This is a genomic window from Pseudoalteromonas sp. NZS100, assembly GCF_015864815.1.
GTDB lineage: Bacteria > Pseudomonadota > Gammaproteobacteria > Enterobacterales > Alteromonadaceae > Pseudoalteromonas > Pseudoalteromonas distincta.
This window is the reverse complement of record NZ_JADYWM010000001.1, coordinates 1-370,529: the sequence shown is the minus strand read 5'-3', so window position 1 is coordinate 370,529 and position 370,529 is coordinate 1. Positions and strand designations below refer to the sequence as shown.

The following is a 370,529-nucleotide window of genomic DNA, read 5'->3' as shown; positions in this document are numbered from 1 at the left end:
TTTTTCACCCAAATTTGTATGCTTATTAGCATAACATTTCTTTCTTAATGGGTGGCCAAATTAACTATGCCACTACAGTCTCCTATTCAGCGTCAACTATTCAGAATTGCCGATCGGGATGCAATTAACTTCTTAACACAGAATCCTTATCGTTTGTTTTCATTAGGTATGCGATTTTTGAAAGTTGATGAAATTGCTCAAAAGCACTTCGGTATCAAACAATATGATGTAATTAGGCTAGTAGCAATCGTTGAACAAGCTTTGAGGCTATGGAGTGACAAAGGAAATACCGTCGCTGATTGGCAAGACATAGAACCTAGCATTAAAAAACTTTTGAACAATGACCCTCGCTTAGTTTCAAAAGCATCTGAGTTAGATGGTGATATTTTAGGGTTTGTTAAGCAAGAAGGTAAATATTATGTTTCTGGCAATTACATATTCGAGAAAACCATAGCAAAACGATTCAACAAACTTCGTCAATCTAATGAAGCTTGGCGAATTGATTTGGAAGAGGCTTATTCTGCTGCAATACCAGATGGCTGGAAATTAGAAATGGAGCAAGAGCGAGCTGTAAGAACAGCATTACTCAGTAAAATATTTACACTTACTGGTGGTGCAGGTACAGGTAAGACATTTACCACGAAGCTTATTGTTGATTCCTACCAGAGGCTCGGCTTTACAATATATCCGGTTGCTTTATCAGGAAAAGCTGCGCGTAGACTTCAACAATCAATAGGCATTGAAACAATGACTATTGCGCGGTTGTTGCGGGAAACAAACATTAATGAAAAGAATAACGTTTTGCTTGTGGACGAAGCTTCAATGCTGGATGCATATACCATGTGGCGGCTAGTTACTCTGTTTTCTGATGAAACACGGATCTTGCTGGTTGGTGACCCTTATCAACTCCCGCCAATTAGTGCGGGTTTCATTTTAAATGATTCCATTAATAGTGGAGTGATTAACCATGTGGAACTTGATGTCGTGAGACGACAGGGAAAAGAAAGTAGTGTACCAGCTTACTCAAAGGCTATACGGCACGGCATGATGCCTGAATCATTAAATACCGCTGAGATAGTATTCCAAGAATCAACTGATGAGCTTTTACAAGATGCTGTAACGGCTTACTCAGGGTATGGCAATGCTATGATAATAGCTCCGACTAATTCTACGGTAAGAAAGGCAAACATAAAGTTGCAAGCTGCTGTGAACCCTAATGGAAAGGTCCTTGATCTAACAGATATGCCTATTACAAAAGGCAGTTATGGCTTTAAAGAAGGCGATCCCATTGTTATTACCAAAGCCAGTTATAAATATGATGTTCAAAATGGTACGTTGGGGGTTATTAAAAGTGCGGTAGCAACTGACAAATACGCTTGTATTGTTGAACTGGAAGATTTTGATGGAAATGGTAGCAAACGGCTATTAGAGATAGACTGGCAATTGTTTGAGTATATCGACCTTGCCTACTGCTTAACATTACATAAATTACAGGGTTCACAAGCACCGAACGTTATTGTGCTTCTTGAACGAGGTATATTACTTGATCGCAGTTGGCTTTATACAGCAGTGACACGAGCGGAAAATAAAGTACATATCATTGGGAAAGAAGCAGATTTTCGATATGCAGTTAACAAACAAGGCGCAGTTGATACTCGTAAAACAGCTTTAGCTGAAATGTTGAAAATTTAAACTTTCATAAAAATGAGAAAACATAGCTTTAGCTGATAAAAGAATTAGTACAGCACATGGGAACTTGAAAAGTTTTCTGATAATGATTTGGCAGTAATGATATGGGATATAAAACTGCTTTTGATTAGTGATTAAACCGAATAGCCTGTAAAATTAAGAATATCGTTTATTTTAACCAACTATATTTTTGATGAACTCAATAGGAGAATAGCTTGCTTATTACGCTTCCGGATTACCAAAGAATATATAGTATTGCACATGCTGTTTTAAAAAGTGAAAACTCTGATACGAATAAGTCATGCTTATTTTATAACTATTGTGGTGCTTACATTCTTAATAAACATTATAAAATAAATGCAAAAGTTCATTCCGGTTTTGCTGCTTATCATCTTGGAGTGGAAGATATTTTAGGCTTCGGTTCAATTGTAGATGGAAAGTTGAAATCATCTGAAGATGAGTTTCATTCATGGATTGAGGCTGATGGTTGGTTAATTGATTTTATGGCTCCAGAGTTTCCAAATATAATGCTTTCTCAAGGGGGGATTTCTTCAATCCCAAGAAAAATGGTACAAAGTAAACTCGCTAATATGGCCGATGGGCCAGAAAATCTAAAAAAATCTGGTGATTTCCTAATTATCTCTGATGTAGAAGTAACTCAATCATTAGCTAACCATCTTGAATCAAGACCAGCATTCATCGACTTAATTGATATATGCAATCAATGGTTTAATAGAAAGCCTAGTAAAATGCAAAAATCTATTTCTATCAGTAATGGTAAAGGGCAATTAAACCAAGTTAGTTTAAGTGGTATTAAGCCAATTGTTGGTCGTTGGTGATTATCACATTAAGTACTTTAAACAGAATGTCAACATTTGGTCTAGGTAATAGTTCTCACTGTCTGCACATAATACAGACTTCGTAAACACTGGTTTTTAGTAAGCTATCATGCTTTAGATTAGAAATTATCGAAGATGGTTATTCTCGATTTTTTCTCAGTATATGAATTCTCTTTAGATGAGCGAAGTTCAATTCATTGTAGTGGTCAACTAAAGTTATACTAAATAAACTATGCGACTACAGTACTATCTATCAGTCATTAGCTAAGCACCATTCGTAGTTGCTCAAGTTTCGATTTGCATCAGAAATTGTTCACGCGCTACGTTTTACCTGTAGTGAACAACGAAAAAGTTTTCAATGTGTTTAAAAGGTTGGGACTTAGCTTTCTCTTCCCTTCCTATAGTTATTTATTTTCGCTTACAGGACTTTCCATACTCTAAGGTTCCGAAAGTACAGAAGTATTTTTATGTTTATCTCAAGTTTTAGAAAAAAGCTGCTATCATCCTTTTAAGCTTATTGTAGCCTTACTTTGAAATTAACAGACATCATACAAGGAGATGTACAAATGGATATCATGACACAGCTTACCTCTGAAAATGGAGTGTTCACTATAATCGGAGCTCTAATTGGTTATGTGCTAAATAATTTACATACCATGTCAAAAATTCGCAAAGTCAATGCAGAGTGTAAAAAGCTACTTGCTCAAACTAGATCGCTGGAGGAAAAAAGCGCCCTAGAACGTGAGAACTGGGATGAGGCAAATGCTGCTATGTTTACCGCTCATTCAAAGATAACTCCAGCGAGAAAGACAGGTAAGTCAATAAGCAATCAGTTTGAAAGACTTGATGATGACTCGTTTTTTAATGCAAGGGTACTTATCACTAATTTAGGTCATAAACGAATCATATTAGAAGGAGTTAAATTCGTTGGTCAGGAGAAGTTTGTTGATGGTGGTTATGGCGCATCAAAACAAAATTTAGAAATGATCGAGAAAGAAATGCTCACTGGGGGTGAAGTGCATATAGAGCCGGGGGACACTAAAAAGTTTGACTTTGACTACTGTATCGGTAAGCGATTCAATGACAGGATGGGAGTGGATTGTTTCGTAAAAGCTCGAGTCGGCAATAGACTACCCATTGAGAAAAAGTTTTCCGAAGACCTAGTATACATTTACTGATGGTTTCGTGGCTTTTTAAATGAATTGTTCATCTGTTGAACTAAATTATAACTCATAAACTACTATGGGCAAGTCTATCTTGAGCTAACCTAGTCTTTAAGAGTGCTATAAGAGAACGCAATTCGTAATTGATATATTAAGCAGGAAATGTTTATTTTTAGCCTTTTTCAGTAAAAACACCTGTATTAATAAACATTTTTTTGTTTTTATGTATAAATAACATTGGGGTCAATTTCGTTATTTGTTGTAATATATGTGTTTTTATCTGTACTGCCCCTGTTTTTATTTTTTTTGTCTTGGATAACCCTTCTAGTTTTCCAACTTTTACAGTGTAAAGATAATTAGATTCTTTACACTTTTTACTCTAAACCCAGTATTCGTACTGGGTTTTTTTATGCGTATTGCGCTGTGATGATAATCAAAAAACTATCAATATAAGACCTCATTAGGCTGTAAAGTGAAATAGTATTGTTGGTAATGTTAAATTACAGTAAATTTTATCTTGTATTTAATTGATATATATATCGTTAACACTTACCATTAAACTACTTTCCCCTGATTACACAATGAGAAACATGAAAACTAATATCTTATTTTTATTTCTTGTTTTTCAATTCTTGAGCCCTAGTTCACACGCTCAAACTCCTTCAAATGTTACTCATATTTTATTTATAAATTCAACAAATCAAGATATGCCTTGGTATAAAAGTGTTGAGCTTGGACTGCGTACAGAGCTTACAAAACGTTCTTTTAGTTATGAACTATTTGTCGAAAATATGGATGTAAATCGCTTTGATGAAGTTAATCAAAAACAGTTAATGAAAGACTACCTCAAACAAAAATATAAAAATAAGCACATCGATATCATCGTTACTCAGTCGCCATCTGCAGCGACGTTACTATCTCAATTAGATGATTTTTTTATAAATGCTCCACGAATATACTTAGAGCCAGGCGCCCAGTTTAATCTACCAAAAAAGACCAGCGGAGCTGTGATCCAAGCTAAATTAGATTATGCGCAAGCAACAGCAAATGCTGTTAATTTAATGAAGCCTAAAAAATTGATCGTGATTTTAGATACAAAAAACGATATTGGTATGAGCTTTCATCGAGGACTATTTTCGGTTATTAACCGTGATTTTTCGTATTTAAATGTAGAAAAGTGGTTTGATCTTCCATTACCAGAATTACTCACCAGAGTAAGAAATGCCCCAGCAGATTCAATTATTTTATTTACCCCCATTTTTAGGCGTTACGATAATAAATCACTTAGCCCTTATCAGCTAGTAGAGCGATTAACTGAAGAAAGTCCGGCGCCAGTGTTTAGCTATTGGGAAGTACTATTAGGCTCGGGTGTTGTTGGTGGGTATGTTCTGTCGGGTGAAAAAATAGGTAAACGTATTGCCGATTCAATAGTTTTTTATAATGAAAATAAAGCTTTAAATGAAATTAGTGGTGAAGGGCTTAGTACATACTCATATGATTGGCGACAATTAAGTAAGTTTAATATTGCTCCGCAGAGCTTGCCAGAAGAGTCAATTATCTCTTATTACGAGCCAACTTACTTTGAGAAAAATAAAATATTAATTTACAGCGCTACTGCAATTATTTTTATTCTTAGCAGTTTTTTAGTTTTTGTTTTGTTTTTAAACCAACGCCGTATTCAACTTTTAAAAGAGCTTGATGAAGAAAAGCAAAGATTAGAGTCGCGCGTTAAAGAGCGCACTGAAGAGCTTTTGCACGCCAAGGAGGAAGCAGAGCATCTGACATCCGCTAAGTCTGAGTTTTTAGCAAATATGAGTCATGAAATTAGAACCCCTATGAGTGGGATTATTGGTTTGACTAATATTTTGCTCGAAAAAGGTTTACCTGGTGAGTATGAGCATTATTTAGATAAAATTAAATATTCCTCAGATCAACTTCTTGTGGTTATTAACGATATTTTAGACTTTTCAAAAATTGAGTCTGGAAACATTAATCTTGAAGAATTTCCTTTTTCTGTAAATTCGATTGTTGATTACATCAAAGCAACCTTCAATGAATTGGCCCAAAGTAAAGGGGTCACATTTGATATTGTCATTGATGAGGCAGTTAAACTGGACTTAATCGGCGATGTAGTGCGAATAAATCAGGTGCTGTTAAATTTATGCTCTAACGCAATTAAATTCACCCCTCACGGCACTGTATCGGTTTTAATTGAGTCAAGAAAGTTATTAGACGATCCGCAAAGTGTTTGCTTATATTTTACAGTTAAAGACTCAGGTATTGGCATCGCTGAGGATAATCTTAGTAATTTATTTGAATCATTTACTCAGGCAGATAGTTCTACAACTAGGAAGTTTGGTGGTACAGGGTTAGGTTTAACAATTAGTAAGCGTTTATGCCAATTGATGGGTGGTGATATAACAGTACACAGCACTCAAGGTGTGGGTAGTGAGTTTGTAGCTTCGGTGGAAGTTAAATTGAACAACCAAGCGTTGATTGATGATACGCCTAACCTAATCTTTACTGATCCGTTTGATGTATTAATTATAGATGATAATGAAGAGGACCTTAAAGTAATTGAAAATCAGCTTACAGCTATGGGTCTAGCATGTACTGCGTGCTCGTCTGCTAAGCAAGCTATTGATATTATTGAACAGAATAAAGAAAAATTTAAAGTCATTATTGTCGATTGGATAATGCCAGCGATGAGTAGTGAAACATTTTTAACGCGTATTTATAATATTAATCCCCAGCTTTGCAATAATATAATTGTACTTACAAGGGATCATGAGGTTTTACTTAATGATGTGGCTAACAAAATAAATATAAACACAATTTTGCAAAAACCTGTTTATTCGAGTGTCTTGTATGAGGAGGTTAAAAGTAGAGTAGTCGGTTCTTTTAATGAAGTGCCTAAAGTAAATACTGTGAGTGAACAGTCGCTGGCGGGTATTAAAGTATTAGTTGTGGAAGATAACTCAATCAATCGACTCATAGTTACCAACATACTAGAAAATAGCGGCGCTCAGGTTTACTTAGTTGATAATGGATTAGAGTGCATCCAAACAGTAAAATTAGAGCCGTTTGATATAATTTTAATGGATATTCATATGCCTATCATGGACGGTGTTGAGGCGACTCAAATTATTCGTAATGATAGTGATGAAACTATCGCAAATATTCCAATAATTGCCTTAACAGCCAATGTTATGAAAGATGATATTACACGATACTTATCCATTGGCATGAATGCTCATGTTGCAAAACCCATTAAAACACAAAAACTACGTGAAACTATAATTCGCTGTTTAAATAAATAGTTGCGCTATACATATAATTTAATATTTTTATCAAATACCTACCGCAATCCCTTCCATTGGCTTGAGCCGATTTGTTAATAACTCAAAAAAATTTATAAAATAGAATTTGACTCACGTGTGTATGTATGTGAAATTCCATATATTCGATTTTTCGTATGTTAACTTAGTAAAGGTTGAGTTATAAATGTCAGAAGTTAATGGGTTACCAAATACAAATAAAACACATAGCGTTGTTCCACACACTAAAAATTTTAACGTTAGTTTTTCTGAGCACAAACCTAAAATTTTATTGTTATATGGATCATTAAGAGCGCGTTCTTATAGCAAGTTGGTAATAGAGGAGAGTGCACGTTTATTAACGTATTTTGGTGCTGAGGTTAAAATTTTTAATCCTGAAGGTTTACCTCAAACCGATAGTGAAGATGAATCACACCCTAAAGTACAAGAGTTACGAGGTTTAATGCTTTGGTCAGAAGGGCAAGTATGGTGCTCTCCAGAACGTCATGGCTCAATGACGAGTATATTCAAAAACCAAATTGATTGGATACCACTTAATTTAGGTGGTGTAAGGCCAACGCAAGGTAAAACACTCGCAGTGCTGCAAGTTTGTGGTGGTTCGCAATCATTTAATGTAGTGAATCAGCTGCGTGTATTGGGGCGTTGGATGCGTATGGTAACAATACCAAATCAGTCCTCAGTGCCACAAGCTCATTTAGAATTTGAAGAAAATGGGCGCATGAAACCCTCTCCACTTTATAATCGGATTGTTGATGTTATGGAGGAGTTGATAAAATTTACTTTGTTATTACGAGATCAAAAAGATTACTTTGTAGATCGTTATTCTGAACGTGTGGAATCTGCAGAAGAACTTAGCCAACGCGTTAATCAAAGCTCTATTTAGGACAGAACAATGGGATTATTTGAACGTTATCTTTCTGTGTGGGTAGCCTTAGCTATTACTGTTGGTATTGTAGCTGGTTCTATAATGCCAGGTGCATTTAGCTTAATTGCTGGTTTTGAATATGCACATGTAAATATTGTAATCGCAGTACTTATTTGGTTGATGATTTACCCAATGATGGTGCAAATTGATTTTTCATCAATTAAAAATGTAGGTAAAAAACCAAAAGGGTTAGTGCTCACTATCGTTATTAATTGGCTTATAAAACCCTTTACTATGGCGCTACTAGGCTGGTTATTTTTTAAGGGTATTTTTGCCGATTTTGTTGACCCACAAACAGCTACAGAATATATAGCTGGTATGATTTTGTTGGGTGTTGCGCCTTGTACCGCTATGGTGTTTGTGTGGAGTCAATTGACAAAAGGCGATGCTAATTACACCTTAGTGCAGGTATCAATAAATGACATAATTATGATTTTTGCCTTCGCACCCATTGCAGGGCTATTACTTGGCGTGACTGATATTACTGTACCTTGGGATACACTGTTATTATCGGTGGTATTGTATGTACTTATCCCACTAGTAGCCGGTGCTGTTACCCGTAAAAAGCTTGATAAAGAAGATGACCATACGTGTTTAAATAACTTTTTAAAGGTAATGAAACCTTATTCTATTATTGGCTTACTCGCGACAGTAGCGCTATTGTTTGGTTTCCAATCGCAGACATTAATAGAAAAACCAGAGGCAATAGTTCTTATTGCAATCCCGCTTTTAATTCAAACTTACGGTATTTTTGCGATTGCTTATATTGCAGCTAAAAAAATGGGGCTTGCACATAACATAGCGGCGCCTGCATGCATGATTGCCACTTCAAACTTTTTTGAGCTAGCTGTTGCGGTTGCTATTTCATTATTTGGTTTACATTCTGGGGCTGCACTTGCCACTGTGGTGGGGGTGTTGGTAGAGGTCCCTGTAATGCTAAGCTTGGTATACTTTGCAAATAAAACACGCCATTGGTTTAATTAAGGCGGTATGCAGCATAATCTCTGCTGGCATACTTTTTAAAATGATCTGTCGATGGCTTTCATCTATTTACAGAATAAAGGGCATAGCTGTTTATTTTTGTAAGCTCTCGTTTATCTGAGTGTTTTTTGTTTAGTGCTATTAATAAACGTTTAAACTTAGTTTGCAGCCTTGTGCTTCTATAGATATTGAACAACACTTTAGTTATTAATATAACGAGTGGCAGGCTATGCAAAAGAGTAAACTCTGGCTTTTAAAGTACTTCAAAGGTATCTCTTTTGTTTTGTTTTTGGTGATACTTATTAGTTTTAATTTCATTTTAAATGATGCATTACATCAAAAAGCACATGTTTCTGGGCAGCAGTTTGTTAAACGCGTTTATGAATTAAATTTATCTCCCTCTATAAATAATGAAGTGTTGGTCGCATTAGCTAAAAATGAAGGCTTTAAGTTGGAGGTGCAAAATTCTTCAGATCACTTTAGGAACTTAGTAAATTTAGAACGCGAAGTTTTTACTTTTAAAACGTTAAGTTTGAGCCTTTATCACTATCCAGTGTGGGTAACACAAAGCTACTTATTTATATTTTTAAATCTGATTATATTAGGCGCTGCTAATTGGTCTTATCGCTGGTGGAGCCTGTTAAAAGTAAACCGTAAAGTAATGCTTAAAAATACAGTTATAAAGCCGACTAAAATTATTCAACAAAGGCATAAAAATACTCAACTAATCGAACAGGCAAAAAAATGTGATTTAAGTTCTTTGTATGGAGTTAATACTGCATCACATAACTTATTTTTACTTATTGAGTGTGATTGTAGCTTTGATAAAAAAACGGATATAGAAGCCAATTTTAAAGTCTTAATTACTAAAAAATTAGCCGAACTTAAAGGTGTGTCGGTAAAAATACTAAACTCTAATTACTTAGCGGTTACCTTACCAAACATTTCTATTAGCGAGTTGAATAGCTACGTTGAAAAGCTTCATAAAAATGTGTTTTTAATATGTCAAAATCATCAAAAAAATATTACTCATAAAAATATTAAAATAGGTGCGTGTGATTATCAATTAGGCGCTGATCAAGTGGCGGTTTATAAGCTAGCAAAATCAGCACTCGCGCTATCACAAAGCAGCCTATTACAGCATTGCCATCGTTTAACGTTAAATCACAGCCAAGAAAAACACCTCTCTAGCAAGCAGGTTATAGAAAACATTAAAAAGAATAAGTTTATATTATTCTTTCAGCCTGTATTTGAACTCTCTAGTGGAGATATCCTGCAGCATGAAGCTCTTATTCGGGTGAGGCATAGCCAACTTGGTTTACTGGCCGCTCGTTATTTTATTAAACAGGTTTATAGTGATCAAGACGCTTTAATATTAGATAAAGCTGTAATAACACAAGTCAAAAAGCTAATGCTCAGTGAGTCTTCGGCTTTAACAGTTAGTGTAAATTTACACCCTAAAAATTGGTTTAATACTGTATTTTGGGAGTGGTTAGCCAGTCAAATGGCAGAGCTTAAGTTAAATACTAAATTACAATTTGAAATAAGTGAGGCAGAATTTTTTACTCATAGAGAGTCGATAACTAATGCACTTAATGTTATTAAAAAAGGGCATTCACACATTGTGATTGATAATGTAAAAAGCAGTGAGAAAGTAGCCATGCTAGTTGATTATAACCAAGTATGTGGGCTTAAGTTATCTTACGAACTGGTTCATTTATTAAATGAAAAAATTCAAAATCAAAAGAAAATAAAAAAGATAGTCGAAGCCGCTAGTCTTTTAAATCTACCCGTATACGCGGTGGGCGTAGAGACTCAAAAAGAGCTACTTACGCTTACCAAATTGGGAGTGGTAGGAGCTCAAGGTTTTTACTTTTCAGAGCCGCTTCAAGAGTTTACGCAAGCGGTATTTAATTAAGATCTAGATTAACCCTCTATATTTAAGCCCATTTAATCCTTGAAGCCCGCCGGTATGAACAGCAATAATTTTACTCCCAGATGGGAAATAATCTTGCTCAATAAGCTGCCACAATGCATACATCATTTTTCCGCTATAAATAGGCTCAAGTGGCAGATTATAAGTGTGACTCATATCTTGGCAAAACTGCCATAACTCAGGTGAAAACTTACCATAACCCCCATCATGAAACTCTGTGAGTAATTGCCAGTTAGTTTGGTTATTAGCTTTAGCGCTCAGCTTTTTTATTTCTTCATTTAAATATTCAGCTTGTTTTAATACCGCTATACCAATAACTTGTGTTGTTGAAGCACTGCCTTCTATTAGTCCAGCAAGCGTGCCACCACTACCTGTAGGACAAACTAAGTAGCTATGTTCGGGTAAGCTTTGTACTAACTCTTGACACCCTAATAAAGCATGTTCATTTGTACCACCTTCAGGGATGATATAAGCGTTTGGAAAACGCTCTTGCAGAGCATTAAGGTATTCGGTGTCGTGACGTTTTCGATATTCTATACGATTAACAACATGTAGGTTCATACCACAATGTTTTGCAAACTGAATTGTTGGATTGTTGTTATCAAGTTCTGGTCCGCGGATAATCGCGTGAGTTTTTATATTAAATTCTTTTCCCGCAGCTGCGCAGGCGTGAATATGGTTTGAAAATGCACCACCAAAAGTCAGAAGTTCTGTCTTATTTATCTTTTGCATGTACGCTAAATTATATTTTAATTTACGCCATTTATTGCCACTTATTAACGGATGAAGCAAATCATCACGTTTTATACCTAAATAAATATTTCTCTTTTTTAGAAACGAGCTATCTATTTGTTGTATTTGGTTATTTTCATCTATTTTGAATGTTTCATGCATTTTGTTGGTTTTCAATTTGGCAAAGTGGTTAAAATGTACGACACTTATTTCATACATAATTAACATTAGTAGCTATATGAAAGAAAAGCTGTTTTCGTGGTTAAATCGTAGTTTAGATCCAAATACAGCTATTGGTGTTGCAACTTACGCAGATACTGTTAACGCAGTATGTTTAAAAAAACAAAGCGACCAATGGATGGTTCACAGTTCTCACAGTGTTAATGTGTCTGAGCAAACCGATTATACCGCTGCAATTGTTGCTTGTACAAATGAGGTTTCTACTGATATTTGTGCCGTTAATTTAGTTATACCGCACTATTTTTATCAAATAGTGCAAATGGATAAACCAAATCTCAGCGATGAAGAAATAATTCAGTCACTCCCTTGGACTACAAAAGATTTAGTTGATATAGCCCCTGAAAATATTGTGGCTGATTTTATTGATTACCCAATAACACTCACAATGCAAAGCAGCAAAATGAATGTATTTATTACTAATAAGCTGCAGCTGCTTCCGTTTATAGACAGCTTTGGACAGACCAAGCCCGTTTTACGTGCAATGACCTCTGAGGAGATGGTGTTAGTCACCTTGTTTGGTACGCATAAAGAGGCACACATGCTGATTGTGCAGCATGCTAGTCATGAGCCTCGAATCTTAATTATTCGTGATGGGCAATTAGTATTAGCTAGGCGATTAAACGGTTTTTTAGGTATTGCTGATAAAGATCAAAACCAAGAGTTAGTAGATGCGTTAGGGTTAGAAATTCAGCGTTCGATGGACTTTTTTGAAAGCCAGCTCAAGCAACCACCAATTCGCAGCATTCAGTTACAGTGCGACGATTTATCGTCATTAACTCTTAGAGCTGGCCTTGCAGAGTTTTTACAAGTAAAGGTTGTAGATTTTGAGCCTAACTTAGAACTAGCGCAGCAATTAGAGCCAAATTTTTATTATGCACTCGGTGCAGCCTATCAATTAACAGATCCTGAGTCTGTGCTATGAAAACCCGGATTAACTTTTATCATAAAACCCTTCGAGTGCGGCGAGACCCAGTCCCTTTATCGGGAATGATTACGTTGTGGTTAGGTGCGCTATTAATCATTGCAATCACGTGGGCTTTTTATAGTTATAAAACATATTCTAATAAGCTTGATTTAGAACAAAATAAGGAATACCTCAAGCAAGGAAAAGCTCAGTTAGAAGTTGTAAAACAGCAGTTAGCAGAGAAGCAAAATAAAGCACTATTTATTAATGAGCTAAAAACACTTCAGCAAGAGGTTTTGCATAAGCAGCAAATATTTACCTATTTAGAGCTAAGCACAGATCAATCTACAACCGATTACGCTCAGGTAATGCAAGATTTGGCAAAGTATCACGAACCTAACATTTGGCTGACCCACATTAAGTTTGCAGGGAAAAGTGTGACGCTTCAAGGACAAGTATCGCAGTCAAAATTTTTACCTATTTGGTTTAGTAATTTAAAACAATCGTCATTTTTTATTGATAAAGAGTTTTCAGTTTTAGAGCTTTCGACGCAAGACGGTGTGAGTAAATTTAATGTAGCGACAGACCTTAGTGATGAGGGCGATAGACCATGAGCCAAGAAGCAATTAGCCCGAGCAATAAAAGCAAAGGTTCGCCATTGTGGGTCAAATATAAAACGCAGTTTGCATCGCTACAAAAACGAGAAAAGTATTCCACCTTATTTGTTGGTCTGTTTATAGTGATTTACCTCGGTCTCTGGTTTGTTATTTTTCCACAGCAAGATGAAGTTGCCAATATACGTTCAAAGCACAATATAACGCTGCAAGAGTTGCAGCAGATAAACACGCAACTTTCTATGTTAAATCAAGCGCTAAACTACGACTACACTAAGGTTTTACGCGGGCAAATTGCACAAACTAGAGACGAATTAGCCGAAATAAATAATCAACTTAGTAGTTTTAGCCAAGGCTTTGTTGCTGCTAAAAATGTACCTGCCGTTTTAAAAGATTTGCTCGTAGATAGTAGCGATGTGAAAGTAAGTAGCTTTAATGTCAAACCAGCACGAGCTATCGATGTAGAAAAGCTCGGTGAGCATGATACTCAAACATTATTTTTTGAGCATCAAATGGTGGTTACTTTACAAGGCAGTTATTTCAACTTACAAAAATATTTAGCTGCATTAAAAAACAATCAAAATAAGTTATTAATACAAGAGTTTAGTTATCAGGTACTAGAGTACCCTCAAGCTGAACTCGTCCTACATATAGCTACAGTGAGCGCTAATGAAAAATTTATCGCGTTATAGTATTTGTACTTTGGCTCTTTACATTATTGCGCCGAGTGCGCTTGCGCAACTTCGCGATCCGACTCAGCCAAATATGTTCGTGAGTAACAATAGTCCCACTAAGCAAAGTACAGAACTTAAATTGCAATCTATTATTAAAAACAGTACAGCATTTAAGGCTATTATTTCTGGCCATATTTATCGAGTGGGTGATGTTGTAGACGATTTTCGGGTGCTAAGCATTAACTCAAAACACGTTGTGTTAGCAAATGATGATAAACAAATAAAATTAGAATTATATGACTATGAAATTAAAAAATAACTTATCTCACCCGTGGCTTGTTCTCTTTTTGTTGCCTACGTTTTTAACGGCTTGCCATAGCTTTAAACCAGGTAAAGAGATTAAAACGCATATAGAGCAAGAGTTAGCAGAAAAACCAACAAAGCCTAAAGTCATTGCGCCTCTACAAATGCCAAGCGAACTTACACAAAGCTTATTGTCATCTATAAATAATGAGCAAACGATAAGTGATGATTTATCTATCAAGCGTTTTGATGTTGCTGCAAATGATGTTGAAATAGGCGCTTTTTTTGCAGGCTTAACAGACGATACTCCTTTTAGTGTTGCTGTACACCCAGAAGTAAATGGCACAATTAGTTTAAACCTAAAAAGCGTTACGTTTAACGAAGTCATTGCTGTTATTAAGCGTATGTACCCTTTAGATATTGTAAATGAAGGGCGAATTGTACAAGTATTACCAGCCAAAATGCGCACAGAAACGATACCTGTAAACTACTTGATGATGCAACGTCATGGTCAATCTACAGTGAGTGTTGTTGCTGGTGGGGTTAGTCAGTTTGCACAAAGTGGCAATGGATCGAGTAGTTCAAATTCAGGCAGTGGTAACCAACAAAATAGTAGCTCTGGTGGTGACAACCAAAGCTTAGATTTAAATGGCTCTCGTATCCAAACAATTAATAAAAATGATTTTTGGCAAGAATTAGAAGTTGCTCTTAAGTCCTTAATTGGCGCAAGCGATGGGCGCTATGTTGTTGCAAGCCCACAAGCTAGTTTGGTTACAGTAAATGCATTGCCCAGTGAAATTAGTCAGCTCAAAGAGTTTTTACGTCAAAGCCAAGAAAACCTGCAACGCCAAGTTATTCTAGAAGCAAAAATAATAGAAGTAACTTTAAAAGATGAGTATCAACAAGGAGTTAACTGGGAGCGTATAGCCAGTGGTTTAGAAGGTGGGATTTCGTTTGCTACAACAGCGGGTTCTACAATTAGTAATAGTATTTCGGCTGCAATTGGCGGAGCGTCATCGCTAACCATTCAAAAAGGTGACTTTAACGGGGTTATTAATTTGCTAGAAACCCAAGGCGATGTGCAAATGTTATCTAACCCTCGGGTTACGGCTACAAACAATCAAAAAGCAGTTATAAAAGTAGGGCAGGACGAATATTTTGTTACTAACGTATCAAGTACGACGGTAACAGGTACTGCTACAACTACCTCGCCTGAGATAGATTTAACACCGTTCTTTTCTGGTATTGCCCTTGATGTAACGCCGCAGATTGATAAGTATGGCTCAGTCATTTTGCATGTTCACCCTTCAGTAACTGAGACAGAGGAGCAACTAAAGGTAATTACTTTAGACGATCAACGTTTTGAGTTACCTCTAGCGCAAAGCAACATTCGAGAGTCAGATACCGTTATTCGCGCTCAAAGTGGCGAAATAGTGGTTATTGGTGGCTTGATGCAAACGTCAACTCAGGATGAAGAATCTAAAACACCGGTGCTGGGTGATATCCCGCTATTTGGCAATTTATTCAAAAGTATTCGTAAACGCCAAGAGAAAAAAGAACTGATTATCTTAATCAAACCAACCGTTGTTATGCCCGACACTTGGAAAAAACAACAAGGTGAAAGCCGTCAGCTTTTAAAAACATGGTATGAAAACTAACTATGTATTTAAGCTTTTTTAATTTAAGTGAAATGCCTTTCACGTTAACCCCTAATACACAATTTTTTTGTGCACTTGAGCCGCACCACGAAGCGATGCAAGTGCTAACAACAGCCATTGAAATGGGGGAGGGGTTTATTAAGGTTACCGGTGAAGTTGGGACTGGTAAAACGTTGCTTTGTAGAAAGTTATTAAACCAACTTGAGCCAGATTACATTGTGGCTTATTTACCTAACTCTTATTTAAGCCCAGAAGAGCTTAGATGGGCGATTGCAGTTGAGCTGGGCATGGATGTAGATAAAGCATTGGATCAACAAGCACTAGGGCAGCTAATAAATCATCATTTACTCGACTTACAAGAAGACAATGAGCGCGTAGTACTTTTGATAGATGAAGCGCAATGCTTGAGCTGGGAGACTCTAGAAGCGCTTAGATTATTTACAAACTTAGAAACAGAAAGCGAAAAGCTGATTCAAGTAGTGTTATTTGGACAACCAGAACTTGATGAAAAACTGGCAAATAATAAAGTAAGGCAGTTACGCCAACGTATCAGTTTTTCGTATAAATTAAGGGCGATGACTGGTGCTGAGGTTGTTTATTATATTAATCATCGCTTACAAGTTGCAGGGTTTAATCGGCCTCCTTTATTTAATAATAGTATGGGGCTTAAGATTGCCAGAGCAAGCCGTGGAATTCCTAGATTAGTTAATATTTTATGCCACAAAGCACTATTACAAGCTTACGGTGAAGGGTTAAATACAATAACAAATCGCCATATTCAGCTTGCCATAAAAGATACCGAAGACTGCGCAAAATACCGAACAGGCCAATATTGGAGTTACAGCGCGTTAATGTTTAGTGTTTTAGCTATTACTGCCATATGGGTATGGAGGCAGTGGTTATGAGCGTTATAAATAATATGCTTAAAAATATTGAGCAACGTGAAGCTAAGCAAGTAAGTATTCAAGAAGGTGTTAGCGTAAAGCCAATATATGATGTAAGAAACATTGTATTTAAAGCCGTAATTTTACTTATTATGCTAAGTGTTATTTTTTTAGCATACCTGTATTTACCTACCGCCGACAAAAAAGAGACCCAACGTGAGCCTGTGTTACCACCGCAAAAAATGGTTGCGGTTATAACCTCTAATTTATCTGACTCCCAATATGAAAAAAGCCCTGCAGAACCTTTGGTTGAGCAAGAAGCTGTGAAGGCAGTTATGCCAATTGAGCAAATAAAGCCAAAAGTGAATGATTTAGCTGTACCCAAGTTGAGTGAAGCTACATTATTGGTTTCTCAGCCAGTAGTTGAGCCGGTTGTAATTGCCGAGGTTAAACAAAGCTCTGCACTAGCTAATAATAAAGAGTTAGCCGCTAGCGAAGTTACTGTGAGTAAGCCAAAAATTACGCTAATGACTAAAGCTAAGCCTCAAAATACTATGATTAAAAGCGTGGCAGAAGCTAAGTCGCCACAGGCTTTATTGGTTGAGCAATTAGCGGCAGCTAAGCAGGCAATACAGTTTGGCTTATACAACGAAGCTATAAGTGATTTAAACGTGATTTTAGCGCAATCGCCTTTACATGTTGAGGCTCGAAACTTACTGGCTGCAACTTACTTTAAACAACAAGATATAAATTCTGCACAGCAGGTTTTGCAAGCGGGTATTCGCCAAAATCCTAACGTACTTGAATGGCGTGTAATGCTAAGCAAAATTCTTATTATGCAACAACAGTATGAAGGGGTATTGCTGCTTTTAAGTGATGAATTTGAGCCTCAAGCGAATCTTGATTTTTGGGTGCTGCAAGGGACTGCCGCGCAAAGTGCAAGTAAGCACCATAAAGCACTTGAAAGCTTTAAACATCTTACAAAGCTTCAGCCTAGTCAAGCCAAGTGGTGGCTTGCACTTGCAACCTCAAAAGATGCACTGGGAGAATATCTGGATGCTAAACAACTTTACAAAGTAGCTCTAGATTTAGGTGGATTAAATACTGCTATGACTCAGCATGCATTACAGCGTTTAGTTGCGCTAAAGGAGGCCGTATGAGACCTAGTTTAAAAATGCGCTTAGGCGATTTACTTGTTCATGAACACATGATCACCGAAGCGCAACTAAGTGAAGCATTAAATGTTCAAGCAGCGACAGGTCGTAAATTAGGTTCGACACTTATTAGCCTTGAGTTTATTAGTGAGCCACAACTATTACGCTTTTTAGCGCAGCAATTACAGGTACCTTTTTTAGATATATCACAGCGAAAAATATCACATGATGTATCTAAGCTTTTATCTGAAGTATATGCGCGTCGTTACAGAGCATTAGTAATTGAAGATAATGGTGACTCTGTTTTGCTCGGGATGAGCGATCCTGCTGATTTAAGGAGCCTTGATCAACTTGCGACTATGCTTGCTCCTAAACGAATAGATTTAGCTGTTGTTCAAGAAAGCCAAATTATGGCTGCGTTTGACAACGTATATCGCCGTACAGATGAAATTACCAACTTTGCAGCACAACTCCATGAAGAATATCAAGACGTAGAAGAGTTTGATTTAAATTCTTTAGGTGATGAGACATCAGATGCAACCGTTGTAAAGTTACTGCAATCAATATTTGAGGATGCAGTGCAAGTTCGTGCATCCGATATTCATATTGAGCCAGATGAAGGTTTGCTTCGCATTCGTCAACGTGTAGACGGCATATTACAAGAGCACACTCTTAACCAAGTAAAAATAGCATCGGCATTAGTGCTACGCTTAAAGCTTATGTCGGGATTGGATATATCTGAAAAACGCCTCCCTCAAGATGGCCGGTTTAATATAAAAGTGCGCAGCCATAGTATTGATGTGCGTTTATCTACCATGCCGGTTCAGCATGGTGAATCAGTTGTAATGCGCCTGCTTGACCAATCCGCAGGATTACTATCATTAGATGAAACGGGTATGCCTGTACACATATTAAAACGTGTGCGCAGCATTATAAAACGTCCCCATGGGATGGTTTTAGTTACCGGGCCAACAGGTTCGGGTAAAACAACCACACTATACGGTGCACTAAGTGAGCTGAATCAACAAGAAAGTAAAATTATTACAGTAGAGGATCCTGTTGAGTATCGTATCGGTCGTATTAACCAGGTACAAATAAATAATAAAATAGGGCTGAGCTTTGCCAGTATTTTACGGACCGCTTTAAGGCAAGATCCTGACATTATAATGGTTGGCGAAATGCGGGACCAAGAAACCGTAGATATTGGGTTAAGAGCCGCTTTAACAGGTCATCTTGTGTTATCAACGCTACATACTAATGATGCAATCACTAGTGCTATGCGGCTAATTGATATGGGGGCACCGGCTTACTTAGTGGCAAGTTCACTGCGCGCTATTATTGCCCAACGATTAGTAAGGCGAGTATGTAATGACTGTAGAGTACCGTACTTGCCAGATCATCAAGAAATAAGCTGGCTAAAATACTTAGGCGAAGATGTTACTGAAGCTCAATTCTCCAAAGGGCAAGGTTGCACTGCATGTAACCATAGTGGTTATAAAGGGCGTGTAGGTATTTTTGAGTTGCTCGAAATGGATGATGCAATGATGGATGCATTACGAGTTAACGACACGCAAGGTTTTGCAAAAGCCGCTAAAAATAGCGCGAATTTTTCGCCACTCTCAACAATGGCATTAAACTATGCTAAGCAAGGTATTACCTCTTTAGATGAAGTATTTAAAGTGGCTGAATATATCCCAGAAATAGTAGGGGATATTGATGCAACTATATAGCTACAAAGCGAAAGACAGCAAAGGTATGTTGGTTAAAGGCCAATTAGAAGCGAGTAACCAAGCTGGTGTAGCTGATAGTTTAATGAAGCGTCAATTTATACCAATATCAATCTCTTTAGTTGAAACAAAAAATAACATCAAAATTTTTGATAATTTATTTGTCGAAAAAATAACGCTAGACGACATGATTATGTTTTCTAGGCAAATGTATTCGCTATTAAAAGCAGGTATACCAATTATACGAGCAATGGTTGGGTTGGCAGATACAACACAAAATAAAAAATTTAAAAATGTACTAATAGAAGTTACCAAGCAGCTCGAACAAGGCCGCGACTTATCCAGTGCAATGGCGATACATAACGAGGTATTTAGCCGTTTAACAGTATCAATGGTAATGGTTGGTGAAGGCTCTGGACGATTAGAAGATGCGTTTTACCAACTCGCTATTTATTTTGAGAAAGAACAAGAAACCCGAAAGCGTATAAAAGCAGCTATGCGCTACCCTACTTTTGTTATTTTGGCTCTAGTAGCGGCTATGATTATTTTGAATATTTTTGTTATTCCTACCTTTGCCAGTATGTTCGAAAAATTTGATGCTGAATTGCCATTAATGACTCAAATATTAATTGGCACTAGCAGCTTTTTTGTTAACTACTGGTGGTTATTATTGGTGATGGGGATTGGTTCTGTTTTTGCTTGGAGGCGTTATTTAAATACAGAGCCTGGACGCTTTAAGTGGGATCAATATAAATTAAAAATTCCATTTATTGGGGATATTTTAAAACGGACATTGCTTGCGCGCTACAGTCAAAGTTTAGCTATGGTATTGCGCTCCGGTGTGCCTATGACCACTGGTTTATCACTAACAGCGCATGCCGTAGATAACAGCTATATGGAAAAAGCGATTATTACTATGCGCCAAGATATAGAAAAAGGCGATAGTTTACTCAGAGCCTCAAAAAGTTCTCAGCTGTTTTCTCAGCTTGTATTACAGATGGTAGCGGTAGGTGAAGAAACGGGCCGGGTTGATGAGCTACTTCAAGAAGCTGCTGATTATTATGAGCGTGAAGTTGATTATGACTTACGAAGTTTAACCGCAAAAATAGAACCTATTTTAACTGTGTTTGTTGCCATTATGGTGTTGATTTTAGCATTGGGTATTTTTATGCCTATGTGGAACATGATGTCGGCAATTAAAGGGAATTAAAGTGAACACTACAATAACTTTCTCAAAAGGTTTCTCATTATTTGAGTTAGTTATTGTTGTTATTTTACTGGCAGTCATTTTGAGCTTTGCTATACCTCAATATATAGGTATTAAAAATCAAGCGCATAATGCAAGCGTTGACGCTATAGCAGGTAGTTTTTCATCAGCTGTTGGCATGGTTAGAGGTAAATGGGAGTTAGAAGGTAGGCCAAACAGCAGGTCAAACAAAACATTTGTTAACTATGCAGGGGTAATAGTTGGTGTTGATGGGACGTTAGGTACACCAACAAGCGATGAAACAGAAAAAAAAGATACTCGTGCAGAAGTTATAAATGCGAATAAATGCCGCCAAGTTTTAAATATAATTTTACAAGATGCACCCAGTAGTACGTTAAGTAATGAATTATCGATAATAAAAAGCGTAAGTTTTTTAGTTAGGTACAATGCAGAAAACTCGCAATGCGTCTACTATTTAACTCATACCATTGATGTTAAAAGTATACCTACCAATACGGGGGAAATATCAGGTCTAACAGGTTTTTCATACTTTGCTAAAACAGGCAAAGTAAAAATATTTAAAAACTAAGTAATTAAAAAGAGGCTTATTTATGAAAACGCAATCGTTAAAAAGTTTACCAATAAATAAACAAGCAGGTTTTACACTTGTTGAATTGATCATCGTAATTGTTATTTTAGGCATTTTAGCTGTTACCGCAGCACCTCGCTTTTTAAACTTGCAAGGTGATGCGAATGCTTCAACACTTGAAGGCTTACAGGGCTCTATTCGCAGTGGTATGAATATTGTGAATGGCAAATCTATTATTGCTAGCACGCAAAAGGAAGACACAGAAATTGTTGCAGTTGATACAGGAAATGTTGCTATTGTGTATGGCTATCCAGCTGCAACAGAGGCTGCATTTGAAGCATTTTTGGATGTGGATTTCGATGGTACTGGAGCTGATTTGGCAGACTTTAACCTTGTAGTAACGGCTAATGGTACTAACGGCCCGACTAATGCTGGTAGTGTACCAAAAGTTACTATTTACCCTAATAGTTACACTGCAACAGGGACACCAACTACAGATGATGAATGTCGTATTGAGTACACTGAAGCAACGGCATCTACTGGACCAGTGAAAATAACACCACCTAAGGTTGAACTTTTCACGGACGATTGTTAATTTATATAAATGAAAAGCAGTAGTAAGCAACGATTGCGTGGCTTCACACTCATTGAGTTAATTATTACTCTAGTGATATTGGGAATACTGTCGGTAACGGCAGTTCCCAAATTTCTGGGCAGCTCAACAGAAGATGCATACTCATATCGAGACCGTACTTTAAATGCACTGAGAACAGTGCAGTTACGTGCAATGCAAAATACAGCGACAACAAGTTGCCATACCCTTTATATAACCTCCACACTTATTGCTCCCCCCGCAACTGATACATGTAACGGTGGCGCTGATGTAAACAACACCGATCATTTAGTGGTGCAAATAGATACACAAAGAAGTGATATAACATTTAGTGCTTTAGATAGTAACGCGAACATTTTTACCCAAATTAGTTTTGATGCTTTAGGCAAATCAAATCAAACCTGTACTTCGCAGTGTCGAATAGATGTTGGGTTAGCTGGCGTATGTATAAGTGGAGAAGGGCTAATATATGCGTGCCCTTAAAGTAAAAGGCTTTACTTTAATTGAGCTTATTATTGGCATCGTCATGTTTGCGATTGCATTGAGTATTATTACAGCTTTAATTGCCCCACAAGCCAAAAAAAGTGCAGAGCCGATTGTGGCTTTAAGAGCCTCTGAATTTGGTCAATCACTAATGAACGAAATTCAAAGTAAATCATTTGATGAACACAGCGACAGAAGCGCACCTTTTAAGCGGTGTGGCGAAATATCTATAGGTGCTGAGGCTTGTACCGCACCTGCTGACTTAGGAATAGATAACTCAGAAACCAGAACCAGTTATAACGATGTAGATGACTATATTGCACTGTCTAACCAGCCTATTACTAATAGCCTAGGTGAGGTGTTAAGCCAATACAGTGACTTTAACTTAGTTATTACAGTCCAGTACGATAGCGACTTTAACGAATTGACCATTAACGATGGCACAACCTTTAAGCGTATTACTATAGAAGTAACATCACCCTTAGGCGAAGTTTACGGATTTAGTGCCTATAAGGGGAATTACTAATGCAAAGAGCCAAATATCAAAATGCATTTACCCTTATAGAGCTATTACTTGTCATGGTTATTATTGGTATTTTAGCCGTAAGTGCATTTTCGTTTATTGGTGCTGGAGTCAGTATTTATTCGCAAGGGGTTGAACGTCAAGAAGCTGTAGCCCAAGCCCGCTTCTTAATAACGCGATTTAGTAAAGAGTTACGCCACGCTACAGCAAATTCATTAAGACTTTCTTGCGATAACAGTACTAACGGAGCATGTGGTGCTCAGCAGTGCTTAGAGTTTACGCCGTTTTTATCGGCCACTCACTATACAAATTACTTACCAACTGTAGCGCCTTTTAATGTTAGCGCTGTTGATTTTGAACTTAATAATTTAACGCAGCCGCAAGCTGGAGATTGGGCAACTATTTACCCGTTAAGCAGCGCTGATATATACGACGAGGATAATAATAAGCGTTTAAAAATATCAGTATTTAATAGCTCCACCACTAGTGCAATTGATGAGTGGCAATTTAGCAAAGCGTTTGCCCAAGAGTCGCCAAGTAAGCGCCTTTATTTACTCTCTCAACCTGTAAGTTTTTGCGTTGAAGGGCAGTATTTATATAGATATACCAATTACGGTTTTACTGTTAATCAATTAGATGCCGTGAGCTTACAAATAAGCAGTGGTGTTAAACGTGATTTATTAGGTATTTATATTGCTAACAATTTAGCGAGCGATTCATTTTTTACTCTTGATGCGCTCTCCCTACAAAGAAACGCTGTGCTTAATGTGAATGCGCAAATGCAATTTAACGATACTGAAGTAATGAACTTTAACCATGAGGTACATATTCCTAATGTACCTTAAAAAAAATCCTCACGGAAAAGCCTTACCCAGTAAGCAAAAAGGAAACTTAATAATAGTTTCTTTAGTCATTATTGTTGCTTTATTAGCACTAGGATTAGCATTAGTTAAAGTGCTTTCTGGTGCATCTCAACAAAATACCATTGAGTATTACGGCGCTCGCGCTTTTATGGCGGCGCAAAGTGGATTAGAAAGTGGCTTAACGCAACTATTTCCAATAAATAGCCCAGTTAAAAGCTGTACATCAGTTACTACTGATTTAACCTTCCAAACTGCATATTTAGCTAATTGTAAAGTAGTGGTAAGTTGCAATGAATATATAGACCTACCAGATAGCAGTACAACAAACGGGCTTGTGAATATATATTACTTACAAAGCAGTGCAACGTGCGCCGCAATTGATTGCCCTGCAGGGAGTAGCTGCAGAAAAGATTATTGGCAAACACAAAGAACGCTCAGTGTGGAGGCTAAAACCTTACCATGATGAAAAATGTATTGGTCACTATATTTTTTAGCTGCGTGTTACTTTGTAATTACGCAAATGCAGTGCCTCCAAAAATCGAAGGCCGTTATATAGAACTGCAAGATACATATACATCGCCTGTTTGGACAAAAGTTAATTTTCAACAGCAATATATAACGCCTCCTGCTGTTTTTATGCTCTCGACAAACCAGGGCGGAAACCCTGCAATAATAAGAATACGTAATATAACCACAACTAGCTTTGAGGCCCTGCCGCTTGAACCCTCTGGGGAGGACGGCGGGCATATTAGTATGGGGGCGCACTATTTAGCTGTTGAGTATGGTGTGCATCAATTTCCTGATGGGACAATTATGGAAGTGGGTAGTACAGACTTATTACTCGAATTACAGTATGGCTCTAAATCTGGTTTTGCTCCACTAACACCTAAAGGCTATAAGTCTTTAACATTTGCTGAACCGTTTACTCAAAGGCCAAACTTTTTCCATTCATTACAAACACTCAATAGCATAGACAGCAATCCACCAACGCAAGCATTAATACCATTTTTAACAGTTGCAGTAGAAAGTAATTCTCTATCTGCCAGCGGCGTTAATATTGCTTTAGAAGCATCTGAAACAGCACTTGGGCTTATAAAAACCGAAACTGTTGCCTATATGGCCGTAGAGCCTGGAAGTAATCGCACATTTTCTGACGATAATGGCGTTGAGGTATCGTGGGAAACCTTTTTTACCGGCTTTGAAATTGACGGCTGGAGCAATGGCTGTAATTACTTTAGTTTTACTAATAATTTTAGTGTGGCTCCGTTAGTTGTAGCAAGTAAAAACTCACGCCAAGAAGATGATGGCGGGTGGCTACGCAGCTGTAACCTAAGGACCGACAGGTTAGGGCTTGTTGTTGACGAAGATCGTGATGGCGATAACGAGCGCCGTCACGTAAACGAGGAAGCATCAATACTCGCCATGACCAGTACCTTTGTATTTAATGGTGATATTTTAGATTGTGATACGTTATTCCCGGGCGCTATTTCTACTTATAACAATGGTGAAGTGCAGCTAGTGCAGGGAGTAGAAATAACCGATGGTAATGCGCAGTTTGTCACCACCACAAGTTTAATTTCTACAGCGCTGACAAGCCCTCCTTTGTGTAATGGTCAGGCGTGTGTTGCTGGTGGTTATAATTCTTTAGAACCGAATCAAGCGGCGCAGGTGCCAACGGTTACAAATGATGGTAGCTCAACAGGACCCGTACCTACTTCTTTAGCTGGCGACTATTATTACGATGAGTTGCAGTTAAGTATGCTGGAAACACAGTACAGAGTAACAGCGCCTACACGTATTTTTTTAAAAGACACAACCTCACTTCTATCAACTTCATTTTTGAATATAGGTAAAACAAATATAGTGGTCGAAACTGGCGCGTACTTGGCTATTTATGTGGATGGTGCGGTTGCTATTGCAGCCGATGCAAATATTGCGGGCTATATTGTTGCCACTGGTGAGGTAAGAATCGCTCAAAATGTAACGTATCAGGGGTCAATTACATCGGCTACTCAAATTATTACCGAAGGGAGCTCAACGTTTGACGCTCTACCAGTACCAGAGAGTATCCCTGGTTTTTGTGGTATTTATACACCAGAAACCCTAGATCATTATCGTTTAACAATAAGCGATAACAATGCTCTAACGTGTGAAGCTAAAGAGATGACACTCACAGCCTGCGCTAATGATGCCTGCGATTTATTATTTGCTGAGCCGTCAAGTTTAAACCTTTCTCCAGATAATAGTGGTCAGCAAAGTTGGGTTACGGGGGAGAATATTAATTTTACAGGATCCGCGGTTGTCGAATTTGCTAAACGCACCACAGGCAGTGTTACATTTGGATATAACACTGCAGAGCCTTCTGCCCCTCTGCGTTGTTATATTGCAGGTAATAATGTTGGATTAAGTGGCTGTAAAGTTACGTTTTCTGATGCTGGATTTATTTTTAATAATGATACAGATGGAAATACTACCATTCTAACTCAGTTATCAGCAAAGCCTTCAAATACTGGATTTAATGCAAAAGCGCTATCTATTCAAGCGGTAAAAACTAATACCACTACGGGCGTATGCGAAGCTGCATTTCCTGCTGGTGGCGATGTAAGCTTAGATTTATCGTATACATGCAGCGCGGGTGCAAGTTGCTCTGATACGGTTTCACTTAGTAATAACAATAATACCTTTGCGGTAGAGCAAGCCTCTAAATCATTCATACTTAACTTTGATAGTGAGTCTAAAGCCCCGATTGTTATAAATTATCCCGATGCAGGAAGGTTGAGCTTAAATGTAAAAACCAACTTAATTTTAGACCCACTAACTAATTTATCAGTAAATCTAACAGGGAGTTCAAATGAGTATGTTGTAAAGCCATTTGGATTAGCGATGGAAGTTGCAAGTGATGGCTATGCAGCAGATGCCAATGGGAGTTTATTTAGATTAACTGGCGAAGCATTTGATTTAAAGATGAATGCGGTGCAATGGCAAACAGGGCAAGACACTAACAACGATGGTTACCCAGATAACTACAGCAATATAACAAATAACACCATTGCCAAGCACTTTATTACAGAGCAACCACTTGTAGAGGCATTACTTAAAGCGCCTACGCCAGGCGTTCAAGGTACGCTTGAAGCGATGAGCACTGTTGCCTTTAGTGACACAGGCAGTTTGAGTGAATCTATATCGCAGTATAATTACGACCAAGTTGGCATCATTGATTTAACAGCAGGTCTGCAAGATGCAGATTACTTTGGCGAGGGAGATGTAAAAGGTGAATTATATAATATTGGTCGTTTTGCACCTTCGCAGTTTCAGGTAGTGGGGGTTCAAGCTGCCGCACAATGCACGCAATACGGCAGTAATTTAACTTACCTTGATCAACCTTTTGAACTTGGCTTTACAGTACAAGCGCTAAATCAAAATGGTGAGCTAATGGCTAATTATAAAGAGGGCTTTGATAAGTCCAGTGTAGCCATTAATGCCGAAAATAATGAAGTAGCTAACTATGTACCCGCAACTAATTTTGCTAGCAGATTAGTAAACCTAGGAAATAATAACTGGGGAGATATAAGCGACGGCCAGTGGCAAATGAGCCAACTTAACACGACACTCGAAAGATTAGGTGTAGGGCAAGCAGATGGACCGTTTGCTATGGTGAGTTTAATGGCAACGCTTTCTAACATAGAAGGAGCAACGCTCATTGATGCAAATGATAAACCTAATACACAAGCAGCATGCTCGGGTGGCTGTAATAGCGTAAGACTAAATACATTACCAATAGAGTTTAAATTTGGACGCTTAGTCCTTGGTAATAACGCAGGCTCCGATCTCGACCCTTTACTTATTCCTATGCAGGCTCAGTATTACAACGGCAGTGGATTTGTAAATAACGCAGAAGATAACTGTAGTGTATTTGATCATACCCAAATCACTCAAATATCACCTAACAGCCCGCAGTTAGCCTATGAATATGGAACGGGTGTATCTGGCCAGTTAGAGGCGGGAGTGTATCCGGCAAACAATGGTATTTATGCACAGCCAAATGGTTTGGGTGAATTTACCTTAGAATATAATACTTATGATTGGTTAAAGTGGGATTGGCAGGGGGATGAAACACAGCTTGATCCTCGTACTATTTTACAATTTGGACGCTTTCGAGGAAATGATCGGGTTATTTACTGGCGTGAAACACGCGAATAGTTGTAAACTAAGATAATAATTGAACAAAGCTTGTGTTTTGTGCTGCAAGTACATAGCATAAGGCTTTAATTATAAAAAATAATAACGACCAAATAATTGCCGCTTTTTGGGACTGGAATATATGCGAATTACTCCTTTATCTCTGTTAATTTCAGCTAGTTTGTTAGCTAGTAGTGCATTTGCACAAGACACAGCTACAGTAACTGGAATTGAGTCAGAGATTAGTGTTAAACAGACAGAATACGATAACTCGACAAGAATACTTGAAAAACATCTTAAAGAAGAAAGTCAGTTACAAAATCAACTAGAGCTACTTCGTTCTCGTTCTACAGAGCTAGATAAAGAAAAAAACCAAGCGCTCGATGCGATGAACGAAATGTACCGTCGTTTAATTGACGATCCCACTATTAATATTAGTGCGGCTCAATCACGCTATCAAAAAGCGGTGATTGATCATAAGCAAAACAAAGATGATATTTCTATGCAGTTGGCGGCAATTGCATCCCACCGTAAAGATATAGAGCAAATTCGTGTTGCTAAGCATACGCTTTTAAATACTTTAGAAAGTTTAAAAGAGCAGTTAACTACAGCCAGAGTAGAGCGTTTACGTAACGAGTTTACACGTGAAGGCACGCTTGAAGTTAACCATACGATTAACTGTAAGCGAACAGAAACGCTAGCGGCGTGTGAGCAACGCGGTCAGCAAATGGGGCTACAAAAAGCAACTAAACGCTTTGTAGATCAAATATTTGCAAACTTAACAGAAGAGCGCATTGTTGAGCCAAAACGTAATTTGGCGGGCGCTCAAGTACAAATATTAAGTAGCCATGTAGTTAACAGTGCATTTAGCGGCCAAGGTAACTACAACGTTAACTTAAGCGTAACCATGCGCGGCGAAGTAAACAGTAGCCGTTTATGTAGCTTATTAAGCATTGATAACCGCTATTGTTCTGAGTACGGCACGCCACTTACTGCTGCTTATCAACCAGCGTATAACAATACATTTACTGATAGTCAGTTAACATTCAGTAATAGCGCGGATAATAGTAACACGGTGTCGGTTTCTCGTTTAGAAAAGCAGCCAGTACGTGATTATTCAGTTAAACCTGCATCGGCGAAAAAAGATTACCCTTCTATCCTTAATAAGAAGAAGGATCAATCAATAGAGCTGACATTACGATCAAACGTATACGACGATGAAGTGTTTATCGATGGTGTAAGCTTTGGCTCAACACGCTTGATCACACGTTTACCGCCGGGTATTCACAACATTGAAATACGTAAACTTGGCTATAAGCCTTATCAAGTTCGTGTTGATTTGAATAAAGCACAAACAATTAATGCAAATTTGGTAAAAAAGCCTAAGTCGATTGCTGCACCGACCTATACTCGAGAGCAACCAGAAGTAACAACACGCCAGGTTAGTGAAAACGTTAATGTATTAAATGCAAACGTTGAAACGCCGGTTGTCGTTATTCCTGCAGGCAAATTTAAAATGGGCGATATCAATGGCAATGGTTTAGCTAATGAACGTCCAGTAATTGAAAAAGTAATAGCAAATTCTTTCGCTATGCAAAGTAAAGAAGTAACCGTAGGTGCCTACGAAAAATTTGTAGCAAATACAGGTTATAAAACTCAAGCGGAAAAAAATAAAGGGTGTGCGTATTATTTAAATGGCGAACCAGTATGGGAAGCAAATTTAAATTGGCGTAATCCTGGTTTTGAGCAAGGCAGTGACTTTCCTGCTGTATGTTTAACTTATAACGATGCAAAAGCTTACGCTGAGTGGTTATCGGGTCAAACAGGACAGCAATTTCGTTTACCTAACGAAGTTGAGTGGGAATACGCAGCACGTGCAGGAACCGAAACAGAATACCCTTGGGGTAACGAAATTGGTAAAAACCTAGCTAACTGTGGTTGGTGTGGTAGTGAATGGTCAAATAGACGTGCATCACCAGTAGGTTCTTTTTCTCCAAATGCATTTGGATTATACGATACCGTAGGCAATGTATGGGAATGGACCGATAAAGAATCAGGTGAGTCTGATGTAGCAGTAAGAGGCGGAGCGTGGAATTTTGCACCAAGCCTTGCTCGTGCATCTACGCGTTTAATTTTAGCGCCTGATTTTAGATCTAACTACATTGGTTTTCGCTTAGTTCGCGAACGATAAACTCAATTAAGGAAGCTTTGCTTCCTTTTTTCACAAATTCACAAAGGCGCTGCGCTTTATATTGCTCATATAGTTGAGCATGTTAAAGTGAGGCAGCTAATATAAGAACGTATTTCAAAGGTCATCCAGCCTCATGTTTAAAAAACTCCGTGGTATTTTTTCTAACGATCTATCGATCGACTTGGGTACAGCCAATACCCTAATTTATGTAAAAGAAGAAGGTATTGTATTAAACGAACCTTCTGTTGTTGCTATTCGCCAAGAACGCGCTGGTGGACCTAAAAGTGTTGCATCTGTAGGTACAGAAGCAAAACAAATGCTAGGTCGTACACCGGGAAATATTAAAGCAATCCGTCCAATGAAAGACGGTGTAATTGCTGATTTTTATGTAACTGAAAAAATGTTACAACACTTCATTAAGCAAGTGCATAACAATAACTTTATGCGCCCAAGTCCGCGTGTACTAATTTGTGTGCCGTGTGGTGCTACTCAAGTAGAAAAACGTGCAATACGTGAATCTGCAATGGGTGCTGGTGCTCGTGAAGTTTACTTAATCGAAGAACCAATGGCAGCAGCTATTGGCGCAGGTTTACCAGTATCAGAAGCAACAGGTTCTATGGTTGTTGATATTGGTGGTGGTACAACTGAAGTGGCTATTATTTCACTTAACGGTGTTGTTTACTCATCATCTGTTCGTATTGGTGGCGATAAGTTTGACGAAGCTATTATTAATTATGTACGTCGTAACTTTGGTAGCTTAATTGGTGAAGCGACAGCTGAAAATATTAAGCATCAAATTGGCTCTGCGTTCAAAACTGATGAGCCAATCGAAATTGAAGTGCGCGGTCGTAACCTTGCCGAAGGTGTTCCGCGTTCATTCACGCTTAACTCACACGAAATCCTAGAAGCTCTACAAGAGCCGTTAATGGGTATTGTGAGTGCAGTAATGGTTGCACTTGAGCAATCACCACCTGAGCTGGCATCAGATATCTCTGCGCACGGCATGGTACTTACTGGCGGTGGTGCATTGTTAAAAGATTTAGACCGTTTATTAATGGAAGAAACGGGTATTCCGGTTGTTGTCGCTGATGATCCACTTACGTGTGTTGCGCGTGGTGGTGGTAAAGCATTAGAAATGATCGATGTTCATGGTGGTGACGTTTTTAGTTACGACTAATGAAATTAATGTTTGGACGCACAGTCTCTTTGCAACTGCGACTTTTTGTCGCAGTGCTTTTGAGTATCGTACTCATAGTTGGAGACAGATATACGCAAGGTGGTACCGTTGTTCGTACCAGCCTTAATACTCTAGTTAGCCCACTAATCTATGTTGCTAATTTACCCTACGAATTATTTAGCTTAAGTGCTAAAAGCCTGCATACGCGGGATCAGCTTCTTACTGAAAACGAAGCGCTGAAAAAAAAGCAAATGCTACAAAGCGAGCAACTTCAGCAGTATCAATTTCTAGCCAGAGAAAATCAAAAACTGCGCGCCTTATTGGGCTCATCTGCGAAGCAATCAAATCGTAAAATTATTGCTCAAGTACTTTCTGTACATTCAAACCCGTATAGTCATCAGGTTGTTATTAACCGTGGTACTACTGACGGGCTTAGTGAAGGCCAAGCTGTAATTGATGAAATGGGTGTAGTAGGGCAGCTCACAAAGGTTGGTTCAACAACTTCACGCGTGCTACTAATGACCGACACCACACATGCTACACCTGTGCGTATACTTCGTAACGATGTACGAACGGTTGTTGAAGGCATAGGTAAAATTAACGTCGTTAAGCTCTCGCACGTTCCACACAGTTTAGATGTGCGAATTGGCGATGTACTTGTTACATCAGGTTTAGGTGGCACATTTCCTGAAGGATACCCTGTGGCAGTAGTAACTGAAATAAATCGTGATGAAGGCCGCCCATTTGCACAAGTTTTTGCAGAACCTATTGCACAGTTAGATCGCATTCGTTTGCTGGTTATTTTATGGCGTAATCAACAGGAGCAAATCAGCGATGATTAACCGTTATTCATTGTTAATTGCGCTAAGCATCTTTTTTGCGTTAATAATGGCACTAATGCCACTGCCATTTTCATTTGAACCATTTAGGCCTGATTGGGTTTTACTTGTACTTATGTATTGGTCATTGGCAGTACCGCATCGTTTAAATATTGGTACTGCATGGGTTGTTGGTTTATTAATAGATTTAGCATCTGGCTCACCACTAGGTGTGAACTCGCTTACATTCTCAGTATGTATATTTATAACCGCAAGTAACTTTCAAAAAATTCGTAACTTTTCGCTTTGGCAACAAAGCTTATTAGTTGGTTTATTTTTAACGCTGTACCATTTAATGCAATTTTGGCTAAATCATTTTTTGTTAGATGTTTACTTTAATCCACAGTATTTATGGCCAGTAGCAACCGGAATGGTTAGCTGGTTTTGGGTTTTTTTACTGCTTCGTAAATATCGCAGACATTTTAGGATCAGGTAATGACTACCTCAATATATTTGGCATCAGCCTCTCCCCGCCGTAAAGAGTTATTAAGCCAATTAGGTGTCGAATTTACACAGTTTAGTGTTGATGCAGATGAAAGCCCACTTCCAAACGAGCAACCTAGAGCTCTTGTTGAGCGTTTAGCGCGCTTAAAAGCACAAAGCGGTGTTGAGCTTGGATATACTGATCGTCCTGTGCTTGGTAGTGATACCGTGGTTGTTATCGACAACGAATCACTGGGTAAACCTCGTGATAAAAACGATTTTACAAACACATTAAAACGCCTGTCAGGTAACACGCATCAAGTTCTTACCGCAGTTGCATTTGCGACGCAAAATGATGTGCTTAGCTGTGTTGTAAGCACAGATGTTACTTTTAAAACCTTAACAGATGAAGAAATTAATGCTTATTGGGAGTCAGGTGAGCCACAAGATAAAGCCGGTGGCTACGGTATCCAAGGTTTAGGCGGCCGCTTTGTAACTCACATTGCGGGTAGCTATTTTTCTGTTGTAGGCTTACCTTTATATGAAACCGAACAATTATTAAAAACATTCTTAAGAAGGTAACATGAGTACAGAATTACTGATCAATGTCACACCGAGCGAAAGCCGTGTTGCCCTAATAGAAAACGGTGTACTGCAAGAAATACAGCTAGAGCGAATCGGTAATCTAGGTATTGTAGGCAATATTTACTTAGGAAAAATAAGCCGTGTACTTCCGGGTATGCAGGCTGCTTTTGTTGATATCGGCCTTGAAAAAGCTGCATTTTTGCATGCATCCGATATTGTAAATAGTGCCTCTATTGTTGAAGGCGTAGACGACGTACCAATAAAAAAAGTACAAGATATTAGAGAGTTAGTTCGTCAAGGCCAGTACATTATGGTGCAAGTGGTAAAAGATCCGCTAGGCACTAAAGGCGCAAGACTTACCACTGATATTACTATTCCTTCTCGTTATTTAGTGTTTATGCCAGATGCGACCCACGTAGGGGTTAGTCAGCGTATTGAAACTGAAGAAGAGCGCTCGCGCCTTAAAAAAATAGTCGCAGAATATGGCGATGAAAATGGCAGTTTTATTGTTCGCACAGCAGCCGAAGGCGCTAGCGAAGCAGAATTACGACACGATGCCGGTTTTTTAAGAAAACTATGGGAAAAAATTACAGCTCGTCGCAAAAAAACCAGTAAAGCCAGTATTCTACATGAAGACTTAACGCTTGCCTTTAGAACCCTACGTGACTACGTAGGCGAAGATATGGAGCGCATTCGCGTTGACTCTAAACTTACTCATGAAGAGCTAAAGTTATTTACTGAAGAGTTTGTTCCACAGCTTTCTCAAGTGCTTGAATACTACCCAGGCGAGCGGCCTATATTTGACTTGTTTGACGTTGAAAACGAAATTCAAAAAGCACTACACCGTAAAGTTACGCTAAAATCGGGTGGTTATATAATTATTGACCAAACAGAAGCAATGACGACTGTTGATGTTAATACTGGCGCATTTGTAGGGCATCGTAATTTAGAAGAAACCATTTTTAATACCAACGTAGAAGCAACCTCTGCAATTGCCCGCCAGCTCAGGCTGCGTAACTTAGGCGGTATTATCATTATCGACTTTATCGATATGGTAAGTGAAGATCATAAGCGACGGGTGCTTCATTCACTTGAAGCAGCCCTTGCAAAAGATCGCACTAAAACGAATATTAATGGGCTTTCAGCGCTTGGCCTTGTTGAAATGACGCGTAAACGTACACGCGAAAGCTTAGAGCATATTTTATGTGATGTATGCCCTGCATGCTCCGGTCGTGGTTCACAAAAAACAGTTGAAACGGTTTGCTACGAAATACTACGTGAAATAGTGCGTGTTAACCGAGCATACGCAGCAGACAAGTTTATGGTGTATGCAGCGCCGGCTGTAAGTGAGGCCCTACTAAACGATGAGTATCATAACCTTGCTGAGCTTGAACTATTTATTGGTAAGCAAGTCAATATTCAAACCGAGAGCTTATACAGCCAAGAACAGTTTGATGTGGTAATGATGTAATGAAAGCAAAAGCGGTCTGTTTTTTTTGTTTTAGAAAGTTATGGCAGACCTGCGCCATAATTTTGGTATTACTGGCCGTTATTGTTTCAATTTTAAAATATACCCTCCCGTATGCAAACGAGTACAAAGGTGACATAGAAAGCTATTTACACGAAAAGTTTGAAATAAGCTTATCTATTGGCGAAATATCAGCTAGTTGGCAGGGCAGTGGTCCTGCATTAGTGCTAGAAAATTTATCGTTTAAAGATAACGAAACCGCGCCAATATCACTCACCATTGCTAAAACCAGCTTAGAGCTAAACCTATGGGAAAGCTTAAAAGCACTGCAACTTAGATCTAATTATTTTGTTATTAATGGTTTTCATACCAGTGTAAATATCACCAACTTATTTAAAACCGGTGATAACGACGAAGTTTCTTTTGAGCAAAAAGAGCTAATTGAAGAACTGTTTTTGGGTAAAACGGGTCATTTTGCAATAGAAAATTCCAGTATTAACTTTATTTTAGAAGACGGTAAAGAACGTAAATTACTTCTTCAAAACATTGTTTGGCAAAATGAAGATGAGCAGCATCTTGGTAGTGGAAGCTTAGCACTGCCGGGTATTTCGGTCGGAGACTTTGACGCGCGCATAGCACTTACCGGAGATACTCTAGAGCAGGTTGCGGGCGACATCTATGTGCAGGCTAATAAGGTCGATGTATCTAACTGGTTAGCGCAATATATAAATACGCAAAAACAACAACTACATAGCGATATTAATTTACAAGCATGGCTAAAACTAGATAAAGGTTTTGTAAGCGATGTGAAAATGCAGTGGTTACCAAGCTTTGTACGCTGGCATCGAGAAGAGCAAAGCCACCAAGTTAGTTTGAGTGAAGGTGGATTCCATCTATATCCAGAACAAAATAGCTGGCACTTAAAAAGCACCGGTTTAACATTTAATAGTAACGATAAAGCATGGCCAAGTTTAGAGTTTGAAGCTCAACTAGGGTCGCAAAATAAAGTGTGGCTCCATCAAGTTGATTTTGAATTACTGAGTAACCTAGCAGGGCTAAGTAATTTTAATGCACTTGAACCATTTTTAGAGCGCCAACCTAGTGGGCAAATAGATCAAGCTTATTTAAATTTTTCTAATGCACAGCAATGGCAATTATGGTTTGAGGCTGACAATATTGGTTGGCAAGAATTAAGGTCTGTACCTGCAGCACAAGAACTTAGAGTAAGTGGTTTACTTAATCAAAGTAGTGGTCGAATAAATTTATTTGGTGAAAATGGTACATTGATCACAGGCGAAAGCTTTAGTAACGACATAAATTATAATCAGCTAAATGTAGAGCTAGATTTAGCTAAGCGAGATGATGGCTGGCATATAAGTAGTGACAATATATGGTTTGATAATAATGAAGTTACTCTTGCTGCAGAATTACAAATTAGTCTAACAGATGATCCTCGATTAGATCTTTACGCTGAAGCGTTCGCCCCAGATGCCAAAATTGCAGGTCATTACTTCCCATTAAAAGCTATGAGCCCTGAGCTCGTTAGCTATTTAAATGGCGCAATTAAAGGCGGAGAAGTGTCTAAAGCACAAGTCTTATTTGCAGGACCTTTATCTGGTTTTCCATTCACCGATGGCAGCGGTCAGTTTAATGTATTAGCGCAAATAGACAACGCAACCTATGAGTTTGATCCTGATTGGCCTTTGGTCACTAATGCCAATGTACAGCTACATTTTGCTAATGAGCGTATGGATATATATAGCCAGCAAGGTAAGTTGGTTAATTTAGATATTGGTAATAGTGTACAGGTAAGCATTGCAGATTTAATGAATGCAGATGAACTTATTGTGCAAATTGATAAAAAAGCACAAATGAAAAAGTTACATGACTTTTTCGCAGCGACACCTATTGCCAAACCTCTCGCTGAAATTTTTAAAGTTGTGCAGGGCAAAGGGGAAGCCGATGCCAGTATTGAGCTTTTAGTAGGCTCAAAATTTAAAGGCGGAGCCAGTGTTAGCGGCAAGGTTAATTTAAATGACTTGCCAGTATTTATAGCAACGCCAGGAATTGAGCTTAAAAACTTAACTGGCGAGCTTAATTTTAAAAACGACAATATCACACTTGAAAATGCGACTGCGCAGTGGCTGGGTATGCCGCTAACTATTAATTACAGCAGTAAAAGTGATGCAAAAAATTACCAAGCAAATATAGATATAAACGCCAAAATTGACGCCGATACACTAATAGATAGTGGACAAGGTATATTAAAAAATTATTTAAGCGGGCAAAGTGATGTTGATATTGGCTTAGTACTTAATTTTACCGAGCAAGGCTTTAATTACCGTGCACAGGTAAACTCAGAACTACTTGGCTTAACGAGCAACTTACCCGCACCTTATAGTAAAAATAGCGAACAAGTGTGGGCGCTTGATGCAGTTGTACAAGGTGATGACATTTCTAATCTCATTACAGCAAACGCTAATCAACAGTTTTACTTTAATGCTATTTTAGAAAATGGCAAATCACAGTTTAGCAATGTCCATTTTGTGCTCGGAAAACAAGATTTAGGATTAAACCAAAAAGATTTAAGCGTAAATATAAATCTTGAAAAGAGTGAATTAGTGCCTTGGTTTGATCTGATTGATCAAATAATTAAAGTGGGTAAAGCAAACCCAGGTAAAGAATCAAAAGGTATTATGCCACCGCTTAATGAGGTGGTCGCAAATATAGGTATGCTTGATGCGAGTAACATCATATTTAATGATTTTGAAATGCGTTTAGCGCCATCAAACAATAATCTATACCTAAAGCTAAATGCTAAAGAGCTCAGAGCTGGGGTGTTTATTCCTACGTCACAGCCTAGCCAGCCCATACGAATTAATGCTGATTACTTAAGGCTTAATTTTGCACCGGACAATGAGCAAGCACTTGAAATAACAGATGTACTTCCCGAGGAAGACTTGAGCTGGCTTACTAAAATACCTGCCATTGAGTTTGAATGCAGTGACTGCAAAATTGACCGCTACCAACTTGATAAAGTGAGTGCGTCATTATTGGGTGATGGCGAGCGCTTATCAATATCAGAGCTTGTGGTCGATAAAGGCGATCATGTGCTACGCACTAAAGGGCAGTGGCAAAATGGCTTAACAACGCTAAGTGGCGAGCTTAAAAGTGATGACATAGGCGCATTGTTTGGTGAGTTTGATATTACCTCTGCAATTAAGGACTCAAAAGCCGATTTAAATTATGATCTTACTTGGCAAGCTGCTCCTTATGATTTTGATGTGAAAACGTTAAGTGGTGAGGTTATTTGGGATTTAGGCGAAGGTCATTTAACTGAAATAAGCGATGGTGGTGCACGCGTATTTTCGTTACTGAGTCTTGATTCATTAGTACGTAAGCTAAAACTTGATTTTAGAGATGTCTTTTCAAAGGGCTTTTTTTATAACAGCATGCAAGGCTCTATGCAGCTAGAAGAAGGTATCGCTTACACTAAAGATACCAAAATGGACGGTGTGCCCGCCGATTTAACTATTAAAGGCTACGCAAATTTAAATACGCTAGATATAGACTATGACCTTGCTGTAGCGCCACAAGTAACCTCGAGCATTCCGGTTATAGTTGCATGGATGGTAAATCCAGTAACAGGGCTTGCTGCCTTAGCAATTGATAAAGTTATTCACTCTGCACGCGTTATCTCAGAGATAAATTTTAAAGTAACGGGTAAAATGAACGATCCTATAGTTCAAGAACTCGACAGAAAAAGTCGTGAAGTTACACTACCGCAAGCTGCGCAAAATCAGCCACAAGCATCAGTCGATTTAAAACTTAAAGATGCTCAAGTAACAGTAATGCAATGAACAAAACAGCAAACATAAGCACACCCACAATAGTTGCCCTACAAATGTGTTCAGGGCTAAGCCCTGATGACAACTTAGCAAGCTTAAAGCGCGTACTTAAAACCCTCCCAACAACAAGGCCATTACTTGTTTGTTTGCCTGAGGCTTTTTTAGTGTTTAGTAAAAGTGGTAACGATACGTTACGTGTTGCTAAGCAAGTTGAGCGATACAAACTACAACTTAGTGAATTGTGCCAACACCATAATATTTGGTTAAATGCAGGAACAATGCCTGAGCCATTTAACGAACATAAATATTATGCAGCATCGCACTTATATAATAATTAGGGCGAGCTGGTTGCAACGTATAACAAAATACATTTATTTGATGCAAACGTGGATGATCAAACAGGTAGCTATCGAGAGTCAGATTTTACCCAAGCAGGTAGCGATGTGGTTGTTGTTGATTCTCCCTTTGGTAAAATAGGCTTAACAGTATGTTATGATCTGCGCTTTAGTGGCTTATTTAACGAACTAGTACGCCAAGGCGCCGATATTATTTTAGTACCCAGTGCATTTACAGTCCCTACAGGGCAAGCACACTGGCAGCCGTTATTAACAGCGCGCGCAATAGAAACACAATGTTATGTGGTTGCAGCGGCTCAACACGGTACACATGAAAATGGCCGACAAACATATGGCCACAGTATTATTATTTCACCTTGGGGAAATATCCTGAGTGAACTGCCAACAGGCACCGGTTTTATAAGCTGCAGCGCAGACTTAGACCAGTTACAAAAAATTAGACGAGATATGCCCGTGCAGTCTCATCAACGATTTAGAGAGCATTTATTATGAATTCGGTTGAACAGCATTTACTACACGACAGCCAGCTAAATAGAGAAGAGCTCGAAAAAACGCTCGCTTATATACATCAGCATAAAGTGGATTACGCCGATTTATATTTTCAATCTAGCCACCACGAATCATGGGTGCTTGAAGACGGCTTAGTTAAAGAAGGCTCTTATAACGTCGAGCGCGGCGTTGGTGTACGTGCTGTAAGCGGCGAAAAAACAGGTTTTTCTTACTCTGATGCAATAAATCTTGAAGCGCTTAATAAAGCGGCTACAGCGGCTCGTAGCATTGCAGATGCTGGTGAAGATAGAGCGATTAAAGTATTTAGTGATGTTAAAGCTAAAGAGCAGTTTGCAGCGCATCAGCCAATCTCGAGTATGAGCGATACCGACAAGGTGAGTTTATTACGCGAACTTGAAAACTATATTCGTGAACTAGCACCAGATGCAGAGCAAGTAATTAGTTCAATGTCAGCGGTATACGAAGAAGTATTAATCGCAGCAAGTGATGGTACGTTTGCCACCGATATTCGCCCGCTTATTCGTTTAAACTGCTCAGTACTGCTTGAAAAAAATGGTCGCCGTGAACGCGGTGGCGCAGGCGGTGGTGCACGTTTAGATTATGGTTACTTTAAAGAGCTTGTTGATGGTAAACCGCGTTGGATGGAATTTGCAGAAGAAGCGGTACGCCAAGCTAAAGTAAATCTTGAGGCTATTGATGCACCTGCAGGCACGATGGAAGTTGTACTTGGTAATGGTTGGCCTGGCGTGCTTTTACACGAAGCGGTAGGGCATGGCCTTGAAGGCGACTTTAATCGTAAAGGCGCGTCTGCGTTTAGTGGTAAAGTGGGCCAAAAAGTAGCATCTGAGCTGTGTACTGTGGTTGATGATGGCACCATGGCCGATCGCCGTGGATCACTCAATGTAGATGATGAAGGCACACCAGCCGCTTACAACGTACTCATCGAAAACGGTATTTTAAAAGGCTATATGCAAGATAAGCTAAACGCGCGTTTAATGGGTGTAAATCCTACCGGTAACGCACGACGTGAGTCGTATGCACATTTACCAATGCCTCGCATGACTAATACTTACATGTTAGGTGGTGAGCACAGCCAAGCCGATATTATAAGCTCAGTTAAAAAAGGGGTATTTGCGCCTAATTTTGGCGGCGGACAAGTTGATATCACGTCAGGTAAGTTCGTATTTAGCGCATCAGAAGCGTATTTAATCGAAAATGGTAAAATTACCCAACCAATTAAAGGCGCAACGCTTATTGGTAATGGCCCAGAAGTAATGCAGCAAATATCTATGGTTGGTAACGACTTAGCACTTGATAAAGGTGTTGGTGTTTGTGGTAAAGATGGTCAAAGCGTACCGGTAGGCGTAGGCCAACCAAGCCTTAAAATTGATCAGTTAACGGTCGGTGGTACAGCTTAAATATTACTCAAGCGCGAAGTAAATTCGCGCTTTTTGTTTTAATGAAGGCGGGGTTTATACTTCTCCTTCATCCTCTTTATTTTTTTCAGCTTCTTTATACCATAACGCAAAAAAGCACTCTGTTAATTTATGCTCTATCTCAAGCGCTTTTTCTGTCGGACAAAACAAGGTGAAGCTTGCTTTAAATTCACCTAAATCGGTTGTACCAAAGTGAATTACCGGCTCTGGACCAGATATTTTTGCATCGAGTTTACGCTCAATCATTGAATTATAACGACTTGCTACTTCTTGAAACTCTTCGCAGTAGAGTTTAGCTTGTTCAGTGAGTGTGTCGTGAATAGGATACGGGTTAAAGCTCTCTCGACGAACAATAATAAAATGATGTGTAACAAAGCGTTTTACAAAGTTTAAGTTTTTAATAGAGCTGGTAATCAGCTTATTATTAGGTATGTATATGGTTTTTCTAGAAAATTGATAAGTATGTATATCAATTTCATGCATGGTTGTTTTTATCCAATCCGTTTCAGCTACTTCACCAAAGTAATCACCTACTTGTATCCAATCACCCACTCTAAACGGGCGAGTTGTTACGAGGTAAAAAAAGCCTATCACACACTGAATAAACTCACGCGTTGCAAGCACAATCGCCACAGCAAAAGCAGCAATAGAAAGTGCAAAGTTTTGAATTTCAGTAGACCACACAAATAGCAGCGATATCATCATTACAAAATTAATAAAGTGCTTAATATTGTGTGCGATGTAGCGAATATCTTTTTCTTTTTTTTCTGAGCGATTTTTAGCGAGCTTATCAACAAGTACTTTTAGTACAAATGCAATTGTGATCATCACTAATGAAATAAGAAATGGGTGGGATAATATATCTGTTAGCATGATTTCCAGTTCGATACGAGTTGATTCAGTTGTAGTGGTACAGTGGTTTTTGGTACCGATTAATAAAGAAATGTTATGCTATTTAATAATTTAACCAGACCGATACTTATTCTACATAAAGACCTTTGCTTCGGCAATATTGCGATAACTCAGCTTGGTTTAAAGAGGCCGTTTCCAACACGACTGAAAGTTTATTTACTGATGCCTACTGCTCAGCATTCTTTTCATTACCTGACACCTAATATCCCTTATCAATTTCTTACTTTCGCCAGTTATACAAGATTGATTCAGCAATACCCATATCGATAGATAGTTTGGCTATTGCTATTTTATTTGGTGGCATCATCTTCTGAAAAGTCGATGACTCTCTGCTTTGCGCTGAATAATGTTTTATTGTTACTCCACGGCCTCTATTTAATGGTCAAATATCAAGCGCGACAACTAGTTTGACAGAAAGGGCTTTTATACTGGGATAGAGATACCATATAATTCTTCTAAAAACTCGTTTACTTTCTTTTGATCATTCTCATTAACGATATACTCTTTTTGCTCTTCGTTAAAATCATAGATACCAAAAGATTTTATATAATTACGGCTTAACGAAAAATAATTTGAACCGTATGGTTTACTTGTATTTATAATATAAAACCAAAATAGATTTGATTGCATTATTTTTTGAGCCAATAACATAGAATTTCTATCTTCACTTATCAATGACATGCCATTATGGAATAAAAGTAATTCTTCATTTGTTAAAACAAAATTTGGTATTATCGGTGTTATATGTGGGAAAAATAATTTATATTTTCTTTTTTCTAAACCTTGAGTTCTACCGTAGGCGTACCATTCAGGGTAATTTCCTTTTCCTTTATCTCTTGACAATAAATCCTTTTTATGACGTTTAAGGTATGTGTATGCAGCACTATATTGTTTTTTGAATTCAATTTCAGGAATTATAGAAATACCTTTTTCAGTATAAACATATGGAAAAATAATTTTATTTTTTATCCTATCTATATTGTTTGATCTTATAAATTTATTTGGGTTTATAATATCAACACATACTGATTTCTCTACCCTCTCACCATCAGATAAATAGTAATATTCCTCATCTTCATCGATATAATCAATTATAAATACATTATTTTTTAATGTTGCTATGCCGCAGCTTGAATTGAAAACTTTATAGAAGGGAGTTCCTATCGATTCAATTTTATTGATAATTTTATATGACTGAAAATACCATCCGTTATGATCATTTAGCTTCTGATACGTCATATTTTTCAGACTTTTCAGACTAAGTTTATCTATGGAGGTCACTTTTTTATAAGAGATATTATCTGTTGGGTTATTTTGAATTAAACATATACAAGTGTAAGTGGAGCGAGAATCAAAAACTTGAAGGCCTCCAAAATCTAGAATATTCATATGAAATTTATTGCGGCTGAAATAAGCTCTCAATGCTCTTCCGTTTAAACTTTTAAAGAAAGAGTTCATAGTTATATAACCTAGGTACCCACATTCCTTTAAAAGGCTTAGACCTATTTCAAAAAACGGAATATATAAGTCAGGGTGTCCCGTTGAAGATACTTCCCATTTATTTAACAGGGTCTTGGATACTACATCTAAGTTTCTTGAACAAACGTAAGGTGGATTACCAACTATTGCTGAAAAACCGCTAAAGTTATTTACTACAGAATTAAAATCAAAATTTAATGAGTTTCCTACATATAAATTAAAATTAAACTCCTCTTCATCTTCTCCTCCAATAATGGCTTGTAAGGATAATAATATTTGAGAGCGTAAAATAGAATAGTCCATCAAGTCAATCCCAAAGATAAGCGTTTCAAAAATTTCTTTATATGAAATGTTTAAGTTTTCTTTAAGAGTTTTTGCTGATGTGTATAAGAATCCGCCACAACCGCAAGCTATATCACATACACTTGGTTTATCATCTAACGTTTGAGATAGCACACTGGTAACTATAAACTCTCTAATTTTTATAGGTGTGTATATCGCGCCCGTAACGACTTTTTCTTCAGGAGAAATGACAAATTCAAATGCTGTAATTAAATCTTCTATTGTTAATATTTGATGTTTATGATTAAATTCTATAAGTTGTTGAAAGTCAGAATCATTTGTATTAATACACAAAGAACTAATTAATTTGTTTCGCGTAACCTCAACGTTATTAGCCATCAAGAATGACGAAACAATTAGTCTATTGGTTTCTAGGGTGCCGCAGGAGTACGACTTTAAAAAATTAAATATATCTTTCTTCATTTAAACAGCCATTGGAAATACATTTTTCATCGTATAATCTTCATTAGTACAGCCTTCACTGAAAGCCTTAAAATAAGGAATAAACATTCGCTCTTTTGCTCTTTTAACAATATCTTGATAATCAGGCTTAGCAAATAGCTTATCAAAAAATGGATAATCTCTAGTACTACAGAAATTCCTTAAAATAAAATGTATACCTAAAATAACGTCCATTGGAGGGTGCGGTAATCTAGGTGCACCAATGAATACAGCCCCTATTATATCTTTTCCCTCTAAATTATTTCCCCCCGGTTGAAAATGATATAGAGGATGATCGTATCTTGGATATCCTGAATTAGGCTTACGTATGTCTCTATCAAGATGCCAAGCGTTATGATGTTCTCCTTTACCATTAATACCTTTAACTCCTATTTGAAAGTTATATGTATCAAGAATCCTATCTTTCACTTCTACATCTATAGATAAATCAAACTCACTTTTAGATTCAAAAAGAATTGTAATTGATTGAAGATCGCATGGAATTGTTCCTGCTATCCTTTTCTTTAGAATAAGTTCTATTCCATTTGCTTCAATTGATAAAATATTTCCTTTAGCGCCATTTAATTTTCCTTGAGCAACACTTAAGATACTATCCAAGTTTTTAAAAATTTTATCTGGATCATGTTTCTTAACCAATTTTGCAAATTGTGCGAGATCATTTCCATATCGAATTCTATTCCATTCCATTTGACTAACTCCCTCTAGCGATTTCTTTATAACGAGATTTTTCAATATCTGTTAATTCATCATTTAAGTCATAATCTCTAACTCTTTCATAAGAATAATATTGTGTATCTAGCCAGGGCATTAATGTTAAGTCTGCTTTAATTTCAAAAGCTTCGCTAGGATCTACAGGTAGGAAGCTGCATTGACAGATAGTCCAAAAGTTATCTGTTTTAGTTGTTGGATCACCTTCTACTTTTTGAAGTTTAAGATCAGGGAATTTATCACAAATAATTTTTAATTTTTCTTCAGAGTTAAATCTCCTAAGGTGATTTGACTCTCCAATAGTTTCATTCCACCAGACTTCAACTCCATCAGCCCACCACCTTTGATATGAACCTGAATAAATACCTTTATATTTACACTCTTTAAGTAGAGCGCACAGTTCATACCAGCTTTCTGAGGCCTTACTAATCCCAAGCCGTGCAGAAAGAACGTCTTCCCCGATTAAGACACCTATAGACTTAACAACATTATTAAAAATAAATGTTGAAGCCATATAAACGTTAGATTGATACTTCTTGCTTCTTAAAGTTTCTTTGATACGAGGATCTATGTCTAGCTCTAGCTTCTCTGGGACACTCAATAATTCGGCTAAATCATTATCTTTAGCCTGCAACGTTGAAATTAATTTATAAGACTCAATATGTTCCTTCATTAGAAGTGAATACTTTTCTTTATTTTCCGATAAATTCTCTTTAATTATAAAAAAATCAAAGAGATCATGACTAGTAAAGTCATCATAAAATCCATGGATCTTAGTATCATTTGACAATAAAACTATAGGCAAACATAAAGTAGGATCATCAATAGACAAACTTCTATAATATTGAGCAATTGCAGGTGCATTAACTTCACCACCTCCTTGCATAAGCCTAAAGTCCATTAATATTAAATCAGGCTCAGTATTGTTTACTTCCGTAATAGTGTCTTTAAATGATTCTGGATGGCAGTGAACTGCTTCTAAATCACACTGTGATAAATCATGGATAACTGATTTCGCATCTTGATCTTCTATGTAAACAATTTTATATGCCATGCTCATCTAACTCCTTATCTGTTGCTTTACCAATTTCGATTCGTATACAGGTTGAAAATTCATTTTTCGGTGAAACAACACGTATATTCCCACGATATCCTTTAATAATGTCCTTGGTAATTTTTAATCCTAATCCAGTCCCTAAAATTTCTGTATTTTGGTCTAACTCTGCCAATGAACTTACGCTTGTAGTTGTGTAAAATTCATCAAATATTTTTTCTTCAGCACCAATCTCTATTCCATCGCCATTATCTGAAAACTCTATAAAAATTAAATCCTCTTCTTCACCGCACTCAATGAATATCTTCCCATTTGATTTTGCTCTTTGAATTGCTTTTTTAGAGTTTGTATAAAAATTAAATAATACAGAAGACCATTCAGAAGGATGCATTGATTTTGTATATAGCCAATCTTTACTAAACTTAGGAGGTAATAACTCAATTCCAGATTTCAAGGCATCAGGTCCCATTGAGTCAACAAAACTTTTTAATATTTTCAACATATTTTGAGGGCGAATGTCTCGGATAATATTTTGTGAGACAACGTCATTAAAATAAGAGGTATAATTAGTAAATGATTCGAAGTTAGAGTCTAGTATTGTGAGTCGTCCTAGTGCTACTTTATTTCCTTCTAATTCACTTATAAGGAAAGAAATGTCACTTTTAATATGATCCATATGGTGTTTAATTTCATGGATAAACTGTGAAACGGTTAGACCAACACTACTTAAAACCCGCAACATTGAACGTTCTTTAATAGTCTTTTTTAACTCTGACTTATGTAAAGCATCCAATTCTTCCACGGCCTCTTTAATTGATTGAGTTTTACGTTTTCGTCTTTTCTTATTTCCACCATTTTCGTCTTCAAATTCACTTTCTAATTCTTCGATTGTCTTTGCTATATTCTTAATTCGGACACTTATTTCTTCATAATTTCCTTTTTCATCTTTAAGTTGAGAAGGTGTTTGCTTTATGTTCCTAATAGCTGCTACTTTCAGCACACCAGCAAGTATAGTTCTATGAACAAAGTTTCTTAATTGAATAAATGCTTCATTTTCAATTATTCCTTCTCGACTTGATGTCTCATTAAAAAAGTTATCAGGGTCTTTAACTTCTACGAAACCAAAGAAATTTATATTTGAATGTTGAGGCAGTATAGTTCTTCTTCTGACTGATCTGTCTAGATCTAACCAATCATTTCCGGGTTCCGCGTATGGAAGCACTCTAAATCCATTTCTGTATAACTTTATTCCTCCCTCCCGCCCAGCAAGCTTTCGTATACTTGAAGCATGAATTTTAGAAATTAAGTCTGAATCATAGATGTAATAAAATGCTTTAAATCTTACATTTCTCAGCTCACTGAATGGAATAGTGGAGTCATCAGGATCATTTCCTATCTCACCTATTTCATTAATATTCAACTTTTTACTATCCACCGTATAAATACCAATTCCACTACTATCAATCTGTCCATGAATTTCTGCAACAGCATGGTCATAAATCATTACTGCTTGATCAGCTACAATTTTAGGTTTTTCTTTCCCTTCCTTCTTATAAAATACAGCCCTGAAACCAGGATCAATGTTTTCATTACTATTTTCTTCTATTGTCACAACATCAGCTAGAGAAAAAGGTTGCATGATGTTAGCTACATAGCGATACACTCTTTGAATAGAAGCCTGACTCCATTTATCTCGTAAGCCACTGATAATTAATCTTGTACCGCTTTCTTTAACCTTTTCTGTTATTTCAAGTTCATTTGAAATAGTTAAAAGGTTTGAATCTTTTTTATAATCATCCCAATTTATCTTAAGTTCCAAGGCAAAATCGGAATCAGCGACCTGTGTAATAATTGTTAAATTTAAGCCAAGTCTTTGAACTGAAAAACGGCCAATACCTTTTTGACCAGCTCGTTGCCTTTTGAATTTTCTCGATAAAGGGTTATGAATTTTTGATGTAGAAGATATTCTCATAAACCCGTCAACTAATTCGTCACGAGTCATACCATCGCCATCATCATCAATAATAAGAGTACCGCCTATTGAATCAGAATCTTTAAAAGTCAACGTCACTAATTCTGCATCAGCATCAAAAGAATTTTTAACTAGCTCAGATACTGCTGTTTCCTGCCTCGCAACAAGTTCTTGCCCTAATCTATCAATTACACCTGCATCTATAGAAAATCTTACTTTACCTTCTTCTAATGCAGCAATTTCATGACTAAGCTTTAAAACTAAACCGTGATCCAGCCCATCATTTGCTAAATGAGCTGTCAGTTGAGATTTCAACTCATTAAGTTTAACTAATTTATCTTCCATTTTTATATTTCCAAGCTATATGTAAGTCAAAGCAACATGATTATTATTGTTTATTTAGCCATTCATTTAATGTTGTCCTACTTATACCGAAATGTTCAGCAACTTCAGCTTTTGTTATTTGAGGATCATTTAACATTGCTTTTTTATCTCGATTAGCATCTAATCCAGCTTTAGTTTGTTCCGAAATAAGTCTGCGTTCAAACTGAGCAATTGAACATGAGAGAGGCCAGTTCACCAACAGTCGTTTTTTTATCAATACTTTTATTTTATTTAATTTTATTCTGTAGTGAATATATCTCTCTATAGTAGTAATTTAAAGCTACCATATATTGAGCAAATCAATATTTTTATCTCAATAAGAGCATTTGATGAAATAAGCATCTAGGCGCTTGAAATTTTTTAATAGATATGAATTTAAAAAGGCCAGATGTTAACCTGACCTATGTACATTTCCAGAATAAGAAAAGTGTATAGGTGAAAACTCTACACTAGCCCCTCATCGTTACAAATTCTTCCGAGCCAGTCGGGTGAATTGCAACAACTGCATCAAAATCAGCTTTAGTTGCGCCCATTTTCATGGCAACTGCAAAACCTTGAATCATTTCATCAACCGCAAAACCAATCCCATGTAGACCAACTACTTTTTCGTCTGGGCCGGCACATACAAGTTTCATCTTGCAAGGCTGGCGATGTTTAGTTACCGCTGTGTACATAGCCGTAAAACCAGATTGATAAATTTTAACGTTTTCTTCGCCATACTGAGAAATAGCTTCTTGCTCAGTTAAACCAATAGTACCAATCGGTGGATGACTAAATACAACCGTAGGAACTAAGCTGTAATCCATTTTTAAATCATCTGGGAGTTCTTTATTAAATAAACGCTCAGATAAAGTACGCCCTGCTTTAACTGCTACCGGTGTAAGTTCAATACCGTTTTCGATTATATCGCCTACCGCGTATACATTTTTAGCTGTGGTATTTTGATACTCATCAACTTTTACAAAACCACTGCTGTTTACTTCTACGCCAGCTGCAGCAACGTTAATAGCATTGGTTGTTGGCTCGCGGCCAATAGCCCAAATAACTTGATCAACGTTGTGAGTTTTGCCGTTATCTAAATGAAGCGTTACTGAGCCATCGTCTTCTTTAACTAATTTATGGGGTACAGACTCTGTATGAAGAGTAGGGCCTTCAGCAGCCATAACATCAACAAGCGTATCTACAATGTACGGGTCAAAGTTACGAAGCGGAGAATGCTTACGAACAAATAAATGCGTCTCAGTACCTAAACCATGTAATACACCAGCAAGTTCTACAGCTATATAACCTGCGCCTATTACTGCAACGCGTTTAGGTTGCTCTTTTAATTCAAAAAAGCCATTAGAATCGATACCGTGCTCAGCACCTTCAATATGCGGAATGCTTGGGCGCCCACCTACTGCAATTAATATGTGATCGGCTGTGTAATGCTCGCCGTTTACTTCAACTGTTTTATTATCTACAAATTTAGCAAAGCCTTTAATTACAGTAACGCCATTGCTAGCAAGGCCACTGTCATAACCTTTATGAATTCGGCCTATGTAGGCTTCGCGGCTTTCTACTAACTTGCTCCAATCAAAGCCTTTAACTTCAACATTAAAGCCGTAATCTGGGGCGTATAAATTAATAGCTTCGGCAACCTGAGCACCGTGCCACATTACTTTTTTAGGTACGCAGCCTACGTTTACACACGTGCCGCCCATGTGTTTTGCTTCTATAAGTGCTACTTTAGCGCCACGCATTGCCGCTCTATTTGCAGAGGCAATACCACCACTGCCACCACCGATTGCAATATAATCAAAGTGTTGTGTCATTTTATGTCCTTAGGCGTTGAGTTTTATGCGCATTAGCATAACATTAAGTTTTAAAAATAAAGAGTGTTTAGGTGACCTATGTTTAGTAAAAAAACATTCGAATTTCTTGCTCAGCTTGATCAAAACAATAATAGAGACTGGTTTAACGACCATAAATCACAGTATGAGGAATACGTAAGAGAGCCCGCTTTAGATTTCATTAGGCAAATGCAAGCACCACTTGCTGAGGTTTCTAGCCATTTTGTCGCATCAGATAAAAAAGTGGGCGGTAGTTTAATGAGAATCCATAAGGATGCGCGTTTTAGTAAAGATAAAACCCCATATAAAATTAATGTAGGGATTCAATTTCGCCATTTTATGGGAAAAAACGTACACGCCCCGGGTTTTTATTTTCACTTAGCAAATGACGAATGTTTTATAGGTGCTGGTATTTGGCGACCAGAATCAAAGGCGCTTAACGCAATTAGAACCTGCATAGATGAAAACCCAAATAGCTATAAAAAAGCAATTTATAATGAGCAATTTAAATCTATTTTTGAAATGTCAGGAGAGTCGCTAAAACGCCCACCAAGAGGTTTTGAAAAAGAGCACCCATTAATAAATGAGCTCAAGCGAAAAGACTTTATAGCCATTAGCCCGCTGACTCAAAAGCAAGTATGTAGCAATAATTTAGTTGATACGGTACTAGAGCATTATAAAGTGGCTGACTCATTAATGGGTTATTTGTGTTTTGCTCTGGAGCAACCCTATTAAAATTACACAACTTAAAAGCAGTTGAGTTGTTTTTTTACTTTTAGACCCAATTTAAAACCTAATGCATTAACGCAAAGAGAGTATTTATGAGCAACCCACTAATTGGCCTTGAAGGCTTACCACCATTTTCAAAAATAAAGCCTGAGTATGTAGTACCCGCACTAAAAGACGGTATTGAGCTTTGTCGTAAAGCCATTGATGACGTGTTAGCTAAAGGTTCGTACACGTGGGATGACTTAGTATTACCCCTTGAAGAAGCTGACGATAAATTATCGCGCATGTTTTCCCCTGTATCGCATTTAAATTCAGTAATGAATAACGACGAATTACGCGAAGCTTACGAGCAGTGCTTACCGTTAATATCTGAATATTCAACATTTGTAGGTCAGCATCAAGGTTTATACAACGCGTATAATACGCTTTATAACAGCGACGAATTTAAAACGCTGACTACAGCACAGCAAAAAACAATTACTAATGCGCTGCGTGATTTTAAATTATCGGGTATTGCTTTAGCGCCAGAACAACAAAAACGCTATGGTGAAATAAGCGCACGTTTATCTGAGCTTGCCTCAAAATTTGGCAACAATGTAATGGATGCGACTTTAGCGTGGCACAAGCATATTACTGATGAGAGCGACTTAGCTGGCTTGCCAGAATCAGCTCTTGCACTTGCAGCCGATACCGCAAAAAGTAAAGAATTAGATGGCTGGTTATTTACACTCGATTTTCCATCATATTTACCAATAATGGCTTATGCAGATAACCGCGAACTACGCAGGGAAACCTACACTGCGTTTTCTACGCGCGCATCAGATCAAGGCCCTAACGCCGGTGAGTTTGATAACTCAGATATTATGAGAGAGGAGCTTGCGCTTCGTCATGAACTTGCACAGTTACTAGGATTCAACAGCTACGCTGAAAAGTCACTCGCGACTAAAATGGCAGAGTCACCAGAACAAGTATTCTCATTTTTAGAAGACCTAGCAGCTAAATCAAAACCACAAGCAGAGCAAGAAGTGGCCGAGCTAAAGGCGTATGCTGAGCAAAAACACGGTATTTCTGAATTAGAAGCATGGGATTTTGGTTACTACAGCGAAAAGCTTAAGCAAGAAAAGTATGCAATTTCAGACGAAGTACTACGTCCTTACTTCCCTGCAAATAAAGTATTAAGTGGATTATTCGAAACCGTTAATCGCTTATTTGGTATTAGCGTAAAAGAAGTTACTGATTTTGATACTTATCATAAAGATGTACGCTTTTTTGAAATTGTAGATAGTAGCAATACGCTTCGTGGACGCTTTTATCTAGATTTATATGCACGCGACCACAAACGTGGTGGTGCGTGGATGGATGACTGTATGGGTCGTAAAGTACGTGCTAACGGCGAACTACAAACTCCAGTGGCTTATTTAGTGTGTAACTTTAATAAGGCGGTTGGCGATAAACCGGCGCTGTTTACTCATGACGAAGTAACTACTTTATTTCATGAGTTTGGTCATGGTATTCACCACATGCTGACACAAGTTGATGCTGCTCCTGTTGCGGGTATTAATGGTGTTGCATGGGATGCGGTAGAGCTTCCTAGTCAGTTTTTAGAAAATTGGTGTTATGACGAAGAAGCCCTGAGCTTTATTTCAGGTCATTATGAAACGGGTGAGCCGTTACCTAAAGAGTTACTTGATAAGTTACTTGCTGCTAAAAACTATAACTCAGGCGTACAAATGCTACGTCAAATTGAGTTTTCGTTATTCGACTTTAAAATCCATAACGATTACAAAGTGGGTGAGCAATGCCAAATTCAAGCAGTACTAAACGATGTACGTAGCCGCACATCAATCGTTAAACCGCCTGAGTTTAACCGTTTTCAAAATGGTTTTAGTCATATTTTTGCCGGCGGTTATAGTGCAGGTTATTACTCATATAAATGGGCTGAAGTACTCTCTGCCGATGCTTATTCTAAATTTGAAGAAGAAGGTATTTTTAACGCCGCAACAGGCCAAGCATTCTTAAAAAACATTTTAGAAAAAGGCGGCAGTGAAGAGCCTATGGAATTATTTAAAAAGTTCCGTGGTCGTGAGCCAAATGTCGACGCGTTACTACGTCATAGCGGTATTGCTGTTTAAAAATTGAATGTTCAGCACAAACCAAATTAAAGCGCCTTAATGGCGCTTTTTTATTATTTTAAAATTATTATCCAATAATTTTTAGTAATTTCATCCTGTCGTACTATGCTTTTAGCACACCTAATAAAATGGACTAAGGCATGGCAAAGTTGGTATTGGCAATTGATGACGACAAGTATGTTCATCATATAATTGAAGAGTCTTTAGCAGGGTTTTGTAAAATAATTCATGCAAAAGATGGCGATGAAGGATTAAGGCTAACCAATAAATACAACCCAGATATTATTTTACTCGATATTGAAATGCCAGGTATGTCAGGTTATGACGTATGTAAAACAATAAAGCAAAGTCAAAATACTCAAGATATTCCCGTTATGTTTCTCTCATCTAAAATAGAGCTGAGCGATCGGGTAAAAGGTTACAGCGTCGGCGCATCCGATTACATTACAAAACCTTTTAACGCAGAAGAGTTAATAGCGCGAATAAAGGTACTTTACGAATATAGGCAAAAATGCGCAAAACTTAAATTGGATATAGCAAAAGCGAATAAAACAGCTGAAATAGCAATGACAGAGTCCGGCGATATGGGGCGTATAATGCGCTACGTTGGGCAAAGTTATCACGTTAATAATTTTCAATCGTTGAGTGAGTATTTTTTAGCATTTTTTGCTCCTTTAAATTTAGATGTCGTGGTTGTGTTTTGGTATCAAAGCAAAGGTATATTTTACAGCCAGCAAAGTGGTGTTTGCCCGTTAGAGCAAGAGCTGCTAGAGCAGCATCGAAATGCCAAACGATTTGTTGATATTGGTAGCAGTACTATTATTAATTATCCCAAAGTATCCCTTTTGATAAAAAATATGCCTGTTGATAACTATGCCTTGTACGGGCGCTACAAAGATCTGTTCCCGCATATATTAGAAGTGACCAACGAGAAGGTTGTTAACATGGAAAGAAGCGAAAGCAGTTATGAACAAGCAGCTCAAATAAGTACAGCCCTTCAAGATATTGTTAAGCAGTTAAATAGTCAAAATGTAGAGCAAAACAAAAGTACTAAAGTATTTATAGAGCAGCTACATGAACTTGACTGCGCTATTAAGCTACAACAAGCACAGGCTAACCCTGCAGATCTCACTTTATATATATCTCAATTGGATCAAACAATGCAGTTATTTGTCTCGGCTAATAGCGATTTAGCCTTTATTAAATATCAGCTTAAACAAGTTGCCGAAAGCCGCAATGAGCTTATATCTAATTTACGTAGTAAAGCGCAAGCAGCAAAGGTTAATACGAATCACCATAGTGATATAGAGCTATTTTAGTGCTTTAAAGTAAAGCGGTTGATATACTGCAGGCGTATTTTATCGTCGGAGTTTATTGTGGTTATTCAGTGTGCTTTTAAAGAGTGTCGCCCTTATTTAAATGAATTAGAAACACGCTTTGGTTTAGTCCAATGGGCGCAAAATTGTAGTGGTTTTAGTTTGCATTACGATGATAAAGGGTTAAGCCTATTTAAAACCGACGAGCCCAAATTGGGTGCAATTAACGTTGATTTTGTAACCGGTGCTGCAGCCCATAGACGCAAGTTTGGCGGTGGTAAAGGCCAAGCCATTGCCAAAGCAGTGGGCTTAAATAAAGGTGCAACGCCTGTTGTACTTGATGCTACCGCAGGTTTAGGGCGAGACGGCTTTGTACTTGCATCTCTTGGATGCAAAGTTATATTACATGAACGTCACCCGGTTGTAGCTGCACTTTTGTACGATGGGTTAAAGCGAGCCTATAGCGATATTGAAATTGGTTTGTGGATGCAAGAAAACATGAGCCTCATATTTGGCTCAAGCCATACTCTACTATCGCAGTGTGAAAGCATGCCCGATGTGGTTTATTTAGATCCTATGTTCCCGCATCGCGAAAAATCAGCATTAGTTAAAAAAGAAATGCGCGTATTTCAAGAGCTAGTTGGTGCAGACAACGACGCTGACGACCTACTTGATTTTGCCTACCCACTCGCCAGTAAGCGTGTAGTAGTAAAGCGCCCCGATTACGCCCCATTTTTAAATGACAAAACCCCAAGTATGCAGATCAAAACCAAAAAGAACCGTTTTGATGTCTATGTAAAGGCGGCAATGGTTTAAACATCAAAAAAAATTGGTGTTATACCCCTAGATCTTATGTCGCTGAAACCATACTTTGCTTGCAGCGACACTTATCGATGAAAGAATTGTTATATTGGGCTAGATCTTAGGATCTAGCCTTTTGAATCTAGGATCTTATTGCACTTTCATGTTAGAATTTGCGCAATTTTTTGGCATAGCAAAGTAGCACAGTAATGATCTTAGATGATATTCGCATTGTTTTAGTTAACACGTCACATTCGGGCAATATTGGTTCGGCGGCTCGCGCCATGAAAACCATGGGTTTATCAAAACTTTATTTAGTTGATCCTGCTTGCGAAATAGACAGCCAGGCAAGTGCATTAGCTGCAGGCGCAACTGATGTTTTAGGCAATGCAGTTATTGTAGGTACCGTTGAAGAAGCTATCGCTGACTGCACATTAACGATTGGCACAAGTGCGCGTTCTCGTACGCTTTCGTGGCCAATGGTTGAACCACGTGAATGTGGTGAAAAACTCGTTGCTGAAGCGGTAAATGGCCCTGTAGCGCTAGTATTTGGTCGTGAAAACAGCGGCTTAACTAACGAAGAATTACAGCTTTGTAATTACCATGTATGTATTCCTGCTAATCCAGAATACAGCTCGCTTAATTTAGCAATGGCCGTACAAACACTTAGCTACGAAACGCGTATGGCATTTTTAAATCAACAACCTAAAAAGGTTGAAGAAGACGATGCTGTTTACCCAAGCTCAAAGCAAACAGAGCTGTTTTATGATCACCTTGAAGATACACTTTTCAAAACAGGTTTTATCATCAAACAACACCCTGGTTTAGTTATGACTAAATTACGCCGTTTGTTTAACCGAGCTCACCCTGAAGATGCCGAAATGAATATTTTACGCGGTATTCTCACCTCAATTAATAAGGCTATCCCTAAGTAACTTAGGTATAGCTATTAGTTATAAAAACCAATAGGTAAATAACTAGCTAATACTTGACTAAAATACTCAGGTAATTACAATAGCTGTAATACTTGACCAAAGAGGTCAAGTATTGAAAATTTGTTTACTCTACAATTTAAAAGTATGAGTTTCTAAATCAAATTTTTATCAAGTGATAATACTTGACTAATTTACTCTGGTAATTAAAATTTGCACTCTTTTGTGCAGGGGGCGTTATGAAGTTAACATCAAAAGGCAGATATGCCGTTACAGCTATGCTGGATGTTGCACTACACACAGGTGTAGGTCCTGTAGCCCTTGCTGATATTTCACAAAGACAAGAAATTTCTTTGTCTTACCTTGAACAATTATTTGCTCGTTTACGTAAAAATGGCCTAGTAAGTTCTGTTCGTGGACCTGGTGGTGGTTATTTACTAGGACGTGAAGCGAGCGTTATCTCTGTTGGCGATATTATTAGCGCCGTAGACGAATCGGTCGATGCAACACGTTGCCAAGGTGCCGATACCGGCTGTCAGAGTGGTATGCGCTGTTTAACACATAATTTGTGGTCAGACTTAAGCGCACGCATAGAAGAATTTTTGAATAATATTACCCTTGCTGAATTGGTGGAAAAATCAGATGTGAAAGAAATAGCATCGCGCCAAGATAACAGTATCAATAATGCAATTAAGCAGTTGGAAAACATTCAAGTAAGCTGTCAACTTTAAGGTTGACCTGCAGCGGAGAGAGAAATGAAGTTACCGATTTATTTAGATTACGCAGCGACCACGCCTGTTGATGAACGTGTTGCTAAAGAAATGATGCAGTGCCTGACAATGGACGGTAAGTTTGGTAATCCTGCGTCACGCTCACATCGTTTTGGTTGGCAAGCAGAGGAAGCTGTTGACCAAGCGCGTACAGATATTGCTGATTTAATTAATGCAGACCCACGTGAAATTGTTTTCACATCGGGTGCAACAGAATCAAATAACCTTGCTATTAAAGGTGCAGCACAGTTTTACAAGAAAAAAGGTAAGCACGTTATTACCGCTAAAACTGAGCATAAAGCTGTAATCGACACATGTCGTGAGCTTGAGCGCCAAGGTTTTGAAGTAACTTACATGGACGTTGAAGAAAACGGCCTACTTGATTTACAAAAACTTGCCGACACAATGCGTGACGACACAGTACTTGTAAGCATCATGCACGTTAATAACGAGCTAGGTGTGATTCAAGATATCGCGACTATTGGCGAAATGTGTCGCGAACGTAAAATTATGTTCCACGTAGATGCAGCGCAAAGCGCGGGCAAAGTATTAATCGACGTGCAACAGCTTAAAGTTGATTTTATGTCGTTCTCTGCACATAAAGTGTATGGCCCTAAAGGTGTTGGTGCACTTTACGTTCGTCGTAAACCACGTGCTCGCCTTGAAGCGCAAATGCACGGTGGCGGACATGAACGCGGTATGCGCTCTGGTACACTAGCAACTCACCAATTAGTGGGTATGGGTACTGCGTTTAAAATTGCTAAGCAAGATTTCGAAAAAGATCACGCACACATCAGCGCCTTACGTAATCGTTTAATCGACGGCATTATGGCTGATATGGACGAAGTATACTTTAACGGCACACAAGACCAATCAGTACCGGGTATTGTAAACATCAGCTTTAACTTTGTTGAAGGTGAGTCGTTACTTATGGCAGTAAAAGACATTGCAGTATCGTCAGGTTCAGCCTGTACATCTGCAAGCTTAGAGCCTTCTTATGTATTACGTGCACTTGGCCGTAACGACGAATTAGCACATAGCTCAATTCGTTTTAGTATTGGTCGCTTTACTACCGAAGAAGAGATTGATTACACCGTCGAATTAATGAAAAACTCTATCGGTCGCCTACGTGAGATGTCTCCACTTTGGGAGATGCATCAAGAAGGTATTGATTTAGATTCAGTTGAATGGGCTCACCACTAATAGTGTGAGCACATACCCTAGCAGGTAATGAGGATAGAATAATGGCTTATAGTGATAAAGTAATCGACCACGTAGAAAACCCACGTAACGTAGGTACTCTAGATAAGAACGATCCGTCAGTGGCAACGGGTATGGTAGGCGCACCAGCATGTGGTGACGTAATGAAACTGCAAATTAAAGTATCTGCCACTGGCGTTATTGAAGATGCAAAATTCAAAACCTACGGTTGTGGTAGCGCAATTGCTTCATCTTCACTTGTAACAGAGTGGGTTAAAGGCAAAACGCTAGACGAAGCAGCGACAATTAAAAACACTGATATCAGTGCAGAGCTTGAGTTGCCACCAGTGAAAATTCACTGTTCAATTTTAGCCGAAGACGCAATTCAAGCAGCAATTGCAGACTACAAAAGCAAACAAGCGAAGTAAGAAGAGAAACTCATGGCAGTGACATTGACAGATGCGGCAGCAAACCGCGTACAATCATTTTTAGCAAACCGCGGTAAAGGTTTAGGCCTGCGCGTTGGCATTAAAACGACGGGCTGTTCAGGTCTTGCTTATGTACTTGAGTTTGTTGACGATTTAAACGAAGACGATGAAACTTTTGCGGCTAAAGGTGTCACATTAATTGTTGACGCTAAAAGCTTAGTTTACATCGATGGCACAGAGCTCGACTACACTAAAGAAGGCTTAAATGAAGGGTTTAAATTTAATAACCCGAATCAAGCAGATGAGTGTGGTTGTGGCGAAAGCTTTACCGTTTAAGCTTTAAATATCTTTGTAGTATAAATAAGCCCTGCCAGGTAATGTAGGGCTTTGTTATTTCTGAATATTATTGGTTGAAGTTATGCGTTACTTTGAATTATTTGCAGTCCCCGTTGATTACAATATTGATTTAGCAACGGTTAACAAGCACTACTTGGAATTACAGCGTACTGTACATCCCGATCGCCACGCGAATGCGAGCAGCCGCGATAAGTTAATGGCTGTGCAAAGCACTGCCGAAATTAACGATGCGCTACAAACGTTAAAGCACCCAGTAAAACGTGCCGAATATATGTTGAGCGAGCTAGGCGTTGATATTCGTGCAGAGCAGCAAACCTTGCAAGATCCAATGTTTTTAATGCAGCAAATGGAACTTCGCGAAGAACTTGAAGAGCTAACATCAGCTAGCGATCCTGATACCGCCATTGCAAATTTTGAAAAACAAATTAAGCAATTAAACGCGCAATACAGTGCACAACTTGCTGAGCAATTAGCGAGTAACGATGAGCAGCAATATCAACTTGCCGCAGATAATATTCGTAAACTGAAGTTTGTTTATAAGTTGCGTGACGAACTAGAGCGCATTGAAGACAGTTTATTTGACGATTAATTACTTGCTGCAAAGCGAGCAACACGAGTTTAAAGAGCATTATGGCATTATTGCAAATTGCTGAGCCGGGGCAGAGCGCGGCACCACACGAACATAAACTAGCTATTGGTATTGACCTTGGTACAACCAATTCATTAGTTGCAACAGTACAAAGTGGCGAAGCCCGCACGTTAACTGATGATCTTGGCGCGGCTATGTTACCGTCGGTTGTTCGTTATCAAGCAGGCGGTATTACTGTTGGCGCAGAAGCTGCACAAGCCGCAACGCAAGACCCTGCTAACACACTTATTTCGGTTAAGCGTTTTTTAGGTAAAACTCAGGCTGAAATAGAGCAAAGTTATGGGCAACTACCGTATGAATTTTGTGAGCACAATGGTGCGCTAGCAATAGAAACTGCGGCAGGTAAAATTAGTCCAATTAAAGCATCAAGCCATATTTTAGCTGCATTAAAAGCACGAGCTGAGCAAAGTTTTGGCAACCAAGAAATTTTAGGGGCTGTAATCACAGTACCAGCGTACTTTGATGACGCACAGCGCCAAAGTACTAAGGATGCCGCAGAGCTTGCTGGTATTAACGTACTACGTTTATTAAATGAGCCAACAGCAGCAGCGGTTGCTTATGGTTTAGATTCAGGTCAAGAAGGTATTATTGCTGTTTACGATTTAGGTGGTGGTACGTTTGATATATCAGTACTTAGATTACACCAAGGTGTGTTTGAAGTAATGGCAACCGGTGGCGACTCTAGCCTCGGCGGCGATGACTTTGATTCGCTCCTTGTTGATTACTTTAAGCAGCAAACAGGTGTGTCAGCATTATCACCTTCAGTTTTACGTTTATTCATCAATAAAGCAAAAGCGTGTAAAGAAGCATTAAGCCAATACGCTAAAGTAAACGTGGGCCTTGAGTTTTACGATCAAAAATACACCGTTGAAGTAACGCGCGAAACGTTTGATGAAATGGCTATGCCACTAATTAAAAAAACGCTGCGCTCGTGTCGTCGTGCTGTAAAAGATGCTGGCATTGAAAATGAAGAAGTGCTGCAAGTTATTATGGTAGGCGGTTCAACCCGTATGCCATTGGTACGTAGCCAAGTACAAAGCTTTTTTGATAAAGAGCCGCTAACTTCAATCGATCCTGATCGTGTTGTAGCCTTAGGTGCGGCGCTTCAAGCCGACGTGTTAATTGGCAATAAGCCCGATTCTGACATGTTATTGCTTGATGTATTACCGTTATCGCTAGGCCTTGAAACTATGGGTGGTTTGGTTGAAAAAATCATTCCGCGTAATACAACGATTCCGGTAGCACGCGCACAAGAATTTACAACGTTTAAAGACGGTCAAACAGCCATGTCATTACATGTGCTGCAAGGTGAGCGTGAGCTTGTTGATGATTGTCGATCGCTTGCTAAGTTTAGCTTAAAAGGTATTCCACCAATGGCGGCAGGCGCTGCGCATATTCGTGTAACCTTTAAAGTTGATGCTGATGGCCTATTAAGTGTTTCGGCTATGGAAAAATCAACAGGTGTACAAGCTGAGATTCAAGTTAAGCCTTCGTTTGGTTTATCTGATGACCAAGTAGCTAACATGCTAAAAGAATCAATGAGCAACGCTAAAGGCGACATGCAAGCGCGTATGCTTAAAGAGCAACAAGTAGAAGCGTTGCGCGTAATAGAAGCGCTTAACGCATCACTTGAAGCCGATGGTGCATTACTTGACGATATGCAACTAGCTAACTTACGCGCTGAAATTGCAGAACTGGTAAAAGTGCGCGAAAATGCACAAGAGCCTGGCGAAATTAAAGCAGCTATCGAAAAAGTCGATAATGCGAGTAGCGACTTTGCATCGCGTAGAATGGATGCATCAATTAAAAAGGCCCTTACAGGGCAGTCAGTAGACAACATTTAAGAGAGATTAGAATGCCACAAATTGTTTTTCTTCCACATCCTGAATTATGTCCTGACGGCGCTGCAATTGAAGCTCCTACAGGTCAAACGGTACTCGACGCTGCGCTTAAAAATGGTATTAGCATTGCGCATGCTTGTGAAAAATCGTGTGCATGTACTACGTGTCACTTAGTGATTCGTGAAGGATTTGATTCACTTGAAGAAAGTGATGAGCTAGAAGACGACATGCTAGATAAAGCATGGGGCTTAGAGCCTGAATCACGCCTTGGTTGCCAAGCAATTATAAGAGATGAAGACCTAGTGGTTGAAATACCTAAGTACAATCTCAATATCGTTAATGAAGAGCACTAGTTTTTAACGATGTATATATTAAAAGCCGCTGTTTGATACAGCGGCTTTTTTGTTTCAAGAAAGCATTTATAAATACGTAGCAGCGACTTTATGTCGCGTTTTTAAATATCAAACGTTTTAAGTTAAATTTTTCTAATCTCAAACTTGAACATCAAAATGATCACGTATTTTTTAGATTATATAAACGCGGGTTAAACCCGCTGCTACGAGTTCAACCCAATCCCTAAAATCTATTTCGGAGGTTTATTTTGAGTAATCTTATTTTCTCAGACTCATTTATTAACGGCGAATTTTATAAAACTGATACGCGCTTTAGCGTTAACGATCCCGCTACCGAAAAAAGTATTGTTGAAGTAAGTGATATTGACGAGCAGGGTGTAAATAGCGCAGTAACCGCAGCTCAAGGGGCTTTTGTTAAGTTAAAAACGACAAATGCCACTGAGCGAAGCGAAACCTTGATGCGCTGGTATGAGCTAGTAATAAAGCACAAGCAAACACTTGCAGAGCTGATGACTAAAGAGCAAGGCAAACCACTCAAAGAATCCCTTGGTGAGATTGATTACGGTGCAGGTTTTGTCAAATGGTTTGCAGAAGAAGCCAAACGTAGTTACGGAGATGTAATTCCGCCAACAGATGACTCGCATCGTTTAACTAGCTTTAAGCAGCCTGTAGGTGTTGTAGCTGGTATAACGCCGTGGAACTTCCCTATTGCTATGGTTACTCGTAAAGTAGCGCCAGCTTACGCTGCGGGCTGTAGCTTTATATTAAAACCTTCTGAGCACACACCACTTTGTGCTATCGCACTTGCTTACTTAGCTGATCAAGCTGGTTTTGTTAAAGGTGCATTTAATGTACTGGTTTCTCAAGATGCCAAAACAGTAGGCAAAATGCTGACTGATTCAGAAGTTGTGCGTAAGTTTACATTTACCGGTTCTACCGGTGTAGGTAAGCAGTTGCTATCGCAATGTGCAGACACAATTAAACGCACCTCGATGGAGCTTGGCGGTAATGCACCTTTTATTATTTTTGATAATGCTGACTTAGATGAAGCTGTTGAAGGGCTAATGGCGGCTAAATTTAGAAACAGTGGGCAGGCATGTGTTGCTGCAAACCGTATTTTTATACAGCGTAATATTCTCGACAAAGTACTGTCAAAAATCACGCCTAAGGTTGTAGCGTTAAAAGTGGCAAATGGTTTTGAAGACGATGTTGATATTGGTCCACTCATTTACCCTAAAGCCAAAGAGAAAGTACAGAAGTTAGTACAAGACGCACTCGATAAAGGCGCGACGTTGATTGGCGATAATAGTGACTTAGGTGGCAGCTTTCAAAATCCATTAATAGTAAACAATGTCACCACAGAAATGGATATTTACCACGAAGAGGTATTTGGTCCAGTATTGACGGTTATTCCTTTTGATGAAGAAAGTGAAGTGCTTGCACTTGCTAACGATGTACCATTTGGCCTAGCAGCCTATTTTTACAGCCAAAATATTAAGCAAATTTACCGAGTTAGTGAAGGGCTTGAATTTGGTATGGTCGGCGTAAATGAAGGTGTTATATCAAACCCAGTAGCGCCATTTGGTGGTGTTAAGCAATCTGGTTTAGGCCGAGAAGGCGGTCATCAAGGGCTTGATGAGTACTTAGAAGAAAAGTACGTATGTATTAAAATATAACGCCCGTTAAGTTTATGAGCGCGAATTTACTTCGCGCTTTTTTATGACGTTAATATGGCAGATATATGAACTTTATCTTTTACTGTTGCTACACAGAGCACTAAATGCTACCTTTGGAGCCATATTTTTTGTTAATAAAACAACATAAAAAAACAAATAAAAAGTAAAAGTATTTCTATAAGTAGAAATAACCCCGTGTGTAAATGCCACCGTATGGTGGCATTTTTTTGTTTGAATAGTCATAGACTGTAATAAGCACATTTTGAATAAAGATATTACTTTATAGGTGCTAACTTATAGGTGTGTAACCAGGTAAGTTATCAAAATCTACCTCATCTAGCTGCTCTGGGTTAGCATATTCGTTGATATAATTTTTATAGACTTCTGACTCAATAAAAATAGCAAAAATATCAGGATCAAGGTGATTATTACTAACCATGTTCCCTAGAATATTCAAACATTCACTTACCGGTTTTGCTTTTTTATAGGGCCTGTCTACGGCAGAGAGTGCTTCAAAAATATCCGTAATAGCCATTAACCTTGCAGGCACCGACATTTGTTCTTTGGTTAAACCTCTTGGGTAACCAGTACCGTCAAGTTTTTCATGATGACCTAATGCATATTCAGCTACATTACTAAGATGTTTAGGGAACGGCAAAATATCTAATATATTTTTAGTTATATCCATATGGCGTTTCATGATTTCGCGCTCACCTTGGGTAAGTGTGCCGCGTCGTATCATGAGGTTTTCTACTTCATCATCAGTCAGTAGAGGTGTTTCTTCGCCGTTTATTTTAAGCGAATACTGTTTTGATATTCTCAGTATATGGGCTTGTTCTTCTTCGCCCAAAAACTCACCGCCAATATTCACCCGCTGTAATAATGCACGGTCGAGGGCTAGTTGTTTAAGCTCAGTTTCAAGCAATCGTTCAAATTGTAAAACCTCAACCGACTTGTTCTGTTTTATTGCTGAAATAATTTGCTGCTGATAAGAGAGTTCTAAATCTCGACTAATTATTTCAAACTTAGCATCAATAAACTCTATGCGATCGAAAATAGTCTCTAACTTGGTCGACTTTTCCATAATATGATCAGGAGTAGCAATTTTCCCACAGTCATGTAGCCATCCCGCAAGACTTAGTTCATGGCGATCCTCTGGGCTCATTATAAAATCTGCTAGTGGACCTTTATCTATTTTATGCACTGCATCAGCAAGCATTAACGTCAGTGCTGGTACCCGCTTACAGTGGCCGCCCGTGTGAGGAGACTTTTCATCTATTGCCATTGCGATAGCTTCGGCAAACGTTGAAAAAAGCACTTCCATATCTTTAACTAAAGTAGAGTTAGTTAGTGAAATAGCGCCTAAAGAGGCAAAAGATCGAATCAGAGTGACGAGCTCTTCACTAAAAGGAATGTTTTTATTTTGCGCATCTTTTACATTTATAAGCTGGATTACACCAATAATGTCATCTTCATGATCTTTTAAAGGAATTGTTAGCATGGACTCAGAACGATAACCCGTGCGAGCATCCATTTTGCGTGCAGCGCTCATATCAAAAGGCAAGGCATCATACACGTCAGGAATATTTATTACTTCCCCTGTATTAACAGAATGCGCAACAATAGCGGTGTCATTTGGTTTGCCATCAATAAAAAGATCTATATTAGGAAAATCAACAGGACCACCTAATGTGCCGCCTAAATAAAGATTCAATGATTTGTTTATTACTGTTTCAAACTTTAGTTGTTTGTTTGAGGTAATAGAGTAAATGCTGCCAGCATCAGAATTTGCTATCGACATTACAACTTGCAGTATTTCATCAAGTAACTTAGACGAGTTTTTTTCGGTTGTTAGTCTAATGCTAATATCGATAAAGTGTTGAAGATTTGTTTTGTCTTTAATGTGCTGTCGCATATGTTTACTACTTTTGAGTATGTTTAAAGGCACCATTCCAATCCTTAGCTAGTGTTTGCAAATCAGTGCCCTTAATACGTTCAATAAAAATGGCATAAATGTTGGGGCTAAATACGGTTGTACTGTGTAGTTCTTTAAATAAGCTAAGTGCTTGTGGCCAGTTTTTATTATAAAAAAGCGTTATGGCCTGCTGCGACTTTTTAACTTCATTTAACTGCTCTTCATCGAGCTTATCTGTAAAGTTTATAGGTTCAAACAACTGTACAGCAGCTGTTTTACCAACAACTTGCACTTTATCTATTAGACGAAATGAAATATGAGGGCATTCCTTCATCGTTTCTTCTGTAACAAGAATAGCTACGCCATAAAATTTGGTCAAGCTTTCTACTCTAGCACCTAAATTAACAGTATCACCAAGAACTGTATAGGCTTTACGGTAAACCGAACCCATATCACCTACATTCATGTCGCCAGTACTTAAACCGATACCTATTTTTATTGCAGGCTGGTTGTTTTCTGCAAATAACTGATTTATTTTCGTTAACCCGTGGATCATAGACATTGCGGCTTCAACACCATGGCGAGCGTGATTTTCATCTTTTAGTGGGGCATTCCAAAATGCCATCACCATATCGCCTACGTACTTATCAATAGTTCCGTGATGATCAAATATGATTTTGGTAATAGCCGTAAGATATTCGTTTAAATATTCACTTAACTGATGAGGGGTCATACTTTCTGATAGTGAAGTGAAACTACGAATGTCGGCAAACAACACAGTCATATTTTTTCGCTCACTTTTTTGAGATAAACTTTTACCTTGCAGTATCATTTGGTTTATACGCTCAGGAGGAACATATTGGTCAAACATAGATTTTATTTTTCGGCTGTGTTTCATTTCAGCGATAGAGCCTACAATGATGTAATAACCGGCTAATATAATGATGAGTAAAAGAGGCATTAATAAAGGTAAACTAATTTTTTGTACTGACCATAAATAAACGTTTGAAAATATAACGACACTTGTGACTATAAGAGACAAAATAATAATAAAACGTGCGCTCTTACCGTGGCTAAAAAACGATAATACGCCACCAGTTAATGCAATGATGAGTAAGCTTGCCCCCAGTGACCAATTAGGTTTAGATGGAAGTAGTTCTGGGTGCATTAATCCTTCAAATATGTTGGCATGTACCTCAACACCAGGGTACTGCAAACCAACCGGTGTTGATCTTAAATCAGCGAGCCCAATTGCCGATGTGCCAATAAACGCTACAGTGCCTTCTAATTCCTCTGAGCCAATTCGCTGAGTCAAAATATCGGTAGCCGAATAATAAGGAAAGCTATGCGCACGGCCTTTGTAAGGAATTAATACTTGCCCATACTCATCAGTTTGAATCCACTTATCTTGAAACTTTATACCTTCGAATAAGGTTATACCATCTAACATATTGGAACGGGTTTCTATGTTTTCAGCAAGGGTATACAGCCGAGCAACTTCAAGTGCTAAAGAAGGGTAGAGTGTATCGCCAACTCGATTTACAAGAGCTGCTTTACGTATAAAACCATCTTCATCGCTATGTGCATTGATAAAACCGGTACCCGTTGTCGCATTTTGTAACTGAGGAATATTTACAATAGCACCAGGAAACTGGTTTATTTGTGAATTAGTATGATCTGCATTTGCCCATACAACACTGCTTTTAGCTGGCAAGTTTTGATTTGTGAGTTGTTCATCAATTAATAAAAAACCAAGAACAGTATCATTTTTAGATAATGCGCTTGCTAGCTTTGAGTCTGCATCGACTTGTTTAGTAATTTCAGCAAAGGGGATGGTGTACTTTTTTGATAAATCAGGAATCTCAGACATAATTTTTGTAACAGGGTTTTCTTCCTGTTCAGAAAAAAATATATCGAATGCAATAACAATAACACCTGCATCGCTAAGCTTTGTAACAAGGTCGGCTAATTTTGAGCGACTCCAAGGAAAGCGTCCTTGTTCTTGCATGCTCTTTTCATCGATATCAATTATTACAACGGTTTCATCGATGCGCCTAGGCGTCTCTGAAAGCGTCAGTAATAACCGAGAGTCGTATATTATGCCTTCTACACGGTTAACTAACTTTGCAAGCGACCCAGTTGAAAATAACTCTATTGATGCAATTAATAATGTAATAACAGCGCCAATAAAAAAGTGCTTTGAGGTAATGGGTTTTAAGAAGCTAATGAGTAACGCTCCTTGATAGACTAAAAATCAAAAACTCGTCCTTCTCGGCCGCATTCTATTTTTACCTGTTGAGCGTACTGCGTGTGTAAATACTTTTCTATAGCGACTAACTGTTCATCGGTTCTTGATGGATCGTGGCTAATAATAATCACATTTTTAATACTCGCTTTTATAGCAAGCTCAGCAACCTGATCTATGGTGCTATGACCCCAACCATGCTTAAGAGGCAAGTCTGCATCTATAAATTGAGCATCGTGAATTAGTAAATCAGCGCCTTCAATAAAATTACTCCATTCGCAAATACTTGTGTTTAGCTTATCTGGTGGGTTTAGCTCATTGTCGGTAACGTAAGCTATCTTTTTTTCATCTGCTTTAATGCAATAAGCAGTACCGCCACCAGGGTGATTCAGTGGAGCAGTAGAAACCAAAAAACCGTTAAGTGTAAATTGCTTTTGAGACGATAAATCAGTATTAAGCGTAATATTGGCAGGTAAATCCTGATAACACACAGGAAAGTACGAACCACTCATTTGCTTTAATATGGCATCTTGGCTTTTTTTTTCATCAACGTTGCCAGCTACAATGGTTATATTGCGGTTGGGCTGGTAGATAGGTTTAAAAAAAGGAAACCCTTGAATATGATCCCAATGATTGTGCGTTAGCAAAATATTGATAGGACTTTGTGTTTCTAGTAAACGTGTACCGAGTTCTACAATACCGGTACCAGAGTCTAAAATAAGATCTTTACCGTTGTTTTGTTCAATGTACACACATGAGGTATTTCCCCCAAAAATGTGTGTATTACTTCCAGCTGAAGGCATCGAGCCTCTAACACCAAAAAATTCAACTTTCATAATTTAAGGCTAAGCTCCATCTGCTTCAAAATTGAATTTAGAAATACTAACATTGTTAGAGTTAGTGTCATTACAGGTGCTACTTACAACAACTTGGGTATCATTTTGCAGGATGATTGAAGTAAACACATGTGTACTGACACATTGGCTTGCTTCATAAAAGCCGGCACCACTGGCTCCAAACGTATTATCCAAAGTACCGTCAGTTAAAATGCGCGCTAACATGCCTTTATTGTTAGCCTTGCCTGCTAAAATAAGTTGATTGCTGCTATCTAGCGCTGCACCACTTAGCTCAGTGTTACCGGTTGAGGCCAAAGTATATTCACCGACACCATTTGCGGCAAAGCTAGTATCAAGCGTACCCGTAACAAGCAACCTAATAACATTGGCTTTATTTGGCGAATCAATAAGGTTTGCTATTAAATATAACTTACCCGTTGTGTCAGTTAAAATCTGCACTATTTTATTGTCGGTATCTGTAGTTTCTTGACCTACATATTTAAAGATTTCAGTACCGTTTGAGCTCAACTTCAATGCGATTAGCTTTGAAGTGCCACTTAATACAGACTTACCACCAATGAAAATATCTGCATTGTCGGTATGTACGCGGTTATAGTACTCAAAAGCTGAGCCTATGATACTTCCGCCAGTGCCAAAGTTAGGCTCAAGGGTGCCTTCTGGAGTCAACATTATAACGATTGGGCTAGGAGTACCACTTGTTACTATTGACCCGACAGTAATAATGTTACCGCTGTTATCAAGTGCAATATCTGTCAGGTTTACCAATTCTGCGCCACTGACAGAGGTTGTGTATACACCGTCTGTTGCAAATGAAGTGTCTAAATTACCAGACTGTTCAACTTTAGCTATAAAGCCCTCTTCACCGTCAGTTTTGCTTTTAGATCCCACAATAAATAAGCTTCCGCTATTGTGTTCAACCAACGCTATATTAGATGCGCTTAAATCTATGGCAATTTCTTTATGGCCACTTTCGCTAAAGCTAGTATCGATATCACCTGCACTCGTAAAGCGTGTTAATACTAACTTAGTAATTGAGTCCGATTTAGCCGTTGATGCAAGAATGTACTTACCGGCATGAGGGTCATTGCTAAGTTGTAAAACGTGCATTGATTGATCGTCAGATTCTGCGCTTATAGTATCAAAAGCAAGATAACCAACGTCTGCAAAGTTGGTAAATAATGTGGCTTGCTCGTCAACTGCAGCAACAAATGGTTTGGTGGTTGAGTCGTCAACAACACCCGATATCCATACAGTATCATTAGCATCTATAGTTGCTGATTTGGCAAATTGTTTTCCATTGATATCTGAAATGATATTAATACCTGATGCACCATAAGTACTATCAAGTGAGCCGTCTGAAGTTAAAATACGGGCAGAAAATAACTTTTCGTTAGCTGAAACACCGGTAGTGCCAGATAACGTAATTCCATTTTTAATTGGCTCGTATTTTACGCCTGTTACGTTCGCGCCACCATTACCTGCACCACCGTTACCATCAATATCGTAAATAGCAGTACCTGCATCACCAAAACTCGTTATAAGAGTACCCGTTTTATCAATAGCCAAAACCACGGCTTCTTTTTCACCACTGTTACGAGTTATGTAACCACCTGCAAAAGCTGTAAATTCGGTGTTTTTAGCGCCGCCAATTGCAAATAATTCGTCATCTTTATTATTCTCAGACAAGTCGAACGATAATGCTGCGCTACCATTAAAGCTTCCATTGTTTTCACCATCAGAAATTAAATAACGAATAAGTACGTCTTTATCACCAGTTGCACTTGTGACACTGCCAACAACCATAAGATCAGAGCTATTAAAGTTTTTAATAGCAAACGCTTCGTCATCTCTACTAGCGCCGCTCACATCGACAATTTTAGGGCTTCCGGCTTCATAAGCGAGCGTAGATATGTCGTATTTTATCCATAAGCTATCGTTGTCGTTACCATTAAATGACTTACCAACAGCCTGAATTTTATTGTCGCTAAATTCAAGGTCATTAATCACGAGGGTGCTTGCTAATGCGGTACAGTGAATACCTGAATTATTATCTCCAGAGTTATTACTTAATACGCCAGCGGTATTCATTTTCAACAAACATGCTTCGGTATTTGTGCCATCAAAACTAGTGTAAGCAACAAAGAGGCTTGTACCATCAGAGATAATAGCAGTTGCTTCTTCATCATTTTCTAAATCTAATACCTTAACGCCATCACTGTTAAATGCTGTATTTATCACACCACTCGTTGTATAGGATGCAATAACAATATCTTTGTCGCTGTTATTACTAAAACCTACAAAGTAAAGGTTATTATTTAGCTCAATACTGTCATTAAATTCACCACTTGAAAAAACACCCGAAAGCTCAAGTTCACCTGTTATAGGGCGACCAAATGTTTCATCTTCAACAGGAACTAGAGGCTCCGCATCATCAGTGACATCAATTATTATATCAATAGTAGTTGTTTCGTTAGGCGTACCATCGTCAGTAATAGCTAGGCTCAATATGTACTGAGGAGTTGTTTCAAAATCAAACGGGCTTTCACCTTTTACAGTTAATAAGCCAGAATCATTATTTATTTCGAATATGGGGGCACCACTGAGCAGGGTGTAACTTAAATTTTGGTTCTCAATGTCTGAGGCACTAACAGTCCCAATAGTGTCACCATCGGTTGCGTTTTCGCTAATATTAAAACCTTGGTTTGACGCAACTGGAGCATCGTTAATAGGAGTAATCGTAATTGATAAACTACCAGTATCTGTAGCGTTATTCCCATCATTTACAGTATAACTGACAACAACAATACCGTTGGTATTTGCAGCCGGTGTGTACTGTAGTTTGTTATCGACAACGGATACTGAACCGCTATCGACTGACGCTGCTGTTATGCTTAGGCTATCACTATCCGCGTCTGTATCATTAACCAGCACATCAATGAGTAGCGGTGCTGCATCTTCATCCATCGTTGCCGTGTCAGCATTTGCAATGGGTTCATCGTTTACAGGTGTAATAGTGATAGTTAACGTTGCTGTACTGGCGCCGCCATTGCTATCGCTTACAGTATAAGTAACTGTTGCTAAGCCGTTGTCGTCGGCTGCCGGTGTATATTGAATTTGATTGCCAACCACTGATACAGAGCCAATATCAGCTGATGCTGTGCTTATGGCAAGGCTGTCGCCATCTTCATCAGAGTCATTGGCTAATACGTTTATCAGTATTGGCGCTGCATCTTCAGCCATAGTTGCTGTGTCAGTATTTGCTATTGGAGCATCGTTTACAGGTGTAATAGTGATAGTTAACGTTGTTGTACTGGCACCACCGCTGCTATCGCTTACAGTATAAGTAACTGTTGCTACGCCGTTGTCGTCGGCTGCCGGTGTATATTGAATTTGATTGCCAACCACTGATACAGAGCCAGTATCTGCCGAGGCAGTACTGATAGTGAGGCTATCACCATCCACGTCAGAGTCATTTGCCAATACGTTTATTAGTATTGGCGCTGCATCTTCATCTATTGTAGCTGAGTCAGCGTTTGCAATTGGAGTATCATTTATTGGTAGTATAGTAATTGTTAAGTTAGTAGTTGCAGTACCGCCGCTTCCATCACTTATTGTGTAGTTAATAATTGCTGTTCCATTTGTATTAGCAACAGGAGTGTATTGAATTTTATTATCAACAACAGATGCAGAACCAATATCTGCGGTAGCAGCTGTTATTTCAAGAATATCGCCATCAATATCGGAGTCGTTAGCTAATACGTTAACTAATACCGCAGGGGCATCTTCGTTCATCGTTGCTGAATCAGCATTTGCAGTAGGGTCATCATTAACGGATGTAACGGTAATAGTCACACTTGCTGTTCTATCGTTTATACCTTCATTACCAACACTATAGCCATCAGTAATAGTGTAAGTTAGTACTATCTCACCTGAAAAGTTTGCTGGTGGGGTAAACTGTATTTTTCCGGCGACAATAGTCGCTTCACCAGCAGTATTTTCTATGTTCGAAATACTAATCGTATCGCCATCTGCATCAATGTCGTTAACTAGCACGTCTAATAAAGATGCAGAGCTGTCTTCGTCTAACGTAAATTGATCGTTATTGGCTTCTGGAAAAGTATTAACGCCGCTTTCACTTAATGTTACTTGAGCTGTAGCAGTTAAGCCTTGCTCATTTGAAATTGAATAAGTAAAGCTATCTACACCAATAAAACCTAAGTCTGGCTGATAGGTAAACGAGCCATCAGCATTTAATGTAAGTTCGCCATTTTGAGTTGTATTAATTGCCGTGGTATTAACCGATAAATCACCAGCCTCAATATTAAAGTCGTTAATTAACAAGCCATTTTGTACTGTTACTTCAAATAGTTTATTTTTGCTAAATTGATAGGCATCATTTTGTGCAACAGGGTTATCGGGTTCGCTGTTTATTACTAAAGTTACTGTGGCTGTAGAGGTTGCACCTAATGAGTCTATAGCTTGGTATTGAAATTGATCAACACCATTAAAATTAGCATCCGGCACATAACTAAAGCTGCCATCAGTTGCTAATAATAGTTGGCCATGTGTGGGTGCCACCATAAACGTTTCATCAACTGAAAAATTGTCATTATTTGGGTCAGTATCGTTACTAAGCACACCATTGGCAGCTGTAACCACAAGTGTTTCATCTTCGCTTAAACTATAGCTATCATTGTTTGTTACAGGGGCTATGTTAGTGTTTGAACTTACAATGGTTACATTTGCAATAGCCTGAGCACCTTGTGCATCAACAACCCTGTACTGAAAGCTGTCTTGGCCTTGCATATTTTGCTCGCCTTGGTATTCAAAGCCACCATTATCAAAAAGGGTTAATTGCCCTCTTGTTGGTTCGCTAACCGGCGTTGTATCAACAGTTAAGTCATCTAAGTCTATATCGCTATCGTTTATAAGTAAGCCTGGCGATAGGACAACTAAGGTTCCATTGTTTGTAACGCTGTAAGTATTATCAAGCGCAATAGGAGCGTCGTTAACAGCTAAAATGGTTATCTCTACAACTGCGGTATCTGTCATACCTAGCTCGTTAGCAACTTGATAGCTAAAGGCATCTTCACCATTAAAGTTTGCAATAGGGATATAAGTAAAATCCCCATTTTCATTTATATTAAGAGTGCCATGCTGCGGTAGAATTAATGCATCTGCATTTACACGTAAATCGCCACTGTATTGATTCGTATCATTTGTTAGTACGTTACCTTGCAGAGTTTGATCTTCACTTATCTGAAACTGATCGGCATTTGCCTCTGGTGCAAATGCAAGCTCTCCACCCACTGGCGCTATGTTTATTATATTAGCAAAACCACTTTCACCACTGCCATCAACACCGGTAATAAGTACTTGATAACTTTTATCTGTAAGTGACTCGGTAATGCTTAATGCAGTATCTTGAATACTTAAAAATTGTTGCCCATTCTCTAATTCATTAATATTAGTAGATGAGACTCCAGCTTGAGTTGCAATATAAACGTTGTAACGATTAAGCTCGGGGTTAGCTTGCCACGAAAGATTAATATTATCTTCGTCTCGTTGTGCTGTAACACCTTCAATTTGATATGGTTGCCAGTTAAAAGTGATTGCATCAGCAAGTACTTGATTATTTAAAGTGTCAGTTATCCATATTTCAAGGCGTATTTCCCCTGGAGTTACGCCATAAAGCGCAGGGCTGAGGCCTATAATTGACTTTTCGTAGCCAACACCACAATCAGAAGAACAAAGTGATATGCTTTTATTAACGCTAGGGAGTACTAAATTAACTTCAGCAATGCCATCAGTATCCGAAGCTTCAAGTAAAAAAGAAACATTACCTTGTACTGTGTCGTTTGTTTGTGAAAAAACAATATCAGCGCGAGTATTTGCTAAACTTGCTCCAACAACACCTCTACTTGAAGTGACAGCACCTAAAACTTTTGTACTCTTGGTTTGATTACTCGCTATAACACCAGCCAAATTTATATAGCTAGTCACCGTTGGCGGTATTACTTCAGCCGTAGGTGATTGTATTGCTTCTTGAGTGGGGCTTTCTTCTGAGCCTCCACAGGCACTTAACAAAAACACCATAGAACCAAGCAAAAATATATTTTTTGCTGTCATTTTAAATACTCCATAATAAAAGCTTTGTATCCAATGTGTTTATGGTTCTAATTTAAAAGAGCCGCTAGCATTTACATCAGGATTATTTATTTCGTTAAGATTAAAGTTGCCAGTAATATTGTCTAAGTCATTCAAAAATATTGCATCAACATCGCCCTCGGCTTTATTGTTACCATGGGATGCAAATGTAACGGCCAGTTCAAGTTCGCTTAAATTTATTAAGCCGCTGTAAGCTGCATACCATTTTCCACCGGCGTCATTAAAACTAATTTCGCCATCAGGCACGGTGCCATTATCAAAATCAACTGCCATAGTCATAGCAAAGTCAGTAACAGCACCCACACTCGAATTTACATTAAAGTTTGATGCCTCATAGTTAAATACACCTTGGCGCTGAGCTATTTGATCGACTAAAGATGCGCTGCTAACAGTTTGAAATTGTTGTTCAGAATATATATCCATAACACCTGTATCTGCTTCAAAAGCATTTACTTCAACTTCAGTTACCGATGCTTGCTCAGTTTCTTCTTCGTTGTCGTCTTTAGGATCAATTGCTACTATATTTTGATCAAATACACGTGCCGCACGTGTCGTTTTAAATACTTCACCAGTGGCTGTAATTTGTGCAAACGAAAATGCCTCGTTATCACCCAAAGAAACCACGTTATTATTTTCTAACGTTAAATCTATTGCGCCATCCCATACCGCTAAAAATACATCGCCTTTAACCAGCTGAACTTCAAAATGCGTTCCGCGTATACCAATAGAGCCTACGGGAGTTTTTACACTATAAGAGCCGCCATTTTTTTTAATTACGCCGGAAATAGATCGCAAACCGCCTTTAAGTAACTCAATAGAAGCAGAGCCTTGTTGGGTATTGTCATTAAATTCGTAGTTAGCAATATTTAATTCTGAGTTTTCTTTTAAGGCAATTAAACCACCATCCAACATCGAAAATTGCGCTTTGCTTTTCTCTCCAGTCGTAATGCGATCTACGCCAAAAACAGTATCTCTGCGCTGCAATTGTCGTTGTTGTTCATTGCTTCCATCAAGCGCGAGTACAGAGCCTCGTGCTAAAATAGTTTTACCTGCAGGGTCGTTTGCTTGTGTATAAAAACTTACACAAAGTAAAGTGGTAATTACAGGGAGTAAATGTTTCATAAATACCTTAAATTAAAATGAGTAAGAAGCGCTTAAATTGATATCTAAACGGTCATATTCGAATAAAGAAATATTACTGGATTTATCTTGATAGTTGGCAGCCAACTGTATGGCTAAATCGCGATTAACTAAGTAGCGAACAGAAGTTGAGAACATAAAGAGGTTATCGGCACGTTCTTGTAAAAATAAAGGGTGATCATCTTTATAATTAATCCATTGGTATCCAGCAAGAGATAACAACTGCCAATGTTGAGCCAACTGAGTATTCACTTGGTAGTACAAGCTCGTAATATTACGGCTATTAAATTCACCTTCAGTAATGTCCGCTTCCTCGCTTTTAGCGTTAATGCTTAAGCTTTGAAACCAATTTTTAGCTGCATAGCTAGCACCTGCATTCATCGCATAAAATGAGTTATCGAGCTTTTCATCAAATCTATTGTTTAAAACACCCGCAGTCAAAGAGCTAAATAAATTAACTTGCATATTTAGCGTAAAATTAGCTCCGACCGTTAAAGCTGATTCAGTACGATAAAGTTCACCGTCAAGCATCAGCGGAGTGGTAGCAACTCGTGCAAACCAACTTATGTCATTTTGTTTATATTGATAGGCGGCATTAATATGCGCATTTATACGATCGTATTGACTGAGTTCTTCAAACTTGTACCACCCAGTATCAATACTTAAAGTGATTAAGCTTTTTTGATCAATAGGGTGAGAGTACTTTCCTCTGTAATTAAGTCGTGCATAGTTGTCCTGCGTACTTTTACTTTCTGGCGATAACAAAAACTCACCAATATTAGGAATTATAATCGTATTTTCTGCAGTCCCTGCGTTTACGTTGCCATCTACGCCAAGGGCAAGCTCAATATTTTGTTTATAAGAGCGTCCAGCCTCTTGTTGCTTAAGTGCAGCAGTTTCTAGCAATGACTGTGCTGAAGACTTTATATTATTAGGTGTGTCAGGTGAGTTAATTAGTATTAAAGCTTGAGTATCGGCAGCAGGTAAATTATTAACTGTTAAATAAGCGCGAACTAAGTATAAGCGAGCTTCATACCATCTAGGATTATTTTCAACCACGCGTTCAAAGGCAAATACAGCTGGCGCCGCATGCCCTGTTTTAAGTGCACTGACCCCTAATAAAAAGTCGTATACGGGTTCGCCTAGGTACTGATATTCGCTATTACTTTTTTGATAAGCCTGAGTGTATTTTTTTTCAGAAACTAATTTTTGAAGCTCAATCAATAGCTTATTGAATTCATCATTGCTTTGAGCCAATGAGTTAAAGCTCATTACAGCTAAACAACTACACAGTAAATTTCCTAAAACCTGTTTAATCATGCTTAATTTTATATCCCAGTAGAAGTTTGATGTTTTGTAAAAAGTGATGCCGACATTAGAAACCTACCACTTTTTGTAGCTAAGTATAGTTAATACAGTCACATTGGTTAATTAATTGTAGATAAGTAACGAGTTATACCAATCCGCGATAATACTTAATCATTTTGCGAGGCTAAACGTGTCGCTACCTGTGTTAAAAAATTCTCATTTACGACTGCATGAATGCAGAAGGTAGAGCAATGCAGGAGCAATTGCCGAGAACAACTAAATAGCAAATTTTTTGCCAAGCTATCAACATGTTTTTCTATCCTCAAAATAGATCACTTAATTAAGCGAATTGATATAAATACTTGTTTATTAAATATTATTACTAATTAGGGCGTGTTGATCTTTGTGGATTGAAATTTTTTATCTAGGGATGATTTAATCGCTGCGTGAGATTTGTAAATTAGTGGGTTTAACTAGAGTATTAATAATTGTGTTGCAAGGTTAATATAGTAAGAGGTTTTAGAATTTATATAATAGGATAATTAATAAGGTATAAATATGAGGCTTTCTAGGAAAAAAGTGGGGCGATTGACGGGGCTTGAACCCGCGACAACCGGAATCACAATCCGGGGCTCTACCAACTGAGCTACAACCGCCACTACACACACCTTGTTTGGTGTGGCGCGCATAATACATAAAATAATAATTGTTGTGAAGCCCAAAAGTGAAATAAATTAAAATAATTTAAATCAGGCAAATATAATTAGTATTTAGTCGTTAATATTTTTTCAAGGTAGGCTATGTTTTATCGCATAAATACCTCTAAAAAATCGAATATACTTGCATTTAATAGTATTAATTCATTATTTCATGAGAATAAATTGTAAATTAATGTATAATAATGCCCGAAAACGCTTAATAAAAAACATTTGGAGTAAATATGGATTCAGTACTTAATTGGCTTAACGATAACTCAGGCCTAATTTTACACTACGGTATACAAGCAGTTGTTGCGCTTGTTATCTTTTTACTTGGTAGTCGTGTTGCTAAGTTTTGTTCTAACTTAACTGAAAAAGGTTTTGCTAAAAAGAAAGTAGATAAAGCTGTCGGTTCATTTGTTTCAAGTATTGTGTACACACTTGTATTTGCTGTAACTATTTTAATGGCACTTTCGCAAATTGGCATTGAAACAACTTCGTTCATTGCTATTTTAGGTGCTGCCGGTTTAGCTGTTGGTTTAGCATTGCAAGGTTCATTATCTAACTTCGCATCAGGCGTACTAATTATTTTACTTCGTCCATTTAAGTCTGGTGACTTTGTTGAAGCAGGTAATAAAATGGGTACGGTTAAAAAAATCGAAATATTCTCAACTGAACTACGTACTCCAGATAATAAAGTAATTATCGTGCCAAACTCTCAAATAATGTCTGGTGCTATTACTAACTTCTCACGAGAGTCTACTCGTCGTATCGATTTAGTTATTGGTGTTGGCTACGATGCTGATTTACGTCACGCAAAAGAAGTATTAAAATCTGTATTAGATGCAGAAACACGCATACTTAAAGATCCAGCTTACAATGTATCTGTAAATGAGTTAGGCGATTCAAGTGTTAACTTTATTGTTCGTCCTTGGGTTAACGCTGCTGATTATTGGCCTACTTACTGGTCATTAATGGAAAATATTAAAATCGCATTAGATGATGCAGATATTACTATCCCATTTCCACAAATGGATGTTCACTTTCACAAGCAAGACTAATTTTAAATAGTTATTTAATTAAAGTTATCTTTAATTGTTATAGTGCTAAAGAGCTATTAAACATAAAATTTTCATGCGGTATTTGCTGCATGAAAATTTTTTACATTATTACTTAGCTGTTTAGCTTGCTCTAACAAGTAATGCTTTAATAAAATAGATGTACATTTATACAAAGGTTATTTTTTAATGAAATTAAAGCTTTTATCAGTTTTAGTTGCGGCTTCTGCTGCAACAAACGCATTTGCTGCAGACGCAGAACAAAGAACATGGGAAGTTACCAGTGAATTAGGTGCTATTGTCACAAGTGGTAATACAGAAACGACCACACTTAAAGGTGGCATTAAAGTTCAGCACAACCTTGAACACTGGAACAACGAATACAAGCTAGACGGCATCTACAAAGAAGATGAAGTTGAAGATGCTAATGGTGACAAAAACAAGCAGCGCACTAACGAGAAGTATTCAATTTCTGCACAAGGTAATTACAAATTAAATGAAGATCATTCTCATTTATTCATTTATGGTTCACACGTTTCAGATTATTTTGGAGCGTATAGAAGTGAGTCAGTAATTTCTGCAGGTTACGGTTTACGTTTATTAAACGAAAAAACTATGTGGCTAAGTGCTGAAATTGGTCCTGGTTATAAATACTTTGAATACCCAGATGACAGCACTGAAGTTGATGACAACGGTAACTCTCTTGCTGGTGAATTTGAAGGCGAAGTAATTGCCTTAGGTAAGCTAGATTACAACTGGCAAATTTCTGAGAATGCACGTTTTACTCAATTAGTTGCTGTTGAGTACGGTGATACAAACACTAAAACCCGTTCTGAAACTGCATTACTTGCAAAAATAAACGGCTCGTTACAAATGAAAGTCGCTTTTAATGTCACTAACAACTCAGATGTTGCTGATGACAAAGAAAGCACTGACACAGAAACGTCATTTACGTTGGTTTACAGTTTTTAACCAATGTAGTTAAGTTAATGACACTAAATTGATAAAAGGGACGAAAGTCCCTTTTTTATTTGCTTAAAATTAAGGTATTATAGCGGCCAATTTTGGTTGTAGACCTAGGGATATACCTACTCGTGAAAGTTTTTACACAATTAATTAGTGCTTTTATTCTACTTTGTAGTTTTAGTGCTTTGGCTTTTACGCCAACAGCGTCTCAAATTGAGCAATTTAAAAAGTTACCGAAAGCTCAGCAAGAAGCTCTCGCAAAACAGTATGGTGTTGATATATCAACGATCACTGGTACAAACCAATCTAATAATCAAAATAATACACAGCAGCAAAGTAGTATTGGTGAGCGTACCGAGCCTGAAAAAGAAGAGCTTACAGATGAAGAGCGCTTTAAACCAAAAATAGACGAACTTAAGCCATATGGCTATGAGTTGTTTGCAGGTGAACCTACTACGTTTATGCCAAGCGAAAATGCCGCAGTACCAGATACATATATTGTGGGCCCTGGCGATCAATTAAAAATAAACTTTTATGGTAAAGAAAGTGACAGTTTTGAAGTTATAGTTGACCGTGAAGGACGTATTAGTATTCCAGATTTAAGCCCTGTAGAAGTGGCCGGTTTAACCTTTTCTGAAATTAAAGAGCTAGTAAAAGTAAAAGTAGAGCAAGAGATTATAGGTGTAAAAGCGTTTGTATCGCTTGATCAGCTTCGTAGCATGCGTATTTTAGTGTTAGGTGAGGCATACAAGCCAGGTAGCTACAGTGTTTCATCATTAACAACTGTTTCGCACGCTTTATTTGTAAGCGGTGGCGTGTCTGAAATTGCTTCACTGCGTAATATAAAAGTGAAGCGCTCGGGTAAAACGGTGGCTAATTTTGACCTTTACGACTTACTTATTAAAGGCGATAGCAGCAACGATATCGTATTAAAACCGGGTGATGTTGTATTTATACCATCAGTTGGCGCTCAAGTAACAGTTGAAGGTGCAGTTAAACGTCCCGCTATTTTTGAACTTAAAAAAGGTGAATCTGCTAAGCAGTTATTAGCAATGGCCGGAGGCCTCAAACCCAATGCATACGCCAAAAGCGCTATTGTAGAGCGCTTTAACTTCGATCGTAAAGAAGTACTCTCAGTCGATTTTTCAAAACCACAAATTGACTATATCCCACAAGATGGCGACCGTATTCGCTTTAATTCAGTTAGCTCGCAATATCAAAATTCAATTAGCTTAATTGGTGCAGTAGCACGTCCGGGTAATTATCAATGGTATCAAGGTAAGCGTATTTCTGATGTTTTAAAATCAGTACGTGGCGACTTGCTTCCACAAGCAGATCTAAGCTACGGCCTAGTTATTCGCGAAATTAATATAAATGGTGACATAGAAGCGCACCAATTTGATGTAGCACAAGCCATTATTAAAAACTCTGAAAACAACCTAGAATTAAAAGCTAATGATAAAATCGTAGTATTTAGCCGTTTCGAAGAAAAAGAGGCTGAAAATTCAGCACTTACTAATATGGCCTTAAGCCAAGAGCAGCAAGAGCAACAGCTTAAGGCTGAGCAATGGCATAAATATCAGCAAAAAGAGTTTGAAAAATACATTGATTTAAAACAAAAGAATGCTGAACTTGAAACTAAATTTGATGGTTATGCTTTATTTAGTCGGCATAATCTTTTAGCACCCATTTTAGCTAAGCTTAAACAACAAGCATCAGTTGATCATGCTGTACAACTTGTTGAAATTGGCGGCAACGTTACGTCCCCTGGGGTTTATCCGTTGATGGTTGGTGGAGATGTACGTGATTTAGTGACTGCTGCAGGTGGGCTGTTAGAGTCAGCCTATCTAAAACAAGCCGAAATCACTCGCATCGTTTCAAGTGACGCCTCTAAGATTGAGCATTTACGCTTAGACCTCGAAAGCGCAATGATAGGTGATTCAAAAAACAATATTACTTTACAAAGCAAAGACAGTATTAACGTATTCGCCATTCCAAATTGGCAAGAAAATGTAAAAGTGGAACTTAAAGGCGAACTAAGGTTTCCGGGCACATACACAATACGCCGCGGCGAAACGCTTACGGAGTTACTCGAACGTGCTGGAGGGTTCTCTGAATTTGCAGAGCAGAAGGCTGCTATTTTTACCCGTGCTTCCATAAAAGAACAAGAACAAAAGCAGCTTGCTCGTTTATCTACAGAATTACGCCGTGATATTGCATCAAAAAGCTTTCAGAACTCTGTAAGCAGTAATTCACTTTCATACGATGAAATGAACAAACTATTAAACGATTTAGCAAGCGTTGAAGCAGTGGGGCGTTTAGTTATCGATTTACCGTTAATTGTCGAAAACAGGCAAAATTTAGTGCTGCAAGATGGCGATACACTTTATGTACCAAGCAAGCGTGATTCAGTCAGCGTAATAGGAGAAGTTAATTACTCTAGCTCTCATTTATATAAAGCAGGCGTAAGTGTTGACGATTATATTGCCCTAAGTGGTGGTCTTAAAGAACGTGCCAATGAAGATAGCATTTATATTATTAAAGCAAATGGCTCGGTTAAAATTCCAAATAAAGGCGGTTGGTTTGCGGTTAATAACTCAGAGCAGTTAGAACCTGGTGATACAATAGTAATACCGATGGATGCAAGCCATATGGATAAGCTAACGCTTTGGAGTACAGCTACGCAGATCCTTTATCAACTTGGTGTGGCAGTTGCTGCTATAGGCAGTCTGTAGTTTTAATAGATAGGCACGAGGAATGAATAGGTACTTGGTTTTAGGTGCGAGGTGCTAGGAAAACATGAAGGCAGAGGCTCTAGTTCCGAGGTACGAGGAAGACCTGGAACCTAAAACTTAAGAGCTCGAAGCGTTTGTTAGTACTTTTATTTACCACAGAGGTAAAGTGAACATAAAAAAGAGCAGTTATTAGCTGTCAGTTTTCAGCAATCTTTTTATTGGTGTAGTGCGCAACACCTCGGTACACTCTGTGGCTCAAAATAATTTAGTAGGCCGGGCTTTATGCCACGCAAAGGTAGCAACGACTTTATGTCGCGTTAAAGTGATTAGGAATACATAGGCACCAGAAAACGCTAAACGAATACCTAGGATCTATTACCTAGAACCCAAACTCCATTGAGAAAAATATGAACAACCCAAGCACACAACAAAGTACAATACCAAGCAACACATATAACCATCACATCGCCGACGACGAAGTTGATATACGCGAACTCTTTGCAGTTATTTGGCAAGGTAAGTGGATAATAGCCGCAGTAACTATTTTGTTTGCAATTGCATCTGTTTTTTATGCCATTAATCAACCTAATATTTACAAATCAGAAATATTGCTGGCACCGGCTGAACAAGAAGGTTCAAGTGGATTAGCTGGGTTAGCGGGTCAATTCGGTGGCTTAGCAAGCTTAGCAGGGGTTAATTTAGGCAGTGGTTCAAGTAATAAAGCTCAACTAGCTATTGAGGTATTGAAGTCACGAAAGTTTATTAGTGGTTTTGTTGAAAAACACGAAATACTACCAGACTTAATGGCAGCTAAGTCATGGGATATGCAAGAGAACAAAGTAATCTATGATAATGAGCTATACGATGCTGAAAATAATAAATGGTTGCGAGAAGTACAAGCTCCTTATAAACCTAAGCCATCAATGCAAGAAGCTTATAAAGAGTTTATTGAGGTTATAAGTACCAATACAGATAAAGAAACAGGCATGGTGGAAATCTCAGCAGAGCATGTCTCACCTTATGTCGCTCAGCAATGGGTCGAATGGTTAGTGGCTGATATTAATAAAACAATGAAGTCACGAGACGTAATCGAAGCCAAAAAAAGCACCGACTTCTTAACCAAACAAATTCAGCAAACAAAGGTTGCTGATATTCGCAGTGTTCTTTACAAACTAGTAGAAGAGCAAGCTAAAACAATTATGTTTGCGAATGTACGTGATGAATACGTATTTAAAACGATTGATCCGGCATTAGTACCAGAAGAAAAATTTAAACCGAGCAGAGCACTGATTGTTATTCTGGGAACTTTACTAGGCGGTATCCTAAGTGTCTTATGTTTGCTTATAAAAGAGTTTACCAATAAAAAGAACAAGTGTTGATATGCACTATGTATAAGAATACTTGGATTAAAATACAATGAAACTCGAACTTAGCAACGTAAGCATGATGCTAAATGATTCGGCAAAATTAAAATTAGCACAAATAGTCACACCGTTTTTTAGGGTGTTCTTTGCCTTTATTTTAATACCCATTCATCCTGAAGGGACTCAGGTATTAAATGTATTTATTTTTTCAGAAATGTTATCAGCAATTGCTGTAATGGGAAGAAATACTTTAATAGCGTCAGGTTATAACCATGACTACTTAAGTCGCTACCTAGATGTTTTGCTAATTTTGTTCAGTGTAGTCATTTTATTTTTCGTATTGTCTACAGCAGATCAGCTTTTGCTCATCCCTTCTATAGTGGTAACCACAGTGGGGTTATGGGCACTGAATATATTTTCTTCTTACTGTTTAAGACATCGAAAATATGCTTTTTTGTTCATAACTATTTTCAGTAGTTATGTCATTGCATCACTAAGTATTTATGCAAACGAACTAGTAGCAATCATTTTTTTTGCTGTATATATATTTTCGGAACTGCTACTACCTAGATTCGACACCGTCATAAAAAGCCGCTTTTCTTGTGGAGCATCTTCCATGTTGAGCTTAATAACTCAAAAGATTGATATGCAATTAGCGGTGCTTTTATTTGGTAGTTTGATTTCCGATGAAATATTTAAGCTAAACGCACTATTTATGCCTTTAGCTATATTAGTGAGGATATTTTCGAATACGGCATTAATTACCGGTAAAGAGCACTTTGTAATTGGGCCCAAATATATCTTTGTTTGTAGTTTTATCGGTGTGTTATACACGGCAGCAATCACTACGGTTTTGTCGTTATTTGATGTGAAAGTTTTAAACGATGTCACTTCATTTTTAATCATTTTAGCCAGTGTTGCACTTGCTTTGTTTAATATACCGTTTCGTGAAAAAATAAGTTCGTTTGCTAACGCGGGTAACTTCACGCCACTATTATGGTTATCTATTTTAGGATTTATACCATTTGTTGGTTTAGCAATAATGTACTTTTTTGACGTTCAAATAGGAATGGTTGCCTTCCTATTTACAGCATACTTGATGCCTAGGGTTTTAATGTTTGGCTATGGTTTTTTTTTACACACAGAAAATAAAAGGAAAGTAAGTGATAAGATTTATTGATTTTCTATCTTACAATGCTTCACATGTAAACTTTAACTCTTGTATTTTAAATAATTGCAAAATTGATGATATTCACTTAAGTGCAGAGTCAAAACATATAGAATATGTTAAAGATAAACTCAATAAGCAAATTAAATCAACTTCCTTTGTAAAAGGGCGTGCATGGAAGCTGCTTCGAGATTTTTACTTCTTATGTGAGTTGTTTAAAGTTAAAGGCACCATTAAAAGCAAAGAGCCCCAGTTGGTTATTTTAGGGGCAACAGGCACTCAGTTGTTCATACTTGCGTTCTTTTTGTGCTTGTTTCCAAGTAAAAGGCAAGCAATTAGATTGTTTTTTCATAGTGAATTAGAGTTTTTTGATTCTAAAAAAGGGATCAATAAGTACTTTGCAAAGCTCGCCGTTAAAAGTATGAAGCTTTGTAATATGATTAATACTGCGGTTCTTAGCTCACATATAAAAAAGAATATGGTTGCTGAATCGAATGACTACGAGTCTGTTCATTTAGTTAGACACCCTATGCCGCAATTTACAGAGGCGCTTTTTAAAAAGCTGAGCTCAAATGTAATGGATAAAGCCAATCTACAGCTGGCCGTTATCGGGCTGCTAAGAGGGGATACCAAAAACTTAGATCAAGCTGCTGCTCTACGACAATTAACTAATGTAAATGTTAACTTTTTTGGCCGATTAGGCCCCGATTCTAGCCATATTAAGTTAACTGAGAGCTGTCAAGTTCTTAACGAGCACTATTCAGATGAATGGCTTCGGAACTGTATAAAAGACGTTGATTTTTTATTATTAAGCCCAGCTAAAAACGCATATAGATTTACAGCTTTAGGCACAGTTTCAGATTCAGTGCTGTTTTCGAAGCCGTTAATATGGGAAAAACACGAAGCGATACAAGATTACGAATCGTACCCGTTAGCGTGTGTTTATCATAACGTAGCTGACTTTAATGAAAGTTTAGATAAATTTGAGTTCCCTAACTTTAATGTAGTTAGTAAATGGCTCGAAGAGTGGAATGAACTGTCAAAAGTAGAACTCCAGCAATTTCTAATCAACGGAAGTCGTGTATGAAGTTTGTGAGAAAAATGCTTGGGATGATCAAGGTATTCATATTTAACCTAAAATATCAGAACAGGTTTAAAAATCAGGAGTTTCACTACTCATTTGTATGTGACAACCACAAAGGGCTTACTTTTGGTAAACGCGTTTATATAGGCCCTTATTGTCATTTCGACGCTAAGGGTGAAATTGAACTGCAAGATTTTTGCATTATTGCTCCTCACGTCAAAATATGGAGCTATAACCATGATTTTAAAGATGAAATGGTTCCTTATGGGAAGAAAGATATTTTTAAAAAAGTGGTGGTCGGTAAGGGTAGTTGGATAGGACTAGGTGCCACGATATTACCTGGAACCGTTATTGGTAAAGGGTGTGTGATTGGTGCAGGCTCGATTGTTTCTGGGGTCATTCCAGATTTCTCAATGGTTAGGCCTAACTACAGCCAACATGAACCATTAACAGTAAGTAAAAATGAAAACCTATATAGACGAGAAATATAAATGTTGTATGTTAAATCACTAAAAAACAAAGTAAACTTTTTTTCAAGTTTTCAAAAAGCTAAAAATAACAATGTTTATGTCGGTTATTTAGGTCGTAATAACTATGGTGACGATTTATTATTTGATATTCATGAAAAAATCAATGCAGACCGTTACCTAGCGTGTTTAGACACCTTTAAATTTCAACAGTCGAGCCCACTTAACAACTTAGTTTTAGGCGGCGGCACTATTATTAATGGTGAAATTTATTTAAATGCGCTGAAGAAATTTGGAAAAAGCCCAAGTTATACATTTTGTTCAGGAGTGATCGGCGACAAACTCTCTACTGAGTGGGTTAAAACACTAGAAAATACAAACGTATACACACGCTCTGAAGAAAGCGCAAAGAAGTGCATTAAATCAGGTGTTGACGCTCAGGCACTAGTCGATCCAGGTGCCTTTACCTCGCTGTTGTACCCGGTAAAAAACCAAAAAGCACAAGACCAAGTAACTGTTACTGTGTGTCCGCATGGTAAGCATTCCTCTTTTCAGTACTACCAAAACTTAATTCAGTCTATTCAAAAAATTAGCAACAGCAGCGTTATATTATTTGCTGCTAGTTTTGAAGATCTTCCCTTGTGTAACAAGTTAAGCCAAACAGCTAATTGCAAAGTAGTGGCAGGTTGGAAAGATATTGGTTTATCTAACCAAATCATCGGTACTTCTAATTTAGTTATTTCTACGCGATTACACCCATCGGTGGTGGCTGCTAGTTATGGCGTACCATTCTTTATGATTAGCTATGAGAAAAAACAGCAAGAGTTTTTAAACAGTATTGGTGCAGATAATAAGCTCTATAACGAAAAAGATGATATTACAGGCCTGCTAGAGAAAAGTATTGGTGATAATACATTAATCGCTGGCATGAGCGAGTGGCAAAAAAAATATCCTGATTTTTTAACAAAGTTTAGTAAGTAATAGCCACTTCATCATGAAACTATTTTTCTGTATTAGTAGTGTATTGGTTTTTTCGCTTATAACTTTGTTTGGTTTTAGCGCCCTTTATATTCCAACACTACTAGTATTAATATTGGTATCAATTAACTATAAGTATTTTTGGTTAGTTGTTGCGCCAACTTTAATTATTCAGTCCGGTTTTGAAAAAACGGTATATTATGATCGCGATTTAAGCTTTTATAGCTTATTTGATATTTCGTTGATCCCTGACTTATGGTTAGTCGTATTTACCGTGCGCTCGGCGGCGTATATATTTTCGATGAGCTCTACTGAACTCCCTAAAATTAGTAAAAAAACCGTTTTATTAGTCTGTTACATGTGTTTATCGCTAGTAATAGGCACACTCTGCTTTGTTGACTTTAATCAACAACTTCATACTTTTAATAAAGCTCCGATTAAGTTTACGTTGTTTATACTGATCGGCGGAATTGTTTTTTCTGAAGTTAAAAACAAAAACGCTAGCTGTATTATTGATGGCTTGTTGATTGCTGTTATTTTAGGAGCGCTACTCAGATTAATTATAATTATCGGCAGTGACGTAAAAGATCCTGGAATATATACGTTTACGGGTGTGTTCATCTCTGTTTTTATGTTTTTAAACGCAAGCAAGTTAGATAACAGCTTTCCGAAAAGTAAGATTTTTTGGTTTTGTATTTTAATACTGCATTTAAGCGTATCGAGAACCGAGATTATTCTTTTTGCTTTCGCCTTTGTTTTATTGCTAATAAACCTAAAAGGGCAAGGCAAAAATTATATTTTACAATATTTATTGTTACTTATTTTGGTGCCCGTTAGCTTGGTACTTATTGCTGATTTTATCCCGGGGAACATTGCTAATTATTTCATGCATAAGCTAAGCTTTTTTAGCTCGTATGAAGATGGGGTTGACCTAGGTAACTCAGCTCTAGTTAGGTTGTATACGTTTTTTAACCTGCTGGCAGGAGAGACCAGTAATATATTTAATAACATTACTGGGTATGGTTTTTTAGGTTATATAAATTTTGATGAGTTTTATACCTCGTCAGTATTAAGCGAAGGTGCTTTTTCTGTACAAGAAATAAAAAGCAACCAGTATTATAAGCTCCACTTTTTCCTTAATAATATTATTTTTTATTTTGGAGCTTTGGGGTTTTTTCTTTATAACTATATTTTTTATCAGTTTTATAAATATGAAAACTCAAATATTACCTTAATTATAATTAGTTACGCATACCTTAATGTGTTTTTCAGACCAGAATTAGCTGTTCTATTTCCAATTGTTTTGTATGTATTTTCAATGAAATATAAGAGCTATCAAAAATAAATAATTTATATGGAATAAATATGATCTTACCAGTAATAATGGCAGGTGGCTCTGGCACACGCTTGTGGCCCCTTTCACGTGGCAACTATCCAAAGCAGTTTTTAACACTAGCCGGTGAGCACACCATGCTACAAAGCACGTTACACCGTTTAAATGGTCTAGCGCATAGCCCTGCAATGCTTATTTGTAATGAAGAGCACCGTTTTATTGCTGCAGAGCAAGTACGTCAACTGGGTGTTGAGCACAGTGGTATTTTTTTAGAGCCAGTAGGGCGTAACACGGCTCCGGCTATTGCACTGGCTGCCTTTAAAGCTATTGAGCACGGCGACGACCCTTTACTACTGGTACTGGCTGCTGATCATATAATAAATGACACGGCTGCATTTCAGCACTGCGTGAACCAAGCGGCCGAGCTGGCTAAGCAAGATAAACTCGTTACTTTTGGTATTGTGGGCAATAAACCAGAAACTGGCTATGGCTATATAAAGCGTGGCGAGCAATATCAAACGGGCTACGTAGTCGACAGCTTTGTAGAAAAGCCAGATGCAGACACCGCAGAAAAATACATTGCCAGTGGTGAATATTATTGGAATAGCGGCATGTTTTTATTTAAAGCGAGTCGCTATTTAGATGAGCTAAAAGCATTTCGTCCCGATATTTATGCGGCATGTGAAAAAGCAATGCAAGTACAAAATGATGACATGGATTTTGTGCGCGTAGATACGGCCGCTTTTGAAGCGTGTCCCGATGAGTCAGTTGATTACGCCGTGATGGAGCAAACCAAAGATGCGGTTGTGGTACCAATGGATGCTGGCTGGAGTGATGTAGGGGGATTTGCAGCCCTTTGGGAAGTGTCTAAGCAAGACGAAAACGGTAACGCATTTACAGGCGATGTAAAATCCGTTAATACCAAAAATACGTTAGTGTTTGGCGAAGATAAACTAGTGGCGACGGTCGGCGTTGAAGACCTTGTTATTGTTAACACAAAAGACGCCGTACTGGTTGCACATAAAAATGAATCGCAAAAAGTAAAAGCCATTGTACAGCAGTTAAAAGATGAGCAGCGCACAGAGGCAACGTTACACAGAGAAGTTTACCGCCCATGGGGTAAATACGACTCAGTAGACAGTGGTGAGCGCTTTCAAGTGAAGCGTATTACCGTAAAACCAGGCGCTAAGCTTTCGGTGCAAATGCATCACCACCGTGCAGAGCACTGGATTGTGGTATCAGGTACAGCCAAAGTGCAAATAGACGACACAGAGCAATTTGTGACTGAAAATGAGTCGGTTTACATTCCAATTACTGCCGTTCATGCATTGGAAAACCCAGGTAAAGTTGATTTAGAGCTGATAGAAGTGCAGTCAGGATCTTATTTAGGTGAAGACGACATAGTGCGCTTTGAAGACCGCTATGGTCGAGTGAAATAAGCTAACTAACCAGATAGTCAATATTAGAAGTTAGATGTGAGTAGTCATGCAGTTAGTATTATTTGTGTTTATAAAATGAGACTAACTGCAAACTTATAACGTAACAAGTTAAATAGGTTTTTTATGAATAGCCAGTTAGTTTGCTCTGACGTTATTGCCAACAGTGGCATTGCGTTTGGTACCAGTGGTGCACGTGGGTTGGTCAGTGAGTTTACCTCTGACGTATGTGCCGCTTTTGCCGTAGCATTTATAAAATCAATTGATACAGAGTTTAGTTTTAACACGGTTGCACTGGCAATTGATAACCGCCCAAGCAGTTATGCAATGGCTCAGGCGTGTGCTGCAGGTTTAAAGTTACTTGATTTAAATGTGGTCTATTATGGGGTAATTCCTACCCCAGCACTGGCTTATAAAGCGATGCAAGATAATGTACCCAGCATTATGATCACAGGCAGCCATATTCCCTTTGATAGAAATGGCCTAAAGTTTTATCGTCCCGATGGCGAAATTACAAAAGCCGATGAGCAGGCCATTTTAGCGAATGGCGCGGTACTACCTAGCATCAGTGAACTCTCTAGCAATTGGGACTTTGCTGAATTAACAGTAAATAAAGAGGCTGAAGCCGCGTATATAAGCCGCTATGCCAACTTATTTAGTCAAGATGCACTCGCAGGCAAAAAAGTAGGTATATACGAGCATTCAAGTGCGGGTCGCGATATTTACAAAAAACTATTTGAGCAGCTAGGGGCTGAAGTAACCAGCTTAGAGCGCAGCGACACATTTGTACCTATAGATACCGAAGCTGTTTCGGTTGAAGATCAACAAAAAGCGTTAGCATGGTCAAAACAGCATGGCTTTGATGCTATTTTTTCAACAGATGGCGATGGTGACAGACCTCTCATTGCAGATGAAAATGGTAACTGGCTCAATGGCGATACGCTAGGTTTATTAACCAGCCAAATTTTGGATATAGACGCACTAGCAGTGCCAGTTAGCTGTAATACTGCCATAGAAAAATCGCACAGCTTTAAGCTAGTGGTGCGTACAAAAATAGGCTCACCGTATGTCATTGCTGAATTTTCAGCCTTAAAGGAACAGTTTACCCGTGTGGCCGGTTTTGAAGCGAATGGCGGGTACTTACTAGGGGCTGATATTGATGTAAATGGCAAGGTGTTATCGGCACTGCCAACTCGTGATGCATTACTACCTGCGCTATTAGTATTAGCACACGTAACCAGCATTGCTGAATTAGTGAGTGCCTTACCACAGCGTTTTATGGCGAGCGATCGACTAAAAGAATTTCCAACCGCTAAAAGTAAAGAGCTGCTAAGTAAATTTACGCAAAATATAGAGTTGCTAACACACGCACTTAATTTGCCTGCATATCAAATTGTAGACACAACAGATGGCTTAAGGGTCACACTTGATAATAACGACATAGTGCACATACGCCCGTCGGGGAATGCGCCAGAGCTACGTTGCTACACCGAGGCTGGTTCAGCCGATGAGGTTGCCGCTTTACTTGAAAATACGATTGCCTTTTTGAGCACGTTTAAGTAGCTGGTAAGAGCCTGCAGCATTATAAGGTAAGTAACGACAGATGATTATTCAAATTAAGCGGAGTGTGAGTGAGTAGTTATATTGCAGAAGTAAGTATTATTATGCCAGCGCATAATGTTGCTGGCTTTATTGCGGAGTCAATAACCAGCGTTATAAAACAAACGTTTGAAAGTTGGGAACTGATAATAGTTGATGATTGTTCAACAGATAATACAGTTGATGTAATTAAACCGTTTTTGCAAGATAAGCGGGTAAAGTTACTGCAAAATGAGCATAACTTAGGTGGTGCAGGCTCTCGAAATGAAGCAATAAAAGCCGCACAAGGCAGGTATATTGCGTTTTTAGACTCTGACGATTTATGGACAGCCGGTAAATTAGAGAAGCAGCTTAGTTATATGCAAATGCATAATGTTGGGTTTGCATTTTCGGGTTATTCAATCATTAGCGAGCAAGGTGAGTTAGTAGAAACCTTGCTAGTGCCCGACAAAGTAACATTTAAACAGTTGTTGAAGCATAACTATATTGGCTGTTTAACCGCCATTTATGACACTAAGCCATTTGGTAAAGTATATATGCCTTTGGTTAAAAAAAGACAAGATTTTGCATTATGGCTAGAGTTGCTTAAAAAGTTTGAATATGCAAAAGGCTACCAAGAAAGTTTAGGCTTTTATAGGATCCGCGAAGGTTCGCTTTCTAGAAGTAAATTGGATGCGTTTAAGTATTATTGGCTGGTGTTGCGCAAGGTCGGAAAGCTAAACATTTTGTCGGCAACTTTTAATTTATTATGCTATTTAGTTATTGTTTTTCTAAAGAAAAAACATATAAATATTTATCATAAACTTTTTATTCGGTAGGTAGTTTTGTGATAAAAATTTTATTAACAGGCAGCACTGGTTTTATTGGCTCTAAGTTAAGTTGTGAGCTAAACAACAGAGGCTACGATGTTGTATCTGCTGTTCGTAAAAAAACACAGCAAATGAATGAATCGCACGTTGCTGTGGGTGAGCTGCATGGCAACACTAATTTTTTAGCTGTGTTGTCTGGGGTGCATACCGTGATACACCTTGCGGCTAAGGCGCATATTAAAGAAGACCAGTTAGCTAACTCGGCGGCAGAGTTTGCTAAATGTAATACCGATGCAACGATTACGCTTGCAAAACAAGCAATAAGTAGTGGCGCTAAGCGGTTTATTTTTATTAGCTCAATAGGGGTAAACGGAAGTGATAACACGCAGCCTTTTACCTGCGATGATGCGTCAAATCCGACAGAAGCGTACGCGGTTTCGAAACACCACGCTGAAATAAAGTTACAACAACTTGCCAAAGAAACCGGTTTAGAAGTGGTAATTATTAGACCCCCACTGGTTTATGGTAAAGGCGCACCGGGTAATTTTGGTAAGTTAGTAAAGCTTGCAGAAAAAAACTTACCCTTGCCTTTAGGCGCTATTAATAATCAGCGCAGCTTTGTGGCAGTCGATAATTTGATTGATTTGATCATTACCTGCATAGAGCACCCAAATGCGGCCAATAAAACCTTTTTAGTGAGTGATGATGAGAATATTTCTACCTCTGACCTTTTAAAACAACTTACGTTAGCAGCAGGTAAAAAGCCGTTGCTATTACCTGTGCCAGTCGCTTTTTTGAGGTTTATAGCAGGCTGCGCTGGGAAAAAAGATCATATTGATAAGTTGGCTAATTCATTAACTGTTGATATTGAATTCACTAAAAAAACGCTTAATTGGACGCCCCCTGTAGCTTTAAAAGACGGCCTAAGCCGTTGCTTTAAATAATTTATTGGATTTACTAAATGTTACGTTTTCTTGATTTTTTACTTGCACTGTTTGGCTTGCTATTTACAGCCCCTTTTTTACTGATGTTATATATTATTGGCTTGTTTGATACAGGCTCACCACTTTTTATGCAAGAGCGCGTTGGTCGTAATAAAAAACCGTTTACTTTAGTTAAATTTAGAACAATGAGTGTTGACACTGCGTCGGTTGCTAGCCATTTGGCAAGTACGGCATCGATCACGCCATTTGGGGGCTTTTTACGTAAAACTAAATTAGACGAACTACCGCAGCTTTGGAATGTACTAAAAGGTGAAATGAGCTTAGTTGGCCCTCGTCCAGGGCTGTTCAATCAAGAAGAGCTAACCCAGGCTCGAGATGTTAAGAATGTATTTGCAGTTCGACCAGGCATAACGGGATTAGCGCAAGTTAACGAAATTGACATGTCTACTCCTGAGCTGCTAGCAGAAACAGATGCCAAAATGATCGCCACATTGAATCTCAAGCTCTACTTTACTTATATATTACAAACGGTTACTGGAAGTGGCAGTGGTGATAGAGTTAAGTAGCATTCTGAAAATTACACAAAGTAACTAAATACATAAAGACTATTTAATATTTTGCATATAGTCTTTAATTATAAAGTGCAACAGTCGTTCATTGTGTAGTAAAATTGCAACTAATAGAATGGCAGTATTGCTGCTCGCTTCAGGGAAATATATTGTGTTTTTAAAATTTTTAGTTAACTTGCCTCGCCCTCAGAAAAGAGTCGTATCGCTTTTTGTAGATAGCATTTTTATTATTGTTGCCTTTTGGCTTGCCTTTTTATTAAGGCTCGACAGCACGGCTGTTTTAAAAAATAACCACACATGGATACTACTCGCAGCAGTCCTCCCCCTAAGTTTATTAAGCTTTGTGAAACTAGGGCTGTACAGAGCTGTACTTCGCTATATGAACATGCAGGCTATGTGGGCTATTATCGCAGGTGTTATGCTTTCCACCGTTTACTTAACTGTTCTATCTTTCTTTTTGAGTGCACCAGTCCCACGAACAGTGCCATTTATATACGCTAGTTTTTGTATTCTATTTGTAGGAGGAGCTCGACTGGCTGTCAGGGCTGTTGTAGGGCAAATAACAATGCGTCGTAAAGAAGGAGTTATTATATACGGTGCGGGTTCTGCTGGCCGGCAACTTGCTACTGCGCTAGCTAATGGGCCAGAATACTCACCTGTTGCCTTTATTGATGACGATCCTAAAAAGCATTTATCGTTAATTCAGGGGGTTTGCGTTCATCCGCCTTCTCAAATTTCTGAAATCGCAAAGCAAAAATGCGTTAATAAAATTCTACTTGCACTACCTAGCGTTTCAAGAAGTCGTCGAAAAGAAGTGCTTAATGCAATAGAGAAATTTAAATTACAAGTAATGACCATTCCAGGTATGGCTGACATCGTTTCGGGTACAACCAACCTTAATGAAGTGAAAAATGTAGAAATAGATGACTTATTAGGCAGAGATTCGGTTCAGCCACGTCAAGATTTAATGTCAGCAAATATAGAAAATAAAATAGTAATGGTAACAGGTGCGGGCGGTTCAATCGGCTCTGAGCTTTGTAGGCAAATAATTAAAAACAACCCAACTAAAATAGTGCTTTTTGAGTTGTCTGAGTTTGCTCTATACGCAATAGAAAAAGAGTTATCGGAATACCGCACTACAAACGGTTTAAATATAGAAGTAATACCTATTTTGGGTTCAATACAAAATAAAAAATTAGTTGAATCTACGTTTTCTACTTTTAAAGTCAAAACCGTTTACCATGCAGCGGCGTATAAGCATGTCCCATTAGTAGAGCATAACGTAGTTGAAGGTGTACGAAATAATATCTATGGGACTTACAACGTTGCTACGGCAGCTATAAATGCAAAAGTCGATACTTTTGTTCTCATTTCAACAGACAAAGCGGTGCGCCCAACAAATATTATGGGAACTACAAAACGCATGGCAGAGCTTGTATTGCAAGGGTTGTCTGATATTCAAAGTTCGACACGTTTCACAATGGTACGTTTTGGTAACGTACTGGGTTCTTCTGGTTCTGTTGTACCATTATTTAGAAAGCAAATAAAAGCCGGTGGTCCAATAACATTAACCCATCAAGATATCACACGCTACTTTATGACGATCCCAGAAGCTGCTCAATTGGTTATTCAAGCTGGTGCTATGGGAGTCGGCAGCGATGTGTTTGTACTTGATATGGGTGAACCAGTAAAAATCAAAGATTTAGCAACTAAAATGGTCCACTTATCGGGGCTTGAAGTTAAGCACGAAAAACGGCCAAATGGTGATATAGAAATAAAATGTACAGGTTTGCGCCCTGGCGAAAAGCTTTTTGAAGAGCTACTTATTGGCGACAATGTTATTGGTACCGATCATCCAAGAATTTTAAGTGCGCAAGAAATAAAAATGCCATGGCATGAGCTAGAGCCATTTTTAGGTAAACTCAAAGCAGCATGTGATGACTCAGATCATATTCTAATACGTAAGCTGCTTCTGCAAGCGCCTACTGCATTTGCCCCAACAGATGGCATATGCGACCTTAACTGGCAAGAAAAACAAAGTAGCCAAACTAATGTAACTGCTTTACCCAACGCAAGCGGCTCTTAGAATAGGTTGCGTGAGCAAGCTTCACGCCTACGTGGGTTTTTCATCCTCGGTGTATGTGAGCATGTGGCGCCTTGCTTGCTGGCGCATTAAAAGCGCGGCTTTTACGTATTTATTAAATTGCGTGAGCAAGCTTCACGCCTACGTGAGTTTTTCATCCTCGGTGTAGTGACTATGTAGGCGCCTTGCTTGCTGGGGCATTAAAAACGCAGCTTTTACGTACTTATTAAATTGCGTGAGCAAGCTTCACGCCTACGCAGGTTTTTATATTTTTGGTGCGTCACGTTGTAGGCGCCTTGCTTGCTGGCGCATTAAAAGCGCAGCTTTTACGTATTTATTAAATTGCGTGAGCAAGCTTCACGCCTACGCAGGTTTTTATATTTTTGGTGCGTCACGTTGTAGGCGCCTTGCTTGCTGGCGCATTAAAAGCGCGGCTTTTACGTATTTACTAAATTGCGTGAGCAAGCTTCACGCCTACGTGGGTTTTTCATCCTCGGTGTATGTGACAATGTAAGCGCCTTGCTTGCTGGCGCATTAAAAGCGCAGCTTTTACAAGTAAACGCAATCCCAGTATGGGTATTTGCGTATGTTGTCTACTAACCCTGCGCGTAAAGGGTTTGCAACTATATATCTAGCTTGATTTATTATATCTTCACCATCTCTTACTTTGTGGTCATAGTAATTAGATTGCCATACCTTTCCCTCTGTACCGTTTTGTTTATTAAGCCTATAAGTTGTAATATTTTTAAACTTCCTAATTAGGTTTGATAGGTCAGGATTACTATTTAACTGTAAAAGCCAATGTATATGATCAGGCATAATTACGTAGCAAATAGTACTAAGTGAATTATTTTTAGAAAACAGGGCAAGTTCTTTTGATATCAATCGTGCATTTAAGTAATTAGCTAATAACGGCTTACGACAATAGCAACATAAAGTTATGGAGTAAAAAGCATTAATGGTAGGGCATCTGCCTTTTAAACGTTTATGTGTGTTAGCCATATATTTTTATTCCTTTTTGAGCCCTCATGCGTGAGCAAGCTTCACGCCTACGTGGGTTTTTCATCCTCAGTGTATGTGACGATGTGGCGCCTGCTTGCTGGCGCATTAAAAGCGCGGCTTTTACGTATTTACTAAATTGCGTGAGTAAGCTCCACGCCTACAATTTACCAATCTCTATTTTAACTTCACTACTTAATATCTCTTTGTACTTTGCTGCCAAAGCGTTTTTTGCATCATCATCGCCATGCACAATTTTTATATGGCTTGGCTTTTTATGCATACCTGTTACAAACTTAATTAACCCATTTTGATCGGCATGGGCGCTATAGCCACTAATTGTATGAACTTTGGCGTTTATAGTAATGCGAGCATCGTTTATAAAAACATAGCCATTACGAGGGCCATATTTTTGTATATCGCGCCCTAGAGTACCGCGCCCTTGGTAACCTACAAACAATACATCAGTGGTTTTGTCATTTAAAAATCGCTCAAGATAATTAACTATTCGCCCACCAGTACACATACCGCTTGCCGCTAATATTATGGCTGGCGTTTGCCGCGTACTTAAATAGTTAATAACAGCCAAGTGCTCCTTGTGTGTATCAACCGTAGTTAGGTTTTTAAAATCGAGCGGGTGCCTACCGTTTGCGACCTTACTTTTAGCTTCGCTATCCCACAAGTGTTTAAAGTTTTTGTATTGCTTAGTGAAATTGGCTGCCATGGGGGAGTCGAGTATTACGTGAATGTCTCGCCACTTAGACTTTTTAGATGAGCTATGTATGAGTTGCTCAAGCTCGTATAGCAGCTCTTGTGTGCGGCCAATGCTAAAAGCAGGAACTAAAACAACGCCGTTGTCGGCTACGGCGCGTTCAATAATGTTTTTTAGCGTTTTTGTACGCTCTTTACGGCCTTGATGATTTTTATCACCGTAGGTTGATTCAATAACTAGAGTGTCGGCTTTATAAGGCGCTTTAGGCGAAGGGAGTAGCGGGGTATAGGGCGCGCCTAAATCTCCTGAAAACACAACGCGATGTTTGTTGTTATCATTATTTGTAACGTCAATTTCAACGTAGGCAGAACCTAATATATGCCCAGCACGCTGAAATCTCGCCTTAGCTTTATTGAGCCCTTTGCAAGGTGGTTCAAACCACGTTTTATAATCAACAGCAACTATGCGTTTATTTAATAAGCTTAAGCAGGCAGCTCTAATTTTAGGGTCGCGGGTTACACCTACTTTTAAAGCATCTTCAATTACCAAAGGTAATAAACTGGCCGATGCAATACTTGTAAAAATAGGGCCTTTAAAACCGGCTGCTAACAAGTAAGGAATTCGACCAACATGGTCAATATGGCAATGGGTAACAATAAGCGCAGTAATATGGGTAATATCAAATTCAATTGAAAGATCTGCTTTAGAATCCTCACCCTGAAATAACCCGCAATCAACAAGCACACTTGTTTGCTCGTTAATTACCAGTTCGTGGCACGAACCGGTAACTCCATTAACCGCTCCGTGATGAAGTATTTGCATAGGATATCTAAATTTATTTTTTAAAGTAAAGTTAAAACTAGAGCTAAACAGTGATTTTAGCAAAGTTTGACTACGTTGTTATTGTAGGCGCCTGCTTGCTGGCGCAATAAAGCGCAGCTTTTACATTTAATCTTGCGCGTGAGCAAGCTTCACGCATACGTGGATTTTTACTCATGGGTTTATCTGGTGTTGTAGGCGCCTTGCTTGCTGGCGCATTAAAGCGCAGTTTTTACATTTAATCTTTCGCGTGAGCAAGCTTCACGCCTACGTGAATTTTTACTCATGGTGTGTCACGTCGTAGGCGCCTGCTTGCTGGCGCAATAAAGCGCAGCTTTTACATTTAGTCTTTCGCGTGAGCAAGCTTCACGCCTACGTGGATTTTACTTTGGGTCTATGTGGTGTTGTAGGCGCCTTGCTTGCTGGCGCAATAAAGCGCAGCTTTTGCATTTAATCTTTCGCGTGAGCAAGCTTCACGCCTACGTGGATTTTACTTTGGGTCTATGTGGTGTTGTAGGCGCCTGCTTGCTGGCGCAATAAAGCGCAGCTTTTACATTTAGTCTTTCTCGTGAGCAAGCTTCACGCCTACGTGAATTTTTACTCATGGGTATATCTGGTGTTGTAGGCGCCTTGCTTGCTGGCGCATTAAAAGCACAGCTTTTATATTTAATCTTGCGCGTGAGCAAGCTTCACGCCTACGTGGATTTTACTTTGGGTCTATGTGGTGTTGTAGGCGCCTTGCTTGCTGGCGCAATAAAGCGCAGCTTTTGCATTTAATCTTTCGCGTGAGCAAGCTTCACGCCTACGTGGATTTTACTTTGGGTCTATGTGGTGTTGTAGGCGCCTGCTTGCTGGCGCAATAAAGCGCAGCTTTTACATTTAGTCTTTCTCGTGAGCAAGCTTCACGCCTACGTGAATTTTTACTCATGGGTATATCTGGTGTTGTAGGCGCCTTGCTTGCTGGCGCATTAAAAGCACAGCTTTTATATTTAATCTTGCGCGTGAGCAAGCTTCACGCCTACGTGGATTTTACTTTGGGTCTATGTGGTGTTGTAGGCGCCTTGCTTGCTGGCGCAATAAAGCGCAGTTTTTACATTTAATCTTTCGCGTGAGCAAGCTTCACGCCTACGTGAATTTTCATCCTTGGTGTATGTGACAATGTAGGCGCCTTGCTTGCTGGCGCTTAGGCTAAATCGTTGCCACCTAAATGCATTTAGTTAAGCTTGGTTTAGACTGCATAGGAATCTAAACCAAGCCCACTTTCCGCTGTTAACAAAGTTAGTAAACATTTACGATAAACGCCTATTTACTTAACAGGCTTAAATTGTTTATAATTACGCGTTATTAAATTTAATGTTGTATTTTTTGCAATTATATTGTAGTAAGGATTGCTATGGAAAGTTGGTATTTAGTTACGTGTAAGTCTCGCCAAGAAGAGCGAGCAGCCACCAACTTATTAAACCAAGGGATTGAAGTATTCTACCCCAAGTTAACCATCGAGAAACTGGTTAAAGGTCGACGTACCATTAAACAGTCAGCTCTGTTCCCTAACTACCTATTTGTTTGTCTTGAGTCACAAAACGGTAACTTTTCTGCGGTAAAAAATACGCGCGGGATTAGTGGCTTTGTATCTTATGGGCCAAATTATCAAATTGTACCTACAGAATTAATCGAACAGCTTAAAAGTGAGCGTTTACAAACTACCAGTTCTACAATACCTAAAACGGGTGATGTAGTTAGCGTAAATAACTATTCATTTAATAATATTAAAGCTATTTACAAAGAGCCTGACGGCGATATGCGCAGTATTTTGCTAATTAATCTACTTAATAAACAAGTAGAAATGAGTGTAGATAACAAAGACATAAACCAATACTAGTTATAAAGCGCAACTTAGGCTTTATGCCATATAAAATTAAGTAAGTATCAGTGCGTAGGAACTGCAACCTAGGGGCGGAAGCGTGCCCGAAGGGCTAGACAAGCAAAAAGTTTTGCTTTCAAGCTGGAGCGAGAGGAGCTCTGCGACGAACTGGAACGTGGGGCGTGCCCGAAGGGCTAGACAAGCAAAAAGTTTTGCTTTCAAGCTGGAGCGAGAGGAGCTCTGCGACGAACTGGAACGTGGGGTGTGCCCGAAGGGCTAGACAAGCAAAAAGTTTTGCTTTCAAGCTGGAGCGAGAGGAGCTCTGCGACGAACTGGAACGTGGGGCGTGCCCGAAGGGCTAGACAAGCAAAAAGTTTTGCTTTCAAGCTGGAGCGAGAGGAGCTCTGCGACGAACTGGAACGTGGGGTGTGCCCGAAGGGCTAGACAAGCAAAAAGTTTTGCTTTCAAGCTAGAGCGAGAGGAGCTCTGCGACGAACTGGAACGTGGGGCGTGCCCGAAGGGCTAAACAAGCTCGTAGACGCGCAGCTTGCAGGCAATGGGCGTAGCCCATAATAGTTGTAGCAGCGGCTATATGCCGCGTAAAAGTAAACAATAAAACAAAGCGCGGGGTAAACTCATTACTAGTAGGTTAGGGTATATTTTATTTTTGCTAGCTCATGGCTTTTAACCAATACGTATAAAATGATTCGCGCTTGCGCGTAGTTAGCCCTCATGCTTTAATTACAGTGCTAAAAAAAATAAGTACTCACCAAGGTTGGTGAGTAAGAACAATTTTAAAATAATTTTGGGATTCTACAATGGCGTTAAGCTGTAAATCACTCGTTACCTCACTCGCATTATTATCACTTACAGGTTGTACAATAATTCCGGGTAGCCATTTTGAAGGTGTTTCTCCAGGTGAGCAAACTCAAAACCTTGAGCAAGATCTAGAAAAAGTAAACATTCAAATTATTGACTCATCATTAATAAATGAACAAAAAAAAGCACGTAAGGCTGCAAGGCCTATATCTAGTTTGGCTGGAATAGATACCAAAAATTATCAATACAAACTAGGTGTGGGTGATGTACTAACTATTGGCGTATGGGACCACCCAGAGCTCACAATACCAGCTGCCGTGCAGCGTACAGCTGAGTTTGACGGTTTTAGGGTGCAAGAAGATGGCACTATTACCTACGCATACGCACCTAATATACCTGCAGCAGGGCGCACTGTTAGCCAAGTACGCAATGAGTTAGTAAGCCGTTTAAGCAGAGTAATAGAAGACCCTCAAGTAGATATAAAAATTGTTGGTTTTAGAAGCCAAAAAGCGTACGTGACCGGTGAAGTAAATAAGCCAGGTGTATACCCAGTTACCGAAGTCCCGCTTACATTAATTGACGCATTAAACCAAGCGGGTGGTTTAACAGACGCCGCCGATTGGCGCACAGTAACATTTACTAGAGGCGATAAAACAGAAGTAATAGAGCTTGATGACTTTTATGCCCATGGTGACATTTCACAAAATCGTTTATTACAAAATGGCGACATAGTGCATGTAAACCGCAACGATGCACAAAAAGTATTTGTACTAGGTGATGTAAAACGCGCAGGATCGGTTACGCTTAACCGCTACGGGTTAAACTTAGCACAAGCCTTAAGTGATACTGGAGGCTTAAACGAAAACACAGCCGATGCAAACGGTGTATTTGTATTACGCAAAAGTAACCTTGAGCAAACAGGTATTTTAGCTAATGTTTATCAGTTACACGCTAAAAATATTGCAGCCCTTGTATTAGCAGAGCAATTTGAATTACAACCACACGACATAGTATACGTAACATCAGCACCGCTTGCTCGTTGGAACCGTGTAATAAGCCTATTGTTACCTTCAGTAGCAACAGTTGACAACTTAGACGACATTGGCACTAACTAATAAACGAGGATTAATTTAAATGTTTGATTCTGTATTAGTTGTTTGTGCTGGTAATATATGCCGAAGCCCAACCGCAGAGTATGTTTTAAAGAAAAAGCTAGAGGGTAAAAATATAAAAGTGTCGTCTGCTGGGTTAACTGCTCTTGAAGGTAAAGCCGCTGACGCAACCGCAAAACAAATTGCACAAGCATACGATATAAATATGGATGCTCATCAAGGTCGTCAGCTAACGTCGGCACTGGTTGCGCAAAATAGTGTGATTTTAGTCATGGAAGAGCGGCACTTAAATGATTTACATTCCCGCTACCCTCAAGCGCGAGGTAAAACATTTTTATTAGGTAAATGGATTAATAACGCCGAAATACCAGACCCTTACCGCCAAAGCCAAGAGGCTTTTGAACACGTTTATGCATTAATCGATAGCGCTTGCAGCGCTTGGCAAAAGTATTTATAAGGAATGGCAAAGTAAATGAATTCTAAGCCGATAGCCCCAACTAGTAACCAAAATAAATCAACAGAACAAGAAATAGATCTTTTAGCCTTATTTGGCACGCTACTTGACCGTAAATACTTTATTATTTTATTTACTGGTATATTTGCAATTATAGGTGTAGCCGTGGCCATATTAAGCACGCCTATTTATAAGGCAACAGCATTAATACAAGTTGAAGAAAGTAGCCCATCGGTACCAGGCCTTGACGACATGGCAGGAATGTTTGAAAGCTCAAGTGAAGCGGTAACCGAAATAGAACTTTTAAAATCGCGTAGCGTAATTGGTGAAGCGGTTGATTCACTTAAACTTGATATAATAGCTGAGCCTAAATTATTCCCCATTATAGGCGGTAAATTTTACAGAGGTTTTGCAGCTCAAAAGCCAAACGATATTGCTGAGCCAATGTTTGGCGCAAATAGTTATGCGTGGGGCGGTGAATCTATAAACGTATTTAGGTTTGTAGTACCAGCCGCATTCGAGGGCAAAGAGTTTGAATTAGTTGTAAAACAAAGTAAGCAATATGAGTTAATAAACCCCGATGGCGACGTTGTATTTAATGGTACCGTAGGTAAAGATGAAGTAAATGGGTTTTACCAGTTAACAGTACGAAATTTAAATGCTAGACCAGGTACTATATTTACATTAGTTAAAAATAATCGTTACCGTACGGTGGTTGAATTACAGCAAGAAATTTCAGCTAGCGAAAAAGGCAAAGATTCAGGGATTATAACCCTTGCTTACGAGCATAAAAATGCTGCGCACGTTGAAAAAGTGCTAGATAAAGTGGCTGATATTTACGTACGCCGTAACGTAGAGCGCAACAGCGCAGAGGCTAAAAAGTCGCTCGACTTTTTAGAAGTACAACTACCTGAAGTTAAAAAACAATTAGAAGCCTCAGAGCAGCGCTTTAACGATTATCAAAAACAGCGTAAGTCGGTAAATATAACGCTTGAAACACAAGCTATACTTGAGCAAATTGTCGAACTAGACACAACACTACAAGAACTTGATTTAAAACGCTTAGAATTGAGTCGTAAATTTAAGCGCGAACACCCTGCATACCAAGGCGTAATAAAGCAAATAGAATCAATAGAGGCAGAAAAAGCACAGCTAACTTCTAAAGTTAGTAACTTGCCTGAAACCCAGCAAGAGCTATTACGCTTAACTCGCGACGTAGAAGTTGGTAACGAAATTTACATGCTGCTACTAAGCAAAACCCAAGAGCTTGATATAGTACGAGCGGGCACAGTGGGTAATGTACGTGTGGTGGATGCCGCTGCAGTAGACACAACAGAGCCAGTAAAACCCAAAAAAGCACTAATAGCGGTAGTGGCCACATTACTTGGCGGTATGTTAGCCGTAGCAATTGTGCTAATACAAAAAGCGATGCACCGCGGGGTAGAAGATCCAAGTGAAATAGAAGCCTTAGGTTTAGCTGTATATGCAAGTGTACCGCATTCTGATTTTCAAGATAAACTAAGCGGCTTTGCTGAGCGAGCTCGTAAAAATAAAATAAATAAACCTAAGTCTATACTCGCGTTAGACAACCCAGCCGACCTAGCAATAGAAGCATTGCGAAGCTTACGCACAAGCTTACATTTTGCGATGATAGAATCAAAAAACAACATTATTGCTATATCGGGCCCAAGCCCAAATGTAGGTAAATCGTTTATATCGGTTAACTTAGCAAGTGTGCTCGCCCAAAGTGGTAAAAAAGTACTTATTATTGACGCCGATATGCGCAAAGGCTACTTACAAACACAGTTTGGTTTAAAGTGGGATGACGGCTTAAGTGATTACCTATCAGGCCGATTAAACCTAGAACAAGTGACTAAACCAACCAAGGTTGAAGGCTTAAGTGTTATAACACGAGGTCAAATTCCGCCAAACCCATCCGAGCTGCTAATGCACGAAAACTTTAGCAAGCTAGTTGAAGAAGTAAGTTCAGCTTACGACTTAGTTATTATAGATACACCACCCATACTAGCTGTAACCGACCCAGCTATAGTAAGTGCGCATTGTGGAACAACATTATTAGTAGCACGTTTTGGCCAAAACCATGTGCGTGAAATAGAGCTAACCCGTAACCGCTTTGAGCAAAATGGAACAGATGTTAAAGGCGTTGTATTCAATGGCATAGTTAAAAAAGCCAGTAATGCATACGGCTATTATGGTTATTACAACTACGAATATAAATCAGATAAATAGATAATTATTGGCTGCGGGCTGCGGGCTGCAGGCTGCGGGTTACAGGCTACGGGCCACGAGGCTCGCAGCCCGAGGCCTATATCTCGATGCTCGTATCCCGTAGCTTACAGCTTAAAACTTAATACCCTGGAGAAAAAAATGGAAATCTCACAAGCTAGGATGACCCATCTTAAGCAGTTAGAGGCGGAGTCTATTCACATAATTCGTGAAGTAGCGGCTGAGTTCGACAACCCGGTAATGCTTTATTCAGTAGGTAAAGACTCAGCAGTAATGCTGCACCTAACTATGAAAGCTTTTTTTCCGGCAAAACCACCATTTCCGCTAATGCATGTAGATACCACATGGAAATTTAAAGAAATGATTGAATTTAGAGACCAGATGGCTAAAAAGCTGGGCTTTGATTTAATTATACATAAAAACCAAGAAGGTATTGATGCCGGTATTGGGCCATTTACTCACGGTAGTGCAAAGCATACCGACGTAATGAAAACCCAAGGCCTAAAGCAAGCGCTTAACAAATACAAATTTGACGCAGCCTTTGGTGGTGCACGCCGCGACGAAGAAAAATCACGCGCTAAAGAGCGTGTTTATTCATTCCGCGATAAAAACCACCGTTGGGACCCTAAAAACCAACGCCCAGAGTTATGGAATACTTTTAATGGCAAGGTAAACAAAGGCGAAAGTATTCGTGTATTCCCACTGAGTAACTGGACCGAGCTTGATATTTGGCAATACATTTACTTAGAAAACATCGACATTGTACCACTTTACCTAGCTGCAGAGCGCCCGGTAGTAGAGCGTGACGGTACATTAATTATGGTTGATGACGAACGTATGCCACTTAACGATGGCGAAGTACCCATGCAAAAAATGGTACGTTTTAGAACACTAGGCTGCTACCCACTAACAGGTGCTGTTGAGTCACACGCCACAACATTACCCGAAATAATTCAAGAAATGTTACTAACTAAAACGTCAGAACGCCAAGGGCGTGTAATCGACCACGACTCATCAGGCTCAATGGAAAAAAAGAAAATGGAAGGGTACTTCTAAAGCGCACAGCGCTTCGGGCCTCTAGCTATTTGCTGCGAGCTTAGATATGCAATTATTATCGCAAAGTAAGCAGCCAAAAGTTATAAATAAGGATGCTTATGAGATACGAAAATTTAGAGGTTTGGCAGCGCAGTTTTCGCCTGAGTATAAAAATATATAAAACATTTGAGCAGCTAAAATATTTTGGCCTAAAAGATCAAATGTGTAGAGCCGGCGTTTCTGTTCCTAGCAATATTGCAGAAGGCTTTGAAAGAGAGTCTGATAAAGAAAAGGCTCGCTTTTTAGTTATAGCAAAGGGCTCTTTAGGCGAATTAAAAACACAGTTAATGATTGCAACTGAAATAGCTTATATTTCAAAAGAAGATAGCTTATCAATTATTAATGAATGTGAGTTAATAGGAAAAATGCTAGGTAGCTTAATTAGAACAATTAAAAGCTGCCCGTAGTCCATAACTGTCAATATAAAAAATTTAAGCTCGTAGCACGCAGCCAGTAACTCGTAGCACCAAGCTCGTGGCCAACCGCTCGTCGCTCCCAGCAAAGCAAGGACCTAAAATGACCGAACAAACACAAACTAACCTACTCGAAACCGATATCGAAGGTTACTTAAAACAACACGAAAACAAAGATCTACTGCGCTTTTTAACTTGTGGTAATGTTGATGACGGTAAATCAACATTAATTGGTCGTTTATTACATGACTCAAAACTAATTTTTGAAGATCACATGGCGGCAATCAAAAACGATTCAAAAAAATTCAATACCACAGACGAAGAGTTCGATTTAGCATTATTGGTTGATGGCCTTCAGTCAGAGCGTGAGCAAGGTATTACCATTGACGTAGCTTACCGTTATTTTGCAACAGAAAAGCGTAAGTTTATTATCGCTGACTGCCCAGGGCACGAGCAATACACGCGTAACATGGCAACCGGTGCATCTAACTGTGACCTTGCTATTGTAATGATAGATGCACGTAAGGGCGTACAAACACAAACTAAACGCCACAGCTATATTGCATCACTACTTGGCCTTAAGCACGTGATTGTAGCGATTAATAAAATGGACTTAGTTGATTACAGCCAAGACGTTTACCGCCAAATTAAAGCGGATTACAAAGCGTTTGCTGAGCAGTTAGATATACCCGATATTCGCTTTGTACCAATATCAGCGCTTAAAGGCGATAACGTTGTAGATAAAGGCGAAAACCTAGACTGGTACCCAGGTGCAACACTAATGCAGCTACTTGATACAGTAACGATTAGTGACGATAAAAACCTAGACACCTTTCGCCTACCCGTCCAGTATGTAAACCGCCCTAACTTAGATTTTCGTGGTTTTTGCGGCACCATTGCCAGTGGTATTATTAATGTAGGCGACCAAATAGTGGCTTATCCGTCTGGTAAAACATCGTCAGTAGCGCGTATTGTGACCGCCGATGGTGACCTACCCAGTGCGTTTGCAGGCCAAGCTATTACCTTAACCTTAAAAGATGAGATAGACATCTCCCGTGGCGATGTAATTGTTAAAAGTAGTAGTGATAAAAAGCAGCTACCCACAACAAGCTCAAGCTCAAGCTTTGCAGCTACCCTTGTATGGATGGCCGATGCCGCCATGCAGCCAGGTAAAGAGTACGAGCTAAAAATAGGCACCAAAAACACTTTTGGTAAAATTAGTAACATTAACCACCGTATTGATGTAAATACCCTAGAGCAAATTGAAGCAAGCGAGCTGCAACTTAACGAAATAGCTAACTGTGTAATTGAAACCGCAGCCCCAGTAGTGATAGACCCTTACAAACAAGTAGTAGGTACCGGCTCGTTCATCATCATCGACCGCTTAACCAATGTAACTGTAGGGGCGGGGATGATTACAGCTACAACTGCTGAAACTCAAAACCCAAGCCTTGAAACACGTACTTACACAGAGGCAGAAATTGCATTGAATAAGTATATCAGAGAGCATTATCCTGAGTGGGGATGTACTCGTTTGGAGAGGAGTAAATGTTGTTGACTCAAAATGGAGCTAGTAGTATGAAAACTGTTTTTATTTTTGGCTGTGACAGAAGCGGCACAACAATGCTAGCTGATGCTTTAGGGTGCTCAAAATCTACACTTGTAGCACCTGAAGCTCAGTTTGTTTATAACTTAATGGATTTAGATTTATTAGATATAAAGCTAAATAATGAAGTAATTAATAAGTATATATTGAATGACTTCAGGTATAAGACTTGGGAAATTCACTTAAGAAAATATGATATTGAGCAAGCTTATAATTCATCTGGTTATAAAGGTATTGTTGAATTAATAATACATACATATGCAAATAAAATAGACAGGAGTGCTTTTAATTGCTGGATAGACCACACACCGACAAGTTATCAATATATAGCTAAAATTCTTGATTGGTGGCCTGACTCTAAGTTTATACATATTGTACGAGATGGTAGGGCTGTGTTTAACTCAATTAAAGGCTTAGATTGGGGGCCAAACAATGCATTTTGCGGAGCCAAGTTCTGGTCAGAGATTATGTTTGCGACTTTGAGGGTTGAAAAGCTCTTAAATGAAGTAGTCTTAAGGGTGTATTATGAGGGGTATTTGGAGGATAATGAAGCACAGCTATATAACATATGTGAATTTTTGGAAATCAAATTCGAGAGTTCACTTATTAAAGGGGGGGGGTTAGAAAAGCCAAACTTTACTAAAGGGTATCATAAACTAGTTGGAGAAGGTGTTGATAAATCTCGAGCCCAAGAATGGAGAAATAAATTAACAGAAAAAGAGATTGTGACTTTTAATTCAAACTTTAAAGTCTATTACCTTTTAGAGAAGTTAGGGTATGTAATGGGTGCTAAGGGTGAGGAATGTAATTTTATTAACTCTAATCTTAATATGTTGCATGATAAATTTATTAATTTTCTGAATCGGTTTAAGAAATATCAAAGCGGTCGTTACTAGTGAAAAATATTTTTATATATGGTTATTTATTTATCACTATACTATACCCATTATTAACTTTTCTTGCCGTTAAAATCCTGGATCATTTTCCAATTATACACAATATTAATATACCATCTGGGTATTGGAAGTACGTAACTTATATATATACGTTAGCATTTTTAGCTTCTGTGTTAGGGGGATGGGTTAGCTCAAAGGTTAATTTTAGGAGTGGTTCTCGGTTAAATTTCACTCACCCGAGTAGTGTTTTCTTTAAGTGTTTTTTATTAGTTGTACTATTTATATATGCTTTTTTTATATATAAGAACTATTCTGTTTTATCTACAAGTTATATACAGCACCTGATCAGAAATGGCCATGTAGGATTAGGTTTATTAAAGACGTTTGATTTCTATTTTTTGATTTTGTTCATTATACGTTTTTCATGTGTTCCGGTTAAAGAAAGAAGCCCAGATAAATTTGATTGGCTTTTGTTTGTTTTATATGCGCTTATAATAGTTTTAATAAAACAGAGGTTTCAAATTGTTAGCTTATCGATAGTTTTCTTCATAGCATATTATAAATACTCAGTTACATACAAAGTTAGTCTATATAAAGTTTTTATATCTTTTGTTTTTATTTTCATATCATTTATTGTAGTGATATTCTTGAGAGAAACTGATTCAGGTATAGATGGGGCTATTCTTACGCAATTGGTTGAATTCTATTATTCTTCAATGTCTTTAATCAATACTTACAAATTGAATCTAGAGACAGTGCAAAGTATCAATATATTTACTGATGCCTTATTATATTCAGTACCTCGTTTTATCATAGAAAATAAAGAAGAACTTCTATCTATTAATGTTTTTTATATACAAGTACTAGGTAAGTCAAACTTTAACCCATATGGTGGCTTTCTAGTACCTGCTCAGCTCATTATTGCTTATGGAGAGGTTGGTGTTTTTTTATATTATTTATTTTTTTCTATAATCATAGGTATTTTATTTAGAGCGATGAAAGATTCTGAGGGACTGTTTTATGCAATAGCTATGTTTTTCTTTTCGTTCGTTTTAATATCTAGTGTTCGAACTGAGCTTTACATAACTTGGAGTATATTTTTGAAGTTTATAATTATCGCATTTATTGTGTTTAGCTACTTGCACATTAATTACAAAGTAAGGAGGACCTCATGACTAATCATTTGGTTACTATTATAATGCCTTGTTATAATTCTGAGAACACTTTATTTGATTCTATTAACTCAGTTTTAAACAATACATATTCAGAGTTTGAGTTAATTATTGTTAATGATGGTTCTACGGATGGTAGTTTGAAGGTTGCAGAGTCTTTTACTGATAGAAGAATACATTTAATCAATAGAAGTGAAAATAGGGGGCTTATTTATACTCTTAATGAGGGATTAGAGTGTGCTAACGGTAAGTATATACTTAGATTGGATTCAGACGATTGCTATCTTAGAAACTCTATAGAGGTAATGATTAATTTTATAGAGAAAGTGAATGCAGATTTTATTTTTGGGAATGCCCAAATTATAGATGAAAAGGGAAGTTATATGGGAGAAACTAAAAAATTAAATGATCATGTGATAAGAAAAGTAAATGTAATAAACTCTATAATTCATAGTTCAGTTTGTTTTAGAAAAGAATTAATTGAAGAGTTAGGAAACTACAATAAAGATTGTTTGGGTTATGAAGATCAGGAACTATGGTATAGGTTTTTCAGGGCGAATAAAAAAATGTATCATTTAGACAAGAGTATTGTTAAATACCGAATAGTTAAAAACAGTTGCCAAATACGAGACTCTTCTGATTATTACTTTCTAGTTGCACAATACTTGTTCAGATTTGGTGACAAGAGCTCTGCATTATTATTATTAAATAAGGTAAATAAAGCAAAGAATAAATTAATAATCTTAATTCGATATTTCATGCCTTTACGCCTTGCCCAATACATTAGCTTTAAAAAAGTGAAAAACAATTATAAAAGAGGTAGCAATGGTATTTATAGACCGAAGTAAAATTGTTTTTTTAGCCGATATGCCACCTCCTATTCATGGAATGTCAAATGTAAATGGTAATTTTTATAAACTTCTCACTTGTAAGGAAAAAAATGAAAGTTGTTATTTAATCAACACGGCCCCTTCTAAGTTAAATAAGTTTTTCCCCTCTCGATTGTGGACCTTATTTAAAGTTTTATTTATGATTTTTAGATTTTTTCATTTATTTTTTTATCTTTCCTTAAATAGAAAAGTTGAAAAAGCATATAGACCAATTAATGGTGGTAAAGGGCAAATATATGATGTATTATTTATATTGCTATTTAAGCTTTTCCGAGTGAAAGTCTTAATTCATCATCATTCTTTCCAGTATTTAAATAATAATAATACACTTTCAAGACTTCTTTTTCGTTTGACTAGAGGGGGGGCTGAACATGTCGTTCTCGGTAGTATTATGAAAGAAAAACTACTTAAAGTATATGGAATCAAGGATAAAGTTCACATCATTTCTAATGCTTTTATGTTTAATGCCTCTCAAAAAGAAGATTCTAAATCATCCTCAAAATCATTGGTTATAGGTCATTTAGCTAATTTATGTAAAGAAAAAGGAATAAATGAGTTTTTAGAAACTTTTGTTACTTTAAATCAGAAACTGCCAAATTTAGTGGCTAATCTTGCTGGACCAATAAATGACAAAGAAATACAGCAAAAGGTACTAGAAATGCAGGTGGAGTATTCTAACTTTCATTATTTAGGGCCTTTATATGGTAAACGCAAAGAAACATTCTTTAAAAACCTGGATATTTTTATATTTCCCTCAAAATATATAAATGAGGCAGAACCTTTAGTTTTATATGAAGCAGCTGCTTTCGGTGTTTTTTGTATAGGAAGTGATGTTGGATGTATGGCAGATATACTCAACTCGTTAGGTGGAATTTCAATTTCTACAAATCAGTTGAGTGAAAAATCAATTTCAGAACATGTATGTAAAGCAGTTAAAATAGGTGAGGTTTCTCCTGAAAGGAAACTTTCTAGGCAATTTATATTCAAAAATTTTATAAAACACTATAAGTATAATGTGAAAGTCTTAATAGAGGATTTCTTTTATGAGCCAAGATCTAAGTAAATTTATAGTGCCAACAGGATTTAGAGGGAAAAAAAGTATAGTAGTACAATTGTGGTGGTTCGTCCAAGCATCTTTTTTTAAATGGTCTCCACAATTTTTATACGGTTGGAGGCGGTTTCTTCTGCGCCTTTTTGGTGCCGAGATCGGAAAGAATGTAGTTATTAGGCCTACCGTAAAAGTCACCTATCCATGGAAGGTTAAAATTGGAGATAATTCATGGGTAGGTGATTATGTTGAGCTTTACTCTTTAGGTGAAATTACAATAGGTAAAGATTCCGTTATTTCACAAAAATCCTATCTTTGTACTGGTAGTCATGACTACCTTAGTTCATCGTTCGATATATTTTCATTACCGATAACTATTGGCAATGGTGTGTGGATTGCAACAGATGTATACATAGCTCCAGGAGTAACAATCGAAGATGATGTATTAGTAGGCGCAAGAAGCTCTGTTTTTAAGAATTTGACAGGTAATTATATTTATTTAGGCTCACCTACTGAAGCTGTGAAGAAAAGGTATGAGGATAAATACTAATGAAGTTATGGCTATTGAGCTTAAACTATTCACCTGAGCTAACAGGTATTGGTAAATATAATGGTGAAATGGTGGAAAAGCTTCAAAAATGTGGAGTCGAAGTAGAAGCTATTGTTGCCCCTCCATATTACCCTGAATGGAGTGTAAATCAGCAATATAAAAGCTACTTATATAAAAAAGAGTTTGTAAATGGGATTGGTATAACTCGTTGCCCGCTGTATGTTCCTTCAAAAGTTACTACAATCAAACGGCTCATCCACCTAAGTACGTTTGCAGTGTCATCTAGCATTGCTTTACTAATTAAGCTAATTAAAAATAAGCCTGATATAATTTTTTTAGTTCAGCCGACTTTGTTTTGTGCCCCAGCTACACTGTTATTCTCAAAATTATTTGGTGTAAAAACAGTAATGCATATTCAAGATTTTGAAGTAGATGCTATGTTTGGTCTCGGTATGGTAAGCGAGGGAAAGGTTGCTCGTTTCGTAAGGCGGGCTGAATCTTGGCTAATGAAAAAGTTTGATGTAGTCTCTAGTATTTCTTACAGTATGCTTGAGAATACTGAGCGAAAAGGAGTCGATAAGTCTAAGTTGCTGTTTTTTCCTAATTGGGCTGATACCCGCTTTGTAACACCAGAGACTGATGGCTCTGCTTTACGTAAAAAGTGGGGCTTTACAGAAAAAGATAAAATTGTACTTTATGCGGGTAATATTGGGCAAAAGCAAGGCCTGGAAATTGTGATTGAAGCAGCTAGGAGCTTTGAAGATGAAAAATCTGTTAAGTTTGTCTTTGTTGGCGCAGGTGCTTATGTAGATACTCTTCAAGAACTCGCAAATGCAGCTAATTTAGAGAATGTATATTTTAAACCTCTTCAAGACTGGGAAAATGTACCTGCTATGTTGTCTATGGCAGATGCTCATTTGGTTGTACAAAAAAAGGGAGCTGCGGATGCAGTACTACCTTCAAAATTAACCAATATATTATCAGCTGGAGGGCATGCACTAGTAACAGCTGAAGCATCTACTGAGCTTGGAAAAATAGAACAAGCTAATCCTGATATTTATACTAGGGTCGAGCCTGAAAATACAAAAGACTTTATTGCTGGTTTAAAAAAAGTACTAGTAAAAGATACAAGCAAATCAAATGTGATTGCGCGTAATTATGCACTCAAAAATTTAGATATTAATAATATAATTGAACGCTTTGTAAGCGATATAGATAAGTTAGTAAAAGGAAAATATAATGACTAAGGTAGCCTTAATCACGGGTGTAACAGGACAAGATGGATCATATTTAGCGGAATTCTTGCTAGAAAAAGGCTACGAAGTCCATGGTATTAAACGTCGCGCATCGAGTTTTAATACTGAGCGTGTAGATCACATCTATCAAGATATCCACGAAGAGAACCCTAAGTTCTTTTTACACTATGGTGATTTAACTGATACATCAAACCTGACGCGTATTTTAAAGGAAGTTCAGCCAGATGAAGTATATAACTTAGGTGCGCAAAGCCATGTGGCAGTATCGTTTGAAGCCCCTGAATATACCGCTGATGTTGATGCTATTGGCACATTACGTTTGTTAGAGGCGATTCGCTTTTTAGGTTTAGAAAAGAAAACTAAGTTTTATCAAGCATCGACTTCTGAGCTTTATGGTGAAGTACAAGAGATCCCGCAAAAAGAAACAACACCATTTCACCCGCGCTCACCTTATGCTGTAGCCAAAATGTATGCTTACTGGATAGCAGTTAACTACCGCGAATCTTACGGTATGTATGCTTGTAATGGTATTTTATTTAACCATGAGTCACCTCGTCGTGGCGAAACATTCGTTACGCGTAAAATTACCCGTGGTTTAGCTAATATTTCGCAAGGTCTAGAAAAATGCTTATACCTAGGAAATATGGATGCATTACGTGACTGGGGTCATGCTAAAGACTATGTGCGTATGCAGTGGATGATGCTTCAACAAGATACGCCTGAAGATTTTGTTATTGCAACCGGTAAGCAAATTTCTGTACGCGAGTTTGTAACACTTTCGGCCAAAGAGCTCGGTATTACTTTAGAGTTTAGTGGTGAAGGGGTTGACGAAATTGCTACTGTTGCTGCAATTGAAGGTGATAATGCTGAAGCACTAAGTGTAGGTGATGTAATTGTTCGCGTAGATCTTCGTTACTTCCGCCCAGCTGAGGTAGAAACATTACTTGGTGACCCAACAAAAGCAAAACAAAAGTTAGGTTGGGAACCAGAAATTACTGTAGAAGAAATGTGTGCTGAAATGGTGCAAAGTGATTTAGCTAAAGCTAAACAGCATGCAATTTTAAAGTCGCACGGTTATAATATTAGTGTTTCTGTAGAGTAACTATAGGCCCTAGTTATAGATTTATTAACCCAGCGTAAAGCTGGGTTTTATTATGGAAAGAACGATGCAAGCTAAAACTATTTTTGTCGCTGGTCATAACGGAATGGTCGGCAGCGCAATTGTTAGGCAATTACAAAAGCAACCAGAAGTGAATGTTATCACTCGCTCTCGCTCTGAGTTAAACCTCTTGGACCAAAGTGCTGTTGCTAATTTTTTTGAATCAAATGATATTGATCAAGTGTATTTAGCTGCGGCTAAAGTTGGGGGGATTATTGCTAATAATACTTACCCTGCAGAGTTTATTTATGAGAACTTGATGATTCAAAATAATATTATCCATAGTGCTCATTTAGCTGGGGTAAATGACTTACTGTTTTTAGGTTCTTCATGTATTTACCCTAAATTAGCTGAGCAACCAATGCAAGAAAGTGCGTTATTAACAGGTATGTTAGAACCAACTAATGAACCATACGCAATAGCTAAAATTGCCGGCATTAAAATGTGTGAATCATATAACCGTCAATATGGGCGAAATTATCGCTCAGTGATGCCAACAAATTTATATGGTGAAAATGATAACTTTCATCCTGAAAACTCTCATGTAATACCTGCCTTATTAAGGCGCTTCCACGAGGCTAAATTAGCTGGTGATGACAAAGTTGTTGCTTGGGGGTCAGGTAAGCCTATGCGTGAATTTTTACACGTTGATGATATGGCTGCAGCTTCGATACATGTTATGAACCTTAGTGATGATGTTTATAACTCAAATACTCAAGAGATGCTTAGCCATATTAATGTGGGTACAGGTGTCGATTGTACTATTCGTGAGTTAGTCGAAACTGTAGCTAAGGTAGTTGGTTTTAAAGGCAAAATTGAGTTTGATACTTCAAAACCAGATGGTGCCCCTCGTAAGCTTATGGATGTTTCTAGATTAAAGTCTTTAGGTTGGCAATATGAAATCAGCCTTGAAGGTGGTTTAGCGCAGACGTATGAGTGGTTTTTAGCCAACCAAGACAACTTTAGAAAATAGTATGTTTTTAGAGCAAAGAACGTTTGAAACCGTCATCGACAGTACCCCTTTGGTATCTATAGACCTTGTTGTACTTAACGAAAATAATGAAGCGTTACTTGGGCAAAGGTTAAACCGCCCCGCAGAAGGTTTTTGGTTTGTTCCAGGTGGTCGTATTTTAAAAAATGAGTCACTGTCTAATGCTTTTGAAAGGCTAACTCTTAATGAGCTGGGTATCGAACTTGAGTTATCAACGGCTGAGCTGCTTGGGCCTTATGACCACTTTTATGATGATTGTGTATTTAACGATAAAATAAAAACACACTATGTCGCAATTGCTTATGTATTAAAACTTACAAAGCAACAGCTTGATGCATTACCATTAAACGAGCAGCATGCAGCATATAAATGGTTTGGTTTTGATGAATTACTCAAATCGCCTGCGGTCCACAAGCATACAAAATGGTATTTTGAAGCATTAACAAAATAAACACAGGGAATTTTTATGATTTTACCAGTAATCATGGCGGGTGGTTCAGGCACACGCTTATGGCCGTTATCACGTGGCAACTATCCAAAACAATTTTTAACGCTTAACGGCGAGCAGACCATGCTTCAAGATACGCTAAGCCGCTTAGCGGGCTTAACACACTCGCCTGCCATGTTAATTTGTAATGAAGAGCATCGTTTTATTGCTGCAGAGCAAGTGCGCCAATTAGGTGCAGAGCATAGCGGTATTTTTTTAGAGCCAGTAGGGCGTAACACGGCACCAGCTATTGCTTTGGCTGCTTTTAAAGCAATTGAAAATGAGCAAGACCCGTTATTATTAGTACTTGCAGCAGACCATGTAATTGAAAACTCAGCAGCATTCCAGACTAGTATCAATAAAGCTGCAGAGTTAGCAAACCAAGATAAACTAGTTACATTTGGTATTGTAGGTAACAGCCCTGAAACAGGTTATGGCTATATTAAAAGAGGTGAAGCACTAGAACATGGCTATGTTGTAGACAGCTTTGTTGAAAAGCCGAACTTAGATACAGCCAAGCAGTATATTGAAAGCGGCGATTACTACTGGAATAGCGGTATGTTTTTATTTAAAGCAAGCCGCTATTTAGAAGAGTTAAAAGCATTCCGCCCAGATATCTATACCGCTTGCGAAAAAGCCATTGCAGTACAAAACAGCGATATGGATTTTATTCGTGTAGATAAAGCCGCTTTTGAAGCCTGCCCTGATGAGTCGATTGACTATGCAGTAATGGAACACACAAAAGATGCCGTTGTTGTACCAATGGATGCTGGTTGGAGCGATGTAGGTGGTTTTGCTGCCCTTTGGGAGGTGTCATCAAAAGATGAAAATGGCAATGCCTTTAAAGGTGATGTAAAAGCGGTAGATACAAAAAATACACTTGTATTTGGTGAGGACAAGCTTGTTGCAACAGTCGGTATTGAAGACCTAGTGATTGTAAACACTAAAGACGCTATTTTAGTTGCTCACAAAGATAAATCACAACAAGTTAAAGCGATTGTAAACCAGCTAAAAGCAGAAGAGCGCTCTGAAGTTATTTTCCATCGTGAAGTGTATCGCCCATGGGGTAAATATGATTCAGTCGATAATGGTGAGCGTTTCCAAGTAAAACGTATAACTGTAAAACCAGGTGCAAAGTTGTCGGTACAAATGCACCATCACCGCGCAGAGCATTGGATTGTGGTATCGGGTACAGCAAAAGTTCAAATTGATGATACAGAGCAATATGTAACAGAGAATGAGTCGGTTTATATTCCAATTACAGCGGTTCATGCGTTAGAAAACCCAGGCAAGGTTGACTTAGAGTTAATCGAAGTGCAATCAGGCTCTTACCTTGGTGAAGATGACATAGTGCGTTTTGAAGACCGCTATGGTCGAGTGAAATAAACGAAGAGACAGATATCAGATATTAGATATCAGATGTTAGAAAAGCAGCTAGTGCAGTTTGTTTTGTGCTAGCTGTATGCTTATAGAATAGTTAATTAAATAGGTTTTTTATGGATAGCCAGTTAGTTTGCTCTGAAATCATAGCAAAGAGCGGTATTGCATTTGGTACCAGTGGTGCACGAGGTCTTGTAAAAGATTTTACCCCTGAAGTAAACGCGGCATTTGCTTTAGCCTTTATATCTGCGATTGAAAATGAATTTTCCTTCGATACTGTAGCAATTGCAATTGATAACCGCCCAAGTAGTTATGCGATTGCGCAGGCATGTGCAGGGGTATTAAAGCAACATAAATTGAATGTTGTGTATTATGGCGTAATACCCACTCCAGCACTAGCATACAAAGCAATGCAAGATAATATGCCTTGCATTATGGTTACAGGTAGCCATATTCCATTCGATCGCAACGGCTTAAAATTCTACCGCCCTGATGGTGAGATCACAAAAGCCGATGAACAGGCTATCCTAGCCAGCAAAGCCATATTCGCAGCGTTACCAGAACATCTAAATGAATTGCCATTAGATGTTTCTGCCTGTGAATCTTACACACTGCGTTACACCTCGCTTTTTAATGCTGATACCCTTAAAGGTAAAAAGATCGGTATTTATGAGCATTCAAGTGCTGGTCGTGATATCTATAAGGTGCTGTTTGAGAAATTAGGTGCCGAAGTCATCAGCCTTGGCAGAAGTGATGAATTTGTACCAATCGATACCGAAGCTGTATCAGATGAAGATAAACAACGTGCACTTGATTGGTCCAATGAATACAGTTTTGATGCTATTTTTTCAACAGACGGTGATGGTGACCGACCATTAATTGCTGATGAAAATGGCAATTGGCTACGTGGTGATATACTTGGATTGCTTTGTAGTCAGCTATTAAAAATCGAAGCCCTTGCAACCCCAGTAAGTTGTAATACAGCAATTGAAAAGTCAGCGAATTTTAAGCAAGTTAAACGTACTAAAATTGGTTCGCCATATGTTATCGCTGAATTTGCAGAGTTAGCTGATCAATACACATCAGTCGCAGGCTTTGAGGCTAATGGCGGTTACTTACTAGGCTCAGATGTAACATTTAACGGTAAGGTACTTAAAGCTTTGCCAACGAGAGATGCGCTGTTACCTGCATTAGTTTTGTTAGCGCAACCTAAACAAGTATCTGAGTTACTAATTGAGCTACCACAACGATTTACTGCTAGTGATCGCATTAAAGATTTTGCAAAAGAAAAAAGTTTAAAATTGATACATAGCTTTAAAAATGATACTAGTCATTTTTTAGGCTCTTTAGGATATGAAGAGGGCTACTCTGTAAATTCAACAGATGGCTTACGTATTACGCTTGATTGCGGTGATGTTGTGCACCTCAGGCCGTCTGGTAATGCGCCAGAGCTGCGTTGTTATACTGAAAGTAGCAGTGAACAATCAGCCACAAAGCTTGTAATAAATGCATTAAACTTTATAAGTAACTACTAGTTGATTATAGCTATAGCAAGATTAAAAATGAGTGGCAATTTAAGTGTATTCAGTTATTCTTAAATTGCGTTTATAACAACAATAATTGAGACTATATGCAAATGCATAAAGGAATTTTGCAAAGTAATGCAACCATTGTTGCATTTATTCAACGATTGCTCGACATAGTAATAATAGTGGGTACCTTGTGGATTAGTACATGCCTTCACAACACACCCTGGTTATTGCAACATACAACAGCTGCTTTATTGGCTGTTTTTTTGTTTCACTTTACTAGTGAGCTAGATAAGCTTTACATATCGTGGCGCGGGCTATCACTATATAAAGAACTTAAAAAAACCATTTCGCACTGGTTTATAAGTGCAGCAGTACTTTTTTTAAGTGTTAACTTTTTAGCGCCAGAGTATTTAAACCCTACTGGACTGCAGTTTGTTTGGTTTGTTTTAGCGTCAGTGTTGTTGGTGGCTTATCGCATTTTATTACGTTTTATTTTAAGAATGCTACGTGCACAGGGTTACAATACCCGCAATGTGGTAATTGTAGGTGCGGGTGTGCTAGGACAAAAGCTGGCTAATAATATTATTGAACATGCTAGCTTTGGTTTGGTGTTTAGCGGTTATTACGATGACAAAACACCCAGCCAAAAAGTAGTGGCTGCGCAAACACTGGGTGATTTAGAACAACTAGTTGCTGATTGCAAAAACGGTGGTATAGACCGTGTTTATATTGTATTACCGCCACAAGCGTATGAACGCCGCAAGTGGTTAGTAAAACAATTAGCTGATAGCACAGCCAGTGTTTATATAGTGCCCGATGTATTTACTTACCAATTACTGCATTCACGTAGTGATACCATTATGGGTATACCTACTATTAGTATTTATGACTCCCCTATAGATGGTAGTAATGCCATAATTAAGCGCATTGAAGATGTAATACTGTCTACCTTAATACTTGGTTTAATTTCGCCTGTATTAATAGGGCTTGCTATTGCTGTTAAAGTTACATCTAAAGGGCCGGTATTTTTTAAGCAAAACCGTTATGGTATTGATGGCAAACCAATTAAAGTGTGGAAATTCCGCTCAATGAACGTGATGGAAGATGGCGCTAAAGTAACCCAAGCTACAAAAAACGATAGCCGCTTTACTCCCATAGGGCAGTTTATACGTAAAACTAGCCTCGATGAGTTACCACAGTTTTTAAATGTATTACAAGGGCAAATGTCGATTGTTGGCCCTCGGCCCCATGCGGTTGCGCATAATGAGCAATACCGTAGTTTGGTTGACGGCTACATGCTACGCCATAAAGTAAAACCCGGCATTACGGGTTGGGCACAAATAAATGGTTGGCGCGGTGAAACCGACACCCTAGATAAAATGGAAAAACGCATAGAGTTTGACCTTGAATATATTCAAAATTGGTCACTCGTTTTAGATTTAAAAATAGTGTTTTTAACTATTTTTAAAGGCTTTATAAATAAAAATGCGTATTAATGTTTTGGCTACGGGCTACGGGCTACGGGCTACGGGCTACGGGCTACGGAAAGTGAGAAGTAAATGCTTAACAGAGTAAAAGCTATTTTAAGTGATGCCGACCACCGTCACACGGCAATAAACGCTGCTGTTGCACTTGTTATACGCGTTTTGGGTGCAGGTATGGCCTTTGTATTTAATTTAATAATTGCAAGGCAGTTAGGGGCTGAGCAAGCGGGTTACTTTTTTTTAAGTTTAGCTGTGGCTATGCTGCTTGCTGCAGTTGCAAGGCTGGGATTTGATAATACTGTGCTGCGCTTTACTGGGGCTAATGCAAACAATGGAATAACGGTAAAAAGTATCCTGAGTTTTGCTTTAAAATATAGCCTACCAGTAGCGAGCGCGATTGCTGTAACTCTTTATTTTTTATCACCCGTGATTGCAAGTAGTGTATTTAATAAGCCGCAAATGGCTAATAGCCTTGCGTTTATTGCGCCTGCTATTATTGGGTTAAGTGCTGTGACAATTATTGCAATGAGTTTACAGGGTAGGCACAACTTAATAGCGAGTATTCCGTGTCAAAACATTGCACACTTTTTACTGTGTGGTGCTGCTGTTTTATCATTTAGTACCTCTACAGCCGACACCACCGCGTTGTATTTAAGTTTTAGCCTAGGTGTTACAGCAAGCTTTTTTTATTGGCTTGCTTTAAAAAATTTAAATAACAGTGGTGATGCTGTTAATGCAGATGCGCTTTGGCAGAGCGCTCGCCCTAATTGGGTTATTATTTTAATGAGCCAAGCAGTACAGTGGAGCGCACCTATTATTATTGGTGTGTACTTAGTGGCTGAGCAAGTGGCTTTTTTTAGTGTTGCCCAGCGCATAGCGCTGCTTACTAGTTTTATTTTAATGGCTGTAAACTTAGTGGTTGCGCCTAAATTTGCTAATTTTAAAGCTAAAAACGACATGGAAGGTATACGTAAAACAGCCTTGTTTAGCGTGCGCTTATTAGTAGTAAGCGCGCTGCCAATTGTATTGTTTATGTTGCTGTTACCTGAGTTTTTAATGGGACTATTTGGCGAGCAATTTAAGCAAGGCGCAGTTATTTTGCAAATACTTGTGTTAGGGCAAGCTGTAAACGTAGTGACAGGTTCTGTAGGCTTTTTACTAATGATGAGCGGGAACGAACGAGATATGCGGTTAGTAACTATAATAAGTGGCTGCGGAGTATTAGTGAGCGTACCACTATTTACAAGTTTATATGGCGTAATCGGGGCGGCGACGGCTACCGCCTTTTTTATCAGCTTACAAAACTTACTTGCTGTGTACTTTGTAAAAAAACGCTTAGGTTTTAATACACTCAAGTTTTGGCAGAAGATTTAAGTAAAGCTTGGGGCTGCGGGTGACTAGCTGCGAGCTAAGGGCAAAGGGCTGCGAGTTACGAGATAAAAGCTTCGAGCTAAGGGTTATAAGTTACGGGTTGTGAATTGAATTTAAGGAAGAATAAGTGATTTTAGAGCAATGGTTGATAGTGGTTATATTTATTACAACCATTGTAGGTTTGATTAAGTTTCAAAAAGTGCCTGAGCGTGTATTTGCTGCAGCCAGCCTTGCTTGTTTTGCGCTTTCACTTATCTCTACAGAGCAGTTATTAAATAATGCTGTTAACCCCGGATTAATAACATTGTTACTTTTAGTTGTGTGTGCATTCGCATTTGAACGAACAAGCCTTTTACGCAAAATTGCTACTATTTTATTTAATGGCTCGGTATTTAAATCGTATTTAAAAACATTGTTTGCCACTGTTATTGCATCTGGCTTTTTAAATAATACCGCCGTTGTTGCCACCCTTATCAGTCCTGTAAAAAATAATAAATTAATTCCAGCTACTAAATTATTACTCCCACTTTCGTACGCTGCTATTTTGGGCGGTACGCTCACCCTTATTGGTACTTCTACTAATTTAATTGTTAACTCTATGCTTATTGAGCGTGGAGAGACAGGTTTTGCATTTTTTGACTTTTTACCCATTGGTTTGGCAGCTGTTATTGTGTGCTTTTGCGTTATGGCTTTTACAATTAATAGGTTAAAAGGCACATTAAATGAGAGCATAGCTATTAGTGATTATTTTGTAGATGCAAAGGTGGCTGTAAACTCACCACTAATTGGTAAAACGGTAGAGCAAAATGGTTTACGTAATTTAGAGTCACTTTTTTTAGTTGAAATAGTGCGCGATAATCGGCTTATATCGCCTGTGGCACCAAGCCAAATGATTCGTGAGAGCGATAAACTCATTTTTTCGGGCAATGTGACTAAGGTATTAATATTACAACAATTTGAAGGCCTAACTTTATTTGCCGAGCAAGATGGTTTATTACGCGACAACCTAACCGAGGTGGTTATAAAACCAGGTGCAGCTGTTGTGGGAAAAACATTAAAAACTGCAGGTTTCAGGGCTCGTTTTGATGCCGCAGTTGTTGCGCTAAGACGTGAAGGCGAGAAGCTTTCTGGTAAGTTAGGTGATATAACAATCCAAAGCGGTGACTTTTTAGTACTTGCTGTAGGGCCTGATTTTGCTAAGCGTACAAATTTAACTAAAAACTTTTTTATACTAAGCGGTGTAAAAGCTGAAAATATGCTAAGTGGCTTCAAGGAGCGAATAGTACTTTGGGGCTTTTTAGCTACTATTAGCAGTTCACTTATTTTTGATACTAGTTTGTTTAAGTGTTTTGTATTTTATTTGGCATTACTTGTTGGTAGTAAATGTTTGTCGCTTAACGAAATAAAGCGTCGTTTTCCGCTTGAGCTATGGTTAATTGTAATGAGCGCATTAACGCTAGCTACAGCGCTTGATAACACTGGGGTGTCGGTGCTTATTGCTAATAAAGTTGAGTATTTATTGTCAGGGCAAAGTGTTTATATAGCCTTTATTGGTGTATTTTTTCTGACTTTAGTGCTTACAGAAGTGATCACAAACAATGCAGCTGCTGCATTAACATTTCCTATTGCATTTAGTATTGCACAAGGGTTAGGTGTGAGTTATCTACCTTTTGTACTTGCTGTAGCTTTTGCTGCCAGTGGGAGCTTTATTAGCCCTTATGGCTATCAAACAAACTTGATGGTATACAATGCAGGGAACTATAAACTTATTGACTTTATTAAGTTTGGTTTACCAATTTCAATTACTTACAGTGTGGTGGTTATAACACTTATACCTGTTTTTTTTCCATTTTAGTGTTTAGCTAAATCGCTCTGAGTTAAGAGTTTGTTAAGGTTTAGTAGACGCGCAGCTTGCTGGCGTTTAAAAGCGGCGCCTTTACATTGGTTATTACATTTTAAAACCATGAGAAGCTTTGCTTCTAACGTGAGCAAGTTCTACGTCTACGCCGAAAATGGGCGTGGTGGATAAGTTTACCTGTAGACGCACAGCTTGCTGGCGTTTAAAAGCAGCGCTTTTATATTGGTTATTACATTTTAAAACCATGAGAAGCTTTGCTTCTAACGTGAGCAAGTTCTACGTCTACGCCGAAAATGGCCGTGGTGGTTAAGTTTACCAGTAGACGCGCAGCTTGCTGGCGTTTAAAAGCAGCGCTTTTATATTGGCTATTATATTTGAAATATATGAGGAGCTTCGCTTCTAACGTGAGCAAGCTCTAAAAAATATAAAATGTTATAAATTCAGGCTTTAAATAATTTAAAATAAAGGTGCTTAAATGAGCCAAGATGAAAATATAGTATGGCACACTCAAACCGTGTCGCGAGATGAAAAACAGAAACACAAAGGCCATAAACCTGTATTACTTTGGTATACCGGTTTAAGTGGTTCAGGCAAATCAACTATTGCAAATGCCGTGGAAGCTAAATTATTTGAATTAGGCTGCCATACTTATTTGTTAGATGGCGATAACGTGCGAATGGGGCTAAACAAAGGTTTAACCTTTAGTGATGAAGACCGCATTGAAAATATTCGCCGCATAAGTGAAGTTGCCAAACTATTTGTTGATGCAGGGCTTGTTGTATCTACTGCGTTTATATCACCATTTAAAGGTGACCGTGCGCAAGCTCGCGCTATAATGGCACAAGGTGAATTTGTTGAGGTATTTATAGATACACCAATAGAGGTTTGCGAAAGCCGCGATCCAAAAGGTTTATATAAAAAAGCACGTGCGGGTGAAATTCCAAACTTTACAGGCATTAGTTCTGCTTTTGATATACCTGAATCACCAGAGTTACATATAAAAACGGCCGAGCAAAGTATTGAGCAAAGCGTAAAGCAAATTATTCAGTATTTAAAAGAAAAGAAAGTTATTAGCTGATTTCTTGCATTATTTTTAATTTTGAGACCCCATGAAATACGATATTTTTAATGGTGATGCTGATGGTATTATCGCACTCCTACAGTTACAGCTAGCTAACCCTACAGATACTATAAAAGTCACGGGTGTAAAACGTGATATTCAGTTATTAAAAAAAATAACCCCACAATCGGGTGATTGTATTAGAGTGTTCGATATTTCGATGGAAAAAAATATGGATGCTCTGCACGATGCTTTAACTGCTGGTGCAAAGGTTATGTACGTAGACCATCATAAAGCGGGTGATATCCCGAACCATGCAAATTTATTTTCTCATATAGATCTGGATGCAAATATGTGCACCAGTTTAATTGTGAGTGATTTAATGGATAAGCAGTTTCATTTATGGGCCATTACAGCTGCCTATGGCGATAATTTATTCGCCAAAGCAGATGCTGAAGCCGATAAATTAAAATTAAGTGAACTACAAAAAGCGCAACTCAAAGCTTTTGGTACATACATTAACTATAACGGTTATGGAAGTGAAGTTGCTGATTTACACTTTGCACCCGAGGCGTTATATGAGCAGCTTTTACAATATAAATCGCCGTTTGATGCAATAAATGACAAAAGCTCTGTTTACTATACTTTAGAGCGTGCTTATAACGATGACATGCAAAAAGCTGCAAACGCTGAAATATTACACGACTGTGAAACCGCTAAAGTTATTTTATTAGCTGACGAGCCTTGGGCGCGCCGTGTAAGTGGTGTATTGGGTAACGATTTAGCTAATCAAGCTCCTACAAAAGCACATGGTGTTGTTACAAGCAATAATAAGGGAAGTTACACTGTTAGTGTACGCGCTCCGCTTAGTAACAAGCAGGGAGCTGTTGATATATGTAGTAAGTTTGCAACTGGTGGTGGGCGAGCGGCTGCTGCTGGAATTAATGAGCTGCCAGAGTCTCAACTCTCAAACTTTATTTCAGATCTTGTAGGTTACTATAAGTAATGTTTTTAGATGAGTTCTAAATCTTATTTATTAAGTGAACACTCACAAAGTGTATAAGTGATGGTTATAACCACAGAGGGTACAGAGAGCACAAGAATAGGTGATTACTATTAGGGCGAAGCGCCTCGGTGTTCTCGGTGGTAGAATTGTTTTGTAGGTGCGGTTTTATACCTCGCTCATAAAGTGATTAAAGATTATAAGTACAGAGAAGTGAAGGAGAAAATCTAATATCTTCTCGTTGCAGGGCCTCGGTGGTAAAAACATTTTAAAGGGTATAAACGTAAACTTTTGATGTACAATATTCACTTCTTAAGTAAATATAAAAAGATACGTGCTTTCTCTATATTAACTTTATACCCAGCTGATATTTTGATTCAATTTACATATAAGTTCAAATTACTAAGTTAAAAATACTAAATTTAAATAAAGGACTACTCATGAAGGCTGTAATTCCTGTAGCCGGTTTAGGCACTCGCATGTTACCAATGACCAAAGCAATCCCTAAAGAAATGCTGCCAATAGTTGATAAACCACTTATTCAGTACATTGTGAATGAATGTGTTGCGGCGGGTATTAAAGAAATTGTTTTAGTAACGCATAGCTCTAAAAATGCGATAGAAAACCACTTTGATACTAGCTTTGAGCTTGAAGCAACTCTTGAGAAACGTGTTAAGCGAACGTTACTTGAGGAAGTTCGCTCAATATGCCCACCTGATGTCACTGTTATGAGTGTACGCCAAGGTGAAGCTAAAGGTTTAGGCCATGCAATTTTATGTGCTAAACCTATCGTTGGTAATAATGATTTTGTTGTGCTACTTCCTGATGTAATACTTGATGCATATACGGCTGATCAAAAAACAGAAAATTTAGCCGCGATGATCAAGCGCTTTAATACTGCTCAAGCAAGCCAAATTATGCTAGAGCCTGTTGCATTAGAGGATGTGAGCAAATATGGTATTGCCGATATTAACGGTGTTCAATTAATGCCAGGGAAAAGTGCTGCAATTAAAACTATGGTCGAAAAGCCTGCTGCCGATGACGCGCCTTCAAACCTTGCTGTTGTTGGACGCTATGTGCTGAGTAAAAATATTTGGCCTTTACTGGCTAAAACTCATGTAGGCGCAGGTGGTGAAATACAGCTTACAGATGCTATTGATGCATTAATGATGCAAGAAGCTGTAGAGGCGTTCCACATGAGTGGGCGTGCTCATGACTGTGGAGATAAGCTAGGTTATTTAAAAGCCGTTGTTGAATATACGATACGTGATGAAAGGCTAGGTAAGGAGTTTACTCAACATTTAAAAGCATTAGTTAATGGCGAAAGTGCGCCAACACTTAACAATGTGGTTAATTTGTAAGATATAACCTGTGTTGATTATAAAATTATAAACCGTGTTTAATTTAAATACGGTTTTTTTGTTTTTAGATTAGGTTTGTATATTACCAAGCTCAGTATTTAAAGCGACATCAACATTCTATGAAATTAAACTCTTTGTAGGCGTGAAGCTTGCTCACGCAAAAGGTTGTTAATGTGATTATGTATAAATTAAACGCGCCAGCAAGCAAGGCGCCTACAAAAAACATACTCTGGTGCGCTTGGCGAAAGTTAATTTTTAAATTATCTCTTCGTAGGCGTGAAGCTTGCTCACGCAAAGAGTTATTTAGTATGTTGTAATCAATTAAGTACTATATATAACCGAGATAGTAAATTAATACAGATCGTTGTTGTTAACTCATCAGCGATTTTTTATTATGTAAATATTACCTAGAACATAACAATAAATGGAAGAACAATGCTAAAAAAATTACCTGTATTAATTGGATTAATGTTTAGTTCTCAGGTTTTTGCAAGTGGGGTCTCACCTTACTTACCTTTAAAACAAAACCCACAGTTAGAGCAACTAGTTGAAAAGCTCCTTGTTGTTGGCGACAACGCTCATATGATGAGCAAGCCTTATAAAACAACAGAAGTGCTAAAGGTATTAAAATCTATTGAGCACAGTTACCCCAGTTTGTATCAAAAACTGTTTAACGAACTCGCTCTATATAAGCAAACTGATGCAATGACTTATGCTAAAGCTACAATAGCTTATGGTAATGAATCTAAGTCCATACCTAATCAGCGCGGACAAAGCGTTGATACTTATTTAAAATTAGAAGCCGCTGGCTTTGCTAATTTTGGTAATCATTTTGGTGTAAGTGTGGGCGGTATTGCCAACGAAGATAATTTGCTCCCAACTCAAAGCTTTGTTTATTTTGGTAACGAGTATGCACAAGTCGATTTAGGCTATAGGGAACGTTGGTATTCACCATTTAACGATAGCGCAATGATTTTAAGTACAAATGCTAAAACCCTCCCTTCTATTGGTATTAGCAATGTGGAACCTATTACCGACTTTGATATACGTTACGATTTGTTTTACATGAAAATGAAAACAGACCCTGCGATCAATTCAGGCAAAGAGCTTGGCTTAAAAGTAGAAGGTAAACCTCACTTAGCAGGGGTGCATTTAAGTTTTTCTCCTTTTGATGGTTTAACATTAGGTGCTAACCGTTTATTGCAATTTGGTGGTGGAGATCGCTCTGTTGGCATTAGTGATTTTGCCGAAGCATTCTTCTTACCCGGTAATAACGATAATGTGAATGGTGAAGAGCTTTCTGAGTTTGGCCCAAATTATGAAGTAGGTGACCAACTTGCCTCTGTTAGTTTTGACTATAAAGCGACCTGGTTTGATGTGCCTTTTAGTTTTTATGGTGACGTTGGTTTTGAAGATACCTTTGGCGGTGGCAAAAAGAATAATGCTTATAGCTTTGGACTATTTTTACCATATTTACACGAAGATCATAGTTTAAGGCTTGAAAACAGCCGTTGGCAAGAGGGTTGGTACCAAGCTAAGTTATACTCTTTGGGTAATACAATTAGTGGCCAAGTTTTAGGGCATTGGGCAGGTAATGAGCGTGGCGAAAATCATCAGCCGGCGGCTGAAAGTCAATCTATTAACTGGGTATGGCAATATAGTTCAACACAAAATATTGATACTACTATTCGACGTATAGAAAATGGTTTAGAAAATCAAGATGGAAATGGAGCTGGTCGTTTACCAGATAAGCCTTACACAATAGGCTTTGAACTAGAAACCCGATATACACAACAATTACAAAGTGGTTATTGGGGAGTTGAAATTTATACTGGTAAAACTGTTTTTGACGATAACTTTTTTAGAGTCGGTGCCTTTTATGGATGGTAAATTGTGTTAGGATTTTAGCTATAACTAGCCGGGCATTAGACGTTTGCTGTAATCTTTAGCCTAATCTCTTTTTAAGTCACCTGTTTAACAATAAGTGACTTATAGCTGATAGTAATTAACTCTGATAAAATCATTTTTATTAATTATTGAATAACCTTAAAGGATTAGTATGAAAATTGCCGTAGTTGGTACAGGCTATGTAGGCCTTTCTAACGCTATGTTGCTAGCACAGCACAATGAAGTGGTCGCATTAGATATAGACGAACACAAAATAGCACTGTTGAATGATAAAAAATCACCTATTGTGGATACCGAAATTAGTGATTTTTTAACACGTAGTGACTTGAACTTTACAGCAACTACCGACAAAGTAGCAGCCTATAAAAATGCTGACTTTGTAATAATTGCTACACCCACTGATTACGATGTTGAAAATAACTACTTTAATACCAGCTCAGTAGAGGCTGTAATTAAAGATGCGATAGCGCACAACGCAGATGCAGTTATGGTAATTAAATCAACTATACCCGTTGGCTTTACACAAAGTATTAAAGAAAAACTTGGTATTAATAACATAATATTTTCGCCTGAGTTTTTACGTGAAGGTAAAGCGCTACACGATAACCTATACCCATCACGTATTGTAGTTGGTGAGCAAAGTGAGCGCGCGAGTGTATTTGCAAGCTTACTTAAGCAAGGTGCTATCAAAGAAGATATTGAAGTACTGTTTACTGACTCAACTGAAGCTGAGGCTATTAAACTTTTCTCAAATACTTACTTAGCAATGCGTGTAGCTTACTTTAATGAGCTTGATAGCTACGCTGAAGCACATGGCTTAAACTCTAAGCAAATTATACAGGGTGTTAGTTTAGACCCACGTATTGGTGATCATTACAATAATCCATCGTTTGGATATGGCGGCTACTGCTTACCAAAAGATACTAAGCAATTACGTGCAAATTATGCAAATGTACCAAACAACATTATTGGTGCCATTGTTGATGCTAATACGACACGTAAAGACTTTATTGCGGACTCAATACTTAAACGTAACCCTAAAGTGGTTGGTGTATATAGGTTAGTAATGAAAAGCGGATCTGATAATTTTAGAGCTTCGTCTATTCAAGGTATTATGAAGCGTATTAAAGCCAAAGGTATTGAGGTTGTAGTTTACGAACCAGTACTTGAAGAGGATGAATTCTATCACTCGCGTGTAATTAAAGATTTAAGTGAGTTTAAACAAATATCTGACGTTGTTGTATCTAACCGCATGGTTGAAGAGCTTAGCGATATTGCTGATAAGGTTTATACACGTGATTTATTTGGTAGTGACTAGTATATAATTTTATATAGCGTCCATTTATTATGGGCGCTTACATTTATTTTCTGTATTTCAAACATAGATAGTTATTAAATAAGCGAGCAGTCATTTCTCTTTTTTATATTAATACTGAAATGAAACATATTTCTAAACATTACCTTATTAATTTAATAACAAGTATAAACCATTCATTTAAATTGCTTACATAACCTTACCAATACCTTTCTCTCTTATTTTTCCTTACCTTGAATCAGCATATTACTGGCTAGATTTCTTTAGTTGTCAGGTAAAACCTTAATATGTTAATTCCTCTGTATTATTAATTCTATAAAAAAAGGTTAATAAAACTATGGATATAGAAATTAAAATTTACTAATATTTAACATGTGTATCTTTGAGTTTTATAATATATAAAACTCAAAGAGAGCAATGCTAAATATATTGAGTAGCAACTGTTGTTGCTCAATATTGAATTAAGAATAGTAAAAATAAGGAATAATATGAAACGGAATGCTAATTATGTATGGGTACTCATTTTAACTTTACTTCTAACTGCGTGTGGCGGAGGTGGGGGCTCAGATCCATCTGAGAGTACTAATACATCAACAGGAGGTGGAGGCTCGACCGGTAGTGTAACCACTGAAGCCCCAAAAGTTGTTAGTTTTACAGTAGATAATGAACTGAGCTGCACAGCAACAGTAAAATGTGAAAATATTATCACTGTAGAAGTGGATGCTGATATCACAGGGGCTAAATTTCAGTTAAATGGCGCCCAAGGAGACATAGTTTTCTCAGATAGTTTTTTGACTTTACCTGATAGCGGTGAAATAACGTTTGATAGCACTAAGACTTTTAAGCTGAATGTAACCTCACAAACAGCGGGTGAAGTTAGTATTGAGTTAGTGGCTATTACTGATGCTAATGGCACTTATGATATTGACAATGCTTCAGCTGTGATTATGTTTGCAGAACAGCCTGTCCAATCGCAACTAGGTACAAGTATAATATATTTCAACCCACTTAATGATGCAGAACTTTCATCAACGGGTGAGCAAGATGAAAATACGGTGATTGCCACAAGTATTACAGTGACACGTTATAAACGTAATGAGGATGGGGAGTATGTTCAAGAGTCACAAGATGTGGTTATACTTGATAGTGAAAATAAGTTTGAACAATCGCTTGCAGTAGGTGATTACTATGAACACATAGCAGTCAGTACGAGCTTTGCTGAACTTGAAACAAGTCGACAGTTTTCGATAAGTCGCGGTGGCCTAGCAAATAATTTCATGATGCTCTACCCTGTAGGAGTAACTGCAGAAGAGGTCGCAGCTCAAAAAGAAGCGCATGAGCTAGGTGAACATAATTTATTCACTTATTATATTAATGACTTCACTTATAATTGGGTCGATAGAAAGCCACTGAGTGTTAAGTATGATGCAGAGCTTGAATTTATCGTAAACTCATTCTCTCTTGTAGATAGCAGTACTTCGAGTGTGGAAATTTTGTCTAATTTAAACTTCAACCTAAAAGTAAAAGACACTAACTTTAATGTAGATATAACCCCAGATACCCAACTTTATGATTTTGTTCCATTGTCGGCTGGAACAGTATCAATAGAGTTTGCCCTGTCTAATTTTACTGCAGGTAATCAAACGCTTGAACTTGATATGCGAATCGCAGGGTCACAAACCATTGGTGGTTTTAGCGAGACCGCAGTGGAAATTGAAATTCTTGAGTAACGAAGTAAATTCTAAACACTGAATATTTATATCTATTTTTAAGAAAAGCAGTTTTACTTTTAAAGCCCTATGACAATAGCCCTAATTATTTCCATAGGGCTATTTCAAAAAACTTGAATCACATTACTTGGTTATGTTTTTATTTCCTACTTTATTAAAATGGCAGTTACAGACTCACCGCTAAATACATAAGATTGTACTTAATAAATGTAAGTTAGACTGCGCTGTCTTATTGCCTCGTATAAACTCTGTGTATGTTTACTTCAATTTTGGTCTGTTATTGATCAGCATTCTGATCACACACTCTCTTTGGAAGTCGCGTTATTTTTTAATGACTTTAGCTCTAATACGCCTTCATTAATGTAAGAAAATATAACTATCCAACCAACGACTGAAATAAAAGAGGCTTTAATGATCCAAGGCAAAAGCCAGTCTCCACTATTCCATAGCATATGTGAAAGCGTTGCTATTAGAAAAACCCGTACAAAAGTATACTCAAATAGCATACTTATCATAAAGGGTCTGCCTTGCTTAACTTTCCATAATGCAGCACCTATCATACCGGTCCAAATTATATGCCCAAAGGGAGACAAGACACCTCGTAAATTAATGTTATCTATCATTGAGGTATAGTTCTGACTCAAAAGAATTTCAAACGCATACCCAGCACTTTCAAATGAACCAAAACCACAGCCAACAGCAGCTCCAAACAATAAACCGTTTAAAATATATGGGTATCTGACTGCATTTGCTATTAATAGAAGTGCGATTAATTTACCTGGCTCTTCAGCTAAACCTGCAACAGGTGGGCCTAGCCAGTTTAAGTCAGAAGTTAATTGAAACATGAGCAATGAAAAAATGAGCGACAGTATCCCGCCTTGTAGAACGAGTTTAAATACTTTTATTAATGATACATTTCTTGGCACGTTTGTCTCGAAAAAGAAAACGAGTACACTCAAAGGCATTGCAAACGTGCCCACAAAAATTAAGCCGGGCAATAGTTTGATATTTTCCCAATATTCAAATGAGTAAATAAAGCCAAAATAGGTTAGTAGCATCAATCCAAAAAGCCGAATAAATAACCAAGGTCTTGGGAATTCGGATGTTATTTCATTGATATCAGGTGTTGTTGTCATCGTTCCAACCGAATAATACTCTTCAAGCTCTTCATCATTTCTTTTCTTAAACACATCTGAAAAAAGTAGCTTGATGTTGAAGTCCGCCAGATCTGTAGTGCCCGCAAAGGAGGTGACATGCTGACTTAATGTCGCTCGGTTTTGAAACAACGTTTTTTTAGCTATTACATCTCCTTTTGATGAAAAACGATTACTTGCATTCTCATTACCCATTACATAGCAGATAATGCCAGCTTCTAGCATCACCTCAGACATGTACTGGGCTTTTCCGTGACTTAGACCCTTCTTTAATACATAGCTTCTGCCATTAAAATATTGCTCAGCTTTAGCGATTGAAATATTAAAGAGCGAAGCAAACTCATTTACTGCTTTCCCTCGGTTTTTATCCGGGGCAATATCCCCTTTAAAAACGAGCTTATAAGTACACGCCATCATACTACCTCGTAAATAATAGTTTTACAGATGGTGTTACGGCGAGGCTGATTTCCATACCTACACTTTTCATACTTCTGATGTTAACTTTTCTTTGTAAATCAGCACTCATTTTGATTGCGCGAACTAACATTGCCACGATCGGTTTATCTTTAACTTTCTCTTCAAGCTCTTCCATTGATAGCGTCGTTTCACTGTTCATTTTAATAATGACATTAACCTTTGGTGATACACCGACTTCCATCTCAAGATCTTCAATAATGTAGCCCGCATTCTCTAGATAAGGTATTGATGAATTTATTTGTACTACAGATTCTTGTAGTTTTACCATACCAATTGTTTGCGCTCTTTTGAGTTGCTCAAATGCCATTTTTTGTGCTTTTACAGTAAAAGCATTAGAGCTAATAAAGCTACTTGTTTCCTCTTCAACAACATAAGCCCCCGACATTAAATCATGGAATCCTCGACGCTTAGGGTTGAAGAAAATACTTATCGCTGATATCAAGAAAAAGGCGAAGCCTACTAAGAATACAATGGATCTTATGAAGGCGTTAAGTAAGTTTAATGGGGCCGAGTTTTCATCTATTACTTTTATTTTTAATAGCCTTGCGCCAATTGTTTTTCCGCCTGATAAATTGCCAGTCATCAGCGTGAAATAAACAAGACTTAACACAAATCCAAGGTACTTTAAGCTTTCAAGTGTGGCTGGAAAAAAGGTCAGTATCAAATACGTAATGATAAACGTAAAAACCATCGTTATTAGTTGGTCAATGCACACGGCCGCGACACGTTTCCACGGTTTTGCTATTAGAAAGGTGTCTACTTTTATTGTGTCATTTTCATTGGCAGGTTCTTGGGCTGCATCCGCTTCTATTGTCGAAATGTCTTCAACTACGGCAACAGTTTCAATTTCTTCTTCTGCGGCCAAGTCATCGACTTCTTCAATGTCTTCAAGATTAAAAAGATCTTCATTATTATGTTTAAATTGAAGCTCAACTTTTCCACCAAACTTAATGATAGCCTGTTCGATTTTATTGGCTTTTTCTTCGTCCAAATCGGTAAAAAGCACGAGATTATCTTGCTTTAAATAGCCGATGACATCTGCTTTAGATGCGCTTGGGAAACAACGCTTAATTACGCCAGCAAGGTTAGCGATATTATTTTTATTACTGATCCCTCTGTAGATAACATCACACTTCATCATAATATATTTCAGTCCCTTTAATATTTAAGTTCGCAATAGAATTTTATTAGCTTTATTTTGGTTATGAACAGGCGCTCACAAACGGGTGTCTTCAATCAACGGTTGCGCTAAGGTGAACTCACTTGGACTTTTAAGTGGTTTGCTATGCTCTTACCTATCGCCATCATCTTAAAACGATATTTTTCGCATTTAGTTTTAGATGAAACTCAAATAGCACAGAGCCAAACTTACTTGATCCTATCTGTATTGGCGTGCACGGCGAAGCATGACAATCTGCCTGTTAACAAATGTGAGAGTGCGCTAGTTGTGTCTTTAAATTTGATAACGCTCTAGCGTTTAATACTTTTCAAAACAGTGGGCACATATTGGATAGGGATAATGGGAAATGAATACGTTTTACTTTCATGTCAACTCATCGTCCAATTTGATAAGTGCTACAACTGACTAGCCGGGAATAGTATACATTCCTGCCATGCATATCAAATAAAAATTTATAGTGCATACAATGAACTAAAAACATTTTTTCTTTGCATGACGGTTAATAATATTACTAATACCCACGATATCTCGGTTTGTAAGGAAGTATTTTAATATTTACCTATGCCATAGCTTCATCGGTAATCCCCACAAAAAATAATAGAAGCCAAATGTAGAATTTTCTCCGATTGCCATCCCGATTTACAGTGATATTTTTTTAGTATAATTATTCCATCAGCAGTACATACTTAAGTAAGGAAGAAAAAAGCGATATATTAGTAGTTAGTAATTGGTGTATATAAGTTGTAGGTGAGGTTTTATTATCTCGCTTTTTATTTTATATAAATACAATCCTAGTAAGGGTATGAAGCAATTTTATCGACGATTTTAGCGCGCAAAGGGTTAGCAATAATATATCTAGCATTGTTCAGTAAATCATTTTCATTTCTAATCATGTGATCATAGTAGTTACGTTGCCATAATTTATACATACCCAAATCGTTACGAGTTACTTTAGAGCAACGGCCTTTAAATAACTTAATTACATCGGACAGCGCTTTTTTAGTTCCTAATTGAATTAGCCAATGTATATGATTTGGCATAATTACAAATGCTATTGTTTTAGCTGCTTCTTGCGTTTCTATCTTTTTCATTTCTGTGATTATCAAACGATTAATATCCATAGAAATAAATATGTTTTCTCTTTTGTGTGCCACTAGTGTGATTGAGTAAAATCGATTTGTTAATGATACTCTGCCTTTTCGCAATAAATCAGAACGATACATTTTTACAGTCTTTCAATACTTTTTATTAAAGGTAGCAGAGGTTTCAAATTAAGAGATCGCGAAGTAAATTCGCACCTACAGGTGGCATATATTGTAGGTGAGGTTTTATACCTCGCTTTGGTAAAGTTAAGGTCGATGAGCGCGAAGTAAATTCGCACCTACAGGGGGAGGCATGTTGTAGGTGAGGTTTTATACCTCGCTTTGGTAACGTTAGGTTAGATGATCGCGAAGTAAATTTGCACCTACAGGGGGGATGTTGTAGGTGAGGTTTTATACCTCGCTTTTGGTAACGTTAGGTTAGATGACCGCGAAGTAAATTTGCACCTACAGGGGGATATTGTAGGTGAGGTTTTATACCTCGCTTTGGTAAAGTTAAATTGGAAAAGCGCGAAGTAAATTCGCACCTACAGGTGGCATATCTTGTAGGTGAGGTTTTATACCTCGCTTTGGTAAAGTTAGGTTAGATGAGAGCGAAGTAAATTCGCACCTACAGGGTGTGTATGTTGTAGGTGAGGTTTTATACCTCGCTCTGGTAAAGTTAAATTAGATGAGCGCGAACTAAATGCGCACTTACAGGGTGTGTGTATGTTGTAGGTAAAGTTTTACATCTCGCTTTAAAGCTCTAATAAACAAAAACCCCGATGGTGCATAGTACCATCGGGGTTTTTTAATCGTTTTAGTAAACTTAAACTTTAAATTCGTCTACCGACAGGCGAAGCTCTTCAGCAAGTTTTGCTACTTCTGAACTTGAAATATTAGTTTGGTTTGCGCCTTCGGCTGTTTGCTCTGCGATGGCTACAATCGACTCAAGGCGTTCGCTAATTTCTTGTGCTACTTGTTGTTGCTCAAGTGCTGCAGTCGAAATTTCTTCACTTACGTCGTGGGCTTGCGAAACCGCAAATGTAATCGAATCAAGTGCGCTACTTGCTAGGTCGGTTTGCTCAACACACGATACAGCGCGTTGTTTACCTTTGCTCATTGCCGTTACTGCAGCTTCTGCACCTGTTTGTAGCGATTCAATCATTGATTGTATCTCTTGGGTCGACTCTTGAGTTTTACTCGCTAGAGAGCGTACTTCGTCAGCTACAACAGCAAAGCCTCTGCCATATTCACCAGCTCGCGCAGCTTCAATTGCGGCATTTAGAGCAAGTAGGTTCGTTTGATCCGCTATTCCGCGTATTACATCTAAAATGCTGCCTATTGATGCGCTATCTTGATGCAGTTTATTTATAACTTGTGAGGCGTCGTCTACTTCACGTGCTAGCTGTTCAATCGTGGCTTTATTGTTATTCGAAATACCTTTAACGCGTTCAGCTTCTTTATCAGCATTTTTAATTTCGCTAAGTGCTTGTTGAGCGCTGTTACTAACCGTTTGCGATGTACTGCTCATTTCGGTTGTTGCAGTAGCTGCTTGTTCAACTTGTGCTTGTTGGTTACGAATTGCTTGGCTTGATTCTGAGGTAATGGCCGATGTTTGCTCTGATGCTGCTGCAAGCTGAGTAGAGCGCGAAATAATGCCCTTAATTAGGCTGCGTAGGCTGTCAATTAGTGTATTACAACTTTTAGATAGTTCGCCAAACTCGTCTTTAGCGCTGTCATCTAAACGTTGTGTCATGTCGCCACTGGCAACAATATCTAAAATGCGATTCACTTCGGCAAGTGGTTTAGTAATGCGGCTAACAGTAATAATGGCAATCACAATTGCTAAAAGAGTGGCTATAACCATGCCAACCCAGGTCCATAAATTAGCTGAGTCTACATCGCTGCGCACACCTTGTTGTAATTTAAACGCAACGTCACTTGCTTGATTAACTAGCTCGTCAATTTGGTTAAGTGCCATTTTGGTGGCTTGCTCTGACTGTGCAAGCTCTGATTGCGTAAGCGTAATCGAATCAATTAAACGTTTTTTGTTTGCTGCTAAGCTGTTACTGCCCTTTATGTTATTTTCTAAAATATCAACATATTCTTTTAGGCTTGAATATAAGTCGCTATGCGTTTGCTCTATTGCTGGCTTAATTAAATCAACGGTGCGTACTACTTCTTCAAGGTAATACGTTTGCTCGTTCTTAACAATATCGAGAGTGTTAAGCGTTTTAACAGTTAGCATGTCGGTGCTGTTACTAACTACCGACATAAAGTTGTTTTCTAAATTATTTGCAGCTTGATAAGCGCGAGGGTGGTTTTGTTCAAACCCGTCAATGTCGATAATATCGAGTACAACAGAGTTAGCATCTTCTGCACTTAGTTCTATGTTTTCTAATTGTGCTTTTAATGTTTTATTTAATGCTAGTTGCTTGCCTTTATCTGCTAATAAATTTTCAACGGTGCTTAAAAAGCTTAAATAGGTTTTTTCTACATTTTGGCTGCTTTGATTAAGTGCAGCATCGTTTTTTACTACGTCTTGAAGCTCACGGTGCAGCGTGTTGAATTGCTGTTTTTGCTCAAGGACTTGTGCTTTTATTGGTGCAAGCTCATTGGCTGATGTCGTGTAAAAGCTCGCTTGAGCGGCTTTACTCATTAAAATAAATTCGGCTTGTAGCTCAGAGCTTTTATTTAATGCTGGGAGTGATAGTTGGTTCACTTTTTGAGTGGAACGGTCAATATTTGCAATTTTTATTAAGGAATTACCACCAATTATTAATAATAATAGTGTGATAAATATAAAACCACCCCAAATACGCTGGCTTACTGTCAGGTTCATAAGATTTCCACTCAAAAAGTACTTCAATTAAGACTTATCGGCGTTTGTACCAATAAGTTAAGTAATTAAAATCAATTACTTTAATTAATTTTAACTATTAATTGATAAATCTAACAGATGTATTGTTTTTTTTCAGTTTATTTAGACGAAAGGTGGGAATTTTCTACAATTATTTTTTTAGTACTCAGCTCCATTAGGCTCATGGTGTTACCCCATACGCAGCCTGTGTCTAGGGCGTGAACCCGTGAATTACCTGTTCTACCTTCAAGTGCGGCCCAGTGGCCAAAAATAATATCGTGTTTAGATTTAGCTATATTGGGGTGGTTAAACCAAGGAGTAAGAGTTTCGCTGTCGGTTATTGCACCCTTTGCATTAAGCTCGAGTTTGTTATCACTTGTTAAAAAACGCATGCGGGTAAAGTAATTAACTATGTATCTAAACTTTGCAAAGTCATCAAGGGTGTTAGACCACCTAGCGGGGTGAGCCTGGTACATGTGTTCAAAAAACGCTTTTGCGTTACTTGATTGATAACAGCTTTGTGCAAATTGAGCTTGTTTTAGCGCATCTTCAACAGACCAATCGGGGTTTAACCCCGCGTGAGATATAAAGCAGTTATGTTTTATAAGCTCTAATGCCAATGGCTGGGTTTGTAAAAAAGCGATGTAGTTAGCCAATTTAGGGCTTTCAAATATTGGGTTTAATTTATCTTTTGGATTGATAGGTTTGTTAAGAAAGTAGCAGGAAACCATGTGAAGGTCGTGATTGCCTAAAGTGATGGTCATGCTATTTTGATGTTGGTAAATATAGTCTAAGCAGGCTAGGGAGTCTGGCCCGCGAGCAACTATGTCGCCAACTAAATATAGGTGATCTTTACTTGGGTTAAAATCAACCCGTTGTAAAAGGGTGTTAAATTCACTAAAGCACCCTTGTAAATCACCTATCGCATAATCTGCCATCTAAGTGCTTAATGCAAAATGTTAGGGCAAGCCAAACGAAACACATTAATAGGCGCCTGAAACTCAGAGCCAAACTCGTTGCGTAACGTGTAATGGCCTTGCATAGTGCCTACAGGTGTATCTAAAATTGCACCGCTGGTGTATTTATAGCTTTCGCCTGGGCCAATATCTGGCATTTCGCCAACAACGCCTTCGCCTTCAACTTCTACTTGTTTGCCATTTGCGTCGGTAATTAACCAATAGCGGCTCAGTAATTTTGCACTGCATAAACTATGGTTTTTAATTGTTACCGAGTAAGCAAATACATATTTTTCAAGCTCAGGTTGAGATTGACCTTCTACGTAAAATGTTTCTACAGATACCTTTACAGGCGATCCAATGTTACTGCTTGTTGTCATAAATCCAGTTAGCTATATCAATAAATTGTTGTAAAGATAAGCGCTCAGCACGCAGCGTTATATCAATGCCAATGCTAGTTAGTTCTTCTGCGGTAAGTAAGTTACCTAAACTATTACGTAGCGTTTTGCGGCGCTGGTTAAATGCTTCTAAACACACTGTGTTTAAAATTTTAACGCTTTTTGCTGTACGTTGCTCTGGCTTTTTAGGTATTAAACGAATAACAGCAGAGTCAACTTTTGGCGCTGGTTTAAAGCACTCAGGTGGTACTTCAACAACCGGCATTGCATTACAGTAATATTGAGTCATTACGCTTAAGCGACCAAATGTTTTACTACCAGGGCCTGCTACCATGCGTTTTACTACTTCTTTTTGAAGCATAAAGTGCATGTGCTCAATATGATCTGAAAATTCAAAAAGGTGAAACAATAACGGTGTCGAAATATTGTAAGGTAAGTTACCAAACACTTTTAATTTTTTGTCATCGCGAACCAAGCTTGCAAAGTCAAACGTCATTGCATCGCCTTGGTTAACGGTTAATTTAGGACCCAAAAATGGGTGTTCAATTAATCGTTGTGCTAAGTCTTTATCTAATTCAACAACCGTTAAATGGCCGCTTAAGTCGGCTACTGGCTCAGTAATTGCGCCAAGGCCGGGGCCAATTTCTACTAAGTTGTCTTCTGGTTTAGGATCAATCGCAGAGACTATTTTATCGATGATAGATTCATCAAATAAAAAGTTTTGCCCAAAACGCTTACGAGCGCGGTGTCCTAAATGTACTTTATCGGTCATTGATTTTGTGCTTTTTCTTGGGCGAGCTTAATTGCTTCGCGGATCGCTAATTCAAAACTGCCAACGTCAGCTGTACCAGTCCCTGCTAAATCGAGTGCAGTACCGTGGTCAACTGAGGTGCGGATAAATGGTAAGCCAAGGGTGATATTCACCGATTTACCAAATCCTTTGTATTTTAGCACAGGTAATCCCTGATCGTGATACATAGCAAGTACTGCATCTGCTTCAGATAGGTATTTATGTTGAAATAAGGTATCGGCCGGTAGTGGGCCAATTAAATTCATCCCTTCGCTTCTAAGTATTTCAAGCGTTGGGGTGATTGTTTCTATTTCTTCACGGCCTAAATGGCCATCTTCACCTGCATGTGGGTTTAAGCCACACACTAAAATACGTGGTTTTTCTATCCCAAACTTAGTTTGTAAGTCGTGATTTAAAATACCCGCTACTTTAGTTAAGCGCTCAGGAGTAATGGCACGCGATACATACGCAAGTGGAATATGCGTGGTTACAAGTGCAACGCGTAAACCTTCAGTTGCAAGCATCATAACTACATCTGCAGTATTTGATTGCTGCGCAAAATACTCAGTATGTCCGCTAAATGAAATGCCCGCTTTGTTAATAATGCCTTTGTGAACAGGGCCCGTAACAACCGCATCGAACGTGCCATCCATGTTTTTTTCACTTGCTATACGCAAGGTATCTAACACATATTGGCCATTACCGTCGTTTAGTACGCCAAGCTCTACATCCGCACCTAAATCAACCTGATGAATATACAAACTGCCTGCAGGTGCTGCTATGGCGGGGGCATTATCATCAAAGTTAATTAAGTTTATTGTTAAGCCTAAATGCTTTGCACGCTCTTTTAATAGTTTGCCATCAGCAATCGCTATTAGTTGAGCGTCCCACGCTTGCTGAGCAAGCGTGAGTAGTAAATCTGGGCCAATACCGGCTGGTTCACCCGGTGTAATAGCAATTCTTAGAGTCATATTTATTGGTCTATAGGGAAAATTTCAACGTGAGCTTGCTCGCGCATTTCTTGCTGCCAGTTAAAACTTTCTTCCTTAAATTTACGGTTAAACAACATACCGTGAGCACGGTTACGTTTAGCTAGTTCAGTTTTATCAGCTACACGTTTGCCAAGTAACTGCACAATATGCCAACCAAACTGTGTTCTAAACGGTTCGCTTATTTCATTTTCTTTAAGAGAAAGTAATGTATCTTTAAACGCAGGTACGTAGGTAGTTGGATCTGTCCAATCGTACTCGCCACCTTTAAGTGCAGAGCCAGGATCTTCTGAGTACTCTTTAGCAAGTTCACCAAAGTCGGCTGTTCCTGCACGTAAGTCTTTTGCAAAGCCTGCAAGCATTGAGCGTGCTTTCTCTTCACTTAAAATAATTGAAGGTTTAATAAGTATATGGCGTGAACGTACCTCAGTTGTTTCTACAACTTGTAGACCACGAACGTCTTGTACTTTAATGATATGAAAACCTGCACCAGAGCGAAGTGGGCCAACAATAGCGCCTTTCTTTTGGCCTTTTACTGCTTCAGCAAAAAGCGATGGCATTTCGTTAATGCCCATGTAACCAAGTTGTCCACCTTCAAGTGCTTTAGAGCCGCTTGATGATGAAATAGCAATACGCTTAAATTCTTGGCCATCGTTTAATAGCTCAATAACTTTATCTGCACGTGTTTTTGCATCAGCAATTTCGTCAGCTGTCGCATCGTTAGGGATATCTATTAAAATATGACCAATGTCGTACTCTTCAGCACTTTGACCTTGGGTTTCCATAATTTTTAAAAGGTTATCAACTTCTTGTTCGCTAATATAAATACGACGATCAACGCTTGCACGTGTTACTTGCTGCGTTGTGATTTCTTTACGAATTTCTTCACGGTAAGCTTGAAAGCTTTCGCCCGAACCTTCAATAGTGCGGCGTAAGTCGGCAATTGTTCCGCCTTGCTCTTTTGCCATGTTAGCGAGAGTTTGATCGAGTTGGCTGTCTGAGATTTGTAACCCCATACGCTCAGCCATTTGCATCATAAGCGCTTGATTAACTAAACGCTCTACAGCTTGTACACGAAGTGTTTCATCTTTTGGTAATTGCTGGCCTTGTTCTTGTGCTTGCTTTTTAACACGATCAATTATGGTGTCTACTTCGCTTTTTAAAATTACGCCTTGGTTTACAACGCCAATAACTTTATCTATTTCTACTGGTGCAGCCATTACACTTTGACAAAGGCTGGCACTTAAAACTGCTGATGTTAATAATTTTTTTAAATTCATATTCTTTTTACTACTCTTGCTGATAGTACTCTAGTTACTAAGAAAATACGGTCTACGATAGCCAAAAATACCTTGTTGTAATAATTTTTGTGCATCATAACGGCTTTTACTGCCAAGTCCTTTTAATACAAAATTCAAACTAATACCTGAATCAAAAGTTGCTTGTTCTTGTCCTATTGACTGATTTAAATCAGTTTCAATTTGGCGATGGCCAGTAATTTGGATAGCCCAACAGCATGATTCATACTGTAATCCGCTCAATACTTCGATACTTCTGTTGTTTTCAAGATCTCGATGATAGCTCGCAATAAATTGCCATTCGTCGCTAATAGGAATACTTGTAAATACACCTGCTTGCTCGATTGTATTTCCTGAGACATCATTTGCATAGCGATGGTTCAATTGTACTAGCTGATTATTATCACCTTTATAATCAAGCGTTACATTTGACTGTACCATTTGCTTGCCATCTGTATCGTATTGAATACCTCCAGCGAGGTACCAACGGCGGTGCCAATGTAACATGGTTTGAGCTGCAAATAGTGCATTATAATTAGTGTCTGAGTTTAAGCCTTGCTCTGTTGGCTTAGCATCGTCACTTAAATAAAATATTTGGCCCGCACTAAAGTTAAACACTTCTTCTTGTTTTTTATCAAATAAGCGCGTTGTAGCACCTAAAGTAAACTGATTAGCAGCTGCTATACGGTCAACACCCGAAAAGCGCACGTCTCTAAATAAACCATAATAATCATCTTGCAGTTTGGTTGTATCAAACAAGCCAATGTCCGACTGATCTTTATTAGGTGTATATAAATACTGAATTTGTGGCTCTAGTGTTTGTATACCATCTTCAAAAAAGTAAGATGCGTCACGCTCAAAATTAAGCTGAGAGTACAAACGTACTTTTGGGATAGTACGCGATACTGTATCGCTGTATTGCGTGCCGGTTAAATTTCCGCTTTGCTTATAATTAGTTTGTAATAAGCTCACTTCAGACAAAAATGACCACGCATGCGTAGCGTAGTTGTAGCGTGCTTTTGGCTCTACGTGTACACGAGTTGCGCTGTCTATGGCCACTTCTGATGAATCATTAGTAAAATGACTAATCTCGCCCGACACACTAAAGTCAAAATTATCAAAACGCCAAGGCGCTGTTTGCGTAAAATTAACTTGTGGTATTGCAGTGTATGACTCTAAGTGATCGCCGAGTACTTCAAAGTTTTGCACTTTAATATCGGTGCGCCATGTATCACCTAAATGGGTAAGTGAACCAGTACGATACAATTGAGTATCGGTTTTACTTGCGTAGTTTGAAGTTAAGTCGGTGATGTAGTTATCATCGCTCACATTGGTTATATCAACGTTTGCGCGCCAGTTCTCACCTAGGTAGCTTTGCTGTTGCCAATGAAACATGTAGCGTTCATTCAAATCAGGCTCAGAATCATCACTATCTAAGTATTCAATCCCTACTAAGCCTTCGTGTTGCTCTGTTAGGTATCTAAACTCTGTTTGTAATTGCAGCCCTTTGTTAGACATATAACGAGGCGTAATAGTGGCATCAAAATTAGGTGCAATATTTAAATAGTACGGCGTAATTGTTTCAAGGCCGTATTTGTCAGAGCTTGAAATAGTCGGGGTAAGTAAGCCCGATTTACGGCGTTCATCTAGCGGGAATGTAAAATAAGGTAAATATAAAACTGGTGTATCTAAAATACGCAATACGGCGTTATATGTTTCGCCCCAGCCTTCTTCGCGTGAAAGGTTTATTTCGTCAGCTTCAATTTCCCATGCTGGGGTGTCACTTGGGCAAGTAGTAAAGCTTGCATTCATGAGTAATAGGCCAGACTGATTAACAGTGAGCTTTTCAGCGCCGCCTTTACCTTGTTGTTCGGTTAGGCTGTAGTCGGCGCCTAACAAACTGACTTCTGAATTATTTAAATCGGCATTTAATCCGGTGCTGTTTACTTTACTTACGTAGTCTTGATAAGTAATTGGCCCCGTTGCATTTAATAAACCACGCTGTTTGTCTATCAACGCAGTTTGTGCGGACAAACTCATCTTAAGGGTGTTAATATCAACATTGCCGGTAAATTCAGCGCTTTGAGTGCCAAGTAGCTCAACATCATCAGCTTGGATATCAACTTCACCAAGGTTAAGGCCTTCAAGTGGTTGCCAAGCTCTGGTTTGCATTGAAATGCCACAAAGGTTGTGTGCCAGTTCAGTTTCGGCAAGCGATGGTGCGCTAACTACGCTTAGCATCAATATGCCCCAGGTTTTGCTCATTTATCGACCTTAATACTTTGTGTTTAATATAATATACACATAATAAAGGAAAATAATGGCAATTACAGTAATTGACCTATAAAAATAGATATCTAATAAAATGACACGCTTTGAGAATTTACAACAATTTATAAACACACACCTTAATGCCAAGTCGCATACTTTAAACGCGATCACGGGGGATGCTAGCTTTCGCCGTTATTATCGTTTAAATCACGATAATAAACATTTAATAGTGATGGACTCAGATCCAAAAAAAGTGAATAACGAGCCTTATATTTCGCTAAACCAGGTGTTTGTAGAGCAAGGTTTTTTACTTCCCACTATTATTGCAAGTGATGAGAAACAGGGCTTTTTTATTCTCAGTGACTTAGGCAGTACGCACCTAGCTGACATGCTTGATGATGCAAATCGCACCGAGCATTACCAAGCATTAATTAGTTTAAGTGCTCAGTGGGCAAAAACGCCCACAGCTTCTGCTATGCAAGCGTATAACGAAGATTTTATAAAGCTAGAGCTTGATATATTTAGCCAGTGGTTAGTAAGCGACTTTATTAATGAGTCACTCAGTGCAGAACAAAAAATAATGTGGCAAGCAAGTTCAGAGCTATTAATAAAGGCGATGCTTGAGCAACCTACGGTTACCGTTCATCGTGATTACCATAGCCGTAATATTATGAATAGTGACGGCCAGTGGGCCATTATAGATTATCAAGATGCTGTACGCGGGCCGCTTTGCTACGACTTAGTATCGCTACTGCGCGATTGCTACTTTAAATTGCCAGAGCAAGAGTTAACAAGTTTACTTGATTTTGCTTATCAAGAATTTACAGCTCAAAATTTACTGGCTAACACTTCATTCGATGAGTTTAAATATTGGTTTGATTTAACCGGATTACAGCGCCACTTAAAGGCTGCGGGTATATTTTGTCGATTGTATTTACGCGATGGTAAAACAGGTTATTTAGATAATATTTTACCGACGCTTGATTACATTATTGAAGTAGCAGCAATTTACCCAGAGCTTAAAGCATTGAGTGAGTGGACAAAAAATACCATAGTGCCAAAAGTGACTGAAAAGTTGGCAAAGGAGCGCTCATGAAAGCGATGATTTTAGCTGCAGGGCGCGGGCAAAGAATGATGCCGCTAACGCAAAATATGCCAAAGCCAATGTTAAAAGTGGCAGAAAAACCACTTATTGAGCACCATATAAATAACCTTAAAGCAGCCGGCATCACCGATATTGTAATAAACCTTGCGTGGCAGGGTGATAAAATAAAAGACTACTTTAAAGATGGCAGTCAATTTGGCGTAAATATACTTTATAGCCAAGAAGTTGAAGGTGGCCTTGAAACGGCCGGCGGTATTATTGAAGCGTTACCGCTGTTGGGCGACTCGTTCATTGTAATAAATGGCGATGTATACACCGACTACGATGTAAGTGCGCTAATGCAACTTCATTTACAACCTGGTGAGGCGCACATAGTGCTTATAGAAAATCCGCCACACAATCCAGATGGCGACTTTGCATTGAGCCATTTGTCGGCCGAGAGTCAAAAATATACCTTTTCGGGGATTGGCCGGTATCAGGCTGATTTTTTTAAAGGATTAACGCAAGGTATTCGCCCTTTAGGGCCTATTTTACGTGAAAAGCTAAATGAACATTTAGTCTCTACTGAGCTCTATATAGGGCAGTGGGATGACATTGGTACACCAGAGCGTTTAAACCAATTAAACACGCGCCTTGAGGCGTAACAACTCAATTTTTTAAGAAGGCAGTATTATAGATGTGGGGAAAAATTCTCGGTTTTTGTTTTGGCTTTATGTTTGGCAAAATATTTGGTGCTATTTTAGGTTTATACCTAGGTCATTTATTTGATAAAAGCTTAAAAAATAACTTTGATAAAGCAGGCGGTTTTTCTAGCTTATTTAGTGGTGACGATGTTCACGAGCGCCAAGCTTTATTCTTTTCAAGCTGCTTTGCTGTTATGGGGCACATTGCAAAATCGAATGGCCGAGTGAGCGAAATACACATAAAAGCGGCTAACTTGTTCATGGACGAAATGGGCTTAAAGGGCGAAGAACGCCGCGAAGCACAACATGCATTTCAGTCAGGTAAAGAGAGCGACTTTTCACTTAAAGAAACAGTACACGATTTTAAAGAACGCTTTGCTAAACGAAACGATCTAATACAGTTGTTTTTAGAAATACAAATTCAAATGGCGTTTTCTGACGGGGTATTAGCCGAACAAGAAAAGCAATTATTAGCAGAAGTAAGTAAACAGCTAGGCATTTCTAAAACACACTTTGCATTTGTATTAAAACGTTATCAAGCTGAGTTTAACTTTAGAAAGCAACAACAGCGCTTTAATCAACAGCAACAAAGCCAAGGTCAAAGCAGTAGCTACCGTGAGGGTTCTGGCCATCATGTACCGCCAAATAATAATATGAATCGTGCGCAAGCATTGGCGTTATTAGGCTTAAATAGCGATGCAACGCAGCGTGATATAAAAGTAGCTTACCGTAAACTTATGTCGCAACATCATCCAGATAAATTAGTATCGCAAGGTTTACCAAAGCACATGATGGAATTGGCTGTTAAAAAGAGCCAAGATATTCAAGCCGCTTATGAGTATTTAAAAAAGTCGGCGTAAGAACCCGTCTATTTCTTTTGTTAGGCGTGCGTGTTGACCTGGTTGATCGCGCAGGCCAAACAATTGGCGTTGGCGGTAATCAAATTTTGCATTTCGGTTAACCCAGCGCTGACGACTTTTAAGGCTCATTAAAATGTCTGTGCTGTCATTTGCATAGTAAATATCAAGCAAGGCGGGTGTAACAAGTGACGCTGTTTGGCTCAAACTTTCGTTACGTTTAGTATTAGGTAAGTAACTGCTCAAACTTATAAACGCATCTAGTCTCTCATCTGGGAAATCTGCATAGTACTCCAACAACACACCCGCACTTGTACCTTGTGCAATAACCACTATATTACTCGAACCTCCCATAGCGGTTTGATACAGCGCATTAAACCGAGAAATGAGATTTATTTTATAGTTATCAAGTATGTCGTCAGTTACTTTTTCAATTGCATTAACGTAATGAGGCTCATCTTTGATTTTTGCAGGCTGTGATTGTGCGTTTGTTGCTGTGTCGGGTGATGCAGGTTCCTCGGCTTTACTAGGCGCAGCTTCGGTTTCGCTGGGCATTGCTTCGGCCATTTTACTTGCTTGCCAATCAATGTCGGGTACTGTCATTGCGTAGGTGCTGTAGCCTAAATTATTAAGCTCTTTACGCAAGTAGCCCATACCGGAGTTATTGGTAGGTGAAGAATGCCAGTCGGGTATAAGTATTACGATACCTCTAAAATTACTACTCATATATTCGCTGTAAAGGCTTAAAAATTCTGTTTCACCCGCTAATATTGGCTTTATTTCATCACTTGGAAGTAGTCGCTCAATGTCGCTATTTTCAATGCTTGATAAACTAGGTGGGGCAATATGTTCAGCCGCGCAGGCAGGGTTAGCTAAAAGTAGCGCACAGCTGAGCTGTATATAAAAAGCCCTTTTTAAAAACCGTGAAAATAGCATAACGCACCTAACTAATGACAATTAGTTAGGTATCGGCAAGGTTATCTAAAAGTTTAATAATTTACGAAGTGTTTGCGCCGGTTAAAATTCTGGCTCAGCTTCAAAAGTAAGTACTTGCTCAGTTTTAGGGTGCTTTAATTTCAGCATTTGTGCATGTAATTGTAAGCGAGGAGCAGCAGCAAGCGCCTCTTTATGGGCGTAAAGCCTGTCACCTAAGATAGGATGACCCAGGCTTAGCATATGCACACGTAGTTGATGCGAGCGACCAGTGATGGGGGTTAGCTCTACACGGGTTGCATTTTCTTCACGCTCAAGTATTTTAAAATGCGTAAGTGAAGGTTTACCTCTGTCGTGATCAACCATTTGTTTAGGGCGATTAGGCCAATCACAAATAAGGGGTAAATCTACTGATCCTGTTTCAGCTTCAAGTTGTCCGTATACACGTGCTATGTAACGTTTAGCTGTTTCGCGCTCTTGAAACTGCATACTTAAATGTCTGTGCGCTGCTTTATTCATGGCAAGGCACAGTATGCCAGAAGTCGCCATATCTAAGCGGTGCACTATTCTTGCTGTTGGAAAAACACGATTAACACGATTAATTAAGCTGTCGGCATGTTTAGGATCTTTACCTGGGACAGTTAATAACTCACTTGGTTTATTAACTATCAGTAAATCGTCATCCTGAAAAAGTATCGTTAAATACGGACTCATGGGGGGATTGTAGTTAACTAACACGGCCGACCTTAGTAATTTTGAAGGGCGCTATTTTAGTAGAGCAAGCCAACAGGCTCAAGTAAAAGTTTGGCTATATTGTTTTAACTAATAGTCCAAGCCTTAGGCTCCTTTAAAGCGCTTTTATAACTTAATTTCTTCGGGTGTTAATAATCGATATTCACCACTGGCCAAGTTTTCATCTAGGGTAATCCCCGCAATCTGCTCGCGATGTAACTCAACCACTTTGTTATCTACCGCGTAAAGCATACGCTTAACTTGATGATACTTTCCTTCACTTATTGATAAACGTAGTCCGTAATTAGCAAGTCGTTCGGCAATAGCTGGGCGGGTTAAATCTTTTTCGTTATGCAGCATGACACCTGTGCGTAATTGCTCAAGTGCTTCATCGGTAATCGGTTCTTGAGTTTCTACTAGGTAGGTTTTAAATTTATTGCTTTTAGGCGACGTAATTTTATGTGACCAATCGCCATCATTAGTAATAATAACTAACCCGGTGGTATCTATATCAAGGCGACCTGCTACGTGAAAGTCGCTCATATTTGGCTCATCAAGTAAGTCAAAAACAGTTTTATGTAGCTCGTCGCTGTTAGCGCATACATAGCCAACAGGTTTATTTAACATGTAATAGCGCTTACCTAAAAATACCAAAGGCGTACCTTGGTGCAGTACTTCATCTTGCTGGGCTAGCTGAAAATTATGTGATGTGATTACTTCGCCATTAACGCTTACTTCTTTTCGCTTAATACTAGCGCGAGCTTGGGTGCGCGGTATTTCAGCTAAGTGGCTAATAAATTTATCTAAGCGGCAAGGGAATTTCATTTTGGTTCACATTTTTAGTCGGCTACAATGGGCGCGATTATAGCCGATAGTGAAATACCATGACAGTGCACAGCACACAAATTTTAAGCCTTTACCAAGCAAAAATAGACACAGATGAACTGTGTTTTGATGCAGCGCAGCAAAATGCGGTGGAAGCTTTAAATACGCTAAGCGAGCAACTTCAAGCTCACACATCATGGTGGCAAAAAGCGCCCTTAATAAAAGGCATTTATTTATATGGACCCGTAGGGCGTGGTAAATCCATGTTAATGGATTTATTTTATAAAAACCTACCTATTGAGCAAAAGCAGCGGCTGCATTTTCATCATTTTATAGCACAAGTGCATGCCCAACTTTCGCAGCTACAAGGTCAAAAAAATCCACTTATTCTAATTGCAAAACAGTGGGCTAAAAATATTCGAGTACTGTGTTTTGACGAGTTTTTTGTGAGCGACATTGGCGATGCCATGATTATGTCCAGATTGTTTAATGCGTTGTTTGAACAAGGTGTTGTGCTGGTGGCCACATCGAACGCAAAGCCAGAGCAGCTTTATTACAACGGCCTACAACGAGCGCGGTTTTTACCTACTATTGATTTAATTAATAACCATTGCTATATAATTAACGTGGCAGGGGAGGACGATCACCGCTTTAGATATGGTAAAAACAGTCGTCACTATTTTATAAATTTATCAAATCTCGATTTTAAAAATGAGTTTTTAGCTTCGTATCCGGTTGTAACATGTAGCAATACAATTACTGTGCATGGGCGTGACTTACCCTATTTATTAAGAGCCAATAATGCCTTGATGATTGATTTTATGGCGTTATGCTCTGGCCCTCGTAGTGCTAACGATTATATGTTGTTAGCAACACAATTTGATGTGTTATATGTATCGAACGTGCCGCAAATGGGTGTTAAAGCAACGGGTAAAGTTATTGTTCACGGTATAGAAGATAGCTACCAACGCGAAAAACAAACGCTTGATGAGCACACTTTTGACGACGAAGCACGGCGCTTTATTGCCTTAGTAGATGAGTTTTACGATTGCCATAAATTGCTGGTAATAAATGCGCAAACCGACATTGAACATTTGTATAAAGGTAAAAAGTTGAGCTTTGAATATGCGCGCACGCAATCACGCATAGTCGAAATGCAAAATTGGTAACGCTTTAATATATATTGTAAACGAGCTTGCTCACGCGAAAAGCGCAGCTTTTAATATTTATAACTGATTACTTTGCTACTAATTGGTTTCTCTAAAGCTCTTTGTGAACAAGTTATCTAAAAACCTATTGCACAAAGAGAAGTAAAAGAGGAGTAAATGAGAAAACATAAAACAATAGTAATTATGTATTTTTACTTCTCTAAAGCGCAGCGCCCTCTAAACCTCTTTGTGAATAAATCACTTAAGATCTTATTGCACAAAGAGGAGTAAATGAGAAAACATAAAACATTGAGATTACGAGCTTTGCTCGTCACGCCAGCAAGCTGTGCGTCTACAAGTCAGTTTAACCACGGCGTCAAATTTTACCAGTAGGCGAAGAGCTTGCTCGCGCGAAAAGCGCAGCGCTTTCTTAACCTCTTTGTGAATAAATCACTTAAGACCTTATTGCACAAAGAGAAGTAAATGAGAAAACATTAAAACATAGAAATTACGAGCTTTGCTCGTCACAGCCAGCAAGCTGTGCGTCTACAAGTCAGTTTAACCACGGTGTTAAACTTACCCTTCTTGGCGTACTATATTCTCAAGGGCGCGAATATTAGTAATTAAATCCTGGCGTTGTGGGTTGGCTTGTAATGCTTTTCTAAGATGCTTTAGCGCACTCGGGTAGTCTTTAGAATCAATCGCTATTTGCGATAATCCAAGCCACGCCGATAGTTGGTAATCAGGCAGAGCTTGTGCACGAACATACATAAGTTTAGCTTGGGTGAGTTGGCCTTTACTACGATATATACTTGCTAAACTAAGTAGGGCATCACCTAAATTCGGGTTTATTTTAAGTGCATTATTTAAGCTTTTAAGAGCACGTTTAGTATTACCTTGTTGCATAGCAATTTGTGCGCTGTATACAGAAAACTGGGCTTGTTCATCGCGGGGTAGCTGCTTAGTTAATCTTTTTGCGCTACCTATTAGCTCTTTAGCTAAATCCCATTTTTGTTGAGATACAAGCCAGCCTAAAGTTTGCATCGTGGTATTAATAACCTCAACTTGCTGCTGTTTAGTGGCGTGTTTTAAACCTTGCTTTAATAAACTCACAGCGCGTTCAGTGCTGCCTTCACTTAAATGCAGCTGGGCTGCTAAAAGCTGGTTACTGGTATCTTTAGGGTTGAGTTTTAAGGCCACTTCAATAGCAGCAAGCGCCTGCTTTTTTTGATCAAGCTGTAATGCTATTTGTGCACGTTGCAGCCAAAGTTCAGCTTTATCAGGGCTTTTATTAAGTAATTCTTTTAGTAATGCACTTGCCTGGCTTAAATCACCCGATTCAATTAACGCAAACAATAGCCCTTGTTGGTATTGGCTTGTTTCTGGCGCTAGCATTAGCGCTTGGCGGTAGGCCGCTACTGCGCTCCAAGGTTGGCTATGCTGCACGTGTATATAAGCAAGTTGCGCATAACTTTGTGCGTCAGCTTGGCCAAGTTCAATACTGTGAACTAGGTGTGTTTGTGCTTTGTCATACTTTGCTTGTTGCATGTATAAAAGGCTCAAACCTTGGTGTGCTTTTACTAAATCAGGTGAGGCTTTTAAACACGCTAGGTAAGCTAGTTCAGCGTTATTAAAGTCTTTTGTTGAAAGCAAAACTTGTGCACGTAATAAGTTTAAAGCAGTGCTATCTTGGCTTATATCACGGCCTTTAAATAGCGCCGCAACATCACTGTAATTACCGGCTTGTAATAGTGGTTGTACTTGGCGAGCAAAACCGCGCTCGGTCGGCTCAATAAGGACCTCTGTAGGGCCTAGTAATTTATTATTTATAGCCAACTGCCATGTTGGATCGCTAGGCGATAAAGTTACTTTTAGTGGCGTACTAGCAGCGCTTGCATGCACGCTACTTACACCTAATAAAGGGAGTGAGCACATTAAAGTAGTGATAACTGCGCGAGTTAATGGTTTTAGCGTTTTAAATATATTCATATTTTTCATTTTAATAGGCTTAAGGTTTAAATTCGATTGGCCAAATAAAGCGAGCGCGTACGGTTTCACCTTCTTTTTTAGGTGCACTGAAGCGGCTTTGTTTAATAATTTTGTCGATAGCTGGTTTAAGTTCAGGGTATGGGTTTTGTACTACCTCAATTAAACTTAACTTGCCATTTTCATCAATAAATACATCGAGTTTTACAGTAAATACATCAACACCTCGGCGGGTTAAGCTTTTTGGTAAAACGGCTTTGACGGGAGTAAGTAAAGTGGGGAGACCATCGAGTTGATTTAAGCTAAATGCATCCCAATTTACACTCATTGATTGCCATTGTGGCGCGCTTACTTCTACGTTGGGTGTATCGGGTTTTACAATACTTAAATTGCTGTTGATCTTAATTTTTACGGCTTGGATTGATGCGCCGGCACCTTCTACCGCTAAGCTTTGCATTGGCTCATTTGTTTGCTGTTGTGATATTGATGGAGGTGGCGGAGGTGGCAGTGCCACCATGGCAATCTCGCGTACAACCACTTTGTCTTTTATATGGTGTTCAGCAAGTTGCCCAAGCCATAAAAGCAGCAATGCAGCACTAAGTACAATGAGGCTAAGGCCAAATGCAAAAAGTGGATGGCGATTGTTTTTTGTTTTTTGAAGCGGGTTAATCGTGTGCATATTATTGTTTCGTAGCTAAGTTAACTTGCGCTGCGCCTGCCAGCTTTGCTTCGTCAATTACTTGAACAAGTAACTCAGTAGGTACTGTTTTATCAGCTTGAATAACCACAGGGCGTTGTTGCTGTTTTAACATTTGCTCGACACTACTACGCACACCAGCAACACCAATTTGGCCGCCATCAAAAAATACTTGTTGGTTGTCGGTTATTGCTAAAAATATAACTTGCTGCTCAAGACGACTGGCCGATACGGCTTGTGGTTTATCAACTTCAACGCCGCTTTCGCGTACAAATACGGTTGTAACAATAAAAAATATTAGCAATATAAATACCACATCAAGTAGCGGCGACATATCAATATGTTGCCCCGCTTCTTGCTCTAGCTTGTGCTTTAATCGTGATTGCATAGTGTTACCCTAACTGCTTACTTAACGTATGTAATTTAGGATTACGCTGCGAATACGCTAAGTAAGCTTGCATTAACCACGCAGGGATAGCGCACACAAGGCCAAGTTGAGTTGTTAGCAATGCATCACCAATGGCGTCACTCATTAACTCGTTATGGCCCAGCGCCATTACTTTAAATGTATCAAGCAAACCAACAATGGTGCCTAATAAACCTAGTAGCGGAAGCGCTGCAGTTAAAATAGAGCTAACTTCTTGCCAATAACCTTTGCGCTGCGCTTGGTATTGTTTAAGGTGCAGTAAGTCATGAAAAATCAGCTGGTATACAAATAAAGCGAGTAAAAGAATACACCAGCAAATAGGGTTACTAACTATTTTTTCAAACATTGTTATCTCCTTTTTCTAGTTGGCTTAGCTGTAATGCAAAGCCTTCTAGTTGGCTGTAATACGCTTTTGCTTTACGCGATAACAGTGCATTTAAAACGAGTGCAGGTATGGCAACGACTAAACCTAGTTCGGTTGTTATAAGTGCTTGTGCAATACCGCCCGATACAACTTCTGGGTCGCCTGAGCCAAACAAGGTCATCATTTTAAATGTTTCGATCATGCCGCTAACAGTGCCTAATAACCCAAGTAGTGGGGCTACTGCTGCAGTAACGGCAATAGCGCCAATAAAGTTATCGAGTTTATGCTTATCGTGAATTAACTGATTAAATAACTGATCGTCTCGTACTTGGCCTTTTTCGCTTTGCAGCGTTAAGTTAAATAGCTGCTGCTGCATGCCTGCAAATTCACTGCTATTTTCAGCTTTAAAAAGTTGCTGTAATTGCATTTGAGAGTGCATTTTAATTTTACTTAAACGTAGTAGCTGTGCGGCTTTTAATAGCGCAATGGTAAGTGCAAAGCAGGCAAATAAAATAATAGGGATAGCCCATAAACCGCCTTTTTCTAGGTGTTCAAGCGGACTTTCTTGTTGGGCTTGGCTAGTTACTAAGTGCGTTAAACTAGGATCAAAAGTAAGTAATGTAGAGCCTACACCGTTTTGCTTTAAAGTATTATCGAGTGGGTTGTCGTCACTTGTTGATTGTACTAACGCTACTTTTAATGCATTAGATTCATCATCCAAATTTAATAAACCCATAAGTTTAGGTGTTTGCGTACTAAACCATGCAACAGGCCCGACTTGAAGGGTATTAGCTTGGCTTAATTCGCCATTACTTAGCACAACCGATTGTTTTTTTAACTGTGGATAAAGTGCCTGCTCTTGATTATTAATTAGCGATACAACACGGCTTAATAACTCGTTTTGGCTATTAGCCGACTCGTTACTGCTAGCACTATTGCTGGTGTTTTGGCGTACAAAACGGCTAAGTAAGTTTAATTGATATTGCTGCTGCTGTTGCCAAGTGTCTAATCGGGTTTGTAACTGATCAAGGCTTAATGTGTTTTCGTCAGCTAGGCGGCGATTAACGGCTGCTTGTTCGCGTAATTTACTGAGCGATTGCTGCTTGGTAAAAATTTGCTTTGCAAGGGTCGCTTGCTCTTTTGAAATGCTCTTTTGAGTTTTACTTAGAGTACGCTGCGCTGTTTTAATATCACTTAAAATACTTTGCTTAGCATCATCACTGCTAGCTGCAAAAGAAATGTTTGCACTAAAAAGTAAAACTGTGGCGCTAAATACTTTAATTATGCTGTTAGTAGCCATTATTTAGCCCCTTGCTGGTTTTTATTTACATAACTTAATATTGGGAGTGTTACCCAATCAGCAGCGCGCTTTTTTTGCTGTACAGCAATACCCAGTGCAACTTGTTCTGCATTAATGCTTGAATCAAACTCCCACTGCCAACCTAAGTCACTTGGAAAACCAATACCTACGTAACTTAAGTCTTCGCTTACAAACCATGCTTGAGCTGCACCTAAATAAAGCTGCTTAACCCATACTTCTTGCCCGTCAGGATGCTTAATAGCCATTTCGTGAATAGAAATACGTTGTTGAAAATCATTAAGTAGAGTCAGCATTTTTAGTGCTGTTTGTAATTTGTCAGTTGTACTGAGTTTTGAATCGCTTAAATCACCAGCGTTTTTCCAACTACTCAAAAGTGGCGGGGGGAGTTGCACTTGTAATGAAAGTAATTGCCCAGAAATACGTGCTAGTTGATCATTTAATTGCTGTTGATCATTTTCAAGTTCTGATTGCTGAGTTACAAGCTGTTCGCGTTTTTGGGCAAGCTCACTGGTGCTTTTTTTTCTACGCTGATTAAGCTCGCTAAGTTGCTGCTGCTCGGCATTAAGAAGCGTTAAGGTTTGCTCCATACTGCTTTTTTGTTCAAGCCAATGAGTATTTAATTCTGTGTTTTGATTTTCTATTTGTAGCCATTTATTAACGAGTTGTTCTAGCTCACTAACAGTGTCGGCTTTTACTGCCATAGTGCTACAAAGCGCGATAACTACGCTAATTGGTTTAATTAAGCTTCGCATTACTTAACAACAATCCTGAAAGTTACGACGAGCAATTACAAGGACGTAATTACTGTTAATTTTTGAGTGTGTATACAATATAGTAATTCACATAACAATGCAATTGATAACAGTTATCGTTTACATTGCGTTGTTAGAGTGGTAGGATTTCGCCGAAATTAAATATGTACCTTAAATTAACAATAGTTAAGTGCTTAATAAAAACTACGGAGTAACCATGAGTAAGCCATCGAATAAAGGAAATGCGTACGTGAAGCCAATTGCAGCGGTTGTTACAGCTACGCTTTCAACTTGGGCAAGTGCACAGGATGTTCAAGAACTATCGGTAACCAAAGCAGAAACTAAAACTGAGTCTAGTTATGTTGTAGAAAAATCAACGTCGCATAAATACACTCAACCGCTACTCGATACAGCTAAAACGGTAACAGTAATCAACCAAGCGGTAATGAAAGACAGAAACGTAGATAGCCTACGTGATGCTTTGCGTAATGTTTCAGGTATTTCTTTAGCAGCAGGTGAGGGTGGCTCACCTACTGGCGATAGCATGTCGATTCGTGGTTTTAGTGCAACAAATGATATTTTTGTTGATGGTATTCGCGATGTTGCAGGTTACACACGTGATATTTACAACATTGAAGCCGTTGAAGTTGCAAAAGGCCCAGGCTCTGCAGTTTCTGGTCGTGGCGCAACAGGTGGTAGTGTTAATTTAGAAAGTAAAAAGGCGAAGTTAGACAACTTTAACGACGTTTCTCTACGTTTAGGTACAGAAAACGATTACCGTGGTCGTTTTGATACTAACATTCAAGTAAACGACACAAGCGCACTACGTATCAACCTTCTTACTGATAAAGGTGATGTTGCAGGTCGTGATCATGTTGAAAACGAAACAAATGCTGTTGCGTTTGCATTTGCAACAGGGCTTGGTACAAACAGCCGTTTTGATTTAAACCTAGAGTATCAACGCCAAGACAATTTACCAGATTATGGTATTCCTTGGGTTTACAGTGATACGCCAGTAGCTGAACTTGCAGATAGCGCGCGCTCACCTTCTCCTGTCGATTTTGATAACTTTTACGGTAATATTTACCGTGATTACGAAGATATTGAAGCTTACTCAACAACAGCTCGTTATGAGTATGATTTTTCTCAAAATACTACGTTACGTGTGCAAGGTCGTTTAGGTAAAGTTAAGCGTGAGTCAGTAACAACTGCACCGCGTTATTTCTCGGTTACAACAGACACTGATATTACCTTTGCAGATGAAAAAACACGTGATACTGAAAATTCACTTGCTGCACTTCAAGTTGATTTAATTGGTAACTATGAATTTGCTGGCTTTACTCACGACGTAGTAGTGGGTGTTGAACTTGCAAATGAAACGTTTACACGCCATAACTTTGTTGCAACTACGCCTGATAACCTAATTGAAGATGGAATACGTAACGACTTATACAACCCTGATGCAACAATTGCATTTACGGGTGTGTACGGCCGTGACGGTACAAGCATTGAAGCTAAAGCTAAAAACCAAGCTATTTATGCATTTGATACAGTAACGCTTAACAAGCAATGGGAAGTTACAGGTGGAATTCGCTTTGATAGCTTCACTACGGATTATCACAACGATTACAATGACCCAAGCGCTTTAATTTCTACAAGTGACGATTTATTTAGCTGGAATGCAGCTGTAGTTTATAAACCTACAGAAAATGGCAGTGTGTATTTAGGCGCAGGTAATTCATTTAACCCATCGGCGGAAAGCCTAACGGTATCTACGCGTTCAAATGCAGCTGATTTAGACGCAGAAGAAAGCCGCAGTTATGAATTAGGAACTAAATGGAGCCTAATGGATGGTCGCCTGCAAACTAATGCTGCACTTTTCCGTACTGAAAAAACCAATGCCCGTACTGATGACCCATTTGCAGATAGCTCAAGTGACGAAATACTCGGTGGTGAGCAGCGCGTTCAAGGTTTAGAGCTTTCAGCAACGGGCCTAATTACTAAAGAGTGGACTGTAATTGCTTCATACACTTACCAAGATAGCGAAGTAACTGAAGCATTAGGCGACGACGCAACTCAAGTTGGTAACGAGCTTGCGCGTACGCCTAAAAATAGCGCAAGTGTTTGGACTACGTACGATATGTCGGATAAGTTATCGTTTGGTTTAGGTGCGCAGTATGTAGGTGAGCGTTACAACGGCACTACGTCAACACGCTCTCGTGCGCCAGGTTATACTATTTTTGACCTGATGGTTGCGTATGACATATCAAAAGATTTGAGCCTGCAGCTTAATGGTGAAAACCTAGGTGATAAAGATTACGTTGATCAGTTAGGTGGTGGACACTTTGTACCAGGTGATGGTCGTAAGTTTAGTTTAACAGCGAGCTATTCTTTTTAATTTTAAAACAAATTAAAAAATAAAAGTAAGCATAAGGGCAGGCCTATTACCTGCCCTTAATTATTTGATGAAAATGTGAGAGGGCGCACATGATAGTTAAAATTCCAGAGCTATTAACGAAAGAAGAAGTGGCGTATTGCCATGAGGTTTTGCTTAAAGCGCAGTGGGCCGATGGCAGTATTACCGCTGGTCATCAATCAACCAAAGCAAAAAATAACTTACAGCTACCTGAAAATAGTCCTGAATGCCAAGAGCTTGGCGATATTATTATGGCAGCACTTGCGCGTAGTAATTTGTTTATGTCGGCAGCGCTTCCTGCAAAAATTTTTCCTCCGTTATTTAATTGCTATCAAGGCGGGCAATCGTTTGGTGTGCATGTAGATAATGCAATTAGACAAGTGCCGGGTACGCCAGTAAAAATTCGTACAGATGTATCAATGACGTTATTTATTAATGACCCTGAAGACTATGAGGGCGGTGAACTTGTTATTGAAGACACTTATGGCTCACACAGTGTAAAGCTGCCCGCAGGCAGTATGGTGTTATACCCTTCAACGAGTTTACATCGTGTAATGCCTGTAACGAGTGGGCGCAGATTAGCCTCATTTTTTTGGCTGCAAAGCATGGTAAACAGCGACGAAAAACGTGGTTTGTTATTTGATTTAGATATGTCGATTCAAAGTTTGCGCAGCAAAGTAGAAGATAGCCCAGAGATTATTCAATTAACAGGTGTGTACCATAACTTACTAAGACAGTGGGCACAGACATAACGAATATACTCGTTATTAAATACTGGATATAAGTAATTAAATATAAGTAATTAAAAGCTGCGCTTTTCGCGTGAGCAAGCTCAACGCCTACAGCCAAAACTTAACGCTATGGTTTAATTACCTGTAGACGCGCAGCTTGCTGGCGTGACGCGCGAAGCTCGTAATTTCTAGGTTTTGGTTTCTTCTCATTTATTCCTCTTTTTCTTCTCTTTGTGCAATAAGATTTTAAGTGATTTATTCACAAAGAGGCTAAGAGGTCGCTGCGCTTTAGAGAAGCAAAGAGTAAGTAACAATCAATTTTAAAAGCTGCGCTTTTCGCTTGAGCAAGCGCTACGCCTACAGCCAAAACTTAACGCTATGGTTAAATTACCTGTAGACGCACAGCTTGCTGGCGTGACGAGCGAAGCTCGTAATTTCTAGGTTTTGGTCTCTTCTCATTTATTCCTCTTTTACTTCTCTTTGTGCAATAAGATTTTAAGTGATTTATTCACAAAGAGGCTAAGAGGACGCTGCGCTTTAGAGAAGCAAAACTACATAATTACTATGTTTTCTGACTTGCCGTTTTTACTTAACCCTTATAACCGTTAGGGTTATTTGACTGCCAGCGCCAGGTATCTTGCATCATTTCATCAATACCTCGCACTGCTTCCCAGCCAAGTTCATTAAGTGCTTTTTCTGGCGCTGCATAACACGCTGCAATATCACCAGGGCGGCGAGGTGAAACCTGATAGGGTACAGCCTGATCGCTTGCTTTAATAAATGCATTAACCATTTGTAGTACAGAGTAACCATTACCAGTACCTAGGTTATAAACTAATGCCCCCGTGCTGCTGGCAATTTTATCAAGCGCTTTTAAATGACCAATCGCTAAATCTACAACATGTATATAGTCGCGCACACCGGTGCCATCAACTGTGTCGTAGTCATCACCAAATACAGCGAGTTGCTTTAATTTACCTACCGCAACTTGTGCGATAAAAGGTAAAAGGTTGTTTGGAATACCATTAGGATCTTCACCAATTAAGCCCGACTCATGTGCACCCACTGGATTAAAGTAACGCAAAATAGCAAACGCAAAGCGCTCATCTGATTTAGCGATATCTTGTAGCATCATTTCAACCATTAGCTTTGACGTACCGTATGGGTTTGTGGTGCCGCCTACAGGGAAATCTTCTTTGATTGGTAAGCTTGCTGGGTCGCCGTAAACCGTGGCTGATGAGCTAAATACCAATTTAAATACACCTGCGTCGCGCATCGCATCAACAAGCGTAAGCGTACCTTGAACGTTGTTTTGATAGTACTCAACTGGCTTTGCAACCGACTCGCCTACTGATTTTAAACCCGCAAAATGTATAACACTATCAACCGTATGTTTTGCAAATACAGAATCTAAAAAGGGTTTATCGAGAATATCGCCTTGGTAAAAAGTGGCTTCTTTACCTGTTATATTTTTTACGCGCGCAAGTGATTCTTGTGATGAGTTACTTAAGTTATCAATAACAACAACATCGTTACCTTGCTGTAAAAGTTCTAAAACAGTGTGCGAGCCAATATAGCCAGCGCCACCGGTTACTAAAATAGTCATGAAAGCTCCGTGGGTACCTTTTATCAATTAAGTTAATTTCACCATAAATAGAGGTGATTTACATGTTTTATCTGTAATTTATATGATTTTAATCGTATTTTTTTGATATCAGCACATTAAATACTTTTGATTACATTTTGTGCAAAACAAGTAACACTTGATTCGTAAGATTAAGTTATAGTTAATAAACAAGTGCTAAAATAGCTTTAGTAATAGCTAATGCTAGGTTTACTCCAATCCACACTTTTGTGATTGGTTACCTCTTTGGAGAAAGATATGAATTTAGTTAAAAAAATAGCAACAACAATGTGTATCGCATTACCTGCGCTTGCCCATGCTGGTGAGTCTGTTGTTAAATGGAATGACTTTAATGATTATCGTGATGTGCGAGCGTCTAACCAAGCTAAGGGCTCGTATCACAAAAGTATTGCGGCAAGTTTTGAAAAACATATGTCTAAATTAGCTGAGCAACTACCAAAAGATTATAAGTTAAACGTAGAGTTTACTGATTTAGATTTAGCGGGAGATGTGCGTTATGGTGGTATGGAGGAAATTCGTGTAGTAAAACCAATATACTTTCCACGCATTAAGCTTAATTATTCGTTAACCGATAACGACGGTACAGTGCTTAGTAAAGATACTGATGTGGAGCTCAAAGATATGGGCTTTATGGATAAAATTAAAATGGGCCGCGACGAATCACTATATTACGAAAAACGCTTATTAACAGAGTGGTTTGGTGAGCAAATATTACCAAGTTTAGATTAACTTAAAATAAAAATGCCGCTAAATAGCGGCATTTTTGCTTTTTAATCTTTACTTAAAAGTAGCTAACAGCGTGAGTATTTGTTGTAACTTAATAACGGTTGTTTTAAGTTTTTCTTCATCAAAACCATCGTTAGATAAGCTTTCAACGTCAGCGGCTACGTCAAGAACATACGGCTTAAAGCGTTTAGCTTCAAAGCTAAAACCAGCATCTTGTGCAAATAAGGCCTTAAATTTGCCATGGCCTTGCTGTTGTAGTTCATCGAGTTTTTTGTCGGCATCAAGCGCCTGACGATAAACAATTTTTAAATTAGTATTGAGTTGTTCAATAATTGAATCCATGGTTTTCCTAAAGCTTTGTACTGCATGGCCGACATAATACTTGGATTACATTTAAAAGTCAGGTTTGTTATATGAATATATCAGGCACAAGTTTACCCGCTGTTTCTGGCTCAGGCCAAGGCAGTGAGCTTTATAGCGCTGCTTTATCTAAAAAGCAGCAACTAGCAGATGGCGCAGCAGCACTTGCACTTATTGAAGGTGCTGCACAATCGTCAAGTGCGCAAACACCGGCTAAATCGGTAACAGCATCATTGGGTAACAACGTAAATATATATGTTTAAATTAGTTTAAGATCGATAGGTGTTTTGCTTTTTTGACCACCTATTTCTCTCACTAACTTAGGCACTAAAAATCCAGGCAGGGCTTTTAATAGCTCTGCCATTATTTTTATTGCGTCTTCTTCGTTAATATCAAAGTGGCTGGCCCCTTCAACTTTATCGAGCAAATACAAATAATACGGTAATACGTCTGCGTCAAATAACGCTTCGCTTAAATTTATTTGCGCATCGAGCGTATCGTTCACATCTTTTAAAATTACAGCTTGGTTTAAAAGCGTTACGTTTGCTTGTTTAAGCTTTTGCATGGCTGCTTTAAAGTCAGCGTCTATTTCGTTGGCGTGGTTTATATGATTAATAAAAATAATTTTTAATGGCGATTTTGCTAATCTCTCACATAACTCATCGGTAACCCGCGTGGGTATAACTACTGGCAAGCGGCTATGAATTCGCATTCGTTTTATTTGTGGTAATTGCTCAAGCTCATCTAAAAACCAACTTATTGCATCGTCTTTGGCCATCAGCGGATCGCCACCACTTAAAATCACTTCGTTTATATTGGCATCAGATTTTATGTAGCTTAGTGTTTCAAGCAGGCTTTTTTTATTAAGTTGGTTTTCTTGATACGGAAAATGCCTTCTAAAGCAGTAACGACAATTGACCGCACAGCCGGTTTTAAACATCACTAAAACACGCGATTTATACTTATGCAAAAGGCCGGGTTGTTCGTTGTCTTGCTCAAGTAGGGGATCTTTATTAAAACCCGACTTAGTTAAAAATTCTTGATGGCGTGGCATGACTTGTAGCAAAAGAGGATCGTTTGGATCGCCTTTGCGTATTTTTTTTATAAAAGGGATAGGCACGCGTACCGGAAATAAACTACGGGCTTTTAGGTCGTTTTCATGGACTTGGCTCGATAAACCGACCATTTCAAGCAAGGTTTTTGGGCAGGTAACTACATTTGCTAATTCTTTTTGCCAGTTTTTATGCAAATTTGCTTCATTTCTTTGTATCATTGGCATGTAGATTACTCGAAAAAATATAAATAGAGGAAACGATGGCGAATTATAGCACCAACGAGTTCAAGGGCGGCCTAAAAATTATGATGGACGGCGAGCCTTGCAGTATCTTAGAAAATGAAATGGTAAAACCTGGTAAAGGCCAGGCGTTCAACCGTGTTCGTATCCGTAAACTTATCTCTGGTAAGGTGCTTGAAAAAACCTTTAAATCGGGTGAATCAGTTGAAGGTGCTGATGTAATGGATACAGATTTAGCGTATCTATACACAGACGGCGAATTTTGGCATTTCATGAACAACGAAACATTTGAGCAAATTGCTGCTGACGAAAAAGCACTAGGCGATGCAGTTAAATGGTTAGTTGAAAATGATTTATGTACAATCACATTATGGAACGGCAGCCCTATTGCTGTTACACCACCTAACTTTGTTGAGCTTGAGATCACAGAAACAGATCCTGGCCTTAAGGGTGATACAGCGGGTACTGGTGGTAAACCAGCAACGCTTAGCACAGGCGCTGTGGTACGAGTTCCATTATTCGTACAAATTGGCGAAGTAATTAAAGTAGACACTCGTAACGGTGAATACGTAAGCCGTGTTAAGTAAGCTTTAACATTGTTTATAAAATCCCAGCTTAAGCTGGGATTTTTTTTGGAGAAAATATGTCAGCAGATCTTTGGGCCCCAAGCGCAAGCATTGAAACACTAAAACAACGTGCAGCGATATTACGTAGCATTCGTGAGTTTTTTTATACGCGTGATGTAATGGAAGTAGAAACGCCGAGCTTAAGCAGTGCCAGTGTAACCGATGTGCATTTGGCCAGTTTTAACACCACATTTGTAGGTCCAGGGCACGCAGGTGGGCTCCCTCTTTTTTTACAAACATCTCCAGAGTTTGCTATGAAACGCTTGTTAGCAGCAGGCTCAGGCGCTATTTTTCAGCTTTGTAAAGCATTTAGAAATGAAGAAGCGGGTAGCCATCATAATCCTGAATTTACAATGCTGGAATGGTATCGCCCAGGCTTTGATGAATTTGCACTTATGGATGAAATGGATGAGCTAATGCAGCTTGTTTTAGGTGTCGCGCCTGCAACTAGACTTACCTATCAGCAAGCGTTTGAAAAAGCACTCGGCCTCGATCCGTTAACAGCAAGCATAGAGCAATTAAAGCAACTAGCGTGTGAGCAAGGATTTGCTGATATAGCCAAAAATGAAACGCATAAAGATACCTTACTGCAATTATTATTTTGTATGAAAGTAGAGCCAACGATAGGACAAGATAAGCCATGCTTTGTGTATCATTTTCCAGCTTCTCAAGCAGCACTTGCACAAATTTGTGAACATGATGCACGCGTAGCAGGGCGCTTTGAGCTTTATTACAAAAATATGGAATTGGCTAACGGCTTTAACGAACTCACAAATGCTAGTGAGCAAGCTAAACGTTTTAATGAAGATAACACATACCGCGCTAACAACGGTTTAAAGCAAGTACCAATGGATACACGTTTAATTAAAGCGCTAGAACATGGATTACCACAATGCGCAGGGGTTGCTTTGGGTATAGATAGGCTTGTAATGCTCGCAACAAATAAAGATAAAATTAAAGACGTAATAGCGTTTGATGTGCAAAGAGCGTGATGCTTAGCCTGTAGGTGCGAATTTATTTCGCGCTCATGTAATTTAACTTTATAAAAAAGCGAGGTATAAAACCTCACCTACAATAAACATCAAACCCAACAACCTACGGCAAACTTGTAGGTGCGAATTTATTTCGCGCTCGTGTAATTTAACTTTATAAAAAGCGAGGTATAAAACCTCACTTACAAATAAAAACACCGTGTTTAAATTAAACGCGGTGTTTTTTTATTGCTTGCTGTAGCTTTCATTTGAAAGCCAACGGCTATGCTTTACAGATTAAGTGTAAACGTAACACCTGCCACGCGAGGCTCACCTAATTGTGTATAGGTATGCGTTGCGTAACCATCTTGTGGATCGTTACCAAATTCAAAACCACGTGTAGGGACTGTTTCGTCAAACACGTTACGAGCCCATGCGCGAACTGCCCACATGTCAGCTTCGTAGCCAAAGCTTAAGTTAACTAAGTTGCTGCTTGGTGCCTGTGAGTTATGACTATCTGAGAAGTAGTAATCGTCCTTACCTTCAACACCAATCATACCGTAAAGCTCACTTGTAAAGTTATAACGAGCAGTAAACGCATACTGGTATTTAGGTGACTGTGCTTGCTCACGACCGTCTTGGTTTAAGCCAGACTGCGTTACAAAGTCGTCTATTTCAGTGTTTAAGTAACCAGCACTACCTGTTAAAAATAGATTATCAGTTAGTTGGTAACTACCTTCAACTTCAAGTCCGTAGTTGCTACCAGAACTTGCGTTATCAACATAACCGGTAAACTGCTGACCTTCTACTTGCCATGCTTTTAACTGAATATCGTCGCGGTGCATGTAAAATGCAGCTAAGCGAAGTGTAAATTTGTCATCAAGTGATGAACCTTTAACACCAAATTCGCCGCTCCATAAATATTCAGGGTCAAAACTGGTGTGCTGTTGGAAAAAATCAGCGCTTAGGTTTAAGCCTTCATCTTTTGCTTTAGCGAGGGCTTCTGAATTAATACCGCCGGCTTTGTAGCCACGGGTTATGCTGGTGTAGATCATAGTGCGATCAATTACTTGATATTCAAGCGCTATTTTACCGCCAACCATTACATCGTCAGTATCTTGTATAAAGCCATTGCTATCGGTGTAGTCGCCTTGGTATTGCTCTACACGTAAACCTGTAATTAATGTTGTTTTAGGACCAATTGGTGTCGCTACTTGACCATATACTGCAACATTACTCGTTTCGTAAGTTGAAGAAAATGGGCTTGCTAACCATGTGTATTGGCGCTCTAAATCAACGTCACGGTTTTGGTAATAAATACCCGCAACCCAGTTACCTGTTTTAGAGTTAAATTGTAAATCTACAGACTGATCGTCGCGATCGCGGCTGTAAAGATCGGTTGAGCTGTATCCATCAGGATGTAAACCTGCAGCACATAACTTTGGCTCACTTGTATCGTTACATACCCAGTCTTCGTCAAAGCTGTAAAGTAATTCGGTATCAATAGCCGACAGGTTTAAATTTACATCAAAAGCGTCAAAACCCGTGTAAGTATTATTAACGCCTATTGCGTAGCTTTGTTGATTATCTTGTCCTGGTTCATCGGCAACACTATTGCGGCTGTTATCAAGCGTAAACGCATCATAGCCGTTGTTTATATCAATATAGTGAAGGTTTAACTCAGTATTTAAATGCTTTGTAAGCTGGCTGTTTAATTTAAAGCGGGCTACTTGTTCGTCTTGATTTTGTGTTTCGTCATTTAAGTACAAGTTATCTACGTAACCGTCTGACTTTCTGCGAAAGTAGCTAACGCGTGCGCTAGTGTCATCTGTTAAGCCAGTGCTTGCTGCAATGCCTGCTTCGCGGGTGTTGTATGTGCCAGCACCTACTTGTAATTTTAAGCTTGGATCGCTTGTGGCTTTAGCTGAACCCATTTGGATCATACCGGCCATACCGTCTGCGCCAAAGCGTGTACCTTGTGGGCCACGATAAATTTCTACTTGGTCTATATCAAATAATAATGAACTGCCACCAAGGCCAGAATAGTTAATACCATCAATAACTAAGCCTACAGATGGATTAATAGGGTCTACAAATTGTGAACGAAGTCCCACGCCACGAATTTGAATATAACGACCACGTGATGCACCAGATGCAAAATTTACATTGGCGGTACTGCCTAACATTTCGTCTAAGTAACTTGCACCACGTTGATTAATTTCATCTTCGCTGAATAAGCTCGCACTCGCGCTTAAAGTTTGAATGCTTTCGCGCTGAAAATCGCCAGTTACAACAATTCTTTCTAGGTCGCTATCATCAGCGTTAGCTGCAATTGGTGCACCAAGCAGCGGTAAAAGTGCGGCAGTAATTAAAGACAAACGTAAGTTCATTGGGTTACTTAACTCCATTTTAGGGACTCGTATGGTAGCAATTATTTAAACACATGTGCTATAAACGCGGCAATTATACGTTAAATAATCAGGATTACTAATATGACCTTTAAAGTTGACTTCAAAGTACGTGATTACGAATGTGACTTACAAGGTATTGTAAACAACAGTGTTTATTTTAATTATTTAGAGCATGCTCGCCATGAATTCTTGTACGCACACGGTATTGATTTTGCTCAATTAGCGAAAGATAAAATTAACCTAGTCGTGATGCGCAGCGAAATGGACTATAAACATTCACTATTACCAGGTGATGAATTTTATGTGGCTGTGGAGCCGCAGCGTATTAGTCGTTTAAAATTTGCGTTTAAGCAAACGGTTATACGTAAAAGCGATGAAAAAGTAATGCTCAATGCACTGGTTATAGGAACGTCTGTTAATGAAAAAGGTAGACCGTTTTTACCAGAGCAAATAGATAACCTATTCAAAACTACAACTTAGTACTTAATCGCATAACTTTTGAACTATCATAGAACAAAAATTTACATTTAAAACATGCATTTTTAACGGATAAAGGGCATAAATATTGTTACTATTACATTAATTAGACAATTAGTTAGTAGTAGCATGAAATTAGCAGCAATACCGATGCTTATAGTCGGTTTATGTGTTGGTTGCGCATCAACAGGGACGGTTACCAGTGAGCAGCTTAAATACACCCAATGGCAATTATCACGTGTTGATGGTTTAGCAATTCCACCTTCGTTTAATGCATCAATGAGCTTTATTGAAGCACTGCAAGTAAACGGTTTTGCTGGCTGTAACAAATTTTTTGGTGAAGGCTCGCTTGAAGAAAGTAACCTTACCGTAAGTAAATTAGGAATGACGCGCAAGTCGTGCGGCGAAGAGCTTGATGAGTTTGAGCAGCAGTTATTACAAGCCTTAAAGCAAGGTGCCGAGCTTAAAATGCAAGACCAGCAATTAGTCATGCAAGGCGAGCAAACATTTGTGTTTATCCCTAAATAATTTTAAGTTTTTGAAAAACAGCCCCTTGCGGGCAGTTTTTAACTGACGTACACTCAGCGCAGATTTGTTGAATAATATCTTCGAATCGACGAACAAAATTTATATATCAATACTTGTCGGAGTGCCAAAGCTAAGGAATTAGTTTTTGGCTGAGATCGCGAAAGCGGGATCCGTGAACCTGATCAGGTTAATACCTGCGTAGGGAACAAGCTGCCTAAAATGGGACGCTTGTGCGTCTTTTTTTATGCGCACAATAAAGTGATTTATTTTTTAGGCTGCAAAGTAGCATGTACGCTACTTTACGATCTTTCTCTATTCCTCGGAATATCTGACAAGACAACCCTTAAGCAATGAGGCAAGTCATGTCAAATACTACAAATAAAGCGTCACGCCGAGAAACTCGTGCTGCCGCGTCTGAATATATTTATAACTTAACGGGTCAACCGTTCCCAAATTCTCATAAAGTATACGTTGAAGGTACTCAACCAGGCGTGCGCGTTGGTATGCGTGAAATCACGTTAAGTGATACGTTTATTGGTGGCACAGATGAAAACCCTGTTTATGAGTCAAACGATCCGCTACGTGTTTACGATACGTCGGGCCCGTATACCGATCCTAATTTTGAACTAGACGTACGCAAAGGCTTACCAAAATTTCGTGAACAATGGATTGAAAGCCGTGGTGACACTGAAATTTTAGAATCAGTGACGTCGCAGTTTTCGCAGCAGCGCATGGCAGATGAAGGGCTGGATCATATTCGCTTTGATCACCTTCCAAAAATTCGCCGTGGTGTCGCTGGTAAAAACGTAACGCAAATGCACTACGCACGCCAAGGGATTATTACTCCTGAAATGGAATACGTAGCCGTTCGCGAAAATATGGGACGTGCAGAAATTCGTAAAGAATTATTAGCAGCGCAGCATAAAGGCGAGTCGTTTGGCGCGAGTATTCCTGAATTTATTACCCCAGAATTTGTACGCGATGAAATAGCCCGTGGTCGCGCTATTTTACCAAATAATATAAACCATCCAGAAACAGAACCTATGATTGTAGGCCGTAACTTTTTAGTAAAAGTTAACGCCAACATTGGTAACTCATCAGTAAGCTCATCTATTGAAGAAGAAGTAGAAAAAATGGTGTGGTCTACCCGCTGGGGCGCAGACACCGTGATGGACTTATCAACGGGACGTTACATTCACGAAACGCGTGAATGGGTTGTACGTAACTCGCCTGTACCTATTGGCACAGTACCGATTTATCAAGCGCTTGAAAAAGTAAACGGTGTGGCTGAGGATTTAACGTGGGAGATTTTCCGCGATACGCTTATAGAGCAAGCCGAGCAGGGTGTTGATTACTTTACTATTCATGCCGGTGTACTGCTTCGCTACGTACCAATGACGGCTAAACGTGTAACCGGTATTGTGTCGCGCGGTGGCTCAATTATGGCTAAGTGGTGCTTAGCGCATCACAAAGAAAACTTTTTATACACGCACTTTGAAGACATTTGCGAAATTTTAAAACAATACGATGTGTGTTTTTCACTCGGTGATGGACTTCGACCTGGTTCGATTGCTGATGCCAACGATGAAGCGCAGTTTAGTGAGCTGCGCACATTAGGTGAACTGACTAAAATTGCGTGGAAGCACGACGTGCAGGTATTTATTGAAGGTCCAGGACATGTGCCAATGCATATGATTAAAGCCAATATGGACGAGCAATTAAAGCATTGCGACGAAGCGCCATTTTACACTTTAGGCCCGTTAACGACTGATATTGCACCAGGGTACGATCATATCACCTCAGGTATTGGGGCGGCCCAAATAGCCTGGTACGGCTGTGCAATGCTTTGTTATGTAACACCTAAAGAGCATTTAGGTCTGCCAAATAAAGAAGATGTTAAAGAAGGCTTAATTACCTACAAAATAGCTGCACATGCCGCCGATTTAGCAAAAGGCCACCCAGGCGCGCAAGAGCGCGATAATGCGCTATCAAAAGCACGTTTTGAGTTTAGATGGCATGATCAATTTAATATTGGTTTAGATCCAGAGCGTGCTCGTGAGTATCACGACGAAACCCTGCCGCAAGAGTCAGGCAAAGTGGCTCACTTTTGTTCTATGTGTGGCCCTAAATTTTGCTCTATGAAAATTAGCCAAGAAGTACGCGATTACGCTAAAGATTTAGAAACACGCGGTATTGATCCAAATGACGCTGGCGACGCTATTGAAATAAAAATGATTGATGTAGAAGCCGAAATGAAAGCTAAATCTGCCCAGTTTAAGCAAACAGGCTCAGAAATTTACCACAAAGCGGTATAGCAAGAAGTTAGATACAGATGTAGGTGAGGTTTTATACCTCGCTTCTTTAAATATTGAAGAAGTGCAAGTGAATTCGCACCTACTAATAACTGCTTTTGGAGGTTTTATGTTTTATAACATTGCTGTGGTGGGTTTTGGTTTAGCAGGGCGCTTAGCTGCCCTTGAGCTAAGTAAGTTACATCATGTAACGGTGTTTGAAGCAGACGATGAGCATACACAAAATAGTGCGGGTAAAGTGGCAGCAGCAATGCTTGCCCCGCTTGCTGAGTCGGTGTTATGCGAGGCTGATTTAGCTTTAATGGGTCTTGATTCAATGAAGCGCTGGCCCGGCATTATTGCTGAGCTTGAAAGTGAGGTTTTTTTTCAGCAGCAAGGCACTTTGGTCATTGCGCACCAGCAGGACAAAGGCGATCTACAAAGCTTTGCACAGCGTATAAAACCGCTAGCTGATCACACTGCCGAGCATATAAATGCTCAACAAATTACAATGCTTGAACCTGAACTTGCAGGGCGCTTTAATCAAGGCTTGTTTTTACCCTGCGAGGGGCAAATAGATAACCAAGCATTTTATAAAGCCAGCTTTGCACAGCTCAATAAACGCAAAGTAAAGTTTGTATTTAATCAGCGCGTAACCATTAGCGACAACAAAATAAACAATCGACCATTTGACTACATTATAGATTGTCGTGGGCTTGGTGCTAAAAGCGATAAACCGCTTAGAGGTGTGCGCGGTGAAGTCGCAAGGCTATATGCACCTGAAGTAAATTTAACGCGACCTGTGCGTTTAATGCATCCGCGTTATCCAATTTATATAGCGCCTAAACCTAATCATGAATATGTAATTGGTGCGACCGAAATAGAATCGCAAGACAATGGCGCCGCAACCGTACGATCAACTCTTGAGTTACTTTCAGCGGCTTATACCGTACACAGCGGATTTGCCGAAGCACGGCTACTTAATATTCAAACCGGATTACGCCCTGCATTTAGCGATAACCGTCCAGAAGTATCACAAGTTGGTAATGTAATTAGCATTAACGGCTTATATCGTCATGGTTATATGCTTGCACCGGCATTAGTGGCGCAAGCAGTTTCACGAATAGAGTGAGAATAAAATGAACATTACAATTAATGGCGAGCTACTTAATGTTAATAGCAAAGCGCTCGTTGAGGTACTTCAAAGTTTTGGTGCAGTTGCACCTTTTGCTGTGGCTGTTAATGGCGAATTTATTCCACAAAGTCGGCACAGTAACTATGTACTTAATGAGGGCGACAGTGTTGAGTTGCTGTCACCCATTCAAGGCGGATAAAGCTCATGCAAACTAAAGACTGTTTAACTATTTATGGTGAGCAAGTTAATAGCCGTTTATTAATAGGCTCTGCGCTTTATCCGTCGCCTGATGTTATGACCCAATCGATAGTCGCCTCTGGGGCTGAAATTGTTACCGTGTCGCTTAGGCGCCAGCAAAGTGCAACAGCAGGTGATGACTTTTGGCAGTTAATAAAAAATACAGGCTTAAAAATACTACCTAATACTGCAGGGTGCCACAGTGTAAAAGAGGCGATTACACTTGCAAAAATGTGCCGAGAGGTATTTGCCACCGACTGGATTAAGCTGGAGCTGATTGGCGATGATTACAATTTACAACCAGACCCTTTTGCGTTACTTGAAGCTACAAAAATATTAATTGATGATGGCTTTAAAGTATTGCCTTATTGCACCGACGACTTAGTACTTTGCCAGCGCTTAAATGAGCTAGGGTGTGAGGTGCTTATGCCGTGGGGGGCGCCAATAGGCACAGGTAAAGGCTTGTTAAATAGCTATAATTTAAAAACTATCCGAGAGCGTTTACCCGATACCACATTAATAGTAGATGCAGGTTTAGGTTTGCCATCGCATGCCTGCCAAGCACTCGAAATGGGGTATGATGCGGTATTATTAAATTCAGCCATTGCAGGGGCGGGCTGCCCAATTACTATGAGCCGCGCATTTAAAGCCGCAGTTGAAGCAGGGCGCTTTGCATATCAAGCAAAAGCAATGCCTGAAAAAGACGTTGCAGCCCCATCAACCCCTACAATGGGTATGCCATTTTGGCATCAGCAGTGAAGGAAAGAATATGAATAACGTAGTGTGGACAATTGCCGGTTCTGATTCGGGCGGCGGTGCCGGTATTCAAGCTGATATAAAAGCAATGCAAAGTTTTGGTGTACATGGCTGCACGGCAATTACGGCGCTTACTGCACAAAATAGTTTAGGCGTAGAAGCTATTAATGCGGTGTCTACCGATATTATTGAATCGCAGTTACTAGCGCTTGAAAAAGACATGAAAGCCAAAGTAATAAAAATTGGCATGTTAGCCAATGTGCAGCAAATTCAGTTGATCAGCGAACATATAAGTCATTATAAAGCTAAGTGGACTGTGCCTCCCGTTATTGTATATGACCCTGTTGCGATTGCTTCAAGCGGTGACTTACTAACAGAAGAGGACACGGTAAGTGCAATAAAAGAATGTTTACTGCCGCTGGTGGATGTAATAACCCCAAACACCCATGAAACACAGTTATTAACCGGTGTGTATTTAATTGGCCCGGCTGCAATAAAAGAAGCGGCTAATAAGCTATTAAGCTGGGGCGCAAAAGCCGTTGTTATTAAAGGCGGACATTGGGATTACCCAAGTGGCTACTGCATTGATTATTGTATTGATAGTAATACACAAAATGGCGAAGAATATTGGTTAGGTAATCAAAAAATACAAACACCGCATAACCACGGCACCGGGTGTAGCATGGCTTCAGTAATTGCTGCGTGTTTAGCTAAAGACTACCCATTAAAAGATGCCTTTATTTTAGCTAAAGCGTATATAAACCAAGGGCTAAAACAGTCGGTACGCTACGGCGAAGGGATTGGACCGGTTGCTCATACATCGTTCCCCACTAATTTAGCTGACTACCCACAAGTAATTGAGCCCGGTAGCTGGCTGGGTGATGAGCTTGATTTTGATGTGCCGCTTGATTTTAATATGGCTGCTGATTTTGCACCTTGTGAAAGTAAGTCGCTTGGCTTATATGCAGTTGTAGATAGCACAGATTGGCTAGAAAAGTGCTTACAACAAGGCATTAAAACAGCGCAGTTACGCGTTAAAAATAAAACGCAAGACGAGCTGGATGAGCTCATTAAGCAAGCTGTTGAGCTGGGCAAGAAATACAACGCACAGGTATTTATAAACGACTACTGGCAGTTAGCTATTAAACATGGTGCGTATGGTGTGCATTTAGGGCAAGAGGATTTAGACATTGCTAATTTAGCGGCGATTAAAGACGCTGGATTAAGGCTTGGGCTTTCTACTCATGGTTTTTATGAAATGCTACGTGCGCATAATTATCGCCCTAGTTATATGGCATTTGGCGCTATTTACCCAACCACAACAAAAGATATGACAGGGCAAATACAAGGCCTTGAAAAACTGATTAAGTTTGTACCACTTATGCAAAGTTACCCAACAGTAGCAATAGGCGGTATTGATTTAAGCCGTGCTGAGCAGGTAGCGAAAACTGGCGTAGACAGTGTTGCCGTAGTACGTGCGATTACCGAGGCTGATAATTACGTAGAGGCTATAAGCGCTCTGCAAGTGGCCATAAGCAGTGCCAATTAAAACTAACAAGGGTAATACTAACAAGGCTGATAAACGTGAGTGAGCTAAGCGATAAAGAAACCCTGCGTTACAGCCGCCATTTGTTGCTTAAAGAAGTTGGGCTTGAAGGGCAATTAGCACTTAAATCCTCAACGGTTGCAGTAGTGGGGGCTGGTGGTTTAGGTAGCCCCGCGCTTTTATATTTGGCCGCTGCGGGTGTTGGAACGCTTATTTTAATTGACGATGACGAGGTTGAGCTTTCAAACTTACAGCGCCAAGTGCTTTATAAAATAAATCACTTAGGACAAAGCAAGGTCGCTGCAGCGGGTAAAGTATTAGCGAGCCTTAATAATCAAATAAACATAGTAACGCATTGTCAAAAGTTAGATGAGAGTAACGCAACTAACATGTTAAAAGGGGCTGACATAGTACTTGATTGCTCTGATAACTTTAGTACTCGCTATAGTGTTAATCGTTATTGTATTGCTAATAAAACACCGTTAATTTCTGGTGCTGCACTCGCAACTAAAGGGCAGTTAATGGGCTTTGATTTTAGGCAAAGTGATAGCCCATGTTATGGCTGTGTTTTTCCACAAAGCGAAGCTACACCGGTTATAAATTGCAGTAACGCAGGAGTAATTAGCCCGCTACTTGGTGTAATAGGCTCTATGCAGGCGCAACTTACGCTTAACTTATTGCTGGGGCATGCAGAGGGAGGTGTGTTTATAACCTTTGATGCGCTCACTTTAAAACAACAGCACTTTAAAGTGATTAAAGATTCAGAGTGTGAAGAGTGTGGGGAAATAGGTTTTTGAGGGGCTTGTGCCTGTTATTACATGTGGCTTTAAGAAACTTAAATCTGCGCTTTTCGCGTGAGCAAGCTTCACGCCTACAATACATCAAACTTCTGCACCAAACTTGTAGACGCACAGCTTGCTGGCGTGATGGGCGAAGCCCATAAAAATATAAACGCTACAGCCTATAATTACTTATAAACCAAAAGCTGACGCTTTTAACGTGAGCAAGCTCTACGTCTACAACATATCGAACTTCTGCACCAAACTTGTAGACGCACAGCTTGCTGGCGTGATGGGCGAAGCTCGTAATTTCTATGCTTTGGTGTCTTCTCATTTGCTTCTCTTTGTGCAATAAGATCTTAAGTGATTTATTCACAAAGAGGTTGAGAGGGCGCTGCGCTTTAGAGAAGTAAAAATAAATAATTACTATGTTTTATGTTTTCTCATTTACTCCTCTTTTGCTTCTCTTTGTGCAATAAGATCTTAAGTGATTTATTCACAAAGAGGTTGAGAGGGTGCTTCGCTTTAGAGAAGCCAATAAGTAAGTAAAGTATCAGTTATAAATATTAAAAGCTGCGCTTTTCGCGTAAGTAGGCTTTGCGCCTACAAAAATAAAAAACCGCGTTTAAATAACGTGGTTTTTTGATTTCTAATTAACGATTGATTTTAATCGTTAATTTTTGCAAACGCAGTACCTAAGCGAGTAACCACTTCTGGTAGTTGGTCATCCAGTATTTCGGCTTTATCAGCACCCCATGCTAGTACCACAGTAGAGCCTAATTTAAAGCGACCCATTTCTTCACCCTTTTTAAGCGTGATAGCGTTATCGCCAGTGGTTGGGTATTTCCAACTAAATACATCGCTACCAGCTGGTGGCGTGACAGTGCCTGCCCAAATAGTTTCAATGCTGGCTACAATTGTTGCGCCAACGAGTACCATTGCAAGCGGACCAATCTCAGTTTCAAAAATTGCGACTACCCGTTCATTACGCGCAAACAAGTTAGGCACGTTTTGCGCGGTAAGTGGGTTTACTGAAAATAAATCACCTGGCACGTAAATCATTTTACTTAGTGTGCCATCAATTGGCATATGAATACGGTGGTAATCTTTAGGCGCTAAATAAATAGTGGCAAACTTACCGCCTAAAAATGGTGTTGTATCATCTTGTGAGCCGCCTAGTAGCGCTTGTAAGCTGTAATCGTGACCTTTAGCTTGTATTAGCTGTCCGTCAACAATATCGCCTAGCTGGCTGATTGCGCCATCCACTGGATGAATGATGATATTGCTATCTTCTACCATTGGGCGCATGCCGTCTTTTAAAGGGCGAGTAAAAAATTCATTAAAGCTTTTATAATGAGTCGGATCTGGGTATTGGGCTTCGCTCATATCTACTTTATATTGCTTAATAAATAGTTTAATTAAAGTCGTTGTTAAAGCGCCTGCTTTAGCTGCGGCTAATTTACCGACTACGCGTGAAATAAAATGTTTTGGCATTGCGTACTGCATTGCGATTTTAAATTTGTCTAAACTCACAGTATTTATCCTAAATTATACGCGAGGCGCACGGGCGCCTGCACGGCCATCGGCCATTGTTTCTAAAATTCGGTGGTAGCTGTCAAAGCGCAATTGAGAAATTTTGCCATCTGCTACAGCTTCTTTAACTATACAGCCCGGATCGTTTAAATGTTTACAGTCTCTAAAGCGGCATCCGCCTATAAATTCTCTAAACTCTTTAAAGCACCAGGTTACACGCTCAACATCTAAATGCCATAAACCAAACTCACGAATTCCTGGTGAGTCGATTAGGTTACCGCCACTTGGTAAATGGTGAAGGCGTGAAACAGTTGTTGTGTGCTGTCCTAAGCCGCTGTTTTCAGATACTTCTTTAGTTAATATTTCAGCGTTAGGTAATACAGTATTAACGAGGGTTGATTTACCCACACCACTTTGGCCAACAAAAATGTTATTTTTACCAACAAGCACTTCTTTTAATTCATCAATACCATTACCCGATATATTACTAACAAGGAGTACTTGGTAATCAAGTTTACGATAGATATCGAGAACTTTTTGTATTTCGCTAAGACCTGCGTCATCAATTAAATCTATTTTATTGAGTACTAAAATTGGCTCAATACCCATATCTTCACAGGCTATTAAATAGCGGTCGATAATACTTGGGGTAAACTCAGGTAATACCGCCGATACCATGAGTATTTGATCAATGTTAGCTGCAATAACTTTTACGCCGTCGTAAAAGTCAGGGCGGGTAAGTTGCGAGCGACGCTCTTGCGTGGCTTCAATTACTCCGGCTAAATCACCTTCACTTACTTTGGCACGGCGAAACAATACCTCATCACCACACACTAAATTTGACACGGTACGTCGTATATTACAACGAAGTACATCGCCATTTTCAGTTTCGACATCGGCGTGTTGGCCAAAACGACTGATCACAATTGCGCTCTCGACCTGACCTAAATTATCGGTTTGCCACTCTTGCGCGCCTTTTTTTGCTGGTCTTGAGTCTGCGCTATTAATGCGCTTTTGGTGGTTGGCCTTGATCTGACGCGATTGGCCTTTACTTAATTTTTTCTGTTTTGCCACTGGAGGCCTATAACCTTAGTTAAATGTCGCTTTTCCTAAAAAAAGCTTTAGCTCGACGGTTGATGCTAATATGATATATCGAAATGCGTTGGATCTAAAGGAAAGCACCGCTTAGGTAATTATGACTATTAATAAATCAAATTTAATTTGGCTCGATCTTGAAATGACAGGACTCGAACCAGAGACCGATAAAATACTCGAAATTGCGACGGTTGTCACTGACGCAGACCTGAATATATTAGCTGAAGGGCCAACCATAGCTATTCATCAAAGTGATGAATTACTAAATGGTATGGACGAGTGGTGTACTACGCAGCATGGTAAGTCGGGTTTAACAGCGCGCTGTAAAGCAAGTACATTCGATGAAGAGTATGCCGTGGCACAAACGTTAGATTTTTTAAAACAGTGGGTGCCTGCAGGTGTATCACCAATGTGTGGTAATTCAATTGGGCAAGACCGCCGCTTTATGAATAAATACATGCGTGAACTTGAAGATTTTTTTCATTACCGCAATCTTGACGTGAGTACTATTAAAGAATTAGCACGTCGTTGGAAACCTGAAGTGCTTGCAAAAGTGAACAAAAAAGGTTCGCACCTTGCTTTGGATGACATTAAAGATTCGATTATGGAATTAAAAGTCTATAGAGAAAATTTCTTTAATTTGTAAAAAACACTTGCAAACACATCGGATTATTGTAGAATCCTGCCCCGCTCAAGACGATAACCCACGCGGGGTTAGTGTATTTGAGTGATTGAATTACCATCAATAAATGCGGTACTAGCTCAGTTGCTAGAATGTTGAACGCGACCTGTCGCACCAACGTAAAATAACTGAAGAAGTGAAAATGCGGTACTAGCTCAGTTGCTAGAATGTTGAACGCGACCTGTCGCGCACCAACGTAAAATAACTGAAGAAATAAAAAATGCGGTACTAGCTCAGTTGGTAGAGCGCGACCTTGCCAAGGTCGAGGTCACGAGTTCGAGCCTCGTGTACCGCTCCAATTTCTAACCAAAAGAAATTGTAGTGTTGAAGAAATAAAAAATGCGGTACTAGCTCAGTTGGTAGAGCGCGACCTTGCCAAGGTCGAGGTCACGAGTTCGAGCCTCGTGTACCGCTCCAATTTCTAACCAAAAGAAATTGTAGTGTTGAATGAAAAATGCGGTACTAGCTCAGTTGGTAGAGCGCGACCTTGCCAAGGTCGAGGTCACGAGTTCGAGCCTCGTGTACCGCTCCAATCTTTTTATATCCTTTCAAAATTCTCTGTATTAAAAATCATAAATAAAATTATAATTTAAAATCTCTCTTATCTACTTTATTCTTTGTGCAATATTCAGCATTAAAGTTTTGGTTGTTAGAAGCTATGGTTTCTCGCGCGAGCTATACGCGTACAATAAAGGTGTTGTACTTTGAAGTTATGAGGTATGAGTGAGGTAAAGAGTCAATACTTTGAAACCGAGAGCTTTTATTAAAATAGCTCCCCTTGAATAGTTGCTATAACTCGTCTAGAGCCACCAGAATCGCGATGTTCACCTAAATAAATACCTTGCCATGTACCTAACGCTAAATAACCATTTGAAATAGGAATATTTAACTCGCAGCCTAACGTGCTGGTTTTTATGTGTGCAGGCATGTCGTCGTCACCTTCATAATCGTGGCGATAATAAGGTTGACGCTCAGGAACGAATTTATTGAAATGGCTCTCCATGTCCATACGAACAGTGGGGTCTGCATTTTCGTTTATTGTAAGGCTCGCTGAGGTATGCTGAATAAATAAGTGCAACAAGCCTATTTTGTAACTCGCCAGTTCTGGAAGCTGAGACAATATTTCGTCATCTATTATATGAAAACCTCGCGGGCGAGGCTTTAATGTAATTTGCTTTTGCTGCCAACTCATAATTTATCGAAACTAACTTCAATGTTTGCATTACCAGCATCACAGCTAAATGGCATGATGATTTTTTTACCTTGGCTTTTGTGAGTAATTGTATGACCCTTACCAGATACCACAATAGGCGTTGCCATATCAAAGTCGAAGCCTTTCTCGCCAAGTAAATTTTTAGCACCACCGGTCACCATGTTGGTTATTTCGCCAACCATATCGGTAACTTCTTCATCTATAGCATCAGGGCGTTCGCCAAGCATACGCTCCATGATGGTGAGTGCTAATTCTTCGTCGAATGTAATTGAAAATGATCCTCGCGTTTGCGGGCCAACCATCCCAATCAAACCTGATACATCACCACAGGCTATCTCATCAGTTTTAATGCGAGGTTTACCTGGCTTCAATTGAGTTTGAGCCATAGTGCTCAAAACATTAATTAAAGAAGATAAAAAGGGATTGATGAATTCTACATTCATAGTGGCTACTCTTAAATTTGTTCTGTGAAATGACTATATAGTTTGAGTATAGTCACTAAGGATAACTTTGAAGGATTATGATGCTCTGCAAGATTCACATTTACCATGTGCTTCTATTGTCTGCCCTGATACAACAAACCCACCTTCGGCAGCTAAATTATTTAGCTCATGCGAAATTACACTCGAGTGTAATTCTTTGACAAAACCACAGGTATCGCAAATTAACAATTGTACTGGGTGTATATGATCAAAATGATGACACAGCATAAATGCATTTGTGCTTTCAATTTTATGAATAAAACCTAGCTCAGCTAAAAAGTCTAATGCACGATAAATAGTTGCAGGTTTAGCACCCGTTTCAGTTATTTTTAATTGCTCAAGCAAATCGTATGCACCAACACCACCTTGTGCGCTGGCTAATAGGCGAAATACTTTCTCGCGGATAGGCGTAAAACGCGCACCACGGTTGTCACAAACTTGTTTTGCTTTACTTACGAGTGATTCTATATTCATCATTACTCTTATCCTTATGCTACCGTGATATACTAACATACTGTGTTGTAGTTGCAGCGTTTTTATTAAGCGCTTTTTACCTAGGAAACCCAGTAATGCACGAACTATTAGCTATATTTATTTTCTTTTTTGCGGTTATTGACCCCATTGGTACTGTACCTGTATTTATTGCAGTCACACGTGGTGATGATGAGAAATTTAAACGTAAAGTTATATATAAAGCGGTAGGCGTATCTGCATTAGTGCTCTTATTTTTTGTACTTGCAGGTGAGCAATTACTTAACGCAATTGAAATTCCGCTTTCGGCTTTTCAAATAGCCGGCGGTATCATATTACTTATTTTTGCGCTCTCAATGATATTTGGTGAAAGTAAACCAGAAGCCGAAATTAAAAGTGTACGCGACAGCACTGAAACCGCTATTTTTCCGCTTGCGATTCCCTCTATCGCGAGCCCTGGCGCTATGTTAGGCGCCGTATTAATGACTCGTAATGAAGAATATACTTGGGTTGAGCAGTTACTAACGTCTTCGATGATGCTTGCTGTATTGGCTGTTGTACTGGTTTTGTTACTGCTTGCAACGCATGTACATAAATTAATTGGTGACAGTGGTGCAAGTATAGTAAGTAGAATTATGGGGCTTATTTTAAGCTCGGTTGCAGTTACCAATATTTTAAATGGTATAGCCCATTATTTTGGCTTGCAGGTTTTCTCTTAACATTGATGCTCGCTAGGCTTTTGTGTAAAATGCAGCGCCTTTTAAGCTGTGCTTAATAACTTTAATACCCTGAGGTTTGCTTTGAATAAATGTACTTTGGATAGACGCTTTTCTGTGGCCCCAATGCTTGATTGGACTGATCGCCATTGTCGTACTTTTCATCGCAAAATGACTAAACATACTGTGCTTTATACTGAAATGATAACCACAGGGGCTATTTTATTTGGTCGAGGCGACTACTTACATTTTAATAAACACGAAGGCCCAGTTGCGCTGCAACTTGGTGGCTCTGATCCTAAAGCGCTTGCGCAATGTGCAAAGCTCGCAGGTGAGCGTGGCTATGACGAAATAAATTTAAATGTAGGTTGCCCGTCAGACAGAGTTCAAAATGGCCGATTTGGCGCATGTTTAATGGCTGAACCTCAATTAGTTGCTGAGTGTGTTGCAGCAATGAAAAACGAAGTAAGCATTCCTGTTACCGTTAAAACGCGTATTGGTATTGATGAGCAAGATTCGTATGAGTTTTTATGTGCGCTTATTGAAGCGTCTCATAAAGTAGGGTGTGATGATTTTATTATTCATGCTCGTAAAGCATGGCTTAATGGTTTAAGTCCAAAAGAAAATCGTGAAGTTCCACCGCTTGATTACCCACGTGTTTATCAACTTAAAAAAGATTATCCGCAGCTAGACTTAAGCCTAAATGGCGGTGTTAAAACAATCGAGCAGAGCCTAGAACATTTGCAACATATTGATGGCGTAATGATTGGGCGTGAGGCTTACAGCAACCCATTTATGCTCAATGACGTTGATGAGAAAATTTATGGAGATTCTGCAAACACGCAATCACGCCACGACGTAGTGCGTTCAATGTATGACTACATTGAAGAAGAAATGCGTTTGGGTGCTAATTTTTGGCATATTGCGCGTCACATGCTCGGTATTTTTCAGGGGCAGCCTGGTGCGCGAGGTTTTAGACGCCACCTTTCTGAAAGTGGTCACGGTAAGCAAGCTGACTTATCGGTAATGGATAAAGCATTAAGCTTTGTACCAGAATAAAACTAAGCTTTAAAAATTCTAAATTTAAGCCACTTTCGAGTGGCTTTTTTGATCCTAAAAATTAGTCAAAATCATAATTTATTGGCCAATTCCACTCTATGTTGTTCAGCTTAAAGTCACTAAAATTTAGAGTGTTTGTTACTTACCATTATGATTTTAAATGCTTTATTTTCTTTTTGATGGACTTGGCACAACTCTTGGAATCTTCTTGTTGAAATTAATTAAAAATTAACAGGAGAATACCATGGGAATATTTAACCGCGTAAATGATGTAATTCAATCAAACATTGTCGCCATGCTTGATAAAGCAGAAGATCCAGAAAAACTTTTAAACCTGATGCTTACCGAGATGCAAGATGCATTGAATGAGTGTCGTAGTACAGCAGCCGCTTTATTGTGTGAAGAGAAAGTAATTAATCGCCAAATTGATACTAAAAAAACAGAATTAGCAGCTTGGCAAATGAAAGCAGAACGTGCGGTTGAGAAGGGCAGTGATGACCTTGCTAAATCAGCTTTACTTGAGAAGCAACGCGTTAACGAAAGCATTGAAAATAAGCAAACTCAACTAGAAACATTGCAAGAGTCTATTGCAAAAATTAAGTCTGATTGTGAGCGCTTGCAGCAAAAAATGGCTATGGCTAAAACTAAGCAAGCTCAGTTAATGCAACGCCATAATGTTGCTATTGCTAGAGGGCGGATCAGTACGCAACTACAAAGCGATAAAGTAGCTCATGCGTTGTCTCGTTTTGAACAAATAGAGCAGCGTGTTGAAGGTATTGAAGCTCAAGTAGAGGCTTATGAGCTGACTGATACAGCAAGCTCTACCAGTGCCCAAATTGAGTCGTTAGTTAAAAATGAAAAAATTGATGCTGAGTTGGCTCGCTTAAAGGCGAACTTAAATACTAATTTAAAACACACTGCTTAGGAGATTGCTATGAACAGCTTTAATCGTCAACAAGGTTGGTATAAAGATACTCTGAATAAAAAAATATCGGGTGTTTGTAGTGGTTTAGCCCATAGATTGGACTTTCCGGTTTGGGCAACCCGCCTAGTTACTATTTTATTATTTTTGAGTTTTCCGTTTGCAATTGCACTTGGTTATTTTATAGCGCATTGCTGCCTTGAAAATAAAGAGTATTAATACCAACAGGCATAAATATTTGAACAATTTAACGAATTAAATCACTCTATAACGCTGTTAAAAATTTTTATTTAGAACAACTAAGTATAAAAATTTTTGCCTAGTTATAGCGCAATTTTCTTATCGTTAAATAGGCCTCATATATAAGCCAGTTGGTATAAGGAGAATTACTATGAAAGCTTTGGCAGTATGTGTAATTATCTATTTATTACTGTTTACTGATTTAATAACGTTTGTGCAGATTGATTCTTGGCAGTTGCCGTTATGGATTGCTGACATTAGTTGGGCTGGGCTCGAGCTTGTAGGTGCTTTGGCCGCAATTATTGCTGTAGTTGCGGTAGTGGCTTTAATTACTATGGGATTAGTTGGTGCGGGTGTAGTGGCATTAGCAGGGACTGTTTTAGCGCTTTTATTCGGATCTATAATGATTGCATGGCCGTTACTATTTGTTGCAGTGTTGTGTTGGCTTGTTGCCGATAACAAAAAAGTAGCCTCTTAATCCTTAATTTGACTGACTATTATAGGTTAACTATGTTAAATTTAGCCTGTAATTTAAAGTTTTCATAAGGATAAGAATGATGACGAAACTATGTTTTTCGATGGCTTCTGCATTAATATTTAGTTTTTTTTCGTCATCGTTGGCGGCGCACTCAGGGCACGATCATGGTTCTGATGTGGCTGTGCTCGAAGTAACTAACGCGCAAGTTAGAGAGTTTTTACCTGGCAGTACTTCAACTGTAGGTTATTTAACCCTTATTAATCACAGTGGAGCCGCAGCAACTTTAACTAAGGCAACTATTGATGGCTTAGGGCGTGTTGAAATACACGAGCATTCACATGTAGACGGCATGATGAAAATGCAACAAGTTGAATCGGTTGAAATTAAGGCGCACGAAAGTGTCAGCTTTCAGCCTGGCGGTTATCATTTAATGGCATTTGAACCACAAGAGCCATTAAAAGTAGGACAAGAACGTAAACTCACACTATATTTTAGTGACGGTAATCGCTTATTTACTAATGCTCAAGTCGTGTCGCTTGAAGCGCAAGCTAAGCAGTCAAAACCATCTACTCAACACGCTCATCATTAGGAGTACACATGTCGCAACATAAAGGAAAAATAGCAGGAATAATTGTTTTACTGCTTATCATTTTTTACGCAATTGCTGTTTATTGGAGCACAGAACCTTCACGTTTTGACGTTGTTGCCAACGCGAAAGAGCAAGCGCAGCTTCGTAATGAAAAAATAGTAACGGGTTATGTAACTACTTCTACATTAATTACGGTAGCCAATACCTTACTAGATAAACCGGGTGGCTACTTATCAAATGATGTAATACCACCAAGTATTATTATGGATGATATGCCAGCGTGGGAATATGGCGCACTAGAAATGGTACGTGATTTATCGCTTTCTATGCGAAAAGATTTTAGCCGTTCTCAATCACAATCAACGGAACATGAAGCCCTTAAAAAGGCGCAGCCGCAGTTTAATATAAGCTCTGAGGCATGGGCATGGCCAAGTGCCGAAGGTGAGTACCAAAAAGGTATTGACTACTTAATGGTATATCGTGGACAAATTGCTAATGAGCATGAGCGCGATAGCCAATTTTACGCACGAGCAGATAACTTACGTAGTTGGCTCAAAGAAGCTGAGAAACGTTTAGGTAGCTTAAGCCAACGTTTAAGTGCCAGTGTAGGCCAAGAAAAAGTGAACACCGATTTAGCGGGTAATTCATCTAATAAACAAGCAACTCTTGCGCCACTGCAGCAGCAAGTAAGAACACCGTGGTTAGAAATTGACGATGTGTTTTACGAGTCGCGCGGTGCAACTTGGGCATTACTGCATTTTTTACAAGCGATAGAGTATGACTTTAATGACGTGCTTGAAAAGAAAAATGCACGTGTAAGCTTACAACAAATCATACGTGAACTTGAGGCGACTCAAGAAACAGTATGGAGCCCACTTATTTTAAACGGCAATGGTTTTGGCTATGTGGCAAACCATTCTTTAGTTATGGCAAATTATATTTCTAGAGCCAATGCGGCTTTAATCGAACTCAGCGAACTACTAGCTCAAGGATAAAAAATGAAAAAGTATTGTTTAGCAGCAGCCCTTTCAATGGCATGTTTAGCACCAGCAGCGCAAGCTGACACTCTACTAGGTTTATACGTAGGTGTTGATGGGTGGAAGTCAGATAACGATGGTCAATTTTCTTATAAAAATAATGCATCTCAAGATTTTAATTTTGAAGATGAGACTTTTGTAAGTTACTACGCGGCACTTGAGCACCCTGTACCATTAGTTCCAAATATTAAATTAAAGTATACCGAGCTTGAGTTAAATGGTTCTGCGCTACTTACAGATACATTTAGCTTTAATGGCTCTGATTATGTTGTAGGCTCTACAGTAAATACTGTAAGTGATTTAACACACATCGATTACATTTTTTATTATGAGATTTTTGATAACGATTTAATCTCAATTGACTTAGGTTTAAATGCTAAGCAGTTTGATGGTGATATTGTTGTAAATGGTACTACTCAAAATGGTGGTACTAACTTTACCGAAACAAAAGACTTCTCTGGTTTTGTTCCTCTTGCATACGGTCGTGCCGAAGCAGGCTTACCATTTACTGGTTTAAGTGTATTTTTTGAAGGTAGCTTTTTGGCTATTGACGATAGCAAAGTACAAGATTACCAAGTAGGCGTAGCGTGGGAACTTATTGATAACCTAGCAGTAGATGTTGCTGTTAAAGCAGGTTACCGCTCTATGGTATTAGAACTTGATGATGTAGATGATATTACTACTGATATTGATGCATCTGGCCCATTTGCGGGTATTCAGGTTCACTTTTAATTAGTATTTTCTAATTAAACAAAGCGTGGCATATTATTTTATTGCGTGCCACGCTAAATCAAACTCTCCCTCCAGCGCATTATTAATTAACTGCTTATAAATTTTATTTACAGGAAAATTAATGAGTTTAGATAACTCATCACCTGTTTGCGTGAATTTATAATAGCTTAATACCAAGTCACTGCTTTTTGCTTTTAACGTTACTTTTTGCGATAAAAATGAAAGGGTAAGTTCTTGTCCCGCTTTAAGCACTGCAGATTCAATTTCTTTTCTATACAGTAAATTAAGATCCATAAGTGTTAAAATATCAGGAAAACTAATACCTGTTTTTCCTAAATTTAGAGACACTTTATTGCCTTTTCGTAGCAAATCAAACAATGACGGTTTTTTGTAAAAGCCGAGTAAAATAAAGTGGCTGTCGTCTTTTTCGTTATAGCCTGAGAGCGACACACATTTTTGCAAAGAGTCAGCTTCTCGCTGTGTCATATGCTTTAACGTTTGCAGGCTTTTAATTGAAAACGTACCAGGGTTGAGTGTTTCTCCCGTTAAAATTTTGGCCCATAAAGTTTGCATTGACGCATTTGAAGTATCTTCGCACAGTGCGATAAAATGCTCTACCCAGTCAGCATCGGGTTGTTTAGTACTTGCTACATCGGGGCAAAACCCCATAGCCATTGCTAAAATTGACTCTATATTTTGTTGTTGTTTTATTAGTAGTAAATCTTGGCGCTTTTGGGCACGAGCTAAAACAGAGTTTTCACTGTTGATATGATAAAGCGGCTTAACTTGGCCTTTAATATCGTAATTTTGTTCGGGGGTAGGCAATATTCCGTTACTGCCTATTTTTGTTATAGGGTAACCAAGTAAGGATTCGATAATGTTAGCAAGGTTAATTCTCGCTTGTGCTGTCTTGACTGGCATGGCTGTGCATTGTCCTTTGTGAATGACTAAGCTGAGCAACAGTTTTAAGGTTATTTAACCCCATTGAAACTGTATTACGGAGCACATATTCGCTCAAAATTGCGGTGTAACCCGATATTAAAGGGACGGTTGTTTGTCCGTTAACCTTACATATTAAAGTGACGATACCGTTTTGCTCACTAAAATTAAAAGTCCCCCTAATAATATGCTCAGCATTTAAAAGTATATTAAAGCTGACCTTATTTTGACTCACCGAAGTTATGATCATTTCACCATATCCCCATCTTCCCTTCCAAGACTGATGAGCACCCAGGCCAGAGCTCGGTTCGCCTAAGGTAAAACGTATACTGGGGTCTACTTTTTCCCATGGAGACCATTTTTGCCATTGATTAAAGTCAGTAATAAGCGGTTTTACTGCGTCAATATTTGCATTGATTTCTATTGTTTTATTTACATTATAACTTTGGGGAAGTATCAGCCCTACCAGTGCTAATACTAATAACAATAACAGTACGCCTTTGATTAATAGTTTTAATGGTTTAATAAGCACACCTTTTATTAATTTTGTGAGTTGAAATACAACAACTTTTTATTAATCGACTATAGTATGAATTAGATTATAAACCAAAAATAATTTATAAATTGCTACCTAGGAGAGCGAATGTCGTCAGATCAAAACGATTTTTTATTTTTTGAACAAGACTATGGAGATGATGCAGTAATTGAGCCGACTAAGTTTTGGGATATTTTAATTGTTGATGACGAACCTGAGATCCACTCTGTAACAAAGTTGGCTTTGTCTGGGGTTGAGTTTTTAGGGGCAGGCTTGCGATTTCATGATGCCTATTCGGGAGCTGAAGCAATAGAGATTTTAGCTAAAAATAACAATATTTCAGTTATTTTTTTAGATGTTGTTATGGAAACTGACGATGCTGGCTTGCAGGTTGTAAAAAGGGTGCGTGACGAATTAAATAATCAACATGTAAGAATTATTTTAAGAACAGGGCAAGCTGGTAATACACCAGAGGAAAAAGTAATACGTGAGTACGACATAAATGATTATAAAACTAAAACAGAACTCACTCGCTCTAAATTAGTAACATCGCTCATAACCGCTATTCGCTCTTACGAGCAGGTATGCCAGCTTGAATATCAAAGTAATGCAATGAACACGATTGTTTCTGCATCAAAGTCTATTTTAGGGCTTACTGATATTAAGCAACTATGCAAAGAAATCATCAAGCACATGAGTATTATTTTAAAGTGTTCACCTCGAGGGCTTGTGTGCAGCAAATTAGATGGCGATGACTTTATTCAAGTCTTAGGTGGTTGTGGGCATTACGAAAACTACTTTGGTGAAAAATTAATTAATGTTGATAGCAAAGTATTTAAACAAGTCGAGTCGTGTTTTGATTTATCAAAGCATCAACATACAGACTCAAGTGCAACATTTGTATTAAAAAGTAAGCATAGAAAAGCGGCTTTATATATAGAATGTGACCATGTTCCTTTGCAAGCACAATTGCAGTTTGCTGAAATCTTCTTAACAAATGTGACTGTGGCTCTCGATAATATAAGGCTGTTTGTAAAGTTAAGAGATGCAGCTTATAAAGATGTGCTTACAGGTATTTCAAATCGTACCAATTTTATTGAACGGGTAGAGCGTTATCAAAAGCCGCACGTGAATGATTATGTATTTGTACTACTTGATATAGTTAATTTTGCAGATATTAATAACGGCTTAGGGCAAGAGGTCGGCAATAAAGTATTAATTGGCATTGTGCAAAGGTTAAAAGAAAACTACCCAACAGCTAAATTACTATCTCGTATTGGTGCTGATGTTTTTGGTTTTATTATTCGTCAAGATGAACTCGACTTAAAAAAATTGAATGAGCAATTAGGTGTACCATTTTGCGCAGAAGAGCATACATTGCCTATCGATTTTAGATTGGGTTTATGCCAACAGCAAGACTTTCAAAGTAGCGGGATTGATACACTTAAAGTTGCTTATATTGCACTTAATCAAGCTAAAAAAACAAAACACAAAGAGGGAATTTATTACAGTGTAGACATGCAAGATAAAATGGCTTGGCGCATAGGAATTATTAGACAATTACGTCATGATTTTGCTCGAAACAAGTTAGAGGTATGGTATCAACCTCAACTTTCATTAGGAGACTTGTCTTTAATTGGGTGTGAGGCATTACTTAGGTGGCCTACCGGTAATGGATCATATATATCGCCAGCGGTATTTGTTCCACTTGCAGAAGATGCGGGCTTGATTGTTGATATAGGGCAGTGGGTTTTAGAGCAAGCTTGCCAACAACAAAAGCGGCTAGAAAATATGGGCACCGAAATTTGTATTGCGGTTAATGTGTCTGTTCCGCAGTTTAAAGTAAAAGGTTATGCTCAAAACGTTAAAAATACATTATTAAAATATGGTGTTAAGCCAAAAAACATAGAATTAGAAGTTACTGAAAGCGTAGTAATGGATGAACTCGAAACCGTTATTAATACACTTAGAGAGCTTCAAGAGCTAGGGATGGAGGTTGCTATTGATGACTTTGGGACTGGCTTTTCATCGCTTAGTTATATACAAAGTTTACCCTTGGATAGGTTGAAAATAGATCGTGCATTTATTAAAGATCTGCCAAATGATGACACTGGCGCTATTGCTGCTTTAGTTATTTCTCTTGGTGCTAAGTTGGGTTTAAAAACGATTGCTGAAGGCGTTGAAACACAAGAACAAGCCCAGTTCTTAAAAAACTTAGGCTGTGATGAGGTACAAGGTTTTATGTATGCTAAACCCATGCCTGAGCATGAATTGATAGAATTTATAAATAAACGCTAAAAAAGATTAACTTATTATTTAAGCTAATGAACGATTTAGAATTTAAAGCGCGATATGCTTTGACTACTTTGTATATATAAAGAATTTAGTAGGGTATAATTCGCGCCTTTTGTTATTCTACGGCCACAATTATGAGCACACTCAAAGCTAAGCGCGCCTTATTTTCATACCCTAAATACTGGGCTGAATGTTATGGCACCGCGCCATTTTTACCAACTACACGTGAAGAAATGGATGCACTTGGCTGGGATAGTTGCGACATAATAATAATTAGTGGCGACGCGTACGTTGATCATCCTAGTTTTGGGATGGCGGTAATTGGCCGTGTACTTGAAGCGCAAGGCTTTAGAGTGGGGATTATTGCCCAACCGGCATGGGACTCTAAAGATGCATTTATGGAACTCGGCAGACCGAATTTATTTTTTGGTGTAACAGCCGGCAACATGGATTCGATGATCAACCGCTATACAGCGGAAAAACGCATGCGCCACGATGATGCTTACACGCCTAATAACGTTGGCGGTAAGCGCCCAGATCGCGCCGTGATGATTTACTCGCAAAAATGCCGTGAAGCATACAAAGGTATCCCAATTGTTATTGGCGGTATTGAAGCCAGCCTTCGCCGTATTGCTCATTACGACTATTGGCAGGAAAAAGTACGTCGTAGTATTTTGTTTGATGCAAAAGCCGATATTTTAATTTACGGTAACGCAGAGCGCCCGCTAGTTGAAGTTGCACACCGTATTGCGGCGGGTGAAACGATGGATACGATTCAGGATATTCGCGGCACGGCTGTTATTCGAAAAGAGCCTCTACCTGGTTGGCGTGGCAGTGATTCTACCGCTATTGATAAAATTGGTAAAATCGACCCTATCCCAAACCCATATGGCGCGGATGATGTTGGCTGTAGTAAATCTGAATTTAAACAAGCAGGTATTGATTTAAAAGCAGAAGCGGCAAAACCAATCATGGTTCAGCCTGCACGTCCTAAGCCGTGGGAAAAAACCTATGTTAAGTTACCTGCTTATGAGCAAGTAAGTGTTAACAAACCTTTATACGCCCATGCCTCGCGAATTTTACATCAAGAAACAAATCCTGGTTGTGCAAGGGCGCTTTACCAACGACATGGCGATCGCTCTATTTGGGTAAACCCGCCAGCTTATCCATTAGAAACACATGAAATGGATGCTGTATTTGGTTTGCCATATCAGCGTATTCCTCACCCAAGTTATGGTGATGCTAAAATCCCTGCTTACGATATGATTAAAACGTCAGTTAATATTATGCGTGGCTGTTTTGGTGGTTGTTCGTTTTGCTCAATTACAGAGCATGAGGGGCGCATTATTCAAAGTCGTTCGCAAGAATCTATTATTGAAGAAATTGAACAAATTAGAGATAAAGTCCCCGGCTTTACTGGTGTTATTTCTGATTTAGGTGGCCCAACGGCGAATATGTATAAGCTGCGCTGTACTAGTAAAAAGGCCGAGAGTACCTGTAGACGCTTATCATGTGTGTATCCAGATATTTGTAAACACATGGATACAGATCATACGCCAACAATAGATTTATATAAAAAAGCACGTGAAGTTAAGGGTATTAAAAAGGTATTGATTGCTTCAGGTGTACGTTACGATTTAGCTGTACGCGACCCGCGTTACGTTAAAGAATTAGTAACGCATCATGTAGGCGGTTACTTAAAAATAGCGCCAGAGCATACAGAGGATGGTCCATTATCAAAAATGATGAAACCAGGTATGGGAGCGTACGATCAATTTAAAGAACTATTTGATAAGTACTCTAAAGAAGCCGGTAAAAAGCAGTATTTAATACCTTACTTTATATCTGCTCACCCAGGTACAAAAGATGAAGATATGGTAAACATGGCTTTATGGCTTAAATCAAACGACTTTAAGCTTGATCAAGTACAAAATTTTTACCCATCACCTATGGCTAATGCGACAACTATTTACCATACAGAGATGAACTCTTTACGTAATATAAAAAACAACTCAGAAGTTGTTCCAGTACCTAAAGGCGCACGCCAACGTAGATTACATAAAGCTATTTTACGCTACCACGATGCAGCTGGTTGGCCAATGATACGTGAAGCTCTACGTAAAATGGGTAAAGCTAATTTAATTGGTAAAGGGCCTAACTGTTTAGTGCCAGAAGAAGGGCGCGATGAAAAATCAGGTAAAGGTGGTAAAAAAGGTGGGCGTCCGGCACTAACGCGACATACTGGTTTTAGCCAATTTAAAAAGGCAAACACTAAGCCAAAAGTGGGCGGTAATCGTCAAAGCACACGTTAGTAATTTTATTTGCTAATAGATAAGGCTAATTGCGGTACGCGTTTTTTAGCTTTTTTATACGTAAATTAAGTAAGCTTTGCTCTTTATTATCTATATTATTGTAGGTGATAAAGAGTGAGATTTTAGAGCCCCTCTCTTTAGATATCCTGTGCTAAGTTTAGCTTTTTTTTAAAGCATTGATGATAACCACAAACGCAATTTAAGTGACCATAACGGCTGAATGCCGGTGAGTCCTTGCGTCATTTTATTATCTTTTAAGATTATATAAGATGGCGTGACTTGTCCCTGCCAATCGGAAAATATCTCCCCGTGTTGATCGTTAACAGTACTGAAGCTGTAGCCTTGCTCATTTAAATAATCATGCAGCTCTTGATCATAGCCTGATTTTATCGCGATGCTCACAACAGGGTATTTATTCTCGTTTGCGAGTTCGTTTATGGCAGGGAAGGTAATAGTACAAATAGGACACCAAGTTCCCCAAAAATACACAAGCGTGGGTTTATCTTGGCTCATTGCTGCTAAATTAATGTTTTGCCCTTTATAGTCGATTAATTGTAATTGAGGATTTGCTGGCATGACAGGTTGCCGCCACCAATTGACGGCGGTATAAATGACAAAAAATATAGAGCCATATACCAATAGACTTTTTAATATGGATACGCTTTTTTGTTTTAGCGTTTTTTTAGGTATGTCATTTTTATGTTTGGTATGCGTTGCCATAGCTACTGATTTACCCTAAGTATTTTTGCTGTAGTTTTTTACATTTAAAGCGTTTAATTTATATCAGCAACCATGTAGCAGTACCTAAAAAGGCGAATATACCAACAATATCAGTCACCGTGGTTAGCACCACACTCCCTGCAAGAGCAGGGTCTATATTCATTCTTTTAAGAATTATTGGAATACTTGCACCAGCAACACCTGCCACCACTAAGTTCATAAACATAGCGAAAGCGAGTACGCCACCAAGCATAAAGTCCCATTGCCATAGCGCAATAACACCCGCAATTAATAGTGACCACAAAATACCGTTTAGCGCGCCAATGGCCAGTTCTTTCATCATCAAGAAACGTTGGTTTGTTTGGTTTATATGACCTACTGCAATACCACGGATAACAAGCGTTAATGATTGGCTACCAGCAACACCACCCATAGAAGGGACAATACCGTTAAGCACAGCCAAAATAGGGAGCACATCTAAAGTGCCTTCAAAAAAGCTAGCTACAAAAGCAGCTGCAAGTGCGGTTAGTAAATTAACTCCTAGCCAAACTGAGCGTTTTTTAGAGCTTTTTAGTACAGGCGCGAATGTATCCTCTTCATCATCAAGACCGGCTAGGCTTAATAAGCTATGCTCGGCATCTTCTCGTATTACATCAACGATGTCATCGATAGTAACACGACCGAGGAGTTGGTCGTTATCGTCCACCACAGGGGCCGATATCCAATTATGACGCTCAAATAATTGCGCTACTTCACTTTCATCCATAGAGATTGGGATAGACTCACAATCTTCATCCATTAAATCGCGGACAATTTTTTCTGGTGGATTAGTTAATAATGTACTTAGCGATAAAGCGCCTATAAAGCAGTTATGTTTATCAACAACGTATAAATCATCTGTACCCTCTGGTAGTTCACCACGCAGTCTAATATAACGAAGTACAACATCGAGTGTTACATCAGGACGAATGGTCACCGTATCGGTGTTCATTAGCGCACCAGCTGAACGCTCTTGATATGACAGTGCTTGCGTGGCACGTTCACGGTCTTGAATGTCCATCGCGCTAACAACGTCTTTATAGACGGTATCTGGCAGGCTACGTAATACTTCACCTAAGTCATCGTGGCCCATATCTTCAGTTGCGGCGGCAATGTGCTTAGGTTCCATTTGGGCAATAATGCCTAAACGAACATCTTCAGATAATTCTTCAAGAACATCACCCTGCACATCAGGATCGACCAATTGCCAAAGCAGTCGGCGAATTTTATGCGGTGATGATTCTAATAATAATGCGGTATCACAAGGAGCCGTTTTTGCGAGCATGCGCCTAACTTGAACAAATTGACCACTATTGAGTGACTTCGTCACCTGTTTTAGTTGCTGTAGTGGGTAATCTTGTTCAAAAGCTTCAGGCATTGGCGTCCTTTATAAATTGTTATATTACTTTATGGGGGGAGGTGAGTTAACTGGCGTTACTAACCTATTTATTTTATATATCTGTCTTAATTGAAGCATTAGTAATGCGAATATTGTTTTTATAAAACAGGTTATTCTTGTTCATTAAAGCGTTGTGCTATTAATTCTCCAACAGCGTGTAAAGCTTGCTCAGAATCAGGGCCTTTACAAACAACTTTAACTTCTTTTCCTTGGCTACTTTCAAGTAACATTAGTGCAAGTACGCTATCGCCTGCTGCTTCTTTGTCATCTTGGAATAATGTGATTGTAGCATCAAATTGTACTGCTAATTGCGCAAGCACGGTGGCTGCTCTGGCGTGTAAGCCTAATTTGTTTTTTATTAAAAAGGTATCTTCACAATGCATAACTTACTCTACCTAAGCTGAACAGGTGATTATTCAGCTATATTATTTTTCTTGCTCGCGATGGCGAATTTTTACATTGGGATGTGTCATTGCGAAACTTTCACCGATAGTTTGCGCTAAATATACAGAGCGATGTTGCCCGCCTGTACACCCAATAGCAATGGTTAAATAACTGCGGTTATTTCTTTCTAAATGCGGTAACCACGTTTGTACAAATGTTTGAATTTGCCATGTGAATTTTTGCACTATGCTGTGATTAGCTAAATAGTCTTTAACCGGTTGATCTAACCCATTTAAAGGCTTCAACTCTGGTTCCCAGTGTGGATTTGGTAAAAAGCGTGCATCAAATACGTAGTCTGCTTCTTTTGGTATACCGTGTTTAAAACCAAATGATTCAAATGTGACAATCAGTTGCTTATCTTTTTTACCTAAAATCTTTTCACGAATAGATTCAGCGAGTTGATGAACACTTAAATCAGTCGTATCTATCATAAAGTCGGCGCGAGTGGTTAATACATCAAGTAATTCTTTTTCTTTTTTGATGGCTAAATCAAGCGGCAACGAGTCTATTGATAGTGGGTGTAATCTGCGTGTTTCTGAAAAGCGTTTGATCAATGTCTGATCGTCGCTATCTAAATAAAACAACGTAGGGTTTGCAAAGCCAGGCAAGTATTCAAGAATATCGTTAAATTCATCTTGTTCTTTAGGGATGTTGCGCACATCAATGCTAACAGCAATTTTATCGTAGCTATCAGACACACTGCGAACTAATGAAGGTAGTAGGTTTACTGGAATATTATCAACGCAATAATAACCTAAATCTTCTACAACGCGCAAAGCAACCGACTTTCCAGAACCAGAACGGCCGCTTATGATAATTAACTCCATTTAACACCCTTTATAAAACTATGATTGATCGACAATAACTTGGTAAAGCTCAGTATCAGATTTTGCACTGCGTAACTGTTTACAAAAATCTTTGTTGTTTAGTTTATCAGCAATGGTTGCTAGAGTCTTTAAGTGCTGCTGGTTATCGCCATCTGGTACGATGAGTGCGACAAAAATATCAACAGGGCGATTATCGATTGCATCAAAGTTTATTGGAGTTTCGCTAACGAGCACTAAAGCCAAAGGCTCTTCTGCACCGCTCATTCTTCCATGAGGAATAGCAATGCCACGTCCTATACCTGTACTACCTAATTTCTCTCTGCTCATTAAAGCATTAAGAATATCTTGTTGCGGTAAATACGGAAGTTTGTCGTGAGCAAGTTCGCTAATGAACTCTAAAATTCTTTTTTTGCTATTAAAAAGGACCGCAGCTTTGCTGCAGTCCTGGCATATAAGTGAACTTAATTTCATCATATTAGTGTCGAGCAAGCTTCTCTTTGTGTTTGATTACTTGGCGATCGAGCTTGTCGATCAACGAGTCAATAGCGGCATACATATCTTGATGTTCTGTAGAGGCAAATAGCTCAGCACCGCTTACGTGTATTGTGGCTTCTGCTTTTTGATTTAATTTTTCTACATCGAGAATGACATGAACATTATTTATATGATCAGAGTGTCTTTCAAGCTTCGCAAATTTAGTATTAATATAGTCTCTTAGTGAATCGGTTAATTCTACGTGACGACCAGTTAAGTTTAGTTGCATAAGCATTACCCTCTTAGTTTAGCGTCTTAAATCAGACTTTTACGCTGATTTGACGGTGGAATAGCAAGAGATTCGCGGTATTTTGCGATTGTACGTCTTGCTACTTTAATTCCTTGCTCAGCCAATATATCCGCTATTTTGCTATCACTCAATGGTTTTGCTGAGTTTTCTGCTGCGATTAATTTTCGGATAAGCGCACGTATTGCTGTAGATGAACATTCACCACCGTTTTCAGTACTTACATGGCTTGAGAAAAAGTATTTAAGCTCAAATATACCACGGGGTGTATGCATGTACTTTTGAGTAGTTACGCGTGAAATTGTCGATTCGTGCATTTCTACCATTTCAGCGACATCATTTAAAACCATTGGTTTCATGGCTTCAGGGCCATGTTCAAAAAAGCCTTGTTGTTGCTTAACAATACAATTAGTAACTTTTAATAGCGTGTCGTTTCTACTTTCTAAGCTTTTAATAAACCATTTAGCTTCTTGTAAATGTGAGCGAATAAACTGGCTGTCACCACTTGATTTTACAGTGCGAGACATTGCCGCGTATTGGCTATTAACACGAATTTTAGGCATGCTATCTGGGTTTAATTCAACAACCCAGCGGCCTTTAATTTTTTTAACTGACACATCAGGAATAACATACTCAGATTCTTCCCTTACAATAGTATCTGCAGGTTTTGGGTTGAGAGTATGTATTAGTGTCATTACTTCTTTAAGCTCTTCTTCTTTGAGCTTAGTTTTTTTCATTAATGTACGATAGTCGCGAGCTGCTAATAGATCAATATGCTCGGTTAAAATCATTTTCGTTTCATTAATGTAAGGTGTTTCTTTATCAAATTGATTAAGCTGAATACACAAACACTCTTGTAAACTACGTGCAGCAATACCAACAGGATCAAACAGTTGGATGCGTTTTAATACCGCTTCAATTTCATCAAGTTCAACTTCGTTATCATCTTCGTTTTCTTGATTAAAGCTTTCTAAAATTTCTTCGCAACTGAGAGTTAAAATACCTGAATCATCGACGGCCTCTACAATCGCAATAGCGATGGCTTCATCGGTAGGGCTAAATGGTGTTAGTTGTAATTGCCACATTAAATACTCATGGAGCGTTTCAGTAGAGGCGCCTTGGTATATTGATTCGTCTTCAGGCATTGGACCTGATGAGGCTGCAGGAGCGGCACTCATGTACTCATCCCAACTAACATCCATAGCCATGTCGTCACTTAGCGTGTCTTTTGCAAGTGCTTCACCAGTATCTTGTTCGTATTCGCTCGGAGCATCGTCAGCAGATGCGCTAACAGTTATGTCATCGGTATCAGCTTTTTGCTCGTTTTTACCAGCAGCGTCTTCAGAATAGTCTGCCTCTTCAACCTCTAATAGTGGATTACTGTCGAGAGCTTCTTGTATTTCTTGCTGGAGATCCAATGTACTGAGTTGCAACAAACGAATAGCTTGTTGCAACTGTGGAGTCATTGTAAGTTGCTGGCCCATGCGCAGCTGTAGTGATTGCCTCATGTATCTCTAACAATCCTTTTATGTTGTTATAATTAATACTAGCAGATGCTTAAAGACATGGCGTAAATGTTACAGCCTAAATTGCTCGCCTAAGTAAACATCGCGTACTGTTTTATCATTTAATACGTGTTCTGGAGTACCTGATGCAATCAGCTCCCCATGAGAAACAATGTAGGCTTTTTCACAAACATCAAGGGTCTCTCTTACGTTATGGTCGGTAATTAATACACCAATCCCACGATTTTTAAGATGTTCTATTATTTTCTTTATATCTAATACCGAAATAGGGTCAACACCGGCAAACGGTTCATCCAGTAGTATAAATTTAGGATCTGCTGCCAGCGCTCGTGCTATTTCTACACGACGACGTTCTCCACCCGACAATGCCATACCTTGGCTATCACGAATGTGTTGTATGCTAAATTCATCTAATAAGTTATTGAGCGTGTCTTCTCTGGCTTGTTTATTTAGTTCTTTGCGCGTTTCTAAAATGGCCATTAAGTTTTGATAAACAGTCAGCTTTCTAAAAATCGATGACTCTTGTGGTAAGTAGCCTATGCCTAATCTAGCACGACTATGCATAGGTAAAAGAGTAATATCGTTATCATCAATAGATATTTTACCTTTGTCGCTAGGAACAAGCCCTACAATCATATAAAAAGTCGTTGTTTTACCAGCACCGTTAGGGCCAAGTAAGCCAACTATACTGCCAGCTTGTACTTCAAGGCCGACGTTTTTTACAACTTCACGACCTTTATAGCTTTTTGCCAATAGTTCTGCTTTTAATGTGCTCATGGTTGACCTTTATCGCCTTTTTTACTTTTTTTAGTTTCGATCGGTACTAAAATTGTGTGAACGCGGTCAGTTGAGTTTTCATCTTTTTCGGCACTGATTAGCTGCTGCTCTATATCGTAGGTAATGCTTTTAGCATTTATTTTTTGTCCCGCTTGCGATACTTGTGCATTACCAACAAGCGTTAAAAAACGCTTAGATACATCATAACGCACTTCGTCAGCACTGGCGCTCATAGTCGTGCCATCTGATTGCTTTTCTTCAAAGTGCGCAGGGCTACCTGTAGCAATTAATAATTGTTTATTATCACCAAGTTCATCGCGTTTGTGCACTTCGAGGCGATCGGCTGTAATGCGGCGATTACCGTGAATAATCTCAACGTTTTTCTCAAAAATACCCACATTAGCTTTTAATTGACCTTCTTGCTTGTCGGCACTTATTGAAATTTGATTGGCAGCAGGTTGCGTGTTTTGTTCTGCAGCACTACTATTAAACGCTAGTATAAGTGTAGGAATTATAAGTGATTTTAATATTTTATTGGTCATAATATATGGTTCGCGTATGGTTAATTAGTTTTATCACTTCGGTTTTTAAGTCAGCTTCTAGGCCTTTACCGGTGATTTTTAAATTCGGTCCAGTGATAATGACGGGTTGCTCCGAACGCATTGTTAATAGCTTTATATCTACCTGAATATTATCAGCATTGATTTTGTCTATCATGGCGTTATCGGTTAAATTTTTGGCAACCACATTACCTTCTAAAATTAATTGTTTATCTTCGTATAATGTTGCTTCGTCTGCATTTATTTGCCACGTTTGTTGTTCGTTATATAAAGTAAAAATGGGTTTTTCGAAAAACGTGAAACCTAATTGCTGGTATAGCTCCATTTTAGCCGCAGTGACTTTGTGGCTAATTTTACCTTGCTCATCATAGGCTGTCTGTTTGAGCTCAATAGCTATGTAATCAGGCTTAGCAATAACTTCAGGCTCAGCCTGAGGCACAATATTTGTTTGTGTAAAATAAGGGTACCAAAGCCAAACCATACAGCTAATGAATAAAACGCTTAATATTATGCGCGCTGCATTCATGAACTAGTGCCTTGTGTAGTCAATGCTTTACCATTTTCAAGCATGAGCAAATCGGTGAGTTCTCTCACAGCACCAAAACCACCAGGCATTTGCGTTACATAGTGTGACAAACGCTTAATAAGTGGGTGGGCATCATTTACTGCAACGGCAAAGCCTACTGACTCCATAACAGGCATGTCAGGACCGTCATCACCAATATAAGCAATTTGTTCATCGCTAAGGTTGAGTTTATCTTTTAATTCTTGATAGGCAATGAGCTTATTTTCTTGGCCTTGATAAATATGCTGTACGGTTAAGCTGCTCATACGTTGTTGTACTATCTGTGAATGACGACCAGTAATAACAGCTACTTCAAAGCCACTGTTTATAAGTGCTTTAATGCCAAAACCATCTTTTGTATTAAATGCTTTTAGCTCTTCACCTTGATTGCCAAGGTAAATACGGCCATCAGAAAATACACCATCAATATCGCATATAAGTAGTTTTACTTTTTTAGCGCGTGCTTTTGCATCATCGCTCAGCGGTTGATAGAGTTCTTCAAATTGCATTTATAACACTCCTGCTTTTAATAGGTCTTGCATATTTAATGCGCCAATAGGTTGGTTTTTCTCATTGACGACGATTAGGCCATTTATACGTTTACGTTCCATAATATTGAGCGCTTCAGCGGCTAAAATATCTTGCGTAGCTGTAGTGCATGACTTAGTCATAACAACATCTATTTGTGTTGTATGAATATCAATTCTTTGTTCTAAAATGCGACGTAAATCACCATCGGTAAATAAACCTACGAGTTGCTGATTTTCATCAACAATGGCTGTCATACCTAACCCTTTAGCTGACATTTCTATTAGGGCATCTTTAACTGTTTGTGAAACATCAATAATAGGTGTATTTGCGCCGCTGTGCATAACATCTTTCAAAGTAAGTAATAAGCGCTTGCCTAAACTACCACCTGGGTGAGATAGCGCGAAGTCATCAGCTGTAAAGCCGCGAGCTTCTAATAATGCAACTGCCATGGCATCGCCCATCGCAAGCGTTGCAGTGGTACTTGATGTAGGAGCTAGACCCAATGAACAGGCTTCTTTTTCTACTTTAATACACACATGTACATTAGCCAGGGTCGCCATGGTTGATTGCGTATTGCCAGTCATCGATATCATTTTGGCACCAAGTCGTTTTAAAACCGGAATGATATTTAAAACTTCGCTGGTCTCCCCTGAATTAGAAATAAGCATAACCACGTCATTTTTAGTGATCATACCTAAATCACCATGACTTGCTTCACCAGGGTGAACAAAAAACGCAGGGCTGCCAGTGCTTGCAAGGGTTGCCGCTATTTTATTGCCAATATGGCCTGATTTTCCCATGCCAATAACAATAATACGGCCTTCACAGTCGTACATTAATTGGCACGCGTTATGAAAATTTTCATCTACATATTGTGCAATATCACTAAGTGCTTGGCGCTCAACATCTAAAACGCGAAGGCCTTGTTCAATAAAGTTTAGCGTTGCCATCATTTACCCTACTTGACTAAAAATATACCCTTGGTAACCCAAAAACGCTATTAGCAATAAGCCGCCTTCTACTCTATTGATACGCTGGGTGCCTCTAAAGTTCAATGACATAATAATAAGAGCAAGTGTTGCACCAATCATAATTAATATATCTCGGCTTACTAACGATGGATCAATTGCTGAAGGATTAATAATACCTGCTAGAGGTAATACAGCTAAAATATTAAATATGTTTGAGCCAACAATATTACCTAGTGCTAAATCATCTTCATTTTTAAGTACACCTGCAACCGAGGCGGCAAGTTCAGGCAAGCTAGTACCAATGGCAATAATTGTTAAACCAATGACTAAGTCGCTTAAGCCGAAGTATTTAGCAATATCAACAGCTGAGCCGATTAAAAAATGAGAACTAACCGGCAGGAGTATCATGCCGACAATTAACCAAAATACCGCTTTTTTAGTAGGTACATCGTTTGGTACATCGTCGCAGGCTTCTGAGACAAATGGGTCATCTTGGTTTTTTGCACGCATAGATACAATGATTAACCCACCGATGAATACGATAAAGCCAACTAAAAGCGCAACACCTTCACTAAATGAAAAGTAGTTATCTGAGAACACATACCAAGTAGCTAAAGATACGAGCATCACTAATGGCATTTCACGTTTTAACGTACTAGATGAAACTGAAAGAGGGCGAAATAGAGCAGTGATACCTAACACAAGTAAAATGTTTGTAATGTTAGAGCCAACAGCATTGCCAACCGCTGTGTCGGTTTTGTTAGCTAGAGCGGCAGAGGCTGAAACCATCATTTCAGGGGCTGAAGAGCCCATGGCTACAACGGTCAAACCAACAATAAGTGTAGGTACACCAAAGTTTTTAGCAAGAGCCGCAGCCCCATAAACAAACCTATCGGCACTCCAAACAAGAGCTGCAAAACCAAGAATTAAAATAACAAACGAGGTAACCATTGTGTTAAGCCAGTTATACAAAATACGGATGGCGCGAATAGTAACAAAAGCCAAGATGAAAGTATAAATAAAAGAGTAAGGTCAACTAGGTAACAATGTTGCTTTTAAACAGCTAATTTAAAAATTTAAGCCGGGGTTAAGCTGTTTTAAGCGAGTCTTATAATCCTTTTCATGGGTGTATTACAAAATCTTACGAATTGTTTTTTCCATCTTTGACAAAAAAGCTTTAAAATAGGGGCACTAGTGAACATTTTTATGGAGAGCGACTTGTCGCAATCAATAGTAGAAGTCAAGGATGTTAGCTTTTCGAGAGGCAATAGAACCATATATAAAAATATGAGTTTTAGCGTTCCTAAAGGTAAAATTACTGCGATTATGGGGCCAAGCGGAATTGGCAAAACCACTATGTTGCGTTTAATTGGTGGTCAGCTTAAACCAGATTCAGGTGATATTTTATTTGAAGGTGGCAGCATTCCTAAAATGTCTCGTAAAGAGTTATACGAAGCACGTACTAAAATGAGTATGCTTTTTCAAAGTGGTGCGTTGTTTACTGATATGTCGGTATTTGACAATATCGCATTTCCTATAAGAGAGCACACAAAGCTAAGTGAAGACCTGATTCGATTAGTTGTGTTAATGAAATTGCAAGCGGTTGGACTACGTGGCGCTAAAGATTTAATGCCCTCTGAGTTATCCGGCGGTATGGCAAGGCGTGCTGCGCTTGCACGCGCTATAGCACTTGATCCAGAGCTAATCATGTACGATGAACCATTTGCAGGGCAAGATCCTATTTCGATGGGCGTATTGGTTAAGCTAATTAAATCGCTTAACGAAGTATTAGGTTTATCGTCTTTAATCGTGACGCACGATGTAACAGAGGTAATGAGTATTGCCGAACACGTTATAATTATCGCCGATCAAGGGGTAATTGGTTCTGGTACTCCAGATGAAATGCGTAATCATGAATCTCCTTTAGTTCAACAGTTTTTAAAAGGCTTGTCGGATGGTCCTGTACCATTTCATTTTCCGGCTCAGGCTTATGCAGACGAACTACTTGGAGAAAAAGCATAATGTTGGATTTATTTCAAAAGCTAGGGCATAAAACGCTAGGACGTTTTGCGGCTCTTGGCCGTTCGGCTTATATGCTGTTTAGTGCGCTTGCGCATGTTCCTAATTTTAAAAAAGGCACACCGTTACTTGTTCGCCAGCTTTATATGGTGGGTTCGCAATCGTTACTGATTATTATGGTGTCGGGTTTGTTTATCGGCATGGTGTTGGCTCTACAAGGTTACACCGTATTGGTTGGTTATGGCGCTGAGGATAGTTTAGGGCCGTTAGTGGCACTGAGTTTATTACGAGAGCTGGGCCCGGTTGTTACTGCATTACTATTTGCAGGACGCGCAGGTAGCGCTTTGACAGCTGAAATTGGCTTAATGAAAGCAACAGAGCAACTTTCATCACTTGAGATGATGGCAATCGATCCGCTAAAACGTATTATTGCACCGCGTTTTTGGGCGGGTTTTATAAGCATGCCATTGCTTGCATTGATATTTTCAGCTGTAGCAATTATAGGCGCTCATTTAGTAGGTGTAGATTGGCTGGGGGTTGATACAGGTAGTTTTTGGTCAATCATGCAATCGCAAGTGTCGTTTCAGCAAGACATACTAAACGGTATTATTAAAAGTTTTGTATTTGCCATAGTGGTGACCTGGATTGCGCTTTATAAAGGATATGACTGTGTGCCGACCTCAGAAGGGATCAGCAAAGCAACCACCGAAACGGTTGTTCATTCGTCATTAGCAGTTTTAGGTTTTGACTTTATTTTGACAGCGGTAATGTTTACCAGCTAATAGGGTATAGATAATGAATTCACGGAAATTAGAAATTTTAGTTGGTTTTTTTGTAGCACTTGGCATTTTAGCTTTTGCGATGCTTGCACTTAAAGTTGCCAATTCAGGTATTAGTGGCTCTGGCGAAACATATACGCTTAATGCCAAGTTTGAAAACATCGGCTCGTTAAAAGCGCGTGCGCCGGTAAAAGTAGGTGGTGTTGTAATTGGTCGTGTTGAATCAATTTATGTTCACCCACAAGAGTTTTTACCAGTCGTTAATATGACCATTGACGCACAGTACTTATGTCGTTTTTCAGACACAAGCTCAATCTCTATTTTAACGTCGGGTATTTTAGGTGAGCAGTACTTGGGTATTCACCCTGTAATTTCTCCAGATTCTGCTAAGCAACGTTGTTTAGGCGAAACAGTGACAGAAAACAAGCAAGATGAAGCAATTGACGATTTATTTGGTGTGGAAAGTAAAGCACTAGGTGATGGCGATTCAATCACTGATACTAAGTCTGCCATTGTACTTGAAGAATTAATCGGGCAGTTTTTATTCAACCAAGGTAGTGAGTAATTATTATGTTGAAAAAGTTTTTAGCTATTGTAGCAATTGGCACAATGACGCTAACTCAAAGCGTAAGTGCAGCAGATGTGAAATTAGTCGATCCTAATAAAATGGTACGCCAAGTTGCCGATAATACATTTGCGCGCATTAAAAAAGATCAGCCATTAATTGTTAAAGATCAAGAATACCTTCGCGTAATAGTCGAAGAGGAATTAATGCCTTATATCGACTATAAATATGCAGCACTTCGTGTACTTGGCAGTGAAGTATCTAAAGTACGTGCAATTACCGACGAGGCTGAAAAGGCCAAAGCAATTAAAGAAATTCAACGCTTTATTGGTGTATTTAGAGAGTACTTAGTTGCTACTTATGCAGGTGTATTTACTCAATACACAAACCAGAAAGTTGAGTTTGGTGCAGAGCAAGCGTTTAAAGGCAAAGACGTTGTTGTTGTTAAGACTAAAATTATTGAAGACGGTAAACCTGATATCAGAATCGATTTTAAAGTACGCGAAGACCGCGACGGTGAGTGGCGCGCGTACGATATGATTGCCGAAGGTATTAGTTTACTGGACGCAAAGCAAAGCGAGCTGCAAGGTATTTTGCGCCAGCAAGGTATTGATAATGTAAGTAACCTTTTAGAGCAAAAGAGTCAGCTACCAGTTCAGTTTAGAGGCAGTAACTCGAATGACTAAATTGGCAATAAGCCAAGTTGATGGACAACATTTTGGAGTAAGCGGTGAGCTTACTCGAAATTCAATTGGCGATGAACAGCTTCTGAACAATAAGTTATTAACTAAGCATAAAATCATCTATTTCGACCTAAGTGGAGTATCAAGGGTTGACACAGCAGGCTTAGCTTGGTTAATTCACTCTTTTGCAGAATTAAAGCAGCAAGGCATTCGCCTTGAATTGCAAAACCTACCTGAGCAATTGCAAAATTTAATGCAATTGGGTCAGGTTACAACCCTATTTGAGTGAGAGTTATGGAAACTAGCCAAGTCGAAACATTATTACGCGAAGAACTTCAATTAGCTGAAGTACATGTAAAAGCCAATGGTAGTCATTATGAAGTTGTTGCGGTAGGCGAATGCTTTGACGGTTTAAGCCGAGTTAAAAAGCAGCAGCTAGTTTATGGTCCATTAATGAATACAATTTCAGATGGGACAATTCACGCAGTATCTATTCGTGCATTTACTCCTGTAGAGTGGAAGCGTGAACAAAAATTCATTTTACCGCAATAACTAGGGCCTCCTAATGGATCAATTTGTAATTCAAGGTGGCACTTCACTTGCTGGTGAAGTGACTATTTCGGGCGCTAAAAATGCCGCACTTCCTATTTTATTTGCTTCACTATTAGCTGATGGTAAAAGTATATTTACTAATGTACCGCGTCTTCGCGATATAGTGACCACTGAAGCACTATTAAAAACTTTAGGTGCAGATGTTAATTGGCAGGGCGATACGCTAGTAATTGACGGTGCAACGGTTAATAAAACATTAGCGCCTTACGACTTAGTAAAGCAAATGCGCGCCTCTGTGCTTGCATTAGGCCCTCTAGTTGCACGTTTTGGTGAGGCTCAAGTGTCTTTACCTGGTGGGTGCGCTATTGGCGCTCGCCCAGTTGATATTCATATTCAAGGTTTGGAGCGTATGGGCGCACAAATAAACGTTGAAAATGGTTATATTAATGCCAAGGTAAATGGTCGCTTAAAAGGCGCTGAAATTTTTATGGAAATGGTAAGCGTAGGCGCTACCGAAAACCTATTAATGGCAGCGGCCCTCGCTGATGGTAAAACCATACTTGATAATGCGGCACGCGAGCCTGAAATAATTGATTTAGCTAACTGCCTAATTGCTATGGGCGCTAAAATCACAGGTGCAGGTACTAGCCGCATTGAAGTTGAAGGCGTTGAGCGTTTAGCTGGCTGTGAACACAGTATTTTACCTGACCGAATTGAAACTGGGACGTTTTTAGTCGCAGCAGCAATGGCTGGCGGTGAAGTACTTTGTAAAAATACAGACTTTCATTCTCTTGAGCCTGTGATTGAAAAGTTACGTGCTACGAATGCACACCTAGAAGTACATAACGATAGTATTTATCTTGATATGCGTGGCCGAGAACTTAAAGCCGTGAATATTAAAACAGCTCCACACCCAGGTTTTCCTACGGATATGCAAGCTCAGTTTACAGCATTGAATGTAGTAGCAAATGGTAGTGCAACGATCACAGAAACGATTTTTGAAAACCGTTTTATGCATGTACCAGAGTTGCAGCGTATGGGCGCTAATATTCGTTTAGAAGGGCATACCGCAATTTGTGGTGAAACTGAAAGCTTAACGGGTGCGCAAGTGATGGCAACCGATTTACGCGCTTCAGCTAGTTTAATTTTAACGGGTATAGTGGCACAAGGTGAAACGGTTGTTGACCGTATTTATCACGTTGATAGAGGTTATCAGCGCATTGAAGATAAACTAAGTGCATTAGGCGCAAACATTAAACGTAGAAGTAGCTAAGTAGATAACTAGTTAAGCTATTTTAAAAAGGTCGGATACGCAAATTGCTATCCGACCTTTTTATTGGCGATTGGTATTATTTATTAAAGCTTTGTTTCAAGCTCAGCTACCACGACCATGATTTTTTCTATTTTCCCATCTCTGTATAGCTCAAATTCTATTTCTTTACCGGGCTCCGTATTACCTATTTTTTCAAGCACTTTTTGTGGGTTTGCTACCGAAAGCCCTGCAATTTTAATGACGATATCTTGCTCTTCAATGCCTGCTTGCCATGCTGGCCCCAAAGGGTCTAAATTAGTAATGCGCATGCCGGTAACCGGCGTTAGGCTGTCGTTTACTTCTTTACCTGTACTATCTACTGCTGTGCCTTCAAAGCCTAAATAGCCGCGTACAACCCGACCGTGACGAATGAGTTTACCCATCACTTTTTTAGCAAGTGAGTAAGGAACCGCAAAAAATATTCCTTGAATATTCAAGTTCTCACGCGTTTTAAATTGTGCAGAAGTAATGCCGACTAAATCACCATTGGAGTTAACTAATGCGCCGCCGGAGTTGCCCACGTTAATAGCTGCATCCATTTGCAATAAGTTATTGTAAGGGCTATCTGTAATTTTTTGCTTACCCGTTGCACTAATAATGCCTTGAGTGATTGTTTGTCCTAAGTTAAGCGGGTTGCCTATAGCAAGTACAACATCGCCTACATTTGATACATAGCTATCGTTTACGGGAATCACTGGGAGGTGATCTGCATTGATTTTAAGTAAGGCTAAGTCAGTAATGGTATCAAAACCAATTAGTTGCACATCAAAAAAGCGTCGGCCATCGGTTAAGATAACCATAATTTGGTCTGCATTATTCACAACATGGTAGTTAGTAAGAATATAACCGTCCTGCGACATAATGACGCCAGAGCCTAGCTCTTGTACCGTGTTTTTTCTTTTATAACGAGGTTCTTTGGAAATGCTTTCTGAAAAAATAGTAACTACAGAAGGAGCTGCTCGTTTAACTGCATCAGAAAAACTCAGATGACTCGCACTCATCGCGCTTGGAAGGGGAACATTAGGAAGTAAGGCGGCTCGCATATTAGGGCTGAAAAAAACCACTAAAAAAGCAATACTTAGACCTGCAAATAAAGGGGGAAGAATAAATTTTATTAATTTCAGCACAGTTTTCTTATTATGTAAGTGAGCAATCTCTTTATGATGACATAAAAAAAATAACAGCGGCAAGTGCCACTGTTATTTTTATTACATTAATAGTGCTATTTATTACTGAATTAAAATAAATATAGACTCACGACCACGTTGCACACCAAGTACGATATTACCTTTGGTGTTTTCGATAATCTTATTCATATCACGAATAGTCTCTACTCGTTGGCGATTCACTTGCATAATAATATCACCTTCTTCAAGGCCAACACGGGCAGAAGGTGAGCGAGGGTCTACAGACGTAACCTCAACACCTTTATTACTGTTTTTTTGCACGTTTTCAAGTGTCGCGCCTTGGAACGCAGGATGCAGCTCTTCGCCTGTCGCTGTAACACCTGATGCACCATCAAGAGTTACTTTTACCGTTTTAATTTTACCATCGCGGTAAATACCTAGTTTTATTTCGCGGCCTTCACCTAGCGTAGCAATTTTGCTGCGTAGTTCATGGAAACCACTAATATCACCGCCATTAATGCTAACAATTACGTCACCTGCTTTTATACCTGCTTTACTTGCGGCAGTGTCGTCCATTACTTGCATTACATAAGCACCTTGTTTAACGTCAAGTTGCTGCGCTTTAGCAAGGCCTGCATCAAGTGGGCGGCCAGAAATACCCAGCGAACCTCGGCGTACTTCACCGTGTTCAACAATTTGATCAACTAAGTTTTTCATCATGTTTGATGGAATGGCAAAACCAATACCCACGTTACCGCCAGAAGCACCTAAAATAGCAGTGTTAATACCAATCAATTCACCGTTTAAGTTAACTAATGCGCCACCAGAGTTGCCTTGGTTAATAGCAGCATCGGTTTGAATGAAATCTTCGTAGCCCTCAATATTTAAACCACTACGACCAAGAGCACTAACAATACCAGATGTAACTGTGTGGCTAAGTCCAAATGGGTTACCAATAGCGACAGCAAAGTCGCCCACTCGTAAACTGTCTGAATTTGCGAGTTTTATTTCAGTTAAGTCATCAGCGTCTATTTGTAAAAGAGCGATGTCTGATTCTGTATCAGTACCAATTTTAGTTGCTTCAAATTCACGGCCATCTTCGAGGGTTACTACCATTTTTTCGGCATCTTGGATTACGTGATTATTAGTGACTACATAACCCTCATCAGCATCAATAATTACCCCAGAGCCTAATCCACTAAATTGACGCTTTTGACTGCGAGGCTGTTGCTGTCCAAAAAAGTATTCAAGCGGATCTGCACGGCGGCGTACTTCTTTTGAGCCTGAAACTTGGATACTTACAACACCTGGAGATATTTTCTCTAGCATGGGGGCAAGAGTTGGTAGTTGTTGACCATTTACTGCAATTGGCATTTTTGCATAAGACGCTACAGGGCTCATTAACAAGCTTGTAGATAGAATAGCTGCGCTGATAAGTGATAATTTCATTTTCATAGTCTGGGGTAACTCCACTTAAGATAAAGCAAAACAAAAAGGGCTACTTTACAGCAGCCCTTTTCGGTTTATTAAGATAAAACAACAAAGCTGTTATATCTAAAGACTATGGGGTCAAAAAAAAGTTCATCAAGATGCTTTAGAATGTTCTGAAACTTTATTTTGACCAGCAAATAAACCTGATTCACCTGATACATAATCAGCTGGTTGTGCTGCGGCTGTAGAACGATCGCATTGACGCTCTTTTAATGAAGCCTGCAGTTGTTCTGTTGTTTCTTTTGAAAAGAATGGTTCAGCTGGTGCTTTATTTCTATCTTCTAGAAGAAGCTGGTTTGTTTCTTCAACGTGACTAAGCAGTTGATCATAGTTTTCTTTCATTTTATTTACGAGCTTACCAGTATTCGCTAAATGATCAGCTACATCTTGACGATACTGCTCTAACGCATTTTCAGCTTGCTCTGCTTGCTCTTTTAATTCATCTTGTTTGAACTGTTTTTTAGTAACAAATGCGCCAATAAAAAATGCTACAACAGCAACAATAACAATCAAACCTACCCACATAACTGTGCCCATAAAAACTACCCCTTTGGGAAAATAACTAACGAATGCCGATTCAATTATAAATCATACTAAGTGTAATATACCCCGAGTTATGATGCGTGTTAATATGCTTTGCAAATTAAACTGTGTTTTAACTGTAAATAGATATGACTCCTTGGCAAACATACCAACAAGACTTAAAGCGAGATGACTTTGTACACGACGCAGCACAAGAAAATGCTGTGCGCCATTTACAACGTCTATACGATGACCTAACTCAGACAAAGCCAAAACAAAAAGGCTTTTTTGCTAAGCTATTTAGTAAAGAAGAACCTGCGCCTGTAAAAGGTTTGTACTTTTGGGGGGGAGTAGGGCGTGGTAAAACTTATTTAGTTGACACTTTTTATGAATCATTACCGGGCACACGTAAAATGCGTGTGCACTTTCATCGATTTATGCACCGAGTGCATAATGAGCTTAAAAAGCTAAATAATACGGCTAATCCATTAGAAAAAATTGCTGACACTTTTAAAGCAGAAACAGACATTATTTGCTTTGATGAGTTTTTTGTACAAGACATTACTGATGCCATGCTATTAGGTGGCTTAATGGAAGCGCTATTTGCACGGGGCATAGTACTTGTAGCAACCTCTAATATAGTGCCAGATGAACTTTACAGAAATGGCTTACAGCGAGCGCGTTTTATGCCAGCAATCGAGCTTGTTAAAAAAAATACCGAGATAGTTAATGTAGATTCAGGTATTGATTACCGATTACGTACCTTAGAGCAAGCTGAAATTTTTCACAGCCCGTTAGATGAAGATGCGGATAAGAACCTATTTGAGTACTTCGATAAGTTATCGCCAGAGCCAGGGCAATTAGATGAGCCGATAGAGATAGAAGGGCGAAAAATCAAAACGCGTAAAGTAGCTAAATGCGTTGTGATGTTTGAGTTTAGTGAATTGTGCGAAACAGCACGTAGCCAGGTCGATTACATGGAGATTAGCCGCTTATACAATACGGTGATTATTTCTAACGTAAAACAGCTAGGGCAAACTAATGATGATGCTGCTAGACGCTTTATTGCTTTAGTGGATGAATTTTATGAGCGCCATGTAACTTTAATTATATCGGCTGAAAAACCTATTACCGAACTTTATACCCAAGGTAATTTAAACTTTGAATTTAAGCGTTGTATTAGTCGTTTACAAGAAATGCAATCCTTAGAATATTTAGCTAGAGAGCATTTAGTTTAAATAAGTAAGTAAATGTGTAATAGGGCAACTATAAAAAAGAGGTACATATATAGTACTTCTTATTTCTGAAATTTCTTGTGGAAAAAACAACCGGCGAGTAGCAATGTGTTTTAAGTGCTGGTATACTCCCGCGTCTGCCACGTTGCGTTCTATGTCCTCATATAGTCTAGCCACTTGTGAGCGGCGCAAAAGTCTAAAACTCGAAGGGGTTATAGCAAACTTAGAGCAGTAGTTAATATTAACTACTTGTGGTTTTAATTGAAAAACATTGGATTTTTATAAATGAAAACGTTTGTTGCTAAACCAGAAACAGTAAAACGTGACTGGTACGTAGTTGACGCTGAAGGTAAAACTTTAGGTCGCATCGCTACTGAAATCGCTCACCGCCTACGCGGTAAGCATAAAGCTGAATACACTCCTCACGTAGATACTGGTGATTACATCATCGTTATCAACGCTGAAAAAGTTACTGTAACTGGTAACAAATTCAAAGATAAAGTGTACTACGCTCACTCTGGTTTTCCAGGTGGCCTTAAGTCTACTACTTTTGATAAACTTCAAGCTGCAAAGCCTGAAATGATCATCGAGAAAGCTGTAAAAGGCATGTTGCCACGTGGTCCTTTAGGCCGCGCTATGTACCGTAAACTTAAAGTTTACGCAGGTACTGAGCATAACCATGCTGCACAACAGCCTCAGGTTCTAGACATTTAAGGAGCACCATCATGGCAAATCAATACTACGGTACAGGTCGTCGTAAAAGTTCAAGTGCTCGCGTATTCTTACGCCCAGGCACTGGTAACATCGTAATCAACAAACGCTCTCTAGAAGAGTATTTTGGTCGCGAAACAGCACGCATGGTTGTTCATCAAGCTCTTGAGCTAGTTGATATGACTGAAAAATTTGACCTTTACATCACCGTTTCTGGTGGTGGTACAACTGGTCAAGCTGGTGCTATCCGTCACGGTATCACTCGTGCACTTATGGAGTTTGACGAGTCACTACGTCCACAACTTCGTAAAGCAGGTTTTGTTACACGTGATGCACGTAAAGTTGAACGTAAGAAAGTGGGTCTTAAGAAAGCGCGTAAGCGTCCACAGTTCTCAAAACGTTAATCTATACGTTATCAAGAATTCAAAAACCCAGCTTATGCTGGGTTTTTTGTTTTCAAATCAAAAAGTTTACATTTGCTACTTAATTTAAATTTGTTTATAGCGGTCGCCATACTTGGTATTGCTGTAATTAATGATGATCAAATTTATTAATAACTGCGTATTAATCGAACGAAAGTTAAAAAACACTCAGATAGCTGCAAAAAAGTTAAATAATTATCGTAATTAGTTTAAATCCATCAGTTAATTGGTGGAATTTTTTGCTACAATTGGCGTGGAAGTAAAATGAGTGAGTTTAACGACACTATGTACAGTTTTTACTGTTTCCTCTTAGTGGTGTTGATCTCGGTCAGTATATTGTTTTTACAGAAGCGTTATTATAGTCGTTCGGCTTTATTCTCGAGCTAGCTTAATCAAATTTTTGATCAAGTCAGGTTTATTCGAGCATGGGGCTTTGAATAACCTTGTTTTAATCAAGGGTTTTAATTATGATCGCTTCTATTTTAAAAATTTCGAATAATTAACCTGCTGTAACTGATGTTCTCAATATAGCAAGTGTTGAGAATCATAGTGGAGATAAGTGGATGAGCAATGCGCCTGTAGACAATGGCCGACGTCGCTTTTTAACCATAGCTACCTCTGTTGTAGGTGGTGTTGGTGCGGCTGGGGCTGCTGTTCCTTTTATTGCGTCTTGGAATCCAAGTGAGCGAGCTAAATCTGCGGGTGCGCCTGTAGAAGTAGATATCAGCAAACTTGAGCCTGGACAATTAATACGTGTCGAGTGGCGTGGTAAACCTGTATGGGTTGTATCACGTACCCCAAAAATGCTTGAGCAGATGAAAGAACATGAAGGTCAACTTCGTGATCCGCAATCGCAAGAGCCACAACAATTAGAATCATCAACAAATGATTACCGTTCATTACGTCCAGAAATATTTTTGGCTGTAGGTATTTGTACGCATTTAGGATGTTCACCAGGCTTTTTACAAGGTAATTTTGGTGAGAAAGTAGAAGGGACTGATGACGGTTTCTACTGCCCGTGCCACGGTTCTAAATTTGATATGGCTGGTCGAGTATTTCAATCGGTACCTGCACCATTAAACTTAGAAATACCACCTTATACTTTTCTAGATGACACCACTATTTTAGTGGGCGAAGAAAGAGGGGTAGCCTAATGTTTGGTAAGATTATTGGTTGGATAGACGACCGAATCCCAATGACACGTGTTTGGAACATGCACATTGCACAGTATCCAGCACCTAAAAACTTTAACTTCTGGTACTTTTTTGGCTCATTAGCCATGTTAGTACTAGTAAACCAAATCCTAACAGGTATTTGGTTAACGATGAACTTTGTTCCGTCTGCTGAAGGTGCTTTTGCTTCGGTAGAGTACATCATGCGTGATGTAGAATATGGCTGGTTACTACGTTACTTGCACTCAACAGGTGCATCAGCGTTTTTCATCGTTGTATATATGCATATGTTCCGTGGCATGATCTACGGTTCTTACCAAAAACCGCGTGAATTACTGTGGTTATTTGGTATGTTCATTTTCTTAGCGCTAATGGCTGAAGCATTCATGGGATACTTATTACCATGGGGCCAAATGTCGTTCTGGGGCGCACAAGTAATCATTTCATTATTCGGTGCTATTCCGGTTATTGGTGATGACTTAACACTTTGGATCCGTGGTGACTACGTAATATCAGGTGCAACGCTTAATCGCTTCTTTGCATTACATGTAATTGCACTACCACTGGTTATTGTAATCTTAGTTTTCTTACACATTGTTGCTCTACACGAAGTGGGTTCAAATAACCCTGAAGGTATTGAGATTAAACGTAAGAAAGGCTCAGTAGCTGAAGAAGATAAGCCTAAATTTAAATTCCATGAGTATTACACTAACAAAAAAGACATTGTTGATGCGATACCGTTCCACCCTTACTACACAGTTAAAGATATTGTGGGTGTGGTTGGTTTCTTAATACTGTTTTGTTGGGTTGTGTTCTTTATGCCGGCGATGAATGGCTTCTTTTTAGAAGGTCCAAACTTCGAGGCAGCTAACCCACTTAAAACACCTGAGCATATTTTCCCAGTTTGGTACTTTACGCCATTCTATGCAATCTTACGTGCAATCCCTGATAAGTTAATCGGTGTTGCGGCGATGGGTGCATCGATTGTAGTACTTGCATTACTACCTTGGATAGACCGTGGTAGAGTTAAATCGGTTCGTTACCGTTGTGGTTTCCATAAATGGAACATTGCAGGCTTTGTTGTAACTTTCGTTCTTCTTGGTTGGGTGGGTGCAACTCCACAAACTGATATGAAAACGATTATTTCTCAAATCTGTACTGTGACTTACTTTATGTTCTTCGTGCTGTTGTTTGTATACAGTAAGAACGAAAAAACTAAGCCATTGCCAGAGAGGTTAACGAAATGATGAAGAAGCTTATTATTGGTTTATTTGCTTTATCAGTAAACTTGTTGCCTAACATGGTTATGGCAGCAGGTCCGTCGGTTCCTTTAATGGAAGCGAATAACGACCTTACTGATCAACCATCTTTACAACGCGGTGCAAAGTTGTTCATGAACTACTGTCTTGGTTGTCACCAAATGCAGTATCAACGTTATGAGCGTACTTTTCGTGATATCGGTATCCCAACAGAAGTTGGTTTAGAGCAGTTAATTTTTGACGGCTCTAAAGTAGGTAGCCATATCACCAACGCAATTACAAAAGACGATGCAGCAAAATGGTTTGGTGCGGCTCCGCCGGATTTAACTCTTATTGCACGTGTAAAATCACCAGATTATATTTACACGTACCTAAAATCGTTTTATAAAGATGAATCTCGCCCGTTTGGAGTTAACAATATTGTTTTTCCATCGGTAGGTATGCCTCATGTTCTTCAAGAACTACAAGGTTTACCAACGCCTATCACTAAAGAAGTAGAAGAACATGGCCACACTGTGACCAAAGTTATTGCTACTGAAACTGATGGTACGGGTGAATTAAGCGTAGATGAATACGACCAAGCGGCTCGTGATTTAACAAACTTCCTTGAGTACGTGGGTGAACCTTCACGTCTTGAATCGGAAGCGCTAGGTATTAAGGTAATAGGATTCTTAATAATTCTATTTATCTTGGCATTTATGCTTAAGAAAGAATACTGGAGAGATGTTCATTAAGTTGAACATTTTTAAAGGTAATTTTGCAATAGGGGCTTAAGCCCCTTTTGCTGTTTTAGTTATTTAATGGAGGTATAGGCATGGCCGTAGCTGCCAATAAGCGCCCTGTAATGACCCTTTTTTCTGGTGCTAACTGTATGTATAGCCACCAAGTACGTATTGTACTTGCGGAAAAAGGTGTAAGTGTAGATATTCATTTGGCTGAAAAAGATAACTTGCCAGAAGCACTTCACGAAATTAACCCTTACGGCACAGTGCCAACACTGATTGACCGTGAGCTTGGTTTATACCAGGCAAACATCATCATGGAATACCTTGATGAGCGTTTTCCTCATCCTCCACTAATGCCTGTTTACCCGGTAATGCGTGGTCGTAGCCGCTTAATGATGCATCGTATTGATACTGACTGGTACAGCCTAGCTGACAAAATCAGTAACAACACGTCAGATGCTGCTCAAGCTCGTAAAGAGCTAACAGAAGCATTACTTGCTGTAGCACCTATTTTTAGCGAAGCACCTTACTTTATGAGTGAAGAGTTTAGCTTAGTAGACTGTTATTTAGCTCCACTATTATGGCGTTTACCAGAGTTTGGTATTGAGCTTAATGGTGCAGGTTCTAAAGAGCTTAAAGAGTACATGATCCGTTTATTTGAACGTGAGTCATTCCAAGCCTCTTTAACTGAAGCTGAGCGTGAGATCCGTTTATAATGACGCCTAATCGTCCTTATTTATTACGTGCTTTTTTTGATTGGATAGTCGATAACGAGTGTACACCGCATTTAGTGGTAGACGCTGGGTTTGCAAATGTACAAGTGCCAACACAGTTTGTTCAAGACGGACAAATTGTTTTAAACATAAGTCCATCAGCGGTCACACAGTTTTCGTTAGACTTAACCCAACTTAGCTTCAATGCGCGCTTTGGTGGTCAGCCAATGCAAGTGTATGTGCCTCTAGGTGCTGTGCTTGCAATATACGCGCGTGAAAATGGCGAAGGAACAGTCTTTACTGCAGATGAGTTTTTAGAGGACGAAGACGATTTTGTGCCTGAGCTTGAAAGTGTTGATTCATCAGCTGAATTTATTGATGAAACACCACCAGAAAAGCCACAGAAGAAAAAAGGCTCTCATTTACGCGTTATTAAATAATAAGTAAATGCAAAAAAAACCGCTTAATAAGCGGTTTTTTTATGTCTGTATTTTACTTTACATATATTCAAATACTTTAATTACACGCTCTACGCCAGATACATTTCGGGCAATGTTTACAGCTTGAGTAGACTCAGAGTCAGATACTAAACCCATTAAAAATACTTCAGCGTTTTCAGTAACTACTTTAATGTTATTACTGCTAATGTCTTTTGCTGTTAGTAGCTGAGCTTTTACTTTAGAAGTTAACCAAGAGTCATGCGTTTGTGTAGTAATACCAATATTTGAGCCAATACGAATTTGGTTATGTATCTTACGAATACCTGAAACGCCCTCAATGGTACGCTGTGCTTCGTTTCTCATTTCTTCATTAGATACTTGGCCTACAAGTAAAACAATACCGTTAACGCTTACAGCGCTTATATTGGCAAACTTTTCAAGGCGTTCTACTTCGCTAAGTGCAATACTGGCTTTTATTTCAATATTGTTATCGTCAATTTGAGAGCCAATGGTACGGCGATCGTTCGCTGCAGTTACTGCACTGGCTGTACCTGCTACAACAGCAGCTGCGCAGCCTTGTAGTAATACAACAGTACCTAAAACAATAAGAGAGCGTTTAAACATAATTTTCATCCTGAGGGAAAAGCGTTAAATCAACAAGTTCGCTTAAACAATGTAAGTTAACTAAATGGGATTCGATAATGCGGCTAGGGCGTTTAGATGGGGATCTAATTTCAACATCGTTAGGGCCAAGTAGGCCAACCAACTCACCACCATCATCACCAACCATAACTATGACCTTCATGTCTTTAGTTAGTGCAGCTTCAACAGCAGAAATAACATGCTTTTCGTTACCGTTAATAGCCAGTACGAGCAATAAGTCGCCTTGCTGGGCAAAAGCGCGGACTTGACGAGCAAATGTATCGTGATCGTCTACCTGAGTACTTTGCCCAAGATTAACGTTTTCTTGCGATAGAGCGATTGCAGGTAAGCAGGGACGTTCGGTTTCATAGTGATTAACCAATACACCCGCCATATGCTGAGCGAGCATGTGGCAATTTGCAGTACCGCAGCAAATGAGTTTATTTCCGTTGATCAGACTTTGTGCAATAGTAAATGCAGCTGACTCAAGCGCACTAGGTAGCACTTCACCAGCAGCGATTTGAACTTGAATGCTTTCTGTAAAAATTTCTTTAATTGTGTCTTGCATAGCCTACCAATAATTTATCTTTGTATTTGCGTTTAAAATACATTTTTAAGCCAATTAATATTAGGAGATGCTTCTCCTGTAATGGCTACATAATCAATTCTTAGTGCTTGGTTAGTTAAATTTTTAGCTGCTAAGTAATGATAAATACTACGTTTTAATCGAGCTTGTTTTTGTGGGCTAAGTGCATAGTTGGCACCGCCACGGGCATTATTTTTGCGAAACTTGACCTCAATGAATACAAGGGTGTCGCCTTCTTTCATAATGACATCAAGCTCGCCAAAGGGGCAGTAATAATTACGTTCAATGGGTGTTAAGCCCTGAGTAACTAAGTATTTTTGCGCTTCAAGCTCATAATACTGGCCTTTTTCGCGACTATTGTGCCACAGCTCTTTAAACCACGACATGCCGCCCCCTTAACTTAATAAAGTTTAATTTATAGTTTGTATATCACCCGCTGATTGCATAAACAATGGTACCGGGCGTTGTGTTTCTAATTGCACAGGCTTAATGCGACGGTTTGTATATTGAGCCCAGTCGAGCATACGTTCTATATGGCCGCTGGTATTAACAGATAGCTTACCACTTAAACCACTATATTGATTGCCTGGCATTACGCTTAACTGTCTAATGTCATGTAATATTGATACAGCATCGTATGCCATTGCAAATAAGCGTTGGCTAATATCAATTTGCTCTGGCCATAGAGAGTTGTACTGCTGGCGTAAATTATGTTGTTTAATTTGTGAATCAAGCATCCACGGTAATTCTGTGAAGTATAGGCCGTCTAAATCGCCTTTGTCTGTACTGTCAATTTGTTTGCTATGACTTTTAGAGCTTGCATAAAGTGGGATACGATCAGCAAATGTACTGACGTTTACATCAAGGTAAGGTTTAATTAAGCGAGTTTCTATTGCATCACCCAAAATATAAATAACGTCTATATCACTGCGTGAACGCGTTTCGTTTTCTACTTCTTGCTTAAATAATGCTTTAACTGTTTGTATGCGATCTTTTGACTTATCAACTTCTAATAAGCTGGTAATTGTGTTTGGCATATCTTTTTTATCGTTATAAAAACCGATTTGTGGTTTGGTTTCGCTGTAGCGTTGCCACTGTAGGTTAAAATAATCAACTAAACGTTGGCCATTTGCATTATTTGGCGCAAGCAGCATAGGCTTTTGATAGCCCTTAGTTAAAAAGTGTTCCAGAGCTTGCTGTACTTCGTGCTCAGGGTTTAATGCAAAGTAATAATGCTGAAGCGAAATGCGCTCACCATCAAAGGTGTTTAAATGCAGTACCGGAGTATCAATAAGAGTTTGTGCATTGGCTAGTTTATCAATATTTGCTTTAAGTAGAGGACCAATTACAAAATCAGGCTTTATTTCTTCAAGTTGCGCTGCGATTTCCTCAGTGCTTAGGTTTTCATCAATAAAAATAGTGTCGTTGATAGTTTGCGTATCAAGTGCAGCTAACACACCGGCTTTAAGCGCATCACCTAAGCGTTCGTTAGGGCCTGATTGTGGAAACAACACAACTAAACGCTCTATATTAATAGGGGCGAGCTCAGTAAGCATTTCGTCTTGTTCAGGTAATACAGAAAAAGCCGGATGCCCAATATAGCGTCTGCGCCAATTATTAATTGCTTGGTCTAGCTCCACGCCGCTACTTGCATATACTTGATAGTATAGACCAAGGTTTACCCAGCCTTGCTGGATAACCGAACCACGGTTAAAACGTTCAAGCGCATATGAAGAGAGCTGTTTTAAGTTATCCCACAAATTTTGATTGAGCTGAGGGATTTCTATATTGTTTTTTGTTGCTGTTTCAGAGGCTCTAAAGAAGTAGGGGGCAGCTTTTTTAGGAAAATTTTGCGATGCATAAATACTGGCTGTTAAAAACTGATGCCATGCAAAATGCTCAGGTTGAGTAAGTTGTCCGTCTAGCGATTGTAAAATCACCAAAGCTTGATCATTCTTATTCTGTTGTTTTTGTGCAAATGCAATATAAAGACGGTTTTGGATTTGATCAACACTTGCGGTTAATTCAAGCTCATTACCGATTTTCTCTAACAAAGGCCAATTTTGCTCACTAATTGCAGCATCACGGGCACTATACAATAACTGTATTTTATCGGCACCTTGGCGGTTTTGCGCCAATTGGTAGATAGATTGCGCACTGGTTGCCTGATTTTGCAGTGCATTAGTGCGGTTACTTACGTTATCGCTGTTTTTAGTTGGTTTTTCGGTTGTGCTACACGCCGATAACCCTGACAATATAATTAATAGACTAACTAGTTTAAGTCGCACAATGATTTCCCAATACGTTAACGCGATTTGCTTATATTACTGACTGACGCAGGAGACCTCAATGTTAAATGAGGAGAATTCACAGAAAATTGGCACTCTTTACATTGTTGCCACCCCAATTGGCAATTATGACGACTTAAGTCACCGTGCCATTGCGACATTATCGCAAGTTGACTTAATAGCTGCTGAAGACACTCGCCATACCGGCAAGCTACTTAGCCACTTTGGAATTAAGGCAAAAACGTTTGCATTACACGACCACAACGAAAAGCAAAAAGCACAACAAATTATTGATCAACTTAATCAAGGTTTAAATATTGCTTTAGTATCTGACGCTGGTACACCGCTAATTAGTGATCCAGGCTACGCTGTGGTAAATCTATGTCGCGAACAAGGCGCTCATGTTACACCTGTTCCAGGTGCATGTGCTGCAATTACAGCCGTATGTTGTTCAGGCTTACCAACTGACCGCTTTCAGTTTATTGGTTTTACGCCAGCTAAAAGCAAAGCTCGCCAAGACTTTTTTATCGAAGCTGTCAACTCAGGTATCACCAGCATAATGTACGAAAGTACGCACCGTATTATGGCAAGCCTTGATGATTTAGCACTAGCCCTAGGTGATGAGCAACAAGTTGTATTTGCGAAAGAGCTAACCAAAACCTTTGAAACATTTTTTAATGGTAGTGTAAGTGAGCTTAAACAATTTTTAACTGATGATCCTACCAAGCAGCGCGGCGAAATAGTGCTTATGCTTGCGGGTAAACCAAAGCAAATAGACGATGTTCCGCCAGAAGCGCGCAAAATGCTGGCACTTCTTGAAAGTGAAATGCCAATGAAAAAAGCCTGTGGCGTTGTAGCTGAATACTTTGGTATGAAGAAAAACGCTTTATACAAAACAATTATTGAAGAAAAAGAGTAAATTTTACTGCGCTTGGTATTAGCCTCATGTATACTGCGCGCCGAGTCAGCCAAGATGATCGCTGCCTGTGACGAAAATGATCAGGGGGAGGAAAGTCCGGGCTCCATAGGGCAGAGTGCCAGCTAACGGCTGGGGGGCGTGAGCCCACGACAAGTGCAGCAGAGAGTAGACCGCCAATCTCGATTGGTAAGGGTGAAAGGGTGCGGTAAGAGCGCACCGGGCCGCTAGTAATAGTCGGTTGCAAGGTAAACTCCACTCGGAGCAAGACCAAATAGGGTTCTATCATTTTAAATAATGAACGCGTGGCCCACGTGAGAACCGGGTAGGTTGCTTGAGCCATAGAGCGATTTATGGCCTAGACGAATGATTATCACTTTCTTCGGAAAGGACAAAACCCGGCTTACCGGCTGACTCACTCATTCAACAGAAAAGCCCGCAGTTAACGCTGCGGGCTTTTCTGTTTCTAAATTTTAGTTAATACAATTTAAGCATCTTTAAATAATATTTTTACCTTGTTCTGGGTCTCTTGATTGCTCTGCTTGTTCACGTATTTCGTCGGTATCACTGCTTACATCATCAAGTGTTTTAGTTTGATCAACTGTTTCACTTTTTTCGCTTTGCACTTGCGATGGTTGTTTTTCCTCTAAGCTAGAAACATTTTCATTAGGGTCGGTGAGTATAATTCTTTCTCGTGCGTCATCAGGCATGCTGATGTTTTGTTTTGTGAACTCATTGACTAATTCGCGCATAAGCTGGGAAGCTACTTTTAATGGACTGTGCTGCTCGCTATTAACCCAAAAATACAAAACGAAGTTAATAGTAGATGAACCTAGGTTTTTTATTAAAACCTGCGCAGGTGGATCGCTAAGCACCGCATTTTGTTGATTGGCAATATCTAGGGCGAGGGTCTGTGCGCTGCGTATATCGTTATCATAGCCAATACCAATTTCTACTTTTCCGCGCATTTTTGGATTGGCAGTCAGGTTTTTAATGGTATTTTTATATACCGTCGCATTGGGTATTTGAATATGATTGCCATCGTAATCAACAAGTGTGGTTGCTCTTGCGGTTACTTTTTTAACAACACCTAAACGATTGTCTACTTCAATTACATCGTCGATTTTAAAAGGTCTTTGTATGCTCAGTAATAAACTAGCGATAAAGTTCTCAGCTATGTCTCTAAAGGCAAAACCTAATATAAGTCCTATTAGTCCCGTGCCACTCATAATGGCGACAGCAAACTCGGTAAGCCCTGCTAAACGCAGGAATAAGTACACGCCAAATAAAATAATTAAAGTGCTTATACTGCGCCTTACAACTAGATGAACTAGTTTACTGTCAGTCATGTAGTCAATAGGCTTTATAAGCAATCGAGAAAGTGGCCCTGCAATTAAATAGCTTAATGCTAAAAGTATTATACCGAGTAATAGTGTGGGTAATATTTGCGCTGTTGCATGAAGTAATTGCACAGCTTGTTCATGAAAAAACTGCCACGTAAACACATCGCCTTGAAAACTTTGCGTGCTGGGAGGCGTATTGTTTAAAGCTATAATGTTTGATTGGCTATTAGGCATGGCTTATCGTCCGTGTTTGGTTTTTATAATCGTTAATATTAGGTAACAGCAAGTTTAGTACCAAATACTTTATTTAACTTGGCAAACATTTTGCTGTAGTAATGTAATACAAATATTGAGGTTTAGAATGAAAGAAGCTAAACGAGGACAGCAAGCTGAGCAGCCTGGTCATATCCCTTTTATAGGTTGGTGGGATATTGTTAAGCGCATTTTTAAGCAAATGAGTGAAGATAACTTATCTATAGTGGCAGCGGGTGTGGCATTTTATGCGTTACTTGCTATTTTTCCGGCCATTGCGGCGATGGTATCTGTGTATGCGTACTTTTCATCCCCTGCAGATATCAGTGATCATTTAAGTAAAATAGTTACTTTGCTCCCACCAAGTACCAGTGAACTAATTTTATCTCAGGTTTCTAGCCTTGCAAAAACATCAAGTGCAAGCTTGAGCTTAAGTGCAATCGGTACGCTTATACTTACTATTTGGAGTAGTTCTAAGGGCAGCCAAGCACTTATTACTGCGTGCAATATTAGTTATCGTGAATATGAAAAACGTTCATTTTTTAAAGCTCAATTAGTACGCTTTTTATTTTCGGTAGGGGCGATTGTTGTCGCAATTTTTGCGTTATTAATTATTGGTATTTTGCCTATTGTGCTTAATTTAGTGGGGCTAAAAGAAAGTATCGATTTATTAATTAAACTCATCTCTTGGCCATTATTAGCTTTTACCTTTAATTTTGCATTGGTACTTTTATATCGTTATGCCCCACATCGTAAACCGGCCAAATGGCGTTGGATCACGATGGGTTCGTCTATTGCTACTGTGCTTTGGATTTTGGCATCTATAGGTTTTTCTTTTTATGTGTCGCGTTTTTCTAGTTACAACGAAACGTATGGCTCACTAGGTGGTGTAGTGATCATGTTGATGTGGTTGTACATCAGCGCTTATATAATCACATTAGGTGCTGTTATTAATGCTGCAACTGAACAGCAAACAGGTAAAGACAGTACTATAGGCCCAGCTAAAGAGCGTGGGCAGCGAGGCGCCTATGTGGCAGATCACCTCGATGTAAAAAATGAATAGCCATTAGCTGCTCTTTAAACTCTTGTGCTGCAGGACCAAGCCTGTCGTTGTCGTTGCACATTAAATATAAATTAAGGGTACGGGTTGTACCTTGGTCTAAATTAAGTGGGATGAGCGTTTTATTTTCAATTAAATGTGCTATTTGTGTTTTTGGCAGCCAAGCGTAACCCAAATTTTGACTAACCATATCAATAGAGTTGCGTAAATGGCTGACTGTCCAGCGCATATCAGCACCTAACCAGCCATCATTGTGACTGGTGTGGGTTGCTGAGTCGCGAACTACTATTTGCCGGTGTAGCTTTAAATCACGAAAGTTAAGTTGTTCAGTTTGTTGGTGTAATACATGGTCTTTATGCGCAACGGCTATAAACTCTATATCGCATAACGTACTGCAACTAATTCCATAGATAGGAATTGATGAAATGGCTAAATCAACCACTGAGTTATGTAGTAATTCGTTTGCACCGGTTAGCACGCTTTCTACTAAATCAATTTTTAAAAGCGGGTAAAGTTCACTCGTTTTAGCAAGTGCTTGGTATAAAATGGTGTGTGGAAAAACCTCATCAACAGCTATTTTTAACGTGCTTTCTACGCCTTCGCTTAGTGTACTTGCTACCGATTCTATTTTAGTTGCTTCTTCAATTAAAAATTCAGCTCTGCGTAAAATTAGTTTACCGCTATCGGTTAAAAATGCTTTACGACCTTTTACTTCAAGCAACTTAATTTGCAAGGCGGCTTCAAGTTTTTGAACAGCATGGTGTACGGTTGACTGACTTTTATGTACAGCCGCACTTGCGCCTGCAAATCCGCCGTGATCCACAACCGCTTTAAACATTCGCCATTGCTCTAATGTTGCTTTTGCCATTTTTTAATCCTGTTACTACTTATATCTGATTGTTTAACTTGACCGCGCAGACGCATTATTTATTGCGTAACAGTGATTTTTTGTTTATTTATTTTAATAAAGCGACTTTTTTATCAGCTAGAAGTGCCATAAAGCTGCTTTTATTTAAAGGTCTTGAAAATAAATAACCTTGTCCGTAATCACATCCGGCTTCAAGTAATAGCTGCATTTGTAATTCAGTTTCAATTCCTTCGGCGATTACTTTTAAGCCCAGTTGATGCGCCATAACAATTATTGCTTCACACAGTGCAAGTTCTTGACTGCCTACTTGGATATCATCAACAAAACGTTTATCTATTTTTAAATAGTCGGTATCCATTTCTTGTAAGTAAGCGAGCGACGAATACCCTGTACCAAAATCATCAAGGGCAAGCTGCATACCTGATTTTACTATTTCTTTTAAGCGACGTTGCGTTAATGCTTCGGGGTTAATCATTAGGCCTTCAGTTATTTCTGCCACAATTGAGGATGCAGGTAACTTTGCAGCTTTTAGCATATCGTACCATTCATCTATACCACTCTCTGGCGTGGATAACTGCACTGGCGACACGTTTACACTTATTTGAAAAGTGTCATCGGTTAGGGTTTTTATATCGTTAAGCGTTTGCAAGGTTTGAGCAAATACAAATTGGCCAATTGCATTTATTTGCCTAGTTTCTTCAGCAAGAGGAATAAATGCGACAGGGCTAATTAGGCCTTTTTCGGGATGTTGCCAACGAATAAGTGCTTCAGCTTTATGAATATGTAAATCATTCAAAGCAACAATGGGCTGATAAAACAACTCAAACTGTTCAAGTTCAATGGCACTTCGCAAGTCTTTTAATAACACCATGCGCGCGTGTGCATATTCGCGCATGTCAGCAGAGAAAAACTCAAAACAGTTACGCCCATTACTTTTTGCTTTATACATAGCCTGATCGGCTGCTTTTAAAAGCTGTTCAGTATTTTCACCATCATTAGGGGCGCATGCTATGCCCATGCTGGCGCTAATAAATAACTCTTCGTTTTCAAGATGCAAAGCCGACGATAGGCTAAGCAAAATATTACTGGCAATTTGATTAATATGACGCGTACTTTTTATACGATTAAACACAATAACAAACTCATCACCACCAATACGTGCCACAAACTCAGCATTTTTTGCCGACTGAACTATGCGTTGCGATACGAGTTTTAATAAGTTATCGCCATAGTGATGGCCTAATGTGTCATTAATATCTTTAAAGTGATCTATATCTAAAAGCATGACAACCAATTGATTGTCGGGAGTAACAACGTTTGAAAATCGTTGATTTAATCGCTCCTTTAACTCTAAACGATTTGGTAAGTCAGTTAGGTGATCATAGTGAGCTTGTCGCCAAATTGTTTCATCGGCTTGTTTTTTCTCAGTGAGGTCTGTGAATATCGCGATTCGACGAATAGGTGCGTTGTTTGTATCATAAACCGTATCGATTGTGAGCCACTCAGAGTAAAGCTGCCCGTTCTTTTTGCGGTTAATAACCTCGCCTTGCCAGCGGCCTGTTTGCTGTAATTCAGACCACATTTTATTGTAAAAATTCTTATCATGTTTTCCTGACGAAAGAATTGAAGAGGAGCGCCCAATAACTTCTTCTTTATTATATAAAGTCGTTTTGCAAAACGCAGGGTTTACATCAAATATTATACCCGCTGGATCGGTGATTGCCATGCCTTCACTACTGTTGTTATACACCAGCGAGGCAAGGTGGAGTGCTTCTTCATTTATTTTTCGTTGTGTTATATCCCTTAGCACAACAACGTATTCATTTTTACTTTGCATTGCACTAATACGTGCTTCAAAGCTGCGTTTCGGATTGGATTTTTCGAGTGTAAATTCTAAATTACTCGAAACATCAAGCTTAGATAACTGCGATAACAAAAGCTGCACATTGTTGTGAGAAAGTATTGATGATAAATGAGGTGCTGCAGTGCTGTTTGGGTTTACTTGAGGCTTAAATTGCCCCGTTATGTTGAGAATATCGCCATGGATGTTAATTCTAACGTAACTGTCGGGTAGAGTATTAAGCAAGCTGGTAAGCTCATCGTGCTTGTTTTTTAAATTAGCCTCGGCTGTTAACCTGGTTTGCGCCATTGATTTAAAGCGCTGATAGAGAGTATTTAGCTCTGGATTATTTGGCTGTATTTTTTGTGACGGCATTTCGCCCTTAGCCAACACGTTTGTTGCATTTGTTAGATTATTAATTGGGTCGATAATGCTGGTTTTAAGCAGCTTACGGGCAATTAAACATAGCACTAGCAGTGATAAAATAAACACACCAATCGCTATAAAAAAATTATTATTTATTTGCTTTAAAGCATGCGTAATAGGAAGTGCAATATGTATATTTAAGCTGTTATTACTCGGATCTCTATAAATAATAGAGTGATGAAGCATTCGATCTTCACCCTCAATAGATTTTATTTTTGTTGATGCCTCATTATCAATCGAAGAATCAGTTGCTAATAAAGTCTTTGCAATATTATCGCCAAGGGCTGCAGTTGTTGGTGGGTAACGCGCTAAAATTTTTCCATTAGAATCAGCGATTGCAGCAATAGAGCCAGTCGGCAGTTCAATATTATTAAAAGCATTGTTCCACCAGTCAAGCGCAACAACGATAACTACAACGCCCTGAATTACATTTTTTTTATTAATGATAGGCAACGCAAAGTTAAGGGTGTTTTTTTGCAGGCTTCGGTCGTGCTGAAAATAACCTACCGACAATTGGTTACTTTTTAAGGCATTTTGAAAATACGCACGATCTGCAATACTTATAGTTTTGGCTAACCCGCTTGTTGTACACATAACAATGCCATTTGGATCTATAATCCCGATATTGGCAACATGGGCATAAATAGCTCTAAATTGATTAAAATAATTAGGGCAGGACGTTGCTAAATTTTCTTTTTTACTTTCCTCTTTAGCCAAATAACGCGCTAAACGGTCAATATCATCGACTAAGTGCTTTTGCTGTAAAATTAATTGCTTAGCAATGTTTTCTACTTTTTTTTCACTTTGCTCAATAGAGTGGTGGCGTTCAAGCAGCAGGGTAAAAATAATTACAGCTGTGCCCGGAATGCTTAGCAATATAAGCAAACGATAAAGCTGATGTTTGAGAGAATAAGTAAAAATAACCATTCCTTAGTTTCGTATTTTGCAATAACAATTGTATCCAAATTCACTCCAAATAACCATAGTAATTATAAGGTTGAAAATGTAACCAATGAATCAATGTCGTTCTATTTTTTAGAACCTTAAGCTCGATTTAAAGACATAGTTGTTTTGTTTAATGAATGATTTAATAGCCTCATAAACTTATTCTTTAGAGTGAATTAAAAAATGAAAATATCAAAAATACTTACAGCTTATGCAACTCAAGATGGCGATGGCGTGAACATTAGCCGTATACCTGGGTTTGATGGTAAATATTTAGATCCATTTTTGATGATTGATGAACTTAAGTCAGACGACAAAAAAGATTATATGGGAGGCTTTCCTGAGCATCCGCACCGAGGAATTGAAACGTTTACTTATATTCTAAAAGGTGGCTTTGAACATCGTGACCAAATGGGTAACAAAGAAGCAATTAAAGCAGGCGATGTGCAATGGATGAGCACAGGGCGCGGAGTCATGCACAGTGAAATGCCACTCGCTGATGCTGTTGACGGTTTGCATGGCTTTCAAATTTGGATAAACATGCCAAGCGCAGAAAAAATGCGTGATTCACGTTATCAAGATACGACTAAAAACCCAGCCCCTAGTTTTACAAATACGCAAGGCGTGACGTTAAAAGCACTTGCGGGATCGTGGCAGTTCGAAAGTGAAACGCTTGCAAGCGAGCTGCAAAGTTTAGCTGCTAACGCGGCGCTCGCTGATATTACGTTACCTGCTGGTAAAAGCACTTATTTAGAGCCTCTTAGCCAACAAAAAGTAATGCTTTATATTCATAGCGGCTCACTAATAATGAGTGACAATCAAATAATACCAGCGGGTAAGTTACTTATTTTAGAACCAGGCAGTGATATTAATATTAGCTCTGAGCACGGCGCTGGTGTTTTGGTTTTAGCAGGCGATCCACTTAATCAGCCAATTGCTCATATGGGGCCGTTTGTAATGACGACGCAAGCTGAAGTACAGCAAGCGGTACGTGATTATCAAAACGGCGAGTTTGGCAAAATATAACGGTATTTTTAGGAGAGTTTTATGGGATTATTAGTTAACGGCCAATGGCAAGATAAATGGTACGACACAGATTCAAGTAACGGTAAGTTTGAGCGCGAAACGGCGCAGTTACGTCACTGGGTAACTGCTGATGGTAGCGCTGGAATAACGGGCGAGGCCGGTTTTAAAGCACAAGCCAACAGGTATCATTTATATGTATCCCTTGCGTGTCCTTGGGCGCATCGAACGCTTATATTTAGAGCGTTAAAAGGGTTGCAAGATTTAATTACGGTGTCGGTTGTTAGCCCTGATATGCTTGATAGTGGTTGGGCTTTTGATACGCAAAATCACAGTACTGGTGATGCTTTATTTAATAGTAACTACTTACATCAAGTGTATACAAAAAATAATCCTGAGTATTCCGGGCGAGTCACCGTACCTGTATTGTGGGATAAAAAGCTAAATAAAATTGTCAGTAATGAGTCTGCCGATATTATACGTATGTTCAATAGTGCGTTTAATGAGTTAACAGGTAATAACGATGACTACTACCCAGAGGCACTACGGCCAAAAATTGATGAATTAAATGCGTTGATTTATCCAAATATAAATAATGGTGTTTATCGTACGGGATTCGCAACAACTCAAGATGCATACGAAGAGGCGTTTAACGATTTATTCAAAGCACTCGATAAAGTAGAGGGGATACTGAGCAAGCAGCGTTATTTAACAGGTAATAGGCTCACCGAGGCAGATTGGCGATTATTCACTACTCTCATCCGGTTTGATAGTGTGTACGTTGGCCATTTTAAATGTAATTTACGCACAATCGAAAGCTATCCTGCATTGAGCGGATACCTCAGAGAGTTATATCAAGTTAAAGGAGTGGCTGAAACAGTTGATTTTTATCATATTAAGCGTCATTACTATTTTAGTCACACAATGATCAACCCAACACAAGTTGTGCCAAGTGGTCCAAGTATTGATTACTTATCTGATCACGGTAGAAATGTTTAGCGCTTAAGCTATTAGATTTACTAGCCAGCCGTATTTTCTTACCAAACTGGTTTCGCTTTTACCCGCTTGAACTGCTGCACCTGCGATAAAGGCACTTGAAAGCCCAACCTTGGTTGCGGCAAAACGCTTTAGTCTATATTGAAACGCTGCATGATGTTGGCGTTTCAATTCACTGCGCGTATCCATTTGCTTACTTAGAGCATCAACGTTTTCATTAGGTGCTTTAATTAAGTAGTTAACTAACATACTAATTTCCTTGTAGGTTAAATAGCTGCTTTAAACTTTTAAGCGTTTTGCTAAAGCCAATTTTATTGCTTAAGTAAACTGTATTTTTCCAAAGCCATATTAAACAAGCAACTTGTAGCAAAGTAGCTGTTGCAATACTTAGCCATACCGACCCAAAAACATCGTATACACCGTATCCAACAGCACCTAGAAATCCTGCCCACAACAAAACCAAACCACTGGCAAAACATCCTAAAAATATAGTGATCAATGCAAGCGATCTAAGCGATAACCGCCATTCAGCTTTAGCAAGCTGGTGGGTGATCTTTCCTTGAGTTTGGTAATCATCCTTGAGCTGCTTAGAATACTCTAAAAGCATTGCAACATGATCTTGCCAATCGTCCTTTTGGCTATGTTGCTCAGTAGTTTGGTCTTGCACATTACCATCCTTGGTTGTGGTTGTGGTTGTTTGTGGGTTATTCATCACTAATTACTTACGACGAAGTAGTGATGTAATTAACATACCCGCAGCAAAAGCAATACCCGCAGTTGCTAATGGGTTTTCAGAAGCAAAAGCACGAGTTTTTGCAGTACATTCACTTAGTTTTTCACGTGCAATAAGTTGTTTTTCGCTTAATGCATCTGCTGAGCTAGAAGCTCCTTTACGCACGCTGCTTTCAGCTGTTGCAGCTTTGCTAGAAAGTGCATCTACAGCATCGTGCGCCGCTGATGTTGCTTTCTCTGTAAGAGGAGACTCAGTATTTGTTAGTTTAACGTCAGGCTTAACATCTGAAGTTGTATTTGGTTTCGTATTCGTTGCAGTAGCCATAATCAATCCTTAATAAGTTAAAAATTTAAATAGTGATTTAGATGATGCAATGATTAAACCAAACTTGTTATTTATTTTAACTGCCTGAATTAAATAGGTTTTGTTTGTGTTTTTTAATTTTTTATAATTAGTATTTTAAAATAAACAGTAACTATTACTACACGGCTAGGTAAATTTTACAAAGAGGATAAAAACGCCTTAAAAATTGTAAATATTCATTGGTTATTCAGTAAGCAATGCATGTAAACAGAAAGTTATAAAAGCAAAGCTGATATTTTTCTTTACCTCAATCCCACTTTTTCCCACGTAATTCAAACGCTTCGCTTGAGCCCTTATTTTTTCTAGCTTTGAGACTCACTAAAGCTGGTCAGCTTACTTGACAAAATGGCTTGTCAAGCCCTAAACTGGAGCACTGTGGTAAAAAGTGGTTTTTAGTGGATCTCATTGGATAAAATAAACAAAAAATTGAATAAAACAATTTCAAAGTAGGTTTTTTATGTTTCGTGGCGCGAGTTCACTGAGTTTGGATGATAAGGGGCGTTTTGCGGTACCGACAAAGTACCGAGAATCTCTGTTGTCTGAAGATCAGGGGACAGTTATTTGTACCGTCGCATTAAATGAACCGTGTTTATGGTTATATCCATTGGCTGAGTGGCTCGAAATAGAAAGCCGTTTAGCGAAAATATCTAATATGAATCCACGAGCTCGACGAATGCAACGTATGTTGCTAGGTAACGCTACAGAGTATCAACTTGATAAAAATGGTCGAATTTTGCTTGCGCCGTCATTACGTGCCCATGCATCTCTTGGCAAAAAAATCATGCTGGTTGGTTTGATGAATAAGTTTGAAATTTGGGACGAGGCGCGTTGGCACGAGCAAATGCAGCAAGATACTGAGCTTGAAAGGCTTGGTGATTTTGAACCTAACCAAGATTTAGATAATTTTACACTCTAACGGCACAAAAAAAGGCACACAATAGCTAATGACAGCGCAATTTGAACACGTATCCGTATTAATGGATGAGACCATCGATGCCCTTGCAATTAAGCCAGACGGTATATACATGGATGGTACATTTGGACGTGGTGGCCACTCTGGGCAAATTTTAGCACGCCTTGGTGATGAAGGTCGCCTGCAAGCAATTGACCAAGATCCACAAGCAATACAATCAGCTGAAAAATTTGCTGATGACCCACGTTTTGCAATTGCACATACTCGCTTTTCAAACTTATACGAAGTAGCACAGCAAAACGATCTAATTGGTAAAGTCGATGGCATTTTATTAGACATTGGTGTTTCGTCACCACAACTAGATGACGCTGAGCGTGGCTTTAGTTTTATGAAAGACGGCCCACTCGATATGCGTATGGACCCTACAACAGGTCGCAGTGCAGCACAGTGGTTAGCAGAGGCTGAGTTGGATGATATTACCCACGTAATTAAAAAATTGGGTGAAGAAAAGTTTGGTAAACGCATTGCACACAAAGTACTTGAAGTTCGTGAGCACACGCCAATCACAACTACCAAGCAGCTTGCTGACCTTGTTGATGAAGCTGTACCGGTAAAAGATAAGTTTAAACACCCAGCTACCCGTACTTTTCAGGCTATTCGTATTTACATTAATAGTGAGCTTGAAGAAATTCAAACTGCGCTTCAGTCTGCAGTTAAAGTGCTAAAGCCAGGCGGACGTTTAGTGGTGATTTCGTTTCATTCTTTAGAAGACCGTATTGTAAAACAGTTTATTAGAAAACAGAGTAAGGGAGAAGCATTACCCAGAGGTCTGCCTTTAACTGATGCACAAATAAATAAAAATCTGACGTTAAAAGCAGTGGGTAAAGCTATTAAGCCAAGTGCTGCAGAAGTAGAGCGTAATCCACGTTCTCGTAGTTCTGTACTTAGGATTGCACAGAGGTTGGGATGAGTAAAAAAGCGAGCTATCGGCAACCTAATTTATTCTTTGAAATATTAAAAGGCCTAGGAGCTAATAAGCTAACCTCGGCCTTGTTGGTTGTGATATTCGCTTCTAGTTTAGCTGTTGTGCAAACAACCCACTTAGCTCGTGGCCAACTTATACAGCAAGATCAATTATTACAAGAACGCGATGAGCTCGATTTAGAGTGGCGCTACTTACTTGTTGAAGAAGAATTTTATTCGCAACATGCACGCATTGAAGAAGTAGCTACATCACAATTGAAAATGAAAAGACCTACGAGTCAAGATGAGCAGGTAATAATAGTACAATGAGAAATAGAGGCAAAAAACCAGTCACTAATTTAATCACATGGCGCTTTATGCTGGTGTGTACAGTTGTGTTTATGGTGTTTGTAACACTCGTATCTCGCGCTGCTTATTTACAAGTGATAGAACCCGATAAAGCACGTTCAGAAAGTGATAAACGCACGGTGCGTGTTGAAAAACTGCATGTGCAACGCGGAATGATTTTTGACCGCAATGGTAAAGAATTAGCGGTAAGTGTGCCTGTGGTAAGTGTATATGCTGATCCTAAAGCATTACATAAATCGCTTGTATCTAAAGTAATCAAACAAGCCCGTAAAAGCGGCGAAGATCACTTATCTTTAACTGAAAACACTGTTGAGCTTGATAAGCGTACTGCACTTTATTATAAAAACGATTTACGCTGGCGCGAGCTTGCAGATGTGCTGCGTATTGATCCTAAAAAGATTAATTCTCGACTTTTAAACGATCCTTCGCGTCGCTTTGTGTATTTAAAGCGCCAAGTTACTCCTGCTGTAGCAAATTATATTGGTGATTTACGCCTCCCTGGTATCCATTTACTAGATGAATCTAAACGCTACTACCCTGCAGGTGAAGTTACCGCGCATGTTATTGGTTTTACTAATATAGATGGTAAAGGCATTGAAGGCATTGAAAAGCTATACGAAAACGCTTTAACTGGCGAGGAAGGCCGCCGTACCATTCGTAAAGACGCACAAGGGCGTGAGGTAGAAGTACTTGACGAACGTGAACGTGTAGAGCCAGAAAGTATAGAACTAAGTATTGACCAACGAATTCAAGCTATTGCCTACAAAGCTGTAAAATCAGCTGTACTGACTTACAAAGCCACATCGGGCTCAGCTATGGTAGTTGATGTTAAAACCGGTGAAGTACTGGCAATGGTAAATAGCCCTTCATTTAATCCAAACAACTTAAGCGATGCTGCACCTCATAAGCGTCGTAACCGCGCAATTACAGATTTGTTTGAACCAGGCTCAACTGTTAAGCCTCTAGCCATTTTGGCTGGGCTAGACTACGGCGCCATTCAGGCAGATGACACGATTGATACCTACCCAGGTTGGATGCGTTTAGGTGGTAGTTTAGTTAGAGATACTCGTAATCACGGCGAACTAACACTGCGCGAAATACTAAAGTACTCCTCAAATATGGGGGTTGCGAAGGTTACTCAGTTAGTGCCTAAAGATTACCTTGTTGGCTTATATCAAAAAGTAGGGTTTGGCAGTGACACCGGTACTGGAATGGTAGGTGAAAGTAGTGGTTTGTTTTATCCAAATCGTCGTTGGTCTGACTTTGAAATTGCAACTTTATCATTTGGTTATGCAATTTCGGTAAGTACTGCGCAAATGGCGCGCTTTTATACCATGTTAGGCGCCGGTGGTGTTAATCGACCACTGACTATTTTAAAGCAAGATAATATACCTGAAGGCGAACGTATTTTTAAACAAAAAGACGTAGAAGCCGTAGTCCACATGATGGAAAGTGTATTTGAAAAAGACGGTACTGCTCGCAACATAAAAGTTGATGGGTATCGTGCTGCCGGTAAAACAGGTACATCTAAAAAAGCCGTAGCAGGTGGTTATGGTGATGAATATGTAGGTTATTTTGCAGGTGTAGCACCGGCAAGTAATCCTCGTTTAGCCGTGGTAGTTATGATTAATGAACCAGGTGGTGATGTGTACTATGGAGGTGCCACCGCTGGCCCTGCATTTGCAGAAATCATCTCTAACGCATTAAGAATATTAAACGTAGCGCCTGACAAGGAAGAGGTTGCGTACGTACAAGGTAAAGATAACGATGCGTGATTTAAAGGATATTTTAAAATACATCGAAATAGATGCGCCCTCGCAACTGGTTAAGCATTTACGCCTTGATAGCCGTGAAGTAACGCCAGGTGATGTATTTGTTGCTATTAAAGGCCATACACTTGATGGCGGACAATTTATTGCTAAAGCAATTGAAAATGGCGCAATAGCTATCATTGCTGACAGATTATGTGAATTTGAAAGCAGTTTTGAGCCACTGTATTTAGTCTCAGAGCTTGATAAAAAGCTTCCAGAATTAGCTAGTCGCTTTTATAGCCAACCAAGTCAGACTCTTGATTTAATTGGTGTGACAGGTACAAATGGTAAATCTACCACCACAGCAATGATTGCCCACTTAGCACAATTTTGTAGTACTGAGTCGGCTATTATAGGCACTTTAGGTTATGGCCATCCTGATAACTTAATTCCACTGATAAACACTACGCCTTCAACAGTTGATTTACAGCATATTTTAAGCGATTTAAATTCGCAGCATAAAAAGCTGGTAGCCATGGAAGTATCATCTCATGGGTTAGTGCAACAACGCGTTGCTAAATGTCAGTTTAAAGCGGCTGTTTTTACTAATCTTTCGCGCGATCACTTAGATTACCATGGTGATATGGCAAGTTACGGTGATGCGAAATTAATGCTTTTCCGTGATTTTGAACCGCAAGTTGTAGTGCTCAATCAAGATGACTTTCAAGCTGAGCAATGGCTTGAAAAGTATGATTTTAATAACCTAATTTGTTATGGCCGCAAAAACTTGGCTCCTAAGAATGTCCGATACGTTTATTTTTCTGATGTTGAATATTCAAGTGAAGGTATTTCGGCGCAGTTGTCGACAAGTTGGGGTGATATTTCAATTAAATCGCCTCTGTTTGGCGAATTCAACTTATATAACTTAACGGCAGCGCTCGCTACATTACTAGGGCTAGGTTATCCGCTTGAGCAACTAGTTGCTGGTTGTGCGCAGTTACAGCCAGTCGCTGGTCGAATGCAAGCTTTTAGTCAAGCTGGCATGCCAACGTGTGTTGTTGATTACGCCCATACACCCGATGCACTTGCACTTGCATTACAAGCATTGCAGTTGCATGTGCCAGGTGGTGTAAGTTGTGTATTTGGTTGTGGTGGCGACAGAGACAAAGGTAAGCGCGCATTAATGGCGCGAGCTGCAGAGCAAAACGCTAATAAAGTGATTATTACCAGCGATAACCCTCGAACAGAAAATCCTGATGACATTATTGCAGATGTAGCAGGCGGTCTAACCCATCCTCAAAATGCACATTTAGAGGCTGATAGAGCAACTGCAATTCGTTTTGCTATAGAAAATGCTACAGCTGATGATGTTATTTTGATTGCAGGTAAAGGCCACGAAGATTATCAAATTATAGGCGATAAGCGCATCGACTTTTGCGATCGCCGCTATGTACAAGAACAACTAAAAAAAGCAGTAAGAGGGATAACACAATGATCCCAATGGATTTTGATTGGTTAGCTAATGTGCTAACAACCGATTATCAAGGTGATAATCAACACGTGCTAAATATAAATACTGATACTCGCACAGTGTGCGATGGCGAAGTGTTTTTAGCACTTAAAGGGCCAAATTTTGATGGCCATAAATTTATAGCTGAGGCTAAACAAAAAGGCGCTATAGGCGTTATTGTTCAGCACAAAGTTGATGTAGATATTCCACAATTTATAGTAAGCGATACACGTATTGCACTAGGTACAATTGGCACCGCTGTTATGGCCCAAGTGGCGCCTAAAACAATTGCAATTACAGGAAGTGTAGGCAAAACCACCGTAAAAGAAATGTGTGCGGCAATTTTGTCGGTTCACGGTGATGTATTAGCTACTAAAGGTAATTTTAACAACGATATTGGCGTCCCACTTACGTTATTGCGCTTAGAGCCTCAACATCGTTTTGCAGTAATTGAGCTAGGTGCAAATCACTTAGGTGAAATTGCTTACACTACGGCAATGACAAAACCAGATGTGGCCGTTGTATGTAATGTTGCAGCAGCTCACTTGGAAGGTTTTGGTAGTTTAATGGGCGTTGCAAAAGCTAAAGGTGAGATTTTTGATGGCCTTAAAGATGACGGCGTTGCCATTGTTAATTGCGATAGTGAATTTAGCCAGTATTGGTTAGATAAACTTGAAGGGCGTAATGTTAAACGCTTTTCTACAACCGAAAAACTAGACATTTGGGCAGAGAACATCACGCTTGATGCCAATGCACGTGCAAGCTTTACGCTTTGCACTAAAAACAAGCAAGTGCCTGTTACTTTGGCACTACCTGGTAAGCATAATATTAGTAATGCACTTATCGCTGCGGCGCTGACCAGTGAATTTGATGTAACCCTTGAAGAAATAGCCAATGCACTTGCCACAATGGGTGATGTAAAAGGGCGCGTTAATTTAATTGAAGTGTCTGATTTACTTACCGTGGTTGATGATACTTATAATGCCAATGTTAAGTCGGTAAAGGCTGCGATTGACTTGTTAAGTGATATGCAAGGTCACCGCATTTTAGCACTCGGAGATATGGGTGAGCTTGGTGAAGATGCACGTAAGTACCATCAAGAAGTTGGCGAGTATGCACTTGAACAAGGGATTGATGAGTTATTTACATTAGGCGTGTTAAGTAAATACGCAAGTGATGTGTTTGAACTCCCTAATCGTCACTTTTCGAGCCGCGAACAGATGCAGCAAAAAATTCAAGAAAGCATTAATAAAGTGAATAAAAAAACAACAATAGTAGTGAAAGGATCGCGCAGTTCTCGCATGGAATTATTAGTAACCGATTTAGTTAATGGCCAGCAACAAGCCATCAATGGAGTATCATAATGTTAGTTTGGCTGGCAGAGTATTTAACACAGTATTTTAGTGGTTTTCATGTTTTTTCGTATTTAACGCTACGTGCCATTTTAGGTATTTTAACTGCGCTAATTATGTCTCTTTATTTGGGGCCTAAGTTAATTCGTGGTTTGCAACGTATGCAAATAGGTCAAACAGTTCGCGACGATGGTCCGCAATCGCATTTGTCTAAGTCGGGTACACCGACTATGGGTGGCTTACTTATTTTAGCGGCTATTTTTACCAGCACGCTACTTTGGGCCGATTTATCAAATAAATATGTATGGGCAACACTGTTTGTAATTGGCTCATTAGGTATTGTTGGCTTTGTTGATGATTACCGTAAAGTTATTCGTAAAGACCCAAAAGGTTTAATTGCTAAGTGGAAGTACTTTTGGCAATCGGTCATTGCATTAGTTGTAGCTACTGCTTTGTACTTTACCAGTGCACAAGCATCTGAGACATCACTTGTTGTTCCATTTTTTAAAGACGTATTACCGCAATTAGGTTTGTTTTATATTGTGCTCACGTACTTTGCGATAGTAGGTACATCAAACGCAGTAAACCTGACAGATGGTTTAGATGGCTTGGCGATTGTGCCAATTATTTTGGTGGCTGCAGCATTGGCAATTATTGCTTACTTAACAGGTAATATTAACTTTTCGGCTTACTTACATATTCCACATTTACCGCTGGCGAGTGAGCTTGTGGTTGTGTGTACTGCCATTGTGGGCGCAGGGCTTGGCTTTTTATGGTTTAACACTTACCCAGCACAAGTGTTTATGGGCGATGTTGGCTCATTAGCACTTGGTGGCGCATTAGGTATTATTGCTGTTTTAGTACGCCAAGAGTTACTGCTTATTATTATGGGCGGTGTATTTGTAATGGAAGCACTATCGGTAATATTACAAGTGGGGTCGTATAAATTACGCGGTCAACGTATTTTTAGAATGGCGCCGATTCATCATCATTATGAATTAAAAGGTTGGCCAGAGCCTCGCGTTATTGTGCGCTTTTGGATTATTTCTGTTGTGCTAGTGCTTGCTGGCTTAGCTACTTTAAAGATTCGATAAATGCAGTATTTAAACGAGATAAAAAACAAACAAATAACAGTGCTCGGACTCGGTGTAACCGGTCTGGGCATTGTGCGTTTTCTATTATCTCATGGCCTCGCCCCCAAGGTCGTTGATAGCCGAGCAACCCCGCCGGGGATTGATTGGTTAAAAGAGCATGCGCCAAATCTAGATACCCACTTTGGTAATTTGGATGACGCAGAGCTTTGTTCAAGCAATATGATTATTATAAGCCCTGGGCTTAGCTTAAAAATACCAGCTGTTGCAAATGCAATTAACGCAGGTGTTGAAGTGATTGGCGACGTTGAGTTATTTGCACGTATTAATACAAAACCGGTTGTTGCTGTTACGGGCTCTAACGGTAAATCAACCGTGGTTACGCTCGCTTATGAAGTATTAAAAGAAGCCGGCTATAAAGTTGCTTTGGGTGGGAATATTGGCACAGCGGTGCTTGATTTACTCAACGATGATTTTGATGTGTATGTACTTGAGTTATCTAGTTTTCAGCTAGATACCACAACGAGTTTAAAACCTGTAAGTGCAACGGTATTAAATGTGTCAGAAGATCACCTTGACCGATACGACAGTTACCAAGCTTATATAGACTCAAAGCTAAGTATTTATGACGGTGCAGAGCTTATTGTTGTCAATGCAGACGATATTCAAACACATCCAGTTGAGCGCGGTACAACTCCCCTAATCAGCTTTGGTGCTCAACAAGGTGATTACCATTTAGCGCAGCATAATGGCGAAACTCATTTTATGCTTAAAGGCGATGCCTTTTTACCTGTTGATACGCTTGCGGTAGTGGGTAAGCACAATTATTTAAATACGCTTGCAGTAATGGCGCTTTTAAGTCCGTTTGAAGTAAGTAAAGCGCAATATAAGAACGCGTTAGGTCAATTTAATGGATTGGCTCATCGCTGCCAATTTGTAGCTGAGCTTAACGGTGTAAAGTATTTTAACGATTCAAAGGCAACGAATGTTGGAGCGACCATTGCTGCAATAGATAGTTTGGCTAGTGATGGTGAAAACCTGATTGTTATTGCTGGTGGCGATGCCAAAGGCGCTGATTTAAACGCACTTAAACCCTACATAGAACAGCATGTAAAAGCATTAATTTGTTTTGGTAAAGATGCAAGTGACTTAGCTGCGATTACCAATAAGAGCTATTTAACTAACAACATGGAAGAAGCCGTTGCTTTGGCCAATGTACTGAGTAGTACAGGCAATATTGTTTTGTTAGCACCTGCATGTGCCAGCATTGATATGTATAACAACTATATGCAACGTGGTGATGACTTTATTCAATGTGTTATGGCAGGGCAGCTATGATTGCTTTTGCCGATATAAGAGATGCATTAACACCAAAACCTTCAGGTCAGTTGTATGATGTACCGCTACTGTACTGCGTAATTATGTTAATTGGTGTTGGTTTTATCATGGTAACCAGCGCTTCAATGCCGACCGCTGAGCGGTTATTTGATGACCCATACCATATTACTATTCGCCACAGCATGTTTTTGGCAATGTCTTTTGTGCTTTTTTGGATAAGTGTTTGTGTGCCAATGGATTGGTGGAAACGTTCCAACCCTTATTTATTAATACTAGGCATGGTGCTGTTAATAGCGGTATTGATTGTTGGGCGTGAAGTGAATGGTGCTAAACGATGGATACCTATTGGCCCTGTTGGTTTTCAGGTTGCTGAGGCCGCTAAATTATACTTTTTTAGTTATATTGCGGGTTATTTGGTAAGAAAACGCGAAGAAGTACAAGAAAATATTAAAGGCTTTGCAAAGCCAATAGCTGTATTTGCAGTGTATGCGCTGCTTATTTTGCTGCAACCTGATTTAGGCACAGTGGTTGTTATGTTTGTAACAACGGTTGGTTTACTGTTTTTAGCTGGCGCTAAATTATGGCAGTTCTTTGTACTTATTCTAACTGGCGTCGGTCTGGTTGTATTACTGATTATTGTTGAACCATATCGAATGGCGCGTGTTGTCGGCTTTTTAGACCCTTGGGATGATCCTTTTGGTAAAGGTTATCAGTTGGTTCAATCGCTAATGGCTTATAGCCAAGGTGGTTGGTTTGGCCAAGGCTTAGGTAACAGTGTACAAAAACTGCAATATTTACCTGAAGCGCATAACGATTTTATTTTTGCTGTAATAGGTGAAGAACTTGGTTTAATAGGCGTTGTAAGTATTTTAATGGTATTAGCTACTTTAGTATTTAGAGCGTTATTAATAGGCCAACAAGCGCTTAAGTGTGGCAAAGAATACGAAGGCTATTTTTCGTTTGCCATTGGTATTTGGTTTGCATTTCAAACCATGGTGAATGTAGGTGCGAGCGCGGGTATTTTGCCAACTAAGGGTTTAACCCTGCCATTTATTTCTTATGGTGGTTCAAGCTTGTTAATTATGACCATTGCCACGGGTATTTTATTGCGCGTAGATTTTGAAACCAAAATGGCAACCAAACAAGCCACCTCACGTGGAGGCAAGCGATGAGTAAAAAATTAGTAGTAGTGGCTGGTGGAACTGGCGGACACATTTTTCCTGGTATTGCAGTGGCTGATTATTTAAAACAGCAAGGCTGGCAAGTTAGCTGGATTGGCACACCAGATCGAATGGAAGCAAGCGTTGTACCTAAGCATAATATAGATATTGATTTTATTAATGTAAAAGGTGTTCGTGGTAACGGATTAAAACGTCTTATTAAAGCCCCATTCATGGTAGTTAATGCAGTATTGCAAGCGCGTAAGGTATTGAAAGAACAGCGTCCAGATGTAGTACTTGCAATGGGCGGTTATGTTACGGGACCCACGGGAATTGCCGCAAAGAGTTTAGGAATTCCGTTAGTTATTCACGAGCAAAACGCTGTAGCGGGTATGAGCAATAAACTGCTAGCTAAGGTGGCTACACGTGTATTAGCAGCATTTCCAAGTGCTTTTGCACAGGGTCAAGCCGAGCTAGTAGGTAACCCAGTTCGCCAAAGCGTTATGAATATAGCCAAACGCGATGTATCAAGCCCTATTAATATTTTAGTGGTAGGGGGCTCGCTCGGTGCACAAGTGCTTAATCAAACATTACCAGAAGCATTTAAAGTACTAAATAATACAGCTCCTATAAGCGTATGGCATCAAACAGGTAAAGGTCATTTATCTACTGTAGAAACAGCTTATAAAATGCATGGCTTTGCGGATGGTAATACAAAAATAGCTGAATTTATTGATGATATGGACGCGGCGTATAGCTGGGCTGATATTGTTGTATGCCGCGCTGGTGCATTAACTGTTAGCGAAATTGCAGCAGCAGGTAAAATGGCTGTTTTTGTTCCTTTTCCACATGCCGTGGACGACCATCAAACAGCAAACGCACAATATTTAGTGATGGCTAATGGCGCATTATTAATGCCACAAGGGCAGTTTAATAAACAATCAATTGTTGAACTATTAAGCCCATATTTAGCCCAACCTTCATTAATTACTGAAATGGCTACAAATGCAAAAAAACAAGCCATTTTAGATGCCACAGCAAGCGTAGCAACGCACTGTGAGCAAGTAACAAATAAGAGAAAATAAGTGAAAGAAACGTCAGTACAAGAAAAACACACGCGCCCAGCAATGCGCCGAATAGAAACCATTCACTTTATTGGTATTGGTGGAGCCGGTATGGGCGGTATTGCTGAAGTACTCGCTTTTGAAGGCTACCGTATTACAGGTTCTGACATTGCTCATAGCGCGATGACAGATCGCTTAATTAAAGCCGGTGCTGAGGTATTTATTGGCCATCATGAAAATAACGTGAAAGATGCCAATGTAGTGGTTGTTTCAAGCGCGATTGATGAAACAAATCCTGAAATTATTGCAGCTAAAGCCGCAAGAATCCCTGTTGTGCGCCGCGCAGAAATGCTCGCAGAACTAATGCGTTTTCGCCACGGTATAGCCATTGCGGGTACGCATGGTAAAACAACGACAACAAGCCTAATTGCGAGTATTTATGGACAAGCAGGGCTCGATCCAACTTTTATTATTGGTGGCTTGTTAAATAGCGCAGGTAGTAACGCAAAAGTAGGCAAAAGTGATTTTTTAATAGCAGAAGCTGATGAAAGCGATGCGTCGTTTTTACACTTGCAGCCAATGGTCTCGGTGATCACAAATATTGAAGAAGATCACATGGATACTTATGGCGGCAGTCTTGAAAAAATGAAAGACACGTATGTCGATTTCATTCATAACTTGCCGTTTTATGGTTTAGCTGTTGTATGTATTGATTCTGAAGTTGCAGCTGAGCTTATTCCGCGCTTTGGTCGCCCAGTTATTACGTATGGTGAATCGAAGGATGCTGATTATCGCATGAGCGACTTTAGCCAATCAGCTAATACGTGCACATTTACAGTAACTAACAAGCAAGGTGAGTGTTTAACTGCCACGTTAAATATGCCAGGTAGACACAACGCACTTAATGCAACCGCTGCGATTGCTGTTGCAAAAGATCAAAACATTGCGAATCATGCAATTTTAGAAGCGCTGCAGAAGTTTGAAGGCATTGGTCGTCGTTTTCAGCACTATGGTGAATTTGAAAACGAGCGGGGCAATGTGATGTTAGTTGATGATTACGGGCATCACCCTTCAGAGGTTGCAGCAACAATTGCAGCAGTACGTGAAGGTTGGCCTGATAAGCGTTTAGTAATGGTTTATCAACCTCATAGGTTTTCTCGTACACGCGACTTATACGAAGATTTTGTAAAAGTACTTGCTGATGTAGATCAGTTGCTATTACTTGATGTGTATAGCGCTGGTGAAGATCCTATTGTGGGCGCAGACAGCAAAAGCTTATGTCGTAGCCTTCGCCAACGTGGCAAAGAGCCGCTGCACGTAGCAACAAATGCTGAGCTTGCAGGCGTTTTGGCCGCAAATTTACAAAACAATGATTTAGTATTAACCCAAGGCGCTGGTAATATAGGCCAGTTAGTTAAAACATTAGCTGCAACGGGTATGTCGATAGAAAAACTTAAGCAAGGTGAAGTATGACTCAGGTAAACACACAATTTGGTAAAGTAGCGGTACTGCTAGGTGGTAACTCAGCAGAGCGTGAAGTGTCTTTACGATCGGGTCAGGCTGTTTTAAATGCGCTGCAAAATTGTGGTATTGATGCAATTGCATTTGACCCACAAAGTCGTTCTTTGTGGGAGTTAAAAGAATTAAATGTAGATCGCGTTTTTATCGCTTTGCATGGCCGTGGTGGCGAAGACGGCACAGTGCAGGGTGCACTTGAATTTATGAACTTGCCTTACACGGGCAGTAATGTACTCGGTTCAGCACTTGCTATGGATAAAGTACGTTGTAAGCACTTATTTAAATCAGCGGGTTTAAGCACTGCACCTTATACCGTAGTTGATGCTAAAAAAGGCTTTGATGCTAAAGCCATTATGGATGAATTTAAAAAGGTAATGGTTAAGCCATCGCATGAAGGTTCAAGCATAGGTATGGCGCAAGCAAGTACAACACAAGAGCTTGAAGATGCACTAGCTAATGCATTTAAGTTTGATAACCAAGTACTTGTAGAGCAGTGGATCACTGGTCGTGAGTTTACAATCACGGTACTTGGCGACGATGTACAACCAGTCATTGAGATGACGACACCTAATGGCTTTTACGATTACCAAGCTAAGTATCAATCAAATACAACCCAGTATCATTGCCCTGCAGATTTATCAGAGCAAGATACTAAGTACTTACAAGCCATATCGCTAGATGCGTTTGATTTAGTGGGTGCAAGTGGTTGGGGTCGTGTTGATGCTATGCAAGACGAGCAAGGGAATTTTTACCTGCTTGAAGTAAATACAGTACCAGGCATGACTGAAAAGTCACTAGTACCGATGGCTGCAAAAGCGAACGGGGCAACTTTTGAACAATTAGTTGTTCGCATTTTAGAGCAAACGCTTTAATATGCATCCCCTTTTAGAAAAAGCTCAACAACTAAAACAGCAACTTAACTTTAATTGGTCGCTGATTTTTGGAGTGAGTTTTTTTCTGGTTGTGGTTATAGGCTTAGTACAAATAACCACAGGTGTATCTGATTGGTTAGTTGAAAATAAAGATGCTCAAATTAAGCACCTTACAGTGCAAGGGCATCCCAAATACACAGATGAAACGGCAATTATAAAAGCAATTAAAAAAGCCGATTTAAGTAGTTTTTTTGAACTTGATGTTAAGCACGTGCAGCAGCTAGTTCAAGACTTGCCTTGGGTCGCTACCGCTTCGGTACGTAAACAATGGCCTGATACTATACAGGTGTATGTAGTTGAACATGAAGTAGTAGCCCACTGGAATAGCGACTTGTTGCTCAACCAAAGTGGCCAAGCATTTCAAGCCAGCAGCGATAAGTTAGATGATAACTTACCGCAGTTATATGGCCCAGAAGGTAGCGAAGAAGAGGCGTGGGTTGCTTTTAAGCAATTTGATGAAATGCTCAGAGTTAATGGTTTAACATTAACAAGTTTGGCATTATCGGAGCGTTTTTCGTGGCAACTTTGGCTAGATAACGGGATTCGCTTAAATTTAGGGCGTAAAGATAAAGCCAAGCGTGTACAACGTTTTATAGACGTTTATCCACGAATGGAACAACGTGCAGATGCACAAGTAGATACAATCGATTTACGGTATGATACCGGCCTTGCAGTAAGCTTTAAGCCAATGCAAGAAGAACAATTACAAAATAAGAGTAAGGCATGACTAAGTCAGCAGAAAGAAACCTAGTAATAGGATTAGACGTTGGCACCTCGAAAGTGGTTGCCACGGTAGGTGAAATCACCGCAGATAACAAGCTCAGCATTGTTGGTGTGGGCAGCCAAGTATCTCATGGTATGGATAAAGGCGGCGTTAACGATTTAAACTTAGTGTCTGAGTCTATTCGACGAGCAATAGACGAGGCCGAGTTAATGGCTGATTGTCGTATAAGCTCTGTGTATTTGGGTATTTCTGGCAAACATATACAGTGTCAAAACGAAAGTGGCGTGGTGGCAATCAATAACACCGAAGTCACTGACGAAGATATTGAAAACGTAATACATATTGCGCGTTCTGTGCCTATTTCAGCAGAGCGTAAAATGCTACATGCATTGCCACAAGAATACAGCATCGATATGCAAGAGGGCATTAAAAACCCACTAGGCATGAGCGGCGTTCGTATGGAAGCGCGTGCACATATCATTACGTGCTCAAACGATATGGCAAAAAATATCGAAAAATGTGTAGAACGCTGTGGTCTTGAAGTCGATCAACTTATCTTTACTGCACTTGCGTCTTGCTATTCTGTACTAACAGATGACGAAAAAGAGCTAGGTGTTGCAGTACTTGATATTGGTGGCGGTACTATGGATATCACCATTTATATTAATGGCGCACTTCGTCACTCTGCGGTTATACCTGTAGCGGGTAACCAAGTTACTGGTGATATTGCAAAAATATTTCGCACACCTATATCACATGCAGAGTCACTCAAAGTACAATACGCATGTGCTAGTAGCCAAATGGCAAGTAGCGAAGACACAATTGAAGTACCAAGTGTAGGCGGGCGACCAGCAAGGTTAATGTCGCGCCATACATTATCTGAGGTGGTAGAGCCTCGTTTTAGAGAGTTATTTGAGCTTGCGATGGAAGAAATTCGTCGTTCAGGCTTAGAAGACCAAATTGCGGCAGGTCTCGTTATAACAGGCGGAACTGCTAAAATGACTGGCGCTATGGAAGTGGCAGAAGACATCTTCCAAATGCCAGTAAGAATAGGCAAACCAATCGGGATGGTTGGTTTGACAGACTATGTAGATGATCCTTCGTACGCAACCGCTGTTGGTTTGTTACAATACGGGCGTACCATGCAATCGATGAATGCACAAAAGTCGAAAGCAGAGGATAACAATAATTGGTGGAACCGCATTACTAAATGGTTCCAAGGCGAGTTTTAAGACTCAAGTCGGAGAGTAAACATGTTTGATATAATGGAACAACACAGCGAAGAAGCTGTAATAAAAGTAATCGGCGTGGGCGGTGGTGGCGGTAACGCTGTTGAGCACATGGTAAAACAACAAATAGAAGGCGTGCGTTTTATAGCCGCTAATACGGATGCGCAAGCATTACGTAACTCTGCTGCCGATATTACAGTTCAACTAGGCACGCAAATAACCTCTGGGTTAGGTGCGGGCGCAAACCCTGAAGTAGGCCGTAAGTCGGCTGAAGAAGATGCAGATACAATTCGTGCCAGCCTTGAAGGCGCCGATATGGTATTTATTGCAGCCGGTATGGGCGGTGGTACAGGTACTGGTGCAGCACCGGTAGTTGCTAAAATTGCTAAAGAACTCGGTATTTTAACTGTTGCAGTTGTAACACGTCCTTTTGATTTTGAAGGTAAAAAACGTGCAGCAGCCGCTGAACAAGGCATTAATGAATTGTCAGAAATTGTAGATTCACTTATTACAATTCCTAACAATAAATTGCTTAAAGTTTTAGGGAAAGGGACTACACTTCTAGATGCCTTCGCTAAAGCTAATGACGTATTATTTGGTGCGGTACAAGGTATAGCAGAGCTAATTACACGTTCTGGTTTAATTAACGTGGATTTCGCCGATGTTAGAACAGTAATGTCTGCAATGGGTACTGCAATGATGGGAACGGCGTCTGCGTCAGGTCCTGATCGTGCACAAGAAGCTGCAGAAGCCGCTATCTCAAGCCCACTACTAGAAGACGTTGATTTAACAGGTGCTAAAGGTATCTTAGTTAATATTACCGCTGGTATGGACATTGCGATTGAAGAATTTGAAATTGTTGGTAATCACGTTAAAGCACTTGCGTCAGAAAACGCAACGGTTGTTGTTGGTGCGGTAATCGACCCAGAAATGACTGATGAGCTACGTGTAACGGTTGTTGCAACTGGTTTAGGCGGCGATCGTCGTCCACAGTTTGGTATTGTTGATAACGGCTTTAAAAAAGCATCAGGTTCTGATGTTGCAAGCACATCAAACCAAACGAGCAGCATGTACGTACCAAGCTTTGCAAGCCAAGATACAAACGCTGAAGAAAACACGACTAAAGAGCAAGCGCAAAGCAAAGAAAAAGCGCCTTCAACGAGTTCAAGTAGTTCAAGTTCTTCAGCGCAAAATAGTAAAAAAGCAGATAAATCAGAAGGTGGTGATTATTTTGATATTCCCGCTTTTTTACGTAAGCAGGCAGATTAACATTTAATAATACTTTTGTTTGAAATATGTACAAATATTGAAAGGCAAAAGGATTTATGTTAAAATCCGCCGTCTAACTGTAACTGATTTAAAAGTGAGCATACCTATGATTAAACAGCGTACGATTGCACAAGTAGTCAAAGCCATAGGAATTGGACTTCATAAAGGTGAGAAGGTCACAATAACTCTCCGACCTGCGAGCGCAAATACTGGGATTGTATTTCGTCGTGTCGACCTTGATCCGGTTGTTGATTTTGAAACAACACCTGAAGCCGTTGGTGATACGCAGTTGTGTACCTGTTTAATTAACAAAGATGGTGTTCGCTTATCAACTACTGAGCATCTTATTGCAGCTGTTGCTGCAATGGGCATTGATAATCTAATTGTAGAATTGGACAGCTCAGAAGTGCCGATTATGGATGGTAGTGCATTACCATTCATATATCTGTTACAAAAAGGCGGAATTGAAGAACAAAACGTTGCTAAACGCTTTATCCGTATTAAAGAAAAAGTACGCATTGAAGAAGATGGCAAGTGGGCTGAAGTTGAACCATATGATGGTTTTCATATCGACTTTGAGATTGCATTTAACCACCCAGCTATCAATGAAAGTCGCCAACGTATTGGGTTGGATATAACAACGCAAAGCTTTATTGAAGAAATTAGCCGTGCGCGTACTTTTGGATTTATGAAAGATATTGAATACATGCATGCAAACAACCTAGCGCTAGGTGGTAGCATGGATAGTGCTGTGGTACTTGATGAATTCAAAGTTTTAAATCCTAATGGCTTACGTTATAGCGATGAGTTTGTTAAGCACAAGATATTAGACTGTGTTGGTGACATGTTTATGACAGGTCATAATCTTTTAGGTAAAGTAACTGCATTTAAATCGGGTCATGATTTAAATAATAAATTACTTCGTAAAATTATGGCTACAGAGTCAGCATGGGAGTGGGCAACATTTGAAACGCCTGTGACGATGCCTGCACCCGGTCTTGAGTTAGCTCCAGCCTAAAAGCAGCAAATGAACAGCTCGCAAACAGTTATAAAAAATGACGCTAATTAGCGTCATTTTTTTTGCGTAAAATTTACTCTATTATAACTCTAAAAGATCTTGTAACTGATTTAAATGAGTTACTGTATAAGTTGGCTTTATTCCTTCGGCTAATTGCTCACCAGGGTGTTGTAACCAGCAAGTATCAATACCTGCATTGTTGCCGCCAAGTATGTCGCTTGCAGCAGTATCACCCAGCATAAGTATCTCGCTTTTATCAGGGTTACCCATTAGCTCAAATGTGTGCTCAAAAATCGCTTTATTTGGTTTTGCTATACCCACAAGTTCAGATATTACTAACCATTCAAACATATCTTTTAAGCCAGTATGCTCAAGGCGTACGGTTTGTAAGCGGGCAAATCCGTTAGTAATAATACCCAATCGAGCATTTGGCTTAAGTTTATTTAAAAGCTCAATAGCACCAGGTAATGGCTCGCAAATTTGCGCCATAGCATCTAAAAAAGCATCGTTTAGCTCTTTTGCGGGTACATTAAGCTTTGAAGCCCACTCATTAAAGCGTGTTACTTGTAAGTAATCTGCGCTAATAGTGCCATTTTGATAATCAACCCACAGCTGCTTATTGGTTTTTTGATAATGAACATAATCGTCTTGGCTAAAATCTACGTTGTAAGCTTTAAACATGCGAGTCATGCCCGCTAAAATATCAAACCTAAATAAGGTTTCGTCTGCATCAAACAATACATAGTTGTATTTCATTAAACTTCCTAAATTAATTTGTTTGGCTGTAGAGATCTACGTGTAGAAAGGGCGCCATAGCTAAAGTGAGTGCTTGTGTATAGGTGCTTTCGCGCGTGGCGTGATTGTTTGTAAGTAACCCAATAGCGCCCCCTTTTTGTTTAACGTTGGTGGTATTAAATGCTTTGTCCATTACATCGCCAAGCTCTTCGCCATTAAGTAAGGCGTTATAAAGCACTTGAGGCAAGGGGAGGTTGCTGCTGCGCCCTACAACCTGATTTAAGGCATTATCAATAACTACGTAAGCAAAGGTTGCTGCACCATAGCTAAATTGCTCTGCACCGCCTTCCATTGCCACGTAGTAGTGAGCTTGGTAATGCTCTTTGCAATAATTAACACGGTTTTGTGCGCCAACACGTGTTTCTTCTTCGCCAATAGGTTGATCTGGCACATTGGATGGAGCATCAACACCTTGGCAATCAATTTCATGTTTAGGGAAATACATTGCAAAAATATGTTTAGCCGCGTTAATTTTGACAGGGTTTTTAGAACCCACAATAATTTTTAATGAGTACAACACAATGTCCCTTATTGTTACTAAATTCAGCAGTGTACGTGAGAGAGCTCAATCTTAGAAGAGGAGTTAAATAGGTATATCCAAAGGTGCTAAGTTTTCCAGTGCACGCTTTTTCAAAATAATATCTTTAATAAGTGGAGTAAGAACCAGCTCCATAGCTAAGCCCATTTTGCCCCCTGGTACTACAAGCGTATTAATACGAGACATAAAACTGCCTTCGATCATCCGTAAATAATAAGGAAAATCAACATCATCAATCCCCCTAAAGCGAATAACTACAAAGCTTTCATCAAGAGATGGAATATCTTTGGCGCTAAATGGGTTTGATGTATCAACGGTCGGCACGCGTTGAAAATTAATATGGGTACGAGAAAACTGCGGGGTAATATGATTTATATAGTCATCCATACTGCGCACAATAGAGCCCATAACCGCTTCGCGAGAATGGCCTCGTTCGGATGTATCGCGTATTAATTTTTGAATCCATTCAAGGTTAATAATTGGAACCATGCCTATTAATAAATCGACATGCTTTGCAACGTCTACATTTTGATCAACTACACCACCGTGTAACCCTTCATAAAACAAAATGTCAGTATGATGGTCAAGATCTTGCCAAGGTGTAAATGTACCTGGTAATTGATTGTACGGAACGGCTTCATCAAAGGTATGTAAGTAGCGGCGTAACTTTCCTTGACCTGTTTCGCTATAGTTTTCAAACAGCGTTTTTAAAGCGCCAAAGTCATTGGCCTCTCTGCCAAAGTAACTAATATGTTTACCTTCTTGTTGTGCTTCTCGAACTTTTTTATCCATTTCGGGGCGAGTGTAACGATGAAAGCTATCTCCTTCGACAAAAGCCGCTTGAATATTAAGGCTACGGAAAATATGTTTAATTGCATTCGTTGTGGTGGTTGTACCCGCACCAGATGAACCCGTAATCGCAATAATAGGATTTTTAGCTGACATGTTAATTCTCTTTTTTAGGACCAGGTTTTATAACCAGACTAAACTTAACATTATTTTAAGTCGTTTGGGTATCTTAAGAGTTGACTGACTTAGCTCAAGTGACGCCATCAGCAAATAACGTTATCATGAGGTGCTTAAAATTAAAACGAGAGAAAGCATGAAACTTATTAAACCATTACTTGGATTATTTTCTATAGCAGCGCTGAGCCCAATAGTGGTGCAGGCTAGCATGCCAAAAAGCCAAGTATTACTTGCTGATTTAAATACACCTTTCGGGGTACAAGTTAGTATAGTGAGCGATAAAAATAGTTATAACAACCAACCGCACTTAACAAGTACAGGTTTATACTTTACTCATGAAGTAATTAATAAAGGGCAAAGCCAAACTGATATTGCTTATTATGATTTCACGTCAAAAAAAGTTACCAATATAACTAACTCTCCTGTAAGCGAATATTCACCAACGGTTATGCCAAGTGGTGGTGCGATATCAGCGATTGTTGTAGAAGCTGACGGTAAGCAAAAATTGTGGCAATACCCACTCAAAAATCAAGATGCGCCAAGTCGTATTTTTGATTGGATTGAACCTGTTGGATACCATGCATGGGGTGTCCAAAATGATTTAGTGATGTTTATTTTAGGAAAGCCTCACACTCTTCAATATACTTCTGTTGCACAAGCGAAGGGGGAAATAGCTGCCAGTAATATTGGCCGAACGCTTATTTATAACAACTCAATGGCTGCATTTTTATTTAGTTACACTAAAAACGAGCAACACATTTTAGCGAGTTTTAATCCACAAGATAAACAAGTTGAAGACCTATTAAGGTTACCGGCTCAAGTTCAAGATTTTATTTTAAAAGATAATACGACCATTGCTTATGCTATTAAAAACCGCGTTTATCAGCGTAAACTTGATGGAAGTGATGAAGTATCGCAATGGCTTAATTTAAGCACTTACTGCGAAACAAATATAACAAGAATGAGTTACAACAATGAAAAACTCGCTTTTGTATGTGATATAACAAAGTAAAGCAGGCAAATAAATTCAGATTTTATTGTGTGTATGCGTTAATCTAATACGCAAATTAACTAATAGGGATTACACGTGGCTTATAGTGCAGACGAGCTGACAGAACAGCTCATTAAATTACAGTGCAGAAGTAATTTTAAGATTAAAAATATTGCAGAGTACATGTTAGTAAACTCTAAAGAAGCATTTTATACCCACAGCGAAAGCGGCAAGGGTAAAATAGTAATTCGCCCAGCATTTGAAGTATTTAGCGATGATTTTAATGATATTGATGGCGTAACACGTGCGCAAGGGTACTTCCATAGCAGTGAGATGACACGCTTTCCTACGCGCATTTTTAAAAGCGCCCAACCTATTCACTATGGTGTAGCGTTTAAAATAAATTCTGAGCAAGCAGCCAAAGATTTTATAGCCAAGCTAACTATGATTATTGGTAATTAATTTTATATAAAAAGTAAAAAGCCGCTGAATTTATATTCAGCGGCTTTTGTATTTTTATAGCTCAATAAACCTAATAATTACTTACTTTTTAAAAAGCTATTAACCGATTCAAGTTCACGTGTTTTAAGCGCGATACAATCGTTTGTGCTTTCTTCAAGCTTACTTAGTGTACGAGCGTAACCAGCTACATCAGCTACTTTTTCGTTAAAGAAGGTTTTTGTTGTCGCTAAGCTTTCTGCATCACAGCTTGCAGTTGTAAAGTACGGCAAGTTAGGAATAAAGAAAGGCGGTAAACTTGCTGTTACTTTATCGTAGTTACTGTAAACCCAATCAATAAATAATGCCTGGCGCTCATCTGTGTAACTTTGACCTGACAAAATAGTACGCATGTCAGATGCCGTTACTTCATCCGTTAAGCTATAAGCTAATACCGCTTTTTGTAACTCAGGTTTACCAAAAAAGCCCATAGCTGCAAGCATGTTTGTGCGTACTTGCGGATCTTTAGTCGTTTTAAACGTTGTCATGAATTGATCAAGCAGCGCTTTGTCACCATGAAAAGCAGCAAGAGTTAAGTACGTACCCGCTAAGTATGGGTCTACTTTTTGTGGATCATTTAAATAAACTTGCGTTTGTTCTTTGGCTTTATTGATGACGTTTTGATCTTCACCATCAAAACCTAAGCGTGATACAACGGCTGCACGAAGTTGTGCAATAGCACCATCTTCACCCGCTTTTGCTTCTAAACCATATTTTTTAGCAGCGGGCGTTACTGCACCGCGAATAAATTCAGGCCATAGGTCTTTATTGCTATCGTCTTTAAAAGTGCGCTGTTGCGATACTAAGTAACCTAGTGCGGTATTTGCTACGCGAGGGTGGCTATCGCTTACGAATACTTCAAGTGTTTGCATTAACTTAGCAGCAGATATAACACCAGCATCAAGTAGCGCATCAGTAGCCGATAGTAACGCTAAGCGTTCACGGTCACTCAGTACGCTTGGCGCCTTCTTAACAAGTGCGCTAAATTGTGCATCATCCATTACCCAGCGGTAGTAGCCTAATGCACCTTGGTCAGGATAAATCCACTCTGGTTCAAAGTCTAAATCTAGTGTTTGGCTTTGTTTATTAAGTAATACGTTTGCTGTTTTTACTTTATCGCCAGCACCATATTTAATTGCAACAGGTACATTCCATAGCTGCTCTGGCGCATCAACGCCTGCGTTTACAAAGCGGCTTTGTGAAATAGTTACTTTGCTACCTTTTTGAGTTACTTTAACTAGTGGGAAAGAAGATTGCTCAATAAACGATTTTAAAACACTCGCTACGTCTTTATTTGACGCTTTACCAAGTGCTTCCCATAAGTCGGCCGCTTCAGCATTTTTATATGAAAACTCTTTTAAGTAGCTTTGAATACCTTTTTGAAATGCATCTTCGCCAATCCAGTTTTCAACCATAGCAAGTACTGAGCTGCCTTTACTGTAAGCAAGACCTAAACCGTCCATAATGTCGGCTTCGGTTTTAATTGGCTTACGAATAGGCTTGGTGCTTAGGCGTGCATCAAGTGCCATTACGTTGTTTTGTGGCAGGTCTAAGTGCGATTCAAACTCAGGGTTAAGCTGCTTAGTAATTTTTGCAGCCATCCAGCTAGCAAACGCTTCGTTTAACCATAAGTCGTTCCACCATTTCATGGTTACTAAATTACCGTACCATTGGTGAGCAAGTTCGTGAGCAATAATTGATACATTACGCTGTTTTTTACTGCGTGTTGCTGCAGCTAAATCAACTAATAAAATATCTTCTCGGTAGGTTACTAAGCCGGAGTTTTCCATTGCGCCAAATGGAAACTCTGGTACCGCTACTGAGTCTAATTTTTTGTAAACGTAAGGAATACCAAAATACGCTTCAAGTGCACCCAATACTTTTGGCATGTTTTCTTTTGCGTATTGGGCTAAGTGGATTTTACCTTGAGGGGTAATTACACGGCCAGGAATTGGCATGCCTTTAATATCTAATTCTTCAAACGGGCCAACAGCCATCGCGACTAGGTATGAAGGAATTGGCGGCGTTTTATCAAAGTAGTGTGTGGTCATATCGCCATTAACGATTGCTTTAAGCTCAGGCGTATTTGAATATACTTTTTGTGATGTAGGCGCAGTAATCGTTAACTGAAATGGAATTTTGTAACTTGGCTCATCAAAAACAGGAAATGCACGGCGTGCATCACTCATTTCAAATTGAGTAAATAAATAAGGTGTGCCTTGGTCTAACGTTTTGTATAAACCAACACTTTGACGGTTATATGGCGCTGAAAAATCAACTTTAAGGGTGTATTTACCTGGTTGGATTTGCTCATCACAGCTAAATTTAACTTTACCTGTTTTAAGCATTTCGTTGTTTAAGTCACAGTTTTCGTCGCCAAGCAGTTGCGCCATTTTAACAGCGTAAGCTACGCCATTTAATTCAATGTATTTTGTTGGTTTTAGTACTTCTAGGGAAATCTCAGTCATCCCTGTGAATGTATCTTGGCTCGGATCGAGTGTTAACGATACCTGTTGAGAACTTGGTTTTGCGAGTTTTTCAATTACGAATTCGTTAGCGTTTGCAGCACCCATTGCCAAAGCAACGCTCACTGTTAAGAGGCTTTTAAGAAACATAGTGATCCCTAGATTGTTGTTGTTAGAAACTACCCTAAATAGGCTTTTTTATGCTCATATTATTAGGGGGTTAGATATCCTAACAGTTTTTTTAAATAGAGTAATTGATTATAACGGTGACTTTAAGGGGAAATAGTAACAAAGTTTGTCAGTGGCTTTCGCGTGTTATAAAACGCTGCCAATGCAGGTGTGAGTTAATAATACGTATTTTTTGGATCACGTTATTTAATAAAAGCACGTCCTTAAATTCATTATGTGGGTATTCGTTAAATCCCATGAGGTAATTAAAGGCGTCTTTAGAGTTGGCTTGCAGAGCATGTATACGCACTTGTTGTTCAAAGTTAAGACGAAGGCTGCTTACGGCTGTTTTCATACCGAGTTGATCAACGTTTGGTATATCACACTTTTGTAAATAGCCGGCTCGCTCACCTTCACCTGAAAACCAAATACGGACTTTTTCACTGTATCTGCCAGTTTTAGCGGGTAAGTCGAACATTAATCGTTGTTGATTTTGTGATTTTATGAATGCTAAATATTCATTAAACCCGGCATCTATAAGTGCTTGATGCACAGGAACTAAGCGAGGTTTTATCTTACCGTGAGTATGAAAATTAAAACATAAGACATCTTTTTCAAGAGACAGATCATCAAGCGTTAGATAGCCAATTTCATCGCTATATGCACCACTGTAATATGCAATTAGAGGAAGCCAAAAATGCCAGTGTTTTGGTTGCTCACGTGCAACTTTAAAATCACCGTATATATATCCATTATAAAGAGTGTGCAGTTCCATGGCTGAAAAGGGCCGGCGACCAAGATGGGTTTTCAACGTAATACCTTGAAAATAATGATGTGTTTTATTTTATACCCAACTAGCAGTAGATACTAGTCGGGTTTTATCCGCTCTTAAAATAAAGCGTATAAAGTATTACTCACTTAAAGCGCGAGCTAAACCAGTAGGTTCAATCTCTGTACATACTTGGTCATCATTCCAGTTAATGCCAACAAGTGCGTTATCTTCATTTAAATCTTCAACCCATGCATCTAAAAATTCATCAAGATTTATTTCTACAGGGCTGTAGTCTTTCCACTCTTCTTTACATTGCGCTTTAGCTGCTTCTTCACTTTCCCAAAGCAGTAGTACGTCAGTTTCGTCAAATTGGTTAGAATCGCACACTACAAAGCCATTATCTTCTGCACCAAGTGCCCAAATTACTTCGCTAACACGTACTTTTTCTACAAAGTTAACTAGTTGTGATTCAATTTCGATATCGCTCATGTGTTTACCTTTTTAAATTAGTGACGAGGATTAGTATCTATTGCTGCTTGACGCTTGCCATATTGCTTATGAAAAGCAACAAGCTCTGAATACTGACTAAAGTCAGTTAATTCACGAAAGCAAATCCAATCAAGCAGGCAGTATAAACTGATGTTGAGGTATTCACAGCTTTTAAATTCTTCATCGCTTAAATGGGTATTTAAAAAGCTTAATGTTTGTTCAATTCGTTCGTTTTGCAAATTAAAAAAGAGTTTATCGCTTTTGGTGTCAAATCCAGAGCGTTCACATAGCAGCATTTCTACTAGCGAATCGTTACAGGCATTTATAGTCGTAAGTAAGTGCTCTTGCGGCCACGTTAGTTTTTGTTGCCCTGTTTTTTCAAGTAAATAGCGCAATATAGAATTAGAGTCACTAAGTGTTAAGTCGCCATCTACCAGAATGGGAATCTTTCGAGCTGGATTTTTACTGGCCATAGTAGGGCGATCTTGCTCAGAAAATATATCAAGACTCACAAGCTCTAGTTTACAGTTGTTTTGTTGTGCCCAAATTCTAATTCGGCGCACGTAAGGTGAAGGTACAGAACCAATTAATTGCATAATTACTCCATAAAAAAGCCGCATAAGCGGCTTTTATAAAACGTTACTTACGATACAGTTAAATTTATTCTGAACGGCTAGTAACTTCAAGTAAATGATAACCAAATTGAGTTTGCACAGGGCCTTGTACTTGGTTAATTGGAGCTGAAAACACAACTTTATCAAACTCTGGAACCATCATACCAGGACCAAACTCACCAAGAGCACCGCCATCTTGACCTGATGGGCAGTTTGAATGCGCTTTGGCTAATTCAGCAAAGTCTTCGCCTTGCTCAATTTTTGTTTTTAAGTCTAAGCATTGTGCTTCACTGTCTACAAGTATATGTCGTGCGCTTGCTACTGTCATAAAATCTCCCGAGTATAGTGTGGTGTTTTTTTAACCGAATTAAAATATCATTCTAGTTAGTTTCAACTAATTGTACCAGTATAAACTTATTTATCAGAAAGCACAGTTTCAATTGCAGCAATCATTTGTTCTGAATCAGGTGCTGCTTTGCTGTTAAACCGTAAAACCGTCTCACGATCAGCAGACACTAAGTACTTATAAAAGTTCCAATTTGGAGAGCTAGTTTGCTCATTCAAATATTTAAAAATTGGATTCGCTTTACTACCACGCACTTCGCTTGTAGCAAACATAGGGAAGGTTACACCATAATTTACAAAGCATACTTTTGCAGTTTCTTTTTCACTATCCTCTTCTTGAAAAAAATCATCAGAAGGGAACCCTAATACGACTAAACCTTGTTCTTTGTATCGCTGATATAGCGCTTCAAGGCCTTTAAATTGGGGTGTAAAACCGCAGTTGCTTGCCGTGTTTGCTATTAATAAAGGCTTATTTTTAAATTGGCATAAATTAATAGATTCTTTTGAGCGCAGCTTTCGAATATCGACATTGGTAAAATCTTGACAGTCTTGGGTAGAGGTTTGGTTTATAGTTGATGATGTTTCAGCGTGGAGTGGGGCATTAATAAATAAAGCCATTAATCCTATTATAATTTTTTTTAGCATTACATTACCTAAACTTTTCAATTGTTTGATTGGATAATCATACGCTAATATGAAACAAATTGATCAACCTTTGAATGACCTATGACAACCCGTTTAGCAACTATTGATGATCTTAGTGAAATTGTAGCCATTTATAACGAAACCATTGCAGGGCGAATGGTAACTGCAGATACCGAAGAAGTTACTGTTGACGAAAAGAGTGACTGGTTTAATAGCCATAACGATAAAAGGCCTATTTATGTTTACTGCGAAAATAACCAAGTACTTGCTTGGGTAAGTTATAAGTCGTTTTATGGGCGCCCTGCTTACGATGGCACAGTAGAGATGAGCATTTACATTACCCGTAAAGCACAAGGTAAAGGGCTTGGTAAAAAGCTAATGATATTTGCTCAAACACAAGCTAAGCAATTAAATATTAAAGTATTGCTTGGTTTTATTTTTAGTCATAATTTACCCAGTGTTAAATTGTTTAAGCATTTTGATTTTGAAATATGGGGCGAGTTACCAAGCGTTGCCATAATGGATAACAAGCCCTACAGCCTGACTATTTTTGGAAAGCATCTTAAATAAACTGTTTTATGAAACCTTGTAATATTTTTTTACAAAAAAACGATAGGGCTTTATGCCAATTAAATAAAAATAGACTACGCTATTAGGATATTAAGTTTATTAATTTGAAGTGTGGCTTGATGATTCGAAAAATATTAATTATTGATAGTAGTAGTGTCATCGCGATGCGTGTGAAAGTGCTTTTAGAATTAATAGGGTGTGAAGTCGAATTAATTCATTTCAGCATGCTAGACATGTATACCAATATAGGCGATTACGACTTAGTTGTTGTTGCCCATGGTGTGCCTGTTGATTCTATAAAACCGCTTGTAAGCGAAGTAGCGCAAGAGCGCTTTATGCTGCTTGCGCCAAAAGCACAAAGCGGTGAACAACTAACTGCGTTTAGCGAGCTAAATCATATTGCGCCTGACGCAACCGTGGTCTACCCATTTTTTTCTAATAAAGAAATTACTTCTCTTTTAGAGAGCCTATTAGAATTAGGCTCTAACCATATTTTGCAATTACCTACTATTTTACTCGTCGATCATGTTCCTGAACGTCTCGAAAAAATGAAAAATAGCTTAATCGGTGCTCATATCGAGACTCATACTGCAACAACCTCCGCAGAAGCTTTAGAAATTAGTAAAGAAAAGCAAATAGATATACTGATAAGCGATTTTATTTTAGATGACGGAACAGGTTTAGGAATTTTTTCAAATTTAAAAGTAACCCAACCGCATTGTCGTTGTTTGTTATTTACCTCACGCCCTGATCAAGTTTCAATGATCGACGCAATTCGTCAAGGCGTAGAAGATGTACTTATTAAACCTTTAAACGATAGCTCACTATTACAATCAATACATAAATTATGGCAAACAGAGTTATTAAAACGTCATAACGCAGAGCTTGTAGAAAGGCTACAAGATACGGTTGATGCACTGATTGAAAAAGACAGCCTACTTCAGGTTATTTATAAACATACGCCCGATGCAATTATGTTATTTGAAAAGTGCGGTAGAGTGATAGAAGCTAATGATGCTTGCTTGAGACTATTTAACTTACCGTTTAATGAACTCGAAGGTAAATCAGTATTTGATTTTTTAGATGATGATTCAATTTTAGGTATTAAAGATAAGATTTCGACATTAAATAGTAATCGACAATTTAGCTGCGATTTACGTTTATCTAAAACAGCAGGAGGTTATATACCCTTAGTTGGCTCTTTTAATGAGATAGATCACCATGGCGAAATAGCACTTGCGGTCATATTTAAAAATGTAACCCATCTTAAGCAAAAAGAGGATTTATTACTTGAAGCAAAAGATGTTCTTGAAGAGCAAGTAAGAGCGCGTACTTCACAACTCGAGCATGCTAAAAATGTGGCTGAGGCTGCAAACTTAAGTAAATCAGAATTTTTAGCAAACATGTCGCATGAACTTCGAACACCTATGCACTCTATTTTAAGCTTTTCGCGTTTTGGTTTAAGTAAATTAGAAGCTGGAGATTTTGCAAAAGAAAAACTCATTAAGTATTTATCGCGAATAGAGAGTAGTGGTGAGCGTTTACTGTCGTTACTAAATAATTTACTCGACCTATCTAAGCTAGATGTAGGTAAGTTTCCATTTAACCCTCGTCCCTATAATTTAGCGAATATTATTAAAACAAGTATTGACGATGTGTCTGGTACGGCAATGGAAAAAGAAATTGAGGTTATATTTACTGCACAGCCATTACCTGTAATTGCACAATGTGATGAAGAGCAAATAAACCAGTTACTTCGAAACGTACTAGGTAACGCACTTAAATTTAGCGAACCTAAAAGTAAAATACGGGTAAATTTAGAGTCAGATAATAAGCTTGCTACTATAGAGGTTACCGATAATGGGGTCGGTATACCAGAAGATGAGTTGGAGCATATTTTTACTAAGTTTGTGCAAAGCAGTAAAACAAATAGTGGTGCTGGTGGCACAGGGTTAGGCCTTGCATTGTGTAGAGAGTTTGTATCTTTACACCAAGGTGAAATCACTGCACGTAACAACGAAAATGGTGGCGCAACTATATCCATACAAGTGCCATTAGAAATAAATCTAGATGAGCATTTGGCTGAAGAGCAATTAATACAACACAGTAATTAATTGTTTTTTTGGCAAGCCAAGTAACTTTTTGAGAATTTGAATGGATGATAAATTATGGCCTTAACTAAAATACTTGCCGTTGATGACGAACCCTTTAACCTTGAAATTATTGAGGAGATTTTAGAGGATCTTGATTTTGAATTACAAGTAGCAACGAATGGTCCTGAGTGTTTAAACATGGTTGAGGGCTATATGCCTCAGGTTATATTGCTCGACGTAAGTATGCCGCAAATGAACGGCTATGAAGTATGTAAAGCACTTAAAGCAAATCCAAATACCGCACACATTATTGTTATGTTTGTGTCTGCTCGCGGCACTGTTGAAGAACGCATGGAAGGCTATTCTGTTGGCGCAGAAGACTATATTGTAAAACCTTTTGGCCATGACGAACTTAAATCTAAGCTTAAAAATTTAAATCAAGTACTCGTTGAAAAGCAAAGCCTAGAAAAGCAAGTTGAAGATGCAACATCAACTGCATTTAATGCAATGGCCAATAGCAGTGAAATGGGGCAAATAGTTAACTACGTTGAAAACATTGGCTTTATTAACGATCCTCAAGAGTTAGGTAAAGCGCTTGTAGATTGCCTTCAGTCTTTTGATTTACAAAGCAATGTAGAATTTAGAGAAAATAATGAAATTAGCCACTTTGCACTAAACGGCGTGTGTTCACCTATTGTGGTGGAGCTATTTGAAATGCTGAAAAACAAAGGGCGCTTACATGAGTTTTCGCACCGAATTTTAGTTAACTATGAATTGATTAGCTTACTTATTTTAAATATGCCCGATCATGATCCTGATAAGCATGGCCGTATACGCGACCACGTATGTTTTATTGTCAGTGTTACCGAGCAGCAGCTACGCGCCATCATGACCAAGAAAATGCTTGAATCACAACGAGCGAAACTTAATGCCGTAGCAAGTACTGTTCATAGTAAGTTTCATAGCTTAATTAGCTTGTTGAATGAAAACCGTCAAAACAACGAAAAAGTGTTTAAACAGTTACAAGAAGAGCTCGAAGAACGTATCCCATCAATGGGACTGGATGAAGATCAGGAGGTGTTTATTTATAAAAAAGTAGATGAAACTATCCAAAACTCAGTAGCAAGAGAAGAGTCTGTTAAACAAGTCAAAGCAGCCTTTACAGAGATAGAACAAGATCTATCGTTACTTTTGAAAAACTAGTTACTTCGCAATATAAAGGTTTACTTAAGCGGTGCTATGCATCCCTTGGTAAGCCTTTTTCTACAATTCTAATTAACCTAGCTGTTTTACGAATTTGTAATCGTTGTTTATCGTTTTGCTGAGCAAGTGCCCATTCAATATGCTCTAAAACAAGTTCGCTGCATATTTGGCTTTTACCTTGTAGGGCATTAATAATAGCGGGGCTGAACTCTGCATTACCTAAACCAACTGCTAAATTACGTAACCAACGTTCGTGGCCAATGCGACGAATAGGGCTGCCTTCGGTATTTTTTAAAAATGTAGGCTCATCCCAAGCAAACAGCTCAAGTAAATCTTTATCTTTTAATTGAGTGCGAGGATGAAAGTCATTTTCGTCAGTTATTTGTCCATAACGATTCCAAGGACATACCAACTGGCAATCATCACAACCATAAACACGATTGCCTAATAAAGAACGGTACTGCTCTGGTATTGGCCCTTGGTGTTCTATGGTTAAATACGATATACATTTACGTGCATCAACAACGTAGGGCTCTACAATTGCACCTGTTGGGCAAAGAGTAATACAAGCAACGCATTTACCGCAGCCTTCAAAGGTGTTTTCTGCATCAATTGGTAGAGGTAAATCAATAAATAGCTCGCCTAAAAAAAACCACGACCCAGCTTCTTGGTTAATTAATAAAGAATGCTTACCACGCCACCCTAAACCGGCTTTTTCGGCAAGTTGACGCTCAAGTACAGGGGCTGAATCTACAAAGGGTCTAAAGCCATACTCGCCAATTTCTTGCTCTATTTTTTGGCCGAGTTTTTTTAAACGATTACGCATTAATTTATGGTAATCACGACCTAATGCATAGCGGCTTATATATGCTTTTTCTTTATTTTTTAAGGTTTTTGCAAAGCCAGCATCGGGAGGCAGATAATTCATTTTTACGGATATAACACGCTGTGTACCAGGCACTAATTCAGCAGGGCGGGCGCGTTTCATACCGTGGGCAGCCATATAATCCATCGAGCCGTGGTAGCCTGCATCCAGCCAACGTTGCAATTGGGCTTCGTGCTTAGATAAGTCAATATCAGTAATGCCCACTTCGCTAAAGCCAAGCTCTTGCCCCCAGGTTTTTATTTGCAGGGCTAATTTTTCATAGTCTGGGGTAGGGTTGCTCACACGCTTTACACACTTAAATTAATAGCTGCGTAATTTACCATATTTCTCTGAGCCCGAAAACGCTTCTTAGTGCACAAAGCGTTTTAACTGTTGCTGGGTTTGTAAGCTTAGCTGTTGAGATTGCTCGCTATCGGCTAATGCCGTATCTATTTGCTGTTTAGCTTGCTCCCCTAAAGCTACGATTTGCTCTACCGATTGGTGAGTCGTACTTTGGGTGCCCTCAAGCAAATGTACAGCACTGGCTATTTGTTGCAGCTGCTGCTGGTTGTGCTCAAACTCACTAAGCATTTTAGTAAAGCCATCACAGGTTGCACTAATTGAGCTTTGTGCGTTATTAGAGTGAGTCATTAATTGCTCTGACTCTTTATTAGTCTCGTTTACCAAATCATTCATCTGACTTATAAAGTCGCTAATCTGCCTAGTTGCGCCACTTACCTTTATTGAAAGCGTGCGTACTTCGTCTGCAACTACGGCAAATCCTCTGCCAGCTTCACCCGCTCTAGCTGCTTCTATTGCGGCGTTGAGGGCTAACAAATTAGTTTGATCAGAAAACTCTTCAACCATTTTTAAAATACTACGAATGTTTTCACTGTTTTCTTTCAGTCCCGCAATTGTATTTGAAAAGCTACCTAGCATATTAGTAATAAGTTTTACCTGCTCTACTAAAGCAGCGAGTTCTGATGCAGATAGTTTTACAAAGTTAAGATGTTCATTATTAACGTTATGTACGCTATCTGTATTATTTACTATGTCCTGTAAGCTTTGGGTTATTTGCATACTGGCATTAATAATACTGTGGCTTAACTGTATTTGTTGCTCACTTGATTGCTCAGTATTTTTCATTGATTCAGTGACTTGTGTATTGCTGTGTGCACTAGCTTGAGCACTGTTATATGTTGTGCTGAGTAACTCACTTAAATGGGCTGTAAATATATTGTATTGTGAACTTAAATCTTTAAATTCGTCATACGAAAAGTGGGGAAGTTTTGCTGCTAAATTTGCATCTTGTTGGTTTATTTCTATCAAAGTATCGCGCATAGCAGTAACAGGGCGAACAATTAAAAAACGCATATAAAAAAGAGTAAAAATAAAACCAGATATAATCACAAGCGTAAGCAGCCAAAATAGCCCTGTACTTTGCTGTTGTTCGCTTAAACTCTGATGCAGCCAAAATAACGTAATTGCTTGGAACAATAATACAAAACTTAAATTACCGACTATTTTACGGGTTAACGTAAAAAAGAATGTTTGCTCTATATAGTTATAAATTTTCATAAAACCACTCATTATGCTCAAGCCCTACGATTGTTATTTAAGTGAGGGGAATGTAAGTTAGCCTTTTTGTAACGACAACAAGTAAGCTTTGGTTCGCGCTGGGTAATTTGTAAAAATTCCGTCTATGCCATACTCAAGCATTAGCGCTATATCTTCTTCCCTATCGACTGTATAAGCATAAATCTTTAGGCCTCTTTTTTTTGCATCCTCTGCAAAAGCCTTATTTATAAAGGTTTTATCTGCATGTACGCTATAAGCGTTTAAATCACTAGCAAATTTTGCATAGTTAATTGGAATAGAAGAAGTAAGGGCGCCTATTTTAAGCCATGGTAGCTTGTTTTTAAGCCACTGTAGTTGATGATGATCAAACGATGATACTAAAATATTGGCTTTCGATATTTTTTTAGCTTCAATGTTTTGTTCTAATTGAGCCACAAACCTTTCTAGTGCAAACGTGTGTTTAAGCTCAATATTTAATAAAGATTTATTGTTATTCCAATCAAACAGCTGCTGAAGAGTAGGAATTTTTTCACCATTTCCAGCATCAAGCTTAGAGAGCTCATGAGCGCTAAAGTTACTTACCCTGCCTTTACCGCTGGTGGTTCTATCAAGCCATGAGTCGTGTATTACCATGTAATCATCTAAGGAACTTTGAATATCTACTTCAATACCATCAACACCTACTTTTAACGCTTCTAAAATAGCGCTTTTGGTGTTTTCAGGAAAATCCCCACTGGCACCACGGTGTGCAAATACTTTCATTGTCGAGCCTTTTTAGTGATTGACCACGTTTCAAAACAAGCGGCACTCACTATGAGTGCTCCACCAACTAACGTCATAATAGTAGGACGTTCATGAATAATTACTATAGCCAGTATGGTGCCATAAAGTGGCTGCAAGCAAGAAATTAACCCAGCGGTTGCCGCTGATAAATGCTTTAAACTTGCTGCAAATAACGAGTGCGGTGTAGCTGTAAATATAACACCCGCTACAGCAATTAAAATCAGGTCGTGATTACTAACCTCATACACTGGTACTTCTATAAATGCACACAACATAATGCTTGCCACTAAGGTTTGATAAAACATCGTTTGCGGCCCGCCATATTGGCTAAAGTAGCGCTTATGAGTAATGTTTCTTATTGAAAAAAACAATGCCGATATCACACCTGTTATTACACCTAGGGTTACATCATCGCCTAAGTTTGCACTTGGTACTAATAAGTAAATACCTAAAACAACCACCGCTGCACTTATTATATCTTTTGCTTTTGGCCTGCTTTTATTAAATAAGGGTTCTAAAAACACCGTCATTACGGGATAGCTAAAAAATGCCAGCATTCCAATAGTTATACCGGCCATTTGCATACCAGCAAAATAGGTAACCCAGTGAATACCCACAGCAACACCTAAAAATAATGCAATAAGATAGTCTTTAGGTTTGTTGAGTTTAATTTGTTTTTTTTGAAAATAAAGCATGGCTAAAATAGCCATTCCTGCAATTGCAGTTCTGTAAACGGTAATATCTAAAGCATTTAAACCAATAAGTTTGGCAAATAGAGCGGTCCCGCCAAAAAGTAATACCGCTATGTGTAAATAAATTAAACTTTGTTGCTGAGGTTGCATTTAATTTCCTTGTTGTACTTTTTGAATATATTAACATTGCTTAAAAATTCTTAAGATGAATTTTTTCCGCATGACAAAAGTCATTAAAGTTGATGACACTTCACACTCTTATTATTTTTGTACGCGGGCATAGTTACCTTACTCAACAGGAGATAATTATGAATTCTTTAATTTTAATCAGCTTAACTATTAATGAAGTGCTAGAGGCGTTAAGTTTTACGATTACGTACGCAGATTGCTTTATGCTGGTATGCATTTTTATGTTATTTATATTTATTAATAAAAATAGTGCTATAAGTAAAAATAATATGCCTGAGGTATTAGTATGAGCTCGTTAAGCAGCTTTTCTCAACAAAGCGATAAAGGTTTTTGGAAATATGGACATTTAATTTTTACCGGCTTTTATTTACTCCCGCTAATAATTAATTTTGCGAGCTTTACAGTTAACCAAATTGTTATGTCTTTAGCCTTCTATATTGCTTTTATTCTTTTGTATGTAAAAGCAATAAACTGTAAAAGTGCAGGGGTGACTAAGTTATTTTTAGCCATGCTCTTAATTTGTTTTTGCGCTACTTTTTACACCACAGGTACGCCTACTTTATTTGGTTTCGTAGCTTATATAGCAGGCTACTCTTACAGCTCCCGTCAAAGAATTTATGCTGCGGTCGCAATTATATTCACGGTTTTATTAAGCACATATATTGGAGATATAGGTAAGGTTCAATACTTTTTAGGCGTTGCTTTGATTCTATGCGCCACATTATTTAGTTACGGTATTGCAGCAAAAAGAGAAAGCTTATACAAAAAGCGCGAACAAGAAAGCGCTAACCAACTAGAGCAATTAGCAGCTATTGCAGAGCGAGAACGAATAGCTCGCGACTTGCATGATATTTTAGGCCATTCACTTTCATCTATTGCTTTAAAAGCTGAGCTTGCTAATAAATTAAACCAAGGAGAGCGCTACGCTCAAGCAAATAGCGAAATTGCACAAGTGGCCGATTTGGCAAGGCAGTTACTTAGCGATGTAAGAAGCGCCGTAAGTGATTTAAAACAGCTTAATCTTGTCAGCCAAGTAGCGCAGTTAAAGCAAAGGTTAATAGAGCAAGGGTTTAACGTTTCATTTAATGTGGTTTTAAATGCTCTGCCCGCTAAAGTAGAGGGTATAGCAGGCCTTATAATTAAAGAGGCAGTTACTAACTTATTACGCCATAGCAATACAAAAAATTGCGAAATAAACATAGAACAAACAGCGCAGCAGTTACTTATAACCGTAATTGACCATGGTCCGTGCAGTACATTGAATTCGGGCAATGGCCTAAATGGTATTAAAGAGCGAGCAGAGCAACTAAATGGCAGTGCAGCATTTACCTGTGGCGATAATTTTACTTTAAAAGTAGTGCTGCCAATTACAGCTAAGGATTTATAATGATCAGAGTATATTTAGTGGAAGATCAGGCGCTTGTGCGCGACGCAGTAGCAGCATTGTTAGGGCTTGATTTTAATATTGAGATTATTGGGCAAGCAAGTAACGGGCAAGATGCACTTAATGCAATTGAGGCGCTTGATAGTGATTTGCATCCCGATATAATTTTAACCGATATAGAAATGCCAACCATGAATGGTATAGAGCTTAGCGAAAAAATAGCCGCTAAATTTCCTACTATAAAAATGGTTATTATGACTACATTTTCTCGTGCGGGTTATATTAGGCGGGCGCTTACGACTGGCGTTAAAGGTTTTATTTTAAAAGAAGCACCGAGTGAAGAGTTAATAAATGCGCTTAAAAAAGTAATGCAGGGACAAAAGGTAATTGACCCAGAGCTTGCTATTAATGCATTGGACGATGCAGATCCACTTACCGATAAAGAACGCAAAGCCCTTAAACTTGCAAGCGATGGCCTTAAAACAAGCGACATAGCCAAGCAGTTATTTATTAGCGAAGGGACTACGCGTAATTATTTATCGGATGCCATTGCAAAATTAAATGCCACTAACCGCATAGATGCTGCGCGTATAGCTAAACAAAAAGGGTGGCTTTAATTAGCGGGTTTATAAATTATAAGCAAAGTATTACTATGATATGTAAAAGTAACGAACAGCGCTTAAAATTAGCTTAAAAAGCGCTAAAAGAGGTTTTAATGGCAAGCTTAATAGAACTAACAACTAAAAATAATATCGCTATACTCACCATGAATACCGCTGAAAACCGCCACAACCCAGCGTTTTTGGCTGAGTTTAATTTACACCTAGACCACATTGAAGCAGAACAAAATATTAAGTCAGTTATTTTAACGTCTTCAAGTGATAAAAACTGGTCATTGGGTATCGACCTTCAATGGATGTCTAATCCAAGTATTTTACCTGCAGCAATTTCTGACTTTATGATTCAAATAAGTGACTTATTTAAACGTATAGTTACTTTTCCTATGCCTATTATTGCTGCGTTAAACGGGCATACCTATGGTAATGGTTCTGTACTTGCGTGTGCGTGCGACTTTAGATTTATGAAATCAGACAAAGGCTTTTTTTGTTTTCCTGAAGTGGATGTAATGGTGCCATTTGTTCCGTCGATGTTTCCTATAATTAATAAGGCAATTTCGCAAACCTTCTTTAATCGTCTAGCTATGTCAGGAGAGCGGGTTGGGGCACAGCAGTTGCTAGAGAACAAAGTAGTTGAAGCTGTGTTTACAAATAACGACGAACTACAAGCGGGTGTACTTGAGTTTGCCCAGCAGTTTAATAAAAATCGTTGGATTTACGCTCAAAATAAAACACAAATGAATAAGCAGATTTTACTTACGATGAAAGAAGAAGACCCAAGCTTTATTGATAATATAAGTAAACTGCTGTGGAAAAACCTACAAAAAAAATAGTATAGGTTTTAGCATTGCTACGAGATGACTAAACACTTTGCAGTTAAGGGATCGTTAAGCCCCATTGCGCTAGATTTTTAAACTATACACCAAGGTAAACAGCAAGGTAAAAGTGCTTTCTTAAAAGTTTAATAGCTTTTACCTGTCTCATTATAACTATATGGGTTAAAATACCTACATAACCAACTAACAAGATAGTGAATGTCAAACCAAGATCCAAATCTCAGTCGAGAACAAGAAAAGTACGAAAACCCAGTCCCTAGTCGTGAGTTTATACTTACTCACCTTCAAGAGCGTTCAAAGCCTGCTAACTACGCGCAATTATGTGAAGAACTAGCAGTAAACGATGACGAACGCCAAATAGCATTTAAACGCCGCCTTCGCGCTATGGAGCGTGACGGACAGCTGTATTTCAATAAATTTAAATGCTACGCCCTAATTGACGAAGCCGGTTTAACCAAAGGCAAAGTAATAGGCCACAGAGACGGTTTCGGCTTTTTAGAAGTTGAAGGCGAGAGTAAAGATTGGTTTATTGCTAAGCACCAAATGAATATGGTGTTACATGGCGACATTGTACTAGCTAAAGGCACTAAACGTGGTTCTGGCTCAAAATGCGATGCACGTATTATAAAAGTGCTTACTAACGAGCGCGCGCCAATTGTTGGCCGTTACTTTGTTGAGCACGGTGTTGCTGTTGTAGTCGCTGAAGACCCGCGCATAACGCAAGATATAATGATTTTACCAGGCAACGAAAACGGTGCCCGCCATAACCAAATGGTGCAGGTTAAAATTACGCAAAACCCAAGCCGTAACATGAACGCGGTAGGTAAAGTTATAGATGTACTTGGTGAGCATTTAGCCCCAGGTATGGAAATTGAAGTTGCACTGCGCAATCACGATATTCCACATGTATGGCCAGAAGAAGTTGAAGCACAAGTTGCTCATCTAGGTGAATTTGTTGAAGAAGCTGACAAACAAGGTCGCGTAGATTTACGTGATTTACCACTTGTAACTATTGATGGCGAAGATGCACGCGACTTTGATGACGCCGTATATTGTGAACCTAAAAAATCAGGTGGCTGGCGCTTATGGGTTGCCATTGCTGATGTATCGCATTACGTAGGAATGAACACGCCGCTTAACAAAGAAGCAATTTTGCGTGGTAACTCAGTGTATTTTCCTGAGCAAGTAATTCCGATGCTACCAAAAGTGCTTTCTAACGGATTATGTTCACTTAATCCAAAAGTAGATCGCTTATGTATGGTTGCCGAAATGACCGTGTCGAGCGCGGGTAAACTTTCGGGCTATAAGTTTTACGAAGCGATAATGAACTCGCATGCACGTTTAACTTACACCAAAGTAAATGCCATTTTACAAAACGACGAAAAACTACGTGAAGAATACTCAGCCGTTGTGCCACATTTAACTGACTTACAGCAAATGTATATGGCACTTAAAGCTGCACGCCAAGACCGTGGTGCCATTGAGTTTGAAACCCTAGAAACACGTTTTGTATTTAACGCTCAGCGTAAAATAGAATCAATAGTGCCTGTTATTCGTAACGATGCGCACAAACTCATTGAAGAATGTATGATTTTAGCCAACGTATCAGCGGCTAAAATTCTTGAAAAGCATGAAGCAAGCGCGCTTTATCGTGTGCATGACGAACCAGATCAAGAAAAACTAGGTAACTTTACTAAGTTTTTAGGCGAGTTAGGTATCGAAAGCACATTAAGCGACGAGCCAACACCAAAAGAAATAACGCAAGTATTAGCGCGACTAGGTGACCGCCCAGAAGCTGAACTTATTCAAACTATGTTACTGCGTTCAATGAAACAAGCTGTATATCAGCCAGATAACATTGGTCACTTTGGTTTAGCGTTATCGGCTTACGCGCATTTTACATCGCCAATACGTCGTTACCCAGATTTAGTAGTGCATCGTGCTATTAAAGCAGTAATAAAAGCACAAGGTCAGCAAACGTCTGGCGAATACGCTTATACCGACGATGAAGTTGATCAACTAGGTGAGCAGTGTTCTACAACAGAGCGTCGTGCTGACGATGCAACTCGCGAAGTAGCTGATTGGCTTAAATGTGAGTTTATGCAAGATCACGTAGGTGAAGAGTTTGATGGTGTTATTTCATCGGTTACCAATTTTGGTTTGTTTATTCGTTTAGACGATTTACAAATTGATGGACTTATTCACGTTACTAATTTAGGCGACGAGTTTTTTGCGCATGATGCTGCAAAACACACCCTAATAGGTGAGCACTCTCACAAAGTTTATCGCCTTGGCGATAAAGTAACAGTTAAAGTTGCGTCGGTTAGTTTAGACGATCGCCGTATAAACTTAACGCTTAAAGGCGATGTTGCACAAGACAGATACTCACGTCGTCGTGCACCAAAAAAAGGCTCAGGTAAGTCTGAGCATGCGCCAGCAAGCGTGCGTTCGCAATTAAAAGCAGGCAAAGTACCAGGTAAAAAGTCGCACAGCGATGACAAACCAAAAGGTAAAAAAAAGCCAGCAAATAAAGATAAAGGCAAGCCTGCAAATAAGTCTGCAACAAAATCTGCAGATAAAAAAGCAGCAGACACTGCCGTAAAGAAAAAACCAAAGAAGAAGGCCGTTAAAAAGCCTAAAAGAGCAGGCAAAAATGCCCGCAAACGTACTAGCCCAGGAGCAGACAATACGTGAGTAATGAATTAATTTTTGGCTTTCATTCTGTTGAAGCAATTTTAGAAAGCGAACCAGAGCGCTTTGTAGAAATTTACGCCCTTAAAGGTCGTGACGACAAACGCTCAACTCCGATTATTGATGAAGCACGTAAATTTGGTATTTCAGTACAGTTTATGCAGCGTAAAGCCCTTGATAGCAAATCAAAGGGTGAGCAGCATCAAGGTATTATTGCCAACGTAAAAGCAGCGCCAACGTTTAATGAAAAAGATCTTGATGCGATAATCGCTCGTGAAGACACACCGTTTTTACTTGTGCTTGATGGTATTACCGATCCGCATAATTTAGGTGCATGCCTACGTAGTGCAGACGCGGCAGGTGTTCACGCTGTGATTGTACCTAAAGATAAATCGGCTAAGCTTAACGGTACTGCACGTAAAGTGGCATGTGGCGCAGCCGAAACAGTACCGCTTATTCAAGTGACTAACCTTGCACGTACGCTTCGCGAAATTAAAGATGCAGGCGTATGGGTTGTAGGTACCGCTGGCGAAACTGATAACCACGTATTTGATGCAAGCTTAACGGGGCCAATGGCTATTGTTATGGGCGCAGAGGGCGAGGGCATGCGACGCTTAACGCGTGAGCATTGCGATATGCTTGTTAAAATCCCAATGGCGGGTACTGTTTCAAGCTTAAACGTATCGGTAGCGACGGGTATTTGTTTGTTTGAAGTATTACGCCAACGTAACGCAAATAACTAATATATAAAACGATAAGTTTTATGTATTAAAAAGCCGAGATTGAAATTCAATCTCGGCTTTTTTTTGTCTGTAATTTACGCTTTTAACTTTGCACCAATTGTACTGAATTGATGCTCTATTATAGCGATAGGAAAATAACTCTATAGCAAGGCAAAAATAACGAAATATAGTTGTTCTTATATGAGTTATTTTTAACGCAGCTAGTGAATGATTTCTCCTATACAAAGCGCAGGTAAACGGTTTAAAAACAAGGCAATAATTTAGATGTGTAGTGGTCTTACATAAAAAATTATTAACGCTGTTAGTGAACCGTTTAACCAGCTTTAAGCTTAAAAGCTATAAGTGTAGCCCATCTGTACAGTACGCGGCTTACCTGGCTGAATGCCACCGTTTGAACGGTTAGCAACGTATGTTTTATCAAACAAGTTATCAACGCTTAGGTATACTTTTTGATTTTCATCGATTAAGTATTTTGCAGCTAAATCCCATACAACGCGGCTATCAATTGCGTTTAAGCCCGACTCAGTTAAGTTAGCATGCGCGTCAGATACGTAACGTATTTGGCTGTTAACTACAAACGCAGAAAACTCAGCACCTAACGATAACGCTACTTGGTTTTCTGGTACGTAAGGCATTGCATCGCCTTTTTCTACCGCGCCCCAAATTTCTGAATCAAAATCGTTTTTAAACTCAGAGTCTGTGTAGGTGTACGTTAATTTAACTGGGAACATCGCTGTATCAGTTGCAAAAGTACGTGCTGCACTAAATTCAAAGCCCGCTACTTCTACTTCACCGTAGTTGTATTGGTCGCCAATGTTGTCGTCGCTACAACCAACCGCTGCAGTACAGTTACCGTGCATGTTGTCGTAGTCTGAGTAAAAGGCAATTACTTCACCGCTAAAGCCATCCATATTGAAGCGAGAGCCAAACTCAATGTTTACACTTTCTTCTTCTTCTTGGTCTGCATTACCAGGTGCAGCTGGTGCATAACCTTTTTGAATGCCCGCAAGTAGCGTTACGTTTTCGTTAAGCGTGTATGTAGCGCCTAGTGACGGCACTAAAATTTCAGTGTCGTTCGACACATCTTTAGTTAAACCGTTGCTGCGTGTTGGATCTGATTTAGACCACTCTTCACGCGTAATAGTAATGTCTTCATAACGAAGACCAGCACTTACTACTAATGCGTCAATTGTCCACTCGTCTTGAATAAACAAGGTACTTGCTTCTGCGCTATCTACGCGGTTGCTATCAGAGCCCGGAACGCCTTGCTCTGTAAGCGTTAAGCTTAGGTCTTGATTAAGTGTGTATTTGTCTTCCCATTGAAAACGATCCATTTCGTCTTCGTGGTAACGTACGCCAACAGTCACATAGTGATCGCCTGCAGGAATATGTAATTCAGACTGAATACCTTTAGCTTGGTAGTCGCGGTTATTAGCTTTAACGCCAATACCTTCAATACCTTCGCTTGTAGGGTTTGCTTCAAAATCGCTGTACTGCTCAAGAGTACTTAAGCCTACGCTGCTGGCTTTATACCAGTTACGATGAAAATCGTTTAAGTAAGCCGTAGCTAAAAACTCATAGCCATCACCAAAACGGTATGCATAGTTAAGTTGGTATGCGTTGTGGCGCGTATTCATTTCATCATTTTGCGATGCAGCATAACGACGGTAAGGACTTTGTTTATAGTCTTCGTCAGTTAAGCCCATGTAAGTTTCGTCTGATGTTTCGTCAGAGTACTTAATTTTTAGCTCAAGATTATGCGCATCGTTTTGACCAAACGTATGGCCAAACTTTAATAGTAAATCTGTTTTTTCAAAGCCGGTGTTGTCATTGCCTACTGGCAGCTCTTTAAAGCCATCTGCGCCGTAAGTAAATACTTCAATTAAACCTGCTGTGTTATTTTTTTCTTTACCAAAGTAAGCGTGGCCTTTGTAGTAACCGTCGCTACCAAGGGCTGCATCTACCATACCTTTTGAGCTATTTGGCTCAGTTGGTAAGCTGCGCGAAAGTAAGTTTAAAACACCACCCGTAGTACGCGGGCCGTACTTAACTGAGGCTGCGCCTTTTAATACTTCAATAGATTCCATACGACCCATAGTAGGGAAGTAGTATGCAGAAGGTGCTGAATATGGTGCTGGTGCAACTAATACACCGTCTTCCATTACTGATATTTTATCGTTACGGCCAGTACCTGTACCGCGCATACCAATGTTAGGACGAAGGCCATAACCGTCTTCTTCTTGCACGTAAACGCCCGGAACAGACGCTAAAACGCGAGAAATATCGGTAAACTGGAATTTTTGAAGCTCTTCTTCAGAAATAAACGTAGCCGAACCAGGAATATCGTTAATTGCTTGCTGTGAGCCAATAACAGTAATTTGTTCAAAGCGTTGTTCTTTATTGCTGGTGTCTTTTGCTATTGCAGTAGCACTAAAAGACAAAGCAACCGCAGTTGCCAAAGTAGATACTAAAAACTTAGGGTTCATTGTGTTCCTAATCATGTTAATTATCTTAATTGGCGTAATTTGAACACGTTAACGAATACGAATCAATGTTATTAACTATTTAATTGTTCAGTTTAATAGAACTAAAAACACCTGCTTATGCAACTTAATTAACTAAATTGTTTCTTTTGTATTATTTTGTAATTGTTTTACTAACTATAAAGGCTGAACGATTTATACGTGCTACGTAAGCGCTAGCCCAAGCGTAGGGCTATAAATTCAGCGAGTTTATCTACCGCATTTTCCGACTCACCCGAACTTTTAACCAAGCTAATACCAATATTACCAAGAGCTGGTAAATGCTTGGTTTGAACTTGATAGTTAAGCTCACTCGGTACTGTACTTTTGGCAAGTACCGTAATACCTAAGCCTTCTTTTAGTGCAGCTATAAGGCCGGTTAAATCGGCGTTGCTATAAACTATTCGGTATTTAATGCCTGCACTTTTTAATGCATCAGTAGCACGGCGACGATAAATACACCCCTCTGGTGCGGTAACTAGGGTAACCACCTCATTATGCGCAAGTGACAGGTCGCCCACCCACACTAGTTCGTCTTGCATAAAAATAGGAAACTTATCAGAGTTGAGTCGCTCATTTAGCGCAAGTACTAAATCAAACTGATCTTGCCTTGAGGCCGAAAGCAAATGCTTACTTAAACGCGACTTAACCTCTAACGACACCTCAGGGTAGAGCGCCACAAAGTCGCCAATAATTGAGGGTAAAATGCGCGCTGCAAATTCGCTCGGAATACCCAAGCGCACTTTACCTGCAATGTTTTCTGAGGTGAACTGCTGCAAAATAGCATCGTTGTGTTGCATCATTTGTTTTGCCATAGGCAATAATAGCTCGCCGTACTGGTTTAATACTTGGCGCTGCCCTTGTTTTTTAAATAGTTTATAGCCAAGCACGTCTTCTAAACGCTTGATTTGCAAACTTACAGCAGGTTGCGACAGGCCAAGTAAATCGCCTGCTTTAGCAAAGCCACCTATTTCAACTACCATTACAAAAGTACGTAAACCGTCTGTTGATATGTTTTTCATATTTAAAATTACAATTTATATAGCCATATATATAAGTATTATTTATCAATTGATAAATAATTACAATTTGTTGTTGATAGGCGTGGGCAATATACTTTTGTAATCGAAAATACACAGGTGTTTGTTATGACTTTTAACCCAATAATGTTTGCCCGCCACAGCAACGCAAGTAGTGCGGTTACTAACGCTTTGCAAACTAACAACAATCACGTTGTAATGGATTTTAGCGGCACCGAAACCAGTGTATTTTTAAGCACTATTTTAGGCCTTGATTTAACTAAGCTTACCGCCAGCGGTTTAGGCTTAAAAGGCACGCTTGATGGCGACTATAATTCTGACTACAGTTTTGCTGTTTATTACTTTAGCGAAACCGCCTTTAGATTCGTACTACCACACAACGCAAGCCTTCAACTACAAGCGCTTATAAACGAGCAGCAATTACGTTTTGATATTGATTATGTAGTACGCACCGACCTAGCAAGCTTTATTTTAAGTGGCGACAACGCATTTGATACCCTAGTTAATGCTTTTAAATTAACACCAGGTTTGCGCCTTTCTGACGCGCAACTTTGCTACGGTGCACAAAGCGGTGATGTATTTATTACCGCCATTGATAAAAACGACGAACAACACTTTGTATTAGTAGCTAAACAACAAGAATTACAAAAATGGCAAAGCTACATGCAAGCGCAAGGCTTTGCACTTATGCATAGTGAAGCCGCATAACGAATAAAAACAACAGGCGAGCATAACAATGTTTACCTGTTTTTATATCTATTTAAGCCACGCCCTAAACAGGGTTAATTTAAACGTGAAGGAATGTTATGACTTCTAAAACTGTACTACATGCTAAGCACCTAGAAGCGGGCGCAAAAATGGTTGATTTTCATGGCTGGGAAATGCCAATCAACTACGGCTCACAAATAGAAGAACACAATAGCGTACGTACCGACGCAGGTATGTTTGACGTATCACACATGACTATTGTTGATATTGAAGGGCCTCAAGCAAAAGCATTTTTACGTAAGCTAGTAGCTAACGACGTTGCAAAATTAACCGTACCAGGCAAAGCGCTTTACACAGGCATGCTTAACGAGCAAGGCGGTGTAATAGACGACTTAATTATTTATTTCTTTAGTGAAACGTTTTACCGCCTAGTTGTTAACTCAGCAACGCGCGAAAAAGACCTAGCGCATTTGGCTAACGTATCGAGCGACTTTGACGTAACTGTTACAGAGCGCCCAGAGTTTGCAATGATTGCAGTGCAAGGCCCTAACGCTAAAGCAAAAACAGCCACTCTTTTAAATGCTGAGCAACAAGCTGCTGTTGAAGGTATGAAGCCGTTTTTTGGTGTTCAAGTAGGTGATTTATTTATTGCCACAACGGGTTATACTGGCGAAGACGGTTACGAAATAGTAGTACCGAACGACCAAGCAGCCGATTTATGGCAACAACTGCTAGACGCAGGTGTTAAGCCTGCTGGTTTAGGTGCACGCGACACGCTACGTTTAGAAGCAGGTATGAACCTTTACGGCCTAGATATGGACGAAAGCGTATCACCACTTGCAGCTAACATGGCATGGACCATTGCATGGGAACCAGAAGATCGTGACTTTATTGGTCGTGACGTACTTGTTAAGCAACGCGCAGAAAAAAGCACTGACAAACTAGTTGGCTTAGTGTTTGAAGAAAAAGGCGTTTTGCGTAGCGGTTCTAAAGTAATTGTTGATGGTGGTGAAGGTATTATTACATCAGGTACTTTTTCACCAACACTTGGTTTTAGTGTAGCCCTTGCACGTGTACCACGTTCAACAGGCGATACAGCTCAAGTAGAAATGCGTAAAAAATTAGTCAACGTTAAAGTAGTAAAGCCTAGCTTTGTACGTAACGGTAAATCAATAATTTAAATAATTTGGTTATATCAATCAGTGTAATTACAGTGATTGATATCCTCCCAATATAAACCAAAGGACAAATAAAATGAGCAACATTCCTAGCGAGTTAAAATACGCACCTTCACACGAGTGGGTTCGCAGTGAAGGCGACGGTACATTTACTGTTGGTATTTCTGAGCATGCGCAAGAGCTTCTTGGCGACATGGTATTTGTTGAATTACCAGAAGTTGGCGACGAAGTAGACGCTGGCGAAGACTGTGCAGTAGCAGAGTCAGTTAAAGCAGCATCAGACATTTACGCACCTATCAGTGGCGAAATTGTTGCTATTAACGAAGAACTTGAAGACTCTCCTGAAACGGTAAACAACGACGCTTACGGCGACGGTTGGTTATTCCGTATTAAAGCATCTGACGAGTCTGAGCTAGATAACTTACTAGACGCTGAAGGTTACTCGCACACTATCGACGAAGAATAATTATTCTTTGTAGATAACTAAAAGCCCCGCGTGTTTTATTTAGATATCGGGGCTTTTATGATTTTACAGTTAACTTTTCCATACAAAGTGGGCTGTTAAATCATAAGAATTTTAAGTTATTGCTGTTTACCCATCAGCAGTAGCCACATTTTTTGGATCATAGGAATCTGGACACATGTCAAACGCCAAATCTCTTGAAGAACTAGAGCAAAAGCAAGATTTTATTCGCCGCCATATTGGGCCAAGCCCAGCACAAGTAAGCGATATGCTAAGTGCTTTAGAAGTATCGAGTGTGCAAGAGCTCATTGACCAAACTGTACCGGCTAGCATTCGTCTAGAGCAACCGCTAACAGTTGGACAAAGCCGTACTGAAGTTGAAACACTAAGCTACTTAAAATCAGTAGCAAGCAAAAATAAAGTTTTCAAATCGTACATTGGCCAAGGCTACCACCCAACTAATGTACCGCACGTAATTTTACGTAACGTACTAGAAAATCCAGGTTGGTATACAGCGTATACACCGTATCAGCCAGAGATTGCACAAGGGCGTTTAGAATCATTATTAAACTTCCAGACTATGACCCTAGATTTAACTGGTCTTGATTTAGCAAGTGCATCACTACTTGACGAATCAACAGCCGCTGCAGAGGCTATGGGCCTTGCAAAACGCGTATCAAAAGCTAAAAAAGCCAATGCCTTTTTTATTGCTGACGACGTACACACACAAACAATCGACGTAGTAACAACGCGTGCCGAGCAGTTTGGTTTTGAAATAATTGTAGGTAAAGCAGAAGATGCCGTAAACCACGACATTTTTGGCGCATTGTTCCAATACCCAACTACATCAGGCGAAGTGGTAGACATAACAGACCTAATTGCTGGCGTACAAAGCAAAAAGGCCATTGCCTGTGTTGCTGCCGACATAATGAGTTTATTACTATTAAAAGCACCGGGTAAACTAGGCGCAGACGTAGTACTTGGTTCGGCTCAACGTTTTGGCGTACCTATGGGGTACGGCGGTCCACACGCTGCATTTTTTGCAACACGTGACGCATACAAACGTTCATTACCAGGTCGTATTATTGGTGTATCTAAAGACCGTTTAGGTAACGACGCACTACGTATGGCAATGCAAACGCGCGAACAACATATTCGTCGCGACAAGGCCAATTCAAACATTTGTACAGCGCAAGTATTACTTGCCAATATGGCCGCGTTTTACGCGGTGTACCACGGCCCACAAGGCTTAAAAACTATCGCGCAGCGTATACATCGCTTTGCTGATATTTTAGCAAGTGGCCTTAAAGCTAAAGGCATCGCACTTAAGCACAGCACTTGGTTTGATACGCTAACAGTAGTAAGCGATAGCAAAGACGACGTAATAGCACGTGCAATTGCAAAAGGCGTAAACTTTGCAACAAACCACGAAGGCGAGTACTCAATTTCGGTATCAGAGACAACAACACGTGCCGATATTACTGAGTTATTTGATATTATTTTAGGTGAAGGCCATGGCCTAAGTGTTGACGCTATTGCCGCCGACGTTGAAGCAAATGGCAGCGAGTCTATCCCTGCAAGTTTAGTACGTGACGACGAAGTACTAACGCATCCAAACTTTAACAGCTACCACAGCGAAACAGACATGCTTCGCTACATTAAGCGACTAGAAAGCAAAGACTTATCGCTTAATCACTCAATGATCTCGTTAGGCTCATGTACCATGAAACTAAACGCAACTGCCGAGATGATCCCAATTACGTGGCCTGAGTTTGCAAACCTTCACCCATTCTGCCCGCTAGATCAAGCAGAAGGTTACCAAATAATGATTGGCGAACTACACGACTGGCTAGTAAACATTACCGGTTACGATGCAGTATCACTTCAGCCAAACTCTGGCGCGCAAGGTGAATACGCTGGCTTAATCGCGATTCGTAAATATCACGAATCACGCGGGGATGCACACCGTAATGTATGTTTAATCCCAAGCTCTGCGCACGGTACTAACCCTGCATCAGCGCAAATGGCGAGCATGAAAATTGTAGTAGTTAACTGCGACAAAAACGGTAACGTAGACATGGTTGACCTTAAAGCGAAAGCTGAGGAAGTGTCTGAAAACTTATCGTGTATCATGATCACATACCCGTCTACGCACGGTGTATACGAAGAAACAATTCGCGAAATTTGTGACATTATTCATGAGCACGGCGGCCAAGTTTACATGGACGGCGCTAACATGAACGCGCAAGTTGGTGTAACAAGCCCTGGCTTTATTGGCTCAGACGTATCGCACTTAAACTTACATAAAACGTTTTGTATTCCACACGGTGGCGGTGGTCCAGGTGTTGGCCCAATTGGTGTCAAATCGCACCTTGCGCCGTTTATGCCAAACCACAGCGTAATTAACGTACCAGGTACTAACATCGGTAACGGTGCGGTATCGGCAGCGCCTTACGGCTCAGCCGCTATTTTACCTATTTCATGGGCTTACATTACCATGATGGGTTCAGAGGGCTTAAAACAAGCTACTGAAATGGCCATTGTTAATGCTAACTACTTAACGCATGAACTAAGCAAGCACTTCCCAATTTTATACCGTGGTCGTAACAACCGTGTTGCTCACGAATGTATTGTTGACTTACGCCCGCTTAAAGAGCTTTCAGGCATTACTGAAATGGACGTAGCTAAGCGCTTGCAAGATTATGGCTTCCATTCACCAACTATGTCGTTCCCAGTAGCTGGCACATTAATGATTGAGCCAACTGAGTCTGAATCAAAAGGTGAGATTGACCGCTTTATCGAAGCAATGGTGTCAATTAAAGGCGAAATTGAAAAAGTAATCTCTGGCGAATGGTCAATCGAAAACAACCCGCTAGTGTTTGCACCGCATACACAAGGCGACGTGTTAGGTAACGAATGGGACCGCGCGTACGACCGTTTTTACGCTGCATTCCCAGTGCCTGCAGTGGCTAAAAACAAGTTTTGGCCAACCGTTACACGTATTGATGACGTATACGGCGACCGTAACTTAGTATGTTCATGCCCAGCGGTTGAGACATATAGAGATTGATAATTTTTAAAATTTCCAATTAAAGATTGGGAATTTATAAAATTGAAAAAGCCGTTGCAGCAATGTAGCGGCTTTTTTGTGTGTGGTGATTCCCCATAAATTATATGGGCGTAGGTTGGGTAGAGTGAAACGAAACCCAACGAATCACAAATATACTTACTCGCTCAAAAGCCAAGAGTATGTGTTATTTATTGTAGGCGTTTAGCTTGCTGACGCGCGGGTGGCAGCCCAAAATTTATAAATAACATTGTGCACTCGTAGCCTTTAGGCTACATTTATTTAGCAAGTTGAATAAATTGGAGTAATTACTATGGCGCTACAAACATCAGACTTTAACCCGTTTGACTATATGGAAACACAGCAAGAAATTAATACATTTTTAGAAGAGTGTTTAGCTGGTGATGATCCAAATACCTTTATTGAAGCACTTGGCTTATTAGTTAAAAAACATGGCGTGAGTGATATTGCTAAAGCAACGGGGTTAAACCGTGAAAGCTTATATAAAGCCGTTAACGGTAAAACCAAGCCACGTTGGGAAACTATTTTTAAAGTGATGAAAGCACTTAACTTTCGCCTTACAACACAAGTTGCATAGGCTAGGTAGAGTGAAACGAAACCCAACAATTCACAAATATACTTACTCGCTCAAAAGCCAAGAGTATGTGTTATTTATTGTAGGCGTTTAGCTTGCTGGCGCGCGGGCGGCAGCCCGAATAAGTATTTGAATAGGTGCTTAAGGTTATCATCACCGATAACGTGAATGCGTTTCGCATTTTTTAAAGATAAGAAACCTTATTCAAGGTTTTGTCGCGCTGGCTTGGTGAGCCAACGCGGGGCTATAGATTTTCAAACTTAACTCTGCTGCAAGTAATTCATCCTTGAAGCTGGGTTACTGTCGGCATCCATGCCTTCACTTCCTCATACTGCGAAGCTGCGCTTCGGTTATTCGTCACCTCTCAGCGCACTCGAGCATCACGCTTAATCCTTCAAACCACAATTGATGTGAACGTAAACGGCGAAGATAGGCCATCCATGGCCTAGTTTCGCCTTATCGCGCATCCATGCGCGATATTACTCATCAATTGCTTATTTTCAGGGCGTGATGACGGGAAGGGTGTTAAATGTGAGGCAGCTGTTCGGTCTTGCCAAGAAACAAGACCTGACCCTCGACCCTCTGCATTTTCGGTATGAGTAATTATCTAATATATATCATCTAATGGGTTATGATTAGGATCAAAGCCATCGTTGTGAATTACACGCTTGATAAACTCAACTTCAGTAAACTCATCACTTCTATGAATAAGCCAACTAAAGAGCCTAACTATACTGTGGATTTCAGGTCGATTTTCACCTCTCCATGACAATAGATGTTGCATTATCAAATGGGGACCATCATCAAGTTCTTGTAATCTACTTTTTACATTAGAGGGCAGTTTAGAGTGTTGTCGCAATTCTGTTACATCTCTAATGTCGTTCAAGTCAAAAGGCATTTCACCAAAAAATACACTATATGCAAAAATACCAAATGCCCAAGAGTCATAATTTTTAGTTGCAGAACCATGCTCTAAAAAATCAGGGGGCATTGAAATAAATGACGTTAACAAACGTTTATTATTATCTTGAAAAACTAGCTGTTCATTAGCATCACGTTCAATCCCATAGACATATGAACCTTCAATATCATTTGACTGACAATTCCCCAAATCTAAAAATTTTACTCTTGGATCATTTTCTGTTCCATCTCTATCATATTTAGGCATTTTAAAGTCACCCAAAAGTAAGATGTTTTTTGGATGCAAATCTCTATGCGAATATCCACTCTGATTAAAATAACTTAACCCTGAAGCAAGCCTATGCAATAAAAGATATTTATCCTTCAACGAGTAATTTTGGGGAGCAATCTCTGATAGTAATTCTCCCTTTTCGAATTCATAACCAAAGCAAAAAACCGAACTGCCAATTAGTTCTTTCAAAGGCATTACAATTTTGGGTAGAGGGTAGCTACTATCAGGGCCGAAAAGGTGAGGGTATTCCTTATCAGGAATTAAACCAAAATTTTTATTCATCTTGTTTTCATATAAGACTGAATACTCTAATCTAAAACGTTCAATTTCGATGTCATTTCTTGGGGATATAAGAAATTTTATAACTATTTTGTTTTTTCCATCCGAATATAAACTGCTTAATGCTGAGCCTCCTCCTAAGGAACTTTCGAATTTGTAGTTATCAATTTCCAATAAATTAAGTTGAGAGAGCAATGCATAGCTTGAATCAGTCAATGTTTTTGACCTTGTATTGCTCACAAAACAACATAATTTCTCCAATAAAGCTCGAAGGTATTTCATTAATATTTCTCACCAATTTATAGTCCACAAGGCTAAGCTTTTCGGCTATATCAAATATATAGTCTCTCTTGATATCAAACGCTTCTTTAGGAATCAGATCTAAGAAGTCATTTACTTCGTCACTATAAATTATTTTATTAGTATCACCGATTAAACTTATTTCTAAAAGTGAACCTCCAGATTCAAAATGACTAGAAGCATATTCTCTGCAAGGTGTGCAAAATATAGTTTGGCTTCTAGCACAGATGCCAAAATTATTTTTAAACCAATTATCAGCAGCTTCATGTATATATGAAGGCGTATTTTTTGGTACTCGTGGGCGCTTTAAGTTTTCGTTTTCGTAAATGCCATCTGCAATATAGTGGCTTGTTCCTCTGTATAAATGAATCATTTTTTCCTTATTTAAGAGTCGTTTTTATATCCAAACTTTGGTTTTGCTTAATATTAAACTTTCTAAGTTACTATGTGCTTTCAGTTGAGGATTTGATCTTCCCTGTGGTTAGTATGAAATCCATTTAGTTACATGATAAAAAGTCTAATATGAAGGTTTTATTAATCAGAAACTATATTTTACTTACAAATTTACAAAGTGAAGTTATAGGCTTTATTAACGTACACATTAGCTTTCAGTCTTAGCAAACTAAAAAATTAAGCTCGTGCTAATTGCAAAAATCGGCAGGGTCAGGCCTTACTTTTTGCCTTTTTTGATTAAGGCAAAATGCAAAACCGCCTCTAATAACCCTATTAAATAAAGGGCAATATTATTGCCCTTTTTTATGCGCTTAAACTAGTTGTTATAAACTATAGCGCGACTAAGCTTTGCGCTAGCATTGCCTTTATCTGTTTTACTATTTTAGCTTCTGTTTCAGGTTCGAATTGTTGTATACGTGGGGTATGAATATGCCCTGTAGGTATACTTGAATTAAGCGCATCGCGCAGGCGAATACTTCGGTACGATATTTCGTTAGACAGGTAACCACCGCCGCCGCCATTTACCGCAATACTATTTTTAAGCTCGCCGTACGATCCTGCTTTATAGGTTTTTTCAAGCGTGGTGACCTCATGATTGTCGATAACTTTATAAGGGCCTTTGGCTTGTTGCATGTAAGTTACAGGCAAGCTAAATTTTACAAACTCGTTGCCTGGGAGTGGTCGGCCATTGAGTTTTGGTATGACTGGGCTTGTTTGCGTTCCACCATACACAATATTGACATTATCGGGAGCGGTTACACTGCGGCGTTTACCCGGGAAGTGCTCTAAATCAAATTCTGTTCTGCCCATACTTACGGTTACTACCATGTCTACATTATTAAGTGCGTAGTAGGGAGCAAGTAGCGACTCTATTATGCCTTGATCAAAGTCTTCGTAGCGTACAGGCACCATAACGGTGTTAATTTCTGCGTTGATGCCGTTGTAATTAATAACTTGGCCGTCGAGTAATAACGCCGCAACACCTGAAGGATTACTTTGGTTTATGTTTTTATCGAGTAAAAATGGGTCAAAGCCAGTTAGTAATATTTTTTTAGTGCTGCCTGATGAAAAAGCAAGGTCGGTACGGCCTCTGCTGCCGTCCTCAAGCATTGTTAGTAAAGTATTTAGTTGAGCCTGCGTAATTGAAAATTTAGGTGACGTTGTGCGTATTACTTTACTTGAAAGCAGGCGTGCCCAGTAAAGCTCTCGGTCGTCGTAGTTATTGGTTTTTAGTATGCGTTGTTTTGCGTTTTCCCACAGTTCAAAGCTGAAGCTTTGTACTAATGTTTTTGCACTTTTAAAGTCGTTTAATTCTTTAAATTGTTGTTCAAAATTTGATACTTGTGGGGTAAATGCATTTAAAACATTTGGCATTGCTGATTGTGCTTTGTTGATACGCTGTTCTTCAACAGTTAAAGGATTACTTAAAGCAGCGAATGAAGAGGCAATTAAGCTGGTCGCTAATAATACTTTGATCATAATACTCCTAAGATAAAGCTATTGTTTTATGTGTAATTTACTATCCTACTATTGCTAACTTAGGGCAACCAATTAACGTTGAATCGACTTAAATTTGCTTTTGTTGTTTGTTATGCAATTCAACACTGCAACATACTAAGGAGCTCAGTGCGGCCTTATTCTTCTTATTTTTCAGCAGTATTGAGTACAAGCGCTTGCTGTTTTATTTGCACTGCAGAGTGTTTTTCTATTAATAAAATCGCAAATTAGCGAGCGGCTAAAAAATGGAGTCGTAATGCGGGCATTATTCAAAAGCTCGTAGACAGACAGCAACCGTAGTTTGGTTTGAGTAAAGCGAAACCCAACGCATAGCCAATGTAATAAATTCAGCTACAGATAAATACCAATGCTATTGGTTGTAGGCGCTTTGCTTGCTGGCGCGTCGGGCGATAGCTCGAAAAGTTTTACAAAGTTGTCAACAGACGCCTCTACTATTAATAAAGCTTAAGTTACTTTGATAATTAAGTAACTGTGGAGCTCTCATAGTTTGCTAGAGGCTCTTTTTTAGCTAAATCTTTAAAGCTGCTTTGGCGTTTGCTAAATAGGTTTGTGATACTGGTACTTCCAAACCATTTTCCATAATAAGTATAAGTTTTCTGCCTTCTTTTTTACTTGCAGCAACTGCTTCACGCGATACCCACCAAGAGCGGTGTGTTTGAAAACCATCGTAATTTTCTAATTTTAATAAAGCATCTTTAAACCGTATAAGTAATAGGTGCTGGCCTTTATCTGTAACTATATTTAGGTAATGGTCGTCCATTTGTAGACAAATTAATCGACCTCTTTTTTCTAGTGGTAATTCGTTGATTAGGTCGTTTACTTGTTGATTTTGAATAGTTACGATTTTTTCAGACTCATCAGTAAGTGCTTTTTCACTTTGCTGTAACTGTTTATTTTGTTGTATTAAGATGCTTTTTATAGAACTTACACCCGCAATAACTCCGCCAATAAATACACACGCAAAAAAAGACATGGGGAGCGATTGCCAGTAATTTTCAAGCGAGTTAAAAAATAGGTTAATGATTAAGGGGGTCAAAAGAGCCATGATGGCACTGGCCGTGAGTGTTGAAATAATTAGCCTAATTGCTGCATTGTTATAAGGCTGAGGTAAGGATTTCAACAACCATACGGATAAAATTTGTATTGTAGGTGAGTAAATTACATAGCCGCTAAAGCAAATGATTGTCCAAAAAGCTCCGCTGTATAAAAAGCTAATTTCATGCATACCAAATGGTTTTAGAAACGTTAAAAAAAGCACAAAAATAGCCACAACCACGCAGTCAGATAAAATACTTCCTTTATCCCAGCTCCCTCTTACATACTGATTAATATGGTTTATTTCACGATTCGTCAATTGAACTCCTAGTTTTTTTACTTATTTTACGAAGTTTACTGTATAGCTTACGAAAGCGCTGTGGAAGGTGTTGGTTGTTAACCTTATTGTTATTTCAACGAGCCAAGAGGGCTCCGTCAATCTAACTTATTAGGAGTAGGAAATACCATGAACTTATTACAGCTTTCAGCGCTTTCACTTACATTAGTAATAGTACCTGTATCGGCACAAACGGTGCAATTTGATATTCAATCTATTCAGCATAATCATGGAAAACTTTACATACAACTGTATAAAGGTAAACAAAGCTATAAAAGTAATAAGCCTTATAGTTCCACGATAGTCAAAGCAAAAGAGGGCACTGTTAGTGTTACGTTTAGCGACATTGAAGCAGGTGATTACGCTATTCGCTATTTTCATGATGAAAACAACAATGGCAGCATGGATACCAACTTATTTGGCTTACCAGTTGAAGGATATGGTTTTTCAAATAACGCCATTGTGAATTTTGGTCCTCCAAGCTATGAACAAATGTCGTTTAAGGTTGCTCAACAGCCTGTTAAAACTCACTCTACTATTAACTATTGAGGGCACCGATATGGAACGCAGAGAGGTACTTAAAAATATATTTAGCTTATCTATTGCTGCAGCGGTTGCTCCGCTACCATCTTTTGCTAATTTATCTTCGGCCGAAGGTGATTTATTAAAGCAGAACGCGCAGAGCTTTAATAAGGCTTTATTAATCAATCCAAATTTACAGGGCTTTGTTGGATTAAAGCAAAATATCCCCCCGCAGGCACTGATGATTGAAGGAGCAATACCAGCTGATTTTAAAGGGGCATTTTATAGAAACGGTCCTGCAATACATCAAAGGCAGGAGCAACGCTATTCACATTTATTTGAAGGTGATGGCATGGTGCAACAGTTTTCATTTTCTGAAGAGGGGGTGACCCATCAGGCAAAATTTGTTAATACAGATAAATTTATCCAAGAGCAGCAAGCAGAGAAGTTTTTATTTTCAGGCCCCGACAGCAAATTGAAGCATAGCCGTTCAGTTACTGGCCCTGACAGTATTAATACAGCCAATATAAATGTATTACCAGTAAATGGTGAATTATGGGCTCTTTGGGAAGCCGGATCAGCAACCGCACTTGACGCGAATACGCTCAATACAAAAGGGTTGGTTGATCTTGGTAAAAACACTAAGTATGGTCGTAGTTTAAAAGGGTTGGCATTTTCAGCTCACCCTAAGGTAGATCCCGATGGCACTATTTGGAATTTTGGTAGCACTACTACTGGCGATATTGTGTTGTACCATTTAAGTAAACAAGGGATTACGCAAAAAGTTAATATTTTAAAAACGAATTACCGTGGCGGCATGTTGCACGACTTCTTAGTTACTCATAAGCACTTACTTATTATTTTGCCTTCTATTATTCAAGACAAAACTAATAATACATTTTTTGGCGCTATTAGTTTTGCTAAACAGTTACCAATGCGAGTGCTCGTTGTTGATAAGGAAACGCTGACATTAAAAAGAGAATATAACCTCGAACCGGGATTTGCTTTTCACTTTGGAAATGCGTGGGAAGATCAGCAAGGTAATATTCGCTTTGATGCTAGCCTTTATCCAAATTTAGATAACTTGCATTATATGAGTGATATTATGCAAGGTAGGATTAATCATCCTGAGCCGGCTAAAACAACATTTTTTACATTATATAAAAATGGCCAAACTAAGAAAGAAACCTTATCAGGGGTGAGTGAATTTCCTCGTATTTATAATCATTTAACGGGATTAAAAAACGATACTTTAGTTACATTATCCTCCATTGAAAGTGATGTGTGGAGTGACTCTGTGCGTGTTATTAATACTAATACAGGGAAACAGGATATATTTACATATGGTAAAGAATACCTAGTAGAAGAGCACATCGTGGTTGATACCTCACAAAAAGAAGGAAATGGTTACCTAGTTGGCACTGCTTTACACGTGCCTTCAAAGCGCACCTGTGTAAATATATTTAAAGCGAGTAAGGTGAGTGAAGGCCCTGTTTGTAAGGCATGGCTGCCTCATTCAATACCACTTGGTTTTCATGGAAATTTTATGTCTATTTAATAGAGTATTAAAAATAACGTTGTTTGCTTTTATTTTGTTAAGTGTGTTGTGAATGTCAGACCTTAATCACTTTGTGGAGTGAGTACACTCACTTCATATTGTAAACGAAAGGGAGCAAACCTTGAGGAACCACACACTCTTATCTGAACGACAAGCATTCACGGCAATCCTTATTTAATTGTAACAATACGTTAGGAGCCGATTAGCTTTCGTGAGTGTCGCCCTACTGGTTTCTTTATTAGCCATGCGAGGGCCATTGTTGTACCGACTCCAACAATCATATTTGCAATACCTAATAAGCCGATAATGAAGGCATCTCGGTGACTTTGAATATAGTCTTGTAGGCCCATAATTAGAAAGCCAACGAATAACACATGGTAAAAATAAATAGAAAACGAATATTCACCAATGTTGCATATGGCTTTGGGTAGACGTGTTTCAATATTTTGAAGCCACTTTAAGATTAGTAAACAAGCTAAGATTTTTTGAATGTAGAAAAGAGTTTGTCGGGATGAATACCACCCATCTACTTTATATTCATTAATATATTGGATAAGGATGGCTGCGCTGATTAAGGCAGTAAAAGCGATTAACCACGTTTTATATTGATTGACCGTAGCCATTGCCTTTTCGTAATGACTCCCTATTATCATTCCGAAACAATATGCACCACAAAAATACACCAAACTCTGCATGCTTAAAAAATCAGGAAAGGCGCTGCGAGATATAATTAAGGGCACACATGCAAAAAGAAGCATAAGCTTTGGCGCGCGTTTATTCACAAAATTTAGCAATGGTGTCAATATAAAAAGTACCAATAAAATCGGTATGTACCAAAATTGAATAGCTGCGGTTCCGGATACTAGATTTGTGGCGACAGTGATAATAAACGATATATCGGTTGCTGCACCATCAGCAAGATAATATTGCCAGTACACAGCTGTCGCTATTGTGCTTGCGGCAACATAGGGTAAAACAACATTTAGTATTTTACTCTTATAAAATGAAATCCACCCTTTATTCTGTAAAACTTTGCTGAAAAGTAATCCCGAGATAATGGCGAAGTATAGTGTGCTGCCGTGAAACAATAGTTCAGTTGAGTAAAACAGCGCTTTTAAACCGAGAGAATCTAAATCGCCAGTCCAAAAAATAGCAAATGACCACGCATGAGCTGCGACAATACTTAAGATCGCAATGCCTCTAAAGGCTTGTAAATGATAAATATGTGAAGACATAGACAGAGTCATCTACCGTTAAATATACGTTATAATTATGTTACTTCTCAGGTGTTGCGATAGATACCCACTACATACGTATTCAAAGCTTACAAATTTAAACGAGGTAAATATTACTACTTAAAATGTATCGCCAAAATGCCACCTTGAGGTTTATGTATCTGTGCTTGATGAAGTTAAAAACATTGATATTCAATTTTACCTACAGAAAACGCGTTGCTAACTAAGCTCAATGATGCAAAGCGGGCCGTGTTATTAAAACGATTACCAAAGGGCTGTACGGTGTTTATCAACAAAATAAACAGGTTGTTATTAGTGATTTAAGAATGGGGGAGAGGGCAACTATGTGTTTTCGTTTGTGGTTGCTGAACAAAAAGATCAGCAGTTGATCTTAGGGCAATATGAGAAGTTGAGTAATTGATTGCCGCTATATAAGCTCAAGCAGATTTTGCTCGTATTACAGACTCAAATATCGATTTATAAACGAGCGCGGCAGTATCCACTTTTTTAATCATGGGTTTTAGTTGGGATTGCTCACTATTACCTAAGCCTAATTTAGTCATCAGGCCCTTTGAGCGTAAATATTAAATGCTTGCGCATATCTTTTAAAATAACACCTTTTTTAAGCATTGCGCCGCTTAAACGCTTTTGCCATTTTAATAAATCAGGCTCTGCGGCTGCTAAGGCTTGCTCGTTTTCAAACTGAAAACACAGCAGTAGTGAACTTGGAAATAAGTGATATTCCACATCAAACCAGCATTGCAACATACCAGGTAGCTCAGTGCGGCCTTGCTCTTCTAATTTTTCAGCAGTATTAAGTACAAGCGCTTGCTGTTTTATTTGCACTGCAGAGAGTTTTTTCATTATTAAAATCCAAGTTAGCGGCTAAAAAATGCAGCCGGAATGTGGGCATTATACGCAAGCTTGTAGGCAGGCAACAACTTTGAAAGGGAGTTAATGTTTAATAGAGTGTATCTGCTTAAAATAAAGGGTCTGTTGCAAAGCACCTCCAGTTTTTCAACCTATGTAGGTCGGATAAGTGGCGCAGCCGCGTCATCCGACTTTTTAAGTTTCATCACTGAACTCCGATTTGGGTATTAATATATTTTTTAGCTCAATAGTTAAGTAACCTTAACCTAGGCTTTTGCCAAGTTGCTTGCGACAACTGGGGAGTGGTTGTCGCAAGGAGCCTTTAGCGCCTCACCACACTACGCTTAATACTTATAAGAGGTATTAATTGGGTGGGTTTATTTGGAGCGGCGTTTGTCTAGTACGTAGCGTACAGCCATTCTTGCAACACCCGCACCAATACCTGAGACTACAGCCCATGTAACGGCCTCTTTAAGATCTGTTTCTTCGCTTGGTCTATCTTTTGGGGCTGGTTCGTTGGTAACCTTTTCCCACGATTTTTGTAAAGTTTTCCTTGTTAACATACCTGCAGATGCAGCGGCGAGACCTATACCTATTGTCGTAATTAGTTGTTTATTACTCATAATGTTCTCCTTTTTATAAATAACGGCAGCGTTATTTATGTATAACTCTTTAAGTAAGAATATTAATAACAGCAATTTATGTACCGATAGGCTGAGGCGCTTTTAAATCAGGGCGTTCTTGTTTTATGCAAATTAGTCGTTTAAAACCACACTCACATCACACTTTCACCACATTTACACACAAGCTAAATAACCATTGTAGAGCGTGCGCAACTCTGCTCAAAATCTTCTTTTTAGATATTAACTCTGCAATTTAACTTACCTTCTAGGCGGCTTATCGCACTCATTTCTGTACAGATAGTAAACACTTTCACCCTATGCTTTAATATTAAAAAACAAGGGAGGGCGTTATGAGTAAAAATCGATTTTTATTTAATAAATACGTTTTGGTAATGGCTGTGTCGGGCACTTTGTTTGCACCGCTACCAGTGCTGAGCAACGATAAGGGGCCAGTAGTTGATCAGCTTTGTGCTAGTTGCCATAGTTTAACTAACCTTGAGCGCAGCGCGGGTTATAGCCAGCAGGACTGGCAAACATTAATAAGCTATATGGTTGATGCGGGCGCAGATACCGCGCTTAATAAAGATATAAGTGCTTATTTAGCTGAGCATTATCCTGTTAACACTAAGCGCGAGTCTAAGGTTGTTACGGGCGATTTAAAGCTCAATTTTAAGTACTGGCAAGTGCCAACGCTTGGGCAACGGGCTCGCGATCCGGTGCAAGGCAAAAATGGCATTATTTGGTGGGTTGGCCAGTGGGGTAATATTTTAGGCAGGTTAGACCCTCAAACCGGCGATATGAAAGAGTACACACTGCCAAGTGGCACCTATGCGCACAGTGTGTCGCTTGATAAAAATCAAACCCCTTGGTTTTTAGGCAATAAAAATGGCACGGTTGGATATTTAGACTTAAAAACCGAAAAATTTAAAGTGTTTAAAATGCCCGCGACCCGCATACTGGTGTATTTGATGAGGCCGGAATATTTTGGTTTACCCTCCAGCATAGCAATATGATTGGCAAGCTAGACCCTACAACTGGCGATATTCAATTGGCTACTTTACCCACTAAAGGCTCACGCCCATATGGTATTAAGCTCGATTCAAGCGGTACGCCGTGGGTGTCGTGTAATGGTAGTAACTGTTTGATTAAAGTTGATAAAAATACCATGGAGCTTAGTGAGATTAAACTCCCAGGCGCTAAAACGCATACTAGGCGATTAGCCATTACGCCTGACGATATGGTTTTTTATGTTAACTCTGGCATGGGTAAACTTGGCCGCTATAACCCCAAAAACGGTAAAATAACGCAGTGGGATAATCCCAGCGGTGAAAACAGCCACCCGTATGCAATTGAATATGCCGATAAGGCCATTTGGTTTAACGAGTCAGCCAAGCGTCCTGAAACCTTAGTAAGGTTCGACCTTAGTACCGAAACTATGCAGAGCTGGCAAATTCCGAGTAAAGAAGGAGTCTACTCTGGCTTAATTAGGCATATGCGCATGGGGAATAATGGGTTGATCATTCATCAAACAGCGACCAACCAATTAGCTGAAATTACGTGGAGTAAGTAATAATTTATTTTGATTTAAAGCTGCGTACTGCTTACTAGTAAGTTTTCTTATATTAGGTAGGAGTTTTTTACAAAGCTTAGCAATTTTTACCTTTTAAATAAGTGAATTGATACAATTGCCTGTGTAAGTTGTTGATTTTTAATAGTTAAATTTGTGGTTTGGGTTTTGCTTAGTAGTAAGTGTATTTTCTTAAATAAAATAAAGGAGTTATTATGAGTACCGTTATTACTGGGTTATTCGAAAGTGCATCACAAGCAACACTCGCAATTTATAGATTAGAAGCTTTAGGTATTAATGAAGCTGACATAAGCATTGTAGCCAACGACTCATACGCAAAGGAAGATTTTGCTGTAGACGAAGGTACAAAAGCCGCTGAAGGTGGCCTTGTAGGTGCGGCTTCAGGTGGTATTCTTGCTGCAATTATTGGCGGTTTTACTGCAGTAGGTACTGTAGCAACAGGTGGTACGGGCTTATTAGTTGCCGGACCATTAGTCGCAGCATTTGCTGCTGGTGGCGCAGGCGCCGCAGTTGGTGGTACTTTAGGTGCTGCAATTGGTGCGTTTATTCCTGAGCACGAAATTAAGTATTATGAAGATGCCATTGAAAAGGGCTCTATATTAATTGGTGTTAAGTACGATAGTGATAACAAAAACGCTATTGAAGAAATACTTAATAATGCAGGCGCAAGTAACGTTTCTATGGCTTAATGCTAACTAATTAGTTTCAATATTAATTAAAAAGGTGAAACTTAGTTTCACCTTTTTTTCGTTTTTAACGGCGGAGCAATCATAAATATTAACGTAATTTTTTGTCATTAAATAAACTCCATATATAAGTAAATTGGTTTTAAACATGCTTTGATTATAGAAAAGACTTATTTAGATAGGCGCTTTTTATTACATGTCGTAAGGCCCTCCTAACAACACCAACTCTCGAGACTACCGCCTATATAATAGCTGCCTTTTAACTTGGCTTGTCTTTTTGGACTGGAGCGTTGGTAATCTTCTTTTATGAGTTTTGTAAAGTTGCCATTCTGTTTGTAAATATGCCTTGGTTTTTGTTTAACTTTTGGATGAAAGTCAGTTTTTTTAATTAATTAGCTATTTATTTAAAATTAATAAAAATTATAAATTTACTTTTTAATCAATAGATTAAAAATAAATAATACATAAAATCATGTTTACGCGTAGGGCTGGTATATACATTGAAACTACTTGTTTAATAGTCGCTTAATTTAGCGTTATTGCTTTATTAATTTGATACTAAACGAGGAGATGACGATGAATTGTTTGCAGTTTGATTCAAACGCTAAAAGACCTTCAACCCGTGTTTTAAAACCAGCTTTTGCGATACTACTTACCGGTGTGTTACTACAAAATAGCGCACTGGCTAATGTAAAAGTTCAAATGCACCAAGTAACTAAGTCAGGCCAAGGGCAATCACTAGGTACTATTACACTAACAGAAAATGATAACGGTGTTGTTTTTACACCAAGTTTAAAAGGTTTAACACCGGGGCAGCATGGTTTTCATGTTCACCAATTTGCAAGTTGTGAACCCAAGAAAAAAGGCGATAAAGTTGTGCCGGGGGGCGCCGCTGGTGGGCATTTCGATCCAAAAGCTAGCGAGCATCATGATGCTCCTTGGGGGGATGGCCATTTAGGCGATTTACCGGCGTTGTATGTAAATGAAAGTGGTCAAGCTAAATCGCCTGTTTTAGCGCCAAGGCTCACGCTTGAAAAACTTAAACAACACGCAGTAATGATTCACGAAGGAAGTGATAACTATGCAGATAAGCCAAAGCCATTAGGTGGCGGTGGCAAACGTGTTGCTTGTGGCGTAATTGAGTAAATAAAAGGAGCAAGTTATGCCATATAAAAATCGTGATGAATTACCTGAGTCGGTAAAAAGTAACTTACCTAAACATGCTCAAGAGATATATCAAGAGGCGTTTAATAGTGCGTGGGATACCTATAAGGACCCTAGCGATAGAAAAAACGATGATGACCGCGAAACAACAGCGCACAAAGTAGCTTGGTCGGCGGTTAAAAATAGTTATAGCAAAAATGATAATGGAAATTGGGTAAAGTCGAGTAACTAGTTTTGATCAAACTAACAACAAAGCTTAAGCATTAAAAAGCCGCCATAGCTGATATAGCGGCTTTTTATATACTCGTTTTATAGTTGCGATGTTTATACAATACTTTGCAGTCTGTTTGAGTAAAAACTGGTAAGCAAAACCATAAGTACTGCTTTAAACACGAATGTGAGTTTGGTTTAAATTTGCGTTATTATTTATTTGTATTAGCCAATCAGAGAACACTTTGAATTATTTAGCTCATCTTTATTTAGCGCAGCCCACAGCCGATTCTCACTTTGGGAACCTGTTGGGTGACTTTGGTGGAAAAAGATATGTAAAACACTTACCAAACACAGTTAAAAATGGCCTCGATAACCATTATTTAGTTGATAAATTTACCGACTCTCACCGCGAAGTTAAACACGCTAAACAATACTTTTCACCCGAGCGTAAACGCTTTGCTGGTGTGGCTATTGATGTGGTGTTTGATCACTTTTTAATTGTGCATTGGCAACGATTTAGCAAGCAACCTTTAAGTGATTTTAAGTACACCAGCTATCAGCTTTTAAATAACCGTATACCTGTTATGCCAGCGCGAATGCAGCATGTTGTAAGAAGTATGACTAAAAACGATTGGTTTAAAGAGTACGAAACTGTTGAGGGAGTAGGGCTTGCGCTCGATAACATAGCCAAACGCATTCGTTTTACGAACACTTTTGCGGGCGCGGCTGATGATATAGCGCGTAACTACAATGAATTAGAAGCCGTGTTCTTAGCGTTTTTTCCGGAGCTGGTTAAGCATGTAAGTGAGTTTGACCTTGAAAGCACTTAAAAAAGTTAGACAAAGAACTTTATTTAAAGTTTTCATAAATTGTTAATCTTTTGTGATAAGTTAAGGTGTAAAAAACGCTACTCTAATACAAATTAATTTTTGAGTGTTTTTAATGAATCGCAATTATTTAGTTATTGTGGGCTTTGCCGTTTTATCGGCATTTCTATCTGGTTCTGTATTAGCTTTTGACTTCGACTTAAAATCGGTACGAACCACTATTTCAAACCCAAGCACTAGCCACGCGCTAATATACGACGACTTGGCTGGGAGTAATCAAAAAACACTGTTTTCGTTAGAGCCCATAAATAACCAGCGTGTGGGTGTGTTTTTTGATATTAACGACATTGAAATTGGTTACTCAGCCGATATTTTTGAAGATGATGTTGAAACAAAAACACAAGATATACTGCTCTCGTATAGAAAATTTAAAAATTCTAAAATCACATTTAACTATCAAACGCTTGAAGGGCTGCAAAGCACGGCTAGCAATTTAAGCAGCAATCAAACGGATCAAATTTTCTCGCAAAATACACGTTCAACCAAGTTTGAGCTATCTGGCCAACACAACTTTTATACCTTCAATAATAAAGCGTCTTTGTTTGAGCATTTTTTTCTTAATAGGCCAAAGTTAAGTAACAAATTTGATATGTCGTTAAGTATTGTTGGCGCGTGGTCTTTCAAGCATGTATCTCTTGAGAATAAAGATAATATTGTGTTTCAGGCTGATTTTTTAAATTCGTCTGCACCACAGGTCACTAAATTAATTTCTAATTCGTATGGGGCGAGTATTGGCTCGCTTTTATCATTTTCGTTACCGCATAATGTTCACGTATTTGCTGAATACAAAGTAGGTAAAGGGCATATTCAAAACACAAACCCTGGGCTGGGGTTAAAAGATTCGGGCGCCGAAAAAGTTGAAGCATACGGCGGTGGAATTTCTTGGACTTCCGACAATAAAAAACTTATGGTCGTACTACGCGCGTGGGAGCAAACAGGCCGGCATATAGATACTTCTTTTGGTGATTTGTCAGTAATTAAGTTTTTTTAGTATTGATCACCGAAATAGTAAATTTATCAGGAATACTATGAGTAAGAATAACGCAGTGCCTCAGGCTTATGTGAAGCAAGAGGAAGGGTACCGAATTAAAGCCTTAAGATTGTACCCTTGGGTATGTGGGCGTTGTGCCCGTGAGTTTGAGTACTCTAATTTACGTGAGTTAACGGTGCATCATATAGATCATAACCATAGTAATAATCCAGAGGATGGCAGTAACTGGGAGTTATTGTGTATTTATTGCCACGACAATGAGCACAATAAATACCACGAACATATTATGTATGGCGGGTCGACTACAGAGCGAAAAGTTGAGGCTGCAACGCATTCTCCATTTGCCGATTTAAAAGCGATGCTTAATAAATCAAAGTAGCTTTAGAGAGAGCTATTTAGCAAGAGCGAAGCATTGTGTGCCTCGCTCAAACTTGTCGCTAAATTTTAATCGCCTCAGTGGGCGTTGTTGATAATCCACTAAAATACTTCATTACTAATTGGCCTTGGCTGTCTTTTTCTATTACTAAGTAATTGTTTGAATTAGGATAGTAAAAGCTATTTTTAGACATCGTAATAAGTTTTGTTTTATCGCCACCGGTGCGCTTAGAGTACAAAACGTCATTTTCAAAAATTAGGCTGCGTAAGGTGTTTTTATCAATACGGTAATCACCCAATACGGGCGCTAACTGCTGCGCTGTTACATCTGCTTTTTTAAACTCGGGGAGCGCAATACCCAGTGCTTTGGCTGTGAGTTTTTCGTTGATAAAAATAGGGTTTATGTGGTTTGAATTAGCCAGTACTGCAACATATAGCTTTTGCTCTGGAATATAGCGTGCATGTGCTAAAAAGCCATTTATTCCGCCAGTGTGTTTAATTACGGTGTATTCATTCAAAGGCTTAATAATTAATCCGTAACCATAGGATGAAAAGCTGCCGTCATTGAGTTTAAAAGGGCTGACCATCTTCTCATAACTTGCTTTACTAATGAGCCTGCCAGACGATAGGGCACTAAACCAAATGTTTAAGTCAGTTGGAGTAGATATAAGCGCACCAGCGGCATATGGCCAATCCATATTAATGTAGCTGGTGTTGATAAATCCTTGCTCTGTTTGCTCATAGCCAGATGCGCGATGGGCAACAAGTTCTTGCCCTTCATAACTACTCTGGTTCATTTTTAGCTTTTTAAATATGTGTTGTTCAATAAAGTCTTTGTAAGACTGGCCACTTGCCACTTCAATTATTTTACCAAGCAGTGAATAGCCGGTATTTGAATAAGCCATCGCTTCGCCGGGTTTAAACACCATTGGGTGTTTGGCAAATCTCGCTAACGCATCGTCAACGCTGGTGGGTACTTGTATTTCTTTATCAAAGAGATCGTCGTCATCTGTGTAGTTGGCGATGCCTGAGGTGTGGGTTAATAAGTTTTCGATTGTGACGAGGTTGCCTTCAGTAGGAAAGCTTGCAACATACTTATGAATATCATCGGTAACCGCTAGCTTACCTTGCTCTTGCAGCATCATAATTGCAGCTGCAGTAAATTGTTTTGAAATAGAACCTAAACGTAAAACGCTTTGCTCATTAAGTGCAATGTTATGCTCAAGGTTGGCAAGCCCGCGCGCTCCTTTAAAAAGTACTTTGCCATTTTTACTTATAATTACCGATACCCCGGGCTCGTTTTCAACTAGGCTCTCGTTAAGAATTTCCTGATACTGCGAGGCTGTCGGGTTTGCTTTTACAAGGCTGGGTGTTAATAGCGAGAGGGCTAACAAACAGCTAGCGTAAAATGGCTTAATCATATTCATCCTTTTATTTTTATACCAAACCTGTAAATAGGTTTAGCAATCCTTGTACTTATTAGTGAATTAATATTGCACAGCTAAAAAGTAAACACAATTATCAGATTTTATAGGGACTCAGTAATAGGTATAATCGCCGCGTTTATTGGTTTTATTATTTTCTTACAAGGAAGTTATTTATATGCCTGATATAACGGCTCTATTTTATATTGCGATTATGGCTTTTTATTTATTACACAAAAACGAAGAGGACAAAATATTAGTGCCCATAATAGGTTTTGCTGCAATTCCTCTTTTTAGCAACGATTACTGGCTATGGTTTAAGGTAAGCGTAGGGTTAGGAATTTATGTATTGATGGTGGAAAAAGCTAAAGCAGGGTATACCGGTGGCGGGGCTGTTTCAGCATTTGCTATGTTTTTTATGGTGGCTTTTTTAGTTAGTATTATTATAAAAACTATTTTTTCTGTTGCTATTAATTTTAGTTTTTAAACCTCATGTTTATTTAGTCAAAACTAAATTATCTCTACTTTCTCGCGCATACTTGTGGTTTATTATTTTTAATAAACCACAAGTAGCCCTTTAATTTAAATTAATGAGTTAAAAACATTCCAACATTAGTGCCAAAAACTAGTGGCACTGTATCTTTACCTATTTTGCCAAATTTTATTGAGTTACCCATTACTTCTCCCGCTAATGGGTAGCCTTGCCATACAATGTCACCTGTCTTTGTACTAACTTCAGAGATAAGACTTGATTGTGAATAATAATTATTGTCACTTGAGTTTGTGGTTATTAATACATTATCAGAATCAGGTAATTGTATTAGGCCTGTTACTTCACCATTAATTCGAGCTTTTAGTAATAGTTCTAAGTCTAATGAAAAAGTAACTAAATTACCCTGATATGAGTATTCAGGAGAAAAACATAAAACACTATCCGTTTGAGGTTGTGCATAAAGACTCTTACATTCCTCTGAGTTTACTGAACTGGAGCGCATGCTCAGTTTATTATTCTCAAAGGTAAGAGTTGTTAGGCTATCTCGAGTACTTAGTATTACTAATTTTTCCCCTAAAGTACTTGTTGTGGCAGTAATTGAGGTGATGGCACTGCTAGCTGTCCATGTAGCTAGAATATTATTGTTACTAATATCGTGTACGGTAAGTGTTTCATATGTGGCTATTAATGCATCGTCATAGCCATCGTTATTAATATCAGTAACCTCTAAAGCATTATAATTAGAAGAGTCATCTTCTGTCGTTACTTGCCATTTAGAAATATCAGACTCTAATTCAATTACGTTTAGGGAAGGAGAGTAATTGCGAGTTCCAAATATAAATAATTCATCATAATTGTCTGAATCTATATCACCTATTGCTGCTAGGGCTGCTTCGAGAATATTTGATGAGCTATTATAATTAGGTGTAACTTCACCATCTTCATTCATAGTTAAGTATCGAGGGCGAATATAGCCACTATTTGTACTAGGAATTATATAAACTGCCGCCTCTTTTTCAGGGCTTATATTTGCCCACCCAGCTGCAATATAGGAATCGTATTGTGAAGGTGATTCTCTATTTGCGTTATGCCATAAAATTTCGGGATTTGGAGTAATACCAGCGACTACTAGTATATCTTTACCTGAACTGCTTAAGCCTGTCCCCCAAACAATTTCTTCTTTACCATCATTATTAATATCGCCAACAACCATCGCAGCGCTGCCATGATCTATAAGTGGCAGTGTCCACAGCTCTGCATGGGTATTATCAATAATATCGTAGGCGTGAACTTGACCCCATTGGCAGTCGCCAATTATTATCTCATCGGCTGGGTCGTTATCTATATTTGCTGTGGCTACAGAACAATTATCCTGATTATTAATAGTTAGGATTTGAGAGCGATCATTAGCATTCCATACTGTTATCGAATTCCATCCTCCAGTGCTAATGATCTCATCTATACCATCGCTATTTACGTCGCCCGTTGCCATAATTGGGCCAAAGCCGTCAGCGTTAAACCATTGACTGCTAGCACTTTGGATATCAAAAATTTCACCGTTTGAGAGTATTAATTCTAATGATGTGTCGCTATCGATATTGGCAACAGCTATTTCAATAGGAGAATCTCCCTCTAGAGAAAAGCTAAAAAGCTCTGTTTGAAAATTATTGTCGTAAACAACAGCTTCTTTAGCGCTATAGCTTTCACCAAAAATTACGATTAATTCAGGTTCGCTATCACTATCAATATTTTTTACCATAAAATTGTGGATAGTTTTATTTGTCGAAAATACACTGCGAGGGGGCTGTGTAAAACCACTTACTTGATAGATATTATTATTTGTTCCTACAAAGGTATTGTTTGCGCCATTATCTTCTTTAAATACAGATAGGCGCATTTCATTCTGATTACCGCCAAAAGAGTATGGGTAGCTGTAAATTGATTCGAATCCATCGCTTTTTTGAGATATAACAGACAGTCCACCTAATTTATCAAGCACCAACATTTCGTTATTTTCATCGCCAATGAAGTTACCAATTTGCATACCGTTAGATATATGGGTGAGCTCAATATCCTTTCGCATTGTAGGTGCTTTAAAGTTTTGTATTGTTACATTTATTTCACTAACTAATGGCTCAAGGGTTCTATCAGATGTAAAAGCAAATTTAACCGTATTTTGTTGCGTTATCATAGGCAATAGTGGGGTCCATTTTACTTCCCCTTTGCTTGATACCGTCATTCCATTGGGTCCGTATAATAACTCGACTGGGGTGTCTGACTCAGCATCTTTATTTACATTGAATGTAACTTCTTCGCCTGCTTTTGCTTCAGTAGGTGCGCTTGATAAAGACAACGTTATTGCTCTATCAAGTGTAAAAATAGCACTGCCGCCAGCGCCTGATTCATACCATTGCATTTGTTGTTCATTAGGAAAACTAGCAAATAGCTCAAGGTTAGCCCCAACAATATAATCAAAAGAACTTTCACAGTCATACCCTTGATTTTGTTGCTCAAAGCTTAGGGTTAATGAGTGACGTTCACCGCTATCAACAGATGCATCAAATGAGTAGCTACCGGTTACATTCGACTGATTAGAATTGATTTCGAAACTACCATCTGTATTAAACTGAAATGTTTCTAAGCATTTATTTGGGTACTCGTAAAACCAAGTGGCACTAATTGATTTTGATGTTTCATTAACAGCAGGTACAGCGGAGTTTGGGGCGTCTTCACCCCCGCCACCGCAACCGGAAATGAAGCTCGTTGATAAAAATATTACAGAGAGTAGCTTTCGCATTACATCTTCCTTAATCTGAGCTTTGATAAGCCATATAAATAAACTGAAATATAAGATTAGCCATGACGCTGAGCATAACTAATATATAAAAGTGAACGAATTGTGAATAAAAATAATCAGTAAATCTAGTTAAATCATAGTTATTTGTAAACATAAGTAAATTGAACGACTGCTAAAGTGGTTGGTTTGAGATAATTAATAGTCGTACGGCTGTTGCGCATAGCCGGTACTAATTGAGCGTCCAAAAAAAAAGGCCGGTTACTACTTGGTAGTACGGCCTTTTAAAACTCTAGAATAGATTAGTAATTATGAAGTTTATTTTTTCTTTTCGCTTGGTGCTGGTTGGCCATAATTAGGTGAACGAGGTCCATATAATAAGCCGTTGTAAACATCTGAAGAAAGTAAGCGTGTTGAAGTCATTGCTGCGATTTCAAAGCCTTTATCGGTTACCGTTTCAGCAATTTGATTGATTGCTGCAATAACAAGCATACCTACAAGGCCACCACCGCCATTACTTTGTTGTTCAGCTGAAGAGGCTCTTGCTTTGCCTTGCCATAATTGCTCGCCAGTGCGTAAATCAACTAATGAGGCTGATACAGTTACAGCTGTTTCGCTAGAAATTACAACATAGCTAGTGCCGTATTCTTCAATAGTGATGTAAAGCGCAGAGTCTGCACCAAAAATTTCATGTAATTTATTCACCGGTACTTGGTGTACGTCGCTTGCAACAGTGAGGCCATTACCTTTAAAGGTTTGATCAACTAAAGCAACAGGAAAAACATAAAAACCCGACTCAGCTATAGGCGCGACCATTTGAGTCATCACACTGTATGGTGCAATTACTTCAGGTGTATTATTTAGCGGAGGTAAAATAATAACTGAGTGAGGGTCTGCTTGTTTAAATGCTGTGTAGTCATGTGCTGGTGGAGGTGAAACACAACCAGCGAGTAATGTGACTAATGCGATCGCTGTGTATGATTTTAAATTAAGCATATTAAGCGCCTTTCGCAGATTTTAGAAGGAAGTCGATGTAATGAACTGATTCTGGGAAAAGTGATTTCTCAGTTTCGAAGTGAGTAGTGCCTAATGAAGGATTACCCGTTTCAAAGTACAGCATACCTAGGTGAGCATGTAGGCCAGGTGCAACATTCTTACTTTTGTTTGCGGCATCGGCAATAATTTGCTCAAGCATACTAATTTGCTCTTCGGCTGTTACGTCATCTGCTTTTAAATAGGCGTATACGGCAGTGCTATAGTCGCCGTAATAGTAAATAGGTTCTTTCGTTGAGTTACAACCCGTTAGGGCTATACAAACAAATGCTAAGGTAATTAGCTTTTTCATTATTTATTGCCCCATTGGCCAGCTTCAAGACCAGTAACTAACTTGTTAACGACTTCGCGAATAGCTAGGTCAAGTACTTTGCCATTTAATGTGGCATCGTATGAAGCTGTGCTACCAAAACCAATAACTTCACGTTCTGATAGGCTGTATTCACCAGCACCTTGCACGGAATAAATAACTTCTGATGTAGTAACATCTACAACATTAAGCGTTACTTTAGCATAAGCAATTTGCGATTTACCTTTACCCAATAAACCAAAAAGCTGGCGATCGCCAATGGCTTTACGGCCAAACTCTGTTACATCACCAGTTACAACAAATTTAGCACCGCTAAGAACTTGTTTTGTACCTGTTAACTTTGCCTCTTCCGCAAGGGCTGCCATATTGTCGCGATCAAGCACACTAAAGCGATTTGTTTGTTGTAAGTGGCTCATTAGTGTTGTTTTTGCTTGGCTACCTAAACGGTCTTGGCCTGATGCAAATATACCATTTTGAAAGCTCGAACGGTTTACAAACTGACCTACGACTAGTTTGCTTTTTGCACCTGAGTAGGTTGTGTTATAGCTAGCAACAGTTGGTGTTTCTATTACTTTTGATGATGTTGTAGCACACCCAGCTAAAGACGAAGCTGTAATTGCAGCGATTACAATTGTTTTAATGTGGCTTTGGTTAATTCGCATAAATTTTTGTCCATATAGATAATTGCAGAAGTTTTTATTGATAGGCGCTTGATTTTTATACTTATAAGTCAATTACTTATTTCAAGAGTCCATTCAACTTACTTTATAAACAAAAGTTGATGTAAATACAATGTTATTTATGTTTTATACAGATACACACAATGAAAAAGAATAAATTCTTTGTAATAACAATGCTAATTCATTAGTTTTTAAATTATTGAAAGCCTTTTTCTATAGTTGATATACAAGGAGATTTATTGCGCGCTGAGTTGTTAATTAGTAATTTTATTCAATTAACTGTAATTTTTAAAACCAATCGGCTGCAACTTGTAGTGGAGTAGGGTCGCCTTTTTTAGATACCCAAAACACTAAGGCTTGCTTTGTTGGCGATATTTTTTTAACGCGAGGCAGGGTTAAGTCAGTTAATGATAATTGCTGCTTGGTCTGCATGTCATTTTGCTCGTAGCCAATAACAACAAAGTCGTGTTTTAACTTATGGCCTGCGTTTTCGCCGCTGTGTATTTGTGTTTCTATGCCAAAGCCTAATAGAGCTACATGGGCTATTAAGTTTTGGTTAGTATTATCTTCGGTATTAACAGTATCGTATTCGAGATTAATTTTACTGTTGTTTATAGTCGCTTTTAAATTACCTAAATAACGGGCTTTAGCTACAGGAATAGCTTGTTTATAAAACCAACCTTGCCACCCTTTGCCGTTAACCATAAATCCTGGAGTAGCTACAATCCTACTTTTACCGAGTGCCTTATACGTGCGTTGTCTTTTACTAAAAACAGCAGAGGCAAACGGGTCTTTCCATCCTAAATAATCCCAATAAGTAACATGAAAATTAATAGGGATTAAATCAGTCCATAGTTTTTCATCATCTGTAAACGTTGAAATCCAGCGCTCTGCTGGTGGGCAGCTACTGCAACCTTGCGATGTGTAAAGCTCTAAAAAGGTAGTCGGATTAGCTGTACTGGAAATAGTTACTTGCTCAGCAGCTTGGCTTTGAAAGCAAAAAATTATTAACCCAACAAGTGAGATTAAAAATGGACGGGATATTGCTTTAAAAGGCATGTTACATCTCGCAAAGGCTGATATTGCATTCAGCATAAATGATATTTACGAATGAAGTATCACGAAATACTCACAATTAAATCACAGTTTTAACTGTGTATTTTACTTAGTTAAAACTTAATTTGAACACCCGCTCAAGTTGTGCTTTAATCGTTGCTCAATTATTGAGGAACTTTACATGATTAAATTTTATTTTCACCATACTCCTAACCCAATGAAGGTTGCGCTCTTTTTAGAAGAAACAGGCTTACCGTTTGAACTTGTTCCTCTTGATACTTTAAAAGGTGAGCAACATACACCTGAATTTAAAGCAATTAATCCAAACGCTAAAGCGCCAGCAATTGTTGATGGTGAAACACGTGTGTTCGATTCGAATGCTATTTTAATGTACCTTTCTGAAAAATATGGGAAGCTTGAAGGCAAGGGCGATGACCGCGCTGAAATGCTGTCGTGGTTAATGTTTATCGCATCGGGTTTAGGTCCGTATTCAGGGCAAAGTGTTCACTTTAGACACATGGCGCCAGAAGGGCTTGATTACGCGGTTAATCGTTATTTACGTGAAGCGCAGCGCCATTACGAAGTACTTGATACTCACCTTGAAGGTCGTGACTTTATAGTGGGTGATACGTATACCATTGCTGATGTATCTGCATGGGGTTGGATTGATAAAGCACCGGTTGTATTAGGTGAAGAGGGTTTAGCACCGTACCCAAATCTTAAGCGTTGGTTTGAAAGCATTGATAGCCGCCCAGCGGTTGTACGTGCACGCGCAATTGGTACTGATATAGCCTTTAAAAAAGAGTTTGATGAAGATGCTAAAAAAGCGTTTTTTCCTTCAAACTACCCAAAAGTATAAAAAGTAATTAATACTAAACAGCAGATCAGTTAGCTGATCTGCTTATTGTATTTTATTGCTGTGTGAGCGGTTCTTTATTTTCGTCTGACTCAAACAAGCTAACCTCTTGCGTGTGCTTGCTTACGCTATTTCTTTTTAGGGCGATGTATAAATCTGAATGAATATATATACCTTCTTTTCCTGACTTCATTCCTGCAATATCAAACCACGAAAGTAACTGACGTTTTCTACCTGCAAGCTCAAGCCTTATATCGCGCTTTTTAAATATAACGTCGAGATCTGCAAGCATGGCCATTACACTTAAATCTAAATGAGTAAAGCAGGGCACAGCGTCAATTATTACACATTGAGTGTCGTCTTTTTGCCTTGCATATTGCTCAAGTAATCTGCGTTTAAAGTAGCTGGCATTAAAGTAAGTTAAAGGTGAATTAAAGCGATAGATAAACACGCCTTGCACTGCTTTTGCTTTATCTGTGGCGTCTAAACTTCTTACTACACCGTTAACATCTACGCCGAGAATATTGTCGGTTGGGCGCATAACAGTGCGAATAAATTGAAATAACCCCAGTAATACAGCAAGTGTGATCCCTGGTATAACGCCAATAAATAACACCGCAAGTAAGGTGGCTGAGGCGAGATAAAATGCCTGTTTGTCTTTTCGTTTTAATTGCCAAACAGCTTTTAAATCGAGTAAGTGTACAGAGGCAATAATAAGTACAATACCTAGCGCTGCGCTTGGAATAAATTCAAGTGGGGCTGTTAAAAATACAGCTATGAGCGCAATAATGGCCGCTGCTATTATTGATACTAACTGTGTTTTACCACCTGCTGCATCGTTAACAGCGGTGCGTGAGTCGGCGCCACTGACGGCAAAACCTTGCGAAAGAGCTGACGCTATATTGGCAATACCTAACGCTCTAAATTCTTTATCGGCGTCTATGTCGTAGCCATTTTTAGCAGCAAAGCTGCGGGCAGTTAGCATCATACTAACAAAGCTCACGATGGCTAAGTTAAGTGCGGGTACCACCAGCTCGCGAATAATCCCTAAATCAAAAACAGGGGTATTAAAAACGGGAAGCCCGCCAGTTACGGTGCCAATGGTTTTTATATCAAATTGTTTTAAATCGAAAATCCATACCAAAAGCGCACCAAAAGCAATAGCAAACATAGATGCAGGCCACGTGGGTCTTATACGCTTCATGGCAAAATAGATCGCCAGTGTAAACAAAGCCATTAATAAGGTGGGAACATGTGTTTGCGCTAGGTATGTGGGCACACCACCGAGGCGTTCAAGTAAGTAGCGCTCATCAAAAGTAAAACCAAATACTTTAGAAAATTGACCCACAATAATAGTGATAGCTACGCCGTTTAGTAAGCCCAATAAAATAGGTTTAGATAAAAAGTCGGCTAATACACCTAACTTAAATTTACTGGCTATAAAGCACCAAAAGCCGGTCATAGCGGTCATGGTGACAACAAGTTGCCAATGCTTAAAGCTGTCACCTGCAGCAAGAGGTGTTACTACAGCGGCGATAACGGCGCAGGTTGCGGCATCAGGGCCGACTATTAATTGTTTTGAAGTACCAAAAAGTGCATATAGCATCATTGGCAGTATGCAAGAATATAACCCTACGGCGGCGTTAACACCGGTTAGTTGTGCGTAAGCAATGGCAACAGGTAAAGCCACTGCAGCTACTGATAGCGCCGCCCTTACATCATCAGCAAACCATTGGCGTTCATAGTGCAGCAATGTATTTAAACCGGGCATAAAATTATATAAACGCGACAGCACTTTAGTTTTCCTGCTAATAGTTACAACGTTTTGATAGTAAATTTAATATTCAAATAAGTATAGCTAGGTGGGTGTTATTTTAATAAATTGCAGGTGATTATTTATCAAGATATTAAATTTATAATTTGGCAAAAAAGTGAAAATTGAATTTTCCTGAGGTGTCTTTTAATCAGCTTATGTGCGTAGTATTAATGTACTGATATTGAGCACCTCAGGAAATCACTAAATCTAAAATCTAGTTTTAAATTTTTTAAGATTATTTAGCACCACATGCCGGATATAACTCAAGCACCTCTGTTACTACTTGTCCAAATAAGGCTTGTTCTTGCTGTGTTAAATCTATAGCAGGAATAAATGGCATTGTGTCTGTTAATTCCGAGGTAATGATTTGATAAAAGGTCATCGCTGTAAGGACATTCCCAGCATAGGATGCATGATTACCGTCGGCACTATGAAGGTTTATACTAGGCATTATTTCTAATACTCTATTCCATACAAAGCCAACAGGCGCTATGCAGCTAGGTTGTTTTTGACTGATTGCTAAATGGAGGTCGTAAACCTGCTTTGCTTCTGCGGGATCCCCTTTTTGAGGATGCTCTGGAAATAAAATAGGTGTAATTTTATGCTCTTTTGCGTTCGAGATTAATCGCTCAGTTGCACTTGTAGGGTAGTCAGTCGAACCTGATTGTGAGTACTTTTGGCCTTGAAAAATTGCATGACTCCAGTTATCACTTTTTAATTTATCGACATTCGCATTTACTGCGACTATTTCATCTAAAAATCGACCACTAACAGTCGTTATTTTGACTGAAGTGCTAGGTAACTGGTTTGTAATAATTATTTCTAATAAGCCCCCTAACTGTGAACTATGGCTATTACCATAGATAATTATTTTGTAGTCACTTAAGGGACTGTTATTAATTACCGCTTTTGATTGTGGTATTTCAATGCTTTCAGCCTCTTTTGTTTTACTTCCCCCAGAGCCGCATGCTGTTAATAATAGTAATGATAATGTGATTGATATTGTTGTTATGTATTTTAGAGACATTGTTAATCCTTTTTTCGTACCAATTATAAGTACGGCTTTAGAATACTAGACATTTTATAACCAAGCTGCAAGGTTGCTGGTTTTTAGTGCAATGTATGGTGCTTAGTTTGTGCGCTAAAAGTGAAGTGCGGGAGGTTGATATTGTTTACGCGGTATCTAAATTTTAGTTTGGAGTATTATTCAATGATAATTTTATTGCTTTAAATAAATATTTAGTTATAAAAATTGTGCGATGTTTTAACACAAGTGCCACTTTTTTGTAGACGTAAAAAAGCCTGCATAAAAGCAGGCTTTAGTTTCTAGGGAAAATTAAAATTTAGCGCGAATACCAAAGCTGTAACGGCGATCCGCTTCAGTGTACTTCCAAGCACCACCTAGTTCAGATAGATAGATTGAAGGTTCACCTGTTAAGTTGGTCGCATTACCTACTAAGGTCACGTTTTCGTTAATATCCCAGCTTGCAGAGAAGTCTAACTGGCCTCTGTCGTCACGGTAGTTATTACCGTAAACAGTACCTTCTGCTGAAATACTGCCGTCTGAGTTAATATTTTCTACACGTTTCTCGTTTTCAGTATCTAAGAAACTGTCACGGTAGTTATAAGCTAGACGAGTAGAGAAACCTTCGTATTCCCAAAATACTTGTAAGTTATACGTATTTTTAGAAATATCTAATAATGGGTTACCGTTTGGTTGCTCGCTGTCTGCGTATGTGTAGTTTGCGTTAATGCCTAAGCCAGAAAATGCACCAGGTAGGTCTGTAAAGAACTGTTGATAACCAACTTCAAAGCCTTGTACTGAGCCATTTTCACCGTTTACATTTTTAACAGTATCGATACCCGTTAGTCCTGCGTCACGTAAGCCTGCTACATGGTTAAAGCCATCAGCATCTACTGGGAAGTCAGTTGCATCCGAGTAAACTAGGTTATCTTGTGAAACACCTGCAACGTCAAGCTGACATACTTGGTTCCATTGAGTTACGTTTTGGCCTGTTGAAGTGCTTGATGCAGCTACACAGCTACTTTCGTTACTTAAGAAAGATTCAACATCTTTATAAAATACTGCGAAAGAAATTACGTTACCTTGGTTAAAGTAATGCTCTACAGATAAGTCGTATTGCGTTGCACGATATGGTTCTAAATCAATAGAGCCTTGCGTTGCACCTGTAATGTCGTTATTAACGTCAAATGCAGGGCTTAGTTCGCTAAAGTCAGCGCGGCGCATAACTTTTGCAGCAGCAAAGCGGAATAATGTTTCGTCTGAGTAGTTATACGTTACGTTTAAGCTTGGTAAAAAGTCGCTGTAGTCATTGTCGCCAGTTACTTTTTCGCCATTAAGAAATACGCTTGATTCTAAATCTGTAGTTACATAACGACCACCCACAATTGCAGTGATGTTATCAAAGTCTAAGTAGGCTGATATATACACGGCAGCTGTATCTTCAACTACGTTACGGTATGCGCTTTCTTGGAACTCTTGGTTATCTGAAAGACTACCTGTTGACGCTAAGTTAGTACCTGCAAGTAACTGCTGAAGTTGAGCGTAAGTATTGGCCGGGTTAGATAAACCGTTGTAGCTTAAAAAGGTTAGTAGGTCGTTTTGTCCCGAATGACCTAATTGGTCAAATGAGTTGTCGTGGCTAACTGTTGTAAAGCTATTTGAAAAAGCAGCGTTGTAGTCATCAACCCATAAAGTGGCTAACGAACCGTCTGAGTCGTTAAATGCATTTTTATAAATGTCTTTAATTTCTACTTTGTATTGCTCATATTCGTAATCGCGGTTAGTAACACGTACACCCGCTTTTACTTTAGATACCCAGCTTAAGCTGCTGAGTGGCTCAAACATTTCAACATCAAAACGAATAGCTGTTTCGTCATTGTCTGTTCTTCTATCTTCACTTTTAAACGTACGAAGTGCTAAGTTTTGTGGGTCAGTAAATGCATTAGGATCTGAATGAATGATGCTTGGTAATTTATTACCGTCTTGAGAAAATGCACCATCATATAAATGATTTGTTAGCTGAGTTCCGCCACTTGCTTCAAATGTTGATTTTTCGATTGGGCGAAGTGTAAATTCAGAATCAGGTCTTACGCTTTCTGATGATGCTACCGCAATTTCACCAGAGATTTTGATGCTGTCAGTAAGGTTCCACTCTGCACCAAGTGCATTTGAAAACGAGTCAGTTTCACGAAAGTCACTGTATGTTTTAGGAATACCAAATTCGTTTGTTAACGTGTAATTATTTACGCCGTTAGCATCTTGAATTGTATTTGCATCTGTTGATAACGAACCTGCGACACCTAAAATAGAGTTACCAGCTTGTTCACCTGAGCGCTTTGTGCCGCTTAAATCAAGATACACCATGCCATTACCAGATTGTGGTGCCCATTGAAGAGATAAATTTACAGCAGTTCGTTTACGTTGTTCTACATATTGTTCAACACTGTGCTCGTCTCTTACGATAGCGTTGCCACTAGGTGTATTACCTTCTTGGCCATTAATTTCGATATCTTGAGGTTTAACACGGCTAGACGTTTCATCTTGGCGAATTTCGCGATCTTGGAATGAAAACATAGCAATGGCACCAAAGGTACCCATTTCATCAAAGTCCCAGTTGTTACCAATTGAACCACTAAAAATAGGTGCTACTTTTTCTGTTTTATCAGCGTATTCGCCATCTAATGAAACTGCGCCTGTTAGTTTATCTAATTCTAATGGGCGAACTGTCTTTAAACTAACTGTTCCGCCTAATGCACCCTCAATCATATCGGCAGTAGGAGACTTAACTACTTCTACTGTTTTTAAGAAGCTTGATGGGTAATCTTGCAAGCTAATGCCGTCACGAGAGTCACCAATAGTAGAGCGACCATTTAATTCAACACGGTTTTGAGGTAAGCCACGAATAGAAACACTGTCACCCACACCAAAATCGGTATTAATAGATACGCCAGTAATACGTTGCAGTGCTTCTGCAATATTATTATCAGGTAACTTACCAATGTCTTCAGCAACAATTGCATCTACAATACGTCCGTCAGTACGCTTAAGCATAGCGGCGGCTTTCATACTACCTAGCATGCCTTTTACTTCAATAACTTCGATGTCTGCAGCTGCCGTTTCTGAAGCTGCGGGAGCCTCTTGCGCTGCAATATTTGAAGAAGCCATTAGTAAAATGGCTGCGGCACTGATTGCTGTAGAGCTACTTCTTTTATGTTTATTAATTAATGTTGAAGTAATTTGATTGAGTTTCATGTATCTCTCCCGTTTGGGTACGACTTGCGTCATTGTGTGTGTGTTGTTACTTGGTTTGGTTAACCAATTTAACTATTGCTTTCCTGTGGCGTGTCATACAGGTGGTATGGTTGAAATTAATCCAATTCAACTTTATTTACAACCTTTGTTTACCAAAATTTCACAATGTGTATTACAAAAACCTCTTTTATTTTGCTTATATTTAATAAATTTAATGGCTTATAGTGTGTTTTTATTTTCTATATTTTGAATGAATTTTATTGAAGTATCTTTACCAAAGGCATTTTTATATATTATTTGTACTATTTAATACATTTGTTAGTACTATTTTTAAATTTTATGCCGTACTTTTATACGTGTTTAGTTTACTTTTTAAGTGATATTGAATTGGAAGAGCGACCATTAAAAGCTCGAAATGATTTATAAATTTGCGAAATAGTGGAGAGGTTAAAATAATTAAAAATCATTTTGGTAATACCAATTTTCTATTGTTTTTATATTGATTTTGTACTAGCTGGGCTGGGGGCGATAAGCTAGGTAGCGATAAATAGATTTTTACGCAAAAAAAAGCCCAGCATAACAATGCTGGGCTTTCTTACTTTAGATGTATTAGCTTTGTAATTCGCCTGTAGATGATTCTAAATGTGCTCGTATGAACCACTGAAATTGCTCTAAATCGGCTAGTTGGCTGGTGATCATATCTTCAGAGACCGGATCTAGCTCAGAAAGAGTCTCAATTGCTTTACGGTGATCGGCATTAACGCCGTTATATACTTTATCAAGCGCAGCCAAATGTTCGGTTACTAGGCCTTTGCCTACAGAGTATTCGTCCCAAGTACGGCGATCTACAATTGATTTTGGTGTGCCAACAGGTACTGCACCAAGTGTCGCAATTCGCTCTGCAATTGTATCTGTCATTTCGCGTACAATGTCTACTTGCGGGTCTATCATTTCATGTACGCCAATAAAATTAGGTCCCACTACATTCCAATGAATATGTTTTAAAGTAAGCTGTAAATCTATCAATGCAACCATGCGGTTATCGAGTGTAGCTATTGTTTTTTGAGCTGATTCGTCACTCATACCTGGCGCGGTAAATTTAGTTGTTTTGTTTGATTCGTTATTGTTACTCATAATTTCTCCTACATTAAGTAATGTGTTGCTCATATAATATGTTGCGTGATGAGCGTGACTTAAACTTAATGAAGCAACTGCTATGCCGTAAGTTGATCGTTTTTAAAAGTAATTTAAAAACATGGGGTTATGTTTTTATTTGAGGTTTTAGAGGCTGGAGGGGGGATTGAGTTTTTGAAAAGCCTGCATACATTTGTAAAATCTGCAGACTTTAATTTAATAACGCTTAAGTGTATTTAAACTTTGGCTATATATTCGTGCGCTTTTAAAACATCGAGCGGCACTATTTCTAATGATTTTTTATTTGTGGCTTCAAGTACCACCGGTGGCGCAACGTTTGCTGAAATAGCATGAAGCCATCTTAGCGCACACAAGCACCATTTATCACCGGCTTTTAAACCTTCGAAATCGTAAAGAGGGTTCGGGGTTATTAAATCGTTACCTTGTGATTTTGAAAACTGTAAAAACTCATCAGTCATAATTGCACACACACTGTGATTGCCAAGATCTGATTCTGGTACATAACAAAACCCTTCACGTGTGTAGCCACCATTACCGCAACATAGTTTTAAGCGTGTGCCGAGTACATTAAATTGATTCGCCATGAAATACCTTAATTAGTGGTGTTTAATAAATTTACTCTATCAGGAGTAACTCGCTTGAGATAGCTATAAAACTTAAAAGAGGGAAGGGCTACACAAACTTAAGCCCGCAGCAAATTGCGGGCTTAGTATTGTTTATTATTTAATACGCAGCGCCATACAATCGCTATGACCGTTTATGATCATGCTTTTATCAACACGTACGCCACCACCAGAGTATTTACCGGCGGCTGTAAAACTACATATTTGTACAAAGTAGTCGTCTACTTTAGGCAGTGCAAATAGTTGTTGGTATATTTGGTCTTGCTCGGCAAAGTGCCCCATTGTTTTTTCTATAACTTGCTGCTGCTCATCAACAAGTTGAATATTAGCGCCACAGCGTCCTACTATTGGTTTAACTACATAACCGGTTTGTAATAACTCGTCGTTAAGCTCAAACGCGGTATTAAGTAAATATTTATGATTAGGGAATAAGCTCCATAGTATTGGCAAAATAGCTTTGTTACTTGGAATTAATGTCCACAGCGGTTCAAACACCATCACGTTTTTACGCAGTAGTACATCGACTAAGCGCGGCGTTTCACCAGCTTTGAATTGTGGTTCAAAGTTATCACCTAATGATTGGTCGGCTTCGCATTCTTCACGAATTTGATCAAGTGCGGTTTCCCACGACCACGTTTTCCATACGTAACTCAGTTGTGCGCCATCTGCATCTACTATGTTGCCTGACTCATTCCAGCGAAGTGTGCTTAAGCCAATTACTAACTTACACTCAAAGCCTGCGGCTTCAATCGCTTCTTTCATAAATAATGCATGATAATGTTCTTCTGGTTCATCATCTTGCAGAATATGAACAAGACCTTTTACTTCACTTTTACGCCATGCTCTTACGAGGTCTTTAAATAAATTTTGGCCTGCATCTACACCTGCTTTAACACCAAAGTGTTTTGCCCACTTTCCCTGAACTTTGCCGCTTTCCATGTAACACGATGCCGAATCGCAATTGTATTCGTAAACTTTTAAACCTGCTGCTGTTAAGGCAAAGTCAAACCGGCTGGTAATTAATTGGTTTAAGCGGTTATCCCACGATTGGCGAATTTTATTAAACACAACATCGGGTAAATTAAACTTTTCTAATAACTCAGGGTGCTGCAGTACATAGTCGGTTGCATGCATAAATAAACCATGCAGCTCATTTGTTGCATGCTCAATGCTTTGCTGCGCCGTTTGAGATATTGCAAAGTAATTATGCTGTTCTTCATCTACTGATGTAAGTTTATGGCCTTGCATCATTTCTATGTAGGCAGCTTCATCGTCATTCGCAATATTTAACCATGACTTGTTTGCTTGGCCTGTATCTACTGCTTTATGGGCTTCTATAATAAATAAATCAGTGTTTAGCTCAGACGTTGGCTCAGCATATTCTGTTTCATCAGTTTGTGTCATCCAGCCTAAAATAGTGGCGTCGCTGTAAGAGCACTCAATCCAATAGTCGCCATCTTTAGTTACTTTTGCTTTTAGTTCACGGCACCAGTTTTGATTTGTTGGCCATATTTGATGCCCTACATTTTGCTCAGCAAGGCGTATTTTATCTTCGTGCACTTCAACAACGACAGCAACATGGCCTGTTTCTTCAAACTCGCCGCCTTCTTCCCATATAAGTAAACTTCCTACTTGAGGGTGATGTTTAGCACCATTTTTAAACGCGTTTAGTGGCAGTCTATTTTGGCTATTTACATCGCGTACTGAACGCAGCTCAAAAATATCGTAAGCCATGGCTATGTCATCAAAAATATAACCATGGTTGAGGTACATCCATCTTCGGGCAAATTCAACGCATTGCCATTTATAGCCCATGTAAATACCGTCTAGGTAACTACGATAGGCGCTACGATTAGGATAAATGCTTTCGTCAGCCGTATCATAATCAGATGAGTAAACAGCAACATTACCAGGTGCATAACCTAATAAAGTACCAAAATCACTAGCAGGAGCAGAAGCTTTCATAAACAAAGATGTTCAAAATAAGGTGTGATAATTTGCTGACTATATGAGTCAAACTGCGTTATAGCAAGATATTACTGGGTATAATCTTTAATTAAATATTGGTGCTAAATAGGGCTTAAAATTATATTTTATTAATCCATCGTTTTAAAAGCAGTAGTTAAGAAATCCCTCCTTCAAAGTGTTTATACATGTAAAACTGAACCTATATTCGTACTTTAGTTAATTTTTTGTTAAACTGTTGCGCTTGGTATAGCAAAACTAGCTAAAAGTTCTTAAAACAGGAAAAATAATGGAAGACATAATAAACAACATTGATATTAATCAATATTTACCCGCTGCAATTACGTGGGCAACCAACATATTACTAGCAATTGCAATTTTACTTGCGGGCTTATGGCTGGCAGGCAAAGTACGCAATTTAATTATTGGCTTATGCCATAAATACACTCATCTTGATGATACGCTTTTTCGCTTTTTAGGCAGCATGGCTCGCTACATCATATTAGCGTTCGTTATTATTGCTGTATTAAATCGCTTTGGTGTTCAAACAGCCTCTATTATTGCTTTGCTAGGTGCTGCGGGGCTTGCTATAGGCTTGGCGTTACAAGGTGCAATGTCGAACCTTGCAGCGGGCGTTATGTTGCTTGTTTTCAGACCTTATAAAGTGAATGACTTTATTGAGGCTGCAGGGCGTTTTGGTAAAGTAACAGAAGTAGATATGTTTACTACTATTTTACAAACGTTCGATAACCAACAGGTTATTATTCCAAATAGTCAAATTTGGGGCGCGCAAATTATAAACCATTCACATCATCCAATTCGTGGTGTGGATATGCATTTTGGTGTTGCTTACGGTGAAGATACAACGGCTGTACGTAAAGTTATAGATGCCGTACTTGAAGCGCATCCACACATACTAAAAGACCCAGCTCCTTTTGTTGAAGTAGAAACACTTAACAACAGCTCAGTAGACTTTTTAGTAAGACCTTTTTGTAAGGGCGAGCATTACTTCGATATTCTTTACACAGTGCCAGAGTTAATTAAAAAAGCACTAGATGAAAACAACATCGAAATACCTTTCCCACATCGTAAAGTTATTTTAGTTAACGAAAGCAAAGATTAACTAAATTTAAAATGATTTAAATCTAAGAGCACTTTTAAGTGCTCTTTTTTTGTCTGAAAAAGTTACATACCTGTGTAACTTTTTCTTTTATAAACCACCTCAAATACTACATTGTTATCTGTACAGCCCTTTCTTACTAGGTTGGATGGCTGGTCTTTATTTTGCATTTGCATAGTCGCTTTTAGCTTTAAAGCTCATAAAAACTATTGACCCATTAAATCAAACTGTATGAAGGACTAAACATGGCTGAATCATTTAAATACTCAGGTAATAAAGGGCATGGCGGCGAATTGCATCAAAAGGCGTCGGACGAATACCCTACCATGACCACCGCGCAGGGCTGCCCTGTAAGCGACGATCAAAACTCATTACGTGCAGGTAAGCGTGGCCCAGGATTATTAGAAGATCATATAATGCGCGAGAAGATCTTTCATTTTGATCACGAACGCATTCCTGAGCGAGTAGTGCATGCTAGAGGTTATGGTGCACACGGATATTTTGAAACTTACGACACACTTGAAGATTTAACCTGTGCAGATATTTTTCAGCGAAAAGGTGAAAAAACGCCAGTGTTTACTCGCTTCTCTACGGTTGCAGGTAATAAAGGATCGCCAGATTTAGCCCGTGATGTACGCGGTTTTGCGGTTAAGTTTTATACCCAAGAGGGAAACTGGGATTTAGTGGGTAACAATATACCGGTATTTTTTATTCAGGATGCAATGAAGTTTCCAGACTTAGTTCATTCAGCTAAAGCAGAGCCCGACCGAGGTTTTCCGCAAGCGCAAACCGCACACGATAACTTTTGGGATTTTGTAAGCTTGTCGCCTGAGTCAATGCATATGGTTATGTGGGCAATGTCTGATAGAGCTATTCCGCGCTCTTTACGCTTTATGGAAGGTTTTGGCGTTCATACCTTTAAATTTATTAATGCCAAAGGCGATGAAAAATTCGTTAAATTTCATTGGAAACCAAAAGGCGGTATGCAATCGGTAGTATGGAACGAAGCACTTAAGCTTAACGGCGCCGATCCTGATTTTCATCGCAGAGACATGTGGGAATCAATTGGTAACGGCGACTTCCCTGAATGGGAGTTAGGTGTGCAAGTGTTTGATCAGCAGTTTGCTGATGAATTTGAATTTGATATTTTTGATGCCACTAAGCTTATACCAGAGGAACAAGTACCAGTACAAATTGTTGGCCGTATGGTGCTTGACCGTGTTGTCGACAACTTTTTTGCAGAAACAGAGCAAGTTGCATTTTGTACTCAAAACATTGTACCAGGGCTCGATTTTACGCCCGACCCGCTACTGCAAGGTCGTAACTTTTCATACTTAGATACTCAAACTAAGCGTTTAGGTGGTCCTAACTTTACGCATATTCCGGTCAATGCACCTAAATGCCCAATGCGTCATTTTCAGCAAGATGGCCACATGGCAATGCACAATCCAAAAGGGCGTGTTAATTATGAGCCAAACTCATGGAGCGGCGATGAAAACAACCCGCGCGAATGCCCAGTACATGGCTTTAAAAGCTCAAAGGAACCTGAAGTAAGTGGCGGTGATAAACTACGTTATCGCTCAGAAACATTCAGCGATCATTACAGTCAAGCTCGTCAATTTTATTTAAGTCAAACAGAGGTAGAGCAGGCGCATATTCAATCTGCGTACGTGTTTGAGCTGTCTAAAGTTGAGCATTTACCAATACGAGAACGTTTGGTATCGCACTTGTTAAATATTGACGAAACCCTCGCAAATAAAGTTGCCGAAGGACTTGGCTTGCAAGAAATGCCAGATCCGGCAGAAGCTGCTATGCCAACTCGTAAAGACTTACCTGTATCTGATGCGTTAAGTATTTTGAAAAATGCGCCCAACACCTTTAAAGGCCGTAAATTAGGTATTTTAGTAAGTGATGGCTTTAATGCAGAAATTTTAGAATCGGTTACCAATGCACTTAAAAGTGAAGGTGCAAACTTTGAAATTATTGCCCCGCAAGTTGGCGGTGCTAAATGCAGTAAAGGTAAGCACTTTAAAGCTGATCAGGTTATTAATGGTGGTCCATCGGTTTTATACGATGCGGTACTTGTACTCACCACCGAAGATGGAGCTGAAAAACTAGCTGCCATAGCAGAAGCTAAAGACTTTGTAAGTGATGCGTACGCACATATGAAATTTATAGGCTTTACAAATGAGGCTAAGCCTTTATTTAAAGCGGCAGGCCTTGATGGAAAAGCAGATGATGGTTGGATAGATTTAGAGGCACATTCAGCCGATAAATTTATAAATACATTGCGTAATTTAAGATATTGGGAACGTTAGTAAGCTCAATAATTAAAAACCACAGCATGTAATTGTTGTGGTTTTTTTTAGCTCACCTAGTTAAGGTATTAGTTCAAGCCAACAATAAAATTGGATATATTATGAAGCTTAATGGCGCTTGTCACTGTGGCAAAGTGGTATTTACGGTCAACTCAAAACACCCTTATCCTTACAATTTATGTTACTGCTCTATATGCCGTAAAACCGCAGGGAGCGGCGGTTTTGTTATTAACTTGAACGCGCAATACAGCACGCTTGAGGTTACAGGGCGTGAACACATAACTATTTATCATGCAAAAATAGGCGATAAAATCAGCCCTGCAGAGCGTCATTTTTGTAAGCATTGTAGTGCTAACTTGTGGTTATACGATGCACGTTGGCCTGAGCAAGTTCACCCCTTTGCTGGTGCAATAGATAGTGAGTTACCCATACCGCCAGAGCGCACTCATTTAATGCTTGGTAGTAAAGCAAATTGGGTAAATGCGGCCATTAATGAAGGTGACAAGCAGTTTGAAGAGTACCCTGATGAAAGTATTGCTGCTTGGCATAAGCGTTTAAACCTCGAAAAGTAACGCAATTTTTTGTATGAGCTAAGCTTAAATTTAGGGGCAATTAAGCGCATATTTAGTCAATTAAATATTAAAAATCACCGCGTAAGTAAAGGAGAATATTATGGCAGTCTCAGCAATACCAAAAGGGTTTCATTCAGTTACACCTTATTTAATTATGAATGACGCACAAAAAGCGATAGATTTTTATTGTGATGCATTTAGTGCTGAACACGTAATGCAGATGCCTTTACCTGATGGTGGAATAGCCCATGCAGAAATAATAATTGGTGATTCGCATATTATGCTTTCAGATAATGGTTCTGAAGAGCATTTAAAAACCCCAAAAGAACTCGGTGGTACAGCACTAAGCCTTATGCTTTTTGTTGAAGATGTTGATACCGTATTTAAAAAAGCAATTGAGCTTGGTGCAACAGAAATAAGACCCGTACATGATCAGTTCTATGGTGATAGGACCGGCACGCTACAAGACCCATTTGGTCATATATGGATCATTGGTACACACAAAGAAGATGTTAGTGACGAAGAGTTAAATAATCGAATCGGGAATATAACAAATCAAGAGCAAGACGCATAACTCGTATGCTAATTAGATTTATGTACCTTTCTAATTACGTTGATGGCTTCAAAGGAAGGCTTGTGGCTTTTGCTTCAGCTCATCTAGGTTTTGCCCTGTTATCGACACGGTTTTCTTACCTAAAAGTAGCTCACTTAATTAAGCGAATTAGTATAAATTACTAGTTAAATTTTAGGCATAAAAAAACCTCAGCCAATAATTAGCTGAGGTTCAAAAAGTGGTACCAGCGGCCGGACTCGAACCGGCACTCCTTTCGGAAGGGGATTTTGAATCCCCCATGTCTACCAATTTCATCACGCTGGCATAATTTTTCTTTAATCTTTTAAGCATAAAAAGATAAAGAAAAACCACTTAAAATAAAAAGGATACTTATATACCTCTTATTCTGTATCCGCATTATACAAACAAAAGAGGGGGCGGCAAGCCTTTTCTTTTATTTGCATAAACAACTGGTTGATAATTAATCGTTTATAACAAGGAGACTCCATCGGTGAATTTTTTAAGTCTTTTTGGGCTGATATATAAAGCGAATATTTTGGGTTATGAGTGCTATTAAACTGTTATGCGATTGAATAAATAAGCAATTGAACTATTGATAATAGTGAATCGTATTATAATAATTATTCCTGCTTTATGCCGATTTTGCGCTTGATTCAGGTATTATTTGTACAACAAGGTTTTTAAGACATTAGATATGACCCAATTAAGTGCCAAACAGAACATTCAATCGATTGTTAAAGCTATTAAGGCAGAGGAAGCATCACTTCGTCAAAAATACCCATTACTTGCACATCAAAATACCTTAGGGTTAATTATTTTATTGCTATCGCTTAGCGTATTAATTGGTGTTGGTGCTTTATATTATTTAGCCCTAATACCTGCTTGGGTATGTATAGTACTTGCAGCTATTGCTGCATCTATTTCCCATGAGTTAGAACACGACCTCATACATAAACAATACTTTAGTAATCAGCCGTTAATGCATAATTCTATGATGTTAGTAGTATGGTTAATGCGGCCAAATACTATTAGCCCATGGTACCGACGTAAAATGCATTTACACCATCACAAAACCTCAGGCACACAACAAGACCTAGAAGAACGCTTGGTGGGAAACGGTATTAAAAATCCATTTTTACGTGCGCTAGTTATTGTAGATGGCTTATTAGGGTTAGTTATTTCTACTAAACGTTTTAGAAAAGAAATTAATGGCTTTAGTTTTTCGAGTGTTTTTAATGCGGGGTTTCCGATAGCGACTGCGTATTTCGCTATTTTATATAGCGTTATTATATTTCATATTGTTGATTTATTTATACCACTTTCGCTTAATTCGCCTAGCTGGGTACTAAGTATAATGAACGTGTTTGAATTTTTAATGGTCGTGCTCATTGTGCCTAATATTATTCGTTCAAGTTCGCTTAATTTTGTTACCTCAAGCATGCATTACTATGGCGGCGTTAATAACATGCTTGAGCAAACTCATGTACTAACGAGTCGTTTATTTATGCCGTTTCACTTATTTTGTTTTAACTTTGGTAAAACACATACCATTCATCATTTTGTGCCAAATCAGCCGTTTTATTTACGCCAAATGCTAAGTAAAAAAATACTTAAAGTAATGGCGCAGCATAACGTGCGCTTTAACGATTTTGATAGCATTAAAAATGCGAATGTTTATAAAGCCTAGATAAAGCTAAGTGCAATTAACGCAGTGAAAACAGACAAACATTATTACATGAGTGGTTTAATTGCTAATGTTATAAAAGGCTTTCTGCTGACGCCATTGTTTGTATAATTCTTGGCATAGAGACGAAGGCATATAAATAATCCTTAGCTCTAAAGTGGTTTGTCTTTATCTTCTCGTGTTTAGAAAGTTAAAGCAAAATGACGCCAGCGTGATGAAAGTGGTAGGCGTGGGGAATTCAAAACCCCCTAGCGAAAGGTGTGTCGGTGCGAGCCTGCCCGCTGGATGAATTAATTACTCTTACTACATTTGAATGTGCTTATGTGAGCTTTACTTAGCACTAAAAGCTCCGTACGCTTACTTACCCTCTAAAAACGCGATGAACTCTCCAGCCGATACATACCAAATATCATCTTTATTTGAGAGTGTCTGAATAAGCTGCTCGGCGTAATCCCAGTTATTGTTTTTTGTATTTTTATCAAACTCCCACGAATGGCCCCAAATCATCATCACAGTGAGTTTATTGCTGTTTAGCGCTAAGTATTGCTCTATTAATGGCATTGCGTTTGAGTGGTGAACGGTTGGGTGCCACGCCATGTAGTTAGTAGGGAGTTCAAAATTAAGGGTGTCGTTTACTGTTCGGGCATTAGTAAAGCCAGCTTGCTTTACTAATTTCATCGCAGCTTTATCGTACGAGCCTAAAGGGTACGCAAATGATTGCAAAGGGCTGCCTTTAATTGGCGATAAAATTTGCTTATCACGGGCTAATTGTAATTTCAGCTCTGCTGTATCTAAGTCCGCAAAGCCCGGATGTGAGTAACTGTGGCTTGCTATTTCATGACCTTTATAAAGTGCTTTTACTTCACTTTGTTTAATATATTCGCCTTCTTTACCGGTAAAGGCTTTCATCCATGGTAGCTTTTTAGCAAATAATCCTGAGTTTAAATTAAATGTGCCAACAACCTGGTATTTATTAAATAGCGCCACGAGCTTTCTGTCTTGTGTAACGCCATCGTCGTAACTAAAAATAACGGCTTTAGTCGCGCCGTTAGGGTAGCTTTTTGCAGGCACTTTATTGGCTGTACAAGTAAAGCTTACCGCCATTAACATACCAATTAATAAGTACTTCATTTTAATGTCTTCATTATAGGTGCAAGTTGCTTAGCCCAAAGGGCATAGCCTGCCTCGTTTAAATGGGTACCATCGGTAGTGAGCGCTTCATTAAGCGTGCCTTGTGCGCCTAAAAATGCTGGGTGTAAGTCTATGTAGGTAAATCGTGCGTGCTTAATTGCTTTAATTTGCTTGTTAACCGTTTGCGCCATTTGAGTTATAAAATCGCGATGATCTGGCAAAATACTTTGTACATAAATTTGTGTATTAGGTAGCGCCTCATTGAGCTGAGTCACTATTTTTTCGATATTTTCACTTATCGACGATAGGTTTTTTACTTGCTTTATATAGTGAAAATTAAAAATATCGTTTACGCCAATTTTTAAAAATATAGCTTTAGGAGGGGCTGCTTTTAATTCGTTTAAACGCGCTAAAACACCGTAGGTCATATCGCCACTAATACCGCGGTTTCTTACGCGTAGGTCGTTAAATCTAATGGCCCAATTCAATCCTTGCTCAGTAATGCTATCACCAACAAATACAATATCGCCTTTACGTAAAGGTTGCAGCTTAAAGTGCGCTGTGCGCTCGCCATAGTGGTTTTTTAACCACTGCGACTGAAAAGGAATGAGCGTTTCAGCATTGGCTTTAAAACTAATTAAAGCCGTCCACATTATGAACGCGATAAATATAAAATAGGTGTATTGGTGTGTGTTAATACTTGGTTTATAATTCATAAAAAGCTGCGCTTATAGACATACTAATTTTTCAATGTATCTATAAACGCCGGATTTTGATATATGTTGCATTCGTATTCAGGCTTTGTTTTTAAACATTCCTTTTATTAAGCCTGCTAGTTTGGCTACCCCTAAAGTAAGTAACATCGGTACGCCTATTAAAATAAGCTCTTTTACAAATGGTAAAATATACATCAATACCGGTGCTATATTTGGCTTTTCTCCTTCAGGTGAGCCGTGGCTATAACCTTGTAGGTTTATTTGCATAGCCCAATCTGTTCGCTCCAAAGTCACCAATATAAGGCTTACTAAAACAGATACAATTAAAACGATGCTGGTGCGGGTTTTCCACTGTTGTTTTAAGTGCTTCATTATTTAGCCTCCTTGGCAAACATGCGTTTTGTTAGCTTTAATATCCACCCCAAATTAAGAGCTAAATGAACACCTAGCATTGGCATAATAAAAGTGGCCGAATCATGATGTATTTTTGACCAAAAGTCTTGAATATTTAAATTAATATCAAGCGCAGGTAGTAAAGCAACCGACACTAAAAAGCCACTCACAAATACCAATAACATCATTATATAAAGTAGGTAGTCCCATATAATGTTAAACCGTTCACGCGCTGTTATGTTTGCTAATAAGCGCTTAAAGCTGCGCTGTATCCAATCCCAATGTAGTAATAAGTGAATTGAAAATGGCACTATAAAAAACAAACTAAACCATTCATGTAAAGGTACGCCCGTTGCTTGTGGTGCACTTACTAGCATAAAGCTTATAAGGAGTAGTGCATCCATTACATAGCGGAATTTTTGTAAGTTTTGCTTCCAGTTAGACATTGTAATATGACCCTAATTTTTAATTACTTTTTGATTGCCACTATTTAAGGTACGCCCTCCTTAAACAGTAAAAGGCTCAATAAAATATTGAGCCTTAAATTATTACTGAGCTTTTAAATTAAAAAACGTACGACGCGCTTAATTTTACATTGCGACCTGCTTCGTAATCTTGCACGGTGTCGCTTGAGTATGACGCGTGTGAGTAATAAGTTTTGTCAAAAATATTTTCAATACCTAAGGTCATGCTAAGTGCTTCAAGCTGACTTGGTAGCCACTGCATGCTGATGTTTTAAAATAATGAGTAGGTTTAGGTCGAGCTGATTTAAATTCATAATTTGGTTTTATAATTAGCCTGTATTACAAGCTGTTATCCTAGCATTTATATTTGCGAAGTACGTATAGGTCTTTTTTTTAGGAATTTAAACATGACTCTTAAAAATAAAAAATAACGTTAATTATATATAAAATGTATAAAGTGATTTGCTATTTACCCTGATTATCAAACCTTAAAGTAAACAATATACTGGTTGTATCAAATTAAACTAACAGGATACAACACAATGAAACCACTTTATTTTGCAGCAGCGCTGCTAGCAACAGGGTTTTTTAATAGCGCATTAGCTGAGCCTAAAAAACCAGAATTATTAACGCCTGAGCTATTAGTCGATTTGCCTAACACCTTTAATTCGCCAGCCAGTAGCGATATGGATAAAGAGGGCAATGTATATATTACCTCGCCAAACTTTCATAACGATGCACTGATTAAAATTGGCGAGATGCAAACACCTGCTGCGCCCCGTATAGGCATGCTTGATAAAAATAACAATTTTAGTAATTGGTATACTTTTACTAAGCAAGATATGGCGCCATCAACAGGTAAAATTGCACCTATGGGAATTGCATTCGGCCCAGATGGCAATGCTTACGTAGCTGATATGCAAATGTGGTTTGATGGCAGTTATAAATCGCGAATACTACGTATTAATGTCGTAAATGGAAAAGCTGTAAGCACGGATGTTGTTGTAACAGGGTTATTATTTCCTAATGCAGTGGTATTTAAAGGCGATGATCTGTTTATTTCAGAAACAGTATTAAAGCTTGAAGGTACTAAGCAGTTAAGTGGTGTGTATAAGGTTGGCATGAGTGAGTTAAATGATCAAAAACCAGCGCATATAAAACCTTTTTTAAGTACTCAAAATCATGACTCACATCTGTTTGATACATTTGCCTCTAACGCGACACTTAAGTTTGCCTCTAACGCGACACTTAAGTTTGGCGCTAACGGCCTAACATTTGATGGAGAAGGTAATTTATACACTAGCATTATGGAAGATGGCAGTGTAATTAAAACCACTTTGAACGAGCGCAATGAAAAAGTTAAAACAGAGCTATTTGCAAAAGGCCTAGTTGCAACCGACGGTTTAAAGTGGGACAACCGTACTAACAAAATTTATATTACAGACTTATTTGCTAACGCTATTTATAGTATTGATATGCAAGGTAAATTAGAGTTACTGGCACAAAATGGCAATACCACAGGACTTCATGGGGAGCTTGATGCACCATCTGAATTAATTGTTCGTGGTAAAGATATTATTATTATGAATTTCGACGCCGTGTTCGACAGCCCTAATATGGTTAACAAAAAAGCTGATAACCCACATACTTTATCGGTAATTAAGCTTAAATAACAGATTGCTAGCTGTTTAAAGTTACTAATTTAAATAGCTGCTTAGAGCAGCTATTTTGATAACAGGGCTTCAATTAATAACCTGGTTGAATTGTTACATCAAGCAATCTGCTTTAGCTCTAAATATAGTCGACTACATCAAAAGCTTTACCTGTTTGGTTACTTTCAATTGCGTGTCTAAATGCTTTAGCGGTATCAGCTGCGGTTATACCATTGGTGCTATCCATACCCATTATCTCCATCGTTTCCTTTACAAAATGAGGACTTACGGTATTTACGCGTAATATGCCTTCAAGTTCTAATGCCGCCGCTTTAGCGAATGAATCTAGCGCTGCATTTACCATGCTTACAGCTGCTGAACCAGGCGCAGGATTTTGTGCTAAAAAGCCTGAAGTAAAAGTAAAACTACCGCCTTGATTAATGTACTTAGTTGCCACATGAAATAGTGTAATATTACCCATTAATTTATTACCTACAGTTGTTGTGTAATCTTGCTCACTTATCTCGTTTATAGGTGCGAAGGTAATTAAACCTGCAGTAGATATAACCGCATCAACATTTCCTACTTTTTTAAATAATGCTTCTATAGAGGCTTTATCTTGAATGTCTACCGTGTGTTCGCTGTTTTTAAAGCTCGCTTTAATAACTTGATGATCATGAAGGTCTGCCGCTATTGCTGCCCCAACTATGCCTGATGCGCCTATTAATAATACTTTCATTTTTATTACCTTTAACAATGTATTTTGTGAATGTAAGGTAATAATAAACTCATCAGTAAAGGTGAAAAATAACAAATAAATAATATTATTTGTGATATTTTTAGAATAATAGCCAAGTGTAATTTAGCGAGTAAGTAATGGATTTATTAAAATCAATTCAGGTATTTGAGCAAGTAGCCCAGCAGCAAAGCTTTAGCCGCGCTGCCGAGAGTTTAAATTTAGTGCCCTCAGCCGTTAGCAGGCAAATTAACGAGCTTGAAAAATGGCTCGATATTAGGTTAATAAACCGTACTACACGCTCATTAAGTTTAACCGAAGACGGTAAAGCATATTTACTTAAGCTCAGTGATATTCGTGCACAAGTCACCGAACTTCGCCGCTCCAAAACACAGCTACAACAAATCAAAGGGCTTATAAAAATTACAGCTCCCATAATGATTGGGCAATATATGCTGCCGGTTGCATTAGCTGAATTTAAAGATCTGCATCAGGACGTTGATTTAGCAATTTCACTTATGAATCGTAAAGTAGAGCTGGTGGAAGAAGGCTTTGATTTAGCTATACGCGTAGGGCACTTAAACGACTCAACAATGGTCGCGCGTAATATTGGTAATATGCACTTTAAAACGGTAGCAAGCCCTCACTATATTAACACTCACGGCATGCCCAGTACGCCTAAAGATCTTAAAAACCATCAATGTTTAATAAATACCGCAGTAACTAATGCCAAGCGATGGTCGTACTTAATTGACGGAAAAAGCACAGTAATAAAAGTAGCTGGTAGCCTTGAAGTTAACGATTCTCAAAGCTTAAAAGCCTTTGCTATAGCTAATCAAGGTATTGCTCAGCTGCCTAGTTTTTACGTTGATGCGGCAATTCAATCCGGTGAGTTAATAGAAATATTAAGCGATTATGTGCCAAGCCCATTACCCGTGAATTTACTCTATCCATCGCAACGTTTATTAAGCCCAACTGTCCGCGCTTTGGTGGACTATTTAGTGCCATTTTTAAATCAACAAAAGCAAAAGTGGTAGGCTTAATTAGCGCTAAAACTTCAAACTAAAAATAGATAAAACCAGTGAAAAGTGAAGTGGCCCTTCATAGTTGGTCATCTAGCTTAAATGGGATTGATTATTGTAGAGCCTTCAGTAATAGTGGTTATAGAGCAAACTAATTATGTTCTCAATAATACATAAGGGCTCGTGCTCATCAATATTATAAAACCAATAAATATAATAAGGACAAACAGGATGAAAAAATCACTAATTTCAATAGCGCTGGGCTTTGCTGCCCTTAGTGCGTTTAATGCCAATGCAAACATTGATCAGCAAGTTAAAAAGATAGAGCAACAGGTTATTGATTGGCGACGTGATTTTCATCAAAACCCTGAGCTTGGAAATCGCGAAACCCGCACAGCAGGTATTGTCGCTAAGCACTTAAAGTCGCTGGGTATGGAAGTACAAACAGGGATTGCTTATACAGGTGTTGTGGGGCTATTAAAAGGTGCAAAGCCAGGCCCGACAGTAATGCTACGTGCAGATATGGACGCGCTGCCAGTTACTGAAAAAGCAGATGTTGATTTTAAATCAACTAAAACCACTAATTACCGTGGTGTAGATGTAGGCATAATGCATGCTTGTGGGCACGACACGCACGTGGCTATGCTAATGGGCGCTGCACAAGTGCTTGCAAACATGAAAGATGAGCTACACGGTAATATTATGTTTGTATTTCAGCCTGCAGAAGAAGGCGCACCTGAGGGGGAAGAGGGGGGCGCTGAGTTAATGCTTAAAGAAGGCATATTTAAACAATACAAACCAGAAGCTGCTTTTGGGTTACACATAACATCTAGTTTGCACAGCGGTAAAATTGGTTATAGAAGTGGCCCAGCTATGGCCAGTGCAGACCGATTTGAAATAACAGTACATGGCAAGCAGGCACACGGCTCTGCACCGTGGACTGGGGTTGACCCCATTGCCGCAGCTGCGCAAATAGTAACAGGGGTTAATCATATTGTTAGTCGCCAAATCAACATTACCAAAGAGCCTGCTATTGTCTCGTTTGGTAAGATAGCGGGTGGGGTGCGTAATAATATTATTCCTGAAGAAGTCGAAATGGTAGGCACAATTCGTAACTTTGATATGGATAACCGAGCACAAATATTTGAAAAAATAAAAACCACAGCCACGCACATTGCTAAATCGTCAGGTGCTACTGCAGAGGTACACATTCACGAAGGTTATCCGGTAACGATTAATAACCCAAAGTTAACTGCGCAAATGTTACCTAGCCTTAAAAAAGCAGCAGGTAATGAAAACGTAGTTGAAATGGGAAAAATAACCGGCGCAGAAGACTTTTCGTTTTACGCATTAGAAGTACCGAGTGTATTTGTATTTTTAGGCGGCACACCAAGTGAGCAAGATTTAAATACAGTGGCTAGTAATCACTCACCTTATTTTTATGCCGACGAATCATCGTTTAAAGTAGGCACTAAGGCGCTTAGCCTGTTAGCTTTTGATTATTTAAACGCACATAAAAGATAGCTTAAACACACCACGTTACGCTATTAGCTTAACGTGGTATTGCTGTTTTATTTAAAACATCGGATCATGTTTTTAGCACTTGCTCAACTTTTAAAATCACTCTCAAAAATTAAAAATCTAACCGAACATACAAATGAACCGGCGAGCAGTTTTTTTATATTTTAAAAATAATGAATCGATATTGCCGGTCTTATATCTCGATTCAATCTTCATAAGCATTAAGGATTTAAATAATGGAAATTACTGGAAGCTGTTACTGTGGTGAAATTAAATACCAAGCAAAGTCTCAAAATAACAACGCACTTGTTTGTCATTGTAGCGATTGCCAACGTATGTCGAGCGGCCCATTTAGAGCAGTCATAATTGCAGAGCCAAATTCGGTCGTGTTTACCCAAGGTGAGCCAAAAGAGTTTGTTAAAACAGCGCAAAGTGGTAACAAGCGTGCGCAAGGTTTTTGTGGTACATGTGGTACAACACTTTATGCAACTAACGAAGCTAAAGCTGACCGTGTATATGGCTTGCGAATTGGTGCAGTTGATCAGCGTGATCAGTTTACGCCAACAGCACAAATTTGGGCTAAATCAACATTGAGCTGGTTGAGCGGCTTACACGAAGTACCTGCGTTTGATACAACCCCACAAAACTAGTTAGTTGGGGTTATCAGTATTACTTTTTTAGTAAGCGGTTTGAAATTTATTTAACCAAATGACTGTCTACTTATAAGTCAGTCATTTGGAGAATAATATGTGTAGTTCACCTAAAAGCAGCCGAGCAGTAAAAAAAACAGCCATTAGTTTTAATGATGAGCTTACTCAAGAGCAGCGCTTGCGTTTTGCTGCAAAAGCTAATTTAGCACAAGAGCGCCGTGAACAGCGCGAAGCAACTAATAAACGTTATGAGCAAAAGCACGCGAGTAGTAAACCTTCGTCTGGTTTATTTTCGTGGTTACAGCAGCTAGTTAGCTGATTGAGCTAAAGTGGTGTTTTTACCACTGCCTAAACCACATAATGCACACAGTACTCCGGCAATAGCGCACAGCCATAATGGTGCACTCCAACTTCCCGTAGTCGTGTGTAATGCACCAGCTAGCATAGGACCAATAGCCGCGAGCAAATAACCTACGCTTTGCGACATACCTGAAAGCGACGCTGCTTGTTGCGAATCGTCAGTTCGTAAACTAATAAACGACAGCCCCAATATAAAACACGCTCCAGAGCAAAAACCCAGCATTAGGGTCCAAACAAAAGCAAAGCTAGGCATGTAAAGCAGCCCCAAAGCACTGAGTGCACTCAACATGGCTAAAATAAAGCTAAGCGCGCTTTGATCTTTTAATTTGGCAAGTAACGGAATTAATATTAAACCCGGTAATGCAGTCGCTATTTGAAAAGCCCCATGATAAGCACCTGCTTGAGTAGCTGAGTGACCGGTTTCGGTTAATATGCTTGGTAACCACGTAATAATTATATAATTTAAAAACGAGTTTAAGCCCAGCAGTAGGGTAATTTGCCATGCTAGTAAATAACGCCATACACTTTTTGACGTGTCGGTGTGTTGAGCAATACTCGCGGGTTTTGTGTGCTTACTTAATTGCGACATCCATACAATAATACTCGCCAAAGTAATAAGAGCTGATGAGCCCAGCGCAAGTTGCCATCCTAATCCGTTTAACTGACTAAGCGGAAATACTAAAGTAGAAAACCCACCCGATACCACGCCCATAGTCAGCACGTAGGCTGAGGTCATTAACGCAACCTTTGCAGGGAAGTCGCGCTTAATTAAACTTGGTAATAATACGTTTGCGATGGCAATGCCCACACCAATAATAGCGGTGCCTACAAAAAGCATAGCTGAGGTATTTATTACCCGCGCTGCAACCCCTGCAAGTATAAATAACAAAGCCAAAAACAAGGTGCGCTCTAACCCTTGCTTTTTAGCAAGGGTTGCGGCCATTGGCGATACAACCGCAAAGGCAATGAGTGGCAGTGTTGTTAAAAAGCCAGCTTGTGATGCGCTAAGCCCAAAGTGATTAATAATTTGTTCAAGCACAGGTGCAATACCTGTAAATGTGGCGCGTAAATTTGCGGCAATAAGTAATATGCCAAGCACAAGTAATATGCCAGCAAAGCGTGATTTAGGTGTGCTATTTAACAAAAGGGAAGACCATTAAAGCTAATACTTAATGGGCGCTAGTATAAAGGCTTAGCAAAAACTATAATTTAGAGATAATGACATTAAATAACTAAAAACAGACAAAACTATGTTTGATGCAATTGGCTGGGACGACATTAAAAATTTTGAAACTATGGCGCAGCCCATAATAGCCAAAATAGAGCATGCCCATGCAAGTCACGAAATACCACTACATACTCATCCAAAAGGGCAATTAATTTTAGCGCTGCATGGTTATGTAACGTGTGAAGTGTCGGCCAAAATGTGGATGGTGCCTACGCACAGTGCAATTTGGATCCCAGCACAAAAGGTGCATAGTAATAGGGCGTCTGATAACGCGCAGCTTTGTCATTTATTTATTGATAGTAGTAAAAACGGTATGCCGCTAAATACCTGTACGTTAGCCATTACGCCACTGGTTAAAGAACTAATGTGTGAGTTGGCTGGGCATAATCAGCACTATACTTTAAATAGTAAAACATCGCGTTTAGCGCAGGTGTTATTTGATCAACTTATTGAAATGCCCGTACAACCACTTGATTTTGTATTATCTAAAAATGAGGTGATTCAAACCATGAGCGATCAGCTTATAAACAAGCCAAATAACCGAAAAACACTACCACAATGGGCTAAGCAGTTTGCATTAACAGAGCGCACATTAGCGCGGTTAATTAAAAAAGAAACAGGCATGACATTTGGAAAATGGCGTACGCAATTGCATATAATTACAGCCTTAAAAGCGCTTTCTGATAAGCAAAGTGTGCAGCTGGTGTCGGAGTTATTAGGATATGAGTCGGTGAGTGCATTTATTACTATGTTTAAAAAGGTAATGAAAAAGTCGCCCATGAAATACATGAGCGATTTAAATCAGTTAAATTAGCTTAGCTCTTAAATAAGTTTAGCCCTTAAATAAGCACTACCACGTGTAAGTTGCCGAAAGCATCGCGTTACGAGGCCTACCCGGGAAGTATCTGTCGCCGGTGAAACTGGTGTAATCGGCGCGCTCCGCATAAGCCTCATCAGTTAAGTTAATAATACGAGCAAGTAGCTCAAGATTACTAGTAACTTGCCACTGTGCGCGTAGGCTTAAAACATCATGCCCTTGGTATTTATTTAAGTTTTCTGGGTCGGTGTAGTAGTTACCAACGCGGTGCCACTGCAAAGCAAATTGCGTATTACTGAGTGCCTGCCATGTTAAATCGAGATTAGCAATATTACGCGGCGCGGTATCTATGTCGTTGCCGTTTATATTTAAACCGTTAAGTATTTGGTTGTTAGTATAAGTATGCTTTGCGTGTGTGCCTACAAAGTTAAGTGCAAGCGACTTAGTGAGCTGGTAGTCAAGTTCAAGCTCAATACCACGATGGCGAGAGCTGCCATTATTTACCGTAAAAAAGTCACTATCGCGGTAAATCGTATTGTGTTTACTCATAGCGTAAAGTGACACACCATAACGTAGTTTTTCGTAAATCCCTTTAATACCCAGCTCTGCGTTATTCGCTATTTCGGCGCTTAAATTTGCAGTGGTTTGCTCGCGTTGTAATTGGTATAGCTCAGCCGCTTGTGGCGCTCTGTAACCGCGAGAAAAGTTTGCATAAAGCGTGTTATTTGTATTGTACTGATAACTAACCCCAAGCTTTGGCGATAGATTACTAAAACTATTTTTAGCACTCGCTGGGCGGCTGTATCGGCAGCCACCAAAGCCGCATTCTGTGCCATCGTCTTTTGTTCTACCTGCTAGCATATTATTGGTGTAGTCGTACTGCATATGCTCGTAGCGCACACCTGCGGTAAGTAACCATTTATTTAATTGCCAATCAAGCGATGCAAAAGGGGCATAAAGCGTGGCGTTTACATCGTAATCGTAATGCTTACCTTGGGGTACTGTAGCAACTAAAAATGCAGAACCTTGAGTGGGCTCGTTTTGGCTTTGAGTAAAGTCGGCTTGCGTGTATTCGCCATCAAGCCCTAGGTTTATTTTTATATTACGTTGTAAATTATGTTGATAAAGTGATTGCACACCAAAGCCGGTTTGGCTGTTTGTTTCAAGCGGTGTGCCGGGTAAAAAGTGCTTAAAAAAGTCCATGCTTTGGTCGCGAAAATATAACGTAGTAGAGAGCACATCATCGTTATTTAATTGCCATGTTGCATTGCTCCATGCTCTAAATGCGCGTGCTTTTCTAAATGCGTCTGGGTCAAAGTTTTTTTGCGCGAGGTCTTCGTTTTTATAGCTTTCAAAGCCTGTAATAAATCCCGCAGTTTGCTGATCAAGATTTGTATAAGTAAGGCCTGAGGTAAGTAATAAATTATTATTTGAATAGCGATGGCGAATATTTACTTTTTGTTGCTCTACGCTTTCGTCGTCGCGGTAACCGCTATCGTCGGTAACACTTGCGTTAATGCCGATACCGCTGTTGCCGTAATCTTGCCCTGCGCGTAATTTGTAGCGAGTATAACCGTACGAGCCATAGTCTAAACCAACTAAGCCACCGCCTTGTGTGGTGTCGGGCGTTATTATATTAATAACACCATGCACAGCATTTGAGCCATAAAGTGCAGAGCCAGGGCCCTTTAGCACTTCAATGCGCTGCGCCATTTCGCTGTGCGCCTCAAATAGCTCGTTTATATTACAAAACCCAGCGGCTCTAAGTGGTATGCCATCCTCCAAAGTCAATATGCCACCACAAGCGCCAGCGCCCGAAAGTACGGGGGAGCGAAGTGCGGGTAAATATTCTTGGCCATTTCCGCGTTGAATATTAGCCCCTGCTACACGTTGCAGGGCTTCTTCAATATGGGTAGGCGCAATGCTATTTAGCTGCGCTTCGCTGAGTGTACTTATTGATAAAGGGAGTGGGGTAGATAGCGCTTCAATACGTGATGCCGTAGTTGTTATGGTTTCTATTGCATCGTTGTTTTGATTATTGGCAAACGCAGTGTGGCTAAAGGGTAATATCAGGGGCAAAAAATAAGGTTTCATACATTCCTTGAAAGTAATCTATATTGCATTGCCTCTATAATATGCGGTTTTAATATGCATTTAAACTTGTTGCGTTAAAGCGTACGTAACCTATAAATCCGATACGTAATTGATAAAACAAAACAAGCCACAGCAGGAAATACCAAAGCCAGCACTAAGTAATGCTTAAATAAAACGTAGCCGGTTATACCGCCTAGTAAAAAGCCTGCAATAATGAGTAAAAACATAACGCCTTTACGGGTATCAAATTGCTCACCTTTAAGCGCTTTACCTAGCATTAAACCAAGGTCAGTAAAAATACCGGTTAAATGTGTCGTACGTATAACAGCACCACTGTAATTAGTTGCTAGCGCATTTTGTAACCCACACGCAGCAGATGTTAAAACAATGCCGTAAACGAATGTGTTTTTGAGTAAATAAGCACTCGCAAGTAGCAGCAATCCTTCAATAAAAAGCAAAGTGTCGTAATGACGACCAAGTTTTAATGAGCCACCAGAGAGCAAAAAGCCCGACAGTGCCGAACCCAACATAAAGCTAACAATTATTGAAAGTAACAATAAGGCAGTACTAGGATTAGTTATTGCTTTAATACCCAGTAAAGTAACAGAGCCAGATACATGCGAAATAGCCTGGTGCTCAAATCCTAATAAGCCTACAGCGTTTACTATGCCCGCTATAAATGCGAGCGTAAACGCGCCATATTCAACCCACTTTGGTAGTTTTGTAAACATTGGTTATCTCTTAACGTGTACAGTGTTAATTATTGAGTTTGTGCTTTAAAACGCTTTATTTGCTCATCAACTAATTTTGTATCTATTACGCCACGCTTAAAAGCAATGTAAGTAGGAAACGTAAACTCATTGAGCTGCCTAGCGTATACGTTTTTATATTCCTTTGAGTACCACAAACCCGCCTGATAGTTAGTTATTGCGTATTCAACGCGATTTTTTTCTAGCAGCTCAAAAGTGTCTTTAGTTGAAAGTGAACGAAGCAGATTATTCTCATCAAGGTTATACTTTTTAGCAATAACCTCAGGCACAGCAACGCCGCGCAGCATTGCTATTGGGGTATTTGATAAATCGTCAGTGAGCAATTTATCTTTGTTTAAAGCAAATAAACCATACTTAGTAGTATGCAAGGGCACGCTTGTAAAATCTAAATACTCTGCTCGCTCTTTTGTATTGGCCAAAGAGAAATAGCAGTCGTAGTAGCCCAGCGCCATTTCTTTTTTTACGCGCGCCCATGGCAGATGAATTACGTCAATCTTAAGATTTAAATTACGCTCAATAAACGTTAAATATTCAATATCTAAACCTGTGAACGTATCGCTTTTCTCATCAAATATAGTAAAAGGCGGGTAGTGAGTTGTTACGCAGCGCAGGGTCTTACTTGGCGCTGCAAGTAATAACGAAGGTAAAGTTAAAGCTAAAAATAGAAATATTGCGCGCATAAATAAAAATTCGATATCTTTTAAAATACATAAATTGAACGCCAATTATACAGTTACTGAGCTTAATTGCATTGATCGAAGTATTTTTACCTAGCGTATAAGTTAAATTTTGTGAGATATACCATGTTTAACGCAGAGCAGGAGTCACGCATTATCGAAATGGCGTGGGAAGATAGAACTCCTTTTGAGGCAATAGAGCAGTTATACGGATTAAAATACTCCCAGCTGGTGGTATTTATGCGCGAACATATTTCAAAAGGCAGTTTTAAAGTGTGGCGTAAACGCCATGCTGGTCGTAAAACAAAACACTTAAAATTACGCGATCCCGCTATTATGCGAAGCCACTGTAAAACACAATATAAACAACGTTAAATAAGTGTAAGCTGTTTCATATGATGTTCAGCCGTGTTTGTTAACCTTTAGCTATTAATTACGCTAGAGATTATTTATGAGAGCACTAACATACACAACACTAATAGCATTGGCTTTATGTTCAATAACCGCCGATGCAAAACCGCATAAAGATAAGCATGGTCATAAACACGGCCATAATAAGCATCATTCACATAAACACAACGACAATGACTACCTTTCTAAAAAAGAGGCTAAGCAGCTAATTCGCGCCGGTTGGACGCCACCAGGGCTAAGCAAAAGCTACCACCGAGGCGACTATTTAGATCGTGATTTATATAAACGAGGTAGAGTGATTGAACGCTCTAGAGATAATGGTACAGTGAGTATTGAAATAGACCGTACAGTTATTCACATGGTGCACGACACCCGAGAAATACTTTCAATTTTAAGTCGCTAAATTAACTTTATAAGGATATTAAAATGCTTATTGCGCTGGCTATAATTATTGGCTTTTTTTTACTGGTTACCTTGTTGCCTATGTCGTACAGCCAGCATTACTTAGTGCGTAGCTGCGACTTTGTGCGCTTACAGGTATTTTATATTGCCAGTTTTGTAGCCGTTACATCGTTGTTTTTATTATGGCAAAGTAGCGCAATAGGTTATGTATTTATAGCCTTAACCTCATTACTTATAATGATTTTACAAGGTAAATGGATTTACCCGTATACGTGGCTTGCTAAAAAAGAAGTGCAAAGCGCACCAAAGCATATAGACCACAGCGTACGAATTATGTCGGCAAATGTACTGATGTCGAACCATAAAAGTGAGCAGCTAATTAGCCTTGTAGATGAGCACCAACCCGACCTACTTATTACACTTGAGAGTGATAGCTGGTGGGAAAATAAATTATCAGTCATTAAAAAAAATTACCCGTATTACATAGAATGCCCTAAAGATAATCGTTATGGCATGCACTTATACAGCAAGTTTAAAATACTCGATGCACAAATTTGTGAGCTAATAGAAGAAGATATTCCTTCAATTCATATTCTGTTTGAAAACGATGAAGGCCTGCAAATGCAAGGGCACTTTATTCACCCAGCACCGCCAAGCCCGACAGAGGAAGACTCATCACGTCCGCGCGACTCTGAGCTAATAATGGTGGCTAAAGCACTTAAAAACCCAACACGACCTACCATAGTTGCCGGTGATTTAAACGACGTAGCATGGTCGCGTAGCACCCGTTTGTTTATGCAAATAAGTGGCTTTTTAGACCCTCGAAAAGGCCGTGGTTTTTATAACACCTTTCATGCAAGCTACTTTTTTATGCGTTGGCCGCTCGATCACTTATTTCACAGCGAAGGCTTTAAAGTAAAACGTATTAAGCGCTTAGCTAAGTATGGCTCTGATCACTTTGCGCTACTGACTGAGCTTTCTTACGAAAACGCTAATCAGGAGTCACTAGAAGATAAACCCGAAGATCTAAAGCATGAAGAAATCCAAGAGCTTGCTATGAATAAGGCAGACAAGCGAAAAGTGCCGAGGTTTGAGGAAGAGTTATAGCTATTAGGCAGTGTAGGTCGGATAAGTGGCGAAGCCACGCCATCCGACAAAAATAATGAATTGGCTAGCAACAACACGACTACCACGTTTATGTTGTCGAGTGGCTAGAAAGTGCCATGACGGATGCTCATAACCTAAGTCACTTGTTATACGCGTTTCTCAACTTTCCAAGGAGGATTTAAGCGGTTTTCACCTGCCCAGTAAAGTTTGATTTTATTACCAGACGGATCTTTAAGTATTGCTTCTTTCCACAAGTACCGTTGCTCTGTCGGCTGTTGTTCAAACTGAAAACCTTTTTTGGTCAACTCAGCACACAGTTCATCAAGTTTTTCATGCTCGAAGTAAATCACAGAACTGTTTTCAAATTCACTGGATTCGAGTGATAAGGAAAAAGTAGAATTCCCATCTGGGCAAGAAAACCTTGTGTAATGGGGCGTATCGACAATTTGAGTGAAGCCGAGTTTTAGATAAAAGTTAACAGCAACATCCATATCTTTTACTGGTAAAGTAACCTGGTTAAGTTCCATTTAAACTCCTAGCGTATAACTTTTCAATAACGGGCGCAGGCACATAAGCATAATAGCGAAGCCGCCCTGCGTGTATGCGTCCCAGCGAACGTAGTGAGCGAGTTTACTGAGTTGTTATGCATGTTTATATACAGAGTGAGTTGTGTTTTTAAAACAGTGTAAGGCGATAAAGGCCCCTAAAGTTAAACTAGCCACACTGCACAAATAATTTAAGCCATAGATTATCGTTTCTATTCGGCTCTCACTGTCGAGAAAAACATAACACGAGGAAATTATGTAAAGTAAAGCTATAACAGAGCTCCCAATTTTATAGGAAATCTTTGACGTGTTAAAAGCAGCGAACAGCAATGCTACTGAAAAAAACACACTTGAAAATGCTCCGATGTAATAAGCTGAACCTTGGAATTGATAACCTAATTCTTCATTTCGTAACATGACAAAAGGGGATATGAAACCGATTAATTCGGCTAGAATTGGTCCACTAAATAGTCCAAAAATTAAAATTTTAAGAGCACGGATCACTACACCTCCTTCTAAATGTATAACAACTTTATCAGAGGACACCTCCCTATTTTAGCGCGAAGACATCCTTATTTTGTGAACTTATATTAATAGCAAATACTATAAGTTATTGCCAGCTATAAATATTATGCTTACTGTAGCTTATATAAATATGTAAAAAGGGGAAAGTTTCCATTTATTATTACTAAGTTAATGGCGACTCACCCGAACGACCGGTTAGCGCTCATTGTTGCCTGTCAGGTTAAGTCTAGTGAAATAGATTGCATTGCATAGTTAAAGTTTTTATATTGTTCGGCAATATTTTACTTGGTGCTAATAAAGCACTGCGTGCAAAGGAAAGCATGTGAATTATAAAAAAATGTACTACCCAGTTAAGGCGCTTGCTGTTTTATCTTTAGTTGCTGTTGCTATTAAGTACTGGATGCCAACTGAAATTGGCTTTGCGTTTATGCTGTTGCCTTATTTGCTTCTATATTTTTTAGCTAACGCTAAAAACTATAAAAATAAACGGCTCATTTTTATTAGAATTATAGCTGCATTATTTACTATTACTTTAGCGCCAGTACTTGTCTTTGGTATTGAACCTGACCCTCAAGCTGGGATTGGTATTATGTTTTTGCTGATAATGCAGCTAGCTGCAATTAGTGCCTCTGAATTTATTATATTATTCTTTTATATTGATAATGATTAAAAAGCAAACTGCTCATTTACAGTTATTACTGTTTAGTTGCTTTGTGGTTTGAACTTAGTAAAGACTAAGCTCTTCTGTAATCTAATTTTAAAGTTAAAAAAACCTAAAAGCGGTTACCCACTTTTAGGTTTTTTAATGTACTAGTATTTAAGGCTAAATTAGCTATTGATCATAATACATTTGATATTCACAAATTCGCGCATACCAAAGCCGCCGTGCTCTCGGCCGTAGCCACTTTCTTTAACACCACCAAACGGTAGGTTAGGTTGTGCTAAACCGTAGCCGTTAATATTGATCATGCCTGTGTCAAAGTACTTTTTAGCTAGTTCAATGGCTTTTTTCTCATCTTTAGAGAAAATACCGCCGCCTAAACCGTAGCGAGAGTCGTTAGCGATGCGCATTGCATCGTCGTTGTCTTTGGCTTTAATAAGCGAAGCTACTGGGCCAAATAATTCGTCGTCATAGGCTGGCATACCAGGGGCTAAGTTATCTAGTAGAGTAGGTGGGTAGTAATAGCCTGTTTGCGAAGGTATTTCGCCGCCCGTTACTATGTTTGCACCTGCTTTAACTGATTCCATTACTTGGTCGTGAATGCCGTCGCGTAAATCCTCACGTGCCATTGGGCCTAAGTCTGTATCGTCAGCCATTGGGTCGCCCATTTTCATGGCTTCAAATTGCTCTTTAATTTGCGCTTTAAAGTCATCGTAAAGTGACTCTACTACAACAAAACGTTTAGCTGAAACACACGTTTCACCGTTATTGATCATGCGCCCGGTTACACAAGTTTTAACTGCAAGCTCTAGGTCTGCGTCATCAAGTACTAAGTAAGCGTCGTTACTACCAAGCTCTAACACTGTTTTCTTAACGTGTTTACCTGCTTCTTCTGCTACTTTTTTACCTGTCGCATCACTACCGGTAAAGGTTACGCCGCTAATTGCTTTGTGCGAAATTAAAGAACTGGCTGTTTTGCCGTCGATAAGTAGATTGTTAAAGCAATACTCTGGGAAACCAGCTTGTTTAAATAGCTCTTCTATTTTTTCAGCCATGCCAAATACATTACCAGCATGCTTTAATACGGTTGTGTTACCCGCCATGATGTTAGCAGCACTGTAGCGAATTACCTGATAAAGCGGAAAGTTCCACGGTTGAATACCTAATAGTACACCTGTTGGTTGGTAGCTGATAATTGCGCGGCCGCCGTCCATATCACGTTCTTCGTCAGCAAGTACTTGTGGGCCTTGTTCGGCTGTATAACGACAAATTCCTGCACATAGCTCAACTTCTTGAAAGCCTTGCTCGTAAACTTTACCCATTTCTTCGGTCATGAGTTTTGCAATAGCTTCTTTTTGATCTTCAAAGAGTGAGGCTAACTTATTAAGGTATTTTGCACGTTCAGTGAATGACGTTAATCGCCATTTTAAATATGTTTCGTGAGATTTTTCGATTACCTGTTCTGCTTCCTTTTGAGAAAGTAGTGTATAGGTTTCAATGGTTTGCTCAGTTGCGGGATTAATCGTTTTAACTGTGTTACTCATTTCTATCTCCTTACAAATTTAGTTATTTAAAAGGTGCAAGGCTAGAGCCAGTTTTTATAAAAAGTTGATTTTGTTTTTATCCATCTGATTTTATTAGTAAAATTTATATTTTTGCTGAAGGGGTATTTTTTAAATATAAAAATTGAAGTGCTTGAGGTAGTAAAATATTCTGGGCGTTGCAAAATTTACAACACCCTCTGGGGCAAACACAGAGCTTTATATTAGCTCCTTTGCAATGCGCTTTAATAAGTAAGTTTCTCGTAAAATAGAAAGCCCTTGTTTTTCACTGTTAGCAATGGTGCGCTCGTTATGTGCAATTGCGTCGTTAATATCAACCCATTTGGCTGTCATGCCATTTTGCTGCTCGTAATGCTCTAACTGCGCTTTGCCAAACTCGTCGGCAACACTGCATATAAAGCAATACGATTTAATATGAATAATATCAAAATCATCTTTATACCAAGGGCGATACTCTTCATAGAGTCCAAAAGCTTTAACTACACTTATTTGTTGTGCACCGGTTTCTTCGCTTAGTTCGCGAATTAAGCCTTGCTCAATACTTTCGCCGTCATCTACTCCACCGCCGGGTAGGCTGTAGTCTTCATAACGGTTTGTATACATTAAAAGTATTTTATTATTTTTAATTACAATGGCGCGAGCTGTTAAGCGTGTAAATTGAGTGCCTTGGTCAATATTAATACCTGAATGTATTAAGGTTTTTAATTGCTGCATTTCGTCTCCTTTTTTAGGTTTTTAATAATAATAGTTGCTACCATTCTATAAATAGAAACGATTTTAATTATTAATCATAATTTATGATCGATTTTTTTCAGCATACGTAAATATTAAGTTGGTAACATTTATAGCATTTAATCGCTTAAGTTTATTTTAAAAATTAGATTCTGGGCGCACCTTTAAATTAATATCTAGGATGCGTAGAATAAGAAAAAAGCATAGGGATTTATCATGTTAGACATACTTTTAGTAGATGATGACGTTGAATTTAGTGACGTTGTTTGCCACATAGTCGAATTCCTCGGCCACAATATAAGCACAGCTACCAGTTTAAAAGAAGCACATCAATGGTTTGAAAATAATACCTTTGATCATGTGCTGCTTGATTTTATGCTGCCTGATGGTAGCGGTTTGCACTTACTTGATCACTTAAAAACGATTGGGCAATCTCCAAAAATTACACTTATTTCGGGCCATCCTTCAGTTAAAGGTATTTTAGCTGATATGTGTGAGCCAAATGTAGGGCATTTATTAAAACCATTACAACGTGAAGATTTAGAACTCGTTTTAAATGGCCCTAAAAAAGCAGTTAAAAAAGCAAAGTCGAGCGGTATTGTACGCCACTTTGGCGGTTTGATTGGTGAATCTGAGCCAATGCAAAAGCTTTACAACATGATTGAACGCGTAGCTAAAACAAATGCTAACGTGATGCTTATGGGTGAAAGTGGTGCAGGTAAAGAAGTAGTGGCTCAAGCTATTCATAACGCAAGCCAGTGCGAAGGGCCATTAGTTGCTAGTAACTGTGGCGCACTTTCAAAAGAGTTAATTGGTAGTGAGTTATTTGGCCACGAAAAAGGCGCATTTACAGGCGCAATTGCACGTAAAGAAGGTGTATTTGAGCAATCAAATAACGGTACTTTGTTTTTAGATGAAGTAACTGAAATGCCAATTGATATGCAGCCAAATTTACTGCGAGTGCTTGAAACTAAAAAGGTAACACGCGTAGGTGGTAACAGAGAAATACCAACCAATTGCCGTGTTATTTCAGCTACTAACCGCTCGCTTACCGATTTAGCACAAAATAATGTTATTCGTGAAGATATTTACTTTAGGTTGGCTGTTTTTCCTATTGATATACCGCCACTTCGCGATAGAAAAGAAGATGTACCTTTATTAGCAAAAGCCTTTTTAGATCAACTTAATGACGAAAACGGCACTGCCTTTAGTTGGACTGCCGCACAGCTCAAAGAGCTGCAAAGCTATGAATGGCCGGGTAATGTGCGAGAGCTCCGCCATGCTATACACCGTGCATTTATTATGAGCGACCCACAAACCAGCGACATTATTTTACCTGATAACTTAGAGTCACCTTTTTCGCGCGTTAATAATCAAGCTGCCGAAAAGCCTGTATCAGCAGGGCAAACAATTGAAGAAGTTGAAAAAGAACTTATTCATGCAACGCTTGATAAGGTGCAAGGTAATAAAACGCTTGCTGCACAAATGCTGGGTATTAGTACTAAAACACTTTATAACCGCCTTAATGCATATGGCGGTATTGGCGAATATAAATAGATTTGAGGAAGGGCATGACATCCGATAACCAAACAGAGCAACTCAATAAATTAGTACACGATGCAAGAGGGCCGCTAAATCGTATTTCGATGAATGCTGAGCTGATTAAATTGGTACTTGAAAACGATATGCCAAAAGAAAAAGCGTTAGATGCACTTGATAAAATTATCAATAATTGCCAACAGTGCAGCGAAAGTTTGCAAAAAATATCAGACTCTCAATAAATATTAAGTGTTGTATAAACTTTAATTCGGGAAGCTAAATGAGCAAGAAAAAACAGCAAGGTAAGGCGAATATCACTTGGGCAACATTTATGGTGGTTGTGCTAGGTATTATTGTGGGCAACGCATTTTTAGCATTGAATACGATTCAAGGCTTAACACAAACCCAAAAAAGTTTAGACAACACTAGCATGCTAACCACTGCAATTGAGAAGCTGCATCTATCCATAGTGCAGGCTGAGTCAGGACAGCGTGGTTATTTATTGACAGAAGAGGCTGATTATTTAACGCCGTACTACGATGCTGTAGGCCAAATTGAAGCGCAAACAGATCATGTCAAGTCGCTTCACTCTGAGATTGACGGTCAAGCTGAGCGTATAGCCCAGTTGTTAGTTCTTGTAGATAGTAAAATTAAAGAATTAAAACAAACTGTAAACCTTGCGCTAGATGACAAAGAAAGACGTGCGTTGTATGTATTAAATACGCATAAAGGAAGAAAGCTTTACAAGCAAATTAGAGAGTATGTTAATGAAATTCAAGACCGTGAATTACTCTTTAAAGTAAGCCATTTTTCTAAATTAGCACAGATTAAAAATGAAGCTAAAATTACATTCGCTATAACAGCAATAACGAGTGCGTTACTGATTATTGGTATGTTTATTATGACGCGCCTTAATTTAAGAAATGCAGCACAATATCGTTTTGAGCTTGAAAAACAAAACGAAACTTTAGCAATAAAGGTTTCTGAGCGGACACAAGAGCTAACATTATATTCAGATGAATTGAGCCGTAGTAACCGAGAGCTTGAAGAGTTTGCTTTTGTAGCAAGCCATGATTTACAAGAACCTCTTAGAAAAATCCAAGCCTTTAGCGATCGTCTTGAAACCATGTTTAAAGATGAATTGGGTGAAAAGGGGATGGATTACATTGGGCGCATGAAAAATGCAGCGCAGCGTATGTCTAATTTAATAAACGACTTATTAGAGTTTTCGCGAATTACAACGCGTGGTAAAGATTTTGATGACACGAATTTAAATGAAGTTGTAGCTGATATATTAAGTGATTTAGAGATAGCGATAAAAGAGTCTGAAGCACAAATTGATGTAGATGATTTGCCAGTTATTCAGGCCGATAAAAGCCAAATGCAGCAGCTGTTCTTAAACTTGTTGTCGAACGCTGTTAAATTTAGGCGTCCCAACGTAAACCCACACATAAAAATTAGTTATCAAGATGAAGATATTTTCAGCTCTGATCATAATACCCATTTAAGTTTTCAAGTTATTACCATAGAAGATAACGGTATTGGTTTTTCACAAGACTATGCCGATAAAATATTTGTACCGTTTCAACGCTTACATGGACGCTCACAATATAAAGGCACGGGTATTGGCCTTTCTGTATGTAGGCGTATTGTGGAGCGCCACGGCGGAACTATTACAGCCCAAAGTAAAGACGGTGAAGGTGCAACCTTTATTATAAAACTACCTGTGGAAGCTGAGCTTTTCACATTGCAAGGAGAGGCTTAAATGCCCTATTCAAAAGTAAAACCGATTACTATTTTAATGGCAGACGACGATGAAGATGATCGTTTGTTAACACAAGATGCCCTTGCTGAAAGTCGTGTACTTAACGAGCTTCACTTTGTTGAAGATGGCGTTGAGTTGCTTGAGTATTTAGAGCGTAAAGGTAAGTTTGAAGACAAAGCAGTTTCGCCGCGTCCTGGACTTATATTACTTGATTTAAATATGCCTAGAATGGATGGCCGTGAAGCGCTTGAAGCTATAAAAGGAAACCCTAACTTAAAGGGAATTCCGGTTGTTATATTAACTACGTCTAAACAAGAAGAAGACATGGTTAAAGGGTATAACTTAGGTGCTGCATCTTACATTACAAAACCAGTAACGTTTGATGGTTTGGTTGATTTGATGAAAACGCTAGGAAAATACTGGGTAGAATTTGTAGAGCTACCGACAACATTTAACGATTAATGGAGATTGTATGTTAGATAAAGTGACTCAGTTGCTGCTTGTAGAAGACGATGAAGATGATTACATACTCACCTGCGACTATCTGGACCAATTGGATTCACACACGTTTAACATTCAATGGATAAGCTCCCCTGAGCAGGCAATTGCAACGCTTAGCAAAAATGAGCACGACATTTGCCTGCTTGATTACCGCTTGGGTGCATCGAATGGTTTAGATGTATTAAAAGAAGCAATTGCCAATGGCTTTAGCGGACCCATTATTATGCTTACCGGGCAGTCAAACGACGAATTAGACTCGGCGGCGCTTGATGCCGGTGCAGTAGATTACTTAATTAAAACAGAAATGAGTTCGAGCCGCTTTGCGCGTGCTATTCGTTATGCTTTGGCACGTAAAGATGTTGAAGGCGAGAGAGTAGAGCGCTTAAAAGCTGAAGCCGAAAACCGTTCAAAAGATCGATTTTTAGCTCATTTGAGCCATGAGTTACGTACTCCCCTATCGTCTATTTTAGGCTACACCGAACTGTTAATGCAGAGCGATTTTAGTCAGCAAGCTGAAAATGAATTGGGTGTTATTTATCGAAATGGTAAACACTTATTGAGCTTGTTAAACGACGTGCTCGACTTATCTAAAATAGCAGCCGATAAACTGGAACTTACCCTAAGCGAAGTTAACCTTGATAGCATGCTTGCCGATGTATACACGCTAATGCGCGTATCGGTGCTTGATAAAGGTCTTACGCTGCGCTTTGAATCTCATCAGCCATTACCTTTGGTTGCACGACTTGATGCAACAAGAGTTCGTCAAATTTTAATAAATCTAATAAACAATGCGGTTAAATTTACCGATAAAGGCGAAATTGTTGTTAATGCGTGGACGCAATGGGTTGATGATCGCGAAATGCTATTTTTTAGCATTAAAGATTCAGGTATGGGCATTGCCCCTGAAAAACAAGAACTTATATTTAAGCCATTTGAACAAATAGCCGATGTAGAATCACGCTCTGTAGGTGGCGCAGGCTTAGGTTTGGCAATATGTGCTGAATTGTTAGCGCGTATGCACGGTGATATTAGTTTGCACTCTGAAATAGGCAAAGGTTCTACATTTACGATTTCGGTATATCCAGGTGATATTAGCGAAGTAGAACGACAAGTACTTAATTTTAGTAGTGCCCCACAATTACAAAGTAAATCGGCTCCATGCAAAGTGCATGGGCGAGTGTTAGTGGTTGATGATTTACGTGATTTACGCATGCTAGTTGGTCATATGATCAGTACCTGTGGTGCGCGCGTAGATTATGCCGAACATGGCCAGCAAGCACTTGAAAAAGTACGCATAGCAGATGCGTATAAAGCGCCTTACGATATTATTTTTATTGATATTCATATGCCTGTAATGGGCGGCAAGGAAGCTACCATAGAGCTTAGAAAAATGGGCTACAAAGGCCCAATAATTGCGCTCACTGCCGCTACTATGAAAGGCATACATGAGGAGCTTGCTGCACTTGGTTTTAACGATGTAATACCAAAGCCTGTTGATAGCGCGGCTTTATATCAATGTTTGCAAGATTACTTGGTAGCGCCAGAGCATGCACCGCAAGCTAAAGATATAAATTGTAGTAATGGCTTAACCGAGAAAAAGCAGCGCTTTTTACTTGTGGAAGACGATCATGATGCAGCGCAAATTACGCAACTACTTTTAGAAAGTTTAGGCGTTGAAACCGTCATTGCGTCTAGCTGCGCACAATGTTTGCAAATACTTAATCACGACCAGCAATTTAATAAGGTATTGTTAGATATGCATTTACCTGATGGTCGTGGCGTTGACTTAGGTCAGCAAATTAATGAACGATATCCTGAATTACGTTTAGTAATTGTAAGTGGCGCAGAGCCAGATCCAAGAGAAATAAAAGATTTAAATATTGACCGAGTTTTACTGAAACCTATTAATTTGAGCTTACTTGAAACGCTTATTAGCTAGGGACTATTTACTCTTTGTTGCCTACATGGATGTAGGTAAGGCGCGTGAGCAGGACGCGAAAGCTTTGCTCGGTTTTTACTTATTCGTACAGGGATGTAAGTCAGTAGAATAACGCAGGAGCAGTTATCGAGCCCACTAGGTTACAAATCTCGCGCCGCGATTAAATAGCCCCGAGATTGAACAAATTTTAATCCTGAAAGGTCAACAGGTCCAATAACTGAGACATTATTTATATGCATTCAATAAAGTTAGTATCTGAAGAATTAACACCATCAAAAGTAGTGTGTGTTGGTCGTAATTATACAGCACACATTGCAGAGCTAAATAACGAAACGCCAGATCAAATGGTTTTATTTAATAAGCCAAATAGCGCAATTACTAATACGTTATTTGCAGCTCACAACGGCGATACGCTGCATTATGAAACCGAGCTATGTTTTGTAGTTAAAGATAAAAAATTTGCAGGTGTTGGACTCGGCCTTGATTTAACTAAGCGTACTGTGCAAAGTAAATTAAAAAATAAAGGGCTTCCATGGGAGCGCGCTAAAGCGTTCGACGGCTCTGTAATTTTAACTGATTTTGTAGCGCTAACTGATGCAATGAAGCACTTTACCTTTGAACTTAAAATTAATAATGAAGTGATTCAGCGAGGTGATACTCATTTTATGCTGCACAACCCTGACTCAATTTTACAAGAAATTAGTGAATTTATGAGCTTAGAAGACGGTGATGTAATAATGACAGGTACACCGTCGGGCGTAGGTGAGGTAACAGCTAAAAGTATTTTTGCAGTGGCGCTTTATGCTAATGATCAGTGTTTGCTTGAGCATCAGTGGCAAGTAAGTAAAAATTAATGACTTGCTGTTGGTAGTGTTTATCAAAGTCAGTAAAGGTGGTTTTAAGCCAATTATGCTGACTTTGTTGATACTCAGGCGATTGAAGTACATTATTTTTTAATGCGCGGTTAATTTTTTTAAGGGTTTGCTCTGCAAAATTATTAGGTGCTTTAGCCGCACAGCCTATTGCTCCTCTTATAAATTGAATGTCATTTTCTGCAATTGGCACACTTTCTATATTCGTATACTCCCCTTGTTTATTAAAGTAATCAGCCATAAACGGATAATCAATTGAGTAGTCTAAAAAGCCGTGACTCAAGCGTGCTATAACAGCCTGACTTTCATTTTCGCTACTCCAACTTAACGAAGACTCTTTATTTCGTTTTGTATTTTCAATAATTGTATTAATTTTAGTTGTAAATTTACGTGCAGCCGCTTGCCCGTATACATATTGCGGGTCGGTTAATAAATTAATAAGGTGAATAGGCGAGCCGTGCTTTTCTTCTAATTGCGGCTTTAGCTCTTTAGTCGTGATAATTGAAAATGGGGGATATACCGTTGTTGGATTTGAGTAGTTAAGTTGTTGGTTATTATTTTTTTTATAAATAACACACGGAAAACATACATTTTTTCCTTCATTTAAATATTTATTTATACGCTGCTGAGGAACAATTAAGCGGGTATGTTTTACATCAGTTATGGTTCTGATGAGTTGCTCGGTTAGGTTGTCGCAAATACCGCCTTGTGGTGCGCTTTCACTTTTAGCTATATGAAAAGGGGGCGTGTAACTTTGCAGCCAAATAATCTCTTCTAGAGGTTGTACTTTTTGCTCAACGGCGTGCGCGTTGAATACAATTAATAAGCAAAATGCATAGTATCCCTTTTTCAGCATTGATAAGTGTTCGTTGAATTAAGAAAACTTAATAAAAGTATAGTGTTGGTTGTAGTAGGGTCAAATATTTTAGTTTAAAAGCAACCTCATTCAAGGCTGCTTTTAACTCATACATGCTTAATAAGGCATCGGATGGTTTCTAAATATGGTGTTAATCTCACTAAGAATTTCGTCGTTTAGCGTTATGCTAAATGCGTCTATATCTTCCTTTAATTGAGCTATAGATGTTGCCCCAATAATTGAAGAAGTTACGCCATCTACTTGGTTACACCATGCTAAGGCTAGTTGTGCTGGAGTAATATTGTTTGCATGAGCCAGCTCAACATACTGCTTAGTGGCTTGCTCTGCATTGGGTGTATCTCTAAAAATACCGTTACGCTGCATGAAGGTCCAACGAGAACCTTCTGGGCGAGCACCATTTAGATATTTACCCGTTAATAAACCGGCCGCTAAAGGCGACCACGGTAAGTAGGCAATATCTTCGTGTACACATTGTTCTATTAAATACGGCCAGTCTTTAGCGTGCGCTAAGCTAAACTCATTTTGAATAGATACCATACGCGGTAAGTTATGCTCTTTGGCCAAACTTAAAAACTGGCTTATACCCCATGGCGTATCGTCAGATAAACCGCAGTGCTTAATTTTACCTGCTTTAACACATTCATTAAGGCCTTCTAGAATATCAAGCATACTAGCTTGTTGCTCTTGTGTATTTACGTCGGTAAATTTAAGAGTGCCGGGCCATTGTCTGCCAAAGTGAGGGGTAGAGCGGTTTGGCCAATGTAGTTGATATAAATCGATGTAGTCTGTTTGAAGTCGCTTAAGTGAATCATCCACGGCTTCTATTACTGTTTGGCGAGTAATATTGCCGCCATCACGTACCCACGATAATCCATTGCCTGCAATTTTTGTAGCTAGTACTACATCGCCGCGTTTTTGTTTATTACGCGATAGCCAGTCGCCAATAATCTCCTCGGTTTTACCATAGGTCTCTGGCGAAGGAGGTACAGCATACATTTCGGCTGTATCAATAAAGTTTACGCCTTGCTCTAGCGCGTAGGCTATTTGTTCATCAGCGTCGCTTTGAGTATTTTGTTTACCCCAAGTCATACTCCCTAGGCACACTCGAGATACGTTTACGCCACTGCTACCTAGTGGGTTGTATTGCATAAAAATTCCTTAACTAAATTAGTTTTGAGCATGGCTGATTAAAGCCGATAAAAGAGGCTCGGAGATTGGGGCTTTTTGCCCTGTAGTAAAATCAAACATTACAACTTTAGATGCACCCGTAGTCGTTATTGCTTTTTGTGCATGGCTGTAAACGGTGTAGTTCATGGTAAAGCGATCTGTTTTAAGATCTGTAATTGTAACGCCTACAGTGAGTGTGTCGGGAAAAGTTACTGGACGTTTATAGCGAACGTTATTTTCGCTTATTACTGGGCCCACACCGTTTGGGCTTATTGTGTCGAACAGATTTATTTTATTTAAAAAGTCGATTCGGGCTATTTCAAAGTAACGTAAATACACTACATTATTTACGTGTTGTAGCGCATCCATATCAGCCCATGCTACGGTGATATCGGTATGAATAGGGTGCTGATCTTTAAACGTTTGCATTATTTATTGGCCCTTGATTTTCAAAGTACTTAGATTATCAACATGGTGTTACGAGCTCAAGGTAATTAATGGCATGTTTTTTTATAAGATGATTGTACCTGTTTAATTTTAGGTCTACAGTTAAATTACACAGACACACAAAAACACACAAAGGTAATAATATGCAGAATATAATTAATTGGTCCTTAGCTTGTTTGGTTTTTATAGCCTCTTTTACCTGTTACGCGATGGGGAATGAATCTGGCGCTATCATTTTAATGTTGGCAGGATTTTTATTTGAGGTTATGTATTGGCTACGTGGTTATAAGAGATCGGAGGACAATAAACACTTTTTTTAATCGTTAACTAGGGCCTGTTGACCTTTCAGGATTAAAATTTGTTCAATCTAGGGGCTATTTAATCGCGGCGCGAGGTTTGTGACCTAGTGGGCTCGATAACTGCTCCTGCGTTATTCTACTGACTTACATCCCTGTAAGAATAAGTAAAAACCGAGCAACAAAGAGTAAATTGCCCCTAGGCAGAACCCTTCGGGCAGCGTATGTTTGGCATTTGTGCTACGTTATCGCCTATTTATGGGGAATAATCACACTACATAGGCTCTGCCTTGCCTAAATACCAAACATACTGCTGCAAATTTAACCTCGAAAGATAAACAGGCCCTAGGCTTGCTTATCGCATGTGATTCAATAATAATGACTGTATAAATAACCAGTTATTGTTGTGGTGATGAAGAAGTTTATTCACATAGACATGGATTGCTTTTAAACTCAGGAGTATCTTCTTTAAGCTTTAAATGTAAGTCAAATTATCTCTGCTACTCTTAGGTTATAGAGTAATAATTAAGATTTATTTGTATGCAGAGATTTAACGATAAAGAGCACAGTAAACATTGGATTTATTTAGATGATAACAACACCCCCTTAATTATTCCTTGCCTTTATGCCCGCTATACAACAGAAAGAGGATTATCGGTCGAGCTTAAAGTTAAAAAGGATAGAATTTCAAATTTAACAGAACACTACTTTGAAGAAGTTGAAATTGGTAAAAATGGGCAGTATGTCCGTGGTAATCAACTAGGTCTATTTTTGGATTGGGTTGATCAACAAAACAGCTTAGGGTCTTCAATATCTTTAACTAACCACACAGCACTCCCTCAAGATATTATTAATGAATATCTGAATATCTACCTCATTGAAAAAAAATGTAAAAGCGAAGTAACGTTGAATAAAGCGGTTTACTCTTTAAAAAGTTACTACAACTGGCTGCACTACTTCTTTGGTAACAATTATAAAAACATCGGTGTATTTTCTTCGCATAGAGCTTTAGCAAGGAAAAATAATAAGCAAGGTTTACTAGTTAAGTATTTATTACCTGCAACAAGAGAATTACTTTATCGACGGACCGATACGCTCCTTGAAGAAATTGTTTTAAGAAATGGTGGTGATTTAGGTTGTAGAACCAAAGAGAATCAAGGGTTTTTGTTGGAAAATTTTGTAGCGGGTAAAATAAATCATAAAGGGGTGCTTAGTCTATTCGATGAACTTGATAGAAAGCCTGAAAAGGAAGAATTTAAATATTATCTTTCATCCCTCTATTCCAAATATGGGTTCTCAAGAATACTTTATATCTCTAGAGAATTACTAATAAAAATGAAACGCTATTACGATACAGAACGCCCTCATACCGACTCGAATCATCTATTTGTATCTAATTCAAATAATAATTCAAAGGGGCAATGTATCTCTGTTGAATTTGGTTCAAATGTTTTTCAGAAAGTACTAAATATTGTTATTGAGGAAATACAAGAATCTTCAGAGATGTACATTGGCTACCAATCATTAGAACATGGATATGTATATCATCATTTACGTCACTCATTTGGTACCGATGTTTTTTATGAAGAGTGTAGACGTAACGGAAAAGAGATTGATTCAATAACAACAGAATCTGCCGCTTATATCGAAACAGCAAGGCGCCTAGGGCATAAGGTAGATAGTCGCTTTGGGGGGCAAACGACTAAGATCTATATCCATGCTTGTGGGCATCGAGAGCGGTTATTGCAGGAAACGCTTAATGGATAATGATGATATTAAAAGTGATGGTGTGTTTGTAGAAAGTCTGTTGACTTCAGGTGTTCACGAGCGGAAGTTACAAGCGGAGTTTAACCTCAATAAACCCGTAGCTGAACTTAGAGTACCGTTTTCTGCAAGGTCAATAGTAGTTCCTGAAACGAATGGCCTCCCAGAACGACAGATTGTTATAAAAAATATAAATGATGACAAAATTATATTATTTCAATTGGTTATAGCTGCTTACAACTATGCTTTTACTAATAGGTTTGCTGCAGTTAGTTCTAAAAAGTTATTTTCTAGTACCGTTCCCGATTTTATTTCTTGGTTAAATGACGCTGAGATAAAAAATAGGCTTGATATACTAGAAGAGTACCAAGCCTATAAGTTCAATAGCTTGAATAACCACGGAGGAGCTAGTGCACTCATTGCATTAAAAACAATATTTTATTATGCATTGGAGGGAGAAACTGAGCTGATTAGTCACTTGAGTCCAAGTGAGATTAGTTACCTTCTACATTTAAGAAAAACTAAAATCACTCCAAATATCAATAAAGCACAGATATCATTGGCAAGTTATTTTGGCGGGTTGGATTGGCTTAGACGTGATGACGTGGGGATTGGTAAAGAGTTATACATGGGATTAGCTTCCCCTAAGCTCACTGTAAATTCATTAAGTTCAACTGCATCAGTAATTATTATTGAGCTGCAAAAATATAAGTACGAGCTAAAAAAATTTTTTAAATATAATAACATTAATAAGAATTATTTTTCGCTAGAGAACTTTAAGAAGCTAACTAGAAGCAGAAAGTTATTATTCATAGGAAATATGTTTTATAGATTATTAACATCCTATCATGCATTAAATACACCAAACTTAGTCTTGAAGAAAGCACTAAATATAGTCTTATTATCAAATGTGACTAACGAAAAAGTTTTTATAAAAATAAAAAAGGCTCTTGACTCTCAATCTCAATGCAATGATCTATTTCTAAATAAAGTTGCTAATAAAACAAAGGTTAATTCTACTTTTTGTGAGTTAAATATGTCATCTAACTATTCAGGAAACTTATTGAGCATCGAAGTGCTACACAGCCTTACTCAAGAAAGTAGCTATGTCCCAATCTCTAATATAGAGCGATTAATGTTTTCATGGTTGATGGCTAGTTTAACTGTTCAACCTAGCGATATACCAAAACTCAATCATACTTCATTTCGCTTAGTCAAGGTAGGAGGGAAGGTAACGCATGTTGAGTGTGAGTACTTTAAAGGTCGAGCTAAGGTTTTTCATACTACTCGTTCTCTTTCGACCAAGAATTACGAGGGGTTAGCGATATTGTCTTATCTATCTCAACAGAAAGAGATAAATTTTATTGATAATATTAATGAAGCGGTGATTTCTAATGGAGGAAATTCATTAACGGGTTCACTTGCATCTTTAATAAATACAGAGGCAATTTGCTCTAGTTTAATAGATGCACATAAAAGTAAGAATTTACCTATTATAATACCGAAGGTTCTTACCTCGTTGATCCTGCATGGTACTCATGTTGAAAATGTTATACCTACTCCTAAAAATTACTCTATAGATGAAAGAGTAAAATTAGTCTTAGCTTCAAGTACCCCCTGTCAATCAGGATTGTTCAGACTAACGGCTATTAAAAATAGCGCAGTTCATGCTTTCAGTGATCCGTATACTTTTCACTATTTAGTTAATAGAAACTCACATACTAATCAGACGGAGAAAGAAAATTATCTTAATAGTGATAATGAAAAGTGGATAAATGCATCAGGCCGTATTACTCGAGAAGTCATGCTTGATCTGATTAATAATGTTTTTAGCTTAGACTTTGAAGACCTTGAGCGGGGAAAGAAAGAAAAAGAAGTAATGCGGTTTAACAGTGAATTTATGGTAGTGACAGAGGATATATCTTATAAAACAGGTGAAATGCTTGCTCGGCTTAAAGTAATTACAGGGCAACATAAAGGTAAAATAAATGAAGTAGGTATCTTAGCGTTAGATGACTCTGGGGACCGTCAATCATTGTCTCCTTTGTATGTTTGGGACTGCCCTATTACAGCCTGGAAAATGAATAATTATTTACATGAATTTACTAAGAACTACAAAAAATTGCTTTCTCGAAACCCCGATTATCTCTATAGAACAGCAATGCCGACAGTTGAATGGGTTGAATATACCTTAAATCAGTTAAGTAAGCAGAGCCAAAAGTTAGGTCGAGAAATGTTCAAAAATATGCTTAAAAATAAAGTTGAAGTGAGTGTTTTTCATTCTATTTAATGGAGTTAATAATGAGTTTAAGAGAATTCAAAACAGCATACGAAGAGTTTTGGGAAAATCAAAATAATATTCTGCTTGCACACCCTGCATTTATAAAAGGAAAAGGAATAATATTTGATGATGTATTCTATTTTAGGCATAAAAGTGGAGGAGAAGCTGAAACTAAAATAGACTTTTCAATATTTGATTTATCTCATATTAAGCTTAAAAATACGGCATCAGTTCATATTGATGAGCAGTTGCATATGTTATCAGCAAAAGAGTATGCTAAATTATTTTTTGTATCTGCTTTACCCGCAAGAACATCATTGCATATCTGTGGGGTCCATCAGATGATTACTCATATTTTTGCTTTTTTAAATAAAAAGCATTTGCTCTCTCTGAGTTTTAGTGATCTTGAACTTTTTTGGAGTTCATTCTTAAGTAAATCTGTCAATGAAAAAGGTTTTTTTAGACGCTTATCTCCACCTAATTACTCTGGTACAATTAATTGTGCACAACTTCCTAAAATCCGCCTTAAGCTACAATTGATCGGTGTTGTGGGTGTGATTGACAAAAGTCTTACAATAAAAAAAGTCGAAAGTATTTTAGATAATGTATGCCAGTCTCTTTACAGTATAACGCTTAATGAATACAAAAAAGGTGGAACTTTTAATTTTTTGGGATTAGAGCTGGGTCAATACTATGTTGATTACTTAAGACAAGTCTATCAGCAAGATTATTTATTCATGTCTATCTGTAAAAATACAATAAATAAAATGATAGAAAAATATCATATTTACGGATTAGATGAGGCGGCTAGGTATAATTTTCTTAATGTACTTTTATCTGCGTTTACTAGCTTTGAACCATATAAAAGTAAAAGGGTTACGGAAAATAATAAACTCAATGTAATTTTTAATGAAACGCAAGAGTTCGCTTTTGGACACTATCAGAAAATATTTGAAAGTACGATGTCATTGCATGACGAAAGTATTGAAAAGTTAGTGATTGAACTTGGGCTTGAAACACGATTTGATGCGGTAGAAGTTATTCGTATTCTGATGCTTCAAAAGTTTCATGGTTTAGGCGGTAGCAAGAATCCAGAACAAGTGTGGAAAGGATATTTGGTTTCACTAGATAAAACGTTTCTGGAAAGCAACAAATTGACTAATACGTCAGTTGATAGTGTTTATGCAAAAATGCATAGCTTAGTTTTGACTAAAAAAGTAACCAAAGATATTTTTTTATACGACATGAAAACTTGGGGGGAAAACCTTTTAAAAAGAGCAAATACTCATGCTTTTAGAAGCTTTAAGGCTGAGTTAAACACTATTATTCACGCAATGAGCACCCTGGTTGTTGCTTGGCTTGGTTATCGAAAAAGTGAATTCGGTTTTCCACTGAGTGCTATTCACATTGAGCCAAACCTCGATATTCTTGATAACTCACATGTTCCTTTCCGTTTTAAATTAAAATGGATAGTCCCCAAAAATAGTGGAATAACAAAAATCGAAAGAGAGATTACCTCTCAATGTTTCCAAATTGCTGTACAGTTACATGAGTTATTTGATCCATCAGATGGGGCTCCATGCCTCTATGAGTCAACAAAATCAAGAAAACTCAAAGTTAGTAACATGTCAGGGGCGTATATAGACACTAGGGTAAAATCAAATTGGTTTGGTTTTATTTATAAATATAGGCCATTCAATGAAGCTTTGAAATTAGATAGTTTAATGCAAAAAAATGCACATTTACTATCAAAACAAGAGAAGCAAAGCGTCGTAAGATTGAAGAGTATTTATGATATCAATAGTGCGAGATACAAGCATTTACTGTCCACTGCAAATAAAGTTAGACAGGACTGGAAAAGGCTTAGCTGTACTTCCTTTAATTCACCTAGAGCCCAGGCAAACTTAAAAGCATCATTAGAGTCTATTTCTAAAACAGGTGAAACATCGAATCATTTACATCAAGAAATTATTGAGACCTATTTACCAGATGAGTATAAGGCGTTGCTCTGCTCGGGACAGTTGATATTGGATCAAAAAAACATGCATGACATTTCTGAAGTACTTCTAGAAGGTGCGAACTATCCGACACCTCATTCTTTTCGTCACATTTGGGCTGAGGCCATACTAACTCGCTATCAGGGGGATGTTGGATCTGTCATTCGCCATCAGTTCTGTCACTTGGACAGCTCATTTTTCATGGCGTATCTAAGAGATAAGGACGCCCGAGGTTTACTTAAAGGTGCAAGGAAGCGCTACCTCAACTCAATTACTAATATGTTGATACTCGACTCTGATAAGGTTGGAAAGGAGTACTTGGGTGGTTTTGCTCGTTATGTCAAAAAGGCTACCGAACTTACTAAACCTGTGTGTGGAAGTGAAATAAGAGCATTAAGAGAGAGTATTAACGGACGTATAATTAGTGTTCAGCCAAGCCTTTTTTCTATCTGTGTACCGAGGGATGGCGGTGAAAAGCGTGCAAAATGTGCAACGTTTGGCAATATCAACCCTCAAGACGCGAAACCAGAGTTTTGTTTAAACTGCACTAATGCGGTCATTACTTCTGGGAATGTAAGAGGGATTTGGACAACAATTCAGCCAATGGTAAAAGATACGTTAAACGAAAATACATTAGGATTCATGTTGGAAGGGCATTTACCTACATTACGCTCTGGTTACAGGAGGATCAAGGAACTACAACCCACACATCCTAATAAAGATGCTATAAGTAAGATATTGAATGCTATAGAAAAAGCAATTGTTGATATTGAGCTGAAATTGAAACAAGAGGGATTTATGCATGTCTAATGATGTCGTAGACCTAGATGAATTAATGGACGAGAAGTTTCTAGAAAGTCTTGATGATAATGCTGAATGCGAGATATTAGAGAAGCCTATTTGGGTGATTGATGATGATAGCCATACAACTTATAAATCATGGCAAGCCATATTGACATTAAAAGAAGAAAAAGAGAGGCGTATTAAAAGCTATGGGAAGGTAGCAAATGCAAAAACATCTAGTTCATTATTTAAAATATCGAAATCGGATGTATCAAAAATAGTAAACGTAAGCGCCCAAAGCATATTCAGAACTTCAAAATTCAGTCCTTTAGTGCTTTGTTTTTTTGATAATGTCAATAATACCTTACTAGATATTTATAAAAAAGAGCAAATTAAGCAAAAAAAGCGTCAAATAAATACAGGTACCCGGTCTAAGAACAAAATAACTCTTGTGAAGAGTCATCAGGATATTGAAAAAGAGTTAAATCAACTTAAAGCTAAAACAACAAAGGAAGTACTTGATTTAGCTATTAATAAAATGCCTTTAGATTTTAGGTTGAAACTTGGATTATAAAAGTACACCTTAGATATCAAGGCGTTTTTAGCGATTAGGTGTAATTTTATCAAGATAATATCGGTATCAGTATAAGACTTACTCTGATGGTCTAAAAAGAATTAAGACGGTTTGTTGTAGTGGTACAGTATATTTCCACGTTAATCTCTGTTATGGGCACAGTCTAAAAAGTATTCAGGTATATCGGAGATGATTTTTAAGTACTACCACTCAAATGAAATCTGTTCTGTTTCACTTTTATTGGTTGTAAGCCCTATGTGGATACCAAGTAAGCGTACTTTTTTTCCATTTCCTCGCGCAAAGGCTTCAGCTAATAATTCAGATAATATAGTCAAGTCAATTTTATCTGTTGAAAACTCTTTAGTTGTTTGATGAAAATCAGAGAACTTAACTTTAACGCCAATCTTACTAATACCTCTATCTATCAAGTGTTTTCCGGCTCTTTTTTGAAGCTCAGGGAGTAATTTATTTTTAAGAATGTCATCAAGTGTAGATAGGTCTAATATATCTTCAGGGAAGGTTCTTTCAACGCCTACTGACTTTCTTTCTCTACTGACCATAATTGGTCTATCGTCACTTCCACTGCATCGCTCCCATAACAATTGACCAAGCTTGCCATATTTAGATGTTAAATACTCTAAGCTAGATGCTTTAACGTCTCTGCCAAACTTAAGGTTATTAATAAGTAGCTTTTCATTAGTTACTTTACCAACACCAGGGATCTTTTTTAATTCCATATTATCGATAAAAGAATCTACATCATCAGGGGGAATAACATAAACACCATTTGGTTTATTTAAGTCAGAGGCTACCTTAGCTAAAAACTTTATTGGGGCAACGCCAGCTGAAGCCGTCAGGTTTAATTCTTTATGAATAGAGTTACATATATCTTGTGCGATCAGCGTAGCTGAGCCGCCAAAGAGCTTACAATCACTAACATCCAAATATGCTTCATCTAAGCTGAGGGGCTCAATAATGTCTGTATATCGTTCGAAAATCTCTCTAATTTGAGAGCTTACCGATCTATATACTTCCATCCTGCCTGGAACCAAAATTAAGTCAGGGCATTTTCGCAGTGCTACACTCGTAGGCATTGCACTTCTTACACCGTATTGTCTCGCTATATAATTACTAGTAGAAAGCACACCTCTAGAGCTCCTGCTACCACCTACGGCAACGGGCTTATTCGCTAGCTCTGGGTTGTCTCTAATTTCTACAGATACATAAAATGCGTCCATATCCACATGAATTATTTTTCGCATATTTAATAATAAAAAAATGAAGGCTGTATAAAAATACAGTGTTTTTGTGCAGAGATCAATTAACAGTCTATCTCAACTCACTTAACCCCAAGGCAATAGCCTCTTGCTGAAAGCGGCCTGATATATTAATAATTCGCTCATAGGCACCGGTTAAAAAATGCTCCTCTGTCGCTTCAGGCCTATTGCTCATAACCGGCTGATCAAAGAAGTCAGCAAAGTTATCAAAATCAAACTGAGCTTTGGAAGGTTTTTTACTTTGTTTATTAAAAGTAATATCGCTTGAGTCTGTATCTGCGGTGTTTTTTCCAGCAGGAGTTTCAATCTTTTCAAATTTAACTACATCAGCTTCAAATGGAACATCTTGTTTAACTCTATACGCATACTCTAAAAGTTTAGGTTCGGCGGGCATGTACATAATAGCTTCTTGGTTCTTAGAGTTTGTTACCCTCAGTATACGGCCCAATATTTGCCTAAAATGCATTTCTGTTTTTATGTTTGTAAGGTGGCAGCAAACCTGCAAACGAGGGATGTTTGTACCTTCGCTAATCATACCAACAGAAATAATCCACTTAGTTTGTGCATACCTAAACTGCTGAATAATACTTGTAGGTTCATTTTCTCGGTAGGTTACAACAGTGCTATCCTCGACAAAGTGAGTTCGCATTAACATAGAGATTTGATGGGCATGCTCAACAGAAGATGCAACAATCAACCCCGCTGCATCGGGGTTTTTCAATCTGATTGAAGTCAGCTTCTTTTGAGCTGAAGAAATCATGTATTTTATTACCGCTTCATTTTCAATAACCTCTTGATAAGAAACGCCAGAGTCGTTTAATAACGCTTTAAAGCAGTTAAATGTTTTGGTTTCAGCGTCATCTACAACTGTAATGCGGCTATTATCAACAGCTACTATTTGTGGAACCCGACAAACATTATCTCCAATAGCCTCAGAAAGCCCGTAAACGTAATCACACGCTATTTTATTGTTAGGCTGCTGATATGATGAAAGAACAATAGGAGCAGCGTCAGAGCGCCAGGGAGTGCCTGTTAAGGCTAGTGTATACTGTGCTTTATTTTGAATGTTAAGTATTATCTGCTCACCCCATGCATTTGCATTGTCAATATTAGAGCCAGCACAATGATGAATTTCATCAAATATTACAAAAACACGATATCGTTCAAATAGCTGCCAAAAGTGTACATCTAAATACTGTAAGCTTTGATAGGTTAAAGCTCTACCTTTAGCGCCAATAAGCCCATCAAATCGTTCATTCGTTTTTAGCTGTAAGCTTTCCTTAAAATCTTGAGAAACAATAGACGATGGTGAAAAACAAATAATCACATCGACCATATTGTTTTTTAATAATTGATCGGCTAATTCTGAGGCCATCAAGGTTTTACCCGCCCCAGGAGTTGCCAAAGCTAAAAAGTGGCTAACTCCATCCTGATATTGTGCAAGCGCTAAATTAATACATTCGGCTTGCCATAGTCTTAGTTTCATATTTTCTCTAATGCTTCGTTTTGCTTCAGTAAGCCTTCAATTGCTCTAATTTTGCCAAGTATTCTGGTGTTGTTGTCTCTGGCTTTGTTATATTGTGGCTGAAGTTCATCTACTAATTCGGGTGACTCCAAATAAAGCTCTTTATATGCCTCAGATTCACCCATATTCAATAATAGCTCGGCTTTGTAATGATTTAACTTACTAAGTAACAGCGCGTATTTATCATCCGCCTTTTCTGTAGTTGCAATAGGTATGGCACTAGCTAAGTGAGTAATTTTCTCAACGTTAAAGCTCTCAGTTTTATTGAATCGCGTAAATCCTTTTTTATTTGATACCACCTTTTTCAGCCAGCCTTTTTTAACAAGCTTGACCAATTCAGCATAAATACTTCGCCTAACTGCTGTAGGTACTAAAGAAGAATCATTTTTTAATGCTAAGTACGCCGAGCGTACATCGCTTGTTGTAAAGTTATCAAAATTTGGTGCAACAATAATTTGAGCTACGAGAGGGTCAAATTTCAAAGTAAATCCTAATAAACTTCTTATAATAATGGGTATTATAGGGCGTGGTAGTTAAGCCCTCAACATGAAAATCTAATCATTTTGCCTTGAGGGGAATCAGGTGAGTGATTTAGTTAAAAATTTTGGTGAAAAGCTACGAGGAAAACGAAAAGAAGCAGGTTATTCGCAAGAAGGCTTTGCCGCCTATGTCGGTATAGAGCGCGGTAATTACGGAAAAATGGAAAGAGGTAATGTTAATATTAAACTCGAAACCTTATATAAATTAGTAAACGCATTAAATTGCGAGTTTGAAGAGATACTACCGGCAAGGAAAAAGTATAAAATTGACCTAGATTAACCAAAAACTACTTGATACTAATATATTATTAATTTTTTAATTAATTAGGGTATATTAATCACTATTACCTCAGAAATATAAATAAGCGAGTGAGTTGCTTTAAGCAAAAAAATCATCTCAAACTCACTGGCTAACAAGAGACTATGGCGTCAATAGTTAATTATTAACTTTTGGCGCTTCCCACATTACACCGTCTCTTAGCATCGAATTTAATATCACAATCATCTTTCTAATACAGGCGATGATGGCTACTTTTTTGGGTTTCCCTGCTGCCAATAAACGTTGATATGTTACTTTGAAAACTGGGTTTGATTGCATCGCTGACATCATCGCCATGTATAAAACCGTTCTCACTTGAGGTCGACCACCCTGAATTTTTCGATGGCCTTTATATCGACCACTTTCTCGGTTCATTGGGGCAACACCAATCAGGCTACTTGCTTGTTTGCTGTTGATGTAACCCAGTTCAGGTAGGTTACTGATGATTGATGCAGCAGCTATTTTTCCAATACCAGTCATACTCTGTAATATCATATTTTTAGCCTGGTATTCAGGGCAGCTTTCAATGAGTTTAACGATTTTTTCTTCAATCTTTTTTATCTGATTATTAAATAAAGTTAGTACTGGTTTGATTGTCATCGCCAGTGCTTTGGGCATTATTTGTAAGCGATTTTTCTCCATTGTTTGCATCGTAAGCAACTGGTTACGTCGAGTCACTAAATCACTCATTGCCTGCATGGTATCTGGCTTAAGCTGTGATAATTTAGGTTTAATCGCTTCACTATAATGCGCAATTAATTGCGCATCAAGCTTGTCGGTTTTGGCTCGTTGACCTATTGCTCCCGCAAACCGTTTAACATGAATAGGGTTAGCGATTGTGAAAGGTAAATTGGCATTAGCGCAAGCCAAAATAAAGGGCATTTCAAGCCTACCAGTGGCTTCAATTACGATGCGCTCAGGCTTGTATTTCTTAATCGTTTTGACGGCTTCTTTAATGCCTTTATCATCATTTGGAACAGTGAAGTAAATGTCCAATGGACGGATATAAATATCGAGTTGGTACTTTCCGGTATCAACACCTACGTTTATGTTTTGCTTTGTTTTTGTATTCATAATAAGCTAACTCTTACTTGCATAATGCGGGTTCGAGACCCAGTAGACTATTCGAGTGTGGTGCTTGGAGTCCTTTGTCGCGTTCGTTCTTGTTATCGGTCTCTCAACAGAGGAGCCTTTGCTCAATCGAACTACGACAAGGAAAGCTTAAGTTGCTGCTTAAGCCTGGGTCTCACATTACCCGAAAGGGGGTTTAAATAGTAATTAAGATGGATGTATTATCCATACAAGGACTTAATTTACATGTTCGAACAAACCTTTAAAATATCGACGACATTTTCCATAAAAATGCTGGCTGTTCTAGCGAACTAGACTACACCGAGCAATCGTCGTGGATGCTATTTTTAAAATACCTTGATGACTTAGAGTTTACAAAGTCGCAAGAAGCCGAATTGATCGCAGAAGACTACCAATACATTATCGATGAGAAATACCGCTGGAGTTCTTGGGCTGCGCCTAAAACTGCTAATGGTGAGTTTGATCACGATAACGCCTTAACCGGCAGCGACTTAATGGATTTTGTTGATGGTGAGTTATTTCCATACCTTAAAGGCTTTAAGCTTCGTGCGGAGCGCCCAGATACCATTGAATACAAAATCGGTGAGATTTTTAGCGAGATCAAAAACAAAATTCAAAGCGGTTATTCACTGCGTGATGCGCTCGAAAAAGTAGACGAACTGCGCTTTCGTTCGCAAGAAGAAAAGTATGAGCTTTCCCACCTGTACGAAGTAAAAATTAAAAGCATGGGTAACGCTAGCCGTAACGAGAGTGAATAATAAATAATGTTATCTTCAAGTTTTCTATACGAATGCCACCTAAATTTAGCAACCAAAGTGTTATCTACTTTTTAAATCCAACGAAAGATTAATACAGAGTTTAACGTGCACTATAGTTGCCATATTATTAGTAAGATCCAAATGCAAAGTGTTGAATCATACTCATCAAAGTGATTTTTTATATCACCATGATAATGATACTAAATCTACTTATGACATATCAGATAAATCGGGGCGATTTGAGTTTACATATACCAGCGATAATTACGTGCTTCTATGAGGGTTGTCTTTGGGTAAGCTAAATATAAGCATAGTGAAGCCGCTCTTTGACATCAATCATGGGATCAAAGTTAATAACAATCATAATTTGAAGTAGCTTAATAAGTATAGAAGCCACCTGATATGCAGCTATGAGCAGACGGCCACTCTAGCGCGTTTTTGGACATAAATGAGTTAGAGCCGAAGGACGGCTCTGTGCCAAAAGCAGCCCTTGAGTGACTTAGTGATAAAGGCTGCAATGATACGATTGCTGACATTTCACTATTTCTTTTTATGCCTTCTCATTGCCATTAATAGACTGTCATTTAGCTATCGCAACAACTTTGACCTTCTTGAATTGGCGGGCATTTCACTGTTCCATAAGAGCAATATACGCAACAATCGCCTTTCAAAGGCTTTAGGAGAACTTTGCAAGATTCACATTCATAATACCACTGGCAAGCGTTGGTTGGCATTTCTTCAGTTTTACTGAAGCCACACTCAGGGCAAGTAATGGTAGAATTTAACTCTATACTTTGCATGTTTGCTCCTTCAAAGGTTTAACAATGTCTAATACGGACATTACAATCATCAAACAAATACCTACATAAAACAAATAAGTGCTCCATTCGTATTGCCATAGTGGATAGAGGGTTAACAAAACCGCTATAGGGCCAATAACCCCAAGAATACCTCTCGCATGATTTTGGTTTTTATACCAGTTATACAAATTTACCAACAATGCCAGAGTTGCAAATATAGGTAACAAGGTATTTACAGCAATTCCCTCAAAGTGAGAGAGAAAGCCTAATCCTAATGCTGATGCTAACGAGCCGAGTGCGGGGAAGCACCCCGTACAACTAAGAGCCGCAAGCCAAACACCACCTGAGCTAACTTTATCTAAAATCTTATTAATCATTTTTAACGTCTAACATTATTTGAATGATTTGAGTATGAACTCCGTAGGTAGGTACGGAGTCAATACTATTTTAGCGAATCGATTATTGGGCAGTGGGATTGATCGTTATTGTTGCGGCATGAATTAGTCATTTCTTTTATGACGACTTCTAAGCGTTGAAGGTCAGCTATCTTATTTTGAATTACGTTCAATTTCAGCAAGCCTAGGGATTCTACTTTGGCACAATCGCCATCCATTGACATCAATGAAGCCACTTCTTTTAGAGTAAAGCCAAGTGCTTTGGCCTTACAGATGAATTGTAATTGTTTGGTGATTGAGTCGTCATAGACACGATAACCATTTTGAGGTTTTTGAGGCTGTTTTATCAAGCCTTCCCGCTCATAAAACCGTATAGTTTCTACGCCTATATCAAGTTCTTTAGCCAACTTGCCTATTGTTTTCATCGTCCAACCATAAAATCAACTTTAATCATGACATTAGTATATCAATACGAAGTAAAATTGCTCGAACTACAATGACTGGTTTTCGCTCATACCCGAATTCTTTTGTAGCGAGCTAAGCTTAAAACTCCATAAACACCGGAGTACAACTAATGCACCAGTTAACTATATATCAGCCTAAAGAGCCTTGGAATAAAAATAAGCTTGTAGGACAAAAGTTACCTCTAAAATTACAGCAAATATGGGCTATCCGAATACGACTGGAACTTTTTCATAAAATAAGAGATCTAGCACTATTTAACCTAGCCATAGATAGCAAACTAAGAGGGTGTGATTTAGTTTCACTAAAAGTTAATGACATTGCACATGGTAAAGCAATCCAATCACGGGCAATAGTCGTTCAAAAAAAGACTGGTATGCCTGTTCAATTTGAAATTACTGGAAATACAAGGAAATCAATTGTGGCGCTCATAGAGCAATTTACTCTCAATTCTTATGATTACTTGTTTAAGTCACGAATTCATTCCTCTGAACACCTTTCAACCCGTCAATATGGACGTATAGTTGACTCTTGGGTCACCTCAATTGGGTTAGATAAGACTCAATATGGCACTCATTCAATGAGACGTACCAAACCATCACTAATTTACAAAAAAACTAAAAATTTAAGAGCCTGTCAGCTTCTACTTGGCCATAGAAAACTAGAGAGCACTGTCAGGTACTTGGGAATAGAAGTTGATGATGCGTTAGAAGTATCAGAACAGATCGATGCTTAAATTTGAACCTAAGCCAGACTCGAAGTTAGAGTCTGGCACGTGCCATAATCCGACCTTGAGACACATAGAGATTAAGACTGCAAAGATACGAAAGCGGAAGTTAGCTTTGGCCTGTTTAACGACAAA

At 38.9% G+C, this 370,529-nt stretch carries 335 protein-coding genes, 5 tRNA genes, 1 other RNA gene, 1 pseudogene and 1 riboswitch; of the genes and pseudogenes, 210 read left to right on the top strand and 132 right to left on the bottom strand.

Annotated elements, in window-relative coordinates; translation table 11 throughout:
- Positions 1-66 precede the first annotated feature (66 nt).
- From I6E69_RS01700 to I6E69_RS01670, 7 genes are all read left to right on the top strand, one after another.
- Positions 67-1,692: an ATP-dependent RecD-like DNA helicase gene (locus I6E69_RS01700; RefSeq protein WP_197120462.1), complete on the top strand. Its 1,626-nt coding sequence runs from the start codon at positions 67-69 to the stop codon at positions 1,690-1,692.
- 212 nt (positions 1,693-1,904) lie between these two features.
- Positions 1,905-2,528: a DUF2026 family protein gene (locus I6E69_RS01695; protein ID WP_197120461.1), complete on the top strand. Its 624-nt coding sequence runs from the start codon at positions 1,905-1,907 to the stop codon at positions 2,526-2,528.
- A gap of 566 nt (positions 2,529-3,094) precedes the next feature.
- A complete protein-coding gene (locus tag I6E69_RS01690; protein WP_197120460.1) occupies positions 3,095-3,706 on the top strand; it encodes a hypothetical protein in 612 nt (203 codons plus the stop codon).
- Positions 3,707-4,281: 575 nt separating this feature from the next.
- Positions 4,282-7,011 carry a response regulator gene (locus I6E69_RS01685; protein WP_197120459.1) on the top strand — a complete coding sequence of 910 codons (2,730 nt, stop codon included), beginning with the start codon at positions 4,282-4,284 and terminating at the stop codon, positions 7,009-7,011.
- A gap of 184 nt (positions 7,012-7,195) precedes the next feature.
- The gene (gene arsH, locus I6E69_RS01680) at positions 7,196-7,912 is read left to right on the top strand and encodes an arsenical resistance protein ArsH (protein ID WP_197120458.1); all 717 of its coding nucleotides are present in this window, start codon (positions 7,196-7,198) and stop codon (positions 7,910-7,912) included.
- A gap of 9 nt (positions 7,913-7,921) precedes the next feature.
- Complete coding sequence (gene arsB / locus I6E69_RS01675; protein ID WP_197120457.1) at positions 7,922-8,938, top strand: ACR3 family arsenite efflux transporter; 1,017 nt, start codon at positions 7,922-7,924, stop codon at positions 8,936-8,938.
- A 289-nt stretch (positions 8,939-9,227) separates the two neighbouring features.
- The gene (locus tag I6E69_RS01670) at positions 9,228-10,853 is read left to right on the top strand and encodes an EAL domain-containing protein (RefSeq protein ID WP_331459120.1); all 1,626 of its coding nucleotides are present in this window, start codon (positions 9,228-9,230) and stop codon (positions 10,851-10,853) included.
- 3 nt (positions 10,854-10,856) lie between these two features.
- On the opposite strand, the gene I6E69_RS01665 is transcribed toward I6E69_RS01670, so the two are convergent.
- Entirely contained in the window at positions 10,857-11,765 is a 909-nt protein-coding gene (locus I6E69_RS01665) for a 1-aminocyclopropane-1-carboxylate deaminase/D-cysteine desulfhydrase (RefSeq protein ID WP_197120455.1), read from the bottom strand.
- 76 nt (positions 11,766-11,841) lie between these two features.
- On the opposite strand from I6E69_RS01665, the gene I6E69_RS01660 reads away from it, so the two are divergent.
- The 25 genes and pseudogenes from I6E69_RS01660 to tldD all read left to right on the top strand — a co-directional run bounded on the left by I6E69_RS01660 (position 11,842) and on the right by tldD (position 41,072).
- Complete coding sequence (locus tag I6E69_RS01660) at positions 11,842-12,765, top strand: hypothetical protein (protein WP_039485798.1); 924 nt, start codon at positions 11,842-11,844, stop codon at positions 12,763-12,765.
- The gene (locus I6E69_RS01655; RefSeq protein WP_231619674.1) at positions 12,762-13,361 is read left to right on the top strand and encodes a PilN domain-containing protein; all 600 of its coding nucleotides are present in this window, start codon (positions 12,762-12,764) and stop codon (positions 13,359-13,361) included. The genes I6E69_RS01660 and I6E69_RS01655 overlap by 4 nt, the downstream gene beginning before the upstream one ends.
- Positions 13,358-14,053, top strand: a complete 696-nt coding sequence (locus I6E69_RS01650) for an agglutinin biogenesis protein MshJ (protein ID WP_197120454.1) — start codon at positions 13,358-13,360, stop codon at positions 14,051-14,053. The genes I6E69_RS01655 and I6E69_RS01650 overlap by 4 nt, the downstream gene beginning before the upstream one ends.
- Positions 14,031-14,354, top strand: coding sequence for an agglutinin biogenesis protein MshK (locus I6E69_RS01645; protein ID WP_039485790.1), 324 nt, complete (start codon positions 14,031-14,033; stop codon positions 14,352-14,354). Before I6E69_RS01650 ends, I6E69_RS01645 begins: the two co-directional genes overlap by 23 nt.
- A complete protein-coding gene (mshL, locus tag I6E69_RS01640) occupies positions 14,338-15,996 on the top strand; it encodes a pilus (MSHA type) biogenesis protein MshL (protein WP_149602275.1) in 1,659 nt (552 codons plus the stop codon). The genes I6E69_RS01645 and mshL overlap by 17 nt, the downstream gene beginning before the upstream one ends.
- A gap of 2 nt (positions 15,997-15,998) precedes the next feature.
- Entirely contained in the window at positions 15,999-16,901 is a 903-nt protein-coding gene (locus I6E69_RS01635) for an ExeA family protein (protein WP_197120453.1), read from the top strand.
- The gene (locus I6E69_RS01630) at positions 16,898-18,040 is read left to right on the top strand and encodes a tetratricopeptide repeat protein (protein ID WP_197120452.1); all 1,143 of its coding nucleotides are present in this window, start codon (positions 16,898-16,900) and stop codon (positions 18,038-18,040) included. The genes I6E69_RS01635 and I6E69_RS01630 overlap by 4 nt, the downstream gene beginning before the upstream one ends.
- Positions 18,037-19,764 (top strand): GspE/PulE family protein, encoded by a 1,728-nt coding sequence (locus I6E69_RS01625; RefSeq protein ID WP_193225755.1) that lies wholly within the window; start codon positions 18,037-18,039, stop codon positions 19,762-19,764. The genes I6E69_RS01630 and I6E69_RS01625 overlap by 4 nt, the downstream gene beginning before the upstream one ends.
- A complete protein-coding gene (locus tag I6E69_RS01620) occupies positions 19,751-20,971 on the top strand; it encodes a type II secretion system F family protein (protein ID WP_182754083.1) in 1,221 nt (406 codons plus the stop codon). Before I6E69_RS01625 ends, I6E69_RS01620 begins: the two co-directional genes overlap by 14 nt.
- 1 nt (position 20,972) lies before the next feature.
- Complete coding sequence (locus I6E69_RS01615) at positions 20,973-21,557, top strand: Tfp pilus assembly protein FimT/FimU (protein WP_197120451.1); 585 nt, start codon at positions 20,973-20,975, stop codon at positions 21,555-21,557.
- A gap of 22 nt (positions 21,558-21,579) precedes the next feature.
- On the top strand, positions 21,580-22,152 hold the full coding sequence (locus I6E69_RS01610) for a prepilin-type N-terminal cleavage/methylation domain-containing protein (RefSeq protein WP_197120450.1): 573 nt from the start codon (positions 21,580-21,582) through the stop codon (positions 22,150-22,152).
- Between the two features lie 9 nt (positions 22,153-22,161).
- Positions 22,162-22,653: a type II secretion system protein gene (locus I6E69_RS01605; protein WP_197120449.1), complete on the top strand. Its 492-nt coding sequence runs from the start codon at positions 22,162-22,164 to the stop codon at positions 22,651-22,653.
- Complete coding sequence (locus I6E69_RS01600) at positions 22,640-23,179, top strand: prepilin-type N-terminal cleavage/methylation domain-containing protein (protein ID WP_154904150.1); 540 nt, start codon at positions 22,640-22,642, stop codon at positions 23,177-23,179. Before I6E69_RS01605 ends, I6E69_RS01600 begins: the two co-directional genes overlap by 14 nt.
- Entirely contained in the window at positions 23,179-24,021 is an 843-nt protein-coding gene (locus I6E69_RS01595) for a type II secretion system protein J (RefSeq protein ID WP_197120448.1), read from the top strand. The genes I6E69_RS01600 and I6E69_RS01595 overlap by 1 nt, the downstream gene beginning before the upstream one ends.
- Entirely contained in the window at positions 24,011-24,502 is a 492-nt protein-coding gene (locus tag I6E69_RS01590) for an agglutinin biogenesis protein MshP (protein ID WP_193225761.1), read from the top strand. Before I6E69_RS01595 ends, I6E69_RS01590 begins: the two co-directional genes overlap by 11 nt.
- Positions 24,499-28,239: an H-type lectin domain-containing protein gene (locus tag I6E69_RS01585; protein ID WP_197120447.1), complete on the top strand. Its 3,741-nt coding sequence runs from the start codon at positions 24,499-24,501 to the stop codon at positions 28,237-28,239. The genes I6E69_RS01590 and I6E69_RS01585 overlap by 4 nt, the downstream gene beginning before the upstream one ends.
- A 121-nt stretch (positions 28,240-28,360) precedes the next feature.
- Positions 28,361-30,409 carry a formylglycine-generating enzyme family protein gene (locus I6E69_RS01580; RefSeq protein ID WP_182671030.1) on the top strand — a complete coding sequence of 683 codons (2,049 nt, stop codon included), beginning with the start codon at positions 28,361-28,363 and terminating at the stop codon, positions 30,407-30,409.
- A gap of 133 nt (positions 30,410-30,542) precedes the next feature.
- A complete protein-coding gene (locus I6E69_RS01575) occupies positions 30,543-31,586 on the top strand; it encodes a rod shape-determining protein (RefSeq protein ID WP_002958401.1) in 1,044 nt (347 codons plus the stop codon).
- Positions 31,586-32,428: a rod shape-determining protein MreC gene (gene mreC / locus I6E69_RS01570; RefSeq protein WP_173400216.1), complete on the top strand. Its 843-nt coding sequence runs from the start codon at positions 31,586-31,588 to the stop codon at positions 32,426-32,428. The genes I6E69_RS01575 and mreC overlap by 1 nt, the downstream gene beginning before the upstream one ends.
- Positions 32,421-32,900, top strand: coding sequence for a rod shape-determining protein MreD (gene mreD, locus I6E69_RS01565; RefSeq protein WP_024598042.1), 480 nt, complete (start codon positions 32,421-32,423; stop codon positions 32,898-32,900). The genes mreC and mreD overlap by 8 nt, the downstream gene beginning before the upstream one ends.
- Positions 32,900-33,469, top strand: coding sequence for a nucleoside triphosphate pyrophosphatase (locus I6E69_RS01560; protein WP_182196157.1), 570 nt, complete (start codon positions 32,900-32,902; stop codon positions 33,467-33,469). The genes mreD and I6E69_RS01560 overlap by 1 nt, the downstream gene beginning before the upstream one ends.
- Position 33,470: 1 nt before the next feature.
- Positions 33,471-34,943: a ribonuclease G gene (gene rng / locus I6E69_RS01555; protein WP_182196160.1), complete on the top strand. Its 1,473-nt coding sequence runs from the start codon at positions 33,471-33,473 to the stop codon at positions 34,941-34,943.
- Positions 34,943-38,800, top strand: a complete 3,858-nt coding sequence (locus I6E69_RS01550) for a YhdP family protein (protein WP_197120446.1) — start codon at positions 34,943-34,945, stop codon at positions 38,798-38,800. The genes rng and I6E69_RS01550 overlap by 1 nt, the downstream gene beginning before the upstream one ends.
- Positions 38,797-39,636 (top strand): annotated as a pseudogene (locus tag I6E69_RS01545) (carbon-nitrogen hydrolase family protein). The gene I6E69_RS01550 and the pseudogene I6E69_RS01545 overlap by 4 nt, the downstream one beginning before the upstream one ends.
- Positions 39,633-41,072: a metalloprotease TldD gene (tldD, locus tag I6E69_RS01540; RefSeq protein WP_197120445.1), complete on the top strand. Its 1,440-nt coding sequence runs from the start codon at positions 39,633-39,635 to the stop codon at positions 41,070-41,072. Before I6E69_RS01545 ends, tldD begins: the two are co-directional and overlap by 4 nt.
- A 54-nt stretch (positions 41,073-41,126) precedes the next feature.
- Here the strand turns inward: tldD and I6E69_RS01535 are convergent, their stop codons facing one another.
- From I6E69_RS01535 to gorA, 7 genes are all read right to left on the bottom strand, one after another.
- Positions 41,127-41,963 (bottom strand): mechanosensitive ion channel family protein, encoded by an 837-nt coding sequence (locus tag I6E69_RS01535; RefSeq protein WP_197120444.1) that lies wholly within the window; start codon positions 41,961-41,963, stop codon positions 41,127-41,129.
- A gap of 462 nt (positions 41,964-42,425) precedes the next feature.
- Positions 42,426-44,246 carry an N-6 DNA methylase gene (locus tag I6E69_RS01530; RefSeq protein ID WP_197120443.1) on the bottom strand — a complete coding sequence of 607 codons (1,821 nt, stop codon included), beginning with the start codon at positions 44,244-44,246 and terminating at the stop codon, positions 42,426-42,428.
- Positions 44,247-44,972 (bottom strand): hypothetical protein, encoded by a 726-nt coding sequence (locus tag I6E69_RS01525; RefSeq protein WP_197120442.1) that lies wholly within the window; start codon positions 44,970-44,972, stop codon positions 44,247-44,249.
- 4 nt (positions 44,973-44,976) lie between these two features.
- The gene (locus tag I6E69_RS01520; protein WP_197120441.1) at positions 44,977-46,047 is read right to left on the bottom strand and encodes a hypothetical protein; all 1,071 of its coding nucleotides are present in this window, start codon (positions 46,045-46,047) and stop codon (positions 44,977-44,979) included.
- Positions 46,037-48,364 (bottom strand): ATP-binding protein, encoded by a 2,328-nt coding sequence (locus I6E69_RS01515; protein WP_197120440.1) that lies wholly within the window; start codon positions 48,362-48,364, stop codon positions 46,037-46,039. The genes I6E69_RS01520 and I6E69_RS01515 overlap by 11 nt, the downstream gene beginning before the upstream one ends.
- Before the next feature lie 43 nt (positions 48,365-48,407).
- A complete protein-coding gene (locus I6E69_RS01510) occupies positions 48,408-48,599 on the bottom strand; it encodes a hypothetical protein (RefSeq protein WP_197120439.1) in 192 nt (63 codons plus the stop codon).
- Between the two features lie 253 nt (positions 48,600-48,852).
- Entirely contained in the window at positions 48,853-50,217 is a 1,365-nt protein-coding gene (gene gorA / locus I6E69_RS01505; protein WP_197120438.1) for a glutathione-disulfide reductase, read from the bottom strand.
- Between the two features lie 78 nt (positions 50,218-50,295).
- Between gorA and I6E69_RS01500 the strand changes: the two genes are divergently transcribed.
- From I6E69_RS01500 to I6E69_RS01440, 13 genes are all read left to right on the top strand, one after another.
- Positions 50,296-50,970, top strand: a complete 675-nt coding sequence (locus I6E69_RS01500; protein WP_197120437.1) for a DUF2461 domain-containing protein — start codon at positions 50,296-50,298, stop codon at positions 50,968-50,970.
- Between the two features lie 86 nt (positions 50,971-51,056).
- Positions 51,057-53,096: an oligopeptidase A gene (gene prlC / locus I6E69_RS01495; RefSeq protein ID WP_197120436.1), complete on the top strand. Its 2,040-nt coding sequence runs from the start codon at positions 51,057-51,059 to the stop codon at positions 53,094-53,096.
- A gap of 140 nt (positions 53,097-53,236) precedes the next feature.
- Entirely contained in the window at positions 53,237-54,415 is a 1,179-nt protein-coding gene (locus tag I6E69_RS01490) for a response regulator transcription factor (protein WP_197120435.1), read from the top strand.
- 57 nt (positions 54,416-54,472) lie between these two features.
- Entirely contained in the window at positions 54,473-55,228 is a 756-nt protein-coding gene (locus I6E69_RS01485) for a class I SAM-dependent methyltransferase (protein ID WP_197120434.1), read from the top strand.
- Between the two features lie 194 nt (positions 55,229-55,422).
- The gene (trmJ, locus tag I6E69_RS01480; protein ID WP_024589846.1) at positions 55,423-56,148 is read left to right on the top strand and encodes a tRNA (cytosine(32)/uridine(32)-2'-O)-methyltransferase TrmJ; all 726 of its coding nucleotides are present in this window, start codon (positions 55,423-55,425) and stop codon (positions 56,146-56,148) included.
- A 236-nt stretch (positions 56,149-56,384) separates the two neighbouring features.
- Positions 56,385-56,876 (top strand): Fe-S cluster assembly transcriptional regulator IscR, encoded by a 492-nt coding sequence (iscR, locus tag I6E69_RS01475; protein ID WP_007586371.1) that lies wholly within the window; start codon positions 56,385-56,387, stop codon positions 56,874-56,876.
- A gap of 24 nt (positions 56,877-56,900) precedes the next feature.
- Positions 56,901-58,118 carry an IscS subfamily cysteine desulfurase gene (locus I6E69_RS01470; RefSeq protein ID WP_002958425.1) on the top strand — a complete coding sequence of 406 codons (1,218 nt, stop codon included), beginning with the start codon at positions 56,901-56,903 and terminating at the stop codon, positions 58,116-58,118.
- Between the two features lie 41 nt (positions 58,119-58,159).
- Entirely contained in the window at positions 58,160-58,543 is a 384-nt protein-coding gene (gene iscU, locus I6E69_RS01465) for a Fe-S cluster assembly scaffold IscU (RefSeq protein ID WP_002958426.1), read from the top strand.
- A 12-nt stretch (positions 58,544-58,555) separates the two neighbouring features.
- Entirely contained in the window at positions 58,556-58,879 is a 324-nt protein-coding gene (iscA, locus tag I6E69_RS01460) for an iron-sulfur cluster assembly protein IscA (protein ID WP_002958427.1), read from the top strand.
- An 82-nt stretch (positions 58,880-58,961) separates the two neighbouring features.
- Positions 58,962-59,489, top strand: a complete 528-nt coding sequence (gene hscB / locus I6E69_RS01455; RefSeq protein WP_197120433.1) for a co-chaperone HscB — start codon at positions 58,962-58,964, stop codon at positions 59,487-59,489.
- A 41-nt stretch (positions 59,490-59,530) separates the two neighbouring features.
- Positions 59,531-61,393: a Fe-S protein assembly chaperone HscA gene (gene hscA / locus I6E69_RS01450; protein WP_197120432.1), complete on the top strand. Its 1,863-nt coding sequence runs from the start codon at positions 59,531-59,533 to the stop codon at positions 61,391-61,393.
- Positions 61,394-61,404: 11 nt separating this feature from the next.
- The gene (gene fdx, locus I6E69_RS01445) at positions 61,405-61,743 is read left to right on the top strand and encodes an ISC system 2Fe-2S type ferredoxin (RefSeq protein ID WP_002958430.1); all 339 of its coding nucleotides are present in this window, start codon (positions 61,405-61,407) and stop codon (positions 61,741-61,743) included.
- Positions 61,744-61,991: 248 nt separating this feature from the next.
- Positions 61,992-63,419 (top strand): NAD-dependent succinate-semialdehyde dehydrogenase, encoded by a 1,428-nt coding sequence (locus I6E69_RS01440; RefSeq protein WP_197120431.1) that lies wholly within the window; start codon positions 61,992-61,994, stop codon positions 63,417-63,419.
- A gap of 289 nt (positions 63,420-63,708) precedes the next feature.
- Here the strand turns inward: I6E69_RS01440 and I6E69_RS01435 are convergent, their stop codons facing one another.
- The 7 genes from I6E69_RS01435 to I6E69_RS01405 all read right to left on the bottom strand — a co-directional run bounded on the left by I6E69_RS01435 (position 63,709) and on the right by I6E69_RS01405 (position 77,708).
- Positions 63,709-65,370, bottom strand: a complete 1,662-nt coding sequence (locus I6E69_RS01435) for an HD-GYP domain-containing protein (RefSeq protein WP_197120430.1) — start codon at positions 65,368-65,370, stop codon at positions 63,709-63,711.
- Complete coding sequence (locus I6E69_RS20785) at positions 65,342-67,561, bottom strand: CHASE2 domain-containing protein (protein WP_290191944.1); 2,220 nt, start codon at positions 67,559-67,561, stop codon at positions 65,342-65,344. The genes I6E69_RS01435 and I6E69_RS20785 overlap by 29 nt, the downstream gene beginning before the upstream one ends.
- A 20-nt stretch (positions 67,562-67,581) precedes the next feature.
- Positions 67,582-68,415 carry an MBL fold metallo-hydrolase gene (locus I6E69_RS01425; protein ID WP_197120429.1) on the bottom strand — a complete coding sequence of 278 codons (834 nt, stop codon included), beginning with the start codon at positions 68,413-68,415 and terminating at the stop codon, positions 67,582-67,584.
- A gap of 9 nt (positions 68,416-68,424) precedes the next feature.
- Complete coding sequence (locus I6E69_RS01420; RefSeq protein ID WP_197120428.1) at positions 68,425-74,565, bottom strand: Ig-like domain-containing protein; 6,141 nt, start codon at positions 74,563-74,565, stop codon at positions 68,425-68,427.
- Between the two features lie 39 nt (positions 74,566-74,604).
- A complete protein-coding gene (locus tag I6E69_RS01415; protein ID WP_197120427.1) occupies positions 74,605-75,726 on the bottom strand; it encodes a FecR domain-containing protein in 1,122 nt (373 codons plus the stop codon).
- Positions 75,727-75,738: 12 nt separating this feature from the next.
- On the bottom strand, positions 75,739-77,064 hold the full coding sequence (locus I6E69_RS01410) for a surface lipoprotein assembly modifier (protein ID WP_197120426.1): 1,326 nt from the start codon (positions 77,062-77,064) through the stop codon (positions 75,739-75,741).
- A gap of 568 nt (positions 77,065-77,632) precedes the next feature.
- Positions 77,633-77,708, bottom strand: a tRNA-His gene (locus I6E69_RS01405).
- 284 nt (positions 77,709-77,992) lie between these two features.
- Between I6E69_RS01405 and I6E69_RS01400 the strand changes: the two genes are divergently transcribed.
- From I6E69_RS01400 to I6E69_RS01330, 15 genes are all read left to right on the top strand, one after another.
- The gene (locus tag I6E69_RS01400) at positions 77,993-78,811 is read left to right on the top strand and encodes a mechanosensitive ion channel family protein (RefSeq protein ID WP_002958438.1); all 819 of its coding nucleotides are present in this window, start codon (positions 77,993-77,995) and stop codon (positions 78,809-78,811) included.
- A gap of 186 nt (positions 78,812-78,997) precedes the next feature.
- A complete protein-coding gene (locus tag I6E69_RS01395; RefSeq protein ID WP_024596589.1) occupies positions 78,998-79,780 on the top strand; it encodes a YdiY family protein in 783 nt (260 codons plus the stop codon).
- A gap of 122 nt (positions 79,781-79,902) precedes the next feature.
- The gene (locus I6E69_RS01390) at positions 79,903-82,509 is read left to right on the top strand and encodes an SLBB domain-containing protein (RefSeq protein WP_197120425.1); all 2,607 of its coding nucleotides are present in this window, start codon (positions 79,903-79,905) and stop codon (positions 82,507-82,509) included.
- Between the two features lie 407 nt (positions 82,510-82,916).
- Positions 82,917-83,888: a Wzz/FepE/Etk N-terminal domain-containing protein gene (locus I6E69_RS01385; RefSeq protein WP_197120424.1), complete on the top strand. Its 972-nt coding sequence runs from the start codon at positions 82,917-82,919 to the stop codon at positions 83,886-83,888.
- A 37-nt stretch (positions 83,889-83,925) separates the two neighbouring features.
- Positions 83,926-85,053, top strand: a complete 1,128-nt coding sequence (locus I6E69_RS01380; RefSeq protein WP_197120423.1) for a hypothetical protein — start codon at positions 83,926-83,928, stop codon at positions 85,051-85,053.
- Positions 85,037-86,128, top strand: a complete 1,092-nt coding sequence (locus I6E69_RS01375) for a hypothetical protein (protein WP_197120422.1) — start codon at positions 85,037-85,039, stop codon at positions 86,126-86,128. Before I6E69_RS01380 ends, I6E69_RS01375 begins: the two co-directional genes overlap by 17 nt.
- The gene (locus tag I6E69_RS01370; protein ID WP_197120421.1) at positions 86,125-86,616 is read left to right on the top strand and encodes an acyltransferase; all 492 of its coding nucleotides are present in this window, start codon (positions 86,125-86,127) and stop codon (positions 86,614-86,616) included. The genes I6E69_RS01375 and I6E69_RS01370 overlap by 4 nt, the downstream gene beginning before the upstream one ends.
- On the top strand, positions 86,617-87,573 hold the full coding sequence (locus I6E69_RS01365; RefSeq protein WP_197120420.1) for a polysaccharide pyruvyl transferase family protein: 957 nt from the start codon (positions 86,617-86,619) through the stop codon (positions 87,571-87,573). It abuts the gene before it with no gap.
- A 520-nt stretch (positions 87,574-88,093) separates the two neighbouring features.
- A complete protein-coding gene (locus I6E69_RS01360) occupies positions 88,094-88,915 on the top strand; it encodes a hypothetical protein (protein ID WP_197120419.1) in 822 nt (273 codons plus the stop codon).
- Positions 88,916-88,935: 20 nt separating this feature from the next.
- Positions 88,936-90,342: a mannose-1-phosphate guanylyltransferase/mannose-6-phosphate isomerase gene (locus I6E69_RS01355; RefSeq protein WP_197120418.1), complete on the top strand. Its 1,407-nt coding sequence runs from the start codon at positions 88,936-88,938 to the stop codon at positions 90,340-90,342.
- A 123-nt stretch (positions 90,343-90,465) separates the two neighbouring features.
- Positions 90,466-91,902: a phosphomannomutase gene (locus I6E69_RS01350; protein WP_197120417.1), complete on the top strand. Its 1,437-nt coding sequence runs from the start codon at positions 90,466-90,468 to the stop codon at positions 91,900-91,902.
- 68 nt (positions 91,903-91,970) lie between these two features.
- Complete coding sequence (locus tag I6E69_RS01345; RefSeq protein WP_331459119.1) at positions 91,971-92,756, top strand: glycosyltransferase family 2 protein; 786 nt, start codon at positions 91,971-91,973, stop codon at positions 92,754-92,756.
- 8 nt (positions 92,757-92,764) lie between these two features.
- Positions 92,765-93,691: an NAD-dependent epimerase/dehydratase family protein gene (locus I6E69_RS01340; RefSeq protein ID WP_197120416.1), complete on the top strand. Its 927-nt coding sequence runs from the start codon at positions 92,765-92,767 to the stop codon at positions 93,689-93,691.
- Between the two features lie 17 nt (positions 93,692-93,708).
- Positions 93,709-94,257, top strand: coding sequence for a sugar transferase (locus I6E69_RS01335; RefSeq protein ID WP_197120415.1), 549 nt, complete (start codon positions 93,709-93,711; stop codon positions 94,255-94,257).
- A gap of 154 nt (positions 94,258-94,411) precedes the next feature.
- Positions 94,412-96,346, top strand: a complete 1,935-nt coding sequence (locus tag I6E69_RS01330) for a polysaccharide biosynthesis protein (RefSeq protein WP_197120414.1) — start codon at positions 94,412-94,414, stop codon at positions 96,344-96,346.
- Positions 96,347-96,892: 546 nt separating this feature from the next.
- Here the strand turns inward: I6E69_RS01330 and I6E69_RS01325 are convergent.
- Together I6E69_RS01325 and I6E69_RS01320 are read right to left on the bottom strand one after the other, a co-directional pair.
- The gene (locus I6E69_RS01325) at positions 96,893-97,345 is read right to left on the bottom strand and encodes a transposase (protein WP_197120413.1); all 453 of its coding nucleotides are present in this window, start codon (positions 97,343-97,345) and stop codon (positions 96,893-96,895) included.
- A gap of 157 nt (positions 97,346-97,502) precedes the next feature.
- The gene (locus I6E69_RS01320) at positions 97,503-98,876 is read right to left on the bottom strand and encodes an MBL fold metallo-hydrolase RNA specificity domain-containing protein (protein WP_197120412.1); all 1,374 of its coding nucleotides are present in this window, start codon (positions 98,874-98,876) and stop codon (positions 97,503-97,505) included.
- Between the two features lie 1,390 nt (positions 98,877-100,266).
- Here I6E69_RS01320 and rfaH point away from each other — a divergent pair.
- The 27 genes from rfaH to I6E69_RS01185 all read left to right on the top strand — a co-directional run bounded on the left by rfaH (position 100,267) and on the right by I6E69_RS01185 (position 132,931).
- Complete coding sequence (gene rfaH, locus I6E69_RS01315) at positions 100,267-100,752, top strand: transcription/translation regulatory transformer protein RfaH (RefSeq protein ID WP_197120411.1); 486 nt, start codon at positions 100,267-100,269, stop codon at positions 100,750-100,752.
- Positions 100,753-101,552: 800 nt separating this feature from the next.
- Positions 101,553-102,668, top strand: a complete 1,116-nt coding sequence (locus tag I6E69_RS01310) for a polysaccharide export protein (protein WP_197120410.1) — start codon at positions 101,553-101,555, stop codon at positions 102,666-102,668.
- 19 nt (positions 102,669-102,687) lie between these two features.
- Positions 102,688-103,122 carry a low molecular weight protein-tyrosine-phosphatase gene (locus I6E69_RS01305; RefSeq protein WP_149602076.1) on the top strand — a complete coding sequence of 145 codons (435 nt, stop codon included), beginning with the start codon at positions 102,688-102,690 and terminating at the stop codon, positions 103,120-103,122.
- 15 nt (positions 103,123-103,137) lie between these two features.
- Positions 103,138-105,369, top strand: a complete 2,232-nt coding sequence (locus tag I6E69_RS01300) for a polysaccharide biosynthesis tyrosine autokinase (protein ID WP_197120409.1) — start codon at positions 103,138-103,140, stop codon at positions 105,367-105,369.
- A gap of 126 nt (positions 105,370-105,495) precedes the next feature.
- Entirely contained in the window at positions 105,496-106,422 is a 927-nt protein-coding gene (gene cysD, locus I6E69_RS01295) for a sulfate adenylyltransferase subunit CysD (RefSeq protein WP_269435691.1), read from the top strand.
- A 98-nt stretch (positions 106,423-106,520) separates the two neighbouring features.
- Positions 106,521-106,868: a four helix bundle protein gene (locus tag I6E69_RS01290; protein ID WP_149602079.1), complete on the top strand. Its 348-nt coding sequence runs from the start codon at positions 106,521-106,523 to the stop codon at positions 106,866-106,868.
- Positions 106,869-106,977: 109 nt separating this feature from the next.
- A complete protein-coding gene (cysN, locus tag I6E69_RS01285; RefSeq protein ID WP_197120407.1) occupies positions 106,978-108,432 on the top strand; it encodes a sulfate adenylyltransferase subunit CysN in 1,455 nt (484 codons plus the stop codon).
- Between the two features lie 20 nt (positions 108,433-108,452).
- Positions 108,453-109,376 (top strand): sulfotransferase, encoded by a 924-nt coding sequence (locus I6E69_RS01280; protein ID WP_197120406.1) that lies wholly within the window; start codon positions 108,453-108,455, stop codon positions 109,374-109,376.
- A gap of 647 nt (positions 109,377-110,023) precedes the next feature.
- On the top strand, positions 110,024-110,551 hold the full coding sequence (locus tag I6E69_RS01275) for a hypothetical protein (protein WP_197120405.1): 528 nt from the start codon (positions 110,024-110,026) through the stop codon (positions 110,549-110,551).
- On the top strand, positions 110,548-111,396 hold the full coding sequence (locus I6E69_RS01270) for a glycosyltransferase (protein ID WP_197120404.1): 849 nt from the start codon (positions 110,548-110,550) through the stop codon (positions 111,394-111,396). Before I6E69_RS01275 ends, I6E69_RS01270 begins: the two co-directional genes overlap by 4 nt.
- Positions 111,374-112,501: a glycosyltransferase family 4 protein gene (locus tag I6E69_RS01265; protein WP_197120403.1), complete on the top strand. Its 1,128-nt coding sequence runs from the start codon at positions 111,374-111,376 to the stop codon at positions 112,499-112,501. Before I6E69_RS01270 ends, I6E69_RS01265 begins: the two co-directional genes overlap by 23 nt.
- On the top strand, positions 112,482-113,036 hold the full coding sequence (locus tag I6E69_RS01260; RefSeq protein WP_197120402.1) for a putative colanic acid biosynthesis acetyltransferase: 555 nt from the start codon (positions 112,482-112,484) through the stop codon (positions 113,034-113,036). Before I6E69_RS01265 ends, I6E69_RS01260 begins: the two co-directional genes overlap by 20 nt.
- Positions 113,036-114,283 (top strand): WcaI family glycosyltransferase, encoded by a 1,248-nt coding sequence (locus tag I6E69_RS01255; protein WP_197120401.1) that lies wholly within the window; start codon positions 113,036-113,038, stop codon positions 114,281-114,283. Before I6E69_RS01260 ends, I6E69_RS01255 begins: the two co-directional genes overlap by 1 nt.
- On the top strand, positions 114,276-115,394 hold the full coding sequence (gene gmd, locus I6E69_RS01250) for a GDP-mannose 4,6-dehydratase (RefSeq protein ID WP_197120400.1): 1,119 nt from the start codon (positions 114,276-114,278) through the stop codon (positions 115,392-115,394). Before I6E69_RS01255 ends, gmd begins: the two co-directional genes overlap by 8 nt.
- A gap of 64 nt (positions 115,395-115,458) precedes the next feature.
- Positions 115,459-116,424: a GDP-L-fucose synthase gene (locus tag I6E69_RS01245; RefSeq protein WP_197120464.1), complete on the top strand. Its 966-nt coding sequence runs from the start codon at positions 115,459-115,461 to the stop codon at positions 116,422-116,424.
- Position 116,425: 1 nt separating this feature from the next.
- A complete protein-coding gene (locus tag I6E69_RS01240; RefSeq protein WP_197120399.1) occupies positions 116,426-116,893 on the top strand; it encodes a GDP-mannose mannosyl hydrolase in 468 nt (155 codons plus the stop codon).
- 15 nt (positions 116,894-116,908) lie between these two features.
- Entirely contained in the window at positions 116,909-118,315 is a 1,407-nt protein-coding gene (locus I6E69_RS01235; protein ID WP_197120398.1) for a mannose-1-phosphate guanylyltransferase/mannose-6-phosphate isomerase, read from the top strand.
- Between the two features lie 110 nt (positions 118,316-118,425).
- Positions 118,426-119,844 carry a phosphomannomutase gene (locus I6E69_RS01230; RefSeq protein ID WP_197120397.1) on the top strand — a complete coding sequence of 473 codons (1,419 nt, stop codon included), beginning with the start codon at positions 118,426-118,428 and terminating at the stop codon, positions 119,842-119,844.
- 95 nt (positions 119,845-119,939) lie between these two features.
- Entirely contained in the window at positions 119,940-121,337 is a 1,398-nt protein-coding gene (locus I6E69_RS01225) for an undecaprenyl-phosphate glucose phosphotransferase (protein ID WP_197120396.1), read from the top strand.
- 63 nt (positions 121,338-121,400) lie between these two features.
- Positions 121,401-122,699 carry an oligosaccharide flippase family protein gene (locus I6E69_RS01220; RefSeq protein ID WP_197120395.1) on the top strand — a complete coding sequence of 433 codons (1,299 nt, stop codon included), beginning with the start codon at positions 121,401-121,403 and terminating at the stop codon, positions 122,697-122,699.
- 124 nt (positions 122,700-122,823) lie between these two features.
- Complete coding sequence (locus I6E69_RS01215) at positions 122,824-124,551, top strand: SLC13 family permease (protein ID WP_197120394.1); 1,728 nt, start codon at positions 122,824-122,826, stop codon at positions 124,549-124,551.
- A 478-nt stretch (positions 124,552-125,029) separates the two neighbouring features.
- Complete coding sequence (gene cysC, locus I6E69_RS01210) at positions 125,030-125,632, top strand: adenylyl-sulfate kinase (protein WP_197120393.1); 603 nt, start codon at positions 125,030-125,032, stop codon at positions 125,630-125,632.
- Positions 125,633-125,663: 31 nt separating this feature from the next.
- Positions 125,664-126,620 carry a DHH family phosphoesterase gene (locus I6E69_RS01205; RefSeq protein WP_197120392.1) on the top strand — a complete coding sequence of 319 codons (957 nt, stop codon included), beginning with the start codon at positions 125,664-125,666 and terminating at the stop codon, positions 126,618-126,620.
- A gap of 437 nt (positions 126,621-127,057) precedes the next feature.
- Positions 127,058-127,978 carry a UTP--glucose-1-phosphate uridylyltransferase GalU gene (gene galU, locus I6E69_RS01200; RefSeq protein ID WP_197120391.1) on the top strand — a complete coding sequence of 307 codons (921 nt, stop codon included), beginning with the start codon at positions 127,058-127,060 and terminating at the stop codon, positions 127,976-127,978.
- A gap of 435 nt (positions 127,979-128,413) precedes the next feature.
- Entirely contained in the window at positions 128,414-129,868 is a 1,455-nt protein-coding gene (locus I6E69_RS01195) for a capsule assembly Wzi family protein (RefSeq protein ID WP_197120390.1), read from the top strand.
- A 169-nt stretch (positions 129,869-130,037) separates the two neighbouring features.
- Positions 130,038-131,204, top strand: coding sequence for a nucleotide sugar dehydrogenase (locus tag I6E69_RS01190; protein WP_197120389.1), 1,167 nt, complete (start codon positions 130,038-130,040; stop codon positions 131,202-131,204).
- 485 nt (positions 131,205-131,689) lie between these two features.
- Positions 131,690-132,931, top strand: a complete 1,242-nt coding sequence (locus I6E69_RS01185) for a hypothetical protein (protein ID WP_197120388.1) — start codon at positions 131,690-131,692, stop codon at positions 132,929-132,931.
- A gap of 296 nt (positions 132,932-133,227) precedes the next feature.
- Here the strand turns inward: I6E69_RS01185 and I6E69_RS01180 are convergent, their stop codons facing one another.
- The 10 genes from I6E69_RS01180 to lptD all read right to left on the bottom strand — a co-directional run bounded on the left by I6E69_RS01180 (position 133,228) and on the right by lptD (position 146,380).
- A complete protein-coding gene (locus I6E69_RS01180) occupies positions 133,228-134,502 on the bottom strand; it encodes a PrsW family intramembrane metalloprotease (protein ID WP_197120387.1) in 1,275 nt (424 codons plus the stop codon).
- Position 134,503: 1 nt separating this feature from the next.
- The gene (locus tag I6E69_RS01175; RefSeq protein WP_197120386.1) at positions 134,504-135,703 is read right to left on the bottom strand and encodes an RDD family protein; all 1,200 of its coding nucleotides are present in this window, start codon (positions 135,701-135,703) and stop codon (positions 134,504-134,506) included.
- A gap of 830 nt (positions 135,704-136,533) precedes the next feature.
- On the bottom strand, positions 136,534-136,965 hold the full coding sequence (locus tag I6E69_RS01170) for a transposase (RefSeq protein ID WP_197120385.1): 432 nt from the start codon (positions 136,963-136,965) through the stop codon (positions 136,534-136,536).
- Between the two features lie 685 nt (positions 136,966-137,650).
- A complete protein-coding gene (locus I6E69_RS01165; protein WP_197120384.1) occupies positions 137,651-139,666 on the bottom strand; it encodes a methyl-accepting chemotaxis protein in 2,016 nt (671 codons plus the stop codon).
- 137 nt (positions 139,667-139,803) lie between these two features.
- The gene (locus I6E69_RS01160; RefSeq protein WP_197120383.1) at positions 139,804-140,622 is read right to left on the bottom strand and encodes a symmetrical bis(5'-nucleosyl)-tetraphosphatase; all 819 of its coding nucleotides are present in this window, start codon (positions 140,620-140,622) and stop codon (positions 139,804-139,806) included.
- An 8-nt stretch (positions 140,623-140,630) separates the two neighbouring features.
- Positions 140,631-141,020, bottom strand: a complete 390-nt coding sequence (gene apaG / locus I6E69_RS01155; RefSeq protein WP_002960839.1) for a Co2+/Mg2+ efflux protein ApaG — start codon at positions 141,018-141,020, stop codon at positions 140,631-140,633.
- Positions 141,004-141,810: a 16S rRNA (adenine(1518)-N(6)/adenine(1519)-N(6))-dimethyltransferase RsmA gene (gene rsmA, locus I6E69_RS01150; RefSeq protein WP_002960838.1), complete on the bottom strand. Its 807-nt coding sequence runs from the start codon at positions 141,808-141,810 to the stop codon at positions 141,004-141,006. Before rsmA ends, apaG begins: the two co-directional genes overlap by 17 nt.
- Positions 141,807-142,799 carry a 4-hydroxythreonine-4-phosphate dehydrogenase PdxA gene (gene pdxA, locus I6E69_RS01145; RefSeq protein WP_002960836.1) on the bottom strand — a complete coding sequence of 331 codons (993 nt, stop codon included), beginning with the start codon at positions 142,797-142,799 and terminating at the stop codon, positions 141,807-141,809. Before pdxA ends, rsmA begins: the two co-directional genes overlap by 4 nt.
- A 2-nt stretch (positions 142,800-142,801) precedes the next feature.
- Positions 142,802-144,097 (bottom strand): peptidylprolyl isomerase SurA, encoded by a 1,296-nt coding sequence (gene surA / locus I6E69_RS01140; protein ID WP_002960833.1) that lies wholly within the window; start codon positions 144,095-144,097, stop codon positions 142,802-142,804.
- Between the two features lie 30 nt (positions 144,098-144,127).
- Positions 144,128-146,380 (bottom strand): LPS assembly protein LptD, encoded by a 2,253-nt coding sequence (gene lptD, locus I6E69_RS01135; protein ID WP_197120382.1) that lies wholly within the window; start codon positions 146,378-146,380, stop codon positions 144,128-144,130.
- Positions 146,381-146,480: 100 nt separating this feature from the next.
- Between lptD and I6E69_RS01130 the strand changes: the two genes are divergently transcribed.
- Genes I6E69_RS01130 through djlA form a run of 3 tightly spaced genes read left to right on the top strand, consistent with a single transcriptional unit; the run spans position 146,481 to position 149,034 of the window.
- Positions 146,481-147,482 carry an aminoglycoside phosphotransferase family protein gene (locus I6E69_RS01130; protein WP_197120381.1) on the top strand — a complete coding sequence of 334 codons (1,002 nt, stop codon included), beginning with the start codon at positions 146,481-146,483 and terminating at the stop codon, positions 147,480-147,482.
- Complete coding sequence (gene murU / locus I6E69_RS01125; protein WP_039485522.1) at positions 147,479-148,135, top strand: N-acetylmuramate alpha-1-phosphate uridylyltransferase MurU; 657 nt, start codon at positions 147,479-147,481, stop codon at positions 148,133-148,135. Before I6E69_RS01130 ends, murU begins: the two co-directional genes overlap by 4 nt.
- Before the next feature lie 32 nt (positions 148,136-148,167).
- Positions 148,168-149,034 (top strand): co-chaperone DjlA, encoded by an 867-nt coding sequence (gene djlA, locus I6E69_RS01120; protein ID WP_002960826.1) that lies wholly within the window; start codon positions 148,168-148,170, stop codon positions 149,032-149,034.
- On the opposite strand, the gene I6E69_RS01115 is transcribed toward djlA, so the two are convergent.
- From I6E69_RS01115 to rsuA, 3 genes are all read right to left on the bottom strand, one after another.
- On the bottom strand, positions 149,017-149,967 hold the full coding sequence (locus I6E69_RS01115; RefSeq protein ID WP_197120380.1) for a DUF3530 family protein: 951 nt from the start codon (positions 149,965-149,967) through the stop codon (positions 149,017-149,019). The genes djlA and I6E69_RS01115 overlap by 18 nt on opposite strands.
- Positions 149,968-150,048: 81 nt before the next feature.
- Positions 150,049-150,702, bottom strand: a complete 654-nt coding sequence (gene rluA / locus I6E69_RS01110) for a bifunctional tRNA pseudouridine(32) synthase/23S rRNA pseudouridine(746) synthase RluA (protein ID WP_197120379.1) — start codon at positions 150,700-150,702, stop codon at positions 150,049-150,051.
- A gap of 120 nt (positions 150,703-150,822) precedes the next feature.
- On the bottom strand, positions 150,823-151,521 hold the full coding sequence (rsuA, locus tag I6E69_RS01105) for a 16S rRNA pseudouridine(516) synthase RsuA (RefSeq protein WP_138488517.1): 699 nt from the start codon (positions 151,519-151,521) through the stop codon (positions 150,823-150,825).
- A 59-nt stretch (positions 151,522-151,580) separates the two neighbouring features.
- On the opposite strand from rsuA, the gene zapE (I6E69_RS01100) reads away from it, so the two are divergent.
- On the top strand, positions 151,581-152,690 hold the full coding sequence (zapE, locus tag I6E69_RS01100) for a cell division protein ZapE (protein ID WP_197120378.1): 1,110 nt from the start codon (positions 151,581-151,583) through the stop codon (positions 152,688-152,690).
- A gap of 555 nt (positions 152,691-153,245) precedes the next feature.
- Here zapE (I6E69_RS01100) and I6E69_RS01095 read toward each other — a convergent pair.
- Genes I6E69_RS01095 through I6E69_RS01070 form a run of 6 tightly spaced genes read right to left on the bottom strand, consistent with a single transcriptional unit; the run spans position 153,246 to position 158,216 of the window.
- Complete coding sequence (locus I6E69_RS01095) at positions 153,246-154,658, bottom strand: lipopolysaccharide assembly protein LapB (RefSeq protein ID WP_197120377.1); 1,413 nt, start codon at positions 154,656-154,658, stop codon at positions 153,246-153,248.
- 19 nt (positions 154,659-154,677) lie between these two features.
- Positions 154,678-155,334, bottom strand: coding sequence for an energy transducer TonB (locus I6E69_RS01090; protein ID WP_197120376.1), 657 nt, complete (start codon positions 155,332-155,334; stop codon positions 154,678-154,680).
- A 1-nt stretch (position 155,335) separates the two neighbouring features.
- Positions 155,336-155,740 carry a biopolymer transporter ExbD gene (locus I6E69_RS01085; protein WP_002960813.1) on the bottom strand — a complete coding sequence of 135 codons (405 nt, stop codon included), beginning with the start codon at positions 155,738-155,740 and terminating at the stop codon, positions 155,336-155,338.
- A 4-nt stretch (positions 155,741-155,744) separates the two neighbouring features.
- Positions 155,745-156,125, bottom strand: coding sequence for a MotA/TolQ/ExbB proton channel family protein (locus I6E69_RS01080; RefSeq protein WP_002960812.1), 381 nt, complete (start codon positions 156,123-156,125; stop codon positions 155,745-155,747).
- Positions 156,118-157,443, bottom strand: a complete 1,326-nt coding sequence (locus I6E69_RS01075) for a MotA/TolQ/ExbB proton channel family protein (protein ID WP_197120375.1) — start codon at positions 157,441-157,443, stop codon at positions 156,118-156,120. Before I6E69_RS01075 ends, I6E69_RS01080 begins: the two co-directional genes overlap by 8 nt.
- Positions 157,443-158,216: a DUF3450 family protein gene (locus I6E69_RS01070; RefSeq protein WP_024596704.1), complete on the bottom strand. Its 774-nt coding sequence runs from the start codon at positions 158,214-158,216 to the stop codon at positions 157,443-157,445. Before I6E69_RS01070 ends, I6E69_RS01075 begins: the two co-directional genes overlap by 1 nt.
- A gap of 217 nt (positions 158,217-158,433) precedes the next feature.
- Here I6E69_RS01070 and I6E69_RS01065 point away from each other — a divergent pair, with 217 nt between their 5' ends.
- Together I6E69_RS01065 and I6E69_RS01060 are read left to right on the top strand one after the other, a co-directional pair.
- Positions 158,434-160,614 (top strand): TonB-dependent siderophore receptor, encoded by a 2,181-nt coding sequence (locus I6E69_RS01065; RefSeq protein ID WP_154904275.1) that lies wholly within the window; start codon positions 158,434-158,436, stop codon positions 160,612-160,614.
- An 89-nt stretch (positions 160,615-160,703) separates the two neighbouring features.
- The gene (locus I6E69_RS01060; protein ID WP_002960803.1) at positions 160,704-161,384 is read left to right on the top strand and encodes a Fe2+-dependent dioxygenase; all 681 of its coding nucleotides are present in this window, start codon (positions 160,704-160,706) and stop codon (positions 161,382-161,384) included.
- Between the two features lie 568 nt (positions 161,385-161,952).
- On the opposite strand, the gene galE is transcribed toward I6E69_RS01060, so the two are convergent.
- Positions 161,953-162,969 carry a UDP-glucose 4-epimerase GalE gene (galE, locus tag I6E69_RS01055; RefSeq protein ID WP_002960801.1) on the bottom strand — a complete coding sequence of 339 codons (1,017 nt, stop codon included), beginning with the start codon at positions 162,967-162,969 and terminating at the stop codon, positions 161,953-161,955.
- A 276-nt stretch (positions 162,970-163,245) separates the two neighbouring features.
- Here galE and I6E69_RS01050 point away from each other — a divergent pair, with 276 nt between their 5' ends.
- Positions 163,246-163,737 (top strand): DUF3016 domain-containing protein, encoded by a 492-nt coding sequence (locus tag I6E69_RS01050; RefSeq protein WP_024606381.1) that lies wholly within the window; start codon positions 163,246-163,248, stop codon positions 163,735-163,737.
- A 48-nt stretch (positions 163,738-163,785) separates the two neighbouring features.
- Here I6E69_RS01050 and I6E69_RS01045 read toward each other — a convergent pair whose 3' ends face one another.
- Entirely contained in the window at positions 163,786-164,076 is a 291-nt protein-coding gene (locus I6E69_RS01045) for a hypothetical protein (protein WP_002960798.1), read from the bottom strand.
- 71 nt (positions 164,077-164,147) lie between these two features.
- Here I6E69_RS01045 and I6E69_RS01040 point away from each other — a divergent pair, with 71 nt between their 5' ends.
- Positions 164,148-164,357, top strand: coding sequence for a hypothetical protein (locus tag I6E69_RS01040; RefSeq protein WP_002960797.1), 210 nt, complete (start codon positions 164,148-164,150; stop codon positions 164,355-164,357).
- Here I6E69_RS01040 and epmB read toward each other — a convergent pair.
- The gene (epmB, locus tag I6E69_RS01035) at positions 164,354-165,367 is read right to left on the bottom strand and encodes an EF-P beta-lysylation protein EpmB (RefSeq protein WP_033031971.1); all 1,014 of its coding nucleotides are present in this window, start codon (positions 165,365-165,367) and stop codon (positions 164,354-164,356) included. The genes I6E69_RS01040 and epmB overlap by 4 nt on opposite strands.
- Before the next feature lie 41 nt (positions 165,368-165,408).
- Here epmB and efp point away from each other — a divergent pair, with 41 nt between their 5' ends.
- Both efp and epmA read left to right on the top strand, forming a co-directional pair.
- Positions 165,409-165,975, top strand: coding sequence for an elongation factor P (gene efp / locus I6E69_RS01030; protein ID WP_024596699.1), 567 nt, complete (start codon positions 165,409-165,411; stop codon positions 165,973-165,975).
- A gap of 56 nt (positions 165,976-166,031) precedes the next feature.
- Positions 166,032-167,006: an elongation factor P--(R)-beta-lysine ligase gene (gene epmA, locus I6E69_RS01025; RefSeq protein WP_197120374.1), complete on the top strand. Its 975-nt coding sequence runs from the start codon at positions 166,032-166,034 to the stop codon at positions 167,004-167,006.
- Positions 167,007-167,275: 269 nt separating this feature from the next.
- On the opposite strand, the gene I6E69_RS01020 is transcribed toward epmA, so the two are convergent.
- Positions 167,276-169,393, bottom strand: a complete 2,118-nt coding sequence (locus tag I6E69_RS01020; protein ID WP_197120373.1) for a TonB-dependent receptor — start codon at positions 169,391-169,393, stop codon at positions 167,276-167,278.
- An 84-nt stretch (positions 169,394-169,477) separates the two neighbouring features.
- Here I6E69_RS01020 and I6E69_RS01015 point away from each other — a divergent pair, with 84 nt between their 5' ends.
- The 8 genes from I6E69_RS01015 (at position 169,478) to I6E69_RS00980 (ending at position 177,163) form a co-directional block, all read left to right on the top strand.
- Complete coding sequence (locus I6E69_RS01015; protein WP_197120372.1) at positions 169,478-169,876, top strand: thioesterase family protein; 399 nt, start codon at positions 169,478-169,480, stop codon at positions 169,874-169,876.
- 126 nt (positions 169,877-170,002) lie between these two features.
- Positions 170,003-170,401 carry an META domain-containing protein gene (locus I6E69_RS01010; protein ID WP_032826923.1) on the top strand — a complete coding sequence of 133 codons (399 nt, stop codon included), beginning with the start codon at positions 170,003-170,005 and terminating at the stop codon, positions 170,399-170,401.
- A gap of 107 nt (positions 170,402-170,508) precedes the next feature.
- Positions 170,509-170,623: riboswitch (TPP riboswitch) on the top strand.
- A 140-nt stretch (positions 170,624-170,763) separates the two neighbouring features.
- On the top strand, positions 170,764-172,716 hold the full coding sequence (thiC, locus tag I6E69_RS01005; RefSeq protein WP_149602117.1) for a phosphomethylpyrimidine synthase ThiC: 1,953 nt from the start codon (positions 170,764-170,766) through the stop codon (positions 172,714-172,716).
- Between the two features lie 106 nt (positions 172,717-172,822).
- A complete protein-coding gene (locus I6E69_RS01000; RefSeq protein WP_197120371.1) occupies positions 172,823-173,824 on the top strand; it encodes an FAD-dependent oxidoreductase in 1,002 nt (333 codons plus the stop codon).
- A 7-nt stretch (positions 173,825-173,831) separates the two neighbouring features.
- The gene (gene thiS / locus I6E69_RS00995) at positions 173,832-174,026 is read left to right on the top strand and encodes a sulfur carrier protein ThiS (RefSeq protein ID WP_002960781.1); all 195 of its coding nucleotides are present in this window, start codon (positions 173,832-173,834) and stop codon (positions 174,024-174,026) included.
- A gap of 5 nt (positions 174,027-174,031) precedes the next feature.
- Positions 174,032-174,823 carry a thiazole synthase gene (locus tag I6E69_RS00990; protein ID WP_197120370.1) on the top strand — a complete coding sequence of 264 codons (792 nt, stop codon included), beginning with the start codon at positions 174,032-174,034 and terminating at the stop codon, positions 174,821-174,823.
- Between the two features lie 10 nt (positions 174,824-174,833).
- Positions 174,834-176,369: a thiamine phosphate synthase gene (thiE, locus tag I6E69_RS00985; RefSeq protein ID WP_197120369.1), complete on the top strand. Its 1,536-nt coding sequence runs from the start codon at positions 174,834-174,836 to the stop codon at positions 176,367-176,369.
- A 35-nt stretch (positions 176,370-176,404) separates the two neighbouring features.
- Positions 176,405-177,163 carry a ThiF family adenylyltransferase gene (locus I6E69_RS00980; RefSeq protein WP_197120368.1) on the top strand — a complete coding sequence of 253 codons (759 nt, stop codon included), beginning with the start codon at positions 176,405-176,407 and terminating at the stop codon, positions 177,161-177,163.
- 648 nt (positions 177,164-177,811) lie between these two features.
- On the opposite strand, the gene asd is transcribed toward I6E69_RS00980, so the two are convergent.
- Together asd and rsgA are read right to left on the bottom strand one after the other, a co-directional pair.
- Positions 177,812-178,678 (bottom strand): archaetidylserine decarboxylase, encoded by an 867-nt coding sequence (gene asd / locus I6E69_RS00975; protein ID WP_197120367.1) that lies wholly within the window; start codon positions 178,676-178,678, stop codon positions 177,812-177,814.
- 15 nt (positions 178,679-178,693) lie between these two features.
- Complete coding sequence (rsgA, locus tag I6E69_RS00970) at positions 178,694-179,752, bottom strand: small ribosomal subunit biogenesis GTPase RsgA (protein WP_004336055.1); 1,059 nt, start codon at positions 179,750-179,752, stop codon at positions 178,694-178,696.
- 121 nt (positions 179,753-179,873) lie between these two features.
- Here rsgA and orn point away from each other — a divergent pair, with 121 nt between their 5' ends.
- The 4 genes from orn (at position 179,874) to I6E69_RS00950 (ending at position 180,987) form a co-directional block, all read left to right on the top strand.
- Complete coding sequence (orn, locus tag I6E69_RS00965; protein ID WP_004336052.1) at positions 179,874-180,419, top strand: oligoribonuclease; 546 nt, start codon at positions 179,874-179,876, stop codon at positions 180,417-180,419.
- Between the two features lie 258 nt (positions 180,420-180,677).
- Positions 180,678-180,753, top strand: a tRNA-Gly gene (locus I6E69_RS00960).
- Positions 180,754-180,796: 43 nt separating this feature from the next.
- Positions 180,797-180,872, top strand: a tRNA-Gly gene (locus I6E69_RS00955).
- Between the two features lie 39 nt (positions 180,873-180,911).
- Positions 180,912-180,987, top strand: a tRNA-Gly gene (locus I6E69_RS00950).
- Between the two features lie 231 nt (positions 180,988-181,218).
- On the opposite strand, the gene I6E69_RS00945 is transcribed toward I6E69_RS00950, so the two are convergent.
- From I6E69_RS00945 to I6E69_RS00935, 3 genes are all read right to left on the bottom strand, one after another.
- Complete coding sequence (locus I6E69_RS00945; RefSeq protein WP_138488530.1) at positions 181,219-181,647, bottom strand: secondary thiamine-phosphate synthase enzyme YjbQ; 429 nt, start codon at positions 181,645-181,647, stop codon at positions 181,219-181,221.
- A complete protein-coding gene (locus I6E69_RS00940; protein WP_024595807.1) occupies positions 181,644-182,111 on the bottom strand; it encodes a chemotaxis protein CheX in 468 nt (155 codons plus the stop codon). Before I6E69_RS00940 ends, I6E69_RS00945 begins: the two co-directional genes overlap by 4 nt.
- Before the next feature lie 75 nt (positions 182,112-182,186).
- Complete coding sequence (locus tag I6E69_RS00935; RefSeq protein WP_002957918.1) at positions 182,187-182,624, bottom strand: transcriptional repressor; 438 nt, start codon at positions 182,622-182,624, stop codon at positions 182,187-182,189.
- Positions 182,625-182,719: 95 nt separating this feature from the next.
- Here I6E69_RS00935 and I6E69_RS00930 point away from each other — a divergent pair, with 95 nt between their 5' ends.
- The 8 genes from I6E69_RS00930 (at position 182,720) to I6E69_RS00895 (ending at position 188,394) form a co-directional block, all read left to right on the top strand.
- Positions 182,720-183,340 (top strand): MarC family protein, encoded by a 621-nt coding sequence (locus I6E69_RS00930; RefSeq protein ID WP_149602124.1) that lies wholly within the window; start codon positions 182,720-182,722, stop codon positions 183,338-183,340.
- A gap of 123 nt (positions 183,341-183,463) precedes the next feature.
- On the top strand, positions 183,464-184,396 hold the full coding sequence (gene dusA / locus I6E69_RS00925) for a tRNA dihydrouridine(20/20a) synthase DusA (protein WP_231619678.1): 933 nt from the start codon (positions 183,464-183,466) through the stop codon (positions 184,394-184,396).
- A gap of 244 nt (positions 184,397-184,640) precedes the next feature.
- Positions 184,641-185,321: a PspA/IM30 family protein gene (locus tag I6E69_RS00920; protein WP_039485436.1), complete on the top strand. Its 681-nt coding sequence runs from the start codon at positions 184,641-184,643 to the stop codon at positions 185,319-185,321.
- 9 nt (positions 185,322-185,330) lie between these two features.
- On the top strand, positions 185,331-185,537 hold the full coding sequence (locus I6E69_RS00915) for a PspC domain-containing protein (RefSeq protein ID WP_149602125.1): 207 nt from the start codon (positions 185,331-185,333) through the stop codon (positions 185,535-185,537).
- A 172-nt stretch (positions 185,538-185,709) separates the two neighbouring features.
- A complete protein-coding gene (locus I6E69_RS00910; protein ID WP_002957925.1) occupies positions 185,710-186,036 on the top strand; it encodes a hypothetical protein in 327 nt (108 codons plus the stop codon).
- A gap of 76 nt (positions 186,037-186,112) precedes the next feature.
- Entirely contained in the window at positions 186,113-186,625 is a 513-nt protein-coding gene (locus I6E69_RS00905; protein WP_084324646.1) for a copper chaperone PCu(A)C, read from the top strand.
- 8 nt (positions 186,626-186,633) lie between these two features.
- Positions 186,634-187,620 carry a DUF2333 family protein gene (locus tag I6E69_RS00900; RefSeq protein WP_024603343.1) on the top strand — a complete coding sequence of 329 codons (987 nt, stop codon included), beginning with the start codon at positions 186,634-186,636 and terminating at the stop codon, positions 187,618-187,620.
- Positions 187,621-187,623: 3 nt separating this feature from the next.
- A complete protein-coding gene (locus I6E69_RS00895; protein ID WP_002957929.1) occupies positions 187,624-188,394 on the top strand; it encodes a TIGR04219 family outer membrane beta-barrel protein in 771 nt (256 codons plus the stop codon).
- Between the two features lie 33 nt (positions 188,395-188,427).
- Here I6E69_RS00895 and I6E69_RS00890 read toward each other — a convergent pair whose 3' ends face one another.
- Positions 188,428-189,315, bottom strand: a complete 888-nt coding sequence (locus tag I6E69_RS00890; RefSeq protein WP_039485422.1) for a TIGR03899 family protein — start codon at positions 189,313-189,315, stop codon at positions 188,428-188,430.
- Positions 189,284-189,865, bottom strand: coding sequence for an SRPBCC family protein (locus I6E69_RS00885; protein ID WP_197120366.1), 582 nt, complete (start codon positions 189,863-189,865; stop codon positions 189,284-189,286). Before I6E69_RS00885 ends, I6E69_RS00890 begins: the two co-directional genes overlap by 32 nt.
- A gap of 111 nt (positions 189,866-189,976) precedes the next feature.
- Between I6E69_RS00885 and I6E69_RS00880 the strand changes: the two genes are divergently transcribed.
- Both I6E69_RS00880 and I6E69_RS00875 read left to right on the top strand, forming a co-directional pair.
- Complete coding sequence (locus I6E69_RS00880) at positions 189,977-192,166, top strand: EAL domain-containing protein (RefSeq protein WP_197120365.1); 2,190 nt, start codon at positions 189,977-189,979, stop codon at positions 192,164-192,166.
- 131 nt (positions 192,167-192,297) lie between these two features.
- Entirely contained in the window at positions 192,298-194,475 is a 2,178-nt protein-coding gene (locus tag I6E69_RS00875) for a YgiQ family radical SAM protein (protein WP_182694728.1), read from the top strand.
- 168 nt (positions 194,476-194,643) lie between these two features.
- Here I6E69_RS00875 and I6E69_RS00870 read toward each other — a convergent pair whose 3' ends face one another.
- The 13 genes from I6E69_RS00870 to I6E69_RS00810 form a co-directional block, all read right to left on the bottom strand.
- Positions 194,644-195,051: a protein disulfide oxidoreductase gene (locus I6E69_RS00870; protein WP_231619670.1), complete on the bottom strand. Its 408-nt coding sequence runs from the start codon at positions 195,049-195,051 to the stop codon at positions 194,644-194,646.
- Between the two features lie 202 nt (positions 195,052-195,253).
- Positions 195,254-196,612, bottom strand: a complete 1,359-nt coding sequence (mgtE, locus tag I6E69_RS00865; RefSeq protein WP_002957935.1) for a magnesium transporter — start codon at positions 196,610-196,612, stop codon at positions 195,254-195,256.
- Between the two features lie 131 nt (positions 196,613-196,743).
- Positions 196,744-197,016: an HPr family phosphocarrier protein gene (locus I6E69_RS00860; RefSeq protein WP_002957937.1), complete on the bottom strand. Its 273-nt coding sequence runs from the start codon at positions 197,014-197,016 to the stop codon at positions 196,744-196,746.
- A gap of 42 nt (positions 197,017-197,058) precedes the next feature.
- Entirely contained in the window at positions 197,059-197,904 is an 846-nt protein-coding gene (gene rapZ / locus I6E69_RS00855) for an RNase adapter RapZ (RefSeq protein WP_002957938.1), read from the bottom strand.
- Positions 197,905-197,922: 18 nt separating this feature from the next.
- On the bottom strand, positions 197,923-198,375 hold the full coding sequence (gene ptsN / locus I6E69_RS00850; RefSeq protein WP_024595797.1) for a PTS IIA-like nitrogen regulatory protein PtsN: 453 nt from the start codon (positions 198,373-198,375) through the stop codon (positions 197,923-197,925).
- A 4-nt stretch (positions 198,376-198,379) separates the two neighbouring features.
- Entirely contained in the window at positions 198,380-198,667 is a 288-nt protein-coding gene (gene hpf, locus I6E69_RS00845) for a ribosome hibernation promoting factor (protein WP_007580301.1), read from the bottom strand.
- A 26-nt stretch (positions 198,668-198,693) separates the two neighbouring features.
- Positions 198,694-200,193, bottom strand: a complete 1,500-nt coding sequence (locus I6E69_RS00840) for an RNA polymerase factor sigma-54 (protein WP_002957941.1) — start codon at positions 200,191-200,193, stop codon at positions 198,694-198,696.
- A 69-nt stretch (positions 200,194-200,262) separates the two neighbouring features.
- The gene (gene lptB / locus I6E69_RS00835) at positions 200,263-200,988 is read right to left on the bottom strand and encodes an LPS export ABC transporter ATP-binding protein (protein WP_002957942.1); all 726 of its coding nucleotides are present in this window, start codon (positions 200,986-200,988) and stop codon (positions 200,263-200,265) included.
- On the bottom strand, positions 200,985-201,530 hold the full coding sequence (gene lptA, locus I6E69_RS00830; protein ID WP_002957943.1) for a lipopolysaccharide transport periplasmic protein LptA: 546 nt from the start codon (positions 201,528-201,530) through the stop codon (positions 200,985-200,987). The genes lptB and lptA overlap by 4 nt, the downstream gene beginning before the upstream one ends.
- The gene (gene lptC / locus I6E69_RS00825) at positions 201,520-202,074 is read right to left on the bottom strand and encodes an LPS export ABC transporter periplasmic protein LptC (RefSeq protein WP_024606357.1); all 555 of its coding nucleotides are present in this window, start codon (positions 202,072-202,074) and stop codon (positions 201,520-201,522) included. Before lptC ends, lptA begins: the two co-directional genes overlap by 11 nt.
- On the bottom strand, positions 202,071-202,622 hold the full coding sequence (gene kdsC, locus I6E69_RS00820) for a 3-deoxy-manno-octulosonate-8-phosphatase KdsC (protein ID WP_197120363.1): 552 nt from the start codon (positions 202,620-202,622) through the stop codon (positions 202,071-202,073). The genes lptC and kdsC overlap by 4 nt, the downstream gene beginning before the upstream one ends.
- Positions 202,623-203,594 carry a KpsF/GutQ family sugar-phosphate isomerase gene (locus I6E69_RS00815; RefSeq protein WP_024590193.1) on the bottom strand — a complete coding sequence of 324 codons (972 nt, stop codon included), beginning with the start codon at positions 203,592-203,594 and terminating at the stop codon, positions 202,623-202,625.
- Between the two features lie 3 nt (positions 203,595-203,597).
- A complete protein-coding gene (locus I6E69_RS00810; protein ID WP_002957947.1) occupies positions 203,598-204,566 on the bottom strand; it encodes a calcium/sodium antiporter in 969 nt (322 codons plus the stop codon).
- Positions 204,567-204,821: 255 nt separating this feature from the next.
- Between I6E69_RS00810 and I6E69_RS00805 the strand changes: the two genes are divergently transcribed.
- Genes I6E69_RS00805 through murA form a run of 7 tightly spaced genes read left to right on the top strand, consistent with a single transcriptional unit; the run spans position 204,822 to position 209,486 of the window.
- A complete protein-coding gene (locus tag I6E69_RS00805; protein ID WP_080945050.1) occupies positions 204,822-205,637 on the top strand; it encodes an ATP-binding cassette domain-containing protein in 816 nt (271 codons plus the stop codon).
- The gene (gene mlaE, locus I6E69_RS00800) at positions 205,637-206,416 is read left to right on the top strand and encodes a lipid asymmetry maintenance ABC transporter permease subunit MlaE (protein WP_002957949.1); all 780 of its coding nucleotides are present in this window, start codon (positions 205,637-205,639) and stop codon (positions 206,414-206,416) included. Before I6E69_RS00805 ends, mlaE begins: the two co-directional genes overlap by 1 nt.
- 13 nt (positions 206,417-206,429) lie before the next feature.
- The gene (gene mlaD / locus I6E69_RS00795) at positions 206,430-206,978 is read left to right on the top strand and encodes an outer membrane lipid asymmetry maintenance protein MlaD (protein ID WP_002957950.1); all 549 of its coding nucleotides are present in this window, start codon (positions 206,430-206,432) and stop codon (positions 206,976-206,978) included.
- A gap of 5 nt (positions 206,979-206,983) precedes the next feature.
- Positions 206,984-207,664, top strand: a complete 681-nt coding sequence (locus tag I6E69_RS00790; protein ID WP_039485391.1) for a phospholipid-binding protein MlaC — start codon at positions 206,984-206,986, stop codon at positions 207,662-207,664.
- Positions 207,657-207,950, top strand: a complete 294-nt coding sequence (locus I6E69_RS00785; RefSeq protein ID WP_002957952.1) for a lipid asymmetry maintenance protein MlaB — start codon at positions 207,657-207,659, stop codon at positions 207,948-207,950. The genes I6E69_RS00790 and I6E69_RS00785 overlap by 8 nt, the downstream gene beginning before the upstream one ends.
- A 5-nt stretch (positions 207,951-207,955) precedes the next feature.
- Positions 207,956-208,213: a BolA family protein gene (locus tag I6E69_RS00780; protein WP_002957953.1), complete on the top strand. Its 258-nt coding sequence runs from the start codon at positions 207,956-207,958 to the stop codon at positions 208,211-208,213.
- A 13-nt stretch (positions 208,214-208,226) separates the two neighbouring features.
- Positions 208,227-209,486: a UDP-N-acetylglucosamine 1-carboxyvinyltransferase gene (gene murA, locus I6E69_RS00775; RefSeq protein WP_002957954.1), complete on the top strand. Its 1,260-nt coding sequence runs from the start codon at positions 208,227-208,229 to the stop codon at positions 209,484-209,486.
- 83 nt (positions 209,487-209,569) lie between these two features.
- Here the strand turns inward: murA and I6E69_RS00770 are convergent, their stop codons facing one another.
- The 3 genes from I6E69_RS00770 to I6E69_RS00760 all read right to left on the bottom strand — a co-directional run bounded on the left by I6E69_RS00770 (position 209,570) and on the right by I6E69_RS00760 (position 212,680).
- A complete protein-coding gene (locus tag I6E69_RS00770) occupies positions 209,570-210,652 on the bottom strand; it encodes a trypsin-like peptidase domain-containing protein (RefSeq protein WP_024595792.1) in 1,083 nt (360 codons plus the stop codon).
- Positions 210,653-210,754: 102 nt separating this feature from the next.
- Entirely contained in the window at positions 210,755-212,107 is a 1,353-nt protein-coding gene (locus I6E69_RS00765) for a Do family serine endopeptidase (protein ID WP_024606350.1), read from the bottom strand.
- A gap of 129 nt (positions 212,108-212,236) precedes the next feature.
- Positions 212,237-212,680 (bottom strand): YhcB family protein, encoded by a 444-nt coding sequence (locus I6E69_RS00760; protein ID WP_002957957.1) that lies wholly within the window; start codon positions 212,678-212,680, stop codon positions 212,237-212,239.
- Between the two features lie 134 nt (positions 212,681-212,814).
- Between I6E69_RS00760 and zapE (I6E69_RS00755) the strand changes: the two genes are divergently transcribed.
- The 8 genes from zapE (I6E69_RS00755) to I6E69_RS00720 all read left to right on the top strand — a co-directional run bounded on the left by zapE (I6E69_RS00755) (position 212,815) and on the right by I6E69_RS00720 (position 219,342).
- Entirely contained in the window at positions 212,815-213,903 is a 1,089-nt protein-coding gene (gene zapE / locus I6E69_RS00755) for a cell division protein ZapE (RefSeq protein ID WP_002957958.1), read from the top strand.
- A 282-nt stretch (positions 213,904-214,185) separates the two neighbouring features.
- The gene (rplM, locus tag I6E69_RS00750) at positions 214,186-214,614 is read left to right on the top strand and encodes a 50S ribosomal protein L13 (protein ID WP_002957960.1); all 429 of its coding nucleotides are present in this window, start codon (positions 214,186-214,188) and stop codon (positions 214,612-214,614) included.
- 8 nt (positions 214,615-214,622) lie between these two features.
- Positions 214,623-215,015 carry a 30S ribosomal protein S9 gene (gene rpsI, locus I6E69_RS00745; RefSeq protein WP_024595789.1) on the top strand — a complete coding sequence of 131 codons (393 nt, stop codon included), beginning with the start codon at positions 214,623-214,625 and terminating at the stop codon, positions 215,013-215,015.
- Between the two features lie 581 nt (positions 215,016-215,596).
- Positions 215,597-216,187, top strand: a complete 591-nt coding sequence (gene petA, locus I6E69_RS00740) for a ubiquinol-cytochrome c reductase iron-sulfur subunit (RefSeq protein ID WP_002957962.1) — start codon at positions 215,597-215,599, stop codon at positions 216,185-216,187.
- Positions 216,187-217,452: a cytochrome b N-terminal domain-containing protein gene (locus I6E69_RS00735; RefSeq protein WP_002957963.1), complete on the top strand. Its 1,266-nt coding sequence runs from the start codon at positions 216,187-216,189 to the stop codon at positions 217,450-217,452. The genes petA and I6E69_RS00735 overlap by 1 nt, the downstream gene beginning before the upstream one ends.
- The gene (locus I6E69_RS00730; RefSeq protein WP_002957964.1) at positions 217,449-218,198 is read left to right on the top strand and encodes a cytochrome c1; all 750 of its coding nucleotides are present in this window, start codon (positions 217,449-217,451) and stop codon (positions 218,196-218,198) included. The genes I6E69_RS00735 and I6E69_RS00730 overlap by 4 nt, the downstream gene beginning before the upstream one ends.
- Positions 218,199-218,278: 80 nt before the next feature.
- Complete coding sequence (sspA, locus tag I6E69_RS00725) at positions 218,279-218,905, top strand: stringent starvation protein SspA (RefSeq protein ID WP_002957965.1); 627 nt, start codon at positions 218,279-218,281, stop codon at positions 218,903-218,905.
- The gene (locus tag I6E69_RS00720) at positions 218,905-219,342 is read left to right on the top strand and encodes a ClpXP protease specificity-enhancing factor (protein WP_002957966.1); all 438 of its coding nucleotides are present in this window, start codon (positions 218,905-218,907) and stop codon (positions 219,340-219,342) included. Before sspA ends, I6E69_RS00720 begins: the two co-directional genes overlap by 1 nt.
- A 57-nt stretch (positions 219,343-219,399) precedes the next feature.
- On the opposite strand, the gene dolP is transcribed toward I6E69_RS00720, so the two are convergent.
- Genes dolP through I6E69_RS00700 form a run of 4 tightly spaced genes read right to left on the bottom strand, consistent with a single transcriptional unit; the run spans position 219,400 to position 222,858 of the window.
- Positions 219,400-219,966 (bottom strand): division/outer membrane stress-associated lipid-binding lipoprotein, encoded by a 567-nt coding sequence (dolP, locus tag I6E69_RS00715; RefSeq protein WP_039485369.1) that lies wholly within the window; start codon positions 219,964-219,966, stop codon positions 219,400-219,402.
- On the bottom strand, positions 219,959-220,552 hold the full coding sequence (locus tag I6E69_RS00710) for an SIS domain-containing protein (RefSeq protein ID WP_002957968.1): 594 nt from the start codon (positions 220,550-220,552) through the stop codon (positions 219,959-219,961). Before I6E69_RS00710 ends, dolP begins: the two co-directional genes overlap by 8 nt.
- Positions 220,553-220,584: 32 nt before the next feature.
- Entirely contained in the window at positions 220,585-220,956 is a 372-nt protein-coding gene (locus tag I6E69_RS00705; protein WP_002957970.1) for a YraN family protein, read from the bottom strand.
- A gap of 24 nt (positions 220,957-220,980) precedes the next feature.
- Positions 220,981-222,858 carry a penicillin-binding protein activator gene (locus I6E69_RS00700; RefSeq protein ID WP_002957971.1) on the bottom strand — a complete coding sequence of 626 codons (1,878 nt, stop codon included), beginning with the start codon at positions 222,856-222,858 and terminating at the stop codon, positions 220,981-220,983.
- Positions 222,859-222,919: 61 nt separating this feature from the next.
- On the opposite strand from I6E69_RS00700, the gene rsmI reads away from it, so the two are divergent.
- Together rsmI and rnpB are read left to right on the top strand one after the other, a co-directional pair.
- Positions 222,920-223,777, top strand: a complete 858-nt coding sequence (gene rsmI / locus I6E69_RS00695) for a 16S rRNA (cytidine(1402)-2'-O)-methyltransferase (RefSeq protein ID WP_138488543.1) — start codon at positions 222,920-222,922, stop codon at positions 223,775-223,777.
- A gap of 41 nt (positions 223,778-223,818) precedes the next feature.
- Positions 223,819-224,196, top strand: an RNA gene (rnpB, locus tag I6E69_RS00690) — RNase P RNA component class A.
- Positions 224,197-224,271: 75 nt separating this feature from the next.
- On the opposite strand, the gene I6E69_RS00685 is transcribed toward rnpB, so the two are convergent.
- Entirely contained in the window at positions 224,272-225,351 is a 1,080-nt protein-coding gene (locus tag I6E69_RS00685) for a mechanosensitive ion channel family protein (RefSeq protein ID WP_197120362.1), read from the bottom strand.
- Between the two features lie 127 nt (positions 225,352-225,478).
- On the opposite strand from I6E69_RS00685, the gene I6E69_RS00680 reads away from it, so the two are divergent.
- Positions 225,479-226,432, top strand: a complete 954-nt coding sequence (locus I6E69_RS00680) for a YihY/virulence factor BrkB family protein (RefSeq protein WP_182670939.1) — start codon at positions 225,479-225,481, stop codon at positions 226,430-226,432.
- On the opposite strand, the gene I6E69_RS00675 is transcribed toward I6E69_RS00680, so the two are convergent.
- Entirely contained in the window at positions 226,371-227,297 is a 927-nt protein-coding gene (locus I6E69_RS00675) for a LysR family transcriptional regulator (RefSeq protein ID WP_197120361.1), read from the bottom strand. The genes I6E69_RS00680 and I6E69_RS00675 overlap by 62 nt on opposite strands.
- Before the next feature lie 88 nt (positions 227,298-227,385).
- The gene (locus I6E69_RS00670) at positions 227,386-230,490 is read right to left on the bottom strand and encodes an EAL domain-containing protein (RefSeq protein WP_197120360.1); all 3,105 of its coding nucleotides are present in this window, start codon (positions 230,488-230,490) and stop codon (positions 227,386-227,388) included.
- A gap of 201 nt (positions 230,491-230,691) precedes the next feature.
- Here I6E69_RS00670 and I6E69_RS00665 point away from each other — a divergent pair, with 201 nt between their 5' ends.
- A complete protein-coding gene (locus tag I6E69_RS00665) occupies positions 230,692-231,534 on the top strand; it encodes a pirin family protein (protein WP_197120359.1) in 843 nt (280 codons plus the stop codon).
- A 21-nt stretch (positions 231,535-231,555) separates the two neighbouring features.
- Complete coding sequence (locus I6E69_RS00660) at positions 231,556-232,530, top strand: glutathione S-transferase family protein (RefSeq protein WP_197120358.1); 975 nt, start codon at positions 231,556-231,558, stop codon at positions 232,528-232,530.
- A gap of 3 nt (positions 232,531-232,533) precedes the next feature.
- On the opposite strand, the gene I6E69_RS00655 is transcribed toward I6E69_RS00660, so the two are convergent.
- The 3 genes from I6E69_RS00655 to I6E69_RS00645 are packed head-to-tail and all read right to left on the bottom strand — an operon-like array spanning position 232,534 to position 233,584.
- Positions 232,534-232,776, bottom strand: a complete 243-nt coding sequence (locus tag I6E69_RS00655) for a hypothetical protein (RefSeq protein ID WP_149593511.1) — start codon at positions 232,774-232,776, stop codon at positions 232,534-232,536.
- A gap of 1 nt (position 232,777) precedes the next feature.
- Positions 232,778-233,239: a hypothetical protein gene (locus I6E69_RS00650; RefSeq protein WP_197120357.1), complete on the bottom strand. Its 462-nt coding sequence runs from the start codon at positions 233,237-233,239 to the stop codon at positions 232,778-232,780.
- A gap of 6 nt (positions 233,240-233,245) precedes the next feature.
- Entirely contained in the window at positions 233,246-233,584 is a 339-nt protein-coding gene (locus I6E69_RS00645) for a hypothetical protein (RefSeq protein WP_002957982.1), read from the bottom strand.
- A gap of 496 nt (positions 233,585-234,080) precedes the next feature.
- Here I6E69_RS00645 and mraZ point away from each other — a divergent pair, with 496 nt between their 5' ends.
- From mraZ to lpxC, 16 genes are all read left to right on the top strand, one after another.
- Positions 234,081-234,539, top strand: coding sequence for a division/cell wall cluster transcriptional repressor MraZ (gene mraZ / locus I6E69_RS00640; RefSeq protein ID WP_007582904.1), 459 nt, complete (start codon positions 234,081-234,083; stop codon positions 234,537-234,539).
- A 28-nt stretch (positions 234,540-234,567) separates the two neighbouring features.
- Positions 234,568-235,506, top strand: a complete 939-nt coding sequence (rsmH, locus tag I6E69_RS00635; RefSeq protein WP_024606338.1) for a 16S rRNA (cytosine(1402)-N(4))-methyltransferase RsmH — start codon at positions 234,568-234,570, stop codon at positions 235,504-235,506.
- A complete protein-coding gene (ftsL, locus tag I6E69_RS00630) occupies positions 235,503-235,829 on the top strand; it encodes a cell division protein FtsL (protein ID WP_002957986.1) in 327 nt (108 codons plus the stop codon). Before rsmH ends, ftsL begins: the two co-directional genes overlap by 4 nt.
- Positions 235,826-237,643 (top strand): peptidoglycan glycosyltransferase FtsI, encoded by a 1,818-nt coding sequence (locus I6E69_RS00625; protein ID WP_010554293.1) that lies wholly within the window; start codon positions 235,826-235,828, stop codon positions 237,641-237,643. Before ftsL ends, I6E69_RS00625 begins: the two co-directional genes overlap by 4 nt.
- Positions 237,636-239,114 (top strand): UDP-N-acetylmuramoyl-L-alanyl-D-glutamate--2,6-diaminopimelate ligase, encoded by a 1,479-nt coding sequence (murE, locus tag I6E69_RS00620; protein WP_197120356.1) that lies wholly within the window; start codon positions 237,636-237,638, stop codon positions 239,112-239,114. Before I6E69_RS00625 ends, murE begins: the two co-directional genes overlap by 8 nt.
- Positions 239,111-240,493, top strand: coding sequence for a UDP-N-acetylmuramoyl-tripeptide--D-alanyl-D-alanine ligase (gene murF / locus I6E69_RS00615; RefSeq protein WP_165743106.1), 1,383 nt, complete (start codon positions 239,111-239,113; stop codon positions 240,491-240,493). Before murE ends, murF begins: the two co-directional genes overlap by 4 nt.
- Complete coding sequence (gene mraY, locus I6E69_RS00610) at positions 240,493-241,575, top strand: phospho-N-acetylmuramoyl-pentapeptide-transferase (protein WP_002957990.1); 1,083 nt, start codon at positions 240,493-240,495, stop codon at positions 241,573-241,575. The genes murF and mraY overlap by 1 nt, the downstream gene beginning before the upstream one ends.
- On the top strand, positions 241,576-242,910 hold the full coding sequence (gene murD / locus I6E69_RS00605) for a UDP-N-acetylmuramoyl-L-alanine--D-glutamate ligase (protein WP_002957991.1): 1,335 nt from the start codon (positions 241,576-241,578) through the stop codon (positions 242,908-242,910).
- Entirely contained in the window at positions 242,907-244,082 is a 1,176-nt protein-coding gene (gene ftsW / locus I6E69_RS00600; protein ID WP_024606332.1) for a cell division protein FtsW, read from the top strand. Before murD ends, ftsW begins: the two co-directional genes overlap by 4 nt.
- Entirely contained in the window at positions 244,079-245,155 is a 1,077-nt protein-coding gene (gene murG / locus I6E69_RS00595; protein WP_024596376.1) for an undecaprenyldiphospho-muramoylpentapeptide beta-N-acetylglucosaminyltransferase, read from the top strand. The genes ftsW and murG overlap by 4 nt, the downstream gene beginning before the upstream one ends.
- Entirely contained in the window at positions 245,156-246,607 is a 1,452-nt protein-coding gene (gene murC / locus I6E69_RS00590; RefSeq protein WP_039485322.1) for a UDP-N-acetylmuramate--L-alanine ligase, read from the top strand.
- Complete coding sequence (locus I6E69_RS00585) at positions 246,604-247,524, top strand: D-alanine--D-alanine ligase (RefSeq protein ID WP_165723753.1); 921 nt, start codon at positions 246,604-246,606, stop codon at positions 247,522-247,524. The genes murC and I6E69_RS00585 overlap by 4 nt, the downstream gene beginning before the upstream one ends.
- Position 247,525: 1 nt before the next feature.
- A complete protein-coding gene (locus tag I6E69_RS00580; RefSeq protein WP_002957996.1) occupies positions 247,526-248,311 on the top strand; it encodes a cell division protein FtsQ/DivIB in 786 nt (261 codons plus the stop codon).
- The gene (gene ftsA / locus I6E69_RS00575) at positions 248,308-249,540 is read left to right on the top strand and encodes a cell division protein FtsA (protein ID WP_007582937.1); all 1,233 of its coding nucleotides are present in this window, start codon (positions 248,308-248,310) and stop codon (positions 249,538-249,540) included. Before I6E69_RS00580 ends, ftsA begins: the two co-directional genes overlap by 4 nt.
- Positions 249,541-249,561: 21 nt before the next feature.
- Positions 249,562-250,806: a cell division protein FtsZ gene (gene ftsZ, locus I6E69_RS00570; protein ID WP_058154155.1), complete on the top strand. Its 1,245-nt coding sequence runs from the start codon at positions 249,562-249,564 to the stop codon at positions 250,804-250,806.
- 106 nt (positions 250,807-250,912) lie between these two features.
- Positions 250,913-251,824 (top strand): UDP-3-O-acyl-N-acetylglucosamine deacetylase, encoded by a 912-nt coding sequence (lpxC, locus tag I6E69_RS00565; RefSeq protein ID WP_002957999.1) that lies wholly within the window; start codon positions 250,913-250,915, stop codon positions 251,822-251,824.
- An 81-nt stretch (positions 251,825-251,905) separates the two neighbouring features.
- Here lpxC and yjjG read toward each other — a convergent pair whose 3' ends face one another.
- From yjjG to I6E69_RS00550, 3 genes are all read right to left on the bottom strand, one after another.
- Positions 251,906-252,580, bottom strand: a complete 675-nt coding sequence (gene yjjG / locus I6E69_RS00560) for a pyrimidine 5'-nucleotidase (protein ID WP_197120355.1) — start codon at positions 252,578-252,580, stop codon at positions 251,906-251,908.
- A 13-nt stretch (positions 252,581-252,593) separates the two neighbouring features.
- Positions 252,594-253,139, bottom strand: a complete 546-nt coding sequence (yjjX, locus tag I6E69_RS00555; RefSeq protein ID WP_165723755.1) for an inosine/xanthosine triphosphatase — start codon at positions 253,137-253,139, stop codon at positions 252,594-252,596.
- 63 nt (positions 253,140-253,202) lie between these two features.
- A complete protein-coding gene (locus tag I6E69_RS00550; RefSeq protein ID WP_197120354.1) occupies positions 253,203-254,102 on the bottom strand; it encodes a phosphoribulokinase in 900 nt (299 codons plus the stop codon).
- 157 nt (positions 254,103-254,259) lie between these two features.
- Here I6E69_RS00550 and I6E69_RS00545 point away from each other — a divergent pair, with 157 nt between their 5' ends.
- Entirely contained in the window at positions 254,260-255,135 is an 876-nt protein-coding gene (locus I6E69_RS00545) for a hypothetical protein (protein ID WP_197120353.1), read from the top strand.
- A gap of 75 nt (positions 255,136-255,210) precedes the next feature.
- Positions 255,211-255,576 carry a hypothetical protein gene (locus I6E69_RS00540; protein ID WP_007376965.1) on the top strand — a complete coding sequence of 122 codons (366 nt, stop codon included), beginning with the start codon at positions 255,211-255,213 and terminating at the stop codon, positions 255,574-255,576.
- A 77-nt stretch (positions 255,577-255,653) separates the two neighbouring features.
- Here the strand turns inward: I6E69_RS00540 and I6E69_RS00535 are convergent, their stop codons facing one another.
- The 6 genes from I6E69_RS00535 to I6E69_RS00510 all read right to left on the bottom strand — a co-directional run bounded on the left by I6E69_RS00535 (position 255,654) and on the right by I6E69_RS00510 (position 261,110).
- Positions 255,654-258,227, bottom strand: coding sequence for a M1 family metallopeptidase (locus tag I6E69_RS00535; protein ID WP_197120352.1), 2,574 nt, complete (start codon positions 258,225-258,227; stop codon positions 255,654-255,656).
- Positions 258,228-258,375: 148 nt separating this feature from the next.
- Positions 258,376-259,056, bottom strand: a complete 681-nt coding sequence (locus I6E69_RS00530; protein ID WP_002958006.1) for a hypothetical protein — start codon at positions 259,054-259,056, stop codon at positions 258,376-258,378.
- Between the two features lie 99 nt (positions 259,057-259,155).
- Complete coding sequence (locus I6E69_RS00525) at positions 259,156-259,506, bottom strand: DUF2750 domain-containing protein (RefSeq protein ID WP_002958007.1); 351 nt, start codon at positions 259,504-259,506, stop codon at positions 259,156-259,158.
- A gap of 17 nt (positions 259,507-259,523) precedes the next feature.
- The gene (locus I6E69_RS00520) at positions 259,524-260,102 is read right to left on the bottom strand and encodes a glutathione S-transferase family protein (protein ID WP_193225887.1); all 579 of its coding nucleotides are present in this window, start codon (positions 260,100-260,102) and stop codon (positions 259,524-259,526) included.
- 64 nt (positions 260,103-260,166) lie between these two features.
- On the bottom strand, positions 260,167-260,448 hold the full coding sequence (locus tag I6E69_RS00515; protein WP_002958009.1) for a peptidylprolyl isomerase: 282 nt from the start codon (positions 260,446-260,448) through the stop codon (positions 260,167-260,169).
- Between the two features lie 86 nt (positions 260,449-260,534).
- A complete protein-coding gene (locus I6E69_RS00510) occupies positions 260,535-261,110 on the bottom strand; it encodes a glutathione peroxidase (RefSeq protein WP_197120351.1) in 576 nt (191 codons plus the stop codon).
- 81 nt (positions 261,111-261,191) lie between these two features.
- On the opposite strand from I6E69_RS00510, the gene I6E69_RS00505 reads away from it, so the two are divergent.
- The 3 genes from I6E69_RS00505 (at position 261,192) to I6E69_RS00495 (ending at position 264,976) form a co-directional block, all read left to right on the top strand.
- Positions 261,192-261,680, top strand: coding sequence for a GNAT family N-acetyltransferase (locus I6E69_RS00505; protein WP_197120350.1), 489 nt, complete (start codon positions 261,192-261,194; stop codon positions 261,678-261,680).
- Positions 261,681-261,799: 119 nt separating this feature from the next.
- The gene (locus tag I6E69_RS00500) at positions 261,800-263,794 is read left to right on the top strand and encodes an ATP-binding protein (protein WP_197120349.1); all 1,995 of its coding nucleotides are present in this window, start codon (positions 261,800-261,802) and stop codon (positions 263,792-263,794) included.
- Between the two features lie 54 nt (positions 263,795-263,848).
- Positions 263,849-264,976: a PleD family two-component system response regulator gene (locus I6E69_RS00495; RefSeq protein ID WP_058154163.1), complete on the top strand. Its 1,128-nt coding sequence runs from the start codon at positions 263,849-263,851 to the stop codon at positions 264,974-264,976.
- A 34-nt stretch (positions 264,977-265,010) separates the two neighbouring features.
- On the opposite strand, the gene queG is transcribed toward I6E69_RS00495, so the two are convergent.
- The 4 genes from queG to I6E69_RS00475 all read right to left on the bottom strand — a co-directional run bounded on the left by queG (position 265,011) and on the right by I6E69_RS00475 (position 269,044).
- Positions 265,011-266,144 carry a tRNA epoxyqueuosine(34) reductase QueG gene (queG, locus tag I6E69_RS00490; RefSeq protein ID WP_197120348.1) on the bottom strand — a complete coding sequence of 378 codons (1,134 nt, stop codon included), beginning with the start codon at positions 266,142-266,144 and terminating at the stop codon, positions 265,011-265,013.
- Between the two features lie 66 nt (positions 266,145-266,210).
- Positions 266,211-267,431, bottom strand: coding sequence for a methyl-accepting chemotaxis protein (locus tag I6E69_RS00485; RefSeq protein ID WP_002958016.1), 1,221 nt, complete (start codon positions 267,429-267,431; stop codon positions 266,211-266,213).
- Positions 267,432-267,476: 45 nt separating this feature from the next.
- Entirely contained in the window at positions 267,477-268,181 is a 705-nt protein-coding gene (locus tag I6E69_RS00480) for a glycerophosphodiester phosphodiesterase family protein (RefSeq protein WP_197120347.1), read from the bottom strand.
- On the bottom strand, positions 268,178-269,044 hold the full coding sequence (locus I6E69_RS00475; protein WP_002958018.1) for a DMT family transporter: 867 nt from the start codon (positions 269,042-269,044) through the stop codon (positions 268,178-268,180). Before I6E69_RS00475 ends, I6E69_RS00480 begins: the two co-directional genes overlap by 4 nt.
- 325 nt (positions 269,045-269,369) lie before the next feature.
- Between I6E69_RS00475 and I6E69_RS00470 the strand changes: the two genes are divergently transcribed.
- From I6E69_RS00470 to rlmB, 5 genes are all read left to right on the top strand, one after another.
- Positions 269,370-270,470 carry a sensor histidine kinase gene (locus I6E69_RS00470; protein ID WP_138488567.1) on the top strand — a complete coding sequence of 367 codons (1,101 nt, stop codon included), beginning with the start codon at positions 269,370-269,372 and terminating at the stop codon, positions 270,468-270,470.
- On the top strand, positions 270,470-271,084 hold the full coding sequence (locus tag I6E69_RS00465; RefSeq protein WP_002958020.1) for a DNA-binding response regulator: 615 nt from the start codon (positions 270,470-270,472) through the stop codon (positions 271,082-271,084). Before I6E69_RS00470 ends, I6E69_RS00465 begins: the two co-directional genes overlap by 1 nt.
- 98 nt (positions 271,085-271,182) lie before the next feature.
- Positions 271,183-271,917, top strand: a complete 735-nt coding sequence (locus tag I6E69_RS00460) for an enoyl-CoA hydratase/isomerase family protein (RefSeq protein WP_197120346.1) — start codon at positions 271,183-271,185, stop codon at positions 271,915-271,917.
- 201 nt (positions 271,918-272,118) lie between these two features.
- Positions 272,119-274,614, top strand: coding sequence for a ribonuclease R (rnr, locus tag I6E69_RS00455; protein ID WP_002958022.1), 2,496 nt, complete (start codon positions 272,119-272,121; stop codon positions 274,612-274,614).
- Positions 274,611-275,354, top strand: a complete 744-nt coding sequence (rlmB, locus tag I6E69_RS00450) for a 23S rRNA (guanosine(2251)-2'-O)-methyltransferase RlmB (RefSeq protein WP_002958023.1) — start codon at positions 274,611-274,613, stop codon at positions 275,352-275,354. Before rnr ends, rlmB begins: the two co-directional genes overlap by 4 nt.
- A gap of 329 nt (positions 275,355-275,683) precedes the next feature.
- Here rlmB and I6E69_RS00445 read toward each other — a convergent pair whose 3' ends face one another.
- Positions 275,684-277,840: a TonB-dependent receptor gene (locus tag I6E69_RS00445; protein WP_197120345.1), complete on the bottom strand. Its 2,157-nt coding sequence runs from the start codon at positions 277,838-277,840 to the stop codon at positions 275,684-275,686.
- A gap of 212 nt (positions 277,841-278,052) precedes the next feature.
- The gene (locus I6E69_RS00440) at positions 278,053-278,898 is read right to left on the bottom strand and encodes a LysR family transcriptional regulator (RefSeq protein ID WP_002958025.1); all 846 of its coding nucleotides are present in this window, start codon (positions 278,896-278,898) and stop codon (positions 278,053-278,055) included.
- Positions 278,899-279,024: 126 nt separating this feature from the next.
- On the opposite strand from I6E69_RS00440, the gene I6E69_RS00435 reads away from it, so the two are divergent.
- The 5 genes from I6E69_RS00435 (at position 279,025) to I6E69_RS00415 (ending at position 284,930) form a co-directional block, all read left to right on the top strand.
- Complete coding sequence (locus tag I6E69_RS00435; protein ID WP_002958026.1) at positions 279,025-279,624, top strand: hypothetical protein; 600 nt, start codon at positions 279,025-279,027, stop codon at positions 279,622-279,624.
- Between the two features lie 98 nt (positions 279,625-279,722).
- Positions 279,723-280,805 carry a glycine cleavage system aminomethyltransferase GcvT gene (gcvT, locus tag I6E69_RS00430; protein WP_024590230.1) on the top strand — a complete coding sequence of 361 codons (1,083 nt, stop codon included), beginning with the start codon at positions 279,723-279,725 and terminating at the stop codon, positions 280,803-280,805.
- Between the two features lie 73 nt (positions 280,806-280,878).
- Entirely contained in the window at positions 280,879-281,268 is a 390-nt protein-coding gene (gcvH, locus tag I6E69_RS00425; protein WP_024590231.1) for a glycine cleavage system protein GcvH, read from the top strand.
- A 175-nt stretch (positions 281,269-281,443) separates the two neighbouring features.
- Complete coding sequence (gcvP, locus tag I6E69_RS00420; RefSeq protein ID WP_197120344.1) at positions 281,444-284,335, top strand: aminomethyl-transferring glycine dehydrogenase; 2,892 nt, start codon at positions 281,444-281,446, stop codon at positions 284,333-284,335.
- A gap of 310 nt (positions 284,336-284,645) precedes the next feature.
- A complete protein-coding gene (locus I6E69_RS00415) occupies positions 284,646-284,930 on the top strand; it encodes an addiction module antidote protein (RefSeq protein ID WP_197120343.1) in 285 nt (94 codons plus the stop codon).
- Positions 284,931-285,534: 604 nt separating this feature from the next.
- Here I6E69_RS00415 and I6E69_RS00410 read toward each other — a convergent pair.
- The 4 genes from I6E69_RS00410 to I6E69_RS00395 form a co-directional block, all read right to left on the bottom strand.
- Entirely contained in the window at positions 285,535-286,614 is a 1,080-nt protein-coding gene (locus tag I6E69_RS00410) for a protein kinase (protein WP_197120342.1), read from the bottom strand.
- On the bottom strand, positions 286,607-287,071 hold the full coding sequence (locus I6E69_RS00405; RefSeq protein ID WP_197120341.1) for a hypothetical protein: 465 nt from the start codon (positions 287,069-287,071) through the stop codon (positions 286,607-286,609). Before I6E69_RS00405 ends, I6E69_RS00410 begins: the two co-directional genes overlap by 8 nt.
- A 410-nt stretch (positions 287,072-287,481) precedes the next feature.
- Positions 287,482-288,630: a hypothetical protein gene (locus I6E69_RS00400; RefSeq protein WP_197120340.1), complete on the bottom strand. Its 1,149-nt coding sequence runs from the start codon at positions 288,628-288,630 to the stop codon at positions 287,482-287,484.
- A gap of 547 nt (positions 288,631-289,177) precedes the next feature.
- Positions 289,178-290,023, bottom strand: coding sequence for a LytTR family DNA-binding domain-containing protein (locus I6E69_RS00395; RefSeq protein ID WP_197120339.1), 846 nt, complete (start codon positions 290,021-290,023; stop codon positions 289,178-289,180).
- Positions 290,024-290,170: 147 nt separating this feature from the next.
- Between I6E69_RS00395 and I6E69_RS00390 the strand changes: the two genes are divergently transcribed.
- Complete coding sequence (locus tag I6E69_RS00390; protein ID WP_197120338.1) at positions 290,171-290,590, top strand: DUF2141 domain-containing protein; 420 nt, start codon at positions 290,171-290,173, stop codon at positions 290,588-290,590.
- Positions 290,591-290,600: 10 nt separating this feature from the next.
- On the top strand, positions 290,601-292,121 hold the full coding sequence (locus tag I6E69_RS00385) for a carotenoid oxygenase family protein (RefSeq protein WP_197120337.1): 1,521 nt from the start codon (positions 290,601-290,603) through the stop codon (positions 292,119-292,121).
- 191 nt (positions 292,122-292,312) lie between these two features.
- Here I6E69_RS00385 and I6E69_RS00380 read toward each other — a convergent pair whose 3' ends face one another.
- The 3 genes from I6E69_RS00380 to I6E69_RS00370 all read right to left on the bottom strand — a co-directional run bounded on the left by I6E69_RS00380 (position 292,313) and on the right by I6E69_RS00370 (position 294,849).
- Positions 292,313-293,356, bottom strand: a complete 1,044-nt coding sequence (locus tag I6E69_RS00380) for an acyltransferase (protein WP_197120336.1) — start codon at positions 293,354-293,356, stop codon at positions 292,313-292,315.
- 555 nt (positions 293,357-293,911) lie between these two features.
- The gene (locus I6E69_RS00375; protein WP_197120335.1) at positions 293,912-294,220 is read right to left on the bottom strand and encodes a hypothetical protein; all 309 of its coding nucleotides are present in this window, start codon (positions 294,218-294,220) and stop codon (positions 293,912-293,914) included.
- Between the two features lie 383 nt (positions 294,221-294,603).
- Positions 294,604-294,849: a DUF4235 domain-containing protein gene (locus tag I6E69_RS00370; RefSeq protein WP_002958040.1), complete on the bottom strand. Its 246-nt coding sequence runs from the start codon at positions 294,847-294,849 to the stop codon at positions 294,604-294,606.
- Positions 294,850-295,199: 350 nt separating this feature from the next.
- On the opposite strand from I6E69_RS00370, the gene I6E69_RS20565 reads away from it, so the two are divergent.
- From I6E69_RS20565 to I6E69_RS00335, 8 genes are all read left to right on the top strand, one after another.
- Positions 295,200-295,862: a hypothetical protein gene (locus tag I6E69_RS20565; protein ID WP_231619669.1), complete on the top strand. Its 663-nt coding sequence runs from the start codon at positions 295,200-295,202 to the stop codon at positions 295,860-295,862.
- Entirely contained in the window at positions 295,859-296,419 is a 561-nt protein-coding gene (locus I6E69_RS20560; protein WP_231619668.1) for a hypothetical protein, read from the top strand. Before I6E69_RS20565 ends, I6E69_RS20560 begins: the two co-directional genes overlap by 4 nt.
- Positions 296,420-296,631: 212 nt before the next feature.
- Positions 296,632-297,126: a general stress protein gene (locus tag I6E69_RS00360; RefSeq protein WP_197120334.1), complete on the top strand. Its 495-nt coding sequence runs from the start codon at positions 296,632-296,634 to the stop codon at positions 297,124-297,126.
- Between the two features lie 573 nt (positions 297,127-297,699).
- Entirely contained in the window at positions 297,700-298,269 is a 570-nt protein-coding gene (sodC, locus tag I6E69_RS00355) for a superoxide dismutase family protein (protein ID WP_024596323.1), read from the top strand.
- Between the two features lie 16 nt (positions 298,270-298,285).
- Positions 298,286-298,519: a ChaB family protein gene (locus tag I6E69_RS00350; protein WP_039485228.1), complete on the top strand. Its 234-nt coding sequence runs from the start codon at positions 298,286-298,288 to the stop codon at positions 298,517-298,519.
- A 223-nt stretch (positions 298,520-298,742) separates the two neighbouring features.
- Positions 298,743-299,330 carry an ACP phosphodiesterase gene (locus tag I6E69_RS00345; protein WP_197120333.1) on the top strand — a complete coding sequence of 196 codons (588 nt, stop codon included), beginning with the start codon at positions 298,743-298,745 and terminating at the stop codon, positions 299,328-299,330.
- 112 nt (positions 299,331-299,442) lie between these two features.
- Positions 299,443-300,378, top strand: a complete 936-nt coding sequence (locus I6E69_RS00340) for a hypothetical protein (RefSeq protein WP_002958046.1) — start codon at positions 299,443-299,445, stop codon at positions 300,376-300,378.
- Positions 300,379-300,415: 37 nt separating this feature from the next.
- Positions 300,416-300,757 (top strand): YajD family HNH nuclease, encoded by a 342-nt coding sequence (locus tag I6E69_RS00335; protein ID WP_024604747.1) that lies wholly within the window; start codon positions 300,416-300,418, stop codon positions 300,755-300,757.
- Positions 300,758-300,815: 58 nt separating this feature from the next.
- Here the strand turns inward: I6E69_RS00335 and I6E69_RS00330 are convergent, their stop codons facing one another.
- Positions 300,816-302,174: a serine hydrolase gene (locus I6E69_RS00330; protein ID WP_197120332.1), complete on the bottom strand. Its 1,359-nt coding sequence runs from the start codon at positions 302,172-302,174 to the stop codon at positions 300,816-300,818.
- Positions 302,175-302,319: 145 nt separating this feature from the next.
- Here I6E69_RS00330 and I6E69_RS00325 point away from each other — a divergent pair, with 145 nt between their 5' ends.
- Positions 302,320-302,664, top strand: a complete 345-nt coding sequence (locus tag I6E69_RS00325; RefSeq protein WP_231619667.1) for a hypothetical protein — start codon at positions 302,320-302,322, stop codon at positions 302,662-302,664.
- A gap of 100 nt (positions 302,665-302,764) precedes the next feature.
- Here the strand turns inward: I6E69_RS00325 and I6E69_RS00320 are convergent, their stop codons facing one another.
- The 5 genes from I6E69_RS00320 to I6E69_RS00300 all read right to left on the bottom strand — a co-directional run bounded on the left by I6E69_RS00320 (position 302,765) and on the right by I6E69_RS00300 (position 308,566).
- Entirely contained in the window at positions 302,765-305,467 is a 2,703-nt protein-coding gene (locus I6E69_RS00320) for a VCBS repeat-containing protein (RefSeq protein ID WP_197120331.1), read from the bottom strand.
- A 315-nt stretch (positions 305,468-305,782) separates the two neighbouring features.
- The gene (locus I6E69_RS00315) at positions 305,783-306,460 is read right to left on the bottom strand and encodes a DUF799 domain-containing protein (RefSeq protein WP_197120330.1); all 678 of its coding nucleotides are present in this window, start codon (positions 306,458-306,460) and stop codon (positions 305,783-305,785) included.
- A 1-nt stretch (position 306,461) separates the two neighbouring features.
- Positions 306,462-306,809: a DUF4810 domain-containing protein gene (locus I6E69_RS00310; protein WP_008165258.1), complete on the bottom strand. Its 348-nt coding sequence runs from the start codon at positions 306,807-306,809 to the stop codon at positions 306,462-306,464.
- Positions 306,809-307,489, bottom strand: coding sequence for a CsgG/HfaB family protein (locus I6E69_RS00305; protein ID WP_076923668.1), 681 nt, complete (start codon positions 307,487-307,489; stop codon positions 306,809-306,811). Before I6E69_RS00305 ends, I6E69_RS00310 begins: the two co-directional genes overlap by 1 nt.
- Positions 307,490-307,795: 306 nt before the next feature.
- Entirely contained in the window at positions 307,796-308,566 is a 771-nt protein-coding gene (locus I6E69_RS00300) for a DUF1223 domain-containing protein (RefSeq protein WP_197120329.1), read from the bottom strand.
- Between the two features lie 178 nt (positions 308,567-308,744).
- Between I6E69_RS00300 and I6E69_RS00295 the strand changes: the two genes are divergently transcribed.
- Complete coding sequence (locus I6E69_RS00295; protein ID WP_197120328.1) at positions 308,745-309,422, top strand: glutathione S-transferase family protein; 678 nt, start codon at positions 308,745-308,747, stop codon at positions 309,420-309,422.
- A gap of 52 nt (positions 309,423-309,474) precedes the next feature.
- Here I6E69_RS00295 and I6E69_RS00290 read toward each other — a convergent pair whose 3' ends face one another.
- From I6E69_RS00290 to gss, 6 genes are all read right to left on the bottom strand, one after another.
- Positions 309,475-311,214, bottom strand: a complete 1,740-nt coding sequence (locus I6E69_RS00290; protein ID WP_197120327.1) for a SulP family inorganic anion transporter — start codon at positions 311,212-311,214, stop codon at positions 309,475-309,477.
- Positions 311,215-311,470: 256 nt separating this feature from the next.
- Positions 311,471-312,262 (bottom strand): hypothetical protein, encoded by a 792-nt coding sequence (locus tag I6E69_RS00285; RefSeq protein ID WP_197120326.1) that lies wholly within the window; start codon positions 312,260-312,262, stop codon positions 311,471-311,473.
- A gap of 309 nt (positions 312,263-312,571) precedes the next feature.
- On the bottom strand, positions 312,572-315,511 hold the full coding sequence (locus tag I6E69_RS00280) for a TonB-dependent receptor (RefSeq protein WP_197120325.1): 2,940 nt from the start codon (positions 315,509-315,511) through the stop codon (positions 312,572-312,574).
- Positions 315,512-316,120: 609 nt separating this feature from the next.
- On the bottom strand, positions 316,121-316,645 hold the full coding sequence (gene dps, locus I6E69_RS00275; protein WP_024595435.1) for a DNA starvation/stationary phase protection protein Dps: 525 nt from the start codon (positions 316,643-316,645) through the stop codon (positions 316,121-316,123).
- Positions 316,646-316,881: 236 nt separating this feature from the next.
- Positions 316,882-317,250 carry a DUF2237 family protein gene (locus tag I6E69_RS00270; protein ID WP_197120324.1) on the bottom strand — a complete coding sequence of 123 codons (369 nt, stop codon included), beginning with the start codon at positions 317,248-317,250 and terminating at the stop codon, positions 316,882-316,884.
- Positions 317,251-317,385: 135 nt separating this feature from the next.
- Positions 317,386-319,254, bottom strand: coding sequence for a bifunctional glutathionylspermidine amidase/synthase (gene gss / locus I6E69_RS00265; RefSeq protein ID WP_197120323.1), 1,869 nt, complete (start codon positions 319,252-319,254; stop codon positions 317,386-317,388).
- Positions 319,255-319,543: 289 nt separating this feature from the next.
- On the opposite strand from gss, the gene I6E69_RS00260 reads away from it, so the two are divergent.
- From I6E69_RS00260 to I6E69_RS00245, 4 genes are all read left to right on the top strand, one after another.
- Entirely contained in the window at positions 319,544-320,377 is an 834-nt protein-coding gene (locus tag I6E69_RS00260) for a mechanosensitive ion channel family protein (protein WP_197120322.1), read from the top strand.
- Between the two features lie 242 nt (positions 320,378-320,619).
- Entirely contained in the window at positions 320,620-322,692 is a 2,073-nt protein-coding gene (locus I6E69_RS00255; RefSeq protein ID WP_197120321.1) for a catalase, read from the top strand.
- A gap of 101 nt (positions 322,693-322,793) precedes the next feature.
- Positions 322,794-323,264 (top strand): GFA family protein, encoded by a 471-nt coding sequence (locus I6E69_RS00250; protein ID WP_197120320.1) that lies wholly within the window; start codon positions 322,794-322,796, stop codon positions 323,262-323,264.
- A 100-nt stretch (positions 323,265-323,364) separates the two neighbouring features.
- Entirely contained in the window at positions 323,365-323,838 is a 474-nt protein-coding gene (locus tag I6E69_RS00245; RefSeq protein ID WP_197120319.1) for a VOC family protein, read from the top strand.
- A gap of 218 nt (positions 323,839-324,056) precedes the next feature.
- Here I6E69_RS00245 and I6E69_RS00240 read toward each other — a convergent pair.
- A tRNA-Leu gene (locus tag I6E69_RS00240) sits at positions 324,057-324,141 on the bottom strand.
- A 391-nt stretch (positions 324,142-324,532) separates the two neighbouring features.
- Here I6E69_RS00240 and I6E69_RS00235 point away from each other — a divergent pair.
- A complete protein-coding gene (locus tag I6E69_RS00235; protein WP_197120318.1) occupies positions 324,533-325,525 on the top strand; it encodes a fatty acid desaturase in 993 nt (330 codons plus the stop codon).
- Positions 325,526-325,879: 354 nt separating this feature from the next.
- Here the strand turns inward: I6E69_RS00235 and I6E69_RS00230 are convergent, their stop codons facing one another.
- From I6E69_RS00230 to I6E69_RS00210, 5 genes are all read right to left on the bottom strand, one after another.
- The gene (locus I6E69_RS00230) at positions 325,880-326,653 is read right to left on the bottom strand and encodes a polysaccharide deacetylase family protein (RefSeq protein ID WP_039485172.1); all 774 of its coding nucleotides are present in this window, start codon (positions 326,651-326,653) and stop codon (positions 325,880-325,882) included.
- Positions 326,650-327,369, bottom strand: a complete 720-nt coding sequence (locus I6E69_RS00225) for a GDSL-type esterase/lipase family protein (protein ID WP_052201191.1) — start codon at positions 327,367-327,369, stop codon at positions 326,650-326,652. Before I6E69_RS00225 ends, I6E69_RS00230 begins: the two co-directional genes overlap by 4 nt.
- 78 nt (positions 327,370-327,447) lie before the next feature.
- Complete coding sequence (locus tag I6E69_RS00220; RefSeq protein ID WP_039485170.1) at positions 327,448-327,741, bottom strand: hypothetical protein; 294 nt, start codon at positions 327,739-327,741, stop codon at positions 327,448-327,450.
- Positions 327,741-328,208, bottom strand: a complete 468-nt coding sequence (locus tag I6E69_RS00215; protein ID WP_197120317.1) for a DUF4405 domain-containing protein — start codon at positions 328,206-328,208, stop codon at positions 327,741-327,743. Before I6E69_RS00215 ends, I6E69_RS00220 begins: the two co-directional genes overlap by 1 nt.
- Positions 328,209-328,326: 118 nt before the next feature.
- Entirely contained in the window at positions 328,327-328,488 is a 162-nt protein-coding gene (locus I6E69_RS00210) for a TonB-dependent receptor (RefSeq protein ID WP_197120316.1), read from the bottom strand.
- A gap of 280 nt (positions 328,489-328,768) precedes the next feature.
- Here I6E69_RS00210 and I6E69_RS00205 point away from each other — a divergent pair, with 280 nt between their 5' ends.
- The gene (locus I6E69_RS00205; RefSeq protein WP_197120315.1) at positions 328,769-329,899 is read left to right on the top strand and encodes a hypothetical protein; all 1,131 of its coding nucleotides are present in this window, start codon (positions 328,769-328,771) and stop codon (positions 329,897-329,899) included.
- Between the two features lie 118 nt (positions 329,900-330,017).
- Here the strand turns inward: I6E69_RS00205 and I6E69_RS00200 are convergent, their stop codons facing one another.
- The gene (locus I6E69_RS00200) at positions 330,018-330,617 is read right to left on the bottom strand and encodes a short chain dehydrogenase (RefSeq protein ID WP_197120314.1); all 600 of its coding nucleotides are present in this window, start codon (positions 330,615-330,617) and stop codon (positions 330,018-330,020) included.
- A gap of 137 nt (positions 330,618-330,754) precedes the next feature.
- Here I6E69_RS00200 and I6E69_RS00195 point away from each other — a divergent pair, with 137 nt between their 5' ends.
- The 4 genes from I6E69_RS00195 (at position 330,755) to I6E69_RS00180 (ending at position 334,126) form a co-directional block, all read left to right on the top strand.
- Positions 330,755-331,651 (top strand): LysR family transcriptional regulator, encoded by an 897-nt coding sequence (locus I6E69_RS00195; protein ID WP_197120313.1) that lies wholly within the window; start codon positions 330,755-330,757, stop codon positions 331,649-331,651.
- Positions 331,652-331,867: 216 nt separating this feature from the next.
- Positions 331,868-333,160, top strand: a complete 1,293-nt coding sequence (locus I6E69_RS00190) for an amidohydrolase (protein WP_197120312.1) — start codon at positions 331,868-331,870, stop codon at positions 333,158-333,160.
- A 233-nt stretch (positions 333,161-333,393) separates the two neighbouring features.
- Positions 333,394-333,807, top strand: a complete 414-nt coding sequence (locus I6E69_RS00185; protein ID WP_007377055.1) for a GFA family protein — start codon at positions 333,394-333,396, stop codon at positions 333,805-333,807.
- Positions 333,808-333,904: 97 nt separating this feature from the next.
- Positions 333,905-334,126, top strand: coding sequence for a hypothetical protein (locus tag I6E69_RS00180; protein ID WP_024605837.1), 222 nt, complete (start codon positions 333,905-333,907; stop codon positions 334,124-334,126).
- On the opposite strand, the gene I6E69_RS00175 is transcribed toward I6E69_RS00180, so the two are convergent.
- Positions 334,115-335,311, bottom strand: coding sequence for an MFS transporter (locus I6E69_RS00175; RefSeq protein WP_197120311.1), 1,197 nt, complete (start codon positions 335,309-335,311; stop codon positions 334,115-334,117). The genes I6E69_RS00180 and I6E69_RS00175 overlap by 12 nt on opposite strands.
- 106 nt (positions 335,312-335,417) lie before the next feature.
- Between I6E69_RS00175 and I6E69_RS00170 the strand changes: the two genes are divergently transcribed.
- Complete coding sequence (locus tag I6E69_RS00170; protein WP_197120310.1) at positions 335,418-336,209, top strand: helix-turn-helix domain-containing protein; 792 nt, start codon at positions 335,418-335,420, stop codon at positions 336,207-336,209.
- Between the two features lie 36 nt (positions 336,210-336,245).
- Here I6E69_RS00170 and I6E69_RS00165 read toward each other — a convergent pair whose 3' ends face one another.
- The 3 genes from I6E69_RS00165 to I6E69_RS00155 form a co-directional block, all read right to left on the bottom strand.
- Entirely contained in the window at positions 336,246-338,306 is a 2,061-nt protein-coding gene (locus I6E69_RS00165; protein ID WP_197120309.1) for a TonB-dependent receptor, read from the bottom strand.
- 74 nt (positions 338,307-338,380) lie between these two features.
- A complete protein-coding gene (locus I6E69_RS00160) occupies positions 338,381-339,037 on the bottom strand; it encodes a YoaK family protein (RefSeq protein WP_138488600.1) in 657 nt (218 codons plus the stop codon).
- Between the two features lie 29 nt (positions 339,038-339,066).
- Entirely contained in the window at positions 339,067-339,756 is a 690-nt protein-coding gene (locus tag I6E69_RS00155; protein ID WP_039486020.1) for an ABC transporter substrate-binding protein, read from the bottom strand.
- Between the two features lie 123 nt (positions 339,757-339,879).
- Here I6E69_RS00155 and I6E69_RS00150 point away from each other — a divergent pair, with 123 nt between their 5' ends.
- From I6E69_RS00150 to I6E69_RS00140, 3 genes are all read left to right on the top strand, one after another.
- Positions 339,880-340,128, top strand: coding sequence for a TIGR03643 family protein (locus I6E69_RS00150; RefSeq protein ID WP_002958079.1), 249 nt, complete (start codon positions 339,880-339,882; stop codon positions 340,126-340,128).
- A 76-nt stretch (positions 340,129-340,204) separates the two neighbouring features.
- The gene (locus I6E69_RS00145) at positions 340,205-340,567 is read left to right on the top strand and encodes a hypothetical protein (protein WP_197120308.1); all 363 of its coding nucleotides are present in this window, start codon (positions 340,205-340,207) and stop codon (positions 340,565-340,567) included.
- Positions 340,568-340,590: 23 nt separating this feature from the next.
- Positions 340,591-341,673, top strand: coding sequence for an endonuclease/exonuclease/phosphatase family protein (locus I6E69_RS00140; RefSeq protein WP_154903466.1), 1,083 nt, complete (start codon positions 340,591-340,593; stop codon positions 341,671-341,673).
- A gap of 146 nt (positions 341,674-341,819) precedes the next feature.
- Here I6E69_RS00140 and I6E69_RS00135 read toward each other — a convergent pair whose 3' ends face one another.
- Complete coding sequence (locus I6E69_RS00135) at positions 341,820-342,200, bottom strand: VOC family protein (protein WP_033020541.1); 381 nt, start codon at positions 342,198-342,200, stop codon at positions 341,820-341,822.
- A 114-nt stretch (positions 342,201-342,314) separates the two neighbouring features.
- Complete coding sequence (locus tag I6E69_RS00130) at positions 342,315-342,722, bottom strand: hypothetical protein (RefSeq protein WP_197120307.1); 408 nt, start codon at positions 342,720-342,722, stop codon at positions 342,315-342,317.
- A gap of 343 nt (positions 342,723-343,065) precedes the next feature.
- Here I6E69_RS00130 and I6E69_RS00125 point away from each other — a divergent pair, with 343 nt between their 5' ends.
- Positions 343,066-343,413 (top strand): hypothetical protein, encoded by a 348-nt coding sequence (locus I6E69_RS00125; protein ID WP_197120306.1) that lies wholly within the window; start codon positions 343,066-343,068, stop codon positions 343,411-343,413.
- Between the two features lie 158 nt (positions 343,414-343,571).
- On the opposite strand, the gene I6E69_RS00120 is transcribed toward I6E69_RS00125, so the two are convergent.
- Both I6E69_RS00120 and I6E69_RS00115 read right to left on the bottom strand, forming a co-directional pair.
- Positions 343,572-344,948 carry an NAD-dependent succinate-semialdehyde dehydrogenase gene (locus tag I6E69_RS00120; RefSeq protein WP_182672851.1) on the bottom strand — a complete coding sequence of 459 codons (1,377 nt, stop codon included), beginning with the start codon at positions 344,946-344,948 and terminating at the stop codon, positions 343,572-343,574.
- A gap of 216 nt (positions 344,949-345,164) precedes the next feature.
- Positions 345,165-345,680, bottom strand: coding sequence for an NUDIX hydrolase (locus I6E69_RS00115; RefSeq protein ID WP_197120305.1), 516 nt, complete (start codon positions 345,678-345,680; stop codon positions 345,165-345,167).
- Positions 345,681-345,914: 234 nt separating this feature from the next.
- On the opposite strand from I6E69_RS00115, the gene I6E69_RS00110 reads away from it, so the two are divergent.
- The 6 genes from I6E69_RS00110 to I6E69_RS00085 all read left to right on the top strand — a co-directional run bounded on the left by I6E69_RS00110 (position 345,915) and on the right by I6E69_RS00085 (position 352,296).
- On the top strand, positions 345,915-347,255 hold the full coding sequence (locus tag I6E69_RS00110; protein WP_138488607.1) for a sigma-54 dependent transcriptional regulator: 1,341 nt from the start codon (positions 345,915-345,917) through the stop codon (positions 347,253-347,255).
- 14 nt (positions 347,256-347,269) lie between these two features.
- Complete coding sequence (locus I6E69_RS00105; RefSeq protein WP_039485081.1) at positions 347,270-347,479, top strand: histidine kinase; 210 nt, start codon at positions 347,270-347,272, stop codon at positions 347,477-347,479.
- Between the two features lie 38 nt (positions 347,480-347,517).
- Positions 347,518-349,002, top strand: coding sequence for an ATP-binding protein (locus I6E69_RS00100; RefSeq protein WP_197120304.1), 1,485 nt, complete (start codon positions 347,518-347,520; stop codon positions 349,000-349,002).
- Complete coding sequence (locus I6E69_RS00095; protein WP_039485075.1) at positions 349,003-349,464, top strand: response regulator; 462 nt, start codon at positions 349,003-349,005, stop codon at positions 349,462-349,464. It begins immediately after the preceding gene.
- A 10-nt stretch (positions 349,465-349,474) separates the two neighbouring features.
- On the top strand, positions 349,475-351,442 hold the full coding sequence (locus I6E69_RS00090; RefSeq protein WP_039485072.1) for a hybrid sensor histidine kinase/response regulator: 1,968 nt from the start codon (positions 349,475-349,477) through the stop codon (positions 351,440-351,442).
- 233 nt (positions 351,443-351,675) lie between these two features.
- A complete protein-coding gene (locus tag I6E69_RS00085; protein WP_149602190.1) occupies positions 351,676-352,296 on the top strand; it encodes a fumarylacetoacetate hydrolase family protein in 621 nt (206 codons plus the stop codon).
- Here I6E69_RS00085 and I6E69_RS00080 read toward each other — a convergent pair.
- From I6E69_RS00080 to I6E69_RS00070, 3 genes are all read right to left on the bottom strand, one after another.
- Positions 352,247-353,170 carry an ABC transporter substrate-binding protein gene (locus tag I6E69_RS00080; protein ID WP_197120303.1) on the bottom strand — a complete coding sequence of 308 codons (924 nt, stop codon included), beginning with the start codon at positions 353,168-353,170 and terminating at the stop codon, positions 352,247-352,249. The two genes, I6E69_RS00085 and I6E69_RS00080, sit on opposite strands and share 50 nt — an antisense overlap.
- A 117-nt stretch (positions 353,171-353,287) precedes the next feature.
- Complete coding sequence (locus tag I6E69_RS00075) at positions 353,288-354,340, bottom strand: aldo/keto reductase (RefSeq protein ID WP_039485063.1); 1,053 nt, start codon at positions 354,338-354,340, stop codon at positions 353,288-353,290.
- Positions 354,341-354,358: 18 nt separating this feature from the next.
- Positions 354,359-354,787, bottom strand: coding sequence for a thioesterase family protein (locus I6E69_RS00070; RefSeq protein WP_002958095.1), 429 nt, complete (start codon positions 354,785-354,787; stop codon positions 354,359-354,361).
- 854 nt (positions 354,788-355,641) lie between these two features.
- Here I6E69_RS00070 and I6E69_RS00065 point away from each other — a divergent pair.
- Genes I6E69_RS00065 through I6E69_RS00050 form a run of 4 tightly spaced genes read left to right on the top strand, consistent with a single transcriptional unit; the run spans position 355,642 to position 362,500 of the window.
- Entirely contained in the window at positions 355,642-356,868 is a 1,227-nt protein-coding gene (locus tag I6E69_RS00065; RefSeq protein ID WP_096042192.1) for a site-specific integrase, read from the top strand.
- Positions 356,861-359,155: a hypothetical protein gene (locus I6E69_RS00060; RefSeq protein WP_096042191.1), complete on the top strand. Its 2,295-nt coding sequence runs from the start codon at positions 356,861-356,863 to the stop codon at positions 359,153-359,155. The genes I6E69_RS00065 and I6E69_RS00060 overlap by 8 nt, the downstream gene beginning before the upstream one ends.
- Before the next feature lie 11 nt (positions 359,156-359,166).
- Positions 359,167-361,953: a hypothetical protein gene (locus I6E69_RS00055; RefSeq protein ID WP_231619666.1), complete on the top strand. Its 2,787-nt coding sequence runs from the start codon at positions 359,167-359,169 to the stop codon at positions 361,951-361,953.
- Positions 361,946-362,500: a hypothetical protein gene (locus I6E69_RS00050; protein WP_096042188.1), complete on the top strand. Its 555-nt coding sequence runs from the start codon at positions 361,946-361,948 to the stop codon at positions 362,498-362,500. The genes I6E69_RS00055 and I6E69_RS00050 overlap by 8 nt, the downstream gene beginning before the upstream one ends.
- A gap of 203 nt (positions 362,501-362,703) precedes the next feature.
- On the opposite strand, the gene dinB is transcribed toward I6E69_RS00050, so the two are convergent.
- The 3 genes from dinB to I6E69_RS00035 all read right to left on the bottom strand — a co-directional run bounded on the left by dinB (position 362,704) and on the right by I6E69_RS00035 (position 365,784).
- Complete coding sequence (dinB, locus tag I6E69_RS00045) at positions 362,704-363,762, bottom strand: DNA polymerase IV (RefSeq protein WP_096042187.1); 1,059 nt, start codon at positions 363,760-363,762, stop codon at positions 362,704-362,706.
- Positions 363,763-363,829: 67 nt separating this feature from the next.
- Positions 363,830-365,263 (bottom strand): DEAD/DEAH box helicase, encoded by a 1,434-nt coding sequence (locus I6E69_RS00040; protein WP_096042186.1) that lies wholly within the window; start codon positions 365,261-365,263, stop codon positions 363,830-363,832.
- Positions 365,260-365,784, bottom strand: a complete 525-nt coding sequence (locus I6E69_RS00035; RefSeq protein ID WP_096042185.1) for a hypothetical protein — start codon at positions 365,782-365,784, stop codon at positions 365,260-365,262. Before I6E69_RS00035 ends, I6E69_RS00040 begins: the two co-directional genes overlap by 4 nt.
- A 100-nt stretch (positions 365,785-365,884) precedes the next feature.
- On the opposite strand from I6E69_RS00035, the gene I6E69_RS00030 reads away from it, so the two are divergent.
- A complete protein-coding gene (locus I6E69_RS00030; RefSeq protein WP_096042184.1) occupies positions 365,885-366,121 on the top strand; it encodes a helix-turn-helix domain-containing protein in 237 nt (78 codons plus the stop codon).
- 156 nt (positions 366,122-366,277) lie between these two features.
- On the opposite strand, the gene I6E69_RS00025 is transcribed toward I6E69_RS00030, so the two are convergent.
- The gene (locus I6E69_RS00025; RefSeq protein WP_096042183.1) at positions 366,278-367,234 is read right to left on the bottom strand and encodes an IS110 family transposase; all 957 of its coding nucleotides are present in this window, start codon (positions 367,232-367,234) and stop codon (positions 366,278-366,280) included.
- A gap of 266 nt (positions 367,235-367,500) precedes the next feature.
- Between I6E69_RS00025 and I6E69_RS00020 the strand changes: the two genes are divergently transcribed.
- Positions 367,501-368,010: a type I restriction-modification system subunit M N-terminal domain-containing protein gene (locus I6E69_RS00020; RefSeq protein WP_306659599.1), complete on the top strand. Its 510-nt coding sequence runs from the start codon at positions 367,501-367,503 to the stop codon at positions 368,008-368,010.
- A gap of 584 nt (positions 368,011-368,594) precedes the next feature.
- Here I6E69_RS00020 and I6E69_RS20555 read toward each other — a convergent pair.
- From I6E69_RS20555 to I6E69_RS00010, 3 genes are all read right to left on the bottom strand, one after another.
- Positions 368,595-368,810: a GDCCVxC domain-containing (seleno)protein gene (locus tag I6E69_RS20555; protein ID WP_076916053.1), complete on the bottom strand. Its 216-nt coding sequence runs from the start codon at positions 368,808-368,810 to the stop codon at positions 368,595-368,597.
- The gene (gene merC, locus I6E69_RS00015; RefSeq protein ID WP_024601094.1) at positions 368,798-369,187 is read right to left on the bottom strand and encodes an organomercurial transporter MerC; all 390 of its coding nucleotides are present in this window, start codon (positions 369,185-369,187) and stop codon (positions 368,798-368,800) included. Before merC ends, I6E69_RS20555 begins: the two co-directional genes overlap by 13 nt.
- A 65-nt stretch (positions 369,188-369,252) precedes the next feature.
- On the bottom strand, positions 369,253-369,630 hold the full coding sequence (locus tag I6E69_RS00010; RefSeq protein WP_010557530.1) for a MerR family transcriptional regulator: 378 nt from the start codon (positions 369,628-369,630) through the stop codon (positions 369,253-369,255).
- Positions 369,631-369,779: 149 nt separating this feature from the next.
- On the opposite strand from I6E69_RS00010, the gene I6E69_RS00005 reads away from it, so the two are divergent.
- Entirely contained in the window at positions 369,780-370,403 is a 624-nt protein-coding gene (locus I6E69_RS00005) for a tyrosine-type recombinase/integrase (protein WP_004589486.1), read from the top strand.
- The last annotated feature ends 126 nt before the right edge of the window (positions 370,404-370,529 follow it).

Bases quoted from the DNA above. Each gene is read 5' to 3' on its own strand.
- I6E69_RS00805 (WP_080945050.1), top strand. From the start codon at position 204,822: ATGGAGAGCGACTTGTCGCAATCAATAGTAGAAGTCAAGGATGTTAGC.
- I6E69_RS01075 (WP_197120375.1), bottom strand. From the start codon at position 157,443: ATGGCTACTAACAGCATAATTAAAGTATTTAGCGCCACAGTTTTACTT.
- I6E69_RS00720 (WP_002957966.1), top strand. From the start codon at position 218,905: ATGACGCCTAATCGTCCTTATTTATTACGTGCTTTTTTTGATTGGATA.
- galE (WP_002960801.1), bottom strand. From the start codon at position 162,969: ATGACTATTTTAGTAACCGGTGGCGCTGGCTATATTGGCTCGCACACT.
- kdsC (WP_197120363.1), bottom strand. From the start codon at position 202,622: ATGCAATTTGAAGAACTCTATCAACCGCTGAGCGATGATGCAAAAGCA.
- I6E69_RS00655 (WP_149593511.1), bottom strand. From the start codon at position 232,776: ATGTTAGTTAACTACTTAATTAAAGCACCTAATGAAAACGTTGATGCT.
- I6E69_RS00260 (WP_197120322.1), top strand. From the start codon at position 319,544: ATGGAAGACATAATAAACAACATTGATATTAATCAATATTTACCCGCT.
- cysC (WP_197120393.1), top strand. From the start codon at position 125,030: ATGAGCCAAGATGAAAATATAGTATGGCACACTCAAACCGTGTCGCGA.
- gorA (WP_197120438.1), bottom strand. From the start codon at position 50,217: ATGACACAACACTTTGATTATATTGCAATCGGTGGTGGCAGTGGTGGT.
- I6E69_RS00515 (WP_002958009.1), bottom strand. From the start codon at position 260,448: ATGACAGTAGCAAGCGCACGACATATACTTGTAGACAGTGAAGCACAA.
- I6E69_RS00760 (WP_002957957.1), bottom strand. From the start codon at position 212,680: ATGGGCACAGTTATGTGGGTAGGTTTGATTGTTATTGTTGCTGTTGTA.
- I6E69_RS01085 (WP_002960813.1), bottom strand. From the start codon at position 155,740: ATGCAATCACGATTAAAGCACAAGCTAGAGCAAGAAGCGGGGCAACAT.
- I6E69_RS00520 (WP_193225887.1), bottom strand. From the start codon at position 260,102: ATGCAATTAATTGGTTCTGTACCTTCACCTTACGTGCGCCGAATTAGA.
- I6E69_RS01260 (WP_197120402.1), top strand. From the start codon at position 112,482: ATGAGCCAAGATCTAAGTAAATTTATAGTGCCAACAGGATTTAGAGGG.
- I6E69_RS00320 (WP_197120331.1), bottom strand. From the start codon at position 305,467: ATGCGAAAGCTACTCTCTGTAATATTTTTATCAACGAGCTTCATTTCC.
- I6E69_RS01490 (WP_197120435.1), top strand. From the start codon at position 53,237: ATGGCAAAGTTGGTATTGGCAATTGATGACGACAAGTATGTTCATCAT.
- I6E69_RS00205 (WP_197120315.1), top strand. From the start codon at position 328,769: ATGAAACCACTTTATTTTGCAGCAGCGCTGCTAGCAACAGGGTTTTTT.
- I6E69_RS00940 (WP_024595807.1), bottom strand. From the start codon at position 182,111: ATGAATGTAGAATTCATCAATCCCTTTTTATCTTCTTTAATTAATGTT.
- I6E69_RS00390 (WP_197120338.1), top strand. From the start codon at position 290,171: ATGAACTTATTACAGCTTTCAGCGCTTTCACTTACATTAGTAATAGTA.
- I6E69_RS00875 (WP_182694728.1), top strand. From the start codon at position 192,298: ATGAGCACACTCAAAGCTAAGCGCGCCTTATTTTCATACCCTAAATAC.
- I6E69_RS00050 (WP_096042188.1), top strand. From the start codon at position 361,946: ATGTCTAATGATGTCGTAGACCTAGATGAATTAATGGACGAGAAGTTT.
- I6E69_RS00505 (WP_197120350.1), top strand. From the start codon at position 261,192: ATGACAACCCGTTTAGCAACTATTGATGATCTTAGTGAAATTGTAGCC.
- sodC (WP_024596323.1), top strand. From the start codon at position 297,700: ATGAATTGTTTGCAGTTTGATTCAAACGCTAAAAGACCTTCAACCCGT.
- I6E69_RS00135 (WP_033020541.1), bottom strand. From the start codon at position 342,200: ATGGAACTTAACCAGGTTACTTTACCAGTAAAAGATATGGATGTTGCT.
- iscA (WP_002958427.1), top strand. From the start codon at position 58,556: ATGGCAGTGACATTGACAGATGCGGCAGCAAACCGCGTACAATCATTT.
- I6E69_RS00475 (WP_002958018.1), bottom strand. From the start codon at position 269,044: ATGCAACCTCAGCAACAAAGTTTAATTTATTTACACATAGCGGTATTA.
- I6E69_RS00210 (WP_197120316.1), bottom strand. From the start codon at position 328,488: ATGCAGTGGCTACCAAGTCAGCTTGAAGCACTTAGCATGACCTTAGGT.
- prlC (WP_197120436.1), top strand. From the start codon at position 51,057: ATGAGCAACCCACTAATTGGCCTTGAAGGCTTACCACCATTTTCAAAA.
- I6E69_RS01370 (WP_197120421.1), top strand. From the start codon at position 86,125: ATGAAGTTTGTGAGAAAAATGCTTGGGATGATCAAGGTATTCATATTT.
- I6E69_RS01335 (WP_197120415.1), top strand. From the start codon at position 93,709: ATGTTACGTTTTCTTGATTTTTTACTTGCACTGTTTGGCTTGCTATTT.
- lptC (WP_024606357.1), bottom strand. From the start codon at position 202,074: ATGAATGCAGCGCGCATAATATTAAGCGTTTTATTCATTAGCTGTATG.
- I6E69_RS01500 (WP_197120437.1), top strand. From the start codon at position 50,296: ATGTTTAGTAAAAAAACATTCGAATTTCTTGCTCAGCTTGATCAAAAC.
- I6E69_RS20565 (WP_231619669.1), top strand. From the start codon at position 295,200: ATGAGTAAAAATCGATTTTTATTTAATAAATACGTTTTGGTAATGGCT.
- I6E69_RS01550 (WP_197120446.1), top strand. From the start codon at position 34,943: ATGAAAGCAAAAGCGGTCTGTTTTTTTTGTTTTAGAAAGTTATGGCAG.
- I6E69_RS01650 (WP_197120454.1), top strand. From the start codon at position 13,358: ATGAGCCAAGAAGCAATTAGCCCGAGCAATAAAAGCAAAGGTTCGCCA.
- I6E69_RS01195 (WP_197120390.1), top strand. From the start codon at position 128,414: ATGCTAAAAAAATTACCTGTATTAATTGGATTAATGTTTAGTTCTCAG.
- I6E69_RS01575 (WP_002958401.1), top strand. From the start codon at position 30,543: ATGTTTAAAAAACTCCGTGGTATTTTTTCTAACGATCTATCGATCGAC.
- I6E69_RS00080 (WP_197120303.1), bottom strand. From the start codon at position 353,170: ATGCTGAAAAAGGGATACTATGCATTTTGCTTATTAATTGTATTCAAC.
- I6E69_RS01635 (WP_197120453.1), top strand. From the start codon at position 15,999: ATGTATTTAAGCTTTTTTAATTTAAGTGAAATGCCTTTCACGTTAACC.
- I6E69_RS00070 (WP_002958095.1), bottom strand. From the start codon at position 354,787: ATGCAAACGTTTAAAGATCAGCACCCTATTCATACCGATATCACCGTA.
- I6E69_RS01355 (WP_197120418.1), top strand. From the start codon at position 88,936: ATGATCTTACCAGTAATAATGGCAGGTGGCTCTGGCACACGCTTGTGG.
- I6E69_RS00660 (WP_197120358.1), top strand. From the start codon at position 231,556: ATGGGATTATTAGTTAACGGCCAATGGCAAGATAAATGGTACGACACA.
- I6E69_RS00190 (WP_197120312.1), top strand. From the start codon at position 331,868: ATGAAAAAATCACTAATTTCAATAGCGCTGGGCTTTGCTGCCCTTAGT.
- murF (WP_165743106.1), top strand. From the start codon at position 239,111: ATGATCCCAATGGATTTTGATTGGTTAGCTAATGTGCTAACAACCGAT.
- I6E69_RS00245 (WP_197120319.1), top strand. From the start codon at position 323,365: ATGGCAGTCTCAGCAATACCAAAAGGGTTTCATTCAGTTACACCTTAT.
- I6E69_RS01050 (WP_024606381.1), top strand. From the start codon at position 163,246: ATGAATTTAGTTAAAAAAATAGCAACAACAATGTGTATCGCATTACCT.
- mlaD (WP_002957950.1), top strand. From the start codon at position 206,430: ATGAATTCACGGAAATTAGAAATTTTAGTTGGTTTTTTTGTAGCACTT.
- I6E69_RS00090 (WP_039485072.1), top strand. From the start codon at position 349,475: ATGTTAGATAAAGTGACTCAGTTGCTGCTTGTAGAAGACGATGAAGAT.
- I6E69_RS00115 (WP_197120305.1), bottom strand. From the start codon at position 345,680: ATGCAGCAATTAAAAACCTTAATACATTCAGGTATTAATATTGACCAA.
- I6E69_RS01245 (WP_197120464.1), top strand. From the start codon at position 115,459: ATGCAAGCTAAAACTATTTTTGTCGCTGGTCATAACGGAATGGTCGGC.
- I6E69_RS01080 (WP_002960812.1), bottom strand. From the start codon at position 156,125: ATGTTTGAAAAAATAGTTAGTAACCCTATTTGCTGGTGTATTCTTTTA.
- I6E69_RS00905 (WP_084324646.1), top strand. From the start codon at position 186,113: ATGATGACGAAACTATGTTTTTCGATGGCTTCTGCATTAATATTTAGT.
- I6E69_RS00055 (WP_231619666.1), top strand. From the start codon at position 359,167: ATGAGTTTAAGAGAATTCAAAACAGCATACGAAGAGTTTTGGGAAAAT.
- I6E69_RS00785 (WP_002957952.1), top strand. From the start codon at position 207,657: ATGACTAAATTGGCAATAAGCCAAGTTGATGGACAACATTTTGGAGTA.
- I6E69_RS00910 (WP_002957925.1), top strand. From the start codon at position 185,710: ATGAAAGCTTTGGCAGTATGTGTAATTATCTATTTATTACTGTTTACT.
- I6E69_RS01280 (WP_197120406.1), top strand. From the start codon at position 108,453: ATGAAAACTGTTTTTATTTTTGGCTGTGACAGAAGCGGCACAACAATG.
- I6E69_RS00280 (WP_197120325.1), bottom strand. From the start codon at position 315,511: ATGAAACTCAATCAAATTACTTCAACATTAATTAATAAACATAAAAGA.
- lpxC (WP_002957999.1), top strand. From the start codon at position 250,913: ATGATTAAACAGCGTACGATTGCACAAGTAGTCAAAGCCATAGGAATT.
- I6E69_RS01410 (WP_197120426.1), bottom strand. From the start codon at position 77,064: ATGATTAAACAGGTTTTAGGAAATTTACTGTGTAGTTGTTTAGCTGTA.
- I6E69_RS01065 (WP_154904275.1), top strand. From the start codon at position 158,434: ATGAGTAAGCCATCGAATAAAGGAAATGCGTACGTGAAGCCAATTGCA.
- mraY (WP_002957990.1), top strand. From the start codon at position 240,493: ATGTTAGTTTGGCTGGCAGAGTATTTAACACAGTATTTTAGTGGTTTT.
- I6E69_RS01220 (WP_197120395.1), top strand. From the start codon at position 121,401: ATGCTTAACAGAGTAAAAGCTATTTTAAGTGATGCCGACCACCGTCAC.
- I6E69_RS00375 (WP_197120335.1), bottom strand. From the start codon at position 294,220: ATGAAAAAACTCTCTGCAGTGCAAATAAAACAGCAAGCGCTTGTACTT.
- djlA (WP_002960826.1), top strand. From the start codon at position 148,168: ATGTGGGGAAAAATTCTCGGTTTTTGTTTTGGCTTTATGTTTGGCAAA.
- mreD (WP_024598042.1), top strand. From the start codon at position 32,421: ATGATTAACCGTTATTCATTGTTAATTGCGCTAAGCATCTTTTTTGCG.
- I6E69_RS01305 (WP_149602076.1), top strand. From the start codon at position 102,688: ATGTTTGATTCTGTATTAGTTGTTTGTGCTGGTAATATATGCCGAAGC.
- zapE (WP_002957958.1), top strand. From the start codon at position 212,815: ATGACTCCTTGGCAAACATACCAACAAGACTTAAAGCGAGATGACTTT.
- I6E69_RS01385 (WP_197120424.1), top strand. From the start codon at position 82,917: ATGAACAACCCAAGCACACAACAAAGTACAATACCAAGCAACACATAT.
- I6E69_RS00310 (WP_008165258.1), bottom strand. From the start codon at position 306,809: ATGAAAAAGCTAATTACCTTAGCATTTGTTTGTATAGCCCTAACGGGT.
- I6E69_RS01535 (WP_197120444.1), bottom strand. From the start codon at position 41,963: ATGCTAACAGATATATTATCCCACCCATTTCTTATTTCATTAGTGATG.
- ftsA (WP_007582937.1), top strand. From the start codon at position 248,308: ATGACTAAGTCAGCAGAAAGAAACCTAGTAATAGGATTAGACGTTGGC.
- I6E69_RS00440 (WP_002958025.1), bottom strand. From the start codon at position 278,898: ATGAAAAACATATCAACAGACGGTTTACGTACTTTTGTAATGGTAGTT.
- I6E69_RS00890 (WP_039485422.1), bottom strand. From the start codon at position 189,315: ATGCCAGTCAAGACAGCACAAGCGAGAATTAACCTTGCTAACATTATC.
- I6E69_RS00500 (WP_197120349.1), top strand. From the start codon at position 261,800: ATGATTCGAAAAATATTAATTATTGATAGTAGTAGTGTCATCGCGATG.
- trmJ (WP_024589846.1), top strand. From the start codon at position 55,423: ATGATCTTAGATGATATTCGCATTGTTTTAGTTAACACGTCACATTCG.
- I6E69_RS01645 (WP_039485790.1), top strand. From the start codon at position 14,031: ATGAAAAATTTATCGCGTTATAGTATTTGTACTTTGGCTCTTTACATT.
- I6E69_RS00075 (WP_039485063.1), bottom strand. From the start codon at position 354,340: ATGCAATACAACCCACTAGGTAGCAGTGGCGTAAACGTATCTCGAGTG.
- I6E69_RS00765 (WP_024606350.1), bottom strand. From the start codon at position 212,107: ATGAAAATGAAATTATCACTTATCAGCGCAGCTATTCTATCTACAAGC.
- ftsL (WP_002957986.1), top strand. From the start codon at position 235,503: ATGAGTAAAAAAGCGAGCTATCGGCAACCTAATTTATTCTTTGAAATA.
- I6E69_RS00215 (WP_197120317.1), bottom strand. From the start codon at position 328,208: ATGTCTAACTGGAAGCAAAACTTACAAAAATTCCGCTATGTAATGGAT.
- I6E69_RS00930 (WP_149602124.1), top strand. From the start codon at position 182,720: ATGCACGAACTATTAGCTATATTTATTTTCTTTTTTGCGGTTATTGAC.
- I6E69_RS00815 (WP_024590193.1), bottom strand. From the start codon at position 203,594: ATGGCAACGCTAAACTTTATTGAACAAGGCCTTCGCGTTTTAGATGTT.
- hscB (WP_197120433.1), top strand. From the start codon at position 58,962: ATGCGTTACTTTGAATTATTTGCAGTCCCCGTTGATTACAATATTGAT.
- I6E69_RS01185 (WP_197120388.1), top strand. From the start codon at position 131,690: ATGAAACGGAATGCTAATTATGTATGGGTACTCATTTTAACTTTACTT.
- I6E69_RS01230 (WP_197120397.1), top strand. From the start codon at position 118,426: ATGGATAGCCAGTTAGTTTGCTCTGAAATCATAGCAAAGAGCGGTATT.
- rnr (WP_002958022.1), top strand. From the start codon at position 272,119: ATGTCAAACCAAGATCCAAATCTCAGTCGAGAACAAGAAAAGTACGAA.
- I6E69_RS00370 (WP_002958040.1), bottom strand. From the start codon at position 294,849: ATGAGTAATAAACAACTAATTACGACAATAGGTATAGGTCTCGCCGCT.
- I6E69_RS01525 (WP_197120442.1), bottom strand. From the start codon at position 44,972: ATGGAATGGAATAGAATTCGATATGGAAATGATCTCGCACAATTTGCA.
- I6E69_RS00550 (WP_197120354.1), bottom strand. From the start codon at position 254,102: ATGTCAGCTAAAAATCCTATTATTGCGATTACGGGTTCATCTGGTGCG.
- I6E69_RS01000 (WP_197120371.1), top strand. From the start codon at position 172,823: ATGTTTTATAACATTGCTGTGGTGGGTTTTGGTTTAGCAGGGCGCTTA.
- I6E69_RS00315 (WP_197120330.1), bottom strand. From the start codon at position 306,460: ATGCTTAATTTAAAATCATACACAGCGATCGCATTAGTCACATTACTC.
- I6E69_RS00840 (WP_002957941.1), bottom strand. From the start codon at position 200,193: ATGAGGCAATCACTACAGCTGCGCATGGGCCAGCAACTTACAATGACT.
- mraZ (WP_007582904.1), top strand. From the start codon at position 234,081: ATGTTTCGTGGCGCGAGTTCACTGAGTTTGGATGATAAGGGGCGTTTT.
- I6E69_RS00095 (WP_039485075.1), top strand. From the start codon at position 349,003: ATGCCCTATTCAAAAGTAAAACCGATTACTATTTTAATGGCAGACGAC.
- I6E69_RS01515 (WP_197120440.1), bottom strand. From the start codon at position 48,364: ATGGAAGATAAATTAGTTAAACTTAATGAGTTGAAATCTCAACTGACA.
- gss (WP_197120323.1), bottom strand. From the start codon at position 319,254: ATGAAAGCTTCTGCTCCTGCTAGTGATTTTGGTACTTTATTAGGTTAT.
- I6E69_RS01060 (WP_002960803.1), top strand. From the start codon at position 160,704: ATGATAGTTAAAATTCCAGAGCTATTAACGAAAGAAGAAGTGGCGTAT.
- lptA (WP_002957943.1), bottom strand. From the start codon at position 201,530: ATGACCAATAAAATATTAAAATCACTTATAATTCCTACACTTATACTA.
- I6E69_RS00580 (WP_002957996.1), top strand. From the start codon at position 247,526: ATGCATCCCCTTTTAGAAAAAGCTCAACAACTAAAACAGCAACTTAAC.
- mreC (WP_173400216.1), top strand. From the start codon at position 31,586: ATGAAATTAATGTTTGGACGCACAGTCTCTTTGCAACTGCGACTTTTT.
- I6E69_RS00085 (WP_149602190.1), top strand. From the start codon at position 351,676: ATGCATTCAATAAAGTTAGTATCTGAAGAATTAACACCATCAAAAGTA.
- I6E69_RS01605 (WP_197120449.1), top strand. From the start codon at position 22,162: ATGAAAAGCAGTAGTAAGCAACGATTGCGTGGCTTCACACTCATTGAG.
- murA (WP_002957954.1), top strand. From the start codon at position 208,227: ATGGATCAATTTGTAATTCAAGGTGGCACTTCACTTGCTGGTGAAGTG.
- I6E69_RS00405 (WP_197120341.1), bottom strand. From the start codon at position 287,071: ATGATTCATTTATACAGAGGAACAAGCCACTATATTGCAGATGGCATT.
- I6E69_RS00860 (WP_002957937.1), bottom strand. From the start codon at position 197,016: ATGCATTGTGAAGATACCTTTTTAATAAAAAACAAATTAGGCTTACAC.
- I6E69_RS00495 (WP_058154163.1), top strand. From the start codon at position 263,849: ATGGCCTTAACTAAAATACTTGCCGTTGATGACGAACCCTTTAACCTT.
- I6E69_RS00200 (WP_197120314.1), bottom strand. From the start codon at position 330,617: ATGAAAGTATTATTAATAGGCGCATCAGGCATAGTTGGGGCAGCAATA.
- dusA (WP_231619678.1), top strand. From the start codon at position 183,464: ATGCTTGATTGGACTGATCGCCATTGTCGTACTTTTCATCGCAAAATG.
- I6E69_RS01585 (WP_197120447.1), top strand. From the start codon at position 24,499: ATGATGAAAAATGTATTGGTCACTATATTTTTTAGCTGCGTGTTACTT.
- I6E69_RS00810 (WP_002957947.1), bottom strand. From the start codon at position 204,566: ATGGTTACCTCGTTTGTTATTTTAATTCTTGGTTTTGCAGCTCTTGTT.
- I6E69_RS01170 (WP_197120385.1), bottom strand. From the start codon at position 136,965: ATGTATCGTTCTGATTTATTGCGAAAAGGCAGAGTATCATTAACAAAT.
- I6E69_RS00990 (WP_197120370.1), top strand. From the start codon at position 174,032: ATGCAAACTAAAGACTGTTTAACTATTTATGGTGAGCAAGTTAATAGC.
- I6E69_RS01655 (WP_231619674.1), top strand. From the start codon at position 12,762: ATGAAAACCCGGATTAACTTTTATCATAAAACCCTTCGAGTGCGGCGA.
- I6E69_RS01530 (WP_197120443.1), bottom strand. From the start codon at position 44,246: ATGAAGAAAGATATATTTAATTTTTTAAAGTCGTACTCCTGCGGCACC.
- I6E69_RS00270 (WP_197120324.1), bottom strand. From the start codon at position 317,250: ATGGCGAATCAATTTAATGTACTCGGCACACGCTTAAAACTATGTTGC.
- I6E69_RS00340 (WP_002958046.1), top strand. From the start codon at position 299,443: ATGAATCGCAATTATTTAGTTATTGTGGGCTTTGCCGTTTTATCGGCA.
- I6E69_RS00145 (WP_197120308.1), top strand. From the start codon at position 340,205: ATGAGAGCACTAACATACACAACACTAATAGCATTGGCTTTATGTTCA.
- murE (WP_197120356.1), top strand. From the start codon at position 237,636: ATGCGTGATTTAAAGGATATTTTAAAATACATCGAAATAGATGCGCCC.
- I6E69_RS01350 (WP_197120417.1), top strand. From the start codon at position 90,466: ATGAATAGCCAGTTAGTTTGCTCTGACGTTATTGCCAACAGTGGCATT.
- I6E69_RS01420 (WP_197120428.1), bottom strand. From the start codon at position 74,565: ATGACAGCAAAAAATATATTTTTGCTTGGTTCTATGGTGTTTTTGTTA.
- I6E69_RS00305 (WP_076923668.1), bottom strand. From the start codon at position 307,489: ATGCGAATTAACCAAAGCCACATTAAAACAATTGTAATCGCTGCAATT.
- I6E69_RS00250 (WP_197120320.1), top strand. From the start codon at position 322,794: ATGAAGCTTAATGGCGCTTGTCACTGTGGCAAAGTGGTATTTACGGTC.
- I6E69_RS00710 (WP_002957968.1), bottom strand. From the start codon at position 220,552: ATGCAAGACACAATTAAAGAAATTTTTACAGAAAGCATTCAAGTTCAA.
- I6E69_RS01180 (WP_197120387.1), bottom strand. From the start codon at position 134,502: ATGATGGCGTGTACTTATAAGCTCGTTTTTAAAGGGGATATTGCCCCG.
- I6E69_RS01590 (WP_193225761.1), top strand. From the start codon at position 24,011: ATGTACCTTAAAAAAAATCCTCACGGAAAAGCCTTACCCAGTAAGCAA.
- I6E69_RS01415 (WP_197120427.1), bottom strand. From the start codon at position 75,726: ATGAAACATTTACTCCCTGTAATTACCACTTTACTTTGTGTAAGTTTT.
- I6E69_RS01435 (WP_197120430.1), bottom strand. From the start codon at position 65,370: ATGGTGCCTTTAAACATACTCAAAAGTAGTAAACATATGCGACAGCAC.
- I6E69_RS01020 (WP_197120373.1), bottom strand. From the start codon at position 169,393: ATGGAGTTAAGTAACCCAATGAACTTACGTTTGTCTTTAATTACTGCC.
- I6E69_RS01610 (WP_197120450.1), top strand. From the start codon at position 21,580: ATGAAAACGCAATCGTTAAAAAGTTTACCAATAAATAAACAAGCAGGT.
- yjjG (WP_197120355.1), bottom strand. From the start codon at position 252,580: ATGAAATACAACTATGTATTGTTTGATGCAGACGAAACCTTATTTAGG.
- I6E69_RS00780 (WP_002957953.1), top strand. From the start codon at position 207,956: ATGGAAACTAGCCAAGTCGAAACATTATTACGCGAAGAACTTCAATTA.
- I6E69_RS01190 (WP_197120389.1), top strand. From the start codon at position 130,038: ATGAAAATTGCCGTAGTTGGTACAGGCTATGTAGGCCTTTCTAACGCT.
- I6E69_RS01320 (WP_197120412.1), bottom strand. From the start codon at position 98,876: ATGCAAATACTTCATCACGGAGCGGTTAATGGAGTTACCGGTTCGTGC.
- apaG (WP_002960839.1), bottom strand. From the start codon at position 141,020: ATGACAACAAGCAGTAACATTGGATCGCCTGTAAAGGTATCTGTAGAA.
- I6E69_RS00170 (WP_197120310.1), top strand. From the start codon at position 335,418: ATGTTTGATGCAATTGGCTGGGACGACATTAAAAATTTTGAAACTATG.
- I6E69_RS01040 (WP_002960797.1), top strand. From the start codon at position 164,148: ATGAATATATCAGGCACAAGTTTACCCGCTGTTTCTGGCTCAGGCCAA.
- I6E69_RS00235 (WP_197120318.1), top strand. From the start codon at position 324,533: ATGACCCAATTAAGTGCCAAACAGAACATTCAATCGATTGTTAAAGCT.
- I6E69_RS00545 (WP_197120353.1), top strand. From the start codon at position 254,260: ATGAAACTTATTAAACCATTACTTGGATTATTTTCTATAGCAGCGCTG.
- gmd (WP_197120400.1), top strand. From the start codon at position 114,276: ATGACTAAGGTAGCCTTAATCACGGGTGTAACAGGACAAGATGGATCA.
- I6E69_RS00230 (WP_039485172.1), bottom strand. From the start codon at position 326,653: ATGAAGTACTTATTAATTGGTATGTTAATGGCGGTAAGCTTTACTTGT.
- I6E69_RS01660 (WP_039485798.1), top strand. From the start codon at position 11,842: ATGAAAGAAAAGCTGTTTTCGTGGTTAAATCGTAGTTTAGATCCAAAT.
- I6E69_RS00435 (WP_002958026.1), top strand. From the start codon at position 279,025: ATGACTTTTAACCCAATAATGTTTGCCCGCCACAGCAACGCAAGTAGT.
- I6E69_RS01470 (WP_002958425.1), top strand. From the start codon at position 56,901: ATGAAGTTACCGATTTATTTAGATTACGCAGCGACCACGCCTGTTGAT.
- gcvT (WP_024590230.1), top strand. From the start codon at position 279,723: ATGACTTCTAAAACTGTACTACATGCTAAGCACCTAGAAGCGGGCGCA.
- tldD (WP_197120445.1), top strand. From the start codon at position 39,633: ATGAATTCGGTTGAACAGCATTTACTACACGACAGCCAGCTAAATAGA.
- ftsZ (WP_058154155.1), top strand. From the start codon at position 249,562: ATGTTTGATATAATGGAACAACACAGCGAAGAAGCTGTAATAAAAGTA.
- I6E69_RS01625 (WP_193225755.1), top strand. From the start codon at position 18,037: ATGAGACCTAGTTTAAAAATGCGCTTAGGCGATTTACTTGTTCATGAA.
- epmB (WP_033031971.1), bottom strand. From the start codon at position 165,367: ATGATACAAAGAAATGAAGCAAATTTGCATAAAAACTGGCAAAAAGAA.
- I6E69_RS01015 (WP_197120372.1), top strand. From the start codon at position 169,478: ATGACCTTTAAAGTTGACTTCAAAGTACGTGATTACGAATGTGACTTA.
- I6E69_RS00880 (WP_197120365.1), top strand. From the start codon at position 189,977: ATGTCGTCAGATCAAAACGATTTTTTATTTTTTGAACAAGACTATGGA.
- I6E69_RS00110 (WP_138488607.1), top strand. From the start codon at position 345,915: ATGTTAGACATACTTTTAGTAGATGATGACGTTGAATTTAGTGACGTT.
- I6E69_RS01175 (WP_197120386.1), bottom strand. From the start codon at position 135,703: ATGATGAAGTGTGATGTTATCTACAGAGGGATCAGTAATAAAAATAAT.
- pdxA (WP_002960836.1), bottom strand. From the start codon at position 142,799: ATGACTCTAAGAATTGCTATTACACCGGGTGAACCAGCCGGTATTGGC.
- I6E69_RS00685 (WP_197120362.1), bottom strand. From the start codon at position 225,351: ATGCCTAATAGCCAATCAAACATTATAGCTTTAAACAATACGCCTCCC.
- I6E69_RS01685 (WP_197120459.1), top strand. From the start codon at position 4,282: ATGAAAACTAATATCTTATTTTTATTTCTTGTTTTTCAATTCTTGAGC.
- I6E69_RS00670 (WP_197120360.1), bottom strand. From the start codon at position 230,490: ATGGTTATTTTTACTTATTCTCTCAAACATCAGCTTTATCGTTTGCTT.
- I6E69_RS00445 (WP_197120345.1), bottom strand. From the start codon at position 277,840: ATGAACCCTAAGTTTTTAGTATCTACTTTGGCAACTGCGGTTGCTTTG.
- I6E69_RS01090 (WP_197120376.1), bottom strand. From the start codon at position 155,334: ATGCACACGATTAACCCGCTTCAAAAAACAAAAAACAATCGCCATCCA.
- I6E69_RS00330 (WP_197120332.1), bottom strand. From the start codon at position 302,174: ATGATTAAGCCATTTTACGCTAGCTGTTTGTTAGCCCTCTCGCTATTA.
- I6E69_RS01255 (WP_197120401.1), top strand. From the start codon at position 113,036: ATGAAGTTATGGCTATTGAGCTTAAACTATTCACCTGAGCTAACAGGT.
- petA (WP_002957962.1), top strand. From the start codon at position 215,597: ATGAGCAATGCGCCTGTAGACAATGGCCGACGTCGCTTTTTAACCATA.
- I6E69_RS00005 (WP_004589486.1), top strand. From the start codon at position 369,780: ATGCACCAGTTAACTATATATCAGCCTAAAGAGCCTTGGAATAAAAAT.
- I6E69_RS01205 (WP_197120392.1), top strand. From the start codon at position 125,664: ATGAAATACGATATTTTTAATGGTGATGCTGATGGTATTATCGCACTC.
- I6E69_RS01290 (WP_149602079.1), top strand. From the start codon at position 106,521: ATGAGATACGAAAATTTAGAGGTTTGGCAGCGCAGTTTTCGCCTGAGT.
- I6E69_RS00160 (WP_138488600.1), bottom strand. From the start codon at position 339,037: ATGTTTACAAAACTACCAAAGTGGGTTGAATATGGCGCGTTTACGCTC.
- I6E69_RS00480 (WP_197120347.1), bottom strand. From the start codon at position 268,181: ATGAAAGTATTTGCACACCGTGGTGCCAGTGGGGATTTTCCTGAAAAC.
- ftsW (WP_024606332.1), top strand. From the start codon at position 242,907: ATGATTGCTTTTGCCGATATAAGAGATGCATTAACACCAAAACCTTCA.
- cysN (WP_197120407.1), top strand. From the start codon at position 106,978: ATGACCGAACAAACACAAACTAACCTACTCGAAACCGATATCGAAGGT.
- I6E69_RS01160 (WP_197120383.1), bottom strand. From the start codon at position 140,622: ATGGCAGATTATGCGATAGGTGATTTACAAGGGTGCTTTAGTGAATTT.
- I6E69_RS01425 (WP_197120429.1), bottom strand. From the start codon at position 68,415: ATGAAAGTTGAATTTTTTGGTGTTAGAGGCTCGATGCCTTCAGCTGGA.
- I6E69_RS00665 (WP_197120359.1), top strand. From the start codon at position 230,692: ATGAAAATATCAAAAATACTTACAGCTTATGCAACTCAAGATGGCGAT.
- I6E69_RS00675 (WP_197120361.1), bottom strand. From the start codon at position 227,297: ATGGCAAAAGCAACATTAGAGCAATGGCGAATGTTTAAAGCGGTTGTG.
- I6E69_RS00645 (WP_002957982.1), bottom strand. From the start codon at position 233,584: ATGGCTACTGCAACGAATACGAAACCAAATACAACTTCAGATGTTAAG.
- I6E69_RS01300 (WP_197120409.1), top strand. From the start codon at position 103,138: ATGAATTCTAAGCCGATAGCCCCAACTAGTAACCAAAATAAATCAACA.
- I6E69_RS20560 (WP_231619668.1), top strand. From the start codon at position 295,859: ATGATTGGCAAGCTAGACCCTACAACTGGCGATATTCAATTGGCTACT.
- I6E69_RS00945 (WP_138488530.1), bottom strand. From the start codon at position 181,647: ATGAGTTGGCAGCAAAAGCAAATTACATTAAAGCCTCGCCCGCGAGGT.
- sspA (WP_002957965.1), top strand. From the start codon at position 218,279: ATGGCCGTAGCTGCCAATAAGCGCCCTGTAATGACCCTTTTTTCTGGT.
- rsuA (WP_138488517.1), bottom strand. From the start codon at position 151,521: ATGAAATTCCCTTGCCGCTTAGATAAATTTATTAGCCACTTAGCTGAA.
- rplM (WP_002957960.1), top strand. From the start codon at position 214,186: ATGAAAACGTTTGTTGCTAAACCAGAAACAGTAAAACGTGACTGGTAC.
- mlaE (WP_002957949.1), top strand. From the start codon at position 205,637: ATGTTGGATTTATTTCAAAAGCTAGGGCATAAAACGCTAGGACGTTTT.
- I6E69_RS01380 (WP_197120423.1), top strand. From the start codon at position 83,926: ATGAAACTCGAACTTAGCAACGTAAGCATGATGCTAAATGATTCGGCA.
- mshL (WP_149602275.1), top strand. From the start codon at position 14,338: ATGAAATTAAAAAATAACTTATCTCACCCGTGGCTTGTTCTCTTTTTG.
- I6E69_RS01620 (WP_182754083.1), top strand. From the start codon at position 19,751: ATGCAACTATATAGCTACAAAGCGAAAGACAGCAAAGGTATGTTGGTT.
- thiC (WP_149602117.1), top strand. From the start codon at position 170,764: ATGTCAAATACTACAAATAAAGCGTCACGCCGAGAAACTCGTGCTGCC.
- I6E69_RS00915 (WP_149602125.1), top strand. From the start codon at position 185,331: ATGAACAGCTTTAATCGTCAACAAGGTTGGTATAAAGATACTCTGAAT.
- I6E69_RS00100 (WP_197120304.1), top strand. From the start codon at position 347,518: ATGAGCAAGAAAAAACAGCAAGGTAAGGCGAATATCACTTGGGCAACA.
- I6E69_RS00300 (WP_197120329.1), bottom strand. From the start codon at position 308,566: ATGCCTTTTAAAGCAATATCCCGTCCATTTTTAATCTCACTTGTTGGG.
- I6E69_RS00920 (WP_039485436.1), top strand. From the start codon at position 184,641: ATGGGAATATTTAACCGCGTAAATGATGTAATTCAATCAAACATTGTC.
- rsmH (WP_024606338.1), top strand. From the start codon at position 234,568: ATGACAGCGCAATTTGAACACGTATCCGTATTAATGGATGAGACCATC.
- I6E69_RS01690 (WP_197120460.1), top strand. From the start codon at position 3,095: ATGGATATCATGACACAGCTTACCTCTGAAAATGGAGTGTTCACTATA.
- rsmA (WP_002960838.1), bottom strand. From the start codon at position 141,810: ATGACCGATAAAGTACATTTAGGACACCGCGCTCGTAAGCGTTTTGGG.
- I6E69_RS01665 (WP_197120455.1), bottom strand. From the start codon at position 11,765: ATGCATGAAACATTCAAAATAGATGAAAATAACCAAATACAACAAATA.
- I6E69_RS01580 (WP_182671030.1), top strand. From the start codon at position 28,361: ATGCGAATTACTCCTTTATCTCTGTTAATTTCAGCTAGTTTGTTAGCT.
- I6E69_RS00735 (WP_002957963.1), top strand. From the start codon at position 216,187: ATGTTTGGTAAGATTATTGGTTGGATAGACGACCGAATCCCAATGACA.
- I6E69_RS00065 (WP_096042192.1), top strand. From the start codon at position 355,642: ATGCAGAGATTTAACGATAAAGAGCACAGTAAACATTGGATTTATTTA.
- I6E69_RS01225 (WP_197120396.1), top strand. From the start codon at position 119,940: ATGCAAATGCATAAAGGAATTTTGCAAAGTAATGCAACCATTGTTGCA.
- I6E69_RS00195 (WP_197120313.1), top strand. From the start codon at position 330,755: ATGGATTTATTAAAATCAATTCAGGTATTTGAGCAAGTAGCCCAGCAG.
- I6E69_RS01595 (WP_197120448.1), top strand. From the start codon at position 23,179: ATGCAAAGAGCCAAATATCAAAATGCATTTACCCTTATAGAGCTATTA.
- I6E69_RS00415 (WP_197120343.1), top strand. From the start codon at position 284,646: ATGGCGCTACAAACATCAGACTTTAACCCGTTTGACTATATGGAAACA.
- I6E69_RS01600 (WP_154904150.1), top strand. From the start codon at position 22,640: ATGCGTGCCCTTAAAGTAAAAGGCTTTACTTTAATTGAGCTTATTATT.
- I6E69_RS00470 (WP_138488567.1), top strand. From the start codon at position 269,370: ATGAGCTCGTTAAGCAGCTTTTCTCAACAAAGCGATAAAGGTTTTTGG.
- I6E69_RS00535 (WP_197120352.1), bottom strand. From the start codon at position 258,227: ATGTTTCTTAAAAGCCTCTTAACAGTGAGCGTTGCTTTGGCAATGGGT.
- arsH (WP_197120458.1), top strand. From the start codon at position 7,196: ATGTCAGAAGTTAATGGGTTACCAAATACAAATAAAACACATAGCGTT.
- surA (WP_002960833.1), bottom strand. From the start codon at position 144,097: ATGAATTTAAAAAAATTATTAACATCAGCAGTTTTAAGTGCCAGCCTT.
- fdx (WP_002958430.1), top strand. From the start codon at position 61,405: ATGCCACAAATTGTTTTTCTTCCACATCCTGAATTATGTCCTGACGGC.
- hscA (WP_197120432.1), top strand. From the start codon at position 59,531: ATGGCATTATTGCAAATTGCTGAGCCGGGGCAGAGCGCGGCACCACAC.
- dps (WP_024595435.1), bottom strand. From the start codon at position 316,645: ATGAGTAACAATAACGAATCAAACAAAACAACTAAATTTACCGCGCCA.
- ptsN (WP_024595797.1), bottom strand. From the start codon at position 198,375: ATGAAATTAAGTTCACTTATATGCCAGGACTGCAGCAAAGCTGCGGTC.
- I6E69_RS00180 (WP_024605837.1), top strand. From the start codon at position 333,905: ATGTGTAGTTCACCTAAAAGCAGCCGAGCAGTAAAAAAAACAGCCATT.
- lptB (WP_002957942.1), bottom strand. From the start codon at position 200,988: ATGAGCACATTAAAAGCAGAACTATTGGCAAAAAGCTATAAAGGTCGT.
- I6E69_RS00155 (WP_039486020.1), bottom strand. From the start codon at position 339,756: ATGCGCGCAATATTTCTATTTTTAGCTTTAACTTTACCTTCGTTATTA.
- I6E69_RS01115 (WP_197120380.1), bottom strand. From the start codon at position 149,967: ATGCTATTTTCACGGTTTTTAAAAAGGGCTTTTTATATACAGCTCAGC.
- I6E69_RS00010 (WP_010557530.1), bottom strand. From the start codon at position 369,630: ATGAAAACAATAGGCAAGTTGGCTAAAGAACTTGATATAGGCGTAGAA.
- I6E69_RS00295 (WP_197120328.1), top strand. From the start codon at position 308,745: ATGATTAAATTTTATTTTCACCATACTCCTAACCCAATGAAGGTTGCG.
- I6E69_RS00150 (WP_002958079.1), top strand. From the start codon at position 339,880: ATGTTTAACGCAGAGCAGGAGTCACGCATTATCGAAATGGCGTGGGAA.
- I6E69_RS00465 (WP_002958020.1), top strand. From the start codon at position 270,470: ATGATCAGAGTATATTTAGTGGAAGATCAGGCGCTTGTGCGCGACGCA.
- I6E69_RS01325 (WP_197120413.1), bottom strand. From the start codon at position 97,345: ATGGCTAACACACATAAACGTTTAAAAGGCAGATGCCCTACCATTAAT.
- I6E69_RS00870 (WP_231619670.1), bottom strand. From the start codon at position 195,051: ATGCCAGCAAATCCTCAATTACAATTAATCGACTATAAAGGGCAAAAC.
- I6E69_RS00105 (WP_039485081.1), top strand. From the start codon at position 347,270: ATGACATCCGATAACCAAACAGAGCAACTCAATAAATTAGTACACGAT.
- I6E69_RS00525 (WP_002958007.1), bottom strand. From the start codon at position 259,506: ATGAGCGATATCGAAATTGAATCACAACTAGTTAACTTTGTAGAAAAA.
- I6E69_RS00350 (WP_039485228.1), top strand. From the start codon at position 298,286: ATGCCATATAAAAATCGTGATGAATTACCTGAGTCGGTAAAAAGTAAC.
- iscU (WP_002958426.1), top strand. From the start codon at position 58,160: ATGGCTTATAGTGATAAAGTAATCGACCACGTAGAAAACCCACGTAAC.
- I6E69_RS00360 (WP_197120334.1), top strand. From the start codon at position 296,632: ATGAGTACCGTTATTACTGGGTTATTCGAAAGTGCATCACAAGCAACA.
- I6E69_RS00790 (WP_039485391.1), top strand. From the start codon at position 206,984: ATGTTGAAAAAGTTTTTAGCTATTGTAGCAATTGGCACAATGACGCTA.
- gcvH (WP_024590231.1), top strand. From the start codon at position 280,879: ATGAGCAACATTCCTAGCGAGTTAAAATACGCACCTTCACACGAGTGG.
- I6E69_RS00705 (WP_002957970.1), bottom strand. From the start codon at position 220,956: ATGTCGTGGTTTAAAGAGCTGTGGCACAATAGTCGCGAAAAAGGCCAG.
- I6E69_RS00380 (WP_197120336.1), bottom strand. From the start codon at position 293,356: ATGTCTTCACATATTTATCATTTACAAGCCTTTAGAGGCATTGCGATC.
- I6E69_RS00680 (WP_182670939.1), top strand. From the start codon at position 225,479: ATGAAAGAAGCTAAACGAGGACAGCAAGCTGAGCAGCCTGGTCATATC.
- I6E69_RS00140 (WP_154903466.1), top strand. From the start codon at position 340,591: ATGCTTATTGCGCTGGCTATAATTATTGGCTTTTTTTTACTGGTTACC.
- I6E69_RS00460 (WP_197120346.1), top strand. From the start codon at position 271,183: ATGGCAAGCTTAATAGAACTAACAACTAAAAATAATATCGCTATACTC.
- I6E69_RS00625 (WP_010554293.1), top strand. From the start codon at position 235,826: ATGAGAAATAGAGGCAAAAAACCAGTCACTAATTTAATCACATGGCGC.
- murG (WP_024596376.1), top strand. From the start codon at position 244,079: ATGAGTAAAAAATTAGTAGTAGTGGCTGGTGGAACTGGCGGACACATT.
- murD (WP_002957991.1), top strand. From the start codon at position 241,576: ATGCAGTATTTAAACGAGATAAAAAACAAACAAATAACAGTGCTCGGA.
- murU (WP_039485522.1), top strand. From the start codon at position 147,479: ATGAAAGCGATGATTTTAGCTGCAGGGCGCGGGCAAAGAATGATGCCG.
- epmA (WP_197120374.1), top strand. From the start codon at position 166,032: ATGTCAGCAGATCTTTGGGCCCCAAGCGCAAGCATTGAAACACTAAAA.
- I6E69_RS01165 (WP_197120384.1), bottom strand. From the start codon at position 139,666: ATGAACCTGACAGTAAGCCAGCGTATTTGGGGTGGTTTTATATTTATC.
- I6E69_RS01400 (WP_002958438.1), top strand. From the start codon at position 77,993: ATGGATTCAGTACTTAATTGGCTTAACGATAACTCAGGCCTAATTTTA.
- I6E69_RS00225 (WP_052201191.1), bottom strand. From the start codon at position 327,369: ATGAATTATAAACCAAGTATTAACACACACCAATACACCTATTTTATA.
- I6E69_RS00040 (WP_096042186.1), bottom strand. From the start codon at position 365,263: ATGAAACTAAGACTATGGCAAGCCGAATGTATTAATTTAGCGCTTGCA.
- I6E69_RS01310 (WP_197120410.1), top strand. From the start codon at position 101,553: ATGGCGTTAAGCTGTAAATCACTCGTTACCTCACTCGCATTATTATCA.
- I6E69_RS01520 (WP_197120441.1), bottom strand. From the start codon at position 46,047: ATGGCATATAAAATTGTTTACATAGAAGATCAAGATGCGAAATCAGTT.
- I6E69_RS00165 (WP_197120309.1), bottom strand. From the start codon at position 338,306: ATGAAACCTTATTTTTTGCCCCTGATATTACCCTTTAGCCACACTGCG.
- hpf (WP_007580301.1), bottom strand. From the start codon at position 198,667: ATGCAACTAAACTTAACTGGTCGTCACGTAGAATTAACCGATTCACTA.
- I6E69_RS00400 (WP_197120340.1), bottom strand. From the start codon at position 288,630: ATGATCAAAGTATTATTAGCGACCAGCTTAATTGCCTCTTCATTCGCT.
- dinB (WP_096042187.1), bottom strand. From the start codon at position 363,762: ATGCGAAAAATAATTCATGTGGATATGGACGCATTTTATGTATCTGTA.
- I6E69_RS01095 (WP_197120377.1), bottom strand. From the start codon at position 154,658: ATGAATATATTTAAAACGCTAAAACCATTAACTCGCGCAGTTATCACT.
- I6E69_RS00935 (WP_002957918.1), bottom strand. From the start codon at position 182,624: ATGAATATAGAATCACTCGTAAGTAAAGCAAAACAAGTTTGTGACAAC.
- iscR (WP_007586371.1), top strand. From the start codon at position 56,385: ATGAAGTTAACATCAAAAGGCAGATATGCCGTTACAGCTATGCTGGAT.
- I6E69_RS01270 (WP_197120404.1), top strand. From the start codon at position 110,548: ATGACTAATCATTTGGTTACTATTATAATGCCTTGTTATAATTCTGAG.
- mgtE (WP_002957935.1), bottom strand. From the start codon at position 196,612: ATGCCTGAAGCTTTTGAACAAGATTACCCACTACAGCAACTAAAACAG.
- I6E69_RS00900 (WP_024603343.1), top strand. From the start codon at position 186,634: ATGTCGCAACATAAAGGAAAAATAGCAGGAATAATTGTTTTACTGCTT.
- I6E69_RS01630 (WP_197120452.1), top strand. From the start codon at position 16,898: ATGAGCGTTATAAATAATATGCTTAAAAATATTGAGCAACGTGAAGCT.
- I6E69_RS20555 (WP_076916053.1), bottom strand. From the start codon at position 368,810: ATGCAAAGTATAGAGTTAAATTCTACCATTACTTGCCCTGAGTGTGGC.
- I6E69_RS00220 (WP_039485170.1), bottom strand. From the start codon at position 327,741: ATGAAGCACTTAAAACAACAGTGGAAAACCCGCACCAGCATCGTTTTA.
- thiS (WP_002960781.1), top strand. From the start codon at position 173,832: ATGAACATTACAATTAATGGCGAGCTACTTAATGTTAATAGCAAAGCG.
- I6E69_RS01560 (WP_182196157.1), top strand. From the start codon at position 32,900: ATGACTACCTCAATATATTTGGCATCAGCCTCTCCCCGCCGTAAAGAG.
- I6E69_RS01265 (WP_197120403.1), top strand. From the start codon at position 111,374: ATGGTATTTATAGACCGAAGTAAAATTGTTTTTTTAGCCGATATGCCA.
- I6E69_RS00255 (WP_197120321.1), top strand. From the start codon at position 320,620: ATGGCTGAATCATTTAAATACTCAGGTAATAAAGGGCATGGCGGCGAA.
- I6E69_RS00285 (WP_197120326.1), bottom strand. From the start codon at position 312,262: ATGTCTCTAAAATACATAACAACAATATCAATCACATTATCATTACTA.
- I6E69_RS01045 (WP_002960798.1), bottom strand. From the start codon at position 164,076: ATGGATTCAATTATTGAACAACTCAATACTAATTTAAAAATTGTTTAT.
- rng (WP_182196160.1), top strand. From the start codon at position 33,471: ATGAGTACAGAATTACTGATCAATGTCACACCGAGCGAAAGCCGTGTT.
- I6E69_RS00120 (WP_182672851.1), bottom strand. From the start codon at position 344,948: ATGAGTAACACAGTTAAAACGATTAATCCCGCAACTGAGCAAACCATT.
- lptD (WP_197120382.1), bottom strand. From the start codon at position 146,380: ATGAGCAAAACCTGGGGCATATTGATGCTAAGCGTAGTTAGCGCACCA.
- merC (WP_024601094.1), bottom strand. From the start codon at position 369,187: ATGATTAATAAGATTTTAGATAAAGTTAGCTCAGGTGGTGTTTGGCTT.
- orn (WP_004336052.1), top strand. From the start codon at position 179,874: ATGACTATTAATAAATCAAATTTAATTTGGCTCGATCTTGAAATGACA.
- I6E69_RS00385 (WP_197120337.1), top strand. From the start codon at position 290,601: ATGGAACGCAGAGAGGTACTTAAAAATATATTTAGCTTATCTATTGCT.
- I6E69_RS00730 (WP_002957964.1), top strand. From the start codon at position 217,449: ATGATGAAGAAGCTTATTATTGGTTTATTTGCTTTATCAGTAAACTTG.
- zapE (WP_197120378.1), top strand. From the start codon at position 151,581: ATGACAGTGCACAGCACACAAATTTTAAGCCTTTACCAAGCAAAAATA.
- gcvP (WP_197120344.1), top strand. From the start codon at position 281,444: ATGTCAAACGCCAAATCTCTTGAAGAACTAGAGCAAAAGCAAGATTTT.
- dolP (WP_039485369.1), bottom strand. From the start codon at position 219,966: ATGTTTAAACGCTCTCTTATTGTTTTAGGTACTGTTGTATTACTACAA.
- galU (WP_197120391.1), top strand. From the start codon at position 127,058: ATGAAGGCTGTAATTCCTGTAGCCGGTTTAGGCACTCGCATGTTACCA.
- I6E69_RS01010 (WP_032826923.1), top strand. From the start codon at position 170,003: ATGAAATTAGCAGCAATACCGATGCTTATAGTCGGTTTATGTGTTGGT.
- I6E69_RS00060 (WP_096042191.1), top strand. From the start codon at position 356,861: ATGGATAATGATGATATTAAAAGTGATGGTGTGTTTGTAGAAAGTCTG.
- I6E69_RS01395 (WP_024596589.1), top strand. From the start codon at position 78,998: ATGAAATTAAAGCTTTTATCAGTTTTAGTTGCGGCTTCTGCTGCAACA.
- I6E69_RS00585 (WP_165723753.1), top strand. From the start codon at position 246,604: ATGACTCAGGTAAACACACAATTTGGTAAAGTAGCGGTACTGCTAGGT.
- I6E69_RS01365 (WP_197120420.1), top strand. From the start codon at position 86,617: ATGTTGTATGTTAAATCACTAAAAAACAAAGTAAACTTTTTTTCAAGT.
- arsB (WP_197120457.1), top strand. From the start codon at position 7,922: ATGGGATTATTTGAACGTTATCTTTCTGTGTGGGTAGCCTTAGCTATT.
- I6E69_RS00650 (WP_197120357.1), bottom strand. From the start codon at position 233,239: ATGAATAACCCACAAACAACCACAACCACAACCAAGGATGGTAATGTG.
- I6E69_RS01700 (WP_197120462.1), top strand. From the start codon at position 67: ATGCCACTACAGTCTCCTATTCAGCGTCAACTATTCAGAATTGCCGAT.
- I6E69_RS00895 (WP_002957929.1), top strand. From the start codon at position 187,624: ATGAAAAAGTATTGTTTAGCAGCAGCCCTTTCAATGGCATGTTTAGCA.
- rapZ (WP_002957938.1), bottom strand. From the start codon at position 197,904: ATGGAGTTAATTATCATAAGCGGCCGTTCTGGTTCTGGAAAGTCGGTT.
- I6E69_RS00485 (WP_002958016.1), bottom strand. From the start codon at position 267,431: ATGAGTGGTTTTATGAAAATTTATAACTATATAGAGCAAACATTCTTT.
- rsmI (WP_138488543.1), top strand. From the start codon at position 222,920: ATGTTAAATGAGGAGAATTCACAGAAAATTGGCACTCTTTACATTGTT.
- thiE (WP_197120369.1), top strand. From the start codon at position 174,834: ATGAATAACGTAGTGTGGACAATTGCCGGTTCTGATTCGGGCGGCGGT.
- efp (WP_024596699.1), top strand. From the start codon at position 165,409: ATGGCGAATTATAGCACCAACGAGTTCAAGGGCGGCCTAAAAATTATG.
- I6E69_RS01235 (WP_197120398.1), top strand. From the start codon at position 116,909: ATGATTTTACCAGTAATCATGGCGGGTGGTTCAGGCACACGCTTATGG.
- I6E69_RS01130 (WP_197120381.1), top strand. From the start codon at position 146,481: ATGACACGCTTTGAGAATTTACAACAATTTATAAACACACACCTTAAT.
- I6E69_RS01070 (WP_024596704.1), bottom strand. From the start codon at position 158,216: ATGCGAAGCTTAATTAAACCAATTAGCGTAGTTATCGCGCTTTGTAGC.
- I6E69_RS00335 (WP_024604747.1), top strand. From the start codon at position 300,416: ATGAGTAAGAATAACGCAGTGCCTCAGGCTTATGTGAAGCAAGAGGAA.
- I6E69_RS00510 (WP_197120351.1), bottom strand. From the start codon at position 261,110: ATGCTAAAAAAAATTATAATAGGATTAATGGCTTTATTTATTAATGCC.
- I6E69_RS01240 (WP_197120399.1), top strand. From the start codon at position 116,426: ATGTTTTTAGAGCAAAGAACGTTTGAAACCGTCATCGACAGTACCCCT.
- I6E69_RS00025 (WP_096042183.1), bottom strand. From the start codon at position 367,234: ATGAATACAAAAACAAAGCAAAACATAAACGTAGGTGTTGATACCGGA.
- rfaH (WP_197120411.1), top strand. From the start codon at position 100,267: ATGGAAAGTTGGTATTTAGTTACGTGTAAGTCTCGCCAAGAAGAGCGA.
- I6E69_RS00185 (WP_007377055.1), top strand. From the start codon at position 333,394: ATGGAAATTACTGGAAGCTGTTACTGTGGTGAAATTAAATACCAAGCA.